The organism is Paenibacillus sp. JL3B1040 (assembly GCF_057063165.1).
The window spans coordinates 561,372-920,000 of record NZ_CM169317.1; the positions used below are offsets into that span (position 1 = coordinate 561,372).

Here is a 358,629-nt window from a genome sequence, read left to right on the forward strand (position 1 = left end):
AATCGGTTCAGATTGATGCACATGACGGCGGCCGTTTTATTCTCGGCCAGGACCGACCGCAGTTCGGCCCGCATCAGTTCCCTGAAACGGTTGGAATTCTGCAGGCGCGTGACCGGATCAAAATGGGACAACTGGCGGAGCTGTTCGGTTGAAGCCCGCTGCTGCTCCACTTCCTGGCTTACATCGAACTGCAGCCCGACAAAATAGAGGGGGCGGCCCGCCGGATCCAGGATCGGGCTGATCACGAATTGGTTCCAGTATGTACTGCCGTCTTTCTTATAGTTCTTGATCGTTACCGTGGCGGATCCATGTTCCTTAACCGCTTTCCGAATAACGTCGAGGTGTTCCTTGTCGGTCTCTTCCCCCTGAAGAAAGCGGCAATTTCGCCCCACGACCTCCTCGCGACTGTATCCGGTCAGGCGTTCAAACCCTTGATTTACATAAACCAGAGGGTTGTCTTCAAGATTAGGATCCGTAATGGCCATGCCGACGCCCATCCTATCAATGGCTCGAAGCAGAGCCGAGGTGGTGAGCATGGATTCTAGTCGGGATTGGGAGCGTACCTGGTCGTCTTCCACGATATAAAGCCTCCTCGGAATGAACCGCTTAAGATGTTGTTAACCGACGATGTCCGTCATACGGGTGCGTCCGATCAAAGCTATAGCTTATGATTCCATCATACATTCGGCACGGGGCCGCTGGCAATCGGTTTTTCGAAAAGGGGAGACAAAGGTCGCATGACCTCTTGCCTAGGGTCTAGATTTTTTTCATGAGAGTGATCTTCTTCATTCTGAACAGTCTCGGACCGGTGATAACATGAGCTTATTTAAGGCATACCGAGCAAAAATACAGCCGGATATTTTATTGCTTTATAGCGGTAACGCAGGAGGACGACAGGCAGTTCATCTCATGAAAAACGAACGTAATCAGATCGGGAGGTTGAAAATGGGGAAGGCTACCGGTTTTATGGAATATTTGCGGGAGGTCCCGGGCGAAGTCCGGCCGCAGGAACGCATTGGCTCCTGGCAGGAATTTGCCGTGCCGCTGGAGGAGGAGAAGCTGAGAACGCAGGGAGCGCGGTGCATGGACTGCGGAACTCCGTTTTGCCATGCAGGTCGGCTGCTGTCGGGGATGGCTTCCGGCTGTCCGGCGCACAATTTGATTCCGGAATGGAACGATCTCGTATACCGCGGCAGTTGGAAGGAAGCGCTGAAGCGGCTGCACAAGACGAACAATTTCCCCGAGTTTACCGGCCGGGTGTGTCCGGCTCCGTGTGAAGGAGCATGTACCGTCGGCAAAAGCGGCCAGCCCGTGACGATCAAAAGCATCGAAAGGGCCATTATCGACCGCGGATTCGCGGAAGGTTGGATCCGGCCCCAGATCCCTGCCGCATCCAGCGGCAAGAAGGTGGCGGTCGTCGGTTCCGGCCCTGCGGGTCTGGCTTGCGCCGACCAGCTGAACAAAGCCGGTCATGCCGTAACCGTTTACGAACGGGCTGACCGGATCGGCGGGCTGTTGATGTACGGGATCCCGAACATGAAGCTGGATAAGCAAATAGTTCAGCGCCGCGTCGATTTGCTGTCCGCCGAAGGGATCCGTTTTATCGCCGGGGCGGAAATCGGGAAGGATATTCCGGCCGAACGGCTGCGCACCGAGTATGACGCCGTAGTGCTGTGCTGCGGGGCAACGCAAGCCCGGGAGCTGAGTGTAGAAGGCCGGGAATTGGACGGCGTTCATCAGGCGATGGAGTTTTTGTCCCGGAATACCCAAAGTCTGTTGGATTCGGGGCATCAGGACGGCCGGTTCCTGTCGGCCAAGGATAAGCACGTCGTCGTCATCGGCGGCGGCGACACGGGGACCGATTGCGTCGCTACGGCCATCCGCCAGGGCTGCAGCAGCGTGACCCAACTGGAAATCCTGCCGCAGCTCCCGCTGACCCGCCAGCAGGACAACCCGTGGCCGGAATGGCCGAAGGTGCAAAAGACGGACTACGGACAGGCGGAGGCCGCCGAGCTGTTCGGACGGGATCCCCGCAGATTTGAAACGTCGACGAAATCGCTGTTGGGAAATGAACGCGGCCAAGTGACCGGAGTTCATACGGTTCGCGTGGAGTGGAAGCAGATCGACGGGCGCCGGGTGCCGGCGGAAGTTGCCGGAAGCGAGCGGGTTATTCCTGCGGACCTGGTCCTGTTGGCTTTGGGATTCGCCGGGCCGGAGCCGGACCTGCCGGAGCAGTTGGGTCTGGAACGGGACGAACGCACGAACGTCAAGGCGGAACTCGGCGATTTCCGAACGAACGTGGAAGGGGTGTTTGCCGCCGGAGATATGCGGAGAGGTCAAAGCCTGGTGGTTTGGGCGATGCATGAGGGCCGGCAGGCCGCCAGCGAAGTCGACCGGTATTTGATGGGCAGCACCGTGTTGCCGTAAGTCGTTTGCGTGCTTCAATCCATCAACAGCTTGAGCAGTTGCGTCCGATTGCTGGCGCCGACCTTTTGAAAAATAGAGCGCATATGCTTCTTGATCGTCACTTCGCTAAGGAAGAGGCGGGTGGCGATGTCGCGGTTGGTCAGCCCTTCGGCGGCGAGAGCGGCGACTTCTTTCTCGCGATGGGTCAAATCCGTGCGCGCGTAAATCGCGGCCTCGGGTTTGGTCATCGACAGGTTCTCGGGCGATAGACCGAAGGCTGTCGCTTCGCGGCGTTCTTGGTCGGCGCCGTCTCGCATGCCGGAGATGGGCAGGGCCACGTCGTGTTGCTCGCGGAGCAATGACGCCAGCAGCAGGGGCAAGCCGTCCGTCTGCTTCCAGATACGATAGATTTGCTCCGGCTCGCCGATCCCGTAGCCCCGAAGATAGGCGGCGACGCTGTTAAAGTCCAGGTTGGTGAGCGGCATCCGGTAGATGGATCGTTTCCAAAGCGGACTTTCCGTCCACTTGTCGGACAGCGGGTTTCGGCCGGAAATCACGCAAAGGCTGCGGTCTTTGATTTGCGGAACGAAAAAATCGCGAAGCCAATCGTCCAGCGGTTCCAGAAGTTCATACGTATCGACAAATACTAACGAAGGTCCTAGTTTGGCCCGTTTATTGACCGCCTCGATGGCGGCTCTGACGGTAAAGTCGGGATCGGATAAGGAGGGGAGGGTATCCAATAAACCAAGCTGGAACAGGATATGCCGACTGAAATCTTCGGGCGAGGTGTTGATTCTGGCGGCGTTAAGCGCAATTACGGTAGCTCCTTGTCTGGCGGCTTGCTTTTGAAATTCTTCGGCCAGCGAACTTTTTCCTACGCCGGTCGAGCCGTAGATGTTGATGATTCGCTCCATATTAACGTAGTGCTTAAGATATAGCGAAAAGACCTCTATTTCCCACTCCCGGCCTATCAAACGAGATCGTCGTTCTGAGTCCTTTTGCTCATACTTTGTCGTTTTCATGGTTCTTCACCCCCTCTTCGAACTACAAATTTTCCCTTTTACATTCTAGAATATCATTGATATGAAAGATAGAATAGTGACTTTTTGTATAATAAAGTCGAAAAAACCCTCTACAAAGTATACTTTGGGGTAATGTCTCATTTGCTGTCGCCATGATAAATTTAAATAGGTCGAAAGACTCAGTTCATTAATCGTGACAGAAAGCGAAAGCATTCGTCTCAGCTAAAAGATCCGCTAAGTAAGGATGAGGTGATGTCATGAGACAGGTTCATATCAGGATGCTCGAACCAGGCGACATTTTGGCCGAGCCTATCCTAAATCAACACGGGATGACGATGCTTGGCGCGGGAACCGCATTAACGGAAAATCATATTTTCCGTCTGAAGAAGCTGGGGATTCAAACGGCCATGATCGGCTTAAAGGAACCGGGCGGTTCCTTCCGCGATGAGGATCTGAAGGAGCTAAGCCCGATCATGAAGTTACAGGACCTCAAAGAGAAAAGCGAGGCGCGAGAGAACATCCGACACATGCTGGTGCGTTTGGCCGACTCCGACCTCGGTTTCGGACGTCCGTCCACCCCGCAGCTGGACGAGCAGTTTCGCCGGATGTTTCGCAATATCCTGTACGAAATCACAAGTCATGAGCAAGTGCTGGACGGCCTGATCCGGCTACAGCAAAGCGATCCTTACCTGCTGGAACATTCGTTTCACGTGACGGCGTATTCGGCTATTCTTGGTATCGCGACCCATTACTCCGGCGCGGAGATGATGGATCTCTGTGTCGGCGCTTTGTTGTTCGACATCGGGATGACCGAACTGCCGGTTCATACGATCCGGCGCAGCGGCAGCTTGACCGGAGCCGACCGCGAAGCGCTGCGGCGGCACCCGGAGGTCGGCTTCCAAATCATCTGCGATATGGAAGGCGTGTCAAGGCGTTCAGCCCTATGCGCCCTGCAGCATCATGAGCGGTATAACGGTACGGGTTATCCTTCCAGGCTGAAGCATCACGAAATCGACGAGTTTGCGCAGATCGTCGCCATAGCCGACACTTACCACGCGCTCATCTCCCGGCGGAACTACCGCCTGGCTTACACGCCGGGCGAAGCGATCGAATACTTGCTGGCTGCCGGAGACCGGTATTTTAGCCTGGAACTGATTCAAACGTATCTGCGCAATATCAGCATCTATCCATTATCCTCCTTGGTTAAGCTCAGCAGCGGCCAGTTGGGTATCGTTTCCTCCTTGGATTCCAACCTGGTGCACCGGCCGGTAGTTAAAATCATTCGCGAAGCGGACGGGTCAAACGTAAGCTCACCTTATGATGTGGATCTCATGCGCAAGACGGATCTGGTGATTACGGAAATCCTGGAATACCATGGGGGAGGGGGGCGGAAGTCCGCACGGATCTGCCCCTGATCTTCAGAAACAAGGTTGGATGCAAAAAAGCGCGAACTCGGGAGGCTTCTCCCTATGCTCGCGCTCATTTTTATATGATCCTGTCTATCGGCTGACGTCGGTTAATTCGGACTGCATCATTTCCAGCTTGCGGATAATCTCTTTTTGCCACTGGCGGTCGCCCAGATGGGCAGCAAGATTGAGCAGATCCAAATAGTCATCGATGTCCAGCCTTGTCTTTCTGCGGGCGGATAGCAATCTCATGGCGTTCGTCTCCTCTTGGCCGTTGTCGTTGGATAAACCGGGGTTATCCGAATACCAATAATGATAATCATTATCATGTAGTCTTTTTTATTATGCACAATTCCGCGCCCCTTGTAAATAGCGGCGAGACCGTTTAATCTAAAATTTGAATCAAATGGTTCTATGACGGGACGGCGATGGATTACAACGGACAAGCTAAACGACAATACGGAGCAGAGAACAATGGGAGGCGTTATGGAGACGGAATCGCTGTTTAAAGTCGAAGAACTGGCGCTCAAGAAGCACAAAATTTTTATGCAAAGCTATCTCCGGTATATTGCCAGGGCGATGCTGGCGAGCATGTTTATCGGTTTTGGGGTGATCGTCGCTTTCAAAAGCGGAAACTATTTTTATGTGGAGCATTCGCCGTTCACCTATCCGATGGCTGCCATTACCTTTGGTGCGGCCATCATCCTGATCGCTTACGGCGGCGGGGATCTTTTTACCGGGAATACGTTCTATTATACATACGCGGCTTTAAGGAAACGGCTGAAATGGGGGGACGTCACGAAGCTCTGGGTGTTCAGTTATTTCGGGAACATTCTGGGAGCGGGAGCCTTCGCCTTATTGATTTACTTGACCGGCTTGTTTGCCGACGCCTCGGTGAACAGTTTCCTGCTGAGCGTGGTCGAGCATAAGATGGCCACCCCTGTCACGGAGTTATTCTTCCGCGCGATTTTATGCAATTGGCTGGTATGTTTGGCATTCTTCATCCCGATGGCGCTGCAAGGGGACGGGGCCAAAATGTTTGCGATGATGCTGTTCGTCTTCTGCTTCTTCATCTCCGGCTACGAGCACAGCATCGCCAATATGTGCACCTTTGCCATCGCCTTGGTGCTGGATCATCCCGGGACGATCTCGTTCGGCGGTGTCGTGCATAATCTTATTCCGGTGACGCTCGGCAATTTGGTTGGCGGGGTTCTATTGATGGGCTTTATGTACTATTTCGCCAATAAGCCGTATTTGGATGCTCAGGATTCTTCCGAAACGCCGCATAAATAAGCCGATTTTCAGGGAAGGCACCTCCGCATTCGGAGGGCTTTTTTTCTGGATCGCTGGGTAATTTAGCCTAGGGGTTCCTTTATAACTGTGATAAGATGGAACAAAATATGCTAGTTTTCGCGATTCGATGGGGCAACCCCACTCCTATCCTAGCGTAAAGGGTGTATCGCATATGAAGCGGTTCCGAAAGTTGTTAGTGGCAGGCATGCTCGTGCTTTCGATCTTGGCGGGGTTAGGTTTGACGACGGTCGAAGCGGAGGAAGGGTATCCTCGCGACGTCGCTTATGGGATCAGTCCTAAAGCGCCGGAGCGGGTCAATTACATAAACGATCGAATGGAGCACCTGAAGCGCTCGGGAGTTTATGAGGAGCTCTATCATAAGTATCTCTTCACCCATGCGGAAGCGTTCTCCAATACTATGCGGAACCGCCTTATTCTGGTTGGCGTCCTGTTCGTCGGCGGGGTAGGAGCGAGTTACTGGCTGATCCGGGTCTATATCGTCCGTCTGCACCGTACGATTCACGAAGAACGAGGATTTTCCAAGGAAGTACTGGATCATACCAACCTATTCATTTGGGCGGTGCAAAGCGACCGGACGACGGTGCGTTTCAACCGATACGCCGAATGGATAACCGGCATCCGGGAGGGAGAGGCGGTTGGGCGGCCCTATACGGAGCATTCCTTGCTGCAGCATGCCTGCCGTGAGCTGATTCCGCTGTTGGACCAGGCGCTGTCCCATCGCTTCGTCGATAACCGCGAGCTCAACCTGTTCTGCGCCGATCAGGGGAAAGCGAAGGCGTTTCTGTTCCGCACGGCGGTCATTCCCGGGCTGCAGGGGGATTCGGACGTGTTCGTCATGACCGGGGTGGACATCGAGGAGCGCAAGCAATTCGAGAATAAACTGCATCAAAGTTACCAGGAGCTGGAGAGCGCGAATTTGGAGTTAACCGCCACCCAGGAAGAGTTAAGGGAAAACTACGACAAGCTGCTGGAAAACCAGGAGAGGCTGAGAAGGAGCGAGGAACGCTACCGGCTGGTTGCCGAAGCGTCCAATGGCGGCATATGGGAGCTGGATCTGGAACGGGATCGCCGGCATTACTCGCCGCGGTGGTTCGAGCTGCTTGGTTACAGCCAGGAGGACCCGATAACCAGCGAGATGCTGCAGCAGGTGATTCATCCCGACGATGTGCCGATAATCCATCAGAAAGCCGCGGCATTGCGGGCAGGGGACAACGAAGTGTTCGAGTGCGAATACCGCCTGCGCTGCAAGGACGGAGAATACCGCTGGTTCCTGGGACGGGGGAAAGCGCTGTTCAACGAGCAGGGGCGCGCTTACCGGATGGTAGGTTCGAATATTGAGGTGCACCAACTGAAGATGTACCAGCAGCGAATGCGGCATCTCGCTTATTACGATACGCTTAGCGACTTGCCGAATCGGTTGTATTTGCTGGAGGAGATGGATGCGCTGGTTTCCGGGGAAAACGCGAATGCCGCTTTATTTTTTGTGGATACCGACAATTTTAAATTTATCAACGATACGTTGGGGCATAAATTCGGCGACCGCCTCCTGATAGAAGCAAGCTGCCGCTTAACCGCCCTGATCGGGAATGCGGGCATGTTGTTTCGGCTGGGCGGGGACGAATTCGTCATCTTGCTGAAGGGTGCGGAGGAGGAGCAGGCGACCGTTCTGGCGGACAAGCTGCTTCAGGGCTTCAGGGAGCCGTTCCGGATCGACGGCAGCGATCTGTTCGTGTCCGTTAGCATCGGTATTTCGTTCTATCCGCGGGACGGCGTCACGCCGGAAGAAATCCTCAAGAACGCCGACGTGGCGATGTATGCGGCCAAAGAAGCGGGGAAAGGCAAATTCGCAATCTTCGACCCTGTATTTCTGCAAGCGTTTAATGAACGGGTGCGCCTGGAAAAGAACTTGCGGCAAGCGCTGGCCCGCGGTGAGTTTACGATCCACTACCAGCCCCAAATTGGGGTGCGCGACGGCCGGATTTGCGGCTTCGAGGCGCTGATCCGCTGGAACAGCCCGGAACTTGGCTGCGTACCGCCCTTATCTTTCATCAAAATCGCCGAGGATAGCCGGCTGATCGTTCCGATCGGCGAATGGGTGCTAAGCGAGTCCTGTGCCTTTGCCAAACGTTTGGAGGTAGAGGGGTTCGGGACATACAAGATTGCCGTCAACATCTCTGTCGTCCAGCTCCTCGAAGGGGATTTCGTCGCCAAAGTCGTGCGCATTCTACAAGACACCGGTTTGGCGCCCGAGTGCCTGGAGCTGGAAATTACCGAGTCCATGATTATGGAAACGGTGGATTCGCTTGTGCCGAAGCTTGTCGAATTAAAAGCGCTCGGTATTCTAATCGCATTGGATGATTTCGGCACCGGTTATTCTTCGCTGGGGTCGCTGAAACAGATGCCGATTACGACGCTCAAGGTGGACAGATCATTTATCGAGCACTTGCCGGAATAGGATGACAGCCGTTCCCTCGCCAAAGCGATCGTGCTCATCGGACGCAAAATGGGGCTGCAGGTCGTTGCCGAAGGTGTGGAGACGGAACAGCAGATGCAGCATGTACGCCGCGCCAAGTGCGATATTATCCAAGGGTATTACATCAGTAAGCCGATCCCGGAGGCGGGCATCCGCGACCTGCTGCGCAGCTATCGCCCCGAAACGGTATAAACAAACAAATCCCCCGCAGGATCATGCAGCTTCCCGATCCTGCGGGGGATTTGTTTGGCATCAAACTCCGGCAGAGGCGCTGCCTTCCTGCGCAGGGGCAGGGTCCGGTTCGCTGAGGAACGCGGTGATCGGCATGGAAGCAGCTCCTAACGCGGTGGAACGGATGCCCAGATTAGCGAAGGCGACTCCGGCCTTCTTGCGGTGATAGGAGAGGCTTCGGCGCTCGATCGTGCGCAGCATGGCGTCCTGCAGCAGGTCGCCGGCGAGCGACAGGCGGTTGCCGATGACGATCAGCTCCGGGTTCAGGACATTGACCAAGTTGGCCAATCCAACGCCAAGCTGGGCGCCGATCTCATTCAGAAGCTGAACGGCCCGGGGATCGCCGCCGCGGGCCAGCCGGATAATCTCCTCCAGATCGGGGTGCGAATCGCTCCACAGCTTGGCCGCCCGATCGAGCAGTGCCTTCTCCGAGGCCAGCGTCTCCCAGCAGCCGCGATTGCCGCAGCGGCAGAGCGGGCCGTTCTCGGAGACGGTCATATGGCCGACCTCGCCGGAGAAATTCGCCGCGCCGCGATACAACTCGCCGCCGACGATGATGCCGGAGCCGATCCCGATGCCGATGCTCAGATAAATCAGATTTTGGGCCTCGCGGCCGGCGCCGTAAAGTTTCTCGCCAATCGCGCCGGCGTTGGCTTCGTTATCGATATGAAGATTGGCTCCGAATTCGGAAGCCAGCGATTCGTAGAGGTCGACCTGGTTCCAATCCAGGTTGGGGGCCGATACAACGCGGCTTTTGTCGTCGACGAGCCCCGGCACGCCAATCCCGATGCCTACGATGCCGTACGGCGAGTCGGGAAGCTTCTTGCTGAACTGGAGAATCGTTTTGCGAATTTGTTCAAGGACGTGGACCGGGGTGAAATCGGCGAGCGGCACCGTTTTCTCCTGAAGGACGTGGCCTTCCAGATCGACGAGTACGGCCAGCAAGTCATTGACGCGGATATCGATGCCGACGGCATAACCGGCGCTGCGGTTGAACAGCAGCAGGGTTGGTTTCCGCCCGCCGCTGGATTCGCCGGGACCGATCTCGGAGACGAGCCGGCTGTCGATCAACTCGGAGACGAGGGACGATACGGTCGCCTTGTTCAAGCCGATCGCGGCGGAAATATCCGCACGAGACAACGGCTGACGCTGGCGGATCGTATCCAGGACGATGGTTTTATTCATTTTTTTGATGAGCTGCTGGTCGCCTGTGATTTTCATATAAACTCCCTCGTTATGCCCATGCCTCTTGGCATGGCGAATTTAGGTCTATACGCATCATAACATAAATGACCGGGTGGCAATCAATAACTTAGTTAGTTTACTAGACAAACAAAGTAGAACGTGGTACGATCTAGTTGTAAAAGCATGCTTCCATTATCCGGTGGGCATGCTACTTATAATCCACAGGATGTAAAGGCTTACTTAAAATTTATTCTAAAGCTGGGAGGAATTAGTGGTGAGTTATTTCAAAACAATCGGCAAAATTCAGTATGAAGGCGCAGGTTCCAACAATCCGCTGGCATTTAAACATTATAACGAGAACGAAGTCGTCCTCGGCAAATCGATGAAAGAGCATCTGCGTTTTGCGGTTGCTTATTGGCACACGCTGACGATGAACGGCAGCGACCCGTTCGGCCAAGGCAACATGATTCGTCCTTGGGAAACGGTAAGCGGCTTGGATCTGGCCAAGGCCCGCGTTGAAGTAAACTTCGAATTCCTGGAAAAGCTTGGCGCTCCTTATTTCTGCTTCCATGACGTCGACATTGCTCCGGAAGGCGCTACGCTGAAGGAATCAAACGAGAACCTGGACGTCATCGTCGCCAAAATCAAGGAAGGTATGAAGCAAACCGGCGTCAAGCTGCTTTGGAATACGGCGAATATGTTCTCCAATCCGCGTTACGTGCACGGCGCAGCAACGACTTCCAATGCGGACGTATTCGCTTATGCTGCAGCTCAGGTGAAGAAAGGTCTGGAAACGGCCCTTGAACTGGGTGCCGAAAACTATGTGTTCTGGGGCGGCCGCGAAGGTTACGAATCCCTGCTGAACACCGATATGGCGTTGGAGCTCGACAACCTGGCAAGATTTTTCCATATGGCGGTTGACTATGCGAAGGAGATCGGCTTCAAAGGCCAATTCCTGATCGAGCCGAAGCCAAAAGAGCCGACGAAACACCAATACGATTTCGACGCGGCTACGACAATTGCTTTCCTGCAAAAATACGGCTTGCAAGACCACTTCAAGCTCAACCTGGAAGCGAACCATGCCACGCTGGCCGGCCATACGTTCGAGCATGAGCTGCGCGTAGCCCGCATCAACAACATGCTCGGTTCGATCGATGCTAACCAAGGCGACATGCTGCTTGGCTGGGATACCGACGAATTCCCAACCGACCTGTACGCCGTGACGCTGGCCATGTATGAAATCCTGCAAAACGGCGGCCTCGGCTCCGGCGGCGTCAACTTCGACGCGAAGGTAAGACGCGGCTCCTTTGAACCGGAAGACCTGTTCTACGCTCATATCGCCGGTATGGATACGTTCGCGAAAGGTTTGAAGGTAGCCGGCAAAATGATCGAAGACAAGTTCATCGAGAACCTGCTTGACGAACGTTACGCCAGCTTCAAATCCGGTATCGGCGCGGATATCGTTTCCGGCAAAGCGAACTTCAAGACGTTGGAAGCTTACGCTTTGGAGCACAGCCATATCGTCAACAAGTCGAACCACCTCGAGCTGGTGAAAGCCCGTCTGAACGAGTACATTTTCGGCACGAAATAAGCGGAAGCCGAGTTTTGAACCACCTTTCCAAAAGGGGACGCCTGCCGTCCCTTTTTGTGGTATCAGCCCCTTTGGGGAATAGGCGAAGGAGAGGATCGCAATGAAGTATGTGATTGGCATCGATCTGGGGACCAGCTCGGTCAAGACGCTGCTGGTGAACCGCAGCGGGGAGATCGCCGGAGAGGCCTCGACGGCTTACCCGCTGATTCACGAGCGTCCCGGGTACAGCGAGCAAAATCCCGAGGAATGGGTAAAAGGAACGGTTGCTTGCCTGAAGCAGTTGCTGAAAGAGAACGGCGTTGCGGCCGAAGACGTGGAAGGCGTGTCCTTCTCGGGCCAAATGCACGGCTTGGTGCTGCTGGATGACCAGAACAACGTGCTGCGCAACGCCATCCTGTGGAACGATACCCGGACGACCAAGCAATGCCGCGACATCGAAGCGAAGCTGGGCGGCAAGCTGCTCGATATTACGCGCAACGCGGCGTTGGAAGGCTTTACGCTGCCGAAGATCCTCTGGGTGCAAGAGCATGAGCCGGAGCTGTTCGCCAAAGCGGCGCGGTTTGTGCTGCCGAAGGATTATTTGCGTTACTGCATGACCGGCCAAGTGCAAATGGAAATCTCCGACGCGGCGGGAACGCTGCTGCTTAACGTGCCGGAAGGCCGATGGAGCGAGGAGATCGCCGCGGCCTTCGGGCTTCCGGCCGGCTTCTGCCCGCCGCTCGTGGGCAGCACCGAGAACACCGGCACGCTGCTGCCGGAATTTGCCGCCGAGTCCGGCCTGCCGGCCGGCACGAGGGTGTTCGGCGGCGGCGCCGATAACGCCTGCGGCGCCGTGGGCGCGGGCATCGTCCGCAAGGGCGACGCGCTGTGCAGCGTCGGTACGTCCGGCGTTGTGTTGACGTACGAAGAAGACAAAACCAAGGATTTTGCCGGCAAGGTGCATTTCTTTAACCATGCGCACCCGGGCGCTTTTTACGCCATGGGCGTCACGTTGGCTGCAGGGTATTCCTTAAGCTGGTTCAAGGAATCGCTGGCACCGGAGCTGAGCTTCGACGATCTGCTGAAGCCGGTGGGCGATATCGCGCCGGGTTCGGAAGGGCTGCTGTTCACCCCGTATTTGGTGGGGGAACGCACGCCGCACGCGGACAGCGTGATCCGCGGCAGCTTCATCGGCCTGTCCGGCACGCACCGCCGCGAGCATCTGGCGCGCGCGGTGATGGAGGGCATCACGTTCTCGCTTCAGGAGTCGTTCGAGTTGTTCCGCGGGGCCGGCATCGAGGTTGAGCGCGTCATCTCCATTGGCGGCGGCGCGAAGAACCCGGTTTGGCTGCAAATGCAGGCCGACATCTTCGGCAAGCCGGTCGTGGCGCTGAAGAATGAGCAAGGCCCGGCGATGGGCGCGGCGATGATGGCCGCCGTCGGCAGCGGCTGGTTCGGCAGCCTGAAGGAATGCGCCGACGCCTTCATCGGCTATGCCAAGACGTATGAGCCGATCCCGGCCAACGTCACGAAGTATGCTCGCCTCTTCAAGCTGTACCAGCAGGTTTATGCAGCGACCCGCTCGCTGAATGAGGGGCTGCAGGATTTCCGCGGTTAGCTAACCGGGTTCGGATGGATTCGGACCGACCGCCACTAGAAGCGCCTGTTCCATTTTGGGAACAGGCGCTTTTCGTTCGGAAATGTTGTAATTTATGCAACATTACTGACCAAGGAGGCAGGTGCGACTGCAAATGCTGCATTTTATACAACATTTTTGAGCATCCCCGCCCGTCACAGCCAAAAATGTTGCAGAAAATACAACATTTCAGCCCATTTGCTGCGTCAGGCCATAGATTGTTGTACTTTTTACAACATTTTACCCATAGATGCCGCAAACCGGGGGCAATATGCCGTAACGAGGACGGTGATGGTGCGCCAGTCGCGCCGGGCAAGAGCCGCGAATCCATCTAGCCTGGAAGGCATGATATAATTGACCTTGCACAAGGAGGGAAGACATGTTCATTCGGAGCATTTACCGCAATTACTTCAAGAACAATTTGTTCATGAAGATTCTCTTGTTTTTTTCGGTGATCACGATCGTGACGATCATTACGTTTTCGTACTTGATGTTCATGTTTATGTCCGAGGCCGCGGTGCAGAGGCAACTGGATATCCAGAAGCGGGCGATCGAAAGCGTCAGCGGTTACATCAGCGGCAAGTATGAGTCCGTGCAAGCGATGGTGCGGGACGTTTATCGCGACGAGGAACTGGCTTCGAACACTTCCTTTTTTCTGGAACATCCGTATCAGGATTACGTGAACTACCGCCTGGACCGATTTTATATGGAAAATAGTTCGTCAACGGACACCGTGCTGTATTTCCGCAACGTGGTCGACGACGATCCGGACATCCGCAGCGTCATGTTGTATAGCGCGGATCTGCAGCAGCTGTATGTCTTTGGCAACGACAATCAGTTCAAGATTATCCCCACCAATCAGGCCCGATCCTTGGTGCCCGACGTCATGTACCTGCAGGAAGGCAAGAACGTCGAGACAGCCAACATCTGGGTACGCAAAACGGTGGGTTTGCCGGACACCCCGATGTATTCGGTCCGCATCCCGATCAACAATAAGCTAACGCTTCGCAACATCGGGCAACTGGATGTCTATTTCGATACGGCCAAGGTATGGGGGAGCCTGGCCATGTATCAAGAGGAGCTGAAAGGTTCGATCCTGGTCCTGTCCGCGAACGGCAACGTGCTGTTCGATTCCTCCGGGACCTATTATGGACGGCTCTACCCGTATACCGAACAATTGAACTCGCTTTATGACAACGGGGGGCTGGGCGATGGACTGGTCGCCACCAAACTGACGCAAAGCCAGGGAGGTTTTACGGTGCTCAGCATGGTCCCGAAAGAAGAGTTGGCCAAAACGTACCAGGGACTGCGCAGCACGATCCTTACGATCAGCTCCATTTGCATTTTATTCGCCATCCTGATCCCTGCGCTGTTTATCGGCAATTTTGCCAAACGCACGAACGCCATTATCCGATTCACCCGGAGAGTCCGCAACGGCGATTTCTCGGCACGGATCGCCGATGTGCGGGAGGACGAGCTGGGGCAGATCTCCAAAAGCTTTAACGACATGCTGGACGAGTTGAATTTGTATATCGACCGGGTGTTCAAAGCGGAGATCAAGCAGCAGCAAACCGAGCTTGTCGCCCTGCAGGCGCGGATCAATCCGCATTTTTTGTACAATACGCTGGAGGCCATCCGCATGCGGGCCATTTCCCAAGGCGCCCGGGACGTCGGCGAAATGATCTACAGCTTGTCCGCCCTGTTCAAAAGCATGGTGCAGCAAAAGAAAAACTACACGCTGAAGGACGAGCTGGAAGCTTGCCGCTTGTATTTGGAGCTGTTCCGCATCCGCTACAAGGATCGCTTCAGCTACGAGATTCAGGCCGATCCGGCGCTCTACGGCAAAGCGTTCGTTAGGTTGTCCCTGCAGCCAATTGTAGAGAACTACATCGTCCACGGCATTCAGACTGATCGGTTGGACAACCGGGTCACGATTGAGGTGCGGGAGGACGGGGATACCCTGAAGGCAGTGGTAAATGATAACGGGAAGGGCATCGAACCGGACCGCTTGGCGGAAATCCGCCGGGAACTGGAGCGGAAGGAAGAAACAGGGCACATGTTCGGGCTCCGCAGCGTGCATACGCGGCTGCGCTTCCTGTACGGTTCGGCTTACGGCATAGAGATTGACAGCCTGCCCGGTGCAGGGACGACCATCACAGTACGTTACCCCAATCGGGAGGAAATGGAGGGTGAAGATGTATAAAGTGTTTATCGTCGATGACGAACCGTTTATCATCGAAGGTTTATACGATATCGTCGACTGGCCGCTGTTTGGTCTGGAAATCGTCGGACATGCGGAGAACGGAAGGCAGGCGCTGGACGCCTTGGGGTCGACGCCGGTCGATGTATTGATTACGGACATCTCCATGCCGGTCATGGACGGATTAACGCTGATTTCCGAGGCGCGAAAGCTTCATAAGGAACTGAAAGTCATCATTTTGAGCGGATTCAACGAGTTCGATTATCTTAAAGAGGGGATGAAGCTGGGCATCGAAAACTATTTGCTGAAGCCGATCAACTTGGAAGAACTGGAGTCGACGCTGCGCAACACCGTGCAAAAGCTGGACAGTGTGCAGGCGGACGGAATGTATGACGCCTACGATGTGCAGATTCTGAAGGATAACACGCTATACCGCTGGCTGAACGGGCAAATTGCCGCCGCCGAATTCGAGGAGCGGGCCGCGTTGCTCGGCTTGCACATGCAAGGGCCCTACGTTGCAGTTGGCGCGCTGCGCACCAAAGGCAACTCGGCCGAAGTGTTCGAGCGGGCCGAACGTTATCTGAAGGCGGAACGGGGAATCGCCATGCTGCACGATGTAGATGGCGATATCGTGATCATCGGTTCCCTGCCGCGATGGGCGGAGGGAAAAAGGATATTTGCCGAGCTGATGGAGAACCTGGCCTTGGAGCTGTCCGTCATGAACCGCACGATCCAAATCGGCGTAGGCAGTGTGGGCCAGCTTCCCGAGGAGGCTTCCCTCAGTTACAAGGAGGCCAAGCGGGCTCTTGAATACTACTTGATTTACCCGGAACGGCGGACGATTGAATACAAGCATCTGGAAGGCGACCGCCACGACGGCATGCTGGAGAGCGGTTATCCGCTGGCGTGGGAAGAGTACGCCAAGTTGATTTTGGCCAAGGATCAGGAGGGCTTGAAGGAGCGGATTTGTCACGATTTCGAGCGGATGAAGCAGTTGGACGGCATCCGTCCCGAGGATTTGCAGAGTGCCGCATTGGAGCTCGTTGTCCGCTTTAAAATGGAACTTCAGCATATTAAATATACGGAAGAGACGGACTTGTTTAAGAAGGCGCTCCATCGCGTCCAGCGCTGCGAATCGTTCCGGGGATTGATCGAGATCCTTGAAAGCCTGGCGGAAGAAACGGTCCAATCCTTGCTGCAGGACGCCAAAAATCCGGTAGTGCATCAGGTGTTGACCTACATTGATACGCACTACGCCGACGAGCTGTCGCTAAAAACGTTGGGAGCGCAATACCATATTCATCCGGTTTACCTCGGCCAACTGTTTCACAAGGAGACGGGCGTGTCCTTTGCCGAGTATATTAACAAGTACCGGATCGACAAAGCGAAGCAGCAGCTCAAAAACACCAATCTTAAGGTGCATGAAATCGCCCGTAAAGTGGGATACTGGGAAATCGGTTATTTCTACAAGCAATTCCGAAAATACGTGGGGATTTCCCCCACCGACTTCAAAGCGCTGCATTAGGACGTAGGGGACAGTTGCCCTGGATCAAGGAGATTTTTGCCTGCCGGAGAGGGAGGTGTTCCTTGGGTCCGGGGGATTGTCCTTTTCTTTAATTTGTACCTCGATTTTTTAAGTTTATCTTCTTTTTGTAATGGCTTTCATCCGGTAAGGTTAAGGTAGTTAAACAAACAAAAAGCTTCAAAAGGGAGGATCAGCATGAGTAAAAACAAAAGAAGTTTTTCCTTCGTACTTGCCACTCTGATGGCTCTGGTGCTAGTTCTGAGCGCATGCGGCGGAAATAAAAACGCGGCCGACAGCAGCAGCAACGGCTCTGCGGCGGGCAACTCGGGAGAAACGGTCAACTTGATTTGGTACACGATCGGGACGCCGCAAAAAGACGTGGACCGCGTCATGGAAGAAGTCAGCAAGTACACCAAAGAGAAAATCAACGCAACCATCACCATGAAAATGATCGATTGGGGCGACTATTCGCAAAAGATGCAGGTTAACGTCGCTTCCGGTGAACCGATGGATATCCTCTTTACCTCTGCGGGCGGTTTCGACTACGTACAGAACGCCAGAAAGGGCGCGTTCATGGAGCTTGACGATCTGCTCGAGAAATACGGACAAGATCTGAAAAACACCATCGACCCGGCTTTCCTGGAAGGCTCCAAGGTGGACGGCCATAACTACGGCATCCCGGCCAACAAAGAGCTTCCGCAGCAAGAAGTATGGCGCTTCAACAAAACTTTCTTGGATAAGTACAACATGGATATTTCAAACATCCGTTCTTTGGAAAGCATCGAACCGTTGCTGAAAACGATCAAGGAAAACGAACCTGGCGTAACGCCGTTCGCGATGGACAAGAACTACGTACCTTACGTGCCTTACGATTACGTTATTCAAAACCTGCCGATGGCGGTTAGGCTTGATACTACCGACTATAAAATCGTCAACATCCTGGAAACGCCGGAAATGCAAGCCGCTCTGGATTTGATGCACAAATACTATCAAGCGGGTTATGTCGCTCCTGAAGCGGCAACGACCGGTTCCACCAGCGACCTGATGACTTCCGGCCAATGGTTCATGGACCGTGCGCAAACCCAGCCGTTGGCGGACAACCTGTGGTCCGCAAGCTATGGCTACCCTGTCGTTTCTACGCCGGCAAGTGACGCGATCATCACGAACACTTCCGTTCAAGGTTCGGTCATGGCGATTTCCGCAAACTCCGAGCATCCGGAGAAAGCGATGGAATTCCTGAACCTGCTGAACACCGATCCGGTGCTGCGCAACATGGTTGACTCCGGGATCGAAGGCGTTCACTACAAGAAGCTTGACGACACGCATTACGAAAACCTGGAAGAATCGAAAAACTACGACATGCCGTCTTACTCCTTGGGCAACAACATGCTTCTGTACTTGAATCCGAACGATGCGGACGACAAATGGGAGCAATTCAAGAAGTTTAACGCCGAAGGCGTCAACTCGCCGCTCCTGAGCTTCAACTTCGACAGCACGAAAGTGGCAACCGAAATGGCGGCCGTACAAAACGTGAAAGAACAGTTCTGGGCATCGTTGATGACCGGTACGGTGGACCCGGCGGAATACTTGCCGAAAGCGACCGAAAAATTCAAAGAGGCCGGCCTTGACAAGGTCATTGCTGAAGCCCAAGCTCAGCTCGATGCCTGGAGAGCTGAAAACAACAAGTAACAATTAAAGAAAGCGTAAGGGATCGGGCGGGTGACAGTTGCGCCCGATCCTTTTTCATTATTTTTCGACAGGAGGGGAACATCATGGCTGCATTTTTCAAAAACCTGGTCAAGAATAAAGTCATGCTATTTATGGTGTTGCCGGGTGCCATCTGGTTTTTCTTTTTCTCGTACCTCCCGTTGGTCGGTACGATTACGGCGTTTAAGCAATACCGCTTCAATCGTGGCGGCTTCTGGGCCAGTATTTCGCAGAGCGAATGGGTAGGTTGGGACAACTTCAAGTTCCTGTTTAGCACCAACGATGCTTTTACCATTACCCGCAACACGTTGCTGTACAATATTGCTTTTATTTTCATCGGACTTGTACTTTCCGTTGCCATGGCGATTTTGCTGTCCGAGCTGGTCGGCAAAACGATGGCCAAAGTCTATCAAACCGGGATGTTCCTGCCTTATTTCCTATCCTGGGTTATCGTCGGATACTTTGCGTTCAGCTTCCTGAGCATGGACCGGGGGATGATCAACCAAATTTTGGGCTGGTTCGGTGTGGAACGGATTAATTGGTATTCGGAGCCAAAGTATTGGCCTTATATCCTGATTTTCGTCAATTTATGGAAAACAATCGGCTACAACAGCGTCGTCTACTTGGCTTCCATCATGGGCATCGACAAATCGCTCTACGAGGCGGCGATGATTGACGGGGCTACCAAATGGCAGCAAATCCGCAACATCACGGTTCCCCTGCTCTCTCCGATCATTATCATCATGACGCTGCTTGCGGTGGGGCGGATCTTCTATGCCGACTTTGGCTTGTTCTACCAAGTGCCGAGAGATTCGGGCACGCTCTACCAAGTGACCAACGTCATCGACACTTACGTATACCGCGGTTTGAAAACAACCGGGGAAATCGGCATGAGTACGGCGGCCGGCCTTTATCAATCGGTGGTAGGCTTCATTCTCGTCATGGTTTCCAACTACATCGTGCGCAAAATCGATAAAGACAGCGCCCTATTTTAAAAAAGCTGAAAGGAGTGTCAGGGTATGGCGGAGATTGCCAGAAAAAGCAAGGATTTTCATAATGTCTCTCGCGGTTGGAACGCCGTTTTGCACCTGATTGCAGGCATTTTCTCGTTTTTGTGCGTGTTTCCCTTTATCTTCGTCGTCATTATTTCCTTCACGGATGAAAAAGCGCTGGCAACGGACGGTTACCGGCTATTTCCTGCCAAGTGGAGCCTGGAGGCGTACCGTTTCGTGTTCGAGAGCGGCGATTCGCTGCTTCGTTCTTACGGCGTGACGATTCTGGTGACTCTCGTGGGCACCTTGATCAGTTTGATCATGATTTCGCTTTACGCTTACGCCATCTCGCGGAAGAGCTTCCGTTACCGGAGATTTTTTTCCGTATTTGCGATCGTTACGATGCTCTTTAACGGCGGGATGATCCCGACATATATGGTTGTATCCCAATTGATGGGGCTGAAGGACTCGTTGTGGGCGCTCATTTTGCCGCTCGCGATGAATGCATTTTATATCATGATATTGCGTACGTTTTACAGCACGAGCGTTCCCGAACCGGTCATCGAATCGGCGCGGATTGACGGCGCCGGCGATTTCTACATCTTCCTGCGCATCGTTTTGCCGCTGTCGTTGCCGGGCTTGGCCACAATCGGCCTGTTCAGCACGCTCGCTTACTGGAACGACTGGTTTAACGCTTTGCTCTATATCGACAACCCGAACCTGGTACCGCTGCAGTCGATGCTGATGCGGATCGAGTCAAGCATCGCGTTTATTCAGCAAAACTCGCAAAACAGCTCGCTGAGTCTGCAGGCCCTGTCGTCGATTCCGCAGGACACGTCGCGGATGGCGATGGTCGTGCTTGCGACGCTGCCAATTATTTTTGCATATCCGTTCTTTCAACGGTATTTTGTACAAGGACTTACGGTAGGCGCTGTCAAAGAATAATATAGCGGTGGTTCAAAAATTGCCTTTTGATCACGAAGTAGTACCAAGTAGTTTAATCGGCATCGAATCTTGAATTCAGCCGGGCCTTCCGTTGCTCACGTAGCCTCCAGCTACGCTGCGCTACTCAGTCCCTAGCTTCATCCAACCTTCTCGGTGCTGAAAAGTCAATTTTTGAACGTCTATTTAAACTTTATCAAAACCTGAGTTACTCCCTTTTGAACTCTTATGGAAAAGTAATTAATTAAGGAGCGAGGTGGAGATGTTGTTGTATAAAGACAGTTCGAAACCCGTCCCGGAACGAGTGGAGCATTTGCTCGGACTGATGACATTGGAAGAAAAGGCCGGCCAGCTGGTCCAGCCTTTCGGCTGGCAGACCTATGAGCATAAAGACGGGGAGATCCAGCTGACGGAATCGTTTAAAGCGCAGGTGCAGAGCGGCGGGATCGGCTCGCTGTACGGCGTGCTGCGCGCCGATCCGTGGACGGGCGTCACGCTCGAAACCGGCTTGTCGCCGCGTGAAGGGGCGGAGGCGGTCAACGCGATTCAGCGTTACGCGATCGAGAATTCGCGGCTCGGGATCCCGATCCTGATCGGGGAAGAGTGCTCGCACGGCCATATGGCGATCGGCGCTACGGTCTTCCCGGTGCCGCTGTTGCTGGGCAGCACCTGGAACGTGGAGCTGTACCGCGAGATGTGCCGGGCGGTGGCCCGGGAGACGCGCGCCCAGGGCGGCGCGGTCACCTATTCCCCGGTCCTCGACGTCGTGCGCGATCCCCGTTGGGGCCGGACCGAAGAATGCTTTGGCGAAGACGCCTATTTGATCGGCGAAATGGCCGTTGCTTCGGTCGAAGGCTTGCAAGGGGAGCGCCTGGACGGAGAGGACAGCGTGGCGGCCACGCTGAAGCACTTCGTCGGCTACGGCAGCTCCGAGGGCGGCCGCAATGCCGGCCCGGTCCATATGGGCCGGCGCGAGCTGCTGGAGGTCGACCTGCTGCCGTTCCGCAAGGCGGTGGAAGCCGGCGCGGCTTCGATCATGCCGGCCTACAACGAGATCGACGGCGTTCCCTGTACGACCAACGAGGAACTGTTGGACGGCATCCTTCGCGGCGAGTGGGGGTTTGACGGCATGGTCATCACCGACTGCGGCGCGATCGACATGCTCGCTTCCGGCCACGATGTGGCGGAGGACGGACGGGACGCGGCGATTCAAGCGATCCGTGCGGGCATCGACATGGAGATGTCCGGCGTAATGTTCGGCAAGCACCTGGTGGAGGCGGTGCGTTCGGGACAGCTGGAGGAGGAAGTGCTTGATCGCGCGGTGCGCCGCGTATTGACGCTGAAATTCCGCCTGGGGCTGTTCGAACGGCCGTACGCCGACCCGGAGCGGGCCGAGCGGGTGATCAGCAGCGCGGAACATGTGGAGCTGGCCCGGCAATTGGCCAGCGAAGGCATCGTGCTGCTGAAGAACGAAGGCGGCGTGCTGCCGCTGTCGGCGGGCGCCGGCACCATCGCCGTCATCGGCCCGAATGCCGATGCGGGCTATAATCAGCTGGGCGATTACACCTCGCCGCAGCCGCGCTCCAAGGTGACGACCGTGCTGGGCGGGATTCGCGACAAGCTGGCCGGTACGCCGGAGCGGGTGCTCTATGCCCCGGGCTGCCGGATTAACGGCGACTCCCGGGAAGGATTCGACGTGGCCTTGTCCTGCGCGGAGCAGGCGGATACGGTAGTCATGGTTGTCGGCGGCTCCAGCGCGCGGGACTTCGGCGAAGGGACGATCGACCTCCGAACCGGAGCCTCCAAAGTTACCGGCAATACGGAAAGCGACATGGACTGCGGCGAAGGCATCGACCGGATGAGTCTCGGTTTGTCCGGCGTACAGTTGGAGCTGATTCAAGAAATTCATAAATTGGGTAAACCGCTGGTCGTGGTCTATATCAACGGACGTCCGATTGCCGAACCGTGGATCGACGAGCACGCCGATGCGATTCTGGAAGCCTGGTATCCGGGTCAAGAGGGCGGGCATGCGATCGCCGATATCCTGTTCGGCGACGCGAATCCGTCCGGACGCCTGACGGTCTCTGTTCCGAAACATGTCGGACAGCTTCCGGTGTACTACCACGGCAAACGTTCGCGGGGCAAACGCTATTTGGAAGACGATTCGCAGCCGCGGTATCCGTTTGGGTATGGGTTAAGCTACACGGAGTTCACCTACGGGAACTTAACGTTAGAGTCCGATGTCATGGATGCCAACGGGACGACCAAAGTGACGGTCGAAGTCACAAACTCCGGCGACCGGGCCGGCGCGGAAGCAGTCCAGCTGTACATTACCGACGTCGCAAGCACCGTAACCCGGCCGGCGAAGGAGCTGAAGGGCTTCCGCAAGGTTTACTTGCAGCCGGGCGAGACGCAGACGGTGGAGTTCCAGGTCGGTCCGGAGCAGTTGCAGTATATCGGGCGGAATTACAAGCCCGTGGTGGAGCCGGGAGAATTCCGGGTACATGTCGGCAAAAACGTGAATGATACGCTGAGCGCCAATCTCTTAGTGCGGGAGGGTTAATATACATGGAACGCATCAGACGATTTATCCGGGAACTGGCGGAAGCCCAGTGGTTGGATCAGATCCAACTGCGCGGGTGGGAGATTACTTCCTCCGTATACCAGGTTCCAGGGAGTTATACGCAGGAAAACGCCTATTCGGAGGGGCAAGCCTTCGAGCGGTTTCCAAGCACGCAGGGAACAACCTATTTCTTTCGCACCCAGTTGGAGATCCCGCAAGGGTGGCGCGACGGGCAAGCGGGTCTTATCTTTGCTTCCGGCGGCGAAGGGCTGTTGCGTATTAACGGCAAATCAGCCCAAGGTCTGGACCGGAACCATACGTTCGTAACGCTGCCGCAGGAGCAGGGACAAGGCCCGCTCTCGCTGGAGATCGAGCTGTATGATCCGATCCCCGAGCCGGTGGATCCGCTGAACCAGCAAGCGGTCATCCAACCGCCGATTACGCGGATCGACAGCCGTCTGGTGCTGGTGAACCGGCCGGTGCAAAGCTTGCTGTATACGGCAACGGTGATCCGTGATTCGGCCGTGCTGCTGCCGGAACAGGATTTTCGGCGCACCCGCCTGATCGAGGCGCTGTATACCGCCATGGACGAATTCGTGGCGCTGGATGCGGAAGCGGTCCGCGAGGGGGGAGCGATTGCCGAGCTGGAGCAGCGGCTCGTCGAGCGGGTGAAAGCGATCGGCAGCAACGCCGAAGGCCTGATCCAAATGGTTGGCCAGTCGCACATCGACATCGCCTGGCTGTGGCCGGCGCGGGAGACGGTGCGCAAGACAAGCCGGACGTTCTCGACGGTCGACGCGCTGATGCGCGAGTATCCGGAATACCGCTACACGCAAAGCCAGCCGCTGCTGTTCGCCTACCTGAAGGAGAACGATCCCGAGTTGTACGAACGGGTGAAGGCGCGGATCAAGGAAGGACGCTGGGAATTGGTCGGCGGCATGTGGGTGGAGCCCGATTTGAACCTGCCGAGCGGCGAATCGCTGATGCGGCAGATGCTGTACGGGCAGCGTTTCTATCAGGAGGAGTTCGGCTTCACCTCGGAGATCGAATGGCTGCCGGACACGTTCGGCTATTGCGCCTCGCTGCCGCAAATCTTGAAGCACGGCGGGATTCGTTATTTCATGACGACCAAGCTCGGCTGGAACGACACCAACGTATTCCCGTACGACCTGTTCCATTGGGTCGGCATCGACGGCACGCCGATGCTGTCGTATCTGAACCACGGCGTGAACGAAAATACGTTGCCGAAGGACGTTCACGAACACTGGCAGTCTTATCGCCAAAAAGCCGTCCATCCGGAGCAAATGCTGCTCTATGGGCATGGCGACGGCGGCGGCGGGGTCACCCGCGAAATGCTGGAGTACATTAACCGCGCCGAGCTGATGGTGGGTCAGCCGGCGAGCAAATACGGCACGGCGGCGGAATTCTTCGCCGGAATCGAAGCGGCGCGGCCGAAGCTGCCGGCTTGGCACGGCGATCTGTATTTGGAGCTGCACCGCGGGACGTATACGACCCACGGGCGCAACAAGCGCAGCAACCGGAAAGCGGAGATTTTGTACCGCGAGGCCGAGCTGTGGAACGCGTTGGCCGCTTCGGCCATGCCGAAGGATCGGCAGCGCGAGGCGCAAAGCACGCTGCAAGCGGGCTGGAAGCTGATCCTGTTGAACCAGTTCCACGACATCATTCCGGGTTCGGCGATTACCGAAGCGTACGAGACGTCGACGAAGGAATATGGTGAAATTTTCGATAAAGGCCATACCGGCCTAAGCCACGGCCTGACGGCTTTGGCCGAACGGGTAACGACCGCGGGCGAAGGTACGCCATACGTTATCTTCAACAGCCTGGGCTGGACGCGCGATATGGTCGCAGCGCTTCCCGATCAAGCTTATCGAAGCGGCGCGGCCGCTTACGACGAGCGCGGCACGCGGTTTGAACTGGATGTTCGGACGGGTCTCGGCGGAGAGACGGCGGCTTGGGTCCGCGTACCGGAGGTTCCGGCGTTCGGCTACAGGACGATTTGGCTGCGGTCCGAGGCGGATGAGGTTGCCGGAACGACAGCGGCAGCGAATTCCCGGAACGGAAGCAAGGCATTCCAAAGCGAGTGGGAAACGAAATTTTACCGCCTGAAATTTAACGACCGCGGCGAAATCGTCAGCCTGTGGGATAAGGAAGCCGCACGGGAGATTGTGAAGACGGGCGAAAGCGCGAACCGCTTCCATTTCTATCACGACCGCCCGACGCTGTGGGATGCCTGGGACATCGACCCGAGATACGAACAGCAGCCGGCCGGTGAGGCCGTATTGCTGGAGAGCGGTTTGGTCGCAAGCGGCCCGATCCAAGATGTGATCCGCTTCCGCTGGAGTCTCGGCCAATCGGAAATCGCGCAGGATCTGATCCTGTATCATCACGACAAGCGGATCGATTTCCAAACGAAGGTAAATTGGAACGAAGCCCATAAGTTGCTGAAGGTCGGTTTCCCGATCGACGTCGTCACGGACAAAGCAACCTATGAAATTCCGTTCGGGGCGCTGGAACGTCCGACGCATCGCAACACGAGCTGGGAGCAGGCGCAATTCGAAGTGTGCGGACACCGGTTCGCCGACGTGTCCGAACGCGGCTACGGCGTCAGCTTGCTGAACGATTGCAAATACGGCTATGACATCCAGGGCAGCACGATCCGCCTGTCGCTGCTGCGGGCGCCGAAATGGCCGGACGTCACCGCCGATCTCGGCGAGCACGAATTTACGTATTCGCTGTATCCGCACCAAGGCGACTGGCAGACCGCTCACACGGTGCGCGCGGCAGCCGAGCTGAACCACACGCCGATGGTTTTGGCGGCGGGTGCGCATGAAGGCGCGCTGCCTTCCACCGGAGCGCTGCTCGGGTTTGCGGGCGAGCACGTCGTGCTCGACACGATCAAACCGGCCGAGGACGGCGACGGCGTGATCCTGCGGCTGTACGAATCGGCGGGCGGCCGCGAACGCGTGGCGTTGAACTGGAGCGAGCCGGTTTCGGAAGCATTCCGGTCCGACGCGCTGGAGCGGGAGCTTGAGCCGCTGGCGATGGAAGCAGGACGGATCGAGCTCGATTTTGCCCCGTATGAGATCAAGACGTTGAAGCTCAAATAACGAGCCAAGCACGAATTCATTTCCCATAAAAAAGGAGCGAAAAGACAAGCTCATGGAACAATTTAGACTCCCGAAAATACCGATGCCGCAGTTGGAATTGCCGCAAGCCGTCAAGAACGTGCTGGCCGAAGCCGAGACGAAACTGGCGCATCGCCCGAAATTGCTGCAGCTGTTCAAGAACTGTTTTCCGAACACGCTGGAAACGACGACCAAGCTGATGGACGACGGAACGACCTTCGTCATCACCGGCGATATCCCGGCCTCCTGGCTGCGCGATTCCGTGGAGCAGGTGATCCACTACGTGCCGTTCGCCAAGAACGATCCCGATTTGCAACGGATCATCGGCGGGTTGATCAAACGCCACATTAACTATGTGCATATCGATCCGTACGCCAATGCGTTTAACGAGTCGGCCAATGATTGGCACTGGAACACGGCCGATGTGACCGAGATGTCCCCTTGGGTATGGGAGCGCAAATTCGAAATCGATTCCTTATGCTTCGTGGTCCGCTTGGCCTACACATATTGGAAGGAAACCGAACTGACCGACATTTTCGACGCCGGCTTCAAGGCCGCGATGCGGAAAATCTACGAGCTGTTCAAAACCGAGCAGCATCACTTCGAGCAATCGCCTTACCGCTTTACCCGCAACAACGGGATCCCCACCGATTCCTTGCGAAACAACGGGCTGGGCATGCCGGTGAACTATACGGGGATGATCTGGTCGGGCTTCCGTTCCAGCGACGACGCCTGCGATTTCCATTACAATATTCCGGGCAACATGTTTACGGTCGTGGCGCTGCGTCAAATGCAGGAATTCGCCGAATGGGTCTTCCGCGACATGGATTTCCTGGCCGAGCTGAAGGAGCTGGAGTTCGAGGTCGATCACGGCATCCAGCTGTACGGGATTTATCGCCATCCGGAGTTCGGTCCGATTTACGCTTACGAAACCGACGGCTTCGGCAACTACTGCCTGATGGATGACGCCGGCACGCCGGGCTTGATGTCCATTCCGTACCTCGGCTACGTCAGCGCGGACGATCCAATCTATCAAAATACGCGGCGTTTTGCCCTGAGCAAAGAAAACCCGTTCTACTTCGAAGGCAAAGCGGCCAAAGGCATCGGCAGTCCGCATACCCCGGAGAATTACATTTGGCATATGGCCTTGTCGATGCAGGGCATCACGGCGCAAACGAAGGAAGAGAAGCTGGAAATGATCGCGATGCTGGAGGCGACCGACGCCGGTACCGGCTACATGCACGAAGGCTTCCACGCCGACGATCCGAACACGTTTACGCGCAAATGGTTTGCCTGGTCGAACAGCTTGTTCTCGCAGTTGGTGTACCGCGCGATGCAGGAAGGCATTTTGTAAACTTAAATAAACCTAAATCCAAAGGAGACTTGACCATGAGCAAAATTATCGGTGAAGCCTTGAAAAATATCCCTTGGCAAGACAAACCGGCCGGCTCGAACGCGCCGGTCTGGCGTTACTCCCAGAACCCGATCATCCAGCGCCACGCGATCCCGAACTCCAATAGCGTATTTAACTCCGCGGTCGTGCCTTTTGAAGGCGGATTTGCTGGCGTCTTCCGCTGCGATTCCCGTTCGGTCAGCATGGACATTTTTGCGGGCTTCAGCGACGACGGCGTCAACTGGAAAATCAACCACGAGCCGATTCAATTTGAAGGCGACGAGGAAATCATCAAACGCGAATACCGCTATGACCCGCGCGTCTGCAAAATCGGCGACCGCTACTACATTACCTGGTGCAACGGCTACCACGGCCCGACGATCGGGATTGCTTACACGACCGATTTCAAGACGTTCCATCAACTGGAAAACGCCTTTTTGCCGTATAACCGCAACGGCGTGCTGTTCCCGCGCAAAATCGACGGTTACTACGCGATGGTTAGCCGTCCGAGCGACACGGGCCATACGCCGTTTGGCGATATTTTCTACAGCGTCAGCCCGGACTTGACATTCTGGGGCAAGCACCGTTATGTGATGGGTACGATTAACGGCGACGCTTCCGCATGGCAATCGAAAAAAATCGGCCCGGGGCCGGTTCCGATCGAAACCGACCAAGGCTGGCTGCTGATCTACCACGGCGTCATCAATACCTGCAACGGTTTCGTATACCGCATGGGCTGCGCCCTGCTGGACATCGACAAACCGTGGATCGTCAAAGCGCGTTCGCGCAACTACATCCTCGGCCCGGAAGAGCTGTATGAATTGGTTGGCGACGTGCCGAACGTGACCTTCCCTTGCGCAGCGTTGACCGACGCCGAAACCGGCCGAATCGCCATCTACTATGGCTGCGCCGATACGGTCACCGGCCTGGCGTTTACCACCGTGGACGAACTGCTGAAGTACATGGAGGAATATCCGCTGGAGACGGAAGCGTAAGCCGTCTTTGAGGATGACAAACCGCGGAGAAAGTGGGGGGCTTAGAAAAATGAGCAAGCAGAGAACGGCCCATATCATATCCCATACGCATTGGGACCGGGAATGGTATTTGCCATACGAGAAGCATCATGTTCGCCTGGTGGAGCTGGTGGACGCGCTGCTGGACAAACTGGATGGGGACTCGGCATTCCGCAGCTTTTACCTCGACGGTCAAACGATCATTCTTGAGGATTATCTTCAGGTGCGGCCGGAGAACAAGGAGCGCCTGGAAAAATACATCCGCGAAGGCCGCATCCTGATCGGACCTTGGTATATCTTGCAGGATGCGTTCCTGACGAGCGGGGAAGCGAATGTTCGGAACATGCAAATTGGCCACCAGGATGCTTTGAAATACGGTGCTCCGGCGAAAATCGGCTATTTCCCCGACACCTTCGGCCTGGTCGGGCAAATTCCGCAGCTGATGCGGCAGTCCGGCATCGGGAACGCCTTTTTTGGCCGCGGCGTGAAGCCGACCGGCTTCAACAATACCGTATCCGACGGCGGGTACGAGTCCTCCTTCTCGGAGCTGATCTGGGAAGGGCCGGACGGCTCCAAGGTGCTCGGCATCCTGTTTGCCAACTGGTATTCCAACGGCAACGAAGTGCCGGCGGATGAGGCGGAAGCGAAGGCGTTCTGGGATCGCAAGCTGGCCGACGCGGAGAAATACGCGGCTACCGGCGAGCTGCTGTTCATGAACGGCTGCGACCACCAGCCGCTTCAACTGGACCTGCCGGAAGCGATTCGTACGGCCGAGAAGCTGTACCCGGACACGAAGTTCGTTCATTCGAACTTCCCGGACTATTTGAATAAGCTGGAAGCCGCGCTGGATGGCCGCGAGCTGTCCACGGTCAAGGGCGAGCTGCGCAGCCAGCGCACCGACGGCTGGGGCACGCTCGTCAACACGGCCTCCGCGCGCGTGTACTTGAAGCAGATGAACCAGGAAGGCCAAGCCTTGCTGGAAAAAGTCGCCGAGCCACTCGCCTCGATGGCGAACCTGCTCGGGAAGGATTACCCGCATCACCTGTTTACGTATGCGTGGAAAACCTTGATGCAAAACCATCCGCATGACAGCATCTGCGGATGCAGCGTGGACGAGGTTCACCGCGAGATGGTCACCCGCTTCGCGAAGAGCCGCCACGTTGCCGAGGCGCTCATCGACGACAGCAAGCGGGTGATCGCAGATGCGGTGAACACCTCCGTCTTCGCCGGGTATGGCGAAGAGCCGCTGCCGCTGGTCGTGATGAACACGACCGGCTGGAGCCGCACGGGCACGGTGTCCATCGAGCTGGACGCCGCCCGCCTGTATTTGCGTGACGGCCTTGGCCTCGAGGAGACCGGACGCCGCATGAAGGCGGTGGATCTGTCGGGCCGCGAGCTGGTGGACGAGCAGGGGAACACGGTGCCTTGCACGGTGGAGGACCTTGGGCTGCTGTTCGGCTACGACCTGCCGGACGACAAGTTCCGCCAGCCGTACATGTGCCGCCGCGTGAAGCTGACGTTCCAGGCGGCGGACGTGGCCGCGCTGGGGTTGCGCACCTATGCGTGGGTGCGCCGGACCTCGTCGGCCGCTTCCGCTCCGGCTGAGCCATCGTTGTTCACCGGCGACCGAGTGATGGAGAATGCGAACCTGAAAGTGGAAATCGCCGAGGACGGCTCGTTTATACTGACCGACAAAGCGACTGGCCGGGTGTACCGCGATCTTGGCGTGTATGAGAATACCGGCGATATCGGCAACGAATACATGTACAAGCAGCCGGAAGGCGAACAGGCGCTGACCACGAAAGGGCTGGCGGCGCAAATCCGCGTGCTGGAAGACGCCCCGTACCGCGCTTCCGTGGAGGTCCGCCACGACTGGGAAATCCCGGCGTCCGCCGACGAGAAGCTGGACGAGGAGATGCGCGAACTGGTGTATTATCCGGATCGTAAAGCGCAGCGCAGCAGCCAACTGACGACGCTGAAGCTCCGCACGGTCATTTCGCTGGAGGTTGCCGGCAAAGGCGTTCACATCGAAACGACGATCGACAATACGGCGAAGGATCATCGGATTCGCGCCTTGTTCCCAACCGATCTGCAAGCGTCGACGCATCAAGTGGACTCGATGTTTGAAATCGCCGAACGCAGCATCGCACCGGCGCCGGAATGGGAAAATCCGAGCAACACCCAGCATCAGCAGGCGTTCGTGGACGTCAGCGGCGAGGGGGCCGGCTTGACGGTTGCCAACCTCGGCTTGAACGAATACGAAGTGCTGCGCGACGGCCGAAACACGATCGCGGTTACGCTGCTTCGCTCCGTGGGCGAGCTCGGCGACTGGGGCTTGTTCCCGACGCCGGAAGCGCAGTGCCTGGGCGTGCACACCGCCCGGATGGAGCTGATCCCGCATCACGGCGACGGCATCGCGTCCGGTGCGTTTACCGAGGCCTACCAGTTCCAGATTCCGTGGACGGTCAGCCAAACGGAAATGCATGAGGGAACGTTGTCCCCGGCATACGCGCCGTTCCAATGGGAGGGCCAAGAGCTGGCGTTCTCCTCGCTGAAAATGAACGAGGCGACCGGCGATCTGCTGCTGCGCTGGTACAATATGAGCCGCGAGACTGTGGAACTGACGCTTGATATGAAGATTCCGCATCAGCATTTCTACAAAACGACGATTCTCGAGGAAGACGCGGCGCCGCTAACCAAGAGCGCGGCAGGCTGCCTGTCGCTGCCGGCCGGCCCGTGCGAAATCGTGACGATCGGCATTCGCCGGTAACATGTGGGGCTTCCTGACCCGGGAGGCATTAAAGGATACTCCGCCATTGCGCGCAATGGCCGGGGTATCCTTTTTGGGTTATTTTCGTGCAGGCCTTTGCACGATTATCCCTTTCGTTCCGGGAGGAGCAAGGGAGGAAAAACGGAGGAGAAAGGGAGCGGAGGGAGTGCGGGGGTGTGCGAGGAGTACGGAGGATGCGGAGAGGGCGAGGGAGTGCGGGGGTGCGAGAACTGTACGGAGAATGCGGAGAGGGCGAGGGAGTGCGGGGGTGCGAGAGGTGTGCGGAGGATGTGGAGAGGGCGAGGGAGTGCAGAGGTGTAGAAGGTTTGGGGTTACAATCAGGGTTTGGAGCTGGGATGGGAATGGGGATTAAGTTTTAGGATGCAATCCATCTGACTAAAAGGGATAATCGTGCAAAGCTCCCGGACAGCAAGGCCCCCCGCAAACGAGGTATACAAAAGTATACCCCGCCTACGGGGGGGCCGTCAGGGTCAAACCTCGTCCCAGATGCGCCGGACATTGTCGAAGGCGATGCGGGTGCCTTGGCGGCAGTCCTCCATGCCTTCATATTCGATGGAGAGGTAGCCGTCGTAGCCGGAGGCTTTTACGATGCGCAGGATCTCCCACAGGTCGAGATCGCCTTGGCCGGCGATGGCGCCGCGCAGATACTGGCCGCCCGCGCTGCGGAACCAGCCGGCGCCGGGGTCGCGGCCTTCGGGCCGGATGTAGAAGTCCTTGACGTGTACCATCGAGGCGTAGCTGATGTTTTTCTTCACGGCAACGACGGGGGGTTCGTCGACGCAAACGAAGTTGCCGACGTCGAGCGTCGTCTTGTAGTTCGGCCGGTCGACGGCATGGATCACCGCCTGCACCCGATCGCTGGCCTGCACGTAATAGCCGTGGTTCTCCAGGCTGGTCGTGATGCCGTACTGCGCGGCGTAATCGGCGATCTCCCTGCAGGCGTCCGCAATCCGCGGCAGGTCCTCCTGGAACCGGACGATCGAGGTGTCCGGCCGCGAGGCGACGTCATGCCGCATCAGCTTGGCGCCAAGCGCATGGGCGTGGTCGACCTCGCGTTTGACGCGGGCGATCTCCGCCGTATACGCCTCCTCCGAATCCACGGCGAAATTGGCTCCGATCGCATAGTTGGAAATGGCGATCCCCGCCTTGTCCGCCCGCTCGCGGATTTGTCCAAGCAGCTCGGGTGTATCGTTAAAATTGAAGCTCAGCGGCACGATTTCGATATGCTCGCCGCCGATGCCGGCGATCCAATCGATCGTATCCAGGATCGTCATGCTGCCGGCCTGCATCGCTTGATTGAGACTGTATGAACTGACTCCCAATTTCATGAAAGGTGCATCTCCTTTAGTGGTTATTTACCAACTATTTCCATTGCGAAGCGAACTGATGCATCATGGAATGCTCGGCCAGATAACGGACTCCAGAAGCGTTATTTACCCGCTTTGAGACGATATCCTTTTTTAACGGACCGAGGAGACTCTATTTCGAATGAAGTCGGTTAAATCATCGCGGGTAGAGCGAAATAAGGTCGCTGGTGTCCGTTACGGCGGGAAATCGCCGAGAAACAGGCAAATAAGGTCATTCGAGTCCGTTACGTGCAGCGGTGAGACCGATTGCTACCCGCGGAGACTGCATTCCGTGTGATCAGCCGCATCCCATAAGGGGGTGGCCGCCCCCCCGTGAGATGTCTATCCGGCAAGACTCCTATCCCCGAAACGAGCGGATAAACCCGACGGCCTGGCGGATATCCTCTTCCGGGTTGTCGCCGACTTCGCGTTCGATCGTCAGGTAGCCGGTATAGCCGATTTCCTGCAGGGCGGCGAAATAGGCCGGGAAGTCGACGCTGCCCGCGCCGAGCGGTACCTCCTCGAAGCCCGCGCCGGAGGCGGCCATTTCGGCGATTTTCTCGTGGTTCATCGCCTCGTAGCCGAGGAAGCCGTACACGTCCCGCGGATCGACCGGGCGGCGGCGGATGCCGTCTTTGACATGCGTATGCACGATGTAATCGCGCAGCGTCTTGACGCCTTGGACCGGGTCGTCCCCCGTGACCATGACCATATTGGCCGGGTCAAAGTTGACGGAGACGCCGTTGGTGGTGAGGGTGTCCAGGAAGCTTTTCAGATGGGCGGCCGGCTCGGGTCCGGTTTCGATGGCAAAATAGGCGTTCAGGCTTTTGGCATACACGCCCAGCTCTTCGCACGCCTGCTGCATGGCCGCATAAATCGGACCGTTCGTATCCTCCGGCACGATGCCGATATGCGTCGTCACGACGTTCGTGCCCAGCTCGACCGCCAGATCGAGGATCCGCTTCGATTTTTCGATTTTGGCCGGATTGGCGGCGGCGTCCTGAAATCCATGGCCGGCCAGGTCGCCGCACAACGCGGAGATTTCCAGCCCCAGGCTGTCGATATAATCGCGCAGCTCCTTGCGTTTGGGTCCGGTCAGCACCGCCGGATCCATCTCGCCGGAAACGGCGTAAATTTGCACGCCGTCGGCTCCGGCCGCTTTCGCTTTCTTCAAACCTTCCTTGACGCCTACGCCAAAGCTGTCGACGATAATTCCGATTTTGTTGTTCAGCTTCATCTCATTCGCGCCTCCTTGGACTTCAAAATTAGAAATGAATTTCCCGGCCTTCGGCGGCCGATTCGTAAATCGCGTTCAGGATTTTGATCATTTCTACGCCGTCCTCCACCGGACTGATTGGCGGAATGCCGTCCAGACAACTGGCGACGAAATGATCGATTTCGTTCTGGAAGCCGCCTTGAAAGTCGAACCCCGGCGAGCTGATTTGCGGATCGATGTTCAGGATGGTGTTATGGCGTTCGGTCACGATCGACAACGCCGGTTCAATTTCAGCGCCGCCCTTGTCGCCATAAATGTTAACCAACGCCGAATTTTGCTTGGCATGGAGGGAGAAGCTGACGTCGACCATCAGCGAAGCGCCGTTTTCAAAACGGATCAAGGCGTTGGCCATATCTTCGACCGTGTTGAAAGAAGCGTCGTAGTCTGCCGCTTGATAAAAGGTGTAGTTCTCGATATTCGAGCGATTGCCCAGTTTCGCGTAAATGTTGCCGCTTACGGACTTCACCTTCGGCCGGCCCATCAGGTACCAGCAGAGGTCGATGACGTGCACGCCGATGTCGATCAGCGGACCGCCGCCGGAGCGCGCCTTGTCGGCAAACCAACCGCCCGGATTGCCCAGCCGCCGGATTAGGCTCGCCTTGGCGAAATAAATTTCGCCGAGGTCGCCGGCGTCGATGAATTTCTTGAGTACTGCGATGTTGGAGGCATGCCTGCGCACGTAACCAACCTGCAGCAGGTTGCCGGTCCGCTCGACCGCCTGCTGCATCTGCAGCGCTTCGTCCACGGTGATGCAGAGCGGTTTTTCGCAGAGGACTTGTTTTCCCGCTTTCAGGGCGTCGATGCTGATCGCGGCATGGGAGTTGTTCCAGGTACAGATGCTGACCGCCTGAACTTCCGGGTTCGCTAACAGGTCACGATAATCCGTGTAAACGTGGGGAATATCGTACTTGCCCGCCATGTTGCGGGCTCGTTCTTCATTAATGTCGCAGATCGCCCGCAGCTTGGCCCGCGGGTTGGCGCGGTAGGCCTGAAGATGGGACTCGGAAATCGATCCGGCGCCGATCAGACCAATGTTCAGTTCACTCATTTTTCGTATTGCACCCTTTCGTTCTCCGCGCGAGTTTGCTACAATGAGAGCATTCATTCGCTAGGATATGTTTTATTTATTCAAAGTTATATTTAGGCACCCCTAATTTAGCACAGGTACTTTCAAGGGAGAATGTTCAGGATGACAAAATATCTGGACTATATGATCAGTCCTGAGCCGATTCGTCTATTCAACCCCGCAGTGGATGCCAGCCGGCGCAAAATCCAATCGTTGGCTGTCGTTAACGCCGGCCATTTGCCCGGGCGCACGATGCAACGCGCCGATGCGAAATTCCGGTATTGGGCGTTTGTGGTGATCACGGGCGGGAGCGGGTATTACCAGGTCGGCGGCGCGGACAGACAGGAGGTCACGGCCGGATCGTGGTTCTGCCTGTTTCCGGGCGAAACGTTTCACTACGGTCCGCATGCGGAAGGGCATTGGGACGAGTATTACTTCACGGTCGAGGGCTCCCGGGTTGAGGAGTGGCTCGGTGGCTGGCTGCAGCACCCCGATCAGGTCCAAAAAGCGACGATTGACGACTCCGTCATCAATCGGATGGAGCTGATGTTCATGTTGATCGACAGCGGCGTGCCGAGCAATCTGGACCGGGCCTCGCTGATGCTGGAGGCGTTCCTTTACGAGTTGATGTCGCAGGCGGATCAGGCGGAGGCCGGGAACCGGGGGAGATTCGTGCTGAAGGTGATCGAGGACATCTCCGCTTCGCTGTACGCGAACCCGGAGCCGGAGGAGCTGGCGGCAAGGCATCATATTTCGGTGTCGACGCTGCGGCGGATTGTGCACGAATATTCGGGTTATCCGCTGAATGAATTCATTCACCGGCTGAAGGCGGCCGAGGCTAAGAACGTCCTGCTCAACACGGAAAAAAGCGTCAAGGAAATCGGCGAGGCGCTGGGGTATCAGGATACGTTTTATTTCTCGCGCGTGTTCAAGCGAATTACCGGCTATTCGCCGCGGAGCTACCGGAGCCGGGGCGGACAGTAAAGGTCTGGGCGCAGGGGTTTACACTATAGGGGAGGTTCACGGGATGAAGCTTTATTTTCAAGGATGGGACGAGGAACTGGTTCATGGCATTAAAGAGTTGGAGGCGCAGCTCGGATTCCGGGCGGACCCGGCGGGTTTGCCGGTGGAAGTCGTGCGGTTGCCTCGGAATGCCGGGCAATTGCGGGTCTCGCTTGGCGGCGGGAAGGGGAGGATCGAATATGTGGAGAAGATTCACTTTTTTCGTGCGCTGGGGTTGTTTGTGGAGCGGGCCAAGACGTCGGAGACCTTTGATCTGACCGAACGGCCGAGCTTCGATTACAACGGGGCGATGCTGGACGCGTCGCGCAACGCGGTGATGCGGGTGGACGCGATCAAGCAGATGCTGCGCTATATGGCGGTCATGGGGCTGAACGGCCTGATGATGTATACCGAGGACACGTATGAGGTGCCGGAATTGCCCTACTTCGGTTATATGCGGGGACGGTACACCGCGGAGGAACTGCGGGAGTGCGACGATTACGCGGCATTGTTCGGCATCGAGATGATCCCGTGCATTCAGACGCTGGGACATTTGTTTCATGCGCTGAAATGGCAATATGCCGAGCCGTTGCGCGATCATCCCGACATCGTGCTGCCGGGGACGCCGGCTACCTACGAATTCCTGGAGCAGACGATTCGGGCGGCCGCCGCGCCGTTCCGGTCGAAACGCATTCATATCGGCATGGACGAGGCGTTCCAGGTCGGGCTGGGCCGCTATTTGCGGGACAACGGCTTCCGCGACCGGTTCGAGGTGATGAACGAGCACGTTGGGCGGGTCATGGAGATCACCGGGAAGCTGGGGCTGGAACCGATGATCTGGAGCGACATGTATTTCAACCTGCTGTCAAACGACGTGCAGGGCGGGCTGTACAACATGGAGGCGGACTTCTCCGCGGAAAATATGGCGAAGATCCCGGACGGCCTCCGGTTCGTATACTGGAACTACTGGGGGACAGACGAGAACGCATACAAAGAGGTGTTCGACAAGCACCGGCTGCTTGGGTCGGAGCCGATTTTTGCGGGGGGCATCCACATGTGGAACTTGATGGCCCCGAACCACGGCAAAACCTGGTCGTCCATGCACCCGGCGCTGCGGGCGGCCAAGCGAAGCGGCTTGCGGGAGGTATTTGCCACGGCGTGGGGCGATAACGGGAACGAGGCGAATCACTTTGTGATTTTGCCGGGGCTGCAGCTGTTTGCCGAATACGGGTATCATGACGGCGAGGTGACCGATGCGCATCTGCAGAAGCGGCTGGCCGCCTGCACGGGGCTCGATTTGTTCGGGCAGCTGGAGGCGCTAAAGGGGCTGGACGAAGTGCCGGAGGTCCACGAGGGGAACTATTACGGCGCGAATCCGTCGAAGTTCCTGCTCTGGCAAGACCCGTTGATCGGCTTGTTCGACAAGCATGTGGAAGGCATGGAAGGGACGCTGCCGGAATACTATGCCGGATTGGCGGAGCAGTGGCGCGATTACCGTGCGGGGGGCGGAAGCGTTTTGCCGGAGCCTTTTACCGCGATGTTCGCGTTCTATGAGAAGCTCGCCGCCGCGCTGGCCGTGAAGTCGACGCTGGGCGTGACGATCAAGCGCCTTTACGACGCCCGGGATCGGGACGGGCTGCGGCGGATCGCCGACGAGACGCTGCCCGAGCTGCGCCGCCGGGTCGAGGAGCTGCGGGTGGCGCATCGGGAGCTGTGGCTCGGAACGTACAAGCCGTTCGGCTGGGAGGTGCTCGACATCCGCTACGGCGGCGTGCTGAGCCGCGCCGCGTCGGCGCGTGACCGCCTGCTGGACTACGTGAACGGCCGCGTCTTGCGGTTGGAAGAGCTGGAGGCGGAGCGCCTGGTGTTCAACCAGAACAACGTGTTCGGCACGCTCGACGTGAACGGCTTGTACCACCAGATCGCAACGGCGGGTTCGCTGTCGATGTGAGTTTGAACTAACGCAACATGATCGGGCGAACTGGAAAACCCTCAACTTAAGTGGAAAACCTCCAACTTTATTCGGCGGAGGACGGGGAATCCGAGGGTTTAAGTGGAAAAATTCACTCTATTTCGCTCAAATTCGGCGATGGAGAGGAAATAAGGTGAAAAAGTAACGCTATTGCTCGATGATTGGGCGAAATGCAGGCACTTGGAGTAACATAAGGTGATAGATTCACTCTATTTCGCTCAAATTCGGCGATGGAGAGGAAATAAGGTGAAAAAGTAACGCTATTGCTTGGCGATTGGGGGAAATGCAGGTACTTGGAGTAACATAAGGTGATAAATTCACTCTATTTCGCTCAAATCCGGTGATGGAGAGGAAATAAGGTGAAAAAGTAACGCTATTGCTCGGTGATTGGGGGAAATGCAGGTACTTGGAGTAACATAAGGTGATAAATTCACTCTATTTCGCTCAAATTGGGCGAAGGTGAGGAAATAAGGTGAAAAAGTAACGCTATTGCTCGATGATTGGGCGAAATGCGGGCAGTTGGAGTTACTTAAGGTGATAGATTCCACTAGCGTTGCATTAAGTAATTTTCGTCACGATAGAATTGAATTGATATCAATAAAATGAATATTTTTACATCTTTGTTTCCTCTGGATAAACTAAAATGGCTAAGGGGGAATAGATCCACGAGTTATCCATTTTTTTAATTTTCATTTGTCATTAGCGTACGATCAGTTTCGGCTCCATTGACTTCGTTGCCTTTTTCGGGGGCCTACCATTTCGCTTAGGTCGTCCCTTCGATGTTCGCGTTGGCTTGCGGTAGATCGCTACTAAAAAATCGTCCCATGGTTTTTCCGCATAGATTCGCATCAGTTGGAGCAGATCCCACGCTGATTTCTTACAGTTCAGAGTTAGTTTAACAAGTAAACATAACGCATAGGCGATCAAAGCAATATACATTTGGTTCCATATCGCTTCGGGCGTATAACCATGCGGTTTGACCAATCGAATATGCTGTTTGACCCACTTGAAAAACAACTCGATATGCCAGCGATTTCGGTAAACCTCAGCGATTTGGTGCGCAGACAAGTCGAAGCGATTCGTTACAAGACAATAGGTTCGCTTCTGGTCATCGCAAAACTCGATTAAGCGAAAGATCCCGGGAAAGTCCGGAAGTTTCACGTCGGCATCTCGGATGAATCCCTTCTGTCTTTTGGGCAGTTCCCTTTCTCGGATGACCGTTAGTCGGCTATTTTCCTTGACGCGGCAGACAAACTTGATTTTGTCCTTTAGCCATTTCTGAAAATGCTTATATACTTGGTAGCCGCGATCCATCACGTAAGTCGCGTCTTTGGCGATCGTAAATTCCAGAGCCACTTCATGGTCCGCGACGTCCTTGGTGGAAGCGATGATTTTGTCCGGATACATGGTTTTGGAATCCATGACAACCAAGGAAGTGTGCATCTTCACGCCATGATTCGTCTCTGAGCAGTAGCACCATTTCGCGAGAATAGGCGGCAAGGTAATCCCCGTCGAATCGATGAGTTTGAGCCTACCCATGCCAGGAGTCACCCCTTTTAAATCCTTTGTTCTTTGCTTGATTTGCTCGATGATCGAGAAAAAAAGGGTTTGAAGGTTGGCCATAGGCAGCCGCTTCATTTTCCGCGATAACTGGGCAGCACTTATGCTTTCGAGTTTCAGCAGTTTCTGAAATTCGCGATTGGCGGCTAAATGCTCTGACATGACTTTGTAAGAACTGCGCTGGTGCAACTGAGCTTCGATAAACAAGAGCGTCGAAGCGCCGACAAATAATTTCCGAGACCGATAGTCTAAAGTTGCATCCCGGGAAGAATCCACATTTAACAGTTTCAGACATTGACAAATGACGGTTTGATTCGGTACGTTATCCATAGTCATCTCCTTATTGTTGAGGCGTTTTATGGATAACGCGTGGTTAACTCAACAATAGGAGATGTCTTCTTTTTTGTCTGCGAATTTTAATGCAACGCCAGTGGATAGATTCACTCTATTTCACTCAAATTGGGCGAAGGCGAGGAAATAAGGTGAAAAAGTAACGCTATTGCTTGGCGATTGGGCGAAAATACGGGCAGTTGGAGTAACATAAGGTGATAGATTCACTCTATTTCGGTCAAATAGGGGCGAAGGTGAGGAAATAAGGTGAAAAAGTAACGCTATTACTCGGCGATTGGGCGAAAATGCGGGCAGTTGGAGTAACATAAGGTGATAGATTCACTCTATTTCGCTCAAATTGGGCGAAGGTGAGGAAATAAGGTGAAAAAGTAACGCTATTACTCGGCGATTGGGCGAAAATGCGGGCAGTTGGAGTAACATAAGGTGATAGATTCACTCTATTTCGCTCAAATTGGGCGAAGGTGAGGAAATAAGGTGAAGAAGTAACGCTATTGCTCGGTGATTGGGCGAAATGCAGGCACTTGGAGTCACTTGAGGTGATTTCCACTTAGCGAACGCGGCGATCAAGATACATGAGGGTGCCTATGAATATTTCTACGGGAACGAGGTCGCTGAGGTGCAAGCGCCTACGAATACTTCTTCAAGAGTTCGGCTAACGTCTGTTTGATCGTGCCCAACAACTCCGGCGGCTCAAGAACGGTGGCGTTTTGGCCGAGCCCGATGAAGAAAGCCGCCAGGTACGGAACCTCGCTGGCCGGGATCGTGCCTTCCAGCCGGCCGGAGCCGTCCTCGCGGACGTGCAACTGCAGGTGGCGGCGGATGAGCTGGCCTTCGCACGCCTCGACGCCCAACCGGGTAAGCTCAACCGCGCAATCCAGCAGCGCGGGCTTGCGGCCAAGGTGCTCCTCCCAGTTGCCGAGGTGCACGTGGCGCAAATCGAGCGGCGCCGGAGCGCCGGGCCCTCCGGCAGCCTCGGCCTCGGCTGCGGTGATGCGGTCGCAGCGGAACAAGCGGAAATCGCGGCGCTCGAAGCAGTAGGCGGGGCAATACCATAAGCCGCCGCTGGCGAAGATGCCGACCGGCTGGATCCGGCGGCAGGTGGAGACGCCGTGCCGCGACTCGTAGTCGATGCGGACAACCTGCTGCCGAATGGCTCCTTCCAGAAGCAGGCTCAGGTAAGGAAAAGCCGATTGCCGCGACGGGGTCACGAAGTCGACCCGGTTTTTCATTTGGTCGATGCGGTCCCGTACATCGCTGGACATGTAGTGATAGAACTTGCCAAGCGCCGAGGAGGCTTCCGTCTCGAACGGGAGGAACTCGTAATGGCGTAGGGCATGGCTGGCGAAGAAGATCGACACCGCCTCCTCTTCGGTAAAAGCGATCGGCGGCAACACGCGCTCGTTCAGTACCTGGTATCCGCCATGCGGCCCCACCTCGGAATACAGGGGCACGCCGAGCTCGCTAAGCTCCTGCAAATCCCGCAGGATTGTGCGGGAGGAGACCCCGAATTCATCGGCAAGCTCCTTGACGGTGAACTTCCGCTTGCGGTTTACGGTCATCATCAGTTCCATGAGCCGTTTTGATTTGGACATGACTTTGTAGCTCCGTTCATGAATTTTTTTATTTATGACAATGGTTGTCACTATTATGGGCTACACTGAGATCAGAGTCCAGTGATACGGACTTGGACCGGCGCCTCGGCGTGCAGGAAGGCAGTCAAGAAGGACGTTTGGCTGCACGTCACAAGATTGCCTGCGCGTCCGCCGCCGGATCGAATTTAAAGGAGCGGATCGAACATGATTTTGTTAGCGAGCCCATTAATCGCCATGAATGGCGAAGCGGCGGAGGCGATTGCTTTCTATGAACAAGCGCTGGGGGCGAAGGTGGTCTTTAAGCAAACCTTCGGCGAAATGCCGGAGCCTGAGGAGCCGATGAACGAGGAGGTGCAAAAGCGCATTGCCCATTCGGTGCTGAAGCTGGGAGACGTCGAGATGTATGTCTCGGACAAGTTTCCGGACGAGCCGCACAGCATCGGCAACCAGGTGACCGTGTGCCTCACGGTGGACACGGCGGAGTACGCGCAGCGGTTGTTCGACGCTTTGAAGCAAGAGGGCGAGGTGAACCAGCCGCTGCAGCCGATTTATTTCAGCCCGGCGTACGGCGTCGTCACCGACAAGTTCGGCGTCACCTTCCACGTGTTTACCCAACGTCCGGCGTAAGCCGGAATCCTCGGCGGCCTTTTCGCTTTTTTGCGAAAGGGCCGTTTTCCTGTGCTATGATAGAAGTTAGGAGAACGACAAGGAGGCGGGGGCCCGTGAACCTACGCGAAATCACCGAGCAGGAATGGTTGGCGCAAACGGAGAAGATGGTGAAGACGGAGAGCGCGGAGCACGCGGAGAAGGGCGGCAGGGAGGCTTTATTTTTCGTAACAGCGCTCTGCGGGACCTGCCAATTGGCGGAGAAGATGCTGGAGATCGCCCTGGCGTCCGGCCCCTGCATTCCGGTGTCCAAGCTGAACATCAACTATACCCCAAGGCTGCGGGAGCGGTGGCGGATCGCCAGCGTCCCCTGCCTGATCGTGCTGGAGGATGGCGAGCCGGTCCGGCAGGAATACGCCATGCGTTCGGTGGTGGACTTAAGCGAGTGGCTTCGGGCTTGATCGATTTTGCCAACAGCAAACGGAAAGCGGTAACAATGGACTTCTAATTCTGCGATAAAGGTGGTTTTACCTATGGAACTGCGGGAAGCGGTAGAGATCATCGGGCGGATTCGCCGCAATATCGGCGAGGTGGTGGTTGGGAAGGAAGAAGTGATCGACCTGTTGCTCGCTGCCTTGCTCGGGAACGGGCATGTGCTGCTGGAGGATGTGCCGGGTACGGGGAAAACGCTCCTGGCCAAAGCGCTGGCCAAATCGCTCGGCGGCGATTTCAAGCGCATCCAATTTACGCCGGACCTGCTGCCTTCGGACTTGAGCGGCATTAACTTCTACAATCAAAAAAACGGGGAATTCGAGTTTCGTCCCGGTCCGGTGTTCACCCATGTGCTGTTGGCCGACGAAATCAACCGGGCGACGCCGCGAACGCAGTCCAGCCTGCTGGAGTGCATGGAGGAGCGGCAGGTGACGATCGACGGGGTGACGCATGAGCTGGCGGCGCCGTTTCTGGTCATGGCTACGCAAAACCCGGTCGACCAGCAGGGGACGTTTCCGCTGCCGGAAGCCCAATTGGACCGCTTCCTGATGCGGGTCGCCATGGGATACCCGACGTCCGGCGAGGGGGTGGCCATTCTCCGGCGCTTCAAGGAGCGCCAGCCGCTGGCCGAGCTGGGGCCGGCCGCTTCCGCGGCGGAAGTGGCGGAAGCGCAGCGGTTTGCGCAGTCCGTCCGCGTGGAGGAGGATCTGCTCGCTTACATCGTGGCGATCACCGAGGCGACCCGCAAGCATCCGGAGGTGAGGCTCGGGGCGAGCCCGCGGGCGAGCATGAGCCTGCTGCGCGCTTCGCAAGGGTTTGCGCTGCTCCGCAGCCGCGATTACGTGACGCCGGACGACATCAAGGCGGTGGCCGTACCGGTGCTGGCGCATCGGCTGCTCCTGCGCCACGGGCTGCGCGGCGCGGACCAACCCGGCGCCGAGGTGGTGCGCCAAGCGCTCGAGCAGGTGGAGGTCCCGGCCGAAACGGTGCCGGCAGCAAAGGGGAAGCAGGGGGACTGACCGATGCAGTTGCCATGGCTACTTGTCAGCGTCGCGCTGATCGTCGTGCTGCTGGCGCTCGTTTACCGCTGGCGGGCGCTTAAAGGCATCCGGTATCGACGTTATTTCTCCGAACGGGCGGTATTTGAAGGGGATACCGTCGAAATGGTCGAGGTGATCGCCAACGCCAAGCTGCTGCCGCTGCCGTGGCTGCGGCTGGAGTCGAGCATCGCCGCCGGCTTGACGTTCGGGCGACAGAGCAACCTGAACATCCATGCCGGGGAGATCTACCAGAACCACAGCAGCTTGTTCTACCTGCGGTCATACCGGCAAATTACCCGGCGCCACGAGGTGATCTGCTCGCGCCGGGGACAGTATCGGCTGGAGTCGGCCACTATGACGACGGGCGATCCGCTTGGACTGAACGCCGAGGTCAAGCGGTTTCCCCTGGATCTCGAATTGCTGGTGTATCCGCGGATTTTGGAGCTGCAGGAGCTGCCGCTGCCGAACCACAGCTGGCTGGGGGAATTGCCCGTCCGACGCTGGATCGTGGAGGATCCGTTCCTGACGGCGGGCATCCGCGAGTACCGGCCCGGCGACCCGCTCGGCAACATCAACTGGAAAGCGACGGCCCGCACCGGCGAGCTTCAGGTGCATAAACGCGATTACACGGCCGACCATCGGCTGATGATCTGCCTGAACCTGGAGACGAGCGATTCGATGTGGCGAACGGTCGTCGAACCGGAGCGCATCGAGCTGGGCATCCGTTATGCGGCGACCGTGGCCGAGCATGCGCTGCGCAGCGGGTTGGCGGCGGGATTCGCCTGCAATGCGCGCCTGGCCGACGGGCCGAAGGAGCCGATTCGCATCGAGCCGCATGCTTCCTCCGATCAGCTCACGCTGCTGCTGGAGACCCTGGCTCGGATGGTGCTGGACAAAACCGCTTCGATGATCCGGATGTTGGAAATCGAGCTGGAGGCGGGGGTGACCGATACCGACTACCTGATCATTTCCTGCCACCAGGGCGAGAAGCTGGCGGAAACCGCCGAGCTGCTGCGGCAAAACGGCAACGGCGTGGAATGGATGGAGATTCCCCCGGTATAAATCGTTAGACATACGAGAAGAAGCGCCGGTCAGGTATCCGGCGCTTCTTCGATTAATTTTGCCGTCAGCAGCAGTCGTTCCGGGGCAGGCCCGACATAGGTGAACGGGTAGCAGGTGATCAAGGTGAGCAGCGGCTCGGCGGAGGCACGAACCGCATCGGCATCGCTCTCGTCGACGATTCTCCGGCCGGTCACCTCATAGGCGAAACGCCCCGAGGTCGTCTCCACTTCGATCCGGTCGCCCGCTTTAAGCTTGCCGAGGCTGCGAAAGACGGTATCCCGATGGCCGGCGAGCACGCTGTTGCCGGCTTCGCCGGGGAGCGGGCTGCCGGGAACATGCCCGGCTCCCAGCTTAAGCGGCTCGTTGCCGGTCCCTTCCACGATCGCATAACGCTGATCGAGGGAAGGGAAGGCGATTTCGCCGAGCAGTTCGCCGTCCGCCGCCGGGATGGGTGCCGGCGAACCTTCGTCGCCAATTTGCCGAAGCTTTCCGGCCAACGCGGGGGATAGCGGGTTTTCGTCCGCCGCCCGTTTCGCGTTGCCGCTCTGCGTTTCTCGCTGCAGCTCATCCCACTGCCGCAGGGCCTGCCGCGCCTCCAGCGGGGCGGAGATTGCCTGGAACGTGGAGTAGGCCAACACCGCCAGGGAGAAGGAAAACACAAGCCATGCGGCCATTCGCAGCAACGAACGTTTACGCCGCATCGGTTATTCCCGCCCGGAATTGCGAAGGAACATGCCGGTTCCGACCGTGGCAAACAAGCTGATCAGAATCAGGTTAAACCACGGATTCGCCGTTTGCGGCAGCTCCTCCATCATGCCCGGGGCACCGTCGTCCGGCCCCGGCCCGGGCCCGGGTTCGGGTTCGGCGGGCGGTGGCGGCAGCGGTTGCTCCCCCTGCGGCGGCAGAGCCGGAGCTTCCGTCGGCTCCGGCGCAGAGGAATCGGGCTCCTCCCCGGCAGGGTTGCCCGGCGGCTCTACGCCGGGTTGCTCCGGATTCGTTCCGGGGTCACCCGGAGGGTTGCCGCCGTTCGCCGGAGGCGGATCATTCGGCTGGGACGGCCCGCCGCCCGGAGGATTGGAGCCTCCACCGCCGCCGTTCGAAGGCGGCGTTTCTTCGGCATAAGCGGAGAAGGCGAAGGCGATCGTCGCCGCCTTGCCTTGATACTCGTTGCCGGCTTCCTCCGGAAACACCACGCTTAAATCCAACTCGTTCTCCCCGCCTGCCGCGAGGCGTCCCAAAGCGATGTCCCGCTGCTCCAGATGCAGCGCGCCGTCATAGATGACGGCGTCCCCGTCCTTCACGGTCAACTGAAGAACATCGAAAAACTCCGTGTCCCCCGCGACAAAGCGCGTCCGCACTTTGTAATCGAAAGCGGCGGTGCCGTCATTGGCAACCGTAAACGTTCGCTCGACCCGGTCCCCGGGCTTTAAATTGCTCATCGGCAGTTCGCTGCTTAACTCCGTTCCGATCCGCAGCTTCAGGGGTTCTGCGGCGCTGGCCTGTCCTGCATGCCACACCGCCCCGGCCAAGATGGAAGCGGCGTAAGCGGCCATGGCGTATTTGCGGTAGCCCCGATTCCTCACCCTTTTCAATCGTCCCCATCCTTTCCTTATCTTTTGCGATTCGCCACCCAAGCAGCAGGTCTTCATGTATGCCGGAGATCAAGCGCAACATTCGCTGCCATGTTCGTTATAACGAACCATTGCTTATGCTTATTATATCTAATTTTTAATAAATGGGAAGGGGAAAATCAGGCCCGCGAGTCCATCGAATTTATTGGGGCTGCCGGGTCTTTCGAACAAACCGCACCCAATCGCGTCCGGCCCGGAACAGGTCCTTGTAGCCCGGAGGCCTAACGAGATAGTAGGGCGTGACTTGGCCGCCCCAGTTGGTTTTGGAATAGGCGACGGTTGGGAGATTGGCCCCGGCAAAATCGAATTCGGCGAAGCCGGCGTCCGATAGGTCCTGAAGGGCGAAGCTTTGCGATTGCTGAACCACGCCGCGGTTCAGATGCTCCGTCTTGCTCGCGGCGATCCAGCCGAACGCCCGCCGGTCGTCCAGCGCGACCACTACGCTGGCGCTGACCGGTTCTCCGGTTGGCGCATAACAGACATAGGCGCGGAAAGCTTGTTCCCCGAGCAGGTCCCGGGCCAGTTCAAGGTCCCGCAGCGTCAGCCGGTGGCTGAAGCCCTGCCGCGTCTCCGTACCTTCCAGGCATTGTTGCACCTCGGCCATATCCCGCGTTAACGCCGTGCGGTAGCCGGCGGAGGCGGCCTTTTTGATTTTCGCGCGGATTTCGGTGCTGGCCCAATCGATGGCATAAGGGAGCTTCACGAGGTACGTATATTTCACCTCCGCCTTAAATCCGCTCCACAAAAAGGGACGGATGTCGGCAACCTCGGGCGGGAATACGAAGCTTGCGCCGCGCTGGGCCTTTAGCAAATCCGGGATCATCACCTTGGCGGCTTCGTGCCATTGCCGGTTCAGCTTATATGGCTTATCCGTCGGCGTCGGATGGAAGGCGAAGGGGTGGTAAGGGTTCAAAGGCGGCAAATATAAATGGCTTTTTCGGTTGAAGAAAAACAATCCCTCCCCCCATGCCGCTGAGTTGGAAGCGTCCCAGCGGACGACGCGTGCACTGCAGCCCCATTTCCGAATGTGGAATTCCGCCCATTTTTCCCATAAATCGCGATTGTTCATATGATTACCTCGGGTTTCTTTTTAAGGCATACCGCGCCTTACTGCCAACCTATGATCTTGTCCATCCGAATATGCGCAAAATACGCGGCGCGGCGCGGATCAAGGCGAATGCCGCTCCCTCCCGAGGGACTTGGCATTAAATATAAAAAATGAACGCATGGGAGGGAAGAGCATGATACCGGTAACGAATTTCGGGGCGAAGGGCAACGGGGTTGCGGACGACACCGCGGCCATTCAGAAGGCGCTCAACCGGGCGGCAGCCACCGGCGACACCGTTTATTTCCCCAAGGGGGTGTACCTCGTCAATCCGGCGAAAACGCTGAGGGTTGGCGGCAACACCACGATCAAGGGAGTCGGCCGTACTTCGATAATCCGCGCGGCGTCCGGCAGCTTCGGTTGGGAGCTGATGCGGGTGACGGGCAAAGATGTCCTGTTGACCGGCCTGGTCCTTGACGGCCATCGACGGGTCAATCGGGTGCTGACGATCGCCGGAGGCAGTGCGCGGGTTACTGTGCAAGGACTGCTCGTTCAAGGGGCTGCACATAGCAGCGACCGGCGCAGCAATTATTATGCGGGGGTTGTGTCCGGTATCGTGGTGCTCGGCAACACCGAGGCGATCGCGATTCAGGGAACGGAGATCGCCGACGTCATCGCGCGAAATGCGGGAGGAACCGGCCTTGTCGCCCGGGGAATCTATGTCACGACGACCTGGAGCAGTAGGGAACGGGCCGCCCGAAAGATATCGATCACCGGCTGCACTATTCATCATATCGGCCCGGCCGACGACGGAGACGGCATTTATTACGAGGATCCGGCGATGGAAGAGAACCGCGGCACAGGGGTCGACAGCCTGATCGCCGGCAACCGCTTCGATGATTGCGCCAAGCGGGCCATCAAGGTGTTCGCCAAAGGCGTAACCGTGCGCGGCAATACGATCAACAACCCTTATTTGAGCAACAACTATTATAGGGGGACGGAGAAAGGCCGATTGGCGCCGGACATGTATGCGGCGATCAGCATCTACGGAGGGGACAGTGTCGTGGAAGGCAACCGGGTTTCCGGCGTGGGCAGCTTTTACGCGGCGATTGAGGTCGGAGCCGGAGCGTTCGTCGAAAACGTGGCCATTCAAGGCAACTCCATCGCCATGGGCGGGCAAAGCGTGATCAAGGGCACGACGGCGATTCGTCTCGGAAATATCCGCGAATTCGTCATCGGCGGCAATGAACTGCGAAACGGCGAACGCGGGATCTGGACCTGGCAAAGCGCCGAGAACGGGCGAATCGAAAACAACGTCATCCGCATGCCGCAGGGCGGCGGGATCGACCTGACGACGTACCTTCGCGGGTATTCGCAAAAAAACATTCTCTGCGCGGGGAACCGAATTACGGCCGCTTCCTTTCAAGTGAAAACCTCCTCGTTAAGCAACGCGAACGTGGTGGTTCAATAGCGGGGGTCCTACACGAGATGAATTTTTCAAATTTATACTACTAATTCGGCAAGACCTTGAATATAAGACTATATAGCAATCAATTTGCTAGACGGTAGATGCTGTAGCTTGGCCCGAGTAGAGGTGAGTCAAAATGGCGGATAAAGCGGGAATCTTGGTCGTTTCGCTCGACTTCGAGCTGTATTGGGGAGTCCGGGATCTTTATACCAAGTCGGAGTATGGAGCGAAATGGTTGCGAGAGAGGGACCGGATCCCCGGCATGCTAGAGTTGTTCCGGGAGGCCGGCGTTCATGCGACTTGGGCGGCGGTCGGGCTGTTGTTTTTTAAGGACCGCCAGGAACTGCTGGCCGGTCTGCCGGCGCTCAAACCGGGTTACGCCGACAGCGGGCTCTCGCCCTACGGCGAAATCGAAGCCGGAGCCGTCGGAGCCGGAGAGGCGGAGGATCCCCATTGCTTTGCTCCTTCGCTGATCGAGCAAATCCGCAACACCCCGGGGCAAGCGGTCGGTTCGCATACGTTTTCGCATTTTTACTGCATGGAGAAAGGGCAGACCGCCGACGAATTTTACAGCGACCTGCAGGCGGCGGTAGCCGCGGCGGAGCAAAGAGGGATTTCCCTGCAAAGCCTGGTGCTTCCGCGCAACCCGGTATATGCGCAAGCTCCCGGAACTCGGCTTCAAGACGTACCGGGGAAATCCCCGGCACCCGCTGTACCGCGCCGGATATTCCGTCTCCGACCCCTTCCTGCGCCGGGCGCTGCGGTTGGCCGACAGCTACGTGAACCTGACCGGACACCACACCTATCCGGTGGACGCGATCTCGCCCGAGCTGCCGATCGACCTGCCGGCGAGCTTCTTCTTTCGGACTCCTCCCGCACCGCTCAGGCGGCTGGAGCCGCTCCGATTGAAGAGGATTAAGGACGGCATGACCCAGGCCGCCCGGCAGGGGCAGGTGTATCATCTTTGGCTTCACCCGTACAATGCGGCGGAGTCGGAGGCGTTCGGATCGCTGGAAGTCGTGGTTCGCCACTACCGCCGTTTGGCCGAGCGGTACGGGATGATCAGCCTAAATATGGAGGAGCTGGGGGAGCGGGTTCTGGCGAGGGCGGGGAAATCGGCAACGTCCCTGCCGGCGGAGTACGAAGAGAACCGGAACCCGCAGGCATTAATCGAATGAGGTGAACGATCATGGATATGGTAGCCGTATGGAACGCTGTCCGGCGGCATGTTCTCGCATTTTTTCTCGTCATGGCGGCTTGCATCGGACTGGCTGTGCTACTGAACGAAGTGGTGGCCCCGTCCTACCGGGCCAACGTCAGTCTGGTCGCCAATATCGCCTCGAATCCGGAATCGAGTACGTACAACGAGTTCCTGGCTAGCCAGATGCTGACCAAAACCTATGAGGATACGATCCAAAGTCGCTATATCGCCGCCGAGGTGAAGAAGAAGGTATCCACCCCCGACACCGTCATTCAAATGTTGAAAAAAATCAAGGTCCGCACCGATCCGGGCACCCTGGTCATTCTGTTGTCTTATACGGGTGACGAGCCGAAGCAGGCGGTCGCGATCGCCAACGCCTTCGCCGAAACGTTTATCGCCAAATCCAAGGAAATCGTGGCCGGCGCCAACGTTTCGATTCTCGACTCCGCCAGCTTGGAGGAGACCCAAACGCCGGTCAGCCCGCGCAAAGCGCTGAATATCGCGATCGCCGGGTTCGTGGGGTTGTTCGCGGGACTTAGCCTGACGTTGATTCTGGATGCCCGGCAACTCCGCAACAAGAAAAGCCGGCAAATGCGCCGGCATGTGCCGGATGATGATCCGGAGCTGGGCGACGCTCTGATCCGGATCGAGAAGAAATATCAAGGGAGGGCGGCCAAATGATGAATTTCGCCATCGCGGGCTGCGGGCACATTGCTTACAAGCATGTCGACGCGATCTCAAAAACGGAAGGAGCCCGGCTGGCGGCCGTGTGCGATCCGAATCCGGGCCGGCTTGCGGAGATGAGGGCGATCACGCCGGCCGCTTCTTATCCGGACCTCGGCACGATGCTGGCGCGCGAGTCGGAGATTGACGCGGTGTGCATCTGCGCGCCCAGCGGGCTGCACGGGACACTCGCGCTGGAGGCGATCCGGGCGGGCAAGCATCTCGTCCTGGAGAAGCCGGTGACGCTGGACCTGACGGAGGCCGAGCAGCTGCGGCAAGCCGTTCGTTTATCCGGCGTCCGGGCTACGGTCGTCCACCCGAACCGGCACCGGCCGGCGATCCGGGCGCTCCGAACGGCGCTGGCGGAGCAGCGATTCGGCAAGCTGAGCCACGTCAACATGACCCTTCGCTGGAACCGCAGCCAAGCCTATTATGACCAGGCGGCCTGGCGCGGAACGAAGGCGATGGACGGCGGTGTGCTGCTCAATCAGGCGATCCACGGCCTGGATTTGCTGCAGTGGTTGTTCGGGCCGGTCGCGGAAGTCAAGTCGTTGACGGCCACGCGATTAAAGCGGATCGAAGCGGAGGATGTGGCGATCGCGGCGATCCGGCTGGACAGCGGCGCGTTGGGCGTGATCGAGGCGGCTACCACGGTGTACGGGCATAACCTCGAGGAGAGCATCTCCGTGTTCGGGGAGGAAGGGTACGCGGTGATCGGCGGCAAAACCGCCAACTGGATTCGGCATTGGGTATGCGGTTCGATGTCGCAGGAAGAGACGGAGGCGCTCATTCGCCGTGTGGACGCGGATCCTTACGGCGTACCGGGACACCAGTGCATCATCGCCGATCTGGTCCAAGCCGTCCGGGAGGACCGAGAACCGGAAATCACGCTGGAGGACGGCATTCGCGCCGTGAAGTTGGCGCTGGAAATGACCGGCGGGGGCAGCGGTGAACCTGTCCATCCTCTCGGGTAGCCGAGCCGAAGGAGGCGAAACGGAATGCATAGCGAAGTGTATGGCGGCATGTATAGCGGAATACCACACGGAGTGGAAAGCAAGCGGTCGGAGAGCTCGGACAATTTGCGGAACGGGCAAGCCGGATTGCTGCGCAAGCTGAGGGACAAGACCGCGGTGATCGGCGTGATTGGGCTGGGGTACGTCGGCCTGCCGCTGGCGGTCGAAAAAGCGAAGGCCGGTTACCGGGTCATCGGCTTTGACGTGCAAAGCCGGAAGATCGAAATGCTGAACCGCGGCCATAACTACATAGGGGATGTCGTGGATGAGGATTTGCGCGGGATGGTGGAGGACGGACGGTTGCGGGCTACTGCGGATTACGCGTTTTTGCGCGAAGTGGATGCCGTGGCGATCTGCGTCCCGACGCCGCTCGATATTTATCAGCAGCCGGATACGAGCTATGTGGAGAATTCCACGCGGGAGATCGCCCGTTTTCTGCACCCGGGCATGCTGGTCGTGCTGGAGAGCACTACGTACCCCGGGACGACGGAGGAACTGGTAAGACCGATCCTCGAAGCGACGGGACTGCGCTGCGGCGTTGATTTTTTTCTGGCGTATTCTCCGGAACGGGTGGATCCCGGCAACAAAACCTACAACACAAAAAACACCCCCAAAGTCGTCGGCGGGGTCACCCCGGCGTGCTCGGAGGTGGCCGAGGCGTTGTATCGCGAGGTGCTGAACGGCGATGTACACGTCGTGTCCAGCCCGGCCGTCGCGGAAATGGAGAAGATTTACGAGAACACGTTCCGCCATATCAACATCGCTTTGGCGAATGAAATGGCCGTCCTTTGCAGCCGGATGGGGATCAACGTGTGGGAAGTGATCGAGGCGGCGAAGTCCAAGCCTTACGGATTTATGGCCTTTTATCCGGGTCCGGGGCTCGGCGGCCACTGCATCCCCGTCGATCCGTTTTACTTGACCTGGAAGGCGCGGGAATACGGGTACCATACCCGTTTGATCGAGTTGGCGGGGGAGATCAACAACGCCATGCCGGAGTTCGTCGTACGGCGAATCGGCGACATCCTGAATGGCGACCGCAAGTCGCTGAGCGGCTCGACCGTATATTTGCTGGGCGTGGCGTACAAGAAGGATATCGACGATTATCGGGAGTCCCCGGTGCTGAAAATGATCGGGCTGCTGGAAGAGCGGGGGGCCCATGTATGGACCAGTGACACGCATATTGCGGAGTTCAAGCATCACGGCCTCACCTATGCTTGCGGGGAACTGACCGAGCGGCGGCTGAGGGAAGCCGATATTGCGGTGATCACAACCGACCACTCGGGCTTTGATTACAAGCTGATCGGCCGCGCTAGCCGCTGCCTGCTCGACACCCGAAACGCCATGAAGGACCGGCCCAAGCCCGAACGGTATTACTTGCTGTAGGCTCCCGCCCGGCTTGCTGCGGGCGGTCCGGGGCCCGATTTCTGGTCGGCCGGGGGCCGGCGGATCGACAGGTCGATGGGCTCGGCGTCGTGATGGGCTCGTCGGCCGATAGGTTGACGGCTCGGTGGCCCGACGGCCTAATGGGCTCGATAGCTCGAGGGCTCGATAGCTCGAGGGCTCGATAGCTCGATAGCTCGATAGCTCGATAGCCCGGGAGCCCGAGAGCCTGAGAGCCTGAGAGCTCGAGAGCCTAAGAGCCTATGAGCCGATGTGCCAAGATCAGACGGATCGAGCCCCGACGGCCCAAAATGTTGTGTTTAGTACAACATTTTGACCTTATCAGCCGAACCACAGCCGAAATGTTGTATTTTATACAGCATTTCAGCCGGAAACCGGCGCGGAGCTGCGAAAATGTTGTACATTATGCAGCATTTCGCCTCGTGGCGGCCGGTTCAGCTATGAAATGTTGTACTTTTTACAACAATAAGCGGCTTGAGCGCGGAGATTCCCCCATTAATCTGATGAGGAGTTAATAACATGAACGGATACGGATATGGATGTCGAGCTATTCATGAAACCGCAGTCGTCGATCCGGGGGCGCAGGTCGGGGAAGGGACGAAGATATGGCATTTTGCCCACGTGTCATCCGGCGCGGTTATCGGCAGCCGCTGCAGCCTGGGGCAAAACGTCTACATCGCCGACCGCGTCCGCATCGGCAACGGGGTCAAGATCCAAAACAACGTCTCGGTCTATGAAGGCGTCATTTTGGAGGACGAGGTATTTTGCGGGCCAAGCATGGTCTTTACCAACGTGCGGACGCCAAGAGCGGCGTTTCCGCGCAATCGCAGCGAGGACTATCTCAGGACGCGGGTCGGGCGCGGCGCGTCGATCGGGGCGAACGCCACCATCGTATGCGGGGTTTCGGTCGGCGAATGGGCTTTGATCGCGGCCGGGGCCGTTGTGACCCGCGATGTGCAGCCCTACGCGCTGATCGCCGGGGTACCCGGCCGGCGCATCGGCTGGGTGTGCCGCTGCGGGAAGACGCTGGGCTTTAGCAGCGGGGCTGGACGGTGCGGCGACTGCGGCCGGGAATACCGGTTGGAGCAGGATGTCGTAGCGATCACGAAGGAGGGGTGAGCGGGCATGGAGCCATTACGGATCGGGGAACAACCCACAAACGGCACCGCCGGGATTTCGAAGGATCCGGGAAAAAGCGCAACGGCCGCAGAGAAGAAAACGCCGATTCCCCTGCTGGATTTAAAGCGGGAGGTTGCGGAACTGAAGCCGCAATTAATGGAGGCGATCGAAGGCGTGCTGGACGGAGCGGCCTTTATTATGGGCAGCCAGGTCAAGCGTTTGGAGCAAGAGGTGGCCGGGTATCTGGGTACGAAACATGCGATCGCGCTGAATTCCGGCACGGACGCGTTGGTCATCGCTTTGCTGGCGGCCGGGATCGGGCCGGGCGACGAGGTGGTCACGACCCCGTTTACTTTCTTCGCCACGGCGGAGGCGATCAGCCGTGTGGGAGCGGAGCCGGTTTTCGCCGATGTCGACCCGCTGACGTACAATTTGGACCCGGACGGGCTGGAGGCGGCGATCACGCCGCGCACGAAGGCGATCATCCCCGTGCACCTGTTCGGCCGCCCGCTGGACATGGAACGGTTGACGGAGCTGGCTCGCCGCCGGGGGCTGATCGTCATTGAGGATGCGGCCCAAGCCTTTGGCGCCGAGGCAGGGGGGCGGAAGGCCGGGACGATCGGGGAGATGGGCTGCTACTCCTTCTTTCCGTCGAAGAACCTTGGGGCTTACGGCGACGGCGGCTTGTTGGTCACGGACGATCCCGGGCTGGCCGAGGCTGCGGCGATGCTGCGGACGCACGGCTCGAAGCGCAAATACTACAACGAGCGGGTCGGCTTCAATTCCCGGCTCGACGAGATCCAGGCGGCGATCCTGCGGGTTAAGCTGCCCTACATTGAGGCATGGAACGAAGCCCGCTGCCAGGCCGCGGCGCGTTACCGCGAACTGTTGCGGGACATCCCCGGACTGGTGCTTCCGGGCGAGGTTCCCCCCGGCGACAGGCAGGTGTTTCACCAATATACGGTGCGCGTGCTGAATGGCCGTCGCGACGCGCTCCAGGCGGGGCTTGCCGAAGCCGGCATCAGCAGCATTGTGTACTACCCGCTGCCGGTGCATCGCCTTCCCGTCTATGCGGACCGCGGCTTGACATTTCCGCTGGCGGAACGGCTGTCGCAGGAAGTGCTGTCGCTGCCGATATGGCCGCAGATCGGTGCGGACGTGCAGGAACGCGTCGCGGATCGCCTTCGCAGGCTGATGGGCTAATTTATTTTTTCAAAGGACGATTATGCCAAACATGATGAAAAAACTCTCCTCCCAATCCATCCGCTATCTCAAGCAACTCGGAGAACTGCTGCGGATCAAGAGCCTGTCCGGTCTGCTGCGGAAGCTCAAGAACGACGGGTTCCTGCGGAACGTGGCCGTGTTGGCCAGCGGAACGATGATCAGCCAGGTCATTGTGATGGCGACGCTGCCGGTGTTGACGCGCCTGTACTCGCCAACCGAATACGGCACGTATTCCATGTACCTGTCGATCATCGGGATTTTGCTGATGGTGATTTCTTTTTCCTATGAGAACGCCATTACCCTGCCGGAAGACGACCGTACCGCCTCCACCGTGTTGAGCTTGTCCCTGCGCATCTGCATCGGGGTCAGCATCGCCAGCGGCATCGGAATTCATATCTTGGAGGAGCCGCTGTCGGCTTGGCTGCACGAGTCGTATTTACCGCACTATTACCTGTTTTTTATCGTTAGCCTGTTCGGAGCCGGGTTTTACCAAATCCTGAACTACTGGTCGATTCGCAAAAAATACTTCAAACCGCTGGCGCGGACGAAATATACGCAAAGCCTCAGCCAGGTCTCCTCGCAAATCGGGCTTAGTTTGTTCAATCTCGGTCCGCTGGGGCTGATCATCGGCGATATCATCGGCCGGTTCGGCGGATTGCTGCCGCAGTGGAAGCTGTGGCGCCGGGATGTCAAAAGCCAGGCCATCACCTCGGATTGGGCCGACCTGAAGGAGAGCGCCTACCGGTACCGGCGGTTCCCGTTCCTGTCGATGGCCGCCGGGCTGTTGAACAGCGTTGTGCTGTACGTGCCGACGATCCTGCTCGCTTCGTTCTACGGACCGCAGGTAGCCGGCTGGTTCGCGCTTTGCCAGCGTATTCTCGGCTCTCCGATGACGCTGATTATGACCTCCGTCCGCAACGTGTATTTGGCGGAATCCGCCGACTCCATGATCAATGATCCCCGCAGGCTGTATCCTTTGTTCCGCAAAACGGTCCGCAATGTCTTTCTGTTCGGCGCTCTGGTCATTTTCGCCATCGTAGCCGTAGGTCCCTACATGTTCACCTTCCTGTTCGGCGAGGAGTGGGCCCGGTCGGGCAGCTTTATCCGCATTTTGTCGATCATGTACCTGAGCCAATTCGTGGCCAACTCCGTCGGCTCGACGATCGACGTCATGGAGCGTCAGGACCTGCATTTGTACCGGGAGATCATTCGGACGGCGCTCATCCTCGGTTCCTTGTATTTCGCTTGGCATACTCAGCAGTCGGCGGACGTCGCGATCGGGTTGTTCAGCGCCGCATCTACGCTGGGCTATGCGCTGCACTTGGGACTGTCGTGGCATTCGGTACGGAAATACAAGGGAATGGACAGCGAGGAGGAGTCCTCCCTGGAAACCGCTGAAGGAGCTCCCGCAGAAGCTTCTGCGGAGCTATCACTACTGGGCAAGGAGCGAGGATAACGGGATGCTGACGATTTATTCACCCTCAACAAGGGCCGCCGAGAGAAAATACATCTACCGCGTGATCGTGGGCGAGTTCCTGGGTCTGGACTATACCATCGCATTCAGGGATGGAGAAGAGATTGAACTGGCATGGGCTGCGGAGACAGCGGAGGAACGGCGGGATGCTTCTTCGATCCGCAGACTCCGCATGCCGGATGTGCTCCTGCAGACGCCCGACCGTCTATGGCTCACCCCGGCCTCTTTGCCGAAGGAGCCGCTGGAGCGGTTTGCGCCGCCGACGAGCGAGCCGGAGGAAGAACCGCTGCCGATCATCTATGGGAAAAGAGGCCGAACCGGCCGGTACGTCGAGCCGCTTGGCGAAGAGGGCAAGGAAGGTTTGTATCTCGGCCTCGACGTGTTTGGCAGCTGTCTGTTTATGTTGGCAAGGTATGAAGAGGTGGCGTTGCAAGGGCATGATCGACACGGCCGGTTTCCGGGACACCGTTCCCTGGCTTGGCGCGAATCTTTCCTGCATCGCCCGATCGTTAATGAATACGTGGAGCTGTTGTGGGAGCTGCTGCACAAGCTTTGGCCGGAGCTGGCCCGCGGCAAGCGGGAGGCATCCGTCTTCCTCAGCCATGACGTGGATTACCCGTTCTATGTTTATGGACGCAGCCGGCTGCGCATGATTCGCGACATGCTCATGGATGCCGTTCGCCGCCGGGATTTCGAATCCGCCCGCAAAAAGGCCGGGATGCTACTCCGTCCCCGACGCACGCTGGACCGGGATCCGTACAACACGTTCGGCTGGCTGATGGATCTAAGCGAACAAGCCGGAATTCGCAGCGCCTTCTATTTCATTACCGAGGAGCGCCGGGGCAAATCCGGCCTTGACGGCAACTACTCCATCGACGATCCCGCGATTCTGCGGCTCCTGCGGGAAATCCATGCCCGGGGGCACGAGATCGGGCTTCATCCGGGATATCATACGTTCTTGAACCCCGCGCGCATCCGCAGACAATACGAGAAGCTGCGAGAGGTCGCCGAAGCCAACGGAATCCGCCAGGCGGTCTGGGGCGGGCGGCAGCATTACTTGCGCTGGCGGGCGCCGGATACGTGGCAATTCTGGGAGGATGCCGGACTGGACTACGACAGCACGCTCAGTTATGCCGACCGGGCGGGCTTTCGATGTGGCGTCTGCTACGAATTCCCGGTGTTTAACCTGAAGACCCGCCGGGAGCTGGCGCTCCGCGAACGTCCGCTTATCGTCATGGATCAAACGATCCTGCATCCCGAATATATGGGGCTGGGTCCCGAACAAGCCTATGAAACGATTCGCAGGTTGTATCTGGAATGCCGGAAATATAATGGCGACTTCACGCTGCTCTGGCACAACAGCCAGCTCGTGAAAGCGTCGGACCGGTCCGTTTACCGCAAGCTGGTACTGGAGCTGCTGGGGCAGATCGAGCCGTAAGGGGTTAGGGGGAGAACATGTGAAAATCGCCTATCTGATCCACTGGAACGAAGGGCCGGAGAGCGGCGTGTTCAAAAAAATCATTAGCCAGGCGCTCGCCTGGCAAGCGCTGGGCCATGACACGGCGCTGTTCCTGTTCAGCCGCGGAACCGCCGCCGCTTGGACGGAAGCGGAGACCGGCGGGCTGCCTGTCTTCCGCGAGACGTATCGCGGCAGGCTCAGCCGGACTTCCCGCTTCAAAGCGTTGACCGCCCGGGTGCGGGCCTGGGAGCCGGACGTCGTTTACCATCGCTTCGACTTGTATTATCCTTCCCTGCCCCGGCTGCTTCGCGATTATCCGTCCGTGCTGGAGATCAACACGAACGATGTTGCCGAGCTGGCTTTGGAGGGGAGCGGACTGAGGCTGCGCCGCATTTACCACTTGCTGACGCGCCGCCTCGTGCTGGGAGCCGCCGGCGGTTTCGTATTCGTCAGCGGCGAACTGGCCGAAGCGAACGGCTTCCGTCGGTACGCCAAAAACTATGCGGTCATCGGCAACGGCATCCCGTTGGAGCAGTTTTCGGGAGGACGCGAAGGGGGAGTGGCGGTCAGCGGCGGCGGTGCGACTTCGGGCGGGGGCGAAGATGCGCGCGATTCGGCGGCGGCGACCGCCTCGGCGGCCGCGGCTGCGCGCATGGGCGAAGGGAGCGCCGTCCGCCTTGTGTTTCTGGGCTCTCCCGGCCAAGCCTGGCAAGGGCTGGATGAGATCGCCCGGCTCGCCGAGGCCAAACCGGATTGGCGGTTCGACGTTATCGGGCCGGAGCGCGGCGAATTTGAGGCAGCCGGCTTATTGTCGCCGCCGAACATGACGTTCCACGGCCAACTGACGCGCGAGCGTTACCAGCCGCTGCTCGACCGGGCCGATCTGGCCATCGGCACGCTGGCGCTGTACCGGAAAGGCATGGAGGAAGCCTCGCCGCTGAAGGTACGCGAGTATTTGGCCAACGGCTTGCCCGTCATCGCCGCTTATCGCGAGACGGATTTCCCGGAGCCGGAGCCGTTTTTTCTCCAACTGCCGTGCGAGCCGGAGAGCGCGGTTCGCCATCTTTCCGCCGTCGAGCGCTTCGCCCGCGACTGGCGCGGGCGGCGGGTAGAGCGGGGGCATGTGCGTCATTTGGACGTTGCCGTCAAAGAGGCGGAGCGGGTAGGATATATGCGGCAGATTGCCGGAAAGCGGGAAAGAGGGGACGGATGATGGCGGACCTCAGCCTGCTGTGGATCGCGTTGCTTGTTGCGGCAGTCGTGTTCTTCTCGCTCCAATGCCTGCTGTCGCTAAAAATGAAGATGGACGCCGCCTACTTGTTTGCATTTTGCATTTATTTCGATTTCTTTGCCTATTTCTACAAGCTGGCCGTTCCCGGGGAATCGTTAATCCTATTAATCGCTGCGCCGCTGCTGCCCGTAGGCGCCGCTTTGCTGCTGAAGCCGTCCATTGTTCTGGAGACGCTGCGGGATCAAGGGATTTGGTTATGGGGGACTTTCTTCGCCTACGTCTTGATTTCGCTTGCCTGGGCCCCGTCCGAGTCAAACGGGCTTATGAAAGAGGTGATTCTGCTGGCCCGCGGGGGAGTCCCCGCGCTGTATGTCTATCTGGTGTACCGGAAGAACGGCCGATTCTCCTGGACAGTCGTCGCCTGGGCCGGCTTGGCGTATGCGCTCCTGCATCTTCTGCTGGGGGAGTACAGCGAGGAATATCCGGGCCGGTTGACCTTGCCTGGGGGGAACCCCATCTTTAACGCCCGGACGTCGCTGATCACGGCAACGGTTTGTCTATGGGCGCCCCGGATTCCGCTTCCGGTCAGGCTCCTGTCGCTTAGTGCCGCGCTGACTTCGGCGCTGGCCACGCAGTCAAGGGGACCGCTGGCTGCCTTTTTGCTGGCTAACGCGTTATATTTCGGCGTATGGTTCATCCGCAAGTATCGGGAGCGCAAGCTTGGGAAGCTGTCGCGCCTGGCCTTACCTCTGCTTTTCCTGCTGATCGTCGCGGGCGGGGTCGCGTCGGCTTATGCGGAGCAGTTGGCGCGCTGGGTGGAAAGCAGCCGGTTTATGGTTCTGTTCGATCGGAACCAACTGCAGGGCGACGATAACTACATCGGCCGGTTGGATTTGCAGACCCGAGCATTGGAGAAACTGGAATCCTCGCCGTTTCTCGGCGCCGGGCTGGGCAGCGTGACGCCGCCGTTAGCCCGGGATTTTCCGCATAATCTGGTGTTGGAGATCGCCGCGGAGGGGGGATTCGCAGGCTTGACGTTATGGACGTTCGCCGTGTTGTTTTCCCTGTGGGCCGCTTTCCGGCGCACGCCGGTATTGGCCATTCTGCTGGTTCAATCGATCGGATACGCCTTGACCAGCGGGGACTTCGGCTACAACTACGAATATGCGGTAATGGCCGTAACGACTTTGGCGCTGGTGCCCGCAAAGCAACGGGAAGGAGTGGGGATACAACGTGAAGCTCTTGTTTTTGATCACCGGATTTGATTACGCGGGAGCGGAAAATCAGGTGCTGCAGCTGTGCCGCGAGCTGCGGGCGAGGGGCTGCGAGGTTCGTCTGGCGACGATGATTCCGCCGGTCGCGTATTTGGAGGAGCTTAAGGATCTGGGGGTCGACGTGGTCAGCCTGGGCATGAAAAAAGGCGTGCCGGACCCTCGAGCCGTTTTTCGCCTCGCCGGCCTGATTCGGCGGATGCGGCCCGACGTGGTCCACAGCCATCTGGTGCATGCGAATATTTTGGCTCGCGTCACGCGGTTGTTCGTGCATATTCCGTATTTGGTCTGTACCGCCCACAATGTCAATGAGGGAGGCTGGCGGCGGGAGATGCTGTACCGGCTTACCGATCCGCTCGGCGACCTGCTGACCAACGTCAGCCGGGAAGCGGTGCGCCGCTATACGGAGCGACGGCTTGCTCCGTCCCATAAAATCCGGTTGATGGAGAACGGCATCGTTCTCGGCCGCTTCGGCGAAGACGAGCGGGGGCGCTTGCGATTGCGGGCCGAACTGGAAGCGCAAGAGAAGGGCGATGAAGCCGGCTTTGAGCCGGTGTCGGGCGGAATTGGCGGCGGGGCGGAGGCAGGTACAGGCGCTGGAGATTCGGCGGAGTGTGCGCGGAATCGGCGTGAGCCGTTCGTCTGGCTGGCCGCCGGGCGTTTCGTCCCGGAGAAAGATTACCCGGCCATGCTGCTGGCTTTTGCCAAGGCGCGGCGGAGCTTCCCGGACAGCGTGCTCTGGATCGCCGGCATCGGGCCGGAACGGCCGAAGATCGAACGGCAAGCGGCAGAGCTGGGCTTGTCCGGCGCGGTACGGTTCCTCGGTATCCGTACGGATATACCGGCGCTGCTGCACGCCGCCGACGGCTTTGTGCTCTCCTCGAAGTGGGAAGGCCTGCCGATCGTGCTGCTGGAGGCCTGCGCCGGCCGGCTGCCGATCGTCGCCACCGCGGTGGGCGGCAACGCCGAGGTGGTGCTGGACGGCGAGAACGGCTACCTCGTGCCGCCGGAGGAGCCGGGAGCGCTGGCCCGCGCGATGGAGCGGGTCATGGCCCTGCCGCTGGCGGAGCGGCGAGCGATGGGGCGGCGCGGCCGGGAGCATGTCGCCGCGAACTATGCCATGTCCCGCGTCGCCGGGAAATGGATCGAGCTTTACGAGCAGGCGTCCGGGCGGAAGCTGCCGGCCGCGCGGGCGATCCCTAAGGAGGCGCATGAGAGATGACGCGAAAAGCCGCCTATATCGCAACGGTGTACGCCCATTTGGCGGCGTTCCACCTGCCCTTTATGAGCGACCTGCGGGACGCCGGGTTTGCGGTCCATGCCTACGCCGCCCCGGATCGCGGCCGGGAGGAGGTGGCCGCCGCAGGGTTCGAGTGCCGGGACCTGCCGTTTAGCCGCCATCCGCTGGCTCCCGGCAACCTTCGGGCGCTGAGGATGCTCGTCGCCCGGCTGAGACGGGAGCGCTACGACCTGATTCATGTGCATACGCCCAACGCGAGCGTGATCAGCCGGTTGGCCGCCCGGCTGGCGGGTCGACCCTATCCCCAAGTCGTATATACCGCGCACGGGTTTCATTTTTACGACGGGGCTCCTTGGCGCAACCGGCTGTTGTATTATCCGCTGGAGCGATTCCTGTCGCGGTGGACCGATGTCCTCGTCACGATCAACCGGGAGGATGAACGAAGAGCGGCTGCTTTTCCGGTGCGCGGCCGATCCGTATATGTGCCCGGGGTCGGTGTCGACCTGCCTTTATACGCGGCGTTGGGGGACGGTGAACGCGAACGGGTGCGCCGCGATTTCGGCTTGGCGCCGGATGACTATGCGGTGCTCTGCATCGCCGAGCTGAACCGCAACAAAAACCAGGGGCAACTGATCGGCGCAATCGGCGAGCTGCGCCGCCGGGGCATCCCGGCCGTGCTGCTGCTGGCCGGGTTTGGCCGGGAGGAAGCGCGTTACCGGCAGCTCGCCGCGGAGTCCGGTGCGCCGCAAGCGGTGCGCTTCCTCGGTTATCGCCGCGATGTGCCGCAGCTGCTGCAAGCCGCCGACGTCCTGGCGCTTCTGTCCCGGCGGGAGGGGCTGCCCAAAGCGCTGCTGGAGGGCCTGGCCGCCGGCAAACCGCTGGTGGCGACGGCCGTGCGGGGCAGCCGCGATCTTGTGATCCCCGGCCGCAACGGATACCTCGTTCCGGTCGGGGACGTGCCAGCCGCCGCCGCTGCGCTCGAGCGGCTCCGGCAGGACGCCGGGCTGCGGCGGCGCATGGGCGAGTACAGCCGCAAGCTGGCGGGGATGTACGATTTGGAGCAGATTCGCCGCGACGTGGCGGCCATCTATGCGAGGCTATTCGAACGGGCGGAAGCGCAGATGGAGCCGGAGCCGGCGCTCCGGGAAGGCGCGAAGGAAGGGGAAATCTATGATCAGGCTGTATCGGAATAACGGGATGAAGGCGGTGCTCCTGCTGCTTGATTTGCTGGTGATCTATGCCAGCTACCGGATCGCCGCCGGGCTGCTGCCGCAGGGGGAGTGGAGTTCGCCCGCCGTCCTGGGGGATCCCCCTTTCCGCAGCGCGCCGTGGCTGGGGATATTTACGGTGATGACGTATTATTTTTTCAACCTGTACGATTTGGCCGGACGGCGGAAGCCGGCACAATTCCTGTGGAACTTGCTGCTGGCGCAGCTGTTTGTCGCCGCGGAATTGATCGTGTTCGGCTATGCGAGCAAATTGTTCAGCTTGACCCCTAGCCTGCTTCTGTTCGCGTTTGCGGCCCAATTGCTGTTGTCGTTTGGACTTCGCCTGCTGCTGTTTTATGTCCAGCGCAAGGGATTCAGCCGCAAAAGGACGCTGGCCGTGATCGGCGGCGAAGCCGCGGGTGAAGCGGCGCTGCGCAGCATGCTGGAGCAAGGCGAGCCGTGGTTTCGCGTCGAACGGGTGGTCCGGACGGATGAGCGCGGTATTGGTTCAGCGTTGCCGGAGCAAGCGTGGGAAGGAATGGAGACGTTGCTGATCGGGCCGGGGCTGTCCCCCGAAACGAAAGCGGAGGGGGCCCGGTCCGCCGGGCGGAGAAATATGGAAGTGGTCATTGTTCCGGATTTTTACGAGCTGTATCTGGCCGACGCCGAACCGCAGCAAATTGGCGATTTGCTTGTTTACTCGCTAATGCCGCCGCAGTTGACGCTGCCGGAGCGTCTGTTCAAGCGCCTGTTTGATCTTGCGGTATCTTCGCTGCTGCTCCTTGCGGCGTCACCGGTTATGCTGGCGATGTTCGTCTTGATCCCGCTGACGTCGCGGGGGAAGGCGTTGTACGTCCAGGAGCGCATCGGCCTGCAGGAGAAACCGTTCCCGCTGTACAAATTTCGCAGCATGGTGGACGGGGCGGAAGCTTCGACCGGTCCCGTGCTGGCCGGGCGGCAGGATGCGCGGGTAACCCGGTTGGGCCAGTGGATCCGCGCTACCCGCATCGACGAACTGCCGCAATTGTTTAACGTGCTGCTCGGGCATATGAGCCTGGTGGGGCCGCGGCCGGAGCGAGCGTTCTTCATTAACCGCTTCAAGGAGGAGCTGCCGCATTACACCTACCGGCTGATGGTCAAACCGGGATTGACCGGCTATGCCCAAGTGATGGCCGGGTATGCGACCACGCCGTCCGACAAACTGCGTTACGACCTGATGTACATCAAAAGGTATTCGCTGCTGCTCGACCTCAAGATTCTGTTTCAGACGATCCGGGTCGTGGTCCAGCAGGAACAAGCCACAGGCGTGGAGGCAGGCGGAGGGACGGATGCGGCGACGCCACCTGCGGCTATGGGTACGGGCGTTTCCTCCCCATCCGGCGGAACAGCGGCTGCCGCGTCGATGGCCGCAACCCCTACGTCGAGCCTGCCGCCATCATAGCTTGCTGCGCCCTGCGAGCGCAGCGGCGCCGAGGCAGTGCGTGAGCGGAGACCAACCGAATGGACGCAGTAAGTCCGGCCCCCCGAATGTGGCGAATTTGGCCGGCCGCCCATTCCGGACTGCGGCTAGCCAAGAAAATGTTGTATTTCGTACAACCATTCTTTCGGCTCCGGAGACTGCCGGCCGAAATGTTGCATAAAGTACAACAATTTATAACACCCTCGGTGAAATGGCCCCCAAATGTTGTACTAAATGCAACATTTTTTTTGTTTTGACGCCTCCCCGGGAGAAATGTTGTATTATGTACAACATTTTTTGCCCAAGTAGGCGTCATGACCGAAAAATGTTGTACGTTTTACAACATTTCCATGATTTTGCCCCTAAACCCGGGTGAAATGTTGTAGTAAATACAACATTCTGGGACGACAAAGGCCTGCTCCAGGCATCTAGTTACCGCTGATCCTGATTATGCCGGAATATCGGAAGCAGCAGATAATCCCCACCGATCTCCCGGGACGGACTTGTACCGGCGCCTAGCCGGAAACCAACCGCTCCGTTACTTGGCCGTATTGTCCGTCAGCGTTCCTGCGCCGCTCACAAGCGCCGCCCGGGCTTCCTCCGACAAACGGATAGGGGTTTCGGCGCCGCCGATTGCGTTTCCGGTGATCCGGAAGCCGCCGATCCGGCCGAGGCGGATCCCGCTCGTACCGGGGAAAGGAGAAGCGAGGCCGTTTTCGATGTCGTTGCGCTCGATGACGACGATGCCGGCTGAGCTACCGCTTGCTGAGCCGCTGCCCGCTGAGCCGACGTCCGCCTCAATGGCGGCATAATAGCTGCCGGTTCCGCCGATGATGTTGCCGGACACGGTCACATCGCCGGCGTATACGGAAATGGCGGCGTACATATCCTGCGGCAGCGGGTCCTTGGGCGCAACAAGATAGCGGTTATTTCCGGCATAGGAGTTGAGGATCCGGTTGTTCTTCACGACGATGCCGGGAGCGGAGATTTTGATGCCGCGTTTGGCGGCGTGATGGATTACGTTGCCTGAGATGACGGAATCCGATAACGGCGAGGGATCCGGCGGCTGATCGAAGTAAATACCGTCCGCATCTTCCCGCGGGGAGATATGCGAGATCAGGTTGCCCGCGATGTTGACCCGGCGGGCGATCGTTCGTCCGGGTTCGCTCCAGGCCATAATGCCCCGCGCGACCGGCGCAGCTTCGCGCGCGGCGATCCCGGTGATCGTGCAGCCGAGGATCTGGATATCGACGGTGTCGCCGTAAATCATGATGCCGGCGACGACGGTGGTATGCAGCGGGTGCTTCGGCTCGTCCGGCTGGCTCAAATCTTGGACCGTGCTGCCCACGACGGTCACGTCCGACGAGCCGCTATGGATGCCGATGCCGCGGGTTAACCGTGCGCCGCCGTCGATGACGACGCCGTCGATGCGGATCCGCCGCCCCTGTACCGCGACGGCCTCAAACCCGTAACGGGCTCCGGAGATCGCACGGAACTTCAGGACGGGCCGGCCCAGGCCGCGTAGAGTTACGCCGCTTCGAAGCGGCAGCGGCTCGTCCAGGGCGAGCAGGTACGTACCGGGGGGCACGATGACGGTCGTGCCGTGTCCGGTGGCGGCCGCTTGCCGCAGCACGCGCAGAAAAACGCCGGTATCGTCCGTGATGCCGTCCCCTTTGGCGCCGGCCTCCCTCACGTTGAAGGCGGGCCCGGGGAAGGGGAAGGAGGGTCCCCATCGCAGCAGTAGGCCCCAGCTTAAGACCAAAACCGCCAGGACGAAGAGCAGCACCCGGAGCTGAAGCCGACGAGGACCGCCTCCTCCCGGGCGCAACCGGCCGATCGGACGAGGCAAGCGCGATTTATTCATCGGGCGCATCCCCCAGGATTTGACGGGACAGATCGTCCCAGGCCTTCATATTCGGAATCCAATAATATAGCTCGGCGTCGACCAGCGGATCGTGGGCTTTGCCGGTGCTTCCCGGAAACTGCACAAAATACATCTCCTCGGGATCGACGCCCCGAACCAGCCAGGCCAGGCTAAGCATGTCGGCATCGGTCAGATTGGTATCCAAAATGTCCTCTTTCACTTGCCTGATCAGTTCGGGAAGTCGGGTCAGGTTGTCCGGAACGAGCAGCTTGCGGGCGATCGCCTGAACGACCAGCGCCTGGTTTCGCTGCCGGGCATTGTCGCCGTCCTCCAGCGATTTGCGCTCTCGCACGAAATCGAGGGCCGTTTCGCCGTTCCAATGCTGCTCACCGGCGGGCAGGGTCCGATGATTGTAGGTCAGCTTGACGGGGGTATCCAGCTCGACATCCACGCCGCCGATCGTATCGACGAAATGCTCGAACCCGTCAAAGTCGGTTTTGACGTAATAATTGATGGAGCAGCGGCATAAATTGCTTACCGCTTGGATCGCGGCAAGAGTACCGGCGTGGCCGCCTTTGCCGCCCGCTTCCGCCATCGCGTGCGCATGGTTGATTTTGGTCAAACCGATGCCGGGAAGGTGGACCCGAGTGTCGCGGGGGATGGATACCAGATTTACCTCCCCCTGCCCCGGATTGACGTGGGCCAACATCAGTACGTCGGTGCGTGAGGCTTCGGTTGCCCGGGCATCGGTGGCAAGCAGCAGCAGGTTAAAGCTGCCACGGGCTCCGCGGATCTCCTCCTTCCGCGCGGGCTCCGCCGCCGCGGCTTCCCCGGCGGTTCCGGTGCTTTTGCCGTCGGCTTGCCCGGAACGTTCCGTCGCTTTGCCGGCTTCGTCTGTCGGCTCCGGCGTAGCCAGTACCGGGAGATCGGCGCTCCGAAAATGCCGGGACGGCTCGTATTTCAAATAGGCTGTCAGCAGTCCGCCGGCTACGAGGAGCAGAAGAACCGCCGGTATCGCCACTTTTTTGCGTATTTTCAATTTCATCCGTTCCACTCCGTCTCTAGCGAAAATAGGCATGGATTTTGCTTAAGGGATTCATAGCAGTATATTAGCGGAATTGATATTCTATGCGCAGAATGCGGCAACCTGCGCTTCCAACTGTTCGGTGCGCGAATGCGTGCGGATAGGACGAAATTCCAACACTTTTCTAGTCTATTTCGGACTAGATTTACATATGGTGGTTGAAACGGAGCAAACGCCGGTATTTTTAGGGAATAGGGGAGTCGAGAAAATGAAGGTGCTAGTCACGGGAGGAGCGGGGTTTATCGGCCGCCACACGGTCAAACGGCTGCTGGAAGAGGGGGAGCAGGTGGTCGTGGTCGATATCGGCCAGGCCGGAAACCCGTGGAAAACGGACGAGTCGGTCTCTTTTTATGCGGTCGATATCGTTTCGGAGGATTTGGAGCTTATTTTTGCCAAGGAACGCCCGGATGCCGTCATTCACCTGGCCGCTCAAACGAGCGTGCGCCGCTCATTGCAAAACCCGTCGGCCGACGCCGAGACGAATATCCTGGGAACGATCCAACTGCTGCAGCAATGCGTCCGCTTCGGGGTGCGGCGAATCGTATTCGCGTCATCGGCCGCGGTGTACGGGAATCCGGACGATCTGCCGATCAAGGAGTCGCACGGGACGGAGCCATTGTCTTTTTACGGCGTTTCCAAGCGGGTTTCGGAGATGTATATCCAATCGTTCAGCGACCGTTACGGGCTCAGTTATTCCATCCTGCGGTACGCCAATGTATACGGGGTTCGGGAACGGCGCACCGGCGAAGACGGGGTGCTGACGGCGTTCGTGGAGCGGTTGATGGCGGGACTTCCCCTGGAGGTGTACGGGGACGGTCGGCAGACGCGGGATTTCGTTTACGTAAAAGATGTCGCCGAGGCGAACGTGCTGGCGCTGCGAGGGGCGGGCAGTCAAATCTTGAATGTCGGCAGCGGGCGCGGCGTTTCGCTCCTGGAGGCGCTCCGGATGCTGAAGGAGATGTCCGGCCGCAATGTGCAGCCGTATTTTCGGCCCGCCCGGGCGGGGGATATCGAACAGAGCGTGCTGGATAACGGGAAGGCCCGGGACGCCCTTTGGTGGGAACCGCGCTATTCGCTTTATGACGGGCTTTTGGAGATGATGGAGTTCGAAACGGAAGCGCGGAAAAATCCGTTGCTCGTCGAGCGAACCGGCTACAGCGAAACGTCGGTCATTTAGATTTTTGCGGCTACTTTGAACTGCCGAATCGATGATGCCCCGTTCTCTTGGGTGAGGAGCGGGGTTCTTTGTTGCGCGATTCTCGAGGGGGCGCGCCGTGATCGGCCTGAGACAACGACGCCCGCAGCACCCTGCTCTGTGGTATGATGAAACTAATAGCTAGGGAAGCAGGACATCTTCCGATCGGACGGTAGGATGGAAGATACGCTCCCAAGGATTTCGGGAGGGATTGCGGGATGAACGACAGGGGCGAATACGAAGATCGGAATAGCGGACGCGCCGGGACGGAAGGCCGCACTGACATGAATCCACACGACGGGAAAAATGAAGCCGCTTACCCTGTGCAGGTACTGCGATTTTGGCTCACTTGCTTAATGGAATACATGCTGCTGCTGCCGGCTTGGATTTTGTTCGCGGTGTTCCTTCGACCGCCGGAATTCCCGGCAGCGGGGCTTGCTTTGCTGCCGCTGCTGTCGCTGGCCGGCGTCCTGCTCGGCGCCCGCCTTCGCAAGCTGTGGCAGCGCGGGGCGGTGGCCCTCGCGCTCGGCGCGGTTTTTGCCGCGACCGCCATCGCCTGGGCCGGGGGCTTGGGAGCGCTTAGCTTCGGCAATGCGCCGTCGGCCAGTTCGGCGTCCGCGCAGGCCGCCGCTGCGGCGCTGCTGCAAACGGCCGCCTTACTGGCCGCAGGCGTGTTCTGCTCGCTGCAGGGCATGACGGTCCGGAAGCGCCAGGGCAGCTTTCGGCTGTATTGGGCCGGCCTTGGCCTTTATTTCCTTGCGGGGATTTTTTATCCACGGATCGGGGCGCTTCAAGGAACCGTCCCGTTGATCACCTGGGCCGGCGTGTTCTGCTTGGCCGCCGCGCTGTTCGTGACCAACCACCAGTACTTGCGCTACAGCTCGCTGTCCGGCGATTCGGGCGAGCGGCTGCCCTCCGGAATCCGCCGCCATAACCGACTGTTCGTCGGCGTCATCATCGCGGCAGCCCTGCTGCTTGCCGCCGGCGCCGGCCGCTGGATCGGCGGCCTGCTGTGGGGAATGCTTAAAGCGGTCGTGCGCTGGTTAACCCGCCCGCAGGAGCCCGCGCCTCCGCCGTTAGAAGAGCCTGAAGCGGGAATTCCGCCGCTGGAGCCGATGCTGCCCGTGGAATCCCACGAACCCGACCTGCTGGCACGGATCTTGAACTATGCATTTTATGCCATAGGCGGTTTGCTCATGGCCGCGCTGCTGGGTTTCGTGCTGTATTGGCTGTACCGCAACGCCGGCGGGATTTGGCGCAAAGCAATCGACCGCCTGCTGTCTCTGCTGCGCCGGGAAAGCGGCGCACCGGAGCAAGCCGCTTACCGCGACGAGGAGACGAGCTTATGGACCTGGGAGTCGGCGCTGCAAGGTTGGCGCAAGGTCGGCGCCCGCCTGCTTCGTGCCGGGAAGCCGCCCGAACGTTGGGAGGAGATGAGGGATAACCGGGAACGGGTCCGCTATCTGTACCGGTTATTTTTGCGGAAAGAACGCGAGCGGGGGGTTCCGATCAAGCTCCATCTGACCCCGCGGGAGACGGTAGAGGAACTAAAGCGGGAAACCGTTCGGCAGGACGAAGCCGCCCCAGCGGCTAGACCCGGGAAGCGAAAGCGATCGGTCGGCGTCGGCGTTTCCGGGCGAGCGGGGGAAGCGGCCCGGGAGGAGCTGGAATCCGCCGCCGATCCGTTGCTTCGGTTATATTATGGGGTGCGGTACGGCGATGAGACGCCCCGGGACGAGGAAGTCGCGGAGCTGCGGCGGCGACTGACGCGGTAAGCCGCAATCGGGTTTTCATGGAGCCACATATAACCCAGATTAAAAGGAGAGGCAGCATGACTAGAAAAAACATCGTATAAACATCCATTGGCCTCGTGTTGATTGGGACGATAATCGTGCTTTTTTACAATCAGCTTCAATATCGACAAGAGCCGAAAGTCTATAACTTCGCAATCGAAACAAAGGATCTAAGGATAAATGACATTGAATTTGTGACTTATCCGAACTCTCTCTATCTAGCAGACCATCATTTGGAAGTCGTGGGGGACAATAAACACTTTTCAGGGGTTGCCTACGCAATATCGATTAACGGCCAAGCCATTTTATCCTTAAGCCAGGCGGACGATCCCTTCACGTTACCCGATTCCTTTCAAGGAAGAATGAACTATAGCACCCGGAATTTATTCCAAGGCGTAAAAGTTGGATCCTCTGATTCAGTTGATATCGAAATCGTGTACAAGGTAAACGGGGTTGACCAAAATGTAACGGGGACCGTAAACATTCGCGATATCATGAAGTCCACGGATCATAAAAATATCATTCGGCTCTAACTATTCATGTCCCAACGCAAAAAGCGCGAGTCCGCAGAGATCTCCTCTGCGCTCGCGCTTTTTGTTCGACTTAAGAGCCGTGCTTGACGATTTCGAGTTTCTTGAAGCGGTGAGGCTCCTTCTCCAGCAGCTTAAAGGTCAAATCCTCGTGCTCCAGCGTGTCCCCGACGTCCATGGACGGGTTCATGCCGTAGAGCCAGCCGCCGATCGTATCGACTTCCTCCGTACTGAGGTCTGTCAGCAGCACGTCGTTGATCTGATTGACCGTCACCGTGCCGAGAGCGATCACACGCGCTTCGTCCAGTTGGACGATCGGATCTTCCTCTTCCTTATCGAATTCGTCGCGGATTTCTCCGACGAGTTCCTCGAGAATGTCCTCCAGCGTGACCAAGCCGGCCGTACCTCCGTACTCGTCGATCAAAATGGCCAAATGCGTGCCTTCCTGCTGCATTTTCTTGAGCAGCTCATTCACCGGAGTGACCTCCGAAACGGCCATCACCGGCTGCAGCAAAGCGGCGACGTCCAAATTCGGATTACCTTCGTAGGCCAGAAAAAACTGCTTCGTGTTCACGATGCCGATGACATTATCCTTGCTGCCTTCGACGACCGGGAAACGAGTGTACTGCTGCTCCCGGATAATCTCCAGGTTCTCCTGCCGCGTCTTGTCCGTATATAAACACACCATGTCGGTGCGCGGTACCATGATTTCTTTGGCAAGCAAATTATCGAAGGCAAAAATCCGGTTAACGTACCCGAATTCGCTTTGATTGATTTTGCCGCTTTCGAAGCTTTCGTTGATGATGATTTGCAGCTCTTCCTCCGAATGCGCTTCTTCATGCTCGGAAGCCGGCTTGACGCCGAGCAGGCGCACCAGTTGGTTTGCCGAGCCGTTCAAAGTCCAGATGAAAGGGCGCATGATCTTCGTAAATAAGATCAAAGGTTTGGCCGTAAGGATGGCAATCTCCTCGGATTTGCGGATGGCCACCGTCTTGGGGGCCAACTCGCCCACAACGACGTGAAGATACGTGATGACGACGAACGCGATAATAAAAGATAGCGCGCTGCCGACCGCATCGGGTATCTCCAGGCTGTGGAACAGCGGATGCAGCATGCGCTCTACCGTCGGTTCTCCAAGCCATCCAAGCCCCAGCGCGGTGATCGTAATTCCGAGCTGGCAAGCCGATAAGAATCCGTCCAGGTTGGAGGTGACCTGCTTCACGGCGACGGCTCCTTTCCGTCCTTCCGCAATCAACTGGTCGACCCGGCTGCCCCGGACCCGGACGATCGCAAACTCTACCGCGACGAAAAACGCCGTTAACGCGATAAGAATCACGACCATCACCAAATTTAAAACCAAATACCTGTCACTGTCCATTCGATGCATCTACTCCTTGATTTTTTAATATAAAGACGTTAAACACTCTCTATTATATAATACAACCCCGGATAAACGCGAATTTCAGATGAGCCATATGACCTAACTTTTCAATGCTAATGTTCGTGATTTGTAATATTGGTGTTAAAATAGCTAAACGATATCGTTTTCTAACTCAGCTAAACACGAATATTAATTAGAATTTATGCTTGACGTATCCGGTTATTCCACTTATACTCAGGTTGTTGCAAAAACGCAGATTATATCAAACTATCAAGTTCGTATATCCTCAGTAATATGGATTGAGGGTCTCTACAAGGAACCATAAATTCCTGACTACGAATAGGGTGCTTTCGCATACCTATGAGGGGTCGGGAATTTTTTTGTAATTGCGCGAATTCATATCATCTCAGGAGGATACAGATGAGCAAATATGATGTCATTGTAGTAGGGGCGGGACCCGCCGGGATTTTCGCTTGTTATGAGCTAACTCGCAAAGCGCCGCATTGGAAGGTGCTTCTGGTGGACAAGGGGCATGATATCTATCGCCGCCGTTGTCCGATTTTGGAGGAGAAGATTACGCTTTGTCCACCTGCGGCGGGGCGCAAGGAATTTGCCGGATGCCTGCCGGCCTGCTCGATCACTGCGGGATTTGGCGGGGCGGGAGCCTACAGCGATGGGAAATTTAATATCACGACGGAATTTGGCGGCTGGCTAAGCGATTATATCGCGCCTTCCAAGGTACTAGACCTGATTCAGTACGTCGATGCGATTAACTTGGAGCATGGGGCTACGACTGTGGTCACCGATCCGTTGACCGATGCCGTGCGGGAGATCGAACAACGCGGATACGCGGCGGGACTAAAGCTGCTGCGGGCGCAGGTACGGCATCTGGGGACGGAGCAGAATCTGGAGATCCTGAAATCGATATATGAGTACTTGAATACCCGTGTGGATATGCTGTTCAAGGCGGAAGTTGAGGACTTGATCACGGAGAAAATCGACGGAAGCCACCAGGTACGCGGCATCACGCTGAAAAATGGCGAAACTTACGAAGCCGGTCTGGTGATGGTTGCTCCGGGCCGGGACGGTTCGGCTTGGCTGACCGATATTCTCAAGAAGCGCCGGTTGAAGATGACGAACAATCAGGTGGACGTGGGGGTTCGCGTCGAAACCTCCGACGTCGTGATGCGGGAGATCAACGAACATCTGTATGAAGGGAAGTTTATCTATAATACGTCGGTGGGCACGCGGGTTCGTACATTCTGCAGCAACCCATCCGGACATGTCGTGGTCGAAAACCACAGCGGCGTCATGGCGGCCAACGGCCATTCCTACAAGGATCCGGCGCTGGGATCGCACAATACGAACTTTGCATTACTCGTTTCGCACCGCTTCACCGAACCGTTTGATAAACCCAACGAATACGCGCGGGAGATTTGCCAACGGGCGAATGATCTGTCAAACGGCGGGGTTATCGTGCAAAAATACGGCGATATTCTACGCGGACGCCGCTCCACGGCGGCTCGCATCTCCGAAGGCTTCCTGGAGCCAACGCTGAAGGAAGCGGTGCCGGGCGACCTTGGCCTTGTGCTTCCGTACAATACGATGAAAAGCCTGATCGAAATGGTCGAGGCCCTCGATAAGGTCACGCCGGGTATCGCTTCCGAGCATACGTTGTTTTACGGCGTGGAAGCAAAGTTCTACTCGGCCCGGCCGAAGTTAAGCGAATCGCTGGAAACGGAAATCCACGGTTTGTTCTGCGGCGGCGACGGCGCGGGGATCACCCGCGGTTTAGCTCAGGCAGGAGCGGCCGGCGTATGGATCGCTCGCGGGATGATCGAGAAAGCAGGAGTGGTATAGGAACACATGCAAATACGGGTACAGCCCTTGAAGGATGGGGCGGTACCCGTTTTTTTTGCGCTTTGTGGGGCGAGGAGGTGAAATGTTGTAGATTTTACAACTTGGTTGAAAGGACGGGACAATGCGATTTTTACATTATTTTAACCTGAAGGAAATAATCTGCAATTCTCTAATAAATATGATGAGGAGGTAAGTCCAATAAAATAAAGCGCATGGGGAGGAATCGATGATTTATGGGTAAGGGCAACGCGAACGCTTGGCGCAACAAATGGCTAGGTCTCTTATTAGCCGGGGCATTGGCCGTAACTGGTCTGCCGGGATGGACACCGCAGGCGGCAGCGCAGCCTGCCGATCCGACGGTCGTGCTGGAGGCGGGTGGACCACAGCAGGCTGGAGCGGAAACACAGCTCGAAGCAGCACCAAACGGTGGAGAGGCCTCGCTGCACATCGCGAATGCTTCGCTTAGCGTCGCTGAAGCGATCGCCAAAGGGAACAGCGGTGAAGCCGTAGAAGTGGTCGGCATTATAGTGGGCCATGCGACGGGATCGCTGACCGCGGACTTCGAGGCACCTTTCGGCAATGATTTTAACTTTCTGATTGCCGATACGGTCGGGGAACAGGATAAAGCCAAGCTGATCGACGTGCAAGTCCCTTCCGGCTTCAGAGCCGAGTTTGGCTTGCAAAGCAATCCGGACTTGATCGGGAAGTCGGTGATCGTATCGGGATCGCTTGCGGCGTACAACAATTTTACCGGATTAAAAAGCGTAACCGCGATTTCTTTATCGCAAGACCAGCCGGGGGACCCTGGCGAAGATCCGGGGGAAGAGCCTGGTGAGGATCCCGGTGAGGACCCGGGTCAAGATCCAGATCCGGGAGATATCCCGCAGCTTCCGGATGGCACCGGCAAAAAGGTGCTGTTTGACAACGCCCACGGTCAAACCGCCGGCGCGGCAGACTGGGTCATTGATGGCGGATTTTCCGACTTTGCTGCGGGGCTGCGGGCCGCCGGCTTTACGGTAGACTCGCTGGATCGTCCGATACCGTATACGTTTGGGGAAACGGCAATCACCTACGGGGCGTTGGAGCCTTATGACGTTTTCGTAATCCCCGAGGCCAATGTTCCGTTTAAGGTCGCCGAGCAAGAGGCCTTGGTGCAGTATGTGGAAAATGGCGGCGCCGTATTTTTCATCTCCGACCATTATAATGCCGACCGTAACAAGAACCGCTGGGACGCCTCGGAGGTGTTTAACGGGTACCGCCGCGGAGCTTACGAAAATCCGGCCAAAGGCATGACAGCCGAAGAGGCAAATGCTCCGGCGATGCAAGGATTAAACAGCTCCGACTGGTTAGCCGACAACTTTGGGGTTCGCTTCCGTTATAACGCCTTGGGTGACGTCAATGCAACAGATATCGTCAGCCCGTCGCAGTCCTTTGGCATTACGGCGGACGTAGATGCCGTCGCCATGCATGCGGGATCAACCGTGGCGATTCTGGATCCGAACAAAGCCAAAGGGCTTGTTTATGTACCGACCGGCGTTCCGGCCTGGGGCAATGCGGTTGATGAAGGCGTCTACGATGGCGGCGGTCGGGCGGAAGGACCCTATGCGGCTATCGCCAAGCTGGGCCTAGGCAAAGCAGCATTTATCGGCGATTCCTCGCCGGTAGAAGACGCCACTCCAAAGTATGTACGGGAAGAAAACGGCCAGAAGAAAACGACCTATGACGGCTTTAAGGAAGTGGACGACGGCTTGTTCCTTGTACAAACGGTGAAATGGCTGGCGTATGACGAGAGCTACACCTCCTTTGACCAGGTGCCGGGGCTAGCGCTGGATGTGCCAACCGCGCTGGGTGCGGATGAAGAGCCAGCGGCAACAACGGAGCCGCAGCCCGAGCCGTGGTCGCAGCCGGCCGCCGGGTATAAATGGTATGATCCGGCTACCTTTAAGCCGGGTTCGTACGGCTCATCGCAAGCGCCGGAAACGGAGCCGACGTTTGCCTTTGTTCATCAAGCGCAGTTGCCCAGCCAGCAGGAATTTCAAATCCGCGTGACCGCGGACGGCTTGACCCCGGGACAGACGGAGCCCGATTTACGGGTGGGCATCTACCTGGCCGGCGGCGAACAGATCGCCCGGTTCCAGAATGCGGACGGCAGCTGGTCGGATTACAATTACAGCCCGGCGTTTTCGTTGACGGGCGATACCCAAGGGCATGCGTCCAAGGACTTGACTGTGCAACTGAAACCGGGGGTAACGGCTACAAGCGCTAACTTGCGTTTGAAGCAAGGCAGCGCCAATGAGATCACGAAGCGGATTGAGATCGCAAATGTGGATGCCGAGCCGTTGCCGGGAGATCATCCGCCGGTGCCGGAGCTGAGCACGATTGCCGCAGCGCGTGAGGCAGCGGAAGGGACGGTCGTCACGGTTCAGGGAGTGATTACTTCCGAACCGGGTGTGTTTGGGGGTCAAGGCTTCTACTTGCAGGATGAGACGGCCGGCATTTACGTCTTCCAAACGGCGGCGGATTATCATGCCGGGGACCTTATCCGCATCAGTGCAACCCGCACGTTGTACAACGGAGAAGTCGAGCTGGAGAATCCGGTTCTAATCGAGAAGCGGGGGACGGATCTGTTACCGCAGCCGCAGGTCCAGGAGGCGGTGACGGAGGCCAACCAAGGTCAACTGATCACGCTAACCAATGTGGCCGTGGAGGACGTTGTTGCCGCCACCCCGGCAGGTTCTTTTGAATTTAACGCCGTCCGTGAAGACGGCAGTTTGACCCGGGTTCGGTTTGATGGCCGAACCGGGGTGACAATGGATTCTTTCTTGGCGTTGTATCCGGCAGGTACACGCGTGGATATCAGCGGGATCGCTTCGGTATACCGAGGGACCTACCAGTTGAAGCCGCTGGCCTTGGCTGATGTCGTGCCAAGCCCAACCGAAGCGGATCTAGCAGCTCCGGTGACGGAGCGCGATGTCACCGGTGTTGAGGGAATGGATGTTTACAATCAGACGGAAGTGACGGTGGCTTTTTACGCGGAGGATGAAGGCGGCAGCGGTCTGGACCGGACCGAGTACCGGACGAATGGTGGGGAGTGGGTTCGCTATACCGAACCGCTGGTGTTGTCGGCCGACGGGAAATATACGATCGAATATCGCTCCGTTGATCAGGCAGGTAACGAGGAAGAGACCCAGACTCTGTATATCAATGTGGATCGCCTCGCGCCAGAGGTGACGTTCACCGGGGAGCCCCAAGTACTTCAGGTTGCCTCGAGTGTTCCTTTCACGATTGCCGTAAATGACGCGGTCAGCGGACCCAAATCTACGGCTTACCGGCTGGACGGCCGTACCATTATGGGGGTTGCGGATATCGTTCCGTTCTCGCTGCCGGTTGGTACGCACAAGCTGAAGATCCAGGCAACGGATGCGGCGGGACATACCGCGTCAGTAGAATTTACATTCCAGGTGACAATCGACATTGCGCACTTGGATGAGCTGGTGGATTTGGGCCAAGCTCACGGCTATTTTCTGACCAAGGGTACGGCAACCAGCTTACAAGCCCAGATCACCTCGCTGCAAAAGGCCAAAAACCCGCTGGAGCGAGACATCAAACTCAAGGCGTTGAAGCTGACCATCAGCATCCAGAGCGGATTAACCATCAAGGAAAGTTTTGCTGAGCTGATGTTGGAAGATCTGGAGTATATCGGGGGGAAGGCTGCGTAATTTTCGTAGGCCACAGTTTATGAAGAACCGCTCAGGATGGAGTTCATTCCTGGGCGTTTTTTTTCTCTTGCGATAGAAAAAAACCAAGCTTGCCAAGAATGAAAGCGTTTTGTATAATGGGTTATGCAACCGGTTGCAGATTAAGGAGAGATCAATCTTGTCAAAGATAACTATTCAGGAAATTGCCATTTTGGCAGGTGTAAACAAAGCGACTGTTTCCCGCGTGATCAACGGGAATCGGAACATTTCCGAGAAAACTCGGAAGAAGGTCGAAGACATCATGAAGCAGTATAACTACGTCCCCAACTCCATTGCGCGTGGATTGGCGACAAACAAGACGTTTACGGTCGGCTTTTGCTTTGATTACACCAATAAACAGGCTTATGCCAACCCGTACTTTTACAAAGTTCTGCAAGGAATTGAAGAGGTCGTATACAATCATGACCACATGTTTCTGATGATGAGCGATCATGACGGGAAGACCGGTAGATCAACATTTGAGCGGGTGGTAGTTGAGCACCGGGTTGACGGTGTCATTATCCCCAATACGCTGCTTAATGAACGGAATTATGAACTGCTAACCAAACATGAGATGCCGTTTGTCGTGTCCGGTGAAAATACGTTGACGCAGGCGGACGCACCTTGGGTGGATATCGATAACGTTCAGGCCGGTCGATTTCTCACGGAGCACCTGATCGATTTAGACTGCCGCAACATCATGATTTATGCCGGCGGGTCAGCCGCCCAGCGGGACAAGTTCCTGGGTGATCGACTGAACGGCTACCAGGAAGCGATGCGTCATCACCATTTGGAACCTCAAGTGATCGAGCACGCCGATGTCCTGAAGAAGCTTTACGACTCCCCACGATCCGGTTCTGAAGCGCAACGGCCCGATGCTCTGATTTGCTGTACGCATGAACAGCTTTTCGAAATCTTGGACTGGGAGAACGGTAACCCCCTCTTGGCCGAGTTGGCTTTAGCTACATTTGACAGCTTTCCGATGTCTAAATACTTGAAATACCCGGTGCATTTCGTGGAGATCGATCTGGAAATGATGGGGAAGCAAGCGGCGCAAATGCTGTTTTCGCGGATGAATAAGGAATCGGAAGTACCGCCATTTATCTCGATTCAGACGCAAATCGGGAAATGATCGAACAAACTAAACATAAGAGGTAATAAATTGATGACCCAATATCTGTATCACGACCCGGTAGTAGATGCTACCCTAATTTCTCTGAATGAACTAGAAGTTCGCTTAAAGCTTCCTGCCGATGCGAATCAAGTCACGCTAAACTATTGGAACAAATATAAGCCGGAGTATGGTATTCGGAAGCAAGCGATGACGCTATGGGCGGAATCGGAGGGATTTAAGTTCTATCGCACGATATTGACGGGTATGGAGTCTCGCATTCGATACCTTCAATATAAATTCGAGTTTGATGCAAAGGGGGAATCCTACTGGCTGGGTGCCGAGGGATTGCGTAAGACGGAGGGAGCCAAAGGCAGCTATTCGTATGCCTATGCGGGAGATCGTGATAGGGTGAACTCTCCGGATTGGATTGGGAACCGCGTATGGTATCAAATCTTTCCTGAACGCTTCTGCAATGGAGATCCCGGGAATGATCCGGAGTCGGTGGAACCTTGGGGAAGCGTTCCAACGCGGGACAATTATATGGGAGGTGATCTTCAAGGAATCATCAAGCAATTGGATTACCTGAGCGGACTTGGCATCAATGCGTTGTACTTAAATCCGATATTTGCGGCTACGTCGAACCATAAATACGACACCGTGGATTACTTGCAGATCGATCCGCAATTCGGGACGGTACAAGACTTGCAAGAGCTTGTCCAAAAATGCCACGAACGCGATATCAAAGTCATTCTCGACCTGGTGATCAATCATTGCGGGTTCTATCATCCGTATTTCCAAGACGTTGTTCAAAAAGGAGAAGCTTCGGATTATAAAGACTGGTTCTATATTAACCGGTATCCGATTCACCGAAGTGAAGATGGTTACGACTCCGTAGGTTATTATCAGTGGATGCCTAAGCTGCGGACATCGAATCCCGAAGTTCAGCAGTACGTATACGATATCGTTTCCTTTTGGCAGAAGGAGACGGGCATCGACGGCTGGAGAATCGATGTCGCAGATGAGGTGGAAATCAGCTTCTTGCGGGAGCTGAAATCCTGTGTCAAGAAATTAAATCCTAACGCTATCATTATTGCAGAAATCTGGGATGATGCCAAGCGCCTGATGGCGTCTGGCGGCGTGGACAGCGTGATGAACTATGAGCTGCGAACGATCCTGTTCGATTATTGCCTGGATCGTTCGATCCCGCTAGCGGAGTTCCACTCCAGATTGGTGAGCTTCCTTCACCGTTATTCCCTGACTGAACTTGATCAAATGTTTAACCTGCTGGGAAGCCATGATACGGAACGTATCTTGACGCGCTGCGGGAAGGATGAAAGCAAATTACAGCAGTTGCTGGCCCTTCAATTCTTCTTGCCGGGGAATCCTACCGTCTATTACGGGGACGAACTGGGAATGACCGGGGAGAATGACCCGGGATGCCGCGGGAGCCTGCCTTGGGAGCTCGTCTCATCAGAACCGCCGTTGTTAAGAGAGTTCCAAACTTGGATTCAGCGTAAAACAACCGCTCCGGTACTGCATCACGGCAACACGGAGCTTAGATACCGGGAAGACTCGGAATGTTACGTCATTCGACGCTACACCGAAACCGAGGAAGCGGTGCTGCTGATTAATTTTTCGCCTGACCGGCAAGATTTGAACTCCGTGATGAAGCGGTTTGACTTAATTGGCTCATATTCAATGAATCATTCACAGCAGGATTCCGGGAACTTGCCCGAATTCATCGGCCCCGGAGAGACGATTCTTTTCCAAAAACGGGATTAAGGAGATCAACCTATGATAAATAAATGGAGCAAACTATTGCCGATTATTCTTGCCCTAACCCTGGTCTTGGCCGGCTGTGGTTCCAAGGGGAACCAAGGGACGGCGAACGAGACAAGCTCGGGCGCGAAGCCAGGCAAGGATGTCACTTTAACGTTCTGGCATCACTACAGTACCGCATCTCCAGAAGAGAAGACGCTGAAAGAGGTGTTGATTCCGAAATTTGAACAGGAGAATCCTGGAGTTAAGGTCAACCCGGTTGCCTTTACTTGGGAGGACCTCCATAAGAAGCTGCAGATCAGCGGCAGCGCTGGCGATTTGCCGGACGTCGCCCGGCTAGACATCATCTGGGTACCGGAGTTCCAGAAGAGCGGATTGCTGCAGGAGCTTGACGCATTCGAAGATTTTGACGAGATTGCCGGAAGCTTGCTGGAAGGCCCGCTGTCTACAGCGAAGGTAGGCGATCACTATTACGGACTTCCTCTCAATACGAATACCAAGGTATTGTTCTGGAATAAGGAAATGCTGTCGCAAAGCGGTGTAGAACAAGCTCCGGCAACGGCAGAGCAGTTCTTTGAAGCTTTGGGCAAAATCAAGAGCAAGTATGCAAAGAGCTGGGGCTTCGGTGAACCGGCCCTTCAGGGCTGGAACGTTTTGCCGTGGATTTGGAGCAACGGTGGGGATGTGCTCTCACCGGACTTCACAACGGCTGAAGGTTATTTGAACAGCCCGGCTTCGGTAGACATTTTGACGAAACTCAAGGATGCCTACAACGCCGGCCAGATTTCCGGATTTAAGCCGGGTGACGTCGCGGTCACAGAAGGTCATGCGAGCGGAAGCTATGCCATGATGGCGGAAGGACCGTGGGCGGTCGCTCAATTCCAGTCGCAATTCCCTGATTTTGACGTTGAAATGGCTTCTTTCCCGGCGGGATCGGCGGGATCCATTCAAGTACTGGGCGGAGAGGATATCGGGATCTTTAGTAAAGATAAACAGGAGGAATCCTGGAAATTTGTGAAGTTCATGGTGTCTGAGGCCGCTCAGATCGAGATGGGCAAAATCGGCCAAATTCCGGTGAACCTCGCGTCGATGGAGAATGCCGATGTCAAGGCGATCGATTATTATCCGCCGTTTCTTGAACAGTTAAAGACGGCGAAAGCTCGTCCGCCGGTAAGCGCTTGGCCGCAAATCGACGGCGTGATAAATGATGCGATGAGTAAAATTTTCATGACGGATGCGGATGTAAAAACGGAGCTGGACGCGGCAGTTAGTGCCATCGATGCTTTGTTGAAGGAGTAGTCCATTATCGGGAGAGCGTTTTCCGCACGGGAGGCGCTCCCTTTTACGAAGGAGTCAACATGACATGCGCAAAAAAAACGGAGCGGCCGGATACTTGTTCTTTTTGCCCGGATTTTTATTTTTTGCCTTATTTATTCTCTACCCGTTGATCCGGAATTTGATCTACAGCTTTTATGATTTTCGCCTCACGAACATCAATCACCTTGAATTTGTGGGATTGGATAATTATAAGCATGTGTTCGGGGATGAAGTGTTCTGGATTTCGATACGAAATATTTTTATCTACGGGATCATATCCGTGCCCGGCCAAATGATTTTGGGGTTTCTGGTTGCCTATGCGCTTTATCAGAATCGCCCCGGTACCAAGACGTTTCGGGTCCTTTATTTCTTACCGGTTATCACGTCGTGGGTTGTAGCTTCTTTAATATTTAAATATGTATTTGCCGACCAAGGCTATTTGAATTACGCCATTACGGATATCCTTCATCTGACGGATCAGACGATCAGTTGGTTAAGTGAACCGGGGAAAGCCTTGATCGTGATTGGAGCTCTGGGAATCTGGAAAGGGGTCGGCTGGGCGATGGTTATCTACATGGCCGCGCTGCAAGGGGTACCCAAAGATCAATATGAGGCGGCTTCCCTGGACGGATGCAACGCGTGGAACCAGATCCGTTACATCACGCTACCCTCGATTCGAAATACGACGTTTTTTATTCAAATGATGTTAATTATCGGTGCGTTTAACGTGTTTACATCCGTGTATCTTGTTACCAATGGCGGACCGATGCATCAGACCGAAGTGATGTTGACGAGAATGTATCAGAAGGCGTTCTCCGAATATGATCTGGGTTACGCCTCGGCGTTATCCTATGTGTTTGCGGTGATCATTGCCGGATTAACGGCGGTGCAGTTCCGTCTGAACAAACAGGAATAGGGGGCGAACCATATGCGCTCGCTGAAAACATTTTGCATCTACGCCCTGCTTGTCGCGGGCGGACTGATTTCCATTTACCCGTTAGTGTACATGCTGTTAACCGCGCTCAAACCTATGACGCTATTGTTTGAGTTTCCACCTCGTTTTTTGCCTTCGGAAATGACCTGGTCCAACTTTCGTGAGGCGTGGGGAAGCCAGAATTTCGCTTTATATTTGTTGAATAGCCTGCTGGTAACCTTGGCTAGCTTTGCGCTGATCTTTCTGCTGTCGTCCATGTTGGCCTTTGCCTACTCGCGGTTTGATTTTAAGGGAAAAAGCCTAAGCTTTGCGATTATTATGGGGGGGTTGGTGATCCCAAGCTTGACGTTGCTGATCCCTCAGTTTGTCCTGATTCGCCAACTGGGCCTATTCGATTCGCGGTGGGGACTTATCGTGGTCTACGCTGCAGGTGCCATTCCGTATACAACCTTCTTGCTTAAAGGCTTTTTTGATTCCATTTCCCGTGATATCGACGAATCGGTTGAGATGGAAGGGGGAGGTGCGTGGACGTTATTCGCTTCCATTATTTTGCCACTCTCCAAACCGGCATTTGTACCAGCTACGATCTTTAACGCGCTGACAGTGTGGGAAGAGTTCCCTTGGGCGTTGACCATTATCAATGATCCGCTGAAAAGGACGCTTCCCATAGCCCTGGCCAATTTCCAAGGGCAATATACGACGCAATGGGGTATCGTGTTCGCCGGTTCACTGATCGCTGTAATCCCTATCATCTTGCTGTTCCTATTGTTGCAGCGTTACTTTATCGCCGGCATTACGGCCGGAGCGGTGAAGGGGTAAACAAAGGGAGATAAGCGAGTAAACCAAGTGGGAGCAAGCGCAATCCTCCTTTTGTGCAAACGATTGACCTAGTCTTACCAACGGTGATATAATCCAGCACATATAGGAAAGTAAACGTTTACTTTGAGGACGAGGGACAACTTCAACTTTCGTTTGAACAGAGTTGTTGTTCACTTCTCGGGATTGCGGAAGGAGAGAGCTTGGCTTATGGATACCAAGTTTACAAATGGAGGAAACGAGGAAGGTTATACCTGCGGCAAAGCGCCATCGAACAACCGGGCCTACGTCCTGGGGCGCAACACCTGGCGGACGATTGAGGAAGGGAACGAGCGGGAGTGGTTGATCGGCAACGGTATCGGTGGGTATGCCAACCATTCCGTGCCGGGCGGCGGTTACCGCATGTCCCATGGCTACTTGGTGGCTTCGGCGAAAGCGCCGGTGAACCGGATGCTGGTATTTACGCGCTCGCAGGAGCAGGTGGATATCGGCGATCGCAGCTATGATCTGACTTCTCAACAATATATCAACTGGCAAAAAAACGGCCAACGCTACCTGCGCCGCTTCAAGCTAGACACTGTGCCGGAATACGACTACCAGGTCGAAGACGTGCGGATCGTGAAGACGATTGCGCTGGAGTACGGTCACAATACGGTGGCGGTTTGTTACGACATCACCGGAGGCAAAGAACCCGCAAGGATAAAGCTGGTTCCTCTGTTCAATTACCGCTCGCCGGGGGACGTCTCGGAGAAGGGGGAGTTACGGTTTGAGAAACGCCTGGAGGGCCGGTTGCTGCAACTGGTTCCCGAGCGGGATCCGGGAGTGACGATATCCTTCCTAGCCTCGGAAGGGGAATTCCTGGATCGTTCCACGCTGCCGGTTACGATGGCGACGCCAAACTATTTGATTGAAGAAGGGCATTATTATCCGTTTGAGAACCGGAACGGCTTTTTGGGCATCGATAATCACTATACGCCTTACGAAATTCATGTGAACGTGGAGCCTTACGAACGCAAACGAATCTACCTGAAGTGTTCCACCGAGGCGTTGACGCCGGATGGCAAGGACGGCTTCACGATCGTGCGCGAATACCGCGAGCGGATGGAACGACTGGTGCAAACAGCGGGATATGGCGATCGGCTGGCCGACCGGTTGGTGGAGGCAGCGGATCATTTTATCGTGGATCGGGCGTCCACCGGACTCAAAACCGTACTGGCCGGTTACCCTTGGTTCACCGATTGGGGCCGGGATACGATGATTGCCTTCCAGGGGGTGGCGCTGGCCACCAAACGGTTTGCGGAGGCCCGCGAGATTTTGGAATCTTTTGCCCATTATGTGCGGGGTGGACTTATTCCGAATATGTTCCCGGACGACGGACAGGAGCCGTTGTACAACACGGTAGATGCGTCATTGTGGTATATCCACGCGGTCTACGAATATTTGAAACACACCGGTGGGGAAGATGATTACAGGTTCATTCGCGACAAAATTTACCCCAAATTGAAGGAAATCATCGCCGCTTACCAGGGCGGCACCGATTTCTCCATCGGGATGGATGAGGACGGCTTGATTCATGCCGGTGGCGGGCTGGATCAGGTCACGTGGATGGACGTGCGGGTTGGCGAATGGGTGGTCACGCCGCGGCACGGCAAACCGGTGGAGATCAATGCGTTGTGGTACAACGCGCTGCGGATTATGGCACAGCTGGCGGAACGTTTTGAGGAAAAGCTGCCATATGATGAATTAGCACAGAAAGTGCGGGAATCGTTCTGTCGCCGCTTCTGGAACGAGGCGGATCAATGCCTGTACGATGTGGTGGATGTGCCGCAAGAAGGCGGCGGTTTGGAGGATGACCCTTCCATTCGGCCGAATCAGATTTGGGCGGTGTCGCTGCCGTTTGCAATGCTGCCTCCCGAGCAGGAGAAGGCGGTGGTGGGTACGGTATATCAGCACTTGTACACGCCTTACGGACTTCGTTCATTGTCCAACCGGGATCCCCGCTTTCAGCCAAGCTACATCGGGAAGCTGATTGACCGGGACGGCGCTTATCATATGGGAACGACGTGGGCTTTCCCGCTTGGCGGGTTGATCACTGCCTATTGCAAAGTGAATGGCTACAGCCGGGAAGCTGTACTTACGGCGAAGGACATGTGCCTCGTGTTTGAGGATCATATGCATGACGGCGGAATTGGCGGTATTGCTGAGATTTTTGATGGGGAACATGCCTTAACCGGGCGAGGATGCTTTACGCAGGCTTGGAGCGTAGGCGAAATCCTTCGCGCCTATACGGAGGATGTGCTGCCGAATTTGACGGGATTGGAGTGAGGACGTTGTCCGTACAAAAAGAATACCATGGCACCATCGATTACGGAGATTTGACGGTCACCGACGGGATTTCTGTGTTCGATCCCGCGTTTGACGAGAGGTTTGTCTATGATGGAGATGATCTGGGGGTGGGATATTCGCCGGAGCGCACGCGCTTTCGCCTATGGGCGCCAACCGCTTCCGAGGCGAAGGTCGTTCTGTATGACACTTGGGATGGTACGGCGGTCAATGAGCTGCCGATGCAGCGGGATGTGAAGGGAACATGGACGCTTACGGTGGAGGAAGATTGCCGGGGGTTATTTTATACGTATCGCGTTAAGGTGGGCCAGTCGTGGAATGAAGCGGTGGACCCTTACGCAAAAGCGGTGGGGGTCAACGGAGAGAAAGCCGCGATCCTCGATTTACGGAGCACCGATCCGCAAGGATGGGGGCAGGATGTGAAGCCGTCGCTAGCATCGCCGGTAGACGCGGTCATTTATGAGCTGCATCTCCGCGATCTCTCGATTCACCCGCACAGCGGGATTCGCCAGAAGAGTAAGTTTCTGGGCCTGACGGAGGAAGGAACCCGGGGACCGGAGGGGATCCCGACGGGCCTGGATCATATCGCCGGGTTAGGCGTGACGCATGTGCAGCTGCTGCCGGTGTTTGACTATTCCCGGGAGAGCGTGGATGAGAGCCGGTTGGATGAACCCCATTACAACTGGGGATACGATCCACAGAATTATAATGTGCCGGAAGGCTCCTATGCCACAGATCCGTATGATCCGGCCAAACGCATTACCGAGCTGAAACAACTCGTTCAGACACTGCATGCCCGCGGGCTCCGGGTGATTATGGATGTGGTGTACAACCACGTGTACGACGGGTATTTGATTCATTTCACCAAGCTGGTGCCGGGGTATTACTTGCGGTATAAAGCGGACGGGACGTTATCGGACGGGGCGTTTTGCGGGAACGAGTGCGCATCGGAACGGCCGATGATGTCGAAATATATCGTGGAGTCGATCCTGCATTGGGTGCGAGAGTACCACATCGACGGGTTCCGCTTTGACCTATTGGGCCTGATCGATATCGAGACGATGAATGAAATCCGCCGCCGCCTGGACGAGATCGACCCTTCGATCCTAATGATCGGCGAAGGCTGGATGATGGAAACGGTACTTCCCAAGGAGCGCCGGGCCAACCAGGAGAACGCCGGCAAGCTGCCGGGTATCGGGATGTTTAACGACGGGATGCGGGATGCGGTGAAGGGGGACATCTTCATCTATGACCGCAAAGGCTTCATCAGCGCCGGAGAAGGGTTCGAGGACGGAGTGAAGCGCGGCGTGGCCGGGGGGATCGACTATGACGGGGCAGAGCTTAAGCAATTTGCCGTAGAGCCGATCCAGTCGGTCAACTTCGTCGAATGCCATGATAATCATACCTTATGGGATAAAATCGAGCTGTCCACGCCGGACGCCTCGGACGACGAACGCCGGGCCATGCACCGGCTCGCCTCGGCGATCGTGCTGACGAGCCAAGGCATCCCGTTCCTCCACGCCGGCCAGGAATTTATGCGCACGAAGGGCGGCGTGGAGAACAGCTATAAATCGCCGATCGAGACCAACTGGATCGATTGGGAACGCTGCGCTGCGCACCAGGACGACGTGTCCTACCTGCGCAGCCTGATCGCCTTGCGCCAAGCGCATCCCGCGTTCCGCCTGCGGACGGCGGACGAGATCCGCGCGCATTTGCGCTTTGAGGCAGCGCCGCCGCACGCCGTGGCGTACACGCTGCGCGACCACGCCGGTGGCGACCCGGATCGCCACCTGTACGTGCTCTACAACGCGACCCCCGGCGCGTTGTCGCTGGAGCTGCCCGCCCTCGGACCGTGGGAGGTCCGGTTCGGCGGCGAGCACGTGCTCGCGCTGCAAGCAGGCGCGAGCGAGGGCGCTGCAGCGGGAGGGCCTCCAGCCGGCGGAGCACGGCTGGAGGTGCGCGGGGGCGGCGTCGTGGTACTCGCCGTCCCGCGGTAGCCGCGCAAGGGCCAGGGGCGGGAACCCCGCGGCCCTTGGTTTCGCGCTCGGCCGTGCGGCCGGGAGGACCCCAGCCGGTCGCCCTGCGCGGCCAGCCCCACAAATAAGGGTAAAAAACACCCTTATTTCCGCAAAAAAGCCCTTTTTGAACAAAATAGCGGTATTTCATGGCCTTATTTTTCCGCAGGCGCCACTAGCCTTGCATAGAAGCTGACATGGATTGGATTAAGAATCAAAAGTATACATGAAGTGTATCTAGACCAAATATTTTGCAGTTAGTTATCCAGGCTCATCGCCAAAAAGTCGATCTCCCTGTAAGCATAGGATCATGTTACCAATTATTGTATATATGCCCTTGTGTAACTATTTCTTGATCAATTTTACGGTCTTGTGCACCTTAGGATGCTTTCGAGGGCGACCGAGCTTCTTTTTCTTACGCCTACCAAGTGAATGCTTGGTCGGCTTGCGGTTCAATCGCTCCACAAATGCAGTCCATGAGGATGTTATATACGCTCGCAGCATCTTCAAAAAGGACCACAAGCGCTGAGGGGGTGCGGACTCTTGATGAATCAACTGCAGTAAGGCATGAGCAATCATCGCCAAATAGATTTGGTTCCACACCGCCTCTGGCTTGTAGCTGTATAGATGAACAAGACTTACATGTTGTTTCATCCATTTGAAAAACAGCTCGATGGCCCAGCGCCCACGATAGATGTCACTGATCTGTACAGCTGTTCGATCCCATACGTTTGTCAGAACCCGGTACAGACGTTCTTTGTCATCGATGTACTCCACCAATCGCAAAGAAACCTCCACTTGTTCTTTCGTTTCTTTATCCGTGTAGGATACGGTGACATCGGCATCGCGAAGGATCGAAGGGAACTCGGAAACATCGCGTTCTTCCTTCACAACGGTTCGGCTGTTTTTCTGGATACGTGCGACGAAGCGAATATTGTTTTCTAACCAATGCTTGAATTGGCTATACACAATGTAACCGCGGTCCATCACATGAATCGCCTTGGGATCGACGACGAGATCCAGCGCGACTTCCGAGTCTGCGACGCCTCGAGTGGAACAGACCATCTGATCGCAATAGCAGAGGCCTGGGCGGGCTAATACGACACTCGTATGAATCTTAATGCCATTGCTTGTCTGTGAATTATAAGCCCATTTACCCGCCATCTCTGGAAGAGACAACACCGTCGAATCGATGATGCGCAGCTTTCCGAGATGAGCCCCTTTTTGCGCTGAACAAACCTGATTTTGCTTAGAGATCAATTGGAACCAAAGCTCTTGCAGTTCCACTAATGGAAGTGCGTTTAAGGTCCGGTCAATCTGAGAAGCGCTGATGCGGACAAGACCAATATCTTGTTGTAACTGCGGATTCGCATCGAGATGAAGGCTAATGGTCTCCAGATCGCTACGTTGGCTTAATTGGGCTTCGATCAACAGCTTAACCGCTTTGACGAAAGTGAACTTGCGACGATAATTAAACAACGGAAAATGATCGTCGGATAAATCCATGTAATCTAGGCATTTACAAATGACGGTCTGATCTGGTACATTACCCATAGTGAGCTCCTTTTGTGAGAGGAATGGGTAACATGCCTATCCTTCAACATTAGGAGTTTTTTTATGGATTTCCAGAGTGATTCCATCAATTTCTTCAATATTTAGGAATTTGTGAGAACATTATTTTTCTTATGTCAGGTTTGGTGCAAGGCTAGTGCGCAGGCGCCCCCAAAGGGCGGTTTTGCTCCTGACGGACCGAAATAAGGCCATTTTTTACCTCTATTTGTTCAAAAAGAGCCAAATCACCGGGAATAAGGTGATTTTATACCGCTATTTCCCCGAGGCGAAGCCGCCGCGCCCGCTCGTCCGCCCACGCAAAAGCCCCCACCGCTAAGCGGTGAGGGCTTTTGACTTGATTATACCTTTAGCTCAGCGCCGATGGCTCCAAACGCTGTGCTTGCACTTGGCTGTTCGCATCGACCGTGTAGCTTTGGTCGTAGATGCGGATGGCAGCCGGTGTGCTGGACTCGTTGGTTACGATAATGCTGTCCGCAGTGGCGTTCACTTGCAGCAGGGAGCCGCGGAACATCACCTTAAACGAGAACGAGGTCCAGTGCGACGGGATGAACGGACGCAGCACGAGCTCGCCTTCGCGGACGCGCAGGCCGCCGAAGCCTTGCACGATCGCCATCCACGTGCCGGCCATACTGGTCGTATGACAGCCGTCTTCGGTGTCATTGTTATAGTTGTCGAGGTCCAGGCGCGCGGTGCGCAGGTACATCTCGTAGGCCTTCTCTTGATAACCCAGCTCGCAAGCGAGGATCGCGTGCACGCAAGGGGAGAGGGAGGACTCGTGAACGGTCATCGGCTCGTAGAAATCGAAGTTGCGTTTCTTCGTGTCCAGGTCGTAACGGTCGCTCAGGAAGAACAAACCTTGCAGTACGTCCGCTTGCTTGATGAAGCACGAACGCAGGATGCGGTCCCAAGACCAGTTTTGGTTGATCGGCAGATGCTTTGGATCCATATCCTTGACAGCGATCAGTTCCTTGTCGAGGAAGCCGTCCTGTTGCAGGAACACGCCGCGCTCTTCGTCGTACGGGTAGTACATGTTGTCGATGATGTCCTGCCATTGCTTGGTTTCCGACTCTTCAAGCCCAAGCTTCTCAATCAGCGCCGTATAGTGCGCGGAATCCTGCGACTTAAGCTCAGCCAGCACTTCCAGCGTGTATTCGAGCGTCCAGACCGCGATCCGGTTCGTGTACCAGTTGTTGTTGACGTTGTTCTCGTATTCGTTTGGCCCGGTTACGCCCAGCATGACGTATTTGCCTTTCGCCTGCGAGAAGTTTACGCGTTGCTCCCAGAAGCGGGAAATTTCAATGAGCACCTCCAAGCCGTATTCGCCCAGGTAGGATTTATCGCCTGTATAATTTACATAGTTAAAAATCGCGTAAGCGATCGCCCCGTTCCGATGGATCTCTTCAAACGTGATTTCCCATTCGTTGTGGCATTCCTCGCCGTTCATCGTCACCATCGGGTAGAGCGCGCCTTTCGTAAAGCCAAGCTTGCGGGCGTTCTCCTTCGCCTTCTCCAGATGCTTATAGCGGTAGATCAGCAGGTTGCGGGCGATTTCGGACTCCGCAGTGCTGAGGTAGAACGGCAGGCAGTAAGCTTCCGTATCCCAATAGGTGCTGCCGCCGTATTTTTCCCCGGTGAAGCCTTTCGGCCCGATGTTCAGACGGTCGTCCTCGCCGCTGTAGGTTTGGTTCAATTGGAAAATATTAAAGCGAATCGCTTGCTGCGCCGCTACGTCACCTTCGATGATGATGTCGCTCATTTCCCATTTTTTCGCCCAGGCTTCGGCCTGCTCGCGTTTCAGGGTGTCGAAACCGGCTTGCTTCGCCGCGTGCAGCGCTTCCGTCCCGACTTTCACCAACTCGCCTAACCCGTGATCGCGGGAGGTGACATTGGCTACGTATTTATACAACGTAACCGTCTGGTTAGTGGACGCGGTTACCGCCACTTCAGCGGAGACGAATTTCTCCTGCTCGTGGAACGCCGGAGCCAGCTCCAGCCGCTGTCCGCCTTGCTCCACATCAAACGCCATGATCGACGTAACGTGGAAGTCGAGCTTTTTCGTTTTAACCGTCAAATAGGAGAGGTCGGCACCGGCGGCTTTTTCAACCTCCAGCCAGAATTTCTCCTCATAGTTGGAGTCCTTGTTCTTCACATCGCCGTCGAGGTAAGGCGCAAACCGCAGCTCCCCGTTGAAGTTGAGCGGCGTAACCGCATAGCGGATCGCTCCGATTTCATGGCGCACGATGCTGACGAACCGCACCGCTTCCACTGCCAGCTCTTTACCGTCTTTCATGACGGCGGTGAAGCGACGAGAGAGATAGCCTTCCTTCATGTTCAGCTCACGGACGAAATCCTTCACCTGACATTCGGCCAAATCCAGCGCCACACCGTCCACGAACACATTGATACCGATCCAGTTCGTGCTGTTCAGCACTTTGGCGAAGTATTCAGGATAGCCGTTTTTCCACCAGCCCACCCGGGTTTTGTCCGGATAATACACGCCGGCCATGTAGCTGCCTTGCAGGGAAGTGCCGCTGTATTGTTCCTCAAAGTTCGCACGCTGGCCCATATATCCGTTGCCGATGCTGAAAATACTTTCCGAAATCTCATGATTCGCCGGATCAAAGGATTCTTCAATGATGGACCACGGATCTACCTTCAAATACTGTTTCACTCTAACCGCTCCTTTAGTCTTTTCTAATAGATTATTTATGCAGAAAAAGAACGATAGCTATTCGCCGCGATCGGCTTGCGTACATCCAACGAGTGCGCTTGCGTTTATTTCGCGGCCAGCTGCTGCAGCAAGTCAACCGAGACGTCGCCCAACGAAGAGACCACCCGGTCGGCCTCGCCGAGGGTGTCCGGGGAACCGATGCCGATGCAGCGCATGCCCGCGCGGCGAGCGGCTTCAATCCCGGCCTCGGCATCCTCAAATACAACGCACGCTTCTGGAGCAACGCCTACTTCCGCAGCGCCGAGCAGGAAGACCTCGGGGTCGGGTTTGGCGCTGGAGGTGCGGGTGCCGTCGATGATCGCATCGAAGTACGGCGTAAGGCCGGTATTTTTTAGGATGATCGGCGCGTTCTTGCTGGCCGAGCCTAGCGCGGTCTTTAACCCGTTCTCGCGGCACTGCTGCAGGAACTCAAGCGCCCCCGGCAGAATTTCCGAAGCATCCATACGGGAGATATACTCGACGTACCAGTTGTTTTTGCGCTCGGCCAGCTCCTGCTTGACGGGGTCTTCCAGTTGAAGGCCGCCAACACCGAGCAAAATGTCCAGCGAAGCCATACGGCTCACGCCTTTCAGCTTCTCATTATCCTGCTCGGTGAACTCGAAACCCAGTTCCTCAGCCAGTCGTTTCCAAGCCAGGTAATGGTATTTCGCGGTATCGACGAGCACGCCGTCGAGATCAAATAAACAAGCTTGAATCGGATTCATAATCAACCTCCTGTGAAGAGTGAAATTAGCGCAAACGTTTGAACAGAAGTCGAAAAATAAAGGAAGCTTCAGCTTCCGTTTATTTTCATCAACAGGCCCATGCGTCCCCTAGGATTTCTTGGGGACCGAATACATGGACGAATCGCGGACGATCAGGCGGTGCGGAATGATCTGCCGCTTCGGATACACCTTGTCGCTGTTGTTTTGAATCGATTGAATCAACACCTGAGAAGCGGTGTAACCCAAGTTGTAAATGCCGATATCCATGCTGCTGAGCGGTGGCGTAGAAAGCTCCGACAGCGGGATATTGTTGAAGCTGACCAGGCACAAATCTTCAGGCACTTTGAATTTCAGTTCATGCAAGCCGCGAAGCACGCCAAAGGCTACAACATCGTCAATCATGACCAGAGCCGTCGGGCGGTCCGGAAGATTCATGAAGAACGACATGGCCCGATAGCCGCTGTCCTGTAAAAACTCACCTTCGACAATCCATTCGGGCCGGCACTCCAAGCCTGAATCTTTGAGCGCATCCTGATAGCCCTTCAACCGGTCTTTGGAGACGACGAGTTCCGACGGTCCGCTGACGAACCCGATCCGTTCATGTCCCAAGGCGATCAAATGTTTTGTGGCGTCGTATGACGCCTGGATATTATCATTATCCACCGTTAAAATATCAGGATATTCCTCGCTGCGTCCGATCAACACGAACGGGTGACCCCCCTCATGGAGGAAATCGATCACCGGATCGTTCTGCCGTGAATACAGCAAAATGACCCCGTCCACCCGGCGTCCGTTCAAGAGTCTGGAGACGCTTTCGAGCTCTTCCTTCTCATTAGCTCCAGAGCTGATGAGCACATCATATCCCAGGCGGCTGGCTTGGGTTACGATGCCGCGGATCAGTTCCATGAAGAAGAAGTTGGAGAACAATTCCTCGGCGGACTTTGGCAGCATGATGCAAATACTGTTTGTCGTTTTAGAGACCAAGCTCTTGGCCATAATGTTTGGATGGTAGCCAAGCTGGTCCATAATGAGCTTCACTTTGCGCGAGGTTTCCGCGCTGATTCTGGGGTGATTGGACAGCACCCGGGACACGGTAGAGGGCGATACTCCGGCCTTTTTGGCAACATCCTTAATGGTGACAGCCATAAAAAACCTCCTCTGTGGAACCGTTTGCTTTACACTGTAATATTAATCTAAAGATTGCCGAAAGTAAATAGAGAAAACAGGTTGAAGGCCGTCATGAAGCCCGGAATACCGTCTATTAGCGGGGAAATTACCCCGAAAAATGAACAAACGTTTGCGCATTATGGGCCGGCAAAGAAGAGACGAAAAGAAGCCGCCCCCGGATGAAGCAGCCGAGGGACGGCCTTCTTAGGTTTGGCTTAGTTGTTTAAACCGTACTTCCAATCCTTCTTGTCCATTTCGCGAATGAAATTTTCCAGGACGTTCAGAACGGCTTCTTCCAGCAGCTTGCCTTTTTCTTTGGTCGCGACGCTTGGATCTCCGGAGGCACCGGTATCGGTAAGCTCCTCGAAGCGCCACTTGATCTCTACGAATTCCGGCAATTCCGGAACGACGCCCTTGGCATGCTCCATCTCCATCCAATCTTCGAACAAGGCCAGACCCATGGAAGTTTCGCCTTCGCCGGCGTGACCCAGTCCGTTCCATACCTCAAACGTGCCTTCCGGCACCATTTTCCCGGCGGCCACCCACCAGTCGTTAAGACTGGCGATCGTCACATGGGGGTGCTGAACTTTGACCGCCCGGGCAGCCAATTCAATCGGTGCGATATTGCCGTCATGGCCATTCATGATGATGATCTTGGTGATGCCGTTGCGGACAATTTCGTTCAGAATATCTTTAATGACGTTCGTGATCGTTTCCGGGGTCAAGCTGACGGTGAACGGGAATTTGTTGTAGTGCTCGCTGAGTCCGTAATTGATCGGCGGCAACACCATTAAGCCTTCCACGCGCTCGGCCAGCTTCTCGCTTAGAATGTTGGAGATTAGGGCATCCGTACCGAACGGCATATGGTAGCCATGATTTTCAAAGGCCCCCACTCCGAAAATGACTTTATCGACCTTACTGTTTCTGTACTGGTTGCCCGTCATTTTAGTTCCGATCAACGCCATAGCTAATGCACCTCTTTCTTATTTTTCCGGAGTAATATTTTCGCGGAATTCGAATTTTCCTTCCTTGACTTCAATAATGGTCACGCTCTTATCAGGAACGCGTCCGGAGCCGTAACCGATCTCTCCCGTGACACCCTTAAATCCGGAGGTTTCGTTCAGAGCGTCGCGAATCGCTTTAGGATCCTCGCTGCCAGCTCGCGTGATTGCGTCTGCGATCAGATACATGGTGTCGTAGCCGAGTGCTGCAAAGCCATTTTCCGGTGCGTTCCCGGTTTTGTCGGTATAAGCCTTCACGAAGCTTTGTACCTGTTCATCGCTGTTTTCCAGCGCGACGTGGGTGGCGAAGAAGACGTTATTCGTTTGCGGTGTACCGCCCATTTCGACCAATGCCGGGGTATCGAAGCCGTCGGCGCTGACGATCGGAGTGTCGATGCCCATTTCGCGGATTTGCTTGACGACGATCCCCGCTTTATCAGGAAGGGCGGATACCATCAGAACGTCAGGCAGCTCGGGTAGACTCTTCAACCGTGTAATTTGTGCGGAGAAGTCGGTGTCCGCCGCACCGTCGTATTTGTCTTCCAGAACGACTTCGCCGCCTTTGGAGGTAAAGCGGTCTTTAAAGAAGGTCGAAACGTTGACGGTAAAGTCGGAGGACGTGTCGGTCAACACCCAAACCGTCTTGGCGCCCAGCTTGTCCATCGAGTAATCCGAAATCGCATAAGATTGAGCGTCATCGCCAAATGCGGCCATGTACATAAAGTCGCCGACTTGATCCGGAATCAACGGGGAAGTCGCGCCCGACGTAATGAAAGGAATACCGGCCTCTTGGGCAATGGGCCCTGCGGCCAGAACGTAAGTCGTATCGCTGAATCCGGCGACGACCGGTACCTTCTGTACGTCGATCAATTCCTGCATGCCGTTGGCTGCCGAGAGAGTTTCTGTTTTGGCATCGATCGAGACAACCTTGACTTGTTTGCCATTAATGCCGCCATTCGCGTTAATTTCCTCCGCAGCCAGTTGGAACCCGGCCAGCGACGGGCCGTCGAGGGAGGCTTGTCCGCCGGTCACATTAAACAAAGCGCCGATCTTGATTTCGCCCCCGCTGCTCGCAGCATTGCTTTCCTCTCCTGCTGCGGGTGCCGCGTTGCCTTTGTCTCCATTGGAGGATGCACTATTCCCCCCGTTGCCGCAAGCGGATAAAAGAAGCATGATAACCGTTAAAAGTGCGATCATTTTTTTCATAAGCGATTTTCTCTCCCATCTGTGGTTTTTAAGAGGACATAGCCGACTTCCAACGTTTGTTTCTATATGAGCCTTACATGGGATTCACCCCCGCATGAATGGACGGTTTATTTTCCTAAAAGACCTTTCGGTCTGAGGATTATCGTGATAATGAGCGCTGCGGACATGAGCACCTGGCTGATGCCGTACATTTGCGGAAGCTGAAAGCCGAATAGCTCGATGCCTCGCTCCAGTTTGTTCAGCAGAAGCTCAGGGATCAACGTAACCAGGATAGCGCCGAGAACCGCTCCAGGAAGGGTCCCGGAGCCGCCGATGACAAGCATGAGCACCAAATTGAAGGTCATGGAGTAGGAGAACATGCTTGGGTTGATGCTTGTAATCAGATGGCCATACAAACTGCCGCCGATGGCGGCGAAGAAGGCACCCGCGGCAAAGGCGAGCATTTTATGCCGCACCACCTTGACGCCCATCGCTTCCGCGGCCAAATCGTCTTCCCGGATGGCCAGCATAGCGCGGCCATAGGAGGAGTGAAGCAATCGCCATACGAAGTAAATCGTTATTGCGACGAGGGCGTAGACCCACCAAATATTCGACATTTTGGGGAGGCCGGAAATGCCGCTTTTCCCCCGGGTAATATCCGTCAAGTTGGAGGCCAGCACGTTGATAATGACCATGAAACCCATGGTGGATACGGCCAGGTAATGGCCGCGCAGCTTCAAAACGGAAAATCCGATCACAAACGAACAAATCACGGCAATCAATCCGCCGATCAGCATGGAGATGAAGAAAGGCAGCTCGGTTTGCTGCAGCCACCCCGGCATTTGCGGGAACAAAAGCGGCTTGCGTGCCAGGGGGTAGGTCAGCAGCGCCGTCGTATAGGCGCCCACGGCCATAAATCCGGCATGTCCCAAAGAGAAGATGCCTGTGTACCCGTTCGTCAAATTAAGACTGACGACCAGAATGATATTGATGCCTACCAAATTAATCAGCCGTAAATAGTAATCGTTCAGCGTGAAATTGGCGATGATGAGCAGAAGAATCAGGAGTCCGACACTAACGGCGAAGAGGGGCCCCCTCATGCCGGGCAGTCGGGTGCGACGGGTTGCTTCAAGCCCAAGCGGTTTGTTCATGGTTAGACCCTCCTATCCTCGGCCTTGCCGAATATCCCGGTCGGCTTGATTAACAGCACGACGATCAGGGCCAAGAAGACGAAGGCGTCCTTGTAGGCCGACAGCTCCGGCGGCAAAAACCCGACGAACAATATTTCTCCGAAGCCGAGGATGAGCCCCCCGATCGCCGCGCCGGGCAGACTGCCGATGCCGCCGATGACGGCTGCGACAAAGGCTTTGAGTCCGGGCACAAAGCCCATCATGGGCTCGATGCGTCCGTAACGTCCCGCGTTCATGACGCCGGCGACGGCCGCGAGCGCGGCTCCAATAATGAAAGCCGTACGGACGATGGAGTTGATGTTGACGCCCATCAGCACCGAAGCGTTCATATTTTCCGCGGTAGCCCGCATGGCGATGCCGAGCTTCGTCTTTTTGATAAACATGGTGAGGGCGATCAGCAGCAGGGCCGATAAACCGATGATGGCGATATTCATGACGGAAAAATCGATGCCGCCCAGTTCTACCATCTTGGAAAGGTAAGCCGGGACCTGGAAAGACCGCGGCTGTGGAGACAGGATCATGGTCGCAAGATTCTGAATCAGGATGGAAACGGCAAAGGAAGTGACCAACGTCGTTTCTTCCGGCTTGCTTCGCAGCGGCCTGTACGCCGCTCGCTCCACGACCAGGCCGATCATGACCGTCACCGCAATGGAGAGGAGGATCGCCACCGGGAAGGGGAGAAGTAGGTTCAACGTGAAGGCCATGGCCGCATACGAGCCGATCATCAGCAAGTCGCCATGTGCGAAATTGATCAGCCGAAGAATCCCGTAGACCAGCGTATAGCCGATGGCGATCAAGGCGTAGACGCTGCCTAGTCCAAGGCCGTTCACCAATTGTTGTATAATGTAATCCGCAGAATAGACCATCGGTTTAACCCCCCAGATAAGCCTTTTGAATTTCCGAATTGTGCAGCAGCTCTTCGGCAGGCCCTTCAAGCTTGATGCTGCCGGTTTCGAGCACGTAGGCCCGGTCGGCGATCAGCAGCGATTCATAGGCGTTTTGTTCAACGAGCAGTATGGTGATATCGCTCTTTTTCAATAATTGGATGACTTCGAAAATTTTCTCGACCATGATTGGAGCCAGTCCCAGTGAGGGCTCGTCGAGCAATAACAGACTGGGCTTGCTCATGAGCGCCCGGCCCATGGCCAACATTTGCTGCTCTCCGCCGCTAAGAGCTCCCGCGGGCAGCTTCTCCCGTTGTTTGAGGACGGGGAAAAGGCTGTAGATCCATTCGATATCCGCCGAGAGGTCATCGGACTTGGGACGCGTATAAGCGCCCATCCGTAAATTCTCCAATACGGTCAATTGGGAGAAAACCTGCCTGCCCTCGGGGGAATGGGCCATTCCCATAGAAACGATCTTATGGGCCGGTATGGAGGAGATTTCCTTCCCCCTATACTCGATGCTGCCCGACTTAGGCTTCAGCAACCCCGATAAGGACCGCAGGGTCGTCGTCTTGCCGGCACCGTTCGCTCCGAGCAGGGCAACAAGCTCGCCTTGCCGCACCTCCAGAGAAACATCCTTCAACGCATGGATCTGATCGTAATAAACGTTAATGCCGCTCACTTTAAGCATGTTCGGCCGACCTCCCTAAATAAGCTTCGATCACTTCGGGATGGGAGCGAACGGTTTGTGGGTCGCCTTCGGCGATCAGTTTGCCATAACTCAGTACCTGGAGATGATCGCAAAGGTTCATGACGAACGGGATATCGTGCTCGATGAGCAAAATGCTTAAATCATAGCGGTCGCGAATATCCCGAATTAAGGATGTCAACTCTGCCGATTCGCTGTGGTTCATCCCGGCGGCGGGTTCGTCCAAGAGCAGGAGAGAAGGGCGCAGGGCGAGAGCCCGGGCTATTTCCAGCTTGCGTTGGGAACCGTACGGAAGGCTTCCTGCCTTGACGTCGCGGACGTCTTCTAGTCCGACCGACTCCAGTAAATTTTCCGCCTCCGAGCGAATGTTCTTCTCTTCCAAGGCAAAGCTGGGAAAGCGAAGCAGGGTAGCCCACAACCCCGATCTCTTATGGATTTGAGCCGCGACCATCACGTTTTCCAAGACGGTCAATCCTTTGAACAGGCGAATGTTTTGAAACGTTCGCGCCAGGCCAAGCGCGGCGATTTCGTCCGGTCTTTTGCCGGAGATATCGTTACCCTGGAAAAAGACCTTTCCCTCGGTTGGCTGGACGAGAGAAGTTAACATGTTGAATACCGTCGTTTTCCCGGCACCGTTCGGGCCAATCAATCCATGAATCTGTCCGGGCTTTATTTGGATACGATAAGAATCGACGGCGGTTAAGCCTTTGTATTTTTTGGTCAGGCCAGTCGCTTCCAATATCATGACGCACACCTCCAATATCGAAATAGAAGCATTAAGTGTGCTGGGACGAGAAAATGCGGTTTCGTGTACCCAGTATGTGTTCGATCATTCGCTTTCTCGCCGCTTGCGGATCTTTGTTCTTGATCATCTCGACGATCTCGCGATGTTCGTCATTCATTGTGTTCGTGCTGCCGATTTTCATATCCAAGTAGAGCACGCGCTGCATGTTATCTAGATTGTTGATGATCAGCTTTTTGAGCCTGCCATTATTGCTCGCTTCGGCCACGGCGGCGTGAAAATCGAAGTTCAGTCGCATATAATCGACCTCGCTGATTCCGGACTGCGGAGGGATGTCAGCTCCGACAAGTTGTTCCATCTTGTCGATCGCTTGGCGTGAGGCGTAGGAAGCGGCCAGTTCCGCCGCGCCGCCTTCCAGAATCAGCCTAAGCGAGATCAACTCGTCCAGATCCTTTAAATTGACCTGGCTTACGAGGCATCCCTTGAAGGGGATGATTTCGACTAGTCCTTCATGATTCAGGATGTTGATTGCATCGCGAATCGGTGTTTTGCTGGTTTGGAATTGCTCGGCTAAATCTCCGGCGTGTATCGTTTCTCCCGCCTGTAGTTCCCCATAGACAATCATGTCTTTTAACCGCCGGTATACCTGATCGGTCAGTGAGGCTTTCTCCACTTTGCTCACGGGCATCTCTCCTTGGAAATTGGGATCAGGTCACATCGGATGTCTCGAACGTATCGGTGTTATGGCTTGGCAGTTGTACTAAAGGTACCTGCTCGAGAATACCGTTGCGAATCATGGCGACAGGAAAGCTGACGCAATTGTGCACCGCTGCTGCCCGCCCAGAACTGTCGACGACCAGGATCCCGCCGAATTCGCCGGTGAGCCGGTGGAGTCTATGGATCGCTTTTGTTGCCGCCTCTTGGGGATGTGAGCCTGATTTGATTTCTTCCTCGACAAATTTCGCAGTTAAGGTTGAAATAAATGCCTCGCCGCGTCCGGTGCATACCACTGCACAATAACTTGAGGCGAAAATGCCCCCGCCGATGTATGGAGTGTCTCCGACTCGACCGGGGAGCTTCAGGAAGGAGCCGCCCGTCGAGGAGGCTGCGGCCAGCCCTCCATGATCGTCAAGAAGGACGCAGCCGACCGTATCGGATTCCTTGATCAGCCCGGTGAAGGCGCTGAATTCGACTTCTTTGCCGCTGCGCTTTAGATGGATTGCCGTTTCCCAGGAGGCAAGCTGCACCGCGGTGATGCAATTATCTGCAGAGAAGCCGTGTTCCCTGGCAAATAAGGTGGCTCCTGTTCCGGCTAACACGACATGCCGGCTTTCCTCCATCACTTTACGGGCAACGGAGACGGCATGCCTAACCTCCTGCATTGCCGCCACAGCAGCGAATTTTCCAGTTACGCCGTCCATGATGGCGCCGTCGACCTCGACATAACCGTCGCGGTTCAGGACGGAGCCGAGCCCTGCATTGTAAAGCGGGTTGTTCTCCAGTTCATTAACAGCTTTCTCCGCAGCGGTTAATCGGTCATGTCCGCGGGCCAGCTCCTGGTATGCGGTTAATGCTGCAGCTTCAAGGCCAAGCATGTAAGGGGGATCCGTTTTCGTCTCAACACTCCCGTGAACTAAAATAACACTCAATGTTAGTTACCCCCTGTACTCATGATGTTTTAGCGATATATCGCAAATATTTATTCGGAATATAGCACGTTAATTCAGAAGGGACAATAGGATGTGTTGAAAAATGTAAACTAATATGACGTAAATGCAAATTTCGACAATAACTGATGTTCGCTATTATTACATTAACGAGCACATGGGGAAAAAGAAAAAGTGCAGGGGTCACCCCTGCACTTTTTCGGTAGCTTATATATGCGTTCGTATCGGTTAGTTATTCATGGTCAACACGGCATAACCGTAAGCCGGAAGCTTAACGGCGAGCTTGCCGTCGGTGGTGCTGTAGGTTTGACCGCTGAAGGCATCGCTCCAGGATTGACCTGTCGCAGGAATCTGGATGGTTTGACCCGCATCGTAGTTATTCAGCAGGACGAGCACCTTTTCTCCGTCTAATACACGTTCGTAAGCCAGCTTCGAGCCGCCTTTCTCCGCTTGCAGGAACTTCAGGCTGCCGGTGCGCAGCGGAGCCAGCTCCTTGCGGACTGCGATCAGCTTCTGGTAGAACGTAAACAAGTCATGGTCCTGGCGTTTTGGATCCCACTCCATGCATTTACGGCAATCCGGATCCGGTCCTCCGTCGAGGCCCACTTCATCGCCGTAATAAATGCAAGGCGTTCCGCTGTATGTAAACTGGAACAGTGCCGCCAGCTTCATCTGGGCTTTGTTGCCTTCGCATAACGTTAAGAGACGTGGAGTATCGTGGCTGTCCAGCAGATTGAAAGCCACTTCGCTGGCCTGCAGCGGATAACGGGACAACTGCTTGCCGATTGCATTCGCGAAGCCTTCGGCATCCAGGGTACCGCGAACGACGAAATCCAGCACCGCTTCCGTAAACGGATAGTTCATGACGGCGTCGAATTGATCCCCTTGCAGCCAGCCGGACGACTCGTGCCAAATTTCGCCCAAGATATAGGCATCCGGGTTGGCGGCCTTCACCGTTTTGCGGAAATCGCGCCAGAAGGCATGATCCACTTCGTTGGCTACGTCCAGCCGCCAGCCGTCGATCCCCACTTCCTTAATCCAGAATTCAGCAACTTTCAGCAAATATTCTTTCACTTCCGGATTCTCGGTGTTTAGCTTCGGCATTAGCGGTTCAAATGCAAACGTGTCATACGTAGGAACGCAGTCCTTGACTTGCAACGGATATTCACGTACGTAGAACCAATCTTTGTAGCGGGATTTTTCGCCTTTTTCCATCACGTCGACGAATGGGGCAAACGTCTTGCCCGAGTGGTTGAATACCGCGTCGAACAACACCTTGATTCCCCGCTCGTGGCAGGCTTGAACCAGCTTCTTGATCGTGGCGATATCGCCGAAATGCGGGTCGATCTTCATATAGTCGGCCGTATCGTATTTATGGTTGGTCGTGGCTTCGAACAACGGGGTGAAATAGATGCCCGTAATGCCAAGCTCGCTTAGATGGTCGAGATGATCGATCACGCCTTGCAGATCCCCGCCGAAGAAGTTGTCGCGTTCCGGTTTGCCGCCCCAAGGCATAACACCTTTTGGATCATTGCTCGGGTCGCCGTTCGCGAAGCGTTCTGGGAAGATTTGATAGAAGATGGCATCCTTCACCCAAGCCGGCGGCGTAAATACGTCAACCGGATTGATGAACGGGAACTCGAACAGCCGCTCTGGGCCTGCCGGACGTTCCTTCGTAAATTCGCTTTCCGTCATCCAGATCTGCTCATCGCCGGATTTCAGCAGGAAGCCGTATCGCGTCCGACGCAGTGGCGGCTGATAGGAGCATTCCCAATAATCGAACATCTCGTCGCTGATCATCAAGGTCATTGGAATCAGCTCTTTGCTATCATCCCACATGTATTTATCCCCCACGTAGGCGTACACCTCGGTGAGGTCGTTCTTTTTGGCGCGCAGGCGCAGATGGAGCGTTTTGGTGTCGTAAGCATAAGTCCAGTTGAGTTTGGGACGGTGATATACCGCTTCGAGTAACATAGAGAATCCCTCCTGAAGAATTAGTGGACGGCTTCGTCGCTAGGCTTCCTAAGCAAAAAAAGCACATCCAAGCCGAGTAGCAGGCCGAGGATGTACCTTTCGATAACAGCGCCTTCAAATTATTGAACCAAGCGGCAAAGCTAGTATTGCTCTTATTGATCCGGATTATAACACTGTTCAAACCATTGCACAAGATACGAAAGAAACGACGAGAATTACGGATGAAAATGATCCGAGATCATGGACAGATAGTGCCAAAAATCGCTTGATACATAGAGAAAAAACGCACAATCGTGCCATATGTGCGATCGTATGGCAATGACATAAACCAATAAAAAATGCGAATTATAGAGAAAATGAAAGTAAAAGAGAGATCGGGATTGATTTTACCCGGTTTAAGCTCTGTGCAAACGTTTTTACAAGTTCCATAGCATGATGTATGATGTGTTACGTGGATAAAGCGCTTTCGGGCAGGGAATACTAAACTAACGCAGAAAGAAGCCGTAAAAAGCAAAAAGTTTCAGGTATTTTCTGAAAACGTTTGCGCAACACCGTCTATATAATATTAGGAGGGGTTATTGTAATGAAATTCAAAAAGGCATTGACCTTGATTGCGGCACTGTCCTTGGTGGTTTCGATCACTGCTTGCGGATCAAGCAATAACGGCAACAACGGAAGCGCGAATGCGCCGGCCAACCAAACCGAAAACACGGGTAATGCAGGCACTGGCGAGAACACTTCGGCTGACTCGATCGTTCCGGAAGACGGCGCTGAGCTGATCATTTGGGAAAGTAAAGAAGAGAAAGTATTTACGGAAGAAATCGCGAAGCAATTTACAGAGAAATACGGCGTTAACGTAAAAATTGAAGAAGTAGCTCCTACTGACCAAATCGGTAAGTTGACGCAGGACGGTCCTTCCGGACTTGCTGCCGACGTCCTGATCGTCCCTCACGATCACTTGGGTAATGCGGCAACCTCCGGCTTAATCCTGCCGAACGACGTGTTTGCCGAAGAAACGACGAAGAACAATACCGAAGCCTCCATTCAAGGGGCAACCTATGACGGCCTGCTGTACGGTTATCCGAGAGCAGCCGAAACGATGGCTCTGTATTACAATAAATCGCTACTTCCTGAGGCTCCTAAAGACTTCAGCGATGTGCTGGAATTTAGCAAAACCTTCACAGATAAGTCCAAAAACAAATACGGCATTATGTGGGAAGTTGGCAACATGTACTTCAACTATCCGTTTATCGCAAGCGCTGGCGGTTACCTGTTTGGCGATAACGGTACGAACCCAGCAGATATCGGGTTGGCTAACGATGGAGCAATTGAAGGCCTGAAAGTATTCCAAAGCATTAAAGCCGCTTTGCCGATCAACAGCGGCGACATCAACCCGGACATCAAACGCAGCTTGTTTAACGAAGGCGACGTTGCGATGGACATCAACGGTCCTTGGGAATTGGCAGGATATAAAGCCGCTCTCGGCGACAACCTGGGTCTGGCTCCGTATCCGACGGTCAATGGTAAAACGGCGATCACATTCTCCGGGATTAAAGTGTGGGTGGTTAACTCCTTTACGAAATATCCAAACGCAGCGAAATTGTTCGCGAACTTTGCTTCTTCGAAAGATGCTCAGCTCTTGCTGAACGAAAAGGTCGGCGCGGTTCCGACGAACCTTGAAGCGCTGGAAGCCGATCAAATCAAAAACGATCCGTACGTATCGGCCTTTGCTGAACAATCGAAAAACTCGCAACCGATGCCTTCTATTCCGGAAATGTCCAACGTTTGGGCTCCTGTAAACGCAGCGTTCCCAGAAATCTGGAATAATAATGCGGATCCGAAACAAGCTATGGAAGGTGCCATTAAGCAAATTCAAGAGTTGAACAGCGGGGCAGCTGAGTAAGTCAGAACTTACTTTCACCCAGTGAGGAAAGGTTGAGCCCGCCGCTTCTAGCGGCGGGTCAACCTTAATTTCCCAAGGGAGAGGAGAAGGAAGGGAAATGGACCGACACCAACATCGGGATCGGGCGACGCTATTGTCGATATTGTGCATGGGCCTGGGACAACTCTACAATCGACAATATATCAAAGGGTTGTTGTTCGTCCTATTTGAAGCTTTTAGCGTCATTTATTTCATTCGGAACTTAGGATATGCGGTTTGGGGGATCATCACGCTCGGGGAGACGCCTAGAACCGGTGCCAATATGAACGGCAACTGGGATCACTCGATCTTCATCATGATCCAAAGTTTGATTACGCTGCTGTTTGTGGCGGTTTTTATCCTTGTGTATGTCATGAACGTCCGCGACGCCCGCAAAATCGGGCAGGAACGGGACAACGGCAAGAAACCAAATAACTTTAAACAATCGGTACGTTATGTACTGGACTACAAATTCGCTGTTGCATTTTTGAGTATTCCCGCTCTCGGGATTTTATTTTTTACCGTCATGCCGATCATTTTCATGATCTTGCTTGCGTTTACCAACTATTCAGCGCCTAAACATATCCCGCCGGCCATGCTGGTCGATTGGGTTGGATTCGGAACGTTTAAGAATCTGGTGGCGCTCAAGACCTGGAGCCATACCTTTTACGGCGTATTGACCTGGACGATTATCTGGGCGATTTTGTCGACGGTAACAACCTACTTCGGTGGTCTACTCGTAGCTTTGCTGATCAATCAGAAGGGCATTCGCTTTAAAGGGCTGTGGAGAACGATCTTAATTCTTCCTTACGCCATTCCGCAGCTGATCTCGCTGCTTGTGATGAAAAATATGTTTAACGGCCAGTTTGGTCCGATTAACCAGTATCTTGGATACTTCGGGCTGGGCGGACTGCCTTGGTTGACCGACCCGTTCTGGGCCAAAGTAACGGTGATTATCGTAAATATGTGGGTGGGGATTCCGGTCTCCATGCTGCTGATCCTGGGCGTGCTGACCACGATTCCGAAGGACCTGTACGAGGCGGCCGAAGTGGATGGAGCTACCGGGTATCAAAAATTCAGAATCGTCACGCTGCCGATGATCCTGTTTACGACGGCGCCAACGCTGATTACCCAATTTGCCGGTAACATCAACAACTTTAATGCCATCTTCCTGTTGACGGGTGGCGATCCGGTGAAAGGGGATTATCAGTATGCCGGGGCAACCGACCTGCTGGTTACCTGGCTCTACAAACTGACGTTGAACCAAAATAAATACAACATGGCCTCTGCTATCGGGATCATCATTTTCATCATTATCGCTTCGTTCTCGATTTACAACTACCGCAGAACCAAGTCGTTTAAAGAGGAGGATATGATCCAATGAGCGGACGGAAAATACGAAACGCGATTCGGTTGGGTGCCAGCTATATTGTCCTAGTCATTCTGTGTATTGCCGCCGTCTACCCAGTGCTTTGGGTCGTCTTCGGTTCTTTGCGGCCGGGTAAATCGCTGTATAGTAAGACGCTGATTCCGGAGAAATTTACGCTTGACCATTATATCGAACTGTTTACATCGAAAACTTATCTGTTTGGGACCTGGTATTTGAACACGCTGAAAATCGCAGTATTCTCGATGCTCTTGGGCGTACTGCTAACGTTGCTCACCAGTTATGCCATCTCCCGGTTCCGGTTCCGCGGACGCAAAACAGCGCTGTCGGGCTTGCTCGTTCTGGGCATGTTCCCGGGCTTCATGAGTATGATCGCCATTTACCTGCTGCTGCGGGAGCTGCAACTGCTTGATACTCATTTGGCGCTCATCATCGTATATGCGGCGGGTGCGCCGCTTGGCGGGACGTTTATTGCCAAAGGCTTTCTAGATACCATCCCACGATCGCTGGATGAGGCGGCGCGGATTGACGGGGCCAGCAACTTCTTGATCTTCCGGCGGATTATTCTTCCGCTGTCTAAGCCGATGTTGACGTATATGGCGTTAACCCAGTTTGTCGGTCCATGGGTTGACTTCATCTTTGCCCGGCTCGTGCTGCGGACGAAGGAGAATTGGACGCTGGCCGTCGGGATGTGGGATATGGTCAGCAGTAACCAAAACAGTAACTTTACCTTGTTTGCCGCAGGGGCGGTTCTGATCGCTCTCCCGATCACCATCCTGTTCATGTTCCTGCAGCGGCTGCTTGTTGACGGCTTAACTTCAGGCGCCAGCAAAGGATAATGCAGTAAGCGGGTTAAAGACACCTGGGTATGGCCTCAGTCTTGCGGGGCTATGCCCTTTTTTTATACATATTTCAAAAGGGGATGCGGGGTATGAAGAAGCTTCGCGGTCATAAAAATTGGAATTCCGTGGGCTTAAAAATGTTTGTCATCGTATTTGCGGCGGTTGTGACGTTATCAGCGGTGTTGGGGTTCAGCTCCTACCGGGCGTCGCGGGACATCATCCGAGAACAGGTGGCCTCGGCTTCCACTCAAGCAGTGGAACAGGCGGCGGACAAGCTTGATTTCCTGTTGGAACAATACGAAGCTTCCTCTCGGCAATTGGCTGTGGATCAGACGCTGCGGAGCGATCTGGAGACGGTCACCCAGCCGGGAATCGGAACGGTCGCTAAAACGCAAGCCGAGGACCGAATCCGCAAAAAGCTTGATGGGCTGAAGGGAACCGACAATCGCCTGCAGGGGGTACGTCTGGTCGCCAAAGGTCTGGAAGACGTCAAGTCGTATAAGTCCTCGGGCGTAAGTTCGATTCGCTCGGACGAGGCGGTGGAAGGCCGGGTGAAAGCCGTACTGGAGGCGGAAGGCGAACCCGTATGGTTTCCGGCACTGCAGAAAGGCTTCTTCGACGCTTATACCGAGCCTACGATTACGATGGCCCGCCTGCTGCGGAACATGAACCATCCGGAGGCGGAATACATTCTGCTGTTCGAGATCAAAGCGCAGGCGCTGGGGGACATTCTAGGCAACCTGCAAATCGGGAAGTCCGGTCAGGTGCGGGTGCTTACCGCCGACAACCAAATTGTCCATGCGGTCGATCCAACTCTTTTGGAGACGGAATCCGTGATTAAGGTGGATGCCCAGTTGGCTGAAACGGGAGAAAGCTCATTCCAGGCGGTGGACGAGCAGGGGGTTCAGCAGCTCGTCGTATTTCGGCCGCTGAAAACGGTCGATTGGCGGATCGTCGGGTATGCCCCGGAGAGCGACTTCTTGAGCGCGGCTGATCGGCTGCTGGTGGTGATGGGATTTGTTTTACTGGGTGCCGTGGTGGTTGCGGTGCTGATTGGATACTTGCTGGTGCGCATGGTCGGTCGGCCTTTGGAGAAGCTCTGCCGGTTGATGGAGGAAGGCGAGCGCGGGAATCTGCAGGTTCGCACGCATTTTAAGGGGAAAGACGAAATCGGGCGACTGGGACACAGCTTCAATCGAATGCTGGAGCAAATCTCCAAGCTGGTGGAACGAACCAGCGTGTCGGCCGTGGAATTGTTGGCTACTGCGGAGAATCTGACCAAAGCGTCGCGTGACACGTCACAAACCGCCGCCGAAATCGCGCAGGCTACCGGAGAAATTGCAGCGGGAGCCGAAAGCTTGGCCGCGGAGGCGGAGAAAGGAACCGAGACGGCGGAGCGGATCGGCGATCAAATGGGCCGGGTCGCTCGCCTCAACGCTGCGATGGATGCGTCCGCCGGCCGCGTCATCGAGGTCAGCCACAAAGGGGAAACGTATATGGAGCAGTTGGTGGAGAAGACCGAATCGGTGTCTCGCATGACAACGCTGCTGGAGGAAAATTCGGACAAGCTGAGCCAAAGCACCCGCTCAATCCGCTCAATCCTTGCGCCGATGGTGGAGATGACGAAGCAAACGAATATTTTGTCGCTGAACGCGTCGATCGAAGCGTCCCGCGCCGGGTCGGCCGGCAAAGGGTTTATGGTCATCGCCGGGGAAATCCGCGAGCTCGCTGCCGCTTCGGGGGAATCGATCCAGACCGTATCGGCGATTACCGAGGAGATCCAGGAGGCGATTGGACAAACGGTCGAGGTGCTGACGGGAATATCTCCGCTGTTTGCGGCGCAAACGGAGGCTGTCAAAGAGGCGGCCGGCATCTTCCAGAACGTCAAAGGGGAAATGGAGCGATTCGTGACGGAAATCCGGAGCTCGTCCGCTTCCGTTCAGGAGCTGCTGCATTCGCAATCGATCCTGCAGGATTTTGTGGATACAGTGAGCTCGGTCGTAGAACAAACGAACGCCTCCACCGAGGAGGTCGCCTCCATGTCTCAAGAGCAGCACCGGGTCAGCGCCGGATTAGTGGATTTGTCTGCACGGCTGGAGGATTTGGCATCGCAGCTGCAGCGCTCGCTAAGCGCGTTCCAGGGAGAGGGCGTCGCGAATTCATAACGCAAAAACGCTTCGGCGGAAGGAAGCCTGCGCTTTCCTTCGACGCCGAAGCGTTTTATTTTTGATGGAGCCTTACTCCAAAATTGCTGTCGAGTATGCGGGGAGCGTCAGCGTGTTCCCGCTAAGCCCTGTTCCTTCCCCCGTTTCCGCCAGCACTTGGGTAAAGTTCTTGCCGTCCGCTTGACCCGGGCCCAAGGTGAACGTAAGCTCGCTGCCGGTTAAGTTGTGAGCGACCAGCACGGCCTGATCTTCGGTTACTCGTACATAAGCCGTAATCCCCGGCTGGTCCGTTGGATATTCCTGAATTGCGCCGTCTTTAAGCGCGGGAATCCCGTTACGCATCCGGATCAATTTGCGGTAATGCGACAGCAGGGAGTCGGAGTTACCGGTTTGCTCGCTGACGCTGAGGCCTTTTTTGCCGGCATTGTTCTCTGCGGCCTCCCAGGTCGTTTGCCCTTCGCTGTCGTCCTGCGTCCAACGCATCGGCTCGCGGATCAGCTCGTCAGGCTTTGCGCCAAACATTCCGATCTCCTCGCCGTAATAAATAAACGGATTACCGGGAAGCGTCAGCAGCAGGCTCGCAGCCATCTTCGCATGCGGCACATCTCCCTCCAGCTGGGTCATCACCCGGTTCTGGTCATGGTTGGTCAGGAACGTGGCATCAACGAAGGTGCCGCTGGACTTTTCGCTATACAGCTTATACGTACGCTCCAGTGTAAATGGGATGTTTGCGTCCTTTTCGTTCTTCACGCTGCTGAGGATCGTCTCGGCGAGGCTGAAGTTAAATCCGGAATCCAAGGCCCCGTCCAGATAAGAGGAAATCAGCGCCGCTGAAGGATCCCATACCTCTCCGACGAGATAAACGTCGGGTTTGGTTTCGTTGAGCCCGCTGCGGAACTCCTGCCACCAAGCTACGTTTTTGTTGGTGGTTTCCTGGCTTTTGTCCGTCTGCAGATCTTCGTAGATATGCTTCGCAGCGTCAAGGCGGAAGCCGTCCAGACCTTGCTCCAGCCAGAATTTTCCCGTCTCAATCATTTCTTTCCTCACTTCCGGGTTATCGAAATTGAGATCGGGCATCCCCTCCCAGAAAATCCCGAGGTAATGGTCACCGCGCAAGCTATGCCAAGGGTTGCCGCTGCCTGCGGCACTGGAGCCGGACGTGGCACGACCGCTGTCCTCGGCCCAGACGTACCAATCCCGGTACGGACTGCTTGGATCGGCAGCCGATTCGGTGAACCAAGGGTGCTCCTTGCTGGTATGGTTCACAACCAAGTCCATAATGACTTTGATTCCGCGCTTATGCGCTTCTTCCATAAAGGTGCGGAAGTCGTCCAGCGTACCGTATTCCGGGTTGATGTTGCGGTAGTCGGTGACGTCGTAGCCGTGATAGCTTGGCGAAGGATTGATCGGCATCAGCCAGATGCCGCCGATTCCCAGGTCGGTATCGGTGTCCGGGTTCCCGTCGTTTAAGTAGTCCAGCTTGCTCGTCAATCCCTTGAAGTCGCCGATGCCATCGCCGTTGGAGTCGGCAAAGGAACGGACAAACACTTCATAGAAAACCGTTGACGGCTGAGGGTCCACCGCATCGGCTTTTGCATTTTGACTTGAATCTGCTGGTGTCTCAGCGGCGGGTTGGTTTGACTCCGAGGCGGCATCGGAACCGCTTGGAGATCCGGTGCAGCCGGCTAGCAGCAGCAGAATGAGGACAGCGCTTCCAAACCGCCGCAGCACCGTTCGCCGGGGGAGGTTATGGATTGGCATGATCATCTTCCTTTCCAAAGTACCTTTTTTCATCATCATACCTGACCTGACGAGAAAGATAAAACGTTTGCACAAATGAAAACAGCGAATAAAGTTCATTTACCAATCTTTACCTGAATATATCTTAATTATTCTAAGAGATTCTTCTTATTTCAGAAGAATGCTGTCATTTGTTAAGGTAAAATCAAATATCGAATCAAAATTTAACTCAAAATCATCCAATTTTGGAGACCTAGCACTAAAATAAAGCTGCGCAAACGTTATGAACGGAGATGACAAGCCTTGTTAAAATTAATCCTATCAAAATACTCGTATATGTGATATCATACGATTTGTAATTCGCATCCGGGCGTTTGCCTAGGTTGGTGCGAATACGAATTTATGGACTATTTTTCAGGGGGAGATTAGGTTATGGATACCTTGCGTATCATCATTAATGTAGCCGTTATGCTGGTGCTGATCGGCGTGCTGATTTGGATGCAGAAGAAGCACGTTTCTTTTACAAAACGGGTATTTACCGGGCTGGGCCTTGGTCTGGTGTTCGGGGTTATTCTTCAATTGTCCTACGGAGCAGGCTCCGAGGTGATCGCGAAATCGACCGATTGGTTTAACCTGGCGGGCCGCGGTTACGTTGGGCTGCTGCAGATGGTCGTGATTCCGCTGATCATGGTTTCGATCATTTCGGCGATCATGAACCTCAAGGGCAAGCAAAACCTGGGGAAAATGAGCGGCTTGATCATCGCGGTACTGTTGATTACGACAGCTATCGCAGCGAGCGTCAGCATCGTGACGAGCTTGAGCTTCGATCTCAAGGCGATCGAAATCCAGGCGGGCGATCGGGAGCAGGCGCGCGGGACGGCGCTGGAGGAACGGCTTGGTTCGGTGGAAGACAAGACGATTCCGCAGCAAGTACTGGACTTCATCCCAACTAATCCGTTTGCGGATATGACCGGCGCACGGAGTACTTCAACCTTGGCGGTCGTGATTTTCTCGGCATTTATCGGGGTGGCGGTACTGGGGCTGGATAAGAAGAAACCAGAGCAAGCAGACACGTTCCGTAAAGTGGTTGAGGCGGTTTACGCGGTCGTTATGCGGATCGTTACGCTGGTATTGCGCTTAACGCCTTACGGCATCCTGGCGCTGATCACAAACGTGGCAGCCACGACCAATGCCGAAGAGATTTTGAAGCTGATCAAGTTCGTGGGGGCTTCCTACGTCGCATTGATCGTGATGTTTATCATTCATCTGATTTTGTTGGCTGCTTTCGGCTACAATCCGATTCAATATGTACGTAAAGTATTCCCAACATTGGTGTTTGCGTTCACCTCGCGTTCGAGCGCCGCAACGATTCCGCTGAATGTGGAAACGCAGACGAAACGACTGGGCGTTCCGGAAGGGATCGCCAACCTGTCGGCCTCGTTTGGCGCAACCATCGGGCAAAACGGCTGCGCTGGGATTTATCCGGCGATGCTGGCCGTCATGATCGCTCCAACCGTAGGGATCAACCCGCTGAGCTGGGATTTCATCCTGACGCTGATCCTGGTCGTCACCATCAGTTCGTTTGGGGTTGCTGGTGTTGGCGGCGGGGCAACGTTCGCTTCGCTGATCGTATTGTCGACGATGAACCTGCCGGTTGCGTTGGCGGGCCTCTTGATCTCCGTCGAACCGTTGATCGACATGGGCCGGACCGCCCTGAACGTCAACGACTCGATCACCGCCGGCGTGATCACCGGTAAGATTCTGGGCGAGAACGACACCGAGGCGTTCAAACGCGACGTTGATCTGGATGTCGTGACCGCTTAATCAATAGCATAGGAATAGCAAAACGAACCGCTGGGCGTGGGCCTGGCGGTTTTTTTTTATTGCGAGTGTAATGAATGTTGTGTTTTAAACGTATTAACATGCGGATGGCTTGAAGGCGGCATCCTGCCGCGCGGGGGAAGCGGCCTTACGCCATCCGTCCCTTGGAGAAAGGAGGGGAAGAAGCATGCTGCAGCAGCGCGCGCTGTATCCGGCGATGAAGGAGCAGGACAAGCGGGATCAGGAAGAGCGGAGAGCCGTAACGGCCGAAACGGAGTTTGACGCGATTTTTGAAGCCTACTATACCCGAATTTTCAAATATATCCGCTTCCGGGTGGACTGCGAGTATACGGCGGAGGATTTGACCAGCCAGGTGTTTGAGAAGCTGTTGACCCGTTATGATACCTTTCGGGCGGATCGCTCCCCGTTAGAGGCTTGGCTGATTGCCATCGCCCGCAATACGGTCAACGATTATTACCGCAGGCAGCAGAGACGGAAGTTGTTTTGTCTGGATCTGTTCAGCGAGTCGGCCTCTCGGGAGCAAGGACCGGAGGCTCGATCCCTCACTCGGGAAACCGCGTCGGAATTGAACCGGGCCTTGCAAAAGTTAAAGCCCCAGGAACGGCATATTCTTGCGCTTAAATATGGAGCGGGGCTGAAAAATGTCCAAATTGCCGAATTTACAGGCTTGCGTGAAAGTCATGTCGGCGTGATGTTGTTTCGCGCCACGAAAAAATTAAAGATGGATCTCGAAAGGGAGAATGGAAATGGATAACCAACAACCAGATCGTCATTTTGAGAAGGATTTGGACGCGGTGATGGATGGGCAGGAGGTCCCTGCCAGCGGATCTGGCGATTATGCAGAGGTGCTTGCCTTTGCAAATACACTTGCCGCAGCCGACTTCGGCGCGGGGGAACATAAAGAGGCCGTGAAGCAGCGGATAGTGAGTCAGGCCGCCGCCCGGCGCGTGGCGCGCAGACTAACCGGTCGCAAGGTTGCCGGCGGCGCGGCAGTTGCTGCAGCGTTAGCCCTGGTGATCGGGATCGGATTTGCGCCTTCGTCGTTTGCCAGCGGTCTTCTGGACCGGATCATCTCCACCGTGACGTTAGGGCATATTACCGTTTTTCAGGTAGCAGCACCTTCGGAGGAGGCCGCCTTCCCGTTGCCGGAAGCTTTGCAGGGCAAGGTGTTTACAGAGGACGGCAAACCCATCACCGAATGGAACTCGCAAACGGGGCCGTTGTATACAGCGGAAGGCGAGGAGATTGCCGGAGTGGCGAACGGGGAAATCGTAACCAAGGCTCAAGCCGAGGCGAGGGATAAAGAAGGGATTCGCACGCTGACCAACCCGGCGGAATTAAGCGAATCTACTGCTTTCCAGGTGAAGCTGCCGGCGTATTTGCCGGAAGGGTATGCGTTTAGTCGAGCCGAGCTCTATCTGGATGAACAAGGGATAGCGAGTCCGAAATACATCAGTTTGTATTTTGACGAAGCGGGCACCGGGAACGAAATCTACATGCAACAGCGGCTCGCCGATGAAGAAACCGCGTATTCCAGCTCTACGGAGAATGAGATCAAGCCCATTAAGATTGGCGATGCGGATGCGGTGATCATGGATGGGAACTCGATCGCCTGGGAAGCGGACGGAGTGATGTTTGACCTGGTCGCCCAAGGATTGGACGAGAGCGAATTGATCCGGGTCGCGGAGTCTTTGGAGTAGGGGGAGGTTGGCTTTTGTAGATAGCAGAGAACAAACCGGCTCGCGATAGCGGCCGGTTTGTTTGTGCTGCTGCAGAATCGTAGCAGGAAGTGGCTCGGATGAGTGACGGAATGTGAGGTCGGATGACTAAGGGAGTGAACAGTCGGGTGACTGACGGAATGTCAGGTCGGATGACGGACGGATTGTCCAGCTCGATGATTGACCGATTGACTGAGCTCTGTCCGACCGGACCTTTCGCTAACGGACCTGAGAGACCTTATTCGCCTGAAATAAGGCCGACTCCACTTCTAACGGACCTGAGCGCCGCTATTTGACCTCAAAAGCTACGTATGTCGCTAAAAAAACCCAATTAAGGTCTCTCAGGTCCGTTACATTTTGGGATACCGGCTTTTTAGCGAAATAACGGCATTGAGGTCCGTTAGAGTGTTCACCCGGATTAAATCTTCTGCTTCATGGCATGAAGCTTTAGCCGGAACGAGGAGGAATCAGTTAATGACAATGTTCTTCTCCTCGAACTTGATCTCGGACGGTTTCTCGGGTGTAGTTGGGGGAGAAGTGGTGCCGTTGATGGTAAGTCCGCCATTTCCATTCATTGCGATTGCACCATTGGAGTAGATAGAACCGTTTAAAACTGCCGAAGAAGAATGACTATCCATAGTGACTGAACCATCCGCATACAGCATAAATTGGTTGTCTGCCCCGCTTAGCTTAGGGTTAACAGCACCAGAGCTATAGAGGTTGCCGGCAACTAGATCGGAATCCAAGTTTAAGGTTTGTTGGGCTAAATAAAGCATCTCCCCGCCAATATACATATCGCCTTCGACCGTAGATTGTCTGTTCACGTCAGACTTTTGGAATGTAAACTGCTTTGCTGTCCAAATATATCCGTCTGCAGATAATGAGCCGTTAAAGGTGACATTTTCGAAGAAAAAAATATTCCCCGAGGCTTTGATCAAGGTTCCGGGAGAGATATTTGCATGACCGCGGATGATTAGGTCCCCATGAACTTCGATAGTCGATCTTCTATGAATATTAACGTTATTAAAAACGGTGGTTTGCGAATAACTTCTAGTCGTATTGGAGTCGTTCGAATTGATTGTAAGATCCGGATAATTGCCGTTCGAATATTTGTTTTTTACGATTGCGGCCTCCGAATTTACTTTAGAGAAAACAGTTGAAAAGTTGATTTTTTCGGGACTTTTCAAGCTGGTTCCGCCCGGTATGGTCGGAGATACGAGAACTCCATTAATGACGGATCGATTGTTGGCGACTGATCCGTGTGAATAGACATTTCCGTTGATCTTCATTTCGTTTAAAGTCAACGCTCCATAACTAACCACCGCATATCCCCCCGTTCCGGTTCCTGGTGAGGGGTTGCCGGGGGTGAAGGAAAGGGTGATTTCCACCTTCCGCCGATAGGTCTGCGTGACTTGGTCCGATACCCCGTCGGCTTTAACAATCGCAATGTACCGCTGGTTTTCGTTGTCCAAGGTTACCGTGCCGGGCTCCACGTATTTATCGGCGGCGGCTTTGACATCGTCGAGCGTCAACTTGTCTTTGTCCTTCAACGCCATCACGGCTGCTCTGAGCTCGGAAAGCTTGATCAACAGCTTCGTTTCGCCGTCGGCCTGGGCGGAGACGATATCTTCGGAGACGTTCACCATGCCTTGGGAGTTCGTTACCGACTGCATGACCAACGTGCCGATCACGAGCAGTATCGCAACCAGCAGCAGCACGGAAACCAAGGCATACCCCTGCTCTTGGCGGATAACGGCTTGTCCTCGTCCTTTCATCCCTTAAGCACCTCACGATATCAGTTTTATCGAAACGAACAGATAGATCGGCTCCACCTTGGGCTCATCCTTCAGCGCCACTCGAAGGTTCACCTGTAAATCGTTGGGGCCCCTGGAGAAAGTAGTGCCGGTCAGGTCCAGCTTTTCGTCACTGAAACGGGTACCGTCCAGAAGAAGCTGGCCCCCATCCAACTTAACGCGGATTGTCTTGGTAGATTCCGTAAGTGCGTCGGTCACCACCTCGGCTTGAAACTGCGTAAACGTGCCGGAACTCGAGATCGACACCGCATTCCGCAAGTTCGCCTGAAGCGCGGAGCTTAGCGTGATCGCTTTATTGCGCAGCTGCGCTTCATGATTCACCCGGCCGAAAGCAAACAGCGACGTCGTCAGCACGGTTGACACTATAATGACCAGCAGTCCGGATAAAGCTAAAGCGGCCAGCAGCTCTACCAACGTAATCCCGTCTTCTCTACGAAAGAACTGCAAACGCTGCTTCATGGGGTGTTCCCTCCAGCGGCGGACATATAGTTCTTTTTGACGGCGCTGGTTACTGAGACGTGATGCCTATACTTGCCGGATCCCTGGGAAGGATCAGGCTGCCAGTAGGCCGTTACGGTGACATACAAGATGTCGGGATTTGAAGGATATTTAGAACTACGGTCACTGACCTCGGCCTTTAAGAGATAAGGACCTTTAATCTGATCGGGCAGCGTTCCTGGGGGGCGGCTGGCCAAGGCTTGCAGCTGTGTAAACTCCATAACTTGAACCTCATGCAGCCGGGCATTAGCCAAATGCGTCGCAGAGAGACGTTGGTTCGTAAGCTGGCTTTGCGAGGCGCTGTTCGTAAAATAGGATAAAAAATATAAGCTGACGATCGAGAGAATAACTAACGCAAGGGCAACTTCAAGCAACGTCAGACCCTCTTCCCGGGCAATCGCATGCCGAAGGGAAGATTTTTTTTGACGGAAGGCGGACATCATGACCATCCACTCGCTTTCAAAACAGGATAAAAAATGTAGAGCCCTGGCACCCGTTAGGGAGTTCTGTCGAACTATGTAGACTAGGTATATTTTACTATAAAAATGATAGCATCGTTTTTGATAAAGGTATATAATCGTTAGTAAAATTGCAATTGTTTAATTTTTCCTCTTGTAATCTATCAATTGAACTGAGTTAGAGAAATAGGTCCTTTGAACTAACTCTGAAACTGGCTGTTCAGCACCTGAAATTTTTAATTTCATAACACTCCGACAGGGATGAGGTGAACCATGTACACGATCAAAAAAAGGTTGGGTGAACTTCTACTGGAATCCGGAATTATTACGGAACAGCAGCTGCACACCGCTCTGGAGGAACAGCAGCAGACGAAGAAAAAACTCGGCGACGTCCTGCTGGCGCAAGGCCACCTTACAGAGCACCAGCTCATCGAAGTGTTGGAATTTCAGCTTGGCATCCCGCATATCACCTTGTCGAGGTTTCAAATTGATGCCAAATTGAGTCAGGTTATTCCGGAGCAAATGGCTAAAAGGTATCAAGTGCTCCCGATCCGCGTAGATGGGCGCAAGCTGATGGTTGCGATGGCCGATCCCCTGGATTTGTTTGTCATCGACGACCTTCGAATGAGCACCGGTTTTACGATCGAACCGGCGATTATTTCACGGGGCGAGTTGCAGCGGGGAATTGCCCGGCTGTATGGCCTGCAGGACTCCATGAACGAAATGATCAAGGATCTCGGGACCAGCGCAGCTCAGATCGACGTTGAGGATTCCGTGATCTTGGGCGAGGATTCGCCGGTTGTCCGGCTGGTACAGCAAATGATTGAGCAGGCAGTACGGCTCGGCGCGAGCGACATCCACGTCGACCCGATGGAGACGCAACTCGCGATCCGCTACCGGATCGACGGACAGCTGCGCAATGAGCGTACGGTTCCGAAGTCGATGCAGGGCGTCATCATCGCCAGGTTGAAGATCCTGGGCAACTTAAACATCGCCGAACGGCGGTTGCCGCAGGACGGGCGGATCAAGATGCTCGTGGACGGCAAGCCGATCGATATTCGCTTGTCCTCCCTGCCGACTGTACACGGGGAAAAAATCGTCATGCGTCTGCTCGACTTGGCCGATGGCGTGAAAGGCTTGGACAAGCTGGGTATGACGGAGTCGGCGTTAAGCCTGTTCCGGCGTATGATCGAGAAGCAGCACGGCATGGTTCTGCTGACCGGACCGACGGGGAGCGGGAAGACGACTACCTTGTATTCGGCGTTGCAGCACTTGAACCGAGAGGAAACGAATATTATTACGGTTGAAGATCCGGTGGAGTACATGCTGGACGGAGTGAATCAAATGCAGGTGCATCCGGCTGCAGGATTGACGTTCGCCAGGGGGCTGCGCTCCATCTTGCGTCAGGATCCCAACATTATCATGGTGGGGGAAATCCGCGACCTGGAAACGGCGGAGATTGCGATCCGTGCTTCGTTAACCGGTCATCTCGTATTTTCAACTTTACATACCAATGATGCGATAAGTACGGTCGTTCGGCTGCGCGACATGGGCATTGAACCGTACCTGATCGCCTCGTCGCTGATCGGGGTTGTCGCCCAGCGGCTGGTGCGCTGTATCTGCCCGGATTGCAGAGCAGCTTATACACCCGATCGGCAAGAAACGATCTATCTGGAACGGCTGGGGATTCAAACGGACAAGCTATACCGCGGCACCGGCTGCGGGACCTGCGGCAAAACCGGCTATCGCGGCCGGATCGCGGTGCATGAAGCGCTGCTGTTCGGCGACGACCTGCGATCTGCGATCGTGGACGGCCGATCGATCCACGAGCTTCGCCGAATGGCGAAGGAGCAAGGGATGACACCGCTGTTTGCAGACGGGATCCAGAAAGCGCTGGAAGGCCGAACCACCCTGCAGGAAATCATCCGCGAAGTGGAAGAGGAAGAACGATGAATCGGGAGGATATCGTAACGAACGAAGCGTTTAACGGGTTGCTGAAGCAAGCATTTGACGCCGGCGCTTCTGATTTGCACGTGACGGTGAATTCACCGCCGGTGCTGCGGATCGACGGGACCCTGCAGGCGTTGGGTGAGGAGCTGCTGTCTCCATCTATGCTGGAGCAGATTGTGCAGGAGCTCATGAGCCCGGAGCAATACAGGAAGTTCTCGGAGCAGGGAGAGCTGGATTTCTCTTACGGGATACAGGGGATCTCCCGGTTCCGTATTAACGTTTTTCGGCAGCGGGGTTCGATCAGTATCGCGGCAAGGGTAATCTCGCCTTCGGTTCCGGCCTTCGAGACGTTACATTTGCCACCTGTGCTGTTGAAGCTGGTTCAGAAACCGCAAGGCTTGTTTCTGGTCACCGGCCCGACCGGAAGCGGGAAATCGACGACCCTGGCTTCGCTGATCGATCATATCAACCATACGCAACGCAAGCATATCGTTACACTGGAGGACCCGATCGAATATCTGCATCGCCATGATCAGTCGATCATCAATCAACGGGAAGTGGGATTGGATACGCTGTCGTTTGATAACGGCCTTCGGGCGGCGCTTCGCCAGGACCCGGATATCATTCTGGTCGGCGAAATGCGCGATCCCGAAACGATCCGTACGGCGATTACGGCGGCCGAAACCGGACATCTCGTCTTTGCCACCCTGCACACCGCCGATGCGCCGCAGACGATCGATCGGATTATCGATGCTTTTCCGCCAGCCCAGCAAGGGCAGATCCGGATTCAGCTCGCTTCGGTGTTACTGGCGATCCTATCGCAGCGCCTGCTGCCGTCCCGCAGCGGGAAAGGGCGCGTCTGTGCGACGGAATTGCTGCTCAACCCGCCGGCGGTGAGTAACCTGATTCGCTCGGAGAAGGTACACCAGATCCGAAGCGTGATGCAGACGAACTTCCAATTGGGGATGCACACGTTGGAAATGAGTCTGCGCGAGCTGCTGCGGCAGGGCGCGGTGGATGAAGCTTCGGCCCGGCCGTACTTGACGGAAAGCTCCCTCTGATTGACAGGGGGCGTGCGAAGACAGATGCGAGAAGCGGAAGGACAGATGCCAGATGCCCCAATACGTATATCAGGGCAGGGACAGGGTGGGGAAACAACGCAAAGGGGCTTTGCAAGCCCCCGATCGGACCACCGCGCTTGCCGAGTTAAAGAGGCAGCAAATCGTTGTGATAGGTCTACGCGAGAAACGGGAGACCGTTTGGAATAAAGAGTTTTACCTGGGCAGCCCGGTCAAAAACGAGCAATTCGTTGTATTTTGCCGGCAATTTGCCACGATGATCAAGGCGGGGATTTCCATCGTTGAAGCCACCGCGATTCTGGCGGAGCAATCCGACAGCAAACCGCTGAAGAAGACGCTGGCCGAGGTGGCGGCCGAGCTTCGCAAGGGAAATACGTTCTCCGGGGCGATCTCGGCGTATCCGCGGATCTTTCCAACGATCTTCGTGCACATGATCCGTGCGGGGGAAGAGGCGGGCAGCATGGAGGAGACGCTGGAGCGGCTGGCCGTGTATTTTGAGAAAGCGCATGTCACCCGGGAAAAAGTGAAGTCGGCAATGACTTATCCGCTGATTGTCAGCGTGATGGCCGTGTTTGTTATCCTCTTTTTGCTGAAATTTATGATTCCGCGGTTTCAAGCGATGTTCGCTCAACTGGGCGGCGATCTGCCCGCGATTACGAAGTTTACGCTTTCGCTCAGCCGTAGCCTGGAACAGTATTGGATCGTATGGTTATTGGCCGCGCTGGCGGTGGTGACTGCGGTTTACCTGCTCCTCAGGTGGGAGCGCGGAGCGTATACCTGGGATTACATGAAGCTCAAGGCTCCGGTGTTTGGAATGTTGAATCGGAAAAGCGCAATCGCCCAGCTGACGCGGACACTGTCCTCGCTGTTTGCTAGTGCGGTACCGGTGCTGCAGGCCCTGGCTATCGTGGAGAAGGCGGTGGGCAACCGGGTGATCGGAGCCACGTTGCGGGAATGCCAGGCGTCCCTTCGCCAAGGGCGTCCACTGTCCGAGCCGCTGCGCCAATCGTGGGTGTTTCCGCCGCTGGTGACCCAGATGATTCGAGTGGGTGAGGAGACGGGTTCCATTGATACAATGCTGGCCAAGGTGGCCGATTTCTACGAACGCGATGTCGAGAACACCGTGGACAAGCTGAAGCAGCTGATCGAGCCGGTGATGATTCTTTTGCTGGCCGGCGTAGTTGGCTTTATCGTAGCTTCGGTGATGATCCCGATGCTTAGCTTATATCGAAATATCATTTGAAATCGGGTTTAGACCCCAATGACTAATTATTTTAGGAGGTTAATCATTATGACCGCACTTATCCAACGTATTCAACGCTTGCGCAAGGAAGAAAAGGGGATTACGCTCGTCGAATTACTGGCGGTTATCGTCATTATCGGGGTAATCGCCGCGATCGCGGTGCCGTTGATCTCGGGGCTGCTGGACGACACGAAGGCCAACGCTAGATCCGCGACAGCGAACCAGCTGTATGAAGCGGCGAGATTGAGATCGATTACGAAGAATAATGGGGAGATTACGGGGTCTCATACGCTTAAAAACTTGGTGGACGATAAATTTATGCCTAGCGGTCTAACGGATCCGAAAACGGGGAACCTACTAGCCGATACGACAACGGTAAATTTAGGGAATATTAGCTCCGGGACGCTTGTCACGCTCGTTGTCTCCGGGGGCGATACGATTAACTTCACTGCAACGGAACTAAAGAACGGTAAACCGGGTACAGCGAAGACGCCATAATGGACGCTAATCTGCTCCTGACGGCGCTGAATGCTGCCGGCGGGCTGGCCCTGGGGCCGGCCCTGGCGCGCTACGGGCGCCGGCTGGTGGTGCGGCGCGGGCTGCTGCGCGCCGGCAGCGGCGAAGCCGCCGGCCCGGCGGCGCGCGAAGCGGCCGCCAGCGCCCCCGCGAGCAGCGCGGCTGACGCCGGCGCTGCCGCCGCCCCCGCCTCCGGCCGGCTGCGCCGGGCCGGAGACATCGCCGCCGCCCTCGCGACGGCGGCGCTGTTCGCGCTGATGCACCTGCAGTTCGGTGCATCGGGCGCATGGGCGGTCGGCCTGCTGCTGACCGCCCTGGCCGTGATGTGCGCGGTCACCGACCTGACCGCGCACATCATCCCCAACGGCGCCGTCATGGGCTTCGGCGCCGTGCTGCTTGTCGCCGCCCCGCTGGCGGGCGGCGTCCCGCTGTGGAGCCAAGCGCTGGGCGCGCTTGGCGGCGGCGGTCTGCTGCTGCTGATCGCCCTCCTCACCTCCGGGAAGGGGATGGGGATGGGCGACGTGAAGCTGCTGACCGTCTTTGGCTGGGTCGTCGGCTTTCCCGGCGTGCTCCTGGCCTTGTTTCTGGCCAGTGCGGCCGGCGCGGCCGCCGGACTGCTCCAACTGGCGCGGGGCCGCAGAAGCCGCGGCCAGACGCTGGCGTTTGGTCCCTTTTTGGCGATCGGCACCCTGGTGGTTTACATGTATGGAAAGGAGATCATCCATTGGTATCTGCAAAACGTCATTCCTCTTTACTGAGCCGGCGGCCGGCCCACATCGGCATTACGATCGATGAGGATGGCATCCGTTACGTCAAATACAACCCCAAACGCGGAACCGTGGAACGTGCCGGCTTGCTGCCGGTGGATGCCGAGTTGAACGAGGATGGGGTTCCCGATGTGACCGGGTTAACCGAGATGGTGAAACGCTGGGCGAACCGCCGAGGGATTGCCGGGAAGAAGGTCCGCTTGGCCGCCCCCACCTCCCAATCGTTTATCCGATTGCTCCAGGTTCCCAAGGTCAGCAAAAGGCAGCAGCGGCGCGTCACCGAGCTGGAGATCGAAGGCAGCATCCGTCTGCCGTTTGAGGATCCGGTCATCGATTATCATTGGATGGAGGCCCACAGCCGGGAGGAGGAGGGGCTGCTCACGTTTGTGGCCGCCGTACCGCGTCCGGTCATTCAGGAGCTGGTATCGTCGCTGGAACAAGCGGGACTTCGCCTGGAAGCGGTCGATTTGGCGACCATTGCGCTTTCGCGCATCCTCCAGCAGCAGCGCTTGCTTGGGGCGTCCACCAATGTGATGGCGATCAATTTCAAAGCCAAAGAAGCCGAGGTCTACACGTACCATCAGGGACTGCCCGATTTCGTGCGCACGTTTCCCTTGGAGCCGATGTCTGGGGACAAGCTGAATACATGGCGGTATGGGGAGATCGTCTCCTCTGTGACCCGGATTATGAATTTCTATGAATATACGCTGCATGAAGGGCATGAACGGGTGCAGAGCATCGTGATCGCCGGCGCCGCGCCGGACAAGGCGGAGATCGCTCGTCAGTTATCGGCGGCCTTCGATCAGGTGAGCGTGGCCGAAGTCGATTTGTCTCCGTATTTTGCCGGTCAGGAAATCGCCGATCAAGGCAGCTATGCCATTGCCCTTGGCCTCGCGATGAAGGGAGCGGAGAGCCGATGATCGAGATCAATTTGCTGCCTCCCAAACCACGCCCGGCTTCGGCCGGACTATTTCTGCCGGTCCTGCTGCTGCTTGCCGGGCTTGGGATCTGTGCCTACTTCGGGTACGCGTATTGGGGCGTTCATGAAGAGGCCGCTGCATGGACAACGTCAATCGCCGAAACGGACCGGCAGCAGGCTGAGCTGCAAAGCGAGTTGCAAAGTATGGGAGCCTCGGAGTTTGGCGCCGCAGGCATCGAGCTGATCGACAAGCTGAGTGAGCAGCGACCGGATCTCAAGACGCTGATCGGCACTCTGGAAGCTCCGCTGCCAACCGGCGGCACGCTCGAAACCGTTCGATTTAGCGGGACCGGCCTGACTTGGACCTGCCGATTTGCCAGCTTGGGCCAAGCCAGCGCCTACTCCTCTGCGCTCCGTGAACAGCCGGGACTCCGCGGGGAGCTGATTCAATCGGTGAAGGAGCTGCCGGGCCAGGGATACATCGGTACGTTTGAACTCAAGCCGGGAACGGAGACGGCGGAACAGGCAGGTGACAGCGAATGAATGCGGAACATCGTTCTGGAACGGCTGGAGCCCGTTGGATCCTGGCAGCCGCCTTGGTGATGCTGGCGGCGGGATCGTTTTATTTCTGGGGTTACCAACCGGAGGTGGAGAAAATCGCTAGCCTAAAGTCCAATCACGAAGAGAAACGGCTGTTTCTGCAAAAGACCCGGGCGATCGTGGAGGCCAAACGAGCGGAATTGGCGGCGGAGAGTACTTCAGCTGACACGATGGAACGAGAGGCTGCCGTGCCTGGCGAATCCGATCGGGAGGGCATCTTGTTGGATCTCGAACAAGCGGCTAAATCCGCTGGTGTACAAATCCAAGAAGTCGTTTTTGAGGCGCCGGGGATCGGAGCTCTGTCTGAAGCTTCGGCCGAGACCTTGCCGACAGACAGTCTCTCGACGCTGGATGAGAATCTGTCTGCCGGTGTGGACCTCCTGTCCGCCCTCTCAACTTCCATAAACGGCTCTCCTGCCGCGATGGGGGAGCTGGGACTGCTGCAGGAAGTCGACCTGACCGCGGCGGGCTTCTCCTCGCTGTCGCTGCGGTTAACTCTTCGAGGGACGTTAGCCGAGGTCAAGAGTTTTGCTGCAGTTGTGCAAAGTGCCAAGCGATTATACGTCGTCCAGTCCTTCGAATACGGGAAGGAAGAAGCGTTGGTGAGCGAAACGGCAGCATTTCGGTTGGTGGCTTTTTATCGTGAATAAATGGAAACCAGGGCCCTTTTCAGGGCTTGCGAAGCCTCCGGCCGTTGGGTCGGGGTTCTTTTTTTGCAAATCCATATCATTCCTTGATACTTTTTGGTATGTTCACCGTATAAATAACTATAATGCTGAAAGGTGGTGCAACAGGGGGATGGAAATGTGGGCAATTTGGCTCATCGTCGCCGGAATCTTATTAGTGCTTGAGATGATGACGATGACTTTTTACCTGCTATGGCTCTGCATCGGTTCGCTGGTTGCGGCAGCCGTGGCTTTGGTGGCCCCCGAAGCTTACTTCTGGCAGGTTGTTGCGGGCTGTCTGGTCGCTTTGGTCCTGACGGTATTTACGAAACCGCTCTCCAGAAAATTTCGTGCAGCAAAAGGGTTTAAGGATATCGGTACCGAACTGGTAGGGAAGCAAGGCATCGTCGTAGAACCGATTGAACCCGGGCAATACGGCATCGTGAAGGTAGGGGGAGATTCGTGGAGCGCTACGGCGACTGTCCCGATCGGCCGGGACGAGAAGGTCCGGGTGCTGGAACGAAGCAGTACAATAATTGAAGTAGAACGATGGGAGGAAATTTCTTAATGCAATGGGCAATTATCGCGGTCATTGTCGTTGTTGTCGTCGTATTTATCTCATTGACGGTCAAAATCGTCCCGCAGCAACGGGTGGGCGTCGTCGAACGTCTCGGTAAATTCAACCGCTTGCTGACACCGGGTCTGAACGTGCTCATCCCGGTCATCGACCAGGTGCGGACGTATCACGATTTGCGGATTCAACAAACCAATGTGCCTCCACAAACCGTAATCACCAAGGATAACGTTCAAGTCCAGATCGACACGATTATTTTCTATCAGGTTGTCAATCCGGAGCAAGCGACGTACGGGATCTCCGACTTCGTCTACGGGGTGCGGAACATAACGACGGCAACCCTGCGTCAAATCATCGGTAAGATGGAGCTGGACGAAACGTTGTCCGGTCGGGAAAAGATTTCGACGGATATCCGGACCGCGTTGGACGAAGCGACCGAGAAATGGGGCGTGCGGATCGAGCGGGTGGAAGTGCTCGACATTCGGCCGCCGGTGGACATCCAAGAAGCGATGGACAAACAAATGAAGGCCGAGCGGAACAAACGGGCGATCGTGCTCGAGGCCGAAGCCGCCAAACAAGATATGATCCTGCGCGCGGAAGGCGACAAGCAAAGTAAGATCCTGAAAGCGGAAGGCGACAAGGAAGCGCGGATTCGCGAAGCCGAAGGCTTCCGTCAAGCTCAGGAGCTTGAGGCGCTCGGGGAAGCGAAAGCCATCGAGTCGGTTGCCGCCGCCGAAAAAGCGCGGATCGAAATGCTGCGCGACGCTGCCCTGAACGAAGCGGTCTTGGCGTACCAGTCCTTCGAAGCGTTGAAGGAAGTAGCGAAGGGACCGGCGAACAAGGTGTTCATCCCGTCCAATGCGATCGAAACGCTGGGAAGCCTTGGCGCAATCAGCGAAGTCTTCAAAGCCGGCAAAGACGGCAAATAAACGTATTTACCCTAAGAACCCGGCAAGAGAATGGGGTGGCCCCCATTCTTACCGGGTTCTTTTTTTGGCTACACCGTTCGGAGTTCTCTCTAAAGATCCCCTTCTTCACCAGGGGTTAACACCGGCAGCTATAAATGTAAGGAGGACATCGCAATGAATGTGTTAGTTATCAACGGCCACCCGGACCCCGAGGCTTATTGCGCCGCCTTGGCAGGGGCTTACCGGGACGCCGCAGCATCCCAGGCCGGCGCAAAGGTTCGGGAAATCGACTTAAGCCGGATCACCTTCAACCCGAATTTAAAATACGGGTACCGCCAAAGAACGGAGCTGGAGGAGGAACTTCAGGAAGCGCAGGAGATGATCCGCTGGGCAGATCATCTGGTGATCGTCTATCCGACGTGGTGGGGGACGATGCCAGCGGTGTTGAAGGGATTTTTTGACCGCGCCTTTTTACCCGGGTTTGCCTATCAACATCGGCCGAATTCCTTGCTTTGGGATAAACTCCTGAAGGGGAAGACCGCCCATCTGATCGTGACCATGGATACGCCGTCTTGGTACAATCGCTGGTTCTATCATCGCGCAGGGCACCGGGTGATGAAAAACAACATCTTGGGTTATTGCGGCATCAAGACGGTGCGGATTACGGAGTTGAATAGGGTCTCCGCTTCCCAGGAAACGACACGCATGAAATGGTTGGAGAAAGTGAAGAAGCTGGGCTCTGCGCTAGCCTAACTCAAAAAAACCGCCCGATGAACTCATCGGGCGGTTTCTCTATATGAACGGCTCAGGAATGCCGGTTCGACAATTGCTCTTTTAGGCGTTCCAGCTCTTCATTCACGGCGCTGGATTGGGCTGTGCCCGCATCCGCGATGCCGGACGTTCCTCCGTAGCTGGCGGAGACTTCCTGCTGAGCTTCCCAGCTCAGGATTTTCTCCTCCATGCGCTCGAAGCCCCGCGCAGCTGCACCGCTTTCGATGCCGCGGCTGAAGTTCGGCCGTTCGGCTTCGGTTTTGACTTGGACCTTGCGAGCACGAGCCGCCAGTTCATTCCGCTTTTCCTTCAGGCGGGCGAACTCCGCTTTGCCTTCCGCGAGGCGAATCTCCAGCTCGGCTACGCGGTCGCGGGCCTCTTGCGCTTCCTTGGCGTACTGCTGCGCTTGCTCCTCGTAGCGGATTTTCTCCGCAGCCGCATGGCGCGCCGTCACCTCATCGCCTTGCTCCAGGGCGGTTAAGGCCCGAACTTCGCTTTGCTTGGCGAGATGGGCGATGTCCGCGCTTTTGCGATCCTGGACGGTCGCGGTCATCTGCTGCTCTTTAATCATTTTCTCGGCGGCGGCGATGTCGTCCTCCAGGTTGCGTAAGTATTGGCCGGTCATCAGGACCGGATCTTCCAGTTTGTTTAACACTTCGTGAATCGAAGCCTTCGCCAGATTGGCAATGCGATCAAATACGCTACTCATTCGAATCTCTCCTTTAGGTTGAATTAGGTTTGGGATCTTCTACGGATCAAAACGGGGAAAACGGATCATCGTAGCTGTAGCTGCCGATCGGCTCCTTTGGAACGATCAGGCTGGCGATCAAGTACAAGGCGACGACGGTGCCGAAGCTGAAGAACACTGCCACGACGGCAATCAGCCGGACGACCGTGGAGTCAACTCCCAGCCACTGCGCCAGCCCGCCACACAGGCCGCTCACTTGCTTATCCGTTGCGGAACGATACAGTTTTCTCATGTTCAACCACACTCGCTTTCATTTATTTTCAAGTCCTAGATTCATTGGGTTAGAGTTTCAGCTTAACGGATTTGTTGATCCGTTGTTCATGTCTTTATTCTACCGGGAACGGCAGCGGGGCATAACGGGCTGGGGACGGTTTGTGAACTGGACCTTGGTCGGGCCGGCTCCTCGTCTGGAAGTCGGGGCAGGGGCTTAAACCCCGGAGAGCTTCTGGCGCGTAAAATGAAAAAAAGCTTGACGCCACGCCTATGTAAGCGCTTATTGCGGGAATCGGCCGATTTGGTTATAGTGTTGTGCATAAGGGAGGGGCGTCGATGTTTTTTTCGTTGCGCAATCGGCTGATTGCCGTATTTGTCGTCTTATTGGTCATTTCCTTTTGCGTCATGTTCCTGATTAGCTATAACAAATCCAGTGCGATCCTGCGTTCCGACAGCGAAACGGCGGCATTGGAAAAAATGACGGCCTACACCGCGCTAATTAACTCCACGATCGGCCAGATCTACGATTTCTCCTCGGTTATCTATAACAGCGACATCACGAACGAGTGGAGCGAATTCGTCTCCGATCCGATGCAGTCCGATGGGCAGAAGATGCTGAAAAATATTCAGCTCAGCAAGTTCCTGACGCGGACGGTTAATAATTATTCTATCATTGCCACCGCTTCGATTTATCGCAAAGACGGGCTCTACGTTGGTCTGGACAATCGGATCCTGCAGGACCCCTCGTTCTTGGAGGCGGACTGGTATCGGCATTTTTACGAGTCGGAGCAGCATTGGGCTCCGGCGGGCGTCGATCCGTTCGAACCGGTGCGCCTGAAGGAGCATGAGGTGATCAGCTTCCTGATCCCGATCGGGACGTTTAGCATCTCGCAAGCCACCGCCGTAATGAAGGTGAACGTCCGTGCGGAGTACTTCAAGGATCCGCTAAGTCAGGTCCATCTCGGGACGCATGGCACGATCTTCCTGCTGAGCGGCGAAGGTGAACCCCTGCTAGGCCAGCCGTTGTCGGATTTCGGCGAACCTGTTCTGAATAAGCTGGGGGAGATCCGGGGGCGGGGACCGCGGGAGGGCGTTTTTTATGCCAAGCCTCAGGGAGAAGACATGATCTATGTATATAAAAAATTGCAATTTAACGATTGGATGCTGGTGGGGGCGGTTTCCGAAAAAGAACTGCTGGCCAATCTCATCAATTTGAAATCAGGTATCTTGGTGGCAACCGGGACGTTGCTGGTGTTCGCCGTCCTTGCAGCCGTCTGGATTTCCTACAGCATTACCAAACCGCTGGGCGGCTTGGTGGCGGCGATGCGGCTTGTTCAGCGCGGGGAGTTTGCTCAAGCGGAGCAGCGGATCCCTGAGCGGTTACAGGTGAACCATGAGGTCGGGTTCGTGACGGTCACGTTCCGCAACATGATCGTGCGGCTGCGCGCCCATTTGAAGAGCGAATTTGAATTGAAGCTGCGCCGGCAACAAGCGGAATATCGGGCGCTGCTGATGCAGATTAATCCGCATTTTCTGTTCAATACGCTGGAGCTGCTCAGCAGCCTGGTCATTCAGCGGCGGACGGATGATGCGGTGGACGTCATCGAATCGTTGGGTAAAATGCTGCGTTTCTCGCTGAACGCCAAAAGCGACTTGATCCCGCTGCGCGACGAGGTGACGTATACCGAATCTTTTGCCGCCATTCTGAACCATCGGTTCGCCGAGCAGTTGGATTTGAGGTTGGAGAACGCCGTGCTGGACCGACCGGTTCATATCGTGAAGTTTATTTTGCAGCCGCTGGTCGAAAATGCGGTCAAATACAGCCAGGTCAAGAACGACACCGCCGTCGTGCGCATCCGCATCTGGGAGGAAGAGCAACGCCTGCTCTTGCAGGTGGCGGACAACGGGGTGGGTATGGAGCCGGAATTGGTACGGCAACTCAACGAGGAGTACCAGCACTCCCAGTTGGAGCAGGTATTAAGCACCGGCGGAAGACAGATCGGCCTGCGGAATATTTTGGCACGCTGCGCGCTTTATTACGGGGCCGGGTTTGCGTTTTCGATTCAATCCGCGCCTGGGGAAGGGACGACGATCACGTTAAGTTTACCGATAGGGGAGGGGAATGCCGATGTTTAACGTGCTGTTGGTCGATGATGAACGGGAGATTCGTCAAGGGTTACGGCTGAAAATCGATTGGCAGCAGTTGGGCCTCCAGATTGCTGGGGAAGCGGGGAACGGTCAGGAGGCGTTGGAATGGCTGCAAACTGGGGAGTGCGACATTATCATCACCGATATGCGCATGCCGATCATGGACGGGGTGGAGCTGCTTGAAAGCTGTTCCCGGCAGTATCCAGACCTTCGTCTCATCGTGTTGACGGGATATGACGACTTTCAGTACGCGCATGCGGCGATCAAGAACCGGGCCAGCGATCTGCTGCTGAAGCCGGTGACGCGAAGTGAACTGGCCGGAGCCCTGAGCAAGGTCGCCTCCGAGCTGGAGCGGGAGCGTTTGGCGCAGGCGGAGCGGAAGCTTTCCGAGTGGAAGTTGTCCCGCTACCTGGAGGAAATGAAGGAGCAGTTCATACACAGCGTCATAAAAGCGTATCCGGGTGGCAACCACCTTTGGCAGGAGCGGATCCGATTGTTTGGCTTAAGTGAGCTGGCGGCGTTGCCGGTGCGCTTCGTGGCGATCGGATTGCTGCCCGTGCCCGCGGAAGCGCCGGAGGAAGCGGGCCTTCGCCTGCCATTTGAGCTGCTGTGCCGCGAACTCGCTGCGTCCGATGCCGGGCCCGGGATCCCGGTCTTCCGGGAAGCGAAGCATCCCGATTTGTTGTTTGCCATCATGCCGGAGGATCCGGCGACCGTGCAGCGCTTTACCGCCCAGGTGACCGATCGGGTTCGCAGCTACCTCAAACGGGAGGTGGTTGTCGCTGCCGGTGAAACGGCGCAGGGTCTGGAGGCTTGGCGTGAGGGCTACCTTTCCTCCGTACTGGCCTGGTATATGGGACAACATGCGCAGCAAGCCGGGGGCGAGCCGTTGCGGAGTCCGGCAGATCCGGCGCAGCTGGCGACCCAGGACAAGCTGAAGCTGCTGCAGCGGCATTTGGCTGACGGACGCAAGGAGGCGTTCGAGAAGCTGGTGGAGGAGGAGCTCGCCAAGGCGCTGGCTCATTCGCACCCGCAGTTCATCAAGTTGATTTTCCAATGCTGCTTGTCGATTGAATTGGCTGCGGATGCATTGGGGCTCGCGCTGCGCGACAAGGATGAGATCTGGATTGATCCGGAGTGGGTATGGGAGCTCGGCACGGTCGCCAAGGCCTGCCGGTTCCTGTATGGCTTAGCTGACCCGCTGTTTGCCCTGAAGAGGGGCTGCGGGACCCGGGAAGAGCCTTCGATCGTGGAGGCGATGAAGGAAATGATTGAGCTGAACTACATGAACGATCTTAATCTGTCGCAAATCGCCGAGCAGTACCACTATAACCTGTCCTATTTGTCCGACCTGTTCAAAATAAAAACCGGAAAATCCTTTCTCCAATACCTGACCGATGTACGCATGAACAAGGCGGTGCAGTTGCTGGACGAAACGCCGCTTTCCTTAAGCGATATCGCGGAGCTGACGGGCTTCTCCAATGCCAGTTACTTCAGTACGAAATTCAAGAAGGTGTTTGGCATCAGTCCCTCCGAGCACCGGCAGAAGGAGAAGCATATCTAAAAAAAGTATAAGTCCAAAGCCCAAAGAAATTGGATTCTTCTCCTTTTATGTATGCGCTACCATTTTAATCAGCAAGACCATTCTCATTAAGGGGGAAGGAAATAGATGAAGAAGACCAAGGCGATGTTATTGGCCAGTTTACTTCTCGTCACCGCGATCCTGGTTTCGGCATGTGGTTCGGGTAGTAACAATGCGGGCAAAGCCAACACCGGGAATTCGAGCCAGCCGTCGGAGGCGGGAGGCGCGGCTACGGAAGAGCAAGTTGAGCTTCGCGTCATGTGGTGGGGGGACCAAACCCGGGCCGACATCACAACGGCCATGCTGAAGAAGTTTGAAGAGAAGCACCCGAACATCAAAGTGGTGCCGGAGTTTTCTCCTTTTGACGGATATTTCGACAAGCTGAATACGCAGCTCGCTTCGGGCACAGCGCCGGACCTGTTTACGTTAGGCAGCAACATCCTGGAATATGCAACGCGTAATGTGCTGTTGGATATCAACTCGTACGTTGGTAATGAAGTGGACACGAGTAAAATCTCCCCGCAGCTTATCAACATGAACACGTTTGACGGCAAGCTGCAGGGCATCTCGATCGGGGCAAACTCGACGGCGATCCTGGCCAACACGGCGCTGTTCGAGAAGGCGGGTCTCCCGATGCCAACGAAGGAATGGACTTGGGATGATTTTATCAAGATCAATGAGCAAATCGCCGCTACAGGTAAAGACACTTACGGGTCTTACGACTACTCTGGTGAGATGGACCAATTTGGTGTGTACCTGACCCAGCGCGACAAGATGATCTACAATGAGCCGGAGCAGAAGTTGGGCTTTGAGGCAGCGGATGTCGCCGAGTGGTTTACCCTCTGGGAAGGCATGCGCAAAGCGGGCAGCATCGTGACGCCGGAGCTGCAAATTTCGGCCGATCCGGACGACACGAGTATGTCCCTGGTGACGAAAGGCCAAGTGGCGATGCAGTTTATTCCGACCAACCAGTTTGCCGATTTCCAAAAAATGTCCCAGGATAAGCTGACGCTGATCCCGGTTCCGATGGGGCCTAACGGCAGCATGATTTCCGTCCAATCCAGCCAAAACATCGTGGGTTATGCCAATACCAAGCATCCGAAGGAAGTGGCGATGCTGATGGACTTCTGGGTGAACGATCCGGACGCCGCCAAAATCCTCGGCAACAACCGCGGTGTGCCGGTCTCCTCGGAGATGCGGGCGGTGCTGAAGGCGGAAGCCTCCGAAACGGACAAAGTCGTGTACGATTACCTGGATATCGTTGCGGTGGATGATGTTGATCTGCTGTACAACGTTCCTGGATCCAACGAGTTCAAGCAAGAGCTGTTGAAGGCCAGCCAAAACGTCGCTTTCGGACGTATGGACATCGCAAAAGCTGCAGAAGAGTTTTATGCGCAGGGACTTAAGATTCTGCAAGCCAACTTGAGCGCAACGACAAATTAAGAGGTCTGTCACAAGGAGAGGGGGGATCCGTTTGGTTCCCCTTTTTCTAAACCTGAGCAATGAATGATTCGGAGGTGCCTACTTATGGATTCAGTGACAGGCGTGGCGACCCAAACCGTCGTAAAGCGGAAAACGCGTCGATCCTTGAAACGGAACTTGACGGGATATTTGTTTTTGCTGCCTTGGTTGATCGGATTTTTTTGCATGGCGATTGGTCCGATTTTGGCTTCGCTGTATTTGTCCTTTACGAATTATAACATGTTAAAAGCGCCCGATTGGATTGGGCTTCATAACTTTACGGAAATGTTTACGGGGGATGCCACGTTTACGCATTCTTTGAAATTGACGTTCCAATACGTGTTCCTCTCCGTTCCTCTGCGGCTGGTGTTCGCCTTGGCAGTCGCGATCATTTTGAATAAGGGGTTACGGCTGCTGGGATTGTACCGGACTGTCTATTATATCCCTTCGTTGCTTGGGGGGAGCGTGGCGATTGCCGTTGTTTGGAAAAAAATCTTCTCGGGTGACGGGTTGTTTAACCGGTTCCTCGAAATTTTTCATATCGATGCCCCCGATTGGGTGGCGAATCCGAGCTACATCATTTATTCCATCGTTGCGCTGTCGGTTTGGCAATTTGGCTCGTCCATGGTAATTTTCCTGGCGGGACTGAAGCAGATCCCGGGGGAAATCTACGAGGCTGCGGCGGTGGACGGCGTCAGCCGGACGCGTCAGTTTATGCGGATTACGCTGCCGCTGCTGTCGCCGGTGATCCTGTTTAACCTGGTCATGAACATGATTGGTTCGTTCCAGGTGTTTACCTCCGGGTACATTATCGGGGACGGCCACGGCGGGCCGATCGATTCGACGATGTTCTATTCGCTGTACTTGTACTTGAAGGGCTTCTCGTACTTTAATATGGGCTACGCTTCGGCAATGGCCTGGGTGATGCTGGTGATCATCGGCATTTTTACGGCGATCGTATTCGCCTCCTCGAAGTATTGGGTCTATTACGGTGACGGCAAGGACGAAAGGGGCTGAGGAAGATGGTGTTGAGGCTAAGCTTAAGCAAACTGTGGAGACATGTGGTAGTCATCGTGATCGGGACGATCATGATTTACCCGGTATTATGGATGATCAGCAGCTCGTTCAAGCCAAACGCGGAAATCTTCTCGGACCTGGGCTTGTGGCCGGACTCCTTTACGTTGTCCAATTACGTCAACGGGTGGCGAGGGATTCAAGGGTATTCGTTTGGGCATTTTCTGATCAATTCCTTTATCATTGCAGCGCTGGCGGTGATCGGTAACGTGATCTCCTGCTCGCTGGCGGCCTTTGCCTTTGCGCGCTTGAATTTCGTGGGTCAGAAATTCTGGTTTAGCATGATGTTGATGACGTTGATGCTCCCGTTTCAGGTCACGCTTATTCCGCAATATATTCTGTTCCATTCGTTTGGTTGGGTGAATACGTTCCTGCCGCTGGTCGTGCCGAAGTTTTTTGCGCTGGATGCGTTCTTTGTGCTACTGATGGTGCAATTTATTCGCGGCTTACCGATGGAGCTGGATGAAAGCGCCCGGATCGACGGCTGCGGACCTTTGCAAATTTACCTGCGCATCATTATGCCGCTTTGCGTTCCGGCGGTAATCACGACGTCGATCTTTACGTTCTACTGGACGTGGGACGATTTCTTCGGACAAATGATCTACCTGAACAGTCCAAAGCTGTTTACGGTGATGATTGGTTTGCGTTCGTTGATTGACTCCACCAGTACCTCGAACTGGGGCTCGCTGATGGCGATGTCCACGGTGGCGGTGGCGCCGGTCATCGTGATCTTCCTGATCTTCCAGCGTTATATCGTTGAGGGGATCTCCACGACGGGGCTGAAGTAAGCGGACAGGAGGGTGAACTGTGCACGACTCGACTTCTAGGAGGGAAGGGTTATGAGCTTAGCGTTATCGGACATCCATATTCGAGATCCGTTTGTCCTGCCGGTTCCGGCGGAAGGCAAATATTATATGTACGGCACGATTGGTGAGACATGCTGGAAAGGAAAGCCTCGCGGGTTCGACGTTTACGTAAGCACGGACCTGGCGGTATGGGAAGGTCCGCACCCGGCGTTCCGGCCGGAGCCGGATTTCTGGTCGGACTTCAACTACTGGGCGCCGGAGGTACATGAGTGGCAAGGCCGTTATTACATGTTCGCCACCTTCAAGGCGGACGGCCGATGCCGGGGGACGCAAACGTTGGTGGCGGACCACCCGCAGGGCCCGTTCCGCCCGCTGGGCGACGGGCCGTTGACGCCGCGCAATTGGGAGTGTCTGGACGGGACGTTTTACGTCGATCCGCAGGGTGATCCCTGGATGGTGTTCTGCCATGAATGGGTGCAGGTGCAGGACGGCGAGATTTGCGCCGTACGCCTCAGCCGCGAGCTGGATCGGGCGGTGTCCGAGCCCGTGCTGCTGTTCCGGGCTTCGGAGGCGCCGTGGGCCGAAGGGATTCGCGGCGGAGCCAACTACGTCACGGACGGCCCGTTCCTGTACCGCGCCGATAACGGCGAGCTGCTGCTGCTCTGGTCCAGCTTCAGCGACGGCGGTTATACGATCGGCTGCGCCCGTCAGACCGGCGGCGATATCGGCGCCGGTCGCTGGGCGCAGGACGCCGAACCGCTGTATAAACGGGACGGCGGGCACGGAATGGTGTTCCGCACGTTCGCGGGCGAGCTGCGGTTGTCAATTCATACGCCGAACGACAGCCCGAACGAGCGTCCGGTCTTCATCCCGGTGACGGAGCGGGCCGGGCGATTAAGCGCGCATCCGAAAGAAGAGGTGATGTGAGGTGGGAGAGACGGGCGTGCTGGAACGGCTGCGCAAGCTGGAGGTGCTGTCGGCCGTAAGCGGGGAAGGTCTGATCAAGAGCACGGATCGAGCCGTGCTGGAGGAGTTTGCCGCCTCGGGCGTTAAATTTGCGGCAAGCGAGGGGAGTCCGCTGGAGCAGGTCTACTACGCCGGCGTGCGAAAGCTGCTCGCTTGCATCGTGCAGTCGGTGAGCGGCGAGCCGGTGCTGCATGAAGGCGGCGTGTATCTCGGCACCTGGCTGGAAAGTACCGGTACGATCAATGCCGAGCTGCTCAGCCGGTTCGTACCGTCGGTGGCGCAGGCGACCTTTGCCTTGTTCGCCGACTGTCAACGGCCCGATGGCCTCATGCCGTACAAAGTGACCGGAGCGGGGCCGGTATTCCGGCAAATTCAGATGGTCACGCCGATGGCCCGTTCGGTATGGAACCACTACCGGTTGAATGGCCGGGCGGACCGGGCGTTCCTGGACAAGATGTACCGCGCCATGGAGCGGCATGACGCCTGGCTGGCCGCGTTCCGCGACACGCGGGGAACGGGCTGCGTCGAGGCGTTTTGTACGTTCGACACGGGTCATGATTTATCCCCGCGCTTCTGGCATGTGCCGGATACGCCGCATCTGGGCGATCCGGGCCGATACGATCCGGATTCGCCGGTGCTGCCGTTTTTGGCGCCGGACCTGACGGCCAACGTGTATTGCCAGCGGCGTTATCTGGCGAACATCGCCGCAGAGCTGGGGGCGGCCGGGGGTTCGGATTGGGCAGCCAAGGCGGAGGCGAGCCTGGCCAGCCTGATGGAGCATTGTTTCGATGCGGAGGATGAGTTCTTCTACGACGTGGATGCCAGCGGACAGTTCGTCCGTATCCAAACTGACGTGCTGCTGCGCGTATTGGCCTGCGAGGTGGGGGACGGAGCGTTTTTCGCCTCGTCGCTGCGCCGATATTTGCTCAATTCGCGGAAGTTCTTCGCCAAGTATCCGTTCACTTCGATTGCGATGGACGACCCGCGGTTTGACCCGTCTTCGGCTTATAACACCTGGGCGGGGACGACGAATTTCCTCACCCTGATCCGTGCGCCGCATGCGTTCGAACACCACGGGCGGCATGTGGAGCTGACCTGGGTACTGCAGCCGATTCTATCGGCGATGGTCCGCATGCAGCGGTTCTCGCAGTGCCTTAGTCCGTGGACGGGAGAAGAGGGCTTTACGGAGACCTATTCTCCAGCGATTCTGTGCTTGCTCGACTATGTGGAGAGGCTGTGCGGCATCCTGCCGACGCCGGAGGGGGAACTCTGGTTTACCGGACTGCTGCCCTATCCGATGGATCACGGTGAAGTACCGGCAGAGGAGACCGCCTACGCCCGTACTGTGGACGGAACGGTGTTCGAGTTAGTCAATACGCGCGAAGGCAGTGAAGTATACCGGAACGGGGAGCTGCACTGCCGGTTTCCACACGGAACCCGCCTTGTCACTAACCGTAGCGGCGAACTCAAGGCGCTGGTCGGCATGAGCGTTCGGACGGTGGAAGGTCTGCTGGAATTCGGGGGGCGGGCCTATCCGGTAAGTCTCGGCGGGAATGAGGCGTGGCGGTTGGAGCGAGAAGGTTTCGTCTCCGCTTCCGTCTCCGCTTCCGTCTCTGGTTCCGGATCGGGTCCCCGGAGTGCAGGCACTCCATCCGGGCCGTCGGCCGGTCCCGACGTCGTCCTGCCGGCCCATTACTAGACAACCCCCTGCACGTTTCGCGAAAAAACGCCATTAACTTTTTTGCAATGGCATAAAATGTGGTTCCTGTCGTATAACAATAAGTAGGCGTTATTTCGGAAAGTTTCGCTTGAGACTTCGGAAGGGGAGTGCAGGGAATGCGTATCGCAGTGATTCAGGGAAGTGCTAGGGACGGAGGGAACACGGAGGAACTGACGCGGCTGGTATTGGAGGGGATCCCCTATACGAATATCGTTCTGCGGGAGAAAGAGATTAAGCCAATCCGTGATCAACGGCATGAAGAGGGCGGGTTTGATCCGGTGGAGGATGATTACGACGAGCTGATCCTGCAGGTGCTGGAGCATGATATTTTGATCTTTGCCACGCCGGTGTATTGGTACGGGCCGTCCGGTTGGATGAAAAATTTCATCGACCGCTGGTCGCAAAGCCTTCGCGACGTCCGCTTTAATTTCAAGGAGCGGATGGCGGCCAAAACGGCGTATGCCGTCGTAGTCGGCGGTGATAACCCGCGGATCAAAGCGCTGCCGCTCATTCAGCAGCTGCAGTACACGTTTGATTTCGTCGGCCTGCCGTTTGCCGGGTATGTGATCGGGAAGGCCAGCAAGCCGGGCGAGGTGCTGCAGGACGCCAGAGCGGTTCGCGACGCCGCGACGCTGAATGCCGAGCTGCGGAAGGCCGAGCCGGTGGCGGTGAATCGGTCCTGACGGGACGAAGAGGCGGGCAATGGAACGAGTTGAAGGCAGGATAACGGGACGTGCGGCTGCATTTGCGGCGGCACGTTTTTCTATGTTCCTCTTCGTTAGGATAACGCAGGTTTCTTTTGGCGATTATCCCGTTGCATCAGGTAATGAAAAAACAAAAGCTTTTGCGGATCGTTCCTCTAGTTCTGAACGAAAGGGATAATCGTGCAAAGAGGCATGAAAGAGGGGGAGCCCACTTATTTTATACAGGCCTAACAATAAAGGATTATAGTGGGGGGATGGATAATATTAATTTTAAATAAATCCCTAGGAGGATGATCCTTTTGAGCAATATCATCAATTTTGCGCATCGCGGAGCGGCGGGGCATTACCCGGAGAACACGATGCTGGCTTTTGCCAAAGCCCTGGAGTTGGGGGCGACCGGCATCGAATCGGACGTACAGATGACGCGCGACGGGCAACTGATCTTGATCCATGACGAGACGCTGCAGCGGACGGCGGGTACGGCGGAATGGGTGAAGGACTTGACGTTGGCCGAAATCAAGCAACTGGAGGTGGGCTCCTGGTTCCACGCAGATTATGCGGGCGAACGAATTCCGACATTGGAGGAACTGCTGGATCTGGTAAGCGGCACGGACGCCCTCGTCAATCTCGAGCTGAAAACCGGCGTCGTGCTCTACCCCGGCATCGAACAGAAGGTTTTGGACACGGTGCGGCGTTATGGCTTGAGCGAACGGATCATCATTTCCAGCTTTAATCACTATTCCCTCGTCGAATGCAAAAGCTTGGCTCCGGACATTCGTACCGGCATCTTATACATGGAAGGCTTGTACGAGCCTTGGAATTACGCGAAGCGGATTGGGGCCGACGCGTTGCACGCGTACCAATACGCATTAACGCCGGAGCTGGTGGCCGAAGCCAAGGCAGCCGGGGTGGTTTACCACCCGTTTACCGTGAACGATCCGAAGGTGATGCAGGCGCTGATTGCTGCCGGCGTGGCCGGTATCATCACCGATTTCCCGGATCGACTGGCGGAGCTGCTGGCGAAGCAAGGAGCGTGAACGAATGAGAAAAACATGGCTGCTGGGACTCGGGTTTTTCAGCATTAGCTTGACCTGGGCGCTGTACAATGCGTTCGTTCCGCTCTTTTTGGACAACTACTTGAAGAGCGCCGCCATGATCGGGTTCATGATGACGATCGATAATTACTTCGCCATTGTATTGCAGCCATGGATCGGACACCGCAGCGATAAGACGAATACCCGGTTTGGACGGCGGATGCCTTATCTGCTGATCGGCATGCCGCTGGGCGCCGTATTTGCGGCGCTGATTCCATGGCATACCGGGTTCGTGACGCTGGTATTGTTTATGGTGTTAATGAATTTATCGATGAGCTTGTTCCGGGCGCCGACGGTTGCGCTCATGCCCGACATCACGCCGGAGCCACAGCGGACCAAAGCCAACGGCGTGATTAACTTTATGGGCGGCATCGGCTCGGTGCTGGCCTTCGGCATCGGCTCTCAGCTCTATGGAATCGGATCGTACATGCCGTTTCTGTTCGCCGGGTTCGTGATGCTGATCTGTTTGCTGGTGTTGAAGGCCGTCATCCGCGAACCGGCCGCTTTAGAACCGGGGCTGGCCGGGGGCGCCGCGGCGGCAGATAAACCGAAGCCGCAGATTCGCATCAAGGACCAACTGGACAGGACGACCGTGTTGATTTTGGCGGCGATTTTCTTCTGGTTCGTGGCCTATCAAGGCGTTGAAGCGCTGTTTACGTTATACGGCACGAAGCAGGTCGGCATGAGTGATGCCGAGGCCTCGTTTTCGTTGACGTTCTTCTCGCTGGCTTTTCTGCTGTTTGCGTTGCCGAGCGGCTGGCTGGGGTCCCGTTATGGGAAAAAAACGATCATCTCGATCGGGGTTGCCGGATTGTTCGCCGTTTTCGGCGTGATGATTTTCGTCGATTCCGTCTTGTGGCTGCGGGTGCTGCTCATCGTTGGGGGCGTCTTCTGGGCGTGCATCAACATCAACTCTTACCCTTGGGTCGTCGCCACCGGGCGCGAGGAGAGCATCGGGACGCGAACGGGGCTTTATTACTTCGTATCATCCCTGGCTGCGATTACGTCGCCGCCGCTGCTCGGCTGGCTGATCGACGTGTTCGGCTACCCTGCGCTGTTCATCAGCGCGTCAACCGGAATGCTGCTGGCGTTGTGCTGTCTGTTTGCCGTTCCCCGGGAGCGGCGGTGGGCCGGCGGGGAGCCGCTTGATCAAAGCCCGTCAGCATGAAGCATGAAACCAATCGAAATTTGCCCTAAAAAAAGCAGCGGAAATCCCGCGGCGCGGCGAAGCGTCCGGGAGAACCCGCTGCTTTTTGAATTAAGCCGTCTTGCGACCGGAGCGCAGAGCTAGTAATAAGGCGGCAAGCGCAACGAGCAGAGCGCAAGTCGAAAGCACGATGGCCACGGTCCCCGCCGGGGAACTGCCGTCGCTTGACGAGGCGGGGGTGGAGGATTCGGCGTTCGAACCGTTCGCTTTCGCGCCGCCGACTGCGGGCTCCTCATTGACAGCGCCGTGATCATGCCCGACAGCAGCCTCATTGGTCTGCCCGGCGCTCTCCGCGGCGCTGACGACCGTCAGTGAATGCGGCCGATTGCCCCCCTCCGCCTCGGTCCATTCCACCACGCTGCCGTCGCTGTAATACTGGAAGGCGTCCCAGGCCAGTTCCGCCGATTCGCCGGGGTTCTGCGCGACGAACTCGAACTGCTGGAATTCGCCGGGACCGATGCCGTCGCCTTCGGCCGTCCAAGTGACCGCAGTGACCGCCCCCGCGTCGGTTGTCGTCAGTTCCACATTCCATTCCGGTACCGGACGGTACTGTTTGAAGGCAACGCCTTCGGGGATTTTCAGCGCGACTTTTACCGTGTTGAGCTCTTTCTCTACGGGCACTTTGACGCTGTAGGTTTCCCAGGCGCCCGGGGCGGATTGGCTTGGCTTGACGGTGACGTGCGCGTCGGCGGTCCCGATGAAGAACGTGTACATCAGGATCCAAGCGACAGCGGTACCGGCGGCATAACGCCAAAAGCGGACTCCAAGAGATCGGGTCGTATAAAACATGGATACATCTCCTTTTTGATGAAATATAAAATGAGATAGGTGGGGCCTTTACGGGTTTCCTACCCTCAGTTCCGTATCGTAATCGTAACGGTCCAGCGATTTGGTCAGAATATGGACATGAACGTTCCAACGACCGCCCATCGTGATCAGCTCGCGGACCTCCGGCGGTGAACCGCCGGGAAAGACGATTTCCAACGTGCCCATATCCATTTCCTTTGAGGTTAGCGCCAGCGTCACTTGCTCCACGTCGCTGCGGGGTTGTCCGTCCGGACCGCGAACGCTCACCTGAAAGGTGTTGGTACCCGCAGTATTCGGAGTAATGCCGATCGTTATCTTCGTTCCGTCCTCCAACAGCTTCGTCAGAACGGCAGGGCCGGGGGAGGCGGCGGCCGTCGGCAGATTCGCCAGGACAGCGGCCAGTACAAGCGCCGCCAGGCCGACCCCGAATTCGGTCCATACGCCGGCGTTCAGCGGCTTATCCGCCCGTTGTCCGCGCAGGAAGGACAGGCCCCCGAGCAGCAGGCAGATCACGGTGAGGGCGATTTTTGCCAGCAGCACCTGACCATACGCCGTATGCGTGAGCGAGTATAGGGTGGGTACATGCAGCAGACTGCCGTATACGCCCGATGCCAGCAGGATGGCCACCATGAAGGAGGCGAGCATCGAGAAACGCCGGATGGTCCGCCAATACACGGGATTTGGCGGCGGTTCGGACGGACGATTCTCGGATTTGGCGGCTGGCTGAGCGGCCGCCGGAAGCAAGAACGCTATAGCGCCGACTCCGCCAATCCAGATCAATGACGCGGCCAGGTGCAGAAAATCCGCTGTTACGGCGATTGCCTTCGGCTCGGCGGTGGCGGCGTGTCCGATGAAGGCCTTGGAGAGCAGCAGACATAGGCCGATCAGCAAGGCGCCAGCGAGCGGAAGCCGATGCGGACGGGTTCCCCGGCTAACGCGAAGAAGGAACAGCGTCCACAAGAGCCAACCTCCAAGCAGCAGAAGCTGAATCTTCCAGATCTCTCCGAAGGTCGTATAAACCAGTGTTTGCCGCCAAAGGCCGGGATCAAACGCTTCTCTCCATCCGCCTCCGGCATCGCTGGCCGTTTGCTGAGGCAAACTAAGCAGGATTCCGGCGGAGGCGGCGATAAAGCCGGCCAACCACACGGTTCGACTGCGCCACCTCAAGCGCTGGGACCAGGTGTTGTCCGGACGGGGAAGAAGCCAGCCGTGAAATACGACAGCCCCAAGATAGCCGGCCATTCCGCCATAGAACAGCCAACGGACCAGCAGCAGGCTCCAGTCCGGGAGGGAGCTGTCCCCCTCTGCGGACGGGTGAACGGGGAAGCCACCGTTCGAAGCGGCCTTCCCAATCTGGAACGGAATCGTTCCGGAGATGGCGTGTCCATCTCCGGATACCGCGTTCCATTTTGCCGTATACAGCCCCTCCGGTAAGCCTTGCTGTATGGCGACGGTTAACCGGGAGGGCTTATCCGGGTCGATTCGGGCTTCCCCGTCCGCCACATTATCCCCGTTTGGCCCGATGACGGCGAGTTCATGGAAGCCTGCCTCAATGGGCTCGTTAAAATCGATCACCATTTCAGTAGGTGAAGAGTCCAACACTTCATTTGCCGCCGGATTCGAGGAGACGACATAAGCATGGGCGAAAACGGAAGCCGGGGCCAGAACAAGAAATACGGCACATGCCACAGCGACCCAGGTCCATTTATATCGCAGCAATTTCAATTGGATTCAACCTCTATTCCGAAAAGTCTATGAATTACCTCACATCGATCATCATTTTACAATGATTCATAAGGAGTGGGTATGGCTAGAATGGGCTATATCGTGCTCCAATCTCAATTATTTGTGTCTGATTTGTGAAGTGACGAGACCGGATTTGCATAAAAATACAGTTTAATTTGCACAATAGCGCATAATTTTTAAACTAAAACACTAACTTTATATGTTAACTATTTAAAAAGCGATGAGGGTAAATTACAATGTAGGTTAGTCCGTGTGTTGAGACGAGTTTGACCATTTTGAAGGAGGACATAAAGTGGCAACGATTAAAGTAGGCATCGTAGGTTATGGGAATCTGGGACGGGGTGTGGAAATGGCGCTGAAGCAAAACCCCGATTTCCGGCTGGAAGCGATTTTTTCGCGCAGAAAACCGGATGAGGTGGCGGCGGCTAGCGGCGTAGTTCATATCTCCGAAATCGAAAAATACAAGGGAAACATCGACGTGCTGATTCTGTGCGGCGGGTCGGCAACCGATTTGCCGGAGCAAGGACCGGAGCTGGCGGCCATGTTCAATACCGTCGATAGTTTTGATACGCATGCGAAAATTCCGGAATACTTCGGGAAAGTAAATGACGCGGCTCTGAAGGCGGGAACGGTCAGCGTCATCTCGACGGGCTGGGATCCGGGGTTATTCTCCCTGAACCGTCTGTTGGCCGAATCCGTGCTGCCGGAAGGGAAAGACTATACGTTCTGGGGCAAAGGCGTCAGCCAAGGGCACTCCGATGCGATTCGCCGCGTGGCTGGCGTGAAGAACGGCGTTCAGTATACGATTCCGGTCGAAGCCGCCGTGGAGCGCGTCCGTCAAGGCGAAAACCCGGAGTTGTCCACACGCGAGAAGCATCTGCGCGAATGCTTTGTGGTCGCCGAGGAAGGGGCCGATCTGGCGAAGATTGAACAAGAGATCAAGACGATGCCGAACTATTTCTCGGATTACGATACGATCGTGCATTTTATCAGTGAAGAAGAGCTCAAGGCGAACCACTCCGCGATGCCGCATGGCGGTATGGTCCTGCGCAGCGGCCGGACCGGCCGGGACAACACGCAGTTGATCGAGTTCAGTCTGAAGCTGGACAGCAATCCGGAATTCACGGCCAGCGTGTTGGTCGCATATGCCCGCGCGGTGTATAAGCTGTCGCAGGCCGGCCAGTCGGGGGCAAAGACCGTCTTCGATATTCCGTTTGGCCTGTTGTCGCCGAAATCGCCGGAGCAACTGCGCAAAGAACTGCTGTAATTACCGCGATAACGAATGAAATTAGCGCAGTACTCCAAAACACGATAAGTTAAAAAGAAAGGGGTATTCTATCGGAATTGCGTTCCGGATAGAGTACCCCTTGTTTTTGTTTTGTCGATCGACATGTCAACAACTATTTAATAAAAAGTGAACAAAATCACAAAATATAAGATTTAATATGACAATTCTGCGAACTATAGTGGAGAAGAACTGCATTGTGAACAATTATCAAAATCGCTGAATTTGGCGCAAAATGACCGTAAATCGCCTGTAATCAACTTTTTGCGTTGTGTAAAGGATAAAAGTCACACTTAACAATTCTAATTATTTACATATATTACAATCTCTATGAATTGTTATTCAATCCCCCCTTTCCTAACATAAAGGTAGCTGATCGAACGAAGCCATCCCCCGTCGTATGCGAGATGGCGTTCACAATGAAGAAAGGGGTATCGGTATCCTATGAAAAGGAAAGGGTTGCTTTTGGCTTTATTTTCAGCCCTTCTTGTCCTCCTGACCGGCTGCAACCAGTTAACGGTGTTGAATCCGAAAGGTCCGGTGGCCAAGACCCAATCGCAAGTCATCATTTTCTCTATTATTACGATGGCGTTCATTTTGCTGGTCGTTTACACGCTGTACATTTACATGTTAACGAAATATCGAGCTTCCAAAGCGGCTCCGGATTACGAACCGCCGCATGTGGAAGGAAATAAATGGCTGGAAATTACCTGGATTACGATCCCGGTCATTATCGTGGCCGTTTTGTCGGTCGTGACGGTGCGCAGCACGTCGGCCGTGGAAAAGGTGCCCGAAGGTTACGAAGACCAAAAACCGCTCGTGATTTATGCTTCCTCGTCCAACTGGAAATGGCATTTCAGCTACCCGGAAGAAGGCATCGAAACCGTGAACTACGTGAACATCCCGACGCATCGTCCGGTCGAGTTCCGGCTGTATTCGTTTGGTCCGATTACGAGCTTCTGGATCCCGCAGCTGGCCGGCCAGAAATATGCGATGAGCGACATGGTTAACACGCTCCACATCGTTGCCGAGCATGAGGGCTCGTATATGGGCAAGAACTCCAACTTCTCGGGCGAAGGCTTCGCGCATATGGAATTCGAAGCGCTGGCGATGTCGCCGTCCGAATACGACAAATGGGTGAAGGAAGTGAAGGAAACGGCTTCCGAACTGACCGAAGCGGATTTCGACAAATTGCTGGAGACGGCTCACGTCGGCCGCCAAACGTATGCTTCGACCCATCTGGCTTTCCGGCCTGCACCGGAAGGGGAGAATGCCGGTCATCACCATGGCGGCGAGAGCGGAACCGAGGAAATGAACCATTCCGAAATGGATCACTCCACGATGGATCATTCCGACATGGACATGACGGAAACTAACGAACACGAGGCGCATAACTAATCAACGGGAAGGGAGTACCTGACATGAAATGGGACGAATTTTTCGTCACGGGGGAGCCGATGATTTACGGCGCGATGGTCAGTATCGTTGTCGCATCGCTGGCGATTGTCATCGGACTAACCTATTTTAAAAAATGGGGCTGGCTGTGGCGCGAATGGTTAACGACCGTCGATCACAAGCGGATCGGCATCATGTACATTATCGCCGCGCTGCTGATGCTGTTCCGCGGCGGCGTGGATGCGCTGCTTATGCGGGCCCAGCTCGCGGTACCGGAGAACGGATTGCTGGACGCGCAGCATTACAACGAAATTTTTACGACGCACGGGGTCATTATGATCCTGTTTATGGCGATGCCGTTTATCATCGGTTTGATGAACGTGGTCATTCCGCTGCAAATTGGCGCGCGCGACGTCGCGTTTCCGCGCCTGAACGCCGTCAGCTTCTGGCTGTTCTTCGCCGGCGCGATGCTGTTTAACATCTCCTTCGTCATCGGGGGTTCCCCGGATGCCGGATGGACCGCGTATTTCCCGCTGGCCAGCATCGAATTCAGCCCGACGGTAGGCAACAACTACTACTCGATCGCGATCCAGATCGCGGGGATCGGGACGCTGATGACGTCGGTCAACTTCCTGGTGACGATTTTGAAAATGCGCGCACCGGGCATGAAGCTAATGAAGATGCCGATGTTTACTTGGTCGGTGCTCATCACCAACGTCATTATCCTGTTCGCGTTCCCGGTATTGACCGTGGCGCTGGCGCTGATGATGTTCGACCGGCTGTTCGGCACGCAGTTCTTTACGATGGCCAACGGCGGGATGGATATGCTCTGGGCCAACCTGTTCTGGGTATGGGGCCATCCGGAGGTTTACATCGTCATTTTGCCGGCCTTTGGGATTTACAGCGAAGTCATTTCGACCTTCTCGCGCAAGAACCTGTACGGTTATAAATCCATGGTATGGAGTATGATCATCATTTCGCTGCTGTCGTTTGTCGTATGGGCGCACCACTTCTATACGATGGGACACGGCGTGATGGTGAACGGGATCTTCTCGATTACGACGATGGCGATTGCCGTTCCGACCGGGGTCAAAATCTTCAACTGGCTGTTTACGCTGCAAAAAGGGCGAATCGAATTTACAACGCCGATGCTGTACTCCCTCGCCTTTATTCCGATCTTTACGATCGGCGGGGTGACCGGGGTCATGCTGGCGATGGCGAGCGCCGACTATCAATACCATAATACGATGTTCCTGGTCGCGCACTTCCACTACGTGCTGATTCCGGGGACGGTCTTCGCGGTGATCGCCGGGTTCTACTACTGGTTCCCGAAACTGTTTGGCTTCCGGCTTAACGAACGCCAGGGCAAACTGGCCTTCTGGATTATCGCAATTAGCTTCAACGTCACGTTCTTGCCGCTGTTCTTCCTCGGTTTGAAGGGGATGACGCGGCGGATGTACACTTATTCGGAAAGTACGGGCTTCGGTCCGCTGAACCTGATCGCTTCGATCGGGGCGGTCGGTCTCGCCATCGGGTTTATCGTTCTGGTTTACAACATTTACTGGAGCTTCCGCTATGCGGAGCGGGATAAAACCGGCGACCCTTGGAATGCGCGTACACTGGAGTGGAGCACGCATTCTCCGGTTCCGGAATACAACTTTGCGGTCGTACCGAAAGTCGATTCGCTGGATCCGTTCTGGGAAGCGAAGAAAAGCGGCAAATCGCTGTTTACGGACAGAATCGAAGAGATTCATATGCCGAACAACAGCGGCCAACCGTTTATTCTGGGCATGATTTTCTTATTCTTCGGATTCTTTATGGTCTTTAGCTGGTGGGTTCCGGCGATTATCGCCGGCCTGGGGATTATCGTCATGCTGGCGGTACGTTCGTTCGAACGCGACCGCGGCCGGCATATTCCGGTCAATGATATCCTCAAAACCGAGCGGGCTTTGGCCAATCGGATAGACACGGATGCAGGATTGCGGGGTGAACACGCATGAAGGTAGATCATACATTGCCTTTGGAGTATCAAACGGAAGAGAACAGTAACCGGGTCCTCGGGTTCTGGCTGTTCCTGGGCGCGGAAATCGTGCTCTTCGCCACGTTGTTTGCGGTTTATCTGACCTTGTGGAACCGGACCGGTAACGGGCCAAGCGGCGCGGAAATTTTTGAAATCGGACCGGTTCTGGGCGAAACGTTCCTGCTGCTGACCAGCAGCTTTACCTGCGGGCTGGCGGTGCACAGCATGCGCTTGGGGCTGAGAAAACCGTTTATGGCTTTCTTCGCCATCACGCTGCTGCTGGGCCTTGGGTTCCTCGGCATCGAAATTATGGAGTTCGTTACGTATGTGCAAGAAGGCGCAACGATGCAGACGAGCGCATTCCTGTCGAGCTTGTTCGTCCTGCTCGGCACGCACGGAGCTCACGTAACGCTGGGTCTGCTGTGGGGCAGCGGGCTGATGATTCAGGTGAAACGCGAAGGATTCACGCATGATACGGCGAACAAATCGTTTATTTTCTCGCTGTACTGGCACTTCCTGGACGTCGTCTGGATCTTCATCTTCAGCTTTGTATACTTGAAAGGACTGATGTGACATGAAAAAACTGTTCCCGATTCAGCACGTCATGGGATATGTGTTCTCACTGATCCTTTCTGCCGTAGCGCTGTCGGTGGTTTTCTGGGATATGTCGTTCGGCGTCGGCATGACGATCCTGCTGGTTTGCGCGGCGGTACAGATGTCGGTGCAGCTGTTCCTGTTCATGCACATCGGCGAGAACCGCAGCAGAGGCGCGTTGTATGCCAACCTCGTATACGCCTTGTTCGTCGGGCTGGTGACCGTGTTCGGTACCTTGTTGACGATGATTTGGGGTTATCAATAAAAGCCCGAGCGTCCGATTCGAAAAAAGAAACCCGTTGTCACGTTTGTTTTGCGTGGCCGCGGGTTTTTTGGCGTTGGCGGGGGATGCTAGGTATACAAGCGTTGATCCCTGTCTGACCGGCAGGGAACCAAGGAGGGCGTCAAGCTGTTATGGATCGATGGGATGGCGCATCTGGATGCTAACGGTTCGCAGAGTCGTAATGATTGGTGGACTGTGGTAGGCTAACGGACCGTAGAGCCGTTATAATACGTTGGCTAGCGCTTACTGGGCGCTGACGGACACCACGGCCGTTAGTTGGCGGATCCTGCGTTGAATTGACGCTTATTCTGCTGAATAAGGGCTTCCAGGTCCGTTAGCGCGGGAAATGAGGCGGGAAATGGCAAATAAGGTCTCTGGTGTCCGTTACGTTTAGGAAAAGTTTATACGAAACCCCTTTACATACCCTATGGGGGTATATTATAATGAGCGTACCACAGCAAACCACGCTGGTTTGGAAAGGAGAGACGGATGGCGAAGGTCGAAGGGCATGTACATGCGACGTCCGCGCACTGCGAGGAGCATGGCGGGCATCACGGCGCAACCGAAACGGAGAAGGGCAAGCCGGTGCGCCACAGTCATCATTCCGAAGCGATGAAGAGCAACCTGACCAGCCGCTTGAACCGGATTGAAGGGCAAATCCGCGGAATCAAAGGGCTGATCGAGAGAGATACTTACTGTGACGATGTGCTGAACCAGATCGCCGCCGTGCAATCCGCGCTGAACAGCGTGGGCCGGCTGCTGCTGGAGGGACACATGAAGAGCTGCGTCATTGAGCGGATTCAAGCGGGTGAGACCGAGGTGCTCGATGAACTGCTGGTCACGGTCAACAAGCTCATGAAATAACGGCGGAACCCCCGGGGGGTACGCTGCAAGATTCAAAAGCCATCATAAATTCATTTATGGGAGGAATTCGCCATGCAAAATATTACGTTAAACGTGGAAGGCATGTCCTGCAATCATTGCGTGAAGTCGGTGGAAGGAGCGGTCGCCGGGTTTGGCGCAACGGGCAAAGTCGATCTGGCCGCGAAAAAGGTGGATGTGACTTTCGACGAAACGAAAGTGACGGTAGAACAAATCAAGGAAGCGATCGAGGATCAAGGCTACGATGTCGTCTGATCCGGTGCGGTGTCGGAGGTTCGAGGCCTGCGGCATCGCCGGGTCTCCGATCCCGCGATAAATCGCGGTTACCGGGAGAACCGGACCCGGGCGATGAGGGTTGCGCTCGTCCGCAATATACCCCCGCAGGGTATTTAAATTCTGTGGATTTTGAGATGGAGGAATCGTTATGGATAAAGCATTGCCGATCGGCAGCGCGGACCGCGATCAAACAACGCTGCAAATTACCGGAATGACTTGCGCCGCCTGCGCGGCCCGGATCGAGAAGGGATTAAACCGGCTGCCCGGCGTGGAGCAGGCTAACGTCAATCTGGCGCTGGAAACCGCCCAAGTGCGGTATGAGGCGGGGGCCGTCTCGTTGGAGCAGATCATCGATAAGGTGAGCCAGTTGGGCTACGGCGCGGTGTTGAAGCCGTCCGAGCAGGAGTCCGAGGATATCCGCTCGCGGGAAATCCGCAAGCAGAGAAATAAGCTGGTTGTCTCGGCGCTGCTCGCGTTCCCGCTGCTATGGGCAATGGCCGGACACTTCTCCTTCACCGCCTGGATCTGGACGCCGGAGATGTTCATGAACCCATGGTTCCAGCTCGCACTGGCAACGCCGGTGCAATTCATCATCGGGCGCGGGTTTTACGTCGGAGCATACAAAGCGCTGCGCAGCCGCAGCGCCAACATGGACGTATTGGTTGCGCTCGGGACGTCGGCGGCGTATTTTTACAGCCTGTATCTGAGCTTGGAGTCTTTATCGATGCCTCACGGGCATACCCCCCCACTGTATTATGAGACGAGCTCAATCCTGATTACGCTGATCCTGCTCGGCAAATGGTTCGAGACGTTGGCCAAAGGCCGCTCCTCCCAGGCGATCAAAACGTTGATGGGGCTGCAGGCCAAAACGGCGCTCGTCCTCAAGGACGGCGTTGAGACCGAGGTGCCGATCGAAGCGGTCGTACCGGGTGATGTGTTGATCGTGAAGCCGGGCGAGAAAATTCCGGTCGACGGGTTGGTGGTCGGCGGCGCTTCGTCGGTGGATGAATCGATGCTGACCGGGGAGAGTATCCCGGTGGAGAAGAAGGAAGGTGACACGGTGATCGGCGCGACCGTCAACAAACACGGCGTGCTGCGCGTGCAGGCCGCTAAGGTCGGCAGCGAGACGGCGCTTGCGCAGATCATCCGCGTCGTCGAGGAAGCGCAAGGCTCGAAGGCGCCGATCCAGCGGGTGGCGGACGTGATATCCGGGATTTTCGTCCCGATCGTGGTCGGGATTGCCGTGGTGACGTTCCTGGTATGGTTCTTCTTCGTGGCTCCGGGCAGCTTCGCCGAGGCGCTGGAAAAGGCGATCGCCGTGCTGGTCATCGCGTGCCCTTGCGCGCTGGGGCTGGCGACGCCGACGTCGATTATGGCCGGGTCCGGGCGGGCCGCGGAGTACGGCATTTTGTTTAAGGGCGGCGAGCATCTCGAGGCCGCCCAGGGGCTGCAGGCGATCGTGCTGGATAAGACCGGCACGATCACGCGGGGGCAGCCGGAGCTGCGGGAAGTCGTCCCGGCCGGGGGCTGGGACGACGCGGCATTGCTCCGGCTCGTCGGCGCCGCCGAGCGCGGCTCCGAGCATCCGCTGGCGGATGCTCTGGTGGCCGGGGCGCGGGCGCGCGCCCTGGAGCTGCCCGAGGCGACCGCCTTTGAGGCGGTGCCCGGGCACGGGATTGCGGCGGTCGTGGAGGACCGCCGGGTGCTCGCCGGCACGCGCCGCCTGATGGCGCGTGAAGGCGTCGACGTCGCCGCCGCGGAGGCCGGGATGGCCGCGCTGGAAGCGGCCGGCCAAACCGTGCTGCTCGTGGCGGTGGACGGCGCCTACGCCGGCATGGTCGCCGTGAGCGACACCGTGAAGGAGACGTCCAAGGCCGCGGTGGCGCGGCTGAAGGAGATGGGCCTTCACGTGGTCATGATCACCGGCGACAACGTGCGCACCGCCAAGGCGATCGCCGCCGAGGTTGGGGTCGACGAGGTGCTGGCCGAGGTGCTGCCGGAAGGCAAAGCCGCCGAAGTGAAAAAGCTGCAGGCCCGCGGCCTGAAGACGGCGATGGTGGGCGACGGCATCAACGATGCGCCGGCACTGGCCGTGGCCGACGTAGGCATCGCCATCGGCACGGGCACCGACGTGGCCATGGAGGCCGCCGACGTGACGTTGATGCGCGGCGATCTGCAAGGCGTGCCGGACGCGATCGCCATGAGCAAGCGCACGATGGGCAACATCAAGCAGAACCTGTTCTGGGCGCTCGCTTACAACACGATCGGCATCCCGGTGGCGGCCGCGGGCTTTTTGGCTCCGTGGCTGGCCGGTGCGGCGATGGCGCTCAGCTCGGTCTCGGTCGTGCTGAACGCGCTGCGTCTGCAGCGGGTGAAGCTGTAACAAACCAGTCAAGCCTTCAGGCGCAAGGCTCCGGGCGGATCCCGGCCTTGCACCGTGAAGGCTTGATTTTTGCGTTTGCGTTATCTAGGCGAATGAGCAGGAGAATCGCCGACGATCCCTTGCTCCTCCAAGGCGAGGATCATTTTCTTCATCAGCTCGACGTTTGCCGTAATGGCGGGGACGTCGGGCTTTTTGAACTTCTCGGTACAGGTTAATGTGGCGCGCCCGCTCCTGATCCGTAGTCGGAAATGAACATGGGGATGGAGATCCAGCAGCTCCTCGAGCCCCTCATGCTTCAGCACCGACCGCAGCAGGCTGGGATGGGAGGCCCGGGCCTGAAACCGCTTGTTCATGGCGGAATTCGGAAGCGGCGTATCCCGGAGACCGCCGGCAAACCAGGCCGGGACATGCCGCTTGCTCGAAAATAAAACGAACTCCAGCTTGCGTCGCGGGCGGTAGCTGTACTTGATGGTGATCACGTACGCGTTGCCGGATGAATCGTTGTTCGGGTCGGCGATCGTTACCTCGCAGCTGCCGAAGCTGCGGGGGAGCGGCACGCGCACGTGCTGCCCCTTGTACTTCCAGCTCCGGAACTTTCCGGCGGCGTAAGCTCCACCGGAGGTCTTGGCATACCCCTTCAGGAGAGCCGTCGACTTCGGTTCCCACCATGGCTTACGGACTTCTTTAGTCTGCGTCATGCTTCTCCTCCTCCTTGCCCGGCGCCCGGGGGGAAGGCAATCTTCCCTCGCGGCGCAAAGCTTCTCGCAGCAGGTATTCGATATGCCCATTCACGCTTCGGAATTCGTCCGCCGCCCAGCGTTCCAAAGCCTGATAAAGTGTCGGATCAAGGCGAAGGGGGAAGCTTTTCTTGCTGGCCATCGTGAATGGATGCCCCTAATCAGTACAATGTGCTGGCATTGATGACCGGCTGGGCGGAACGGTCGGATACGACGGCAACGAGCAGGTTGTTGATCATCGCGGCTTTGCGTTCGTCATCCAGCTCGACGACCTGGCCGGCCTGGAGCCGTTCGATGGCCATTTGCACCATGGTGACGGCGCCGTCGACGATTTTCTCGCGAGCCGCAATGATCGCTTCGGCTTGCTGCCGTTGCAGCATGGCGCTGGCGATTTCGGTCGAGTAGGCCAGATGCGTCAGACGCGACTCGATCACCTTCACTCCGGCGATAGCCAGGCGGTTCTGCAGCTCGCCGGTCAGTTCCAGCGCAATCTCTTCCGTATTGGCGCGCAGGGAGAAGCCGGAGTTGTCCAACTGGTCGTACGGATATTTGCTGGCCACATGGCGCAGCGCGGCCTCGCTTTGGATTTCAACGAAGGTTTCGTATTCGTCCACTTCAAACAGCGCTTTGGCAGAGTCGACGACCGAGAAAACAACGACCGTGGCGATTTCGATCGGGTTCCCGTTGACGTCATTGACTTTCAACTTGGCGCTGTTGAAATTGCGAACGCGCAGCGACACTTTCTTGCGCGTCGAAAACGGGATGGCCAGATAGAATCCGCTCTTGCGGATCACGCCGAGATAACGTCCGAAGAAGGTGACGACCGCTGCTTGATTCGGCTGTACGATCGTCAGCCCGGTCAAGAGCACAAAGGCAACGACGAAGGAAAGCGCGCCGCCGATTACAGGGAGGACTTCACCCAGCGTCACCAGGTAAGCCCCCAAACCGATGAATCCCAAAATGAACAGCAAGGCGACAAAGCCGTTCAGGTACGAAATTTCTTTTTCTTTCATCATGAATGACACTCCTTCAATTGCATATTGAATTGATACTGATATGATATCACTTTTGCAATATATTGTAAATAGGTGAATATGGACAAAGTTACATGGGGAGAAAGGGGCAAGAGGCGGCTTGGAGTGGAGCAGGAAGTAAGGGGTTTGAGCAAATGAGGAAGCACAGAGGAGGTGGGAGAGGAAGGGGACCTCGATCTCGGCTAACGGGAGAGAGTGGTAGAGGAATTGAAGCATAAAGGAGATGGGGAGGAGAGGAGCGGCGGGTGACGGGAAGGGAGAGAATGGAGTGGAGGAGCGTCCAGGGGTTGGGGGCAAGTAAGTGAAGTAAGGTTGGCGCATGGGGGAAAGCGAGAGGATGCAGAGAGGCGTAGGCGTTTGAAGAGAGTAATAAGGTACTTGGAGAAGTTGGGTGGGGTGGGGGAGTAGTTGGGTGAGGGGAGCTAACGGTGGTGTCGGTGTGCTGTTGGTGTGCTGTTGGTGTGGTGTTGGTGGGAGAAGGGGACTGGATTGTTGTCTAGTTGATTGTTGAGCGAAAGGGGCTTGAATAGTGGAACTGGAAGGCGAAAATGTTGTAATTTCTACAACATTTCACCCTGGTTTAGGGGCAAAATCATGGAAATGTTGTAAAGTGTACAACATTTTTCGGTCATGACACCTACTTGGGCAAAAAATGTTGTACATAATACAACATTTCTCCCGGGGAGGCGTCAAAACAAAAAAAATGTTGCATAAATTGCAACATTTATAGTGGGATTCGCGGCGGCCCCCCCTCGCGGCAGCACTCCGACACGGTCGCTCATGTCCGATCCGGGCCTGGCAGCACTCCGGCACAGTCGCTCACGCCTGATCCGAGGCCTGGCAGCACTCCGACACGGTCCCTCACGCCCGATCCGAAGCCCGGCAGCACCCGACACGGTCGCTCACGCCCGATCCGAAGCCCGGCAGCACCCGACACGGTCGCTCATGTCCGATCCGAGGCCTGGCAGCACTCCGGCACAGTCCCTCACGCCCGATCGATCCGAAGCCCGGGCCCCGCACTTTCCAACACAGCCGCACACAACTGTCCCGGGGTGGGGGGCGTCTTCGTCACCGTCGTGCCCGTTCGCTGCGCATGTTCGAGTTGGCCCGGCGATGACGCCGCCGGGGGGCGGTTAACTGCTGCTTTGCGCCTCAACTGATCCAGGTCCTCTCCGAACCGGCCAGCTTCCAGGCGCCTTTCTCGAGCTTTAGGGTGATTTTGGCGCCAACAGCGCCAGTGCCGGAGCGGTATTTGGAGCCCTCGATCAAGGCGGAGTCCTCGTTGATCTCGACTTTGTCGATGCGCAGCAGCACGCCCTTCAACGTCAAGTTGTTCTGCCCCGGACTTTCCTCCTCCAGCAGTTGTTCCAGCGTCCGGTCGCGGATTTCGGTGCCGAAGCTTTGCAAATATTCGATGATATACGTTTTGTCGTCTTCCGTAAGCTGAGTCATCTCGCTCAGGTCGACGGCGATATAGTTCATTTCGTGGTTCAGCGCTTCGTCCAGGTTCATGATGGCTTCAAACGTCATGGCATAAAGCTGCCCGGCCGAACCGTTCATGTTCTCGTCCGACGTTTGGGGTTCGTCGTTCCCGTCAGCGTCTTCCTCCTCCGCCCCCGGGTTAGCGCTATCCGTTTCTCCGGTTTCGCCGGGCGGTGGATCTTGCTCCAGAACAGGCTGTTCCGCCGTCGGTTTGTCTCCTTCGCCGCTTGGAGCGCAGGCGGCCGCCATGATCAATACGGATACTGCGGCCAGGCAAACCAGGCAGACTCGCAGCCCCTTTCGCAAAAGCATGTGGACTCCCCCTTCATACCTATAGACGCTATCGAACGATAAATAGTTTCCGGTTTGCCGCTCAACCGTGCTAAACCAAGGAGCGGACAATTTTGCCCAGGCGGGCGATGCCCTCTGCCAATTCTTCAGCCGTGGCATAGGCGTAAGAGAGGCGCAAGTCCCCGTCCGCCTCGCGGTCGTACAGGTGCCCCGGATTGATCAGGAGCCCGGCTTTTAGCGCGGCGTCAAACACTTTGCGAGGGGGAGGCGAGCCGTGAAGCTTCAGCCAGATGTAAAACCCTCCACGCGGCGCTTCCCATTCGGCAATATCGCGAAAATGCCGCGCCAAAGCGTCCAGCGCCGCCTCGCGCCGCAGGCGGAGCGCTGCCCGCAGCCGCTCAAGATAGCTGTCGTACCTGCCGCTCTCCAGCCATTCCGCCGCGACCTGCTGCGAAAGGGCGCTGGAGCCGTAATCGCTTTGCATCTTGATGTCGGCAAGTCGCTCGATGACCGGCTGCGGCCCGGCAACCCAGCCGATGCGCAGCCCGGGGCTCAGCGATTTGGACAGGCTGCCGAGATACAGCACGCTGCCGCTAGCATCACGGGCTTTCAACGGAAGCGGCGGCGGTTCGTCGAGCCATAACTCGCGGTAGACGTCGTCTTCGACGAGGGGCAGGCGGGCCGCCTCGCAGACCTCCAGCAACTGCTGCCGCCGGGTCTCGCTCATGACTGTTCCGGTTGGATTGTGGAAGGTCGGAATGGTATACAGTAACGCGCCGGAATATTGCTTGGCGTACACGGAAACCAGGTCGGCGCGCAGTCCCTCTTCATCCATCGGCACGCCCCGCAGCTTCATGCCGGCGCTCTGAAACACGGGCACCGAATACAGATACGACGGCCGTTCGACCAGCACCGCCTGGCCCCGGTGAAGCAGACCGACGGCAATGAGCTGAAGCGCCTGCAGGGCGCCGGAGACGATCAGCAGCGACGCGGGCGACGCGGCGATGCCCAGCCGGTTCAGCCGGGAAGCAATCGCTTCCCGCAGCCGGAGCTCCCCGTTCGGCTCGCCATAGCCGAGGTTGGGGGCCCGCTCGGCCATCCGGCTAAGAAGCTCGGCCATCTCGTGCTGCGGCAGCAGATCCGGCCCCATCTCACCGGTGCCGAGCCGCAGGATGCCCGGCCGGAACTCGGCCCGGTTGATCTCCTGCACGGCCGGCAGGTTGGGGTGCTGCACGCCCGCGCTGACATATTCGTTCCAGTCCGGCGGCGGGGAGGCAGTCAGCACGCCCCAGGTCCGGTTGATGACGCGGGTGCCGCCGCCCCGGTCGCCTTGAAGCAATCCGGCGGCGACGAGCTCGTCCAGCGCGGCGACGACCGTGCTGCGGTTGACGCCGAAACGAGCGGTCAGCGCCCGTTGGGAGGGGATACGCGTCCCGACCGGCCATTCGCCGCCGGCGATGCGATCGCGCAGATGCTCCATAATCTGGCGATGGAGCGGAATCGGCGAGTTTCGGCTGGGACGCCAAGTCGAAAGGTTCATTACGGGTTGCCCCCCTGTCTGCAGATTGGTGGTTTGACGCGCGAACGGCGTTATTTTCCCTATTATATCGTTTGGTTGGTTTGTGTTCCATCCAAATGGATGGAGCCAAATCGGCGGCGGCCGGGTACAATGAGGTTCGGGATAAAGAGAGGAAGGGGAGAGAGAATGTTAGGTGCAGCGATCCATGGTTTCTTGCTGGCATTTGGCCTGATATTGCCGCTGGGGGTGCAGAACGTGTTTGTGTTTAACCAGGGGGCCGCCGGACGCAGGCTGCGCCGGGCTTTGCCGGCCGTACTGACCGCCGCCGTAGGCGATACGATTTTAATTCTGCTGGCGGTGCTGGGGGTCTCAATATTGATCATGTCCTGGTCCTGGCTGAAAATCGCCCTGTTCGCGGCGGGCGCCGCTTTTATGCTGTACATCGGCTGGACGATCTGGCGGGACGCGACCGCGCCGGCTTCCGCCGGGCCATCGGGGCTGCCTGCCAAGAAGCAGGTGGTGTTCGCTTTGTCGGTGACCTTTTTGAATCCGCATGCGATTCTCGATACGGTAGGGGTCATCGGGACAAGCTCGCTAGGGTACGCGGGCGGTGCGAAATGGGCGTTTGCGACGGCAACGGTCCTGGTGTCGTGGATTTGGTTTTTCGGCTTGGCCCTGGCGGGGAAAACGATCGGCAGCCTGGACCGGGGAGGCGCGCTGCTGCGCCGAATTAACCGGCTGTCCGCTTTGATCGTATGGGGGATGGCGATCTATATGCTGTATACCGGGTTGACCGGCATTTAGCGGCGGGTGTTTGGCCGGGAGCGTTTGGGGATATCTGCGTATGCACTCAAGGGGAGGCGTCTTGCTTCCCGTCGGGGAAAGTTCCATAATGAGACTATCATTATGCAAGGAACAGAGGTGCAGAAGATGAACGAGACGATATCAAAAATGATGGAGCATCGTTCGATTCGCAAATACAGCGCTCGGACGGTAACCAAGGAGCAGGTGGAACAAATCGTGTCCGCCGGACAAATGGCTTCCAGCTCAAGCAATGTGCAGGCCTATAGCGTGGTCGCGGTGACGGATGCGGATCGAAAAGCCAAGCTGGCCGAGCTGTGCGGCCATCAGGCGTATGTGGCGGAGTGTCCCGTATTCCTGGTCTGGTGCGCCGACCTGTCGAGGCTGAAACGGGCAGCGGAACGGCATATTCCGTCGCAACCGACATACGAAGGCACGACGGAAAACTTCATCGTGGCCACGGTCGATACGGCGCTGGCGGCGCAAAATGCCGCGGTGGCCGCGGAATCGCTGGGGCTGGGGATCGTGTATATCGGAGGGATCCGCAATCGAAGCGAGGAAGTAGTGGAATGCCTGGGCCTTCCGCGCCTGGTGTATCCCGTCTTTGGGATGTGTCTCGGATATCCGGATCAGGATCCGGGGCTACGGCCGCGGCTCCCGTTGTCGGCCGTGCTGCACTGGGACAGCTACGACGCCGATGGGCAGGAAGAACAGGTGGCCCAATATGACGTGGTGATGTCGAAGTATCTGCACGACCGGACCGGTGGGGCGAAGGACACGCCTTGGTCCGAGCTGATGGCCGAGAAGCTGGCCCAGCCGGCTCGTTTGCATATGCGCGAATTTTTGGCCCGACAAGGCTTTGCATTGAAATAACGGCAAAAAAAGCTGCCCCGCCCGTGACTGACTAGGGGACAGCTTTTTTTAAATGCGTGCATCTCTTGAGAAGGGCTTGCGGTCGGTCATAGTCCGTAAAACCGCTGTGTGTTCCCATACAGCGCCGAAGCGGCCTCCTCCGGGCTTACGCCCTGAAGATTCGCCCAAGCCATGGCAACGTGACCGATCATCCGCGGGTGGGTGATCTGTCCGGCAAACGGCCCCTCAAACGGCCAGGGCCCGTCGGTTTCGGCCATGACCCGCTCGGGCGGGTAGCGCCGGGCCAATTCCTGGATCTCCGGTTCGTAAACGATGTCCGGCGTAAACGAGATTGCATAACCGCGTTCCGCCATGCGCTGAACCGTCGTTTCCGCTCCTTTGAACCAATGGAAGTGGGCCTTGGCGATGCCGTGGCGCTCCAGCAGGTCGCAGACCAGGTCAGCATCCTCATACACCGCATGCAGAACGACCGGTTTATCGGTCTCCTTGGCCAAAATCAAAAACTTCTCCAGCAAGTCCACATAGGGTTCGAGATCAAAAGGGTTTCCTTGCTCCAGCGCCTCCTGCCTGGCATAATAGGGAAGCCCGACTTCGCCTATCGCTATCATATTCCCGGCATGCCGCTTGATCCAATCAAGCAATCGGTCGATCTCCAGATCTGCGGGGATCGGCTGCTCGGGATGAAATCCGAACGCCGGGCGTACCAAGCCCGGATGGCGCTCCGCCAATGAGCGGTTCAACTTGCAGGAGGCCAGATGCATGGAAACGGCAATCACGGATTCGACTCCGCATCCCGGCAGTTCCTGCAGCAGGCGTTCCCGGGTGACCTCGTCGTAAAGGTCCAGATGAATATGGGCGTCGATCAACGGGATTTGGATTTCCAACGGCAAACCATGAAGAACGCAGGACATCTCACCAGACCCTTTCCAAAAATAGGTTACCAGCATGTCTTAATTATACCGTTTTTTTGTATGCAGATCAGTGAATTTTGCGGATTTTTCACTTTTTTGCCAGGTGGACGCATCCCGCGTCATGCTTTTTTTATTTCAGGCAAATAGCCATGTCGTACAATAACAATTATGCGACAAAAATATCGTCAACAGGAGGTCCACTACAAAATATGGTAACCAATTATTTGTCGGCTGTAGCCCAGCAATATCCGTTTCATTTACCTGGTGCACAGGAATACCAGGACGAGCAGATCATACAAATGTTCTTGGCGGCGTGCGCCAAAGCACCGAATACCCGCAGAAACTATTACCGGGCACTGGAACAATTCAGGCAATTCCTATCGGGGCTTCCGTTTCGGGAGGTGACCTGGAGGGAAATTGAAGCTTATAAAATCTACCTCACCAAAGGGTTTTACCGCGACGCTCAAAAACCGCTTGCTCCGGCCAGCGTGGCCGCCTTTATCGCGCCGCTGAAGTCCTTTTACAAATGGGGAAGCGATCGCGGCATCGGACTTTTCGATCATAACCCGGCGCAAAATATTCGCATTCCGGAGATCGCCGTGACGAGCCGCAGACATTTCCTCACCCGCAATGAAGTCGGCAAGCTGCTGGAGACGCTGAGGCGCCAAAGTCTGCGGAATTATCTGATCGGCCTTTCGCTGGTGCTGTTAGGACTTCGCGTGTCGGAGCTGTGTGGCATCAAATGGAAGGATTTCAATTCCGACTTGCTCGAAACGTCCGTATGGCTAACCGTATCCCACGCCAAACGCGGGAAAACGCGCGAGGTCAAGATTCCGCGCGAGTTGTGGAGCATGTATCAGGAGCATGCCCGAAAATTGGCGGGATCCCCCGAACCGAATCCGGAACTTGTGCTGTTTCCTATAACCCCGCGGCAAATCGAAAGGATTATCAAGCAAGCGGGGATCGCCAGCGGGATTCAGAAGCAGCCGACCCCCCATTGGTTACGGCATACCAACGCGACCCTGGCGTTACTCCAAGGCGCCTCGCTGCAGCAGGTTCAGGAAACCTTGGGACACTCCCATATCAACACAACTCAACGTTATTTGCATACCGTCGAACAAATGAAAAAGGCCGCTCCCGACTTCGTACAGGACTGCTTAAAGGAATTTATGTAAACGGTCGCAAAAAAAATTAGTGCTTTTTGTCTATTTTTCTTCTTAAAATAATGCATAATTCGCCCTTTTGTCCTATAATGTAACAAGAGCTGATTACAAACCTTGCCAAATTTTGACCATTTTTTACCTAAGCTTGTCGCATAATTGTTATTGTACGACATGGCTTGTTTTTCATCCGTTTGCTCTGAATCATAATCGGGTAAAAAGCATAAAAATTTAACCGGAATTTCGCAGAAATTTCTTTTTTTCTTCAGGAAAGGAAGGAATACCCGCTCCAGGACGGGAAAGGCAAATGAAGACACAGGTTTTAGGGGGCAGAACGGTTGACTGTTTTTAATGAGTTCATTGATGAACTGTATATGGACAATAGCCCAGACGCAGTGAAGTGGTTTAACCTGCTCGTGCGCAAGCATCCAGAAACCTATCATCACAGTATCCGGGTCGCCATGCTGGCCGAGAAAATCGCCGAGCCGCTGGACATCAGCGGAACGGAGAAGGACCTGCTGGTCCGCGGATGCTTTATGCATGATATCGGCAAGACGATGATTCCCCGTGCGATTATCGAACAACGGGAGCCGCTAACGGAGGCGCAGTGGAGGATCATTAAGCTGCATCCGGTTATCGGGGCGGAGTTGGTCGAAGCGGATCCGGCATTCGGGCCGGGCATCGCGGACATCGTTCGGTGGCATCACGAGCGATGGGACGGAACCGGTTATCCGGATGGTCTGAAGGGGGAGCAAATCCCCTATAAGGCGAGAATCTGCGCGGTGGTCGACGCCTTCGATTCGATGACGTCGGACAGGCATTACCGGGAGCGGAAGCTGACGATGGCCGAAGCCAAGCTGGAACTGCACCGGCACCGTGAAACCCAGTTCGATCCGGAGATCGTTGATGCGTTAATGCAACTTTCCGATGAGATGTTGAATATTTATTCAATCATGTAATTTTCGCGGATATAAGGGGAGATGGACATGGAAAAGGGGGACTGGCACTGCCCCGCAACTCTGGCGGAGCTGGAGAAGGCCAGGCGGGCAGGGAGAAAACTGGTGTCCCTTCGCGTGACCTTATTTCCCGATTGTACGCTGCCGCTGGCGCGATTCCGTCAAATCGACGCGAAACTGAGCGCCTATGAGCAGGTGCTGGCACGAATGCCGGATCTGGCGGATTCGGCGGAACCTCAAGCGTGCGTTGAATCCGTGACCTGGCTGATCGCCTTCGCAGGGGAACCCGAGCATCTACAAAGATGGGTGGAACTGATGCTGGATGTGGATCAAGTCGATGTCGCCGAAATCGATACGTAAAACAGTAAAGCAGGAGAAGTCTGGGATCAGACTCCTCCTGCTGCCGTTTTGCGCTGCTCCTCCGCCATTTTGGCGGCAATCTCCCGCTTCAACCGGATAAAATCGGGCTCTTCCGCCATAGCGTCGCGGCGCGGCCGGGGGAAAGGCACCGGGATGGCATGCAGGACACCGGCAGGCCGGTTCGAAAATAAATAGATCGTGTCGGAAAGCAACAGCGCCTCCTCGATGCTATGCGTGATCATTAGGACGGAGCGTTTGTTTTCCTCCCAGATATCCAGCAGCCAACGCTGCATTTCGCTGCGTGTCAACGCGTCGAGGGCGCTGAACGGCTCGTCGAGGCACATCACCTCCTGGGGGGCGAGCAGCCCCCGGAGGAAGGAAGCGCGCTGCTGCATGCCGCCGGACAACATATGGGGATAGGCCCGTTCGAAACCGCCAAGTCCGGCCTTTTCCAGCCAATGCCGGATTTCCGTGCGCGAGCTGCGGCTCCCGGTTCCGGCGATCTCCTGCGCCAGGACGACATTGTTTTCGATCGTTCGCCAAGGGAACAGCGCGGGCTGCTGCGGCACGTAACTGATATGTCCCCGTTGCCCGGTGACGCGGCGTCCCTGCAGAAGCACTTCCCCTTGATCCGGAGCGGTTAACCCGCCGATGATGTGAAATAACGTGCTCTTGCCGCAGCCCGACGGACCGATGATCGAGACGAATTCACCGGCCGGTACCCGCAGCGAGATGTCGCGCAGAACCGGGACTTCCCGGCGTCGGTCGCGGAATGTTTTATGGATCTGCCGGACCTCCAGCGCGGGTACGGCGGCATCCCGAAGCGTTGATTCTTCGCTCATAACAAGTCTCCCTTTCCGTAAGCTGCCTTAACTTCGGTCATTTGCCGCTTTGTAGCGGACAAGCCATTTCTCCAACAGGGCAACGCAGGCAAACATCGCCAGGCTGATAGCTACGATGATCGCGATGGCAACGAAAATTTTGTCCGTACGGAACGATGACTTCTGCAGCATCATATAGTAGCCGATCCCTTTGTCCGCGCCGATCCATTCGGCGATCACCGCTCCCATGACGCTGTAGGTCGCGGCGATTTTGACCCCCGACATGATGGAGGGGATCGCGTAGGGTACCTCCAGCTTGCGGAAGATTTCCGCTTTGGACGCGCCGATCATCCGCATGTAATCCAGCATCGCCCGGTCCGTACGGCTCAGTCCGTCCATGGCCGCCACCGCGACAGGGAAGAAGCAGACAAGCGTAATGACGATGATCTTCGGCAGGATGCCGAAGCCGAACCAAATCATCAGCAGCGGGGCCAGCGCGATGGTCGGCACGTTTTGGCTCAGGATGATCAGCGGGTACAGCGACGCTTTGAGAAACGGAACATAATGGAGCGCAAACGCCACGAGCAGACCCACGAGCGTTCCGATGGCGAAGCCGATCAGCATCAGCCGCAGCGTCGCCAGCGTGTGCTCCCCGAGGCCGGCCGCACCGGCGGCCGCTTCGCGCCCGATGTCCACCGGGCTGGGCAGGATCCATTTTTCGATGTGGAACCAGGCGGTAGCGCCCTGCCAGATCAGCAAAAATAAGAGGACCGCCACGAGGGGCGGCCACATGCTGTGCCAAAGGCTGCGGAGCTTCATGGCCGATATTTTTCAATCAGCTTATCCATGCTGACGCCTTTGGGATTGTACGAGATTTTGATTTGCGAAATGATACCCGTGCTACCGAATTCGATGACGGCCTCGTTCATCTTCTTCACGATCGCCAGCAGTTCGTCAAGATCCCCTTCCAGAGTCGTCTCCAGGGGATTCACCTGATATTTGACGCCGGAAGCCTGAATCACCTCAATGGCCCGGTCCACATAGGGAATCACGTCTTCTCCGTTCGGCGTTTTCGGAATGATTTGAATACTTAACAGTGCGTTTGGCATCCGTTGGTTCATCCTTTCGAATTTGAATTTGACATACATGGCACATGGCGTTATTGGCGGCTACTCACTTGGTAAAAACTCGTTGGTGAAGGCGGCATCGACGTCCAGTGGCTTCTCCAGCAGGCCGCGCTCATGCATCCAATCGGAGTAGTTCTGCCATACTTCCCGTTTCTGTTCGCCCCAGCGCGGAGCGTCGTCCTTGTATTTCGGGCTCAACCATTTTTGGCTGGCGACCACCAGATCCTTGTCGAGCTCCGGCACGGCTTTGAGCAGGATTTGCGCCGCTTCTTCGGGGGAGGAGATCGCATATTGATAGCCTTTGGACACGGCCCGCATAAATGCCTTTACCAGCTCGGGGTCTTCCTGAGTCGTCTTCTCGTTGGTGACAAGCACCGGGGTATAGTAATCGAGCTGCTCGGAGAAGTCCTTGACGTAGAGCATATCCAGCGGCTCGCCCCGCAGTTCGGCTTCGATGCCGGTCCATGCATAGAAGATCCAGGCGAAATCGATATCCCGCTTCACGGCCGTAAAATAATCGGCATCCCCGATATTGAGGAACTTCACCTTGCCGACATCGGCGCCTTGCAGGTCCATGATGGATTGGATCACCGCTTTTTCCACCGGAGAACCCCAGCCGCCGTATGCCTTACCCTCGAAATCCTTGGGCGATTTGATGTTCTTGGCCACAGGCGCTGCAAAGCCGGACGTATTGTGCTGAATGATAGCGGCGATGGATACGAGCGGTACGCCCTGGATCCGGCTTTGCGTGACATTCTCCTGCACGCTCACGCCAAACGGCACCTCCCCGGAGGCCACCATCGCTTCGGCGCCGCCGGAACCGGGCAGGAGGATCTCCACGTTCAGCCCTTCTTCGGCGAAATATCCTTGATCCTGGGCGACGTAAAGCCCGGTATGGTTCGTGTTGGGGCTCCAGTCGAGCACGACTTTGACGTTCTGCAGCTCTGCGCCGGACGACGGGTTTGGCGCAGCGGCTTCGGTATTTTGCCCGCCATTGTTCCCGGTCGCCGCTTTGCCGGCGTTGTTTCCGTTTGCTCCGCCGCAGGCGGACAGCACGAGCAGCATGCAACCGAGAAACACGGCCAGTACGGCACGTAGTTGAACTTTCACGACATATTCTCTCCTTCGTGGGTTTAAATTTCCGCAGTTTGTTCTAGGTATAACCCTGGATACGCGTCCTTAAGCGCATTCCAAACGTCCGGATACAAAAAAACGTCCCGGATCCGGGACGCGATAGGCAATGGATATGAATATAATACAGGTTCATGTCCATGGTATAGCTCCCTACGCTGGCATTATCCAGATCAGGTTAAAGGGTCAGTATCTTAAGGGATACACTCTCAGCCGGCCGATTCCAGCACCCCTGAACAGTATGACTGCAGATTACATCTGTCATTATAGTTTTCGTCAACCGCTTTTGTCCAGTCTTTCCGGACCGGCTTGCAAAAACAGGGGATTTGCTTTTTATCTGGCAAAAGGATATAATGAGTTCATCTCTTGTTTTTGAAAGAGGATATTCATTCACGCACATTCACGCATTGAAAAGAGTGTCACTTTTTTTGAAACTGGAACTTTTTTCAATGTGTGAATTTTTTTTATACAAGTGGTGCATGTTCAATAAAGGTCAGCCTTTTTGAGCGACTTCTGTTAAAAAAATGAATCATGTTAATCTTGAAACAGGAGGTATTCCCATGGAAACCGGAACAGTAAAATGGTTTAACGCTGAGAAAGGTTTTGGCTTCATCGAAGTGGAAGGCGGAAATGACGTGTTCGTTCATTTCAGCGCGATCACCGGCGAAGGCTTCAAGACCCTCGACGAGGGCCAACGCGTACAATTCAACGTGGTTCAAGGCAACCGCGGCCCGCAAGCCGAAAACGTTGTTAAACTGTAAGCCAGCCAGAAACTGCTCTTAATGCGCTCTCGCGTTAAGGGCAGTTTTTCTTCGCCAAAGATCATTCATGAGGTTAACTTTCAGAAGCCTGCTTCTGATGGCACATATAGCACCGCAACAAACTATATCTATGCACCCGGTTGGAACGCTCACCTTGAAGGAGGGGAATTATGAACTACCGTAAAAAAACGTTAGAAGAAATTCCTGAGGAAAATACGCCGGTATGGACCTGCACGAGCGACGATTGCAAAGGATGGATGCGGGATAATTTCACGTTTGATTACAGCCCTGTTTGTCCGCTTTGCTCGTCCGAGATGGTCATGGGAATGCGCATGCTTCCCCAACTGAGCAATCCGAGCTCCGATCAAAAATTGTCGGCCAAGAAGGCATAGACGAGGCTGCCGCCGGAATCGGTGGGCTGCCAGCAACCACAGCCGTATTCGCATCAAGCGAATGCGGCTATTTTCATTTTGGTGAAGGGGGTTCCGAAAGGGGATGCAAAAATGAAATATCCACAAAAGGATTGCATCTATATTTAAAATCTAATATGTTTGAGGTACTGCAATGATTTAACATCCAGAAGGGGGAACCCGCGCGCCGATGCACGGAAATTATAAGGTTGCTTCTCATGTATTCGACATTCCTTCCAGCAGCAAACAAAGGAAGCTGGCCATCCTTCTCGGCACCCTGATTATCGCGGTGTCGCTCGCGGTGCTGCCGTTCGGTATGACAGCGCTTCCCTCTGCCGAACCCTTTGTGTCGGCCGCCATCGGTTGGCTGATTTTCGGGGATATGCTCACGGCCTTTATCATATACAGCCAATACCGGGCCTCCGGCTTTCCGGCGCTGCTCGTTTTGTCCTGCGCCTATTTATTTAGCGGATTGATGACCTTTTTGCATATCTTGACCTTTCCCGGTCTCTTCGGCGGATTTGGAGCCCTGGTTGGGGCCGGGGGGCAAACCGCCGGGTGGTTGTGGGTGTTTTGGCATGGAGGTTTTTCTCTCGGCATCTTGTTATACGCCTGGGTGAACCGAAAGTGGTCCAAGCCGTTAAGCTCGAAAGATCAAGTCTTCAACTACGGCACGGCAGGGATTACGTTGACACTGTTGACCGTATTTGGCTTGTTCGAGATTACCGCTTTAGGAGAGCGATGGCTGCCCAACCTCATTCAGCAGAACGATTACCGGAAATTGAATACCTTAGGGATCGGTCCGGCGATCTGGATTTTGAATGTGCTTGCCTTGGCGGTCGTGTGGAGGAGAGTCAAGGGATGGTCGATGCTGCATTTATGGCTGGCGGTAGCGTTGCTCGCCCTGCTGATGGATGTGACGTTGACGCTGTTAGCCGGCATGCGCTTCACCTTGGGGTGGTATTTTGCCAAAATCCATTCGGTTATCGCTTCGACCGTCGTGCTTTGCGCGGTAGTTAATGAGGTGAATCGGTTGTTTATCCGGTTATCGGAGCAGCATCGGCAATTGATGGAATCGGGCCGGCAGCTTGAGCATGCGAACGAACAGTTAATTCGGCTGACCAATCTCGACGGGTTGACGGAGATACCGAACCGCCGGCGGTTCGACGAAATTCTGGCATGGGAACTGGTCTCCCCGGAGGAGCGGAGCACCTCGCTATCGCTGCTCATCATAGATATCGATTGTTTTAAAGCCTATAATGATTATTATGGACATCAAGGCGGGGATCACGTCCTTAAAGAGATCGCAGGGACGATCTACGCTGCGGCGAAGCAGGACCAAGGTTTTGCCGCAAGATACGGCGGGGAGGAATTCGTGGTCGTCTTGTCCGGACTGGAGACGCAGGGAACCCTGGAGGCCGCCGAGCGGCTGCGTTTAGCGGTTGCCGGACTGGGCATCGAGCATAGGCACGCCAAAGCGGAGGGGATCGTGACGATCAGCGTTGGCGGATACCGCCTTGCTCCGTTCGATCCGATGGATGCGGAGGAGTTGATCCGCCGGGCGGACCACTGCCTCTATCAAGCCAAGGAAGAGGGACGAAACCGTTCGGTTGTCGAAGGGTGATTTCGAGTTCCCGGGCCTTCCTGGTTCAGGATGCGGTGGCATTTTCGGTCATGGCCCGGTATTGCTTGAACATAAACAGGCGCCAGCGAATGATCATGCCGTAGGCGAGCAAGAAGAACAGCGCTCCCGTCTGCATTACGGAGACATACCGTTCCACGGCTTCATGCAACAGGAGGCGGACGACGAGCAGGCCGATCAAGATCAGGATGAAGCTGCGCGATCTCTCCGCATAAATCTCGCCGCCGATATTCTCGAACTTGGTTGTCCGGATCAGCGGATAGGAGAACAACAGCCAGCCGCAAGCGAACGCGATCACGCCCCACAGGATCGGAATATGCGTCTCCGGGACGATAAACATGATGAGGCCGGTCGTCATTCCCAGCGGCGGAATAACGATTTTCTTCACGGTGACGGGACGCCGGCTGGCTTTCAGACGAATAAACAGAACGGCAACGGCCATGACCATCGCACCGAATGTAAAGGCGATTTGCAGATAAGAGGGATTTATCAGATTCATGGATATTCCCTTTCTGTTAAGTAATAGCGATTCGCGAGAACATTATATCATACTCGCCGGCACTTGTTTCAAACTCGGTAAGGGAAAGGGGAAGGAAAATGAACAGCGAATTGACGGTTGCCGTCCACTGCTTGTTGTATTTGGATTCCAGGGAGGATCGGATGGCCAATAGCGAACAAATCGCCTGCAGCGTGGCGACGCATCCGGCTCGCGTGCGCAAAGTGCTCAGCCTCCTTCGCCGCCACGACCTCGTGACGACGAAGGAAGGAGCCTATGGCGGATATCTGCTGAAGGCCGAACTCTCTCAGGTTTCGCTCGGCGATTTGTACCGCATTTTCGCTCAAGGTTCGCTGCGTCCGAGCTGGTGCTCCGGCAGCGAGCACTCCTCCTGTGCCATTTCCTCGAACATCCCTGCTGTCATGAACCGGATTTATGGCGGGGCGGAGCGTCAGTTGGAGCTTTATTTCGACCGGCTGCTCATGTCCGACGTGAAACGGCTGCTGGATGAATCCGATAAAGGGAAGGAAGCGAGTTCGATGAGTAAGGAAATTCAAGATCGTGGGCTGTTTTATGTCGGTTCCTACGCCGAGAGCGGGGAGCCGGGTATTTATCTCTGCGAGCTGCGGCGAGGCACGGGGGAAATGCGCATCCTCCACGGCATATCGGGTCTTGCGAATCCGTCCTTTTTGACGATCGATGCCAAGGAGCTGCGGCTGTATGCGGTAAGCGAACAAACCGAAGGGCGGGTCGCCGGTTTCGCGATAGATCCGGAGGACGGGAAGTTGGCGATGCTGCACGGCGATAAGGCGACGCTAGGCGCGGACCCTTGCCACCTGGCTTTGCAGCCTGGGCCGGCGCGGCACCTGCTGGTTGCCAATTATTCCAGCGGACATGTCAATGCTTTCGCCCTCGAACCGGACGGTGCGCCGGGGAGAATAACCGCCCTGATCCGCCATGAGGGGAGCAGCGTGAACGAGCGGCGCCAGGAGTCGGCCCATGCGCACAGCATCGTGCCAAGCCGGGACGGAAGGTTCGCGTTTGTCTCCGATTTGGGGACCGACCAAATTGTGATCTATCGGCTGGAGCGCGGCGAGCTTTTGAAGCACGGGGCGACGGCCCTGCCGCCGGGGGCGGGTCCGCGGCATTTCGTGATCCATCCGACGGAACGGTTCGCTTACGGCATGAACGAGTTGAACAACACGGTGACGGCCTACGCGTATGACCCGGTGGAAGGTCGGCTTGAGGCAATCCAGCATGCCGGCTCGCTACCGGATGATTATCAAGGTGAAAATTATCCTGCCGATATTCATTTCTCGCCGGATGGACGGTATGTATACGGCTCTAACCGCGGGCATGACAGTATTGTCCGCTTCCGCATCGATCCTATGACCGGGCGGTTGGAGGAGCCGGAATGGACGAACACGGGGGGAAGCTGGCCGCGTAACTTCGCCGTGTTGGACGACTACGTTCTGGTGGCCAACCAGTACAGCGGCAATATCGCCGCTTTGCGCCGCGATCCCGAGAGCGGCCGCCTTACGCCGGCCGGGCAGAGCTTAAGCATCGACAAGCCGTCCTGCATCGAACCGCTTCCGGCGGACCTCGCGGCGGGAATGCTGCGGTAGCTCCGGAAGTTTTTGCAGGAGGCAAGGAACCTTGGAGCCCAGAACGGCATATTTCTACTGGTAGGGAAAACGCGGGGCAGCCGGCAGGTACCAAGTGAGAGGAGCCTCATATCAACGGAAGACGTAGGTTTCGACCCTAACACCCGAAGGCCCGCATTTCGCCGGCTTTCGGGTTTTTTCATTAACGGAAGGGGGCATTCGCCGCTCCAGGCCGGGGCCTGTACCGGCTATAAGGGGAGCTTATAAATAATTTGATTTTTTTGTATAAAAAGGTTTGACATTTTTAGGCTGCCGCATATAAAATAACACCATAGCAAACTAAACAGGTAGGAATAATTTAAAATGTTCTCACCGTACGGACGGAGGAACGCTCTACTTGCCTTGGCAGACACGGGTAGTGGCTCGGTTTGACCGTAGGGGGTGGGGCGTTTCTCCGTTTTCCTTTTTGGGATGGAGCCTGATGCGGTAGATGCCTGCCCTGCCCTAGTAAAGCGAGAAAAGTGAGTATGGGGAGTGATACGATGAACAGAAGGTTGAAGCAAGGGGTTCTGATGAGTTTGGCATTGATATTGGTTGGGGTCCTGGCGGCTTGCTCGGCGAACAAGAGCGGGGGCAGCGAGGCGGCCAGCGCGGCAGCCGGCAATTCCGGCGGCGCGGGGAAGCCCAAGGCGGTGGAACTGCTGAACGTATCCTACGACCCGACCCGGGAATTATACGAAAAATATAACGATGCCTTCGCGGCCTATTGGGAGAATGAAAAAGGACAGAAAGTCACGATCAAGCAGTCGCACGGCGGATCGGGCAAGCAGAGCCGTGCGGTCATCGACGGACTGAAAGCCGACGTGGTCACGCTGGCCCTCGGATACGATATTGACGCCATTTCGCAAAGCGGCATGATCGGTGAAGGTTGGCAGCAGAAATACGAGCATAGCAGCTCGCCGTACACCTCGACGATCGTATTTCTGGTGCGCAAAGGCAATCCCAAGGAAATCAAGGATTGGGACGATCTGATCAAGGAAGGCGTCGAGGTCATCACGCCGAACCCGCAAACTTCCGGCGGGGCGCGGTGGAATTACCTGGCGGCATGGGGATACGCCCTGCATCAGAACAATAACGATGAAACCAAAGCGGTGGAGTTCGTGCAGGAACTGTTCAAGCACGTTCCGGTTCTCGACAGCGGGGCGCGGGGCGCGACCACGACGTTCGTGGAGCGCGGACTCGGCGACGTGCTGCTGGCTTGGGAGAATGAGGCCTGGTTGTCCGTGCAGGAGCTGGGACCGGACAAATTCGATATCGTTTATCCGTCGGAGAGCATTCTGGCCGAACCGCCGGTCGCAGTGGTAGACAAGAACGTGGATGCCAAAGGCACCCGCGAAGTGGCTGAGGCGTATTTGAAATACCTGTATTCGGAGGAGGGCCAGAAGATCGCCGCGGAGAATTACTACCGCCCGACGCTCGACAGCGTCAAGACGCAGTTTGCCGACCAGTTCCCGGAGATCAAGCTGTTTACGATCGAGGAATTCGGCGGCTGGGCCGAAGCGCAGGCGAAGCATTTCAATGACGGCGGGATCTTCAGCCAAATTTACGTACCGCAATAATATGAACCGACCGTAACGAATCGGAGGCGAAAACTATGCACAGTGGCACCACAAAGCGCGGCGTCCTGCCCGGCTTCGGGTTGACGATGGGATTCAGCGTGCTGTACCTCAGCTTAATCGTGCTGATCCCGCTTTCCGCCTTGCTGCTGAATTCTACGGGACTAACCTGGGAGAAATTTTGGGAGATCGCAACCGATCCGCGCGTGCTCGCTTCCTACAGGGTGAGCTTTGTGACCGCGGCGGTGGCCGGACTGCTCGATGCCGTACTCGGGTTGCTGTTGGCCTGGGTACTCGTCCGGTACGATTTTCCCGGTAAAAACGTGTTTGACGCGATGATCGATCTTCCCTTTGCCCTGCCTACGGCGGTGGCCGGCGTTTCGCTTACCGCGATCTATTCGGCCAACGGCTGGATCGGTTCCCTGTTTGAACCGCTTGGGATCCGCATCGCCTTTACGCCGGCGGGCATTACGCTTGCGCTGATGTTTATCGGCATTCCGTTTGTCGTGCGCACCGTGCAGCCGGTGCTGCAGGATCTGGACGCCGAGGTCGAGGAGGCGGCGGCGACGCTGGGCGCCAGCCGCTTCCGCACCTTCCGCCAGGTGGTGCTGCCGGAGCTGCTGCCGCCGCTCTTGACCGGGTTTGCGCTGGCCTTTGCCCGCGGCATCGGCGAATACGGCTCCGTCGTCTTCATCTCCGGCAACATGCCGATGAAGACGGAGATCGCCCCGCTGCTCATCATGTCGAAGCTGGAGCAATTCGACTACGCCGGGGCGACGGCGGTAGCGCTGATGCTGCTGCTGATCTCGTTCGTGCTGCTGCTGCTCATCAACACGCTGCAGCGCCGGATCCGCAAGACCGCGCGGTAAGATGCCTTTATCTCGGCCGGGTTGTCGGGAGACGCAAATTTAGGTACGCAAACTCGATGGGGAGGGAAGATTATGGCCGGTTCTGTGCCATTAGCGGCGAGTAAGCCGACGGCTCCGCGCAGGCAGGCGGGGAAGGGGTCCGGCGTTGCGAAGTGGGTATTGATCACGGCGGCGGCACTGGTCCTGCTGTGGCTGATCGTTTTGCCGCTCGCCGTTGTGCTGACGGAGGCGCTCAAAAAAGGTTGGGACGTGTACGTGGCGGCGATACGCGACCCGGACGCGTTGTCCGCGTTGCGGCTGACGCTGCTCGTCGCTTTGATTACCGTACCGCTGAATACGATTTTTGGGGTAGCCGCCGCCTGGGCCGTTACCAAATTCAAATTTCGCGGCAAGCAGGTGCTGGTCACGCTGATCGACCTGCCGTTTGCCGTATCTCCGGTCATCGGCGGTCTGATTTACGTGCTAGTATACGGCTCGCATGGCTGGTTCGGTCCTTGGCTGGATGAACATCAGATCTCGATTATTTTCGCGCTGCCCGGCATTATCCTGGCGACGTTGTTCGTCACCTTTCCGTTCGTCGCCCGCGAGCTCATCCCGCTCATGGAGGATCAGGGGCAGCAGGAGGAAGAGGCCGCGGTAACGCTGGGCGCCCGGGGCTTCCGGATCTTCTGGAAGGTCACGCTCCCGAACATCAAATGGGGTCTATTGTACGGAATTGTGCTATGCAATGCGCGAGCGATGGGGGAATTCGGCGCCGTCTCCGTCGTCTCGGGCCATATTCGGGGGGAAACCAACACACTGCCGCTGCACGTGGAGATATTGTATAACGAGTACCAATTTTCCGCATCGTTTGCGGTGGCTTCTCTCTTGCTGCTGCTGGCGCTCGTAACGCTGTTGCTCAAAAGCTGGTTCACGCGCCAAAGCCGCCATTAGGGAGGCTCGGGTCTGCCGCCGGGGGATAGAGGCGGACGGAACTCAAGGAATAAAAGGCGCTGCCGCAGAGGTCAAACCGGCGGACGCATCCCGAGCGAGTAACATAAGCCGGTGGTCGCCGAGGCTATTGCGGCCGCCGGCACCGTGGGTGCAGGTGCTGGTGCCGGTACTGGCGGTGCCGCGGTGTCGCGGTGTCGGTGTGCTCGACTTCTAACGGACCGTAGCGCCCTTATTCACTCATTTCCCGGCTATTTCCCGCTGTAACGGAACCCAGAGACCTTATTGGCCTCAAATGGCGGAGATTCGGCTGCATTTGTCCGGAATAAGGTCTCCTGGTTCCGTTAGAAATGGAGACATCTGCAACACGGACAAATAACGTCTCCTGGTTCCGTTAGAAGGTCGAAAGAAAGTTACTGGAGCTTGGCGGGGGGAGGTGCAGTGTGGTATTGGTATGAGCTGCAGTGTACAGGGAGCCGCAATGTGGAGGAAGTTACTGTGACAGGAAGCTACAGTGTGGAATGAGTTACAGTGTGTAATGAACTATAGTGTGCAGGGAGTTACAGTGAAGGCTGAAGGGTTTGAAGCTCACGTGGGTCTGAAGCTCTGAAGCTAATGTTATCGGCGGGAAGCTACGCGAATCACGAGGGGCTGACTGAATTCAAGGTTCGACGCGGGGAAGCTTCTGAGGTACAATTCATGTGCCAAAGATGATCTTTTTGGATTGACCTATCTACGGGGAGGGTTAGGGGGATGGCGAAACCATTGAAAGTCGACGAAATTTGGCTGGAACGGATCGCGGAACTGCTGGGCGGCATGGAATTCGGTTCGCTGAACATCGTCGTCCATGAAGGCCAGATCGTGCAAATGGAACGCACGGAACGCAAACGTTACGAGTTGAATCCGGGCAGCGCCTCCAGGGCTTCCGGCGCTTCCCGTCATACGGCCAAACCTTTGCGCGAATCCGGCCGCCAGCGGTAAAGCGATTGATCGGATTCCATAAGTTCAGTAACAACCCCGATTCCGGGCGGTCAGGCAGCGAAAGCTGTCCGCCACCTAGGAATCGGGGTTGTTTGCGCTTATTGCGGCGTTTCGCCTTCCCCCATGCGGCCTTTCGCTTGCATAGCGCCGGGGGCGGCGGCTTCTCCGGCCTCCGGTGCCGACAGCAACGGGGCGTGGCCGACGTACGGGCGCGCTTTCCGCGGCTTGCGGCTGTTCAGGCGAAAACCGCCAAGAACCAGCAATAGCTGGGCGCCCAAAATATATGGGGCAAACCGGCCGCCAGCCCAATGCCCTGCGGCCAATACGGCGATCAGGGAGGCCAACAAACGGGCTGGAATCGCGTTGACATGCCGATTCCGTCCGCCCATGACAGCCATGTAAAGCAGCAGCAAAGCCAACCAGCACGAGGCCAGTTGCATCCAGCCAGCGGCCAGCTCCCCGGCGCGCCCGGTTTCCATCCCGCCGGAGAGACCCGTCCCCAGCAAGTGCCATAACCAGAGCAGCGTTAAAAAGAGGGCGGCAGCAAACAACCCTGGCAATACGGGCCGCAAAACGCGCCACAGCCAGCTTCCCCAGCCGGGACGTTCCATCTGGCGCAGCAGCTTATCCCGTTCGGCGATCAGGGCATCGCTTTCCCGCTCGATCGTTCTCAGCAGCAGGGGCAACCGAGAGGCATCGCCGTCCTCGGCGAAAGCGGAGATTTGCGCCAGCAGGTTTTCGCTGGTATAAGGTGCGGCTCGACAAGCCAGCAGCTTGTCCCGCAGGACCCCAAGGTCCAGCGGCGTCTGCGATAGCGGATTCATCGCGGACATTAACGAACCGGCAGCCGCAGCGTAACGATCCAAGGTGGAGTTGATGTATTCCAGCCGGTTATGTTCCTCCCGAGCCCATTTGCGCCGCGCCGCGCCGTAAAGCGCAAGGAACGCGGACAACGCCAGGAAGGCGGCTATCGCGGAATGTTCAGGCGTCTGCAGCCAGGCAACCCATTCCGATAGTGACACGGCGATCACCCTTTCCATATTCCTCCTTTCACTATTGCACACGTGCCGTTCGGATTCAAGCTTGGTTCATGAGTTTCGGAAATATGGTATACTTGAAAATTGGTGAAAACTTGTGAAATAGACGGGCAGGCGGTGGGAACGAGAGTGAGTGAACAAGAACCCGGTACAGAGGTCAAAATCATACGCGAGGCGCCAGGGGTTAACGATTACCTGAGGCTTCGCGAACAAGCCGGACTGAGCCCGCGCAGCGTAGAAGGAGCGGCGAAGGGACTGGCCAACTCCTTATTCGTCGTATCGTTGTATGATGAAGCGGGATTGGCGGGGATGGGAAGAATCATCGGTGACGGGGGCTGCTTTATGCAGGTTGTCGACATCGCCGTGCGTCCGGATCTTCAAGGAAGAGGCCTGGGCAAAACGATCATGGGCGAAATCATGGGTTTTCTGGAGAGCCAAGCGCCGCCATTAACGTACGTCAGCTTGATTGCCGACGTGCCGGCGGATAAGTTGTACCGGCGCTTTGGCTTCGAGTATACCGCGCCCGGCGGCCTCGGGATGTACTGGAAAAAGCTTTGACACAGGCACGAAGGCGGCCGGAGCGGGCTGGACTTCATGTGATTAAACGGCAAAGGGGATGCCATCGGATTGACTTCCACAGTAATTGAAATTTTCATGATCGCCATTCTGGCGGGAATCGTCGGTTCAATTCTCGGTTTGGGCGGAGGAATTATCGTAACACCGGCGCTGACGCTGCTGTTTGGCGTCGATATCAACCATGCCATCGGGGCAAGTATCATTTCCGTTATCGCCACGTCGAGCGGCTCGGCGGTGGCGTATATCCGCGACCGGATCACGAATTTGCGGGTCGGCATGTTTCTGGAGATCGCCACAACCATCGGGGCGATTACCGGCGCTTTTATCGGGGTGTTGATCGCCCCGCGATTTTTGTATGTCATTTTCGCGTTGCTGCTGCTGTACTCCGCGTACGCCATGATTAAGAAAGGCAAGCAAGAAGTGCCGGAGAACGTTCCGCTGCATCCGATGGCCGAAAAGCTCGGACTGCAGGGCGAGTATTACGACAAAGCGCTTGGCACAACCGTCGCCTATAACGTGGACCGCGTTTACGAGGGCTTCGGGGTGATGTACGGGGCGGGCGTCATCTCCGGACTGCTGGGCATCGGCAGCGGCAGTTTCAAGGTCATGGCCATGGACGTGTTCATGAAGATGCCGCTGAAGGTGTCGAGCGCCACCAGCAACTTTATGATGGGCGTAACGGCGGCGGCAAGCGCCGGCATTTACTTGCTTCGCGGCGACATTATACCGATCATTTCGGCGCCGGTAGCGCTGGGCGTATTGATTGGAGCAACCGTAGGTTCGCGACTCATGCAGCGCATGAAAAGCAAAACGATCCGCATGTTGTTTATCCCGGTCATGGTGTACATCGCGTTTCAAATGATCTATCAAGGATGGAGGGGCTGACATGGGCAAAAATAACGACGCGTCGCAAAGCCGCAGCTTCGAGGTCGAGATAGCTATCAGCAAAATGCTGCGGATCGGCGTCATTCTTGCCGCAGTCGTCATCGTAACCGGACTCGTCCAGTACCTGGTAACCGGCGACAGCGGGTACCCGGGGGATACGTATCCGACCAGCTTCGGCGCCATTGTGTCCGGCTTGCTGGCCTTCAAGGCGGTTGCGGTCATCCAGACCGGCCTGCTGCTGCTCATCCTGACGCCGGTACTGCGCGTTTTCGTCTCGCTGTTCCTGTTTTGGGCGGAGCGGGACTACCGGTATGTGATCATTACCGCGATCGTGTTTGCGATATTGATCATAAGTTTTGCGCTAGGGAAAGCGGGTTAATCGAATCGGCGGGGACTTGGGGCTTCACCGGCTGCGCGGCAGCGGGGAGGCCTTGTTCTTTTTTTGGACTTGTCGGGGGAGGATGATTATAATGAAAACAGAAAACTTGGGAATCCTATCCAACTGTGAAGAAAGGGGGATAGAATAGATGAATATCGTATTGTTTGGCGCGACGGGCATGATCGGAAAAAGGATTGCGGCGGAAGCGCTGCAGCGCGGCCATGTCGTAACGGCGGTGGTCAGAGATCGGGGGCGTGCTGCCGAATTGGGGCTGTCTGATCTCGTCTCGGCGGATTCGCCAAAAGCCGGGCGACTGATCCTGGAGGAAGGGGACATCTTGGTCCCCGATTCGATCGCTCGGCTGGTCCGGGGGCAGGACCTGGTGATCAGCGCATATGGGCCGCGCTTCGGGGATGTGGACGAGCTGCAGGAAGCGACGCGTTCGCTGATCGAAGGCGTTAAGCGCGGCGGTGTCCGCCGGCTGATCGCCGTCGGCGGGGCGGGCGGCCTTGAAGTCGCTCCGGGCATGCGGCTGATGGACACGCCGGAATTCCCGGAGGAAGTGCTTCCGCTGGCCCGGGCCCATGAAGAAGCGTTGGGCATCTACCGGGCGTCGAACCTGGAATGGACGGTACTGAGTCCGCCGGCGCTTATCGAACCGGGCAAACGGACGGGCATGTTCCGCCTGGGCCTGGACCGTTTGGTCGTCGACGAGCGGGAGAACAGCCGGATTACGGCCGAGGATTATGCGGCGGCCCTGCTTGACGAGGCGGAGGATCCGTATTATATCGGCGCCCGGTTCACGGTGGGATATTAGGCAAGAGCCGTTTGGTTCGGGCAGGATCAAGGGGGAGGGAATCGAGTGAAATTGGTGACGTCGGAGCAAATGCGCGCCGTGGACCGCTACGCTATCGAGCGAATCGGGATTCCGGCGGTTGCCTTGATGGAGAACGCCGGGCGGGCGATCGCCGAGGAGGTGCTTGCCTTTTGCCGGCTGCGGCGGGAAGGACGGATGCCGGAGCACCCGGCGGGGACGATCCGTGAACGCCGGGCCGGTGCGAACGGCTTGGACCGGGATGAGGGCGAACCCGGTTTAAGCCCCTTCGGCGGGGCGGGCGATGGCGTACCGCTCGGGGAGAGCGGCCGGCCGCCTTTGCCGGCGGAGCACTGGCTGATCCTCGTCGGTAAAGGGAACAACGGCGGCGACGGCCTGGTATGCGCCCGCCATCTGGCGGAGGCGGGCGTGCAGGTGAGCCTGCTGTACGCCGAGGAGCCCGAGCGGCTTGGCGGCGAAGCGGCGCTGCAGCATACCATCGCTGCAGCGCTGGGGTTGCCGGGCGAGGTATATGCGCCCGGCGCGGTGGCGGCGGCCCGATCCCGCGGGGTGACGGGGATCGTCGACGCCTTGCTGGGCACCGGGGCCAAAGGCGCGCCCCGGGGAGCCTACGCCTCCCTCATCCGGGAGGCGAACGACAGCCGGCTGCCGATCGTGGCGGCCGACATCCCGAGCGGGCTGGACGCCGATACCGGCGCGGTGCACGACCCGTGCATCCAGGCCCGGATCACGGTGTGTCTGGCCTTCCTGAAGGCGGGTCTGACGCAGTATCCGGGCGCGAAGGCGGCGGGGGACGTTATCGTCCGCTATATCGGCATCCCCCGCGCGCTTCCGCCGGGCCTTGCGGAAGCGGGGGTGCTGCTCACCGAGGAGTCGCTGCGCGGCGAGCTCAGGGTAGACCCGGCCCGGCGGCGCGAGGCCGACGGCCACAAGGGCACGTACGGGCACGTGCTGCTGGCGGCGGGCAGCCTCACGATGAGCGGCGCCGGCCTGCTGGCCGCCAAAGCCGCGCTCCGCGCCGGCAGCGGCCTCGTCACGTGGGCGCTGCCGGAGGCGCTGCTGCCGCGCTTGCTGGGGGCCGTGCCCGAGCTGATGCTGGCGCCGGCCGGCGGCGAAGCCGGCGCCTGGAACGCCGCAGCGGCCGCCGAGCTGCTGCGGCTGCTGGCGGCGCGCGACGTGCTCGCCGTCGGCCCGGGGTTGGGCCGCTTCCCGGGCGAGGAGGCCTTCCTGCGCGCCGTGTGGGAGGGCGCCCCGCGTCCCCTGGTGGTTGACGCGGACGCCCTGAACATCCTTGCCGCCGCCAACGGCCTGGCGGCGTGGCGGCGCCGGGATGCGGCGACCGTCCTGACGCCGCATCCCGGCGAAATGGCCCGGCTGGCCGGCCTGACTACGGCCGAGGTGCAGCGGGACCGCATCGGCTTGGCGCGGCGCTTTGCGATGCAGCACGGCGTAACGCTTGTGCTGAAGGGCGCGCGCACCGTGGTGGCGGCCCCGGACGGCCGCGTGTTCGTCAACGTGACCGGGCACCCCGGCATGGCGACCGGGGGCTCGGGGGATGTGTTGACCGGCCTGATCGCCGGGCTGCTGGCCCAAGGCCTGGACGCCGTGCAAGCCGCGGCGTTCGGCGCCTACCTGCACGGCCTGGCCGGCGAACGCGCGGCCGCGGCCCGCACGGGCAACCCGGCGGCGCTGCTCGCCGGGGATATCATCGAAGCGCTGTAACAAACGCGCGTGATCGGGAATGTCTCACCCTGGGAACCGTTCCCTTCTTCCCCCTTATGACGGCTTTAAGCCGTAACCATGGCACCGCCGTTGACATGCACCGTTTCGCCGGTGACGTAAGCGGAGTCGCCGCTGGCGAGGTAAACATAGGCCGGTGCCAGTTCATACGGCTGGCCCGCCCGGCGTATCGGCGTATCGGTCCCGAAGGTCTCGATCTGCTTCGGGGTGAAGGTCGAAGCGATCAACGGTGTCCAGATGGGGCCTGGCGCCACCGCGTTCACCCGAATCCCCCGGTCGATTAGCGAGAGGGCGAGGGAACGGGTAAACGTGACGATAGCGCCTTTGGTCGCGGAATAATCGATCAGCGTCTTATGGCCTTGGTACGCTACGACCGAAGCGGTATTTATGATCGCGCTGCCGCGTTCCAAATGAGGCAAGGCGGCCTGGACGAGGAAGAAAAACGGAAAAATATTCGTTTGAAACGTTTGGTACAGCTGCTCCTCGGTAATATCGGCAATGCTGGGCTGCTGATATTGGACGGCATGGTTGTTGACCAGAACGTCCAGCCTGCCGAAGGAGCCGATCGTCTCCCGGACGACCCGCTCGCAGTTTGTTTTGCGGCGCAGGTCGATCTGAAGCGGAAGGCAGCGTTGCCCCAGCTTTTCGATGTACTGCTTCGTTTCCAGCGCGTCCGCCGTTTCCCATAAGAAGGGGATGACGAGATCCGCGCCCTCCTTGGCAAACGCGACGGCGACCGCGCGTCCGATGCCGCTGTCGCCTCCGGTGACGATCGCGACCTTGCCGCTTAGCTTGCCGCTGCCGCGATAGCTCGGGTTGTCGAAGAGCGGCCGCGGCTTCATTTGCTGTTCGAGACCGGGCTGCTGCGGTTGATGCTGGGGCGGAAACGCAAGCGGCTGCTCCGTACAGACGGTCTGCTTACCGATGTAGGGGTATACGGGATTCATAATACCTCATGGCCCCTTCCTAATTATAAGGTAGTTCAAAAAATCGTCTTTCCATCACGAAGATGAACAGTGAAGCGGGTTCGGCATCGAATCTTGAATTCAGCCGGGCCTTCCGTTGCTCACGTAGGTCTGCCTACGCTGTGCTACTCAGTCCCTAGCTTCATCCAACCTTCTCGGTGCTGAAAACCCGATTTTTGAACCTTGATTTAAACGGTAGTTCAAAAAGTCGTCTTTCCATCACGAAGATGGGCAGTGAAGCGGATTTCGGCGTCGAATCTTGAATTCAGCCGGGCCTTCCGTTGCTCACGTAGGTTTGCCTACGCTGTGCTACTTTTGTCCCTAGCTTCATCCAACCTTCTCGGTGCTGAAAACCCGATTTTTGAACCTTGATTTAAACGGTAGTTCAAAAAGTCGTCTTTCCATCACGAAGATGAACAGTGAAGCGGGTTCGGCATCGAATCTTGAATTCAGCCGGGCCTTCCGTTGCTCATGTAGGTTTGCCTACGCTGCGCTACTTTTGTCCCTAGCTTCATCCAACCCTCTCGGTGCTGAAAACCCGATTTTTGAACCTTGATTTAAACGGTAGTTCAAAAAGTCGTCTTTCCATCACGAAGATGGGCAGTGAAGCGGATTCGACGTCGCATCTTGAATTCAGCCGGGCCTTCCGTTGCTCACGTACCCAAAACGTACGCTACGCTACTTTTGTCCCTAGCTTCATCCAACCTAAAGCGTGTTTGAAAAACGCACATCGGAAGCTTAAGCTTCGGTGCTGAAGAACGGGCTTTTTTTTCCATCGCGATAAATCATCATATGCATCCGCCCAGGTAGGGGTGCCCCAAGGATGCCCCTCCTGCATTGACTTTTCTTTCAAATATTGATAGCATCGTTTAAAATTTAGGGAATTCGTCGGGATTCGAAGGCAGGCGAACATCCAAAGAGACAAGGGGAGAATCCGATATGAAGGTTACAGTCATTAACGGCAGTCCGACGCCGGGGTCCCGGCTGGGCGCAGTGATCGCGCTGACGGAGGAGCTGCTGCGCGGCGAAGGCTTCGAAGTCGACCATTTGAACGTGGGGGAGCTGCCGCCGGAGGATTTGATCCATACCAAATTCGATAGCGAAGCGATCGTGAAAGCAAACGCGCTGGTGGCCGGGGCGGACGCGGTGATTGTGGCCAGTCCCGTCTATCAAGCGTCGTATACCGGCGTGCTGAAGACGTTCCTCGACCTGGTGCCGCAAAAAGGGCTGGCCGGCAAAGTCGTGCTGCCGCTCTTTATCGGGGGCAGTCTCGCGCATCTGCTGACGATCGATTACGCGCTGAAGCCGGTCTTGTCCGTGCTGGGCGCGCGTTATATTTTGGGCGGGGTGTATACCGTGGACGCCCAAGTGGCGCGCACCGAAGCCGGCGGGTTCGAGATTGCCGAGGAGCTGCGCAGCCGGCTCGCGGAAAACGTCCGGGAGCTCGTCCGGGAGACCCGGTTGCGGCAGCGGCAATCTTAAGCAACCGCGCCTTTTTATTGTCGGCGGCCTGAAGCCGGCATATCGCGGCTGCCCAGCTTGAAACGACCGGTTGCCGGGAAGCTTCCCGGAGCCGGTTTTTTTATGGCGGAGGCAAACGGCGCAAACTTGAGAAAAGTGTTACAATAGGAAAAAATACATAACTGCTCGCAATTGCCGAAGGAGGATACTAAGACATCATGTTGAAATTGGTCTTTTTCGTAGGGGTCGCCGGAACGGGGAAAACAACGGTTGCCCGCAAGCTGGCAAGTCGCATGCCGGCGGCTTTTTTGGATCGCGATACGGTAGGAGGCCGCTTTGTGGAGAAAATCCTGGAGATGAACGGTCTGGACGTGAATGACCGCGACTCCGATTTTTACAAGAAGCACCTGCGCGACCTGGAATACGATACGACGCGGGATCTCTGCATCGAAAATTTGGCGGCCGGCCAAAACGTATTTATGATCTCCCCGTTCACGGCGGAACTGAAAAACAAAGACTGGCTCGAAACGCTCCTCCAAGAAGCCGGATTGTCCAAAAGAGAAGTGGATGTCAAGGTCGTCGTTGTCGCGCTGAAGGACATGGAGACCCAAAAGGAACGGATCATCGACCGCTGCACGGACCGCGATACTTGGAAGCTGGAGCATTGGGACGACTTCAAGCACCGCGTGCAGTTCGTGCCGGAGGTGAACTGGGACATCCCGGCTTCGTCCATCCTTGTATTCGACAACAGCGGCGAGCTGACGGAGGAGAAGGTGGACGGCGTTTACCGCTTTGTCCTGGGAGAAGAAAGACAAGCTTAATCAACGAAAGAGCAGCCCTTTCCGCGGCCGAATCGCAGGAAGGGCTTTTTGATTTTCCTTTAGCTTCGATCCCTTGGTTTTCCGCCCGCAAAATACACAAGCCCCCTCAACTGTTTTATAATAAAACAACATAGTTTACCAAATTGGCGATTCTTACGGAATCACCCGGACTGGAGGAATCAGGATGTCCGTCATGACCGCTATTTTCAAAAAATACCGGATCGCCGCCATCTCGGCGATCGCCATGCTGCTGATCGAGCTGGCGGTAGAGCTGGTTCAGCCATTGATCATCTCGCGAATCATCGACCACGGGATTCGGCAGCACGAGGTGTCCGTCGCCTGGATTTGGGGCGGGGTTCTGATGGCGAGCGCTTTGGTGGCGTTTATCGCCGGGATCGCCAGCTCTTTTTTTGCCTCGCACGCAAGCCAAGGCTTCGGTTACGACCTGCGCGACAAGCTGTACGAGAAGGTGCAGTCTTTTTCGTACGAAGTGTTTAACCGCTTCGCCGCTTCGTCGTTGATTACCCGGCTGACCGGGGATATCACGGTGCTGCAGGACGTGATCTTCATGTGCCTGCGTTTTGCCACGCGGGTACCGCTGGTCGTCGTCGGGAGTGTCGCGATGGCCTTGGTCGTGCATCCGAAGCTAGGGCTGCTGCTGACGATTACCGTGCCCGTCCTGCTGGGGTTCGTGCTGTGGATGATTCGTAAAGCGTCGGCTTTATTCCGCACGGTGCAGCGGCGCACGGATAGCGTCAACGGTCTGATTCAGGAAAATTTGACCGGCATGCGGCTGATCCGCGTCTTCGTCCGCATGGCGCACGAGATCGGGCGTTTCGAGCAGCGCAACCGGGAGCTGCGGCAGGGCACGGTCGCCGCGCTGAAGCTGACGGAGACGACGATGCCGTTCCTGCTGTTCATCATGAACGCCGGGATCATTGCGGTGCTGTGGTTCGGCCGGATCGAAATCGCGGACGGGGGCGCCAGCGTCGGCGAAGTCGTCGCCGTCATCAACTACTCGCTGCGCACGATCGGCGCGCTCTCCGCATTGTCCTGGATCATGAGTTCCCTGTCGCGGGGAGCGGCGTCGGCCGGGCGGGTGCGCGAGGTGCTGGAGGAGGACGATCCGGCCGGCAGGCGGGAAGGAAATGCGGAGAGGGCTGGCGGTGAGGCTAGCGGTGCGGCTCCGGAAGAGGGGGCGGAGGCACCGATCCAAGGCCGCATCGAGTTCCGCGAGGTTTCGTTCCGCTACCCGGGCCGTGACGTTATGGCGCTGGAACGGGTTTCGTTCACCGCCGAACCGGGGCAGCGGATCGCCATCATGGGCGCGACCGGCTCCGGGAAATCGTCGCTGGTGCAGTTGATCCCCGGCATGTATGAGCCGACGGACGGCACGATCCGCATCGACGGGATCGACATCCGCGAGTGGGACCGGAAGCGGCTGCGCCGCGCCATCGGTTATGTGCCGCAGGAGGTGATGTTATTCTCCGGAACGATCCGGGAGAATATCGCCTGGGGGCGCGAGGATGCAACGCCGGAGCAAATTCGGGCCGCGGCCCGGCAGGCGCAGATCCACGACACGATCGAGCGGCAGCCGCACGGCTACGAGACGCGGCTCGGCCAGCGGGGCGTCAACCTGTCCGGCGGACAGAAGCAGCGCTTATCGATCGCCCGGGCGCTGGTGCGCCAGCCGGCCATCCTCGTCCTGGACGACAGCACGAGCGCGCTGGATGTCCGCACGGAGGCGGCTTTGCTGGAGGAGGTATCGCACCTCTCCTGCACGACGCTGCTGATTACGCAGAAGGTCAGCTCCACGGCTGCGGCCGATCTGATTCTGCTCCTGGACGACGGGCGGCTGATCGCCAGCGGCAAGCACGAGGAATTGCTGCAGCATTCGGAATTGTACCGGCGGATTTGTGAGTCCCAGCAAGGAAAGGAGGCGGAACCGCATGCCATTCAAGACCTTCACTGAACCGTTCCGCCATCCGTATCCGAAGCTGGATGCGTCACCGCAGGCGCCGCAGGGCGGAGGAGCTCGTCAGGAAGCGCCGGCTTCAGTGGCGGCCGCGCCGCGCCGGCCCGGCCACGGGGGCGGACCCGGCGGTGTAAGGCCCAAAGTGCGGGCCAAGAATTGGTCCGGCACGCTGGGCCGGATTTGGAGCTACCTGTCTGCTCATAAAGCCCGGCTGGCCGCCGTGCTGCTGATGGTCGTCTTCAGCTCGGGATTGGCGCTATTGGGGCCCTATCTGGTCGGGATGGCGGTGGATGATTACCTGGAAGGCGGCGGCGGCCGGCCGTGGGCGATGTTCCTCATCGGATTAACGCTGGTGTTCGCCGGCTCGTCGCTTACGTCCTGGCTGCAAAACATCTGGATGATCGGAATCGCCCAGGAAACGGTGTACCGCATGCGCGCCGAGCTGTTCGCCCAGTTGCACCGGCTGCCGATTCCGTATTACGGCAAGCGTCAGCAAGGCGAGATCATGAGCCGGCTGACCAACGATATGGACAACGTCAGCTCGACGCTCAACAGCTCGGCGATCCAGATTTTCTCCAGCGTGCTGACGCTGGTCGGAACGTTGGTCGTGATGCTGTATCTCAGCCCGCTGCTGACGGTGCTGACGTTCCTCGTCGTGCCGCTGATGATGGCCGGGATGCGCTGGATCACGAAGCGGACGGGACCGCTGTACAAGCGGCGCCAGCAGGATCTCGGCAATCTGAACGGCTACATTGAGGAGACGCTGTCGGGGCAGCGGATCATTAAGGCGTTCTCCCAGGAGCAGCGGGTGCTGCAAGGCTTCCGCGAACGGAACGAGGCAATCCGCAGCTCCAGCTTCTGGGCGCAGACGATTTCCGGCTTCATCCCGAAGCTGATGAACGGGCTGAACAACCTCAGCTTCGCCATTGTGGCCGGGATCGGCGGGGTGCTGGCCGTGCGCGGCAGTGCCGGAGTGACGGTCGGGGTGATCGTCGTGTTCGTCGAATACGCGCGGCAATTTACCCGGCCGCTGAACGACCTGGCGAACCAGTGGAACACGCTGCTGTCGGCCATCGCCGGTGCGGAGCGGGTGTTCGAGGTGCTGGACGAGGAGGTTGAGGCCAGCGACGAGGAAAAGGCGGTGGAGCTGTCGGCGGTGCGGGGCGAGGTGGACTTTTCGGGCGTTTATTTCTCCTATGAGGAAAAGGGAAACGACGACGGCGATACATTGGAGGAGATCAGCTTTACGGCGAACCCGGGCGAGACGATCGCCTTGGTCGGGCCGACGGGGGCCGGCAAAACGACGCTGATCCAACTGCTGTCGCGCTTCTATGAGCCGTCGCGGGGAACGATCACGGTCGACGGCCGCGATATCCGGATGATTCGGCGCGACAGCCTGCGTTCGCAGATGGCCTTCGTGCTGCAGGATTCGTTCCTGTTCCAGGGCACGATCCGCGAAAATATCCGCTTCGGTCGGCTGGATGCCACCGACGCGGAGGTGGAGGAGGCCGCCAAGCTGGCGAACGCGCATTCCTTCATCGTGCGAATGCCCGGCGGCTACGACAAGGTGTTGGGTGCGGACGGCGGCGGCATCAGCCAAGGGCAACGACAGCTGCTGGCCATCGCCAGGGCGATTCTGGCCGATCCTTCGATCCTGGTGTTGGATGAAGCGACCAGCAGCATCGATACCGTGACGGAGATTAAGATCCAGGAAGGCTTGCAGCGCCTGATGCAAGGAAGAACGAGCTTCGTGATCGCGCATCGTTTGAACACCATCCGCCAGGCCGACAAGATTCTTGTTCTGAAGGAAGGCCGCTTGATCGAGCAGGGCTCGCACGAGGAGCTTTTGCGGCGGCGCGGGTTTTATCACAGTTTGTACCACGGTGGGCTTAATGCAGATAGCTTGTAATGGGCCGGCGCATGGCGGTGATCGCGAGACGGCGGCATTTTCGGTACGGGAAAGGGGCGACGTTTAATGGACATGAATGCCTATTTACGGGGGATCGCGCTGCAGCGGCACGAGGTGCCTGCGTTTGACGCCTATCCCTTTCATCTGCCGGCGGTCTCGTCGCTGGGACAGTTGGAGTTCCATCCTAAAGTAACTTACATCGTCGGCGAAAACGGCATGGGCAAATCAACCCTGCTCGAGGGCATTGCCGTCGCTCTGGGCTTCAATCCGGAGGGCGGAACGATGAACTTCAGTTTCGCGACGGCCGAAACCCACTCCGAGCTGCACCGCTACCTCCGCATCGTGCGGGGGCCGGTTCGGCCGCGGGACGGGTTCTTTTTCCGGGCGGAAAGCTATTATAACCTGGCGACGGAGATCGATAATTTGGATCGGGAACCGAGCTTTGGCCCGCCTATTCGGGACTCCTACGGCGGGAAATCGCTGCATACGATGTCGCATGGCGAGTCGTTTTTCGCCGCATTTATGAACCGCTTCAGCGGGCGCGGCCTGTACATCTTGGACGAACCGGAGGCGGCGTTGTCTCCGTTCCGGCAGATGGCGATGCTGGCGCGGATTCACGAGCTGGTCGGACGGCACTCCCAGTTCATCATCTCCACGCATTCGCCGATCCTGATGGCGTATCCGGACAGTCTCATGTACCAGCTTACGCCGGACGGGATCGAGAAGACCACGCTGGAAGAGACCGATCATTACATCATCATGAAGGAGTTTGTTAATCATCGGGAGGGAATGCTAAGGGAACTGCTGCGAGAAGATCATTGACTTCCGGTTTTATTGTAACTATAATGGTTACAGGTAGATCGATGACTTCATGGCAACCAATCGATAAGGAGGAGTTCAGGATGAAGATATTAGTGACAGGAGCAACGGGGCAGCTCGGTGCCAAGGTGGTGAACGCGCTGCTGGCTAAGGTGCCGGCAGAGCAGGTGGCCGTCAGCGTGCGCGATCCGCAGAAGGCCGACGCGCTCAGCGCGCGGGGCGTGGACGTGCGGCGGGGGGACTTCGAGGATCCCGCCTCGCTGGATACGGCTTTCGCCGGCGTGGAACGGCTCCTGATCGTGTCGACGCAAGGCGATAACGATGCGCGGATTCGTCAGCACCTGACGGCTGTTGCGGCGGCGGAGCGGGCGGGGGTTCGGCTCATCGCTTATACGAGCGTGGTGAACGCGGCCCATAGTTCGCTGGAGCTGGCGCCTGTTCATAAAGCGACCGAGGAAGCGATCGCGAAAACGGGAATTCCTTATGTGTTTCTGCGCAACAACTGGTATCTCGAGAACGAAATCGGCACGATCCAGGGGATTTTGGCCGGTGCGCCGCTTGTGACGTCCGCGGGGGAAGGGAAGGTTGGCTGGGCCACGCGCGAGGATTACGCGCAGGCGGCGGCCGCCGTGCTGACCGGCAACGGACACGAGAACAAAAGTTATGAGCTCTCGGGTACGTCGATCACGCATGCCGAGCTGGCCCGAATCATCGGTGCGGCTGTGGGCCGCGAGGTCCCCGTGCAGCACGTCGACGACGCTGCTTACGCCGAAGCGATGCGCGGTGCGGGCGTACCGGAATCGGTGGTGCCGTTCCTCGTTTCCATTCAGCGCTCGATCCGCGAAGGGGCGCTGGACGTACCGAGCGGCGACCTGGAAGCGCTGCTGGGCCGGCCGGCCACTCCCCTCGTTGACGCCGTTCGCGGCATCGTGAAAGAACTGCAAGCCCAATAACGCTACGCAAGGAGCCCTGTTCCGGTACCGGAACAGGGCTATTCTCGTTTTAGGGTCTGCCCTTTCCCCGCCGACGTCATCAGCCAACTGCAAAAGTGCAGCTGATTTTCCGCAAATTTCCCTTTCATCGCGGATGAAGTGCAAAAGTGCATTTGATTCGGGACGAATTCGGGAGAGGAGGCGATATGCCGGAAATTGCCTGCACTTTTGCATTTGATCGGCCGAATTGGCGCTCATTGGCGAAAAAGAGCTGCACTTTTACATTTCGTGTGCGCCGCTGCCGTCCGCTCCCTCTATCAAGCGGAAAGCGGGGAAGGCCGGGAGCGGCCTACATCCTTCCCGCCAACCGGGCGGAGCGGAATCGACTCCACGCCGGCGATCAGCGCATCGCGCGCTGAATTATCGCCCGCGTGGCTTGTTCTTGCAGCGAGGCGGCGGGGGCTTCCGCGCTGCTCCATACCTCCGTGACCCACACGGTGTCGGGCTCCGTCTCCGAGACGTTCACCACATACAGCTCGCAGTCCGGAACGTCCCCGGCCCCGGCGGCCGCTTCCAACAAAATGTCGGCCAGTTGGTCGCGCTCCCCGGGTTTCGCCGTGAATTTGGCGTACATGCCGAATTTGTCCACCGTTATCCTCCTGCTCATTGGTTCTCCCCTCCTGCAACCGAACCGGCACCTGCAAATCAGCTTAGGAGCATTCATTATCGCCCAATCTCGCCCGCCAAGCCCCCTTATTTGGAAAAATCCACCTCCGGGTCATGATATAATAAAGCAAAGTCAGGGCAAAGGAGCGGATCGTATGGCGAAAGTGGTATTGGCCGGGGGCACGGGGTTTGTCGGGCAGGCGTTTGCCCGCCGGTACGGGGAACTGGGGGCCGAGGTCAAGGTGATTTCCAGACAAGCTCCCCATACCCCTTGGGAGGACCGGAGTGCTATCGTGGAGGCGCTCGAAGGGGCGGACCTGCTGATCAATCTGGCCGGCAGATCGGTGAATTGCCGCTACACCCCGGAGAACCGCAGGCTCATCCTGGACTCCCGGACGGAAACGACGCGTCAACTTGGAGAGTGCATCCTCGCCTGCCGCCGTCCGCCGGCGTTATGGATCAACTCCAGCACGGCGACCATCTACCGGCATGCGGAGGACCGTCCGATGACGGAGGAGCGCGGGGAGATCGGCACGGGCTTTTCGGTCGATGTCGCCAAAGCGTGGGAGAAGGCCTTTTTTGCCTATGACCTCCCCGCTACGCGGCAAGTTGCGCTGCGCATAGCGATCGTGCTGGACGACGGCGGGGTGATGGCTCCCCTGCGCAACCTGGTCCGCTTCGGGCTGGGCGGGGCCCAGGGGTCCGGGCGTCAGCAATTCAGTTGGATTCATATGGAGGACCTGTTTCGAATCGTCGGTTTCCTGCAGGAGCATCCCGAGTTGAACGGCGTGTTTAACGCTTCCGCCCCGCATCCGGTCACGAATCGGGAGCTGATGGCCGGCTTGCGGCGGGCGATAGGCGTTCCGGTCGGACTGCCCGCCCCGCGCTGGCTGCTGGAGCTGGGCGCACGCCTCATTCGCACGGAAACCGAACTGGTGCTGAAGAGCCGCTGGGTTATTCCCGAACGGCTGCAGCGGGCGGGATTTACCTTCCGCTACGATACGCTGGAGAAGGCGCTGAAGGAAATTTTTGAGCGGAATTAGTACATGGGTGGGAGAGTGGATGTTATGGATCGAAACGAACTGAAGAAGCGGTGGGAAGCGGAGGAGGCCAAGGTGTTTCGGGGCTGGGACTTTTCCGAGCTGAACGGACGCATGGAGGAAGAGGAGCTGCCTTGGGATTATCGGACCCTGGTTCGGCAACAGATGAATCAGAGCACGGTGATGCTGGACATGGGAACGGGCGGGGGCGAGTTCCTGCTGTCCTTGTCGCCGCCGCCGGGCCGTACATATGCGACGGAAGCGTATTTACCCAACTATGAGCTGTGCCGGGCCAAGCTGCCCGCTTATGGGATCGAAGTCGCTAAGGTGGAGGAGGAGGACCGGCTGCCGTATGAGGACGAATTTTTCGATTTGGTGATCAACCGTCACGAATCGTTCTCGGCCCAGGAGGTCTACCGGATTCTGAAGCCGGGCGGGGTCTTTGTCACCCAGCAGGTCGGGGGGCGGAACAACCGGGAGCTGTCGCGGTATTTGCTTGGCGAAGGAGCGATGGAGACATCGGCCGATTTCGATTTGGCCCACGCGGTTCGGGATTTGACCGAAGCGGGGTATAACGTCGAGGTGCAGCGGGAGTTTTTTCCCGAGGTGAAGTTTAGGGATATCGGCGCGCTCGTTTATTTTGCGAAAATCATCGAATGGGAATTTGCCGGTTTCTCCGTAGAACGCTGTTTTGAGAAGCTGTGTGAGCTGCAGGACAAGTTAGAGCAAACCGGATATGTCGCTAGCCGGGAGCATCGGTTTATCATTCTGGCGCATAAGGGGGAGTCGCGATGAAATTTGTGGATGTTGGGATTTTAACGGATCGGGTGGTGGAGATGACCCGTTTTTATGAGACGGTCCTGCAAACGACGGCAGTGGGGGACGAGATTCACGTCGAAGTGAAGACCCAGGGTACGGGACTCGTGATTTACTCGCGCCGGGCGGCGGAAACGGACATGGGGTTTGATTTCTCGGCCTATTGGGGATCGGGGAACTTCACTTTGGGTTTTAACGTTGAGGACGTCGATGCGGAGTACGGGCGGTTGAAAGGGCTTGGCGTTGAGTTCGTGGCGCCGCCCACGACCTATCCTTGGGGAGCCAGATCGATGCATTTCCGCGATCCGGACGGCAATATCATTTGCTTTCGAAGCAGGGTGCAGCAGCAGAACCCGTGAACCAACAGCTTCATACGCCGGCCGAACCGAAATTTTTCACCCCTGATACCGCGATTCGTCTCCTTATGTTTTGAGAGCGCTAACATTACAATGAGTTTAATCAAAGCAAGGGGGGAATCAAGCACGATGAAAAAATGGATATCGCTGTTGTGCAGCGCCGCCATGCTGGCGTTATTGCTCGCGGGCTGCGGCGGGGGGAACGAGGCTTCCGGCAGCGGGAATAGCGGCGGTGAGAAAGTGAGCATCTCCATCTGGCATAACTGGACGGGCCAGGACGCCAAAGCGGTGGCCATGCGGAAGATCATCGAGGATTTCCGGGCCGCCCATCCCGAGATCGAGGTCATCGACGAAGGGCTGCCGACGGACGGACTCAAGACCCGGTTGCGGACGGTGGCCGCGGCGGACGAAATGCCCGATTTGTTCGTGATGTGGCCGGACGCGATGACGAAGGAATTCGTCAAAGGCGATCTGTTGCAGCCGATCAACGAGGAGCTGGACGCCGATCCGGAGTGGAAGAACAATTTCATTCCGAATGCGCTGGACGGCTACACCGTGGACGGTAAGGTCTACTCCGTGCCGATGAACCTGGCCCCGAGCTCGTTTATTTTTTACAACGACGCCTTGTTCAAGAAACACAATGTCAAGGTGCCGGAAACGTGGGAGGAGCTGGAGGCCGCGGTCCAAACGTTTAACGATAACGGCGTGATCCCGATCGCGCTGGGCAACAAAACGAACTGGGTAGCGCAATCGACATTCTTTAGCACCGTGGCGGACCGGATTACCGGTACCGACTGGTTTTTGAAGGCGGTGGAGCAGGACGGGGCCAAGTTTACGGATCCCGAGTTCGTCGAGGCGCTCAAGACGTTTCAGAAGCTCGGCGAAATCAAGGCGTTCCAGGACGGCTTCAACAGCATCGACGAAACGCAGATGATGCAGCTGTACTTCCAAGGGAATGTCGCGATGGTGGTCAACGGCGGCTGGGCTTTGGCTAACCTGGTCAACAATGCGCCGCCGGAAGTGCTGGACAACACGCATATCACGATCGTCCCGACGATCGCGGGCGGCAAGGGCGCTCCGGACACGACCTCGGGCGTCGTGGGTACCGGTCTGGGCGTCAGCAAGAAGCTGACTGGCGCTCGGAAGGAAGCGGCGATGAAGCTGTTCTACGCGCTGGCGGGTCCCGACGGGCAAAAAGCCACCCTGGACAGCAGCACTCTGGTCAGCTACAACATCGAGCTGGACAAGAGCAAAGCGCATCCGTTGTTCGTGGAGCTGTACGATCTGATCCAACGCGTGAAAATCGTGCCGGTCTACGACTCCAAACTGGGCTCGGCGACGGTGGAAGTCGTAAACAACGGGCTGCAGGAGCTGTTGATGGGCGGCAAGGCGGAGGAGATCGCCCGCAAAATCCAGGATGCGCAAGCCGCGACCGTAGCCGCGAATTAGGGCTCCCCCCTTCCCCTTAGGGGAGGGGGATTATTTAGGCTTTAGCCAGTTGAGTACGCGAAGCGTGCGAAACAAAAAACCACCCGCTATGCGGGTGGAGGGAACGAGGGTTTGACCAACAAGACCATCCCGATAAAATTGAGATGTTCAGGCTCAATGAAAGGAATGGTCTTAGATGGCAAACAAGAACTACAGTCTTGCTCACACAAAGTGGATGTGCAAATACCATATTGTGTTCACCCCGAAGTATAGACGGAAAGAAATCTATAATCAAGTGAGGAAAGACTTGATCGAAATTTTCAAACGTCTATGTAAGTATAAAGGCGTGGAGATTCTAGAAGGTCATATGATGCCGGATCATGTACACATGTTGGTAGCCATTCCACCAAAGATATCCGTGTCATCTTTCATGGGATATCTGAAGGGAAAAAGTTCCCTCATGATCTTTGAGAAACATGCCCAATTAAAGTATAAATACGGGAACCGAAAATTTTGGGCGGAGGGATATTATGTGAGTACAGTGGGACTGAATGAAGCTACCGTAGCAAAGTATATTCGTGAACAAGAAGTACACGACCAGGCGATGGATAAGCTGAGTGTAAAAGAATATGAAGATCCGTTCAGCAGTAACGGTGGCAAGAAGAAGTAAACCAGTTTAACTGGTAAGTGAAGGTGACAAAATACACTGAGCCTGAACAATTTTATTGTCAGGCTAGCGTCTTTAGGCGCAGTTTGGCAACAGGGGGTTATACCCCAAGAGCAAACCACCCGTTGGACGGGTGGTTATGATTTTTCCCCTTATAAGGAGGTGAGAGTGCATGAACGCATTGCGCAGCAAGAGCTTCATCATCACCGGACTGCTGCCCGCGCTGGTGATTTACTCGCTGTTCGTGTTCGTACCGGTGATTTGGTCGGCGTACTACGGCTTCTTCAACTGGTCGGGGATCGGCGAAGCGAAGTATACCGGCCTGAGCAACTATGCGGAAATTCTGCGGGATCCCGTGTTTGCGCGGGCGCTGAAAAATAACGTCGTGTTCGTGCTGGCCTCGGTGTTCGGCCAAATTCCGCTGGCCCTCGCCCTGGCGGTGCTGCTGCACAAGAGCAACCTGCTGCAGCGCTTCCTGCGTTCGGCGGTTTTTCTCCCGATGGTGCTGTCCACGGTCGTGATCGGGATGATCTGGCAGTACATCTACCATCCGCAGATCGGCATCCTGAACTTTCTGCTGGACGCGCTGGGCCTATCCGGTTGGAAGCTGGAGTGGCTGTCGGACGGCGATATCGCCATTTATTCGCTGATTCCTCCATTGATTTGGAGTTACGTCGGATTGTATCTGATCATCTTCATGTCGGCGCTCCAAAACATTCCGGGCGAAATTCACGACGCGGCCAAAATCGATGGCGTCTCCGGCGTCCGCAAGCTGCTGTCCATCTCGCTGCCGATGATTAGGAACACGGTGCAGGTGGCGGTGATCCTGTGCATCTCGGGAAGTCTGAAGTCCTTCGACCTCGTCTACATTATGACGAAGGGCGGACCGGCGCATGCGACCGAGCTGCTGGCGACGTATATGTATAATTCGACGTTCTCGACCTATCGGTACGGGTTCGGGAGCGCGATTTCCACCAGCATCATGATCATCAGCTTGCTGCTGATCGGCACCAGCCAATGGCTGACCAACCGTAAAAAAGACGCCGCTTGAAAGGAAAGGAGGAGCCCATGAACATGAACATGAATACGACAAGGCCCCTATCGGCGAGAAAAGCGGGGGTCGGCGGCGGCGGGCGGGTGCTCGGCAAACCGGTCCGGGTCTTGTTTTGGAGCCTGTTGACGCTTTATGGCGCGGTGACTTTGTACCCGTTTTTTTGGCTGGTGATCAGCGCATTCAAAACGAATGCGGATTTCTACGCCCGTCCCTTCGGTCTGCCGCAGGTGTGGCATGGCGACAATTTCACGCGGGCCTGGGAAAGCTCGCGGCTCGGCACGGCGTTCGGCAATTCGCTGATCGTGGCCGTCGGGTCGCTGGTGCTGACGTTGTTCATCGCCGCGTTGACTTCGTTTATTCTGGCCCGTTTCCAATTCCGCTGGAAAGGCGGGGTGCTTACCTTTTTCGTGATCGGGATGCTGATTCCGATTCACAGCACCTTGGTCCCGCTGTTTATTCTCATGAAGCAGATGTCGCTGCTCAACACGTACTGGGCGTTGATCTTGCCCTACACCGCTTTTGCGCTGCCCACGGCCGTGTTCGTGCTGACGGCGTACCTGACGAGCATCCCGCGCGAGCTGGAGGAGGCGTCTTTTATCGACGGCACGGGCCTCTGGGGATTGTTCTTCCGCATCATGCTGCCGATGTCGGTTCCGGCTTTGGCAACGGTGACGATCCTTAGCTTCCTGCATTCCTGGAACGACTTCTCCTTCGCTCTTGTGTTCATCAACAAAACGGCGCTCAAAACGCTGCCGCTGGCCATCGCCAACTTCGCCGACGGCTACCAGACGGATTATGGCTTGTCGCTGGCGGGCATGACGCTGTCGGTGATCCCGACGATCGTCCTCTATTTGCTGTTTCAGGAACAGATGATGAAGGGGATGACGGCTGGCGCGGTGAAAGGATAGGGGAGGAACATCCTACACCGAAGCAAAGGGGGCGCGCGATATGCACAAATGGCTGGCCACGTCGCTTCAGCGCAAGCTGTCGGTGGTGGTTGCGGCGTCCATGATTGTGCCGATGCTGGCTTTAGGGCTGTTCGCCTTTGTGATCTCCTCCAACATCACCGAGGAAAAAACGAAGCTGACCGGCAGCGACATGCTGAAGCAAATGGACGCCAATCTGCGCTTTATGCTGGAGGATATCGAAACGTTGTCGATCTTCCTGATCGGAGAACGTGACTTGCAGTCTTATCTGGCCGGGCCGGAGGACGACGAGGCCAAGCGGACCGAGCTGGTCGGGCGGATGACCAATTTGGCGGCCTCCAAGCCCTATATCGCCAATATCGCCGTCTATCCGGAGTTGTTTGAAGGGCGCCTCTCCACGGCGACCTGGTACGAAAGCGAGCTCCCGCCCGAGGCGGCGGAGGCGTTTGCCGGCGGCGGAAAAACGTGGTCCGGAATTTACGGGATTCGCGACTACGCGGGGATGGAGCAGGTAATGACCCTGTTCCGGCCGATCCGCAGCATTTACGATTTTCGCCGACTGGGTTGGCTGGCGATCAGCCTGGATGAACGGGAGTTGGCCCGCAACCTGGAATCGCCGGAGTTTGGGCAAGGTCTGGGCAAGGTTGAGCTGATCGGGGGGGACGGTACGATCCTGTCCTCCGCCGACAAGTCCAGGTTGGGCCGGCCGTTGGAGGATTATGCGCCCGGCCTGCTCACGATGATTTCAGGCGGCGTCACGGACGAAACGGACGACGGGAGCGGGCCGCGTATGGCCAGCGTAAACAGGAGCGGCAGCGTGATCTATGGCGAAGGGGACGGCAAGTCGACGGTGCTGTATCGCCGCGAACCGCTGACCGGTTGGATGCTGGTGGGGAGCGTCCCCTACGACCAATACCGCGCGGAGAACCGCTACATCCTCACGTTAACCGCTGCGGTCGTCGGCGTGTCCGTTCTGGTATGCACGCTGCTCATTTGGTTTACGGTGCGCCGGATCACCCTGCCGCTGCGCGTGTTGACCCGCCATTTGTCGCGGATTGATCCGGAGCGGCCCTTGCCGCGTTTTCCGGCGACCTCGGACGATGAGATCGGGCGGCTGGGCCGTAGCTATAATAGGCTCGGCGCCCATATCGAACGATTGAAGCGGGAGGTGATCCGCGGGGAGGCTCGCAAGAAGGAAGCCGATCTGCGCGCGCTTCAGGCGCAGATCAACCCGCATTTCCTGTACAATACCTTATCTTCGATCCATTGGATCGCCCTGATGTCGGGGGAGCGGCGCATCGCCGATATGGTCGAAGGGTTAAGCGACTTTTTGCGGATCAGCCTCAATCAGGGCAGGGATTACTGCCCGGTCGAACAGGAGATGGCACATATCCGCAACTATGTGCGCGTTCAATCGATTCGCTTTCCCGATAAGTTCGCCGTCGAGTATATCGTGGACGAAGGGCTTCTGGACAAGTGGATGCTAAAGCTGCTGCTGCAGCCTTTGGTGGAGAACGCCTTGATTCATGGGATTCAAAAACGCGAGGGAATCGGTACGATCACGATTCTGATCCAACCGGAGGGAAAACGCATGAACGTGATGGTCATGGATGACGGGCTTGGGATGGGCGCCGAACGTCTGCAGACGGTTCGGCAGGCGTTATTGCAGCCGGCCGCGGAAAGGGCGGGCGAAGCCCAGGCGGCGATGCCGAGTGCGGCCTTGGCGGAAACGGCGGCCACGGTAGCTGCGGCGGAAGGGTCCGCCGGGTACGGGCTCCGCAATGTCAACGAGCGGCTGCTCCTGCATTACGGGCGGGAAGCGCAGCTTTCCGTAGACAGCCGGGAAGGCGAGGGTACGCAGGTTTCGTTCTCCATTCCGATCTTGGAGGGATCGCCATGAACGTATTGATCGTGGATGACGAGGTGATTATCCGGACCGGACTCGCCAGCGTCATCTCCTGGGGCGAGTTGGGTCTGAATCTGCTTCCGCCGGCCGCTTCCGCCGAGGAGGCACTTGAGCGGCTTGCGACGGAGCGGCCGGATATCTTGATCACCGACATTCGCATGAACGGCAAAACGGGCTTGGAGCTGGCGGAGGAAGCCGCCGGGCTGCTGCCGGGGCTGGAGGTGATCATTCTGTCGGGTTACGGGGATTTTGCCTATACCCAGCAGGCGATCCGCCAGGGGGTGGGCGACTATTTGCTGAAGACGAGCAAACCGGAAGAAATCATCCGAACCGTGCTTCAGGCCAAGCGACGGCTGCTGGAACGCCGGGCCGAGAACTCCCGCGCGCAGCGGCAGGCCCGCGAAGAACGGCGGCGGCAGCTGTATAAGTGGGTCATTGAAGGCGAGGCATCGGCGCTTTCGGTGCTTTCCGATCCCGAGTATCGGGCAAAGGAAGTCTCCGGCAGCTCGGGGGATCGGCAGGTTTTGATTTTGTCCGCCGACGGCTGGGGCCAGGAGGACGATGCCGATTCGCTGCTGCGGTTTGCCGTGCAAAATATGCTGGAGGATTTGCTGCCCGGAGCGGCGGTGTTAATCCATCAAAGTCAAATCGTTTGCGTAACCGCTTCCTTCCCGGGGGAACTGGAATCCGGGGGCGGGCGGTTCAAAGGGCTGCTTGAACGGATGGAAAACCTGCTGAACTGCCGGCTGCGTCTGGCATCTGGCGCTGTCGTGAACGATCCGGATCAGGTGCACCGAAGTTATGTTACGGCCGCAGCCGCCTTTGCCTACCGCGATCTGCTGACCGGTCGGAAGCTGCTCGATTACCGGGAGATCGCCGATCGCAAAGGCGGGCGGACGGTGCTGACCCAGGAGGAAGAGAACGGGCTGGGCTCGATTCTTCTGGAGCAGGATCCGATGGCGCTTCGGGCCTGGACGCATCGGCTGGCCGACGAGCTGGCCGAGGATCCGGAGTGCACGCCGGAGTCGTATCAGGCCTGCCTGCAGTCGGCGGCGGTCGCCGCGCACCGCTGGCTGGAGCGAACGCTCCGGGCCTTGGGGAAGGAGCGGGCGGCGCGCTTCGAGCCGTGGCTGCAGCAGCATGTCGAAGGAGCCAAGCTGAAGGAGGAGCTGTTCCGCCATCTGCATGCGGTGATGACTTTGTATCACGGCCGGCTCGGCGAGGGGCAAGCTTCCCACGTGCAGCGGGCCAAGGCTTATATGGAGTCCTGCTCGGCCGAAGAGCTAAGCCTGCAGCAGGTTGCGGCTTATGTGCACCTGCACCCCGGACACTTAAGCGAGCTGTTCAAGAAGGAGACCGGCAGCACCTTCGGCGATTATGTCACCGCTTTGCGGATGCGCCGGGCGATGGAGCTGCTGGCCGTATCCCCGGCCAAGGTGAGCGAAATCGCCGGACTGACCGGGTACGAGGACGTGAAGTACTTCAGCCGGTTGTTCAAGAAGCATACGGGCAAGACGCCCAGCGAATTCCGCGAGGAGGCGCTGGGATACGATGCGGCTGGCGCTACGACGGGCGAGGGATAACCTGCCGATTCTACATCACCAGGGAAAAGAGGGGCGATTCATGATTTTATCGGGTCCATGGAGGCTGCAGCATTTTGATGTTGGGGAGAAACCGCCTTTGGAGCTGGCCGCTCCCGGGTTGGACGACCGCTTCTGGATCGAAGCGGACGTTCCGGGCGATGTCCATTCGGCGCTGCTGGAACGGGGCATCATCGAGCCTCCCTACTTCGGGCATAACGATGCGAAATGCCGCTGGATCGAGCGGAAAGAATGGTGGTACCGTACGGCGTTTGAGCTGGATGCCGAACCGGGAGAAGCGGAACGGATCGAGCTGGCGTTTACGGGACTGGACACCTTTGCAGCCGTTTACGTCAATGGCCATGAGATCGGCGCGTCCTCCAACATGTTCCGCACCTATACGTTCGATATCACGCGCATCGTCCGTGAGGGCCGGAATACGCTTGCGGTCCGGTTCGATCCGCTGTATCCGCATCACCGGGACAAAGAGCAGCTCGAATGGTCCTCCTATACGAAGGAGCGCCCCTGGCTCCGCAAGGCGGCCATGAACTTCGGCTGGGACTGGGGGCCGCGGATCGTGACGACCGGCATTTGGGGCCCGGTTCGGCTGGAACGCCGCAGACATGCGAAGCTGACCGGCGTATATGCCGCAACGTTGTCCGCGGCGGCGGGGGAAGCGGTCATCCGGGTAAGCGCCGAGGCGGAAGCGTACCGTTCCGGGACGACGGCGGTGGCCATCGCTAGGCTGCTGGATGCGGAGGGGAACGAGGTTGCGTCCGCCGAGCTTCCCGTTTTGGAAGAATGCGGGCGCGGGCCCTTATGGGGCGTTCAAGCGCGGCTGCGGGAAGTTTTTCCGAACGCTTTTCGAACGAAGGGGGCGGCGTCGGCCGAACTGCGGATCGCCCTGCCGCGTCTGTGGTGGACGCATGACTTGGGCGAGCCTTACTTGTACGCGCTGGAGGTGGCGCTGGTTGCCGGCGGTGAAGAGGTTGATCGCTATGAGCAGCCTTTTGGCATACGGACACTGGAGTTATCGCTGCAAAACCCCGACGGCAGTCCGTCGTTTGCTTTTATCCTTAATGGCATTAAGGTGTATGCCAAAGGAGCCAACTGGATTCCGGCCGATCATCTGATCGGATCGATTCCGGACTCCACCTACCGCGAATTGATCGCGATGGCCGCGGAAGGGCAAATGAACATGCTGCGCGTATGGGCGGGCGGCATCTACGAGAAGGACATTTTTTACGAGGAATGCGACCGGCGCGGCGTGCTGGTGTGGCAGGACTTCGCTTTTGCCAACGCGTTGTTCCCGGACTTCAACCACGATTTTATGGACAATGTGCGGCAGGAAATCATCGATAACGTCAAGCGGCTGCGGAACCGGGCCTCGCTTGCGCTTTGGTGCGGCAACAACGAAATCGACTGGTTGGTTGACATGAAGTCGGCTGCGGGTGAGATTACCGGACCGTTTTTCGGAGAGACGATTTATCATGAGCTGATTCCCGGACTGCTGGCCGAGCTGGATCCGCATCGCCCGTATTGGCCTTCGTCGCCGTATGGGGCCCGGGAGGGGTACGACGCCAACGATCCGAATCACGGGGACCGCCATAACTGGCAAGTGTGGCATGGGTCGGTATACCCGCGGATGCAAGGCGAGAAGCCGCTGTTGGATTACAGCATCGAAGGCGTTACGTTCAAGAATTTCAAAAAGGACTTAGCTTTGTTCAGCAGTGAGTTCGGAATGCATGCTTCGGCGAACCGATATACGCTGGAGAAAAACCTCCCGGAAGGTCAGTTTGCCTGGGGGAGCGCCGAGATGGCTTACCGCAACAAGGATACGAACCACCGCAAAGGGATATTGCTGATGGAAGGCTACACGGGGATTCCGCGCGATATCGAGGAATACATGAACTTCTCCATGCTGACCCAGGCCGAAGGACTGAAGTACGGAATCGAGCATTACCGCCGCCACCGTCATCGCAACAGCGGCGCGCTGGTGTGGCAGTTGAACGACAGTTGGCCGGGGACGAGTTGGTCGATGATCGATTACGAGCTGCTGCCGAAGGCCTCGTATTACTACGGCAAAACCTTCTTTCACCCCGTGCTCCTGTCGCTGGAGCATGAACCGGGCGAGCCGCTGCGCGTCTGGGTCGTCAACGATACGCTGGAGCCGTTGGAGGGGACAGTGACGTTAACGGTGCACCCCTTGGCCCTGGCCGGCGATCCGGCAGGGGCGCCCGGAGCCGCAGGGATCGGAGGCGGGTCTGCGGGGATGCTGGAGAGCGGGACGGGAGACCATGATGCGGGTGAGGGATCTGCGGAGATGATGCTGGGAGTCCGGGGAAGGGGAGGCGGACCTGCGGAGATGCCGGACACTCCTTCCGAAGGCGTTCGTCGGTTTTCATTTGTGGCGAAGATACCGCCGCAAACGGCGCTGCCGCTCGGGAGCCTGGAAGAGGCGGAGGCGTTGGCAGGAGCGGCGCCGGAGGAGGTGCTGGTGGAGCTAAGCGCCATCGGGTTCGCGGCGCCTGCGAACCGCTATTACCTGCGCGACCCGAAGGAGTTGCACCTGCCCGAGGCTGAGCTGGATGTGCGGGTCGACGAGGCGGAACAGACCGTCACGGTCACGGCCTCCGGCCGGGGGGCTGCCCGACTGGTCAAGATGGAGCTGCCGCTGGGCCGGGTCCGTTTCAGCGACAACTACTTTGACCTGCTGCCGGGCGAGAGCCGGACGGTATGCCTCCGGCATCCCGGCGGCTCGCCGCTGCCATGGGCGGAGCTGCGAGTCGGCGCTATGAATGCCGCGCGGCCGGGCAAGCGCTAGGGCGCAAGGGAGCGCAGGGCCCGAGGGCGCGCGGCCTAGCGTAGCGGCTGGCGTGGGCTTGCTGGCGGCCAGCCGCCGCCAAGCGGCCGGCGGCTTGGTCGACGCGCTGCGGCACGCCGCCCGGGGCCCGGCCTGCCTCGGCGCAGGGACGCCGCCGCCGTCGAGGCCGTGGGGCCCCGCGTCTCGGGGGCACTCGGGCAAGCCCCTCGCCGCTCGCGAAACGGAACGAGAGGACCTTATTGCGGCGAAAACCGCGGGTCCGCCAATCTAACGGAACGTAGAGACGCTATTGGGTTGATGTTTGCCTGATCCAAGGCAAATTCGCCCCAATAGCGTCCCGTGGTTCCGTTAGATTTTTTGTGCGCCCGTTTTTCGCCGAATAAGCGCACTACGTTCCGTTACGCTCGCCCGGCGTCCCGCCTCCGCCCCGCTCGACGTCCCGCCGCGGCGCCCTCCGAAACGGAGGTGAAATCGCCTTCCCGCCGAATTAAACCTCATGCTCGTAGAGGGCGATGCTTTCGATCTGGTTGATCGTTCGGCGCAATTCCCGGGCTTGTTCCCGGTGGATGTCGCCATTCACGTACATCAGGTTGATTTCCGCACGTTCGGCGTCCATGACCAGTAGCCGCAACTCTTCCTTCTGCGCTTCCGATTTCTCGTTAAATTGAGCCGATGCGCCTTTCAGGCGAGCGATGGCACGTTTGTAATTCAGGATGACGGATTGCAGGAGGTTGTCCGACTCGTTCCCTTTCTTCAGCCCCTGCAAATGCTCGAGCGCGGCTTGCATCGCCTGAAGCTGGATGTCCCGGCCTTCGGTCTTCATCGCGTAAGCTTTGTATTTGCGTTTCGCGCGCCGGAAGTCCCGCACCGCACTGTCGACCAAGAAGAAGAAGCGGGCCCGGCCGCTTTGCGACAGCTTCTCTTCCCGGAGGTCCAGCGCCTTCTCGAACGCTTCGAACATGTCTTTGTCCATGCTTCCGGCCTCCATCGCCTGTTGGATATAGCCGCGTTCCACCTTCAGTGCGGCTCGGCGCAACTCGGTGATTTTCCCGAGAATGGCCGGCCGATCCAGCCGGCGATTGCCCCATTGATCCAAGGAGGGCTGAAGCAGTCGGCTGTATTCGTCCATAAGCTGGTAGGCCGCCGCCTTGTTATCTTCGTTCATTTCCTCCTTGATCTTGCCCAGCGCAACCCGCAGCACGCGGGTACGGGCTTCGTTCATATCGATGAAATCCCCGGCTTCTTCGCCGGGCACGCCCCCCTTGCTGAGCATCGGCAAAAAGATCGTGGCCACAATCAACGTAAACAAGATAACGCCTGCCGCCAAAAACAAAATTAACGACCGTTCTGGAAACGGCCCTCCGCTGGCGACCACATAAGGGATGGATAATACCCCGGCCATCGTTACCGCGCCGCGGACCCCGGTCAGGGTCAGCAGCAGGCTGGCTTTTACGGTAGGTTTTTCAACCGTTTCCCCTTTGGCTTTCCGGTATTCATAAATGGCGAACAAGTGCGACCAAACGAAGCGGATAGCCAAAATCCCGACCCCGACGACGAGCACGTACCCGATTGCCAGGACATTGTCGATATTCGGATTATCGACGGTCGCCTGCATCGACGACGGGATGTTTAACCCGAGCAGCAGGAAGACGATCCCGTTGAGGATGAACAGCACGGTGGACCAGATATTTTCCGTCAGCACCTGTTCTTCGGCCAGCATCGTTTCCGTCCGCTCCCGCAGCAGCGAGTGCACGATACCGCCCACAACAACGGCAATAACGCCGGAAGCGTGCAGGAATTCCTCCGTGACGATAAAAATCAGGAACGGGGTCAGAATTTGCAGCAGCGAATGCAGCGTGGCGTCCTTAATCCCTTGCTTGAGCAGGGAGAACCGGATCCAGGTCATGATCAAGCTGAGCACCAGACCCAGCACGGCCCCGATCACAAACATATAGGAAAAATCAAACAAGGCCTCTCGCAGCGAAAAATATCCCGTCACGACCGCGGCAACCGCGTAGTTGAAGGCAACCAGGCCCGAGGCGTCGTTGATCAGCGATTCCCCTCGGACGAGATTCAGCACCTTTTCCGGGAGATGTATCCGCTTGGCAATCCCGTTGACGGCCACCGGATCGGTAGGAGACAGAATTGCGGCCAACGCAAAGGCCGCCGCCAGCGGAATGCCGGGAATTACCGCATGAATCAGGTAACCCCCTCCCAGCGTGGTCAGTACCACCAGAACGATCGCGTTCCCGAGTATCGCCCCGCGCATATTCCATAGCTGATCGCGGGGGAAATGCCTGCCGTCGTTGTACAACAGCGGAGCAACGAACAGCAGCAAAAACCATTCCGTCTCAAGTTCCAGCGAGAGCCCGTTAAAGGTTAAAGCGATGATGATCCCGAGCGCGATTTGCGTAAGCGCCGTGGGGATAAACGGGATATAGTGGCTGATGATGTTCGAGGCCACCAGACAGATGAGCAGCATAATCACGGTGATCAGTAAATCCATAAATGCAAACATCCTTCCGATAGTTCAGGCCCGAGGCCGATGGGGTAGTTGATATTAGCATATTTTATTATTTTAAACCGTAAGGAAATGCGAGTCCATTTTATGCAAAAAAACACCCTCCCGCAGTCACCAGCGGAAGGGCAGTTATGCCGCGCGATTGTCACAGGTCGTCGAACCCGTTGTCGTCGCCGACCTTGCCGTAATTGCGGGATTTGGCCTCAAAGAAGTCCGTTTTCGTCGCATTCAGCGCCTCGTCGGAGAACGGTTTGATCCACGGCATGCAGTTGATATCGACGCCTTGGTAGGCTTTGTCCAGGCCCATTAGCATCAAGCGTTTGTTGGCGATGTATTTGATGTAATCGGACAATTCGTTCAAGTCGATGCCTTGTACATTTTTCAGCGTATAGTGAGCCCAGTTCGTCTCGAGCTCTACCGCCCGGTCGATCGTGCGGTACGCATAGTCGATGTTTTCTTTCGTGTTCAGCTCCGGATAATCGATCAGCAACTGCTTGAATACCTCGGCGAAAAAGTAGCAGTGCTGGTTCTCATCCCGCTGAATGTACGAAATCATTTGACTTGTCCCCATCATCTTCTGGTCGCGCGCCAGATTGTAGAAGAACGCAAACGTGCTGTAGAAGAAAATCCCCTCGAGAATGAGGTCGGCGACCAGCGCTTCAAAAAACGACTGCGGCGTCGGTTCGTTGCGGAAGTTCTGATAGATGTCGGAGATAAACTTGTTGCGGTCCAGCAGCACCGGATCATGTTTCCAATATTCGAAAATCTCTTTCTGCTCCTGTTCGGACACGATCGAAGAGAGCACATAAGAATACGATTGATTGTGGACCACTTCCTGCTGCCCGATGATCGCCGAAATCGCCTCCAGCGAGGAGTCGGTGAAGTAGCGCTTCACATCGCCGACGAACATCGTTTGCATCGAGTCGAGCACCGCCAACAGCGAGATGTTGATCTTGAACGTGCGCTGCTCTTCCGAGTCGAGCAGGGCGAATTGCTGCGCGTCCTTGGCCATCGGGATCTCGTCCGCGATCCAATGGTTCAGCAGCAGCACTTTGTACAGCTTGTACATATGCGGCATGCGGATGTCGTTCCAGTTCAGGATGCCCGAGCATTCGCCGCCGATGATCCGCGTCGATTTATTCGGCGCTTCCGTATTAAAAATCGTTTGAAGTTGCATGGGATTTCGCTCCTTAAATATGTGATGGCGTAAGTTGAACGATGGCTGGAAAATGCAGTTTATGGGCCGCCGGGTTGAAATGCTCTTATTCCCCGCATGTATATATGCTCAAACGAGAGCGCATCCCAGCAGGGGACAGCGCCTCCGAGCACGCAGTGGCATTTCAACCGCCCCCTGCCGCTCTATCGTCACTTAACTAACTAATCTTTGCACCAGTAGTCAGTGCATCCCCGCAGGGGACAACGCCTCCTAGCACATAGTGGCATTACAAGCGCCTTTGCCGCTCTATCGTCACTTAACAAACTAATCTTTGCTCCGAAGTAAAGTGCATCCCCGCAGGGGACAACGCCTTCTAGCACGCAGTGGCATTACAAGCGCCTTTGCCGCTCTATCGTCACTTAACAAACTAATCTTTGCTCCGAAGTAAGCGCATCGCCGCAGGGGACAACGCCTTCTAGCACGCAGTGGCATTACAAGCGCCTTTGCCGCTCTATCGTCACTTAACTAACTAATCTTTGTTCCGAAGTAAGCGCATCCCCGCAGGGGACAACGCCTTCTAGCACGCAGTGGCATTTCAAGCACCTTTGCCGCTCTATCGTCACTTAACTAACTAATCTTTGCTCCGAAGTAAAGTGCATCCCCGAAGGGGACAACGAGGGTTACGCACGCTGTAGCACCATTTACCGCCACAGTCGCAGTCCCCGCCCCGCAGGAGCGCCGCAGTAGAGCGGGCCCGAAGGGCGAGAAGCGCTCCCGGCGCCTACGTCCCCCGGGTGCCTCGAAAGCAGCAGTCATGAGCAGCACGGTTTCCCAGGTGACCCGGGTGCGCCCAAAGTAAGACGTACCCGAAGGGGGAAAAGCGTTCCACGAGCCAACCTAAGCGTATCCCCGCAGGGGAGAGCGTGCAGGAGCGCCTCAGTCACTCCCACGTTCCCCCAGTTTGCGGGAGACCAGAGGGCAGCGGGCCCTTGGGCGCCCTCCCTTACGGTAAGGGAGGGGTGGGGAGGGTTGAGATCACGATGCGCACGACTCGCACTCCTCAATCGTCAGCGCCCGGCTGCGCACGTAATACGTCGACTTCAGCCCGGCTTTCCAGGCGTGCAGGTGCAACTCCAGGAACTCGGTGGCCTTGATGTCCGGGCGCACGTACAGGTTGAAGCTTTGCCCCTGGTCAACGTGGCGCTGGCGGGCGCCGGCCATGTCGATCGACCAGTGCTGATCGATCAGGAACGCCGTCTTGTAGTACCAGATCGTTTTTTCGGACAAGTCCGGCGCCGGGTTGGCGATCTTGTAGGTCGTCTTCTCCTCGTAGGAGAGCAGCTCGTACAGCGGATCGATGCTGGCGGTGGAGCCGGCGATGATCGAGGTCGATCCGTTTGGCGCGATCGCGAACATCCAAGCGTTGCGGACGCCGTTCTCGTGGACCTCCTTCTGCAGCTCGCGCCATTGTTCGGTCGTCACGTATTTGCCCTCGCGCGTGCCGTCAACATAACCGCGGGATTCGAAGTAATGCCCCGTCTCCCAGTCGGAGCCGGCGAATTTTGGATATTTGCCTTTTTCCTTGGCCAATTCCATGCTGGATTTGACCAGCAGGTAGTTGATTTTTTCGTAAAGCGCATCGTTGTACGCCACGGCCTCTTTGGACTCCCAGCGGATGCCTTCGAGCGCGAGCAGGTGATGCAGACCAAACGTGCCGAGCCCGATCGCCCGATATTGGCTGTTCGTGTATTGCGCCTGCAGCACTTCGATATTGTTGATGTCGATGACGTTGTCCAGCATGCGCGTCTGGATCGGCACCAGCCGTTCCAGCACGCCGGCCGGCACCGCACGAGCCAGGTGGATCGAGTTCAGGTTGCAGACAACGAAGTCGCCCGGGATTTTGGACACGACGATCCGGGTTTGCCCGTCCTTTGTCACCAGCTCCTCTTGCTCGACGACGGTCGGGGATTGGTTTTGCATAATTTCCGTACACAGGTTGGACGAGTATACCATCCCATGCGCGCGGTTCGGGTTGGCGCGGTTCACCGTATCGCGGTAGAACATGTACGGCGTACCGGTTTCCAACTGCGATTTCAGAATGCGCTTCATGATATCGATCGCCGGCATCGTGATGCGCGAGAGGGTAGGGTGGGCGACGGCCTCGGCGTATTTTTCGCGGAAGCTGCCTTTCCCGAACTCCTCATCATAGAAGTCCTCCAAACCCAGCGCGCGCCCGTTCTCGTCTTTCCAGCCCATCGTTTTCTTCACTTCATGCGGGCAGAACAGATTCCATTCGCCGCGGGCTTCGACCGCCTCCATGAACAGGTCGGGCAGGCAGACGCCGTGGAAAACGTCATGCGCGCGCATCCGCTCGTCCCCGTTGTTCAGCTTCAGGTCGAGGAAAGCGAGAATATCTTTATGAAAAACGTCCAGATAAACCGCGATCGCGCCTTTCCGCGTTCCGAGCTGGTCGACGCTGACGGCGGTGTTGTTCAACTGGCGGATCCAAGGGATAACGCCGGAGCTGGTGTTCTTGTGGCCGCGGATATCGGAGCCGCGGGCGCGGACCTTGCCGAGGTAGACGCCGATACCGCCGCCCATTTTGCTCAAACGGGCCACATCGGTGTTGGAGTCGAAAATGCCCTCAAGGGAGTCATCCACGGTATCGATGAAGCAACTGGACAGCTGGCCGGCTACTTTTTTACCGGCATTGGACATCGTTGGGGTCGCGGCGGTCATATAAATGTTGCTCATCGCCCAATACGCTTCCTTCACCAGCTCGAGGCGTTTCTCTTCCGGCTCCTTATGCATCAGGTACATGGCGATGACCATGTAGCGCTCCTGCGGCAGCTCCATCGTCCGTCCGTCGAAGTCGGTCGCCAGGTAACGTTCGGTTAACGTCAGCAGGCCGATATAGTCGAACAGCAAATCGCAGGACGGGGCGATCGTGCGGCCCAGTTCTTCGATTTGTTCTTTCGTGTAGCACTCGAGCAGTTCTTCGCGGTAAATGCCCAGCTTGCACAGCTCGGAGATCAGGTGGTAAAACGAGCCGTACGGCTCCTCCGGGTAAGCTTTGTAACGGCGGTTTACCGCCGCTTTTTTGTAGAGGGAAGTCAGCAGGGAGCGGGCGGCCGCGAATTTCCAATCCGGCTCGTCTTTGCTGACCAGCTCCAGGGCGGACATCGTAAAGGCGTTGCTGATCTCTTCGCCGGTCACCTCGTCGCGGCGGAGCTTGGCATTCACGCCGCGCAGCAGGCGCTCCTTATCGAGGTTATGTAGACCTTGCAAAATACGGTCGGCATATACGCCAAGGCGCTCGCCGTCAAACGCAAGCTGTCGGTTATTGGGTTTTGTCACTAGAGTAGGCATCGGATGAATCCTCGCTTTCCGTGAATTAAAGTAGGAAGAATGCTGTGAATGGCTGGCGTTACCGCAAAACTTGAATTTTCAAATTGCAGATAACAGGTGAAAAAAGGGGGCGCAAACCCGTTTGCGCTCCGTGATCAATATTGTCAAACTGTGACGAAGGTCACAGGGTTTTAATTATACCAGAAACTTCTATCGTTCGTGTTCAAAAAGTGAGTTTTTCAGCACCGAGAAAATGGGCTAGAAAGAGAACATGGACTCCCATAAGACGGCTTGTCCCTGCCGCAGACTTTGCTGAATATCGATCAGCCGCTGGTTGGAGCTCCCGCGATAGAGCAGGGAAGGGTCGCGAAGCTCCTCTACGAACCTTCCGTCAACCAGCACCTCGCAGCGCCGCAGCAGCTCATATTCGGGTGAGCCGGGGCGTTCTATTAATTCTTCATAGGTATAGCCGCTGTAGATCCAGATCGATACCGGCCCCGTTTCGGTAACCAGCCGGTCGATAAACCCGCTGACCTCGGCGGCGGAGAAGAAAGGATCCCCGCCAAGGATCGATAACCCGCTCAGCAGGGGATTATTTTTAATGTCATGAATGATTTCGGTTTCGCGCTCCAAGGTGAACGGTTCGCCGTAATCGAAGTTCCAGGTTTTGGGGCTGAAGCAGCCCTTGCAGTAATGACGGCAGCCGCTGATGAAAATCGCCGCCCTCAAGCCTTCGCCTTCATTAATGGATTCCGGGTAGTAGCCGCAAAGCTTCATACGTCGTGTTTGACCCGGTCGCGAACTTCCGCTTGCTTGGCGGCGTTAAACCGCGTTTGGAAGTCGCCGGTCAGGTAGCCGGTCACCCGGCGCAAACGGCGGATATGCACGTCGTTCTCGTGGCTGCCGCAGGAAGGGCAGGTCGCCCCGATGATCCCTTCGAAGCCGCAGGCCGAGCAGCGGTCGATCGGGTGGTTGATGCTGAAATAGCTGACCTGCTGCTGCAGGGCGTATTGCACGATTTTCAGGAACGCCGCCGGGTTGCTGCGGGCATTGCCGTTCAGCTCGATGTAAGAGATCGCCCCCGCGTTGCACAGCCCGTGAAACTTGGCCTCCAGCTCGATCTTTCGCGCGGCGCTGAGGTTATAGTAAACCGGGATATGGAACGAATTCGTGTAATACTCGCGGTCCACGACCCCCGGAATCGGACCGTATACCGCGCGGTCGCGCTTGGTGAACTTGCCGGACAGCCCCTCCGCCGGAGTGGCGAACAACGTGATGTTCAGGTTGTGGATATCGCTTTGGCGGTCGCAGTAATCGCGCATGTAGGCGATCAGGTCGTACGCTTTTTGATACACCGCTTCGTCCTCGCCGTGGTGCTTCCCGTACATCGCCTTCATGCATTCGGCCAGTCCGATGAATCCGATGGACAAGCTGCCGTGCTTCAGCAGGTCGCCGACGGTGTCGTCCGGTCCCAGCGCTTCGCCGCCTTCCCAAACGCCTTCGCGCATCATGAAATCCGAAGCTTTCGCTTTCTGCGAGGCCTGGATATGGAAGCGGTGCAGCAGCCCCTCCAGCGCGATATCCATGTAATGTGTCAGTTCGCGGTAGAAGCCGCGTTCGTCGGCCTCCTTGCGTTGGCCCAGCGCGATGCCGTGCTCCAGGCCCAGCTTAACGAGATTCAACGTATTAAAAGAAAGATTGCCCTTGCCGGACAGATGGTTCCGTCCGAACCGGTCGGCCAGCACCCGGGTGCGGCAGCCCATGGTGGCAAATTCCGTATCCGGGTCTGCCGGATCGTAATACATCAGGTTGAGCGGGGCGTCCAGGTTGGCGAAATTTGGATACAGCCGTTTGGCCGAGCATTCCGCCGCTTTCAGGAACAGGGAGTAGTTCGGTTCCCCGGGGTTCTGATTGACGCCTTGCTTGCACTTGAAAATCTGGATCGGAAAAATCGGCGTTTCCCCGCTGCCCAGCCCGCGCATCGTCGCGGTGAGCAGGGAGCTGATGACCAGCTGTCCTTCCGGCGAGGTGCAGGTGCCGTAGTTGATGCTGGTGAACGGGATTTGCCCGCCGGCCCGGCTCGACATCGTGTTCAGGTTATGGACCAGGCTTTCGGCCGCCTGCAGCGTTTCGCTTTCGGTTTCCTTCAGCGCGTAATGAAATGTTCTTGGATATTGCTCTCGCAGGTCGCTCCGGCTCATCGTGATGTTGCCCGAAACGGCGCTGGCATCGCCTTCCTCGAAATAATCCAGACCTTTGCGGAAGTACTTGGCGAACGATTTGGCGACGTACGGGGCGAGATCGAAGTCCAGCTTGTTCGCGGAGACGCCGCCGTATTGGGAGTTTTGCTGGGATTGGAAAATGATCGCCACCAGCGCCATCGCCGTCATGATCGAGGTCGGCGGACGTACGCTGCCGTTCCCGGTATTGAAGCCTTCGCGCAGCAGCTTGTCGAACGGGATGAAGATGCAGTTGGTCGTGCCGATGGCGTATTGGTCCAGGTCGTGAACGTAGACGACGTTGTCTTGAATTGCCTGCACCAATCGGGCCGGCATCACGAAATGGTTTGCGTACCATTTGGCATACTCGCTGCCGAATTTACTCATTTTGCCGGAGAAGCTCTCTCCGTTCAAGTTGGCGTTCTCGCGCAACACCTCGAGATTGCGGCTGTGCACGATTTCCTCGCCTAATTGAATGACTTCATCCAGCAAGGTGTCCCGGCCGGTATATGTATGGTTTAGCAATGCCATAACAAAGTTCTCCTCCCCATAAACTAAGCTTTTATTTCATATAAAAGAGCATGTCCAACCCGACGAGGGTGAACATGCCCGAATGCGCTGCATACAACGATGGGGTAGGGCACAGAAACAGAAGCCCTAAGTTCAGCGGCAAGCGGACACCATCCCTGTTCCTCGCAGGTTTTCCGTCGGTGTCTTCCAAACGGGCAGGTCTCCTGGCTTTCGGGGCGTTGCCGACGCCTTCCCGCAGCCGATGAATCAAGCCGCAGTGGCATAAATGTCGGTCGAACGGCTGGGCCTAAAAGACGAACAAGATGGAACCCTTCGTCTCCAGCGCCTAGCTACCGATTACAGTGGCGGGACCGCAGCGGACTTGCACCGCACTTCCCTTTTAAGGTCCGGCGGATTGTCCGCCGGATCACCCGTTCACACTATATTTTGTTGCGATGATCTAAGAATAGCCCAAGATGTTGTGTTTGTAAACGGGGGATTTGTGCTGAAAGTAGACTGAAAACAACGTGAAAATCTCCGAGCCGCACAGTGATGCGGAGAGCGGGGGACGAGGGGAAATTGTGAACATTTTAGAATGGGACCCGGGAACCAGGAGGATAGTTGGGGGGCTGCGCTTGAACGAGCGGCATTGGCTAACGGAACCTGAAGCCGCTATTTGTTCGTATTTCAGATGTCTCGATTTCTAACGGAACCCGAAGACCTTATTCCGGGCAAATGCCGCTGAATCTCCGCCATTTGAGGCCAATAAAGTCTCTGAGTTCCGTTACAGCGGGAAATCACCGGGGAATGAGTGAATAAGGGCGCTACGTTCCGTTAGAGGTCGGGCCTCTGTAACAAACTCCATGATTCGGTTGATCTTCAAGAGCAAGGACGGGTAGAATACGTATAGGAGGAAAACCGAGTCTACGGAGTTCATCCATATCCATACCAGGAAAGAAGGGACTAATATGGCTATCGCCGAAGTGACCGTCATTCCGATCGGAACGGGAAGCACCAGCCTGAGCGCTTATGTCGCCGAGTTGCATCGGGTACTGGAGAAGCAGAAGGGGATCACCTTTACCCTCACCTCAATGAGTACGATTATTGAAGGGCCGCTGGACGACGTGTTCGCCGCGATCCGCGCCATCCATGAAGCGCCGTTTCAGTCGGGGGCCGGCCGCGTGTCGACGTCGATCAAGATCGACGACCGCCGCGACAAAGCCAGCTCGTCGGAACAGAAGCTGCGCTCCGTTCGCGAGAAATTGTGATCTGCAAATTTCCAGAGATTTATGCTTGCATTATTTTCAAATCGGGGTATAATAAATTTTGTTCGCTAAAAACGAACCTGCTGGTGTAGCTCAGCTGGTAGAGCAACGCATTCGTAATGCGTAGGTCGGGGGTTCGAATCCCTTCACCAGCATACTTAATAAGGCAAGCGTAACGCGGCCTCCGAGGATTTCGGGGGCCGCGTTTTTTTGCGTGGAAAGGGACTTGATGGAGGAATAGGAACATTGAGAATCTAACGCTTGTAGGTAATGCTATTGGCTCCGAAACGAGGACATGCAAAATGTAACGCTTGGAGGAGAGCTTATTTCCCCGTTTTTAGTCAGAAGCAGGGCGATTTCGCATCCATAAGCGTGCTGGTCAGCGTTAGAGCCGAAACGCCCCTCTTTTCGCCCTAATAAGCACGCTTGCAAGCGTTAGTGCAAACAGGGCCTTAGGACGAAAGAAGTAAAAGCCCCACAATGATGACAAAGGTGGTCAAAAAACCGCCTTTTGCTAAGGCGTTCCAATCACCGATTTCAGCGCGATTCATTGAATCGGCAAAATTGATGAAGGGCTTTCGTTTATACTCTCCTAACTTATCTTTCTCTTGTTTTTCCCAGTCGTTCATTGTAGTCCCCCATAATTAACCCATCTGTATATAATTCAACCATCCTCGCAGCGATAGAATCAATACCCAAATAGACCGCACCGGGTGCGGTCTATTTCAAATCGTGTAAATAATGCGGAGTGGTATGCTATGCGTCGGATGTCTCCGGCCCGTTACTCCTCCCATTGGGAATGAAGGACATGGTGGCAAAAGTTTAGCTTTCGGTCTCGTGCTTATCGCAAAAATGAGTCAATTCTACCGATGCAATCATCTAAGATTCTGAAATCTCCCTGACATAGAATAGAACATACCTTAGCAAAGGGGAGAAGATGGTATGGCAAAAACGCTTTTGGATTACAACTCTACTGTAGTGACACCGGTCACGAATGGCGTGAATATTCCGATTCCGATTGTTGGCGGCGTGCAAATTGCGGCGGTTTCCGTGTTCATCGACCCGGCCGACCCCGCATCCTTGACCAACCGTGTCGAATTGAAGGCGACGATCGGTGTTGAGGCGCTGGCCGATACGCCAAATGTGCTGGTGCGCATCTGGAGAGCGGGCACCGAAATCTTCTATGGTCTGGTAGAATTGGAGGATGCCTTCAACGACTGGGGGCTCATCAATGTGCATATGGTCGAACATGCCCCGCTTGGAGTCCAAAACTATCAGCTGATCGTTGAAAATCAAGATAACAATAGCACAGCGAGAGTCGTAGGGCCGATTGTGTTCTCGGCCATGGCGATCGGCGGATAAGCCGATTGCCCGATTCCGTACCCTGAGTCCCCCTCCGGTAGCCTTAGCCGGAGGGGGATTTTCCGTATCTCAGCTTAATTAAATCCTCCATTGACGCGGAGGGTCTGTCCCGTAATCCAACGGGCTTTGTCGCTGACAAGGAGCTCGACCGCGTTAGCGATATCCTCCGGCTCGCCCAATCGGCCGAAGGCGTTCATGCGGCGATAAGAGTCAATCCGCTCCTCCGATTTCCCGTTTAGAAACAACTCGGTTGCAACTTGCCCGGGTGCTATGCAGTTAATGATGATCTCCCGTGGGCCGAATTCTTTGGCCAACTGGCGGGTCAACTGCTCCACCGCGCCTTTGGTTGCGGCATACACGCTGTACGTCGGCAGCATTGCTCCCGAGACGGAGGTCGAAAAGTTGATGATCGTTCCGCCAGCCGCCATGTGTTTCATGGCTTGTTGACAAGCAAAATAAGTTCCTTTGACATTAATCGCAAAATGCCGATCGAACGACTCCTCCGTTACGTCCTGAATGGCGGTATATTCCAAGATACCGGCGTTGTTGACCAAGATGTCCACACGCCCGAAGAGTTCGAACGTCTTCGCAAATAAGGCTTCAACATCGCCGACCTTGCTGACATCGGCGCGGATGGCCGCCGTCGTACCTCCGGCTTGCTCGATTATCTTGACCACTTCCTCGGCTTTCTCCCGATTCGCGGTGTAATTGACGACTACCTTGGCCCCGCATTGCGCCAATTGGATGGCGATCTGACGGCCGATGCCCCGCGATGCTCCGGTGATAATGGCAACTTTTTCGTGTAAATGATTCATCATCGTTCGCTCCTTAGGTCCGAATTTGGCTGATCCGTTCGACTTCCTGCTCAGCCTTGCCTCTTCATTTTAAGGGAGGAACGGCTGTACCCGTTAGACCGTAACTGTTCAATTCTTGCCTAATCCTCTCTCATCCGGTTATGATGTTGGAATAATCTGATTGCGCGAAAGGAGACTACACCAGGTGAACGAAACGGGGGGAGCGAAACAATCCATACAGCAATTGGCCAACCTCATCCAGCGACATGCCCCGGCGGACGGCACCTACTTGACATCGGTGCCCGCCTTGACCTTGCGGTATGCCACGAAAACGTCGGAATCGATGGAATCGGTGCATCAGCCCTCGATCTGCATTGTGGCGCAAGGGGCAAAAACGGTCACCTTGGCGGACGAATCTTACCGATATGATCCATCGACTTACCTGGTCGTTTCCGTGGAATTGCCGATGATCGGCCGAATTATTGAGGCTTCACCGGAGGTGCCCTATTTGGCTGCGAAGCTCAGCTTCGATACGGATGTCGTTCTGGACATCGTCAAAGAGATGGGCGAGCCTCGGCAGTCGGACAGGGCAGAGGCGAGCCGCGGGGTTGCGGTCAATCGGGTATCGCCGGCCTTGCTCCAAGCCGTTGTACGGCTCCTGGAGCTGTTGGACGCGCCCGAGGACATCCCAATCCTCTCGCCGCTTGTCATCCGCGAAATTCTGTATCGCGTGCTTCAAGGCGAACAAGGCGCGCTCGTCCGCCAATTTGCAATCATTGGAAGTCATGCGCAAAGGATCGCCAAGGCCATTCAACGAATCAACCGGGAATACGACCGCCCGCTGGCCGTTGATCGGCTCGCCGAGTCGGTGAACATGAGTACATCGGCGTTTCATAAACATTTCAAACGCGTCACTTCCCTGAGTCCGCTGCAATACCAGAAAACGGTACGCTTGCAGGAAGCGCGCCGGTTCATGCTGACGGAAGGGATGCCGGCCGCCGACGCGGCTTTCCGCGTAGGTTACGAGAGCCCGTCCCAATTCAGCCGGGAATATGCCCGGATGTACGGCCGGCCTCCGATGCTGGATATTCGGGAGCTTCGCGAAGCGATCGCCGCGGTGCAAAGCTAAACACCGCCAGGCGCTTCGAAGCGCTTGACGGTGCATGAATTACATCGGCGGTAGATTAGGTTGATTTTTTATCGCCTGTGGCGGCGTGTTATAAACGCGCGGAGGCGCCGGCGGCAAGTGTGGGGCGGGGGCGTGCGGCTGAGGCTGGGGAACATACTGGAATGCGGCACCGTCGGGACTTGGGCCGTGTGCCCAGGGGCCGGCTGCGCTTGCCTCACCCCGCGAAAAGTTGAAGAGTACGTGGGAAACTTCCCGTTTCTCCCGTTCCTTCGGGAAGGTGGTAGGGACAACTACGCCGCCTTCCTTGGCCTCGAGCTCTTTAATGGCGGCCATCCATTGATTTTGATGCATCGTATCCCGGGCAAGCAGCCAGGACAGCATATCCTTCACGCCTCTATCGTTGGTCATCTCGTAGAGTCTGGCCACCTGGAGCCGTCCTTGCGACTCCGCGTTCAAGTTGGCCCGAAAATCCGCAAGCAGGTTGCCGCTGGCAATAGTATATCGGGAGTTCCACGGATAACCGTTGCTGTCCGTGGGTGCTGCGCCAAGCCCGGTAACGATAGCGTGCTGGGGATTGGAGCCCCCAAGAATGGCGGCGATCACCGGATCTCTGGCGGCGTCCTCCAGCGTCTCCATCGGCGCGTCGTCGAGCAGGCGGGCGATCATTGTGGCCAGCATCTCGACGTGGGCCAATTCCTCAGTGGCGGTGTCCAGCAGCAAATCTCGGTACTTGCCATCTCCACGCGTATTCCAGCCCTGGAACAGGTATTGCATGGCCACCGTAATTTCCCCGAATTGTCCGCCAAGCACTTCCTGAAGTCTTCGGGCATATACCGGATCCGGACGTTCGGGTTTGGCATGGTATTGCAGCTCTTTAATATGGAAAAACAAACTCATCCCTCCGTAAAATCATCATGAGAGATGTGTATTCAAACGGTTTTCTCAAATTGCCTGGACCTAAAAATAGACCAAGCCGGACCGAACGCGAAAAATAACCCGGAAGCGACGGCTCCCGGGCGTTCATCTCCCAAACGACAGCTACCGGTGCTCGATCAGGTCGATCGTGCCCAGCACGATATGAGCCAAGCCGAATCCAAGCACGCCGGTAGCGGCAAGCTTGTACTTGCTTCCAAGCAGTGTTGCGGCCGAAGCGGATACTACGGCTCCAAGAACGGTAGGAATCAAACCTTCGCGCATCTCAGGACACCCCTTTGGTTTTGTTTGGAAAGACAACGTTAGTCTAAGCAAAACGGGCATCGGCTATTCGCGCCAATGCCCGCTTCGTATTGTTATCCAAGCCTTCATGTACACGTGAAGACCGGCCGGTGTTCCTGCTTTGACTACAACATACTGCCTGTTTCTAAAACAACAAAAGCCCTACCTCTCATTTGTCCTTGCGGCTCCGATGACCGCGCCAGCGTGAATCAGAAAAACATCAAAATTCTTACTTTTATTGGGTCATTCAAATAGGAATTTCATACCGGAATGGTATAAGGAGAGTTATAATCTTTTGAGGAACGACAATCCCGTCATAACAATCTAATTAATTATTATACTTTAAGTAATTAAAAAATGCAATATACTTTTATTCCCATAATCTGCCTTCTAAAGTGATGATTTTGTGAAACCAAGGGAAATCACCACAAGGTGAGACATATGTCACACTGTAGTGTGGAAGGCACCATGTATAATGAGTTCATCTAAGATTTATATAATCAAAAAATAAGGGAGTTTGCCATGAAACGTGGAGATATCCTGTTGATCGGGCTCATCGTCGCCGTCGCTTTGGTGTTCTTGGTGCCGAGATGGCTTGGCGATTCAAGTGAAAACAATCACAACAATGAGAACCGGGTAGCCAGAATCACGGTTGACGGGAAGCTGTTCAAAACGGTGCAATTGACCGGGGAAGAACAGACCGTGGATATTCAAACAGAGTATGGCTACAACATTTTGAAGGTGCATGATTACGGCATTGAGATGATTGACGCCGATTGCCCGGACAAATTGTGCCTGACCTTCGGATTTATCGACCGGAACGGCGGGACGATCGTGTGCCTTCCACATAAATTGATGGTCGAAGTGGTATCCTCGGGAGAAGGAGACGATATTGATGCACTCATTAAATGAACAATCCAACCTCATGTTAAAAAGAACGGTGATCGTGGCGATCTTCGCGGCGGTGGCGGTGGTGCTCAGCCTGGTGGAATCCGTGATTCCTGTGAACATGAGCGTGCCGGGCGCGAAATTGGGGTTAGCCAATATCATGGTGCTGACCTGCCTCTATTTTCTGCGGACCCGCGACGCCTTGATGATGGTGCTGCTGAAGACGCTGTTGACCGCGTTTATCTTCGGGACTTTTTCCAGCTTCCTGTTCAGTATTATGGGGGCGTTGTTCAGTTTTGCGGCGATGTGGTTCCTGCTGTTGGTTGGACGCAAACGGTTAAGCGTAATCGGGATCAGCATTGTCGGGGGGATTGCCCATAATATCGGGCAGTTGACTGCGGCTGCGCTGTATTTCAATACATCGAATATTTTTTATTACTTGCCGATGCTGTTGATTATGGGGGTCCTTACCGGGATTGGGGTCGGGATTGCCGTGAAATATTTGATTCCGTCGCTGTCGAAGTTGTCTTTATTTGAAGGTTTTTTGGCGGAAGCGGCTTAAGCCGGGGAGGGCCCGCACTTAGCATTCCTGAGGGGGGAGAGAGAAATGGGCGAAACCGGAATGGCTTACGAACTTCGGGACGTTTCCTTCGCGTATCACCCGGCGCATCCCGTACTTCACGAAATCACGCTCGGCATCCCTTCGGGCAGGTGGGTATCGCTGGTGGGGCCCAACGGCTGCGGCAAATCGACGTTGGCCAAATTGCTGGGCGGATTGCTGGCCGTTAACGGCGGCACCATTGACGTGGAAGGAATCCGGTTGGACCGGAATACGGTTTCGCAGCTGCGTCCGCGGATCGGGATGGTGTTTCAAAATCCGGACAATCAATTTATCGGCGCCACCGTGGAAGAGGATATCGCCTTTGGCCTGGAGGGGCGGAACCTGCCAAGGGAGGAAATGGTGCATCGCGTGCGGGAATACGCGGATAAACTGCAAATCGGCCATCTGCTGTCCAAACATCCCGCCGAGCTGTCGGGGGGACAAAAACAGCGGGTGGCCGTCGCTTCGATATTGGCGATGGAACCGGGGATCGTGATTTTCGACGAGGCCTCTTCAATGCTGGATGAAAAAGCCCGCGGAGAGCTGCTCGCCATCCTGCGGGAGATGAAGCAAAGCGGCCGTTACACGATGGTGTCGATCACCCATGATGCCGATGAGATTCTGGCATCCGACCGGGCCATCGTGCTGGGCGGCGGGACGGTGGCCGCCGACTTGACGCCGGGGGAGCTGTTTCGCAACGAAGCGCTGCTTGCCGATTGCCGGTTGATCGCCCCGTACCGGATCCGGTTACGACACGAACTGGAACGGCGGGGAGTGCCGCTTCCTGCCGGCCTAGGACTGGGCGGCGAAGAGGAGGCGGATCTTTGATGGCCATTCATTTCGAGCAAGTCAGCTTTGCTTATGACGAGCACAGCCTGTGGCGCCACAGCGCGCTGGAGGAGGTCGACCTGTATCTGGCGGACGGGGGGTTTGCCGGGATTGCCGGTGCCTCCGGTTCGGGCAAATCGACGTTGATGCAGCATTTCAACGGCATCCTAAAGCCGACGGGCGGCAAGGTGCGCGTCCTGGACGTGACGATGCAGGCCGGCGGCAAGACGCCGCCGATGCGCGAGCTGCGGCGCCGGGTCGGACTTGTCTTCCAGTTCCCCGAGCAGCAGCTGTTCGAGGATACGGTGGAGAAGGACCTTTGCTTCGGTCCGTTGAACTTCGGCTGTTCCTTAAGCGAAGCGAAGGAGCGGGCCGGCCGCGCGCTGGCGCAGGTCGGCCTGGACGATTCGTTCCTCGCCCGCAACCCGTTCCACCTGAGCGGCGGCCAGATGCGCAAAGTGGCGATCGCTTCGGTGCTGGCGATGGACCCGGACGTCATTGCGCTCGACGAGCCGACGGCGACGCTGGATCCGCAAAGCCGGGCCGAACTCGCCAAGTTGCTGTCGCGGCTGCACCGGGAAGCGGGGAAGACGGTGATCGTGGTGACGCACCGGATGGAGGAAATGCTCCCTTACGCGGAGCAGTGGATCGTGATGAAGGAGGGGCGCAAGTCGTTTCAGGGCAGCGTAGCGGAGCTGGTGCGGGAGTCTTCACGGCTGGAGGCCGAGGGGTTGGCGATTCCGGCGTGCATCCGTTACTGGAAGAAGGCGGCGGCGCTTTACGGTTTGCGCGAAGAGCCGCCTTGCTTGACGGCTGAAGCGCTCGCCGAGCGGCTGGCAAGGTTGCGGGCGGAGCGGCCCGCGGCGAACCGGATGGGAGAAGAGGTCCCGGCCGGCGCTTCCGGGAAAGGGGGCGGCGACCATGCGCAATAAACTGTTGTTCGGACGCAGCATCGATACCGGCTCCTGGGTGCACGCCGTAGACCCCCGCGCCAAGTTGACCGGGATGGTGCTCTATCTGGTGGCGATCGTGGCCGTCGGCTCTTGGCCCGCTTTGGCCGTGGCCGCCGCGTTTTCGATCGGCTACATGCTGTCGACCAAGATCCCGCTCAAATATTACCTGAAGGCGGCCAAACCGTTGTGGGTGTTGATGGTATTTATCTTCGTCGTTCAATGCTTGTCGGTCGAGTCCGGGGCACCGCTCTGGCGCATCGGCTCCTGGACGCTGTACAGCGGCGGGGTCAGCAGCGGATTGATCGCGGCTTGCCGCATGGGGCTGCTGGTGTCTTTTACCGCGATCCTGACGTTTACGACGACCCCGGGGCTTCTGAATCAAGGCCTAAGCGGCGTGTTGAAGCCGCTGAAGCGGATCGGCATCTCGTCCGAGCGGTTGACGCTGATGATGAGCATCGCCCTGCGCTTCATTCCGACGATTTTGGACGAAACGCATAAAATCCTTAAAGCCCAGGCCGCCCGCGGCGCAGATCTGAAGGAGCTGCCTTGGAAAGAGAAGGGTCGCATGCTGGTATCCCTGCTCGTCCCGGTCACGGTCAGCGCCTTCCGCCGGGCGGAAGAACTCGTGCTGTCCATGGAAGCCCGGGGGTATACGATCGGCGCTCCGCGTTCGGAGTACCACCTGCTGGCCTGGAAAGACCGGGACACCTGGTTCGTAGCGTCCTTTGTCATCCTGGCGGCGGCGGCCGTGGCGTACCGGTTGATATGAGCCGGGAGTTTTAGGGTGCACGGGCTTTCAAAAGTAGACATAGCACTTATGGATAGGTTGACTGTTTGAACGATCGTTAGTCATTTTATGTGAGGGGGAAACGACTGTGGCACGTTATTTTAATGGGAGAGAAGTCGAGCTGCTGGCGCCTACGGGAACGTTCGAAATTTTCAAGACAGTGATCGAAGCGAACTGCGACGCGGTTTATTTCGGAGGGCCCAGCCTGAATATGCGACTGATGCGCAAAGGCTTCAACTTTAACCTGGAGGAAATTACGGAAGCGGTCCGGATTGCCCACGGCCTCGGCAAAAAAGTGTACGTAACCGTCAACAATCTGCTGAATGAAGGCGAACTGGACGAGGCGCAAGCGTATTTGCGGTTTCTGGAGTCGGCGGGTCCGGATGCGATTATCGTACAGGATTTCGCCGTTTTGGCGTTGATCCGGGAAATGGGGCTGAACCTCAAGGTGCATTCCTCCGTGATGATGAACGTGCACAACGTGGAAATGGTTCGCGCTCTGCAGGAGCTGGGAGTGACCCGTGTCGTCACGTCGCGCGAGATGGATCTGATGACCACCCGCTATCTTCAGCAGGCGACCGGTATGGAGCTGGAGTACTTCGTGCATGGGGATATGTGCTCGGTGCATGGGGCTAACTGTTATTTTAGCTCCATGGTGTTCGGGATGAGCAGCAACCGGGGCAAGTGCCTGAAGCCGTGCCGCTGGGATTACCGCGTGAAAAAAGACGGCAACGTCTATCCGGCGGAATACCCGCTGGCCGTCAAAGACATGTTCATGTACGAGCATATCCCGGAGCTGATCCACGGCGGCATCACTTCTTTCAAAATCGAAGGACGCATGCGCGACGCCGCATTCGTGGTCATGCTCGTGAAGGCGTACGGGGACGCGATCGACCGTTATATCGACGATCCGGTCGGTTTTGACCGCAGCCGCGACACGAAACTGCTGTACGAAAACCGCAAGCGTGACTTTTCGACCGGGTATGCGTTCGGTCGGCCGGGGCTGTCCAACATCAACCGGCGATACGAAGGTACGGGCAAGTTCTACAGCACGGGCAAAGTGTTCAGCACGCCGACGGAAGAAAGGGAACTCGGCGAGAAGCGGGTTGAGCTCATCCGTGCGACCCTCGCGGCCGCTGGTCAAGGGAAGGGAGCAGCACTGCGGAATGGCGGTCCGGTCGGCGTGTCCGTGCATGTCAATAACGTGGAGCAAGCCAAAGCCGTCCTGGAATCGGGTGCCGATCACGTCTACCTGTCCGGCGACGTGTTCGAGCCGGATCGGCCGTTTACGAAGGAGGACGTAAAGGAACTGGCCGCGTTGAAGGGGAGTGCCAAGTTGTACCTCGGTCTGCCGCGGATGATGACGGAGCAGCATTTCGATCTCTACGAAGGTTTGTTGTTCGGCGAGCGGCTGCCGATCGACGGCCTGATGGTGACCAATCTCGGGGCCATCCGCAAGTTTGCCGGCAAAGGCTACCCGCTGGTGGGTGATTTCAACCTGAACGTGTACAACCCACTGTCGGCCGAATTTTACCGTGAGCTGGGCGTCGGCCGGTTGACCGTTTCGATGGAGTTGCCGCTGAAGGATTTGGCGGGGCTGCTGGCTCAGGCGCCGGAACCCCTGGAGGCGATCGTGCACGGTTCGCCGGCGATCATGTATATGGAGCATGACCTGTATGAGAACGCCGAGGTGTTCCAGGCCATCGGCGAAGAGGATAACCATTACGTCGACAACAGCGTCCTGGTGCTGAAAACGGATAAAGGCGAAAATCCGGTCTATCGGGACGTTCATGGTCGCAATCATTTGATGATGGCCAAGGAATTGTGCCTGCTGCCGGTCGTGAAAGAGCTGCTGGAGGCGGGCTTGTCCGTGTTCCGTATCGAAGGCGCGACCTACAAGCCGGAGCAATTGGCCGAAATCGTGCGCGCCTACAAGGCGGCGTTGGCCGACCCGGACGCGGCCGGAGAACAATTTGCCCGGATGACGCCGGTGTATGCCGGCTACACGCTGGGTGCGCTGCAGTTTGACGGCGGCAGCGCCAGCGGGGCAGCGGGCGCAGGGGCGGAAGCGTCGGCAGACGGCGACCATGGTGGCAACGGTGGCAATGGCGGTAACGGCAGCAACGGTGACAATGGCGACGACGGTGGCAAACGCGGCAATGACGGTAGCGATGTCAACAGCGGCAACGGAGGTAACGACAGCAACGCGGCCAAGGAAGCCGATGCCGAAGCGCAGGCGGAAGTGGCGGCTAGCCAAGCCTAACGGCGGAAAGGAAGCGAATGGATATGCAGAGCTACATCGGACCGGAACAAGTGTTGAAGAAGCGGGAGCAATATTTTTATCCGTGCACCAGCCATTTTTATCGGAACCCGCCGCAGCTGGTGAAGGGGGAAATGCAGTATTTGTACGGACATGACGGCAAGCGATATACCGACTTTTTTGCCGGCGTGTCGGTGGTGGCGAGCGGCCATTGCAACCCGGAAATCGCCGAGCGGACGGCCGAGCAACTGCGGACGCTGCAGCATACGTGCACGATTTATTTGACGCAGCCGAACGTGGATTTGGCGGAGCGGCTGGCCGGCGTGCTGCCGGGCGGGCTGCGCCGGACGTTCTTCGTCAACAGCGGCTCGGAAGCGAATGAAGGCGCCCTGCTGCTGGCCCGCATGCATACGGGGCGGCGGGGATTCCTGGCGCTGGAGCAGGGGCTGCACGGCCGGACGTACCTGACGATGAGCGTGACCGGCCTCCGGATGTGGCGGACCGACCCGCAGTTGGCGCAGGACACGGACGTCACGTTTATTCCCCGGCCGTACGAGCGGGGTCTTAGCGCCGATGAGGCGGCACGCCGCTCCATCGCGGCTTTGGAGGCGGCGCTGGCGGAGAAAGGCGATACCATCGCCGCGATGATCGCCGAGCCGATCCAGGGGAACGCCGGCATCGTTGCGCCGGCGGATTGGTATTTCGCTGAAGTGAAGCGGCTGCTGGAGCAGCACGGGGTGCTGCTGATCGCCGATGAAATTCAGACCGGGTTCGGCCGGACGGGCCGGATGTTCGCCATGGACCGGTACGGCGTCACGCCGGACATCCTGACGATGGCCAAAGCGCTGGGCAGCGGCATCCCGGTGGCGGGCTTCGCCACCACCGACGAGATCGCGGCCAGCCTGAACCGGCCATCCGCCTCCACGTTCGGCGGCAACCCCGTCTCGTCCGTGACCGCGCTCGCGGTCCTGGACTACATCGAGGCGCATCGCCTGCCCGAGCGGGCCGAGCGCCTTGGCGCGCAGCTGCGCGGCGGCCTGGAGCGCCTCGCCGCGCGGTTCCCGCAGCACGTCTCCGACGTGCGCGGCGCGGGGCTGATGCTCGGCGCGGAGCTTTGCGCCGAGGAGCCCGAGCGCGGCGCGCGGCTCACCGACGACGTGCTGGAGGCGATGCTGGACCGCGGCTATATCCTCGGCAAGAACGGCGTAAACCGCAACGTTCTGGCCTTCCAGCCGCCGCTGGTCATCGCCGAGGACGACGTGCGCGGCATGTTGGACGCGCTCGAGGCCGTGCTGGCGGAGCTGCTTGGCGTAACCGCCAGCCCGAGCTGTCTGCCGTAACAGCTAGCCGCTAGCCCGGCTGGTCACCGCAACGGCCCGGCCGAGCCGCCCGCTGAAACGGCCTTCGAGCCGCCCCCGTAACCGCCGGCGGCTGGGCTATGCCCACCGCAACGGCTAGCTTGGGCCGCCGCGACCCGCTGCGCCGGTCACGAGGTGGCGCAACGGCTGCTTTGCGCGTTTCGCCCGCTTTGCCGGCCTGGGGACTCGGCCTAGCCCCGGCCCTCAAGCCCCCATAGCGGTAAATAATCACCTTATTTCGCCGCTCCCGGCCTTCGACCGCCTAAATAGCGGTAAATAGTATCCTTATTTGCCGCCCCCACCGGTAAAAACAGCCAAGGAGCAGGAAATAAGGGGAAAAAATAACGCTATTTCAGCCAAATCGGCGGTTTCCCGATAAATAGCGGTATTTTTTACCTCTATTTTCGATCCGGCGGCGGGGAGGGCTTGAAGGCTGGGGCTTCATGCATGCAGAATGCTTTTTTGAAGGAGAGTGACCATCCCATGGAAGTAGCCCGTAAAATCGGCACCAAAATCCGGCTGTACAGCGAATTGGTGATGTTTTCACATACGTTATTTTCGCTGCCCTTCGCGATCATCTCGATGATTTGGGCGGCGGAGGGATTCCCGTCGTGGCGCGTGATGCTGTGGGGGCTGATCGCCCTCATCGCCGCCCGAAACGGGGCCAACGCCTTTAACCGCGTGGTCGACCGCGTCTTTGACGCGCAAAACCCGCGCACCGCACATCGCCACCTGCCGCGCAAATTGCTGGAGGCGAAGGAGGTGCTGGTGTTCGTTGCGATCAACTATGCGATCTTTATTTTGGCCGCGGGCATGCTGAATACGTTGTGCCTGATTCTGTCGCCGGTTGCCATCTTCCTGGTCTCGTCCTACTCGTATACCAAACGGTTTACGTACCTCAGCCACTTGTACCTGGGCTTTACGATCGCCTCGGCTCCGATCGGCGCCTGGTTCGCCGTCACCGGGCAGTTCGCGTTTACGCCGTTTATTATCGGCACGATCGTCATGCTGTGGATCGCCGGGTTCGACATCATTTACGGCTCCCAGGACATCGACTTCGACCGCAGCCACGGCCTCTGGTCGATCCCCAGCGCGTTTGGACTGAAGAACGGCCTGCGCATCGCGGCCGGCCTGCATTTCATCATGGTGCTCCTGCTGATCGCCTTAATCCCGATCCGCCACCTGGGGTGGCTGTATATCGCGGGAATCATCCTGGCCATCCTGCTGCTGATGACGGAGCACAAGATCATCAAACCGTCGAATCGGAAACGCATGAACGTGGCCTCCTACAATCTGAATCAGGTGATCAGCATGGTCATCCTATGCTTTACCCTCGGCGACTATTTTCTATTGTAAGTAAACGGCCGCCGCCCAAGCCTTTCCAAACGCATGCCAAAAACCCCGCCCTCACCCAAGAACCCAGGGAGCGGGGTTTTCGTGTCAAAGCCGATCGACTAGAAGCGGATGTCAATATGTTGGGAGTAATCAACTTCAAACGAGTCAAACACCTTTGAAGTCGGCAGAAGGGAGCGATCCAGTTGTGCGACCTCATCCTGCCATTCTTGCGAGTTACGATCCACCGTATTGTCGCGGGGGTTGGAGACGACCCCGGCCTTTTGTTCGAGCTGCGCTTTATAGTCGGACAGTTCCGTTACGGTGCGTTGGTACAGCTCGCCGATTTCGGCGGCGCTTTTCTCCGTCAGATGGCTCCATCCCAAATCCGGGGCGGAAAGAGAGGCATGTCCCGGCGGCAGCAGGGGAGCCTGCTGATTCAGACGACTGGCGCCGATATAGAATTTGCCATAAAAATCGGTCATCAGGTTAACCTGATCCTGAATGCGCGATTTGACCAGACTCACACGTTGTTCGAGCATTTCCAGTTCTTCCGCGCTCGCTTGCGGGTTGTTCCGGGCTTCTTGCAAAGCTTGCTCTCGCTTATCCAGCACAGCGATATACTTCTCGACCGGCTCCAGCCCGTTTAATAAGTTATCGTAGGTGGATATCGCCCGGTGCAAATCAGAGGCACCTACACTTACCGTTACTCCTGCCGGGCTGCTTTGCTCCGGATTAGCCTTTGTCGTCTCGGCCAATACCCGTTTCTTGGTGAGCAGCTCCTGCTCGGCTCCGAGATCTTTTTGCTGCATTCGTTCATTCAGCATGGACACAACTTGATGAAGAGGACTGGAATTTCTCGGGTTTGGACTCATCGGCGTTATCCGCATCTGAACGTACCCCCTTATCCAATAAAGTTCTAACCTATATATCGGAAAATCATGGGAAATATTTCACCCGACCTATATTTTCCGGATGGAATCCCTTATATTGGGGTTACCCGGCCGGAAACACGTTCAGAGATAGAAGGTGGAGCCTGAAACAACGCCCTCGGATACCTCTGAGCCGCTCTTATAAACACAAAAAAAGCGTGAATCTCCAGAGCGTCAGGCCCCTGAGGTTCGCGCTTTTCGTTCTTCTTTATTTCTCCCGGCCGCCAAAATACTCCAGCAGCGCCTGCAGATCACGGTGCGCCGGGTAATGGCTCAGTTGATCGATGATGTCCTGCGCTTCGGCGAGGTACCGGCGGCTCAGCGCTTCGGTTTGCTCCAGCGCACCGCTCGCTTGGATTGCCGCCACAACGGCGTCTACTTCGCCTTTGGGGCTGTCCGCCGTAATCGCCCGGATCGACGGCGCCAGCGCCTCATTCTGCAGGGCATAGAGGACGGGGAGCGTCACCTGGCCGCCGCGCAGGTCGCTGCCGGCCGGCTTGCCCAGCTTCTCCGCCGATTGGGTGAAGTCGAGCACGTCGTCGCGGATTTGGAACGACATGCCGAGCTTCTCGCCGAAGGCGTACAGCAGCTCGGCCGTTTCCGCGTCCGCGCCGGCGGCCTTCGCGCCGATTTGCAGGCAAGTGCCCATCAGCTGGGCGGTTTTGTTCCTCGACTTCTCCAAGTATTCCGCAATCGTGACATCGTAATCATACAGATGGGAGAGCTGCTGGTATTCGCCCAAGCACAGCTTCGTTGTAGCCAGAGAGGAGAGATCGTAAACGAATTTCTCCCGTTCCGCGGAATACACGGAGATCAGCTCGATGACCCTGGCGGACATATAATTGCCGACATGCAATGCGCCGCTTACGCCCAGCTTGATATGCATCGCTTTCTGGCCGCGCCGCATCGGCGAATCGTCGATGATGTCGTCATGGATCAGGGAAGCGGCATGAATGAATTCCGCGGCGGCTGCGAGCCGCCATACCTTCTTAGAATCGGGGGCGGGACCGAAGCGGCTGCCAATGATGACCATCAAGGGACGAACCCGCTTGCCGCCCGAACGGACCAGTTCCACGATGCTCTTGGCCAACTGGGAGGAACGGGGGACGTCACGGTCGTATTTTACCATGTTTTCAATTTCCCGATCGACCGTTTTCAAAGAGATGTTCAGCGATTCTTCAAGCTTCATGGCGATCCCTCCCTGGACATGAATTGGCGGTTTCACGAATTCGACGCTTGCGGTATGCCGGCGGCAGGCAGTTGCACGCCCTTACATCGCCTTTGAGGCGGTGCTGCGATTGCTCTCCAACTGCAGGAACAGTTCCCAGGCTTTGAGCAAGCGCTCGTCCTCGGGGCGTCCCTCGACACGTTTGATTTGCAGCTGTTTGATGATGGGAGCGAGATGCGCGAGCAGATCGTATTCTTCCCACTTTAGGCACAGCTCGACGTAAAAACTGTATAGGTAGTCGCCGTCCAACACTTTGCGGGTTAGCGTTTCGCCGGGGGCGAGGGAGCTGCATTCGCTGTGGCGTTGAAGAGCGAGCTTGATTGCGATGTAAATGGATAACAGTCGGCACTGGCGTACCGGTGTCATGTCGTATTGCTCCAGCAGGATTGCTGGCGGGGTTGCTTCATCTTGGGGTAAATCCAACTTGATGCCGGCCTCGGGCGATAATTCGCCCTGCAATAAGCGGTAAGCGTCTTGAATGAGTTGTAATTTCATTAGGGCACACTCCTCACAGAGGTAGTTCAAAAAGCCGTCTTGCAGGGGACCCTGACACCGATTTCGGCAATTGGAGAAAAAGGAGAGTAATGTGCGCCAGGCGCACATTACTCCGGTTCAAGGTTTCATCAAGAGCTGCAATTATTCCGTATAGAGATACCATCTTCGCACCAGCGGGATTCGTTTCCACTGTTTCTTGAGCCAAGGAAGCACGTAGTAATCCAGGCCAAACGTGCTGCCCGATCCGCCGATCAGTGCGACGCCAGCGGTCATGTACCACAGCATTTCCGCCGAAGCCATGCTGGAGGACCAGATCATAACGCCCAGTGCAACGGTGGCTGCCGAAGCGACCGCGGTGAAGAGACCCACGATGATCATGACGCCCAGCGCGATTTCCGCAAAGACCATGAAGAATTGGAATACCGTTGCCAAAGCGGTGAAACCGCCGTCCGAAGTGTAGAAGAACACGTCCATGAACCAACCGACGATCGACTTGATAAATCCGGGCACCGGCAGGGCGGTGACAGCCGTCGAGGCGCTTTCTACAGCCGAAGCCGCCGCTTGGGCGTCTACGGTTTTCGTGACTTCACCGGCCGCTTCACTGGCTGCCGAAATAACGTCGGCATTCGGAGAAGCCGGGATCAGGAAGATGTTCGATGGATCCTTCCAAACTTTCGGCAGCTTGTCGAGTCCTTCTTCCAGCCATTTGTAGCCGACGAAGATCCGCAGCGGCAGGAGCCAGAAGTTTGGTGAACGCTTCGCGAAGTGGCCGCCGACGAAGCTTCTGCGATTGTTTACGTGGAAGAATTCATGCATCATATAAGTCCATACTTTGGCAAAGCCGGCCACGGTGAACAGGTAGTACATATTGATCAAGTGCTTGCTGAACATCGCCATAAAGCCGCTCAGCATAAACATTTTGTTCGGCAGACCGACATTCGCTACCCCGTAGCGGCTGCCGATACATACCATCGTTCCGTGGAAGCCCGGTTTATACGACTTCTTCGGTTTGCCGTGAATATCCGCGTGAATGTTGTGCGCGATCAGCGGACCGGCCTGTTCGGCATTTTCAACCATCTGCGGTACCGGACGGGTCTCGCCTTCCGGAATGAAGAAGATGTTGTCGCCGACGACATATACGTCTTCGTGATCGATGCTTTGCAGCTTATCGTTGGTTACGATCCGTTTGCGGCCTTCCTGCTTCACGTCGAGCCTGCCGACGAGCTCGGAGCCTTCAACACCGGCCGTCCAGACGATCGTGTCCGCTTCCAGCTCTTTGCCTTCTCCAAGCTGTACGCTGGTTGGCGTTACTCCGGTGATCTTGGCGCTCGTAACGATTTCTACGTTCATCTTGTGCAGTCGTTTCGCGGCCTTCTCGATCAATTTGTCGGGCAGGATCGGCAGGATTTTCGGAGCCATATCGGCAACGACCAGGCGAACCTCGCTCGGATCGATAAAGAACTCTTTGCACAGCTCGTCGCGGAACTCGGCTAATTCGCCAACCAATTCCACGCCGGTAAAGCCAGCGCCTACGACGACGAAGGACAGCATTTTGCGGCGTTTGGCCGCATTGCGAACTTTGGCCGCTTCGCTGAACTTGCCTCGAACTTGCTCCTTCAGACGCACGGCGTCCTCATAGGACCACAGCGTCAGCGCGTGTTCCTCGGCGCCGGGGATCCCGAAGAAAGTAGGTTTACAACCGGTACCGATAACGAGGTAGTCGTATTTATATGTCGATTGCTCGGAACGAAGTTCTTTGGCGTTAAAATCAATATGGTCGATGGAATCCAGAACCACGTCGACTTTTTGACCGGCAAAAATCTTCTTCAGTTCGATTTTGACCGAATCCTCCGGCGCCCGATTGGCCGCGACTTCATGCAACTCTGTCAGCAGCGTGTGGTAGGGGTTCCGGTCGATCAGCTGGATCTCCACGTCTTTATCTTTTTTGAACAGTTTGGCCAGATGCTTGGAAGTCACAACACCGCCATAACCGCCGCCCAAAACTACGATTTTCTTCAAGAGATTCACCTTCTCATTTTAGGGTGGGGGGATGCGATTATTTCGCTTGTTCAAGGGCTTTGGCAACGAGTTCGAAATGCGGTTGCAGCGTGATCGTAGCACCGGCGATGGCATCGGTTTTGCCTTCTTCATTAAAGGTTACGGCTGCCGGATCTTGCTTCTCGACCAGGAAAGCTTCGGCTTTTGCCGCTTCTTCATGCCATTCGCCTTGCGAGCCAGCGGCTTTCATGCCGTATTTGCCGTCGATCGAATATTGCTTCTTGTCTTCGCCTTTATCGTTTACGCCGCTAAAGTTGACTTTAACGATCTTGCCAGCCGCAACCACGACATCAACGGTGTCTTTCCAGCCGGAGTGTTCGTCGAAGGCCGCGCCTTCGGCATGGTAAGTGCCGTCTTTGTATGGGCCGGCTTCAACCGGGCCTGCGGCCAGTGCTTGATCCGCCAAGTTAAAGAAATCATTCACATGCACGGATACGCCGGCAATCGCGTCGGTTTTGCCTTCTTCATTCAGCGTGACCGCTTTCGGATCTTGCTTCTCGATCAGGAATTGCTCGACCTTCTCGGCTTGCTCATGCCATTCGGAAGCGGCGCCGCCGGCTTTCATGCCGTATTTGCCTTCTTTGGAATAAGTCACTTTATCGACAGGAGCTTTTTCGCTCAGCGCGTTCCACTTGGCTTCGGTGATTTTTCCCCCGGAGACCGTCAGGGTTACGTAGGATTGCCAACCGGAATTCGCATCCACTTCCCCTTGGGCGAAGTACACGCCGTCTTGGTATTTGCCTTGCTCTGAAGCCGAGTTGCTGCCGCCGGCATTCGTCTCGTTGGTTGCGGCCGCGTTATTTGCCGGTTCCGGCGTGTTTGCGCTATTGGCGTCGTTGTTCGAACCGCAGCCGGCCAATACACCGAGCAGCAGGGCACTGCTAAGGATAATTGAAGCTTTTTTCATGATAGAGACCTCCAATGTGAATTTATATATATTAAAATGTGAAGACATTTTAATAACGAAAATCAGGTGGGGCAAACCTTGAAGAAGGCTGGTTTTATGAGGGGTTCGGGAGTCCCGAAACCTTTGTTCGATGGAATTTTAGCATATAAAAATAGGTGTTAATGTGAAATAAATCACATAATATGTGACATAAAACAACCTCTCAAATCGGCAGAAGCGGCGCCCCGCAAGGGTTTGGGCAGTTGAAAGCGATTGCCTAATTTTTAAAATATTTATTTTTAAAGATGGGGCCGATACACAGGCTGGGAGAACTTGGTTATCATTTAGCCGGTCGGGTACGCAGGCCCGAGTCAGCGGACTTCAACAGGAAGTTGCGAGAATAGGTCTAAGTACCCTATCCTAGCAGGCCTGGCATCCCTGATTTTTGGGAAAAAGCCCTGCTGATTCGACCGAAAAGAGGGTCTGTAAACAAAAAGTTCCAAATAACTTATGAAAATAGTCATGCCCGATGCCGATAAAGATAGAAGCGGGCATGCCCGAAAAAAACGCGAAACGGAAAGAAGGCATCCTTTTTGACGGTGTACAGGACGTTTATTTTGCGCCTATTCATAAATTACGCCGCCGGCTCCTTGCTTGCGGTCATCGCGATCGCAAGTCTCATCGCCGCAGCGCGATTGGATATTCCCCCTGCGGAATATGCATGGCTGATCGGTGTCCTGAGCGTGTCGCTATGCAGCATGCTTGGATTGGAAGGGGTTGTATTCGCCCGGCAAATCAAGCCGATCCGCAGCGTATTCATGGAGGAAGTCGGCAGCTACCAAACGCTTAAGAATGTATATATCCGCACGCATCGCCTACCTTCACTGGCCGTCAAACGGATTCTCGGACCTCATCTGTTTGGCCTGGTGGTCCCGGGCGCGGGCTTAACGCTGGGACTGATCCATGCCGACCGCCTGTCGATTCCGCCATACTACGTGCTGCTTGCCGCTCTCGGCGCCATACTGGTCAGCGGCATGCATGCTTTGATTGAATTTTATTTGACCTCCTATGCGATCCGGCCGGTTCTGGAGGAGCTTATCGTCTGGAGCCGCAAGATGTTCGGCAAGGAATTGTCGCTTCACGGAAGGGTTATCGTCCCCGTATCTCGAAAGTTAATATGGAGTTTCTTCTTGATGAGCATGGCACCGCTGCTGCTCTATAGTTTATCGATGCAATTTCGGCTGGAGGACTTTGGCCATAGCGCCTATGCCTATTGGCAATGGGCCGGATACATTTTGGCCGTGAGCATTGTCTTTGCGACGATCGGTTCCCGGCTGCTGGCACGCGAGATTATGCTGCCCATCCAGCACTTGTACGAGCGAATGGCCGAGGTGAAGAACGGAAGCATCCGGACGGGAGCCAGCGCTTTGTTTTCCGACGAGTTTTCCCGTTTGGTTACGGGATTTAATCATATGCTCCGGGGCTTGCAGACGCAAGCGGCTCGCAACAGTCAATTAATGGACAGCTATTTCGCCACCTTGGCGGCGGCGCTGGACGCCAGAGATCCGTATACGGCCGGCCATTCGCTGCGGGTTGCGGAATACGCCGTCAAGATCGGCGAGCTGGCCCGTTTGCCCGAGGAGCGCATTGACGAGCTGCGCAAGTCGGCGCTGCTCCATGATATCGGCAAAATCGGCATTCGCGATGCGGTTCTGTTGAAGGAAGGCCGCTTAACGGAAGAGGAATGGGAGCAGGTGAAGCAGCATCCGGCTCTCGGAGAGGCGATATTAAAGCAGGTGGAGCCAGCGGACGCAATGGCGCCTTACTTGCCCGGGGTCCGGTCGCATCATGAACGTTATGATGGAGGAGGGTATCCGGACGGGCTGACCGGCGAAGAAATCCCGCTGTTTGGACGGATTATTGCCGTGGCTGACGCTTTTGACGCCATGACCTCCGATCGGCCTTACCGGAAGGGCTTGAAACGGGAGCAAGCTATCGAGATTTTGGAACAGGGCTGCGGAACCCAGTGGGATCCGTATTTCGCCGAATTGTTCGTGCAGCATTATCGGCGGGAAAACCAAAGCAAAGAATCGGGCTGATTCCGCCAAGGACAGGCTGATTCGCCAATCGGGAGTGGGGATATGGGGATCGGTAAAACCTTTGTGTTGAATCTTAGCTTGTTGGTTACGGTGGCCTATTTGGCCAATATCCTATATAAATACGTTTTGCGAAAAGTGTCGCAGAACACCCTTCATGTCCTATCCGTTCTGTTGATGATCTTGTCGGGCTGGATTTGCATGAAGTTCGGCTTCCAACTCAAAGAGGATGTTTTGTTCGACCTTCGCCTGGTGCCGCTAATCATAGCGGCATTTGTGTACTCAAGTCCGCTGACGCTGATCGTGATCGGAACCGGGATCGGCTTGGCCCGGCTGACGTTCGGTTACAGCGAGGCCGCGATGGTCGGTTTGCTGAACCTGACCTTGCTGGGATTTGTTTGTGCCGGCCTGAACCTTTGGATGCGGCGCACCCGTCACCGCTTTGCCGTCAAAGGCATGGTTACCATCCTGGTCGTTAATGTGGTCAATTGCTTGAACATTGCTGTCTTCGGTGTCGTGCCGGCACGGCATTATTTGCTTGAAATCATGCCGGTCGCGCTGCCGATGAGTATCCTGCTCAGCTTGGGATTCGCCCTGATCCTTCGCGATTTCCAGCTTGGGGCCAGGCAAAACCTGGAGCTGAAGTACGCCAATGAGCTGCTCCGCAAGCAAACGGATGAGCTGCACAAGGCCAAGATCGTGCTGGAAGACCGGGCCAAACAGCTGGCCCAGGCTTCCAGATATAAATCGGAATTTCTGGCGACGATGTCGCACGAGCTGCGGACGCCGCTGAACAGCATCATCAATCTGGCGGAAATGATCGGCGAATCGGAGGAGGCCGGGGAAGAGATCGCGGAATACGGCCGCATTATCAATAAATCCGGGCATGAGCTGCTGCAGATCATCAATGACATTCTGGATTTGACCAAGGTCGAGGCGGGGCGTCTGGAGATTATGAACGAGGAGGTGGTGCTGGCCGAGCTCCCCGTCTGGATGCAGGTGCAGTTTGAACGGACCGCCGCCCAGAAGGGAATCGCTTTTAATATCCGACAGGAGGCGGGCTTGCCCGATTCGATCATCTCCGACCCGCAGCGGATCGTACAAATTTTGCGGAATCTATTGTCCAATGCGTTCAAGTTTACGCATGAGGGATACGTGGAGCTGGATATCCGCAGAGCTGCGGCGAACGAGGTATCCGATGGGGAATGGCTGGTCTTCACCGTATCGGATACCGGCATCGGCGTAGCTGAGGAGAAGCAGTCCGCCGTTTTCGAGGCGTTTCAGCAGGCGGACGGATCGATCAGCCGGCGATACGGGGGAACCGGGTTGGGGCTTTCGATCAGCAGCAACTTGGCCCGGCTGTTGGGCGGGTACATCCGAATGAAAAGCAAAGAGGGACAGGGCAGCGCGTTTTCTTTCTACTTGCCCTTAAAGCCGGCCCGGGAGCATGAGGGGGAGGCGGGTTAGTCGACTGGCTTGCCGTAACGGACCGCTTATCGTTAAAATGGGAAGAAGAAAGGAAGGGATGACAGGTTATGGAGAAGCATGAGATTTCCACGGCAGCCGCACCGGGTGCGATTGGCCCTTATTCGCAGGGGATCCAACTGGGCGACTTGATCTTTACCTCCGGCCAGTTGGGGCTGGTGCCGGAAACCGGCCAGTTCGCCGAAGGGGTCGAAGCGCAGGCCGCGCAGGCGCTGCGGAATGTTCAAGCCGTGTTGGCCGCCGCCGGAAGCGGATTGGACAAGGTCATCAAGACGACCGTATTCCTGAAGGATATGAACGATTTTGCCAAGGTGAACGAAGTGTACGGTTCGTTTTTCGCCGCGCCGTATCCTGCGCGCAGCGCCGTCGAAGTGGCGCGGTTGCCGAAGGACGGCCTTGTTGAAATTGAGGTTATCGCGGTTAAATAACGGCCCAAGCCCCGGCTCTTTTGAGCCGGATAAGCTGCCGGAGGGTGCAACCTTCCGGCGGCTTTTTTTGCGAAGATAACGCAGTTGGCCGGACGCTTTGCATGATGATCCCCTTTGATCAGATAGGTCGTGAACTGGATAAGAAGCTCGACCTACTCCGGGCTCCCGCCCCCCTGAATGAAAGGGATAGGCGTGCAAAGGCAGCAGGAGGGACATCAAGGCATGAACACAAGATAGCCCTAATCACGTTCATAAGAGCGCAGAAAGGAGAGCCATAGCGCATAAACGACCAGGGCGAGGACTCCGGCGCCGGAGACGATCGCCACGATGCGGTGAGGCCCAGGCCCGGTCGTTATGGCGCCATACCCCCAGGCAAACGTGAGCGGAACGATAGCGTCCCGCCATCGGAACCCGATCCGGCAGGCGGCGGCGACCCCGATAACCAGGAGGAGGATCGTGGGCCCGGCCTGCCATGGGCCGGAAAGCGGACCTTCGGAACCGTAGGCCCGGAGCAGCGCGGCGTCGATGCTGGCGAGCGCGGTAACGGAAATCCACCCGAAATACAGGCTGAAAGGAAGGCGCACAAACCAGACCTCTGCGGCGGACGGGCGGAGGATTTGCCGGGTGCTTCGGTACATGGAGGCCGCGGCGGCCACCAGCAGGAGCAACGCCGCCAGCGAAAGCAGAGGGTACCGATCGCCCAGCGTCACCCAAGCGATGGAGAGCATGCAGGACAACAGGAAACGCATCGGCATGGGCGGAGCCGAAAACGGCTCGCGGTTCGGCCGCAGCAACGGATACAGGACCCAACCGGTCAACAAGCCGTAAATGAGCAGCCAGACCGAGAGGTTGTAACCCGCCGGGGTGAGGAGCGCATGAAAGCCTTGCGAAAGCCCTCCGGGACGGCGGATGCCGAACGGGAGCGCCGCTGCCGCCAGGTTTGCCGCTATCAGCGTCGCAAACGAGGCGAGATTACACCAATAACCGGTCCGGTCGCGCCTCAATGGATACCTACCTCCTTCGTTTGTCTTGGTACTTGCAATATTCCCCATTTTTCTTCAAAAGATAAGGGACGGGAAGGATCGCGGTTTTATATGCCGCGTTTTTCGTATAAGATGTTAGTAACGAATTTTGGCTAGGAATCAGGATAACCGACGGGAGATCATCATGAATCAACGTCTTTACGGAATATGGCTGGGCGATGTGTTGTTTTGCTTCTCCGGAGAAGTCTCGGAGTCGAAGGTGGATGCCTGGACCGCAGTGCTTCGGCGGATGGAGCCGAAGCCGGGAGTCCGGCCTTTTCAGCATGCTGTGCTGCGGCTGGCGGAGGTCAGGTATCCCGTCTCTACCGTACGGAAGTCCTATAAGAGCGGGGAACGGCGGAGTCTGGTCGGCCGCTCTCTTGAGGGGTTGTCCTTGCCTGTATCCGAGGCGTGGCGCCTGCTTCTGCAATGGGACGAATCGGTTTGGGAGGAGCAGGGGATTAAGCCGGGTGCGGAAATGAGCTATTGGAGCAAAGCGGCCCGGTTTGCCCTGGAGTTGCTGCTGCGCGGCAGGATTGCGCCGTCCATACGTCCGGTGGCTGCCACCGGGCGACGCCGCGGCGCACAGGGGCAAATGCGAGCGGCCTGGGGGCCGCTGCTGACGGAGCCGGAGGACGCGGCTCGGTTTCGGCGGCTGGCTGGCGCGATGCCGCCGATTTGTCTGGCGGCCGTGCAAACGGGCGCGGTATCCTCCGAAGAAGAAGGGCTGCTCGAGGACCGGCAGATGGCGGTGCTGCACTCGTTTTTGACCGCAATGATCGATCACGAAACGCGAGGTGCGGTTCAGGATCTGGGGCGGAAGCTGAATGCCGTCCGGGCCGACTACCACCGGGGCTCCTCGCCGCTGGCCGAGCTATGGTGGAACGGCCTCCTGACCGGCGGGCAGCCTGCCGATATTCAGGGAAGCGCGGCGGAGTTGGAGCAGCTAAGCGCAGACGTCGCCGCTGCCGGAGGCGGCCGCCCCCGAGCCGCGCAACCCGAAGCCGGCGGCCTGGCGACGGGAAGCTTGCGCCTCTGCCTGCGCGTGGAGCCGTACCAGGACTACGGAGAGGCGCCAGCGGCGTCTTCGTCCTGGCGGCTCAGCTTTTGGGCCGAAGGGGCGGAGGATGCCGGCGTGCTGCTGCCGGCCGGGCTGATTTGGAGTTATCCCGAGCCGGACCTGGAAATCCACGGCCTCCTGTACCGAAACGTACAGGAGAGCTTCCTTCTGCGGCTGAGCAAAGCGGCCGGGGTATCCCGGGAAGTGGCCGCCGCACTGGAGAGCCCGCGCCCGCAGGAACTGTTCATGGAACCGGAGGAAGTTCTTGCTTTCTTAAGCAAATCGGTGCCGGCGCTGCGCAAGCATGGCGTAACCGTGCAAATGCCGAGCCGCTGGACCCGGGAGGGGCGGCGTCCGGCCGGCATTCGCCTCAAAACCCGGGGATTTGCGGCCGGGTCGCCGGAAGGCGGGGCGGCCGGGATGCCGAAGTTGGGCGTGGACGAATTGGTCGCCTTTGAAGCGGAGGCGCTGCTCGGCGGCCGCGAGCTTACCCGGGAGGAACTGGCCGAGCTGGCTTCGGCGAAGCTGCCGCTCGTTTTTTTTCGCGGCGAATGGATTGAAGTCGATGTGAAGGAAATCCGTCAGGTGCTCAAGTTTATGAAGCGCCATGAACACGGAACCCTAACCTTTCGGGAATTGATGCACCTGGCTTCCGGCGAGGAGGACGTGCAACTGGAGGGGGTGGATATCGCCGGCATCGAGGCCACGGGGATGCTGTCCATGCTGATGACCGGCGGGGCGGTTCGTCAGCCGCAGCCGCGGCCGGTGCCTTCCGGATTAAACGGGACGCTGCGCCCTTATCAGGAACGGGGATACCAGTGGCTGGCCACGATGCGCGAGCTCGGATTCGGCGCCTTGCTGGCCGATGACATGGGTTTGGGGAAAACGGTGCAGGTCATTTCCGTGCTGTTGGACGGCGCCGCGCAGGCCAAAGGCAAGAGCCTGATCATCTGTCCGACCTCCTTGCTGGGCAACTGGCAGCGCGAGTTCTCCCGCTTTGCTCCGGGGCTGCGCCTGTACGTGCACCATGGGAGCGACCGTTATCGCGAGGAGCGCTTTCTGCAAGAGTACCGGACGTGCGACATCGTTCTGACGACGTATCCGTTGGCCGGCCGCGACGCCAAGGAACTGCGTTCGGTCGAGTGGACGACGGTGGTGCTGGATGAAGCCCAGTACATCAAAAATTACGGAACCAAACAAGCGCAAAGCGTGATGAAGCTTAGCGCGCCGCACCGGATCGCCATGACGGGCACTCCGGTGGAGAATCGGCTGAGCGAGCTGTGGTCGATCTTCCAATTTCTGAACCCCGGATACCTGGGCACGCACTCGTCGTTTCGGACGCGTTATGCCGGAGCCGGGGGAGAGCAGCAAGCGGCCGAGCTGCAGAAGCTGCGGAAGCTGGTTGCGCCGTTCCTGCTGCGGCGCCTCAAGAGCGACCCGGATATCCGCAAGGACTTGCCGGAGAAGATCGAGCTGAAATCCTACTGTACGCTGACCGCCGAACAGGCCCGTCTCTATCAAACGGTGACGGCGGAGCTGCTCGGGCGGATCGGCAGCCATAACGGCATTGCCCGCAAGGGGTTGGTGTTATCTTCGCTGACTCGGCTGAAGCAGATCTGCGATCACCCCGAGCTGGTTCGGGGGGGCCGGCCGCCGGAGTCGGCCGTTTTCGGGCGCTCGGGCAAGATGGAGCGGCTCGGTGAACTGCTCGATATGATTATGGACAGCGGGGAAGCGGCGCTGATTTTTACCCAATACGTGCGAATGGGGGAGCTGCTGCAAGAACGGTTGGCGGAGCGGTACGGCATCCGCCCGTTTTTCCTTCACGGCGGCGTGCCGAAGGGAGCACGCGATGCGATGGTGCGGGCGTTCCAGGACGGCGAAGGTTCGCCGATCTTCGTATTATCCTTGAAAGCCGGCGGCGTCGGCCTCAACCTGACCCGGGCCAACCACGTCGTCCATTATGACCGGTGGTGGAACCCGGCGGTGGAAAACCAGGCGACCGACCGGGTGTTCCGAATCGGGCAGCAGAAGAACGTCGAGGTGCACAAGCTCATCTGCCAAGGAACATTGGAGGAGCGGATCGACGAATTGATCGAGCGGAAAAAAACGTTGTCGGAGCAGGTGGTTGGCTCCGGCGAGCAATGGCTGACGGAAATGAGTGACGAGGAGCTGCGCAGCCTGATCGTCCTGCGGGAAGGCGGGCTTTTCCCGGAAGGGGCGTTCGGCTTCAGCTAAGCGCCTGCACCTAAGGCTCGGGGCAACTGCAGGAAGGAAGCTGTGCGTACCTGTTCGAAACAACAGGACACACCTGGTAGAAAAGTTTGGCGTAGAGGAGGATTACGCGTGACCCAGCCCAAGAAGATAGCGCAGGAGTCCGGCGAGCCGAAGGTTCGTTATGAAGCGGAGGGCCTGCGGGTGGAACTGGAGCCGGAGCATGCGGTGCTGATCCCGGTGGCGCCGGCAGCGGAGCGGGAGAAGCAAGCGCTGCTGCGCCGGCTCTCGGAGCGTCCGCGCATGGTGGCGGCGCTTGCCGAGCACGGGGCCGCCGGCATCGCGAAGCTGCTGCCGGCGGAGCTTGCGCCGTGGCCGCTTGGCGCAGGCGGGGCGGCGGCTGCGGACGGCCGCGGCAAAAGCCCGGGCCACGACGGCGGTGGGGGTGCCGCCGCGAGCTCCGGCGAGGGCCGCGCGGCCGCCGCTCCGGGCGCGTGGGGCGGCGCGCGCTGTGCCTGCGGCGACCCCGGCTGCGCCCGGCTTGCGCCGGCGCTGGCCGCCGCCCGTGCGGCCTGGGCGGCGGCCGCCGAGCTGCGGCTCGCCCGGCTCGGCTGGACGCGCGAGGCGCTGCTCGCCGCCGTGTGGGCGGCCTGGGCCGCCGCCGCGCCGCTGGCGGACGCCGAGGCCGCGTTGCGCCGCGCCGCCGGGCCGCGCGAAGGCGCGCGCCGCGAGGCCGCCGGCCCGGGCGGCCAGCCGCTGGCCGAGCGGCTGGCCGAGGCAGCCGAGCAAGGCCGGCTGCACCAACCCGGGCCGGAGTTCCACGACGTCGACGTGGAACTCGGCCCGGCGGGCCCAGCGGCGGGCGCGCAGCCGCCGCTGCCCGGCCCGGACCCGGCGCCGTGGGCGGCGCTGCTGCCCGGCGTGCGGGGGGCGGCGACGGGGCTGTCGCTCGTCGCCGGGCGGGTCATGCAGCGGGCGGAGGAGCTCGCCGCCCCGCTGCGCCGCGGGCCGCGCTGACCTGCCCTGCGCGGGCCGCGCGGCTGTCCGGGCCGCCCCGGCTGCCCGTGCGGAGTACGACCGCTCAACCGCGCCGCCAGACTCCCCCCACGCTGCAGAGTAACGCTCCCGCACGTGACCGCGTCCCGCCTACAGACGGATCGCTCCCGGCACTAAGCTGCACTCCCCACCAAGCTCACCAAGCCGTGTTCTCTCACCAATAAGTCTTATTCTCTTAAACGCGCTTCGCTGCTTTACCTGATCGCATCCGTAACAAGCTCATTTCGCACTCCTTCTCCCTCTGTACGTTCCACGCTCCAAGTTTGCCCATGCTAATCACGAATCTCGGTCGCCTGCATTCCTCCTCCGTCTTAAGAGAACTCTTCCTGCAACCTCTCACCAGCGGGGCTAAAAACCGGAGAAGCCGCGTCCTAAGTCGCAGGACAGTTTCACGGGGGTGCAAAATCTGGTATGATAATGAATATTTCGCGGGGAGGAATCATGTCATGAATATTTTACGACGGTTGAAAGACAGTGCGGGCAAGGTTACCGATCGCGCGCAAAATGTCGTGGAGATCGGCAAACTGAACACCCAAATTTCCAATATCGAACGCGAACTCGGTTTATATTTTCAGAAAATGGGCGAAGTGTTTTTTGAGGCTTACCGGAAAAAGGATATGGCCGCAGCGGAAAAAGAGATGCTTGAGCTGGCCAAAACCTGCGATTTGCTCACGGAAGAGCGCGACGAAATCCGCATGAAAATCGCCGAACTCAAAAATGAACGCCTGTGCGGCGATTGCGGGCGGAACGTGGCAGAGGACGCCTTGTTCTGCCAATATTGCGGCCATAAGCTGGCCAAGGCGAAGCCGGCCGTTCCGACGGAAGTGCTGAAGCCCGCCGAGAAACCGGCGCAGCCTCCGGTGGACCGCGAGGCGGCGGTGAGTTCCGAGCCGGCCGTCATGGAGCCGGCGGCGGTCAGCGAGATGGATACGCTGGTGCTTGCCGCTTCCCTGGTTCGCGAGAAGACGGAGCAGCGGGAACCGGCCGAGGTGCCCGAGGCGGCGGAGCCGACCGATTCCGAGGAAGAGGAGCGCCGGCAGCGCGAGCTGGAGCGGGAGCGCAAACGCCAGGAGGAGCTGGACCGGCGCATCCGCAGTTGGTCGCAAACCGCCGGGGCGTCGCAACCGGAGAGCCCGGAAGTGGAAGTGATGATCGGCGGCGTGGCCACCGTCAAGTGCCAAATTTGTTCTTCTACGCTGGTGAAAGGCACGAAATGGTGTCCGCATTGCGGCTCGGAACAAATTTGATGCCGCAATGCGGCGGGGCTCAAAGTTCATCAGGTTGTCATAATGTCAACCGCCTTCGCAGCGCAGTCATTCGTAGTAATAGATAAGCATGCGGTATTCGCCGGCAGGGCGGCGCAGGGACGAGCCGGGAGGCGGTCCCGCAGCTGCCGTGCCGGTTTTGCTTACGCAGGTCCGATGGAGCTTGGCGCGGCTTACGGCGGATGTTCCCGCCGGCGGCGGGGGATGCTATACCGCATAATTCAGTGATCAGGAGCGTGAACAGACACATGGAGTGCATCGTGCATTTTGACGTCGTATATAAGGATGAAGTGAAGAGTTTGCGGGGGCTGATTTTTCTCGATCCCGGGAAGTCTCCGAAAGAAAGCGATTTTCTGCAGATGTTCGAGGAAATGGGATACAAGCTGCGCATGGAGGACCGGCAAAACCTCGTGTTTAAGCCCTCCGAAGCCGGTTCGGATTACAGCGAGATCCGGGTGCGCCGTCTCGACACAGGCGAGAAGAGCTATAAGGAAGACGGTGAATTGAAATCGCTGCTCACCAACCTTCTGCCGCGGGAGCAAAAACCGCTCTAATTCGCGTCACTCTCGCAAGCTTTGCAAAGTTTTCACGAATCCCTCGAAATTCCTCTTCCTCTTCCCGGGCGGGATGCGTTATACTTCTAACATTGTGTATGAATCCATGGATTTTCCGTATAAGTACAGGGATCGGCCTGTATGTCTCTACCTGATCACCGGAATGATCGGACTACGGAAAGTAACGCTGCGTATAAGCCCGGGAAGCGGAGGCTTCAGGTTTCTTTTTGCCTGACACCTTGGTTCCGCTTTTTTCTTCGGGTTCGCATCGGGTGCTTTCTGTTTACACGTCCATTTCCGTTCAGGAATGGGCTTTTTTGCGTTTGGCTGATATTTAGAAATAATTCGTTTGGAGAGGGGAAAACGGGAATGAAACTGCTGAGGGATAAAGTGATGGCGGAAGGGACTGTGCTGGGAAACCAGGTATTGAAGGTGGATTCGTTTCTGAACCATCAAATGGATCCGGTGCTGATGAAGGAAGTGGGGGCCGAGTTTGCCCGGCGGTTTGCCGGCGAGGGCATAACGAAGGTGCTGACGATCGAATCCTCGGGAATCGCCCCGGCGATTATGACGGCATTGGAGCTTGGCGTGCCGATGATCTTTGCGCGCAAGCATCAATCGCTGACGTTGAAGGACAACATTTATGTGGAAAAAGTATACTCGTTCACCAAGCGGGAAACGAACGAGATCACGGTGTCGAAAAAGTTTCTGCGTGCGGATGACCGGGTGTTGATCGTGGACGACTTTTTGGCGAATGGCGAGGCTGCCTTCGGACTGGCCCGCGTTGTGGAGAAGGCCGGGGCCTTTGTTGCCGGCATCGGGATTGTCATTGAGAAGTCGTTCCAGCCGGGCGCGCGGCTGCTTACGGAAGCGGGATACCGCGTTGAGTCGCTCGTTCGGATTGCCTCGTTGGAAGATGGCGCAGTGGCCTTCGTCGAGGATGCGCCTATTCATTCATGCGATTAACTATCAATCAGGGGAGGAACTTTAACATATGGAACGAGAACGTATTTTTCAGAAACGCCGGCATCCGCTCAAAACCTTGTCGCTTGGCTTGCAGCACGTGTTGGCGATGTATGCCGGGGCGGTCATCGTACCGCTGATCGTCGGGGGCGCGCTGAATTTCACGCCGCAGCAGATGACCTATCTGATCGCTATTGACCTGCTGGCTTGCGGCGTTGCTACGCTGCTTCAGGTGTGGGGGAACCGCCTATTCGGCATCGGCCTCCCGGTTATGCTCGGCTGCGCCTTTCAGGCCGTGTCGCCGATGATCGCGATCGGACTGACGGACGGTGCGGGGGTCTCGGCGATTTATGGGGCGATCATCGCCTCCGGGGTGTTCGTCTTCCTGTTCGCCGGCTTGTTCGGCAAGCTGATCGCGTTGTTTCCGCCGGTCGTCACCGGCTCCGTCGTCACGATCATCGGCGTTACGCTGATCCCGGTGGCGATCTCCGATCTTGGCGGAGGCAGTCCGGGCGAGAATCCCGATTTCGGGAGTCCGCTCAACCTTGCGCTCGGCTTCGGGGTATTGCTGTTCGTTATTTTGATGAACCGTTTCGCCAAAGGCTTCCCGCGTTCGATCTCCGTACTGCTGGGCCTGATTGCCGGAACGCTGGTGGCGGCGCTGGCCGGCAAAGTGGACTTGACTCCGCTTAAAGAAGCCAGCTGGTTTCATGCGGTGCAGCCGTTTTATTTCGGCAAACCGACGTTCCACGCTTCGGCCATTCTGACGATGATTCTGGTGGCGATCGTCAGCGTTGCGGAATCAACCGGCGTGTTTATGGCGCTCGGCAAAATCGTGGGTAAAGAGATCACCGATAAGGATTTGACGCGGGGCTACCGGGCGGAAGGGCTTGCGATCATGCTCGGGGGGATTTTCAACTCATTCCCGTATACGACGTATTCGCAAAATGTCGGGCTTGTCCAGATGAGCCGGGTGAAAACCCGGGACGTCATCGTCGTGGCCGGCGCGCTGCTGATCCTGATCGGTTTTGTGCCGAAGATCGCCGCGCTGACGCAGTTGGTGCCGACGTCGGTGCTCGGCGGAGCGATGATCGCGTTGTTCGGGCTCGTCTTGTCTTCCGGCATTCGGATGCTGGGCGACCAGGTCGATTTGAACCGGCACGAAAACCTGCTGATCATCGCTTGTTCCGTCGGCATGGGGCTGGGCGTGACCGTGCTGCCCGAGCTGTTCGACCGGCTGCCGTCCACGCTGCGGATTCTCGTGGACAACGGGATCGTCGCGGGCAGCTTTACGGCGATCGTGATGAACCTGTTGTTCAACGGCCTGGGCGGAAATCGCCAGGTGTCTTCGGCGGAAGAGCCGGCCGAACCGGGCGAGTCCGCCGGGGCCACGGCGTAAAACGGCAGCTGGCACAAGGACAAGCTGCAACTATACTTGTTGCAACTATACCCGTTGCAGCTACATCTGTTGTGCTACATCCGCTGCAGTTGCTTCTCCGCCAGCTCGCCGATCCAAGGCAGCTTCAGCCATTTGCCCTGGAGCGCGGCCAGCATCAGCACCATCCAAAGCGTTACGCCCAGCAGGGTGAGAAGCAGGTTGACGACCAGGCCGATGACCGGGAGGAACCCGGACAAGGCGTGGGCCAACATCAGGCCGCCGAACAGCATGACGGACTGCAGCGCGTGGAACAGCACGAATCGGCTGCGCCGCTCCAGCGCGAGAAAAGCGACGCCGCCGACGAAGGCCAGCAGGTAACACAGGAAGCCGGCGACGTTCTCGTAGAGGCCGGTGGATGATTTGAAAGGGGACATATGGGCGACACCTTCTTTCGGGAGAGGATTGTCTTACCCTAAATGTATGACGAGCCTTCTCCCGTAAGAACCAGCTTGGCCCGCTTCGGCCCGAACCATTGCTGTAATATATCGTCCGCAATGACCTCCGCGGCCTCCGGCCGGCGGAGGTTTTCGATTTTCCCGCGAAGCTCGGCCAGCCGGGGTTCGTCCCCGAAGAGCGCAGCGATTTCCTCGATCAGCTCCGCGGGGGTGCGGGCGATGCAGGCTGCGCCTTTTTGCGCGAGGTACCGCGCGTTGTTAAGCTCCTGCCCGGGGACGGGGCGGTACACGAACACCGGCAACCGGCAGGCCAACGCCTCGGACAGCGTAATTCCGCCCGGCTTGGTCACGATGCAGTCGCTTCTTCGCATGAGCGCGGCCACCTGCTCGACGTACCCTAGCACGTGCACGTCCGGATGGGGGGCGAGTTGCTCCTGAAGCGTTCGGTAAAGTTCGCGGTTCCTTCCGCAAACGGCGATGACCCGGTAGGCATCCAGGTCGATTAACCGTTCGATGATTTCGCGTATCCCCTGCATATAACCATAAGCGCCGGCCATAAGCAAAACGGTGATTTTACCGGGACGTCGTCCCGGAAGAACATCCTGCAGAACTTCAGGAAGCGCCTCGCCGGAAGGTTCGTGCCTGCCGGCGAATTCCGGTTTTACCGGGATGCCGCTAACCCGAATGCGGTCCTCGCGAATGCCGCGGTTTATCATTTCCGCCTTCATGTCGTCGGTCGCTACGTAGTAGCGGTCAACTCCGGAGTGGATCCAGCGTCCGTGCAGGTCGAAGTCGGTCACGATGTTTGCGAGCGGCAACGATTGTCCGGTCCGTTTCAGCAGACGGGGCATGGCTAATTGGGGAAAGGTATGGATGATCAGATCGGGGCGGCTCCGCCTCAGCGTCTGATGCAGCTTGCCGATCCCGAATGAATTGATCGCTTCGAGCAGCGGCGCTTCCGGGTGCATTTCTTTGGTGGCGTTATAGACCCAGCCGTAGAGGCCGGGAATCGTTTTGAAGCTCTGCAGGTAGACGAACTTCGTCAACCCGTTGAGCAGCGGGTGGGCCTCGGCCATCAGATCGAGCAGCGTGACGTCCGTCACGCCCCTGCTTCGCAATCCGGCTTCGACCGCTTTGGAGGCCTGGTAATGCCCATCTCCGTAGCTGGCATATAATATGATGATTTTCGGAGGTCGGGAAGTCATGGCGTATCACTCCTCTTCAAGTCCAGGCAATGGCAACAAGCTGGCTGTAGTTTGCCCCTTCGTCCCGTTTATAAATATTATTAGGGGAACCGTATAAAAAATGTACGATTGGAAGAAAGCTGAAACCTGATTCCGAATATGTTACAATAAGGGAATAGGAGGTCATTCCATACAACTGAATAGCCGGCACGACTTCATGATGTGAACCTGCACTTTTCGGCGTTGCAAAATCGGAGCATTTACCTTAAGCGTTCTGGGAGGGAATCAGTATGGCAACGAAAGGTCATGACGAAGTGAAAGAAAGTTTACGGGAAATGACCCGAATCTTCAAACCAAAGGATCCGAAGAAGTTCGTGAAAGAATATGTCCGCAAGTATCGTATAATGGGCGGCTATGAAGAGGAATTGACCCACCTGGTTGAGCATGAGCTCGGGAAATTGGATTCGTCCGTTTCCTGAATCATTTGAATGCAAGCATATCGCCGTTCCGGCGCCTTGGGCGTTCGGGGCGGTTTTTTTCGTCCGTTCCCACATATATTAAACCAGGCGGAACATTGCGAAAACAATCGTCGTACGGCAGCGGGAGGAGAATCGGAACGTGAAGATACGTTTAAAATCCAAAGAAGAAATCAAGCGGATCCGCGAAGCGGGACGGATACTGGCTGAATGCCACCGCGAAATCGCTAAAATGATCGGGCCGGGAATCACTACATTGGAGATTGACGCTTTCGTAGAGTCGTTTCTGGAGAAGCGGGGAGCCTCTGCGGAGCAGAAAGGATACCGCGGCTTTCCGTTTGCGACCTGTGCGTCAATCAACGACGTCGTCTGCCACGGGTTCCCGGGGAACCGCAAGCTGGCGGCCGGGGATATCGTGACGATCGACATCGTCGTGGGGAAAAACGGCTGGATGGCCGACTCCGGTTGGTCTTACCGGATCGGCCAGGTCAGCGAGGAGGCGGAGAAGCTGCTGACGACCACCGAGCAGGCCTTGCTGGCCGGGATCGCGCAGGCCGTGCCCGGCAAGAAGGTCGGCGACATCGGTTATGCGGTGCAGCGCGTGGCGCAAACGGCAAACATCGGCATCGTCAAGCCGCTGATCGGCCACGGGATCGGCCGGGCGATGCACGAAGCGCCGGACGTGCCGAACTTCGGCCGGCCGCGTAGCGGAGTGCCGCTGCAGCCGGGGATGGTCATCACGATCGAGCCGATCTTTACCGGCGGGGACAGCGGCGCCGTGCTGTGGGAGGATGACGGCTGGACGATACGCACTGCGGACGGCAGCCTGGGAGCGCATTATGAGCACACGCTGGCAATCACGGAGGATGGACCGTTGGTGCTGACGAACGGGGAGTAGAGAAAGAGAGAAGAGAGAGCGCGCCTCTCTCTTATTTCTTTTTATAAGGCTGTCTGTCCCCAAAGCGTTCGCAATTCGATCACGCGGTTTACAAGGAGTAGGGGCACGGCATCGCTTGAATTCAACCGGTCGGAGCGATGCCTCCAAAGAGACGCCTTTTCACAAACACTTCAAGTCGTTCATGGGGTCTCCAGCTCGCGCTGCTAGACACCGACTACACGGCCTACGCGTCACCTAGGTATCGCCTACGTTTCGTCTACGGACTGCCTATGTACTAAATAACGCGCCAACAACACACTAACTAGTACCAACAATGCACCAACAATGCACCAACAATGCACCAACAATGCACCAACAATGCACCAACAATGCACCAACAATGCACCAACAATGCACCAACAATGCACCAACAATGCACCAACAATGCACCAACAATGCACTAACAACACACTAACAACACACCAATTACTCACCGCCTACGCCACTGCATACCACAAACTACGCACAAACTACGCCACCGCCTACGCATCGCTTTCTTTCGGAACTCTAACGGAACGCAGAGCCGCTATTTGTCCGATATGATGATGTCCCGGTTTCTAACGGAATCAGGAGACCTTATTTGGGGCAGGCAAGGCTAAATCTCGGCGATATAAGCCGAATAAGGTCGCTGGGTTCCGTTACAGCGGGAAATGATCGGGAAATGAGCAAATAAGGTCAATACGTTCCGTTAGCCTGACTTGCAGCATGGGGGAGTTGGTGTTAGCTCCCAGCCACGTGAGTGCCATTATTAGTGTGACTCTGCCGATGATCAGTTAGTGTGGCGCGTGGTAAAGATCATTCTTGCTATACCTTGTATCTGCCAACTAATCAATCGACATCAAGCCGTACTCATTGCTTCGGCATTCTAACGGAACGCAGAGCCGCTATTTGTCCGATATGATGATGTCCCGATTTCTAACGGAATCAGGAGACCTTATTTGGGGCAGGCAAGGCTAAATCTCGGCGATATAAGCCGAATAAGGTCGCTGGGTTCCGTTACAGCGGGAAATGATCGGGAAATGAGCAAATAAGGTCAATACGTTCCGTTAGAGATGTCTGCACCTCCAGTAAAGTTCGTAACCCCGCAGCGCTTCGCAGTACTACCATCCGCACCCCCCAGTACCCCCAGCACTCCCAGTACTCCCAGCTCCCCCAGTACTCCCAGCACCTTCAGCCCCCCTCAACTGACCAGCATCCCCCCCTTTGTCCTAACACTCGGTACCGCCCGGGGCATCTATTCGCGATGGAATTCCACCTAAGGCTCAGGTCTCCAAACAATAAAGACGACTTTTCTTTCATTAAAACGAAATAAAGTTTGAAGAAATGTCAAAAATGAAGCAGAGCGGGGGATTGTCACAATTCGCCGGTAAATGTTCGGAAATGACAGCCCTTTCAGTCGGTGTCGAAATGGGGAAAACGTTAACAAAACCTTCTGCGGTGCGGCTTTTCGGATTTTTGAACAATTTGTGAACTACCCTTGAATCATTGACAAAAAAGGGGTTCGATCATATATTTAATAGGTGATTGTTGTAATTGACAGGAATGTAGTTTCCGTGATAGACAGGTAGATTTTTTGGACTGCTAAGGCTGGAAATCACTGTGATGCTGCGGAAGAAAACGTAAGAAGTGGGGTAGATCAATGATGAAACCGTGGAAGGCTGTTAAGCGGCTGTTGCCTTTGCTTGCCATGCTGGCGCTCCTCTTGTCCGCATGCGGCCGCGAAGACCTGTCCGTGCTTAGACCGCAGGGTCCGGTAGCCGAGGGTCAGCTCGGATTAATTAAACTGTCGATTACGATCATGGTGGTCGTTATGCTGATCGTATTCGGGATTGCCGCTTACGTGTGGGTCAAGTTCCGCCGCAAGCCGGGTCAAACGGACATCCCGAAGCAAGTGGAAGGCAACCATAAGCTGGAAATCATCTGGACGGCCATTCCGCTCGTTCTGGTTTTGATTTTGGCGGTTGCTACGGTGCAGAAGGTATTCGCTTTCGGCGAGGACTATTCGAAGGATGCGAATGCCGTGAAGGTTAAAGTGACTTCGCATTTGTTCTGGTGGGAGTTTACGTATCCGGATTACGGAATTACGACGGCCCAGGACATGATTATTCCCACAGGCAAGAAAATCGCGCTTGAGTTGAAGACGGCCGACGTACTGCATTCCTTCTGGGTGCCTTCGCTCGGTGGCAAAACGGACACGAATACGGACGGAACGATCAACAAAGCTTGGCTGGAAGCCACGAACGAAGGGGTTTACCTCGGGAAGTGCGCCGAGCTGTGCGGGAAATCCCACGCCTTCATGGAGTTCAAAGTCAAGGCGGTCAGCCCGGATTCTTTCGACGCTTGGGTTGAAGCGATGAAGGCGCCGGTGCAGACGATCCAGGACCCGGCCGTGGCCGAAGTGTTTAAGACGCAATGCTTGAACTGCCACGCGGTGGGCGATCAAGGCGGACCGATCGGGCCAAACCTGACGGGCATCGGCAGCAGGGAGACGGTAGCGAGCATTTTACATAATGCGGAAGCGTCCGGCAAACCGATCGACGGCAAACCGGTTAAGGATAATTTGGTGGAATGGCTGACGGATCCGCAGAAGGTGAAGCCGGGCAACAAAATGCCGAGTCCGAAGGAAGACCTCGGGCTGACGGATGCGGAAATCGAAGCGATCGCCGACTATTTGGCCAACAGCAAATTATCTTATTAATCTTGCGTGCCTCTAAGGACGGCATGGATGGATAGGAATTCAAAGAGGGGGTACAAACCTTGGCTCATGCTCACACTGTCAAGCGGCACAAGGGGTTAATGGACTGGTTGACAACGGTCGATCACAAGAAAATCGCCATTCTGTATCTGGTGGCTGGCGGCTTCTTTTTTGGGATCGGCGGTATCGAAGCATTGCTGATCCGCGTGCAGTTGGCGAAACCGATGAACGATTTCGTGACCGCGCAGCAGTTCAACGAATTGATCACGATGCACGGCACGACCATGATTTTCCTGGGCGTCATGCCGGTCATTTTCGCTCTTATGAACGCGGTCATTCCGCTGCAGATCGGGGCCCGGGACGTGGCGTTTCCTTTTCTGAACGCCCTCGGGTTTTGGACGTTCCTGTTCGGCGGCTTGCTGCTGAACCTTAGCTGGATCATGGGCGGCGCGCCCGATGCCGGCTGGACTTCGTACACGCCGCTATCTTCGACGACCTACAGCTTGACGCACGGGGTCGACTTCTATACGATCGGCCTGCAGATCGCCGGTCTCGGGACGCTGATCGGCGGCATCAATTTCCTGGCGACGATCATCACGATGCGCGCGCCGGGCATGTCCTTTATGCGGATGCCGATGTTCACCTGGACCACATTCGTGACGTCGGCGATGATTCTGTTCGCTTTTCCGGCGATTACGGTGGGTTTGGTTCTGCTGACGTTCGACCGGATTCTCGGCGCTAACTTCTTTAATGTGGAAAGCGGCGGCAACCCGGTATTGTGGCAGCATATTTTCTGGATTTTCGGACACCCCGAGGTGTACATTTTGATTTTGCCGGCGTTCGGGGTCATCTCCGAGGTCGTAAGTACGTTCTCGCGCAAGCGGCTGTTCGGTTATAGCTCGATGGTGTTTGCCACGATCCTGATTGCCTTTCTGGGCTTCATGGTTTGGGCGCATCACATGTTTACGACAGGGATGGGGCCGGTGGCCAACGCGCTGTTCTCCATCGCCACGATGCTGATTGCCGTTCCGACGGGGATCAAAATCTTCAACTGGCTGTTCACGATGTGGGGCGGGCAAATCCGTTTTACGACGGCAAACCTGTTCGCTTCCGGGTTTATCCCGACGTTCGTTATGGGCGGCGTTACCGGGGTCATGCTGGCTTCGGCGCCGGCGGACTACCAATATCATGATACTTACTTCGTCGTAGCGCATTTTCACTACGTGATTGTCGGCGGTCTGGTGCTTGGTTTGTTTGCCGGACTTCATTACTGGTGGCCGAAAATGTTTGGCCGCATGCTGGATGAAAGACTGGGGAAATGGGAGTTCTGGTTCTTTATTATCGGTTTCCACCTCACGTTCTTCGTGCAGCATTTCCTCGGCTTGATCGGGATGCAGCGCCGCGTCTTCACGTATTTGCCGAATCAAGGCTTTGATCTGATGAACCTGATCAGTACGATCGGCGCTTTCCTGATGGGCGTGGGCGTGATTTTGTTCCTGGTGAATATCGCGATCACGGCGAGAAAACCGAAAGGCGTCGCGGGCGACGCCTGGGAAGACGGACGTACGCTGGAATGGGCGATCCCGTCGCCGCCGGAAGAATACAACTTCAAGCAAATTCCATTGGTGCGCGGCATCGATGCGTTCTGGAAAGAGAAAATGGCCGGCAACAAGGAGATGACGCCGGCGGAACCGGTTGGTCCGATCCATATGCCGTCGCCGACGATTCTTCCTTTCGTCATGTCGGTTGGGTTGTTTATCGCAGGTTTGGGCTTTATGTTCACCAACGATGATTTTGGCAACGGTCTGATGAACTTCCTGTTCAATAACTATATCGTCGTCGGCGTCGGCCTGGCGATCACGTTCGTGTCGATGCTGCTCCGTTCGTTGTATGACGATCACGGCTGGCACATTGAACCGGACGAACTGAAAGGGAAGGGGGTCAAAGCATGAGTACGCCAAACCCATCGCATGCAACAGGCACGCTGCCGCATGAACCGGAGAAGGCGACGCTGGAAGGCCGCAATAAAATCCTGGGATTCTGGCTGTTTCTCGGGGGAGAGGCCGTGCTGTTCGGTACGCTGTTTGCCACCTTCCTGACGCTGCGGAACCAAGTCGCAGACGGTCCGTCCGCCAGCGAATTATTTCAGCTTCCGTTGACGGCGGCGGCTACATTTATCCTCTTGCTCAGCAGCTTGACCAGCGTCTTCGCCATTCAAGCGATGCACCGCGGAGACAAGGGGAAGCTGGCCGGCTGGTTAGGTGTAACGGTATTGCTAGGCCTGGCCTTCTTGATCATCGAAATTTACGAATTTGCCGAATACATCCTCCATGAGGGGTATGGCATGACAACAAGCGCATTCAGCTCGGCGTTCTACACGCTGGTCGGCTTCCACGGAGCGCACGTGTTGTTCGGGATTTTGTGGATTGCGCTGCTTATCGGGCAACTTTATAAGAAGGGCCTAACCGTCGTTACGGCACCGAAAATTTACGTGTCCGCTCTTTACTGGCATTTCATCGACGTCGTTTGGGTGTTCATTTTCACGGTTGTCTACCTGCTCGGAAAGGTGGTCTAACGGATGGTCAATCAGGAGTCGAACGGTTCGCCGACGGTGAAGCACCGCCAGCGGCATGAAGGTCCGGAGAAGCATATCATCGCGTTTATTTTCTCCATCGTCCTGACGTTAATCGCTTTCGCGGCGGTCGCGGCAGGCGGGGTGAACACCGCGTTTACCGTCATTTTGCTGCTGGTGATGGCGGTGCTGCAGGTGCTGGTCCAACTGGGTTATTGGATGCATATGAAGGATAAGGGACACTTGATCCCGATCATCTTTATGGCCGGCGGATTTTTCGTCGCATTTACCGCGATTATCGCCGCTTTATATTGGATGTGGTGGTAAACCATAGGAAGGCGGGGGTTGCCGGTTGGTTGAGGCCGGCGGTTCCCCTCTTTTTGGAGGTTATGGCTAGGATATCGATAGGAACAATGCAGAAACGGTACCGTCCCTTTGGGGCGCTGTCACCGTTTTTGTCGTATTTGCGGGCTTGTTCACAATTTGGACAGAACTGACGGCGCTGTGAAGGGAGGGTTTGCCGTGCTGGGATTAGAATATTTTAGTTTTACGGCGGTTTGGAGCCCGGTATTTTTGGCTTTTATGCTGCTGGTGACGGCCGGATATTTCGTGCTGATCGGGCCGGGCGGCGACAAATGGGCGGAGGGGGACTCCCGCGTTTCGCCAGGCCGGAAGCTGTTATTCGTTACCGGGCTGCTGCTGCTCTACCTGGCGCAAGGCGGTCCGGTGGAACTGCTGGGCCATATGATGTTCAGCTTCCACATGCTCAGCATGGCGATGTCCTATCTGCTGGCGCCACCGCTGCTGATGCTGGGCCTTCCGCCTTGGGTTTGGCGGAAGCTGGCCGCCTTTTTGGCCGCGAGCCCGCTGCGGGGGTTGAAGTTTCTAGCCCATCCGATCGTGGCGGCCGTCGTATTCAACGGGCTGTTTTCGTTTTACCACATTCCGGTGGTCCACGATTATGTCATGCTGCATTTTGGCGTGCACCGCCTGTATTACATTGTGCTGTTCGTCGCGGCGGTGCTCATGTGGTGGACGCTCGTAAACCCGCTGCCGGAAAGGGCAGGGGTGCAGGGGTTGAAGAAAATGGGTTTCATTTTCCTCAACATGGTGCTGCTGACGCCGGCCTGCGGCCTGATCATCTTCGCGGACCAACCGCTTTATGCGACCTACAGCGATCCTGCGGTTTGGGCGCGGGCAATGGGCTACTGTGTGGCGGGCGACCCGTCGCTGCTGCTCCGCCAGTTCGGCGGCCCGCAGTTTTTCGGCTATCTGCAGCCGGACATCGATCAGCAGGTCGGCGGCATCATGATGAAATTCATTCAGGAATTCATCTTCGCATCGATGCTGGCCTATGTGTTTTTCCATTGGTACAGGCAGGAAAACCGCGAAAACGATGAAGACGGAGATACGGGCGGCCCGGTGCTGCCGAACGCCGCGCCGCTGAATTCGCTGCCTCGGACCGGTTTTCGAGCCAAATAAGAGTAAAAAGTAGCCTTATTTGTGTCGGATCGGGTTTTTCGCCTGAAATAAGAACATTTTTTAGTCTTATTTCTTGGCTGAAGGCCGATTTGGCTATCCGGCGCTGAAAATAGGGACAAAAAGTGTCGCTATTTTACGGAGAAGGGCCATTTTTTTCGGAATAAGGTTAAAAAGTAACTTTATTTGCGGCAAGCAGGGCAAGCAGGGCAAGCAGGGCAAGCAGGGCAAGCAGCCGAAGGCTTAAGCTTTCGAAGCGTGCTCGAGGGCGTTACCTTCACAGAACAAGCCAATGCTTGCGAAACAAGTGCTGTTTCGCAGCCTGGCTGCAGCCGTAACGCTCACCACATTTTTAGGAGGATGCACAAATTGGATGTGTTCACGTTATTCCCGACACTAAGCACTTCGTTTATCGTGATCAGCGCGGTACTGGTTGCGATCGGCTGGGGCCTGATCATCAAGGGGAAACGGGAGGCCCACAAAAAGACGATGATCGCTGCCGCGGCGGCGGCGCTGGTGTTCTTCATAATCTATATGTCGCGGACCGTTTTTATCGGGAATACATCATGGGGCGGACCGGACAGCCTGAAGGGGTATTATCAAACGTTCCTTGTCTTCCATATCGTCTTGGCCACCGTCGCGGCCGTATTCGGCATCACTACGCTGGTGCTCGGCTTTAAGGCGAAATATGCGAAACACCGCAAGTGGGGCCGGGTTACTTCGGTCATCTGGTTCTGCACGGCCATTACCGGTGTAGCCGTCTATGTGCTGCTGTACTTAATGTATCCGGGTGGCCATACGAAACCGGTGTGGGAAGTTATTTTGGGCGCCTAGCGGTTTAGCCGAATATTCATATCAAGCGCAAGCGGCGGGGTTTCTCGGGAATCCTGCCACTTGCTTTTTTGCGTAAACGGAGGGGATGGTTGACACTCCAGTAAGCACAGTATATACTGTGTATAAAGATATAAACAGTAAGCACAGTGAATTTTAGGCCCTATCGGGGAACAAACGACATATGAGTCCGAGCGGGGGGAAAGAGGTAGATCGACTTGGACAGTTGGAAAGACGCTTGGGTTATTTTTATTAAAGATTTGCGCACCGATCGGCTGGTTCTGATCTGGAACGTCATCTTCATGCTGTACGTCTCGCTGATGCTCGGTTCCATGGTGGGGACTCGCCAGGAAGTCGGGTACTTGCAAAGTCCGATCAGCGACTTCCTAATGCTGACGATGATCCCGTCTACGGGGTTCTTTTTCTCGCGGAGATCGTTTAACTACATTAAAGAGGATGCGTATACCCGGATGCTGCGTTATTACCGCGTTTTGCCGATACCGCTGAAGACGGTCATGCGAAGCAGACTGATTCAATTAGGGGCTGCGATGCTGTTCAACGCAATCATTTTCTACAATACGTTTTATTGGTCGGCCTCGCCGCAGATTACGTTCGCTCCCGACGAATTTATCGCCTTTGCCTTGACCTGGACCGGTTACGCTTTGCTTATCAACGGGGTGTTCATCTACTTCGAGTTGCTTAAGAAGGGCAAAGCGTATTTATGGATGACGGTGCTTTTCATGGCTGCGCTCGGACTGCTCGCGATCGCGGCGGATTGGCTTGGGGGGAATTTATTGTTGTATACGATGGACGTCTCCCGGCGTTATGGTCTGTTATCGCCATTGACGTGGGGATCGTTGGCCGTCGGCGCCCTGGGTTTGATTCTGCTGTCCGTTGTGACGCAGCGCAAGCTGCAAACCCGGGATTTGGGTTGAAACGCAGGGGATGGGCAAGAGTTGACAGCGGAGGTGATTTAGAAAGGTGTGGATTCCCATTCAGATAAACGAAAATAGCGCGGCCCCGCTGTATCATCAAATCGAATCGCAACTTAGGTCGCTGATCGTGAGCGGGCAAATCGAAGAAGGAACGCTGCTGCCTTCGATTCGGGAATTCGCCGGAGCCCTGAACTGCAGCGTGATCACCGTACGCCGGGTATATCAGGATCTGGAGAATGAGGGACTGCTTCGTACGAGGCAGGGCACGGGCACGTTCGTTGCCAAGGTCGGCACGGCTGAACGCGACGAATACCGCACTGCGGTCGTCAAGGAAGCAATCGAAGCCGCCGTGGACACCGGGAAATCGCTGCAGTACGGGGAAGAAGAATTGAAGCGGCTGTTTCTGCAAATCATTAATCAGAAATACGACCGGCCGCAAAGCAAGGGGGAACCGGACTAATGGAACAACCCATGGCAATCGAGCTGATCGGAGCGCTCAAGCAGGGCCGCCGCAAGACGATCGGACCGCTGCATCTCCAAGTCCCGAAGGGGTATATTGTGGCCCTGGTTGGACCCAACGGCTCCGGGAAAAGTACGATGATGCAACTGATCCAGCAGACGCTTATGCCCGATGCGGGGGAAATCCGCTGGTTCGGGCAAGCGTTCTCCGGCGTCATGCCGGTCGGACTTCGGCAACAAATCGCCTATGTCCCCGAAGCGCCCGAGCCGGAAGAGAACTATATGACGGCGGAGCGGGCCGCCCAGTTCCGATCGCATTGGTACCCGGCTTGGGACGAGAAGCTCTTTGGGGAATTGCTGGATCGGTTTGAGGTGCCGAGAAGGGAACGATTAAACCGGATGTCCAAGGGGGAGCGGCGAAAATTCGACATCGCGGCGGCGCTGGCGGCCAGACCGAAGCTGCTGCTGCTCGACGAGCCATCCTCGGGGTTGGACCCGTTCGCTTGGAAGGGCATGATCGGCGAGCTCCGGGATTTCATGGCCGGGGAGGACATGACGATATTGATCGCGACCCATGTCGCCGAGGAAGTGAAGCGGCTGGCCGATTATATCGCATTGATCCATCAGGGACAGGTGCTGGGGATGGCCGAAAAGGATCAATTGTTCAGCAGTTGGAAGGAAATCTGGATCCGAAGCGGCGGATGTTCGCCGGGCGATTTGCCGGAAGGAACGATTCTCTGCGTGGATGGGCCGTCGGTAACGAAACTGGTCGTACAGGAGCAGCATGAAGGGGAACTGCAGCAGAGCCTTTCGGCCAAAGGCTTGCAGGTGTTGCAGACCCGCAGCCTGGAGTTGGATGAAATTTTACAGCTTTGGATTCAAGGACACCCGGCGGCCAAACCGGCAACGGAATCGGCCATGGTTTAATGGCATGAATCATTCTGAATAGGAGAAGGAGAGGGGAATATGGCGAACCCATTGGTTTTGGAAAACGTAATGAAACAGTTCGGCGAGAAAACGGCCGTCAACAACATTTCGCTGCAGGTAGGGGAAGGCGAAATCTACGGCTTGCTCGGTGCAAACGGCGCCGGGAAAACGACGACGATGCGGATGGTGCTGGGGTTGATCTATCCGGACGGCGGTAAGATCTTGTACAACGGCAAGCCTTACGGCCGCGAGCTGCAAGCGCAGATGGGCTATCTCCCGGAAGAGCGCGGCTTGTATCCGAAGGTGAAAGTCAGCGACCAGATCATTTACCTGGCCCGCCTGCGGGGCATGTCCTCGGCGGAAGCCGACAAGAGCTTGAAGTATTGGCTCGAACGGTTCGAGGTACCGGAATATTACGATAAGAAGATCGAGGAACTGTCCAAAGGGAATCAGCAAAAAATGGGCTTCATCGCCGCGGTGGTCCACAAACCGAAAATCGTGATTATGGACGAGGCGTTCAGCGGGCTCGATCCGGTTAACGTTGAGCTGCTGAAGGCAACGGTGAAGGAACTGCGCGACCAAGGCACCAGCATCCTGTTCTCCACGCACCGGATGGAGCATGTGGAGGAGTTGTGCCGCAACATCACGATCCTGCACCGTTCGAACACGGTGCTGCAAGGCAACTTGCGGGAGATCAAAAAACGGTATCCCCGGGAAGAGGTGCTGCTGCACACGGCGGGAGAAGTGGCGGGGCTGGAGCGCATCGCGGGCGTAGAAAAGGTGGAGCGGAAAGAACGCGGTTACCTGATCCGCATCTCGCAGGTTTCGGCGGCCCAGGACATTTTGCGCCATGCGATGGAGGTCAGCGAGGTGGAGCACTTCGAAATCAAGGAGCCTACGCTGAATCAAATCTTTATTAAAGAGGTAGGTGAGTCGAATGAATAAGATGGGGACGGTTGTCGGTTTTACTTTTATGAATAAGGTTAGAACGAAATCCTTTATCATTACGACTTTGGTGCTGGCTTTGCTGGTGAGCGTCGGGCTTCACGTCCCTTATATCATCGATAAATTCAGCGGCGGGGACGACAGTCCGGCCAAAATCGGCCTCGTATACGAAGGGCAGCCGGAGCTGGCGAAGTCGCTTGAAGCCTATACGGAGAAGCAGCAGGCGGCAGGCTACACGCTGGTTCCTTATGAACAAGCGGATAAGGCGAAGCTGCAAGCGGCGATCGATGCCGGGGACATCGATGGTTATCTGCAGTTCGCCGAAGGGGACGGCGGCGTGTTCCCGGCCGTGACTTATACCTCCGAGAAAGACAGCCTGGGTATGGGGCTGCAAACGGCGCTGCAGGCCGCGCTGCAGAACGTCAAGGCGGAGTATTTGACCAAGGGCATGCTGTCCGATGAGCAGATTGCCGCGCTGAGCGCGCCGATACAAATCGATGCCGTCAAGGCTTCGGCGGAATCGGGCGGAAGCGAAACCGGAAGTCAGGCGGAAACAGCGGCTCCAATTAACTTCGTGATCGTGTACGTGCTGATCATCTTGTTCTTCATGACCATTATGATGACGGGCAATATGATTTCGGCCGAGGTTACTGCGGAGAAGAGCTCGCGCATCATGGAAATCCTCATCACCAGCGTTTCGCCGTTGGCGCAAATGTTCGGCAAGATTCTCGGGATGTTCTTCATTGGCCTGCTGCAGATCGCGATCTTCGCCGGCGTGATCGCGATCAACATCTCACTGCCGTATAATCAACCGGTGCTGGCGAATTTCGACCTTCATCTGTCCGATATCCGCGTAGAAGTGTTAGTGCTTGGCTTGGTCTTCTACGTCCTGGGTTATTTCCTGTATGCCACGCTCTTCGCCGCGATCGGCTCGCTAGTCAGCCGGACCGAGGAGCTGGGGCAGGCGGTCATGCCGATTACGATGCTGTCGCTGGCGGCGTTCTATATCGGGATCTTCAGCTTGAGCACGCCAAACTCGCTGCTCATGAAGGTAAGCTCCTTCATCCCGTTTGTCTCGCCGGTATCGATGATCGTGCGGGTCGGCATCGGCGAACCGCCGGTCTGGGAAATCGCGGTGTCGCTAGTCGTCCTGGCGGTAGCGATCTTCCTGTTCGGCTGGCTGTCCGCGAAGATTTACCGCACCGGCGTTCTGCTGTACGGCAAGCGTCCAACGTTCAAAGAACTGCGCAAAGCGATGAAGGCGTATAAGATTTAACGGTGAGGAATTAGCTGTGAGTGATGTCTATACTTGTGGTAAATAAATGAGACAAATCATGACGCACATGAAACGATTTTGAACCTTGATAGACGTAATACTTGTCTATCAAGGTTTTTTATTTATTCGAGAGATATTCATTAATGCTTCCCGTTGACAAGAAAACTTTGCATGTTAGGATGTAATTGACAAGTTTTATTGTCAAAATCCGTGTGAGTTAGGGAGGAGAGCTTTTTTATGAATAAGGATGAAGTGTTGAAGAAAAGCAGGGAAGAAAAAAGGGATGAAGGAAGAGAATTTGTCTTAAGCAAAGGAAGAAAAAGTGGAGTCCTTGGCATGGTAGGGGTATTTATAATATTGGCTGTTTTTAATTTATACAATGATTTGCAGGAAACAAACCTTGCTTTAATTGCTATATTTTTTGGCTATTTGGGAGGCGAAGGTTTTGGTATGTATAAGGTCTCCAGAAGAAGAATGGATTTTTTAAAGTTCATTATCGGAGGCACCATAAGCCTTTCCTTCACAGCTCTTTATATTTATGGGGTGATGAATTAGCATGAGTGAGCCATTGGTTTTAAAAAATAATCTACGGGAAGCGCGAACGGAACTGAAAATGTCCCAGGCACAATTGGCAGAGCTAGTAGGGGTTTCAAGGAATACAATAAGTTCTATAGAAACAGGGCAGTTTAATCCCACCGCGAAATTGGCTTTGATCTTATGCATCGCGCTGGACAAGAAATTTGAAGAATTGTTTTATTTTTAAGGGTAAGGGCAGGAAGGCCTCTTTTTCTGAATAATCACCCCAAGTTCACACGACAGTCACATCGCTCCTTTATACTTGGTTGTGCAAGGAGGAATGGAGGTGCAGCCCGAATTCATAGAAGTGTAGGGGGACGGCCGGAATACGAGCATAGGTGATGCCGAATGGAACGTATCGGGAATTTGCGCAGCTGCACTATGAACCCTATTACATCGATTTGCGGACATCGGGCGGTAGAACGGTTAAGGTCGTCATTCCGACCGAAGGTATGACAGTCGACGCGATCCCGCAGATGGCGATCGGCGACCGGCTGGCGGTGGACGGGATGTTTATGGATGAGCTGGACACGATCATGAATCCCGTCAATATCCGGTTGTCGGCGGAGGCGAGCCGTGAGCCCGGCCCGGGATTGGTGCGGACGGAAGGGGAAGTCGCGGATTTGCTGCTGCCGGAGCTGAATTTCCGTTCCTATAATCCTTTTTATCAGGATACGTTGATCGATGATGCACTCCAAGCCTGGAGGGCTCAGACATCCGATGAAGCCGGGCGGCTTAGCGGGGAGTCGGTCCGATTCGAATGGCGCGACCGATGGAGCGGCGTCGAATACGCCGTGCTGCTGGAGCCGCTTGCCAACGAAGGCCGGAGGGGCCCGCGCTACATGATAGCGTTAAGCTCGTTGCAGCCGGTCGGCGAGGCCGTGGATATCCTCCAGCGTTATGTGGTCGTGTTGGCTCCGCTGATTCTCGTCCTGGTAGTGATCTTATCGCTGATTTATTCGAGGATGGTTTCCCGTCCGCTGCTCGCCTTGAATCGCACGGCGGCCCGGCTGGCGGAACTGGATTTCTCCGCGGAGCCGGAGGTCTCCTCAAAGGATGAGTTCGGCGAGCTGTCGCGTCATCTCGCGCGGTTGTCGCGCAATTTGGATCAGGCGCTGAAGGAATTGACTCGCGCGAACCGCCAACTGCAGCTCGACGTGGAGGAGAAGCGGATGGCGGAAGAGCTGCGCAAAGAGCTGGTCGCCAATATCTCGCATGAGCTGAAGACGCCGCTCGGCATCGTCAAGGGCTTTGCGGAAGGATTGCAGGACGGCGTGGCGGACGACAAGCAAGAGCGATATCTGGCCATGATCGTCGGCGAAACCGATCGCATGAACGCTTTGATCATGGATATGCTGGAGCTGTCCAAGTTCGAGGTGAAGAAGGTGCAGCTCCACCCCCGGAGCTTCTCCCTGGCCGGCTTGGTCGAGCGGGCGGCCGAGTCGTTTGATCAGCAGCTCGACACCAAGGGGCTTCGGATCGAAATGGAGCGGAGCCAGGATGAAGGCGGCCCGTCCTCTGCTCCCGGCGAGATCACGGTTTGGGCGGATCCGCAGCGCATCGAGCAGGTCATTCTGAATTTGCTAAGCAATGCCGTCCGCCATGCCCGCGAGCATAGCGCGATCCGCATCGCGCTGCACCGGGACGCGGACGGGAAAATGACAACGACGATCGAAAATGAAGGGCCCTCCATCGCCGAAGCGGATCTGGCCCGGATCTGGGATCATTTCTACCGGGCGGAGCGTTCACGGGATCGCAAGTCCGGCGGGACGGGGCTGGGGCTGGCGATCGTCAAGCATATCCTGGAGCTGCACGGCAGCGAGTACGGCGCATTCAATACCGGGCATGGCGTGGCTTTTTATTTTACCTTACGAGAGATAGACAACAAAAACGGAGGAGAAACTCATGATGAAACGTAAAACACTGGCTTTGTGGATGGCTGCCCTGACGGCGGTGATCATGCTGAGCGCATGCGGCGGCAAAACCCTTTCCGGAGCGCCGCACAATCAGAATGCGCCTTCGAATACGGCAGGGGTTAGCGACCCGGCACCGGCCAATACCCATGCCGATTCGGGGAATAACTCGGCAAGCCCAGGCAACGAGGATGCTACGAACGGCAATCAAGATGATCCGAACGGTAACCCGCCCGATGCGAACAGCGCCGCAAATGGGGACATCCTGATCGTGATCGATCAGACGCCCAAGCCGCTTGCGGAAGGGGGCGGCTTCGATTTTGCAGTCCAAAAAGTGCCGGAAGGCTATAGGCTGCAGAAGATTCAATGGACATCCGGGAAGAACGAGATCGTCAATACGCTGGAAGAAGCGATCCAAAATGGACAAAACGGGGGAGACGGGTTCTATATCAGCGGGGACGGACAGTTTATGGGCTTCCTCTATCCCGATGAAATGAAAGGCGAGGAGGGCAAGGTCACCTTCGTGTTCGGCAATGAGCAAGGCCAGGAATTGACCTGGGAGAAAGAGCTAACGTTAGAATAGGAGGAAGGGAGCAGCCGATCATTGGCTGCTTTTCTTCTTAAACCTAGGAATGCGCGAATTGACAGAGCCGGGTTTCTTTCCTAAAATAATACCCGTGGGGGTATTTACAAACTGCCGTGTTCTTTGAAGGAGGAACGAGCAATGGCGGAAGCTTATACGTATTCGGATGACGTAAAACGGCGCATGAAACGGATCGAAGGCCAGGTGCGCGGCGTGCTTCGCATGATGGAAGAAGGCAAACCCTGCAAGGAGGTCGTCAGCCAGCTGTCCGCGGTGCGGAGCGCTGCGGACAAAGCGATGGCACAGATCGTCGCGGATAACTTGCAGCAGTGCATTTTGGAGGAGCAGGCTCAAGGGGGCGACACCGGCCAACTGGTGAAGGAAGCCGTCGAGCTGTTGGTCAAAAGCCGGTAACAAGGAAAAGGAGACGATAAACATGGCGTTTCAGCCAGAGAAGGAGATATCCCCGGCCGAGCTGGCCGGGCGGATCAAACGCGGCGTACGGGTTCATGTGTTGGATGTCCGTGAGCCGCTCGAATGGGCCGAAGGCCATATTCCGGGGGCCAAGCATATCCCGCTGGGGCAACTGCCGGAGCGGCACGCGGAGCTTGATCCGAATGAGGAATGGATCGTCGTCTGCCGGAGCGGCGGACGCAGCAGCCTGGCCTGCGAATTGCTGGGCGAAAGAGGTTACCACATGGTCAACATGACGGGCGGGATGCAAGCCTGGCAGGACGAAACGGAGTGACGGCCATGCTGGCATTGGCAGGAGGAAGCTTATTTGTCGCCGCCGTCAGCGGTTATTTGCTGCGTCAGTTATGGCCCGTTCCGGGCCTGACGTTCGTGGGGGCCGGGGTCATGGACGGGTCCGGACTTCCGCCGCAAACGAAGAAGCTGGATGTCCGGGACGCGTCTTTTTATGAGGAGTGCCACCTGGACGGAACGATCAATATTTCGTTAGGGCGGCTGCCGTTCGTGTGGAACAAGGAGCTTTCGCCGGAGGAGCCTGTTCTGATTCTGGCGGATAGCCGGTATGCGGTGCTGAAGGCCGCGCGGATCCTAAGAAGACGGGGATTCCGGCAATTATACGCCTTGCGTGGGGAAGTTTGCCGAGTTAGGGCGGTGCTGAAGCCGTGTTCGGAAAAGAAAGAGCTGTCCCCAAAGGCCGATAATTCAAGTGCTCAGTGTTGTTTGTTCATATGACGGCGGGATGCTGAACTACATGCACCTATACGAAGTTGGGCGGAGAATCTATCTTTCTTTCGTCCAACTTATTTGCGTTCAGGGACTTAGAGGTTGTTCCATCCCTTTCCGGCGTGCCGGCCTTCTTAGCGCGATGAAACTTTCGGCACGGATCGAACGTTATATGTACAGCAATAGATACTAGAAAGCAAGGGGAGAGACATCTCATGCCAACGCCATCCTTACCCAGCCGTGCGTCGGTGAAAAGGGGCACGGGCGCCAAGAAGCGCAAGTCGGTCAAAAGACGGCGAAAGCGTGGATTTTTCTTTTGGCTGTCCCGGTTTATTACAACGATGATGCTGATCGGGACGGCCGCTTTAATCTGGCTGTTCTTCACCCCGTCCGGCAATAATATGCGATATTTGATGGCCGACACGCTGATTACGACGCAGCATCGCCACTGGGCGAAATATATCATTGGGCAGGCGGAGCTGGACAAGCGGGTGGCCGCTTATCAGGCCCGATTCGAGCAGATGGGAACGGAGAAGGACACCCATACGATCGACTTATCGAACACGGAGAAGGAGGATTCGCAAGTCGAGAAGCCGCTCGTCGAGATTGAGGAGGTCTCGGGTAACAATTACCACGGATACGTGATGACCGTCCATGATCCGACCAAAATCCGTTTGGGCGTACCGGCTAAGCGGGGCAAAGGGGAGAAGGTCTCCAGCATGGTGGAACGGACCGGAGCCCTCGCCGGCGTCAATGGAGGCGGATTTGCCGACCCGAACTGGAAGGGCAACGGCTTCAAGCCGATCGGAGTGGTCATTTCGCAAGGGAAGCTGTATTACAACGGCATCAGTTCGGGCGCGGCGACGCAAATCGTCGGTCTGGATAAGCAAGGCAAGATGATCGCCGGCAAATATACGCTGGAAGAACTGAACAAGCTGGGCATCCAGGAGGCGGTGACGTTCCAGCCGAGAATCATCGTGAACGGCAAAGGGCAAATCCGCAGCCAAAAAGAAGGCTGGGGCATCGCGCCGCGGACGGCCATGGGGCAGCGCGAAGACGGCGCGATCCTGTTCGTCGTCATTGACGGACGCCAGCCGGGATACAGCATCGGCGCCAGCTTATATGATGTCCAGCAGATCATGCTGGACCACGGCGCGGTGATCGCCGCCAACCTGGACGGCGGGTCGTCCACCGTACTGGTGAAGGAGGGCGGGAATATCGTCAACAAGCCTTCGTCCGAATACGGAGAGCGTTATTTGCCGACGGCTTTCCTCGTCTTCGAAGATCCGTCCAAGGCGAACATCCCGAACATTTGGGAGGGGCTCCGTCCCCAGGATATCGACCCCGGGAAGAAATGATCGCTTCGGATATTTTGAACACGATGAACGCCGCAGGATGCGAAAAAGGCCGGACAGCGGGAGCATGAACCCCCTAATGTCCGGCCTTTTTTCATTTGATAAATACCCCGCCAAAGGGAATCGCCTCGCGCAGCAAACGGCGCACGATGCCGTCCTCCGCTTGTAGGTCCCGCTCCAATTCCCGGCTTCCGGTGCCGCCCGATTGAATAAGGACGGACCCGTTTCCCGTGATTTTCCATTGATAGCGCATATGCTGGCTGGCCAAGTGGTTGCCGTAAACCGACAGCTCCAACTTGGCGTGCTCGGGATAGGCCAGCACCCGGCCGACATCGACGTAAAGCGGTTCTTCCGGATGGAGCGGCAGCTCCAGCACTTGTCCCTGGGTCAGCATGCCGATTTGCCCCTGACCGGCAAATTTGACCTTCACTGCGTCGCGCGTGATCATCATGTTCTTCATGCTGAGTATCCGCGTTTCCATCCGTATGCCTTCCGTATAAAAAAAGAGCTGCCGAAAGTCGTACAGCCAATCGCTCTCCTCCGTCAGCGTCAGCGTCTTCAAACCGACCGAGGGAGGAAACGCGGCGACCAACCGGCAGGGTCCGCAGTAATCGGAGCGGATCAGCTTGCGCTTGCGGTAAATTCCTTTGGCGTCCATCAGCTTGTCGCTGCGCTGCGCGGCGGAACCGCGAAAGGCGATCACTTGATCGGGGTGCAGGATGTGCAGCAGTTCTCCGGCGTCCAGATCAAAGGTGACGGCCTGTCCGCCCAGCGTGGAAGGCTCGTGATGCTCGCATATGTCCATGGGGTTCACCTCCTGCCCGGGAACCGAGCCTATCGAATTCGAATCAACGGCGAAGGACCAGACGAATGACCCGCAGCACGATAAAATATCCGGCAAACAGCCCGGCGGCCGTAAACAACATGACGCGCATCTTGCGCGCATTGGCGTCGCGGGTTTGCTGCGCCTCGGTCAAAGCGGCCACGGTAGCGGTAAGCTCCCGATTGCGTTCGATCAGCTCTTCGTTTTGCCGCCGGAACGCGTCCAGCGTGCTTTGGGTTTCCTCCAGTGTGCCTCGGGCTTCTTCAAGCTTGTCCGCCGTCGCCGCGTAATCGGCTTTCAGTTCATTCACTTCGGCGGGGAGCTGCGACAATTCCTTCACGCCGTTGACCCAATCGTTCCAGACTCCCGCATTGGCCCGATTGGCGCTGCCGAAGCATAACGCGTCCAGCGTCAGCAATAAAGCGGTCATCAGCAAAGCCGTCCCGCCCGTCCGATAAAGTCTCATGTTCCCCACCTCCTAACAACTAATACGTTTAATACGTTTGATGAGACAGAATAGTTTCCATGCGGAAAAAGCCCCTCCGCCGGTGAGGACTTCGCCGGCGAAAAGGCCTGTTTCGTTTTATTTAAATGGAATACCGATCCAGCTTACAAGGCGCAATTCGGCTGCCGAAGATACATGATGGCGACCGTTCGCGGGCCGCAGTGGCAGGAGATGGCACACCCGCCTTCAATAATGGCGACTTCTTTAACGTCCGTCTTTTCGAGGAGAGTATTCCTGATGAAGTCGGCGGCTTTTTCGGCCAGCGTTTGCGCGACGATGATGAGCTCCCGATCGACCTTGTGGACGTTGTCGATGAAGTTGTGAAGCATCCGTTCGACGGCTTTCTCGGTTTTGCCGCGGTACTTGTCGGCGGAGATGACCAGGCCATCCTTGACTTTCAGCACGGGCCGGATTTTGAGCAAGCTTCCGATCATATGCTGAACACTGGAAGCGCGGCCCCCCTTGTGCAGGTAGTCGAGATTGTCCACCAGCACCTCGATTTCGACCCGGTCCCGCATTTCCTCCAGCATGCCGACCAGTTCGGAAGGGCCCATCCCCTGCTTGGCGGCGATGGCGGCTTTCACGACCAGCAACGCAATACCGCCGGATACATTCAGGGAATCCACGACATGCACGCGTCCATCGGGAAATTCGGCTGCGGCGATCAATGCGTTCTGGTAAGTGGACGAGAGCTTGGATGACATGCTGATGTACACGATCGTACGCCCTTGCTCGATCCAAGGCGCGAAAGCGGCGATGAAATCGGCCGGGGCCGGCGCGGCCGTTCCGGGGAGGACTCCGTCCTCGTCGACCCGTCGGTAAATGTCGGCGGTGGTAATCTCCAGCTTATCTTTGTAGGCGGTCTCGCCGAAAACGACATAAAGCGGAACAATGCCGATATCGTATGCGGCGGCCCAGGTTTCCGGCACATCCGAAAGGCTGTCGGCGAATATTTTCACGAGTGTCAATACATTTCCCCCAGTTGGATAAGGATCAAATCAAAGCGGTTGCTTTCTTTGAATTATAGAGGAGTCCCGACCGATAAGCAAAAAAGTCGATCTTGAGGGATCACGGAACGGGCCGCCTTATTTCTGATTCCAAGTAAATCGCTGGCGATATTTGCGCGGGGACATGCCTTCCGCTTTGCTGAAGCAGGCCGTGAAATACGCGGGTTGGTTAAAGCCGACCCGTTCGGCAATTCGCTCGATCGTCAGATCGGTTTGAAGGAGCAGCAGTTTGGCTTGTTCGATGCGCAGACGCTGCAGATAAACGGCCGGCGAACAGCCGAACACCTTCTGCATGCAGCGTGCGATGTAGACCGGATGAAAATTGATGCTTTCTCCGAGTTTTTGCGCGGAAAAAGGTTCATCGTAATGCTCGCGCAGATAGGAGGCTGCCTTCTCGGCGCAAGCCGACTGCGGAGGGAGTCCGGCATTGGCGGACGAGGCGGACAACTCCACGATCACATCCTGAAAAAGGGCCTGCTGGCGCAGCCGGACGCTATCCAAATGGATGTTCCGGTTCAATTCGACCAGATCGTTCAGCAGGGGGATGATTTTTTGCGGCTGGGCCAGCTTTGCATATTGGGGCAAGGGGACCGTATACGAAGTTGCTGTGAACGGAGGCAGGGAGAGCGATCCGGGGATGTCCTTATCCGTCATGCTGCATCCGCAATGCCGATACTCCTCGTCCGCAACGACCCGCCAGTCGCCCATCAATTGAAAGTGCAGCCAATGGTGCAGGGTATCCTCCCGGCAGCCTTCCAGCGCATAGTGATAGCAGTCAGGCCGGAGAATCAGGGCCTGTCCGGCCGCCACTTCGTAATCGCGCCCTTCCTCACCGATGAATAAACGTCCGTGTTCGACGACCAGCAGGTCGAAGGCGCCGATATTTTGCCGACTGGGATGCTTGCCGCCCGCCGGGATGACCGCTGAGCCGCTGACGATGTAATGGGGCAGAGGGGGCGCGGTAAATTCGATAACGGGAGGCAAAAGTAACCAGCTCCTCTTGGGTTGGAATATTGAAAGAATGAGTTGATTTTATGATACATCAAAATGTAGTTAGCATCTATAATGTGTTTCATGCTAACACGATGACAGGGAGTCCTTTGGATTCTCCGATATCCAGGAGGTTGTAATAATGAAGAAAATGAAGGGCGGCGAGAAGGATAAATTTTCCCTCTGGCTGCTCGCTTGGCCTATATTTATCGAATTGTTTCTGCAAATCCTGCTGGGCACCGTCGACACGCTGATGGTTAGCCGTATTTCCGACAACGCGGTTGCGGTTGTCGGCTTCTCCAACCAATTGTTTAATGCCCTGACTACACTGTTTGCCACCGTGGCGAGCGGCGCGGGGATCGTCATTGCCCAGAAGATCGGCTCGGGCCGCGAGGAGGATGCCCGGACCGTGGCGATCATCGCCTTCAAAGTAACGGCGGCGATCGGGATCTTCCTCAGCCTTCTGCTGGTCGCCGTACCGGGGCCGATCGCCACGATGCTGCAGTTGCCGGCAGAATTGCTGCCGCTGGCCAAGGTCTATATCTCCATCGTCGGCGGCGGGATGATATTGACCGCAATGATCTCCATGTTGGGCACGGCGATCCGCAATACCGGGAATACGAAAGGGCCGATGTATACGGCGATCGGCATGAACGTCATTCATATTTTCATGAACTATGGCTTTATCTTCGGGGCTTTCGGATTTCCGCAGTGGGGGTTGACCGGAGTCGCCATTTCGACGGTCATCAGCCGCCTGATCGCTACGGTCGTGCTGCTGCTGATTTTCCTTGGCACGTTTCAGCGGCGTATCGGCATCAAAGACATCCCGGTGTTCGACCGCAAGTTGTTCAAGGAGGTGCTCGTGATCGGCTGGCCGCTTGGCGTCAACTCGGCGAGCTGGGTGTTCTCGCAACTGGCGATCTTCTCGTTCCTCGCGGTGCTTGGTTCCACCGAGCTGGCCGCTAGGACCTATATGAATACGCTGGAGTCATTTTGCTTCATGTTAGGCTTCTCGCTGGCGATGGCGGCGCAAATCCAAATCGCCCATCTTTACGGAGCGGGCAAAACAAGGGAAGCGTATCGTGCGGTATATCGTGTGTTGGCCTTCGGGCTTCCGCTGGTGATCGTTAACGCATTTATTCTTGTGCTGTTCGGTCCAAAGCTGATGGGGCTGTTTACGCAAGACCCCGAGATTCTGACGCTCTGCGCGGCTTTGTTGTGGTTGAATCTGTTGCTGCAGCCGGGCAAGATGATCAATATGGCCCTCGGCAACTCGCTGAATGCGGTGGGGGACACGAGGTACACGATGATCATATCCTTGATCTTCATGTCGGTGGTGGCGACCGGCTGTTCGTATCTGTTTGGGGTATCGCTCGGCTGGGGGATTATCGCGATTTACGCCAGCATGATCAGCGACGAATACATCCGCGGCGTGTTTTCGTTCTTCCGCTGGAGAGGGCGCAAGCATCTTCGCATGAAAGAGCGGGAGCTGCTTCAGGAACGCGGATGGGGTCAGGAAGACCAAGCGCAAACCCAAGGGAAAACGGCGATAGACGGAGTAGCCACTCCGGCGTTGTGATGATGTAGAGAAAAGAGCCGCAGGGCGCCCCGGTTCGGGATGCCTGCGGCTCTGATTTTTTTGCGGAACATCGTGTTATTCCTTGGTTTCCTTCGCCCGATCGGGCAACTGCTGCACGTAGCTGTCGCTGAGACGGAGCAGTTCAAGGGCGCGATTATATTCGCTCTCCGTCGTCAATGCCTGTTCTACGCCGTCTTTGGCCAGCGGGTACTTCGTACCGTCATCGTACCAAACCCCAGGGATAAACAACGCCTGGTTGTTCAGGAACGAGCCGGACGGGAGATAGTAACGCTGCGGCAGCAGGTTGTAAGATGTTTGGTTTAGTAAATCCTCGCCGAAGTGGATATGGTTATCCAGCTTCAAGCCAAGGAGGTTCGCCGCCGTTGGCAGGATATCGACCTGTCCGCCGACGTTTTCCATCACGGCAGGCGTGTCGACGCCCGGCACACGGACGAGCAACGGAATGTTGATCATATCGATGTAATTGTAATCGCGGCCGTAAATTTCCTTCATCAATTCCAGGCCGTGTTTATCCAGCGAATACATCGGCAAGCCGAGATGGTCGCCGTAAATGAACACGACGCTGTTGTCCCAGATCCCTTTTTGCTTCAACTCCTGAATGAATTGTCCTAACGCATAGTCGGCATAGCTTTGGGAGCGGAGGTAATCGCCGACCATATTTTCCTGGTAACGCTCCGGCAACTGGATTTTATCCTTCTCGTGCGGCATCGTAAACGGATGATGCGCCGTCATGGAAATGACCTGGGCATAGTACGGCTGCCCGGCCTGCTGCATCCGATCCAGCTCTTCCGCCGTTTTCTTGTACAGCACCTCGTCCGAAGGGCCGAAGAAGATGGTGTCCTCGGTGCCGAACCATTTCTGGTCGTAATAGCGGTTAAAGCCAATCGCGTCGTACAGCGCGCCGCGGTTCCAGAAATCGACGACATTGGTGTGGAACGTCGCGGTATCGTAACCTTGATCCCTCAAGAGCTTCGGCAAGCTCGGCAAGTCCTTGTCCGGGTAGTTTTGCGTCGCCGCCTCATTATACGGAATGTAGAACGAGGTATTTACGACAAACTCGGCATCGGAGGTATTGCCTTGTCCGACCATTTGATAGAAATGCTTGAAATACGTGCTTTCCCGAACCAGCTTGTTCATGTTCGGCGTCACTTCCTGACCGTCGATCTTCAGGTCGATCAGGAAGTTCTGGAACGATTCCAACTGGATAATGATCAGGTTCTTGCCTTGGGCGGCCCCGAAATACTTCGGTTCAGCCGGGGCGGTAATCCCCTTCAATTTGTCGATTTTCGCCTGGGAGATCTGGTTTTTGTCGACCAGTTCATCCTTCTTGGCGCTGGAGAAAATCGTGAACGTTTCATAGTTGAGGATACCCATTTGCTCGGCTTGCTTGATTTCGTTCATGCTGGCCCGGTTCGGCCACACGTTGAAGATACACAGCAGCAATGAAAAGGCGAAAATCCCGGTAATGACGCCGGTGCTGGCTTTCTTCAGATTGAAGAAAGCTCTAAGCTTCTCGGCACGTTTCTTCCGGAACAGCCAGAAGCCGATAATCACAATATCCAAGAAGATCAGCAGATAATAGGGGGCCAGCAGGGAGAACACGCTGTTCTTCACGGCGGTTACCTGATTGACCTGTTGCAGGGCCGTGTAATTGACGATGACCCCATAGTATTTATGATACATAATGGCTGCGAAGAAGATCACGGTAACGATCAGGTTAACGGTTAAATAAAGGCCGATCTTACGTTTGGAGGAGAACCATTCAATCAGGCAGAACAAAACCCAAATAAAAGGAATTTCCTTCAGCAGTGGCTCCCAAGCCGGAACTCCATCAAAAATGGCATCCCAGACGAGATAGATCTTCAAGATCATAATGACGGAGAAAAAGACAAACGGCTTGACGTTGGCGAGCCGAATACGATTAAATTGTGGCACTTCGTTTCCTTCCTTTCCGCAAAAGCTCCTTTGGTTGACTTAAATTTAATGTTAAGTTAACAATTTTAACGCCCCATATATAATACATGAAATGATCGCAAGAAAAAAATTAATCAATTCACTCATTTAACAAGATATTCCACCCAAAAATGGATGCAGCGCGCCGTAACCCGGATTCTTGACGGATAACCCCCCTTTTTGGTAAATTAAAGGCATTCCTTCTTTCGGAATCCTGCTACGTGATCCGAAGATGACTTTTTGAACAACCAATTCAATGAAGGTTCAAAAAAAGGCAGGTTTGGAGCACCGAGAAGGTTGAATGAAGCTTAGGGGCTGAGTAGCGGAGCGTAGCTGGAAGCTACGTGAGTGGGCGGAAGGCCCGGGTGAATTCAAGATTCGATGTCGAGATGACTTCTTGTCTTACATCGTGATCCGAAGATGACTTATTGAACAACCAATTCAATGAAGGTTCGAAAAGGCAGGTTTGGAGCACCGAGAAGGTTGAATGAAGCTTAGGGGCTGAGTAGCGGAGCGTAGCTGGAAGCTACGTGAGCAACGGAGGACTCGGGTGAATTCAAGATTCGATGTCGAGATGACTTCTTGTCTTACATCGTGATCCGAAGATGACTTTTTGAACAACCAATTCAATGAAGGTTCGAAAAGGCAGGTTTGGAGCACCGAGAAGGTTGAATGAAGCTTAGGGGCTGAGTAGCGGAGCGTAGCTGGAAGCTACGTGAGCAACGGAGGACTCGGGTGAATTCAAGATTCGATGTCGAGATGACTTCTTGTCTTACATCGTGATCCGAAGATGACTTTTTGAACAACCTCTAAAGAGGAGAGATTTTGATGTCGGTGAAGGTTCTTAACTAATCAACTTCATAGAGACGGTTACACAGGGTACAGGAACGTGCCGCTTGAGGTCTGAGCGCGCCCGTATTTTTCCGTACGCTTGTTTCGGTCTATGAATGAGTTAAGAACACACGCGGAACATCATGCAGCTTCTTTCAGGCTGCCGTCATCATTAAAACGATGAAGCCGTGCTGTTTTCAACACGGCTTTTTTGATTTTCTGACCGGCATCGCGGGAGAGGTCTAGGCAAAGGATGGCATACGTGCTGTCCTTTGCCTTTTTTTCGTTCGGAAAGAAGGAATGACAATCACATGAAGGAGGTTCTACCTTTGAGAACATTTTCGCTAAGCACGTTGGAATATGAGAGCATTAAACAGGACTTGCTGGGATACGCGGTATCCTATGCCGGCAGGAAACGAATCGAGGAGCTTTCGCCGATGGCGGAAAAAAGAGCGATCGAGCGGGCGATTGCGGAAACGGCCGAAGCGCTTGCCCTATATGGGAAGGGGGCCAGTGTGCCCCTGCCCTCGCTGGAAGGCATCGAGCTGGTCGTCTCCTTGCTGGGAACGGGTTATCTGTTCACCGAGCAGGACTTGATGGCGGTACAGACGTTCCTGCACAGCTGCGGGCAACTGAAGAAATACATGGCTTCCAAAGGTGAACTGGCCTGGCGGATCGGCGTTTATGCGACCGATCTGCAGGATTTGCCCGCGTTGCAGCAGGAGATACTCCGCTGTATCCGGTTTGGAGTCATTACGGATGAAGCGAGCCGGGAACTGGAGAAGACGCGCAAAAAAATCGGCATCGTTAAAGAGCGGATCCAGAAGCGCATTCAGTCGGTCATGGCTCGTCATGCCTCCATTCTTCAGGAGAATATTGTGAGCGTGCGCGGCGGCAGATACGTGATTCCGGTCAAAAAAGACCATTACAAACAGGTGAACGGGCGCATGCTGGACCAGTCGACCAGCGGGCAAACGGTGTTTATCGAACCGCAGGAGGTCGCGGCGCTGCAGGGCGAACTGGAGTTGCTTCAGGGAGAGGAGGCCCGGGAGGAAGCCAAAATTCTGGGTTACCTCGCCGGATTGGTCGAACGGGAAGCGGCCGACCTCGTTCGAAATATTGAGATTACGGGGACGTACGATTTTATTTTCGCCAAAGCCAAATACGCTGCGGCGATCGGCGGGGCCCCGGTGATGATCAGCGAGACCGGTGAAACGGTCATTCGCGGGGCCAAGCACCCGAAGCTGCTGCAAACGATGGTACCGCTGGATATGGCGATCGGCGAAGATTACCGGGCGCTGATCATCACCGGCCCCAATACCGGTGGGAAAACGGTCGTCTTAAAGACGTTTGGCCTGTTAACCTTGATGGTGCAATCCGGTTTGCTGGTGCCGGTTGCGCCGGACAGCCGGTTTGCGGTATACCAAGGCATTCGCGCGGTGATTGGGGACGGGCAGGATCTGGAGCAGTCGCTCAGCACGTTCTCCGCCCAGATCGGCGCTTTGGTGCAAATTTTGCGGGAAGCCGGGCCGTCCACCCTGGTGCTCATCGACGAACTGGCCGCGGGCACCGACCCCGGAGAAGGAATCGCCTTGTCGATCGCAATCCTGGAGGAGTTTGCCCGCAAAGGGGCGACCGTCATGGTCACTACCCATTTCAACGAGCTTAAGACGTTTGCCTCTCGGGCGGAAGGTTTCGAGAATGCGCGGATGGAGTTCGACGCCGAGACGCTGCGTCCGCTGTACCGGCTAACCATCGGGCAATCCGGCCGCAGCTATGCGATCGAAATCGCCCGCAAGCTGGGGATGTCCGGCGGGGTGATCGAACGCTCGCAGCATATCGTCAGTCGCCAGCAGTCCGCCGAAGGTGCCGGAAGCGGCGGGTTGCGGTGGGATGAGATCGTCCCGATGAAGGTGGCCCCATCACCTGCGAAGTCGGCGAGCCGAGGCGGCAGAACCCTCGACAGATGCGGTGGGAAGGGGGGCGGAGCGACGGAAGAGACAGGACAAAAGGGAGTGGCCGACGGCGGGAAAGAAATCGATGGGGCGTCCGGAGAAGCCGGGATGGAGGCTGGGGGAGCGGATCTTCCACGTTCCCGCAGGTTTGAGGTAGGCGACGCCGTTCTCGTGACTTCCGTTGGCAAGATCGGCATCGTCGTCGAACCGTCGGATCGTTGGGGGATGGTGTTGGTTCAGGTCCAAAAGCGGAAAATCAAAGTCAACCACAAACGGCTAAAGCCTTATCTCAAAGGGGAATCGCTTTATCCGGAGGACTACGATTTGGATATTGTCTTCGACTCGAAGGAAAACCGCAAGAAGCGCAAGCTGATGGGCAAACGGCACGTGGAAGGGCTGGTTATTGTCAAAAAGCCGCCGGGGGAAGACTAATGTTGGCGAAGGCGAGTCATTCACCGCGATAAAAGAGGAAAAGCGCGTGGCATTTGGGGGTCCGCCCCCAAATAGGCACGCGCTTTTTTTTCTGCTGCGGGCGGCTCTGGCGCTCGCTCACTAGCGTTGCATTAAACCAACAGGCCATTCGACGCGCGTTAATACAGACCTAATGACCATGAATCTTGAAGCCGTCTTGGCGTAACCGACATGAAGAACTGCAAAAGTGCAGTTAGTAATCGCAGAATCCACCTATTTTACTCCTTGAGATGTAAAAGTGCATCTAATCTCCAGGAACTTCGGGGAATTTAATCCAATGGGTCGAAATGAACTGCACTTTTGCAGATATTGGCGATGATTTGGCCTGTTTTGAAGAAAATACCTGCATTTTTGCATCAATTCCTAAAAATCGCTCGGGAAGCTTCGAAACGCTCGTGGGCCAGGACACGAGAGCGCCTTTTTCGACTGCGCGTCCCCGCTCGTTAAGCGGGGACCGTCAGCTGTTCGGCAAGCGTCGACACAAATCGTTCCAGGAACGCTTGGTCTTCGGCGTCAAAACGCCCTTTCAGCGGACTGTCGATGTCCAGTACGCCAATAAGCCGGTCATCCTTGACGATCGGTACGACAATCTCGCTGTTGGATGCGGCATCGCAGGCGATGTGACCCGGAAAAGCGTGGACATCCTCGATTCGCAGCGTTTCGCGGCGTTCCGCGCTGGTGCCGCATACGCCTTTGCCGATCGGGATGCGAATGCAGGCCGGAAGGCCCTGGAACGGTCCAAGCACCAATTCTTGACCATCGATCAAGTAGAAGCCGACCCAATTGATATCTTCTAAGAAAAAGTTCAGCAGCGCGGCGGCGTTGGCCAAATTGGCCACCGAGTTGCTTTCCCCGTAAATCAACGCCTTGAGCTGCGACAAGACGGCGTTCTGCCTTTCTTCGCGAGAGCCTGTATAACCGCTGGCTTGAAACATGCGTCATTCCTCCTTGAAAACTGCGGGCAGGCCCATGCTGCCGGCAGCGATAAACCCATTATAAAGAAGTTTTTTGTCGAGAGATAGCGCTCTGAGGAAGGGAAACTGTTTTTTCTTACAAAGTCCGACACTGGGTGCTATTTTTTATCAAATTTGCAAAATATGTTTTTTGGCATCATGAGGTAAAATAGGGACAAGATTAATGAAAAGGTGATTTTATGGTACCTCAAACACTACGAGGCGTAAGCCGTACCAATAACAAAATCAGCAACGACCTGAAGGCAACCATCGAGCACCTGCGTTTGGAATTGATGAATGCCGCCACCCAAGACAACTTCAGCAGCGGCACAGTTCTGGAATTAAGCCAACGTCTCGATCAGTATATTGTCATGGCACAGAGTCAGATGCTGGGCAAATAAGCGGCGGCCGGTTCCGCCGCGCCCAGCGCCTTCTCGATAAAAGTCTGGACTTCCTCGGCATAACGCTTCGGATTGATGCCGTAGGCATTGGCGTGAACCGCGCCCTCCACGAGCAGCAATTCTTTCGGTTCGGGTTTGTGACTGTACATCTCCCGACTCATATATGTCGGCACGTAGTTGTCTTCCGTGCCGTGGATGAACAACACCGGCAACTTGCTGTTCTCGACGGCCTTGATCGGGCTGACCTGATCCAGCCGGAAGCCGGCTTTGCGCTGCAGCAGCTTGTCGACCAGCGGCAGGAGCGGCTTGGCCGGCAGCTTGTTCAGCTTGGAAATCTGATGGCGCATGAGCTCCGTCAAGTCCGAGTAAGGGCAGTCGGCGATAACGAATTTCACATTCGGATGGGCGATGGAGAGATACTCCAGAACCGTTCCGCCCCCAAGAGATTGGCCGTGCAAGCCGATCACGCTGTTTTCTCCGTAATTTTCCAGTATCCAGTGAACCCACGTTTGGACATCGTATTTCTCCTGAAAGCCATAGGTCGTGTACCTTCCTTCGCTGCCGCCATGCCGGCGCTGGTCAACCAGCAGAATGTTAAATCCCACCTTTTGAAACATGTCGATATATTGGGTTGATGCGAGCAGCGATACCGTATAGCCATGTACAATAATCATCCAGCGGTGACTTTCGGGAAACAGCTCCAGCACGTTTCCGTTTAATTTCAGACCATCCCGGGACATCACTTGTACCGCCCGTTTGGGCAGCCGTTCAAATTGTTCGCGGGTATAGACGCCGGTTCGTTCCAAATATTCGTAAATGTTCTCATTCGTCTGCAGCCGCATCTGGGTGATCTGGCGGACCGCAAATCGCGGCAAGCCGCTTACGAATACCAGCACGGCCAGCAGCAATACCAAAATAAAGATCGTAAATACCATGTGCGCGCGTTCCTCCTTGCGAGCCTATCCGTATAGCTCTCTATGCTTATAATAGTATCACCGAAAAGTTGGAAGGGAAATCGTCCGGATGGAAAATTCGGCACGCCCCTTTGACGAGTCCATCCCGATGTGATTAGCTAATTAGTGGGGGTTGAATTCGGAGCAAAAACGCCCGTTGACATCAGACTAGCTTAAAGCGGTGACGAGGGGGAACTGGCAATCGTGTATAAATGCGGCGGGGACATTCCCGTGTTGGAAAGCGAAAGGTTGCGTCTGCGGCGGATGGAGAGAAGCGATGCGGAGGTCATGTTTCGTTATTGGAGCGATCCAGTAGTCACTAAGTATATGAATGTTCCGCCGTTCGCTTCCGCGGAGGAAGCCTGGGAAATGATTAACCTGCTTAACGGTTTATCCGAGAGCGAAGACGCGCTCCGTTTCGGCATCGAGCTCAAGGAGGAACGGCGGCTGATCGGCAGCTGCGGCATGAACAATTGGGAGCTGGCCGGGGCCTATCGCGGTGAAATCGGCTACGATTTGGGTCGGGAATACTGGGGGCACGGGTACATGTCGGAGGCGCTGCGGATGGTGCTGGCGTACGGCTACGAAACGATGGGACTCAATCGCATCGAGGCGCTGGTCAATCCGCGTAACGAAGCCTCGCGCAGGCTGCTGAAAGCGTTCGGGTTCACGGAGGAAGGACTGTTGCGTCAGTATCAATGGACGGAGAGCGGATCCGTCGATTTGTTGATGTATTCGTTGCTCAAGAAAGAGCATTACAATGGAGGGGCAAACTAACGATGGAGCTTACGAAAAAGACCGTCGGAGCGCTGCAGCGCCTCGATCCGCTCAGCAAGCTGGTCGCTTTGACCTGCCTGGCCGCGCTCGCCATGCATTGGGACGACCCGCGGCGTCAGGCCGTTCTGCTGGTTGCGCTGGTCGCGGCGGCCAAGCTTGGGGCAGGGATGAACTGGCGGCGGCTCCTGCGGCGCCTTGCCTGGATCCTAGGTTTTAGCCTACCGCTGTTTGCGGTGACCGCGCTCGCCGTGCAGGTTCGGGAAGGCGCCGCTGGGGGAACGCTTCCGATTTCGGGGGCGGCGCTTAGCGACGCTGCGGCGGTAACGCTGCGGATGGTCAGCTTGTTTTTGTCCTCGCTGACCTATATCGAGTCAACCGATCCCAAGGATTTCGTCGTGATCATGACGACACGGCTGAGGTTGCCGTACCGGTTCGTGTTTGGGATCTCGATGGCCTTGACTTTTTTGCCGCTGCTGGCGGAGGAAGGCAGGCAGGCGGAGGCAGCCCGCAAGCTCCGCATGGGCCGGCGGCCGAGGGGGATCGGTGAAAGGCTGGAACGGCGGCGCGGTCAGTTGGTCGCCGTATTCGCCGGGGCGATTCGTCGCGTGGAGCAAACGGCGGGGGCGATGGACGTCAAGGGGTTCGGCGCGTATCGGGAGCGAACGTATTTACGGGAGGTGCAGCTTGGAGCGGCAGGCGTCTGGACGATGAGCGGGAGTGTGATTTTGACAGTAGCCTTGTGGATGCTGTGATGCGGTGGTATCCCCTTGCAGGCCCGGGGAATCCGGCTTTCCGGCAACTGACTGGGCGGGGCCGCCCGATGATCTGGGGCACAAAGTTTAAAAAAAGGACTTGACGCGGATCGATTGTTAACCTAAATTATCATTTGTGGTTAACAATCGATAATGACGAGAGGATGGTTCAAGTGAAAGGAGCAATTTCCGGCAAGACGTTTCGGCGCTTTACCACGCTGGATATCGTGCTGATGGCGATGTTGGCGGCGGCAAACGCCGTCATGACGGTATTTCTGTCGCCATTGAATCAAGCGCTGAATGGGCTGGGGGGACCGATCCTCACCTCGACGATCACCGGTTTGTACATGATTTACGGATTGCTGGCATATTACATCATCCGCAAGCCGGGTACGGCTTTGATTACTTATGGCATCGGCGCGGTCGTCCAAGCCTTTATGGGATCGGCATACGGCATTTTGTCTTGTTTCGTGGCCGCGGCCTGCTATTTGGTGGTCGTGGAGGCGGCTTTTGCCCTAGTGCGATATAAAAATTGGAGCTGGCCGATGTTGCTCATCACGGGAGGCGCGATGGTGCCAGCCTGGTTTTTCTTTGCCGCCCAAATGTTCGGCTATACGAAATGGGGTACGGATGTCCTGCTGATCGCGCTGGTCGTCCGGGTACTGAGCGGGATGATTCTGTGCGGCCTATTGGTCAAGCTGCTGGGCGACGTTTTGGCCGGCAGCGGATTGCTTCGCCGCTTCGCGGTCGGCCGGCGGGCGGAAGCGTAAGATGCCGCGCCCGGCCCTGGAGCTGCAGGGCGTAAGCTACGCGTTCGAGTCCGGCGGCGCCCCGGCGGTAGATCGCGTGACGCTCACCGTGGAACGGGGGGAGTGGGTGGCGCTCGTCGGCGCGAGCGGCAGCGGCAAATCGGCCCTGGCGCAGCTGATCAGCGGTTATCTCCCCCGCGCCGGGGGAGGGGACCGCGCAGGCCGATTGCTCGTGGACGGCGTCGATCCCGCGGAAGCGGAGATCGGCGAGGTGGCCCGGCGCGTCGGGGTCGTGTTTCAGGACCCCGACGCGCAGCTCGTGCAGGGCCGGGTCGAAGACGAAGTCGCCTTCGGCCCGGAGAACCTGCGCGTGCCCGCCGCCGAGCTGGAACGGCGGGTCGCGGATGCGCTGGCGGCGGTGGCGCTGACGCCACGGCGCCTTACGCCCGTGCACGCGCTGTCCGGCGGCGGACGGCAGCGCACGGCGATCGCGGCGGTGCTGGCGCTGGAGCCGCCGCTGCTCGTGCTCGACGAGGCGGCGGCCAGCCTTGACGCCGCCTCGCGCCGGCGGCTGCTGGCGCTGCTGCGCCGCCTGCACGGCGAAGGCCGGACTATCGTGACGATGTCCGGCCGCATGGACGAGCTCGCGCTGGCTGCGCCGCGGCTCGTCGTGCTGGACGCCGGAACCGTCGCGTTGGACGGTCCGGCGGAGCGCATCCGCCGCGGCGCGAGCGCGCGGCTGGAAGCGCTGGGCCTGCTGCCGGCCGGCACGGCGGCGGCAGCGGGCCCAGGCCCCCGCGGCGGCGGCCCGGAGGGGCCCGCCGCCCACCAGGGCGGGGCGCCGCAGGGCAGCCCCGCCAAGGCTGGCGGCGCGCGGGGCGAAGCCGCCGCCCTTGCCGCGGCGCGTGGCCTTCCGCGCGCGCCGGCCCGCCCCGCCGCCGCCGGGCCCGCCCCGGCGGCGCCTCCCGCGCCCCTGCTCGAGGCGCGCGGGCTCAGCTACGCCTTCGCCCGCGGGGCCGAGCCGGTGCTGCGGGACGTCCGCCTCACGCTGTACCCCGGCGAATGGCGGCTGCTGTGCGGGGACAACGGCTCCGGCAAAACCACGTTGTCCCGCTTGCTCATGGGCCTCCTGCCCCCGCCCAAAGGAACGGTATTCTGGCAGGGCCGGGACACCGCCCGCCGGACGCTTTACGATCTGGCGTCCGAGATCGGCTACGTGTTCCAGCAGCCGGAGCAGCAATTCGTCGCCTCGACGGTGTGGGACGAGCTGCTGTTCGGCCCGCGCGCCGAGCTTGGTCTGCGGCCGCGGGATCCCGTGCCGGAGGAGCTGAGGCAGCGGGCCGAGCGCATGCTGGAGGCCATCGGTTTAGCCGGTAAAACCGGCGAATCCCCGTATTGGTTAAGCGGCGGGGAGAAGCGGCTGCTGAGCGCAGCCTCCGTCATGATCTGCCCGAAGCGGCTGTACATTCTCGATGAGCCTACGGCAGGCATCGATTTTGGCGGCGTTCGCCTGCTGACGGCATTATGCCGCGAGGCGCTGGCGCAGGGAGCCGCGCTGATCATGATCACCCATGAGCCGGAGCTGTTTGAAGGCCAGCCGATCAAGCGCTGGAGGATGGCGGAAGGGCAACTCCGGGAGGAAGAGCGGGATGACTGAATCCAGGGTATGAACGATACGATAACGATACGATAACGATACGGACGACAAGCCGGGGCCTCCCCCGCGTTTGCCGTCCGTCTTTCTTTTTTCGAGGCATTCTACTATAATGATTGTTTATGGAATCATTGCTCGGATGGTAGAGAAAGGAAGTTATCGTTTATCATGGAACCCACCAAATTGAAACGCAACTTTATTTTGACCGGCTTGCTGTTGTCCACGTTTTTGGCCGCCATCGAAGGCACCGTCATTGGCCCGGCAGGTCCGCGCATCGTCGGTGATCTGGGCGGAGCCCGCTTGCTCGGCTGGGTATTTACCGCCTATCTGTTGACAATGTCCGTGACGACGCCGATTTTCGGCAAAATCAGCGACCTGTACGGCCGCAAGCCGGTGTTTGTGATCAGCTCGCTGCTGTTCTTGGCCGGCTCGATTTTATCCGGCACGGCGCAAAGCATGGGGCAACTGATCGGCTTCCGCGCCCTGCAGGGGATCGGGGCAGGCGGGCTGGTGCCGGTTACCTTTACGATCATCGGCGACATCTATTCGATTGAGGAACGCGCCAAAATCCAAGGCTGGATCAGCTCCGTTTGGGGCATCTCTTCCTTGATCGGCCCGCTGCTGGGCGGTTATGTCGTGGATTCGCTGAATTGGCGCTGGGCCTTCTACTTTAATGTGCCCTTCGGCTTGCTGTCGCTGTATTTCATCATCGTCTATCTGCATGAACGGATCGAGAAACGGAAGGTCAAGATCGATTATTGGGGGGCGCTCACCTTTACGATCGGCGTTTCCGCCTTGCTGATCGGACTGGCGACGGGCGGACAGCAGCTAGGCTGGACCTCGCCTTTGCTGATCGGGCTTTTTGCCGTGGCGGCTTGTTTCCTGGTGCTGTTTTTCGTTGCCGAACAACGGGCGAAGGAGCCGCTGGTGCCGCTTCAGCTGTTCCGGATTCGCGACATCGCCTTTTCCAATGTGACCAGCCTCTTGGCAAGCGCCCTGCTGATCGGCTTAACCTCGTATCTGCCGCTTTGGATTCAAGGGGTGCTCGGCCAAAACGCCACGATTTCCGGACTGGCGCTGGCCCCGATGTCCATCGGCTGGATGCTTGGCTCCGTTCTGGGCAGCCGTTGGCTTATATCCCGCGGCTCCCGCTACACTTCGCTGATCGGCATGGTGATCATCGCTTTGGGTGCGACCGGGTTAGCCGTGATCCACGAGGCAACGCCGATCTGGCCGATGCTTATTTTCAACGCGTTATACGGGATCGGGTTCGGTTTTTCGTTTACGGTATTTACGATCATCGCTCAGTCCTCCGTCGGCTACAGCCTACGCGGCGCCTCCACGGCGCTGAATTCCTTCGTCAAATCGATCGGGCAGACGATCGGCGTGACCGCCTTCGGCACCTTGATCAATTTGCATATCGCGGCCCAGACGAAGAATGGCACGGCGGCGGGAGTCCCGATTTCGCAGGACGATATCGACCAACTGCTGTCTCCCGAAAAAGTACACCTGCTGGCCCCCGAGCTTTGGAGCGAACTGAAGCATGTCCTGGCGCAAAGCCTGCATACACTGTTTATCTTCATGGCCGTCATCGCGGCCGTCGGCATCGTCTGCGCTTTAGGGTTGCGCAACCGGGCGCCGGGGCTGAAGGAGGACGGTTCCGAAGCGGGGGAACCCGCCGTTGACAGAGCTTAGCTTGTTTTGCGCTTCCCCAAGGCTGCCAACTCCTGTTTTAAAGGGACGAGGGCAGCCTGTTTTGCGTAAACCGGTATAAAAAAGCGCGCCTCTCCGCACCTTAACGGGAAAGGGGAGGTGTAACCATGAACAAGGAACTGAACATTGACCAATCTACGCTGGTAGACGCCTGGCAGAAGCAACTGCCGGAATATCTGAACCCGGGAGACTCGGCACAGGTGCAAGCTGATGCGGCGGACCCCCAGGGGCTGCGGATTCATATCAATGCGGCGGGACATCAGTTTTATTCCTTTGATTTTCAATGCTCTTATATGGACCCGCGCGAGGTTCGGGTGGAGCTGGTCGATGTGGAGCGCGACGGGCGGACGATTGCCGAGAACAGCGTGCAGATTCAGGAATTGACCGGGGATTACGTCCGTCATATCCATGAATGCGCGCAAGCATTGTCGCCGCTGACGAACCCCTAATAGAGAAAGCGAGGAAGAATACGATGGCACGAAGCAAGTCGGGTATCGACAAAAATTTGACCAACGTGGTCGAGGATTTGGATCGAACCCCGGTGAATGCGCATCAGGCCCAGCAGATGCAGCAAAAGGTGAATGATCGCCGGCACCGGGATATCAACAATCGCGACAACAACAAGGATATGGATCCGACCCATTAGTCAGGGAGTTAAGCTCCCGTCGTTAGCGTGATTTTTTCACCTTATTAGGCTGGTTTGGCGGTTCCGGCTTTAAATAACGTGATGGTTTCACCTTATTGGGGCAAAAATCGGCGAATCATGCCCTTTCTTTCCCGGATAACGTGAAAAAATCACCTTATTCAGCTTAGATCTATTAAGATCGGCGAAATAAGGTGATTTCATCACTCTATTCTATGGAAGCGGGAATCCCCCTAACCTTTAAAAAAAGGCTGCGTCCAGGTTCATTGTTGCTATGATCCCGGAACGCAGCCTTTTTGCCTTATTTCCGCAGTAGCGGGGCGAGCTTCTCGGCTTCTCGGCCCATTTTCTTCAACAGTTCGATCATGATTTGCTTCTCTTCGTCGTTCAGCCCGCTCAGCGCATGATCGATCCGCTCGGCGAATTCCGGGTACAGCTGGTCCATCAGCTCTTTGCCTTTGGGCGTCAGCTCAGCATAAATCACGCGCCGGTCGCGGGGACAAGGCGTACGGTGCAGCAAGCCCGCCGCTTCGAGCTTGTCGATCACGTAAGTCACGTTGCCGCTTTGAAGCAATAGCTTCGCGCCGATTTGCTGAATCGGCTGCGAGCCTTTGTAATAAAGCACCTCCAGGACGGCGAAGGCCGTCGGATTAAACCCCTGGATTTTACTCCCTGTCACCGCATGTTCGTTGACGCTTTTAAATGATTTGGAAAAAACCCGGTACAAATGCAGCGACAAGTCCGTGCCGCGTTCATCGGTTGTCATCATGTGCATCCCGCCCTTATTTTATATTTGTGAATCTTTTAACATGGTTGGATTAGTGTCATCTTAAAACACCCGCGAATTAAAAAAAATATAATTTATCACAATTTGCGCTTTTTTTGTTGGAAATAATTGTTTTCCCCTGCATCCCGGGGCCTCGGGAAATTTCAGCCTGCGGCACAAGGTCGAATCCTCCCTCGGACGGATGGATTCCTCCGACCGATTCTTTAAGATAACTTCATCATCGTTTTTACAGTAGGGGATGAGGGAAGAATGAAGGAATTTGGTCAAAAAGCAGCAGGCCGTGAACGGTCCGGGCTGCTGCGAAATCGCGCCTATTTGGCGTTGCTGTCGGCGCAACTGGTATCCAATGTCGGCGATTGGCTCTATTTGCTCGCTTTGCTGACGATGGTCGGCCTAAAGTGGCAAGCCACGCCTTGGGAAATCACGATGGTTTCGCTGTTTATGGTGCTGCCTGTACTCTTGGGAGGACCGTTGGCCGGGATGCTTGCGGATCGGGTGGAACGCAAAAAACTGATGGTTTTCTCCGATCTCGTACGGTTTGCGGTCTTGTTGGGCTTCGTTTTCGTGACCGACATTTGGCAAGTGTATGCTCTGCTGATTGCCAAGGGGATCCTGGATGTCATTTTCTCGCCGGCGAAAAACGGCAAAATCAAAGAGATCGTGCCGCATGAGCAACTGGATCAAGCCGTCTCCTACAGCGCCATCATCGAACAGGGCACCAAAATCATCGGTCCGGCCTTGGGCGGCATGCTGACCGCCGCTTTTGGCGTCACGGTGTGCTTTGTCGTGGATGCGGGAACCTTTCTCGCTTCGGCGCTCTTGTTAAGCAAGGTTCCGGGCAAGCTGCGGAGCGTTGCCGAGCCGTTCGAGAGGGGAGAGGGAAGAGCGGAGGATTCGGCTTCCGCCAAAAAGAAGCAGGGCTTTTGGAGCGAAATGGCGGCCGGTGTGAAGATGATCGGCGGGATTCCGCTGCTCGCCTTCGGCACCCTGACCCTGTGCGCCACGCTGCTCGTGCTGCAAATCGCCGACTCGCAAGCGGTCGTCCTGTTCCGGGAGATTCCCGGAGTGTCCGACGACCTGCTCGGCTGGTGCATAGCGTTTAGCGGCGTAGGCACGCTGACGGCGGCGTGGTTCGCGCAGCGGCTGCGCATCACTCCGCTGTTCAAAATGGGCATCGGCGGCGCCATGCTGGGATTGGTGTTTGCGGCGGCGGGGTTTATCGTGAGCCGGCTGTCTCTGACCGACGGGGTGACGGCGCTGATGCTGACGTTATTTGCGCTTGCCGGTCTGGGGGCCGGCATGACGTTTATCCCGTTCCAGGTTATGCTGCAGCAGAGGACTCCCGAAGCCATGACCGGACGCGTATTCGGCACGGTATCGAGCTTGACCTCGACCGCGACGTTGATCGGGCCGTTGTTTGGCGGATCGCTGGTCACCGCGTTCGGGCCGGAGCCCGCCTTTATTTTGTCGGGCTGCCTGATGGCTGTCATCGGGTTCCTGCTGCTGGCGTTTGCCCCGGCGATCATGAAGCGGGACCACGGGGTAGCCAAACCAGCCATGGGAGCGTAACGGAACGGCGGAGTTGCCCTGCTGCGGACATGTACAACAGCGCATTGTGTTTTATAATGGAAGAAACGACGGAAGATTCGAGGAGATTTTTTTGGAACCCAAACAAGCATGGTTGGAAGTGAATATTCATCAGGCGGGATACGAGGCAGGAAAAGCCGCCATTCAACAAATCTCGCTTGCGGTCAAGCCCGGTGTGCTCACCGGGCTGATCGGGCCGAACGGGGCAGGGAAGAGTACGACGCTGAAGGCGATCCTCGGCCTGCTTCCGTATACGGAAGCCGCGGTGGAATTTCACGGCGGGGCGAATCATTATGCCTATATTCCGGAGCAGCCGGTGTTCTACGACACGCTGACGTTATGGGAGCATTTGGGGTTAGCCGCGGCCGTATACGGTATGGACGAGCCCGATTTCGAGCGGGAGGCCGGGGCGCTGCTGGAGAAGTTCCGCATGACCGAAGCGCGGGACCTGCTGCCGGGCGGTTTTTCGAAAGGGATGCGGCAAAAAATGATGCTGATGATCGGATTTCTTGGCCGTCCGGACGTGTATATCGTCGATGAGCCGTTTATTGGTCTGGACCCGCGAGCGACCAAGGATTTTCTCGGATTGCTGGAGGAGGAGCGCCGCCGCGGAGCCGGCGTCTTAATGTCCACGCACGTATTGGATACGGCAGAGCGGATCTGCGACGATTTTATTCTGATTTCGGATGGCCGGGTCCGGGCGAGCGGCACGCTGGACGATATCCGCGTGGCCGCGGATAGGCCAGGGGCGAGCTTGTTCGATTGCTTCGACGCCTTAACTTGAGTTCGGAGTTTGCGCTTGGCGGAGAGCGGAGTGAGAAGAGGGGAGGTGGGAGCGATGAAAAGCATCACATCCATGACGGCTCGGCGTCTGTTTGTCCGGCGCTGGCGGGACCGGTTTCGGGAGAAGCTCGGCGTCTTGAAGTTTACGTTTGATTTGACGATTCTTTTGTATCTCGGCATCCCCGGCCTGCTGCTTGGCGGCCGGGCGTATTATGGACTGTGGCGGGAAGAGCTGCCGGCTTGGCTGGTCCAGTTGCCCTACCCGATCATCCCGGTTCTGCTGCTGTTGCTTCTGTATAGCAGCGGCGGGATTTCTTTCTATATCGAAGCGGCGGACGTGCTGTTTTTGCGGCAGCGACCGCGGTGGATTAAGGGATTGATGCTGCGCGGGCTAACCGCATCCGCCGCCGTTCAAGCCGCGGTGCTGGCCGCCGCCATCGCTGTGCTTTGCCCGCTGCTGGTTCGCGTCTACGGGATGAGCTGGGCGGCCATTGCGGAGCTATACGCGGTAGCGTATGCCGCAAAGATCGTCCAAATGCTGCTCCAGCAGTTGCTTGGCGTATTGACCACAGGCTGGCGTCATCTCTTGCTGCGTTCGCTGGCTTATTCGACGCTGGCGGCGGGGTTCGGGGCTTGGGCCGTTTGGGCCGGCGCAGCGGGAGCCGGGCAGCCCGCTGCGCCGGCGGTTGCGGTCGCCTTGCCGGTGCTTGCGCTGCTCGCCGGCGCGCTCGGCTGGCTCCGCTTCCGCCTGCGGGGCCGCTTCGACGCCGAAGTGCGCGAGGAGGAGCGGCAGCGCACGAGGCTGACCGCGCTGCTCCTCGCTTCGGCGGTCGAACGCCCCAAAGCCCCTCGGCCCGGCGGCGCCAAGCCTTGGCTATTCCGCCGCCTGCGCCGTCTGACGCGCTCACGGTTGCCGGAAGCCCGCGTCGCCGAGGCGCTCGTCAAAGCTTTCTTCCGCGGCAGCGAATGGAAACTGTACGCTCAGATGACGCTGGCCGGACTGGCAGCCATCTTGCTGCCGCCCTATCCTGCGGTAAATCTGATCGTTTACGCCGCTCTGTTGCTGCTGCTGCTATATTGGCTGGGCGGCCATCGGAGAGCTTTCTTCGAGCGCGAGCTCATGTCGATCCTTCCGCTGGAGGAATCGCTGGAATACCGTAGCGCCGCACCGGCGATGAAACTGCTGCTGCTGCCGGCGGTCGTCGTATGGACGGCGGCGCTTGGCGCCCAGCTGTTTCCGCCGCTCTGGGCCCTGCCGGCCGGCGCGGCCTGCGGCGTGCTAATCACCCGGTGGCTGGGCGGTTTTGCCCGCGGAATCGGGCTGGCCTTCGGACGCCGTCCGCGGTCCGGTTAAGCCGCTGAAGAAGGCTGCCGGCAAGGAACCCGGACGTTGTTCGCCTGCACTAGGCAAAGTCGGACGCTAAAGCAGCGTTTCGGCCGTATATCGCAACCCGTCGACGGTATTCACCCGCAGAAGCCAAAGCGGGAACGGAGTTGTGTAGGTGTCGCGGCTTGGGCCAGAGTGGTTGATGTATCCCGGGCAACATAAGCTGATGACAGCCGAGGCCATAGCGGCTGAAGCATCTCAAGTAATAGAAGCTGGTGGCAACCGAGGCCATGCGGCTGAAGCATCTCAAGTATTGGCAACCGAGGCCATGCGGCTGAAGCATCTTAAGCAAAGAAGCCGCCGTCACCACCACCGCGGCCCGACTTCTAACGGAACGTAGCGCCCTTATTCATTCATTTCCCGGCTATTTCCCGCTGTAACGGAACCCAGAGAGCTTATTGGCCTCATACGGCGGAGATTTATCTGCATTTGCCCGGAATAAGGTCTCGTCGTTCCGTTAGAAATGGAGACATCTGAAATACGAACAAATAGCGGCTCCAGGTTCCGTTAGAACGCCGAACCCAGCCAATAACGCCGAACCCAGCCAATAACACCGAACCCTGCCAATAACGCCGAACCTCCTGCTAAGAGGCCGAGCCCTTCCGTTAAGAGGCCGCTCTCCCGTTAGACGCGGGAAGCGGGAAGGCCTGCTTTCCCTTCCCGCACTTTAGCCCTCAAGCTTGCCGCGCCTCTTGCCCGGCATGGTGCCCGGCGGTATAACCGGTGGCGAAGGCCGCCGTGATGTTGTAGCCGCCGGTATAGCCGTGGATGTCCAAGACCTCGCCGCAGAAGTAGAGGCCATCCATCAGCTTCGAGCCCATCGTGCGCGGGTCGACCTCTTTCAGATTGACGCCGCCGCCGGTCACGAACGCCTCCTCGAAGGAGCGGGTGCCGCTCACCTGAAGCGTAAACGACTTCAGCACGGACACGAATGCCTGCCAAGGTTCTTTGGGCAGGTGCTCATAGGTTGTGTCCGCCGCGAGTTCCGCCCGGGTGAACAGCAAGGGCAGCAGGCGCTCGGGAATCGTGCCTTTCAGCACGTTCTTCAGCGCTTTTTTCGGTTCCTCCGCCGCCAGCCGGCGCAAGCGCTGCTCCAGTTCGGCCGCCGATTCGTCCGGGAACAGGTCGATCGTCATGGTGACGTCGGAGCCGCCGTTTTTCTGCTTGATGCCGCGGATGAAGCCGCTGCAGCGCAGGGCGATCGGGCCGGACAAGCCGAAATGGGTGAACAGCATGTCGCCGCGATGGCTGACGACCGGCTTTCCCTTCGGCCCCAGCACGGACAGCTTCACGTCGCGCAGCGATAACCCTTGCAGCTCCCGGCTCTGGATGAACGGCTCCCGGGATACGATCGGCACCTCCGTCGGATACAGCTCGGTGATCGAGTGGCCGGCGGCCTGCGCCCACGGATACCCGTCGCCGGTCGAACCGGTGTGGGGCACCGAGCGTCCGCCCGTGGCCACGATCACCGCCCGGGCCGCCATGAACTCCCCGGAAGCCAGCACAACACCGCTTACGCGACCTTCCTCGTAACGGATCTCCCGGACGGGGTGGTGGACGAGCAGCCGGACGCCAAGCGAACGGGCTTTGCCGATCAGCGCGTCGACCACCGTTTTGGCCTTGTCGGACACCGGGAACATCCGTCCGTTATCCTCCTCTTTGAGCGCGATGCCCAGATTTTCGAAGAACGCGATAATATCCCGGTTGCTGAACAGGGAGAATGCGCTGTACAAAAACCGTCCCCCGCCCGGAATGTAAGCGATCAGCTCGTCGATGTCCTTGTTGTTGGTCACGTTGCAGCGTCCGCCGCCGGAAATGCCGAGCTTTCTCCCCAGCTTGTCCCCTTTGTCGAGGAGCGCTACGTCCGCTCCCTGTTCCGCCGCCGCGATGGCGGCCATCAGCCCGGATGGGCCGCCGCCGATGACGATTACGTCGACTTTTTTCATATCCGTATCCTCTCTATTTGTACTTTCTTACTATTTTCTAAACTATGCATTATTGTAAAACTTTGTCGGCTATGATTTAATCGAAACTAGAGTTGTATTCTTGTATTCTTCCGCCTGAGGAGGGAGAACGTGGATGCTGTAAAAGAGATCATGCTTCAAGTGCTGATCGCCAGCTTGCCTGCCTTTCTGTTTCCGCTGACCTTTGAAAAAAGCAATTGTTACGGGCAGCACAACCGTACCGCCAAGAGGCATCCCTTCGCTATAGGTTTAACGTATACCTGCTGGTGCAGCGCGCTGCTGTGCGACATCTTCGCCTCGCGGTTATGGGACGTGATTCCGCTGAATTTCGGAATTTTACCCCTGTTTGCCCTGATGCTGTACGGCAGGTTTCGGGACGGGATTGTCTTGGCCGTGGCACATGTCATCCTCCATCCTCTGTTTGCAGTAAATTACACCCTTGCCGGGTTCATCATGGAAACGGGAGTGCTGCTGTATCCCTTTGTTCTGCTCACTTCCCGCTATTTCAAAAGAACCGGCCGCCAGGGCAAAGTGGCCATCCTTTCCCTCTTCTTTATGGGCGGGGAGACGATGACCGGCTTGTCTCCGTTTATGGCCGGAAGCATGTCGCTAAATTCCGACCTGAGCGCGTTATCGATTTGGCTCGTTAACGTGTTCGTGACGATGCTGGTCGGCAGCTTGTTCGTGTACATGATTGAAAGCACGCTGGAGAAGGAGAAGCTGCGCGGCCAAGTGCTGCAGCTGTCGCGCGAATACTTCCGGGAAGCGGAGAAGCTTCAGCAGATGATGGACGCCGCTCCGCTCGGTATCGTATTACTGGATCAACAAAGCTATATTATATCGATAAATGACACGTTTCTCCAATTATACCGGACGTACCGCGAGGAGCCGGAGGATCTGCGACGCGAGGATTTGCTGCTGCGCAGGCTGGACGAAGTGCTCAGCGGCGTTCCGATCGAGTCGATCGCCTCCCGGGTCGAGCAATCGCTGGAGGGCCAGACGAAAATGACCGACCTGATCAAAGCCAACGATCACATTTATTTTACCAGTACTTCGCCGATTCAAAAAAGCCATTCCAAGGAAGTCATCGGCGCAGTGGCGATCGTCCAGGATATCACCGAATTGGAAACGCTCCGCATGGAGCTGAACCATGTGGAGCGGCTCAGTCTGGTCGGCCAAATGGCCGCCGGCATTACGCACGAAATCCGCAATCCGATGGCGGTGGTCCGAGGGTTCCTGCAATTGATGCGGGAGAAAAGCCCGCCAATGCTTGATCATTATTATCGCATCGTCATGGAGGAGCTGGACCGGGCTAACGGCATCATCAGCGATTTTCTATCCCTGGCGCAGAATCGTCCGGTCGAAAGCGAGAAATGCCATCTTCACGACATCATCACAGAGTTGACGCCGCTGCTTTGGGCCGATGCGAACCTTCGCGGCCAAACGATCGAGGTCAAATTGGATGACCGGATGCCTACGCTGCTGTTGAATGCCAAGGAGATCAAGCAGTTGATTTTGAATCTGTCGCGCAACGCGATGGAAGCGATGGAAGAGAAGGGGCAACTGACGCTGGAGACCCGGGTGGCCGATCAGGGCGGGTTGCTGCTTGTTAGCGATACGGGGCCCGGGATTCCTCCCGGACAGCGGGAGAAGTTGTTCGAGCCGTTTTTCACCACGAAAGCAAAGGGAACGGGACTTGGATTAGCTTTATGCCTCAGCATTGTCGAACGTCACGGCGGCAAAATCAGCGTCGATTCGTCGGAGGGCCAGGGCACGACGTTTACCGTCCTCTTCCCGTTTTCCTAAAACCGGACGAGCGGGAGGGCGGCAGGGCAGAGTTGCTTTCCTTCCTTATGAATGTATAATAATATTAATCTGGCTAAGGGCGACGCGGATGCGGCGCTCGCTAAGGGCCGTGTTATAATTGCATAAGGAGTGATGGGAATGTCGATGTCATTTGACCAATATATGAGAGACATGGTGCAACCGATGAGAGACGAGTTGACCGTGTTGGGCGTTCAAGAATTGCGCACGCCGGAGGAAGTCGAAGAGAAGCTGCCAAGCGCGAAGGGAACGGCGCTGGTCGTCGTCAACTCCGTTTGCGGCTGCGCCGCGGGACAATGCCGTCCGGGGGTAGCGAAGGCGCTTCAGCATGATCTGACGCCGGATCACTTGTTCACCGTGTTTGCGGGGCAAGATAAGGAAGCGACGGCCAAAGCCCGCGAATATTTCGCGCCGTATCCGCCTTCTTCGCCTTCCATCGCTTTGATGAAGGACGGGGAACTCGTCCACTTCATCGAACGCCACCAAATTGAAGATCGCTCGGCCGAGGAAATCGCCGCCGATCTGACCAGCGCGTTCGACCGGTTCTGCCGGTAGTAGGCCCGGTATCGGCTTGCGGCCGATCCGCTTGCCGATTTCGCTCCGCCATCCGGGTTCGCCCGGATGGGCCGGGGCGTTTTTAGATTTGGGAATCACGATTTACATAAGATGTTATATTGGATGTGGAGGGGTTAACGTATGAGCCTGCAGCAGGAAATTATCGAACGGTTGGGCGTCAAGCCCGTCATTGACGTGGATGAGGAGATTCGCCGGCGCGTCGACTTTTTGAAGGAGCAGGTCAAAGCCGCGCGCGCGACCGGCCTGTTGATCGCAATCAGCGGCGGGATCGACAGCGCGGTAACCGCCGGCTTGTGCAAACGGGCAACGGACGAGCTGACGCAGGAGACCGGTCAACCGTACATGACGCTCGGTGTATTCCAGCCTTACGGGACGCAGGAGGACATCGATCACAGCTACGAGGTGGCCAAGGCGTTTGGGTTGGAACACAAGGTGGAGACGAACATCGAGGAAGCCGTGGACGAAATGGCCCTTGAAGTCGAACACGGTCTGAAAAATATCGGAAAGTCCCGTCACCTGAGCCCGCAAGGCAAAGGCAACATCAAGGCGCGGACGCGGATGGTCATGCAATATGCGTTGGCGTTCGAGCTGGGCCTGCTCGTTGTCGGCACCGACCACGCTTCCGAGGCGATCACCGGCTTTTACACGAAGTGGGGCGACGGCGCGGTCGACATTACGCCGCTCAGCTCGCTCAACAAACGTCAGGTCCGACAGCTTGCCGCCCGTCTCGGCGTGCCGCGAATCGTGATCGACAAGGCGCCGACCGCTGGCCTGTGGGAAGGGCAGACGGACGAGAATGAGCTCGGGATCAGCTATGACGATAACAGCGATTATCTCGAAGGCAAGCCGGTGGATCCGGCGGTCCAAGAGCGGCTGGAGTCGTTCTACCGGAAGACGGAGCACAAACGCAGCCCGATCCCGGGCATTTGATTCAAGGGCGGACTTCGGCCGGAGCGGGTCGGATGCCGAGAATTGAGGACGCGAAACGCGGGCCCGGGCGGGAAGCCCGGCGGCCCGCGTCTTTTTTTTTACGAGCGATTGGACTTGGACTTAAGTCTAGTACGAATCCCGGACCCGGGCCTGTGGCGGCGGTGCGCGTTAACGTTATAATGCAGGGAGACAGGATGAAATTTCTACCTGCTGCGGCGTGCGCGAGCTTGCGGATGGAACCGCCTCTGAATCTCTTTACGACTTTGTCCGTATATATAACATGATCCATTGTTTATTTTTTTACTGGGAAGTAGTATTAGGATGGAGTTCAGTTTGGGAGATTTGAGGGAGGGGTTTCATTGAAAAACGTATTTACGATTTTTACGGCGCCCGAGGAAACGTTTAAGCGGGTACGGGAGAGTAAGAGCGCCTGGCTCTTTGCGCTTGCGGTGCTGGTGGTTGTGTCCGTTGTCGTGATCTACATGCAGATGCCCGCGTTGGAGAAGGAATTTCAACGGCAGTTCCAAAACCAACAGATGGATGCCGCGATGCAGGACACATTTGTGTCCGCAGCCAAAACATCCGCTTACGTCATGGGTGTCATTATGCCGGTGATCACCATGTTTATAACGGGTCTGCTGCTGATGCTGCTCAATCTGGTAGTGCGCGGGGAAGGCAAGTACATGCAGTTCGTGTCCATCGCCGCATTTTCCGCCCTGCCGGGCCTTGTGGGCAGCTTGATTACGGGGATCCTGGTCATGACGATGGACGTGCAGTCGGCAACGGATGTTTCGCTTAGCTTGGGGGCTTTTGTCGCCGATAAATCCAGCCAGATGTACCGCTTATTGTCTCTGATTAATCCATTCTCCATCTGGAGCCTGGTGCTGTATATCATCGGTTCCTCCGTGATCATGAAACGGCCGCGCAAAACGTTGGCCACCTGGATTATCGCAGCTTGGCTCGTCATGTCGTTGGGCTCGCTGCTGCTGGTTTAAGTCCGGAATTATACATAATAGGATAGGTGATGGACTTGTTCAAGAAAAAATGGTTTTGGGGCGCCGTCGTCGGGTTAGCCGTCATCGTGCTGGTGGCTGCCAATATGGTGGGGCTGAATCGTGCGGTTGAAGTGAGAACCGCGGAAGTAGGCATGGGAAAGATCGTCGAGCAGATCTTTACGAACGGCAAGCTGGAGCCGGGACAGACGACCGCGGTGTACGCGCCGGCAAGCGGCGTGGTGGAAGCGGTAAAGGTGAAGCAGGGCGATGCGGTCAAGAAGGGGCAGGTCCTGCTGACGCTGGGGATGGAGCAAGTCAGGGAGCAACTGGAGAAGGAGCGGATTAACCTGCAACTGACCGAGGCGGAGCGGCTGGCGGCCAAGAAGCAGCATTTTGAAAGCTTCAAGCAAGCGCAAAGCGAGAACTCGGACCAGGAGCCGAAAGAGCTCGATCTCACCGCCTACGACCTGCGAATCCGCTCCAGTCAGCTAACGATCGACTCCCTGGAGAAGCAGCTCGCGAACCAGCAGCTCCTGGCTCCGGCGGACGGCGTGATTACCTCGCTATCGGCAAACGCGGGCCAGATGATTGCCGAAGGCGGCGAAATCGCGAAGATTGCCGATGTGAGCGGCCTTAAAGTAACGGCGTACCTGAACGAGCTGGATGCGGGCAAAGCGGCGCAAGGGATGAAGGCCGTTGTTACCGGCGAAGCCTTCGCGGACAGTTATGAGGGCACCATCTCTTATCTGGCGCCTACGGCGGGGCTGTCCGAACCGACCTCCAAGGATACGACGGTGGAGATGAAGGTCAGCCTGAATCAAGTATCGCCGGAGCTTCGGCCGGGTTATAACGTGACGGTGGAAATGGAGATTCCCGACAAGGAGCGGTTGCTCGCGCCCCTCAGTGCGGTCCAGTACGAAGGTGAGCAGGCCTACGTCTTTAAGATCCAAGACGGAGTTGCCGTCAAGGTGCTGGTTACGACGGGCAAGGAAGGCGAAGACCAAATCGAACTGGTCACGGGGGTGGCTGCAGGCGACCTCATCGTGGTGGAGGGCGGCGACAAACTGCAGGATGGCGCTAAGGTGAAGGTGAAATGATTACGCTGACGGGCATTACCAAAGTCTACAAAAACGGCCCGCTCGAGGTGCAGGCTTTAATGCCGCTCGACCTGCATATCGAAAAAGGCGAGTTCGTGGCCATCATGGGCTCGTCAGGCTCCGGCAAATCGACGCTGATGAACATTATCGGCTGCCTGGACATCCCAACCTCCGGCAGCTATGAACTGGACGGGGACCCGGTGCAGTCCCTAAGCGAGGAAGAGCTGTCCAAGGTGCGTAACCGCAAAATCGGCTTCGTGTTCCAAAGCTTTAATCTGCTGGGCCGACAAACGGTCTTGCAAAACGTCACGCTGCCGATGATGTACGCCGGCATTTCCCGGGAGAAACGCAATGAACGGGCGCTTGAGCTGCTGGACAGGGTTGGGTTGGCCGAACGGGTCAAGCACCGGCCGAATGAGCTCTCCGGCGGGCAGAAGCAGCGGGTAGCGATCGCCCGGGCGCTGACGATGAATGCGCCGATCCTGCTGGCCGACGAGCCGACCGGGAACCTGGATACGAAATCGTCCCATGAAATCATGGCGCTGTTCAAACAGATCCATGACGAAGGTACGACGATCGTGCTCGTCACCCACGAGCCGGATATCGCCGAACACGCCGACCGGATCATTACGTTTGGGGACGGCCGGATCTTGAGCGACAAACGTAAAGGAAGTGTGAGCCTATGAGCATTTGGGAGAGCATCCTTGTTGCCCTGGACAATCTCCGAATGAACAAGCTGCGTTCCTTCCTGACGATGATCGGCATCGTGTTCGGCGTTGCTGCGGTGGTCACGGTCGTGTCGATCGGGCAGGCCGGTCAAAGCTCGATCATGTCCGAGATGTCGAGTTATGAGGACGGATATTTCCTGGTTTACCCGAACTATAACAACGGGGATCCCGATGACAATACCTATTTCCGGCAGCGGGAATTGGCTGAGATTCGTAAACTGCCGGGAGTACGCTACGTTTCGGCGTCGTCTACCTACGGCATGACCGGCAAATTCAAGAAGGAAGATTTGCAATTCAGCATTACCGGGACGACTTCGGAAATGCCCAAACTGCAAAAAGTCGACATTGTGGCGGGGCGCTTTTTCAATTCTCAGGAGGAACGGGCGCGTCAAAAGACCATTGTGGTCGAAGCCAAATACGCGGATAAAGCGTTTGGGTCTCCGCAAGGAGCGATCGGGCGGAAAGTCCAGCTATCCGGAGGGGCATTCCGGATTGTTGGGGTGTACAAGGTACAGGAGAGCCTTATGAGCGGAATGAACGGGGCGCGATATTCCGCCTACGCGCCGATTACGGCCATGCCTACGGACGGAGACGCGCCGAGCGATCGATTAAGCATGATCGAAGTTCTGCCCACTTCGCCGGAGAGAATGGACGAGACGGTGGACACGATCAAATCCTGGCTGGCGGAACGGAAGAACGTGAGCAAAGATACTTATATCTCGGAATCGGCGAAAGATGCCGAGCAGATGATCAAAAGCACGTTCTCCATCCTGCAGACGATCATCGGCTCCATCGCCGGTATTTCCCTGCTCGTCGGGGGAATCGGGGTTATGAACATCATGCTGGTCTCCGTGACGGAGCGGACCCGGGAGATCGGGATTCGCAAAGCGATCGGCGCGACTCCGGGGACCATCATGCTCCAATTTATGATTGAAGCGGTGATTCTCTCGTTTATCGGGGGGACGATTGGTGCGCTGCTGGGGCTGTTTGCCGCCTGGGCGTTCGCTTTGATATCGGGCATGCCGTTTGTCGTATCGCTTGGAGCGATGGTGCTCGCTTTCGGATTCTCAGCCGCGGTCGGCATCTTCTTCGGCTTGTATCCGGCGAACAAAGCCTCGAAGCTGCACCCGATCGAATCGCTGCGTTACGAGTAAAAACCCGTGCGCGTTAAACAACCCGGCCCTCCAAATGGAGGAGCCGGGTTGTTTGATTGCGGGCAAGCAGCCGGGAGTTAGGCATTTGATCCTGCGGGCTGAACCGGAATGTAAATATCGATCTGTTTGCCTTCCTTCGGCCAGCAGCGTTCGTCGTACCATTCGAAATCGGGCGCAGCGACCTGCTCGTACCCGGATGACGGGAACCAGTTGGTGAAGATCTCGTCCCAGGTCTGCTGGATGGCCGAAGTGAAATCGGCTTCGCCGGCCGGCGGAGTGGTGAAGATCGCATAGGTCGCCGGCGGGATGCGGTACTCGGTCAGGCCGGCCTGAACCTCGGCCGCTTCGTCGACCGCAAAGCCGATGATATAGCGGAACGTGCCGTCTTCGCCTAGGGTGGTGCATACGCCGAGTTCAACGTGGGGACGGAGTTTGCCGGGAATGCGCGAGCTCCATTGCTCGCGCATGTATTTTTGCCAGAAGGCGGGAATATCCTTGTGATTCTCTCCATCCACCGTGGTCGTTGTCAGCGAGACCCCCAGGATCCGCAGGGACGGAACTTTTTCGATACGGCATTGCATGACGTAATCTCCCCAGTCGTAAGAAATTTGGGCAACGAAATCTCGAAGCGGATTGGCCTTGGGCACTAGGTAAGGCGGGCGGCCACGGCGGCGGCATTCCGTCGGCAGAATCCCGTACATTTTGCGGAAAGCCCGGGTAAAGGCCTCATGGGAGCTGAAGCCGCAGCACAGCGCAATGTCGAGCACTTTCTGGTCGGAATGCGCCAGGAGTTCGGCCGCTTGGGACAATCTGCGCTTCCGGACGTAGGACGTCATCGTATCCCCGACGAAATACAGGAACGTCCGATGAAAATGGTATTCGGAGTAAAACATCGCCTTGGCCACCTCGGCCAACGTAAGCTCCTCGCCCAGCCGCGCTTCGATATAATCGATGCTTTGTTGAATGGTGTTGATTTGATTCATAACTTCCTCCAGACCGGTCTATGGATAAAGTATAGCGGAACGACGAACGGGCTTCTTGATCATTCTTGCGGTTGGGGAGAACGAGATAGCTTCAGTATAGCATATAGGAGAGGGGAGCTTGTCCGGCCTTGGCTCCGGCTACGCCCCGGCAAGACTCGCGTCGCCGCGGGTTCCCTGTTACAATGGGGAAGGCGGTCGTTTGCGGGCCTGGCCCGGCAAGCGGAGCAAAGTAAACGGGAAGAAAAACGAAGAGTGAGGGAAGAAGGGCTGCCTGTTGATTTTCGGAATCGGACATGACATCGTCGAAATCCAACGCATGGAGCGTTTGCTGCACAAGGCGGTCGGCGAACGGCTGCGGCGGCGGATTTTGACTGCGGCGGAGCTGGAACTGCCGGGACAAGCTGCCCGGCCGGCGGAGTTCCTGGCGGGGCGGTTTGCGGCCAAGGAAGCGGTCAGCAAGGCGTTCGGTTGCGGCATCGGCCGGGTGCTCGGTTTTACCGACATGGAGATTTTGCCCGATGCGGGCGGGAAACCGTCGGTTACTTTGACGCCCGAAGCCTGGGAACGGCTTGGGTTGACCGGAGTCCGAGGCCCGGGGGGCAGCCGGTATGCCATACATCTTAGCATTACGCATGAGCGGCAACTAGCTTCGGCCTTTGCCGTGGTGGAACGCGTGGAATAGAAGGAGAACAGCATGCGGGGAAACAGGGAAACACGGATATTTTTCAGTACGGAGCTGCTCGGCTGGTACGAGCGGTCCAGGCGGGACCTGCCTTGGCGCAGGCACCGCGATCCTTATTATATATGGGTGTCGGAGATCATGCTGCAGCAGACGCGCGTGGATACGGTCATCCCTTATTTCCGGCGGTTTATCGAGCGTTTCCCGACGATTCGGGACCTGGCGGAGGCGCCGGAGGAGGAGGTGCTGAAATGCTGGGAGGGGCTTGGCTATTATTCGCGGGCCCGCAATCTGCAAGCAGCAGCCCGGCAGGTGATGGAGCGGCACGGCGGGATCGTGCCGGATAACAAGGCGGAGGTATCCGCCTTGAAGGGAGTCGGCCCGTATACGACCGGGGCGATCCTGAGCATCGCCTTTAACCGCCCGGAGCCGGCGGTGGACGGCAACGTCATGCGGGTGCTGTCGCGCTACTTCCTGATCGAGGAGGACGTCGCGAAGGTCGGGACGCGCACCCTCATGGAGGAATTGGCCGCGGAGCTGATCCCCGAGGGGCGGGCCTCCGATTTCAATCAGGCGCTGATGGAGCTGGGCGCGCTGGTTTGCACGCCCAAGTCGCCGCAATGCCTGATCTGCCCGGTGATGGCCCGTTGCGCCGGCCGGCTCGAAGGCGCGGAGGAGCGCCTGCCGGTCAAGAGCAAAGCGAAGCCGCCGCGGCCGGAATACCGGCTCGCCGCCCTCGTCGAAGGCGGCGGGGCGCTGGCCGGCCGCGTGCTCGTGCGCCGGCGGCCGGACACGGGGCTGCTCGCACGGATGTGGGAGCTGCCCCACATCCCCGCCGGCGCCGTGCCGGGCGAAGGCGCCGGCTTGCCCGACGGCCCGGCGATGGACCGGCTGGCGGCGGAGCTGGCCGCCGCCGGGGTGCCCGCCCGGCCGGGCGGGGCGCTGCTGAACGCGGAGCACACGTTCAGCCATATCCATTGGAATCTCCGCGTTTTTCGCTTTGACGCGGAGATTCCAATGGAGGCGGCCGGCGGCGGCATGAGCCCCGCGGCCGTGGCCGAGACCGCCGCGGCGTATGACGCGGCGGGCGGCGCAGCCGGCTCGGCGGTCCGGCCCCCGGCCAACGCCGGTGCCGTCGCCGATGACACGGCCTCCGAGTACCGCTGGATCACTCGGCAGGACATGGACAACCTGGCGTTCCCGAACGTCTTTCTGCGCATTCTGAAGGGATACTTTGGCTCGTAATGGGCAGAAGCCTGGCGGGTAGCGGAACGGCATGCGCACGTGGTAAGTGAGAAGGCAGGGAAGCCGAGGTATGAGGAGCATAGTAGTAGGCGGGAAGCCAAGCAAAATAAAGCAGTTCTTTGGCTGGAGGCTGGAGGGAGGGTGTGCAGCGCGGTGGTACATCTGGTGATCTGGTAGTCTGGTGATGATGTGCAGCGCGGTGGCAGATCTGGTGATCTGGTAGTCTGGGAATTTGATGTGAAGCACGGACGTAGAACGTTGGTGTGGAGCGCTAATAAGATCTGGGCAGCAGTTTGCAACAAGGGCGAGGGACTAATTAGAGGTTAATGGAGGTTAATGGAGTTTGAGAGCATAGCGTTATAAAATCACCTTATTTGGCCCGAGACTCCCGTTTTTGGCCAAATAGCGTTAAAAAGTGTTCTTATAATCAGCAATAGAGCACATTAGGGACGCAAATTGAGCCAATAAGGTGATCAATTAACGCTATTTTGCGGTTCATGACCGTTTTTGGCCAAATAGCGTTAACATTTCACCCTATTTGGCCATTTCACCATTTCGCCCTTACCGCTATTCGGCCTCCCGGGCCACCCAGCGGCATTAGCACAACATCAAAAAGGGAAGGCGCCGGTCGGCACCTTCCCTTTTTGATTGTTTGCCGGGGGCCCCGACACAGGCGCAATTCAAAATTCACATCATGCGGTTCTCCACGGATTTCATGTGGTTCTGCGTATCCGGCTCGCGGTGCTCTTCATCCGAGACCTTGCCGAGGTCGGCCGTCGCTCCGCCGCCGGTGACGTTGTGGGCGAAATTCGTGAACTGCTGCTTATGCGCATCCTCCGCGTGTTTGGCTTTCAGAAGCTCCTCCGGATCATTGGTCAACTTGCGCTTTTTCGTTGCCATCGTCTGCATCCTCCTAGGCGAGTTTTGAAATGGAACGTTAGCTCTTCACATTCGCAGCTTCGTATCGGCGGTTTACTTCGTCCCAGTTGATGATGTTCCAGAACGCCGCGATGTAATCCGGCCGTTTGTTTTGGTACTTCAAATAATAGGCGTGCTCCCAAACGTCGAGGCCGAGGGTCGGCGTTAAACCTTCGGAGAGCGGATTGTCTTGGTTTGCCGTGCTGGTGACGGCGAGCTTGCCGTCCTTGCCGACGACGAGCCAGGCCCAGCCGCTGCCGAACCGGGTCGTCGCCGCTTTCGTGAACTCCTCTTTGAATTTGTCAAAACCGCCCAGGTCGCTGTCGATTGCCGCCGCGACGGCGCCGGTCGGAGCGCCTCCGCCGCCTGGACCGATCACTTTCCAGAACAAGCTGTGGTTGGCATGACCGCCGCCGTTGTTGCGCACGGCTGTACGGATGTTATCCGGAACGGCATCCAGGTTGGAGATGAGCTCCTCCACGCTTTTGCTTTGTAGATTCGGCGCGCTCTCCAGAGCTGCGTTTAAGTTGGTCACGTAGGTGTTATGGTGCCGATCATGGTGGATATTCATCGTTTGTTCATCGATATGAGGTTCCAATGCGTTAGCCGGGTAAGGCAACGCAGGCAATTCATGCGCCATTCTCGATCTAACCTCCCGTTTAAAATGGATTAGCCTTGTCATCCGAGCGTAAAGAAAGTATGAAAGCCTCCTCCTCTTAACACCCACATAACAATCCTATTATTGGCAATGCATAAAAATATATGTATAAATGTTAGTCAATCATGGACGTTCGGCGAAAGTTCACAATTGTAAACGCTTAATATGAAGCGTTTTCAGAAGAAAATTGATGTATTTGGGAGATATCTATGGTTTAATGGACAAGGAAAGAGTTTTTTCTCGTTTTTTGTCTGGAATCAAATATTCGGTTGATGTAAAAACAGGGGGCTATTTTTTACATCGACCTATCTTGCGTGAAGAAAAGGGAGATCATAGCATGCTTATTCGTTCCTTTCAGTTGAGCGATGTAAATCAAGTGATGGAGCTATTGCAGGTGGCCTTATCGGAAGATTGCTACGAAGATACCAAGTGCGCGTTTGCCAGACAACTGTCCTGGGATTCCGAACTGATTATGGTTGCGGAAGTCGAGGAAGAGATCAAAGGGGTTTTGATCGGTACGATCGATCAATATACGGGATGCATCTACCGCATGGCCGTACACCCTGATTACCGCCGGCGCGGCGTCGGCCGCAGCCTCGTGACCGCGATGGAACAACGGTTCCAACAGCGGAATGTACGTCGGATCATGGTTGCCGGAGATGAACACAATAAAGCGATCATGCCGTTGTACGAAGCGATGGGCTATGGAGCCAGCAAGTTTTTGGAGGCGTTCCAGAAGCTTGGCATCGCGGCAGCCCGGACGTTGACGGGATCCAATTGAATAAACTTCCCAAGGCAAGATTGGGAAATGTTGAAGCATATCTTCCATCCGTTGCAAATGGGTGAAGGATATGCTTTTCTATTATATAGATTGTATAAATGGATGAGGTGCAGGATGGAACCGGTCATGGATTCGGATAGCAAATCAGCGGCGGAACTTGAAGGTTCCGCAGATAAACGGCAAGGGAACCGCCCGCATAGCCGGTGGGCTGCAGAGCTGTGGGAGATGCTGAAGACGATGGTCATCGCTTTCGTCGTTATGGTGCTGCTGAACGTTTTCGTTTTTAATTTGTCGATGGTGAAAGGGCAATCGATGCAGCCCACCTTGGAGGAGCAGGAGCGGCTGTTCGTGGACAAGCTGGTGTACCGGTTTGGCCATCCGAAGCGCGGCGAGGTCGTTGTGTTGAAGGATCCCAGCGTGGATGCGGGCCGGAAGCCGTTTCTGGTCAAAAGAGTCGTAGCGGTGCCCGGGGATACGGTAGAGGTCCGGGACGGCATGCTGCTCGTGAACGGCAAACCCCAGGATGAGCCTTACACCGATACGACGATCGAAGACGGGGACATGTCCGAGGTGGGGCTCGGCGATGGGGAATATTTTGTGATGGGCGATAACCGTCACGCCGGACGCAGCAAGGACAGCCGTTACTTCGGCAGCGTCAAGGAGAAATGGATCGTCGGCCGAGCCGAATTCGTCTTTTGGCCGATCGCCAAAATCCGTAATTTATAACTTGCGACTTTGGAGGATGAACAGTGAAGGAAGTAACGATATATACGGACGGGGCCTGTTCCGGGAATCCGGGCCCGGGGGGATGGGGGGCGGTGCTGATGTTCAACGGGCATCGCAAAGACTTGTCCGGCGGCGACAAAATGACAACGAACAATCGTATGGAAATCCAGGCGGTCATTTCGGCCCTTAGCCAATTGAAAGAGCCATGCCGGGTGAAGGTATACAGTGACTCGGCTTACGTGGTCAACTGTTTCCAGCAGAACTGGATCCGCGGATGGCTCAAGAACGGCTGGAAAAACAGCAAAAACCAGCCCGTCGAGAATCGTGAACTGTGGGAAGAATTGTGGCGCCTCATGGGCATCCACCAGGTGGAATACGTCAAAGTCAAGGGACATAGCGACAACGAGCTGAACAATCATTGTGACCGGTTGGCACGGGAAGCGATTAAACGTTTATCTTCATAAAAAATACATCAGGTTACCCTAACGGCAACATGAACAGGAAGGAGGGGGAGCACATGACAACATCGGAAACGGGCTATGCCCGCTTGCCGGTAGGGGAAAGCCGCTGGGAGGAGCTGAAGCGGGAGATTAAGGAAGCGGCGGCGGAGCTGGGCATCGACGATATCGGCTTTGCCAGCGCCGACCCGTTCCTGTCGCTGAAGGCGATTCTGCAGGATCGGCGCGACAAGGGGTACGAATCCGGCTTCGAGGAGCCGGATCTCGATAAGCGGGTATATCCGGAATTGTCGCTTGCGCAGCCGGCCTCGCTGATTTCGATCGCGGTGGCGTATCCCTCGAAGCTGGAGAATCCCCCGAAGTCCGCGCCGGGTGAGCGACGGGGGATTCTGGCCCGTTCCGCCTGGGGACGGGACTATCATCAGGTACTCCGCGAAGCGATGGGGAAACTGGAGAGCTTCATCCGCGAACGCGTGCCCGACGCCCGGATCGAAAGCATGGTCGATACCGGGGCCTTGGTGGATCGGGCCGTGGCGGAGCGGGCAGGGATCGGCTTCAAGGGGAAAAACTGCGCGATCATCTCCCCGAAATGGGGGTCTTGGATTTATCTCGGCGAGTTGATCACGAACGTGCCGTTTCCTCCGGACACGCCTGTGACCGAGGACTGCGGCGAATGCACCAAATGCATCGACGCGTGCCCGACGGGAGCGCTGGTAGGCCCCGGCGAATTAAACGCGCAGCGGTGCATTTCTTTTTTGACGCAAACGAAAGGGTTCCTGGACGAAGAATTTATGGTCAAAATCGGCAACCGTCTTTACGGCTGCGATACGTGTCAGGTTGTCTGCCCGAAGAACAAAGGCAAGTCCTGGAACCACCGGCCGGAACTTGCGCCCGATCCCGAGAAGGTCAAGCCGCTCCTATTGCCGCTGCTGGACTTAAGCAATCGCGAGTTCAAGGATCGTTTCGGCGACAGCGCCGCGGCCTGGAGAGGCAAGAAACCGATCCAGCGCAATGCGGTCATAGCCCTCGGCAACTTCAAAGATCCGGCTTCCGTGCCGAAATTAATAGATATACTGCTGCATGATCCGCGGCCGGAGCTAAGGGGAACCGCAGCTTGGGCGCTAAGCCGGATCGGGGGCAGCGAGGCCGGAGAAGCGATTGGCCGGGCGCTTGAGGACGAGCAGGACGAAGAAGTGCGGGTTCGGCTTCGGGCGGCCAAGCGGAAGCTGCAGGCTTCAATCGAGGACTGATATCCGGCAAGGGGGATAACATATATGCGTTATATCAGTATCGAGGATATCGAACCGGGACAATATTTGGGCAGAACCGTGTATTCCGCCAACGGAACCGTGCTGTTGTCGGCAGGGGTTCAGCTTACGGTGTTCATGATCAACACGCTGAAGCGGATCGGCGCGACGATGTTGTACATTAAAGACCCGGATTTCGAGGATATCGAAATCGAAGACGTGCTTAGCGAGTCGACCAAGCAGGCGGTGTTCCGGGAGATGTCCGAAACGCTGCAGGCGATCCGCTCCGGCAAGGATTGGAGCACGCGCAAAATCAGCGCCAGCGTCGATTCCTTGCTGACCGACGTGCTGAATAGCAAGGAAGTGCTGCTGCAGCTGACCGACATCCGGACGGCGGACAATGCCGCTTATCTCCACGCGGTCAACGTCAGTCTGATTTCCTCGATGATCGGACTTAACCTGGGGTTAGGCTATTCCCAGCTCAAGGATTTGGCGATCGGCGCGCTGCTGCACGATATCGGCAAATCCATAACCTTGCCGGAGGGGGCGAATCCGAAGGATCCCAAAAACCACCATACGTGGCAGGGGTACGAGCTGCTGCGCCATAAACGCGAGTTCAATCTGTTGATCGCCCACACGGCGCTGCAGCACCATGAGCGTCCGGACGGCAACGGCTTGCCGCGGGGGCTCGCGGGCGACGAAATCCATCTGTTCCCGCGAATCGTCGCGGTCGCCAACATGTACGACAACCTTATCGGCGGCGGAGGCAAGGATGGACGGGTGTTGCTGCCGCATGAGGCCTGCGAGCATTTGATGGCCTGCTCGGAACATGAGCTGGATCATGAGGTGCTTGTGGAATTTACGCGCATTATTTCGGTTTACCCGAACGGCACCTCGGTCCGTCTCGGCACGAAGGAGACCGGCGTGGTAGTAAAGCAGCACCGGGGATTGCCGGGCCGACCGGTCATTCGGATCGTGCGGGGGACCGGCGACGAGATGGACGTGAACGAAGTCGACCTGGCTACGGAGACGACGTTGTTTATCGAGGCGGTTTTGGCCTGAATCCTTGAATCGCGGCAAACGGGATGCTATGATATTTGGAGTGCGCCGGCCCTACGGGGGGCTGCACGATAATAATTCAGGGGTGGCTGAAACATGGAAATCGTGATTCCAATCATTACTTTAATCGTCGGGCTCGTCGCAGGCTTCGCGATCGGGGTCTTCTATCTCCGCAGACAGCTCACGAAGATGCAGAACGATCCGCAAATGCTGCAGAAGATGGCCAAGCAAATGGGGTATAACCTAAACGGCAAGCAGATGCAGCGCGCGCAGCAGATGATGAAAAATCAAGGCGGAGCGGTTCCTGGAGCGGGACGCCCGACGAAGAAGAAAAAATAAAGTAACGTTTCGCCATACTAGATTGAAAGGAGGAGGCGCTGAAGATGGCTGGATTGAAAGATTACGTAAACAAGCAGGTAGGCGACAATCGGGAGAAAATCGAACATCATGTTCGCGAAATCCTGAAATTGATCGGGGAAGACGTGGAACGCGAAGGGCTGCTGGAAACCCCGGCCCGGGTGACCCGGATGTACGAGGAGATTTTTGCCGGATACGAAGTGGATCCCCGCGACGTCCTGGGCGTAACCTTCGAGGAAAACCACGAGGAGCTCGTCATTGTGAAGGATATCGTCTACTATAGTCAATGCGAGCATCATATGGCGCCTTTCTTCGGTAAAGCCCATATCGGCTACATTCCGAGCGGCAGGATTGCCGGGCTCAGCAAGCTGGCCCGTTTGGTTGAAGCGGTGACCCGCCGCCTGCAGGTGCAGGAACGGATCACCTCGCAAATTGCCGACATCATGGACGAGGTGCTGCAGCCTAAAGGCGTGATGGTCGTCGTCGAAGGCGAGCATCTGTGCATGTGTGCCCGCGGCGTCAAGAAGCCGGGCAGTAAAACCGTGACCTCGGCCGTACGCGGAAGCTTCCGCAAGGATGCGGCTTCCCGGGCGGAGTTCCTGTCCTTGCTGAAGGAATAGAGCTTGTTATGCCAAATGGCAGCCGTTTAAAACGGCTGCCATTTTAATTTAGGCTTTAGCCAGTTGAGTACGCGAAGCGTGCGAAACAAAAAACCACCCGCTATGCGGGTGGAGGGAACGAGGGTTTGACCAACAAGACCATCCCGATAAAATTGAGATGTTCAGGCTCAATGAAAGGAATGGTCTTAGATGGCAAACAAGAACTACAGTCTTGCTCACACAAAGTGGATGTGCAAATACCATATTGTGTTCACCCCGAAGTATAGACGGAAAGAAATCTATAATCAAGTGAGGAAAGACTTGATCGAAATTTTCAAACGTCTATGTAAGTATAAAGGCGTGGAGATTCTAGAAGGTCATATGATGCCGGATCATGTACACATGTTGGTAGCCATTCCACCAAAGATATCCGTGTCATCTTTCATGGGATATCTGAAGGGAAAAAGTTCCCTCATGATCTTTGAGAAACATGCCCAATTAAAGTATAAATACGGGAACCGAAAATTTTGGGCGGAGGGATATTATGTGAGTACAGTGGGACTGAATGAAGCTACCGTAGCAAAGTATATTCGTGAACAAGAAGTACACGACCAGGCGATGGATAAGCTGAGTGTAAAAGAATATGAAGATCCGTTCAGCAGTAACGGTGGCAAGAAGAAGTAAACCAGTTTAACTGGTAAGTGAAGGTGACAAAATACACTGAGCCTGAACAATTTTATTGTCAGGCTAGCGTCTTTAGGCGCAGTTTGGCAACAGGGGGTTATACCCCAAGAGCAAACCACCCGTTGGACGGGTGGTTATGATTTTCTCGCGGCCTCGTACCGCTTGGCGACGGCCGGCCAATACACGACATTCCACCAATCTCTGATGTAATCGGCGCGTACGTTTTGATGCTTCAAATAATAAGCGTGCTCCCACACGTCCAGCGGGAGAAGCGGGACGACGTCCCATTGCGACAGGTTTTGGTGTTTCTCCGCCGTCAGGATCTCCAGCCGATGGCTGCGCGGGCCCCATACCAGAATGGCCCAGCCGCCGCCTTCCACTTTCGCGGCCGCCTCGGAGAACTGCTTGTGGAACGCGTCATAGCTGCCGAAATCCCGTTTGATTTGCTCCATCAGCTCGCCTTCCGGTCTGCCGCCGCCCTGCGGATTCATGATATCCCAGAAAATCGTATGGAGGTAATGCCCTGCCCCGTTAAAGGCCAGCTCCCGCTCCCAATGCTTCACCAGGTCGAAGTTGCCCGATTTTCGGGCCTCCTTCAACTTGAGCTCCGCTTTGTTCAAATCATCCACATACGTTTTATGGTGTTTGTCGTGGTGAATACGCATCGTCTGCTCATCGATATAAGGCTCCAGCGCGTTGTAAGGGTAAGGGAGTGGGGGAAGCGTATGCCCGCCGATCGGGACGGGGCGTTCCGGTATGTGCGCTGCGGCTGCTGAGGCTGTTGCGGCTGCCGCGGCCGTGGCGTTATCGTTGGCGGCCGGCTCTTGGCGCAAGGTGGCCTCCGCCTGTGCGGCCTCCGCCGCCTCGTTCGCCTCGGACGCGTCCTCTCGGTTCAATGCCGCGGAGACGGTGGAAGCCGTTGGGGCGGTCAAGCTCGGCTGCGGCTCGGCCTCGTCGGCCGTTTCCCGCTCCCGATAAGGCGGCTGCACTCCGGCGGCCGGGTGATAAGGATCGGAATACGGCGGAGCCCCGGCCATGCTGCCGGCAATTTCCCCCGGCCGGTTCAGCCGCTCGAGCACCTCGAGGAAATACGCCGATTCGCGAATGATGTGCAGCAGCACGACGGGAGCTAACGGCACCGATTTGACGGCAGCGCTATGCTTCAGCATGAACTCGAGATGGCGGATGAATTCCCGCGACTGCTGAAACGACGCCTGAAGGAGCCGTTCCGTCTGACGGACGACCTCCGGGCTCGCGGGGGCGTGAGGGGCCGCCAAAGCGTATTGCAGCAGCTTGTCTGCGGCGGCCTCCGTCCCCGTAAAAATCGGTTTCCATTCCTCCAGCAGCCGGACGTAATCGGCCTCCAGGCCTGGAACGATCGCCTGGATCACCTCCGTATGCTCCGCCTCCTGCTGCTTCCAGAAACGGATTTCTTCCAAAATGCGCACAGGCAAAAAAGGCCCGTAAACGAACAACATTCGGCCTACCTCCTCAGGGTTAAGAAGTACATTACTACCAGTCTATGGGCGAGGAGGGTTGGCTTATGCTATTCGGATACGGACCCGGTTTGCACGTTCGTATTTTGGGTTGCGAGCTTGATTTTGCCGAGGAACAGCGATACCTTGCGCAGATACTCCTTGGAATGTTCACGGAAAATCAGTTCATGATGAGCGCCATCCACGATCCATACGCCGGAGTCGGGGTTGGTTTGGTTCGCCGCCAGCTTTTCGGCGATGGGATAAGGCGCTTTTTCATCCTCGGTGCCGTGAATGAACAATGTCGGAAAGGGATAATCCTCCGTTTTGACCTGGGCGTACGGAATTTGCCGCAGGCTGGTCCCGTTCAGCACCGGCAGCAGCATGCCGATGATCTCCAGCGACGGATGACGCGGCAGGCCGATATGCTGACGGATATTGTGATACATCGTATCCGGCTCCAGCAGGAACGTGCTGTCGAGGATCATCCCGTCGATGTCCGGGTTTTTTAAACCGGCTTGCAGAGCGGTTCCGGCTCCCATGGAGAAGCCCCAGACGATGATTTCCTGGGCCCCCCGCTGCTTGGCAACCTGGATCGCGCCGAGCAGTTGCTGGGCTTCCTTTTTGCCGCCGGTGGCAACCTCTTTGCTGTTTTGCGCGGCAAAGCCGTAATCAAACATCAGGACGTTAAAATTCAGACGGTGGGCGAAGTTGGCCAGATCGTACATCGGTATCCAGGACTCTTCGCGATTGGCCCCGTACCCATGGCTAAATACGATCGTTTTGACGGAATCTTCCGCGGGGATATACCACCCTTGCATTATTCGGCTCCCGTCGGCGGCGGGAAAAGCGATGTTCTCGTATTCGAGATTGATGGACAGCTTCGGATTGGAATAAAGCGGCGCCACCTTCGGATTCGACAACACCCAGGCGATATAGCCGTGCAGCGAAACGAAGCAAAAAATCAGGAAGAACAGCACGGACAATAAGAGAGCAACGAGGATATTTTTAATGCTGATGCGCCGGGCGGCGGCCACGGGTACATCGTCGGTAACGTAAGCCGAAGAAGGCAAGGGAAGGTCGTTTCGGCTAGTGTGGTTCATGCGCTTCCCTCCCATTTATAGATTATATGTTTGCGACCCGGACAGTTTACCATGAAGTAAACGCTGGTATTGACGGAAAAACCGAGGAAAATGTCGAAATGACGCGATTTCTCCTGAATTTAATCGTAAGTCGATCTCTGGTTAATGTCAATGGAAGGTGCTTCATTGACGGAAATTCGCTTCTTTCTTATAATTTATGTAACTGAGTTTCATATAGTGAAACCTAAGGAGAGTGGATGCCGGATGGAAGATCGGAAGTTGACGGTGCGCGCGGTCGAGCGGGCTTTGGATATATTGGCATGCTTTACGAAAGCGAGCGATTGGGGATTGACGGAGATTGCCGCCGAAATCGGCCTGCATAAAAGTACGGTCCATCGCTTGTTAACCACGCTGGAGGAACGGGGGTTTGTCGTTCGCGATCCCGCTACGGAGAAATACCGCCTTGGCCTGAAAGTCTGGGAGCTGTCGACGCATATGTCCCACAGCGACGATCCGGCCGTGCTGCTGCTGCCGCTGATGGAGCAGCTGCGCGACCGGCTCGGCGAGACGGTCAGCCTGTATTTGCGCGACGGCATCGAGCGGCTGCGGATCCAGGCGGTGCAGAGCAATCAGGCGATCCGCCGGGTCGCGCCGGTCGGGGCGCGGCTTCCGTTGTACGTGGGCGCGTCCAGCAAGGTGCTCGTCGCCTACTCGGGCGAAGAGGTGCTCCGGGCGGTGCTGGACAGCCCGGACTGGCCGCCGGCGGTTGACCGGGCGGCCTATGTGGCGCAGCTGGAGGAGATCCGCGCGCACGGATACGCCACCAGCTACGAGGAGCGGGAGCCGGGGGCGTCCGCCGTCTCCGCGCCGATCTTCGACCGGACGGGGAAGCTGGCCGCCGCCCTGTCCGTGTCGGGGCCGGTCAGCCGCTTGACGCTGCAGCGGCTGGAGGAGTACGGGCCGGTCCTGGTGGAAGCGGCCCGGGAGATGGGGATGATGATGTAGCCGGTGCGGAAGCGGCGAAGGGCTGTTGGCGAATGGAGAAATAAGGTGATTCATTCACCTTATTTCCCCAGCGGAGGCTTATAACGGGCAAATAAGGTGATATTATCGTCCTATTTGCCCGGAAAGCGGTGATTTTAGCCGTAGTCCCGGCGCATAAGATGATTTTATAACGCTATTTCGGCTACGTCCGAGCGAAATGGAGCCAATAAGGTGATTTCATCACCTTATAATTTGTGTCTCAAGCGCGTCGCGGCGGCTTGCGGCTTGTGGCTTGTGCACAACAACCCCCGCCCCGATGGGGGCCGGGGTTGTTGCTTTGACGGGGGAGTAAGCGCAGCTTACTTGATCCCCCGAACCCAAGCCGCGATATCGTCGATGATCTCCTTGGACACGTTGGACGGCTGGGCGTATTCGGCGCCGATGGATAAGCCGTCCACCTTGGCCAGCAGGTGATTGACCTGGGGATAAGCTTTAAGCGTGACGTCTGTGCGGCTTTGAAGCGCCGTTTTCCAACCTTCGAATTGCTTCATCGTCACCTGCCAATCGTTCTCGCCTTGCAGGATCAGCATCGGACCGGATTGCTGCTTGGCGAGCTCGGCCGGCACGTAATTTTTCTGCTCGAACCACCAATAGGCAGGCTGGGACGGGAATTGCTCCGGCATATGGTCGACCGTATACTGCGGGTCATTGACCATCGCGGCGATCGACGTATAGAAGGCAGCCTGCTGCTCGTAAGGCGCCGGGTCCAGGCCAAGCCGCTTCACGCGGCTGACGAGCTCGGCCTGCTGTTCGATCAGCAATTCGGCGAATTTGCCGCTTGGCCCGGACAGCAAAATCGTCCCGGCGATGGCGCCGTTTGCATCGCCTGCGGTAATCAGCGGCATAGCGTAGCCGCCTTGGCTGTGGCCGGCCACGAAGATGCGGGAAGCATCGATTTTCGGTGTCCGCTGCAACAGCCCGACCGCCTTCAGGGCGTCGTCGACGGTTTCTTTTTTCAGCGTAAACTTGGGATCGGCGGCGATCTTAAACGTATGCTCGTACGTGACCTTGTCGTATCGCAGTACGGCGATGCCTTGCGCGGCCAGACCGACCGCGAGATCACGGAACGGCTTGGCGCTTCCGATCGCCTCGTCCCGGTCGTTTGTCCCGGAACCGTGCACCAACACGATCGCCGGGAACGGGCCGTCGCCAGTTGGCAGCGTCAATGTACCCGGAAGGGCCATGGCGCCTTCGCCGACGGTTACTTCCCGCTCGGTATAGGCCGCTGCGTCTTCGTAGGCGGGTTTTTGATACGCCGAGCCGGCTGCGGCGGCGATGTACAGATCGTCGATCTCCCCGGCGGCGTTAAGCCGAAGCGTCAGGTTCACCGGAACCGCCGCCGTTTGGAAGGCATACGTTACGTTGCGATGGACGGTATTGGCTGCTTCGCTCTTGGAGGGTGCACCAACCGCCTTACCGAACACCGTTTCATAATTAGCCCACAACTGGTCCAGCATGGCGGCCGGAAGGGCGTAGGACGAAGAAGCGCTGACATATTTCGCCGCTTTCGCACCGTCTCCGGCAAGCAGCGCCTTCAGGAACAAGTCGGCATGATCGCTGGTCTCAGCGGCTTCGGTCTGGGCGGTATCCTTCACCTCAAAAGCCTCGGCGAGGAATTCGGCGTCGACAAGCGCGCGGCCCTCGGCAATGCGTACCGGCTCATCTAAAACAACGTGTTTCCCGTCCAGCAGGGCCTCCGCCGAACCGATGGTCAGTTCCAGCTTATGGCTGTCCTTCGTAACGAGGATGGTGCGGCTTCCGGACGCCCAATGGACTTGCGCGCCGAAGTTCTCGGCGGTTTCCCGCACGGGAGCCAGCGCCGTGGCGCTTTGCTTCGCCGCGATGGCGGAGGCCGAAGGCAGGGCTAAGCTTAGCGCCAGCGTTGCGGCAACTGCATTTTTGAGCACTGGAGATCGTTTGGTCATAGAGAGTTCCTCCTTTAATTAACATCTATTGTACAAGCCAAGCAGACCAGGCGATGACGACCAGAATGCCGAGCAGGGTGATCCAGGAGAGCGGATTGGCGAAGTTCATGGTCCAGCCGATGCCGGTTCTTTTCTCGACAAATAACGACGGGTCTTGCGGATTGAAATAGATGGACCCCAGTTTCCAGTACCGATCATCCTGAATCGGCGCCGAGCTCGTACCGACAGGGGTGGGTCCACGGCCAATCCGGCTACCGCCTTGTCCTGTCGTGAAGGATAATACCAACGCGAACAGAACGATAAATACGGGTACGGCCATACTAACCACGGTGATGATGTTTTGGTCCATCGGCCGGATTATGTTTGCCTGCACGAACGAGAACATCAGAACCATCGCCAGCGACGAGGCCAGGGTAAACACGGACCATCTACGGCGGAATGCGGCATTCTGGCGCAGCGAACGTTCCGGATCGGAAGCCTGGAGCTGCTGCTTGCTGTGCTGAATCGACCAGTTGACAAACCAGAACAGTGCGGTCATAATCACCTGCATTACGTTCGGAAACAACACGACGCGGTAGGACTTGGCGGCGCTGCTGACGACATGACCGGAAAAATCAAACTTTGTCGCGACCGGATCGGGAATGTTGGCGTATTGGCTTAACGCCAGGCCCACGCTGGCAGCGATAATAACGACGTGGAGCAGGAACCATTTACCGGAAAGCGCCAGCTTTTGCCGGCGAAAGCCGGTATCCACCGCCAGCAGGGCGGGAGCGGACGAAGCGGCCGGCAGGGTCGGACGCATTTTTTTCATGCGGAAATAGAAAACCAGGTAGAGGGCCGTGGAAAAGACGATGGTGAGTCCGACGTAAACGCCGAACCAGGCCCCCTGGGCGTTGTCGTCCTTATTCCATAAACTGAACAGGCAGGCGATCAGCAGCAGCGAGTAAATCGCCCCGCTTATAACGGCATATTGCCGTCGCAATCGCCGGATCGGTTCGCTCCAATACTGCTCCTCGCTGACCGATACGCCGAAACTTACCGTTTCACGGGTCAAATAAGGCATGAAGGCCAGGGAAGCCAGCAGAGGCACGAACATGAGCAATAATATAAACATGGATAGATGCATCCTATTGCACTACTCCTCTCGCGTAATTTCTTGATGGATTTGCTCCACGAAGGAGAGCAGCTCGTCCTTCTCCATCCCGCGGCAGATGGCCTCCGCAACGATCGGACGCAGCTCGCGCCGCTGTTTCTCGCGGAATTCGGGAGTGACCGAAGGCATGCCGATCGGATCGACGACGACGCCTTTTTGGCGATGAACCTGAATGTATCCTTCTTGCTTCAACAGCGTATAGGCTTTGTTCACCGTATGCAGGTTAACGCCGATGTCGGAAGCCAGACTCCGCACCGATGGCAGAGGTTCGCCCGGTTGCAGCCGTCCGCTGGCGATCCCTTCGACAATTTGATGGACCAGCTGCGTATAAATCGGGACGTCCGATTGTAAATCCAGCTGTATAATCACGTTTGGCATCTCCTTTTGTTCTAACTGTTATACTTATAATATAACAGATGGTTAATATAGTGTAAAGCGGAAATTCTACCTCATGGATACATCGATTTGTAAAATAAGGGGGGAAGTCGGTGTCAACGCATCGGATCGTGAAGTTAACCGAGGTTTCGCCGGAATCGTTGGAACCCATCCGCAGGCTGGAGCAGATTTGCCGACAGGCGGACGGATCGAAACTCCATATCGGTCTGGAGCATCTGATAAATGAAAGCGGAGATCACGCCTTCCTCTACCAGGTAAAGGGGAGTTTAGTCGGCTTCTTAAGCTGGTATACCGCGGATGGGGCGGAGGCGAACCTTAACGCGATGGTTCACCCGGAGTGGCGACGCCAAGGCGTCTTTCGGCGTTTGCTGGGGGTCGCTGCTGCGGAGATGGGCGAGCAGGGGATTCAATTCGGGCGATTTAAGGTTCCCGCCGATTCCGAGCCCGGCCTGCGCTGCGTGGAGCATCTGGGTGCGCGGTATGAAGGCTCGCAATTTGCCATGGAGCTCACCGCCTTGCAGGAGGATGCGGCGTCCAGTCCTCCGAATCTAACGTTTCGTCCGGAGGAGCTCGAGGATTTTGGCTTCATGGTACGCTGCTTGTCTCAAGCGTTCGACGACACCGAGGAATGGACCCTTCAATACTTGGGTCATACCCAGGAGCCCGGGCGCCGCAACTACATTGGCTGCCTTGGAGAGGAGCGGATCGGCTTGATCCGCGTGAATCTGCTTGGGAGCGATATGGCGGTGATTCACGACTTTTGCGTGCTTCCGTCCCGCCAGGGGCGCGGGTACGGGCGAGAGATGTTGGCCCAAACCGTGCGGCTGCTTCAGGCACAGGGCCGTACGCGAATTCGGCTTAGCGTAGCCGCCGAGAATCGCAGCGCGTTGGAATTGTACAGGAGGACGGGTTTTGGCATCGTATCGGAATCGCGTTATTACGTCTGCAAATATAAAGAGTTCCCTTCGTAGTTTGAAGGGAACTCTTTATATTTGAGTCTTAGGTTATACGTTGGATGCAATCATTTGCCGCAATACGGTTTGCAGGATACCGCCGTTGTGATAGTAATCGACGTCGACCATGCTGTCGAGACGGGCGATGACCTGGAATTGGAAGGTGGACCCGTCCGCGCGAGTTGCCGTCACGGTCAATTCTTGCCCCGGTTTCACGTCATTGCTCAAGCCCTCGATATCGAACGTTTCGGTGCCGTCGATGGCCAGCGTTTTCCAGCTCACGCCTTCCTGGAACTGCAGCGGCAGGACGCCCATGCCGACCAGGTTGCTGCGGTGGATCCGTTCGAAGCTTTCGGCGATAACCGCTTTGACGCCCAGCAGGTAGGTGCCTTTGGCCGCCCAGTCGCGGGAGCTGCCGGTACCGTATTCCTTGCCGGCGATGACGACGAGGTTCTGTCCGCCCGCTTGATAATTCATCGAAGCGTCGTAGATGGACATCACTTCGTCCGTCGGCAGGTATTTGGTCACGCCGCCTTCCGTGCCCGGCGCTACTTGGTTACGGATGCGGATGTTCGCGAACGTACCGCGCATCATCACCTCATGGTTGCCGCGGCGGGAACCGTAGGAGTTGAAGTCCTTGCGTTCGACGCCATGCTCGGTCAGATATTTGCCTGCCGGGCTATTAGGCGAAATGTTGCCTGCCGGAGAGATGTGGTCGGTCGTGACCGAATCTCCGAGCAAAGCCAGTACGCGGGCGCCGCGAATATCGGCGATATCGGACAGCCCTTCGCCGATCTTTTCGAAGAATGGCGGGTTCTGGATGTAAGTCGATTTCTCATCCCACTCGTACAGTTCGCCTTGCGGTACCGGAATCGAGTTCCAACGTTCGTTTTGCGTGAAGACGTGCTCGTATTTGCTGCGGAACATCTCCGGGCTCACCGACTGGCCGATCGCTTCCTTGATTTCCGCGGAAGAAGGCCAAATGTCCTTCAAGTAGACCGGCTGGTTGTCGCGATCGTAGCCGATCGGATCGTTTTGCAGGTCAATGTTGACCGTGCCGGCCAGCGCATAAGCGACCACAAGCGGCGGGGAAGCCAGGTAGTTGGCTTTCACCTGGGCATGAACGCGGCCTTCGAAGTTCCGGTTGCCCGAGAGCACGGCCGCAACGGTCAGATCGTTATCGGCGATCGCCGCGCTGACTTCGTCCGGCAATGGGCCGGAGTTGCCGATACAGGTTGCGCAGCCGTAGCCGGCGACGTGGAAGCCGAGCGCTTCGAGCGGCTCGATCAGGCCGGCTTTTTGCAGGTACTCGGTGACCACGAGGGACCCCGGCGTCAAGCTGCTCTTCACGTAGCCCGGCTTGGTCAGGCCGCGCTCCACCGCTTTCTTTGCCAGCAGGCCGGCACCGACCATTACGCTGGGGTTGGACGTGTTTGTGCAACTCGTGATTGCCGCAATCACGACGGCCCCGGCTTTGAGTTCGCTGGTTGAGCCGTCCGGATGCTTCAACGGAACGGATTGTTCGATTTTCTCCTCGGTGAGGCCGTAGCCGCCTTTTTCAACCGGCGTGCGGATGATGGCGTTGAAGCTTTCCTTCATCGCCGTCAGCTCGATGCGGTCCTGCGGCCGTTTCGGACCGGCCAAGCTTGGCACGACGGAACCAAGATCCAGCTCGATCAGATCGGAGAATACCGGATCCGGCGTATCGTTCGTGCGGAACATGCCTTGCGCTTTGTAATACGCTTCAACAAGGGCGATCTGCTCCTCGGAGCGGCCGGTGCTGCGCAGGTAGGCGAGCGTCTCCGTGTCGACCGGGAAGTAACCGATCGTTGCGCCGTATTCCGGGGCCATATTCGCCACGGTCGCGCGATCGGCGAGGCTGATGTTGGCCAGGCCTGGGCCATAGAACTCAACGAATTTGCCGACGACGCCTTTCTTGCGCAGCATCTGCGTGACGGTCAGCGCAAGGTCGGTTGCGGTGGCGCCTTCGGCCAGGCTGCCGGTCAGTTTAAACCCGATTACTTCCGGAGCGACAAAATAGAGCGGCTGTCCCAGCATGCCGGCTTCGGCTTCGATCCCGCCGACGCCCCAGCCAACGACGCCAAGGCCGTTGATCATCGTCGTGTGGGAGTCGGTACCGACGAGGGAATCCGGGTAGACGACCGTTTCGCCGTTCACGGTCTTCGTCGCGGCCACGGAAGCCAGATACTCCAGGTTGACCTGGTGGACGATCCCGGTAGCCGGAGGTACGGCACGGAAGTTATTGAAGGCGGTTTGCGCCCAGCGCAGGAAGCGGTAACGTTCCTCGTTGCGCTCGAACTCGACCTTCATGTTGTATTCCAGCGCATCCGGGGAACCAAACGCATCGACCATGACGGAGTGGTCGATCACGAGGTCGACGGGCACGAGCGGGTTGATCTGCTTCGGATCGCCGCCGGCTTTCTTCACGGTATCGCGCATGGCGGCAAGGTCGACGACGACCGGGACGCCGGTGAAATCCTGCAATACGATGCGAGCGGGAATAAACGGAATCTCCTTATTCTCATCGCGGCCCTCGCTCCAGCCGGCGATTTGCTTCACATGTTCTTGGGTGATGGCTCTGCCGTCGTATTGACGGACGGCTGCCTCAAGCAGCACTTTAATCGAGAACGGCAATTTAGAAATACTGCCGAGCCCTTGCTGCTCGAGAGCCTGCAAGTCATAGTAACGGTAGCTTTTGCCGCCGACTTCCAGCGTACGGGCAGAAGAGAAAAAATCGTTCGCTGACATGAAAGAACCTCCTTGGGTGGTTTCACTAGATGAAACATAATTTCAAATTTCATTGATTTAAGTATACCTTCCTTCACGCGGTGAGTAAAGTACTTTTTGTGCTCGAATCTCAGCTTGACTTGGCTGCACCGGTGCGGATGAATAGGCTTTCAGCCCCCTTCGGGACAGGTGCAAAACATACTCCCTCCCAGGCGTTCATATAATGACTAACAGTGAAAAGGAGGCGTGGACGTATGGCGGATGAATGGAGAAAGGCGTTATCGGTTTACGTAAACGAGCAGAACCAGGATGAAGTGGACTATCGCACGCCTAGCGGAGGCACGGTCGTGACCGATGTGGATTATTTGCTGCGACGGGGCGAGCGGAAGCGCAGGCTGGAGAGCTGGTATCGCCAACGGGGAGCCGCGCCGCTGCGCTGCGAGACCCGGGCCAAGCTGGTGCGCGAGATCGAAAACCGCGAGGGAGAGATCGAGGTCGATCTGCAGTTGTCGCGGAAAATCCATTATGAAAAAGGAGGGGCCCGCCACCAGGAAGAGCGGATCGAAAAGCAGCGTCTCACGCTGGTCCGTGATGGCGCGGGCTGGAGCGTTACCCGGGTAGAGCAGCCGGTGGCCGAACGGCATCCGGAAATGGTGCTGCCCGCTTATGGCGAAGGCGAAGCCGCGGGAAATAAAGGGGCTGCGCCGAGGCCATTTTTGAACCGCGACGTCCTCGGAGGAGGGGGGACTCGCAGCATCGCGTACCGGCGTGAGGAAGCCGTGTTATACGCCGACCGGTGGTGGGACGGCTTCAATCCGGAATTCGCCGCCTTTGAGGTCGATTGCACGAACTATATCTCTCAGTGCCTCTTTGCAGGCGGAGCCCCAATAAACTATACTGGAAAAAGAGAATCGGGCTGGTGGTACAAAGGTTACGTCGGCGGACGGGAGCTGTGGAGTTACAGCTGGTCCGTCGCCAATGCGCTGGAACGCCATCTCAATCAAAGCCGATCCGGGCTTCGCGCCGAACTGCTCGAACGTCCGGAGCAGCTCCAGCTCGGAGACGTTATCGCCTACGACTGGGACGGTAACGGCACGTTTCAGCACAGCACCATCGTGACCGCGTTCGACGCCGGCGGCATGCCGCTGGTCAACGCCCATACGACGCCAAGCAAACACCGCTATTGGGATTACCGGGATTCCTACGCCTGGACCGACAATACGGTGTATCGTTTTTTTCATATCGCGGACCGGTTCTGAAATCGGTGATCCGAAGATAACTTTTTGAACTACCGTTTCATGAAGGTTGAAAAATTCAGGTTTGGAGCACCGAGAAGGTTGGATGAAGCTAGAGACTGAGCAGCGGAGCGTAGTCGTAGGCTACGTGAGCAGCGGAAGGCTCGGCTGAATTCAAGATTCGACGCCGAATCCGCTTCTTCGCAACCGCATCGTGATCCAAAGATGACTTTTTGAACTACCGTTTCATGAAGGTTGAAAAATTCAGGTTTGGAGCACCGAGAAGGTTGGATGAAGCTAGAGACTGAGCAGCGGAGCATAGTCGTAGGCTATGTGAGCAGCGGAAGGCTCGGCTGAATTCAAGATTCGACGCCGAATCCGCTTCTTCGCAACCGCATCGTGATCCAAAGATGACTTTTTGAACTACCTATTTTAAGGAAAGAGGTTGCGCATGGGACAGGACAGAATCACCGTAGGTCTCATCTACGGGGGCAAATCGGGAGAACACGAAGTTTCGCTGCAGACGGCTTTGGCCGTCTCTAAGGCGTTTAATTACGACAAATACGAACTGCTTCCTTTTTATATTGACAAACAGGGAAAATGGAAGGTCGGCGGCAAGCTGAACGCGCCGTTTGCCGCGCTGGAGGAACTGAAGCTTGGGGAACGCGCGGGCGATACGTCGGAGGCGATGAGACTGCTGTTCGGCAAGCTTTCGTCCGACGATTCGGAAATCGATGTGGTGTTTCCGCTTCTGCACGGCACCAACGGCGAAGACGGCACGATCCAGGGGCTGTTCGAGATGGCCGATTTGCCTTACGTCGGAGCCGGGGTGCTGGCGTCCGCGGCCGGGATGGATAAGGTCATCATGAAGAAGCTGTTCGCCGAGGCGGGACTTGAGCAATGCGCCTACTGCTACTTCACCGCTTCCGAGTGGGAGCGCGCCAGACATACGTTGATTCAGGGGATCGAGGAGAGGCTCGGCTATCCGTGCTTCGTCAAACCGGCGAACCTTGGCTCCAGCGTCGGCATTTCCAAGGCGAGAACGCGCGAGGAACTGCTGGCATCGGTAGCGCTCGCTTTTCGCTATGACGTGAAGGTGATCGTCGAGGAATTCGTTGACGCCCGCGAGGTGGAGGTCGGGGTACTCGGCAATGACGAACCGCTAGCCTCCGTCCCGGGAGAAATCGTCTCCTCCGGAGAATATTACGATTACCAGGCCAAATACCTGGACGGTAAGTCGCAGATGCTGATACCAGCGCCTGTCGATGCCGAACTGGCCGACCGAATCCGCGAACTGGCGGTCAAGGCATTTAGAGCCATCGCCGGCAGCGGGTTGTGCCGCGCCGACTTTTTTGTACGGAAAACGGATCACAAGATTTGGATTAACGAAGTGAATACGATGCCGGGCTTCACGCCTTTCAGCATGTATCCCCTCTTGTGGAGGGAAACCGGGGTATCCTATGAGGGATTGCTGGATCGCCTGATCGAATTGGCGCTGGAGCGATATGCGGCCCGACAGGCATTGGAATTCGAAAGCGGCGTATAATCGGCGGCGTTCATCGCCGCCCGGATAACTGGCGTAGGAAAGGAAGGGATGACGGTGGGATTTCAAACGGAGTTCAACTCGGTCTGTAAATTCAAGAAAGAGCAGGAGCTTTACGAGCTGCTGGAGTACGGCCGGGGCAAAATGCTCAAAGAAGGGCTGCGCGTGTTTCCGACAGGACAAAAGGTCATCGCGTATTCGCCCGATAACAAAGCCGTAGCGATTGTGAAAATTACCGCCTGCGTTGCCGAAATCAACTTTAATGGAGAGGAAGTTACTTCGGTTGAGCTGGAGCTGATTCGTCCGTTGACGGAAGAGGAGTCTGCGGTACAGACCGCTCTGGCGTACGAAATGTTCTTCGGAGATCCGGCTCGAAAATGATCGTGCGCTTCGGTTATGTGGCGATGTCCACCTTGATCGCAAACGCGTCGCCGTCCAAGACGATGACGTTGAAGACGTTTAACGGCATTGCCGACCGCGAGGCGGCGATCCGTAAGCTTGAGAGGATTTCGGAGGACAACCTGCATAACACGCTTCGCCTGCTCCGGCATAACGTCGGCAACCATATTCAGGTCTACCGCTTCTCTTCGAAGCTGATTCCGCTTGCGACCCATGAGTCACTGTCGGATTGGAATCCTTACGAGGCGCTGCGGGAGCCGTTTGCCGCCGTGGGGAAATATGTCAAGGAGCACGGCCTTCGGGTGTCTTTTCACCCGGACCATTTTACCGTATTAAGCACGCCGCGGCCCGAGGTGCTGAAGTCCTCGATCCGCGATCTGAATCATCACGTTGCGATGTTTGACGCTATGGGCCTGGACGCCCGGGCGAAGAACAATATTCATGTCGGCGGCGCTTACGGGGACAAGTTGTCCGCAGGGGCTCGCTTCCGCGAGAATGTGGCGGCTCTTCCGGAGCGCATCAAGCAACGTCTGACTTTCGAAAACGACGATAAGACGTTTAACGCGCCGGAGACCCTAGGGCTATGCGAATCGCTGGGCATTCCGATGGTGCTCGACATTCATCATCAGCGGGTGAATAATGAAGGCGAGAGCCCGACAGCGCTTTGGCCGCGGATCCTTGCGACATGGCAAACGCCGTATGCGCAAGCCGATTCGCCGGCGGACGAACCGCTCCCGCCGAAGATTCATGCGTCCAGCCCGAAGAGCGCCGGCGATCCGCGCGGACACGCCGATCACATCATCGTCCTTCCGCTGCTCGAATTTCTGCGCAGCATCGCTCCGATCACCGAACGGATCGACGTCATGCTGGAAGCGAAGCTCAAAGACGGGGCGTTATTTGCCTTGATGGAGGATTTGGCGCGATACCGCGAGGACGGCGTTGAATTATTGGACGGAGCCAGCGTACGCATCAAGCCGTAATTCATTTGGACAAGCCGACCGCTTGTCTCTTGAAAAATGCAGGGAAATAAGGTAAGTTGTACAAAATGAGGGTGTATTTAAGGAGGATATTCATGGGTGATTTATTAGCGGGTAAAAATGTGATCGTGATGGGGGTTGCCAATGAGCGCAGCATCGCGTGGGCGATCGCGCAAAGTTTGGCGGAGCAAGGTGCCCGTTTGGCCTTTACATACGAAAGCGACCGCGTGGAAGGCCGGGTGCGCAAGCTGGCCGAGACGATCCCGGGATCGCTGATTCTGCCGTGCAACGTGACGGTAGACGAGGAGATCGACAAGCTGGCCGATACGTTGCGCGGCGAATTTGGTGTATTGCATGGTCTCGTGCACAGCATCGCGTTCGCCAAAGGGGAAGATCTGGCCGGCGAATTCGTGGACACGTCCCGCGAAGGGTTTGCTCTGGCGAACGACATCAGCGTCTATTCGTTGGTTGCCGTGTCGCAGCGCTTGGCTCCGCTCATGACGGAAGGCGGCAGCATTATGACGATGACGTACATGGGATCGGAGCGCGTGATGCGCAACTATAACGTGATGGGCGTCGCCAAGGCCGGACTGGAGGCTTCGGTGCGCTACCTGGCGAACGATCTTGGACCGAAGAACATCCGTGTCAACGCGATTTCGGCCGGTCCGATCCGCACGCTGGCTGCCAAAGGCATCAGCGATTTCAACTCGATCCTCAAGCAGGTTGAAGAGAAAGCTCCGCTGCGCAGAACGACGGAAACGGCGGAAGTTGGCGACACGGCGATGTTCCTGATCAGCCATCTGTCCCGCGGCATCACCGGCGAGGTTATTTTCGTGGACGGCGGGTACAATATCGTAGGTGCATAACGTAGAGACCGGCATGCGGTCAGTCAGCTGAAAGTTCGTTTCCGGCGGGGCGAAAGACCCGCTTTTGGACACGGACTTTTTGCGTATAGGGAAAGGCGGCATTCGCTGTAATCTGCGAGAGAGCGGGCGAAAGGACGCAACTTTGCCATATCAAGGACGTATAGTTTTTAAGGAGTAGATTATCAGTTTACGATGAAAGTAGAGTGAATCGATTGGAATCGAACCCGAAAGTTCCATATGTAGTAGGAAGCAAAAGCCCGATGGCCGTTGCGATCAATTGTGCCGCCAAAGCGGGGGAATGGATTAAGAGCCGGCTTGGCGGCTACCGGGATCTGAATACGAAGCAATCGCCGCAGGATCTGGTGACGGACGTGGACAAAGGCGCGGAGGCGATGATCCGCAAGCTGATTCTGACGCATTTTCCCGACCATGCCATCCTCGGCGAAGAGGGCGTGGCGCCGGGAGCGGCGGCTTCCGCCGCGGCATTGAAGCAGGCAAGCGAATCGGAGTATTTATGGATCGTTGATCCGGTGGACGGAACGACCAATTTTGTGCATGGATTTCCGTTTTTTTGCGTATCGATAGCGCTGGCCTATAAGGGTGAAGTGATTATCGGCGTAATCTACGATCCGATGCGTGACGAGATGTTTGTGGCGGAGAAAGGTAAAGGCGCTTATATCCACGGGCAGCCTTCGAAAGTATCCGCCGATACGGCTTTGTCCGGCAGTATTGTCGCCGTCGGCTTTAATCCGGACCGGGAGTTTGCGCTGCCGGTGAACATGCGCGGACTGAACGCGTTGTCCGGTGAAGTACGCAGCCTGCGCGCCGCCGGTTCGGCCGCCCTGCACCTGGCTTATGTGGCTGCCGGCCGACTGAGCGGCTATTACGAAGTCGGGCTGAACGCCTGGGACGTCGCTGCCGGCGCGCTGATCGTGAAGGAATCGGGAGGAATAGTGACCGATACCGCAGGTAACCCTTATCACATCGGCGTACGCCATTTAATTGCCAGCAATGGCAAAATCCATGACGAGCTGCTTGGCGTGATCCGTTCTGCCGACGCGACGGGGCTGTAAGGATCTGCTTCGCGGGGGGACATCCGGCTAGTGGGGAGGAATGGGCGGAATTTGCGGTACGCATGATCCAAAATACCGGAAGGAGTGTCAAGGATGAGCGACAGCAAGGATTTGGAACGCGAGCTCAGCGAGATGCTGACCGAAGGGGAATACGGCAACGAAGAGGAACGCCGCGAAGAGGAGCGCAGAAAATTGTCGACGAAATACGAAATCCGCATCCAGACGACGTTGGACCCGATCGTAGAAGAGACGTTGAATTACCGGAAAATGGCCAAGGAAATCGATGGCCGTTATGATGAATATTTGAAGAGGGCCGGACGCGTAGAGAAAAAGCCGGAATAAAGGTAACGGCGCCGGTGCCCCTCCAGCAACAACAAGACCTGAGGCCGTAACTGAACCTCAGGTTTTGCGCGCTATCATACTATTATTTAAGTATTCAAAGGAGTTGAAAGGCTTGAAGCACACTCGCTTAAATAAGGCTTCCGCTTTGGCGGGAGCGCTTGCTTTGATCCTCGTCCTGTTCAGCGGCACCGCCGCGGCATCTGTCCAAGCCGCCGAAGCGGCTCAAGCCGACGGCTACCTTATCGTGGCGCTTGGCGATTCCATCACCGCCGGGTACGAGCCGGGGATGACGGAAACGAGCGTTTCGTACGGCTTCGTTGAGCGGCTGAAAGAACAAGGACTGTTCCATGGCCGGACATCGGCGGTGAATTACGGCATCCTCGGTTTGACCAGCGAAGGCTTGAAGAACTACATAACGGCGGTACGGGCAGGTTCGCCGGTCGCCGCTGCGGATATTCAGCCAAACGTGCCGGATCCACGGATCGCTTCCTTTGCTTCCGGCATCGCGCAAGCGAAAGCCGATCTGCAGAAGGCCGATTTGATCACGATCACGATCGGCGGGAACGACTTGCTTAGACTGCTGCCGGATGTGAAAAACATCTCGCTGGAGCAGCTCCGTGCCCAAAGCGAAGAAGTGTTGAAGGCTTATGGCGACAACCTCCGCGAGGCCGTTCGCATCCTGACGGAGCTCAATCCGTCGGCGCAAATCGTAATCGCCGACCAATACCAGCCGGTGCCGAAGTTGGTCGGCGCCTCGGTTTACGATGAGCTGCAGCAGTTGGCTGGGAAGTTTACCGCGATCGTGGATGGGGTGGCTGCCGATTACGCGGCTCTAGCAAAGCCGATGAAGGCGGCCCATGTGGCCGAGGCTTTTACGGGCCACGAAATTTCGCTGACGCATATTTTTTCGGATACCGATATCCATCCGAATCAAGCCGGATACGAGGAAATCGCCAAGGTTTTCGCCCAAACCGTTTGGGGCAGCTTCCGCACAACCGCGGCGAAGACCGGCGGCGCGCCGGTATCTGTCGTGGTTAAAGGCAAGGAGCTGAACACGCCGTATCCGCCGATGCTGAAGAACGGGCAGACGTTCGTCGCCATCAAAGATATTACCGATGCGGTCGGGGCGCAGAGCCAATGGGATTCCGGCAATTCCACCGCGACGATCACCTATGGCAGCCGGACGGTCGTCATCCCGGTCGGCTCCAAGCAAATACAGGTGGACGGCACGCCGGCCGCTACTGCGACGCCAGCCTTCCTGCAGAAGGTAGGCAAGGAGAACAAAACCTATGTGCCGCTGGCCTTGCTAGTGCAGGGACTGGGGCTCGACGTACAATACAGCAGCAAAATGAAGACGGTATTTATCAACGAAATCTAATGATAATTTCGTCGGACGCCGGAGCGTGGAGAACGCTCCGGCTTTTTGTATGTACAAGGACGGGAGGTGGAACTCGCTTTACGGGCTCCTTTGCAAGATTATCCCGATGGATCAGGTCGCAGGCAAACTTCGTTATATGAGGGGGGCGTGGTCCCGCCGATGGTTCCCGTGCCCCTGAACGAAAGGGATAATCGTGCAAAGGCGCGCACGAGAAGGGAATCAGGGCAAAACGGCGGGCACGCCGGCGGAGGCCGTGGCTTCCAACTCCGTATAATCGCACATAAGCTTCTTACTCCTGGACATTGGGCGGCGGCGGATGTTCCATTAAGCTGGATGGGGAACGGTCTTAGCGCTAAACACAGAAGGAGAGGGTGGAACATGCCGAAAATTGCGGACAAATATCTGCGGGTCGACCCCTGGAAGGTCGTGGAGGAAGGCTTTGATCCGGGGCGGAATCGGGTCAGCGAGTCGATTTTTTCGCTGGGGAATGAATATATGGGGGTCCGGGGTTACCCGGAAGAAGGCTATGGCGGGGACACGCTGCTGGGCAGCTATTTCAACGGATTATATGAGGAGAGTCCGGTTCCGGCCCATTACAAAGGCATTATCCGGTCGCTGCGGTTTATGGTGAACGCGGTGGATTGGCTGCATACGCGAATCACGCTGGACGGGGAGACGCTGGATTTGGCGGAGAGCCGGTTCAGCAACTTTCGGAGGGAACTGGATTTCCGCACCGGGATCTATACCCGGGAGTTCGTGTGGCATACGGCCAGCGGGAAAAACGTGCAGCTTACGTTTGAGCGCCTGGTCAGCATGAAGGTGTCGCATCTCGGGGCCCAACGGATTACGTTTACGCCGTTGAACTTCTCCGGTACGGTCCAGGTTCGGACGGGATTGAATCTGAGGGTAATCCACGAGGATCAGCAGCGCTGTTATTGGAAAGAGCTGAAGCAGGGGGAATCCCTTGCCGGCACCGGGATCGCGGGGATTCTGGGGGAGACGGTAAACACGGGCAACCGGCTGTTCTCCGGGTTCCGCGTGGATGCATCGGACGCTGTAACCAACCAACTGGTCCAGGAGGAAACGTACATCGGCCGGGACTTGTCCCTGAGACTGGAACAGGGAAAGCGCAGCGTGCTGGACAAACTTGTCGTCAACGTGGCGGAGAAAACCCGTGCGGTTAGTGCAGACGACCTTTGGAAGCGGGGGATCGAGCTGGCGGCGCGGCACACGCAGGCGGGGTACGATGCGGCAGCGGCCGACCAGCGGTCGTATTGGGCCCAGGTGTGGACGGAATCGGACATCGCGATTGAAGGCGATCCGGAGAATCAACAGGGGATCCGCTTTTGCATTTTTCAGCTCTACCAGACTTACCATGGGGATAATCCCGGGTTTAATATCGGGGCGAAAGGGCTAACCGGGGAGGCTTACCGGGGGCTGGCTTTCTGGGATACGGAGTCGTACTGCTTGCCGTTTTATATTTTCAACAATCCGAAGGCGGCGCGTAGCCTGCTCGAATTCCGCTACCAATCGCTCCCCGAAGCGTTGAAGCGGGCCAAGGAGCTGGACTGCGAAGGGGCGTTTTACCCCATCGCCACGATCGACGGGACGGAAAGCTGCGATCTGTGGCAGCATTCCAATCTGCAACTTCACGTCGGCACGGCGGTGGCGTACGGGCTGCGCCATTATGTGAACATGACGGGCGACAAGGTATTCCTGTTTGAAAAAGGCGCGGAAATGCTGATCCAGATCAGCCGTTTTTACGCGACCCGCGGGCAGTGGGGGCAGCAGTCGGGGAAATACGGCTATTTCGGCGTAATGGGTCCCGACGAGTTTCAACTGATGGTTAACAACAACTGTTATATCAACCTGATGGCGAAAAAGCTGTTCGAATACACGCTGGAGGTGCTGGAGGCGATGCGGGGCGAAGCGGCCGCGGCATATGGCGATCTGACGGCGCGGCTTGGCCTCACGGAGGAAGAGCAGGAGGATTGGCGGAACAAGGCGCGGCACATGAAAATTCCGAAAGACGAAGGCACGGGAATTTACGAGGAGCATGACGGCTTTTTCGACCTGCCGCATCTCGACATCCATGCCATACCGGTCACGGAGTTCCCGCTGTATTCGCACTGGTCGTACGACCGGCTGTACCGGTACGATATGATCAAGCAGCCGGACGTGTTGATGTTTATGTTCCTGTACAGCAGCGAATACCCGCTGGAGGAAAAACGCGCCAACTACGACTACTATGAGCCGCGTTGCATCCATGAATCTTCGCTGTCTCCGTCGATCCATTCGATTCTGGCGGCGGAAATCGGACGTTCGGAGGAAGCGTACAAATTTTTTGAGTTCGCGACCCGGCTCGATCTCGACAACTATAACCGCAATACGCGGGAAGGCCTGCATACGACGTCGATCGCCGCGGCCTGGATGAACATCGTGTACGGGTTCGGCGGGATGCGTTCGGACGGGGATCGGCTTATGCTGAATCCGAGCATCCCCGAACGATGGCAGAGCTACCGGTTCAGGGTCACGTACCAAGGAGCAAAGCTGCTCGTGGAAGTGGATCAGAACCAGGCTTCCATCCGGGCGATGTCCGGCGGCGAAGTGGAAATTTCGTTGTACGGGAACCTGGTTAATGTCGGCGAAGCGGGCATTCGGGTGCCGCTGCGAAAGGCGGTTGTCCAATGAGTTGGATCGTCCGGGAAACCGGGTTCGACCCGGATCGAATCGCGCATCACGGCAACAAGTTCATGATCGGCAGCGGAGTGCTGGGCTATCGGGGGACGCTGGAGGAGTACGGGAAAAAAGAACTGACCGCGACGATCGTCGCCGGGCTGTACGACAAAGTCGGAGACAAGTGGCGCGAGCCGGTAAACGCGCCGAACGGATTGGCGACGGCCGTCTATTGGAACGGCGAGCCGCTGAGCGTGTTGGAAGCCGGGGGCGAGGCCGGGCATCCCGAATTACTGGAACATGAACAGGCGCTGGACTTGCGCCAGGCGGTCCATCGCCGGCGGTCGGTGTTCCGCACGGCGGACGGCGCGGAGGTGGCGATCGCATCCGAGCGGTTTTGCAGTTCGGCGCGGCCGCAGCTAATCGTAAACCGCATCGCCGTGGAGAGCAGCCGGGACGGTGAGCTAATGATCGTCACCGGCATTGACGGCGACGTCTGGGACATCAACGGCCCGCACCTTGAGCGGATGGAGAGCAACGCCGACGAGAACGGAGAGGTCGTGTGGCTTGCCGCCCAGACGCAGGAGCTTGGCGTGCCGATATCGGTAGCGGACGCGATGGAGGTTCCGGGCGGCGGGGAGCTTGAGCTTCTCCGTGAGGAAGCCGCGATCCGCCGCCGCATCCAAGTGCGGTGCCGGGCCGCTGAACCGGTTGAGCTGGTCAAATACGTGGCCGTATTCACCGGACAGGACGGGACCCCGGCAAGCGATGTGCGGACGGCGGCGGCACAATCCGCCCGGGCGGCGCGGCAACTCGGTTACGATCGGCTGCTGCGTGAGCACGCCGATCGCTGGGAGCGCAAGTGGGAAGCCTCCGACATGACGATTGAAGGCGATGAAGAAGCCCAGCTGGCGCTGCGCTACAGCATGTACCAGCTGCACATTATCGCGCCTGACCGTTCGGAGCGCGTGTCCATTCCCGCGCGGGGACTATCCGGGCAGGTATATAAAGGCGCGGTGTTCTGGGACACGGAGATGTTTATGCTGCCTTTTTTTCTGCACACGGATCCGGAGGTGGCGCGCAATTTGATGATGTACCGGGTGCATACGCTGGAAGGCGCGAAGCGCAAAGCGGAGGAATACGGCTTCGATGGGGCGTTCTATGCCTGGGAGAGCCAGGAGACGGGCGACGACGCCTGCACGCTGTTTAACGTAAACGATGTGTTCACCGGTCGTCCGATGCGTACTTACTTTCGCGATAAGCAGGTGCATATCAGCGCGGATGTCGCTTACGGAATCTGGCAGTATTACGCGTTTACCGGCGACGCGAGCCTGCTCCTGGACGGAGGGGCCGAAGTGGCGTGGGAGTGTGCCAAGTTCTTTTACTCGTACGGGTACTTGAACCCGCGGAAGCAGCAATACGAAATCCTCGACGTTACCGGGCCCGACGAATACCATGAGCGGGTGAACAACAACGCGTTTACCAACCGGATGGTCAAGGAGTGTCTTCGCATCGCCCTGGATGCGATGGAGATCTTGCGGAGCCGCGCCCCCGAGCGCTACGAAGCGCTGCTGGCGGGCAGCACGATCACGCCGGAGCAGATCCGCGACATGCACGACCGGTTGTACGTCCCGCAGCCGGATGGAGAGACCGGCCTAATCGAGCAGTTCGACCGCTATTACACATTGGAGGACATCTCATTGCCGGAGCTGAAAGCGCGGATGCTTCATCCGCATGAATATCTCGGCGGGGGGAACGGCCCTGCGACGACGACGCAAATTCTGAAGCAAGCCGACGTGGTGTTGATGCTGCATCTGTTCAAAGGCGAATATGCTTCGTCTGTCAAACGGGCGAACTGGGCCTATTACGAGCCGCGCACCGAGCACGGATCGAGCCTTAGCGCATGCATCTATGCCTTAGTGGCGGCGGACACGGGATCGCCGGATTGGGGCTACCCTTACTTTATGCGGGCGGCAACGATTGATTTAACCGGCGATTCGAAGCAATATGTCGGAGACCTCTACATCGGCGGGACGCATCCCGCAGCGAATGGCGGGGCATGGATGGCGGCGATACTGGGATTCGCCGGCTTGCGGTATGATGGAAACCGGGCGGAGCTTCGGCCGGCCTTGCCTTCCGCCTGGCAGGCGATCGAATTCCCGGTCCGCCTTCGCGGCGGCTCCTGTCGGATTCGCGTCAGCCGAGAGGAGGTCGTTATCGCGGCCCAGGGCGACAATCGGGCCGTCATGCGGTTTACGGTGGGCGATCGGGAGCTGGCAGTGGCGTCGGGGCAGGAGGTTCGCGTCCCGACGGGATGATACATTTCAAAACCTAAGGAGAATCATAACATGCTGGAAACGATGAAAGGCGCGATTTTCGATCTCGACGGCGTGATCGTCGATACGGCCAAATACCATTACCTCGCTTGGCGGTCGCTGGCACAACGGTTGGGCTTCGAATTTACCGAAGCCCACAACGAGCGGCTGAAAGGCGTCAGCCGCATGGAGTCGCTGCGCATTTTGCTGGAGGTAGGCGGCTTGGAGGCCACGGAGGAAGAACGCGAGCAGATGGCCGCGGACAAAAACCGGGAATACGTCGAATGGATCTCCAAGCTGGAGCCGTCGGAGATTTTGCCAGGGGCGAAGGCGTATCTGCTGCAGCTGCGCGAGCGCGGCGTGAAGATCGCTCTCGGCTCGGCAAGCAAAAACGCCGCGTTTATCTTGGAGCGGCTGGGCATCGCCGAGCTGTTCGACGCGGTGATCGACGGCACGAAGGTGTCCAAGGCCAAGCCGGACCCGGAGGTGTTCCTCGCCGCCAGCGCGGCGCTGGCGCTGCCGCCGTCCGACTGCGTCGTGTTCGAGGACGCGGAGGCGGGCGTGCGGGCGGGCAAAGCCGCCGGGTGTCGCGTGGTCGGCATCGGCAGCCCGAGCATCCTGGCCGCCGCCGACCTGGTCGTCGGCGGGCTGGATGAGTTGGTGCAAACGCCGGAGTTTTGACGCGGCTGGCACGCTAAACGCGATTGCCCGGCGTATGCCTGATGCAGCGAGCCCAGCATCCCTTCCATAAGTAAATCCCCTGGGAAATTAAATGACCCGGGGGATTTTTTACGGGCATCCCACCGACATCCTGCCGACACCCCGCCGACAACCCACCGACACCCCGCCCCTAACGGACCGTACGGACCTTATCTGCCGTTTTACGTCCGATGGGAAGACCTAACGGACTCAGCGGGCGTTATGATGCCGAAAATCGACCCATACCTGGCATGACCGGCTCAATAAGGTTATCTGAGTCCGTTATAGTTGGCCATCGCCCTATTTCTGCCCTAATAAGGTCTCTAGGGTCCGTTGCTAGAGTATAGTGAGGAATTGTGACCGCCTCCAGGCCCCCCAAAAAAACTCTAGCAAGATTCCAAAAATCCCCTACACTAAGAGATAAGGCGCAGGTTTCCCCCCCCTGCACGAGCGAGAATCGGAGAAACCGCCACGATCTCCGTAGAATCGCGCATCCTTGCCGGTTTTCATTATTGCTATAGTTAAATTGCCGGAGGTGCAAAGCCGTTGAAACCAGGCAATAGATTCGGAAATCCGTTCGCCAACCTGAACGTCAAACAGCAGATGATCCTTCTCTTCATCGTGATGGTGATTCCTTTGTTTATTTTGAATGCCTACGGCAACTACAAAGCCGATCAAATTTTGAAGCGCAACGTAACCAATGCCTATATCGAGCTCAACAAACAGAACTTCCGGCTGATCACCCGGGACATCGAAGCGATCAACAAGGTGACGTCCACGGTGTTCCAGCACCCGCTGCTCCAGCAGTTGAACCCGAGCGGCGAGGGGACGGAGACCGTCCTGGAGCGGGTCAAAACTTACGAAAAGCTGGAGACCCTGCTGTTCAACTACTCGCAGGAAACCGACCAGCGCGAGCCGCTGTACTATTCCCTTTACGTGTACGATCCGTCCAACGCGTATTTTTTTGCCCCGTATTACCCGGAGGCGCGAAAAGCGGGCGTCTATTTCTTTCTCGAGCAGGAGAAGCCGGAATGGTTTGAGGAAGCCGTCGCAAAAAAAGGAAACGGTTACCTGCGCCTGATCGAGCATTTGTCCCCGCCTACGCAAGGGCAGCCAAACCAGAAAACGCTCGCTTATGTCCGGGCGATCAACAGCATCTATAAAAACGGCACGATCGGCGTGCTCGTCGTATCCAACGTCGACGGCCGCATCGGCGAATCGCTGCAAACCGTCTCGATCCCGGAAGGAGAGCTGTATTTTACCGATTGGAGCAACCGCATTCTGACCTCGACGCCGGCGAAGGCACCGACCGGTTCGATTCTGAACCTGCCGCAGGAAGCCGATCCGTGCGACTCTTTGATCGGGGTGAAAGATGTCATTACCGACGATTTTATTTATGTCATTAATTATAACTACGTCCTGCAGCAGAAGCTGGTGTACAAGGTGCCCGTCAAAGCGCTGCTCCAGCAGCAAAACGAAATTAAACGGATCATTCAACTGATCTCCGTGGCTTATTTTGCGGTCGGACTGGCATTGATCTTGTATTTCTGGCGGTCGCTGATGACTCCGATCCAGAAGCTGGTCTATTTCGTCCGCCGGTACGAGCCGGGCAACGTGGTGCCGGAGACGCCGCGCCGCGGACGCACCGACGAGGTCAGCGTGCTGATCTCCACGATCTACGAGATGGCCCGACGGCTCAACGGGCTGATTCATTACAAGTACCAGATGGACATCAAACAAAAGGAAGCCCAGCTGCAGATTTTATATCAGCAGATCAACCCGCATTTGCTGTACAACACGCTGGAGAGCATCTATTGGAAAAGTACGATGGAGGGGAACACCGCCTCCGCGGAAATGATCAAGGAGTTGTCCAAGCTGATGAAGATCAGCCTCAGCCGCGGCCGGGAGCTGATCACGCTGGAGGAGGAGCTGGAGCACGCTTCCGCGTACATCAAGCTGCAGGAGCATCGGTACGAGTACGGCTTCCGCGTGACCTGGGACGTGCCGCCCGAGCTCCATGCGACGATCATCCCGAAAATCACGCTGCAGCCGCTCATTGAGAACGCGATCATTCATGGCGTGAAACATATGGGGGAGGACGGCGAAATCGCCATTCGCGCCGAAGCGGACGAAACGCAGGGCCGGGTATGCATTACGATCACCGACAACGGGTATAAACCGGTGGATTTCGAGGCGATCGATCGGCTCCTCAACGACGAAACGCCAAGCCCGTCGTTCGGTTACGGGATCCGCAACATTCACCAGCGGCTTCGGCTGCATTTCGGACCGGAATACGGCTTGAAATACGATAGCCGTCCCGAAGGCGGCACCGCCGTCACGATTACCCTGCCCATCGCAACTGGCCGGAACGAATAACGAACAGGGGGAACAAGCGCATGTACAACATTTTGGTCGTGGACGACGAACCGCTGATTTGCAAAGGACTATCCGGTCTTTTGACCGCTTCGGGACTCGATATCGGTCAGATTTTCACCGCTTATAACGGGCATGAGGCGCTGGATTGCGTGCGGATGGAGGATATCGATTTGCTGGTCACCGACATTCAGATGGGAGAAATGAACGGGATCGAACTGATGCAGCAGGCGAAGCTCATTAAGCCTTGGGTGCAGACGATCATCATCTCCGCGCATGAAACGTTCCAATACGCCCAGATGGCGATCCGGCTCGGCGCCAAGGATTATTTGATCAAGCCGCTGAACAGCGAGCAGTTCCTCGATTCGGTGCGCAACGCGCTGCTCAAGATGGATAAACCGGTGCCGCAAGCCGAGGATTGGTTGTCTCGGGGAGCGGAGCATTTCCGTATGGAGGAGCCGCTCCCGGATTCCGGCGAACGGTTGAACCGTTTGTTGACGGACAGCGCCCAGGGGGATCAGGAGGAACGGTACGCCGAAGCCGAGCGGCTCGGGCTCACCGGGCCGTATTTTTCCGTGCTCAAAATCAAGCTGGCCATCCCCGCCGAGAAAAAACCGTCCGCCGACCACGAGGCGGATACCCGCCTGTTCCGCTACGCGGCGCTTAATATCGTGAACGAGCTGCTGCATCAGGAGTGGCGGGCGGCGGCTTTTTACACCCGGGACTTGGAAATCGCGCTCATCCTGCAATGGAACGAGGCGGAATACGCCGAACCGAATCTGAACAAAATCAACCAGCTCGAAATGCTGGGCCGCAGCCTGCACCATCACATTCACAAGTATCTCGGTCTCTTGTGCACGGTGGGGATCAGCCAAATTCTCAAGGGGGCCGGATTCCTGGGCGAGCTGGGCCGGCAAGCGGACAAAGCGATGCTGTGGGGCGGAGGGTATGGGGATTACCATGTGTTTTACTATGGTGATTTCAACTGGCATAACTATGCCCAGGACCCTTCCAACGAGGAGTTGACGACGCACAGCAACCGGATCGTGGACAGTGCCAAGCAATACATCGAGGAGAATTACCGGCAGAAAGGCCTCACCATCCACGAGGTGGCTCGCAGCAATCACGTGAGTCCCAACTATTTGAGTTATTTGTTCAAAAAAAATACCGGCTACAACCTTTGGGAATACGTCATTAAGCTGCGGATGGAGGAGAGCAAAGCGCTGATCCTGAGCACGGATCTGCGCCGTTACGAGATTGCCGAACGGGTCGGGTACGAGTCGCCCGAGCATTTCAGCAAGATTTTCAAGAAGTATTTCGGCGTCAGCCCCACCGAACTGAAGAAATAACGATGAAGTAAGAACGACCATAGTTCACATAGTTTTAGACATGTTCGCCGAGAATCCCCTTTTTTACAATGGATAGAGACACTACGTAGAAAAGAGGGAGAAAGATGGGGGAACCCGTGATTTCACCGGGGAACATGCAGCGGAACACGGTTAAGAAGGCGGCCGCCTCGCGGGCGCCGCGTCGGGGATCGAACTGGAAGAAGTATATGTGGGGGTATCTGTTTCTGGTTCCGGCGATCGCCATATTTATCGTGTTTTTATGGGTCCCAATCATCAAAGGGATGGTTTACAGCTTCTATAATATCGATTTCGTCAAAGGCAACACGTTTGTCGGACTGGACAATTACGTGAAGGTGTTCAATAACCCCGACGTGCTTCTGTCGGTTCGCAACACCTTGTATTATATGCTCCTGTGCTTGGTGATCGGCTTCTGGGTGCCGATCGCCGCGTCGATTGCCATCTCCGAGCTGCGCTGGTTCCAGGGCTTCGCGCGCATTGCGGCTTACCTGCCGTTTGTCGTGCCGGGCGTCGTCCTGTACGGGATGTGGCGCTGGATGTACGATCCGGTCGGGCCGATCAACGCTTTGCTCGGATGGTTCGGGGCCGATCCGGTTTCGTTCGTCTCCGACGGGAGGTGGTCGATGATCTCGATCGTCTTTATGGAAACGTGGCAGCAATTCGGTTCGGCGATGCTGATCTATCTGGCCGGGGTGCTGAGCATTCCGCGGGACTGGTACGAAGCGGCGGAAATCGACGGGGCCGGCGTCTGGGCCCGGATCAAGTACATCACGCTGCCGTCGATGCGGAACCTGATCGTGCTGATGTTGATTTTGCAACTGATCGGCACTTCCCAAGCATACCAATCCCAGTTGGCTTTGCTGGACGGCGGACCGAACAAGGCGACATTGACCTATGCGCTCCTGACCGTCAAATACGCCTTTACCCAGCTTGATTACGGGGCGGGGACCGCGCTGGGCGTGCTGATGTTCCTCGTGCTGAGCGTGCTTGGCGTGCTGCAATACAAGCTGAACAAGGAGGAGTACTGATATGAAAGAAAGAGGCATCCTGTCGCCCTCCGATCTGCAGAAGCCGCTCAATAAGGTGGTATATGGGTTTATGGTGCTATGCATCGCGGTCATGGCTTTTACGATGCTGTATCCGATCGCGATGACGATGTTCAACGGGCTCAAAAGCAATCAGGAGGTCAACTCGTTCCCGCCGCGGTTTTTCCCGCAGGAATGGCATTGGGACAATTTCCCGAAAGCCTGGGATTACATCGAACTGCCGATGTTTCTGAAAAATACGCTGCTGATCTTCGGCGGCAACCTGCTGATGACCATCCTGGTGCTGGGGCTCGCTTCGTTCAGCATCTCGCGCATCCGCGTGCCCTATAGCCGGGCGATTTACTTCTTTATTCTGCTGACGTTGTTTATTCCGGCCTCGAGCTACATGATCCCGAACTTCGTGAACCTGAAAGAGCTGGGGCTGCTGAATTCGTATTGGGCCTTCTGGCTGCCGGCCGGGGCGAACGCGTATTATTTTCTGCTGATGAAAAATTTCTTCGACGGCATCCATCCGGAGATCTTCGAGGCGGCCCGGATCGACGGGGCTTCGGAATGGACCAGTTACTTGCGGATCGCGGTGCCGCTGTCGGTGCCGATCTTTGCGACGCTGGCGATCTTTATTTTCTCCACGGCATGGAACGACTGGTTCTGGCCTTCTCTAGTCATGCATACGGAAGACAAGTACACGCTGGCGACGGCGATCTACAAATATGTGATCAACGCGCGGAACATGGACAGCAGCATCAAGTTCAGCATTTTGTTCATGGTCATGATTCCGCCGATCTTCGTGTTCCTCGGCTTCCAGAAGTTCATCATGCGCAGCGTCAACTTGTCCGCGGTCAAAGGATAGGTAGTTCAAAAAGTAATCTTTCCATGACGAAGCAGATCATGAAGCAGATTCGACGTCGAATCTTGAATTCAGCCGGGCCTAAAGCGTAGGCTTCCGAAGTATGTTTCCTGCGGAAACATTTCAGTTGCTCACGTAGGTCTGCCTACGCTCCGCTACTCAGGCCCTAGCTTCATCCAACCTTCTCGGTCCTGAAAACCTGACTTTTTGAACCTCCATTGTAACGATCGTAGGCCTGCACATGAAAGTCATAAGATCACACATCGATTGCCGATAGGTTCTCTTTTATGATGAACATGCAAGATATACTAACTTTAAGAAAAGGGGAGTTTCAATGCGCAAGTTTTCAGCGGTATTGATGTGCCTGATGCTGCTCGGTTCGCTGCTCGCGGCCTGCGGCGGAGGAGGGAACAAGGAAACTCAAAATAACGGCGGCGGGAATACGGCGGCTACGGGCAACAACGGGGGAGACAATGCTACGCCGGCTGCGGGAGAAGCCGATGACATCACGCAACGCAAGGTTACGATTAAAATCCACTATCCGCTGCCGGACGAAACGACGCTCCGCCAGCAGGAAGACGATAAAATCGCCCGCTTCCAGGCCAAGTATCCCAACGTAACGATCGTGAAGGACGACTGGCAATACAGCGTCAATGAAATCGGCGTGAAAATGGCGTCCAACGAAGCGCCGACTTTCTACAATACGTGGGCGACGGAAGCCCAATTCCTGGTCGAACGCGGCTGGGTCGCCGATATCACCGAGCTGTGGAACAACTGGGAGTACAAGGACGAGATCAACCCGGTGCTGCAGAACCAATTTATCGTTGACGGCAAGGTGTACGGGATTACGCAAAACGGCTACGTGACTTCAACCGTGGTCAACAAGAAATTGCTTGAAGATAAAGGCATCGCCGCGCCGACGCTGGACTGGACCTGGGACGACATGTACAACGTTGCCAAGGGCGTAGCCGATCCGAAGAAGGGGATTTCCGGGATTGCACCGATGGGCAAAGGGAATGAAGCGGGCTGGAACTGGACCAACTTCCTGTTCGAAGCCGGCGGCGACATCGAAACGAACGAAAACGGCAAAGTGACCGCCGTCTTCAACTCCGACGCCGGAGTGAAGGCGCTGGATTTCTACAAGAAGCTGAGATGGGAAGCGAACGCGATTCCGCAGGACTGGGCGCTGGGCTGGGGCGATGCGATCAGTTCCTTCCAGCAAGGCCGGACGGCGATGGTGATCGCCGGGGCGTTTGATGTTATCCAGGCGGCGCTGAACGAAGGCGGCATGAAGCCGGAGGATGTCGTGGCGTATCCGATGCCTGCCGCGGAAGCGGGCGGCAAGCATTACGGGATTCTGGGCGGCAACTATCTCGTGATCAATCCGAACGCCACGAAGGACGAACAGGAAATGGCGTTCCGCTACATCACGTTCGACTACTTCACCGACGATGCTTTGAAATCGGTCGAGGACACGATCCAATCCCGTCAGGCCGAAGGCAAATACTTTGTACCGACGCCGCTGGAGTATTTCAGCGAGGACTCCGAATATGCCGGCAAAGTGAAGGCCATTTACGACAAATACGACAACGTGTACAAATACGATCCGCAGCTCTTTAGCCTGCTGGAAGGCAAGCCGGAAGCGCAGTTCGGCACGCAGGACTACTATGCGACAATGTCCAACGTCGTACAGGAATCTTTCTCGAAGAAAGGCACCGATTCCAAGCAGCAGCTGGATGTGGCGGCCAAGTACGTGCAAGAGAATTTCTTCGATAAAATTCAGCAGCAATAAGCGGCAAGTTGCCAAGAAGCCTCCCCTGATGTCCGGTTTGGACTGGGGGAGGCTTTTTTGCGTTGGATGCGGCTGGGGGAGGGCGGTAAAGGTCGGGTTGCGAGTGAATTGAGAGTTGAGTTGCTCATTTGGCGCTGGTATAACACCAAAAGAGGTGGCGGCGGGTGGGGAGTGGGATCTGTGGACGGTGACATCAACGGTGACATCAACGCTGACATCAACGCTGACGTAACTCAGAGACCTTATTTGGGAGTAATCTGTCCTTTCCGGAATCTAACGGAACGGAGAGACGTTATTCTCCATTTTGAGCGGGGTTCAACTCTTGTTTAGGCCGAATAGCGTCATCTGGTTCCGTTAGGCTGGGAAATGGCCGGGAAATGGGCAATTAACGTCATCTGGTTCCGTTAGAAAGGGGGGGAGAGTGTGGCTGCTGGGGGGAGCGTGAACACGTGCACGTGCTGCCCAGGTCCGGAAAAATTACGCGGCCGCCGACGTGTTGTCCTTCTGCTGGCGCGCGCGGGCTTGCCGGCTCAGCACCAGGCCGACGAGCGAGGCCATCATCTGCTGGAACACCATGCCCAGCACGACCGGCACGGCCACCGGAGCGGGGAAGTAGGTGACGGCCAGCACCGCGCCGGCGCTAATGTTGCGCATGCCGCCGTTGAAGACGAGCGCCACCTTGTCGGCTTCGTTCAGGCCGATCAGCCGGGACAAGCCGAAGCCGAGCAGGTAGCCGATCGCCGCCAGCGAGACGATGATCGCGGCGAGAACCAGCAGCCGCGGGCTGAAGTCGGTCAGGTATGGAGCGACGACCGCACCGTTGATCGCCACGACGGCCGCCATGGCCAGCTTGGAGAACGGGTTGAGCCAAGGACTCCAGGAGGCGATGACCCGGCCTTTGCTCCATTGGTTCAGCAGCATGCCGAGCAGCGACGGGACGACGATCATCCAGAACAGGCTGGCCATCATCGCCGCGGCGTCGAGCCGGACGCTCGTGCCAACCAGCAGCGACAGAATGCCGGGCACGACAAACGGCGCCAGCAGCGTATCGATCAGGATGATCGATAGGGTCAGGGCGATATTGCCTTTGTAGATGCTGACCCAGACAAAGCTGCTGACCCCCGTCGGTATCGCTGCGGCAAGAATAAATCCGGTAATCGTATAGAAATCTCCGGGAAAAGCCAAATGCCCAAGCCCCATAGCCATCAGCGGCATGGCCAAATGGAGGATGAATAGGCATAACATCAAGGGGAGCGGCTTTTTGAGCACGTTCAGAAAATCCTTGAAGCTGAGGCTGATGCTCCCGGCAAAAGTCATGAAGGCAAACAGCCACGGAGACAGATAGGTATAGGAGGCCAGACGGCCCCCGCAAAGGACGCCGATCAATATGCTGGCAGGCGTGATCAAAGGCATCAATCGGTTTAGTTGTCGGTTTAACGTTTGCAGCATGGTCACGACATCCTTTGGTTTATAAGCTTCTTGTAGTATAGAACGTTCGCGAAGAATCGTAAATGGGACGGAGACCAGGAGTTCTAACCGAAAAAAAGTCTGCCTGAACGTAACCGAACCAGGCAGACTTTACGATGTTATCGGGCAATTTCCTTGAACGAAGCCTCGGCGGCTTCCAGCGTGAAGTCGATGTCCGCTTCCGTGTGCGCGGTCGTCAGGAACCAGGCTTCGTATTTAGACGGAGCGAGATTGACGCCGCGGTTCAGCATGGCGCGGAAGAAGGCGGCGAACGCTTCGCCGTCCGTGTCTTGCGCCTCGCCGTAATTCGTGACCGGGTGGTCGCAGAAATGCGCCGAGAACGAGCCGCGGATCCGGTTGATCGTCAGCGGCACCCCATGGCGGCGGGCCGACTCGGCCAGGCCGTCGGTCAGCTTCATGGCGAGGCGGTCCATCTCGTCGTAAACCCCGGCGCCCTGCAGCACCTCGAGGCAGGCGATGCCGGCGGAGATGGACGCAGGGTTGCCCGCCATCGTCCCGGCCTGATAGGCCGGACCGAGCGGCGCCACCTGCTCCATGATCTCCTTGCTGCCGCCGTACGCGCCGATCGGCAGCCCGCCGCCGATGATTTTGCCGAGGGCGGTCAGGTCCGGCCGGATCGCTTCGTGGTTGGAGAGGCCGGCGTAGGTTTGCGCCGAGCCATAGTGGAAGCGGAAGGCCGTAATGACCTCGTCGTAGATGACGAGGGCGCCGTACTGCCGCGCGAGCCGGCAGAGCTCTTCCAAGAACCCGGGCTTCGGCATCACCATGCCGAAGTTCCCGACGATCGGCTCGACCATGACGGCGGCGACGTCGTCGCCCCACTTGTCGAGCGCTTCTTTCAGCGCCGGAGCATCATTAAACGGCACGGTGATCACCTCGTGCGCGATGCTGGTCGGAATGCCGGCGCTGTCGGGGATGCCTAGCGTGGACGGGCCGGAGCCGGCGGCCACGAGCACGAGATCGGAATGGCCGTGGTAGCACCCGGCGAATTTGATGATTTTGTTCCGCTTCGTATAAGCCCGGGCGACGCGGATCGTGGTCATAACCGCCTCCGTGCCGGAGTTGACGAAGCGGACCTTGTCCATCGAAGGGATCGCTTCCTTCAGCATGACGGCCAAGCGGATTTCCAGCTCGGTTGGCGTCCCGTACAAAGTGCCGTTCGCGGCCGCTTCCTGGATCGCTTTTGTGACGTGCGGATGGGCATGTCCGGTAATGATCGGCCCGTAAGCCGCCAAATAATCGACGTACTTGTTTCCATCCACGTCCCAAAAATACGCGCCTTCGGCTTTTTTCATAAAAACGGGCGCCCCGCCGCCAACCGCCTTGAACGAGCGGGAGGGGCTGTTGACGCCACCTACGATATGTTGCAACGCTTCTTCGTACAATCGTTCCGATTGCGATCGATTCATCTTTCTATACTTCCTTTCTGGTTAAATCGCCGTTGTGATGAGCCAAGCTTGAACCGTGGGCGAGCCAACTGCAAAAGTGCATTTGATTTTTCGCGAAATCGGCATTTTCGAGCGACTAGATGCAAAAGTGCATCTCATCTAGCGTCATACGTCCCCGTAACTCCTTTTTGGCGAAAATGAACTGCACTTTTGCATCTGACGGGCGGGATGGAGCCCAATTAGCGAAAATGAACTGCACATTTGCATCTCGTTGCAGTTGGGGGCGCGTTCGTGGCAGTAGTTAGGAGCTTACCGCCTACGGCCACCAAGCGCCACGGCCCACTATGATCGCCGTCGATCAGAGCAGCCAACTGCTGCCGAGCGCCGCTGCCCAATGCAATCGCCGTCGATCAGCGCCGCCAACGGGTGCCGAGCGCCGCCGATCGGTGGCGACCAGCACCGACCACCGCCTACGGCCGCCAAAGAGAGAAGGTCGCCTCTCTTTGGCGGCTCCGGCATTACGGGGGCGCCCCTCGCCCCGAGCTAAGCACCGCCCGGCCTCACGGGAGAAAGCTCCCCAGCCAACCCTGGCCAACGCCCCCTATGGAGAAAGCTCCCCCAGCCTAACCGGCCGGCGCCTCCTATGGAGCAGGCTTCCCCAACCTAACCGGCCGGCGCGCCTCTCCGAAAGAGGCTCCCCCCGCCTCACGGACTGGAGGACGAAGCCTCCAGGTTCCGGCCGCTCCCGGCGTTCGCCCCCGTTCGGCCGGAGCCGCCGCCACCATCACCGGCCTCGCTGCCACTGCCGTTGCTTTCGGTTCCGCCGGGCTCGCTGCCGCTTTCGGCCTCGTTGCCATCGCCGGTTTCTTCGCTCTTAGCAAATACGTCCTGCACGTATTGCTTCAGTTCCTCTTCGCTGCGAACCCCCAGTACGGACGAACCGCCAACGTTTTTTTCGACCAGCAGGTCCATCGGCGGAATTTGCTCGCTGGCGGCCATTTGCGCATCATACCCGACGGTCGCCAGCTTCCACATATCCTGAATCGAGAGGTTCGTGTCAATGTAAGGATTGATTTTCTCGAGAATCGAAGGCAGTTTCATGATCGAAGTCGTCGATTTCATTTTATCGGCCACGGCCTTCAGGAAGTTGCGCTGCCGCTCGGTCCGGGTATAATCGGACAGGGCATCGTGCCGGAAGCGGACGTATTGCAGCGCGGTTTTGCCGTCAAGGTGCTGCTGTCCTTTTTTCAAATCGATATCGTATTCATGGTTATCCGCTTTACTGGTGTAGTGCATATCTTTTTCCACGTAAAAATCCACCCCGCCGACCGCATCCACCAATTCGATGAATCCTTGGAAGTCGGTGTACACATAATATTGAATCGGGATGCCCAGCAGTTCGGAGACCGCCTGCATCGCCGTATTCGGACCGTGGGTGATCGCCGTGTTGATCCGTTCCGAGCCGTGCTCCGGAATTTCCGTGTACGTATCGCGCAGGATCGAGAAGAGGTAAGCCTTCTTGCTCACCGGGTCCAGGGAAGCGACCAGCATCGTATCCGAGCGGGGGATTTCGCCTTTCTTCAAGCCGCGCGCGTCCACACCCATCAGCAGGATGTTAACGCGTTCCGTGCCCTCCCATTTGGGCGGCTCCGGCACTTTCGTCTCGGTCGGTTGCACATTATAGAATGGAGACTGCTCTCCTTCTTTTTGAAAGTTGTCCACTTGGTTATAGATGGCGGTAAAATAGTAAGCCGCGAAGGCGGCCACGACGACAATCACTCCGACGACCGACCAGAGAATTGCCCGTTTTGTGCGTTTCGTCATTGGGTTCGTTCCTTTCAGATCGTACGATAAATTCGGTTTCTATTATAGATACTACATATATCTTTACATTATAATTTTTTTTGGAAGCACAATCAATTTCAGGCTTGGAGAGGCCTATAGGAGGAGTTCGCATGTCGGAACAACCGCAACAAGTGCAAATCGGCAAGCCGGTTCCGAACTTTCGGCTTCCCGCAGACAGCGGGGAGGAAGTTTCGCTATTGCAATTTCGCGGCCGCAAGGTCGTTCTTTATTTTTATCCGAAAGACTCAACCCCTGCTTGTACCCAGGAGGCTTGCGATTTCCGCGACCTTGCTCAGGCGTACGGCGAATATGGGGCGGTGGTGCTCGGCATCAGCGGGGATTCGGTGAAGTCCCACTCCAGGTTCGCCGCGAAGCAGGGACTGAATTTCCCATTATTGTCGGACGAGTCTCATGAAGTATGCCGGATGTTTGGTGTTTGGCAGTTGAAAAAAATGTACGGCCGCGAATTCGAAGGCATCGTCCGTTCGACGTTCCTCATCGACGAGGAGGGCAAACTGCTCCGCGAATGGCGCGGGGTTCGAGTGAAAGGGCATGCCGAGGAGGTGCTGGCGTTACTTCAGGGACGATATTTTAGATAAGATCTTGACAATCATATTGCTTAGTTATGTAACTATTTTTATTTGTGGTTGAAGAAGAATTTTTCATGATAGACATCCCGAAAAAAGCCTCTTCGCTACTCGTAGTGGGTATAAGGAGAGCGATATCGCTCTACTATGCCTCTCAAACGTTCCATTATCCACGTAATATAGCGAAGAGCCCAAAAAATACATTTTTCAATAATTGGTCTGCAGACGTACCGACATTTTTGATACCTTCTGTTGGAGACTCCAAGAATGTTGGTGGGATGGATGCAATTGGTGTGACATATTATAATACTAGCGGTGATTATAACGCTAGTGTTATTAGTTCTCTTGGTTATTGGCATGATGGTGAGGGGAATAGTGTTGAGTCAAACAGTCCATCTGAAGGTAATGGAAAGTATGGTGTAGCTTTTGAATTCCAAGATAAGGCTATTGTGACAAGTGTAAATTATGTTACTGGATATTATACTTATAAATACTTGGGACAAGGCTTTTCAGCCGTTGTGACCTACAATAGCAATTTTACAAATTGGAATGGCAAAGCGAGAACATTTTATGCACATACGTGGAGTAGTACAAATATCAGCTCAATTTCATTGAACGGCAGTAATTCAGGATTTGGGGCTAGTGTAACTTTCTCTAGCTCATCCAATAATTTCAAAATCTATAATGATTCTGACACAAGTTTCTAATTCAGGAGGTGAATGTAATTTATTTAGTATTAATTGCAGGTCTCGTCTTGGGGTTAATTGTTTATTTTGTCATCGATTCTCTTTATGAGCGAACTGTTGTTATATTATACGGCATTCAATGTACACTCATGGGGTTCTTTTTGTTTTTCGTCTGGTTCGTTCTAACAAATAATTCGACGAATGAGCAAGAATATTTAGCACTTCACCTTGCGGCTTGGTTTTTAGTAGTGGTTGGCTTTATTTTGAGTACTGTAGCATTTATAAAACCAAAAAAATAGGACATTAATAAAAATGCGTGCCCTAACCTGGGTGCGCATTTTTTGATGCTCCATAGTCAGTAAAAACCCTGAATCAAAATACAGAACTTTAGCGATTCGGAAGTCTATTTGCGTCTCTACCTTCATACAATCTACCAGAAAGCCAATGGATTCATAGAAAAGAATTTGATCCTAGCTGCGGAGGTAGAAGGTCGATGAAACAAAAATGGATTTCCGGACGGATGCTGGTTCGTATTTTGTTGCTTACTTTGGTGCTGATCGCTGCGGTCGGAGCTCCGCTGGGCTTCCAGCCGCAGGGCTTGCCCGAGGTGAAAGCCCATGCCATGAAGGAACAAGCCGCGGTCGAAACCGCGACCCATAAAGTGAAGCTCGCTTCATCCCGGAAGGGGCAGCCCGTAACCGCCACGGCCGTAGGTACGGCTGCCGCGCCGGCGGCTTTGGCGGGGGCCAAGCCGAAGAAAGTGGAGACGCCGCAAGAGACGAAGAAGGAAGCGCAAGGCAAAACGGTGTATTTAACGTTTGACGACGGGCCAAGCCCGCATACGGATCAGGTGTTGGAGATTTTGAAAAAGGAGGAGGTAACCGCCACCTTCTTCGTGCTCGGCGAAAAGGCCAAACGCTCTCCGGAGGTGATTCGACGCATCGTCGACGGCGGCCATGCACTGGGCAATCACACGTATGACCACGATTATGACACGCTGTACGACAGCTTTGGCCATTTCTGGAAGCAGATCAAGGCGACGGAGGAAGTGCTGCGGGAAATCACGGGAGAACGCACACCGTTGGTACGGGCCCCGGGCGGGACGTACGGACATTTTGATAAGACTTATTTCAATTTGCTGGAACAGGGGGGGTACAAAGTGTTCGACTGGAATGTGGACAGCGGTGATTCCAAGCGCAAAGGCGTTCCGGCGAATGAAATCGTGAATAACGTGAAGAAGGAGAAGCCTCGCGAACAGGTCATCGTGCTGATGCATGACGGAGGGGGACATGCGGAAACCGTCAAGGCGCTGCCGGAAATTATTCATTATTATAAAAAGCTGGGATATGAGTTTCAGGCGCTGTCCGCGGAGCAAAAGCCCGTTCAATTTACGCTGGATCCCGGGATCGTCAAGAAAAACCGCCCCGCCCCGTCGCCCGAATGGGTCGCGTCCAACGTCGTTCCGAATGCGGCTTTGTTTGAACCGGAGCTGCCGCTGACCGTGGAGGCGGGCGGCGTGCAAATGCGCCTGGCGGCCGGGGAATACGAGACGCAAGACGGTCAATATCTAGCGCCCGTCCGCACGGTGATGGAGCGCCTCGGCGCCGAAGTCTACTGGAGCGAGGCGACGCAAAGCGCCTTTATCTTCTGGGGAGATGTCTCTGTGATCGCCGATACGCGGCGCGGGGTGCTGACTGCCGAGCATCAGGACGGGGCGATGGCCGAATGGGAAGTGACGTTCGATCGCAAAGCGCAGGCATTATGGATTCCGCTGCGTCCGCTGCTGGAAGCGGTGAACCATCCGATCGTCGAGACGGTCTCGACCGCAACCGAACGTCGGGTTTCGGCACGCTAGCCGATCGGTTCGCCCCTTTCTCTCTTCCATGTCTATTTCCGCTAGTTTCTGGAGAAACTGGTTGATAGATTAAGGCCATGGTTTAGAAATGGAGGGGAAGTCACGATGAATCACGATCAAGCGCAGGCGCTGCTGGAGCGGCTCGTCCACAAGGTGGATCGGGTGATCGTAGGGAAAAAAGCGGAGATCGAGCTCGCGGTGGTGGCGATGCTGAGCGGCGGTCATATTTTGCTGGAGGATGTGCCCGGCGTGGGAAAAACGATGCTGGTTCGCACGCTGGCGGCCTGCATCGGCGGGTCGTTTGGCCGCATCCAGTTCACATCGGACCTGCTGCCGTCCGATGTAACCGGCGTAACGGTTTACCATGCGCAAAGCGGCCAGTTCGAGTTTCGTCCGGGCCCGGTATTTGCCAATGTGGTGCTTGCCGATGAGATCAACCGGGCGGCGCCGCGGACCCAGTCGGCGCTGCTCGAAGCAATGGAAGAACGAAAAGTGACGATCGACGGAGTGACGCGGGCTTTGCCGAAGCCTTTCTTGTTGTTGGCTACGCAAAATCCGCTGGAATACGAGGGGACTTACCGCCTGCCGGAGGCGCAGCTGGATCGGTTTCTGATGCGGTTGACACTGGGTTATCCCGAGCCGGAACAGGAGGTCGATATGCTCGGCCGGATGCAGGATCCGCCGAATCCCGCCGAGCTGAAGCCGGTGCTGCTGCCGGAGGAAATGGCCGCCATGCAGCGTCAGGCGCGCGGCGTTTTGGTGGACGACGTAATCAAGCGGTATATGGTTGGAGCGGCGGACGTTTCCCGGCGCCATCCGCAAATCGCGCTGGGCTTAAGTCCGCGCGCAACGCTCGCCTGGATGGGCGCGGCGCAGGCCATGGCCTATTTCAAGGGGCGTTCGTTCGTTACGCCGGACGATGTCAAAGCGGTTGCCCCCGCCGTGCTGACGCACCGGATTGTGCTTCGGACCGAAGCGAAGCTCGCCGGAATCGGGGGAGAGCAGGCGCTGGCCGATGTGCTGAGCAAGGTGAATGTACCGATTTTCGCGCGGGCGACGAGGGCTTCGTCATGAAACGGACGGGTTGGGTATGGCCGGTGGCGCTCGCGTTTGCCGGAGCGCTTTGGGGTTGGTACGCTTGGCGCGGCGGGGTGTCGGCTTTGTTCTTGCTGCTGCTGGCCGGATTGATCCTGCTGCAAGGCGGGCTGGTGCAAGCGCTCGGTCCGAGACGATTCAAGGTCGAGCGCGCTTGGAAGCCGGAATTTCCGGTTGCCGGCGAGCCGATCAAGGTCACACTGACGATCTGCTGCGAAGGAGGCCTGCCGCCGATCTGGCTGCAGGTTGAGGACGAACTGGCAGGGGCTGCCTCAGCAGGACAAGGAACGAACCGCCCGGGAGTCCGGGGCGGTAGTTTGTTTTTCGCCGGATTCCGCCGGAATTATCGGACAACATATACGATCCAAGGCTTGTCCCGGGGCGTGTATAAGGAAATGGCCGTAAGGTTGACCTGGGGTGATCCGTTCGGTTGGTTTAAGCGAAGCCGTCGTGCCGTCGGGGCAGAGACGATGATTATCCATCCCTTGCCGCTGGCGGCAAACCCGCCGGAGACGGAGGAACGGGGTGAGCAGGAAGGCGGCGGGGCATGGCAGCCCCAGCCGGTTGTCCCGTCCCCGGCTCCCGGCCGTTTGAGACCTTATACGCCGGGTGATCCGCTGCGGCGGATTCATTGGAAATACTCGGCCAAGAAAGGCGAGCTCCTTTCCCGCATTCCCGAGGAGCAAGGCGTCATGCCGCGCTATTTGCTGCTCGGCACGAAGCAAGGGGATTACGCTTCACCCGCCGGCTTCGAGCTGGCGATTTCGGCTGCCGCAACGTGGCTAGCGCGCGAGGCGGGCGCCACCGACGCCGGAGAGCTCCGATTCGGCCACGGAGCGTTGGCCGGAGCCTGCCGGGTGACCGGTCGCGAAGGCATGATGGACGGCCTGGAGCAGCTCGCCGGTCTTCGCTTGGGGAGCGGCTTGTCCGCCGGAGAATTGCTGCGGCGGGATTGGTCCGAGGTCCTTTCCCAAGGGCAAAGCCTCACGGTCATCACCGGCACGCTTACGCCTGAATTGGCGGGCGATATGCTGCATCTGGCCGAGCTTGGGGTGGCCGCGGAAGTCTGGTGCGCCGGCGGGCTCGGCGGATCGGGGCAACCGATTCAGTTGGCCGCCCGGCTGCGGGATCGGGGCGTCACGGTGGCGGACCTCACGCTGTATCGGACGAAGTCCCGGCGGAAGGAGGCGAGCGGGCATGTCAGCGCCTAAGCATGTGGAGCTCACGGCCGGAGGCCCATGGACTGCCGCAGTTCCGTCCCGGCGGGGCGGTTATTCTGCGCCTTCCGTCGGTCTTCGTATTTTGATCACACTGCTGCTGTTCGGATTGTTTGGGGAATGGTTGTATCCTCTGCATGCCTTGATGCCCGAAAGACAAACGGAGCTGCTTCCGTTATTTTTGGTACTAACCGGGTCGTTGCTGTTCGTCGGCTGCTTACGGCTTCCGTCCGGCTTGTTTGCGCCGCTGCCGCCGCTATTTATCGCCGGTGCCATGCTGTATTTGTTCGGACGGGAGGAAGGGCTGGCCTGGTTTGCCGGTTACGCCCAAACCCTAGCCGCCGATCTGCAGGAGTTCCTGGGGACGGGCAGGCTTTATGCCATCAGCATGGAGACGCGGGCGTTGCTGCTCCTGATCGGCTGGACGCTGCTGGTCATGTCCGTACAGCTGCTGGCGCTGTCGCGTCAGAGCATTCTGCTGTTCTTGACGGCCACGGTGGTCTATTTGCTGGTGCTGGAAGCTGCCGCCGGCTTGGAACTGTATCTGGGCGTCATCCGCTCGGCGGCGCTGGGCCTGGCGCTGCAAGCGGCGGCGTTCCATCGCGGCGAGTCCGGGCCGAGCCGGGGGACCGGGAGCGTGGCCGGCGGGGGCGTCGTGCTCGTCTGTGTGGCCGGCGCCGCGCTGCTCAGCTCGCTGCTGCCGCTGCAGCCGGTGCGGGCGATCTCCTGGGAGCAGGTGGCCCGCAGCTTGTCGGACTGGAGCGGAGCCGAGCTGACCGGCCAGCCGGGCGGCGCCGCGGCGGTCAGCGTATCCGGCTACGGCCGGGACGACTCCAAGCTGGGCGCGCCGCTGCGCCTTCGCCATGACCCGTATTTTACGGCGTTGTCGCCGTACAATACGTACTGGCGCGGCGAAAGCAAAAGCGTGTACACCGGCCGGGGCTGGATTCAGCCGGCCGGGGAAGGCGCGCCCACGATCGCCGGGACGGAGCGCTCCGGCGGCTTCGGGGGCGAATCCGTCGCTGCCGCAGCCGGCGTCGACACCGGCCGGGAGCTGATCCGGCAAACGGTGACGTTCGAGTCGCCGTTGACCGGGCGGGTAGCCTTGCTGTCCGGCGGGCTTCCGGTTCAGACGGAACGGATCGTCGCCGGAGACCGGAATCGGCCGGTGCAGTTGGATCCCCGTTTCGACGCCTGGGCCGATGCGTTTATCGTCGATTATGCCGCCCCGGCGGAGCAAATTTACGGCTATGAGCTGACGTCGTCGGTGTCAACGGCGTCCGCAGCCGAGCTGCGTCAAGAAGAGGGGCCGGATCCCGTGGAGGTTCGAGGCCGTTTCCTGCAGTTGCCGGAAGCGCTGCCGGAGCGGGTGCGGAAGCTGGGCGAACAGCTTGTCGCCGGAGAAAGCAGCCGCTACGATGCGGCCGCCGCCGTCGAAAGCTACCTGAAGCATCGTTACGCTTATAGCCTGGATTCCCGTCAGCCGCCGGAAGGCGCCGATTTCGTCGACCGCTTTCTGTTCGTCGACCGCATCGGCTATTGCGATCATTTCTCGACGGCGATGGTTGTTTTGCTTCGCAGCGGCGGGATCCCGGCCCGTTGGATCAAGGGCTTCGCGCCGGGCGACCCGGCGCCATCCGCCGCAACGGCCGCTGCCGAGGCGGGTGCCGACCTTGTGCCGGTTTCCTCTGCCGGCGGCGCCGATTCCGCCGAATTGCATCGTTATACCGTTACCTATGCCGATGCGCATTCGTGGGTGGAGGTGTATTTTCCCGAAACCGGTTGGGTAGCTTTTGATCCGACGCCGGGTTTTGGCGAATCCATGGCATTAAGCGTAAGCACCTTAGAGGACCCTGGATCGAGTGGCGCGGATACTGAAGCGGCCTTTCCGATGCTGGCCAAAGCAAGCAAGGTTGCCAAGCTCCTGCAGCCGCAGCTTAGCGAACTGGCCGCAAAGCAATTCGCCGGGTTGAATCCGCGGCTGCGCCTGTTCGATTGGACTGCCCTGGCGCTCTGCGCAGGTTTCGTCTTGCTGCTTACAAGGGAAGTAAAGCGGCACAGGCATCTGCTTCCGCTGGCGTTCGCACGGCTACCTATGCGAAGCGCCTTTCCCGGCCGCCGCGAGCTGCTGGCTTCGGCGGATCGGGTATGGCGCGAGCTGGCTTTGGCCTACGGGCCCAAACCGGCGGCCTTGACCGCGCGTGAATATATCCAGGCCGCTTTTATCGAAGATAAGGTACAGGCGGAGTCGGCCAAGCAATTCGTGCAAACCTGGGAGATGATTTACTACGGGGGCTTGCGGCCGGAGCGGCAGGAAAGCGTGAAATTCCTGAAACAATGCCGGAATTTGGCGTTTCGCCGGCGCTGAATTGGCGTCCGGGTTTCCTTGACGACCTGTTTTGTCGTTTCGTATAATAGGTGTCATAATTTGAGGGAGGCTCGGTCATGAATAAGCCAAATGAAATGATTGTGGTCCTTGATTTCGGGGGACAATACAATCAGTTAATTGCAAGAAGGATCCGCGATTTGGGCGTGTACAGCGAATTGCTGCCGTTTAATACGCCGGTGGAACGCCTGCGGGAAATCGCGCCGAAAGGCATCGTATTTTCGGGCGGACCGTCCAGCGTTTACGCGGAGGATGCGCCGCACATCGACCCGGCCGTGTACGATATCGGCGTGCCGATCTTCGGCATCTGCTACGGCATGCAGCTCATGGCTCACCAGCTCGGCGGCAAGGTGGAACGCGCGGAGAAACGCGAGTACGGCAAAGCGGACGTTGATTTTGCCGAACATTCGGCATTAACTCGCGGACTGGATGCGAAGCAGACGGTTTGGATGAGCCACGGGGATCACGTGACCCAGCTTCCGGACGGCTTCGTGGTCGACGCTTCGACGGAACATGCGCCGATTGCCGGGTTCGCGAACCCGGACCGCAAGATGTACGGCGTGCAATTCCATCCGGAGGTGCGGCATTCCGTGCACGGCAACGAAATGATCCGCAACTTCCTGTACGAAATTTGCGGGTGCGAAGGCAACTGGAGCATGGAGACGTTTATCGAGGATGCCGTGCGCGATATTCGCGACCAAGTCGGGGACGGCAAGGTGCTGTGCGCTTTGAGCGGCGGCGTGGACTCTTCGGTCGTAGCGATGCTGATTCATAAAGCGATCGGCGACCAACTGACCTGTATGTTTATCGATCACGGGCTGCTGCGGAAAGGCGAGGCGGAGAGCGTCATGGAGACCTTCGTCGGCAAGTTCGACATGAAGGTCGTCAAGATCGACGCGCGCGAGCGTTTCCTCTCGAAGCTGGCCGGTGTGGATGATCCGGAACGGAAGCGGAAAATCATCGGCAACGAGTTTATTTACGTGTTCGACGAGGAGTCGGCCAAATTCGACGACTTCAAATTCCTCGCCCAAGGGACGTTATATACGGATATTGTCGAGAGCGGCACCGCGACGGCCCAAACGATCAAATCCCACCACAATGTGGGCGGGCTGCCGGAAGATATGAAGTTTAAGCTGATCGAGCCGCTGAACACGCTGTTCAAGGACGAAGTGCGCAAAGTCGGCGAAGAGCTGGGACTGCCTCGGGAAATCGTGTGGAGACAACCGTTCCCGGGACCGGGGCTCGCCATCCGCGTATTGGGCGAAGTCACCGAAGAGAAATTGCAGATCGTTCGGGATTCCGATTACATCCTGCGCGATGAAATCGCCAAAGCGGGTCTCGATCGCGAGATCTGGCAATACTTTACGGCACTGCCGAACATGCGCAGCGTAGGGGTCATGGGCGATGCCCGCACTTACTCCTACACCGTGGGCATCCGCGCCGTAACGTCCATCGACGGCATGACCGCCGACTGGGCGCGTATCCCGTGGGACGTGCTGGAGAAGATTTCGGTACGGATCGTCAATGAAGTCGACAACGTGAACCGCGTGGTGTACGACATTACGTCCAAGCCGCCGGCGACGATCGAATGGGAATAGGTTGGATAAAATAACGAATGCTCTCTTTTATTTGCCTTAACCGGGCATCTAAAAGAGAGCATTTATTTGTTAGTTTTAGTTTTGAACGGAGCTTTCGATATTCAGGGTTGTTTTTTTGCTATCCCGCTCATCTTGGCGCCTAGCATAGAGGACGGATCATGCGTCGCGCCCAGATGCAGGTAGTCGGTTATTTTGAATTCAATGTATATTTTCACGATTTGTTCAAATGGCGAACGATAATGACTCGAGCTTTATCGAACATTCGTTTTTTCTGTTGACAAGTTGGAGGCCTCCGCCTAGAATAAATCATGTGATAAGCCTTCGTTGCAGGGCTTGTCAGGATATCGACAAAACCACATAGTTCTTTCGTATAATTCCGGGAATGGGCCCGGAAGTCTCTACGAGGTCACCGTAAATGATCTGGCTACGAAAGGAAGAAACGTACTAGAAGCTGGTTAGGCAAGAGCTTGGTCATCCGGGCTTATAGGCCGCTTGCTTTCGGAAGCCTTTGGGTTTTCCCAAACGTCTGCGTTTCTTCTGGATGTACGGTACCTGAGGGATGACGCCTCGGGTTTTTTGCCGTTTTCCGAAGGGAATTCAACAAGTGGTGCTATAATGCCAGCTTTTTGAACCTGGATTGTCAAATTCTAAGGGGGAGTAATTTTATCATGGATCGCTTTTTTAAGCTGAAACAGAACGGTACGAATGTTCGTACAGAGATTATGGCCGGGATCACGACATTCATGGCAATGGCTTATATTCTCACGGTCAACCCTAACACGCTTACGGCTTTTGGTCAGATTGAAATGGGCTGGTATTCTGTTTTCCTGGCTACGGCACTCTCGGCTGGTATCTTTACGATCGCTATGGGGCTCTTCATTAACTTCCCGGTAGCCCTTGCTCCAGGTATGGGGCTGAACGCTTACTTTGCTTCCGTAGTACTGGCCTCGGCAGCAACAGATCATCCGTTTACATGGGAAATGGGATTAACGGCCGTATTTATTTCCGGTTTGATCTTTATCCTGTTGACGTTGACGAAGGTTCGTCAGATGCTTCTGGATGCGATTCCGGATTCCTTGAAACATGCAATTACCGTTGGTATCGGCCTGTTCATCACGATTATCGGTCTCAAGAACAGCGGACTGATGTCCATCGGCGTGGAAGCGGGACAAGATATTCCTGCGCATACAT

The 358,629-nt window shown here is 56.8% G+C and carries 306 protein-coding genes, 1 tRNA gene, 1 pseudogene and 5 riboswitches (2 of these 313 running past the window's edge); of the genes and pseudogenes, 219 read left to right on the forward strand and 89 right to left on the reverse strand.

The annotated features are described in order from the left end of the window. Positions 1-578, reverse strand: partial view of a putative bifunctional diguanylate cyclase/phosphodiesterase gene (locus ACZF99_RS02455; RefSeq protein ID WP_483608777.1) — the 5' portion only. The gene continues 1,204 nt to the left of window position 1, outside the view; the window shows 578 of its 1,782 coding nt (coding positions 1-578); the start codon lies at positions 576-578; its stop codon lies beyond the left edge, outside the window. Positions 579-945: 367 nt separating this feature from the next. Here ACZF99_RS02455 and ACZF99_RS02460 point away from each other — a divergent pair, with 367 nt between their 5' ends. Then, complete coding sequence (locus ACZF99_RS02460; RefSeq protein ID WP_483612494.1) at positions 946-2,427, forward strand: glutamate synthase subunit beta; 1,482 nt, start codon at positions 946-948, stop codon at positions 2,425-2,427. Positions 2,428-2,441: 14 nt separating this feature from the next. Here the strand turns inward: ACZF99_RS02460 and ACZF99_RS02465 are convergent, their stop codons facing one another. Then, positions 2,442-3,428, reverse strand: coding sequence for a LuxR C-terminal-related transcriptional regulator (locus tag ACZF99_RS02465; protein ID WP_483608779.1), 987 nt, complete (start codon positions 3,426-3,428; stop codon positions 2,442-2,444). Between the two features lie 278 nt (positions 3,429-3,706). Here ACZF99_RS02465 and ACZF99_RS02470 point away from each other — a divergent pair, with 278 nt between their 5' ends. Beyond that, the gene (locus ACZF99_RS02470) at positions 3,707-4,843 is read left to right on the forward strand and encodes an HD-GYP domain-containing protein (protein ID WP_483608781.1); all 1,137 of its coding nucleotides are present in this window, start codon (positions 3,707-3,709) and stop codon (positions 4,841-4,843) included. 84 nt (positions 4,844-4,927) lie between these two features. On the opposite strand, the gene ACZF99_RS02475 is transcribed toward ACZF99_RS02470, so the two are convergent. Further along, the gene (locus ACZF99_RS02475; protein ID WP_483608783.1) at positions 4,928-5,086 is read right to left on the reverse strand and encodes a hypothetical protein; all 159 of its coding nucleotides are present in this window, start codon (positions 5,084-5,086) and stop codon (positions 4,928-4,930) included. A gap of 234 nt (positions 5,087-5,320) precedes the next feature. Between ACZF99_RS02475 and ACZF99_RS02480 the strand changes: the two genes are divergently transcribed. Then, positions 5,321-6,127, forward strand: coding sequence for a formate/nitrite transporter family protein (locus tag ACZF99_RS02480; protein ID WP_483612496.1), 807 nt, complete (start codon positions 5,321-5,323; stop codon positions 6,125-6,127). Between the two features lie 418 nt (positions 6,128-6,545). Further along, positions 6,546-8,813: pseudogene (locus ACZF99_RS02485) on the forward strand (EAL domain-containing protein). A gap of 60 nt (positions 8,814-8,873) precedes the next feature. Here the strand turns inward: ACZF99_RS02485 and ACZF99_RS02490 are convergent. Further along, entirely contained in the window at positions 8,874-10,073 is a 1,200-nt protein-coding gene (locus ACZF99_RS02490) for an ROK family protein (protein ID WP_483608785.1), read from the reverse strand. Positions 10,074-10,311: 238 nt separating this feature from the next. Here ACZF99_RS02490 and xylA point away from each other — a divergent pair, with 238 nt between their 5' ends. The 12 genes from xylA (at position 10,312) to ACZF99_RS02550 (ending at position 31,494) form a co-directional block, all read left to right on the forward strand. Continuing rightward, positions 10,312-11,628 carry a xylose isomerase gene (gene xylA, locus ACZF99_RS02495; RefSeq protein WP_483608787.1) on the forward strand — a complete coding sequence of 439 codons (1,317 nt, stop codon included), beginning with the start codon at positions 10,312-10,314 and terminating at the stop codon, positions 11,626-11,628. A gap of 100 nt (positions 11,629-11,728) precedes the next feature. Then, positions 11,729-13,225 (forward strand): xylulokinase, encoded by a 1,497-nt coding sequence (xylB, locus tag ACZF99_RS02500; protein WP_483608789.1) that lies wholly within the window; start codon positions 11,729-11,731, stop codon positions 13,223-13,225. Between the two features lie 397 nt (positions 13,226-13,622). After that, complete coding sequence (locus ACZF99_RS02505; RefSeq protein ID WP_483608790.1) at positions 13,623-15,446, forward strand: sensor histidine kinase; 1,824 nt, start codon at positions 13,623-13,625, stop codon at positions 15,444-15,446. Next, positions 15,439-16,968 carry a response regulator gene (locus ACZF99_RS02510; protein WP_483612497.1) on the forward strand — a complete coding sequence of 510 codons (1,530 nt, stop codon included), beginning with the start codon at positions 15,439-15,441 and terminating at the stop codon, positions 16,966-16,968. The genes ACZF99_RS02505 and ACZF99_RS02510 overlap by 8 nt, the downstream gene beginning before the upstream one ends. A gap of 195 nt (positions 16,969-17,163) precedes the next feature. Then, a complete protein-coding gene (locus tag ACZF99_RS02515) occupies positions 17,164-18,657 on the forward strand; it encodes an ABC transporter substrate-binding protein (protein ID WP_483608793.1) in 1,494 nt (497 codons plus the stop codon). Between the two features lie 83 nt (positions 18,658-18,740). Beyond that, positions 18,741-19,670 carry an ABC transporter permease gene (locus ACZF99_RS02520; RefSeq protein ID WP_483608795.1) on the forward strand — a complete coding sequence of 310 codons (930 nt, stop codon included), beginning with the start codon at positions 18,741-18,743 and terminating at the stop codon, positions 19,668-19,670. 24 nt (positions 19,671-19,694) lie between these two features. Continuing rightward, the gene (locus ACZF99_RS02525; RefSeq protein ID WP_483608797.1) at positions 19,695-20,612 is read left to right on the forward strand and encodes a carbohydrate ABC transporter permease; all 918 of its coding nucleotides are present in this window, start codon (positions 19,695-19,697) and stop codon (positions 20,610-20,612) included. A gap of 259 nt (positions 20,613-20,871) precedes the next feature. After that, the gene (locus ACZF99_RS02530) at positions 20,872-23,172 is read left to right on the forward strand and encodes a glycoside hydrolase family 3 N-terminal domain-containing protein (RefSeq protein WP_483608799.1); all 2,301 of its coding nucleotides are present in this window, start codon (positions 20,872-20,874) and stop codon (positions 23,170-23,172) included. Positions 23,173-23,177: 5 nt separating this feature from the next. Continuing rightward, on the forward strand, positions 23,178-26,300 hold the full coding sequence (locus ACZF99_RS02535) for an alpha-mannosidase (RefSeq protein ID WP_483608801.1): 3,123 nt from the start codon (positions 23,178-23,180) through the stop codon (positions 26,298-26,300). Between the two features lie 52 nt (positions 26,301-26,352). After that, complete coding sequence (locus tag ACZF99_RS02540) at positions 26,353-27,672, forward strand: glycoside hydrolase family 125 protein (protein ID WP_483608803.1); 1,320 nt, start codon at positions 26,353-26,355, stop codon at positions 27,670-27,672. 35 nt (positions 27,673-27,707) lie between these two features. Then, positions 27,708-28,706 carry a glycoside hydrolase family 130 protein gene (locus ACZF99_RS02545; protein WP_483608805.1) on the forward strand — a complete coding sequence of 333 codons (999 nt, stop codon included), beginning with the start codon at positions 27,708-27,710 and terminating at the stop codon, positions 28,704-28,706. Between the two features lie 49 nt (positions 28,707-28,755). Then, positions 28,756-31,494 carry an alpha-mannosidase gene (locus ACZF99_RS02550; RefSeq protein WP_483608807.1) on the forward strand — a complete coding sequence of 913 codons (2,739 nt, stop codon included), beginning with the start codon at positions 28,756-28,758 and terminating at the stop codon, positions 31,492-31,494. Between the two features lie 491 nt (positions 31,495-31,985). Here the strand turns inward: ACZF99_RS02550 and ACZF99_RS02555 are convergent, their stop codons facing one another. From ACZF99_RS02555 to ACZF99_RS02565, 3 genes are all read right to left on the reverse strand, one after another. Continuing rightward, positions 31,986-32,843 (reverse strand): sugar phosphate isomerase/epimerase family protein, encoded by an 858-nt coding sequence (locus ACZF99_RS02555; RefSeq protein WP_483608809.1) that lies wholly within the window; start codon positions 32,841-32,843, stop codon positions 31,986-31,988. Positions 32,844-33,219: 376 nt separating this feature from the next. Further along, on the reverse strand, positions 33,220-34,098 hold the full coding sequence (locus ACZF99_RS02560; protein ID WP_483608811.1) for a sugar phosphate isomerase/epimerase family protein: 879 nt from the start codon (positions 34,096-34,098) through the stop codon (positions 33,220-33,222). Positions 34,099-34,126: 28 nt separating this feature from the next. Next, positions 34,127-35,185 (reverse strand): Gfo/Idh/MocA family protein, encoded by a 1,059-nt coding sequence (locus tag ACZF99_RS02565; RefSeq protein WP_483608813.1) that lies wholly within the window; start codon positions 35,183-35,185, stop codon positions 34,127-34,129. Between the two features lie 141 nt (positions 35,186-35,326). Here ACZF99_RS02565 and ACZF99_RS02570 point away from each other — a divergent pair, with 141 nt between their 5' ends. Together ACZF99_RS02570 and ACZF99_RS02575 are read left to right on the forward strand one after the other, a co-directional pair. After that, entirely contained in the window at positions 35,327-36,187 is an 861-nt protein-coding gene (locus tag ACZF99_RS02570; protein ID WP_483608815.1) for a helix-turn-helix domain-containing protein, read from the forward strand. A 43-nt stretch (positions 36,188-36,230) separates the two neighbouring features. Beyond that, the gene (locus ACZF99_RS02575; protein WP_483608817.1) at positions 36,231-38,156 is read left to right on the forward strand and encodes a family 20 glycosylhydrolase; all 1,926 of its coding nucleotides are present in this window, start codon (positions 36,231-36,233) and stop codon (positions 38,154-38,156) included. Between the two features lie 720 nt (positions 38,157-38,876). Here ACZF99_RS02575 and ACZF99_RS02580 read toward each other — a convergent pair. Continuing rightward, positions 38,877-40,067: an IS4 family transposase gene (locus tag ACZF99_RS02580; RefSeq protein WP_483606373.1), complete on the reverse strand. Its 1,191-nt coding sequence runs from the start codon at positions 40,065-40,067 to the stop codon at positions 38,877-38,879. A 647-nt stretch (positions 40,068-40,714) separates the two neighbouring features. Further along, positions 40,715-41,680: a helix-turn-helix transcriptional regulator gene (locus ACZF99_RS02585; protein ID WP_483608819.1), complete on the reverse strand. Its 966-nt coding sequence runs from the start codon at positions 41,678-41,680 to the stop codon at positions 40,715-40,717. A gap of 204 nt (positions 41,681-41,884) precedes the next feature. On the opposite strand from ACZF99_RS02585, the gene ACZF99_RS02590 reads away from it, so the two are divergent. The 4 genes from ACZF99_RS02590 to ACZF99_RS02605 all read left to right on the forward strand — a co-directional run bounded on the left by ACZF99_RS02590 (position 41,885) and on the right by ACZF99_RS02605 (position 44,880). After that, entirely contained in the window at positions 41,885-42,307 is a 423-nt protein-coding gene (locus tag ACZF99_RS02590) for a VOC family protein (RefSeq protein WP_483608821.1), read from the forward strand. Between the two features lie 95 nt (positions 42,308-42,402). Continuing rightward, positions 42,403-42,747, forward strand: coding sequence for a thioredoxin family protein (locus ACZF99_RS02595; RefSeq protein ID WP_483608823.1), 345 nt, complete (start codon positions 42,403-42,405; stop codon positions 42,745-42,747). Between the two features lie 72 nt (positions 42,748-42,819). Continuing rightward, a complete protein-coding gene (locus ACZF99_RS02600) occupies positions 42,820-43,797 on the forward strand; it encodes an AAA family ATPase (RefSeq protein ID WP_483608825.1) in 978 nt (325 codons plus the stop codon). A 3-nt stretch (positions 43,798-43,800) separates the two neighbouring features. After that, positions 43,801-44,880 carry a DUF58 domain-containing protein gene (locus ACZF99_RS02605; protein ID WP_483608827.1) on the forward strand — a complete coding sequence of 360 codons (1,080 nt, stop codon included), beginning with the start codon at positions 43,801-43,803 and terminating at the stop codon, positions 44,878-44,880. A gap of 29 nt (positions 44,881-44,909) precedes the next feature. Here the strand turns inward: ACZF99_RS02605 and ACZF99_RS02610 are convergent, their stop codons facing one another. The 3 genes from ACZF99_RS02610 to ACZF99_RS02620 form a co-directional block, all read right to left on the reverse strand. Beyond that, positions 44,910-45,581, reverse strand: a complete 672-nt coding sequence (locus ACZF99_RS02610; protein ID WP_483608829.1) for a class D sortase — start codon at positions 45,579-45,581, stop codon at positions 44,910-44,912. 3 nt (positions 45,582-45,584) lie between these two features. Continuing rightward, complete coding sequence (locus ACZF99_RS02615) at positions 45,585-46,463, reverse strand: hypothetical protein (RefSeq protein ID WP_483608831.1); 879 nt, start codon at positions 46,461-46,463, stop codon at positions 45,585-45,587. Positions 46,464-46,653: 190 nt separating this feature from the next. Continuing rightward, a complete protein-coding gene (locus tag ACZF99_RS02620) occupies positions 46,654-47,580 on the reverse strand; it encodes a GNAT family N-acetyltransferase (RefSeq protein ID WP_483608833.1) in 927 nt (308 codons plus the stop codon). 172 nt (positions 47,581-47,752) lie between these two features. On the opposite strand from ACZF99_RS02620, the gene ACZF99_RS02625 reads away from it, so the two are divergent. The 15 genes from ACZF99_RS02625 (at position 47,753) to ACZF99_RS02695 (ending at position 65,029) form a co-directional block, all read left to right on the forward strand. Then, positions 47,753-49,027 (forward strand): glycosyl hydrolase family 28-related protein, encoded by a 1,275-nt coding sequence (locus tag ACZF99_RS02625; RefSeq protein WP_483608835.1) that lies wholly within the window; start codon positions 47,753-47,755, stop codon positions 49,025-49,027. A gap of 133 nt (positions 49,028-49,160) precedes the next feature. Next, a complete protein-coding gene (locus ACZF99_RS02630; protein WP_483608837.1) occupies positions 49,161-49,943 on the forward strand; it encodes a polysaccharide deacetylase family protein in 783 nt (260 codons plus the stop codon). Further along, positions 49,930-50,202 carry a hypothetical protein gene (locus ACZF99_RS02635; protein ID WP_483608839.1) on the forward strand — a complete coding sequence of 91 codons (273 nt, stop codon included), beginning with the start codon at positions 49,930-49,932 and terminating at the stop codon, positions 50,200-50,202. Before ACZF99_RS02630 ends, ACZF99_RS02635 begins: the two co-directional genes overlap by 14 nt. Positions 50,203-50,213: 11 nt before the next feature. Then, positions 50,214-50,906 carry a YveK family protein gene (locus tag ACZF99_RS02640; RefSeq protein ID WP_483608841.1) on the forward strand — a complete coding sequence of 231 codons (693 nt, stop codon included), beginning with the start codon at positions 50,214-50,216 and terminating at the stop codon, positions 50,904-50,906. Further along, the gene (locus ACZF99_RS02645; RefSeq protein WP_483608843.1) at positions 50,903-51,922 is read left to right on the forward strand and encodes a Gfo/Idh/MocA family protein; all 1,020 of its coding nucleotides are present in this window, start codon (positions 50,903-50,905) and stop codon (positions 51,920-51,922) included. The genes ACZF99_RS02640 and ACZF99_RS02645 overlap by 4 nt, the downstream gene beginning before the upstream one ends. Positions 51,923-51,946: 24 nt before the next feature. Then, positions 51,947-53,344: a nucleotide sugar dehydrogenase gene (locus ACZF99_RS02650; RefSeq protein ID WP_483608845.1), complete on the forward strand. Its 1,398-nt coding sequence runs from the start codon at positions 51,947-51,949 to the stop codon at positions 53,342-53,344. Positions 53,345-53,881: 537 nt separating this feature from the next. After that, positions 53,882-54,481: an acyltransferase gene (locus ACZF99_RS02655; protein ID WP_483608847.1), complete on the forward strand. Its 600-nt coding sequence runs from the start codon at positions 53,882-53,884 to the stop codon at positions 54,479-54,481. Positions 54,482-54,637: 156 nt separating this feature from the next. Then, positions 54,638-55,684 carry a DegT/DnrJ/EryC1/StrS family aminotransferase gene (locus tag ACZF99_RS02660; protein ID WP_483612499.1) on the forward strand — a complete coding sequence of 349 codons (1,047 nt, stop codon included), beginning with the start codon at positions 54,638-54,640 and terminating at the stop codon, positions 55,682-55,684. A 31-nt stretch (positions 55,685-55,715) separates the two neighbouring features. After that, positions 55,716-57,161: a lipopolysaccharide biosynthesis protein gene (locus tag ACZF99_RS02665; protein WP_483608849.1), complete on the forward strand. Its 1,446-nt coding sequence runs from the start codon at positions 55,716-55,718 to the stop codon at positions 57,159-57,161. Positions 57,162-57,165: 4 nt separating this feature from the next. Next, positions 57,166-58,617: a polysaccharide deacetylase family protein gene (locus tag ACZF99_RS02670; protein WP_483608851.1), complete on the forward strand. Its 1,452-nt coding sequence runs from the start codon at positions 57,166-57,168 to the stop codon at positions 58,615-58,617. A gap of 19 nt (positions 58,618-58,636) precedes the next feature. Next, a complete protein-coding gene (locus tag ACZF99_RS02675) occupies positions 58,637-59,851 on the forward strand; it encodes a glycosyltransferase (RefSeq protein WP_483608853.1) in 1,215 nt (404 codons plus the stop codon). Then, positions 59,851-61,134 (forward strand): O-antigen ligase family protein, encoded by a 1,284-nt coding sequence (locus tag ACZF99_RS02680; protein ID WP_483608855.1) that lies wholly within the window; start codon positions 59,851-59,853, stop codon positions 61,132-61,134. The genes ACZF99_RS02675 and ACZF99_RS02680 overlap by 1 nt, the downstream gene beginning before the upstream one ends. Beyond that, positions 61,103-62,362: a glycosyltransferase gene (locus ACZF99_RS02685; RefSeq protein WP_483608857.1), complete on the forward strand. Its 1,260-nt coding sequence runs from the start codon at positions 61,103-61,105 to the stop codon at positions 62,360-62,362. The genes ACZF99_RS02680 and ACZF99_RS02685 overlap by 32 nt, the downstream gene beginning before the upstream one ends. Then, positions 62,359-63,573 carry a glycosyltransferase family 4 protein gene (locus tag ACZF99_RS02690; RefSeq protein WP_483608859.1) on the forward strand — a complete coding sequence of 405 codons (1,215 nt, stop codon included), beginning with the start codon at positions 62,359-62,361 and terminating at the stop codon, positions 63,571-63,573. Before ACZF99_RS02685 ends, ACZF99_RS02690 begins: the two co-directional genes overlap by 4 nt. Continuing rightward, entirely contained in the window at positions 63,551-65,029 is a 1,479-nt protein-coding gene (locus ACZF99_RS02695; protein ID WP_483608861.1) for a sugar transferase, read from the forward strand. Before ACZF99_RS02690 ends, ACZF99_RS02695 begins: the two co-directional genes overlap by 23 nt. Positions 65,030-65,585: 556 nt before the next feature. Here the strand turns inward: ACZF99_RS02695 and ACZF99_RS02700 are convergent. Both ACZF99_RS02700 and ACZF99_RS02705 read right to left on the reverse strand, forming a co-directional pair. Then, on the reverse strand, positions 65,586-66,911 hold the full coding sequence (locus ACZF99_RS02700) for a glycosyl hydrolase family 28-related protein (protein ID WP_483608863.1): 1,326 nt from the start codon (positions 66,909-66,911) through the stop codon (positions 65,586-65,588). Continuing rightward, positions 66,904-67,956 (reverse strand): LCP family protein, encoded by a 1,053-nt coding sequence (locus ACZF99_RS02705; protein WP_483608865.1) that lies wholly within the window; start codon positions 67,954-67,956, stop codon positions 66,904-66,906. The genes ACZF99_RS02700 and ACZF99_RS02705 overlap by 8 nt, the downstream gene beginning before the upstream one ends. Positions 67,957-68,203: 247 nt before the next feature. Between ACZF99_RS02705 and ACZF99_RS02710 the strand changes: the two genes are divergently transcribed. Both ACZF99_RS02710 and ACZF99_RS02715 read left to right on the forward strand, forming a co-directional pair. Next, positions 68,204-69,172, forward strand: coding sequence for an NAD-dependent epimerase/dehydratase family protein (locus ACZF99_RS02710; RefSeq protein ID WP_483608867.1), 969 nt, complete (start codon positions 68,204-68,206; stop codon positions 69,170-69,172). Between the two features lie 236 nt (positions 69,173-69,408). Beyond that, the gene (locus ACZF99_RS02715; protein ID WP_483608869.1) at positions 69,409-70,965 is read left to right on the forward strand and encodes a hypothetical protein; all 1,557 of its coding nucleotides are present in this window, start codon (positions 69,409-69,411) and stop codon (positions 70,963-70,965) included. 621 nt (positions 70,966-71,586) lie between these two features. Here ACZF99_RS02715 and ACZF99_RS02720 read toward each other — a convergent pair. Continuing rightward, the gene (locus ACZF99_RS02720; protein WP_483608871.1) at positions 71,587-72,891 is read right to left on the reverse strand and encodes a hemolysin family protein; all 1,305 of its coding nucleotides are present in this window, start codon (positions 72,889-72,891) and stop codon (positions 71,587-71,589) included. A 259-nt stretch (positions 72,892-73,150) separates the two neighbouring features. Next, a riboswitch (purine riboswitch) is annotated at positions 73,151-73,250 on the forward strand. Between the two features lie 64 nt (positions 73,251-73,314). Between ACZF99_RS02720 and ACZF99_RS02725 the strand changes: the two genes are divergently transcribed. From ACZF99_RS02725 to pulA, 9 genes are all read left to right on the forward strand, one after another. Beyond that, positions 73,315-74,754 carry an NAD(P)/FAD-dependent oxidoreductase gene (locus ACZF99_RS02725; protein ID WP_483608873.1) on the forward strand — a complete coding sequence of 480 codons (1,440 nt, stop codon included), beginning with the start codon at positions 73,315-73,317 and terminating at the stop codon, positions 74,752-74,754. 233 nt (positions 74,755-74,987) lie between these two features. After that, positions 74,988-78,473 carry a DUF6359 domain-containing protein gene (locus ACZF99_RS02730; protein ID WP_483608875.1) on the forward strand — a complete coding sequence of 1,162 codons (3,486 nt, stop codon included), beginning with the start codon at positions 74,988-74,990 and terminating at the stop codon, positions 78,471-78,473. Between the two features lie 157 nt (positions 78,474-78,630). Continuing rightward, a complete protein-coding gene (locus ACZF99_RS02735; RefSeq protein WP_483608878.1) occupies positions 78,631-79,623 on the forward strand; it encodes a LacI family DNA-binding transcriptional regulator in 993 nt (330 codons plus the stop codon). A 33-nt stretch (positions 79,624-79,656) separates the two neighbouring features. Continuing rightward, positions 79,657-81,387, forward strand: coding sequence for a glycoside hydrolase family 13 protein (locus ACZF99_RS02740; protein WP_059042230.1), 1,731 nt, complete (start codon positions 79,657-79,659; stop codon positions 81,385-81,387). Between the two features lie 12 nt (positions 81,388-81,399). Then, entirely contained in the window at positions 81,400-82,683 is a 1,284-nt protein-coding gene (locus ACZF99_RS02745; protein WP_059042232.1) for an extracellular solute-binding protein, read from the forward strand. A 64-nt stretch (positions 82,684-82,747) separates the two neighbouring features. Beyond that, entirely contained in the window at positions 82,748-83,617 is an 870-nt protein-coding gene (locus tag ACZF99_RS02750) for a carbohydrate ABC transporter permease (protein ID WP_059042234.1), read from the forward strand. 12 nt (positions 83,618-83,629) lie between these two features. Further along, positions 83,630-84,454 carry a carbohydrate ABC transporter permease gene (locus tag ACZF99_RS02755; protein WP_483608881.1) on the forward strand — a complete coding sequence of 275 codons (825 nt, stop codon included), beginning with the start codon at positions 83,630-83,632 and terminating at the stop codon, positions 84,452-84,454. A gap of 207 nt (positions 84,455-84,661) precedes the next feature. Then, a complete protein-coding gene (locus ACZF99_RS02760) occupies positions 84,662-86,776 on the forward strand; it encodes an amylo-alpha-1,6-glucosidase (protein ID WP_483608883.1) in 2,115 nt (704 codons plus the stop codon). 5 nt (positions 86,777-86,781) lie between these two features. Beyond that, positions 86,782-88,791: a type I pullulanase gene (gene pulA / locus ACZF99_RS02765; RefSeq protein ID WP_483608885.1), complete on the forward strand. Its 2,010-nt coding sequence runs from the start codon at positions 86,782-86,784 to the stop codon at positions 88,789-88,791. Positions 88,792-89,154: 363 nt separating this feature from the next. Here pulA and ACZF99_RS02770 read toward each other — a convergent pair whose 3' ends face one another. The 13 genes from ACZF99_RS02770 to ACZF99_RS02830 all read right to left on the reverse strand — a co-directional run bounded on the left by ACZF99_RS02770 (position 89,155) and on the right by ACZF99_RS02830 (position 104,335). Next, positions 89,155-90,315, reverse strand: a complete 1,161-nt coding sequence (locus tag ACZF99_RS02770) for an IS4 family transposase (protein ID WP_483608229.1) — start codon at positions 90,313-90,315, stop codon at positions 89,155-89,157. Positions 90,316-90,727: 412 nt separating this feature from the next. Next, entirely contained in the window at positions 90,728-93,052 is a 2,325-nt protein-coding gene (locus ACZF99_RS02775; protein WP_483608887.1) for a glycoside hydrolase family 65 protein, read from the reverse strand. Positions 93,053-93,156: 104 nt separating this feature from the next. Beyond that, positions 93,157-93,816: a beta-phosphoglucomutase gene (gene pgmB / locus ACZF99_RS02780; protein WP_316550406.1), complete on the reverse strand. Its 660-nt coding sequence runs from the start codon at positions 93,814-93,816 to the stop codon at positions 93,157-93,159. A gap of 108 nt (positions 93,817-93,924) precedes the next feature. Further along, positions 93,925-94,962 carry a LacI family DNA-binding transcriptional regulator gene (locus ACZF99_RS02785; protein WP_483608890.1) on the reverse strand — a complete coding sequence of 346 codons (1,038 nt, stop codon included), beginning with the start codon at positions 94,960-94,962 and terminating at the stop codon, positions 93,925-93,927. Between the two features lie 236 nt (positions 94,963-95,198). After that, positions 95,199-95,942: a creatininase family protein gene (locus ACZF99_RS02790; RefSeq protein WP_240268963.1), complete on the reverse strand. Its 744-nt coding sequence runs from the start codon at positions 95,940-95,942 to the stop codon at positions 95,199-95,201. 24 nt (positions 95,943-95,966) lie between these two features. Further along, the gene (locus ACZF99_RS02795; protein WP_316550404.1) at positions 95,967-97,190 is read right to left on the reverse strand and encodes an ABC transporter substrate-binding protein; all 1,224 of its coding nucleotides are present in this window, start codon (positions 97,188-97,190) and stop codon (positions 95,967-95,969) included. Between the two features lie 107 nt (positions 97,191-97,297). Further along, positions 97,298-98,320 (reverse strand): branched-chain amino acid ABC transporter permease, encoded by a 1,023-nt coding sequence (locus ACZF99_RS02800; protein ID WP_316550403.1) that lies wholly within the window; start codon positions 98,318-98,320, stop codon positions 97,298-97,300. A 2-nt stretch (positions 98,321-98,322) separates the two neighbouring features. After that, on the reverse strand, positions 98,323-99,225 hold the full coding sequence (locus tag ACZF99_RS02805; RefSeq protein ID WP_240268966.1) for a branched-chain amino acid ABC transporter permease: 903 nt from the start codon (positions 99,223-99,225) through the stop codon (positions 98,323-98,325). Between the two features lie 4 nt (positions 99,226-99,229). Next, a complete protein-coding gene (locus ACZF99_RS02810) occupies positions 99,230-99,934 on the reverse strand; it encodes an ABC transporter ATP-binding protein (RefSeq protein WP_240268967.1) in 705 nt (234 codons plus the stop codon). Further along, entirely contained in the window at positions 99,927-100,697 is a 771-nt protein-coding gene (locus ACZF99_RS02815; RefSeq protein WP_240268968.1) for an ABC transporter ATP-binding protein, read from the reverse strand. Before ACZF99_RS02815 ends, ACZF99_RS02810 begins: the two co-directional genes overlap by 8 nt. Positions 100,698-100,728: 31 nt before the next feature. Continuing rightward, a complete protein-coding gene (locus ACZF99_RS02820) occupies positions 100,729-101,376 on the reverse strand; it encodes a GntR family transcriptional regulator (protein WP_240268969.1) in 648 nt (215 codons plus the stop codon). A 25-nt stretch (positions 101,377-101,401) separates the two neighbouring features. Beyond that, the gene (locus tag ACZF99_RS02825) at positions 101,402-102,343 is read right to left on the reverse strand and encodes an isoaspartyl peptidase/L-asparaginase family protein (RefSeq protein WP_240268970.1); all 942 of its coding nucleotides are present in this window, start codon (positions 102,341-102,343) and stop codon (positions 101,402-101,404) included. 246 nt (positions 102,344-102,589) lie between these two features. Then, positions 102,590-104,335, reverse strand: coding sequence for an alpha-glycosidase (locus ACZF99_RS02830; protein ID WP_483608895.1), 1,746 nt, complete (start codon positions 104,333-104,335; stop codon positions 102,590-102,592). 583 nt (positions 104,336-104,918) lie between these two features. Here ACZF99_RS02830 and ACZF99_RS02835 point away from each other — a divergent pair. The 4 genes from ACZF99_RS02835 (at position 104,919) to ACZF99_RS02850 (ending at position 110,650) form a co-directional block, all read left to right on the forward strand. Continuing rightward, complete coding sequence (locus tag ACZF99_RS02835; RefSeq protein ID WP_483608897.1) at positions 104,919-106,238, forward strand: sugar ABC transporter substrate-binding protein; 1,320 nt, start codon at positions 104,919-104,921, stop codon at positions 106,236-106,238. 97 nt (positions 106,239-106,335) lie between these two features. Continuing rightward, entirely contained in the window at positions 106,336-107,640 is a 1,305-nt protein-coding gene (locus tag ACZF99_RS02840) for a carbohydrate ABC transporter permease (protein ID WP_059042248.1), read from the forward strand. Continuing rightward, positions 107,637-108,482, forward strand: a complete 846-nt coding sequence (locus tag ACZF99_RS02845; protein WP_059042250.1) for a sugar ABC transporter permease — start codon at positions 107,637-107,639, stop codon at positions 108,480-108,482. The genes ACZF99_RS02840 and ACZF99_RS02845 overlap by 4 nt, the downstream gene beginning before the upstream one ends. 92 nt (positions 108,483-108,574) lie before the next feature. After that, on the forward strand, positions 108,575-110,650 hold the full coding sequence (locus ACZF99_RS02850; RefSeq protein ID WP_483608900.1) for a methyl-accepting chemotaxis protein: 2,076 nt from the start codon (positions 108,575-108,577) through the stop codon (positions 110,648-110,650). 72 nt (positions 110,651-110,722) lie between these two features. Here the strand turns inward: ACZF99_RS02850 and ACZF99_RS02855 are convergent, their stop codons facing one another. Beyond that, the gene (locus ACZF99_RS02855) at positions 110,723-112,411 is read right to left on the reverse strand and encodes an alpha-amylase family glycosyl hydrolase (protein ID WP_483608902.1); all 1,689 of its coding nucleotides are present in this window, start codon (positions 112,409-112,411) and stop codon (positions 110,723-110,725) included. 411 nt (positions 112,412-112,822) lie between these two features. On the opposite strand from ACZF99_RS02855, the gene ACZF99_RS02860 reads away from it, so the two are divergent. The 3 genes from ACZF99_RS02860 to ACZF99_RS02870 all read left to right on the forward strand — a co-directional run bounded on the left by ACZF99_RS02860 (position 112,823) and on the right by ACZF99_RS02870 (position 115,932). Next, positions 112,823-114,214, forward strand: coding sequence for an L-cystine transporter (locus ACZF99_RS02860; RefSeq protein WP_059042256.1), 1,392 nt, complete (start codon positions 112,823-112,825; stop codon positions 114,212-114,214). A 184-nt stretch (positions 114,215-114,398) separates the two neighbouring features. Beyond that, entirely contained in the window at positions 114,399-114,986 is a 588-nt protein-coding gene (locus ACZF99_RS02865) for a sigma-70 family RNA polymerase sigma factor (RefSeq protein WP_483608904.1), read from the forward strand. Beyond that, on the forward strand, positions 114,979-115,932 hold the full coding sequence (locus ACZF99_RS02870) for a DUF4367 domain-containing protein (protein ID WP_483608906.1): 954 nt from the start codon (positions 114,979-114,981) through the stop codon (positions 115,930-115,932). Before ACZF99_RS02865 ends, ACZF99_RS02870 begins: the two co-directional genes overlap by 8 nt. A gap of 485 nt (positions 115,933-116,417) precedes the next feature. On the opposite strand, the gene ACZF99_RS02875 is transcribed toward ACZF99_RS02870, so the two are convergent. Genes ACZF99_RS02875 through ACZF99_RS02885 form a run of 3 tightly spaced genes read right to left on the reverse strand, consistent with a single transcriptional unit; the run spans position 116,418 to position 118,705 of the window. Continuing rightward, positions 116,418-117,725 (reverse strand): hypothetical protein, encoded by a 1,308-nt coding sequence (locus ACZF99_RS02875; RefSeq protein WP_483608908.1) that lies wholly within the window; start codon positions 117,723-117,725, stop codon positions 116,418-116,420. Between the two features lie 12 nt (positions 117,726-117,737). Next, complete coding sequence (locus tag ACZF99_RS02880; RefSeq protein ID WP_316549464.1) at positions 117,738-118,223, reverse strand: prepilin-type N-terminal cleavage/methylation domain-containing protein; 486 nt, start codon at positions 118,221-118,223, stop codon at positions 117,738-117,740. Next, positions 118,220-118,705 (reverse strand): type IV pilus modification PilV family protein, encoded by a 486-nt coding sequence (locus ACZF99_RS02885; RefSeq protein ID WP_483608910.1) that lies wholly within the window; start codon positions 118,703-118,705, stop codon positions 118,220-118,222. Before ACZF99_RS02885 ends, ACZF99_RS02880 begins: the two co-directional genes overlap by 4 nt. A gap of 288 nt (positions 118,706-118,993) precedes the next feature. On the opposite strand from ACZF99_RS02885, the gene ACZF99_RS02890 reads away from it, so the two are divergent. The 11 genes from ACZF99_RS02890 to ACZF99_RS02940 all read left to right on the forward strand — a co-directional run bounded on the left by ACZF99_RS02890 (position 118,994) and on the right by ACZF99_RS02940 (position 128,694). Beyond that, positions 118,994-120,673 carry a GspE/PulE family protein gene (locus ACZF99_RS02890; protein WP_059042271.1) on the forward strand — a complete coding sequence of 560 codons (1,680 nt, stop codon included), beginning with the start codon at positions 118,994-118,996 and terminating at the stop codon, positions 120,671-120,673. Further along, positions 120,670-121,731: a type IV pilus twitching motility protein PilT gene (locus ACZF99_RS02895; protein ID WP_059042273.1), complete on the forward strand. Its 1,062-nt coding sequence runs from the start codon at positions 120,670-120,672 to the stop codon at positions 121,729-121,731. The genes ACZF99_RS02890 and ACZF99_RS02895 overlap by 4 nt, the downstream gene beginning before the upstream one ends. Positions 121,732-121,816: 85 nt before the next feature. Further along, a complete protein-coding gene (locus ACZF99_RS02900; protein ID WP_483608912.1) occupies positions 121,817-122,992 on the forward strand; it encodes a type II secretion system F family protein in 1,176 nt (391 codons plus the stop codon). A gap of 48 nt (positions 122,993-123,040) precedes the next feature. Then, the gene (locus tag ACZF99_RS02905) at positions 123,041-123,490 is read left to right on the forward strand and encodes a prepilin-type N-terminal cleavage/methylation domain-containing protein (protein WP_483608914.1); all 450 of its coding nucleotides are present in this window, start codon (positions 123,041-123,043) and stop codon (positions 123,488-123,490) included. Then, entirely contained in the window at positions 123,490-124,266 is a 777-nt protein-coding gene (locus ACZF99_RS02910; RefSeq protein WP_483608916.1) for a prepilin peptidase, read from the forward strand. Before ACZF99_RS02905 ends, ACZF99_RS02910 begins: the two co-directional genes overlap by 1 nt. Then, positions 124,233-125,195 (forward strand): type IV pilus biogenesis protein PilM, encoded by a 963-nt coding sequence (gene pilM / locus ACZF99_RS02915; RefSeq protein WP_483608918.1) that lies wholly within the window; start codon positions 124,233-124,235, stop codon positions 125,193-125,195. Before ACZF99_RS02910 ends, pilM begins: the two co-directional genes overlap by 34 nt. After that, a complete protein-coding gene (locus tag ACZF99_RS02920) occupies positions 125,192-125,737 on the forward strand; it encodes a hypothetical protein (RefSeq protein ID WP_059042279.1) in 546 nt (181 codons plus the stop codon). The genes pilM and ACZF99_RS02920 overlap by 4 nt, the downstream gene beginning before the upstream one ends. Further along, positions 125,734-126,444: a hypothetical protein gene (locus ACZF99_RS02925; RefSeq protein WP_483608920.1), complete on the forward strand. Its 711-nt coding sequence runs from the start codon at positions 125,734-125,736 to the stop codon at positions 126,442-126,444. The genes ACZF99_RS02920 and ACZF99_RS02925 overlap by 4 nt, the downstream gene beginning before the upstream one ends. Positions 126,445-126,592: 148 nt before the next feature. Continuing rightward, positions 126,593-127,027 carry an NfeD family protein gene (locus tag ACZF99_RS02930; protein ID WP_059042283.1) on the forward strand — a complete coding sequence of 145 codons (435 nt, stop codon included), beginning with the start codon at positions 126,593-126,595 and terminating at the stop codon, positions 127,025-127,027. Then, complete coding sequence (locus ACZF99_RS02935) at positions 127,027-127,962, forward strand: SPFH domain-containing protein (RefSeq protein WP_059042285.1); 936 nt, start codon at positions 127,027-127,029, stop codon at positions 127,960-127,962. Before ACZF99_RS02930 ends, ACZF99_RS02935 begins: the two co-directional genes overlap by 1 nt. Positions 127,963-128,115: 153 nt before the next feature. Continuing rightward, complete coding sequence (locus tag ACZF99_RS02940) at positions 128,116-128,694, forward strand: NAD(P)H-dependent oxidoreductase (RefSeq protein ID WP_059042287.1); 579 nt, start codon at positions 128,116-128,118, stop codon at positions 128,692-128,694. Positions 128,695-128,746: 52 nt separating this feature from the next. Here the strand turns inward: ACZF99_RS02940 and ACZF99_RS02945 are convergent, their stop codons facing one another. Together ACZF99_RS02945 and ACZF99_RS02950 are read right to left on the reverse strand one after the other, a co-directional pair. After that, complete coding sequence (locus ACZF99_RS02945; protein ID WP_059042288.1) at positions 128,747-129,421, reverse strand: PspA/IM30 family protein; 675 nt, start codon at positions 129,419-129,421, stop codon at positions 128,747-128,749. A gap of 46 nt (positions 129,422-129,467) precedes the next feature. Beyond that, the gene (locus ACZF99_RS02950; protein ID WP_059042289.1) at positions 129,468-129,692 is read right to left on the reverse strand and encodes a PspC domain-containing protein; all 225 of its coding nucleotides are present in this window, start codon (positions 129,690-129,692) and stop codon (positions 129,468-129,470) included. 317 nt (positions 129,693-130,009) lie between these two features. Here ACZF99_RS02950 and ACZF99_RS02955 point away from each other — a divergent pair, with 317 nt between their 5' ends. From ACZF99_RS02955 to ACZF99_RS03005, 11 genes are all read left to right on the forward strand, one after another. Further along, positions 130,010-131,809: a cache domain-containing sensor histidine kinase gene (locus ACZF99_RS02955; RefSeq protein WP_316549453.1), complete on the forward strand. Its 1,800-nt coding sequence runs from the start codon at positions 130,010-130,012 to the stop codon at positions 131,807-131,809. After that, complete coding sequence (locus ACZF99_RS02960; RefSeq protein WP_483608924.1) at positions 131,802-133,385, forward strand: response regulator transcription factor; 1,584 nt, start codon at positions 131,802-131,804, stop codon at positions 133,383-133,385. Before ACZF99_RS02955 ends, ACZF99_RS02960 begins: the two co-directional genes overlap by 8 nt. Before the next feature lie 105 nt (positions 133,386-133,490). After that, positions 133,491-134,846: an ABC transporter substrate-binding protein gene (locus ACZF99_RS02965; RefSeq protein WP_059042295.1), complete on the forward strand. Its 1,356-nt coding sequence runs from the start codon at positions 133,491-133,493 to the stop codon at positions 134,844-134,846. Positions 134,847-134,930: 84 nt separating this feature from the next. Further along, positions 134,931-135,881 (forward strand): carbohydrate ABC transporter permease, encoded by a 951-nt coding sequence (locus ACZF99_RS02970; RefSeq protein WP_059042297.1) that lies wholly within the window; start codon positions 134,931-134,933, stop codon positions 135,879-135,881. A gap of 5 nt (positions 135,882-135,886) precedes the next feature. Further along, positions 135,887-136,726 carry a carbohydrate ABC transporter permease gene (locus ACZF99_RS02975; RefSeq protein ID WP_316142273.1) on the forward strand — a complete coding sequence of 280 codons (840 nt, stop codon included), beginning with the start codon at positions 135,887-135,889 and terminating at the stop codon, positions 136,724-136,726. Between the two features lie 51 nt (positions 136,727-136,777). After that, on the forward strand, positions 136,778-137,671 hold the full coding sequence (locus ACZF99_RS02980; protein ID WP_483608927.1) for a glycoside hydrolase family 43 protein: 894 nt from the start codon (positions 136,778-136,780) through the stop codon (positions 137,669-137,671). A gap of 1 nt (position 137,672) precedes the next feature. Continuing rightward, the gene (locus ACZF99_RS02985; RefSeq protein ID WP_483608929.1) at positions 137,673-139,409 is read left to right on the forward strand and encodes an MGH1-like glycoside hydrolase domain-containing protein; all 1,737 of its coding nucleotides are present in this window, start codon (positions 137,673-137,675) and stop codon (positions 139,407-139,409) included. Positions 139,410-139,546: 137 nt separating this feature from the next. Next, positions 139,547-140,113, forward strand: a complete 567-nt coding sequence (locus tag ACZF99_RS02990; RefSeq protein ID WP_483608930.1) for a flavodoxin family protein — start codon at positions 139,547-139,549, stop codon at positions 140,111-140,113. 19 nt (positions 140,114-140,132) lie between these two features. Further along, the gene (locus tag ACZF99_RS02995) at positions 140,133-140,312 is read left to right on the forward strand and encodes a hypothetical protein (RefSeq protein WP_483608932.1); all 180 of its coding nucleotides are present in this window, start codon (positions 140,133-140,135) and stop codon (positions 140,310-140,312) included. A 121-nt stretch (positions 140,313-140,433) separates the two neighbouring features. Continuing rightward, positions 140,434-141,171, forward strand: a complete 738-nt coding sequence (locus tag ACZF99_RS03000) for a glycerophosphodiester phosphodiesterase (RefSeq protein ID WP_483608934.1) — start codon at positions 140,434-140,436, stop codon at positions 141,169-141,171. Positions 141,172-141,175: 4 nt separating this feature from the next. After that, the gene (locus tag ACZF99_RS03005) at positions 141,176-142,396 is read left to right on the forward strand and encodes an SLC45 family MFS transporter (RefSeq protein ID WP_483608936.1); all 1,221 of its coding nucleotides are present in this window, start codon (positions 141,176-141,178) and stop codon (positions 142,394-142,396) included. A 90-nt stretch (positions 142,397-142,486) separates the two neighbouring features. Here ACZF99_RS03005 and ACZF99_RS03010 read toward each other — a convergent pair whose 3' ends face one another. Next, on the reverse strand, positions 142,487-143,224 hold the full coding sequence (locus ACZF99_RS03010; protein WP_483608938.1) for a YcnI family copper-binding membrane protein: 738 nt from the start codon (positions 143,222-143,224) through the stop codon (positions 142,487-142,489). 48 nt (positions 143,225-143,272) lie between these two features. Beyond that, positions 143,273-144,967 (reverse strand): copper resistance CopC/CopD family protein, encoded by a 1,695-nt coding sequence (locus tag ACZF99_RS03015; protein ID WP_483608940.1) that lies wholly within the window; start codon positions 144,965-144,967, stop codon positions 143,273-143,275. Positions 144,968-145,280: 313 nt separating this feature from the next. Between ACZF99_RS03015 and ACZF99_RS03020 the strand changes: the two genes are divergently transcribed. From ACZF99_RS03020 to ACZF99_RS03055, 8 genes are all read left to right on the forward strand, one after another. Then, entirely contained in the window at positions 145,281-146,255 is a 975-nt protein-coding gene (locus ACZF99_RS03020) for a diaminopimelate dehydrogenase (RefSeq protein WP_483608942.1), read from the forward strand. Positions 146,256-146,717: 462 nt separating this feature from the next. After that, positions 146,718-147,671, forward strand: coding sequence for a cytochrome aa3 quinol oxidase subunit II (gene qoxA, locus ACZF99_RS03025; RefSeq protein ID WP_483608944.1), 954 nt, complete (start codon positions 146,718-146,720; stop codon positions 147,669-147,671). A 23-nt stretch (positions 147,672-147,694) separates the two neighbouring features. After that, positions 147,695-149,668 carry a cytochrome aa3 quinol oxidase subunit I gene (gene qoxB / locus ACZF99_RS03030; protein WP_483608946.1) on the forward strand — a complete coding sequence of 658 codons (1,974 nt, stop codon included), beginning with the start codon at positions 147,695-147,697 and terminating at the stop codon, positions 149,666-149,668. Beyond that, positions 149,665-150,261 carry a cytochrome aa3 quinol oxidase subunit III gene (gene qoxC, locus ACZF99_RS03035; RefSeq protein WP_483608948.1) on the forward strand — a complete coding sequence of 199 codons (597 nt, stop codon included), beginning with the start codon at positions 149,665-149,667 and terminating at the stop codon, positions 150,259-150,261. Before qoxB ends, qoxC begins: the two co-directional genes overlap by 4 nt. 1 nt (position 150,262) lies before the next feature. Further along, entirely contained in the window at positions 150,263-150,547 is a 285-nt protein-coding gene (gene qoxD / locus ACZF99_RS03040; protein ID WP_483608950.1) for a cytochrome aa3 quinol oxidase subunit IV, read from the forward strand. Between the two features lie 507 nt (positions 150,548-151,054). Continuing rightward, positions 151,055-151,429 carry a metal-sensitive transcriptional regulator gene (locus ACZF99_RS03045; protein ID WP_483608952.1) on the forward strand — a complete coding sequence of 125 codons (375 nt, stop codon included), beginning with the start codon at positions 151,055-151,057 and terminating at the stop codon, positions 151,427-151,429. A gap of 72 nt (positions 151,430-151,501) precedes the next feature. Beyond that, positions 151,502-151,702: a copper ion binding protein gene (locus ACZF99_RS03050; RefSeq protein ID WP_483608954.1), complete on the forward strand. Its 201-nt coding sequence runs from the start codon at positions 151,502-151,504 to the stop codon at positions 151,700-151,702. A gap of 169 nt (positions 151,703-151,871) precedes the next feature. Beyond that, positions 151,872-154,106: a heavy metal translocating P-type ATPase gene (locus ACZF99_RS03055; RefSeq protein WP_483608956.1), complete on the forward strand. Its 2,235-nt coding sequence runs from the start codon at positions 151,872-151,874 to the stop codon at positions 154,104-154,106. A gap of 80 nt (positions 154,107-154,186) precedes the next feature. Here ACZF99_RS03055 and ACZF99_RS03060 read toward each other — a convergent pair whose 3' ends face one another. The 5 genes from ACZF99_RS03060 to ACZF99_RS03080 form a co-directional block, all read right to left on the reverse strand. Beyond that, the gene (locus ACZF99_RS03060) at positions 154,187-154,804 is read right to left on the reverse strand and encodes a hypothetical protein (protein WP_483608958.1); all 618 of its coding nucleotides are present in this window, start codon (positions 154,802-154,804) and stop codon (positions 154,187-154,189) included. After that, complete coding sequence (locus tag ACZF99_RS03065) at positions 154,791-154,985, reverse strand: type II toxin-antitoxin system antitoxin (protein ID WP_483608960.1); 195 nt, start codon at positions 154,983-154,985, stop codon at positions 154,791-154,793. Before ACZF99_RS03065 ends, ACZF99_RS03060 begins: the two co-directional genes overlap by 14 nt. Before the next feature lie 19 nt (positions 154,986-155,004). Beyond that, on the reverse strand, positions 155,005-155,856 hold the full coding sequence (locus ACZF99_RS03070; RefSeq protein ID WP_483612501.1) for an SPFH domain-containing protein: 852 nt from the start codon (positions 155,854-155,856) through the stop codon (positions 155,005-155,007). 1,173 nt (positions 155,857-157,029) lie between these two features. Continuing rightward, positions 157,030-157,671 (reverse strand): hypothetical protein, encoded by a 642-nt coding sequence (locus ACZF99_RS03075; protein WP_483608962.1) that lies wholly within the window; start codon positions 157,669-157,671, stop codon positions 157,030-157,032. A 70-nt stretch (positions 157,672-157,741) separates the two neighbouring features. Beyond that, complete coding sequence (locus ACZF99_RS03080; RefSeq protein WP_483608964.1) at positions 157,742-159,190, reverse strand: aminotransferase-like domain-containing protein; 1,449 nt, start codon at positions 159,188-159,190, stop codon at positions 157,742-157,744. 165 nt (positions 159,191-159,355) lie between these two features. Between ACZF99_RS03080 and ACZF99_RS03085 the strand changes: the two genes are divergently transcribed. Then, positions 159,356-159,973: a LysE/ArgO family amino acid transporter gene (locus ACZF99_RS03085; RefSeq protein ID WP_483608966.1), complete on the forward strand. Its 618-nt coding sequence runs from the start codon at positions 159,356-159,358 to the stop codon at positions 159,971-159,973. 126 nt (positions 159,974-160,099) lie between these two features. Then, positions 160,100-160,843: an oxygen-insensitive NADPH nitroreductase gene (gene nfsA / locus ACZF99_RS03090; RefSeq protein ID WP_483612503.1), complete on the forward strand. Its 744-nt coding sequence runs from the start codon at positions 160,100-160,102 to the stop codon at positions 160,841-160,843. Positions 160,844-160,929: 86 nt separating this feature from the next. Here the strand turns inward: nfsA and ACZF99_RS03095 are convergent, their stop codons facing one another. Beyond that, positions 160,930-161,754, reverse strand: a complete 825-nt coding sequence (locus ACZF99_RS03095) for a TatD family hydrolase (RefSeq protein ID WP_483612505.1) — start codon at positions 161,752-161,754, stop codon at positions 160,930-160,932. A gap of 209 nt (positions 161,755-161,963) precedes the next feature. Here ACZF99_RS03095 and ACZF99_RS03100 point away from each other — a divergent pair, with 209 nt between their 5' ends. The 3 genes from ACZF99_RS03100 (at position 161,964) to ACZF99_RS03110 (ending at position 164,230) form a co-directional block, all read left to right on the forward strand. Then, on the forward strand, positions 161,964-162,929 hold the full coding sequence (locus ACZF99_RS03100) for a tyrosine-type recombinase/integrase (RefSeq protein WP_483608968.1): 966 nt from the start codon (positions 161,964-161,966) through the stop codon (positions 162,927-162,929). 323 nt (positions 162,930-163,252) lie between these two features. Continuing rightward, complete coding sequence (locus ACZF99_RS03105; RefSeq protein ID WP_483608970.1) at positions 163,253-163,873, forward strand: HD-GYP domain-containing protein; 621 nt, start codon at positions 163,253-163,255, stop codon at positions 163,871-163,873. A gap of 27 nt (positions 163,874-163,900) precedes the next feature. Further along, a complete protein-coding gene (locus ACZF99_RS03110; RefSeq protein WP_483608972.1) occupies positions 163,901-164,230 on the forward strand; it encodes a hypothetical protein in 330 nt (109 codons plus the stop codon). A gap of 26 nt (positions 164,231-164,256) precedes the next feature. Here ACZF99_RS03110 and ACZF99_RS03115 read toward each other — a convergent pair whose 3' ends face one another. Genes ACZF99_RS03115 through ACZF99_RS03130 form a run of 4 tightly spaced genes read right to left on the reverse strand, consistent with a single transcriptional unit; the run spans position 164,257 to position 167,243 of the window. Continuing rightward, positions 164,257-165,072: an ABC transporter ATP-binding protein gene (locus ACZF99_RS03115; protein ID WP_483608974.1), complete on the reverse strand. Its 816-nt coding sequence runs from the start codon at positions 165,070-165,072 to the stop codon at positions 164,257-164,259. Between the two features lie 27 nt (positions 165,073-165,099). Further along, positions 165,100-165,870: an ABC transporter permease gene (locus ACZF99_RS03120; RefSeq protein WP_483608976.1), complete on the reverse strand. Its 771-nt coding sequence runs from the start codon at positions 165,868-165,870 to the stop codon at positions 165,100-165,102. Beyond that, complete coding sequence (locus ACZF99_RS03125) at positions 165,867-166,160, reverse strand: MTH1187 family thiamine-binding protein (RefSeq protein ID WP_483608978.1); 294 nt, start codon at positions 166,158-166,160, stop codon at positions 165,867-165,869. Before ACZF99_RS03125 ends, ACZF99_RS03120 begins: the two co-directional genes overlap by 4 nt. Before the next feature lie 60 nt (positions 166,161-166,220). Continuing rightward, positions 166,221-167,243, reverse strand: coding sequence for an ABC transporter substrate-binding protein (locus ACZF99_RS03130; RefSeq protein ID WP_483612507.1), 1,023 nt, complete (start codon positions 167,241-167,243; stop codon positions 166,221-166,223). Between the two features lie 198 nt (positions 167,244-167,441). Beyond that, a riboswitch (TPP riboswitch) is annotated at positions 167,442-167,553 on the reverse strand. Positions 167,554-167,869: 316 nt separating this feature from the next. Here ACZF99_RS03130 and ACZF99_RS03135 point away from each other — a divergent pair. The 3 genes from ACZF99_RS03135 to ACZF99_RS03145 all read left to right on the forward strand — a co-directional run bounded on the left by ACZF99_RS03135 (position 167,870) and on the right by ACZF99_RS03145 (position 170,104). Next, complete coding sequence (locus tag ACZF99_RS03135; RefSeq protein ID WP_009223993.1) at positions 167,870-168,070, forward strand: cold-shock protein; 201 nt, start codon at positions 167,870-167,872, stop codon at positions 168,068-168,070. A 170-nt stretch (positions 168,071-168,240) separates the two neighbouring features. Beyond that, the gene (locus tag ACZF99_RS03140) at positions 168,241-168,462 is read left to right on the forward strand and encodes a cold-shock protein (RefSeq protein ID WP_483608980.1); all 222 of its coding nucleotides are present in this window, start codon (positions 168,241-168,243) and stop codon (positions 168,460-168,462) included. Positions 168,463-168,670: 208 nt separating this feature from the next. Next, positions 168,671-170,104 carry a sensor domain-containing diguanylate cyclase gene (locus ACZF99_RS03145; RefSeq protein WP_483608981.1) on the forward strand — a complete coding sequence of 478 codons (1,434 nt, stop codon included), beginning with the start codon at positions 168,671-168,673 and terminating at the stop codon, positions 170,102-170,104. Between the two features lie 25 nt (positions 170,105-170,129). Here the strand turns inward: ACZF99_RS03145 and ACZF99_RS03150 are convergent, their stop codons facing one another. Continuing rightward, positions 170,130-170,621 carry a CcdC family protein gene (locus tag ACZF99_RS03150; RefSeq protein WP_483608983.1) on the reverse strand — a complete coding sequence of 164 codons (492 nt, stop codon included), beginning with the start codon at positions 170,619-170,621 and terminating at the stop codon, positions 170,130-170,132. A gap of 98 nt (positions 170,622-170,719) precedes the next feature. On the opposite strand from ACZF99_RS03150, the gene ACZF99_RS03155 reads away from it, so the two are divergent. From ACZF99_RS03155 to ACZF99_RS03175, 5 genes are all read left to right on the forward strand, one after another. Beyond that, positions 170,720-172,243 carry a beta-propeller fold lactonase family protein gene (locus ACZF99_RS03155; protein WP_483608985.1) on the forward strand — a complete coding sequence of 508 codons (1,524 nt, stop codon included), beginning with the start codon at positions 170,720-170,722 and terminating at the stop codon, positions 172,241-172,243. Positions 172,244-172,764: 521 nt separating this feature from the next. After that, positions 172,765-173,841: a sulfate ABC transporter substrate-binding protein gene (locus ACZF99_RS03160; RefSeq protein WP_483608987.1), complete on the forward strand. Its 1,077-nt coding sequence runs from the start codon at positions 172,765-172,767 to the stop codon at positions 173,839-173,841. A gap of 35 nt (positions 173,842-173,876) precedes the next feature. Beyond that, the gene (gene cysT, locus ACZF99_RS03165) at positions 173,877-174,707 is read left to right on the forward strand and encodes a sulfate ABC transporter permease subunit CysT (RefSeq protein ID WP_483608989.1); all 831 of its coding nucleotides are present in this window, start codon (positions 173,877-173,879) and stop codon (positions 174,705-174,707) included. A gap of 72 nt (positions 174,708-174,779) precedes the next feature. After that, a complete protein-coding gene (gene cysW / locus ACZF99_RS03170) occupies positions 174,780-175,640 on the forward strand; it encodes a sulfate ABC transporter permease subunit CysW (protein ID WP_483608991.1) in 861 nt (286 codons plus the stop codon). A 750-nt stretch (positions 175,641-176,390) separates the two neighbouring features. Then, positions 176,391-176,618, forward strand: a complete 228-nt coding sequence (locus ACZF99_RS03175) for a YezD family protein (protein ID WP_483608993.1) — start codon at positions 176,391-176,393, stop codon at positions 176,616-176,618. 98 nt (positions 176,619-176,716) lie between these two features. Here ACZF99_RS03175 and ACZF99_RS03180 read toward each other — a convergent pair whose 3' ends face one another. Next, positions 176,717-177,649: a hypothetical protein gene (locus ACZF99_RS03180; protein ID WP_483608995.1), complete on the reverse strand. Its 933-nt coding sequence runs from the start codon at positions 177,647-177,649 to the stop codon at positions 176,717-176,719. 135 nt (positions 177,650-177,784) lie between these two features. Between ACZF99_RS03180 and ACZF99_RS03185 the strand changes: the two genes are divergently transcribed. The 5 genes from ACZF99_RS03185 (at position 177,785) to ACZF99_RS03205 (ending at position 182,052) form a co-directional block, all read left to right on the forward strand. Next, positions 177,785-178,213, forward strand: coding sequence for a GNAT family N-acetyltransferase (locus ACZF99_RS03185; protein ID WP_483608997.1), 429 nt, complete (start codon positions 177,785-177,787; stop codon positions 178,211-178,213). Between the two features lie 96 nt (positions 178,214-178,309). Continuing rightward, positions 178,310-179,116: a sulfite exporter TauE/SafE family protein gene (locus ACZF99_RS03190; protein ID WP_483612509.1), complete on the forward strand. Its 807-nt coding sequence runs from the start codon at positions 178,310-178,312 to the stop codon at positions 179,114-179,116. 1 nt (position 179,117) lies between these two features. Then, on the forward strand, positions 179,118-179,495 hold the full coding sequence (locus tag ACZF99_RS03195) for a DUF1634 domain-containing protein (RefSeq protein ID WP_483608999.1): 378 nt from the start codon (positions 179,118-179,120) through the stop codon (positions 179,493-179,495). 148 nt (positions 179,496-179,643) lie between these two features. After that, positions 179,644-180,312: an NAD(P)-dependent oxidoreductase gene (locus ACZF99_RS03200; protein WP_483609001.1), complete on the forward strand. Its 669-nt coding sequence runs from the start codon at positions 179,644-179,646 to the stop codon at positions 180,310-180,312. 45 nt (positions 180,313-180,357) lie between these two features. Then, positions 180,358-182,052 carry an NAD(P)H-hydrate dehydratase gene (locus ACZF99_RS03205; protein WP_483609003.1) on the forward strand — a complete coding sequence of 565 codons (1,695 nt, stop codon included), beginning with the start codon at positions 180,358-180,360 and terminating at the stop codon, positions 182,050-182,052. Positions 182,053-182,117: 65 nt separating this feature from the next. On the opposite strand, the gene ACZF99_RS03210 is transcribed toward ACZF99_RS03205, so the two are convergent. Next, positions 182,118-183,017, reverse strand: a complete 900-nt coding sequence (locus tag ACZF99_RS03210) for an SDR family oxidoreductase (protein WP_483609005.1) — start codon at positions 183,015-183,017, stop codon at positions 182,118-182,120. 957 nt (positions 183,018-183,974) lie between these two features. Between ACZF99_RS03210 and ssuE the strand changes: the two genes are divergently transcribed. The 6 genes from ssuE to ACZF99_RS03240 all read left to right on the forward strand — a co-directional run bounded on the left by ssuE (position 183,975) and on the right by ACZF99_RS03240 (position 190,973). Further along, positions 183,975-184,517: an NADPH-dependent FMN reductase gene (gene ssuE / locus ACZF99_RS03215; protein WP_483609007.1), complete on the forward strand. Its 543-nt coding sequence runs from the start codon at positions 183,975-183,977 to the stop codon at positions 184,515-184,517. Positions 184,518-184,714: 197 nt separating this feature from the next. Further along, entirely contained in the window at positions 184,715-185,317 is a 603-nt protein-coding gene (locus tag ACZF99_RS03220) for a P-loop nucleotide/nucleoside kinase family protein (protein WP_483609009.1), read from the forward strand. A gap of 184 nt (positions 185,318-185,501) precedes the next feature. Continuing rightward, on the forward strand, positions 185,502-187,289 hold the full coding sequence (locus tag ACZF99_RS03225; protein WP_483609011.1) for an ABC transporter ATP-binding protein: 1,788 nt from the start codon (positions 185,502-185,504) through the stop codon (positions 187,287-187,289). Continuing rightward, positions 187,267-189,201, forward strand: coding sequence for an ABC transporter ATP-binding protein (locus ACZF99_RS03230; protein WP_483609013.1), 1,935 nt, complete (start codon positions 187,267-187,269; stop codon positions 189,199-189,201). Before ACZF99_RS03225 ends, ACZF99_RS03230 begins: the two co-directional genes overlap by 23 nt. Positions 189,202-189,267: 66 nt before the next feature. Further along, entirely contained in the window at positions 189,268-190,023 is a 756-nt protein-coding gene (locus ACZF99_RS03235; protein WP_483609015.1) for an AAA family ATPase, read from the forward strand. Positions 190,024-190,103: 80 nt separating this feature from the next. After that, positions 190,104-190,973 (forward strand): SDR family oxidoreductase, encoded by an 870-nt coding sequence (locus ACZF99_RS03240; protein WP_483609017.1) that lies wholly within the window; start codon positions 190,104-190,106, stop codon positions 190,971-190,973. Positions 190,974-191,352: 379 nt separating this feature from the next. On the opposite strand, the gene ACZF99_RS03245 is transcribed toward ACZF99_RS03240, so the two are convergent. Continuing rightward, a complete protein-coding gene (locus ACZF99_RS03245) occupies positions 191,353-191,619 on the reverse strand; it encodes a putative quinol monooxygenase (RefSeq protein ID WP_483609019.1) in 267 nt (88 codons plus the stop codon). Positions 191,620-191,773: 154 nt separating this feature from the next. Here ACZF99_RS03245 and ACZF99_RS03250 point away from each other — a divergent pair, with 154 nt between their 5' ends. The 10 genes from ACZF99_RS03250 to ACZF99_RS03295 all read left to right on the forward strand — a co-directional run bounded on the left by ACZF99_RS03250 (position 191,774) and on the right by ACZF99_RS03295 (position 204,215). Beyond that, the gene (locus ACZF99_RS03250) at positions 191,774-192,661 is read left to right on the forward strand and encodes a TIGR01777 family oxidoreductase (RefSeq protein ID WP_483609021.1); all 888 of its coding nucleotides are present in this window, start codon (positions 191,774-191,776) and stop codon (positions 192,659-192,661) included. Between the two features lie 24 nt (positions 192,662-192,685). Next, positions 192,686-193,453: a class I SAM-dependent methyltransferase gene (locus ACZF99_RS03255; RefSeq protein WP_483609023.1), complete on the forward strand. Its 768-nt coding sequence runs from the start codon at positions 192,686-192,688 to the stop codon at positions 193,451-193,453. Further along, positions 193,450-193,833 carry a VOC family protein gene (locus tag ACZF99_RS03260; RefSeq protein ID WP_483609025.1) on the forward strand — a complete coding sequence of 128 codons (384 nt, stop codon included), beginning with the start codon at positions 193,450-193,452 and terminating at the stop codon, positions 193,831-193,833. The genes ACZF99_RS03255 and ACZF99_RS03260 overlap by 4 nt, the downstream gene beginning before the upstream one ends. A gap of 126 nt (positions 193,834-193,959) precedes the next feature. Continuing rightward, the gene (locus ACZF99_RS03265; protein ID WP_483609027.1) at positions 193,960-195,279 is read left to right on the forward strand and encodes an extracellular solute-binding protein; all 1,320 of its coding nucleotides are present in this window, start codon (positions 193,960-193,962) and stop codon (positions 195,277-195,279) included. 175 nt (positions 195,280-195,454) lie between these two features. Further along, positions 195,455-195,928 (forward strand): IS200/IS605 family transposase, encoded by a 474-nt coding sequence (tnpA, locus tag ACZF99_RS03270; RefSeq protein WP_240268557.1) that lies wholly within the window; start codon positions 195,455-195,457, stop codon positions 195,926-195,928. 169 nt (positions 195,929-196,097) lie between these two features. Further along, complete coding sequence (locus ACZF99_RS03275) at positions 196,098-196,976, forward strand: carbohydrate ABC transporter permease (RefSeq protein ID WP_483609029.1); 879 nt, start codon at positions 196,098-196,100, stop codon at positions 196,974-196,976. A 23-nt stretch (positions 196,977-196,999) separates the two neighbouring features. Continuing rightward, the gene (locus tag ACZF99_RS03280; RefSeq protein ID WP_483612511.1) at positions 197,000-197,887 is read left to right on the forward strand and encodes a carbohydrate ABC transporter permease; all 888 of its coding nucleotides are present in this window, start codon (positions 197,000-197,002) and stop codon (positions 197,885-197,887) included. Positions 197,888-197,927: 40 nt separating this feature from the next. After that, a complete protein-coding gene (locus ACZF99_RS03285) occupies positions 197,928-199,805 on the forward strand; it encodes a cache domain-containing sensor histidine kinase (protein ID WP_483609031.1) in 1,878 nt (625 codons plus the stop codon). Continuing rightward, a complete protein-coding gene (locus ACZF99_RS03290) occupies positions 199,802-201,394 on the forward strand; it encodes a response regulator transcription factor (protein ID WP_483609033.1) in 1,593 nt (530 codons plus the stop codon). The genes ACZF99_RS03285 and ACZF99_RS03290 overlap by 4 nt, the downstream gene beginning before the upstream one ends. A gap of 40 nt (positions 201,395-201,434) precedes the next feature. Then, positions 201,435-204,215: a beta-mannosidase gene (locus ACZF99_RS03295; protein WP_483609035.1), complete on the forward strand. Its 2,781-nt coding sequence runs from the start codon at positions 201,435-201,437 to the stop codon at positions 204,213-204,215. Positions 204,216-204,702: 487 nt separating this feature from the next. On the opposite strand, the gene ACZF99_RS03300 is transcribed toward ACZF99_RS03295, so the two are convergent. From ACZF99_RS03300 to ACZF99_RS03320, 5 genes are all read right to left on the reverse strand, one after another. Next, on the reverse strand, positions 204,703-206,721 hold the full coding sequence (locus tag ACZF99_RS03300; RefSeq protein ID WP_483609037.1) for a Na+/H+ antiporter: 2,019 nt from the start codon (positions 206,719-206,721) through the stop codon (positions 204,703-204,705). 160 nt (positions 206,722-206,881) lie between these two features. Next, a complete protein-coding gene (locus ACZF99_RS03305) occupies positions 206,882-207,913 on the reverse strand; it encodes a ribonucleotide-diphosphate reductase subunit beta (RefSeq protein ID WP_483609039.1) in 1,032 nt (343 codons plus the stop codon). Positions 207,914-208,927: 1,014 nt separating this feature from the next. Then, on the reverse strand, positions 208,928-211,261 hold the full coding sequence (locus ACZF99_RS03310; RefSeq protein ID WP_483609041.1) for a ribonucleoside-diphosphate reductase subunit alpha: 2,334 nt from the start codon (positions 211,259-211,261) through the stop codon (positions 208,928-208,930). 237 nt (positions 211,262-211,498) lie between these two features. Beyond that, complete coding sequence (gene nrdG, locus ACZF99_RS03315; protein ID WP_483609043.1) at positions 211,499-212,017, reverse strand: anaerobic ribonucleoside-triphosphate reductase activating protein; 519 nt, start codon at positions 212,015-212,017, stop codon at positions 211,499-211,501. Further along, a complete protein-coding gene (locus ACZF99_RS03320; protein ID WP_483609045.1) occupies positions 212,014-213,990 on the reverse strand; it encodes an anaerobic ribonucleoside triphosphate reductase in 1,977 nt (658 codons plus the stop codon). The genes nrdG and ACZF99_RS03320 overlap by 4 nt, the downstream gene beginning before the upstream one ends. 176 nt (positions 213,991-214,166) lie before the next feature. Then, positions 214,167-214,419: riboswitch (cobalamin riboswitch) on the reverse strand. Positions 214,420-214,937: 518 nt separating this feature from the next. Here ACZF99_RS03320 and ACZF99_RS03325 point away from each other — a divergent pair. Both ACZF99_RS03325 and ACZF99_RS03330 read left to right on the forward strand, forming a co-directional pair. Continuing rightward, entirely contained in the window at positions 214,938-215,237 is a 300-nt protein-coding gene (locus ACZF99_RS03325; RefSeq protein WP_483609047.1) for an MTH1187 family thiamine-binding protein, read from the forward strand. Between the two features lie 79 nt (positions 215,238-215,316). Beyond that, positions 215,317-215,389 (forward strand) — tRNA-Thr (locus ACZF99_RS03330). Between the two features lie 297 nt (positions 215,390-215,686). On the opposite strand, the gene ACZF99_RS03335 is transcribed toward ACZF99_RS03330, so the two are convergent. Then, positions 215,687-215,863 carry a hypothetical protein gene (locus tag ACZF99_RS03335; RefSeq protein WP_483609049.1) on the reverse strand — a complete coding sequence of 59 codons (177 nt, stop codon included), beginning with the start codon at positions 215,861-215,863 and terminating at the stop codon, positions 215,687-215,689. 313 nt (positions 215,864-216,176) lie between these two features. Here ACZF99_RS03335 and ACZF99_RS03340 point away from each other — a divergent pair, with 313 nt between their 5' ends. Continuing rightward, positions 216,177-216,596 carry a hypothetical protein gene (locus ACZF99_RS03340; protein ID WP_483609051.1) on the forward strand — a complete coding sequence of 140 codons (420 nt, stop codon included), beginning with the start codon at positions 216,177-216,179 and terminating at the stop codon, positions 216,594-216,596. Between the two features lie 74 nt (positions 216,597-216,670). On the opposite strand, the gene ACZF99_RS03345 is transcribed toward ACZF99_RS03340, so the two are convergent. After that, positions 216,671-217,411 carry an SDR family oxidoreductase gene (locus tag ACZF99_RS03345; RefSeq protein WP_483612513.1) on the reverse strand — a complete coding sequence of 247 codons (741 nt, stop codon included), beginning with the start codon at positions 217,409-217,411 and terminating at the stop codon, positions 216,671-216,673. 184 nt (positions 217,412-217,595) lie between these two features. On the opposite strand from ACZF99_RS03345, the gene ACZF99_RS03350 reads away from it, so the two are divergent. Next, complete coding sequence (locus ACZF99_RS03350; RefSeq protein WP_483609053.1) at positions 217,596-218,519, forward strand: AraC family transcriptional regulator; 924 nt, start codon at positions 217,596-217,598, stop codon at positions 218,517-218,519. 39 nt (positions 218,520-218,558) lie between these two features. On the opposite strand, the gene ACZF99_RS03355 is transcribed toward ACZF99_RS03350, so the two are convergent. Then, positions 218,559-219,410 (reverse strand): manganese catalase, encoded by an 852-nt coding sequence (locus ACZF99_RS03355; RefSeq protein ID WP_483609055.1) that lies wholly within the window; start codon positions 219,408-219,410, stop codon positions 218,559-218,561. A 147-nt stretch (positions 219,411-219,557) separates the two neighbouring features. Continuing rightward, positions 219,558-219,716, reverse strand: a complete 159-nt coding sequence (locus ACZF99_RS03360) for an asparagine synthase (protein WP_430704605.1) — start codon at positions 219,714-219,716, stop codon at positions 219,558-219,560. A 540-nt stretch (positions 219,717-220,256) separates the two neighbouring features. Here ACZF99_RS03360 and ACZF99_RS03365 point away from each other — a divergent pair. The 7 genes from ACZF99_RS03365 (at position 220,257) to ACZF99_RS03395 (ending at position 227,391) form a co-directional block, all read left to right on the forward strand. Beyond that, positions 220,257-220,646, forward strand: a complete 390-nt coding sequence (locus ACZF99_RS03365) for a NusG domain II-containing protein (protein ID WP_483609057.1) — start codon at positions 220,257-220,259, stop codon at positions 220,644-220,646. Beyond that, entirely contained in the window at positions 220,630-221,184 is a 555-nt protein-coding gene (locus ACZF99_RS03370; protein ID WP_483609059.1) for a Gx transporter family protein, read from the forward strand. Before ACZF99_RS03365 ends, ACZF99_RS03370 begins: the two co-directional genes overlap by 17 nt. Before the next feature lie 45 nt (positions 221,185-221,229). Further along, the gene (locus ACZF99_RS03375; protein WP_483609061.1) at positions 221,230-222,051 is read left to right on the forward strand and encodes an ATP-binding cassette domain-containing protein; all 822 of its coding nucleotides are present in this window, start codon (positions 221,230-221,232) and stop codon (positions 222,049-222,051) included. Continuing rightward, the gene (locus ACZF99_RS03380; RefSeq protein WP_483609063.1) at positions 222,051-222,983 is read left to right on the forward strand and encodes an energy-coupling factor transporter ATPase; all 933 of its coding nucleotides are present in this window, start codon (positions 222,051-222,053) and stop codon (positions 222,981-222,983) included. The genes ACZF99_RS03375 and ACZF99_RS03380 overlap by 1 nt, the downstream gene beginning before the upstream one ends. After that, a complete protein-coding gene (locus tag ACZF99_RS03385) occupies positions 222,973-223,773 on the forward strand; it encodes an energy-coupling factor transporter transmembrane component T family protein (RefSeq protein WP_483609065.1) in 801 nt (266 codons plus the stop codon). Before ACZF99_RS03380 ends, ACZF99_RS03385 begins: the two co-directional genes overlap by 11 nt. Before the next feature lie 106 nt (positions 223,774-223,879). Continuing rightward, positions 223,880-226,054: a peptidase U32 family protein gene (locus ACZF99_RS03390; protein ID WP_483609067.1), complete on the forward strand. Its 2,175-nt coding sequence runs from the start codon at positions 223,880-223,882 to the stop codon at positions 226,052-226,054. Positions 226,055-226,077: 23 nt separating this feature from the next. After that, on the forward strand, positions 226,078-227,391 hold the full coding sequence (locus ACZF99_RS03395) for an aspartate aminotransferase family protein (RefSeq protein ID WP_483609069.1): 1,314 nt from the start codon (positions 226,078-226,080) through the stop codon (positions 227,389-227,391). Between the two features lie 10 nt (positions 227,392-227,401). Here ACZF99_RS03395 and ACZF99_RS03400 read toward each other — a convergent pair whose 3' ends face one another. Further along, positions 227,402-227,641: a hypothetical protein gene (locus ACZF99_RS03400; RefSeq protein WP_483609071.1), complete on the reverse strand. Its 240-nt coding sequence runs from the start codon at positions 227,639-227,641 to the stop codon at positions 227,402-227,404. A 251-nt stretch (positions 227,642-227,892) separates the two neighbouring features. Here ACZF99_RS03400 and ACZF99_RS03405 point away from each other — a divergent pair, with 251 nt between their 5' ends. Then, a complete protein-coding gene (locus ACZF99_RS03405) occupies positions 227,893-228,765 on the forward strand; it encodes a UbiA-like polyprenyltransferase (protein ID WP_483609073.1) in 873 nt (290 codons plus the stop codon). 98 nt (positions 228,766-228,863) lie between these two features. On the opposite strand, the gene ACZF99_RS03410 is transcribed toward ACZF99_RS03405, so the two are convergent. From ACZF99_RS03410 to ACZF99_RS03430, 5 genes are all read right to left on the reverse strand, one after another. Beyond that, on the reverse strand, positions 228,864-229,568 hold the full coding sequence (locus ACZF99_RS03410; RefSeq protein WP_483609075.1) for a hypothetical protein: 705 nt from the start codon (positions 229,566-229,568) through the stop codon (positions 228,864-228,866). A 313-nt stretch (positions 229,569-229,881) separates the two neighbouring features. Next, a complete protein-coding gene (locus ACZF99_RS03415; RefSeq protein WP_483609077.1) occupies positions 229,882-230,862 on the reverse strand; it encodes a polyprenyl synthetase family protein in 981 nt (326 codons plus the stop codon). An 81-nt stretch (positions 230,863-230,943) separates the two neighbouring features. Then, entirely contained in the window at positions 230,944-231,396 is a 453-nt protein-coding gene (locus tag ACZF99_RS03420) for a hypothetical protein (RefSeq protein WP_483609079.1), read from the reverse strand. A gap of 141 nt (positions 231,397-231,537) precedes the next feature. Continuing rightward, entirely contained in the window at positions 231,538-233,415 is a 1,878-nt protein-coding gene (locus tag ACZF99_RS03425; RefSeq protein ID WP_483609081.1) for an NAD(P)/FAD-dependent oxidoreductase, read from the reverse strand. Positions 233,416-233,452: 37 nt separating this feature from the next. After that, positions 233,453-234,361, reverse strand: a complete 909-nt coding sequence (locus ACZF99_RS03430; RefSeq protein WP_483609083.1) for an FMN-binding protein — start codon at positions 234,359-234,361, stop codon at positions 233,453-233,455. 578 nt (positions 234,362-234,939) lie between these two features. On the opposite strand from ACZF99_RS03430, the gene ACZF99_RS03435 reads away from it, so the two are divergent. From ACZF99_RS03435 to ACZF99_RS03445, 3 genes are all read left to right on the forward strand, one after another. After that, on the forward strand, positions 234,940-236,439 hold the full coding sequence (locus ACZF99_RS03435; protein WP_483612515.1) for an HD-GYP domain-containing protein: 1,500 nt from the start codon (positions 234,940-234,942) through the stop codon (positions 236,437-236,439). A 42-nt stretch (positions 236,440-236,481) separates the two neighbouring features. Beyond that, positions 236,482-237,903, forward strand: a complete 1,422-nt coding sequence (locus ACZF99_RS03440; RefSeq protein ID WP_483609085.1) for an ATP-binding protein — start codon at positions 236,482-236,484, stop codon at positions 237,901-237,903. 68 nt (positions 237,904-237,971) lie between these two features. Continuing rightward, positions 237,972-238,349: a RidA family protein gene (locus tag ACZF99_RS03445; protein ID WP_483609087.1), complete on the forward strand. Its 378-nt coding sequence runs from the start codon at positions 237,972-237,974 to the stop codon at positions 238,347-238,349. Between the two features lie 239 nt (positions 238,350-238,588). On the opposite strand, the gene ACZF99_RS03450 is transcribed toward ACZF99_RS03445, so the two are convergent. Then, positions 238,589-239,353: a hypothetical protein gene (locus ACZF99_RS03450; protein WP_483609089.1), complete on the reverse strand. Its 765-nt coding sequence runs from the start codon at positions 239,351-239,353 to the stop codon at positions 238,589-238,591. Between the two features lie 163 nt (positions 239,354-239,516). Here ACZF99_RS03450 and ACZF99_RS03455 point away from each other — a divergent pair, with 163 nt between their 5' ends. The 6 genes from ACZF99_RS03455 (at position 239,517) to ACZF99_RS03480 (ending at position 247,882) form a co-directional block, all read left to right on the forward strand. Next, positions 239,517-242,669: a DEAD/DEAH box helicase gene (locus ACZF99_RS03455; protein WP_483609091.1), complete on the forward strand. Its 3,153-nt coding sequence runs from the start codon at positions 239,517-239,519 to the stop codon at positions 242,667-242,669. 108 nt (positions 242,670-242,777) lie between these two features. Beyond that, positions 242,778-243,662 carry a hypothetical protein gene (locus ACZF99_RS03460; RefSeq protein ID WP_483609093.1) on the forward strand — a complete coding sequence of 295 codons (885 nt, stop codon included), beginning with the start codon at positions 242,778-242,780 and terminating at the stop codon, positions 243,660-243,662. Between the two features lie 485 nt (positions 243,663-244,147). Further along, the gene (locus ACZF99_RS03465; RefSeq protein WP_483609095.1) at positions 244,148-244,948 is read left to right on the forward strand and encodes a zinc ribbon domain-containing protein; all 801 of its coding nucleotides are present in this window, start codon (positions 244,148-244,150) and stop codon (positions 244,946-244,948) included. Between the two features lie 254 nt (positions 244,949-245,202). Beyond that, positions 245,203-245,520, forward strand: a complete 318-nt coding sequence (locus tag ACZF99_RS03470; RefSeq protein WP_483609096.1) for a hypothetical protein — start codon at positions 245,203-245,205, stop codon at positions 245,518-245,520. A 95-nt stretch (positions 245,521-245,615) separates the two neighbouring features. Then, a riboswitch (purine riboswitch) is annotated at positions 245,616-245,715 on the forward strand. A 174-nt stretch (positions 245,716-245,889) separates the two neighbouring features. Next, complete coding sequence (locus ACZF99_RS03475; protein ID WP_483609098.1) at positions 245,890-246,486, forward strand: xanthine phosphoribosyltransferase; 597 nt, start codon at positions 245,890-245,892, stop codon at positions 246,484-246,486. A gap of 28 nt (positions 246,487-246,514) precedes the next feature. Next, the gene (locus ACZF99_RS03480; RefSeq protein ID WP_483609100.1) at positions 246,515-247,882 is read left to right on the forward strand and encodes a nucleobase:cation symporter-2 family protein; all 1,368 of its coding nucleotides are present in this window, start codon (positions 246,515-246,517) and stop codon (positions 247,880-247,882) included. A 74-nt stretch (positions 247,883-247,956) separates the two neighbouring features. Here ACZF99_RS03480 and ACZF99_RS03485 read toward each other — a convergent pair whose 3' ends face one another. Both ACZF99_RS03485 and ACZF99_RS03490 read right to left on the reverse strand, forming a co-directional pair. Beyond that, the gene (locus ACZF99_RS03485) at positions 247,957-248,295 is read right to left on the reverse strand and encodes a DUF4870 domain-containing protein (RefSeq protein ID WP_483609102.1); all 339 of its coding nucleotides are present in this window, start codon (positions 248,293-248,295) and stop codon (positions 247,957-247,959) included. A 38-nt stretch (positions 248,296-248,333) separates the two neighbouring features. Further along, positions 248,334-249,521 carry an MGDG synthase family glycosyltransferase gene (locus ACZF99_RS03490; RefSeq protein WP_483609104.1) on the reverse strand — a complete coding sequence of 396 codons (1,188 nt, stop codon included), beginning with the start codon at positions 249,519-249,521 and terminating at the stop codon, positions 248,334-248,336. A gap of 269 nt (positions 249,522-249,790) precedes the next feature. Between ACZF99_RS03490 and ACZF99_RS03495 the strand changes: the two genes are divergently transcribed. The 22 genes from ACZF99_RS03495 (at position 249,791) to ACZF99_RS03600 (ending at position 268,656) form a co-directional block, all read left to right on the forward strand. Continuing rightward, positions 249,791-249,979, forward strand: a complete 189-nt coding sequence (locus ACZF99_RS03495) for a hypothetical protein (protein WP_059042463.1) — start codon at positions 249,791-249,793, stop codon at positions 249,977-249,979. A gap of 139 nt (positions 249,980-250,118) precedes the next feature. Continuing rightward, positions 250,119-250,874 (forward strand): type I methionyl aminopeptidase, encoded by a 756-nt coding sequence (gene map, locus ACZF99_RS03500; RefSeq protein WP_483609107.1) that lies wholly within the window; start codon positions 250,119-250,121, stop codon positions 250,872-250,874. A gap of 1,678 nt (positions 250,875-252,552) precedes the next feature. After that, positions 252,553-253,611: a cytochrome c oxidase subunit II gene (coxB, locus tag ACZF99_RS03505; RefSeq protein WP_483609109.1), complete on the forward strand. Its 1,059-nt coding sequence runs from the start codon at positions 252,553-252,555 to the stop codon at positions 253,609-253,611. A 98-nt stretch (positions 253,612-253,709) separates the two neighbouring features. Then, positions 253,710-255,560, forward strand: coding sequence for a cytochrome c oxidase subunit I (gene ctaD, locus ACZF99_RS03510; RefSeq protein WP_483609111.1), 1,851 nt, complete (start codon positions 253,710-253,712; stop codon positions 255,558-255,560). Next, the gene (locus tag ACZF99_RS03515) at positions 255,557-256,183 is read left to right on the forward strand and encodes a cytochrome (ubi)quinol oxidase subunit III (RefSeq protein ID WP_483609113.1); all 627 of its coding nucleotides are present in this window, start codon (positions 255,557-255,559) and stop codon (positions 256,181-256,183) included. Before ctaD ends, ACZF99_RS03515 begins: the two co-directional genes overlap by 4 nt. 3 nt (positions 256,184-256,186) lie before the next feature. Continuing rightward, the gene (locus ACZF99_RS03520) at positions 256,187-256,507 is read left to right on the forward strand and encodes a cytochrome C oxidase subunit IV family protein (RefSeq protein WP_483609115.1); all 321 of its coding nucleotides are present in this window, start codon (positions 256,187-256,189) and stop codon (positions 256,505-256,507) included. Between the two features lie 195 nt (positions 256,508-256,702). Further along, on the forward strand, positions 256,703-257,662 hold the full coding sequence (ctaG, locus tag ACZF99_RS03525; RefSeq protein ID WP_483609117.1) for a cytochrome c oxidase assembly factor CtaG: 960 nt from the start codon (positions 256,703-256,705) through the stop codon (positions 257,660-257,662). A 73-nt stretch (positions 257,663-257,735) separates the two neighbouring features. After that, complete coding sequence (locus ACZF99_RS03530) at positions 257,736-257,906, forward strand: hypothetical protein (protein ID WP_483609119.1); 171 nt, start codon at positions 257,736-257,738, stop codon at positions 257,904-257,906. A 122-nt stretch (positions 257,907-258,028) separates the two neighbouring features. Continuing rightward, positions 258,029-258,493 carry a DUF420 domain-containing protein gene (locus ACZF99_RS03535; protein WP_483612517.1) on the forward strand — a complete coding sequence of 155 codons (465 nt, stop codon included), beginning with the start codon at positions 258,029-258,031 and terminating at the stop codon, positions 258,491-258,493. 215 nt (positions 258,494-258,708) lie between these two features. After that, on the forward strand, positions 258,709-259,425 hold the full coding sequence (locus tag ACZF99_RS03540; RefSeq protein WP_483609121.1) for a hypothetical protein: 717 nt from the start codon (positions 258,709-258,711) through the stop codon (positions 259,423-259,425). A gap of 46 nt (positions 259,426-259,471) precedes the next feature. Continuing rightward, the gene (locus ACZF99_RS03545) at positions 259,472-259,885 is read left to right on the forward strand and encodes a GntR family transcriptional regulator (protein WP_483609123.1); all 414 of its coding nucleotides are present in this window, start codon (positions 259,472-259,474) and stop codon (positions 259,883-259,885) included. After that, complete coding sequence (locus tag ACZF99_RS03550; protein ID WP_483609125.1) at positions 259,885-260,811, forward strand: ATP-binding cassette domain-containing protein; 927 nt, start codon at positions 259,885-259,887, stop codon at positions 260,809-260,811. The genes ACZF99_RS03545 and ACZF99_RS03550 overlap by 1 nt, the downstream gene beginning before the upstream one ends. Before the next feature lie 39 nt (positions 260,812-260,850). Beyond that, complete coding sequence (locus ACZF99_RS03555) at positions 260,851-261,756, forward strand: ABC transporter ATP-binding protein (RefSeq protein ID WP_483609127.1); 906 nt, start codon at positions 260,851-260,853, stop codon at positions 261,754-261,756. Further along, positions 261,749-263,032, forward strand: coding sequence for an ABC transporter permease (locus tag ACZF99_RS03560; RefSeq protein ID WP_483609129.1), 1,284 nt, complete (start codon positions 261,749-261,751; stop codon positions 263,030-263,032). Before ACZF99_RS03555 ends, ACZF99_RS03560 begins: the two co-directional genes overlap by 8 nt. A gap of 237 nt (positions 263,033-263,269) precedes the next feature. After that, positions 263,270-263,587, forward strand: a complete 318-nt coding sequence (locus tag ACZF99_RS03565; RefSeq protein ID WP_483609131.1) for a DUF6442 family protein — start codon at positions 263,270-263,272, stop codon at positions 263,585-263,587. Between the two features lies 1 nt (position 263,588). Next, a complete protein-coding gene (locus tag ACZF99_RS03570) occupies positions 263,589-263,795 on the forward strand; it encodes a helix-turn-helix transcriptional regulator (protein ID WP_483609133.1) in 207 nt (68 codons plus the stop codon). 154 nt (positions 263,796-263,949) lie between these two features. After that, complete coding sequence (locus ACZF99_RS03575; protein WP_483609135.1) at positions 263,950-265,527, forward strand: sensor histidine kinase; 1,578 nt, start codon at positions 263,950-263,952, stop codon at positions 265,525-265,527. Next, positions 265,517-266,104: a hypothetical protein gene (locus ACZF99_RS03580; RefSeq protein ID WP_483609137.1), complete on the forward strand. Its 588-nt coding sequence runs from the start codon at positions 265,517-265,519 to the stop codon at positions 266,102-266,104. Before ACZF99_RS03575 ends, ACZF99_RS03580 begins: the two co-directional genes overlap by 11 nt. Positions 266,105-266,245: 141 nt before the next feature. Then, positions 266,246-266,518: a metal-sensitive transcriptional regulator gene (locus tag ACZF99_RS03585; RefSeq protein WP_483609139.1), complete on the forward strand. Its 273-nt coding sequence runs from the start codon at positions 266,246-266,248 to the stop codon at positions 266,516-266,518. 22 nt (positions 266,519-266,540) lie between these two features. Next, a complete protein-coding gene (locus tag ACZF99_RS03590; RefSeq protein WP_483609141.1) occupies positions 266,541-266,852 on the forward strand; it encodes a rhodanese-like domain-containing protein in 312 nt (103 codons plus the stop codon). Positions 266,853-266,857: 5 nt separating this feature from the next. Further along, a complete protein-coding gene (locus ACZF99_RS03595; RefSeq protein WP_483609143.1) occupies positions 266,858-267,307 on the forward strand; it encodes a rhodanese-like domain-containing protein in 450 nt (149 codons plus the stop codon). A gap of 206 nt (positions 267,308-267,513) precedes the next feature. Then, on the forward strand, positions 267,514-268,656 hold the full coding sequence (locus tag ACZF99_RS03600) for a phosphodiester glycosidase family protein (protein ID WP_483609145.1): 1,143 nt from the start codon (positions 267,514-267,516) through the stop codon (positions 268,654-268,656). Positions 268,657-268,747: 91 nt separating this feature from the next. Here the strand turns inward: ACZF99_RS03600 and ACZF99_RS03605 are convergent, their stop codons facing one another. The 4 genes from ACZF99_RS03605 to ACZF99_RS03620 all read right to left on the reverse strand — a co-directional run bounded on the left by ACZF99_RS03605 (position 268,748) and on the right by ACZF99_RS03620 (position 271,972). Next, a complete protein-coding gene (locus tag ACZF99_RS03605) occupies positions 268,748-269,458 on the reverse strand; it encodes an AIM24 family protein (RefSeq protein ID WP_483609147.1) in 711 nt (236 codons plus the stop codon). 43 nt (positions 269,459-269,501) lie between these two features. Next, positions 269,502-269,942 (reverse strand): hypothetical protein, encoded by a 441-nt coding sequence (locus tag ACZF99_RS03610; protein ID WP_483609149.1) that lies wholly within the window; start codon positions 269,940-269,942, stop codon positions 269,502-269,504. Positions 269,943-270,085: 143 nt separating this feature from the next. Further along, entirely contained in the window at positions 270,086-270,949 is an 864-nt protein-coding gene (locus tag ACZF99_RS03615) for a DegV family protein (RefSeq protein ID WP_483609151.1), read from the reverse strand. Between the two features lie 117 nt (positions 270,950-271,066). Continuing rightward, positions 271,067-271,972: a helix-turn-helix domain-containing protein gene (locus tag ACZF99_RS03620; protein ID WP_483609153.1), complete on the reverse strand. Its 906-nt coding sequence runs from the start codon at positions 271,970-271,972 to the stop codon at positions 271,067-271,069. A 148-nt stretch (positions 271,973-272,120) separates the two neighbouring features. Here ACZF99_RS03620 and ACZF99_RS03625 point away from each other — a divergent pair, with 148 nt between their 5' ends. Then, the gene (locus tag ACZF99_RS03625) at positions 272,121-273,557 is read left to right on the forward strand and encodes an MATE family efflux transporter (protein ID WP_483609155.1); all 1,437 of its coding nucleotides are present in this window, start codon (positions 272,121-272,123) and stop codon (positions 273,555-273,557) included. A 75-nt stretch (positions 273,558-273,632) separates the two neighbouring features. Here ACZF99_RS03625 and ACZF99_RS03630 read toward each other — a convergent pair whose 3' ends face one another. After that, complete coding sequence (locus ACZF99_RS03630; protein WP_483609157.1) at positions 273,633-275,513, reverse strand: LTA synthase family protein; 1,881 nt, start codon at positions 275,511-275,513, stop codon at positions 273,633-273,635. Between the two features lie 1,178 nt (positions 275,514-276,691). On the opposite strand from ACZF99_RS03630, the gene ACZF99_RS03635 reads away from it, so the two are divergent. Next, on the forward strand, positions 276,692-278,749 hold the full coding sequence (locus ACZF99_RS03635) for an endonuclease MutS2 (protein ID WP_483609159.1): 2,058 nt from the start codon (positions 276,692-276,694) through the stop codon (positions 278,747-278,749). Positions 278,750-279,231: 482 nt separating this feature from the next. On the opposite strand, the gene ACZF99_RS03640 is transcribed toward ACZF99_RS03635, so the two are convergent. Further along, the gene (locus ACZF99_RS03640) at positions 279,232-279,723 is read right to left on the reverse strand and encodes a GAF domain-containing protein (protein ID WP_483609161.1); all 492 of its coding nucleotides are present in this window, start codon (positions 279,721-279,723) and stop codon (positions 279,232-279,234) included. A gap of 218 nt (positions 279,724-279,941) precedes the next feature. Here ACZF99_RS03640 and ACZF99_RS03645 point away from each other — a divergent pair, with 218 nt between their 5' ends. Next, on the forward strand, positions 279,942-280,142 hold the full coding sequence (locus ACZF99_RS03645) for an aspartyl-phosphate phosphatase Spo0E family protein (RefSeq protein WP_483609163.1): 201 nt from the start codon (positions 279,942-279,944) through the stop codon (positions 280,140-280,142). Here the strand turns inward: ACZF99_RS03645 and ACZF99_RS03650 are convergent. Beyond that, positions 280,124-281,077 (reverse strand): alpha/beta hydrolase, encoded by a 954-nt coding sequence (locus ACZF99_RS03650; protein WP_483609165.1) that lies wholly within the window; start codon positions 281,075-281,077, stop codon positions 280,124-280,126. The two genes, ACZF99_RS03645 and ACZF99_RS03650, sit on opposite strands and share 19 nt — an antisense overlap. 222 nt (positions 281,078-281,299) lie before the next feature. Here ACZF99_RS03650 and ACZF99_RS03655 point away from each other — a divergent pair, with 222 nt between their 5' ends. From ACZF99_RS03655 to ACZF99_RS03685, 7 genes are all read left to right on the forward strand, one after another. After that, positions 281,300-281,872: a GNAT family N-acetyltransferase gene (locus ACZF99_RS03655; RefSeq protein WP_483609167.1), complete on the forward strand. Its 573-nt coding sequence runs from the start codon at positions 281,300-281,302 to the stop codon at positions 281,870-281,872. A 2-nt stretch (positions 281,873-281,874) separates the two neighbouring features. Beyond that, positions 281,875-282,624 carry an energy-coupling factor transporter transmembrane component T family protein gene (locus ACZF99_RS03660; RefSeq protein WP_483609169.1) on the forward strand — a complete coding sequence of 250 codons (750 nt, stop codon included), beginning with the start codon at positions 281,875-281,877 and terminating at the stop codon, positions 282,622-282,624. A 164-nt stretch (positions 282,625-282,788) separates the two neighbouring features. After that, positions 282,789-283,394 (forward strand): ECF transporter S component, encoded by a 606-nt coding sequence (locus ACZF99_RS03665; RefSeq protein WP_483612519.1) that lies wholly within the window; start codon positions 282,789-282,791, stop codon positions 283,392-283,394. Position 283,395: 1 nt separating this feature from the next. Beyond that, positions 283,396-285,030 (forward strand): ABC transporter ATP-binding protein, encoded by a 1,635-nt coding sequence (locus ACZF99_RS03670; protein WP_483609171.1) that lies wholly within the window; start codon positions 283,396-283,398, stop codon positions 285,028-285,030. Between the two features lie 165 nt (positions 285,031-285,195). Further along, complete coding sequence (locus ACZF99_RS03675; protein WP_483609173.1) at positions 285,196-286,722, forward strand: MDR family MFS transporter; 1,527 nt, start codon at positions 285,196-285,198, stop codon at positions 286,720-286,722. A 125-nt stretch (positions 286,723-286,847) separates the two neighbouring features. Beyond that, entirely contained in the window at positions 286,848-287,189 is a 342-nt protein-coding gene (locus ACZF99_RS03680) for a hypothetical protein (RefSeq protein ID WP_483609175.1), read from the forward strand. A 23-nt stretch (positions 287,190-287,212) separates the two neighbouring features. After that, positions 287,213-287,386 (forward strand): hypothetical protein, encoded by a 174-nt coding sequence (locus tag ACZF99_RS03685; RefSeq protein ID WP_483609177.1) that lies wholly within the window; start codon positions 287,213-287,215, stop codon positions 287,384-287,386. A 298-nt stretch (positions 287,387-287,684) separates the two neighbouring features. On the opposite strand, the gene ACZF99_RS03690 is transcribed toward ACZF99_RS03685, so the two are convergent. Then, the gene (locus ACZF99_RS03690) at positions 287,685-288,152 is read right to left on the reverse strand and encodes a MarR family winged helix-turn-helix transcriptional regulator (protein WP_483609179.1); all 468 of its coding nucleotides are present in this window, start codon (positions 288,150-288,152) and stop codon (positions 287,685-287,687) included. A gap of 267 nt (positions 288,153-288,419) precedes the next feature. Between ACZF99_RS03690 and ACZF99_RS03695 the strand changes: the two genes are divergently transcribed. From ACZF99_RS03695 to ACZF99_RS03705, 3 genes are all read left to right on the forward strand, one after another. Beyond that, on the forward strand, positions 288,420-289,739 hold the full coding sequence (locus tag ACZF99_RS03695) for an MFS transporter (RefSeq protein ID WP_483609183.1): 1,320 nt from the start codon (positions 288,420-288,422) through the stop codon (positions 289,737-289,739). Between the two features lie 91 nt (positions 289,740-289,830). Beyond that, complete coding sequence (locus tag ACZF99_RS03700) at positions 289,831-290,541, forward strand: ABC transporter ATP-binding protein (protein WP_483609185.1); 711 nt, start codon at positions 289,831-289,833, stop codon at positions 290,539-290,541. A gap of 54 nt (positions 290,542-290,595) precedes the next feature. Continuing rightward, positions 290,596-291,894, forward strand: a complete 1,299-nt coding sequence (locus ACZF99_RS03705) for an ABC transporter permease (RefSeq protein WP_483609187.1) — start codon at positions 290,596-290,598, stop codon at positions 291,892-291,894. Between the two features lie 707 nt (positions 291,895-292,601). Here ACZF99_RS03705 and ACZF99_RS03710 read toward each other — a convergent pair. Next, entirely contained in the window at positions 292,602-293,873 is a 1,272-nt protein-coding gene (locus ACZF99_RS03710; protein WP_483609189.1) for a BaiN/RdsA family NAD(P)/FAD-dependent oxidoreductase, read from the reverse strand. 129 nt (positions 293,874-294,002) lie between these two features. Here ACZF99_RS03710 and ACZF99_RS03715 point away from each other — a divergent pair, with 129 nt between their 5' ends. From ACZF99_RS03715 to ACZF99_RS03745, 7 genes are all read left to right on the forward strand, one after another. Further along, complete coding sequence (locus ACZF99_RS03715; protein ID WP_483609191.1) at positions 294,003-295,697, forward strand: two-component system sensor histidine kinase NtrB; 1,695 nt, start codon at positions 294,003-294,005, stop codon at positions 295,695-295,697. 138 nt (positions 295,698-295,835) lie between these two features. Further along, complete coding sequence (locus ACZF99_RS03720) at positions 295,836-296,270, forward strand: BrxA/BrxB family bacilliredoxin (protein WP_483609193.1); 435 nt, start codon at positions 295,836-295,838, stop codon at positions 296,268-296,270. A gap of 141 nt (positions 296,271-296,411) precedes the next feature. Next, entirely contained in the window at positions 296,412-297,221 is an 810-nt protein-coding gene (nadE, locus tag ACZF99_RS03725) for an ammonia-dependent NAD(+) synthetase (RefSeq protein WP_483609195.1), read from the forward strand. A gap of 359 nt (positions 297,222-297,580) precedes the next feature. Next, positions 297,581-298,216, forward strand: a complete 636-nt coding sequence (locus tag ACZF99_RS03730) for a YIP1 family protein (RefSeq protein ID WP_483609197.1) — start codon at positions 297,581-297,583, stop codon at positions 298,214-298,216. A 29-nt stretch (positions 298,217-298,245) separates the two neighbouring features. Beyond that, a complete protein-coding gene (locus ACZF99_RS03735) occupies positions 298,246-299,313 on the forward strand; it encodes an efflux RND transporter periplasmic adaptor subunit (RefSeq protein ID WP_483609199.1) in 1,068 nt (355 codons plus the stop codon). Further along, positions 299,310-299,999 (forward strand): ABC transporter ATP-binding protein, encoded by a 690-nt coding sequence (locus ACZF99_RS03740; protein ID WP_483609201.1) that lies wholly within the window; start codon positions 299,310-299,312, stop codon positions 299,997-299,999. Before ACZF99_RS03735 ends, ACZF99_RS03740 begins: the two co-directional genes overlap by 4 nt. Then, positions 299,996-301,195, forward strand: coding sequence for an ABC transporter permease (locus ACZF99_RS03745; RefSeq protein ID WP_483609203.1), 1,200 nt, complete (start codon positions 299,996-299,998; stop codon positions 301,193-301,195). Before ACZF99_RS03740 ends, ACZF99_RS03745 begins: the two co-directional genes overlap by 4 nt. Before the next feature lie 77 nt (positions 301,196-301,272). Here the strand turns inward: ACZF99_RS03745 and ACZF99_RS03750 are convergent, their stop codons facing one another. Continuing rightward, a complete protein-coding gene (locus tag ACZF99_RS03750; protein ID WP_483609205.1) occupies positions 301,273-302,178 on the reverse strand; it encodes an AraC family transcriptional regulator in 906 nt (301 codons plus the stop codon). A gap of 118 nt (positions 302,179-302,296) precedes the next feature. Here ACZF99_RS03750 and ACZF99_RS03755 point away from each other — a divergent pair, with 118 nt between their 5' ends. The 3 genes from ACZF99_RS03755 to mutY are packed head-to-tail and all read left to right on the forward strand — an operon-like array spanning position 302,297 to position 304,102. Beyond that, the gene (locus ACZF99_RS03755) at positions 302,297-302,434 is read left to right on the forward strand and encodes a hypothetical protein (RefSeq protein WP_483609207.1); all 138 of its coding nucleotides are present in this window, start codon (positions 302,297-302,299) and stop codon (positions 302,432-302,434) included. A gap of 18 nt (positions 302,435-302,452) precedes the next feature. After that, positions 302,453-302,860: a holo-ACP synthase gene (gene acpS, locus ACZF99_RS03760; protein ID WP_483609209.1), complete on the forward strand. Its 408-nt coding sequence runs from the start codon at positions 302,453-302,455 to the stop codon at positions 302,858-302,860. A 12-nt stretch (positions 302,861-302,872) separates the two neighbouring features. Continuing rightward, positions 302,873-304,102 (forward strand): A/G-specific adenine glycosylase, encoded by a 1,230-nt coding sequence (gene mutY / locus ACZF99_RS03765; RefSeq protein ID WP_483609211.1) that lies wholly within the window; start codon positions 302,873-302,875, stop codon positions 304,100-304,102. A 687-nt stretch (positions 304,103-304,789) separates the two neighbouring features. Here the strand turns inward: mutY and ACZF99_RS03770 are convergent. After that, positions 304,790-305,002, reverse strand: coding sequence for a hypothetical protein (locus ACZF99_RS03770; RefSeq protein ID WP_483609213.1), 213 nt, complete (start codon positions 305,000-305,002; stop codon positions 304,790-304,792). 37 nt (positions 305,003-305,039) lie between these two features. After that, positions 305,040-305,660 (reverse strand): superoxide dismutase, encoded by a 621-nt coding sequence (locus tag ACZF99_RS03775; protein WP_483609214.1) that lies wholly within the window; start codon positions 305,658-305,660, stop codon positions 305,040-305,042. Between the two features lie 355 nt (positions 305,661-306,015). On the opposite strand from ACZF99_RS03775, the gene ACZF99_RS03780 reads away from it, so the two are divergent. From ACZF99_RS03780 to tnpA (ACZF99_RS03815), 8 genes are all read left to right on the forward strand, one after another. Then, complete coding sequence (locus ACZF99_RS03780) at positions 306,016-306,459, forward strand: GNAT family N-acetyltransferase (protein ID WP_483609216.1); 444 nt, start codon at positions 306,016-306,018, stop codon at positions 306,457-306,459. 114 nt (positions 306,460-306,573) lie between these two features. Continuing rightward, positions 306,574-307,185, forward strand: a complete 612-nt coding sequence (gene lepB / locus ACZF99_RS03785) for a signal peptidase I (RefSeq protein ID WP_483609218.1) — start codon at positions 306,574-306,576, stop codon at positions 307,183-307,185. A 23-nt stretch (positions 307,186-307,208) separates the two neighbouring features. Next, positions 307,209-307,649 (forward strand): ribonuclease HI, encoded by a 441-nt coding sequence (gene rnhA, locus ACZF99_RS03790; protein ID WP_483609220.1) that lies wholly within the window; start codon positions 307,209-307,211, stop codon positions 307,647-307,649. A 53-nt stretch (positions 307,650-307,702) separates the two neighbouring features. Then, a complete protein-coding gene (queG, locus tag ACZF99_RS03795) occupies positions 307,703-308,893 on the forward strand; it encodes a tRNA epoxyqueuosine(34) reductase QueG (protein WP_483609222.1) in 1,191 nt (396 codons plus the stop codon). Positions 308,894-308,917: 24 nt separating this feature from the next. Next, the gene (locus ACZF99_RS03800) at positions 308,918-309,952 is read left to right on the forward strand and encodes an HD-GYP domain-containing protein (protein ID WP_483609224.1); all 1,035 of its coding nucleotides are present in this window, start codon (positions 308,918-308,920) and stop codon (positions 309,950-309,952) included. A 93-nt stretch (positions 309,953-310,045) separates the two neighbouring features. Beyond that, positions 310,046-310,288, forward strand: coding sequence for a YneF family protein (locus ACZF99_RS03805; protein ID WP_483609226.1), 243 nt, complete (start codon positions 310,046-310,048; stop codon positions 310,286-310,288). 44 nt (positions 310,289-310,332) lie between these two features. Then, entirely contained in the window at positions 310,333-310,926 is a 594-nt protein-coding gene (gene folE, locus ACZF99_RS03810; protein ID WP_483609228.1) for a GTP cyclohydrolase I FolE, read from the forward strand. 189 nt (positions 310,927-311,115) lie between these two features. After that, positions 311,116-311,589: an IS200/IS605 family transposase gene (tnpA, locus tag ACZF99_RS03815; protein ID WP_240268557.1), complete on the forward strand. Its 474-nt coding sequence runs from the start codon at positions 311,116-311,118 to the stop codon at positions 311,587-311,589. Between the two features lie 134 nt (positions 311,590-311,723). Here tnpA (ACZF99_RS03815) and ACZF99_RS03820 read toward each other — a convergent pair whose 3' ends face one another. Both ACZF99_RS03820 and ACZF99_RS03825 read right to left on the reverse strand, forming a co-directional pair. Continuing rightward, positions 311,724-313,067 (reverse strand): Fe-Mn family superoxide dismutase, encoded by a 1,344-nt coding sequence (locus ACZF99_RS03820; RefSeq protein WP_483609230.1) that lies wholly within the window; start codon positions 313,065-313,067, stop codon positions 311,724-311,726. Between the two features lie 68 nt (positions 313,068-313,135). Next, positions 313,136-314,167, reverse strand: coding sequence for an alpha/beta hydrolase (locus ACZF99_RS03825; RefSeq protein WP_483609232.1), 1,032 nt, complete (start codon positions 314,165-314,167; stop codon positions 313,136-313,138). A 243-nt stretch (positions 314,168-314,410) separates the two neighbouring features. Between ACZF99_RS03825 and ACZF99_RS03830 the strand changes: the two genes are divergently transcribed. Further along, positions 314,411-315,151 carry an IclR family transcriptional regulator gene (locus ACZF99_RS03830; protein WP_483609234.1) on the forward strand — a complete coding sequence of 247 codons (741 nt, stop codon included), beginning with the start codon at positions 314,411-314,413 and terminating at the stop codon, positions 315,149-315,151. Positions 315,152-315,489: 338 nt separating this feature from the next. Here ACZF99_RS03830 and ACZF99_RS03835 read toward each other — a convergent pair whose 3' ends face one another. Genes ACZF99_RS03835 through ACZF99_RS03845 form a run of 3 tightly spaced genes read right to left on the reverse strand, consistent with a single transcriptional unit; the run spans position 315,490 to position 318,637 of the window. Continuing rightward, positions 315,490-317,115 carry an alpha/beta hydrolase family protein gene (locus tag ACZF99_RS03835; protein WP_483609236.1) on the reverse strand — a complete coding sequence of 542 codons (1,626 nt, stop codon included), beginning with the start codon at positions 317,113-317,115 and terminating at the stop codon, positions 315,490-315,492. Positions 317,116-317,140: 25 nt separating this feature from the next. After that, positions 317,141-318,229 (reverse strand): DUF1648 domain-containing protein, encoded by a 1,089-nt coding sequence (locus ACZF99_RS03840; protein ID WP_483609238.1) that lies wholly within the window; start codon positions 318,227-318,229, stop codon positions 317,141-317,143. A 21-nt stretch (positions 318,230-318,250) separates the two neighbouring features. Further along, on the reverse strand, positions 318,251-318,637 hold the full coding sequence (locus ACZF99_RS03845) for a GntR family transcriptional regulator (RefSeq protein WP_483609240.1): 387 nt from the start codon (positions 318,635-318,637) through the stop codon (positions 318,251-318,253). Positions 318,638-318,756: 119 nt separating this feature from the next. Between ACZF99_RS03845 and ACZF99_RS03850 the strand changes: the two genes are divergently transcribed. Continuing rightward, positions 318,757-319,635, forward strand: coding sequence for a GNAT family N-acetyltransferase (locus tag ACZF99_RS03850; protein ID WP_483609242.1), 879 nt, complete (start codon positions 318,757-318,759; stop codon positions 319,633-319,635). Positions 319,636-319,668: 33 nt separating this feature from the next. On the opposite strand, the gene acnA is transcribed toward ACZF99_RS03850, so the two are convergent. Continuing rightward, entirely contained in the window at positions 319,669-322,386 is a 2,718-nt protein-coding gene (acnA, locus tag ACZF99_RS03855) for an aconitate hydratase AcnA (RefSeq protein ID WP_483609244.1), read from the reverse strand. 233 nt (positions 322,387-322,619) lie between these two features. Between acnA and ACZF99_RS03860 the strand changes: the two genes are divergently transcribed. From ACZF99_RS03860 to ACZF99_RS03935, 16 genes are all read left to right on the forward strand, one after another. Beyond that, entirely contained in the window at positions 322,620-323,624 is a 1,005-nt protein-coding gene (locus tag ACZF99_RS03860; protein WP_483609246.1) for an amidase domain-containing protein, read from the forward strand. A gap of 427 nt (positions 323,625-324,051) precedes the next feature. Beyond that, positions 324,052-325,146: a D-alanine--D-alanine ligase gene (locus ACZF99_RS03865; protein ID WP_483609248.1), complete on the forward strand. Its 1,095-nt coding sequence runs from the start codon at positions 324,052-324,054 to the stop codon at positions 325,144-325,146. Positions 325,147-325,200: 54 nt separating this feature from the next. Then, complete coding sequence (locus tag ACZF99_RS03870) at positions 325,201-325,524, forward strand: hypothetical protein (RefSeq protein WP_483609250.1); 324 nt, start codon at positions 325,201-325,203, stop codon at positions 325,522-325,524. Continuing rightward, a complete protein-coding gene (gene uvsE / locus ACZF99_RS03875) occupies positions 325,521-326,522 on the forward strand; it encodes a UV DNA damage repair endonuclease UvsE (protein ID WP_483609252.1) in 1,002 nt (333 codons plus the stop codon). Before ACZF99_RS03870 ends, uvsE begins: the two co-directional genes overlap by 4 nt. Before the next feature lie 92 nt (positions 326,523-326,614). Continuing rightward, positions 326,615-327,385: an enoyl-ACP reductase FabI gene (gene fabI, locus ACZF99_RS03880; protein ID WP_483609254.1), complete on the forward strand. Its 771-nt coding sequence runs from the start codon at positions 326,615-326,617 to the stop codon at positions 327,383-327,385. 260 nt (positions 327,386-327,645) lie between these two features. Next, positions 327,646-328,458 (forward strand): inositol monophosphatase family protein, encoded by an 813-nt coding sequence (locus ACZF99_RS03885; RefSeq protein ID WP_483609256.1) that lies wholly within the window; start codon positions 327,646-327,648, stop codon positions 328,456-328,458. 93 nt (positions 328,459-328,551) lie between these two features. After that, entirely contained in the window at positions 328,552-328,800 is a 249-nt protein-coding gene (locus ACZF99_RS03890) for a hypothetical protein (RefSeq protein ID WP_483609258.1), read from the forward strand. 112 nt (positions 328,801-328,912) lie between these two features. Further along, positions 328,913-330,178, forward strand: coding sequence for an SGNH/GDSL hydrolase family protein (locus ACZF99_RS03895; RefSeq protein WP_483609260.1), 1,266 nt, complete (start codon positions 328,913-328,915; stop codon positions 330,176-330,178). A 378-nt stretch (positions 330,179-330,556) separates the two neighbouring features. Next, on the forward strand, positions 330,557-332,869 hold the full coding sequence (locus ACZF99_RS03900) for a glycoside hydrolase family 65 protein (RefSeq protein ID WP_483609262.1): 2,313 nt from the start codon (positions 330,557-330,559) through the stop codon (positions 332,867-332,869). Further along, positions 332,866-335,172 (forward strand): glycosyl hydrolase family 65 domain-containing protein, encoded by a 2,307-nt coding sequence (locus tag ACZF99_RS03905; protein ID WP_483609264.1) that lies wholly within the window; start codon positions 332,866-332,868, stop codon positions 335,170-335,172. The genes ACZF99_RS03900 and ACZF99_RS03905 overlap by 4 nt, the downstream gene beginning before the upstream one ends. Positions 335,173-335,202: 30 nt before the next feature. Further along, positions 335,203-335,850 carry a beta-phosphoglucomutase gene (gene pgmB, locus ACZF99_RS03910; protein WP_483609266.1) on the forward strand — a complete coding sequence of 216 codons (648 nt, stop codon included), beginning with the start codon at positions 335,203-335,205 and terminating at the stop codon, positions 335,848-335,850. Positions 335,851-336,471: 621 nt separating this feature from the next. Next, positions 336,472-338,244, forward strand: coding sequence for a sensor histidine kinase (locus ACZF99_RS03915; RefSeq protein ID WP_483612521.1), 1,773 nt, complete (start codon positions 336,472-336,474; stop codon positions 338,242-338,244). Positions 338,245-338,264: 20 nt separating this feature from the next. Next, entirely contained in the window at positions 338,265-339,590 is a 1,326-nt protein-coding gene (locus ACZF99_RS03920) for a response regulator (RefSeq protein WP_483609268.1), read from the forward strand. 134 nt (positions 339,591-339,724) lie between these two features. Beyond that, on the forward strand, positions 339,725-340,636 hold the full coding sequence (locus tag ACZF99_RS03925; protein WP_483612523.1) for a carbohydrate ABC transporter permease: 912 nt from the start codon (positions 339,725-339,727) through the stop codon (positions 340,634-340,636). A 1-nt stretch (position 340,637) separates the two neighbouring features. Further along, positions 340,638-341,504, forward strand: a complete 867-nt coding sequence (locus ACZF99_RS03930) for a carbohydrate ABC transporter permease (protein WP_483609270.1) — start codon at positions 340,638-340,640, stop codon at positions 341,502-341,504. 331 nt (positions 341,505-341,835) lie between these two features. Then, entirely contained in the window at positions 341,836-343,293 is a 1,458-nt protein-coding gene (locus ACZF99_RS03935; RefSeq protein WP_483609272.1) for an ABC transporter substrate-binding protein, read from the forward strand. Between the two features lie 477 nt (positions 343,294-343,770). On the opposite strand, the gene ACZF99_RS03940 is transcribed toward ACZF99_RS03935, so the two are convergent. The 3 genes from ACZF99_RS03940 to ACZF99_RS03950 all read right to left on the reverse strand — a co-directional run bounded on the left by ACZF99_RS03940 (position 343,771) and on the right by ACZF99_RS03950 (position 347,993). Next, positions 343,771-344,742: a bile acid:sodium symporter family protein gene (locus ACZF99_RS03940; RefSeq protein WP_483609274.1), complete on the reverse strand. Its 972-nt coding sequence runs from the start codon at positions 344,740-344,742 to the stop codon at positions 343,771-343,773. Between the two features lie 137 nt (positions 344,743-344,879). Then, a complete protein-coding gene (locus tag ACZF99_RS03945) occupies positions 344,880-346,190 on the reverse strand; it encodes a glutamate-1-semialdehyde 2,1-aminomutase (protein WP_483609276.1) in 1,311 nt (436 codons plus the stop codon). A 684-nt stretch (positions 346,191-346,874) separates the two neighbouring features. Further along, positions 346,875-347,993, reverse strand: coding sequence for an LCP family protein (locus tag ACZF99_RS03950; protein WP_483609278.1), 1,119 nt, complete (start codon positions 347,991-347,993; stop codon positions 346,875-346,877). Positions 347,994-348,124: 131 nt separating this feature from the next. Here ACZF99_RS03950 and bcp point away from each other — a divergent pair, with 131 nt between their 5' ends. The 8 genes from bcp to ACZF99_RS03990 all read left to right on the forward strand — a co-directional run. Further along, a complete protein-coding gene (gene bcp, locus ACZF99_RS03955; protein ID WP_483609280.1) occupies positions 348,125-348,613 on the forward strand; it encodes a thioredoxin-dependent thiol peroxidase in 489 nt (162 codons plus the stop codon). Positions 348,614-348,678: 65 nt separating this feature from the next. After that, positions 348,679-349,308 carry a hypothetical protein gene (locus ACZF99_RS03960; RefSeq protein ID WP_483609282.1) on the forward strand — a complete coding sequence of 210 codons (630 nt, stop codon included), beginning with the start codon at positions 348,679-348,681 and terminating at the stop codon, positions 349,306-349,308. Positions 349,309-349,780: 472 nt separating this feature from the next. Beyond that, a complete protein-coding gene (locus tag ACZF99_RS03965) occupies positions 349,781-351,142 on the forward strand; it encodes a polysaccharide deacetylase family protein (protein WP_483609284.1) in 1,362 nt (453 codons plus the stop codon). 105 nt (positions 351,143-351,247) lie between these two features. Further along, positions 351,248-352,216: an AAA family ATPase gene (locus tag ACZF99_RS03970; RefSeq protein ID WP_483609286.1), complete on the forward strand. Its 969-nt coding sequence runs from the start codon at positions 351,248-351,250 to the stop codon at positions 352,214-352,216. After that, the gene (locus ACZF99_RS03975; RefSeq protein WP_483609288.1) at positions 352,213-353,448 is read left to right on the forward strand and encodes a DUF58 domain-containing protein; all 1,236 of its coding nucleotides are present in this window, start codon (positions 352,213-352,215) and stop codon (positions 353,446-353,448) included. Before ACZF99_RS03970 ends, ACZF99_RS03975 begins: the two co-directional genes overlap by 4 nt. After that, positions 353,435-355,822 carry a transglutaminase-like domain-containing protein gene (locus tag ACZF99_RS03980; RefSeq protein WP_483609290.1) on the forward strand — a complete coding sequence of 796 codons (2,388 nt, stop codon included), beginning with the start codon at positions 353,435-353,437 and terminating at the stop codon, positions 355,820-355,822. Before ACZF99_RS03975 ends, ACZF99_RS03980 begins: the two co-directional genes overlap by 14 nt. A 77-nt stretch (positions 355,823-355,899) precedes the next feature. Beyond that, positions 355,900-357,438 carry a glutamine-hydrolyzing GMP synthase gene (gene guaA / locus ACZF99_RS03985; RefSeq protein ID WP_483609292.1) on the forward strand — a complete coding sequence of 513 codons (1,539 nt, stop codon included), beginning with the start codon at positions 355,900-355,902 and terminating at the stop codon, positions 357,436-357,438. Positions 357,439-357,784: 346 nt separating this feature from the next. Then, positions 357,785-357,885, forward strand: a riboswitch (purine riboswitch). Between the two features lie 221 nt (positions 357,886-358,106). Then, a protein-coding gene (locus ACZF99_RS03990; protein ID WP_483609294.1) for an NCS2 family permease crosses the window boundary here: on the forward strand, positions 358,107-358,629 show its 5' end (the start). Its footprint extends 881 nt past the window's final position; the window shows 523 of its 1,404 coding nt (coding positions 1-523); it begins with the start codon at positions 358,107-358,109; its stop codon lies beyond the right edge, outside the window.

Bases quoted from the DNA above. Each gene is read 5' to 3' on its own strand.
- ACZF99_RS03420 (WP_483609079.1), bottom strand. From the start codon at position 231,396: ATGAAATTACAACTCATTCAAGACGCTTACCGCTTATTGCAGGGCGAA.
- ACZF99_RS03445 (WP_483609087.1), top strand. From the start codon at position 237,972: ATGGAGAAGCATGAGATTTCCACGGCAGCCGCACCGGGTGCGATTGGC.
- ACZF99_RS02515 (WP_483608793.1), top strand. From the start codon at position 17,164: ATGAGTAAAAACAAAAGAAGTTTTTCCTTCGTACTTGCCACTCTGATG.
- ACZF99_RS03005 (WP_483608936.1), top strand. From the start codon at position 141,176: ATGAGAAAAACATGGCTGCTGGGACTCGGGTTTTTCAGCATTAGCTTG.
- ACZF99_RS03660 (WP_483609169.1), top strand. From the start codon at position 281,875: ATGGAGCTTACGAAAAAGACCGTCGGAGCGCTGCAGCGCCTCGATCCG.
- ACZF99_RS03825 (WP_483609232.1), bottom strand. From the start codon at position 314,167: ATGAACCACACTAGCCGAAACGACCTTCCCTTGCCTTCTTCGGCTTAC.
- ACZF99_RS03960 (WP_483609282.1), top strand. From the start codon at position 348,679: ATGATAGACATCCCGAAAAAAGCCTCTTCGCTACTCGTAGTGGGTATA.
- ACZF99_RS02520 (WP_483608795.1), top strand. From the start codon at position 18,741: ATGGCTGCATTTTTCAAAAACCTGGTCAAGAATAAAGTCATGCTATTT.
- ACZF99_RS03665 (WP_483612519.1), top strand. From the start codon at position 282,789: ATGGTTCAAGTGAAAGGAGCAATTTCCGGCAAGACGTTTCGGCGCTTT.
- ACZF99_RS03010 (WP_483608938.1), bottom strand. From the start codon at position 143,224: ATGTTTTATACGACCCGATCTCTTGGAGTCCGCTTTTGGCGTTATGCC.
- ACZF99_RS03120 (WP_483608976.1), bottom strand. From the start codon at position 165,870: ATGAAGCTCCGCAGCCTTTGGCACAGCATGTGGCCGCCCCTCGTGGCG.
- ctaD (WP_483609111.1), top strand. From the start codon at position 253,710: ATGGACTGGTTGACAACGGTCGATCACAAGAAAATCGCCATTCTGTAT.
- pgmB (WP_483609266.1), top strand. From the start codon at position 335,203: ATGCTGGAAACGATGAAAGGCGCGATTTTCGATCTCGACGGCGTGATC.
- ACZF99_RS03750 (WP_483609205.1), bottom strand. From the start codon at position 302,178: ATGAATCAAATCAACACCATTCAACAAAGCATCGATTATATCGAAGCG.
- ACZF99_RS02585 (WP_483608819.1), bottom strand. From the start codon at position 41,680: ATGTCCAAATCAAAACGGCTCATGGAACTGATGATGACCGTAAACCGC.
- bcp (WP_483609280.1), top strand. From the start codon at position 348,125: ATGTCGGAACAACCGCAACAAGTGCAAATCGGCAAGCCGGTTCCGAAC.
- cysT (WP_483608989.1), top strand. From the start codon at position 173,877: ATGCACAGTGGCACCACAAAGCGCGGCGTCCTGCCCGGCTTCGGGTTG.
- ACZF99_RS02830 (WP_483608895.1), bottom strand. From the start codon at position 104,335: ATGTTACTCGAAGCGGTATATCACCGTCCCAAACTCAACTGGACTTAT.
- ACZF99_RS03680 (WP_483609175.1), top strand. From the start codon at position 286,848: ATGAACAAGGAACTGAACATTGACCAATCTACGCTGGTAGACGCCTGG.
- ACZF99_RS02740 (WP_059042230.1), top strand. From the start codon at position 79,657: ATGACCCAATATCTGTATCACGACCCGGTAGTAGATGCTACCCTAATT.
- ACZF99_RS02935 (WP_059042285.1), top strand. From the start codon at position 127,027: ATGCAATGGGCAATTATCGCGGTCATTGTCGTTGTTGTCGTCGTATTT.
- ACZF99_RS03800 (WP_483609224.1), top strand. From the start codon at position 308,918: ATGCGTTATATCAGTATCGAGGATATCGAACCGGGACAATATTTGGGC.
- ACZF99_RS02625 (WP_483608835.1), top strand. From the start codon at position 47,753: ATGATACCGGTAACGAATTTCGGGGCGAAGGGCAACGGGGTTGCGGAC.
- acnA (WP_483609244.1), bottom strand. From the start codon at position 322,386: ATGTCAGCGAACGATTTTTTCTCTTCTGCCCGTACGCTGGAAGTCGGC.
- ACZF99_RS02905 (WP_483608914.1), top strand. From the start codon at position 123,041: ATGACCGCACTTATCCAACGTATTCAACGCTTGCGCAAGGAAGAAAAG.
- ACZF99_RS02605 (WP_483608827.1), top strand. From the start codon at position 43,801: ATGCAGTTGCCATGGCTACTTGTCAGCGTCGCGCTGATCGTCGTGCTG.
- ACZF99_RS03375 (WP_483609061.1), top strand. From the start codon at position 221,230: ATGGGCGAAACCGGAATGGCTTACGAACTTCGGGACGTTTCCTTCGCG.
- ACZF99_RS03835 (WP_483609236.1), bottom strand. From the start codon at position 317,115: ATGACCAAACGATCTCCAGTGCTCAAAAATGCAGTTGCCGCAACGCTG.
- ACZF99_RS02940 (WP_059042287.1), top strand. From the start codon at position 128,116: ATGAATGTGTTAGTTATCAACGGCCACCCGGACCCCGAGGCTTATTGC.
- ACZF99_RS03925 (WP_483612523.1), top strand. From the start codon at position 339,725: ATGCAGCGGAACACGGTTAAGAAGGCGGCCGCCTCGCGGGCGCCGCGT.
- ACZF99_RS03860 (WP_483609246.1), top strand. From the start codon at position 322,620: ATGGCGGATGAATGGAGAAAGGCGTTATCGGTTTACGTAAACGAGCAG.
- ACZF99_RS03585 (WP_483609139.1), top strand. From the start codon at position 266,246: ATGGCGGAAGCTTATACGTATTCGGATGACGTAAAACGGCGCATGAAA.
- ACZF99_RS02470 (WP_483608781.1), top strand. From the start codon at position 3,707: ATGCTCGAACCAGGCGACATTTTGGCCGAGCCTATCCTAAATCAACAC.
- ACZF99_RS03070 (WP_483612501.1), bottom strand. From the start codon at position 155,856: ATGAAAGAAAAAGAAATTTCGTACCTGAACGGCTTTGTCGCCTTGCTG.
- ACZF99_RS03110 (WP_483608972.1), top strand. From the start codon at position 163,901: ATGGAAAAGGGGGACTGGCACTGCCCCGCAACTCTGGCGGAGCTGGAG.
- ACZF99_RS02795 (WP_316550404.1), bottom strand. From the start codon at position 97,190: ATGAAAAAAATGATCGCACTTTTAACGGTTATCATGCTTCTTTTATCC.
- ACZF99_RS03395 (WP_483609069.1), top strand. From the start codon at position 226,078: ATGCAGAGCTACATCGGACCGGAACAAGTGTTGAAGAAGCGGGAGCAA.
- qoxB (WP_483608946.1), top strand. From the start codon at position 147,695: ATGAAATGGGACGAATTTTTCGTCACGGGGGAGCCGATGATTTACGGC.
- ACZF99_RS03600 (WP_483609145.1), top strand. From the start codon at position 267,514: ATGCCAACGCCATCCTTACCCAGCCGTGCGTCGGTGAAAAGGGGCACG.
- ACZF99_RS03575 (WP_483609135.1), top strand. From the start codon at position 263,950: ATGCCGAATGGAACGTATCGGGAATTTGCGCAGCTGCACTATGAACCC.
- ACZF99_RS02910 (WP_483608916.1), top strand. From the start codon at position 123,490: ATGGACGCTAATCTGCTCCTGACGGCGCTGAATGCTGCCGGCGGGCTG.
- ACZF99_RS02980 (WP_483608927.1), top strand. From the start codon at position 136,778: ATGAGCTTAGCGTTATCGGACATCCATATTCGAGATCCGTTTGTCCTG.
- ACZF99_RS03380 (WP_483609063.1), top strand. From the start codon at position 222,051: ATGGCCATTCATTTCGAGCAAGTCAGCTTTGCTTATGACGAGCACAGC.
- ACZF99_RS03195 (WP_483608999.1), top strand. From the start codon at position 179,118: ATGGGCAAAAATAACGACGCGTCGCAAAGCCGCAGCTTCGAGGTCGAG.
- ACZF99_RS03640 (WP_483609161.1), bottom strand. From the start codon at position 279,723: ATGTTTCAAGCCAGCGGTTATACAGGCTCTCGCGAAGAAAGGCAGAAC.
- ACZF99_RS03965 (WP_483609284.1), top strand. From the start codon at position 349,781: ATGAAACAAAAATGGATTTCCGGACGGATGCTGGTTCGTATTTTGTTG.
- ACZF99_RS02600 (WP_483608825.1), top strand. From the start codon at position 42,820: ATGGAACTGCGGGAAGCGGTAGAGATCATCGGGCGGATTCGCCGCAAT.
- lepB (WP_483609218.1), top strand. From the start codon at position 306,574: ATGGAACCGGTCATGGATTCGGATAGCAAATCAGCGGCGGAACTTGAA.
- ACZF99_RS02785 (WP_483608890.1), bottom strand. From the start codon at position 94,962: ATGGCTGTCACCATTAAGGATGTTGCCAAAAAGGCCGGAGTATCGCCC.
- cysW (WP_483608991.1), top strand. From the start codon at position 174,780: ATGGCCGGTTCTGTGCCATTAGCGGCGAGTAAGCCGACGGCTCCGCGC.
- ACZF99_RS02835 (WP_483608897.1), top strand. From the start codon at position 104,919: ATGAAATTCAAAAAGGCATTGACCTTGATTGCGGCACTGTCCTTGGTG.
- mutY (WP_483609211.1), top strand. From the start codon at position 302,873: ATGCGGGGAAACAGGGAAACACGGATATTTTTCAGTACGGAGCTGCTC.
- ACZF99_RS02865 (WP_483608904.1), top strand. From the start codon at position 114,399: ATGCTGCAGCAGCGCGCGCTGTATCCGGCGATGAAGGAGCAGGACAAG.
- ACZF99_RS03085 (WP_483608966.1), top strand. From the start codon at position 159,356: ATGTTAGGTGCAGCGATCCATGGTTTCTTGCTGGCATTTGGCCTGATA.
- ACZF99_RS03145 (WP_483608981.1), top strand. From the start codon at position 168,671: ATGCACGGAAATTATAAGGTTGCTTCTCATGTATTCGACATTCCTTCC.
- ACZF99_RS03840 (WP_483609238.1), bottom strand. From the start codon at position 318,229: ATGTTTATATTATTGCTCATGTTCGTGCCTCTGCTGGCTTCCCTGGCC.
- ACZF99_RS02550 (WP_483608807.1), top strand. From the start codon at position 28,756: ATGAGCAAGCAGAGAACGGCCCATATCATATCCCATACGCATTGGGAC.
- ACZF99_RS03250 (WP_483609021.1), top strand. From the start codon at position 191,774: ATGGCGAAAGTGGTATTGGCCGGGGGCACGGGGTTTGTCGGGCAGGCG.
- ACZF99_RS02950 (WP_059042289.1), bottom strand. From the start codon at position 129,692: ATGAGAAAACTGTATCGTTCCGCAACGGATAAGCAAGTGAGCGGCCTG.
- ACZF99_RS03300 (WP_483609037.1), bottom strand. From the start codon at position 206,721: ATGGATTTACTGATCACCGTGATTATGCTGCTCATCTGTCTGGTGGCC.
- folE (WP_483609228.1), top strand. From the start codon at position 310,333: ATGGCTGGATTGAAAGATTACGTAAACAAGCAGGTAGGCGACAATCGG.
- pgmB (WP_316550406.1), bottom strand. From the start codon at position 93,816: ATGAATCCGATTCAAGCTTGTTTATTTGATCTCGACGGCGTGCTCGTC.
- ACZF99_RS02465 (WP_483608779.1), bottom strand. From the start codon at position 3,428: ATGAAAACGACAAAGTATGAGCAAAAGGACTCAGAACGACGATCTCGT.
- ACZF99_RS02815 (WP_240268968.1), bottom strand. From the start codon at position 100,697: ATGATATTGGAAGCGACTGGCCTGACCAAAAAATACAAAGGCTTAACC.
- tnpA (WP_240268557.1), top strand. From the start codon at position 311,116: ATGGCAAACAAGAACTACAGTCTTGCTCACACAAAGTGGATGTGCAAA.
- ACZF99_RS02540 (WP_483608803.1), top strand. From the start codon at position 26,353: ATGGAACAATTTAGACTCCCGAAAATACCGATGCCGCAGTTGGAATTG.
- ACZF99_RS03075 (WP_483608962.1), bottom strand. From the start codon at position 157,671: ATGCTTTTGCGAAAGGGGCTGCGAGTCTGCCTGGTTTGCCTGGCCGCA.
- ACZF99_RS03130 (WP_483612507.1), bottom strand. From the start codon at position 167,243: ATGCTGCTCGTGCTGTCCGCCTGCGGCGGAGCAAACGGAAACAACGCC.
- ACZF99_RS02570 (WP_483608815.1), top strand. From the start codon at position 35,327: ATGACAAAATATCTGGACTATATGATCAGTCCTGAGCCGATTCGTCTA.
- ACZF99_RS02860 (WP_059042256.1), top strand. From the start codon at position 112,823: ATGGATACCTTGCGTATCATCATTAATGTAGCCGTTATGCTGGTGCTG.
- ACZF99_RS02705 (WP_483608865.1), bottom strand. From the start codon at position 67,956: ATGAAATTGAAAATACGCAAAAAAGTGGCGATACCGGCGGTTCTTCTG.
- ACZF99_RS02655 (WP_483608847.1), top strand. From the start codon at position 53,882: ATGAACGGATACGGATATGGATGTCGAGCTATTCATGAAACCGCAGTC.
- ACZF99_RS03570 (WP_483609133.1), top strand. From the start codon at position 263,589: ATGAGTGAGCCATTGGTTTTAAAAAATAATCTACGGGAAGCGCGAACG.
- ACZF99_RS03735 (WP_483609199.1), top strand. From the start codon at position 298,246: ATGGACTTGTTCAAGAAAAAATGGTTTTGGGGCGCCGTCGTCGGGTTA.
- ACZF99_RS02695 (WP_483608861.1), top strand. From the start codon at position 63,551: ATGATCAGGCTGTATCGGAATAACGGGATGAAGGCGGTGCTCCTGCTG.
- ACZF99_RS03820 (WP_483609230.1), bottom strand. From the start codon at position 313,067: ATGTTGTTCGTTTACGGGCCTTTTTTGCCTGTGCGCATTTTGGAAGAA.
- ACZF99_RS03210 (WP_483609005.1), bottom strand. From the start codon at position 183,017: ATGAATCCCGTATACCCCTACATCGGTAAGCAGACCGTCTGTACGGAG.
- ACZF99_RS03485 (WP_483609102.1), bottom strand. From the start codon at position 248,295: ATGTCCCCTTTCAAATCATCCACCGGCCTCTACGAGAACGTCGCCGGC.
- ACZF99_RS03830 (WP_483609234.1), top strand. From the start codon at position 314,411: ATGGAAGATCGGAAGTTGACGGTGCGCGCGGTCGAGCGGGCTTTGGAT.
- ACZF99_RS02535 (WP_483608801.1), top strand. From the start codon at position 23,178: ATGGAACGCATCAGACGATTTATCCGGGAACTGGCGGAAGCCCAGTGG.
- qoxD (WP_483608950.1), top strand. From the start codon at position 150,263: ATGAAAAAACTGTTCCCGATTCAGCACGTCATGGGATATGTGTTCTCA.
- ACZF99_RS03295 (WP_483609035.1), top strand. From the start codon at position 201,435: ATGATTTTATCGGGTCCATGGAGGCTGCAGCATTTTGATGTTGGGGAG.
- ACZF99_RS03495 (WP_059042463.1), top strand. From the start codon at position 249,791: ATGGCAACGAAAGGTCATGACGAAGTGAAAGAAAGTTTACGGGAAATG.
- ACZF99_RS03580 (WP_483609137.1), top strand. From the start codon at position 265,517: ATGAAACGTAAAACACTGGCTTTGTGGATGGCTGCCCTGACGGCGGTG.
- ACZF99_RS03140 (WP_483608980.1), top strand. From the start codon at position 168,241: ATGAACTACCGTAAAAAAACGTTAGAAGAAATTCCTGAGGAAAATACG.
- ACZF99_RS02890 (WP_059042271.1), top strand. From the start codon at position 118,994: ATGTACACGATCAAAAAAAGGTTGGGTGAACTTCTACTGGAATCCGGA.
- ACZF99_RS02955 (WP_316549453.1), top strand. From the start codon at position 130,010: ATGTTTTTTTCGTTGCGCAATCGGCTGATTGCCGTATTTGTCGTCTTA.
- ACZF99_RS02770 (WP_483608229.1), bottom strand. From the start codon at position 90,315: ATGGATTTATCCGACGATCATTTTCCGTTGTTTAATTATCGTCGCAAG.
- ACZF99_RS03950 (WP_483609278.1), bottom strand. From the start codon at position 347,993: ATGACGAAACGCACAAAACGGGCAATTCTCTGGTCGGTCGTCGGAGTG.
- ACZF99_RS03050 (WP_483608954.1), top strand. From the start codon at position 151,502: ATGCAAAATATTACGTTAAACGTGGAAGGCATGTCCTGCAATCATTGC.
- ACZF99_RS02565 (WP_483608813.1), bottom strand. From the start codon at position 35,185: ATGAGTGAACTGAACATTGGTCTGATCGGCGCCGGATCGATTTCCGAG.
- ACZF99_RS02480 (WP_483612496.1), top strand. From the start codon at position 5,321: ATGGAGACGGAATCGCTGTTTAAAGTCGAAGAACTGGCGCTCAAGAAG.
- ACZF99_RS03775 (WP_483609214.1), bottom strand. From the start codon at position 305,660: ATGGCGCATGAATTGCCTGCGTTGCCTTACCCGGCTAACGCATTGGAA.
- ACZF99_RS03280 (WP_483612511.1), top strand. From the start codon at position 197,000: ATGAACATGAATACGACAAGGCCCCTATCGGCGAGAAAAGCGGGGGTC.
- ACZF99_RS03240 (WP_483609017.1), top strand. From the start codon at position 190,104: ATGAAGATATTAGTGACAGGAGCAACGGGGCAGCTCGGTGCCAAGGTG.
- ACZF99_RS03935 (WP_483609272.1), top strand. From the start codon at position 341,836: ATGCGCAAGTTTTCAGCGGTATTGATGTGCCTGATGCTGCTCGGTTCG.
- ACZF99_RS03945 (WP_483609276.1), bottom strand. From the start codon at position 346,190: ATGAATCGATCGCAATCGGAACGATTGTACGAAGAAGCGTTGCAACAT.
- ACZF99_RS02730 (WP_483608875.1), top strand. From the start codon at position 74,988: ATGGGTAAGGGCAACGCGAACGCTTGGCGCAACAAATGGCTAGGTCTC.
- ACZF99_RS03555 (WP_483609127.1), top strand. From the start codon at position 260,851: ATGGCGAACCCATTGGTTTTGGAAAACGTAATGAAACAGTTCGGCGAG.
- ACZF99_RS02620 (WP_483608833.1), bottom strand. From the start codon at position 47,580: ATGAACAATCGCGATTTATGGGAAAAATGGGCGGAATTCCACATTCGG.
- ACZF99_RS03260 (WP_483609025.1), top strand. From the start codon at position 193,450: ATGAAATTTGTGGATGTTGGGATTTTAACGGATCGGGTGGTGGAGATG.
- ACZF99_RS03235 (WP_483609015.1), top strand. From the start codon at position 189,268: ATGGACATGAATGCCTATTTACGGGGGATCGCGCTGCAGCGGCACGAG.
- ACZF99_RS02970 (WP_059042297.1), top strand. From the start codon at position 134,931: ATGGATTCAGTGACAGGCGTGGCGACCCAAACCGTCGTAAAGCGGAAA.
- ACZF99_RS03045 (WP_483608952.1), top strand. From the start codon at position 151,055: ATGGCGAAGGTCGAAGGGCATGTACATGCGACGTCCGCGCACTGCGAG.
- fabI (WP_483609254.1), top strand. From the start codon at position 326,615: ATGGGTGATTTATTAGCGGGTAAAAATGTGATCGTGATGGGGGTTGCC.
- ACZF99_RS02525 (WP_483608797.1), top strand. From the start codon at position 19,695: ATGGCGGAGATTGCCAGAAAAAGCAAGGATTTTCATAATGTCTCTCGC.
- ACZF99_RS03695 (WP_483609183.1), top strand. From the start codon at position 288,420: ATGAAGGAATTTGGTCAAAAAGCAGCAGGCCGTGAACGGTCCGGGCTG.
- ACZF99_RS03465 (WP_483609095.1), top strand. From the start codon at position 244,148: ATGAATATTTTACGACGGTTGAAAGACAGTGCGGGCAAGGTTACCGAT.
- ACZF99_RS02975 (WP_316142273.1), top strand. From the start codon at position 135,887: ATGGTGTTGAGGCTAAGCTTAAGCAAACTGTGGAGACATGTGGTAGTC.
- ACZF99_RS03365 (WP_483609057.1), top strand. From the start codon at position 220,257: ATGAAACGTGGAGATATCCTGTTGATCGGGCTCATCGTCGCCGTCGCT.
- queG (WP_483609222.1), top strand. From the start codon at position 307,703: ATGACAACATCGGAAACGGGCTATGCCCGCTTGCCGGTAGGGGAAAGC.
- ACZF99_RS03340 (WP_483609051.1), top strand. From the start codon at position 216,177: ATGGCAAAAACGCTTTTGGATTACAACTCTACTGTAGTGACACCGGTC.
- ACZF99_RS03095 (WP_483612505.1), bottom strand. From the start codon at position 161,754: ATGTCCTGCGTTCTTCATGGTTTGCCGTTGGAAATCCAAATCCCGTTG.
- ACZF99_RS03060 (WP_483608958.1), bottom strand. From the start codon at position 154,804: ATGACGCAGACTAAAGAAGTCCGTAAGCCATGGTGGGAACCGAAGTCG.
- ACZF99_RS02800 (WP_316550403.1), bottom strand. From the start codon at position 98,320: ATGAACAAACCGCTTGGGCTTGAAGCAACCCGTCGCACCCGACTGCCC.
- ACZF99_RS03265 (WP_483609027.1), top strand. From the start codon at position 193,960: ATGAAAAAATGGATATCGCTGTTGTGCAGCGCCGCCATGCTGGCGTTA.
- ACZF99_RS03670 (WP_483609171.1), top strand. From the start codon at position 283,396: ATGCCGCGCCCGGCCCTGGAGCTGCAGGGCGTAAGCTACGCGTTCGAG.
- ACZF99_RS02885 (WP_483608910.1), bottom strand. From the start codon at position 118,705: ATGATGTCCGCCTTCCGTCAAAAAAAATCTTCCCTTCGGCATGCGATT.
- ACZF99_RS02965 (WP_059042295.1), top strand. From the start codon at position 133,491: ATGAAGAAGACCAAGGCGATGTTATTGGCCAGTTTACTTCTCGTCACC.
- ACZF99_RS03415 (WP_483609077.1), bottom strand. From the start codon at position 230,862: ATGAAGCTTGAAGAATCGCTGAACATCTCTTTGAAAACGGTCGATCGG.
- ACZF99_RS02875 (WP_483608908.1), bottom strand. From the start codon at position 117,725: ATGAAAGGACGAGGACAAGCCGTTATCCGCCAAGAGCAGGGGTATGCC.
- ACZF99_RS02845 (WP_059042250.1), top strand. From the start codon at position 107,637: ATGAGCGGACGGAAAATACGAAACGCGATTCGGTTGGGTGCCAGCTAT.
- ACZF99_RS03135 (WP_009223993.1), top strand. From the start codon at position 167,870: ATGGAAACCGGAACAGTAAAATGGTTTAACGCTGAGAAAGGTTTTGGC.
- ACZF99_RS03160 (WP_483608987.1), top strand. From the start codon at position 172,765: ATGAACAGAAGGTTGAAGCAAGGGGTTCTGATGAGTTTGGCATTGATA.
- ACZF99_RS03200 (WP_483609001.1), top strand. From the start codon at position 179,644: ATGAATATCGTATTGTTTGGCGCGACGGGCATGATCGGAAAAAGGATT.
- ACZF99_RS03440 (WP_483609085.1), top strand. From the start codon at position 236,482: ATGGGGATCGGTAAAACCTTTGTGTTGAATCTTAGCTTGTTGGTTACG.
- ACZF99_RS03780 (WP_483609216.1), top strand. From the start codon at position 306,016: ATGCTTATTCGTTCCTTTCAGTTGAGCGATGTAAATCAAGTGATGGAG.
- ACZF99_RS03920 (WP_483609268.1), top strand. From the start codon at position 338,265: ATGTACAACATTTTGGTCGTGGACGACGAACCGCTGATTTGCAAAGGA.
- ACZF99_RS02560 (WP_483608811.1), bottom strand. From the start codon at position 34,098: ATGAAGCTGAACAACAAAATCGGAATTATCGTCGACAGCTTTGGCGTA.
- ACZF99_RS03490 (WP_483609104.1), bottom strand. From the start codon at position 249,521: ATGACTTCCCGACCTCCGAAAATCATCATATTATATGCCAGCTACGGA.
- ACZF99_RS03595 (WP_483609143.1), top strand. From the start codon at position 266,858: ATGCTGGCATTGGCAGGAGGAAGCTTATTTGTCGCCGCCGTCAGCGGT.
- ACZF99_RS03690 (WP_483609179.1), bottom strand. From the start codon at position 288,152: ATGATGACAACCGATGAACGCGGCACGGACTTGTCGCTGCATTTGTAC.
- ACZF99_RS03745 (WP_483609203.1), top strand. From the start codon at position 299,996: ATGAGCATTTGGGAGAGCATCCTTGTTGCCCTGGACAATCTCCGAATG.
- ACZF99_RS03230 (WP_483609013.1), top strand. From the start codon at position 187,267: ATGCCATTCAAGACCTTCACTGAACCGTTCCGCCATCCGTATCCGAAG.
- qoxC (WP_483608948.1), top strand. From the start codon at position 149,665: ATGAAGGTAGATCATACATTGCCTTTGGAGTATCAAACGGAAGAGAAC.
- ACZF99_RS03970 (WP_483609286.1), top strand. From the start codon at position 351,248: ATGAATCACGATCAAGCGCAGGCGCTGCTGGAGCGGCTCGTCCACAAG.
- ACZF99_RS03080 (WP_483608964.1), bottom strand. From the start codon at position 159,190: ATGAACCTTTCGACTTGGCGTCCCAGCCGAAACTCGCCGATTCCGCTC.
- ssuE (WP_483609007.1), top strand. From the start codon at position 183,975: ATGAAGGTTACAGTCATTAACGGCAGTCCGACGCCGGGGTCCCGGCTG.
- ACZF99_RS02990 (WP_483608930.1), top strand. From the start codon at position 139,547: ATGCGTATCGCAGTGATTCAGGGAAGTGCTAGGGACGGAGGGAACACG.
- ACZF99_RS03940 (WP_483609274.1), bottom strand. From the start codon at position 344,742: ATGCTGCAAACGTTAAACCGACAACTAAACCGATTGATGCCTTTGATC.
- ACZF99_RS02855 (WP_483608902.1), bottom strand. From the start codon at position 112,411: ATGCCAATCCATAACCTCCCCCGGCGAACGGTGCTGCGGCGGTTTGGA.
- ACZF99_RS02460 (WP_483612494.1), top strand. From the start codon at position 946: ATGGGGAAGGCTACCGGTTTTATGGAATATTTGCGGGAGGTCCCGGGC.
- ACZF99_RS02530 (WP_483608799.1), top strand. From the start codon at position 20,872: ATGTTGTTGTATAAAGACAGTTCGAAACCCGTCCCGGAACGAGTGGAG.
- ACZF99_RS03310 (WP_483609041.1), bottom strand. From the start codon at position 211,261: ATGCCTACTCTAGTGACAAAACCCAATAACCGACAGCTTGCGTTTGAC.
- ACZF99_RS02610 (WP_483608829.1), bottom strand. From the start codon at position 45,581: ATGCGGCGTAAACGTTCGTTGCTGCGAATGGCCGCATGGCTTGTGTTT.
- ACZF99_RS02645 (WP_483608843.1), top strand. From the start codon at position 50,903: ATGATGAATTTCGCCATCGCGGGCTGCGGGCACATTGCTTACAAGCAT.
- ACZF99_RS03645 (WP_483609163.1), top strand. From the start codon at position 279,942: ATGGTACCTCAAACACTACGAGGCGTAAGCCGTACCAATAACAAAATC.
- ACZF99_RS03225 (WP_483609011.1), top strand. From the start codon at position 185,502: ATGTCCGTCATGACCGCTATTTTCAAAAAATACCGGATCGCCGCCATC.
- ACZF99_RS02720 (WP_483608871.1), bottom strand. From the start codon at position 72,891: ATGGACAGTGACAGGTATTTGGTTTTAAATTTGGTGATGGTCGTGATT.
- ACZF99_RS03650 (WP_483609165.1), bottom strand. From the start codon at position 281,077: ATGGTATTTACGATCTTTATTTTGGTATTGCTGCTGGCCGTGCTGGTA.
- ACZF99_RS03245 (WP_483609019.1), bottom strand. From the start codon at position 191,619: ATGAGCAGGAGGATAACGGTGGACAAATTCGGCATGTACGCCAAATTC.
- ACZF99_RS02475 (WP_483608783.1), bottom strand. From the start codon at position 5,086: ATGAGATTGCTATCCGCCCGCAGAAAGACAAGGCTGGACATCGATGAC.
- ACZF99_RS03115 (WP_483608974.1), bottom strand. From the start codon at position 165,072: ATGAGCGAAGAATCAACGCTTCGGGATGCCGCCGTACCCGCGCTGGAG.
- ACZF99_RS03055 (WP_483608956.1), top strand. From the start codon at position 151,872: ATGGATAAAGCATTGCCGATCGGCAGCGCGGACCGCGATCAAACAACG.
- ACZF99_RS03610 (WP_483609149.1), bottom strand. From the start codon at position 269,942: ATGAGACTTTATCGGACGGGCGGGACGGCTTTGCTGATGACCGCTTTA.
- ACZF99_RS03125 (WP_483608978.1), bottom strand. From the start codon at position 166,160: ATGCCAAACGCACTGTTAAGTATTCAAATCATTCCGAAAACGCCGAAC.
- ACZF99_RS03685 (WP_483609177.1), top strand. From the start codon at position 287,213: ATGGCACGAAGCAAGTCGGGTATCGACAAAAATTTGACCAACGTGGTC.
- ACZF99_RS03605 (WP_483609147.1), bottom strand. From the start codon at position 269,458: ATGGACATATGCGAGCATCACGAGCCTTCCACGCTGGGCGGACAGGCC.
- ACZF99_RS03675 (WP_483609173.1), top strand. From the start codon at position 285,196: ATGGAACCCACCAAATTGAAACGCAACTTTATTTTGACCGGCTTGCTG.
- ACZF99_RS02580 (WP_483606373.1), bottom strand. From the start codon at position 40,067: ATGGATAACGTACCGAATCAAACCGTCATTTGTCAATGTCTGAAACTG.
- ACZF99_RS03370 (WP_483609059.1), top strand. From the start codon at position 220,630: ATGCACTCATTAAATGAACAATCCAACCTCATGTTAAAAAGAACGGTG.
- ACZF99_RS03345 (WP_483612513.1), bottom strand. From the start codon at position 217,411: ATGAATCATTTACACGAAAAAGTTGCCATTATCACCGGAGCATCGCGG.
- ACZF99_RS03560 (WP_483609129.1), top strand. From the start codon at position 261,749: ATGAATAAGATGGGGACGGTTGTCGGTTTTACTTTTATGAATAAGGTT.
- ACZF99_RS02665 (WP_483608849.1), top strand. From the start codon at position 55,716: ATGATGAAAAAACTCTCCTCCCAATCCATCCGCTATCTCAAGCAACTC.
- ACZF99_RS02850 (WP_483608900.1), top strand. From the start codon at position 108,575: ATGAAGAAGCTTCGCGGTCATAAAAATTGGAATTCCGTGGGCTTAAAA.
- ACZF99_RS03455 (WP_483609091.1), top strand. From the start codon at position 239,517: ATGAATCAACGTCTTTACGGAATATGGCTGGGCGATGTGTTGTTTTGC.
- ACZF99_RS02930 (WP_059042283.1), top strand. From the start codon at position 126,593: ATGGAAATGTGGGCAATTTGGCTCATCGTCGCCGGAATCTTATTAGTG.
- ACZF99_RS03220 (WP_483609009.1), top strand. From the start codon at position 184,715: ATGTTGAAATTGGTCTTTTTCGTAGGGGTCGCCGGAACGGGGAAAACA.
- ACZF99_RS02725 (WP_483608873.1), top strand. From the start codon at position 73,315: ATGAGCAAATATGATGTCATTGTAGTAGGGGCGGGACCCGCCGGGATT.
- ACZF99_RS02995 (WP_483608932.1), top strand. From the start codon at position 140,133: ATGGAACGAGTTGAAGGCAGGATAACGGGACGTGCGGCTGCATTTGCG.
- ACZF99_RS03155 (WP_483608985.1), top strand. From the start codon at position 170,720: ATGAACAGCGAATTGACGGTTGCCGTCCACTGCTTGTTGTATTTGGAT.
- ACZF99_RS03550 (WP_483609125.1), top strand. From the start codon at position 259,885: ATGGAACAACCCATGGCAATCGAGCTGATCGGAGCGCTCAAGCAGGGC.
- ACZF99_RS02840 (WP_059042248.1), top strand. From the start codon at position 106,336: ATGGACCGACACCAACATCGGGATCGGGCGACGCTATTGTCGATATTG.
- ACZF99_RS03710 (WP_483609189.1), bottom strand. From the start codon at position 293,873: ATGAAAAAAGTCGACGTAATCGTCATCGGCGGCGGCCCATCCGGGCTG.
- ACZF99_RS02810 (WP_240268967.1), bottom strand. From the start codon at position 99,934: ATGCTTAAAGTGAGCGGCATTAACGTTTATTACGATCAGATCCATGCG.
- ACZF99_RS02920 (WP_059042279.1), top strand. From the start codon at position 125,192: ATGATCGAGATCAATTTGCTGCCTCCCAAACCACGCCCGGCTTCGGCC.
- ACZF99_RS03410 (WP_483609075.1), bottom strand. From the start codon at position 229,568: ATGCTGAATGAACGAATGCAGCAAAAAGATCTCGGAGCCGAGCAGGAG.
- ACZF99_RS03565 (WP_483609131.1), top strand. From the start codon at position 263,270: ATGAATAAGGATGAAGTGTTGAAGAAAAGCAGGGAAGAAAAAAGGGAT.
- ACZF99_RS03905 (WP_483609264.1), top strand. From the start codon at position 332,866: ATGAGTTGGATCGTCCGGGAAACCGGGTTCGACCCGGATCGAATCGCG.
- ACZF99_RS03150 (WP_483608983.1), bottom strand. From the start codon at position 170,621: ATGAATCTGATAAATCCCTCTTATCTGCAAATCGCCTTTACATTCGGT.
- ACZF99_RS03320 (WP_483609045.1), bottom strand. From the start codon at position 213,990: ATGGCATTGCTAAACCATACATATACCGGCCGGGACACCTTGCTGGAT.
- ACZF99_RS03100 (WP_483608968.1), top strand. From the start codon at position 161,964: ATGGTAACCAATTATTTGTCGGCTGTAGCCCAGCAATATCCGTTTCAT.
- ACZF99_RS02630 (WP_483608837.1), top strand. From the start codon at position 49,161: ATGGCGGATAAAGCGGGAATCTTGGTCGTTTCGCTCGACTTCGAGCTG.
- ACZF99_RS03900 (WP_483609262.1), top strand. From the start codon at position 330,557: ATGCCGAAAATTGCGGACAAATATCTGCGGGTCGACCCCTGGAAGGTC.
- ACZF99_RS02710 (WP_483608867.1), top strand. From the start codon at position 68,204: ATGAAGGTGCTAGTCACGGGAGGAGCGGGGTTTATCGGCCGCCACACG.
- ACZF99_RS02505 (WP_483608790.1), top strand. From the start codon at position 13,623: ATGTTCATTCGGAGCATTTACCGCAATTACTTCAAGAACAATTTGTTC.
- nrdG (WP_483609043.1), bottom strand. From the start codon at position 212,017: ATGAAGCTTTGCGGCTACTACCCGGAATCCATTAATGAAGGCGAAGGC.
- ACZF99_RS03915 (WP_483612521.1), top strand. From the start codon at position 336,472: ATGATCCTTCTCTTCATCGTGATGGTGATTCCTTTGTTTATTTTGAAT.
- ACZF99_RS02755 (WP_483608881.1), top strand. From the start codon at position 83,630: ATGCGCTCGCTGAAAACATTTTGCATCTACGCCCTGCTTGTCGCGGGC.
- ACZF99_RS03625 (WP_483609155.1), top strand. From the start codon at position 272,121: ATGAAGAAAATGAAGGGCGGCGAGAAGGATAAATTTTCCCTCTGGCTG.
- ACZF99_RS02760 (WP_483608883.1), top strand. From the start codon at position 84,662: ATGGATACCAAGTTTACAAATGGAGGAAACGAGGAAGGTTATACCTGC.
- ACZF99_RS03360 (WP_430704605.1), bottom strand. From the start codon at position 219,716: ATGCGCGAAGGTTTGATTCCTACCGTTCTTGGAGCCGTAGTATCCGCT.
- ACZF99_RS03590 (WP_483609141.1), top strand. From the start codon at position 266,541: ATGGCGTTTCAGCCAGAGAAGGAGATATCCCCGGCCGAGCTGGCCGGG.
- ACZF99_RS02640 (WP_483608841.1), top strand. From the start codon at position 50,214: ATGGATATGGTAGCCGTATGGAACGCTGTCCGGCGGCATGTTCTCGCA.
- ACZF99_RS02490 (WP_483608785.1), bottom strand. From the start codon at position 10,073: ATGAAAATCACAGGCGACCAGCAGCTCATCAAAAAAATGAATAAAACC.
- ACZF99_RS03740 (WP_483609201.1), top strand. From the start codon at position 299,310: ATGATTACGCTGACGGGCATTACCAAAGTCTACAAAAACGGCCCGCTC.
- ACZF99_RS02590 (WP_483608821.1), top strand. From the start codon at position 41,885: ATGATTTTGTTAGCGAGCCCATTAATCGCCATGAATGGCGAAGCGGCG.
- ACZF99_RS02680 (WP_483608855.1), top strand. From the start codon at position 59,851: ATGGCGGACCTCAGCCTGCTGTGGATCGCGTTGCTTGTTGCGGCAGTC.
- ACZF99_RS03275 (WP_483609029.1), top strand. From the start codon at position 196,098: ATGAACGCATTGCGCAGCAAGAGCTTCATCATCACCGGACTGCTGCCC.
- ACZF99_RS03175 (WP_483608993.1), top strand. From the start codon at position 176,391: ATGGCGAAACCATTGAAAGTCGACGAAATTTGGCTGGAACGGATCGCG.
- ACZF99_RS03430 (WP_483609083.1), bottom strand. From the start codon at position 234,361: ATGAAAAAAGCTTCAATTATCCTTAGCAGTGCCCTGCTGCTCGGTGTA.
- ACZF99_RS03770 (WP_483609213.1), bottom strand. From the start codon at position 305,002: ATGGCAACGAAAAAGCGCAAGTTGACCAATGATCCGGAGGAGCTTCTG.
- ACZF99_RS02545 (WP_483608805.1), top strand. From the start codon at position 27,708: ATGAGCAAAATTATCGGTGAAGCCTTGAAAAATATCCCTTGGCAAGAC.
- ACZF99_RS02750 (WP_059042234.1), top strand. From the start codon at position 82,748: ATGCGCAAAAAAAACGGAGCGGCCGGATACTTGTTCTTTTTGCCCGGA.
- ACZF99_RS02700 (WP_483608863.1), bottom strand. From the start codon at position 66,911: ATGAATAAATCGCGCTTGCCTCGTCCGATCGGCCGGTTGCGCCCGGGA.
- ACZF99_RS03930 (WP_483609270.1), top strand. From the start codon at position 340,638: ATGAAAGAAAGAGGCATCCTGTCGCCCTCCGATCTGCAGAAGCCGCTC.
- ACZF99_RS03305 (WP_483609039.1), bottom strand. From the start codon at position 207,913: ATGCAACTTCAAACGATTTTTAATACGGAAGCGCCGAATAAATCGACG.
- ACZF99_RS02925 (WP_483608920.1), top strand. From the start codon at position 125,734: ATGAATGCGGAACATCGTTCTGGAACGGCTGGAGCCCGTTGGATCCTG.
- ACZF99_RS03890 (WP_483609258.1), top strand. From the start codon at position 328,552: ATGAGCGACAGCAAGGATTTGGAACGCGAGCTCAGCGAGATGCTGACC.
- ACZF99_RS03865 (WP_483609248.1), top strand. From the start codon at position 324,052: ATGGGACAGGACAGAATCACCGTAGGTCTCATCTACGGGGGCAAATCG.
- coxB (WP_483609109.1), top strand. From the start codon at position 252,553: ATGATGAAACCGTGGAAGGCTGTTAAGCGGCTGTTGCCTTTGCTTGCC.
- ACZF99_RS02880 (WP_316549464.1), bottom strand. From the start codon at position 118,223: ATGAAGCAGCGTTTGCAGTTCTTTCGTAGAGAAGACGGGATTACGTTG.
- nfsA (WP_483612503.1), top strand. From the start codon at position 160,100: ATGAACGAGACGATATCAAAAATGATGGAGCATCGTTCGATTCGCAAA.
- qoxA (WP_483608944.1), top strand. From the start codon at position 146,718: ATGAAAAGGAAAGGGTTGCTTTTGGCTTTATTTTCAGCCCTTCTTGTC.
- nadE (WP_483609195.1), top strand. From the start codon at position 296,412: ATGAGCCTGCAGCAGGAAATTATCGAACGGTTGGGCGTCAAGCCCGTC.
- ACZF99_RS02870 (WP_483608906.1), top strand. From the start codon at position 114,979: ATGGATAACCAACAACCAGATCGTCATTTTGAGAAGGATTTGGACGCG.
- ACZF99_RS02690 (WP_483608859.1), top strand. From the start codon at position 62,359: ATGACGCGAAAAGCCGCCTATATCGCAACGGTGTACGCCCATTTGGCG.
- ACZF99_RS03515 (WP_483609113.1), top strand. From the start codon at position 255,557: ATGAGTACGCCAAACCCATCGCATGCAACAGGCACGCTGCCGCATGAA.
- ACZF99_RS02670 (WP_483608851.1), top strand. From the start codon at position 57,166: ATGCTGACGATTTATTCACCCTCAACAAGGGCCGCCGAGAGAAAATAC.
- ACZF99_RS03720 (WP_483609193.1), top strand. From the start codon at position 295,836: ATGTCGATGTCATTTGACCAATATATGAGAGACATGGTGCAACCGATG.
- ACZF99_RS03255 (WP_483609023.1), top strand. From the start codon at position 192,686: ATGGATCGAAACGAACTGAAGAAGCGGTGGGAAGCGGAGGAGGCCAAG.
- ACZF99_RS03290 (WP_483609033.1), top strand. From the start codon at position 199,802: ATGAACGTATTGATCGTGGATGACGAGGTGATTATCCGGACCGGACTC.
- ACZF99_RS02715 (WP_483608869.1), top strand. From the start codon at position 69,409: ATGAACGACAGGGGCGAATACGAAGATCGGAATAGCGGACGCGCCGGG.
- uvsE (WP_483609252.1), top strand. From the start codon at position 325,521: ATGATCGTGCGCTTCGGTTATGTGGCGATGTCCACCTTGATCGCAAAC.
- ACZF99_RS03285 (WP_483609031.1), top strand. From the start codon at position 197,928: ATGCACAAATGGCTGGCCACGTCGCTTCAGCGCAAGCTGTCGGTGGTG.
- xylB (WP_483608789.1), top strand. From the start codon at position 11,729: ATGAAGTATGTGATTGGCATCGATCTGGGGACCAGCTCGGTCAAGACG.
- ACZF99_RS03065 (WP_483608960.1), bottom strand. From the start codon at position 154,985: ATGGCCAGCAAGAAAAGCTTCCCCCTTCGCCTTGATCCGACACTTTAT.
- ACZF99_RS02805 (WP_240268966.1), bottom strand. From the start codon at position 99,225: ATGGTCTATTCTGCGGATTACATTATACAACAATTGGTGAACGGCCTT.
- ACZF99_RS02510 (WP_483612497.1), top strand. From the start codon at position 15,439: ATGTATAAAGTGTTTATCGTCGATGACGAACCGTTTATCATCGAAGGT.
- ACZF99_RS03480 (WP_483609100.1), top strand. From the start codon at position 246,515: ATGGAACGAGAACGTATTTTTCAGAAACGCCGGCATCCGCTCAAAACC.
- ACZF99_RS02660 (WP_483612499.1), top strand. From the start codon at position 54,638: ATGGAGGCGATCGAAGGCGTGCTGGACGGAGCGGCCTTTATTATGGGC.
- ACZF99_RS03335 (WP_483609049.1), bottom strand. From the start codon at position 215,863: ATGAACGACTGGGAAAAACAAGAGAAAGATAAGTTAGGAGAGTATAAA.
- ACZF99_RS02895 (WP_059042273.1), top strand. From the start codon at position 120,670: ATGAATCGGGAGGATATCGTAACGAACGAAGCGTTTAACGGGTTGCTG.
- ACZF99_RS03385 (WP_483609065.1), top strand. From the start codon at position 222,973: ATGCGCAATAAACTGTTGTTCGGACGCAGCATCGATACCGGCTCCTGG.
- ACZF99_RS03475 (WP_483609098.1), top strand. From the start codon at position 245,890: ATGAAACTGCTGAGGGATAAAGTGATGGCGGAAGGGACTGTGCTGGGA.
- ACZF99_RS03405 (WP_483609073.1), top strand. From the start codon at position 227,893: ATGGAAGTAGCCCGTAAAATCGGCACCAAAATCCGGCTGTACAGCGAA.
- ACZF99_RS03520 (WP_483609115.1), top strand. From the start codon at position 256,187: ATGGTCAATCAGGAGTCGAACGGTTCGCCGACGGTGAAGCACCGCCAG.
- ACZF99_RS03705 (WP_483609187.1), top strand. From the start codon at position 290,596: ATGAAAAGCATCACATCCATGACGGCTCGGCGTCTGTTTGTCCGGCGC.
- ACZF99_RS03975 (WP_483609288.1), top strand. From the start codon at position 352,213: ATGAAACGGACGGGTTGGGTATGGCCGGTGGCGCTCGCGTTTGCCGGA.
- ACZF99_RS03190 (WP_483612509.1), top strand. From the start codon at position 178,310: ATGATCGCCATTCTGGCGGGAATCGTCGGTTCAATTCTCGGTTTGGGC.
- ACZF99_RS03980 (WP_483609290.1), top strand. From the start codon at position 353,435: ATGTCAGCGCCTAAGCATGTGGAGCTCACGGCCGGAGGCCCATGGACT.
- ACZF99_RS03805 (WP_483609226.1), top strand. From the start codon at position 310,046: ATGGAAATCGTGATTCCAATCATTACTTTAATCGTCGGGCTCGTCGCA.
- ACZF99_RS02575 (WP_483608817.1), top strand. From the start codon at position 36,231: ATGAAGCTTTATTTTCAAGGATGGGACGAGGAACTGGTTCATGGCATT.
- ACZF99_RS02555 (WP_483608809.1), bottom strand. From the start codon at position 32,843: ATGAAATTGGGAGTCAGTTCATACAGTCTCAATCAAGCGATGCAGGCC.
- ACZF99_RS02650 (WP_483608845.1), top strand. From the start codon at position 51,947: ATGCATAGCGAAGTGTATGGCGGCATGTATAGCGGAATACCACACGGA.
- ACZF99_RS02745 (WP_059042232.1), top strand. From the start codon at position 81,400: ATGATAAATAAATGGAGCAAACTATTGCCGATTATTCTTGCCCTAACC.
- ACZF99_RS02960 (WP_483608924.1), top strand. From the start codon at position 131,802: ATGTTTAACGTGCTGTTGGTCGATGATGAACGGGAGATTCGTCAAGGG.
- guaA (WP_483609292.1), top strand. From the start codon at position 355,900: ATGAATAAGCCAAATGAAATGATTGTGGTCCTTGATTTCGGGGGACAA.
- ACZF99_RS03885 (WP_483609256.1), top strand. From the start codon at position 327,646: ATGGCCGTTGCGATCAATTGTGCCGCCAAAGCGGGGGAATGGATTAAG.
- ACZF99_RS03325 (WP_483609047.1), top strand. From the start codon at position 214,938: ATGGCTATCGCCGAAGTGACCGTCATTCCGATCGGAACGGGAAGCACC.
- tnpA (WP_240268557.1), top strand. From the start codon at position 195,455: ATGGCAAACAAGAACTACAGTCTTGCTCACACAAAGTGGATGTGCAAA.
- ACZF99_RS02945 (WP_059042288.1), bottom strand. From the start codon at position 129,421: ATGAGTAGCGTATTTGATCGCATTGCCAATCTGGCGAAGGCTTCGATT.